General features: G+C 48.1%; 410 protein-coding genes, 18 tRNA genes, 9 rRNA genes and 1 other annotated feature (1 of these 438 running past the window's edge). Of the genes, 268 read left to right on the top strand and 169 right to left on the bottom strand.

Going from position 1 to position 461,373, the window contains the following annotated elements; translation table 11 throughout:
* Window positions 1–19: 19 nt before the first annotated feature.
* From MTO69_RS12375 to rplQ, 35 genes are all read left to right on the top strand, one after another.
* On the top strand, window positions 20–214 hold the full coding sequence (locus MTO69_RS12375; protein WP_248329592.1) for a YheV family putative zinc ribbon protein: 195 nt from the start codon (window positions 20–22) through the stop codon (window positions 212–214).
* Between the two features lie 93 nt (window positions 215–307).
* Window positions 308–883 (top strand): peptidylprolyl isomerase, encoded by a 576-nt coding sequence (gene slyD / locus MTO69_RS12370; protein WP_248329590.1) that lies wholly within the window; start codon window positions 308–310, stop codon window positions 881–883.
* Between the two features lie 109 nt (window positions 884–992).
* The gene (locus MTO69_RS12365; protein WP_248329588.1) at window positions 993–1,934 is read left to right on the top strand and encodes an isoaspartyl peptidase/L-asparaginase family protein; all 942 of its coding nucleotides are present in this window, start codon (window positions 993–995) and stop codon (window positions 1,932–1,934) included.
* A gap of 137 nt (window positions 1,935–2,071) precedes the next feature.
* Window positions 2,072–3,388 carry an adenylosuccinate synthase gene (locus MTO69_RS12360; RefSeq protein WP_248329586.1) on the top strand — a complete coding sequence of 439 codons (1,317 nt, stop codon included), beginning with the start codon at window positions 2,072–2,074 and terminating at the stop codon, window positions 3,386–3,388.
* 274 nt (window positions 3,389–3,662) lie between these two features.
* Entirely contained in the window at window positions 3,663–4,301 is a 639-nt protein-coding gene (motX, locus tag MTO69_RS12355; protein ID WP_248329584.1) for a flagellar protein MotX, read from the top strand.
* A gap of 198 nt (window positions 4,302–4,499) precedes the next feature.
* Window positions 4,500–6,953, top strand: coding sequence for a ribonuclease R (rnr, locus tag MTO69_RS12350; protein WP_248329582.1), 2,454 nt, complete (start codon window positions 4,500–4,502; stop codon window positions 6,951–6,953).
* A gap of 23 nt (window positions 6,954–6,976) precedes the next feature.
* Window positions 6,977–7,714 carry a 23S rRNA (guanosine(2251)-2'-O)-methyltransferase RlmB gene (gene rlmB, locus MTO69_RS12345; protein ID WP_248329580.1) on the top strand — a complete coding sequence of 246 codons (738 nt, stop codon included), beginning with the start codon at window positions 6,977–6,979 and terminating at the stop codon, window positions 7,712–7,714.
* Between the two features lie 659 nt (window positions 7,715–8,373).
* On the top strand, window positions 8,374–8,685 hold the full coding sequence (rpsJ, locus tag MTO69_RS12340) for a 30S ribosomal protein S10 (RefSeq protein ID WP_004410492.1): 312 nt from the start codon (window positions 8,374–8,376) through the stop codon (window positions 8,683–8,685).
* A 14-nt stretch (window positions 8,686–8,699) separates the two neighbouring features.
* Window positions 8,700–9,329, top strand: a complete 630-nt coding sequence (rplC, locus tag MTO69_RS12335; RefSeq protein ID WP_176286770.1) for a 50S ribosomal protein L3 — start codon at window positions 8,700–8,702, stop codon at window positions 9,327–9,329.
* A 17-nt stretch (window positions 9,330–9,346) separates the two neighbouring features.
* Window positions 9,347–9,949, top strand: coding sequence for a 50S ribosomal protein L4 (rplD, locus tag MTO69_RS12330; RefSeq protein WP_005379556.1), 603 nt, complete (start codon window positions 9,347–9,349; stop codon window positions 9,947–9,949).
* Complete coding sequence (gene rplW, locus MTO69_RS12325; RefSeq protein ID WP_021704476.1) at window positions 9,946–10,248, top strand: 50S ribosomal protein L23; 303 nt, start codon at window positions 9,946–9,948, stop codon at window positions 10,246–10,248. Before rplD ends, rplW begins: the two co-directional genes overlap by 4 nt.
* Before the next feature lie 16 nt (window positions 10,249–10,264).
* Window positions 10,265–11,089 carry a 50S ribosomal protein L2 gene (gene rplB, locus MTO69_RS12320; protein ID WP_138972779.1) on the top strand — a complete coding sequence of 275 codons (825 nt, stop codon included), beginning with the start codon at window positions 10,265–10,267 and terminating at the stop codon, window positions 11,087–11,089.
* Window positions 11,090–11,110: 21 nt separating this feature from the next.
* Window positions 11,111–11,389 (top strand): 30S ribosomal protein S19, encoded by a 279-nt coding sequence (gene rpsS, locus MTO69_RS12315; protein ID WP_004745876.1) that lies wholly within the window; start codon window positions 11,111–11,113, stop codon window positions 11,387–11,389.
* A 10-nt stretch (window positions 11,390–11,399) separates the two neighbouring features.
* On the top strand, window positions 11,400–11,732 hold the full coding sequence (rplV, locus tag MTO69_RS12310) for a 50S ribosomal protein L22 (protein WP_004745877.1): 333 nt from the start codon (window positions 11,400–11,402) through the stop codon (window positions 11,730–11,732).
* A 19-nt stretch (window positions 11,733–11,751) separates the two neighbouring features.
* The gene (gene rpsC, locus MTO69_RS12305) at window positions 11,752–12,450 is read left to right on the top strand and encodes a 30S ribosomal protein S3 (RefSeq protein ID WP_114787361.1); all 699 of its coding nucleotides are present in this window, start codon (window positions 11,752–11,754) and stop codon (window positions 12,448–12,450) included.
* An 11-nt stretch (window positions 12,451–12,461) separates the two neighbouring features.
* A complete protein-coding gene (gene rplP, locus MTO69_RS12300) occupies window positions 12,462–12,872 on the top strand; it encodes a 50S ribosomal protein L16 (protein ID WP_004410459.1) in 411 nt (136 codons plus the stop codon).
* Window positions 12,872–13,063 carry a 50S ribosomal protein L29 gene (gene rpmC, locus MTO69_RS12295; protein WP_004410456.1) on the top strand — a complete coding sequence of 64 codons (192 nt, stop codon included), beginning with the start codon at window positions 12,872–12,874 and terminating at the stop codon, window positions 13,061–13,063. The genes rplP and rpmC overlap by 1 nt, the downstream gene beginning before the upstream one ends.
* Window positions 13,063–13,317, top strand: a complete 255-nt coding sequence (rpsQ, locus tag MTO69_RS12290) for a 30S ribosomal protein S17 (protein ID WP_248329578.1) — start codon at window positions 13,063–13,065, stop codon at window positions 13,315–13,317. Before rpmC ends, rpsQ begins: the two co-directional genes overlap by 1 nt.
* Window positions 13,318–13,483: 166 nt before the next feature.
* A complete protein-coding gene (rplN, locus tag MTO69_RS12285) occupies window positions 13,484–13,855 on the top strand; it encodes a 50S ribosomal protein L14 (RefSeq protein WP_004745883.1) in 372 nt (123 codons plus the stop codon).
* 13 nt (window positions 13,856–13,868) lie between these two features.
* Entirely contained in the window at window positions 13,869–14,186 is a 318-nt protein-coding gene (gene rplX, locus MTO69_RS12280; RefSeq protein ID WP_004410445.1) for a 50S ribosomal protein L24, read from the top strand.
* A gap of 23 nt (window positions 14,187–14,209) precedes the next feature.
* The gene (rplE, locus tag MTO69_RS12275) at window positions 14,210–14,749 is read left to right on the top strand and encodes a 50S ribosomal protein L5 (RefSeq protein WP_004745887.1); all 540 of its coding nucleotides are present in this window, start codon (window positions 14,210–14,212) and stop codon (window positions 14,747–14,749) included.
* Window positions 14,750–14,766: 17 nt separating this feature from the next.
* Window positions 14,767–15,072, top strand: coding sequence for a 30S ribosomal protein S14 (gene rpsN / locus MTO69_RS12270; RefSeq protein ID WP_093278401.1), 306 nt, complete (start codon window positions 14,767–14,769; stop codon window positions 15,070–15,072).
* 29 nt (window positions 15,073–15,101) lie between these two features.
* Window positions 15,102–15,494: a 30S ribosomal protein S8 gene (gene rpsH, locus MTO69_RS12265; RefSeq protein ID WP_176286773.1), complete on the top strand. Its 393-nt coding sequence runs from the start codon at window positions 15,102–15,104 to the stop codon at window positions 15,492–15,494.
* Window positions 15,495–15,506: 12 nt separating this feature from the next.
* The gene (gene rplF, locus MTO69_RS12260; RefSeq protein WP_006878392.1) at window positions 15,507–16,040 is read left to right on the top strand and encodes a 50S ribosomal protein L6; all 534 of its coding nucleotides are present in this window, start codon (window positions 15,507–15,509) and stop codon (window positions 16,038–16,040) included.
* A gap of 9 nt (window positions 16,041–16,049) precedes the next feature.
* A complete protein-coding gene (gene rplR / locus MTO69_RS12255; protein ID WP_176286774.1) occupies window positions 16,050–16,403 on the top strand; it encodes a 50S ribosomal protein L18 in 354 nt (117 codons plus the stop codon).
* 14 nt (window positions 16,404–16,417) lie between these two features.
* Window positions 16,418–16,921: a 30S ribosomal protein S5 gene (gene rpsE, locus MTO69_RS12250; RefSeq protein ID WP_004745894.1), complete on the top strand. Its 504-nt coding sequence runs from the start codon at window positions 16,418–16,420 to the stop codon at window positions 16,919–16,921.
* Between the two features lie 7 nt (window positions 16,922–16,928).
* On the top strand, window positions 16,929–17,105 hold the full coding sequence (gene rpmD / locus MTO69_RS12245; RefSeq protein WP_000201159.1) for a 50S ribosomal protein L30: 177 nt from the start codon (window positions 16,929–16,931) through the stop codon (window positions 17,103–17,105).
* Between the two features lie 5 nt (window positions 17,106–17,110).
* Complete coding sequence (gene rplO, locus MTO69_RS12240; protein ID WP_004410426.1) at window positions 17,111–17,545, top strand: 50S ribosomal protein L15; 435 nt, start codon at window positions 17,111–17,113, stop codon at window positions 17,543–17,545.
* Between the two features lie 20 nt (window positions 17,546–17,565).
* Window positions 17,566–18,900, top strand: coding sequence for a preprotein translocase subunit SecY (gene secY, locus MTO69_RS12235; RefSeq protein WP_248329576.1), 1,335 nt, complete (start codon window positions 17,566–17,568; stop codon window positions 18,898–18,900).
* Window positions 18,901–18,939: 39 nt separating this feature from the next.
* Window positions 18,940–19,053, top strand: a complete 114-nt coding sequence (rpmJ, locus tag MTO69_RS12230; protein WP_000868186.1) for a 50S ribosomal protein L36 — start codon at window positions 18,940–18,942, stop codon at window positions 19,051–19,053.
* 147 nt (window positions 19,054–19,200) lie between these two features.
* Window positions 19,201–19,557 (top strand): 30S ribosomal protein S13, encoded by a 357-nt coding sequence (rpsM, locus tag MTO69_RS12225; RefSeq protein WP_005450559.1) that lies wholly within the window; start codon window positions 19,201–19,203, stop codon window positions 19,555–19,557.
* 18 nt (window positions 19,558–19,575) lie between these two features.
* Window positions 19,576–19,965 (top strand): 30S ribosomal protein S11, encoded by a 390-nt coding sequence (gene rpsK / locus MTO69_RS12220; RefSeq protein WP_001118870.1) that lies wholly within the window; start codon window positions 19,576–19,578, stop codon window positions 19,963–19,965.
* A gap of 27 nt (window positions 19,966–19,992) precedes the next feature.
* Window positions 19,993–20,613: a 30S ribosomal protein S4 gene (gene rpsD, locus MTO69_RS12215; RefSeq protein WP_006963204.1), complete on the top strand. Its 621-nt coding sequence runs from the start codon at window positions 19,993–19,995 to the stop codon at window positions 20,611–20,613.
* Window positions 20,614–20,637: 24 nt separating this feature from the next.
* On the top strand, window positions 20,638–21,630 hold the full coding sequence (locus tag MTO69_RS12210) for a DNA-directed RNA polymerase subunit alpha (protein ID WP_004410407.1): 993 nt from the start codon (window positions 20,638–20,640) through the stop codon (window positions 21,628–21,630).
* 26 nt (window positions 21,631–21,656) lie between these two features.
* A complete protein-coding gene (gene rplQ, locus MTO69_RS12205) occupies window positions 21,657–22,037 on the top strand; it encodes a 50S ribosomal protein L17 (protein ID WP_004410405.1) in 381 nt (126 codons plus the stop codon).
* Between the two features lie 363 nt (window positions 22,038–22,400).
* On the opposite strand, the gene MTO69_RS12200 is transcribed toward rplQ, so the two are convergent.
* Both MTO69_RS12200 and MTO69_RS12195 read right to left on the bottom strand, forming a co-directional pair.
* Window positions 22,401–22,898, bottom strand: a complete 498-nt coding sequence (locus MTO69_RS12200; protein ID WP_248329574.1) for a DUF2780 domain-containing protein — start codon at window positions 22,896–22,898, stop codon at window positions 22,401–22,403.
* Between the two features lie 109 nt (window positions 22,899–23,007).
* Window positions 23,008–23,628, bottom strand: a complete 621-nt coding sequence (locus tag MTO69_RS12195; RefSeq protein WP_248329573.1) for an FKBP-type peptidyl-prolyl cis-trans isomerase — start codon at window positions 23,626–23,628, stop codon at window positions 23,008–23,010.
* Between the two features lie 231 nt (window positions 23,629–23,859).
* On the opposite strand from MTO69_RS12195, the gene MTO69_RS12190 reads away from it, so the two are divergent.
* The gene (locus MTO69_RS12190) at window positions 23,860–24,432 is read left to right on the top strand and encodes a LysM-like peptidoglycan-binding domain-containing protein (RefSeq protein WP_248329571.1); all 573 of its coding nucleotides are present in this window, start codon (window positions 23,860–23,862) and stop codon (window positions 24,430–24,432) included.
* Here MTO69_RS12190 and MTO69_RS12185 read toward each other — a convergent pair.
* The 4 genes from MTO69_RS12185 to cpdB all read right to left on the bottom strand — a co-directional run bounded on the left by MTO69_RS12185 (window position 24,378) and on the right by cpdB (window position 28,439).
* Window positions 24,378–25,280, bottom strand: coding sequence for a DMT family transporter (locus tag MTO69_RS12185; protein ID WP_248329569.1), 903 nt, complete (start codon window positions 25,278–25,280; stop codon window positions 24,378–24,380). The genes MTO69_RS12190 and MTO69_RS12185 overlap by 55 nt on opposite strands.
* 1 nt (window position 25,281) lies before the next feature.
* Window positions 25,282–25,734 (bottom strand): GNAT family N-acetyltransferase, encoded by a 453-nt coding sequence (locus tag MTO69_RS12180; RefSeq protein ID WP_248329567.1) that lies wholly within the window; start codon window positions 25,732–25,734, stop codon window positions 25,282–25,284.
* A gap of 73 nt (window positions 25,735–25,807) precedes the next feature.
* On the bottom strand, window positions 25,808–26,371 hold the full coding sequence (locus MTO69_RS12175) for a Crp/Fnr family transcriptional regulator (RefSeq protein ID WP_248329565.1): 564 nt from the start codon (window positions 26,369–26,371) through the stop codon (window positions 25,808–25,810).
* A 106-nt stretch (window positions 26,372–26,477) separates the two neighbouring features.
* On the bottom strand, window positions 26,478–28,439 hold the full coding sequence (cpdB, locus tag MTO69_RS12170) for a 2',3'-cyclic-nucleotide 2'-phosphodiesterase (protein WP_248329563.1): 1,962 nt from the start codon (window positions 28,437–28,439) through the stop codon (window positions 26,478–26,480).
* Window positions 28,440–28,698: 259 nt separating this feature from the next.
* On the opposite strand from cpdB, the gene cobA reads away from it, so the two are divergent.
* From cobA to cysC, 5 genes are read left to right on the top strand one after another with little or no spacing between them, the layout of a single operon-like run.
* Window positions 28,699–29,571 (top strand): uroporphyrinogen-III C-methyltransferase, encoded by an 873-nt coding sequence (cobA, locus tag MTO69_RS12165; protein WP_248329561.1) that lies wholly within the window; start codon window positions 28,699–28,701, stop codon window positions 29,569–29,571.
* A gap of 58 nt (window positions 29,572–29,629) precedes the next feature.
* On the top strand, window positions 29,630–30,538 hold the full coding sequence (cysD, locus tag MTO69_RS12160) for a sulfate adenylyltransferase subunit CysD (protein ID WP_248329560.1): 909 nt from the start codon (window positions 29,630–29,632) through the stop codon (window positions 30,536–30,538).
* A gap of 18 nt (window positions 30,539–30,556) precedes the next feature.
* A complete protein-coding gene (cysN, locus tag MTO69_RS12155) occupies window positions 30,557–31,984 on the top strand; it encodes a sulfate adenylyltransferase subunit CysN (RefSeq protein ID WP_248329558.1) in 1,428 nt (475 codons plus the stop codon).
* 24 nt (window positions 31,985–32,008) lie between these two features.
* On the top strand, window positions 32,009–33,733 hold the full coding sequence (locus tag MTO69_RS12150) for an SLC13 family permease (RefSeq protein WP_248329556.1): 1,725 nt from the start codon (window positions 32,009–32,011) through the stop codon (window positions 33,731–33,733).
* Between the two features lie 12 nt (window positions 33,734–33,745).
* The gene (gene cysC, locus MTO69_RS12145; protein ID WP_248329554.1) at window positions 33,746–34,363 is read left to right on the top strand and encodes an adenylyl-sulfate kinase; all 618 of its coding nucleotides are present in this window, start codon (window positions 33,746–33,748) and stop codon (window positions 34,361–34,363) included.
* A 50-nt stretch (window positions 34,364–34,413) separates the two neighbouring features.
* Here cysC and MTO69_RS12140 read toward each other — a convergent pair whose 3' ends face one another.
* Together MTO69_RS12140 and zur are read right to left on the bottom strand one after the other, a co-directional pair.
* Window positions 34,414–34,875 (bottom strand): chemotaxis protein CheX, encoded by a 462-nt coding sequence (locus MTO69_RS12140; RefSeq protein ID WP_176286786.1) that lies wholly within the window; start codon window positions 34,873–34,875, stop codon window positions 34,414–34,416.
* Window positions 34,876–34,892: 17 nt separating this feature from the next.
* Window positions 34,893–35,357 (bottom strand): zinc uptake transcriptional repressor Zur, encoded by a 465-nt coding sequence (gene zur / locus MTO69_RS12135; protein WP_248329552.1) that lies wholly within the window; start codon window positions 35,355–35,357, stop codon window positions 34,893–34,895.
* A 427-nt stretch (window positions 35,358–35,784) separates the two neighbouring features.
* Here zur and dusA point away from each other — a divergent pair, with 427 nt between their 5' ends.
* The 16 genes from dusA to MTO69_RS12055 all read left to right on the top strand — a co-directional run bounded on the left by dusA (window position 35,785) and on the right by MTO69_RS12055 (window position 53,484).
* A complete protein-coding gene (dusA, locus tag MTO69_RS12130; RefSeq protein WP_248334474.1) occupies window positions 35,785–36,756 on the top strand; it encodes a tRNA dihydrouridine(20/20a) synthase DusA in 972 nt (323 codons plus the stop codon).
* Between the two features lie 159 nt (window positions 36,757–36,915).
* A complete protein-coding gene (gene pspG / locus MTO69_RS12125) occupies window positions 36,916–37,125 on the top strand; it encodes an envelope stress response protein PspG (RefSeq protein ID WP_248329550.1) in 210 nt (69 codons plus the stop codon).
* Window positions 37,126–37,342: 217 nt separating this feature from the next.
* The gene (locus MTO69_RS12120; protein WP_248329548.1) at window positions 37,343–37,573 is read left to right on the top strand and encodes a hypothetical protein; all 231 of its coding nucleotides are present in this window, start codon (window positions 37,343–37,345) and stop codon (window positions 37,571–37,573) included.
* Window positions 37,574–37,699: 126 nt separating this feature from the next.
* A complete protein-coding gene (locus tag MTO69_RS12115) occupies window positions 37,700–39,550 on the top strand; it encodes an assimilatory sulfite reductase (NADPH) flavoprotein subunit (protein WP_248329546.1) in 1,851 nt (616 codons plus the stop codon).
* The gene (gene cysI, locus MTO69_RS12110) at window positions 39,550–41,286 is read left to right on the top strand and encodes an assimilatory sulfite reductase (NADPH) hemoprotein subunit (RefSeq protein ID WP_248329544.1); all 1,737 of its coding nucleotides are present in this window, start codon (window positions 39,550–39,552) and stop codon (window positions 41,284–41,286) included. Before MTO69_RS12115 ends, cysI begins: the two co-directional genes overlap by 1 nt.
* Entirely contained in the window at window positions 41,279–42,058 is a 780-nt protein-coding gene (locus tag MTO69_RS12105; RefSeq protein ID WP_248329542.1) for a phosphoadenylyl-sulfate reductase, read from the top strand. The genes cysI and MTO69_RS12105 overlap by 8 nt, the downstream gene beginning before the upstream one ends.
* Before the next feature lie 586 nt (window positions 42,059–42,644).
* A 16S ribosomal RNA gene (locus MTO69_RS12100) occupies window positions 42,645–44,196 on the top strand.
* A 101-nt stretch (window positions 44,197–44,297) separates the two neighbouring features.
* A tRNA-Glu gene (locus tag MTO69_RS12095) sits at window positions 44,298–44,373 on the top strand.
* Between the two features lie 305 nt (window positions 44,374–44,678).
* Window positions 44,679–47,568 (top strand): 23S ribosomal RNA (locus MTO69_RS12090).
* Window positions 47,569–47,658: 90 nt separating this feature from the next.
* A 5S ribosomal RNA gene (gene rrf / locus MTO69_RS12085) occupies window positions 47,659–47,774 on the top strand.
* Window positions 47,775–48,091: 317 nt separating this feature from the next.
* Window positions 48,092–49,643 (top strand): 16S ribosomal RNA (locus tag MTO69_RS12080).
* 103 nt (window positions 49,644–49,746) lie between these two features.
* Window positions 49,747–49,823, top strand: a tRNA-Ile gene (locus MTO69_RS12075).
* Window positions 49,824–49,866: 43 nt separating this feature from the next.
* Window positions 49,867–49,942 (top strand) — tRNA-Ala (locus MTO69_RS12070).
* Between the two features lie 301 nt (window positions 49,943–50,243).
* Window positions 50,244–53,133, top strand: a 23S ribosomal RNA gene (locus tag MTO69_RS12065).
* Between the two features lie 90 nt (window positions 53,134–53,223).
* A 5S ribosomal RNA gene (gene rrf / locus MTO69_RS12060) occupies window positions 53,224–53,339 on the top strand.
* The 16S, 23S and 5S rRNA genes sit together here with 4 tRNA genes alongside, the layout of an rRNA operon.
* Window positions 53,340–53,407: 68 nt before the next feature.
* A tRNA-Asp gene (locus tag MTO69_RS12055) sits at window positions 53,408–53,484 on the top strand.
* Between the two features lie 418 nt (window positions 53,485–53,902).
* Here MTO69_RS12055 and MTO69_RS12050 read toward each other — a convergent pair.
* The gene (locus tag MTO69_RS12050) at window positions 53,903–55,072 is read right to left on the bottom strand and encodes a GGDEF domain-containing protein (protein ID WP_248329540.1); all 1,170 of its coding nucleotides are present in this window, start codon (window positions 55,070–55,072) and stop codon (window positions 53,903–53,905) included.
* Between the two features lie 155 nt (window positions 55,073–55,227).
* A complete protein-coding gene (locus MTO69_RS12045) occupies window positions 55,228–56,508 on the bottom strand; it encodes a cation:proton antiporter (RefSeq protein WP_248329538.1) in 1,281 nt (426 codons plus the stop codon).
* Window positions 56,509–56,677: 169 nt separating this feature from the next.
* Between MTO69_RS12045 and metH the strand changes: the two genes are divergently transcribed.
* Complete coding sequence (gene metH, locus MTO69_RS12040) at window positions 56,678–60,355, top strand: methionine synthase (RefSeq protein WP_248329536.1); 3,678 nt, start codon at window positions 56,678–56,680, stop codon at window positions 60,353–60,355.
* A gap of 54 nt (window positions 60,356–60,409) precedes the next feature.
* Here metH and mgtE read toward each other — a convergent pair whose 3' ends face one another.
* The 12 genes from mgtE to MTO69_RS11980 all read right to left on the bottom strand — a co-directional run bounded on the left by mgtE (window position 60,410) and on the right by MTO69_RS11980 (window position 69,607).
* Window positions 60,410–61,765: a magnesium transporter gene (mgtE, locus tag MTO69_RS12035; RefSeq protein WP_248329534.1), complete on the bottom strand. Its 1,356-nt coding sequence runs from the start codon at window positions 61,763–61,765 to the stop codon at window positions 60,410–60,412.
* Window positions 61,766–61,904: 139 nt separating this feature from the next.
* On the bottom strand, window positions 61,905–62,180 hold the full coding sequence (locus MTO69_RS12030; RefSeq protein ID WP_248329532.1) for an HPr family phosphocarrier protein: 276 nt from the start codon (window positions 62,178–62,180) through the stop codon (window positions 61,905–61,907).
* A gap of 3 nt (window positions 62,181–62,183) precedes the next feature.
* Complete coding sequence (gene rapZ / locus MTO69_RS12025) at window positions 62,184–63,047, bottom strand: RNase adapter RapZ (protein WP_248329530.1); 864 nt, start codon at window positions 63,045–63,047, stop codon at window positions 62,184–62,186.
* Window positions 63,047–63,493: a PTS IIA-like nitrogen regulatory protein PtsN gene (gene ptsN / locus MTO69_RS12020; protein ID WP_171326059.1), complete on the bottom strand. Its 447-nt coding sequence runs from the start codon at window positions 63,491–63,493 to the stop codon at window positions 63,047–63,049. Before ptsN ends, rapZ begins: the two co-directional genes overlap by 1 nt.
* Window positions 63,494–63,498: 5 nt before the next feature.
* Complete coding sequence (gene hpf, locus MTO69_RS12015; protein ID WP_248329528.1) at window positions 63,499–63,786, bottom strand: ribosome hibernation promoting factor; 288 nt, start codon at window positions 63,784–63,786, stop codon at window positions 63,499–63,501.
* Window positions 63,787–63,810: 24 nt separating this feature from the next.
* Window positions 63,811–65,277 (bottom strand): RNA polymerase factor sigma-54, encoded by a 1,467-nt coding sequence (locus tag MTO69_RS12010; protein ID WP_248329526.1) that lies wholly within the window; start codon window positions 65,275–65,277, stop codon window positions 63,811–63,813.
* 50 nt (window positions 65,278–65,327) lie between these two features.
* Entirely contained in the window at window positions 65,328–66,053 is a 726-nt protein-coding gene (lptB, locus tag MTO69_RS12005) for an LPS export ABC transporter ATP-binding protein (protein WP_176289344.1), read from the bottom strand.
* A 2-nt stretch (window positions 66,054–66,055) separates the two neighbouring features.
* On the bottom strand, window positions 66,056–66,553 hold the full coding sequence (lptA, locus tag MTO69_RS12000; RefSeq protein ID WP_248329524.1) for a lipopolysaccharide transport periplasmic protein LptA: 498 nt from the start codon (window positions 66,551–66,553) through the stop codon (window positions 66,056–66,058).
* A complete protein-coding gene (gene lptC, locus MTO69_RS11995) occupies window positions 66,534–67,097 on the bottom strand; it encodes an LPS export ABC transporter periplasmic protein LptC (protein WP_248329522.1) in 564 nt (187 codons plus the stop codon). The genes lptA and lptC overlap by 20 nt, the downstream gene beginning before the upstream one ends.
* The gene (kdsC, locus tag MTO69_RS11990) at window positions 67,094–67,651 is read right to left on the bottom strand and encodes a 3-deoxy-manno-octulosonate-8-phosphatase KdsC (protein ID WP_248329520.1); all 558 of its coding nucleotides are present in this window, start codon (window positions 67,649–67,651) and stop codon (window positions 67,094–67,096) included. The genes lptC and kdsC overlap by 4 nt, the downstream gene beginning before the upstream one ends.
* Complete coding sequence (locus MTO69_RS11985; RefSeq protein ID WP_248329518.1) at window positions 67,651–68,616, bottom strand: KpsF/GutQ family sugar-phosphate isomerase; 966 nt, start codon at window positions 68,614–68,616, stop codon at window positions 67,651–67,653. The genes kdsC and MTO69_RS11985 overlap by 1 nt, the downstream gene beginning before the upstream one ends.
* Window positions 68,617–68,635: 19 nt before the next feature.
* Entirely contained in the window at window positions 68,636–69,607 is a 972-nt protein-coding gene (locus MTO69_RS11980; protein WP_248329516.1) for a calcium/sodium antiporter, read from the bottom strand.
* Window positions 69,608–69,848: 241 nt separating this feature from the next.
* Here MTO69_RS11980 and mlaF point away from each other — a divergent pair, with 241 nt between their 5' ends.
* The 8 genes from mlaF (at window position 69,849) to MTO69_RS11940 (ending at window position 75,264) form a co-directional block, all read left to right on the top strand.
* The gene (mlaF, locus tag MTO69_RS11975) at window positions 69,849–70,646 is read left to right on the top strand and encodes a phospholipid ABC transporter ATP-binding protein MlaF (protein ID WP_248329514.1); all 798 of its coding nucleotides are present in this window, start codon (window positions 69,849–69,851) and stop codon (window positions 70,644–70,646) included.
* Window positions 70,646–71,434, top strand: a complete 789-nt coding sequence (gene mlaE, locus MTO69_RS11970; RefSeq protein ID WP_432715636.1) for a lipid asymmetry maintenance ABC transporter permease subunit MlaE — start codon at window positions 70,646–70,648, stop codon at window positions 71,432–71,434. The genes mlaF and mlaE overlap by 1 nt, the downstream gene beginning before the upstream one ends.
* 2 nt (window positions 71,435–71,436) lie before the next feature.
* Window positions 71,437–71,916 (top strand): outer membrane lipid asymmetry maintenance protein MlaD, encoded by a 480-nt coding sequence (gene mlaD, locus MTO69_RS11965; protein ID WP_248329512.1) that lies wholly within the window; start codon window positions 71,437–71,439, stop codon window positions 71,914–71,916.
* 10 nt (window positions 71,917–71,926) lie between these two features.
* Window positions 71,927–72,571 carry an MlaC/ttg2D family ABC transporter substrate-binding protein gene (locus tag MTO69_RS11960; protein WP_248329510.1) on the top strand — a complete coding sequence of 215 codons (645 nt, stop codon included), beginning with the start codon at window positions 71,927–71,929 and terminating at the stop codon, window positions 72,569–72,571.
* Window positions 72,564–72,893: an STAS domain-containing protein gene (locus MTO69_RS11955; RefSeq protein WP_248329508.1), complete on the top strand. Its 330-nt coding sequence runs from the start codon at window positions 72,564–72,566 to the stop codon at window positions 72,891–72,893. Before MTO69_RS11960 ends, MTO69_RS11955 begins: the two co-directional genes overlap by 8 nt.
* Window positions 72,886–73,140, top strand: a complete 255-nt coding sequence (gene ibaG / locus MTO69_RS11950) for a BolA family protein (RefSeq protein ID WP_248329506.1) — start codon at window positions 72,886–72,888, stop codon at window positions 73,138–73,140. Before MTO69_RS11955 ends, ibaG begins: the two co-directional genes overlap by 8 nt.
* 9 nt (window positions 73,141–73,149) lie before the next feature.
* Complete coding sequence (gene murA, locus MTO69_RS11945) at window positions 73,150–74,409, top strand: UDP-N-acetylglucosamine 1-carboxyvinyltransferase (RefSeq protein WP_248329504.1); 1,260 nt, start codon at window positions 73,150–73,152, stop codon at window positions 74,407–74,409.
* Between the two features lie 114 nt (window positions 74,410–74,523).
* Window positions 74,524–75,264 carry a 1-acylglycerol-3-phosphate O-acyltransferase gene (locus MTO69_RS11940; protein WP_248329502.1) on the top strand — a complete coding sequence of 247 codons (741 nt, stop codon included), beginning with the start codon at window positions 74,524–74,526 and terminating at the stop codon, window positions 75,262–75,264.
* Window positions 75,265–75,392: 128 nt separating this feature from the next.
* On the opposite strand, the gene MTO69_RS11935 is transcribed toward MTO69_RS11940, so the two are convergent.
* The 13 genes from MTO69_RS11935 to mutY all read right to left on the bottom strand — a co-directional run bounded on the left by MTO69_RS11935 (window position 75,393) and on the right by mutY (window position 81,073).
* Window positions 75,393–75,468 (bottom strand) — tRNA-Asn (locus MTO69_RS11935).
* 35 nt (window positions 75,469–75,503) lie between these two features.
* A tRNA-Thr gene (locus tag MTO69_RS11930) sits at window positions 75,504–75,579 on the bottom strand.
* Window positions 75,580–75,589: 10 nt separating this feature from the next.
* A tRNA-Asn gene (locus MTO69_RS11925) sits at window positions 75,590–75,665 on the bottom strand.
* A gap of 18 nt (window positions 75,666–75,683) precedes the next feature.
* Window positions 75,684–75,759, bottom strand: a tRNA-Thr gene (locus tag MTO69_RS11920).
* Window positions 75,760–75,812: 53 nt separating this feature from the next.
* Window positions 75,813–75,888, bottom strand: a tRNA-Phe gene (locus tag MTO69_RS11915).
* A 222-nt stretch (window positions 75,889–76,110) separates the two neighbouring features.
* Window positions 76,111–77,736, bottom strand: a complete 1,626-nt coding sequence (locus tag MTO69_RS11910; protein ID WP_248329500.1) for a methyl-accepting chemotaxis protein — start codon at window positions 77,734–77,736, stop codon at window positions 76,111–76,113.
* A gap of 271 nt (window positions 77,737–78,007) precedes the next feature.
* Window positions 78,008–78,083: transfer RNA gene (locus tag MTO69_RS11905), tRNA-Asn, on the bottom strand.
* A 45-nt stretch (window positions 78,084–78,128) separates the two neighbouring features.
* Window positions 78,129–78,204: transfer RNA gene (locus MTO69_RS11900), tRNA-Phe, on the bottom strand.
* Between the two features lie 7 nt (window positions 78,205–78,211).
* Window positions 78,212–78,287: transfer RNA gene (locus MTO69_RS11895), tRNA-Thr, on the bottom strand.
* Window positions 78,288–78,342: 55 nt separating this feature from the next.
* Window positions 78,343–78,418: transfer RNA gene (locus tag MTO69_RS11890), tRNA-Phe, on the bottom strand.
* A gap of 103 nt (window positions 78,419–78,521) precedes the next feature.
* Window positions 78,522–79,658 (bottom strand): membrane-bound lytic murein transglycosylase MltC, encoded by a 1,137-nt coding sequence (mltC, locus tag MTO69_RS11885; RefSeq protein WP_248329498.1) that lies wholly within the window; start codon window positions 79,656–79,658, stop codon window positions 78,522–78,524.
* A 68-nt stretch (window positions 79,659–79,726) separates the two neighbouring features.
* The gene (locus MTO69_RS11880) at window positions 79,727–79,999 is read right to left on the bottom strand and encodes an oxidative damage protection protein (protein ID WP_248329496.1); all 273 of its coding nucleotides are present in this window, start codon (window positions 79,997–79,999) and stop codon (window positions 79,727–79,729) included.
* A gap of 18 nt (window positions 80,000–80,017) precedes the next feature.
* A complete protein-coding gene (gene mutY, locus MTO69_RS11875) occupies window positions 80,018–81,073 on the bottom strand; it encodes an A/G-specific adenine glycosylase (protein ID WP_248329494.1) in 1,056 nt (351 codons plus the stop codon).
* Window positions 81,074–81,280: 207 nt separating this feature from the next.
* On the opposite strand from mutY, the gene trmB reads away from it, so the two are divergent.
* Complete coding sequence (gene trmB / locus MTO69_RS11870; protein ID WP_248329492.1) at window positions 81,281–82,000, top strand: tRNA (guanosine(46)-N7)-methyltransferase TrmB; 720 nt, start codon at window positions 81,281–81,283, stop codon at window positions 81,998–82,000.
* Between the two features lie 113 nt (window positions 82,001–82,113).
* On the top strand, window positions 82,114–83,034 hold the full coding sequence (gene glsB, locus MTO69_RS11865) for a glutaminase B (protein WP_248329490.1): 921 nt from the start codon (window positions 82,114–82,116) through the stop codon (window positions 83,032–83,034).
* A 126-nt stretch (window positions 83,035–83,160) separates the two neighbouring features.
* Here the strand turns inward: glsB and MTO69_RS11860 are convergent, their stop codons facing one another.
* The 8 genes from MTO69_RS11860 to MTO69_RS11825 form a co-directional block, all read right to left on the bottom strand.
* Window positions 83,161–83,346 carry a hypothetical protein gene (locus tag MTO69_RS11860; protein ID WP_248329488.1) on the bottom strand — a complete coding sequence of 62 codons (186 nt, stop codon included), beginning with the start codon at window positions 83,344–83,346 and terminating at the stop codon, window positions 83,161–83,163.
* Complete coding sequence (hemW, locus tag MTO69_RS11855; RefSeq protein ID WP_248329486.1) at window positions 83,321–84,496, bottom strand: radical SAM family heme chaperone HemW; 1,176 nt, start codon at window positions 84,494–84,496, stop codon at window positions 83,321–83,323. Before hemW ends, MTO69_RS11860 begins: the two co-directional genes overlap by 26 nt.
* On the bottom strand, window positions 84,496–85,098 hold the full coding sequence (locus tag MTO69_RS11850; RefSeq protein WP_248329485.1) for an XTP/dITP diphosphatase: 603 nt from the start codon (window positions 85,096–85,098) through the stop codon (window positions 84,496–84,498). The genes hemW and MTO69_RS11850 overlap by 1 nt, the downstream gene beginning before the upstream one ends.
* 67 nt (window positions 85,099–85,165) lie before the next feature.
* The gene (locus MTO69_RS11845; protein ID WP_248329484.1) at window positions 85,166–85,597 is read right to left on the bottom strand and encodes a DUF4426 domain-containing protein; all 432 of its coding nucleotides are present in this window, start codon (window positions 85,595–85,597) and stop codon (window positions 85,166–85,168) included.
* A 36-nt stretch (window positions 85,598–85,633) separates the two neighbouring features.
* Window positions 85,634–85,924 carry a DUF167 family protein YggU gene (gene yggU / locus MTO69_RS11840; protein WP_248329483.1) on the bottom strand — a complete coding sequence of 97 codons (291 nt, stop codon included), beginning with the start codon at window positions 85,922–85,924 and terminating at the stop codon, window positions 85,634–85,636.
* Window positions 85,924–86,481 (bottom strand): YggT family protein, encoded by a 558-nt coding sequence (locus tag MTO69_RS11835; protein WP_248329482.1) that lies wholly within the window; start codon window positions 86,479–86,481, stop codon window positions 85,924–85,926. The genes yggU and MTO69_RS11835 overlap by 1 nt, the downstream gene beginning before the upstream one ends.
* 39 nt (window positions 86,482–86,520) lie before the next feature.
* Window positions 86,521–87,339 (bottom strand): pyrroline-5-carboxylate reductase, encoded by an 819-nt coding sequence (gene proC, locus MTO69_RS11830; protein ID WP_248329481.1) that lies wholly within the window; start codon window positions 87,337–87,339, stop codon window positions 86,521–86,523.
* A gap of 30 nt (window positions 87,340–87,369) precedes the next feature.
* A complete protein-coding gene (locus MTO69_RS11825) occupies window positions 87,370–88,086 on the bottom strand; it encodes a YggS family pyridoxal phosphate-dependent enzyme (RefSeq protein ID WP_248329480.1) in 717 nt (238 codons plus the stop codon).
* Window positions 88,087–88,111: 25 nt separating this feature from the next.
* Here MTO69_RS11825 and MTO69_RS11820 point away from each other — a divergent pair, with 25 nt between their 5' ends.
* Window positions 88,112–89,149, top strand: a complete 1,038-nt coding sequence (locus tag MTO69_RS11820; protein WP_248329479.1) for a type IV pilus twitching motility protein PilT — start codon at window positions 88,112–88,114, stop codon at window positions 89,147–89,149.
* Between the two features lie 9 nt (window positions 89,150–89,158).
* Window positions 89,159–90,265 carry a PilT/PilU family type 4a pilus ATPase gene (locus tag MTO69_RS11815; protein ID WP_248329478.1) on the top strand — a complete coding sequence of 369 codons (1,107 nt, stop codon included), beginning with the start codon at window positions 89,159–89,161 and terminating at the stop codon, window positions 90,263–90,265.
* Between the two features lie 167 nt (window positions 90,266–90,432).
* On the opposite strand, the gene ruvX is transcribed toward MTO69_RS11815, so the two are convergent.
* The 7 genes from ruvX to metK all read right to left on the bottom strand — a co-directional run bounded on the left by ruvX (window position 90,433) and on the right by metK (window position 96,058).
* Window positions 90,433–90,855 carry a Holliday junction resolvase RuvX gene (gene ruvX / locus MTO69_RS11810; RefSeq protein WP_248329477.1) on the bottom strand — a complete coding sequence of 141 codons (423 nt, stop codon included), beginning with the start codon at window positions 90,853–90,855 and terminating at the stop codon, window positions 90,433–90,435.
* Between the two features lie 17 nt (window positions 90,856–90,872).
* On the bottom strand, window positions 90,873–91,436 hold the full coding sequence (locus tag MTO69_RS11805) for a YqgE/AlgH family protein (RefSeq protein WP_248329476.1): 564 nt from the start codon (window positions 91,434–91,436) through the stop codon (window positions 90,873–90,875).
* Between the two features lie 52 nt (window positions 91,437–91,488).
* The gene (gene gshB / locus MTO69_RS11800) at window positions 91,489–92,436 is read right to left on the bottom strand and encodes a glutathione synthase (protein ID WP_248329474.1); all 948 of its coding nucleotides are present in this window, start codon (window positions 92,434–92,436) and stop codon (window positions 91,489–91,491) included.
* A gap of 13 nt (window positions 92,437–92,449) precedes the next feature.
* Complete coding sequence (gene rsmE / locus MTO69_RS11795; protein WP_248329472.1) at window positions 92,450–93,181, bottom strand: 16S rRNA (uracil(1498)-N(3))-methyltransferase; 732 nt, start codon at window positions 93,179–93,181, stop codon at window positions 92,450–92,452.
* Between the two features lie 78 nt (window positions 93,182–93,259).
* Window positions 93,260–93,757 carry a SprT family zinc-dependent metalloprotease gene (locus MTO69_RS11790; protein ID WP_248329470.1) on the bottom strand — a complete coding sequence of 166 codons (498 nt, stop codon included), beginning with the start codon at window positions 93,755–93,757 and terminating at the stop codon, window positions 93,260–93,262.
* 70 nt (window positions 93,758–93,827) lie between these two features.
* A complete protein-coding gene (locus tag MTO69_RS11785) occupies window positions 93,828–94,625 on the bottom strand; it encodes a DUF2189 domain-containing protein (RefSeq protein WP_248329468.1) in 798 nt (265 codons plus the stop codon).
* A gap of 278 nt (window positions 94,626–94,903) precedes the next feature.
* Entirely contained in the window at window positions 94,904–96,058 is a 1,155-nt protein-coding gene (gene metK, locus MTO69_RS11780; RefSeq protein WP_248329466.1) for a methionine adenosyltransferase, read from the bottom strand.
* A 314-nt stretch (window positions 96,059–96,372) separates the two neighbouring features.
* Between metK and tkt the strand changes: the two genes are divergently transcribed.
* Entirely contained in the window at window positions 96,373–98,367 is a 1,995-nt protein-coding gene (gene tkt, locus MTO69_RS11775) for a transketolase (protein WP_248329464.1), read from the top strand.
* 76 nt (window positions 98,368–98,443) lie between these two features.
* Here tkt and MTO69_RS11770 read toward each other — a convergent pair whose 3' ends face one another.
* Window positions 98,444–98,680 carry a hypothetical protein gene (locus MTO69_RS11770; RefSeq protein ID WP_248329462.1) on the bottom strand — a complete coding sequence of 79 codons (237 nt, stop codon included), beginning with the start codon at window positions 98,678–98,680 and terminating at the stop codon, window positions 98,444–98,446.
* Between the two features lie 196 nt (window positions 98,681–98,876).
* Between MTO69_RS11770 and epd the strand changes: the two genes are divergently transcribed.
* The 4 genes from epd to mscS all read left to right on the top strand — a co-directional run bounded on the left by epd (window position 98,877) and on the right by mscS (window position 103,606).
* Window positions 98,877–99,917 (top strand): erythrose-4-phosphate dehydrogenase, encoded by a 1,041-nt coding sequence (epd, locus tag MTO69_RS11765; protein ID WP_248329460.1) that lies wholly within the window; start codon window positions 98,877–98,879, stop codon window positions 99,915–99,917.
* Between the two features lie 155 nt (window positions 99,918–100,072).
* Complete coding sequence (locus MTO69_RS11760; RefSeq protein ID WP_248329458.1) at window positions 100,073–101,233, top strand: phosphoglycerate kinase; 1,161 nt, start codon at window positions 100,073–100,075, stop codon at window positions 101,231–101,233.
* 153 nt (window positions 101,234–101,386) lie between these two features.
* Window positions 101,387–102,463: a class II fructose-bisphosphate aldolase gene (gene fbaA / locus MTO69_RS11755; RefSeq protein WP_248329456.1), complete on the top strand. Its 1,077-nt coding sequence runs from the start codon at window positions 101,387–101,389 to the stop codon at window positions 102,461–102,463.
* A 279-nt stretch (window positions 102,464–102,742) separates the two neighbouring features.
* The gene (mscS, locus tag MTO69_RS11750; RefSeq protein WP_248329454.1) at window positions 102,743–103,606 is read left to right on the top strand and encodes a small-conductance mechanosensitive channel MscS; all 864 of its coding nucleotides are present in this window, start codon (window positions 102,743–102,745) and stop codon (window positions 103,604–103,606) included.
* Window positions 103,607–103,651: 45 nt separating this feature from the next.
* Here the strand turns inward: mscS and MTO69_RS11745 are convergent, their stop codons facing one another.
* Complete coding sequence (locus MTO69_RS11745; RefSeq protein ID WP_248329452.1) at window positions 103,652–104,134, bottom strand: YbaK/EbsC family protein; 483 nt, start codon at window positions 104,132–104,134, stop codon at window positions 103,652–103,654.
* Between the two features lie 12 nt (window positions 104,135–104,146).
* Window positions 104,147–104,764 (bottom strand): LysE/ArgO family amino acid transporter, encoded by a 618-nt coding sequence (locus MTO69_RS11740; protein ID WP_248329450.1) that lies wholly within the window; start codon window positions 104,762–104,764, stop codon window positions 104,147–104,149.
* Window positions 104,765–104,874: 110 nt separating this feature from the next.
* On the opposite strand from MTO69_RS11740, the gene MTO69_RS11735 reads away from it, so the two are divergent.
* Window positions 104,875–105,771: a LysR family transcriptional regulator ArgP gene (locus tag MTO69_RS11735; RefSeq protein WP_248329448.1), complete on the top strand. Its 897-nt coding sequence runs from the start codon at window positions 104,875–104,877 to the stop codon at window positions 105,769–105,771.
* Between the two features lie 106 nt (window positions 105,772–105,877).
* Window positions 105,878–106,573 (top strand): oxidative stress defense protein, encoded by a 696-nt coding sequence (locus MTO69_RS11730; protein WP_248329446.1) that lies wholly within the window; start codon window positions 105,878–105,880, stop codon window positions 106,571–106,573.
* A 56-nt stretch (window positions 106,574–106,629) separates the two neighbouring features.
* Here the strand turns inward: MTO69_RS11730 and pykF are convergent, their stop codons facing one another.
* Window positions 106,630–108,042, bottom strand: a complete 1,413-nt coding sequence (gene pykF / locus MTO69_RS11725) for a pyruvate kinase PykF (RefSeq protein ID WP_248329444.1) — start codon at window positions 108,040–108,042, stop codon at window positions 106,630–106,632.
* 431 nt (window positions 108,043–108,473) lie between these two features.
* Between pykF and MTO69_RS11720 the strand changes: the two genes are divergently transcribed.
* Window positions 108,474–109,235, top strand: coding sequence for a DeoR/GlpR family DNA-binding transcription regulator (locus MTO69_RS11720; protein WP_248329442.1), 762 nt, complete (start codon window positions 108,474–108,476; stop codon window positions 109,233–109,235).
* Window positions 109,236–109,331: 96 nt separating this feature from the next.
* Window positions 109,332–111,164, top strand: a complete 1,833-nt coding sequence (gene glmS / locus MTO69_RS11715; RefSeq protein WP_248329440.1) for a glutamine--fructose-6-phosphate transaminase (isomerizing) — start codon at window positions 109,332–109,334, stop codon at window positions 111,162–111,164.
* 83 nt (window positions 111,165–111,247) lie between these two features.
* On the opposite strand, the gene MTO69_RS11710 is transcribed toward glmS, so the two are convergent.
* The 6 genes from MTO69_RS11710 to ispB all read right to left on the bottom strand — a co-directional run bounded on the left by MTO69_RS11710 (window position 111,248) and on the right by ispB (window position 119,988).
* Window positions 111,248–111,778, bottom strand: a complete 531-nt coding sequence (locus MTO69_RS11710) for an MltR family transcriptional regulator (RefSeq protein WP_248329438.1) — start codon at window positions 111,776–111,778, stop codon at window positions 111,248–111,250.
* A gap of 52 nt (window positions 111,779–111,830) precedes the next feature.
* Window positions 111,831–112,979 carry a mannitol-1-phosphate 5-dehydrogenase gene (locus tag MTO69_RS11705; RefSeq protein WP_248329436.1) on the bottom strand — a complete coding sequence of 383 codons (1,149 nt, stop codon included), beginning with the start codon at window positions 112,977–112,979 and terminating at the stop codon, window positions 111,831–111,833.
* A 92-nt stretch (window positions 112,980–113,071) separates the two neighbouring features.
* The gene (locus MTO69_RS11700; protein WP_248329434.1) at window positions 113,072–115,021 is read right to left on the bottom strand and encodes a PTS mannitol transporter subunit IICBA; all 1,950 of its coding nucleotides are present in this window, start codon (window positions 115,019–115,021) and stop codon (window positions 113,072–113,074) included.
* Window positions 115,022–115,524: 503 nt separating this feature from the next.
* Entirely contained in the window at window positions 115,525–116,607 is a 1,083-nt protein-coding gene (locus tag MTO69_RS11695; protein ID WP_248329432.1) for a TRAP transporter substrate-binding protein, read from the bottom strand.
* 267 nt (window positions 116,608–116,874) lie between these two features.
* Entirely contained in the window at window positions 116,875–118,626 is a 1,752-nt protein-coding gene (locus MTO69_RS11690; RefSeq protein WP_248329430.1) for a lysophospholipid acyltransferase family protein, read from the bottom strand.
* 390 nt (window positions 118,627–119,016) lie between these two features.
* A complete protein-coding gene (ispB, locus tag MTO69_RS11685) occupies window positions 119,017–119,988 on the bottom strand; it encodes an octaprenyl diphosphate synthase (RefSeq protein ID WP_248329428.1) in 972 nt (323 codons plus the stop codon).
* A gap of 268 nt (window positions 119,989–120,256) precedes the next feature.
* Between ispB and rplU the strand changes: the two genes are divergently transcribed.
* From rplU to folA, 6 genes are all read left to right on the top strand, one after another.
* A complete protein-coding gene (gene rplU / locus MTO69_RS11680; RefSeq protein ID WP_004409940.1) occupies window positions 120,257–120,568 on the top strand; it encodes a 50S ribosomal protein L21 in 312 nt (103 codons plus the stop codon).
* A gap of 20 nt (window positions 120,569–120,588) precedes the next feature.
* Window positions 120,589–120,846, top strand: coding sequence for a 50S ribosomal protein L27 (rpmA, locus tag MTO69_RS11675; RefSeq protein WP_004409945.1), 258 nt, complete (start codon window positions 120,589–120,591; stop codon window positions 120,844–120,846).
* 296 nt (window positions 120,847–121,142) lie between these two features.
* Window positions 121,143–122,315 (top strand): Obg family GTPase CgtA, encoded by a 1,173-nt coding sequence (cgtA, locus tag MTO69_RS11670; protein ID WP_248329426.1) that lies wholly within the window; start codon window positions 121,143–121,145, stop codon window positions 122,313–122,315.
* A gap of 115 nt (window positions 122,316–122,430) precedes the next feature.
* A complete protein-coding gene (locus tag MTO69_RS11665; protein ID WP_248329424.1) occupies window positions 122,431–123,198 on the top strand; it encodes a threonine/serine exporter family protein in 768 nt (255 codons plus the stop codon).
* Window positions 123,195–123,668 carry a threonine/serine exporter family protein gene (locus MTO69_RS11660; protein ID WP_248329422.1) on the top strand — a complete coding sequence of 158 codons (474 nt, stop codon included), beginning with the start codon at window positions 123,195–123,197 and terminating at the stop codon, window positions 123,666–123,668. The genes MTO69_RS11665 and MTO69_RS11660 overlap by 4 nt, the downstream gene beginning before the upstream one ends.
* 17 nt (window positions 123,669–123,685) lie before the next feature.
* Entirely contained in the window at window positions 123,686–124,195 is a 510-nt protein-coding gene (gene folA, locus MTO69_RS11655; RefSeq protein ID WP_248329420.1) for a type 3 dihydrofolate reductase, read from the top strand.
* 177 nt (window positions 124,196–124,372) lie between these two features.
* On the opposite strand, the gene apaH is transcribed toward folA, so the two are convergent.
* From apaH to lptD, 6 genes are all read right to left on the bottom strand, one after another.
* Window positions 124,373–125,188 carry a bis(5'-nucleosyl)-tetraphosphatase (symmetrical) ApaH gene (apaH, locus tag MTO69_RS11650; protein WP_248329418.1) on the bottom strand — a complete coding sequence of 272 codons (816 nt, stop codon included), beginning with the start codon at window positions 125,186–125,188 and terminating at the stop codon, window positions 124,373–124,375.
* A 9-nt stretch (window positions 125,189–125,197) separates the two neighbouring features.
* The gene (gene apaG / locus MTO69_RS11645; protein WP_248329416.1) at window positions 125,198–125,575 is read right to left on the bottom strand and encodes a Co2+/Mg2+ efflux protein ApaG; all 378 of its coding nucleotides are present in this window, start codon (window positions 125,573–125,575) and stop codon (window positions 125,198–125,200) included.
* Window positions 125,576–125,640: 65 nt separating this feature from the next.
* The gene (rsmA, locus tag MTO69_RS11640; RefSeq protein WP_248329414.1) at window positions 125,641–126,444 is read right to left on the bottom strand and encodes a 16S rRNA (adenine(1518)-N(6)/adenine(1519)-N(6))-dimethyltransferase RsmA; all 804 of its coding nucleotides are present in this window, start codon (window positions 126,442–126,444) and stop codon (window positions 125,641–125,643) included.
* A gap of 12 nt (window positions 126,445–126,456) precedes the next feature.
* Window positions 126,457–127,449, bottom strand: a complete 993-nt coding sequence (gene pdxA / locus MTO69_RS11635) for a 4-hydroxythreonine-4-phosphate dehydrogenase PdxA (RefSeq protein WP_248334472.1) — start codon at window positions 127,447–127,449, stop codon at window positions 126,457–126,459.
* On the bottom strand, window positions 127,439–128,731 hold the full coding sequence (surA, locus tag MTO69_RS11630; protein ID WP_248329412.1) for a peptidylprolyl isomerase SurA: 1,293 nt from the start codon (window positions 128,729–128,731) through the stop codon (window positions 127,439–127,441). The genes pdxA and surA overlap by 11 nt, the downstream gene beginning before the upstream one ends.
* Window positions 128,732–128,784: 53 nt before the next feature.
* Window positions 128,785–131,136: an LPS assembly protein LptD gene (gene lptD / locus MTO69_RS11625; protein ID WP_248329410.1), complete on the bottom strand. Its 2,352-nt coding sequence runs from the start codon at window positions 131,134–131,136 to the stop codon at window positions 128,785–128,787.
* Between the two features lie 147 nt (window positions 131,137–131,283).
* Here lptD and djlA point away from each other — a divergent pair, with 147 nt between their 5' ends.
* Window positions 131,284–132,135, top strand: a complete 852-nt coding sequence (djlA, locus tag MTO69_RS11620; RefSeq protein WP_248329408.1) for a co-chaperone DjlA — start codon at window positions 131,284–131,286, stop codon at window positions 132,133–132,135.
* A 132-nt stretch (window positions 132,136–132,267) separates the two neighbouring features.
* Window positions 132,268–133,422, top strand: coding sequence for an HD-GYP domain-containing protein (locus MTO69_RS11615; protein WP_248329406.1), 1,155 nt, complete (start codon window positions 132,268–132,270; stop codon window positions 133,420–133,422).
* 31 nt (window positions 133,423–133,453) lie between these two features.
* Here MTO69_RS11615 and MTO69_RS11610 read toward each other — a convergent pair.
* The 5 genes from MTO69_RS11610 to rpsU all read right to left on the bottom strand — a co-directional run bounded on the left by MTO69_RS11610 (window position 133,454) and on the right by rpsU (window position 138,168).
* A tRNA-Ile gene (locus MTO69_RS11610) sits at window positions 133,454–133,529 on the bottom strand.
* A 148-nt stretch (window positions 133,530–133,677) separates the two neighbouring features.
* Window positions 133,678–135,534 (bottom strand): RNA polymerase sigma factor RpoD, encoded by a 1,857-nt coding sequence (gene rpoD / locus MTO69_RS11605; RefSeq protein WP_248329404.1) that lies wholly within the window; start codon window positions 135,532–135,534, stop codon window positions 133,678–133,680.
* 98 nt (window positions 135,535–135,632) lie between these two features.
* Entirely contained in the window at window positions 135,633–137,390 is a 1,758-nt protein-coding gene (gene dnaG, locus MTO69_RS11600; RefSeq protein WP_248329402.1) for a DNA primase, read from the bottom strand.
* Between the two features lie 92 nt (window positions 137,391–137,482).
* Entirely contained in the window at window positions 137,483–137,926 is a 444-nt protein-coding gene (locus MTO69_RS11595) for a GatB/YqeY domain-containing protein (RefSeq protein ID WP_248329400.1), read from the bottom strand.
* Between the two features lie 26 nt (window positions 137,927–137,952).
* Window positions 137,953–138,168, bottom strand: a complete 216-nt coding sequence (gene rpsU / locus MTO69_RS11590) for a 30S ribosomal protein S21 (protein WP_001145625.1) — start codon at window positions 138,166–138,168, stop codon at window positions 137,953–137,955.
* Window positions 138,169–138,396: 228 nt separating this feature from the next.
* Between rpsU and tsaD the strand changes: the two genes are divergently transcribed.
* On the top strand, window positions 138,397–139,413 hold the full coding sequence (gene tsaD, locus MTO69_RS11585) for a tRNA (adenosine(37)-N6)-threonylcarbamoyltransferase complex transferase subunit TsaD (protein WP_248329398.1): 1,017 nt from the start codon (window positions 138,397–138,399) through the stop codon (window positions 139,411–139,413).
* A gap of 134 nt (window positions 139,414–139,547) precedes the next feature.
* Window positions 139,548–140,363 (top strand): alpha/beta fold hydrolase, encoded by an 816-nt coding sequence (locus MTO69_RS11580; protein ID WP_248329396.1) that lies wholly within the window; start codon window positions 139,548–139,550, stop codon window positions 140,361–140,363.
* Between the two features lie 18 nt (window positions 140,364–140,381).
* Here the strand turns inward: MTO69_RS11580 and plsY are convergent, their stop codons facing one another.
* Window positions 140,382–140,993: a glycerol-3-phosphate 1-O-acyltransferase PlsY gene (gene plsY, locus MTO69_RS11575; protein WP_248329394.1), complete on the bottom strand. Its 612-nt coding sequence runs from the start codon at window positions 140,991–140,993 to the stop codon at window positions 140,382–140,384.
* Between the two features lie 156 nt (window positions 140,994–141,149).
* Here plsY and folB point away from each other — a divergent pair, with 156 nt between their 5' ends.
* The 11 genes from folB to rpoS all read left to right on the top strand — a co-directional run bounded on the left by folB (window position 141,150) and on the right by rpoS (window position 148,795).
* Window positions 141,150–141,503 (top strand): bifunctional dihydroneopterin aldolase/7,8-dihydroneopterin epimerase, encoded by a 354-nt coding sequence (folB, locus tag MTO69_RS11570; protein ID WP_248329392.1) that lies wholly within the window; start codon window positions 141,150–141,152, stop codon window positions 141,501–141,503.
* Entirely contained in the window at window positions 141,500–141,988 is a 489-nt protein-coding gene (gene folK / locus MTO69_RS11565) for a 2-amino-4-hydroxy-6-hydroxymethyldihydropteridine diphosphokinase (RefSeq protein WP_248329390.1), read from the top strand. Before folB ends, folK (MTO69_RS11565) begins: the two co-directional genes overlap by 4 nt.
* A gap of 14 nt (window positions 141,989–142,002) precedes the next feature.
* The gene (locus MTO69_RS11560; RefSeq protein ID WP_248329389.1) at window positions 142,003–142,806 is read left to right on the top strand and encodes an undecaprenyl-diphosphate phosphatase; all 804 of its coding nucleotides are present in this window, start codon (window positions 142,003–142,005) and stop codon (window positions 142,804–142,806) included.
* 101 nt (window positions 142,807–142,907) lie between these two features.
* Window positions 142,908–143,186, top strand: a complete 279-nt coding sequence (ftsB, locus tag MTO69_RS11555; protein ID WP_248334471.1) for a cell division protein FtsB — start codon at window positions 142,908–142,910, stop codon at window positions 143,184–143,186.
* Window position 143,187: 1 nt separating this feature from the next.
* The gene (ispD, locus tag MTO69_RS11550; RefSeq protein ID WP_248329387.1) at window positions 143,188–143,889 is read left to right on the top strand and encodes a 2-C-methyl-D-erythritol 4-phosphate cytidylyltransferase; all 702 of its coding nucleotides are present in this window, start codon (window positions 143,188–143,190) and stop codon (window positions 143,887–143,889) included.
* A 3-nt stretch (window positions 143,890–143,892) separates the two neighbouring features.
* Window positions 143,893–144,369 carry a 2-C-methyl-D-erythritol 2,4-cyclodiphosphate synthase gene (gene ispF / locus MTO69_RS11545; protein WP_248329385.1) on the top strand — a complete coding sequence of 159 codons (477 nt, stop codon included), beginning with the start codon at window positions 143,893–143,895 and terminating at the stop codon, window positions 144,367–144,369.
* A 37-nt stretch (window positions 144,370–144,406) separates the two neighbouring features.
* Complete coding sequence (gene truD, locus MTO69_RS11540; RefSeq protein ID WP_248334470.1) at window positions 144,407–145,453, top strand: tRNA pseudouridine(13) synthase TruD; 1,047 nt, start codon at window positions 144,407–144,409, stop codon at window positions 145,451–145,453.
* Window positions 145,450–146,208 carry a 5'/3'-nucleotidase SurE gene (gene surE / locus MTO69_RS11535; RefSeq protein WP_248329383.1) on the top strand — a complete coding sequence of 253 codons (759 nt, stop codon included), beginning with the start codon at window positions 145,450–145,452 and terminating at the stop codon, window positions 146,206–146,208. The genes truD and surE overlap by 4 nt, the downstream gene beginning before the upstream one ends.
* A gap of 2 nt (window positions 146,209–146,210) precedes the next feature.
* Complete coding sequence (locus MTO69_RS11530; RefSeq protein WP_248329381.1) at window positions 146,211–146,837, top strand: protein-L-isoaspartate(D-aspartate) O-methyltransferase; 627 nt, start codon at window positions 146,211–146,213, stop codon at window positions 146,835–146,837.
* A gap of 6 nt (window positions 146,838–146,843) precedes the next feature.
* Complete coding sequence (gene nlpD, locus MTO69_RS11525) at window positions 146,844–147,743, top strand: murein hydrolase activator NlpD (protein WP_248329379.1); 900 nt, start codon at window positions 146,844–146,846, stop codon at window positions 147,741–147,743.
* Window positions 147,744–147,814: 71 nt separating this feature from the next.
* Window positions 147,815–148,795 (top strand): RNA polymerase sigma factor RpoS, encoded by a 981-nt coding sequence (gene rpoS / locus MTO69_RS11520; protein ID WP_248329377.1) that lies wholly within the window; start codon window positions 147,815–147,817, stop codon window positions 148,793–148,795.
* A 149-nt stretch (window positions 148,796–148,944) separates the two neighbouring features.
* Here the strand turns inward: rpoS and MTO69_RS11515 are convergent, their stop codons facing one another.
* Both MTO69_RS11515 and MTO69_RS11510 read right to left on the bottom strand, forming a co-directional pair.
* On the bottom strand, window positions 148,945–150,225 hold the full coding sequence (locus MTO69_RS11515) for an HlyC/CorC family transporter (protein WP_248329375.1): 1,281 nt from the start codon (window positions 150,223–150,225) through the stop codon (window positions 148,945–148,947).
* A 129-nt stretch (window positions 150,226–150,354) separates the two neighbouring features.
* A complete protein-coding gene (locus tag MTO69_RS11510; RefSeq protein ID WP_248329374.1) occupies window positions 150,355–151,149 on the bottom strand; it encodes a cytochrome C assembly family protein in 795 nt (264 codons plus the stop codon).
* A gap of 208 nt (window positions 151,150–151,357) precedes the next feature.
* Between MTO69_RS11510 and ffh the strand changes: the two genes are divergently transcribed.
* The 5 genes from ffh to rplS all read left to right on the top strand — a co-directional run bounded on the left by ffh (window position 151,358) and on the right by rplS (window position 154,977).
* Window positions 151,358–152,743, top strand: a complete 1,386-nt coding sequence (ffh, locus tag MTO69_RS11505; RefSeq protein WP_248329372.1) for a signal recognition particle protein — start codon at window positions 151,358–151,360, stop codon at window positions 152,741–152,743.
* Between the two features lie 243 nt (window positions 152,744–152,986).
* Window positions 152,987–153,235, top strand: a complete 249-nt coding sequence (gene rpsP / locus MTO69_RS11500; protein ID WP_005438039.1) for a 30S ribosomal protein S16 — start codon at window positions 152,987–152,989, stop codon at window positions 153,233–153,235.
* Window positions 153,236–153,264: 29 nt separating this feature from the next.
* Window positions 153,265–153,813 (top strand): ribosome maturation factor RimM, encoded by a 549-nt coding sequence (gene rimM, locus MTO69_RS11495; protein ID WP_248329371.1) that lies wholly within the window; start codon window positions 153,265–153,267, stop codon window positions 153,811–153,813.
* A gap of 25 nt (window positions 153,814–153,838) precedes the next feature.
* Window positions 153,839–154,582, top strand: a complete 744-nt coding sequence (gene trmD / locus MTO69_RS11490) for a tRNA (guanosine(37)-N1)-methyltransferase TrmD (protein WP_239876866.1) — start codon at window positions 153,839–153,841, stop codon at window positions 154,580–154,582.
* Between the two features lie 41 nt (window positions 154,583–154,623).
* Complete coding sequence (rplS, locus tag MTO69_RS11485) at window positions 154,624–154,977, top strand: 50S ribosomal protein L19 (protein ID WP_045977783.1); 354 nt, start codon at window positions 154,624–154,626, stop codon at window positions 154,975–154,977.
* 259 nt (window positions 154,978–155,236) lie between these two features.
* Here rplS and yacG read toward each other — a convergent pair whose 3' ends face one another.
* The 8 genes from yacG to nadC form a co-directional block, all read right to left on the bottom strand.
* Entirely contained in the window at window positions 155,237–155,431 is a 195-nt protein-coding gene (yacG, locus tag MTO69_RS11480) for a DNA gyrase inhibitor YacG (RefSeq protein WP_248329369.1), read from the bottom strand.
* A 59-nt stretch (window positions 155,432–155,490) separates the two neighbouring features.
* Window positions 155,491–156,231: a cell division protein ZapD gene (gene zapD, locus MTO69_RS11475; protein WP_248329367.1), complete on the bottom strand. Its 741-nt coding sequence runs from the start codon at window positions 156,229–156,231 to the stop codon at window positions 155,491–155,493.
* A 34-nt stretch (window positions 156,232–156,265) separates the two neighbouring features.
* Entirely contained in the window at window positions 156,266–156,874 is a 609-nt protein-coding gene (gene coaE, locus MTO69_RS11470; RefSeq protein WP_248329365.1) for a dephospho-CoA kinase, read from the bottom strand.
* 1 nt (window position 156,875) lies between these two features.
* Window positions 156,876–157,745, bottom strand: a complete 870-nt coding sequence (locus MTO69_RS11465) for a prepilin peptidase (protein ID WP_248329363.1) — start codon at window positions 157,743–157,745, stop codon at window positions 156,876–156,878.
* Window positions 157,746–157,782: 37 nt separating this feature from the next.
* Window positions 157,783–159,012 carry a type II secretion system F family protein gene (locus MTO69_RS11460; protein ID WP_248329361.1) on the bottom strand — a complete coding sequence of 410 codons (1,230 nt, stop codon included), beginning with the start codon at window positions 159,010–159,012 and terminating at the stop codon, window positions 157,783–157,785.
* A 6-nt stretch (window positions 159,013–159,018) separates the two neighbouring features.
* Entirely contained in the window at window positions 159,019–160,701 is a 1,683-nt protein-coding gene (gene pilB, locus MTO69_RS11455) for a type IV-A pilus assembly ATPase PilB (protein ID WP_248329359.1), read from the bottom strand.
* Window positions 160,701–161,096, bottom strand: coding sequence for a pilin (locus tag MTO69_RS11450; protein ID WP_248329357.1), 396 nt, complete (start codon window positions 161,094–161,096; stop codon window positions 160,701–160,703). Before MTO69_RS11450 ends, pilB begins: the two co-directional genes overlap by 1 nt.
* Window positions 161,097–161,309: 213 nt before the next feature.
* A complete protein-coding gene (gene nadC / locus MTO69_RS11445; protein WP_248329355.1) occupies window positions 161,310–162,197 on the bottom strand; it encodes a carboxylating nicotinate-nucleotide diphosphorylase in 888 nt (295 codons plus the stop codon).
* Window positions 162,198–162,341: 144 nt separating this feature from the next.
* Between nadC and ampD the strand changes: the two genes are divergently transcribed.
* The gene (ampD, locus tag MTO69_RS11440) at window positions 162,342–162,887 is read left to right on the top strand and encodes a 1,6-anhydro-N-acetylmuramyl-L-alanine amidase AmpD (RefSeq protein WP_248329353.1); all 546 of its coding nucleotides are present in this window, start codon (window positions 162,342–162,344) and stop codon (window positions 162,885–162,887) included.
* Window positions 162,888–163,197: 310 nt separating this feature from the next.
* Here the strand turns inward: ampD and fldB are convergent, their stop codons facing one another.
* Complete coding sequence (fldB, locus tag MTO69_RS11435; RefSeq protein WP_248329351.1) at window positions 163,198–163,719, bottom strand: flavodoxin FldB; 522 nt, start codon at window positions 163,717–163,719, stop codon at window positions 163,198–163,200.
* Between the two features lie 164 nt (window positions 163,720–163,883).
* Here fldB and xerD point away from each other — a divergent pair, with 164 nt between their 5' ends.
* The 3 genes from xerD to recJ are packed head-to-tail and all read left to right on the top strand — an operon-like array spanning window position 163,884 to window position 167,343.
* Window positions 163,884–164,780 (top strand): site-specific tyrosine recombinase XerD, encoded by an 897-nt coding sequence (gene xerD / locus MTO69_RS11430; RefSeq protein ID WP_248334469.1) that lies wholly within the window; start codon window positions 163,884–163,886, stop codon window positions 164,778–164,780.
* Window positions 164,781–164,818: 38 nt separating this feature from the next.
* Entirely contained in the window at window positions 164,819–165,562 is a 744-nt protein-coding gene (locus MTO69_RS11425; RefSeq protein WP_248329349.1) for a thioredoxin fold domain-containing protein, read from the top strand.
* Between the two features lie 44 nt (window positions 165,563–165,606).
* Entirely contained in the window at window positions 165,607–167,343 is a 1,737-nt protein-coding gene (recJ, locus tag MTO69_RS11420) for a single-stranded-DNA-specific exonuclease RecJ (protein WP_248329347.1), read from the top strand.
* Window positions 167,344–167,403: 60 nt separating this feature from the next.
* On the opposite strand, the gene MTO69_RS11415 is transcribed toward recJ, so the two are convergent.
* The gene (locus MTO69_RS11415) at window positions 167,404–167,550 is read right to left on the bottom strand and encodes a hypothetical protein (RefSeq protein ID WP_248329345.1); all 147 of its coding nucleotides are present in this window, start codon (window positions 167,548–167,550) and stop codon (window positions 167,404–167,406) included.
* Between the two features lie 284 nt (window positions 167,551–167,834).
* Between MTO69_RS11415 and pdhR the strand changes: the two genes are divergently transcribed.
* The 4 genes from pdhR (at window position 167,835) to lpdA (ending at window position 174,958) form a co-directional block, all read left to right on the top strand.
* Window positions 167,835–168,602, top strand: a complete 768-nt coding sequence (pdhR, locus tag MTO69_RS11410) for a pyruvate dehydrogenase complex transcriptional repressor PdhR (protein ID WP_248334468.1) — start codon at window positions 167,835–167,837, stop codon at window positions 168,600–168,602.
* A 55-nt stretch (window positions 168,603–168,657) separates the two neighbouring features.
* The gene (gene aceE, locus MTO69_RS11405) at window positions 168,658–171,321 is read left to right on the top strand and encodes a pyruvate dehydrogenase (acetyl-transferring), homodimeric type (protein ID WP_248329343.1); all 2,664 of its coding nucleotides are present in this window, start codon (window positions 168,658–168,660) and stop codon (window positions 171,319–171,321) included.
* Between the two features lie 19 nt (window positions 171,322–171,340).
* Window positions 171,341–173,263: a pyruvate dehydrogenase complex dihydrolipoyllysine-residue acetyltransferase gene (gene aceF / locus MTO69_RS11400; protein WP_248329341.1), complete on the top strand. Its 1,923-nt coding sequence runs from the start codon at window positions 171,341–171,343 to the stop codon at window positions 173,261–173,263.
* Window positions 173,264–173,530: 267 nt separating this feature from the next.
* Window positions 173,531–174,958 carry a dihydrolipoyl dehydrogenase gene (gene lpdA, locus MTO69_RS11395; protein ID WP_248329339.1) on the top strand — a complete coding sequence of 476 codons (1,428 nt, stop codon included), beginning with the start codon at window positions 173,531–173,533 and terminating at the stop codon, window positions 174,956–174,958.
* Between the two features lie 97 nt (window positions 174,959–175,055).
* On the opposite strand, the gene MTO69_RS11390 is transcribed toward lpdA, so the two are convergent.
* On the bottom strand, window positions 175,056–175,679 hold the full coding sequence (locus MTO69_RS11390) for a LuxR/HapR/OpaR family quorum-sensing transcriptional regulator (RefSeq protein WP_248329337.1): 624 nt from the start codon (window positions 175,677–175,679) through the stop codon (window positions 175,056–175,058).
* A 312-nt stretch (window positions 175,680–175,991) separates the two neighbouring features.
* Between MTO69_RS11390 and hpt the strand changes: the two genes are divergently transcribed.
* Window positions 175,992–176,522, top strand: coding sequence for a hypoxanthine phosphoribosyltransferase (hpt, locus tag MTO69_RS11385; RefSeq protein WP_248329335.1), 531 nt, complete (start codon window positions 175,992–175,994; stop codon window positions 176,520–176,522).
* Between the two features lie 73 nt (window positions 176,523–176,595).
* Here hpt and can read toward each other — a convergent pair whose 3' ends face one another.
* Window positions 176,596–177,264, bottom strand: a complete 669-nt coding sequence (gene can / locus MTO69_RS11380; protein ID WP_248329333.1) for a carbonate dehydratase — start codon at window positions 177,262–177,264, stop codon at window positions 176,596–176,598.
* A gap of 408 nt (window positions 177,265–177,672) precedes the next feature.
* Here can and MTO69_RS11375 point away from each other — a divergent pair, with 408 nt between their 5' ends.
* From MTO69_RS11375 to MTO69_RS11365, 3 genes are all read left to right on the top strand, one after another.
* On the top strand, window positions 177,673–179,343 hold the full coding sequence (locus MTO69_RS11375) for a SulP family inorganic anion transporter (protein WP_248334467.1): 1,671 nt from the start codon (window positions 177,673–177,675) through the stop codon (window positions 179,341–179,343).
* Window positions 179,344–179,509: 166 nt separating this feature from the next.
* Complete coding sequence (locus MTO69_RS11370; protein ID WP_248329331.1) at window positions 179,510–180,427, top strand: ABC transporter ATP-binding protein; 918 nt, start codon at window positions 179,510–179,512, stop codon at window positions 180,425–180,427.
* A 1-nt stretch (window position 180,428) separates the two neighbouring features.
* Complete coding sequence (locus MTO69_RS11365) at window positions 180,429–181,199, top strand: ABC transporter permease (RefSeq protein WP_248329329.1); 771 nt, start codon at window positions 180,429–180,431, stop codon at window positions 181,197–181,199.
* Between the two features lie 64 nt (window positions 181,200–181,263).
* Here the strand turns inward: MTO69_RS11365 and panC are convergent, their stop codons facing one another.
* The 7 genes from panC to sfsA form a co-directional block, all read right to left on the bottom strand.
* Complete coding sequence (panC, locus tag MTO69_RS11360) at window positions 181,264–182,166, bottom strand: pantoate--beta-alanine ligase (protein ID WP_248329327.1); 903 nt, start codon at window positions 182,164–182,166, stop codon at window positions 181,264–181,266.
* 11 nt (window positions 182,167–182,177) lie between these two features.
* Window positions 182,178–182,972, bottom strand: coding sequence for a 3-methyl-2-oxobutanoate hydroxymethyltransferase (gene panB / locus MTO69_RS11355; RefSeq protein WP_248329325.1), 795 nt, complete (start codon window positions 182,970–182,972; stop codon window positions 182,178–182,180).
* Window positions 182,973–182,994: 22 nt separating this feature from the next.
* On the bottom strand, window positions 182,995–183,480 hold the full coding sequence (gene folK, locus MTO69_RS11350; protein WP_248329323.1) for a 2-amino-4-hydroxy-6-hydroxymethyldihydropteridine diphosphokinase: 486 nt from the start codon (window positions 183,478–183,480) through the stop codon (window positions 182,995–182,997).
* Window positions 183,477–184,844, bottom strand: coding sequence for a polynucleotide adenylyltransferase PcnB (pcnB, locus tag MTO69_RS11345; protein ID WP_248329321.1), 1,368 nt, complete (start codon window positions 184,842–184,844; stop codon window positions 183,477–183,479). The genes folK (MTO69_RS11350) and pcnB overlap by 4 nt, the downstream gene beginning before the upstream one ends.
* Window positions 184,845–184,925: 81 nt before the next feature.
* Window positions 184,926–185,816, bottom strand: a complete 891-nt coding sequence (gene gluQRS / locus MTO69_RS11340; protein WP_248329319.1) for a tRNA glutamyl-Q(34) synthetase GluQRS — start codon at window positions 185,814–185,816, stop codon at window positions 184,926–184,928.
* Between the two features lie 71 nt (window positions 185,817–185,887).
* Window positions 185,888–186,334: an RNA polymerase-binding protein DksA gene (dksA, locus tag MTO69_RS11335; RefSeq protein WP_248329317.1), complete on the bottom strand. Its 447-nt coding sequence runs from the start codon at window positions 186,332–186,334 to the stop codon at window positions 185,888–185,890.
* A 138-nt stretch (window positions 186,335–186,472) separates the two neighbouring features.
* On the bottom strand, window positions 186,473–187,180 hold the full coding sequence (sfsA, locus tag MTO69_RS11330) for a DNA/RNA nuclease SfsA (protein WP_248329315.1): 708 nt from the start codon (window positions 187,178–187,180) through the stop codon (window positions 186,473–186,475).
* A 62-nt stretch (window positions 187,181–187,242) separates the two neighbouring features.
* Between sfsA and hrpB the strand changes: the two genes are divergently transcribed.
* The 10 genes from hrpB (at window position 187,243) to MTO69_RS11280 (ending at window position 203,770) form a co-directional block, all read left to right on the top strand.
* Window positions 187,243–189,696 carry an ATP-dependent helicase HrpB gene (gene hrpB / locus MTO69_RS11325; RefSeq protein ID WP_248329313.1) on the top strand — a complete coding sequence of 818 codons (2,454 nt, stop codon included), beginning with the start codon at window positions 187,243–187,245 and terminating at the stop codon, window positions 189,694–189,696.
* Window positions 189,693–192,068 carry a penicillin-binding protein 1B gene (gene mrcB, locus MTO69_RS11320; RefSeq protein WP_248329311.1) on the top strand — a complete coding sequence of 792 codons (2,376 nt, stop codon included), beginning with the start codon at window positions 189,693–189,695 and terminating at the stop codon, window positions 192,066–192,068. Before hrpB ends, mrcB begins: the two co-directional genes overlap by 4 nt.
* A 94-nt stretch (window positions 192,069–192,162) precedes the next feature.
* Window positions 192,163–194,439, top strand: coding sequence for a patatin-like phospholipase family protein (locus MTO69_RS11315; RefSeq protein WP_248334466.1), 2,277 nt, complete (start codon window positions 192,163–192,165; stop codon window positions 194,437–194,439).
* 298 nt (window positions 194,440–194,737) lie between these two features.
* On the top strand, window positions 194,738–197,326 hold the full coding sequence (gene acnB / locus MTO69_RS11310; protein WP_248329309.1) for a bifunctional aconitate hydratase 2/2-methylisocitrate dehydratase: 2,589 nt from the start codon (window positions 194,738–194,740) through the stop codon (window positions 197,324–197,326).
* Window positions 197,327–197,610: 284 nt separating this feature from the next.
* Window positions 197,611–197,982 carry a YacL family protein gene (locus tag MTO69_RS11305; RefSeq protein ID WP_248329307.1) on the top strand — a complete coding sequence of 124 codons (372 nt, stop codon included), beginning with the start codon at window positions 197,611–197,613 and terminating at the stop codon, window positions 197,980–197,982.
* Between the two features lie 189 nt (window positions 197,983–198,171).
* Window positions 198,172–198,510: a P-II family nitrogen regulator gene (gene glnK, locus MTO69_RS11300; RefSeq protein ID WP_038137591.1), complete on the top strand. Its 339-nt coding sequence runs from the start codon at window positions 198,172–198,174 to the stop codon at window positions 198,508–198,510.
* Window positions 198,511–198,536: 26 nt separating this feature from the next.
* Window positions 198,537–199,766 (top strand): ammonium transporter, encoded by a 1,230-nt coding sequence (locus MTO69_RS11295; RefSeq protein WP_248329305.1) that lies wholly within the window; start codon window positions 198,537–198,539, stop codon window positions 199,764–199,766.
* Between the two features lie 161 nt (window positions 199,767–199,927).
* Window positions 199,928–200,944, top strand: a complete 1,017-nt coding sequence (locus MTO69_RS11290) for a Fe(3+) ABC transporter substrate-binding protein (RefSeq protein ID WP_248329303.1) — start codon at window positions 199,928–199,930, stop codon at window positions 200,942–200,944.
* Window positions 200,945–201,113: 169 nt separating this feature from the next.
* Window positions 201,114–202,739: an ABC transporter permease gene (locus MTO69_RS11285; RefSeq protein WP_248329301.1), complete on the top strand. Its 1,626-nt coding sequence runs from the start codon at window positions 201,114–201,116 to the stop codon at window positions 202,737–202,739.
* Window positions 202,739–203,770 carry an ABC transporter ATP-binding protein gene (locus MTO69_RS11280; RefSeq protein WP_248329299.1) on the top strand — a complete coding sequence of 344 codons (1,032 nt, stop codon included), beginning with the start codon at window positions 202,739–202,741 and terminating at the stop codon, window positions 203,768–203,770. Before MTO69_RS11285 ends, MTO69_RS11280 begins: the two co-directional genes overlap by 1 nt.
* Before the next feature lie 86 nt (window positions 203,771–203,856).
* Here MTO69_RS11280 and MTO69_RS11275 read toward each other — a convergent pair whose 3' ends face one another.
* The 14 genes from MTO69_RS11275 to hemL all read right to left on the bottom strand — a co-directional run bounded on the left by MTO69_RS11275 (window position 203,857) and on the right by hemL (window position 226,440).
* A complete protein-coding gene (locus tag MTO69_RS11275) occupies window positions 203,857–205,269 on the bottom strand; it encodes a phosphoglucomutase/phosphomannomutase family protein (RefSeq protein WP_248329297.1) in 1,413 nt (470 codons plus the stop codon).
* Between the two features lie 54 nt (window positions 205,270–205,323).
* Complete coding sequence (locus MTO69_RS11270) at window positions 205,324–207,732, bottom strand: GH36-type glycosyl hydrolase domain-containing protein (protein WP_248329295.1); 2,409 nt, start codon at window positions 207,730–207,732, stop codon at window positions 205,324–205,326.
* Between the two features lie 89 nt (window positions 207,733–207,821).
* Entirely contained in the window at window positions 207,822–209,735 is a 1,914-nt protein-coding gene (locus MTO69_RS11265) for a beta-N-acetylhexosaminidase (protein ID WP_248329294.1), read from the bottom strand.
* Window positions 209,736–209,745: 10 nt separating this feature from the next.
* Complete coding sequence (locus MTO69_RS11260; protein ID WP_248329292.1) at window positions 209,746–210,621, bottom strand: N-acetylglucosamine kinase; 876 nt, start codon at window positions 210,619–210,621, stop codon at window positions 209,746–209,748.
* Entirely contained in the window at window positions 210,614–212,335 is a 1,722-nt protein-coding gene (locus tag MTO69_RS11255; protein WP_248329290.1) for a glycoside hydrolase family 9 protein, read from the bottom strand. Before MTO69_RS11255 ends, MTO69_RS11260 begins: the two co-directional genes overlap by 8 nt.
* Before the next feature lie 66 nt (window positions 212,336–212,401).
* Window positions 212,402–213,397 (bottom strand): ABC transporter ATP-binding protein, encoded by a 996-nt coding sequence (locus tag MTO69_RS11250; RefSeq protein ID WP_248329288.1) that lies wholly within the window; start codon window positions 213,395–213,397, stop codon window positions 212,402–212,404.
* 42 nt (window positions 213,398–213,439) lie between these two features.
* Entirely contained in the window at window positions 213,440–214,423 is a 984-nt protein-coding gene (locus MTO69_RS11245) for an ABC transporter ATP-binding protein (protein ID WP_248329286.1), read from the bottom strand.
* A 2-nt stretch (window positions 214,424–214,425) separates the two neighbouring features.
* Window positions 214,426–215,451, bottom strand: coding sequence for an ABC transporter permease (locus tag MTO69_RS11240; protein WP_248329284.1), 1,026 nt, complete (start codon window positions 215,449–215,451; stop codon window positions 214,426–214,428).
* Between the two features lie 2 nt (window positions 215,452–215,453).
* Entirely contained in the window at window positions 215,454–216,440 is a 987-nt protein-coding gene (locus MTO69_RS11235; RefSeq protein ID WP_248329283.1) for an ABC transporter permease, read from the bottom strand.
* A gap of 174 nt (window positions 216,441–216,614) precedes the next feature.
* Complete coding sequence (locus tag MTO69_RS11230) at window positions 216,615–218,297, bottom strand: ABC transporter substrate-binding protein (RefSeq protein WP_248329281.1); 1,683 nt, start codon at window positions 218,295–218,297, stop codon at window positions 216,615–216,617.
* A gap of 797 nt (window positions 218,298–219,094) precedes the next feature.
* Window positions 219,095–222,484 carry a response regulator gene (locus MTO69_RS11225; RefSeq protein WP_282567524.1) on the bottom strand — a complete coding sequence of 1,130 codons (3,390 nt, stop codon included), beginning with the start codon at window positions 222,482–222,484 and terminating at the stop codon, window positions 219,095–219,097.
* Window positions 222,485–222,692: 208 nt separating this feature from the next.
* Complete coding sequence (rsmC, locus tag MTO69_RS11220; RefSeq protein ID WP_248329279.1) at window positions 222,693–223,715, bottom strand: 16S rRNA (guanine(1207)-N(2))-methyltransferase RsmC; 1,023 nt, start codon at window positions 223,713–223,715, stop codon at window positions 222,693–222,695.
* 69 nt (window positions 223,716–223,784) lie between these two features.
* Window positions 223,785–224,870, bottom strand: a complete 1,086-nt coding sequence (locus MTO69_RS11215) for an AI-2E family transporter (protein ID WP_248329277.1) — start codon at window positions 224,868–224,870, stop codon at window positions 223,785–223,787.
* Window positions 224,871–225,147: 277 nt separating this feature from the next.
* Window positions 225,148–226,440, bottom strand: a complete 1,293-nt coding sequence (gene hemL / locus MTO69_RS11210; RefSeq protein ID WP_248329275.1) for a glutamate-1-semialdehyde 2,1-aminomutase — start codon at window positions 226,438–226,440, stop codon at window positions 225,148–225,150.
* 255 nt (window positions 226,441–226,695) lie between these two features.
* Here hemL and erpA point away from each other — a divergent pair, with 255 nt between their 5' ends.
* The 3 genes from erpA (at window position 226,696) to MTO69_RS11195 (ending at window position 231,437) form a co-directional block, all read left to right on the top strand.
* Complete coding sequence (erpA, locus tag MTO69_RS11205; protein ID WP_348983335.1) at window positions 226,696–227,037, top strand: iron-sulfur cluster insertion protein ErpA; 342 nt, start codon at window positions 226,696–226,698, stop codon at window positions 227,035–227,037.
* A gap of 193 nt (window positions 227,038–227,230) precedes the next feature.
* Window positions 227,231–228,310 (top strand): efflux RND transporter periplasmic adaptor subunit, encoded by a 1,080-nt coding sequence (locus MTO69_RS11200; protein WP_248329273.1) that lies wholly within the window; start codon window positions 227,231–227,233, stop codon window positions 228,308–228,310.
* Between the two features lie 10 nt (window positions 228,311–228,320).
* Window positions 228,321–231,437: an efflux RND transporter permease subunit gene (locus MTO69_RS11195; RefSeq protein WP_248329271.1), complete on the top strand. Its 3,117-nt coding sequence runs from the start codon at window positions 228,321–228,323 to the stop codon at window positions 231,435–231,437.
* Between the two features lie 56 nt (window positions 231,438–231,493).
* Here the strand turns inward: MTO69_RS11195 and MTO69_RS11190 are convergent, their stop codons facing one another.
* Window positions 231,494–232,780 carry a peptidoglycan DD-metalloendopeptidase family protein gene (locus MTO69_RS11190; protein WP_248329269.1) on the bottom strand — a complete coding sequence of 429 codons (1,287 nt, stop codon included), beginning with the start codon at window positions 232,778–232,780 and terminating at the stop codon, window positions 231,494–231,496.
* A 128-nt stretch (window positions 232,781–232,908) separates the two neighbouring features.
* On the opposite strand from MTO69_RS11190, the gene tyrS reads away from it, so the two are divergent.
* Both tyrS and MTO69_RS11180 read left to right on the top strand, forming a co-directional pair.
* Window positions 232,909–234,096 (top strand): tyrosine--tRNA ligase, encoded by a 1,188-nt coding sequence (tyrS, locus tag MTO69_RS11185; RefSeq protein ID WP_248329267.1) that lies wholly within the window; start codon window positions 232,909–232,911, stop codon window positions 234,094–234,096.
* A 417-nt stretch (window positions 234,097–234,513) separates the two neighbouring features.
* On the top strand, window positions 234,514–235,359 hold the full coding sequence (locus MTO69_RS11180) for a magnesium transporter (RefSeq protein ID WP_248329265.1): 846 nt from the start codon (window positions 234,514–234,516) through the stop codon (window positions 235,357–235,359).
* Here the strand turns inward: MTO69_RS11180 and dacB are convergent.
* Window positions 235,338–236,768, bottom strand: a complete 1,431-nt coding sequence (dacB, locus tag MTO69_RS11175) for a serine-type D-Ala-D-Ala carboxypeptidase (RefSeq protein WP_248329263.1) — start codon at window positions 236,766–236,768, stop codon at window positions 235,338–235,340. The genes MTO69_RS11180 and dacB overlap by 22 nt on opposite strands.
* Window positions 236,769–236,868: 100 nt before the next feature.
* A complete protein-coding gene (locus MTO69_RS11170) occupies window positions 236,869–237,921 on the bottom strand; it encodes a porin (RefSeq protein WP_248329261.1) in 1,053 nt (350 codons plus the stop codon).
* A 559-nt stretch (window positions 237,922–238,480) separates the two neighbouring features.
* Here MTO69_RS11170 and greA point away from each other — a divergent pair.
* A complete protein-coding gene (gene greA, locus MTO69_RS11165; RefSeq protein WP_248334463.1) occupies window positions 238,481–238,954 on the top strand; it encodes a transcription elongation factor GreA in 474 nt (157 codons plus the stop codon).
* A 64-nt stretch (window positions 238,955–239,018) separates the two neighbouring features.
* On the opposite strand, the gene yhbY is transcribed toward greA, so the two are convergent.
* Complete coding sequence (gene yhbY / locus MTO69_RS11160) at window positions 239,019–239,315, bottom strand: ribosome assembly RNA-binding protein YhbY (RefSeq protein WP_248329259.1); 297 nt, start codon at window positions 239,313–239,315, stop codon at window positions 239,019–239,021.
* A 113-nt stretch (window positions 239,316–239,428) separates the two neighbouring features.
* On the opposite strand from yhbY, the gene rlmE reads away from it, so the two are divergent.
* The 6 genes from rlmE to rimI all read left to right on the top strand — a co-directional run bounded on the left by rlmE (window position 239,429) and on the right by rimI (window position 245,471).
* On the top strand, window positions 239,429–240,058 hold the full coding sequence (gene rlmE / locus MTO69_RS11155; RefSeq protein ID WP_248329257.1) for a 23S rRNA (uridine(2552)-2'-O)-methyltransferase RlmE: 630 nt from the start codon (window positions 239,429–239,431) through the stop codon (window positions 240,056–240,058).
* Between the two features lie 108 nt (window positions 240,059–240,166).
* Window positions 240,167–242,122: an ATP-dependent zinc metalloprotease FtsH gene (gene ftsH / locus MTO69_RS11150; protein WP_248329255.1), complete on the top strand. Its 1,956-nt coding sequence runs from the start codon at window positions 240,167–240,169 to the stop codon at window positions 242,120–242,122.
* A gap of 50 nt (window positions 242,123–242,172) precedes the next feature.
* On the top strand, window positions 242,173–243,003 hold the full coding sequence (gene folP, locus MTO69_RS11145) for a dihydropteroate synthase (RefSeq protein ID WP_248334462.1): 831 nt from the start codon (window positions 242,173–242,175) through the stop codon (window positions 243,001–243,003).
* A 26-nt stretch (window positions 243,004–243,029) separates the two neighbouring features.
* Window positions 243,030–244,370 (top strand): phosphoglucosamine mutase, encoded by a 1,341-nt coding sequence (gene glmM / locus MTO69_RS11140; RefSeq protein ID WP_248329253.1) that lies wholly within the window; start codon window positions 243,030–243,032, stop codon window positions 244,368–244,370.
* A gap of 259 nt (window positions 244,371–244,629) precedes the next feature.
* Entirely contained in the window at window positions 244,630–245,031 is a 402-nt protein-coding gene (locus MTO69_RS11135; protein ID WP_248329251.1) for a DNA polymerase III subunit psi, read from the top strand.
* Window positions 245,028–245,471 (top strand): ribosomal protein S18-alanine N-acetyltransferase, encoded by a 444-nt coding sequence (rimI, locus tag MTO69_RS11130; protein ID WP_248329249.1) that lies wholly within the window; start codon window positions 245,028–245,030, stop codon window positions 245,469–245,471. Before MTO69_RS11135 ends, rimI begins: the two co-directional genes overlap by 4 nt.
* Before the next feature lie 4 nt (window positions 245,472–245,475).
* On the opposite strand, the gene MTO69_RS11125 is transcribed toward rimI, so the two are convergent.
* On the bottom strand, window positions 245,476–247,527 hold the full coding sequence (locus tag MTO69_RS11125; RefSeq protein ID WP_248329247.1) for a putative bifunctional diguanylate cyclase/phosphodiesterase: 2,052 nt from the start codon (window positions 247,525–247,527) through the stop codon (window positions 245,476–245,478).
* Between the two features lie 216 nt (window positions 247,528–247,743).
* Between MTO69_RS11125 and prfC the strand changes: the two genes are divergently transcribed.
* The gene (gene prfC / locus MTO69_RS11120) at window positions 247,744–249,333 is read left to right on the top strand and encodes a peptide chain release factor 3 (protein ID WP_248329245.1); all 1,590 of its coding nucleotides are present in this window, start codon (window positions 247,744–247,746) and stop codon (window positions 249,331–249,333) included.
* 431 nt (window positions 249,334–249,764) lie between these two features.
* Here the strand turns inward: prfC and srmB are convergent, their stop codons facing one another.
* Together srmB and MTO69_RS11110 are read right to left on the bottom strand one after the other, a co-directional pair.
* Entirely contained in the window at window positions 249,765–251,000 is a 1,236-nt protein-coding gene (gene srmB / locus MTO69_RS11115; RefSeq protein ID WP_248329242.1) for an ATP-dependent RNA helicase SrmB, read from the bottom strand.
* 88 nt (window positions 251,001–251,088) lie between these two features.
* Window positions 251,089–251,796, bottom strand: a complete 708-nt coding sequence (locus MTO69_RS11110; protein ID WP_248329240.1) for a tRNA1(Val) (adenine(37)-N6)-methyltransferase — start codon at window positions 251,794–251,796, stop codon at window positions 251,089–251,091.
* Window positions 251,797–252,107: 311 nt separating this feature from the next.
* Between MTO69_RS11110 and brnQ the strand changes: the two genes are divergently transcribed.
* The 5 genes from brnQ (at window position 252,108) to MTO69_RS11085 (ending at window position 258,670) form a co-directional block, all read left to right on the top strand.
* Entirely contained in the window at window positions 252,108–253,421 is a 1,314-nt protein-coding gene (brnQ, locus tag MTO69_RS11105) for a branched-chain amino acid transport system II carrier protein (RefSeq protein ID WP_248329238.1), read from the top strand.
* Window positions 253,422–253,582: 161 nt separating this feature from the next.
* Window positions 253,583–254,681 (top strand): peptide chain release factor 2 gene (gene prfB / locus MTO69_RS11100; protein WP_248329236.1). Its coding sequence is split into 2 segments (ribosomal slippage): window positions 253,583–253,657 and window positions 253,659–254,681, totalling 1,098 coding nucleotides; the frame shifts between segments, so codons are not numbered across the junction.
* A 41-nt stretch (window positions 254,682–254,722) separates the two neighbouring features.
* The gene (lysS, locus tag MTO69_RS11095) at window positions 254,723–256,255 is read left to right on the top strand and encodes a lysine--tRNA ligase (RefSeq protein WP_248329234.1); all 1,533 of its coding nucleotides are present in this window, start codon (window positions 254,723–254,725) and stop codon (window positions 256,253–256,255) included.
* A 328-nt stretch (window positions 256,256–256,583) separates the two neighbouring features.
* Entirely contained in the window at window positions 256,584–257,918 is a 1,335-nt protein-coding gene (gene vpsR, locus MTO69_RS11090; protein ID WP_248329232.1) for a sigma-54-dependent transcriptional regulator, read from the top strand.
* A 500-nt stretch (window positions 257,919–258,418) separates the two neighbouring features.
* Window positions 258,419–258,670 carry a DUF1127 domain-containing protein gene (locus MTO69_RS11085; protein WP_248329230.1) on the top strand — a complete coding sequence of 84 codons (252 nt, stop codon included), beginning with the start codon at window positions 258,419–258,421 and terminating at the stop codon, window positions 258,668–258,670.
* A 50-nt stretch (window positions 258,671–258,720) separates the two neighbouring features.
* Here MTO69_RS11085 and MTO69_RS11080 read toward each other — a convergent pair whose 3' ends face one another.
* Window positions 258,721–259,755, bottom strand: a complete 1,035-nt coding sequence (locus MTO69_RS11080; protein ID WP_248329228.1) for an NADP(H)-dependent aldo-keto reductase — start codon at window positions 259,753–259,755, stop codon at window positions 258,721–258,723.
* Window positions 259,756–259,884: 129 nt separating this feature from the next.
* Here MTO69_RS11080 and MTO69_RS11075 point away from each other — a divergent pair, with 129 nt between their 5' ends.
* Window positions 259,885–260,196: a DUF6482 family protein gene (locus MTO69_RS11075; RefSeq protein ID WP_248329227.1), complete on the top strand. Its 312-nt coding sequence runs from the start codon at window positions 259,885–259,887 to the stop codon at window positions 260,194–260,196.
* Here MTO69_RS11075 and mutH read toward each other — a convergent pair.
* Window positions 260,193–260,858, bottom strand: a complete 666-nt coding sequence (mutH, locus tag MTO69_RS11070) for a DNA mismatch repair endonuclease MutH (protein ID WP_248329225.1) — start codon at window positions 260,856–260,858, stop codon at window positions 260,193–260,195. The two genes, MTO69_RS11075 and mutH, sit on opposite strands and share 4 nt — an antisense overlap.
* Window positions 260,859–261,475: 617 nt before the next feature.
* On the opposite strand from mutH, the gene rppH reads away from it, so the two are divergent.
* The 5 genes from rppH to MTO69_RS11045 are packed head-to-tail and all read left to right on the top strand — an operon-like array spanning window position 261,476 to window position 266,783.
* On the top strand, window positions 261,476–261,994 hold the full coding sequence (rppH, locus tag MTO69_RS11065) for an RNA pyrophosphohydrolase (protein WP_248329223.1): 519 nt from the start codon (window positions 261,476–261,478) through the stop codon (window positions 261,992–261,994).
* A gap of 2 nt (window positions 261,995–261,996) precedes the next feature.
* Window positions 261,997–264,243 (top strand): phosphoenolpyruvate--protein phosphotransferase, encoded by a 2,247-nt coding sequence (gene ptsP / locus MTO69_RS11060; RefSeq protein ID WP_248329221.1) that lies wholly within the window; start codon window positions 261,997–261,999, stop codon window positions 264,241–264,243.
* Window positions 264,244–264,251: 8 nt separating this feature from the next.
* Window positions 264,252–265,043, top strand: a complete 792-nt coding sequence (locus MTO69_RS11055; protein WP_248329219.1) for a sulfite exporter TauE/SafE family protein — start codon at window positions 264,252–264,254, stop codon at window positions 265,041–265,043.
* A 57-nt stretch (window positions 265,044–265,100) separates the two neighbouring features.
* Window positions 265,101–265,922, top strand: a complete 822-nt coding sequence (lgt, locus tag MTO69_RS11050; RefSeq protein ID WP_248329217.1) for a prolipoprotein diacylglyceryl transferase — start codon at window positions 265,101–265,103, stop codon at window positions 265,920–265,922.
* Window positions 265,923–265,931: 9 nt separating this feature from the next.
* The gene (locus MTO69_RS11045; protein WP_248329215.1) at window positions 265,932–266,783 is read left to right on the top strand and encodes a thymidylate synthase; all 852 of its coding nucleotides are present in this window, start codon (window positions 265,932–265,934) and stop codon (window positions 266,781–266,783) included.
* Between the two features lie 208 nt (window positions 266,784–266,991).
* On the opposite strand, the gene MTO69_RS11040 is transcribed toward MTO69_RS11045, so the two are convergent.
* The gene (locus tag MTO69_RS11040; protein ID WP_248329213.1) at window positions 266,992–267,183 is read right to left on the bottom strand and encodes a hypothetical protein; all 192 of its coding nucleotides are present in this window, start codon (window positions 267,181–267,183) and stop codon (window positions 266,992–266,994) included.
* A gap of 49 nt (window positions 267,184–267,232) precedes the next feature.
* On the bottom strand, window positions 267,233–268,378 hold the full coding sequence (locus MTO69_RS11035) for a Na/Pi symporter (protein ID WP_248329211.1): 1,146 nt from the start codon (window positions 268,376–268,378) through the stop codon (window positions 267,233–267,235).
* A 409-nt stretch (window positions 268,379–268,787) separates the two neighbouring features.
* Here MTO69_RS11035 and nhaR point away from each other — a divergent pair, with 409 nt between their 5' ends.
* Both nhaR and MTO69_RS11025 read left to right on the top strand, forming a co-directional pair.
* The gene (gene nhaR / locus MTO69_RS11030; RefSeq protein ID WP_248329209.1) at window positions 268,788–269,678 is read left to right on the top strand and encodes a transcriptional activator NhaR; all 891 of its coding nucleotides are present in this window, start codon (window positions 268,788–268,790) and stop codon (window positions 269,676–269,678) included.
* Between the two features lie 175 nt (window positions 269,679–269,853).
* Window positions 269,854–270,147 (top strand): ArsR/SmtB family transcription factor, encoded by a 294-nt coding sequence (locus MTO69_RS11025; RefSeq protein WP_176286963.1) that lies wholly within the window; start codon window positions 269,854–269,856, stop codon window positions 270,145–270,147.
* Between the two features lie 107 nt (window positions 270,148–270,254).
* Here MTO69_RS11025 and rpsT read toward each other — a convergent pair whose 3' ends face one another.
* Window positions 270,255–270,515: a 30S ribosomal protein S20 gene (gene rpsT, locus MTO69_RS11020; RefSeq protein ID WP_004744855.1), complete on the bottom strand. Its 261-nt coding sequence runs from the start codon at window positions 270,513–270,515 to the stop codon at window positions 270,255–270,257.
* Window positions 270,516–270,762: 247 nt separating this feature from the next.
* Between rpsT and murJ the strand changes: the two genes are divergently transcribed.
* The 6 genes from murJ to ispH all read left to right on the top strand — a co-directional run bounded on the left by murJ (window position 270,763) and on the right by ispH (window position 278,409).
* The gene (murJ, locus tag MTO69_RS11015; protein ID WP_248329207.1) at window positions 270,763–272,331 is read left to right on the top strand and encodes a murein biosynthesis integral membrane protein MurJ; all 1,569 of its coding nucleotides are present in this window, start codon (window positions 270,763–270,765) and stop codon (window positions 272,329–272,331) included.
* 86 nt (window positions 272,332–272,417) lie between these two features.
* Entirely contained in the window at window positions 272,418–273,362 is a 945-nt protein-coding gene (gene ribF / locus MTO69_RS11010) for a bifunctional riboflavin kinase/FAD synthetase (protein WP_248329205.1), read from the top strand.
* A 55-nt stretch (window positions 273,363–273,417) separates the two neighbouring features.
* Window positions 273,418–276,264, top strand: coding sequence for an isoleucine--tRNA ligase (gene ileS / locus MTO69_RS11005; RefSeq protein WP_248329203.1), 2,847 nt, complete (start codon window positions 273,418–273,420; stop codon window positions 276,262–276,264).
* 75 nt (window positions 276,265–276,339) lie between these two features.
* A complete protein-coding gene (gene lspA / locus MTO69_RS11000) occupies window positions 276,340–276,849 on the top strand; it encodes a signal peptidase II (RefSeq protein WP_248329201.1) in 510 nt (169 codons plus the stop codon).
* Between the two features lie 140 nt (window positions 276,850–276,989).
* On the top strand, window positions 276,990–277,421 hold the full coding sequence (fkpB, locus tag MTO69_RS10995) for an FKBP-type peptidyl-prolyl cis-trans isomerase (protein WP_248329199.1): 432 nt from the start codon (window positions 276,990–276,992) through the stop codon (window positions 277,419–277,421).
* Window positions 277,422–277,443: 22 nt separating this feature from the next.
* On the top strand, window positions 277,444–278,409 hold the full coding sequence (gene ispH / locus MTO69_RS10990; RefSeq protein WP_248329197.1) for a 4-hydroxy-3-methylbut-2-enyl diphosphate reductase: 966 nt from the start codon (window positions 277,444–277,446) through the stop codon (window positions 278,407–278,409).
* 111 nt (window positions 278,410–278,520) lie between these two features.
* Here ispH and MTO69_RS10985 read toward each other — a convergent pair whose 3' ends face one another.
* Window positions 278,521–280,005 (bottom strand): carbon starvation CstA family protein, encoded by a 1,485-nt coding sequence (locus MTO69_RS10985; RefSeq protein ID WP_248329195.1) that lies wholly within the window; start codon window positions 280,003–280,005, stop codon window positions 278,521–278,523.
* A gap of 203 nt (window positions 280,006–280,208) precedes the next feature.
* On the opposite strand from MTO69_RS10985, the gene MTO69_RS10980 reads away from it, so the two are divergent.
* Window positions 280,209–280,550: a DUF2799 domain-containing protein gene (locus MTO69_RS10980; protein ID WP_248329193.1), complete on the top strand. Its 342-nt coding sequence runs from the start codon at window positions 280,209–280,211 to the stop codon at window positions 280,548–280,550.
* Between the two features lie 43 nt (window positions 280,551–280,593).
* On the opposite strand, the gene murQ is transcribed toward MTO69_RS10980, so the two are convergent.
* Window positions 280,594–281,520: an N-acetylmuramic acid 6-phosphate etherase gene (murQ, locus tag MTO69_RS10975; protein WP_248329191.1), complete on the bottom strand. Its 927-nt coding sequence runs from the start codon at window positions 281,518–281,520 to the stop codon at window positions 280,594–280,596.
* An 8-nt stretch (window positions 281,521–281,528) separates the two neighbouring features.
* Window positions 281,529–282,644, bottom strand: coding sequence for an anhydro-N-acetylmuramic acid kinase (locus tag MTO69_RS10970; protein WP_248329189.1), 1,116 nt, complete (start codon window positions 282,642–282,644; stop codon window positions 281,529–281,531).
* 99 nt (window positions 282,645–282,743) lie between these two features.
* Between MTO69_RS10970 and nagZ the strand changes: the two genes are divergently transcribed.
* Entirely contained in the window at window positions 282,744–283,727 is a 984-nt protein-coding gene (gene nagZ / locus MTO69_RS10965; protein WP_248329187.1) for a beta-N-acetylhexosaminidase, read from the top strand.
* Between the two features lie 47 nt (window positions 283,728–283,774).
* Here nagZ and btsR read toward each other — a convergent pair whose 3' ends face one another.
* Together btsR and MTO69_RS10955 are read right to left on the bottom strand one after the other, a co-directional pair.
* Window positions 283,775–284,494 carry a two-component system response regulator BtsR gene (gene btsR / locus MTO69_RS10960; protein WP_248329185.1) on the bottom strand — a complete coding sequence of 240 codons (720 nt, stop codon included), beginning with the start codon at window positions 284,492–284,494 and terminating at the stop codon, window positions 283,775–283,777.
* Window positions 284,495–284,503: 9 nt separating this feature from the next.
* Window positions 284,504–286,180 carry a sensor histidine kinase gene (locus tag MTO69_RS10955; protein ID WP_248329183.1) on the bottom strand — a complete coding sequence of 559 codons (1,677 nt, stop codon included), beginning with the start codon at window positions 286,178–286,180 and terminating at the stop codon, window positions 284,504–284,506.
* Window positions 286,181–286,416: 236 nt separating this feature from the next.
* Here MTO69_RS10955 and MTO69_RS10950 point away from each other — a divergent pair, with 236 nt between their 5' ends.
* Both MTO69_RS10950 and tyrA read left to right on the top strand, forming a co-directional pair.
* Complete coding sequence (locus MTO69_RS10950) at window positions 286,417–287,493, top strand: 3-deoxy-7-phosphoheptulonate synthase (protein WP_248329181.1); 1,077 nt, start codon at window positions 286,417–286,419, stop codon at window positions 287,491–287,493.
* 18 nt (window positions 287,494–287,511) lie between these two features.
* Window positions 287,512–288,639: a bifunctional chorismate mutase/prephenate dehydrogenase gene (tyrA, locus tag MTO69_RS10945; protein WP_248329179.1), complete on the top strand. Its 1,128-nt coding sequence runs from the start codon at window positions 287,512–287,514 to the stop codon at window positions 288,637–288,639.
* A 51-nt stretch (window positions 288,640–288,690) separates the two neighbouring features.
* On the opposite strand, the gene MTO69_RS10940 is transcribed toward tyrA, so the two are convergent.
* The 3 genes from MTO69_RS10940 to ettA all read right to left on the bottom strand — a co-directional run bounded on the left by MTO69_RS10940 (window position 288,691) and on the right by ettA (window position 291,875).
* Window positions 288,691–289,665 carry a M23 family metallopeptidase gene (locus tag MTO69_RS10940; protein ID WP_248329177.1) on the bottom strand — a complete coding sequence of 325 codons (975 nt, stop codon included), beginning with the start codon at window positions 289,663–289,665 and terminating at the stop codon, window positions 288,691–288,693.
* 13 nt (window positions 289,666–289,678) lie between these two features.
* The gene (locus MTO69_RS10935; protein ID WP_248329175.1) at window positions 289,679–290,050 is read right to left on the bottom strand and encodes a PilZ domain-containing protein; all 372 of its coding nucleotides are present in this window, start codon (window positions 290,048–290,050) and stop codon (window positions 289,679–289,681) included.
* Window positions 290,051–290,207: 157 nt separating this feature from the next.
* A complete protein-coding gene (gene ettA / locus MTO69_RS10930; RefSeq protein ID WP_248329173.1) occupies window positions 290,208–291,875 on the bottom strand; it encodes an energy-dependent translational throttle protein EttA in 1,668 nt (555 codons plus the stop codon).
* Window positions 291,876–292,134: 259 nt separating this feature from the next.
* Here ettA and sltY point away from each other — a divergent pair, with 259 nt between their 5' ends.
* Both sltY and trpR read left to right on the top strand, forming a co-directional pair.
* Complete coding sequence (gene sltY, locus MTO69_RS10925; RefSeq protein ID WP_248329171.1) at window positions 292,135–294,090, top strand: murein transglycosylase; 1,956 nt, start codon at window positions 292,135–292,137, stop codon at window positions 294,088–294,090.
* Between the two features lie 14 nt (window positions 294,091–294,104).
* Entirely contained in the window at window positions 294,105–294,401 is a 297-nt protein-coding gene (trpR, locus tag MTO69_RS10920) for a trp operon repressor (RefSeq protein WP_248329168.1), read from the top strand.
* Between the two features lie 20 nt (window positions 294,402–294,421).
* Here the strand turns inward: trpR and yjjX are convergent, their stop codons facing one another.
* The 7 genes from yjjX to MTO69_RS10885 form a co-directional block, all read right to left on the bottom strand.
* Window positions 294,422–294,955, bottom strand: coding sequence for an inosine/xanthosine triphosphatase (gene yjjX / locus MTO69_RS10915; RefSeq protein WP_248329166.1), 534 nt, complete (start codon window positions 294,953–294,955; stop codon window positions 294,422–294,424).
* Window positions 294,921–297,257, bottom strand: coding sequence for a putative bifunctional diguanylate cyclase/phosphodiesterase (locus MTO69_RS10910; RefSeq protein ID WP_248329164.1), 2,337 nt, complete (start codon window positions 297,255–297,257; stop codon window positions 294,921–294,923). The genes yjjX and MTO69_RS10910 overlap by 35 nt, the downstream gene beginning before the upstream one ends.
* Window positions 297,241–298,278, bottom strand: coding sequence for a polyamine ABC transporter substrate-binding protein (locus tag MTO69_RS10905; RefSeq protein ID WP_248329162.1), 1,038 nt, complete (start codon window positions 298,276–298,278; stop codon window positions 297,241–297,243). Before MTO69_RS10905 ends, MTO69_RS10910 begins: the two co-directional genes overlap by 17 nt.
* A gap of 178 nt (window positions 298,279–298,456) precedes the next feature.
* Complete coding sequence (pheA, locus tag MTO69_RS10900) at window positions 298,457–299,635, bottom strand: prephenate dehydratase (RefSeq protein ID WP_248329160.1); 1,179 nt, start codon at window positions 299,633–299,635, stop codon at window positions 298,457–298,459.
* Window positions 299,636–299,648: 13 nt separating this feature from the next.
* Window positions 299,649–299,767 (bottom strand) — a sequence feature (Phe leader region).
* A 122-nt stretch (window positions 299,768–299,889) separates the two neighbouring features.
* Window positions 299,890–300,216 carry a ribosome hibernation-promoting factor, HPF/YfiA family gene (gene hpf, locus MTO69_RS10895; RefSeq protein WP_248329158.1) on the bottom strand — a complete coding sequence of 109 codons (327 nt, stop codon included), beginning with the start codon at window positions 300,214–300,216 and terminating at the stop codon, window positions 299,890–299,892.
* A 319-nt stretch (window positions 300,217–300,535) separates the two neighbouring features.
* A complete protein-coding gene (locus MTO69_RS10890) occupies window positions 300,536–301,945 on the bottom strand; it encodes a lytic transglycosylase F (RefSeq protein ID WP_248329156.1) in 1,410 nt (469 codons plus the stop codon).
* 156 nt (window positions 301,946–302,101) lie between these two features.
* Window positions 302,102–302,827, bottom strand: coding sequence for an outer membrane protein assembly factor BamD (locus tag MTO69_RS10885; protein ID WP_248329154.1), 726 nt, complete (start codon window positions 302,825–302,827; stop codon window positions 302,102–302,104).
* A 135-nt stretch (window positions 302,828–302,962) separates the two neighbouring features.
* Between MTO69_RS10885 and rluD the strand changes: the two genes are divergently transcribed.
* The 10 genes from rluD to MTO69_RS10835 all read left to right on the top strand — a co-directional run bounded on the left by rluD (window position 302,963) and on the right by MTO69_RS10835 (window position 313,339).
* Entirely contained in the window at window positions 302,963–303,940 is a 978-nt protein-coding gene (gene rluD / locus MTO69_RS10880) for a 23S rRNA pseudouridine(1911/1915/1917) synthase RluD (protein WP_248329152.1), read from the top strand.
* Between the two features lie 2 nt (window positions 303,941–303,942).
* Entirely contained in the window at window positions 303,943–304,671 is a 729-nt protein-coding gene (pgeF, locus tag MTO69_RS10875; RefSeq protein ID WP_248329149.1) for a peptidoglycan editing factor PgeF, read from the top strand.
* A gap of 110 nt (window positions 304,672–304,781) precedes the next feature.
* Window positions 304,782–307,355, top strand: a complete 2,574-nt coding sequence (clpB, locus tag MTO69_RS10870) for an ATP-dependent chaperone ClpB (RefSeq protein WP_248329147.1) — start codon at window positions 304,782–304,784, stop codon at window positions 307,353–307,355.
* Window positions 307,356–307,864: 509 nt separating this feature from the next.
* Window positions 307,865–309,416: ribosomal RNA gene (locus tag MTO69_RS10865) — 16S ribosomal RNA — on the top strand.
* A gap of 91 nt (window positions 309,417–309,507) precedes the next feature.
* A tRNA-Ala gene (locus MTO69_RS10860) sits at window positions 309,508–309,583 on the top strand.
* A gap of 22 nt (window positions 309,584–309,605) precedes the next feature.
* Window positions 309,606–309,681, top strand: a tRNA-Glu gene (locus tag MTO69_RS10855).
* A gap of 303 nt (window positions 309,682–309,984) precedes the next feature.
* A 23S ribosomal RNA gene (locus tag MTO69_RS10850) occupies window positions 309,985–312,874 on the top strand.
* A 90-nt stretch (window positions 312,875–312,964) separates the two neighbouring features.
* Window positions 312,965–313,080, top strand: a 5S ribosomal RNA gene (gene rrf, locus MTO69_RS10845).
* Between the two features lie 68 nt (window positions 313,081–313,148).
* Window positions 313,149–313,225 (top strand) — tRNA-Asp (locus tag MTO69_RS10840).
* 37 nt (window positions 313,226–313,262) lie between these two features.
* Window positions 313,263–313,339, top strand: a tRNA-Trp gene (locus MTO69_RS10835).
* Between the two features lie 823 nt (window positions 313,340–314,162).
* Here MTO69_RS10835 and suhB read toward each other — a convergent pair.
* Window positions 314,163–314,966 carry an inositol-1-monophosphatase gene (gene suhB / locus MTO69_RS10830; protein ID WP_248329145.1) on the bottom strand — a complete coding sequence of 268 codons (804 nt, stop codon included), beginning with the start codon at window positions 314,964–314,966 and terminating at the stop codon, window positions 314,163–314,165.
* Between the two features lie 177 nt (window positions 314,967–315,143).
* Here suhB and trmJ point away from each other — a divergent pair, with 177 nt between their 5' ends.
* The 13 genes from trmJ to fusA all read left to right on the top strand — a co-directional run bounded on the left by trmJ (window position 315,144) and on the right by fusA (window position 327,745).
* Window positions 315,144–315,872, top strand: a complete 729-nt coding sequence (gene trmJ / locus MTO69_RS10825) for a tRNA (cytosine(32)/uridine(32)-2'-O)-methyltransferase TrmJ (RefSeq protein WP_248329143.1) — start codon at window positions 315,144–315,146, stop codon at window positions 315,870–315,872.
* Window positions 315,873–315,989: 117 nt separating this feature from the next.
* A complete protein-coding gene (gene iscR / locus MTO69_RS10820; RefSeq protein WP_248329141.1) occupies window positions 315,990–316,496 on the top strand; it encodes a Fe-S cluster assembly transcriptional regulator IscR in 507 nt (168 codons plus the stop codon).
* Window positions 316,497–316,525: 29 nt separating this feature from the next.
* The gene (locus MTO69_RS10815) at window positions 316,526–317,740 is read left to right on the top strand and encodes an IscS subfamily cysteine desulfurase (RefSeq protein WP_248329139.1); all 1,215 of its coding nucleotides are present in this window, start codon (window positions 316,526–316,528) and stop codon (window positions 317,738–317,740) included.
* A 49-nt stretch (window positions 317,741–317,789) separates the two neighbouring features.
* Complete coding sequence (gene iscU / locus MTO69_RS10810) at window positions 317,790–318,170, top strand: Fe-S cluster assembly scaffold IscU (RefSeq protein ID WP_248329137.1); 381 nt, start codon at window positions 317,790–317,792, stop codon at window positions 318,168–318,170.
* A 69-nt stretch (window positions 318,171–318,239) separates the two neighbouring features.
* Window positions 318,240–318,563 carry an iron-sulfur cluster assembly protein IscA gene (gene iscA / locus MTO69_RS10805; protein WP_176287093.1) on the top strand — a complete coding sequence of 108 codons (324 nt, stop codon included), beginning with the start codon at window positions 318,240–318,242 and terminating at the stop codon, window positions 318,561–318,563.
* Window positions 318,564–318,618: 55 nt separating this feature from the next.
* The gene (gene hscB, locus MTO69_RS10800) at window positions 318,619–319,134 is read left to right on the top strand and encodes a co-chaperone HscB (protein WP_248329135.1); all 516 of its coding nucleotides are present in this window, start codon (window positions 318,619–318,621) and stop codon (window positions 319,132–319,134) included.
* Between the two features lie 18 nt (window positions 319,135–319,152).
* Entirely contained in the window at window positions 319,153–321,006 is a 1,854-nt protein-coding gene (hscA, locus tag MTO69_RS10795) for a Fe-S protein assembly chaperone HscA (protein ID WP_248329133.1), read from the top strand.
* A gap of 11 nt (window positions 321,007–321,017) precedes the next feature.
* A complete protein-coding gene (gene fdx / locus MTO69_RS10790; protein WP_248329131.1) occupies window positions 321,018–321,356 on the top strand; it encodes an ISC system 2Fe-2S type ferredoxin in 339 nt (112 codons plus the stop codon).
* 25 nt (window positions 321,357–321,381) lie between these two features.
* Window positions 321,382–321,576, top strand: coding sequence for a Fe-S cluster assembly protein IscX (iscX, locus tag MTO69_RS10785; RefSeq protein ID WP_248329129.1), 195 nt, complete (start codon window positions 321,382–321,384; stop codon window positions 321,574–321,576).
* A 150-nt stretch (window positions 321,577–321,726) separates the two neighbouring features.
* On the top strand, window positions 321,727–323,025 hold the full coding sequence (pepB, locus tag MTO69_RS10780; RefSeq protein WP_248329127.1) for an aminopeptidase PepB: 1,299 nt from the start codon (window positions 321,727–321,729) through the stop codon (window positions 323,023–323,025).
* 54 nt (window positions 323,026–323,079) lie between these two features.
* The gene (ndk, locus tag MTO69_RS10775; protein ID WP_176287099.1) at window positions 323,080–323,505 is read left to right on the top strand and encodes a nucleoside-diphosphate kinase; all 426 of its coding nucleotides are present in this window, start codon (window positions 323,080–323,082) and stop codon (window positions 323,503–323,505) included.
* Between the two features lie 141 nt (window positions 323,506–323,646).
* The gene (locus tag MTO69_RS10770) at window positions 323,647–325,281 is read left to right on the top strand and encodes a GGDEF domain-containing protein (protein WP_248329126.1); all 1,635 of its coding nucleotides are present in this window, start codon (window positions 323,647–323,649) and stop codon (window positions 325,279–325,281) included.
* Window positions 325,282–325,657: 376 nt separating this feature from the next.
* Window positions 325,658–327,745: an elongation factor G gene (gene fusA, locus MTO69_RS10765; RefSeq protein ID WP_248329124.1), complete on the top strand. Its 2,088-nt coding sequence runs from the start codon at window positions 325,658–325,660 to the stop codon at window positions 327,743–327,745.
* A gap of 107 nt (window positions 327,746–327,852) precedes the next feature.
* On the opposite strand, the gene MTO69_RS10760 is transcribed toward fusA, so the two are convergent.
* Window positions 327,853–328,785: a LysR substrate-binding domain-containing protein gene (locus tag MTO69_RS10760; RefSeq protein ID WP_248329122.1), complete on the bottom strand. Its 933-nt coding sequence runs from the start codon at window positions 328,783–328,785 to the stop codon at window positions 327,853–327,855.
* 96 nt (window positions 328,786–328,881) lie between these two features.
* Here MTO69_RS10760 and MTO69_RS18900 point away from each other — a divergent pair, with 96 nt between their 5' ends.
* Entirely contained in the window at window positions 328,882–329,088 is a 207-nt protein-coding gene (locus MTO69_RS18900; RefSeq protein ID WP_348983334.1) for a DUF1127 domain-containing protein, read from the top strand.
* A gap of 10 nt (window positions 329,089–329,098) precedes the next feature.
* Here the strand turns inward: MTO69_RS18900 and MTO69_RS10755 are convergent, their stop codons facing one another.
* From MTO69_RS10755 to MTO69_RS10745, 3 genes are all read right to left on the bottom strand, one after another.
* Window positions 329,099–329,998, bottom strand: a complete 900-nt coding sequence (locus MTO69_RS10755; protein WP_248329120.1) for a LysR substrate-binding domain-containing protein — start codon at window positions 329,996–329,998, stop codon at window positions 329,099–329,101.
* 107 nt (window positions 329,999–330,105) lie between these two features.
* Complete coding sequence (locus MTO69_RS10750) at window positions 330,106–331,791, bottom strand: AMP-binding protein (protein ID WP_248329118.1); 1,686 nt, start codon at window positions 331,789–331,791, stop codon at window positions 330,106–330,108.
* Window positions 331,792–331,917: 126 nt separating this feature from the next.
* Window positions 331,918–332,655 carry a helix-turn-helix domain-containing protein gene (locus tag MTO69_RS10745; RefSeq protein WP_248329116.1) on the bottom strand — a complete coding sequence of 246 codons (738 nt, stop codon included), beginning with the start codon at window positions 332,653–332,655 and terminating at the stop codon, window positions 331,918–331,920.
* Between the two features lie 450 nt (window positions 332,656–333,105).
* Between MTO69_RS10745 and MTO69_RS10740 the strand changes: the two genes are divergently transcribed.
* The 15 genes from MTO69_RS10740 to MTO69_RS10670 all read left to right on the top strand — a co-directional run bounded on the left by MTO69_RS10740 (window position 333,106) and on the right by MTO69_RS10670 (window position 345,863).
* Window positions 333,106–333,303, top strand: a complete 198-nt coding sequence (locus tag MTO69_RS10740) for a Flp family type IVb pilin (RefSeq protein ID WP_248329114.1) — start codon at window positions 333,106–333,108, stop codon at window positions 333,301–333,303.
* A 117-nt stretch (window positions 333,304–333,420) separates the two neighbouring features.
* The gene (locus tag MTO69_RS10735) at window positions 333,421–333,582 is read left to right on the top strand and encodes a Flp family type IVb pilin (protein ID WP_248329112.1); all 162 of its coding nucleotides are present in this window, start codon (window positions 333,421–333,423) and stop codon (window positions 333,580–333,582) included.
* Window positions 333,583–333,603: 21 nt separating this feature from the next.
* Window positions 333,604–334,125: a prepilin peptidase gene (locus MTO69_RS10730; RefSeq protein ID WP_248329110.1), complete on the top strand. Its 522-nt coding sequence runs from the start codon at window positions 333,604–333,606 to the stop codon at window positions 334,123–334,125.
* 24 nt (window positions 334,126–334,149) lie between these two features.
* Window positions 334,150–335,496 (top strand): AAA family ATPase, encoded by a 1,347-nt coding sequence (locus MTO69_RS10725; protein ID WP_248329108.1) that lies wholly within the window; start codon window positions 334,150–334,152, stop codon window positions 335,494–335,496.
* Entirely contained in the window at window positions 335,493–336,239 is a 747-nt protein-coding gene (cpaB, locus tag MTO69_RS10720) for a Flp pilus assembly protein CpaB (protein ID WP_248329106.1), read from the top strand. Before MTO69_RS10725 ends, cpaB begins: the two co-directional genes overlap by 4 nt.
* A gap of 8 nt (window positions 336,240–336,247) precedes the next feature.
* Complete coding sequence (locus MTO69_RS10715; RefSeq protein ID WP_248329104.1) at window positions 336,248–337,714, top strand: type II and III secretion system protein family protein; 1,467 nt, start codon at window positions 336,248–336,250, stop codon at window positions 337,712–337,714.
* A gap of 8 nt (window positions 337,715–337,722) precedes the next feature.
* Complete coding sequence (locus MTO69_RS10710) at window positions 337,723–337,989, top strand: hypothetical protein (protein ID WP_248329102.1); 267 nt, start codon at window positions 337,723–337,725, stop codon at window positions 337,987–337,989.
* 16 nt (window positions 337,990–338,005) lie between these two features.
* Window positions 338,006–339,250, top strand: a complete 1,245-nt coding sequence (locus MTO69_RS10705) for a pilus assembly protein TadG-related protein (protein WP_248329100.1) — start codon at window positions 338,006–338,008, stop codon at window positions 339,248–339,250.
* The gene (locus MTO69_RS10700) at window positions 339,250–339,705 is read left to right on the top strand and encodes a TadE/TadG family type IV pilus assembly protein (RefSeq protein WP_248329098.1); all 456 of its coding nucleotides are present in this window, start codon (window positions 339,250–339,252) and stop codon (window positions 339,703–339,705) included. The genes MTO69_RS10705 and MTO69_RS10700 overlap by 1 nt, the downstream gene beginning before the upstream one ends.
* Window positions 339,702–340,184: a TadE/TadG family type IV pilus assembly protein gene (locus tag MTO69_RS10695; RefSeq protein ID WP_248329096.1), complete on the top strand. Its 483-nt coding sequence runs from the start codon at window positions 339,702–339,704 to the stop codon at window positions 340,182–340,184. Before MTO69_RS10700 ends, MTO69_RS10695 begins: the two co-directional genes overlap by 4 nt.
* 9 nt (window positions 340,185–340,193) lie before the next feature.
* Window positions 340,194–341,417: an AAA family ATPase gene (locus MTO69_RS10690; protein ID WP_248329094.1), complete on the top strand. Its 1,224-nt coding sequence runs from the start codon at window positions 340,194–340,196 to the stop codon at window positions 341,415–341,417.
* A gap of 30 nt (window positions 341,418–341,447) precedes the next feature.
* Entirely contained in the window at window positions 341,448–342,923 is a 1,476-nt protein-coding gene (locus MTO69_RS10685; RefSeq protein WP_248329092.1) for a CpaF family protein, read from the top strand.
* Between the two features lie 9 nt (window positions 342,924–342,932).
* Complete coding sequence (locus MTO69_RS10680; protein WP_248329090.1) at window positions 342,933–343,901, top strand: type II secretion system F family protein; 969 nt, start codon at window positions 342,933–342,935, stop codon at window positions 343,899–343,901.
* A 2-nt stretch (window positions 343,902–343,903) separates the two neighbouring features.
* Window positions 343,904–344,848 carry a type II secretion system F family protein gene (locus MTO69_RS10675; RefSeq protein WP_248329088.1) on the top strand — a complete coding sequence of 315 codons (945 nt, stop codon included), beginning with the start codon at window positions 343,904–343,906 and terminating at the stop codon, window positions 344,846–344,848.
* Window positions 344,849–344,858: 10 nt separating this feature from the next.
* A complete protein-coding gene (locus tag MTO69_RS10670) occupies window positions 344,859–345,863 on the top strand; it encodes a tetratricopeptide repeat protein (RefSeq protein ID WP_248329086.1) in 1,005 nt (334 codons plus the stop codon).
* Between the two features lie 48 nt (window positions 345,864–345,911).
* On the opposite strand, the gene chrA is transcribed toward MTO69_RS10670, so the two are convergent.
* The gene (gene chrA / locus MTO69_RS10665) at window positions 345,912–347,057 is read right to left on the bottom strand and encodes a chromate efflux transporter (RefSeq protein ID WP_248329084.1); all 1,146 of its coding nucleotides are present in this window, start codon (window positions 347,055–347,057) and stop codon (window positions 345,912–345,914) included.
* A gap of 104 nt (window positions 347,058–347,161) precedes the next feature.
* Between chrA and MTO69_RS10660 the strand changes: the two genes are divergently transcribed.
* A complete protein-coding gene (locus tag MTO69_RS10660; RefSeq protein WP_248329082.1) occupies window positions 347,162–348,070 on the top strand; it encodes a LysR family transcriptional regulator in 909 nt (302 codons plus the stop codon).
* A 25-nt stretch (window positions 348,071–348,095) separates the two neighbouring features.
* Here MTO69_RS10660 and MTO69_RS10655 read toward each other — a convergent pair whose 3' ends face one another.
* Entirely contained in the window at window positions 348,096–349,178 is a 1,083-nt protein-coding gene (locus MTO69_RS10655; RefSeq protein ID WP_248329080.1) for an ABC transporter ATP-binding protein, read from the bottom strand.
* A gap of 344 nt (window positions 349,179–349,522) precedes the next feature.
* Here MTO69_RS10655 and MTO69_RS10650 point away from each other — a divergent pair, with 344 nt between their 5' ends.
* From MTO69_RS10650 to MTO69_RS10630, 5 genes are all read left to right on the top strand, one after another.
* Entirely contained in the window at window positions 349,523–350,443 is a 921-nt protein-coding gene (locus MTO69_RS10650; RefSeq protein WP_248329078.1) for a carbohydrate ABC transporter permease, read from the top strand.
* On the top strand, window positions 350,443–351,294 hold the full coding sequence (locus MTO69_RS10645; protein ID WP_248329076.1) for a carbohydrate ABC transporter permease: 852 nt from the start codon (window positions 350,443–350,445) through the stop codon (window positions 351,292–351,294). The genes MTO69_RS10650 and MTO69_RS10645 overlap by 1 nt, the downstream gene beginning before the upstream one ends.
* A 108-nt stretch (window positions 351,295–351,402) precedes the next feature.
* Complete coding sequence (locus MTO69_RS10640) at window positions 351,403–352,629, top strand: ABC transporter substrate-binding protein (protein WP_248329074.1); 1,227 nt, start codon at window positions 351,403–351,405, stop codon at window positions 352,627–352,629.
* Window positions 352,630–352,779: 150 nt separating this feature from the next.
* Entirely contained in the window at window positions 352,780–355,881 is a 3,102-nt protein-coding gene (locus MTO69_RS10635) for a beta-galactosidase (protein ID WP_248329072.1), read from the top strand.
* Window positions 355,882–355,893: 12 nt separating this feature from the next.
* Window positions 355,894–358,008, top strand: coding sequence for an alpha-galactosidase (locus MTO69_RS10630; protein WP_248329070.1), 2,115 nt, complete (start codon window positions 355,894–355,896; stop codon window positions 358,006–358,008).
* Window positions 358,009–358,038: 30 nt separating this feature from the next.
* Here the strand turns inward: MTO69_RS10630 and MTO69_RS10625 are convergent, their stop codons facing one another.
* Entirely contained in the window at window positions 358,039–359,382 is a 1,344-nt protein-coding gene (locus tag MTO69_RS10625; protein WP_248329068.1) for an MATE family efflux transporter, read from the bottom strand.
* 141 nt (window positions 359,383–359,523) lie between these two features.
* Entirely contained in the window at window positions 359,524–360,540 is a 1,017-nt protein-coding gene (locus MTO69_RS10620) for an MBL fold metallo-hydrolase (protein ID WP_248334461.1), read from the bottom strand.
* A gap of 149 nt (window positions 360,541–360,689) precedes the next feature.
* Between MTO69_RS10620 and MTO69_RS10615 the strand changes: the two genes are divergently transcribed.
* The 5 genes from MTO69_RS10615 (at window position 360,690) to galM (ending at window position 366,016) form a co-directional block, all read left to right on the top strand.
* Window positions 360,690–361,301 (top strand): TetR/AcrR family transcriptional regulator, encoded by a 612-nt coding sequence (locus MTO69_RS10615; protein WP_248329066.1) that lies wholly within the window; start codon window positions 360,690–360,692, stop codon window positions 361,299–361,301.
* 286 nt (window positions 361,302–361,587) lie between these two features.
* Complete coding sequence (gene galE / locus MTO69_RS10610) at window positions 361,588–362,598, top strand: UDP-glucose 4-epimerase GalE (RefSeq protein ID WP_248329064.1); 1,011 nt, start codon at window positions 361,588–361,590, stop codon at window positions 362,596–362,598.
* Window positions 362,599–362,653: 55 nt separating this feature from the next.
* Complete coding sequence (locus tag MTO69_RS10605; RefSeq protein WP_248334460.1) at window positions 362,654–363,709, top strand: UDP-glucose--hexose-1-phosphate uridylyltransferase; 1,056 nt, start codon at window positions 362,654–362,656, stop codon at window positions 363,707–363,709.
* A gap of 73 nt (window positions 363,710–363,782) precedes the next feature.
* On the top strand, window positions 363,783–364,943 hold the full coding sequence (gene galK / locus MTO69_RS10600) for a galactokinase (RefSeq protein WP_248329062.1): 1,161 nt from the start codon (window positions 363,783–363,785) through the stop codon (window positions 364,941–364,943).
* A gap of 8 nt (window positions 364,944–364,951) precedes the next feature.
* Entirely contained in the window at window positions 364,952–366,016 is a 1,065-nt protein-coding gene (galM, locus tag MTO69_RS10595; RefSeq protein WP_248329060.1) for a galactose-1-epimerase, read from the top strand.
* Window positions 366,017–366,050: 34 nt separating this feature from the next.
* Here galM and MTO69_RS10590 read toward each other — a convergent pair whose 3' ends face one another.
* A complete protein-coding gene (locus MTO69_RS10590) occupies window positions 366,051–367,058 on the bottom strand; it encodes a LacI family DNA-binding transcriptional regulator (RefSeq protein WP_248329058.1) in 1,008 nt (335 codons plus the stop codon).
* A gap of 212 nt (window positions 367,059–367,270) precedes the next feature.
* Here MTO69_RS10590 and MTO69_RS10585 point away from each other — a divergent pair, with 212 nt between their 5' ends.
* On the top strand, window positions 367,271–368,341 hold the full coding sequence (locus tag MTO69_RS10585; RefSeq protein ID WP_248329056.1) for a cellulase family glycosylhydrolase: 1,071 nt from the start codon (window positions 367,271–367,273) through the stop codon (window positions 368,339–368,341).
* 69 nt (window positions 368,342–368,410) lie between these two features.
* Complete coding sequence (locus MTO69_RS10580; protein ID WP_248329054.1) at window positions 368,411–369,799, top strand: MFS transporter; 1,389 nt, start codon at window positions 368,411–368,413, stop codon at window positions 369,797–369,799.
* A gap of 60 nt (window positions 369,800–369,859) precedes the next feature.
* On the opposite strand, the gene MTO69_RS10575 is transcribed toward MTO69_RS10580, so the two are convergent.
* Window positions 369,860–370,753, bottom strand: coding sequence for a LysR family transcriptional regulator (locus tag MTO69_RS10575; RefSeq protein ID WP_248329052.1), 894 nt, complete (start codon window positions 370,751–370,753; stop codon window positions 369,860–369,862).
* A 191-nt stretch (window positions 370,754–370,944) separates the two neighbouring features.
* Between MTO69_RS10575 and MTO69_RS10570 the strand changes: the two genes are divergently transcribed.
* Window positions 370,945–371,826: an aldo/keto reductase gene (locus tag MTO69_RS10570; RefSeq protein ID WP_248329050.1), complete on the top strand. Its 882-nt coding sequence runs from the start codon at window positions 370,945–370,947 to the stop codon at window positions 371,824–371,826.
* Between the two features lie 45 nt (window positions 371,827–371,871).
* Here the strand turns inward: MTO69_RS10570 and MTO69_RS10565 are convergent, their stop codons facing one another.
* Window positions 371,872–372,888 (bottom strand): substrate-binding domain-containing protein, encoded by a 1,017-nt coding sequence (locus tag MTO69_RS10565; RefSeq protein WP_248329048.1) that lies wholly within the window; start codon window positions 372,886–372,888, stop codon window positions 371,872–371,874.
* 211 nt (window positions 372,889–373,099) lie between these two features.
* The gene (locus MTO69_RS10560; protein WP_248329046.1) at window positions 373,100–373,660 is read right to left on the bottom strand and encodes a gamma-glutamylcyclotransferase family protein; all 561 of its coding nucleotides are present in this window, start codon (window positions 373,658–373,660) and stop codon (window positions 373,100–373,102) included.
* 242 nt (window positions 373,661–373,902) lie between these two features.
* On the opposite strand from MTO69_RS10560, the gene MTO69_RS10555 reads away from it, so the two are divergent.
* Window positions 373,903–375,087, top strand: a complete 1,185-nt coding sequence (locus tag MTO69_RS10555) for an NnrS family protein (RefSeq protein WP_248329044.1) — start codon at window positions 373,903–373,905, stop codon at window positions 375,085–375,087.
* 55 nt (window positions 375,088–375,142) lie between these two features.
* Here MTO69_RS10555 and glpD read toward each other — a convergent pair whose 3' ends face one another.
* The 5 genes from glpD to MTO69_RS10530 all read right to left on the bottom strand — a co-directional run bounded on the left by glpD (window position 375,143) and on the right by MTO69_RS10530 (window position 381,595).
* Window positions 375,143–376,696 (bottom strand): glycerol-3-phosphate dehydrogenase, encoded by a 1,554-nt coding sequence (glpD, locus tag MTO69_RS10550; protein WP_248329042.1) that lies wholly within the window; start codon window positions 376,694–376,696, stop codon window positions 375,143–375,145.
* Window positions 376,697–376,871: 175 nt separating this feature from the next.
* A complete protein-coding gene (locus MTO69_RS10545) occupies window positions 376,872–377,651 on the bottom strand; it encodes a DeoR/GlpR family transcriptional regulator (protein WP_248329040.1) in 780 nt (259 codons plus the stop codon).
* A 182-nt stretch (window positions 377,652–377,833) separates the two neighbouring features.
* Complete coding sequence (gene glpK, locus MTO69_RS10540) at window positions 377,834–379,354, bottom strand: glycerol kinase GlpK (protein WP_248329038.1); 1,521 nt, start codon at window positions 379,352–379,354, stop codon at window positions 377,834–377,836.
* 267 nt (window positions 379,355–379,621) lie between these two features.
* Window positions 379,622–380,653, bottom strand: a complete 1,032-nt coding sequence (gene dapD, locus MTO69_RS10535) for a 2,3,4,5-tetrahydropyridine-2,6-dicarboxylate N-succinyltransferase (protein ID WP_248329036.1) — start codon at window positions 380,651–380,653, stop codon at window positions 379,622–379,624.
* 330 nt (window positions 380,654–380,983) lie between these two features.
* Window positions 380,984–381,595, bottom strand: coding sequence for a peroxiredoxin C (locus MTO69_RS10530; RefSeq protein WP_176287133.1), 612 nt, complete (start codon window positions 381,593–381,595; stop codon window positions 380,984–380,986).
* A gap of 199 nt (window positions 381,596–381,794) precedes the next feature.
* Between MTO69_RS10530 and MTO69_RS10525 the strand changes: the two genes are divergently transcribed.
* The 5 genes from MTO69_RS10525 to MTO69_RS10505 all read left to right on the top strand — a co-directional run bounded on the left by MTO69_RS10525 (window position 381,795) and on the right by MTO69_RS10505 (window position 388,280).
* The gene (locus tag MTO69_RS10525; protein WP_248329034.1) at window positions 381,795–382,700 is read left to right on the top strand and encodes a hydrogen peroxide-inducible genes activator; all 906 of its coding nucleotides are present in this window, start codon (window positions 381,795–381,797) and stop codon (window positions 382,698–382,700) included.
* Between the two features lie 625 nt (window positions 382,701–383,325).
* Entirely contained in the window at window positions 383,326–384,969 is a 1,644-nt protein-coding gene (aceB, locus tag MTO69_RS10520; protein ID WP_248329032.1) for a malate synthase A, read from the top strand.
* 125 nt (window positions 384,970–385,094) lie between these two features.
* Window positions 385,095–386,408, top strand: coding sequence for an isocitrate lyase (gene aceA, locus MTO69_RS10515; protein WP_248329030.1), 1,314 nt, complete (start codon window positions 385,095–385,097; stop codon window positions 386,406–386,408).
* 277 nt (window positions 386,409–386,685) lie between these two features.
* A complete protein-coding gene (locus MTO69_RS10510) occupies window positions 386,686–387,147 on the top strand; it encodes a hypothetical protein (protein WP_248329028.1) in 462 nt (153 codons plus the stop codon).
* The gene (locus MTO69_RS10505; RefSeq protein WP_248329026.1) at window positions 387,147–388,280 is read left to right on the top strand and encodes a GGDEF domain-containing protein; all 1,134 of its coding nucleotides are present in this window, start codon (window positions 387,147–387,149) and stop codon (window positions 388,278–388,280) included. Before MTO69_RS10510 ends, MTO69_RS10505 begins: the two co-directional genes overlap by 1 nt.
* Window positions 388,281–388,320: 40 nt before the next feature.
* Here the strand turns inward: MTO69_RS10505 and MTO69_RS10500 are convergent, their stop codons facing one another.
* Window positions 388,321–388,761 carry a CBS domain-containing protein gene (locus MTO69_RS10500; protein ID WP_248329024.1) on the bottom strand — a complete coding sequence of 147 codons (441 nt, stop codon included), beginning with the start codon at window positions 388,759–388,761 and terminating at the stop codon, window positions 388,321–388,323.
* Window positions 388,762–389,151: 390 nt separating this feature from the next.
* On the opposite strand from MTO69_RS10500, the gene queA reads away from it, so the two are divergent.
* The 10 genes from queA (at window position 389,152) to cydB (ending at window position 399,653) form a co-directional block, all read left to right on the top strand.
* Window positions 389,152–390,213, top strand: a complete 1,062-nt coding sequence (gene queA / locus MTO69_RS10495; RefSeq protein ID WP_248329022.1) for a tRNA preQ1(34) S-adenosylmethionine ribosyltransferase-isomerase QueA — start codon at window positions 389,152–389,154, stop codon at window positions 390,211–390,213.
* A 430-nt stretch (window positions 390,214–390,643) separates the two neighbouring features.
* Entirely contained in the window at window positions 390,644–391,780 is a 1,137-nt protein-coding gene (tgt, locus tag MTO69_RS10490; protein WP_248329020.1) for a tRNA guanosine(34) transglycosylase Tgt, read from the top strand.
* Between the two features lie 175 nt (window positions 391,781–391,955).
* Complete coding sequence (yajC, locus tag MTO69_RS10485) at window positions 391,956–392,285, top strand: preprotein translocase subunit YajC (protein WP_248329018.1); 330 nt, start codon at window positions 391,956–391,958, stop codon at window positions 392,283–392,285.
* A gap of 21 nt (window positions 392,286–392,306) precedes the next feature.
* Window positions 392,307–394,163 (top strand): protein translocase subunit SecD, encoded by a 1,857-nt coding sequence (gene secD / locus MTO69_RS10480; protein ID WP_282567523.1) that lies wholly within the window; start codon window positions 392,307–392,309, stop codon window positions 394,161–394,163.
* A gap of 9 nt (window positions 394,164–394,172) precedes the next feature.
* Window positions 394,173–395,120, top strand: coding sequence for a protein translocase subunit SecF (secF, locus tag MTO69_RS10475; protein WP_248329016.1), 948 nt, complete (start codon window positions 394,173–394,175; stop codon window positions 395,118–395,120).
* 66 nt (window positions 395,121–395,186) lie between these two features.
* Window positions 395,187–395,681 (top strand): hypothetical protein, encoded by a 495-nt coding sequence (locus MTO69_RS10470; protein WP_248329014.1) that lies wholly within the window; start codon window positions 395,187–395,189, stop codon window positions 395,679–395,681.
* A gap of 97 nt (window positions 395,682–395,778) precedes the next feature.
* Window positions 395,779–396,111 (top strand): DUF1904 domain-containing protein, encoded by a 333-nt coding sequence (locus MTO69_RS10465; RefSeq protein WP_248329012.1) that lies wholly within the window; start codon window positions 395,779–395,781, stop codon window positions 396,109–396,111.
* Window positions 396,112–396,152: 41 nt separating this feature from the next.
* The gene (gene mepA / locus MTO69_RS10460; protein WP_248329010.1) at window positions 396,153–397,016 is read left to right on the top strand and encodes a penicillin-insensitive murein endopeptidase; all 864 of its coding nucleotides are present in this window, start codon (window positions 396,153–396,155) and stop codon (window positions 397,014–397,016) included.
* A 310-nt stretch (window positions 397,017–397,326) separates the two neighbouring features.
* Entirely contained in the window at window positions 397,327–398,658 is a 1,332-nt protein-coding gene (locus tag MTO69_RS10455; protein ID WP_248329008.1) for a cytochrome ubiquinol oxidase subunit I, read from the top strand.
* Window positions 398,659–398,660: 2 nt separating this feature from the next.
* A complete protein-coding gene (gene cydB, locus MTO69_RS10450; RefSeq protein ID WP_248329006.1) occupies window positions 398,661–399,653 on the top strand; it encodes a cytochrome d ubiquinol oxidase subunit II in 993 nt (330 codons plus the stop codon).
* A 60-nt stretch (window positions 399,654–399,713) separates the two neighbouring features.
* On the opposite strand, the gene MTO69_RS10445 is transcribed toward cydB, so the two are convergent.
* From MTO69_RS10445 to rdgC, 3 genes are all read right to left on the bottom strand, one after another.
* Window positions 399,714–399,968 (bottom strand): YfhL family 4Fe-4S dicluster ferredoxin, encoded by a 255-nt coding sequence (locus MTO69_RS10445; protein WP_248329004.1) that lies wholly within the window; start codon window positions 399,966–399,968, stop codon window positions 399,714–399,716.
* 2 nt (window positions 399,969–399,970) lie between these two features.
* Window positions 399,971–401,368, bottom strand: a complete 1,398-nt coding sequence (gene yegQ / locus MTO69_RS10440) for a tRNA 5-hydroxyuridine modification protein YegQ (protein ID WP_248329002.1) — start codon at window positions 401,366–401,368, stop codon at window positions 399,971–399,973.
* Between the two features lie 164 nt (window positions 401,369–401,532).
* Window positions 401,533–402,447, bottom strand: coding sequence for a recombination-associated protein RdgC (rdgC, locus tag MTO69_RS10435; protein WP_248329000.1), 915 nt, complete (start codon window positions 402,445–402,447; stop codon window positions 401,533–401,535).
* A 372-nt stretch (window positions 402,448–402,819) separates the two neighbouring features.
* On the opposite strand from rdgC, the gene phoB reads away from it, so the two are divergent.
* The 3 genes from phoB to MTO69_RS10420 are packed head-to-tail and all read left to right on the top strand — an operon-like array spanning window position 402,820 to window position 405,786.
* The gene (gene phoB / locus MTO69_RS10430) at window positions 402,820–403,509 is read left to right on the top strand and encodes a phosphate regulon transcriptional regulator PhoB (RefSeq protein WP_004413075.1); all 690 of its coding nucleotides are present in this window, start codon (window positions 402,820–402,822) and stop codon (window positions 403,507–403,509) included.
* Between the two features lie 28 nt (window positions 403,510–403,537).
* The gene (gene phoR, locus MTO69_RS10425; RefSeq protein WP_248328999.1) at window positions 403,538–404,836 is read left to right on the top strand and encodes a phosphate regulon sensor histidine kinase PhoR; all 1,299 of its coding nucleotides are present in this window, start codon (window positions 403,538–403,540) and stop codon (window positions 404,834–404,836) included.
* A gap of 23 nt (window positions 404,837–404,859) precedes the next feature.
* Window positions 404,860–405,786 (top strand): PstS family phosphate ABC transporter substrate-binding protein, encoded by a 927-nt coding sequence (locus tag MTO69_RS10420; protein ID WP_248334458.1) that lies wholly within the window; start codon window positions 404,860–404,862, stop codon window positions 405,784–405,786.
* On the opposite strand, the gene ppx is transcribed toward MTO69_RS10420, so the two are convergent.
* A complete protein-coding gene (gene ppx / locus MTO69_RS10415) occupies window positions 405,776–407,293 on the bottom strand; it encodes an exopolyphosphatase (RefSeq protein WP_248328997.1) in 1,518 nt (505 codons plus the stop codon). The genes MTO69_RS10420 and ppx overlap by 11 nt on opposite strands.
* Before the next feature lie 9 nt (window positions 407,294–407,302).
* Entirely contained in the window at window positions 407,303–409,420 is a 2,118-nt protein-coding gene (gene ppk1, locus MTO69_RS10410; protein ID WP_248328995.1) for a polyphosphate kinase 1, read from the bottom strand.
* A gap of 195 nt (window positions 409,421–409,615) precedes the next feature.
* On the opposite strand from ppk1, the gene MTO69_RS10405 reads away from it, so the two are divergent.
* The 4 genes from MTO69_RS10405 (at window position 409,616) to phoU (ending at window position 415,086) form a co-directional block, all read left to right on the top strand.
* Complete coding sequence (locus MTO69_RS10405) at window positions 409,616–411,799, top strand: ABC transporter permease subunit (protein ID WP_248328993.1); 2,184 nt, start codon at window positions 409,616–409,618, stop codon at window positions 411,797–411,799.
* Window positions 411,800–411,826: 27 nt separating this feature from the next.
* Window positions 411,827–413,473: a phosphate ABC transporter permease PstA gene (gene pstA, locus MTO69_RS10400; RefSeq protein ID WP_248328991.1), complete on the top strand. Its 1,647-nt coding sequence runs from the start codon at window positions 411,827–411,829 to the stop codon at window positions 413,471–413,473.
* Between the two features lie 2 nt (window positions 413,474–413,475).
* Complete coding sequence (pstB, locus tag MTO69_RS10395; RefSeq protein ID WP_248328989.1) at window positions 413,476–414,294, top strand: phosphate ABC transporter ATP-binding protein PstB; 819 nt, start codon at window positions 413,476–413,478, stop codon at window positions 414,292–414,294.
* Window positions 414,295–414,387: 93 nt separating this feature from the next.
* Window positions 414,388–415,086: a phosphate signaling complex protein PhoU gene (gene phoU, locus MTO69_RS10390; protein WP_045953991.1), complete on the top strand. Its 699-nt coding sequence runs from the start codon at window positions 414,388–414,390 to the stop codon at window positions 415,084–415,086.
* Here phoU and MTO69_RS10385 read toward each other — a convergent pair.
* From MTO69_RS10385 to MTO69_RS10360, 6 genes are all read right to left on the bottom strand, one after another.
* Window positions 415,083–415,607: a hypothetical protein gene (locus MTO69_RS10385; RefSeq protein WP_248328987.1), complete on the bottom strand. Its 525-nt coding sequence runs from the start codon at window positions 415,605–415,607 to the stop codon at window positions 415,083–415,085. The two genes, phoU and MTO69_RS10385, sit on opposite strands and share 4 nt — an antisense overlap.
* 130 nt (window positions 415,608–415,737) lie before the next feature.
* A complete protein-coding gene (locus MTO69_RS10380; protein ID WP_248328985.1) occupies window positions 415,738–416,673 on the bottom strand; it encodes a LysR family transcriptional regulator in 936 nt (311 codons plus the stop codon).
* Between the two features lie 2 nt (window positions 416,674–416,675).
* Window positions 416,676–417,458, bottom strand: coding sequence for a polyphosphate kinase 2 (ppk2, locus tag MTO69_RS10375; protein WP_248328983.1), 783 nt, complete (start codon window positions 417,456–417,458; stop codon window positions 416,676–416,678).
* A 59-nt stretch (window positions 417,459–417,517) separates the two neighbouring features.
* Window positions 417,518–418,264 carry a copper homeostasis protein CutC gene (locus tag MTO69_RS10370; protein ID WP_248328981.1) on the bottom strand — a complete coding sequence of 249 codons (747 nt, stop codon included), beginning with the start codon at window positions 418,262–418,264 and terminating at the stop codon, window positions 417,518–417,520.
* A 143-nt stretch (window positions 418,265–418,407) separates the two neighbouring features.
* A complete protein-coding gene (locus MTO69_RS10365; RefSeq protein ID WP_248328979.1) occupies window positions 418,408–418,707 on the bottom strand; it encodes a YebG family protein in 300 nt (99 codons plus the stop codon).
* 81 nt (window positions 418,708–418,788) lie between these two features.
* Window positions 418,789–419,700 (bottom strand): LysR substrate-binding domain-containing protein, encoded by a 912-nt coding sequence (locus MTO69_RS10360; RefSeq protein ID WP_248328977.1) that lies wholly within the window; start codon window positions 419,698–419,700, stop codon window positions 418,789–418,791.
* 105 nt (window positions 419,701–419,805) lie between these two features.
* Between MTO69_RS10360 and MTO69_RS10355 the strand changes: the two genes are divergently transcribed.
* Entirely contained in the window at window positions 419,806–420,777 is a 972-nt protein-coding gene (locus tag MTO69_RS10355; protein WP_248328975.1) for a TDT family transporter, read from the top strand.
* On the opposite strand, the gene MTO69_RS10350 is transcribed toward MTO69_RS10355, so the two are convergent.
* The gene (locus MTO69_RS10350; protein WP_248328973.1) at window positions 420,769–422,649 is read right to left on the bottom strand and encodes a sigma-54-dependent Fis family transcriptional regulator; all 1,881 of its coding nucleotides are present in this window, start codon (window positions 422,647–422,649) and stop codon (window positions 420,769–420,771) included. The two genes, MTO69_RS10355 and MTO69_RS10350, sit on opposite strands and share 9 nt — an antisense overlap.
* Window positions 422,650–422,992: 343 nt before the next feature.
* Between MTO69_RS10350 and MTO69_RS10345 the strand changes: the two genes are divergently transcribed.
* The 9 genes from MTO69_RS10345 (at window position 422,993) to recD (ending at window position 438,686) form a co-directional block, all read left to right on the top strand.
* On the top strand, window positions 422,993–424,081 hold the full coding sequence (locus MTO69_RS10345; protein WP_248328971.1) for an ABC transporter ATP-binding protein: 1,089 nt from the start codon (window positions 422,993–422,995) through the stop codon (window positions 424,079–424,081).
* 5 nt (window positions 424,082–424,086) lie between these two features.
* Window positions 424,087–425,187, top strand: coding sequence for an ABC transporter ATP-binding protein (locus MTO69_RS10340; protein WP_248328969.1), 1,101 nt, complete (start codon window positions 424,087–424,089; stop codon window positions 425,185–425,187).
* Window positions 425,187–426,050: a carbohydrate ABC transporter permease gene (locus MTO69_RS10335; protein WP_248328967.1), complete on the top strand. Its 864-nt coding sequence runs from the start codon at window positions 425,187–425,189 to the stop codon at window positions 426,048–426,050. Before MTO69_RS10340 ends, MTO69_RS10335 begins: the two co-directional genes overlap by 1 nt.
* 16 nt (window positions 426,051–426,066) lie before the next feature.
* The gene (locus tag MTO69_RS10330; RefSeq protein ID WP_248334457.1) at window positions 426,067–426,885 is read left to right on the top strand and encodes a carbohydrate ABC transporter permease; all 819 of its coding nucleotides are present in this window, start codon (window positions 426,067–426,069) and stop codon (window positions 426,883–426,885) included.
* A gap of 12 nt (window positions 426,886–426,897) precedes the next feature.
* On the top strand, window positions 426,898–427,170 hold the full coding sequence (locus MTO69_RS10325) for a DUF2160 domain-containing protein (protein ID WP_176287168.1): 273 nt from the start codon (window positions 426,898–426,900) through the stop codon (window positions 427,168–427,170).
* Window positions 427,171–427,279: 109 nt separating this feature from the next.
* A complete protein-coding gene (locus MTO69_RS10320; protein WP_248328965.1) occupies window positions 427,280–428,998 on the top strand; it encodes an ABC transporter substrate-binding protein in 1,719 nt (572 codons plus the stop codon).
* Between the two features lie 228 nt (window positions 428,999–429,226).
* Window positions 429,227–432,706, top strand: a complete 3,480-nt coding sequence (recC, locus tag MTO69_RS10315; RefSeq protein WP_248328963.1) for an exodeoxyribonuclease V subunit gamma — start codon at window positions 429,227–429,229, stop codon at window positions 432,704–432,706.
* Window positions 432,707–432,969: 263 nt separating this feature from the next.
* A complete protein-coding gene (recB, locus tag MTO69_RS10310) occupies window positions 432,970–436,584 on the top strand; it encodes an exodeoxyribonuclease V subunit beta (protein ID WP_248328961.1) in 3,615 nt (1,204 codons plus the stop codon).
* A gap of 2 nt (window positions 436,585–436,586) precedes the next feature.
* Complete coding sequence (gene recD / locus MTO69_RS10305; RefSeq protein WP_248328959.1) at window positions 436,587–438,686, top strand: exodeoxyribonuclease V subunit alpha; 2,100 nt, start codon at window positions 436,587–436,589, stop codon at window positions 438,684–438,686.
* Window positions 438,687–438,712: 26 nt separating this feature from the next.
* Here the strand turns inward: recD and MTO69_RS10300 are convergent, their stop codons facing one another.
* Window positions 438,713–438,889 (bottom strand): hypothetical protein, encoded by a 177-nt coding sequence (locus tag MTO69_RS10300; protein ID WP_248328957.1) that lies wholly within the window; start codon window positions 438,887–438,889, stop codon window positions 438,713–438,715.
* A gap of 196 nt (window positions 438,890–439,085) precedes the next feature.
* Entirely contained in the window at window positions 439,086–440,417 is a 1,332-nt protein-coding gene (argA, locus tag MTO69_RS10295; protein ID WP_248328955.1) for an amino-acid N-acetyltransferase, read from the bottom strand.
* Window positions 440,418–440,624: 207 nt separating this feature from the next.
* Here argA and MTO69_RS10290 point away from each other — a divergent pair, with 207 nt between their 5' ends.
* From MTO69_RS10290 to MTO69_RS10235, 12 genes are all read left to right on the top strand, one after another.
* Window positions 440,625–441,011, top strand: coding sequence for a DUF2850 domain-containing protein (locus MTO69_RS10290; RefSeq protein ID WP_248328953.1), 387 nt, complete (start codon window positions 440,625–440,627; stop codon window positions 441,009–441,011).
* Window positions 441,012–441,100: 89 nt separating this feature from the next.
* Window positions 441,101–442,204, top strand: coding sequence for a murein transglycosylase A (mltA, locus tag MTO69_RS10285; RefSeq protein WP_248328951.1), 1,104 nt, complete (start codon window positions 441,101–441,103; stop codon window positions 442,202–442,204).
* Window positions 442,205–442,272: 68 nt separating this feature from the next.
* Window positions 442,273–443,082, top strand: coding sequence for a tRNA cyclic N6-threonylcarbamoyladenosine(37) synthase TcdA (gene tcdA / locus MTO69_RS10280; protein WP_248328949.1), 810 nt, complete (start codon window positions 442,273–442,275; stop codon window positions 443,080–443,082).
* A 12-nt stretch (window positions 443,083–443,094) separates the two neighbouring features.
* Entirely contained in the window at window positions 443,095–443,532 is a 438-nt protein-coding gene (csdE, locus tag MTO69_RS10275) for a cysteine desulfurase sulfur acceptor subunit CsdE (protein WP_248328948.1), read from the top strand.
* Window positions 443,533–443,694: 162 nt separating this feature from the next.
* Window positions 443,695–444,822, top strand: a complete 1,128-nt coding sequence (locus tag MTO69_RS10270) for a bifunctional tRNA (adenosine(37)-C2)-methyltransferase TrmG/ribosomal RNA large subunit methyltransferase RlmN (RefSeq protein ID WP_248328946.1) — start codon at window positions 443,695–443,697, stop codon at window positions 444,820–444,822.
* A 323-nt stretch (window positions 444,823–445,145) separates the two neighbouring features.
* A complete protein-coding gene (gene rodZ, locus MTO69_RS10265; protein ID WP_248328944.1) occupies window positions 445,146–446,099 on the top strand; it encodes a cytoskeleton protein RodZ in 954 nt (317 codons plus the stop codon).
* Between the two features lie 8 nt (window positions 446,100–446,107).
* Window positions 446,108–447,226 carry a flavodoxin-dependent (E)-4-hydroxy-3-methylbut-2-enyl-diphosphate synthase gene (gene ispG / locus MTO69_RS10260; protein ID WP_248328942.1) on the top strand — a complete coding sequence of 373 codons (1,119 nt, stop codon included), beginning with the start codon at window positions 446,108–446,110 and terminating at the stop codon, window positions 447,224–447,226.
* Between the two features lie 46 nt (window positions 447,227–447,272).
* Window positions 447,273–448,541 (top strand): histidine--tRNA ligase, encoded by a 1,269-nt coding sequence (hisS, locus tag MTO69_RS10255; RefSeq protein ID WP_248328940.1) that lies wholly within the window; start codon window positions 447,273–447,275, stop codon window positions 448,539–448,541.
* Between the two features lie 59 nt (window positions 448,542–448,600).
* The gene (locus MTO69_RS10250; RefSeq protein ID WP_248328938.1) at window positions 448,601–449,215 is read left to right on the top strand and encodes a YfgM family protein; all 615 of its coding nucleotides are present in this window, start codon (window positions 448,601–448,603) and stop codon (window positions 449,213–449,215) included.
* 9 nt (window positions 449,216–449,224) lie between these two features.
* Complete coding sequence (gene bamB / locus MTO69_RS10245) at window positions 449,225–450,385, top strand: outer membrane protein assembly factor BamB (protein WP_248328936.1); 1,161 nt, start codon at window positions 449,225–449,227, stop codon at window positions 450,383–450,385.
* Between the two features lie 165 nt (window positions 450,386–450,550).
* Window positions 450,551–452,038, top strand: a complete 1,488-nt coding sequence (der, locus tag MTO69_RS10240) for a ribosome biogenesis GTPase Der (RefSeq protein ID WP_248328934.1) — start codon at window positions 450,551–450,553, stop codon at window positions 452,036–452,038.
* Window positions 452,039–452,100: 62 nt separating this feature from the next.
* Window positions 452,101–452,961, top strand: a complete 861-nt coding sequence (locus MTO69_RS10235) for an alanyl-tRNA editing protein (protein WP_248328932.1) — start codon at window positions 452,101–452,103, stop codon at window positions 452,959–452,961.
* A 26-nt stretch (window positions 452,962–452,987) separates the two neighbouring features.
* Here MTO69_RS10235 and MTO69_RS10230 read toward each other — a convergent pair whose 3' ends face one another.
* Complete coding sequence (locus MTO69_RS10230; RefSeq protein ID WP_248328930.1) at window positions 452,988–454,394, bottom strand: DASS family sodium-coupled anion symporter; 1,407 nt, start codon at window positions 454,392–454,394, stop codon at window positions 452,988–452,990.
* Window positions 454,395–454,664: 270 nt separating this feature from the next.
* On the opposite strand from MTO69_RS10230, the gene MTO69_RS10225 reads away from it, so the two are divergent.
* The 4 genes from MTO69_RS10225 to MTO69_RS10210 all read left to right on the top strand — a co-directional run bounded on the left by MTO69_RS10225 (window position 454,665) and on the right by MTO69_RS10210 (window position 458,648).
* The gene (locus MTO69_RS10225; protein WP_248328928.1) at window positions 454,665–456,254 is read left to right on the top strand and encodes an ATP-binding protein; all 1,590 of its coding nucleotides are present in this window, start codon (window positions 454,665–454,667) and stop codon (window positions 456,252–456,254) included.
* Window positions 456,247–456,921, top strand: coding sequence for a response regulator (locus tag MTO69_RS10220; protein WP_248328927.1), 675 nt, complete (start codon window positions 456,247–456,249; stop codon window positions 456,919–456,921). The genes MTO69_RS10225 and MTO69_RS10220 overlap by 8 nt, the downstream gene beginning before the upstream one ends.
* 437 nt (window positions 456,922–457,358) lie before the next feature.
* Window positions 457,359–458,387, top strand: a complete 1,029-nt coding sequence (locus MTO69_RS10215; RefSeq protein ID WP_248328925.1) for a sensor domain-containing diguanylate cyclase — start codon at window positions 457,359–457,361, stop codon at window positions 458,385–458,387.
* A gap of 36 nt (window positions 458,388–458,423) precedes the next feature.
* Window positions 458,424–458,648, top strand: a complete 225-nt coding sequence (locus MTO69_RS10210) for a zinc ribbon domain-containing protein (RefSeq protein ID WP_248328923.1) — start codon at window positions 458,424–458,426, stop codon at window positions 458,646–458,648.
* Here MTO69_RS10210 and xseA read toward each other — a convergent pair.
* A complete protein-coding gene (gene xseA / locus MTO69_RS10205) occupies window positions 458,645–459,976 on the bottom strand; it encodes an exodeoxyribonuclease VII large subunit (protein WP_248328921.1) in 1,332 nt (443 codons plus the stop codon). The genes MTO69_RS10210 and xseA overlap by 4 nt on opposite strands.
* Window positions 459,977–460,209: 233 nt before the next feature.
* On the opposite strand from xseA, the gene guaB reads away from it, so the two are divergent.
* Window positions 460,210–461,373, top strand: the 5' portion of a protein-coding gene (gene guaB, locus MTO69_RS10200; protein WP_248328919.1) for an IMP dehydrogenase. 303 nt of this gene lie beyond the right edge of the window; 1,164 of the gene's 1,467 nt are visible here — the first part of the coding sequence; the start codon lies at window positions 460,210–460,212; the stop codon falls past the right edge of the window.

Genomic DNA, 461,373 nt, shown 5'->3' with positions numbered 1-461,373 from the left:
CCAATAACTGAGTAGTGACATGAAAAAAAGATTTATTGCTGGCGCTGCCTGCCCAAAGTGCGGTGTGCAAGATACCTTACGCTGGTGGATTGAGAACAATATCGAGTTGGTTGAGTGCGTTGAGTGCGGTCACCAAGATCAGCGCAAACCACAAACTGTCGAAAAAAGTGAACACAGCAGCCAAGAGATGATTGGGATTTTTAAACCCGATTGATTGTGTTTCTATAAATCATCCCCATAATAGGCGGAGTCGTAAATTTGCAGACCAGAGTGACACTCCGGTCTTTTTATCCTCCTTGGAGTTAATATGAAAATCGAAAAGAACGTAGTTGTCAGCCTGGCCTACCAAGTGAAACTCGAAGATGGTGTCGTTGTTGATCAATCTACAGCGGATGCGCCACTAGATTATCTGCATGGCAACAACAACCTAATCACGGGTCTAGAGACAGCGCTTGAAGGTAAAGAAGCTGGTGCTAAGTTCTCGGTCACTGTTTCGCCAGAAGAAGCGTACGGTGAACACAACGACGCGCTAGTACAGCGTGTTCCTGCTGACGTATTCCAAGGTGTTGACCAAATTGAAGTGGGCATGCGTTTCCTTGCCGACACTGACCAAGGTCCAATCCCAGTTGAAGTGACGGAAGTGGATGGTGACGAAGTGGTGGTTGATGGTAACCACATGCTGGCTGGTCAAACCCTAACGTTTGACGTAGAAGTGGTTGCGCTGCGTGAAGCGACGGCAGAAGAGATCGAACATGGCCATGTTCACCAAGCGGGTGGCTGCGGTCACGACCATGACCATGAAGGTGGCTGTTGCGGTGGCGAAGGTCACGGTGAAGAGAAAAAAGACGGCTGCTGCGGTGGCGGTAGCTGCGGTTCTCACTAAGCCGTTAGCTGATAGCTAAATTATACAAGGCGCTTCCTGCTGTACGGGAAGCGCCTTTTTTGTTAATTGTTCTATACCAACAAGGTCGTTAGAGATACGGAGACCAATCATGAGCCAACCATTCTCAATCGCTATTCACGGCGGAGCGGGAACCATACTACGTGAGCAAATGAGCGACGAGTTAAAAGCGTCCATCCTCGCCGACCTTGAAGCGTCGGTTCGTGCTGGGCATCGCATTCTTGCTCAATCCGGTGATGCGCTAGATGCGGTCGTTGCAGCGGTTAAAGTGTTGGAAGACTCACCGAACTTTAACGCCGGTAAAGGCTCTGTGCTGACTCACCAAGAGATGGTTGAAATGGATGCATCGGTAATGGATGGAAAAGATCTCAATGCAGGGGCGATTGCTGGCGTTCGTCATATCAAAAACCCGATTGAACTGGCTCGAGATGTGATGAACAAAAGTGAACACGTCTTACTGATAGGTGAAGGGGCGGAGGCGTTTGCCTTTGCTAATGGCTATCCATTTACCGAACAAGATTACTTCTTTACCGAGCGCCGCTATCAGCAACTGCAATCGATGAAAGAGAAAGGCTTGTTTGCGCTCTCAGAATCGAAATATCCGGATGATAAAAAGTACGGCACGGTTGGCGCGGTCGCTCTGGATCAGCACGGCAACCTCGCCGCGGCAACCAGCACAGGTGGCGTGACTAACAAAAAGTATGGTCGTGTGGGAGACTCTTCGATTATTGGAGCGGGGACGTTCGCCGAAAATGGCAATGTAGCGGTCTCAACAACGGGGATGGGCGAGTATTTTATTCGCAAAACCGTAGCGGGAGATGTGGCCGCCCGGATGCGTTATTTACATCAAGATGTGCATACTGCCAGCGAAGCCGTCATCCAAGGTGAACTGAAGCAGATGGGAGGCGAGGGCGGCTTGATTGCCATCGATGCGAAAGGGGATTTTCATTTCGCCATGAACAGCTCAGGTATGTACCGCGCCGCTATCGATATTGATGGCCAACTTAGCGTAAAAATCTACGCAGACGAATAATTGTAGAAAAAATGAGCGTGTTATTATGCTAGGTCAATGATTTAGCATTGAGTAGTGTGACCGTGCTTAAAAAATGACTGCACTGAGTGTGATTCAGTGCTAGAATCCATTTTTAACTAGCAATCAGAACTGGAAAGATGGGAAATAACGTAGTCGTTCTAGGCACCCAATGGGGTGACGAAGGTAAAGGTAAAATTGTTGACCTTTTAACTGAAGATGCAAAGTACGTGGTTCGCTACCAAGGCGGTCACAACGCTGGTCACACTCTAGTCATTGACGGTGAAAAAACCGTTCTTCACTTAATTCCATCAGGTATCCTGCGCGATAACATCAAATGCATTATCGGCAACGGCGTAGTCCTTTCACCTGAAGCTCTAATCAAAGAAATGAAGCCTCTTGAAGAGCGCGGTATCCCAGTACGTGAGCGTCTTTTCATTTCTGAAGCTTGTCCTCTCATTCTTCCTTACCATATCGCTATGGACCAAGCGCGTGAAATCGCTCGTGGTAACAAAGCGATTGGTACGACCGGTCGTGGTATCGGTCCTGCGTACGAAGACAAAGTGGCTCGTCGCGGTCTACGCGTCGGCGACCTGTTCGATATGGACACGTTCGCAGAGAAACTAAAAGAAGTGATGGAGTTCCATAACTTCCAACTAGTGAACTTCTATAAAGCGGAGCCAGTGAGCTACGACGAAGTGCTAGAACAAGCGAAAGGCTATGCTGACCTGCTTACTTCAATGGTTATCGATGTGACTGATGAGCTTGACGCTGCGCGTAAGCGTGGTGACAAGATCATGTTCGAAGGCGCGCAAGGTACGTTGCTTGATATCGACCATGGTACTTACCCATATGTAACCTCATCGAACACCACGGCTGGTGGTGTTGCTGCGGGTTCGGGTTTTGGTCCTCGCCACATCGGTTACATCCTAGGTATCGCTAAAGCATACTGTACGCGTGTAGGCTCTGGTCCTTTCCCAACCGAACTGTATGACGGTCAAGACAAGCAAGATCCTGTGGGTAAACACCTAGGTACAGTTGGCCATGAGTTTGGTGCAACAACCGGTCGTTTGCGTCGTACAGGTTGGTTTGATGCCGTGGCAATGCGCCGTGCGATTCAAATCAACTCAATTTCAGGCTTCTGTTTAACTAAGCTTGACGTGCTTGATGGTCTAGAAGAGCTAAAAATCTGTACTGGTTACAAGATGAAAGATGGTTCAATTCTAGAAGTTTCTCCAATGGCTGCAGAAGCGTTTGAAGAAGCGACGCCAATCTACGAAACCATGCCAGGTTGGTCTGAAAACACCTTTGGTGCTAAGTCATTAGACGCGCTACCAAAAGCGGCGCTAGATTACATCAAGCGTATCGAAGAGCTAACTGGTGTACCAGTAGATATCATCTCAACTGGCCCAGATCGCAACGAAACCATCATCAAGATTCATCCTTTCGATGCTTAATGATTGATCGTTAAAGATATTCTGAAAACCAGCGCTCAGGCGCTGGTTTTTTTATGTTCATTTTCCTTGAAATCTCATGTTGTTATGGCAACAATTTGCCATGTGGCGGCAATTTTGATTAAAGAGTTAGCGATGATTGCCGATACTAGTATCAAGCTTGCCGCGTTTGTGGCAAATCAGGATACGACTCAGTACCTTCAGAAATAGTGGCTGGTTGCCGTCATTATTGCTATAGATATCGAGCGTTCTTTGGTCGAAGTTAAGAGTGCAAAACATGAAGCTAAGACAATTAGCTGCTTCGATGGTGCTGGCATTAAGTGCCTCAGTGGTGCAGGCAAACACCCTGTCTGAGATTGGTGAACCTGTACCCATATATACCGAAGCCGAACTAATTAAACTGATTAACAACAATCAACACCTTGAGCAAGTTAAAGCTGATAACTGTCAGTTGGTCGAAGATATTGTTGCCCGTGCAACGCGTATCAGCCTACCAGCTTACGAGTTTTTGTATGGCGACATGCTCGCCTGGGGCGTATGTGTGGACCAAGATGTAGAGCTAGGGCTCTATTACATGGAAAACGCAGCTCATCAAGGTTTGCCTGCCGCGTTGGAGCAAATTGGTCGTTACTATTCACGCGGCACCTTAGTGCAGCAAGATAAAGAGCGTGCGATCCCGTATCTGCGTGAGGCGGCGGCTATGGGCAACCTCAATGCGCGTATTCATCTGGCTGAGTTACTGCTGAGAGATTATGGTAGCCCGCTCGACTATGAAGATGCTTATCGCTGGTTGTACAACTCGGTGACAGCGGATCAACGAATGCATAAACGGATCAGTATTTTGCGCCAAGGTCTTGAACGGCGAATGCCACAAAACATTATCGCGCGAGCGAAAAAACGCGACACATTCTGGTAGAGCGTCATCCGATTGCACTCCGGTGACCATAACCTAGCAACACAATGCCTAGCTTTCGCTGGGCATTGTTGTTTTTGAACAAACCAGTGTACTGATGAAAAGGCAGTGAAATTTCAAGAATTTGTTTCGACTTACCTGTAGCTTAATCAGTGAGTCAGATATACTAGATTTAAATTCCTTCCTTTATTAGGCGTGCCTATGTCAGACAATATCCATAATGACCCATTTGCAGCTCGTGAATCGGAAAATTATGACAATCCGATCCCGAGCCGAGAATTTATTCTAGAGTTTCTCAGTCAGGCAGGCGTTCCCATGAACCGCAATGACCTGTTCGAAGCGCTCAAGCTTGAGGGAGAAGATCAGTACGAAGGTTTACGTCGTCGTCTGAGAGCGATGGAGCGAGACGGCCAACTGGTGTTTACTCGTCGTCAATGTTACGCATTGCCAGAAAAGCTCGAGATGATCAAAGGCTACGTGATTGGCCATAAAGACGGTCATGGTTGGGTACGCCCGGATGGAAGTGTCGGCAAGGATAACGATATCGTCCTGCCACATCATCAGATGAAAAACATCATCCATGGTGATTATGTCTTGGTGCAACCGACAGACAATTCAAAACGCGGCCGTAAGGAAGGGCGTCTGGTTCGCGTTCTCGAGGAGCGTCAAAGCCAAATCGTTGGTCGTTTCTTTATGGAATACGGCTACTCCTATGTTGTACCGGATGACTCGCGCATTCATCAAGATATCTTGATCCCGAACGAGCTTCGTGCCGGCGCTCGTATGGGTAACGTGGTGGTGATTGAGATCACCGACCGTGGTTCACGCTCTCGCGGCATGATGGGTAAAGTGATTGAAGTCCTTGGTGAGAATATGGCGCCGGGCATGGAGACACAAATTGCGATTCGCACTCATCAGATCCCACATGATTGGCCTGTTGAGGTTGAGAAGCAGATAGAAAGCCTGGGCGAAGAAGTGCCAGAAGAAGCCAAAGTGGGTCGAGTTGACCTGCGCGAGCTGCCATTAGTCACTATTGATGGTGAAGACGCTCGAGACTTCGATGATGCGGTTTACTGTGAAGCGAAAAAAGGCGGCGGCTGGCGCTTATGGGTGGCGATTGCAGATGTAAGCTATTATGTTCGACCAGACACCGCGTTAGATAAAGAAGCTATTAACCGTGGTAACTCGGTTTACTTCCCATCGCAAGTTGTACCTATGTTACCAGAGGTGCTTTCCAACGGACTATGTTCACTCAATCCACAAGTTGACCGCCTATGTATGGTGTGTGAAATGACCATCTCGGAAACGGGTAAGCTCTCAGGCTATAAACACTATGAAGCGGTGATGAACTCTCATGCGCGTCTGACTTATAACAAAGTCCACGATATTCTCGAAGGCGATGAGGAGTTGCGTAGCCGCTACGAGCCGCTTGTTCCTCATCTCGAAGAGTTGCACAAAATGTACAAGGTGCTGAAACAAGCGCGTGATCATCGTGGCGCGATTGAATTTGAAACGGTCGAGACTAAGTTTATTTTCAACGCGGAACGCAAGATCGACAGCATTGAACCTGTGATTCGCAACGACGCTCATAAGTTGATTGAAGAGTGCATGATTCTAGCGAATATTGCGTCAGCGTCTTTGGTCGAAAAAGCCAAAGAGCCGGCTCTGTATCGTATTCATGAATCTCCAGGCGAACTGCGCTTGCAAGGCTTTCGAGATTTTCTCGGAGAGCTTGGTCTGCACCTGAATGGTGGTTTGGAGCCATCACCTACCGATTATGCCGACTTAGTACGACAAATTGGCGAGCGTGCTGACAAAGAGCTGATTCAAACCATGTTGTTGCGCTCAATGAAGCAAGCGGTATACAACGCAGACAACTGCGGTCACTTTGGATTGGCGCTTAAACGCTACGCGCACTTTACTTCTCCGATTCGACGTTATCCCGATTTGCTGCTTCATCGCGCGATCAAGTACCTCATCGCCAAAGAAAACGGCACCGTTAGAGACCGCTGGACGCCGACAGGGGGCTATCACTACTCGTTCGATGATATGGACTTCTATGGCGAGCAGTGTTCCATGACTGAGCGCCGCGCCGATGATGCGACGCGAGAAGTATCTGATTGGCTCAAATGTGAATACATGCAAGACCATGTTGGTGAAGAGCTGGAAGGCGTCATTGCCAACGTGACTGGATTTGGCTTCTTTGTTCGGTTGAGCGAGCTGCACATTGATGGCTTAGTGCATATATCCGCACTCGCCAATGACTACTATCAATTTGATCCGATTGGTCAAAGACTTATCGGCGAAAGTTTTGGTGCGATTTACCGCTTGGGTGACTCGGTCAAGGTGAAGGTCCTTTCGGTTAACTTGGATGATCGTCAAATTGACTTTGAATTAGTCGAAACAAGTCGTAAGCTACGCGGCGAAGGAAAGACGGCCAAGAAGCGAGCAGCAGAGGCTAAGCGCAAAGCGAAAGAGAAAAAACGCGCAGCCACTAAAGGCGGGCGTAAAGCCAGTCCTGATGTTGAGCCAACTAAGCGACCGGATCGTGATGAAGGTAAAGCAGGCAAGAAGCCAAAAGTCACCAAGGCGCGTAAGAAGAAGCCGGGTGCTAAGCCGAAGAAAACCAAGCGCACCAAGAAAGATGCGCAGTAAAGAGTTAACCAACAGGTTTTTAAATGAGTAATGAATTTATCTACGGTATTCACGCCGTGAAAGCCGTCCTTGAGCGCGAACCTGAACGCTTCATTGAAGCGTTCGTCCTAAAAGGTCGTCAAGATGACCGTCTAATGCCGATTTTAAACGAGCTGCAAATGTGCGGTGTGTCTATCCAGCAGATGACGCGCAAAACACTCGATGACAAAGCTCGTGGTGCCAATCACCAAGGTATCATGGCTCGCGTTAAACTCGCCAAACAGCTGAACGAAAATGATCTCGATGACATTTTGGCCAAGCATGACTCGCCACTATTGTTGGTACTCGATGGTGTCACCGACCCTCATAACTTAGGTGCTTGCCTACGCAATGCCGATGCGGCGGGTGTGGCTGCGGTTATCGTACCAAAAGACAAGTCGGCCAACATTACAGCCACCGTAAGTAAGGTTGCTTGCGGTGCGGCTGAAACGGTACCGCTCGTTCGCGTCACCAACCTTGCCCGCACCATGCGTGCACTGCAAGAGCAAGGTATTTGGTTTGTTGGAACGGCGGGTGAAGCGACTCACGATATCTATCAAGCAAAATTAACCGGCCCATTGGCGATCGTGATGGGCGCAGAAGGCGACGGCATGCGCCGCCTAACGCGTGAAACCTGTGATGACCTAATCAAGATCCCTATGGCAGGTTCGGTTTCAAGCCTCAACGTATCGGTAGCCTCAGGCGTGTGCCTGTTTGAAGCAGTACGCCAAAGGCTCGCATAGCGAGCGGCTAGAACGCTTCGCTTCGAGAGCGGGCTTCGCCCTACGAGATTTTAGAACGGACTTCGTCCTTCGAGAGGAACTTGTGGTAAGCGAGTCGAAAGTTGCAGGTAGTGTAGGCTAGTTTTTTGGTCTAATTGTATGAATCTAAAAAAGGGTTGACCCCCACTGTCAACCCTTCAAATTTTTCTCGCATCTCGCATCTCGCATCTCGCATCTCGCATCTCGCATCTCGCATCTCGCATCTCGCATCTCGCATCTCGCATCTCGCATCTCGCATCTCGCATCTCGCATCTCGCATCTCTTTCTCCGTTTATTTTTCAAACAACCCTTGCATGTAAAACTGTGATCTGTATAATGCAGCGCACTGGTTAAGCCAGTTGTGAACCAATGAGCAGCGAGGAGCTGACTTATCTCTTTGATTTGTCGGGTAATGTAAACTCAGCTTATGTTCGCGGTTAATACAATTAGCTATCTTTTCTTCGGAAAAACTATCCTCAGAGGTGACTCTGTCATATAGGGATAGTTAATCGAAAATTAACTGACAATGCGTCCTAATCTTGGATGCTACGGTTTCACATAAATCAATCGGCATTCTCTCGTCTTAACGAGTTTGAGTGGCGATATTGTTTGTGTAATTTTTAATATTGGAGCTCTGTCTCATGCAGAACCAACGTATCCGTATCCGCCTAAAAGCTTTCGATTACAAACTAATCGACGCTTCTACCGCGGAAATCGTTGAAACAGCTAAGCGCACTGGCGCACAGGTTCGTGGTCCAATCCCACTACCTACTCGTAAAGAGCGTTTCACAGTTCTTATCTCTCCACACGTTAACAAGAAAGCACGTGACCAGTACGAAATCCGTACTCACAAGCGTCTAATCGACATCGTTGAGCCAACAGACAAAACTGTTGATGCTCTAATGCGTCTAGACCTTGCTGCGGGCGTTGACGTTCAAATTAGCCTAGGTTAAGGGAGATTAGAAGAATGATTGGTCTAATCGGTCGTAAAGTGGGCATGACCCGCGTATTTACTGAAGAAGGCGTTTCTATCCCAGTAACTGTTGTTGAGGTTGAAGCTAACCGTGTATCTCAAGTGAAAACTCTTGATACAGACGGCTACGCAGCAATCCAGGTAACGACTGGTGCTAAGAAAGCTAACCGTGTAACTAAGCCAGAAGCAGGTCACTTTGCGAAAGCAGGTGTTGAAGCTGGTCGCGGTCTTTGGGAATTCCGTTTGGAAAACGGTGAAGAGTTTGAAGTTGGTGCTGAGCTAACAGTTGAACTATTCAACGAAACTAAGAAAGTAGACGTTACTGGTACTTCTAAAGGTAAAGGTTTCCAAGGCGCTGTTAAGCGTTGGAACTTCCGCACTCAAGATGCTACTCACGGTAACTCATTGTCTCACCGTGCTCCTGGTTCTATCGGTCAATGTCAGACTCCAGGTCGCGTATTTAAAGGCAAGAAAATGGCAGGTCACATGGGTGCTGAGCGTGTAACGACTCAAAACCTAGAGATCGTACGTGTTGACGCTGAGCGCAACCTGCTTCTTATCAAAGGTGCAGTCCCAGGCGCAACTGGCGGCAACGTGATCGTTAAACCAGCTGTTAAAGCATAACGTCTCAGGAGTAAGTAATGGAACTAATGGTTAAAGGTGCTGATGCACTAACTGTTTCCGAAACTACTTTCGGACGTGAGTTTAACGAAGCTCTTGTACACCAAGTAGTTGTTGCATACGCAGCAGGTGCTCGTCAAGGTACACGTGCTCAGAAAACACGTTCTGAAGTATCTGGCGGTGGCGCGAAGCCATGGCGTCAAAAAGGTACTGGTCGCGCACGCGCTGGTACAATTCGTAGCCCAATCTGGCGTACAGGTGGTGTTACTTTTGCTGCGAAACCACAAGATCACAGCCAAAAAGTAAACAAAAAAATGTACCGTGGTGCTATGAAGAGCATTCTTTCTGAGCTTGTTCGTCAAGAGCGTCTAATCGTTGTTGATAACTTCTCAGTAGAAGCACCAAAAACTAAAGAGCTAGTAGCTAAGCTTAAAGAGCTTGAGCTAACTGACGCTCTGATCGTGACTAGCGAAGTAGATGAGAATCTATTCCTAGCTGCTCGTAACCTATACAAAGTTGACGCACGTGACGTTGCTGGTATCGACCCAGTTTCACTAATCGCGTTCGACAAAGTTGTAATGACTGCTGAAGCAGTTAAACAAGTTGAGGAGATGCTAGCATGATTTCAGAAGAGCGTATCCTAAAAGTTCTACGTGCACCGCACATCTCTGAAAAAGCAACTATGGCAGCTGAGAAAGCGAACACTATCGTTTTCAAAGTAGCTAAAGATGCTACTAAAAAAGAGATCAAAGCAGCTGTAGAAAAGCTATTTGAAGTTGAAGTTAAGTCTGTAAATACTCTTATCACTAAGGGTAAGACCAAACGTCAAGGTCTACGCCAAGGTCGCCGCAGCGACGTTAAGAAAGCGTACGTTACTTTGAAAGAAGGTCAAGATCTTGACTTCGTTGGCGGCGCGGAATAACAGGAGTAGTTGAGAAATGGCTATTGTTAAATGTAAGCCGACTTCCCCTGGTCGTCGTCACGTTGTTAAAGTTGTTAACGCTGACCTACACAAGGGCAAGCCATACGCACCTCTTCTAGAGAAAAACTCTAAGAACGGTGGTCGTAACAACAACGGTCGTATCACAGTACGTCACATCGGCGGTGGTCACAAGCACCACTACCGTGTAATTGACTTCAAACGTACTAAAGACGGTATCCCAGCGAAAGTTGAGCGTCTAGAATACGATCCAAACCGTAGCGCTAACATCGCTCTAGTTCTGTACGCAGACGGTGAGCGTCGTTACATCCTAGCACCTAAAGGTGTTCAAGCTGGTGATGCTATCCAGTCTGGTGTTGATGCACCAATCAAAGCTGGTAACACGCTTCCAATGCGTAACATCCCAGTAGGTTCAACTGTACACAACGTTGAACTTAAGCCTGGTAAAGGTGGTCAGCTAGCTCGTTCGGCTGGTGCATATGCTCAAATCGTTGCTCGCGACGGTGCATACGTAACTATCCGTCTACGTTCTGGTGAAATGCGCAAAGTACTTTCTGAAGGCCGTGCAACAATCGGTGAAGTTGGTAACTCTGAGCACATGCTACGTGAACTTGGTAAAGCTGGTGCTAACCGCTGGCGCGGTGTTCGTCCTACCGTTCGCGGTGTGGTAATGAACCCAGTAGACCACCCACACGGTGGTGGTGAAGGTCGTACTTCTGGTGGCCGTCACCCAGTTTCACCATGGGGTCAGCCAACTAAAGGCTTCAAGACTCGTAAGAACAAACGCACTGACAAGTACATCGTACGTCGTCGTAACAAGTAATCTATATAAAGAGGAATCGCCATGCCACGTTCTCTCAAGAAAGGTCCATTTATTGACCTACACTTGCTGAAGAAGGTAGAGAAAGCGGTGGAAAGCGGAGACAAGAAGCCTATTAAGACTTGGTCCCGTCGTTCAATGATCATCCCTACGATGATCGGTTTGACCATCGCTGTCCATAATGGTCGTCAGCACGTACCAGTATTTGTAACCGAAGAAATGATCGGTCACAAACTGGGTGAATTCGCACCAACACGTACTTACCGCGGCCATGTCGTGGATAAGAAAGCTAAGAAGCGTTAAGGAGTAGATGATGGAAGCACTAGCTAAACATAACTTTGCTCGCATTTCGCCTCAGAAAGCTCGCTTAGTTGCGGACCAAATTCGTGGTAAATCTGTAGACCAAGCTCTAGAAATCTTGACGTTCAGCAACAAAAAAGCTGCTGACCTAATCAAGAAAGTTCTTGAGTCAGCTATCGCTAACGCGGAGCACAATGAAGGCGCAGATATTGACGATCTAAATGTCGCAAAAATCTTCGTAGATGAAGGCCCAATCATGAAGCGTATTATGCCTCGTGCTAAAGGTCGTGCGGATCGTATCTTGAAGCGTTCAAGCCACATCACTGTTGTTGTAGCAGATCGCTAAGAGACTAGGAGAGTAAGCAATGGGTCAAAAAGTACATCCTAATGGTATTCGTTTAGGCATCGTTAAGCCTTGGAATGCTACATGGTTTGCTAACACCAAAGAATTCGCTGACAACCTAGACGGCGACTTCAAGGTACGTCAGTTCCTTACAAGTGAACTGAAAAAAGCATCACTTTCACGCATCGTTATCGAGCGTCCTGCTAAGAGCATCCGTGTGACTATTCACACTGCTCGTCCAGGCGTAGTAATCGGTAAGAAAGGTGAAGACGTAGAAAAACTACGCGCAGCTGTAGCTAAAATCGCAGGTGTACCAGCGCAAATTAACATCGCTGAAGTACGTAAGCCTGAGCTAGATGCACAGCTAGTTGGTGATAGCATCGCGTCTCAGCTAGAGCGTCGTGTTATGTTCCGTCGTGCTATGAAGCGCGCGGTACAAAACGCTATGCGTCTAGGTGCTAAAGGTATCAAAGTAGAAGTAAGTGGTCGTCTAGGCGGCGCTGAAATCGCACGTTCAGAGTGGTACCGTGAAGGCCGTGTGCCTCTACACACTCTACGTGCTGACATTGATTACGCAACTTCTTCGGCTCACACTCAATACGGTGTGATCGGCATTAAAGTTTGGATCTTCAAAGGTGAGATTCTAGGCGGTATGCCAGCAGCTAACGCTGTAGAGCCTAAAGGCGACAAGCCTAAGAAGCAGCGCAAAGGCCGTAAGTAAGGAGTCGACAGATGCTACAACCTAAACGTACTAAGTTCCGTAAGGTTCAGACAGGTCGTAACCGTGGTCTAGCTAAAGGTACTGATGTAAGCTTCGGCGAATTCGGTCTTAAAGCAACTGGCCGTGGTCGTCTAACTGCTCGTCAAATCGAAGCGGCACGTCGTGCAATGACACGTCACGTTAAGCGTCAAGGTAAAATCTGGATCCGTGTGTTCCCAGACAAACCTATCACAGAAAAACCACTTGAAGTTCGTCAAGGTAAGGGTAAAGGTAACGTTGAGTACTGGGTAGCCCAAATCCAACCTGGTAAGGTGATGTACGAAATGGGTGGTGTACCTGAAGAATTGGCTCGTGAAGCGTTCCGTCTAGCGGCGCGTAAACTGCCATTCAAGACTACATTTGTAACTAAGCAGGTGATGTGATGAAAGCACAAGATCTACGCGAGAAAAGCGTTGAAGAGCTTAACGCTGAGCTATTGAATTTGCTACGCGAACAGTTCAACTTGCGCATGCAAGCTGCAACTGGTCAGCTACAGCAAACTCATACTCTGAAAGCTGTACGCCGTGATATCGCACGTGTGAAAACTGTTTTGACTGAGAAGGCAGGCGCATAATGAGCGAAGTAAAACGTACTCAACAAGGTCGTGTAATCAGCGACAAGATGGACAAGTCTATCACTGTTGCTATCGAACGTTTCGTAAAACACCCAATTTACGGTAAGTTCGTAAAACGCACGACAAAAGTACACGCACATGACGAGAACAACGAATGTGGCCTAGGCGACAGCGTTGAAATCGCAGAGTGTCGTCCAATGTCTAAGACTAAGTCTTGGACTTTGGTAAAAGTTCTAGAAAAAGCGAAAGGCTAATCCCTTAGCTAATTCTATGAAATAAAACGGCTCCAAAATTATTTTGGGGCCGTTTATTTTTTGACTACCCAATCACAAAAAAGGGTGGTACAATTCGCGTCCCTTTTAAAGAGGCAGCCCGACCCGAGAGGGTCTAGTTTTTTTTATATTTAGCGGAGCACTAACAATGATCCAAATGCAAAGTACACTTGACGCAGCTGATAACTCAGGCGCGCGCAAGGTAATGTGTATTAAGGTCCTGGGTGGCTCACACCGCCGTTATGCACATATCGGTGACGTCATCAAAGTTACTGTTAAGGAAGCAATTCCTCGCGGTAAAGTTAAGAAAGGTGACGTTCTGAAGGCGGTTGTTGTGCGCACTCGCAAAGGCGTTCGTCGTCCAGACGGTTCTGTCATTCGCTTCGACCGTAATGCTTGTGTATTGCTTAACGACAATACTGAGCAACCTATCGGTACACGTATCTTTGGCCCTGTGACGCGTGAACTTCGTGGCGATAAGTTCATGAAGATCGTTTCACTGGCTCCAGAAGTTCTGTAAGGAGCACGTAGAAATGGCAGCTAAAATCCGTCGTAATGACGAAGTAATCGTTCTTGCTGGTAAAGACAAAGGCAAGAAAGGTAAAGTAACTAAGGTTCTAGCAACTGGTAAAGTTATCGTTGAAGGTATCAACCTAGTTAAGAAGCATCAGAAACCTGTTCCAGCTATGGGTATCCAAGGTGGTATCGTAGAGCAAGAAGCAGCAATCGACGTTTCTAACGTGGCGATTTTCAACGCAGCTACTGGTAAAGCTGACCGTATCGGTTTCCGTTTCGAAGATGGTAAGAAAGTACGTTTCTTTAAATCTAACAACGAAATCGTTTCTAACTAATAGAAGTAATTTGGAGTTCTACTATGGCGAAACTGCATGATTACTACAAGTCGTCTGTAGTCGCTGAACTGACCAAACAGTTTAGCTACACAAGCGTCATGCAAGTCCCTAGAATCGAGAAAATCACCCTAAACATGGGTGTTGGTGAAGCAATCAACGATAAGAAACTGCTAGAAAACGCAGCAGCTGATATGGCAACGATCTCTGGTCAAAAGCCACTAATCACTAAAGCGCGTAAATCTGTTGCTGGTTTCAAAATCCGCGAAGGCTACCCTATCGGTTGTAAAGTAACCTTGCGTGGCGAACGTATGTGGGATTTTCTTGAGCGTTTAATTAACATCGCTCTTCCACGTGTACGTGACTTCCGTGGCGTTAGCGCTAAGTCTTTTGACGGACGCGGTAACTACAGCATGGGCGTTCGCGAGCAAATCATCTTCCCGGAAATCGACTTTGATAAAGTTGATCGAGTACGCGGTCTAGACATCACTATTACGACGTCTGCTGGTACTGATGAGGAAGGCCGAGCTCTGCTGGCTGCCTTTAACTTCCCATTCCGTAAGTAAGGTGAAGGGTTACTGTTATGGCTAAAAATTCAATGAAAGCACGTGAAGCAAAACGTGCGAAGCTTGTAGCCAAGTTCGCTGAAAAGCGCGCGGCTCTTAAAGCTACTATCAGCGATGTAAACGCATCTGAAGAAGATCGTTGGAATGCAGTGCTTAAACTGCAAACACTTCCACGTGATTCAAGTGCATCACGTCAGCGCAACCGTTGTAACCAAACTGGTCGTCCACACGGTTACCTACGTAAGTTCGGTCTAAGCCGTATTAAAGTTCGCGAAGCTTGCATGAAAGGCGAGATTCCTGGACTTCGTAAGGCTAGCTGGTAATTGCCACTTAATCATTTGGAGTAAATCATATGAGCATGCAAGATCCGATTTCGGATATGCTGACCCGCATTCGTAACGGTCAAGCAGCAGACAAAGTCTCTGTAAAAATGCCTTCTTCAAAGCTTAAAGTTGCAATTGCTGCACTACTAAAAGCTGAAGGTTACATCGTTGACTTCGCTGTTGAAGGCGAAGCAAAACCTGAGCTAGAAGTTACTCTTAAGTACTTCCAAGCTAAACCAGTAATTGAGCAACTAAAACGTGTTTCTCGTCCAGGTCTACGTGTTTACAAGAAGAAAGATCAACTTCCTTCTGTAATGGGTGGTCTTGGTGTTGCTATCGTTTCAACTTCCAAGGGTCTTATGTCAGACCGTGCTGCACGTAAAGCAGGTCTTGGTGGTGAAATCATCTGCTACGTAGCGTAATAGGAGTAGAATATGTCTCGTGTTGCAAAAGCACCTGTCGCTATTCCAGCTGGCGTAGAGGTGAAACTAAACGGCCAAGAAATCACTGTAAAAGGTGCTAAAGGCGAACTATCTCGCGTTCTTAACGACGCAGTAGTTGTAGCTCAGGAAGAAAACAATCTTACTTTCGGTCCACGTGAAGGTGTTGTAAACGCATGGGCACAAGCAGGTACTGCTCGCGCTCTAGTTAACAACATGGTTGTTGGTGTTACTGAAGGCTTTACTAAGAAGCTAACCCTTAAGGGTGTTGGTTACCGCGCTGCTATTAAAGGCAACGCTGTAGGTCTAACTCTAGGCTTCTCTCACCCAGTTGAGCACGAGTTGCCAGCGGGTATTAAAGCTGAATGTCCAAGCCAAACTGAAATCGTGATCACTGGTTGTGACAAGCAACTTGTTGGTCAGGTTGCGGCTGACATTCGTTCTTACCGTGAGCCTGAGCCTTACAAAGGTAAAGGTGTTCGTTACGCAGATGAAAATGTGCGTACTAAAGAAGCTAAGAAGAAGTAAGGTAACACTATGGATAAGAAAGCATCTCGCATCCGTCGTGCTACACGTGCACGTCGTAAGATTGCAGAACTGGGTGCAACTCGCCTAGTAGTACACCGTACTCCTCGTCACGTGTACGCTCAGGTTATTGCAGCTAATGGCTCTGAGGTTATCGCAGCAGCTTCTACTGTAGAAAAAGCGATCCGTGAGCAAGTTAAGAACACTGGTAACGTTGATGCAGCTAAAGCAGTAGGTAAAGCTATTGCAGAGCGCGCGCTTGAAAAAGGCGTTGACGCAGTTGCATTTGATCGTTCTGGTTTCCAATACCACGGTCGAGTGGCGGCGCTAGCAGAATCTGCTCGCGAAGCTGGTCTGAAATTCTAAGGTAGGGTTGGAAGATGGCTAAAGAACAACAAGTTCAAGCGAATGATTTGCAAGAAAAGCTAATCGCCGTTAACCGTGTTTCTAAAACGGTTAAAGGTGGTCGAATCATGAGCTTCACTGCACTAACAGTAGTTGGTGACGGTAACGGTCGTGTAGGTTTCGGTTACGGCAAAGCCCGTGAAGTACCTGCTGCGATCCAGAAAGCAATGGAAAAAGCACGTCGTAACATGACTACGATCGCGCTAAACGAAGGTACTCTTCACCACCCGGTGAAAGGTCGCCATTCGGGCTCTAAAGTTTACATGCAGCCTGCTGCAGAAGGTACTGGTGTTATCGCAGGTGGTGCGATGCGTGCAGTACTAGAAGTTGCTGGTGTACACAACGTACTATCTAAAGCATACGGTTCTACGAACCCTATCAACATCGTTCGTGCAACGATCGATGCGCTAGGTAGCATGAAGTCACCAGAAATGGTTGCTGCTAAACGTGGTCTAACTGTTGAATCTATTTCGGAGTAAGAACACCATGGCAACTATTAAAGTAACTCAAACTAAAAGCTCAATTGGTCGCCTGCCTAAGCACAAAGCTACTTTGCGCGGTCTAGGCCTTCGTAAAATCAACCACACAGTAGAACTTGAAGATACTCCGTGCGTGCGCGGTATGATCAACAAGGTTTACTACATGGTTAAAGTTGAGGAGTAATCAGAATGCGTTTGAATACTCTATCACCAGCAGCTGGTGCTAAAACTACCGCTAAGCGTGTAGGTCGTGGTATCGGTTCTGGCCTAGGTAAAACTGGTGGCCGTGGCCACAAAGGTCAAAAGTCACGTTCTGGCGGCAGTGTTCGTCCAGGTTTCGAAGGCGGTCAGATGCCTCTGAAACAACGTCTACCAAAATTCGGCTTCACTTCTCGTAAGAGCCTAGTGTCTGCTGAAGTTCGTCTAGCTGAGCTAGCGAAAGTAACTGGTGACGTAGTAGATCTAAACAGCCTTAAAGCTGCTAACGTTATCACTAAGAACATCGAATTCGTAAAAGTTGTTCTATCTGGTGAAATCAACAAAGCAGTGACTGTTAAAGGTCTACGTGTGACTAAAGGCGCTAAAGCTGCAATCGAAGCTGCAGGCGGTAAAATCGAGGAATAATCTCGAGGAACGAGGTACAGATGGCTAAGAAACCAGGACAAGATTTTCGTAGTGCTCAGAGCGGCTTAAGTGAGCTAAAGTCGCGCTTATTATTCGTAATTGGTGCACTTTTAGTATTCCGAGCAGGCTCTTTCGTGCCGATTCCTGGTATTGACGCTGCTGTACTTGCCGATTTGTTCGAACAGCAAAAAGGTACCATCGTAGAAATGTTTAACATGTTCTCCGGTGGTGCTCTTGAGCGTGCATCTATATTAGCGTTGGGCATCATGCCGTATATTTCGGCATCGATTGTTGTCCAACTGCTAACTGTAGTTCATCCAGCGTTAGCTGAACTCAAAAAAGAGGGTGAAGCAGGCCGTCGTAAGATCAGCCAATACACACGCTACGGCACGCTTGTACTTGCAACATTCCAAGCTATAGGTATTGCAACAGGCCTACCAAGCATGGTCGACAATCTGGTTGTTATCAACCAAACCATGTTTACGCTAATTGCTACCGTAAGTTTAGTAACCGGTACCATGTTCCTGATGTGGTTAGGTGAACAGATTACAGAGCGCGGAATCGGTAATGGTATTTCGATACTCATTTTTGCAGGTATTGTTGCTGGATTGCCTTCGGCAATCGGTCAAACAATCGAGCAAGCGCGTCAAGGTGAATTGCATGTACTTCTTCTGCTGTTGATTGGTGTATTAGCTTTTGCAGTTATTTACTTCGTTGTTTTCATGGAGCGTGGTCAGCGTCGAATCGTTGTTAACTACGCGAAGCGTCAACAAGGTCGTAAAGTTTTTGCTGCACAGAGCACTCACTTGCCATTAAAAATTAATATGGCCGGTGTAATTCCAGCAATCTTTGCTTCAAGCATTATCTTGTTCCCAGGAACATTGGCTCAGTGGTTCGGTCAGAACGGTGAGAGCAGCACGTTCGGTTGGTTAACTGACGTGTCTTTGGCTCTTAGCCCTGGTCAACCTCTGTATGTAATGCTTTATGCAGCAGCGATTATTTTCTTCTGTTTCTTCTACACGGCGTTGGTTTTCAACCCGCGTGAAACAGCAGATAACTTGAAGAAGTCCGGTGCATTCGTACCCGGCATCCGCCCAGGTGAGCAGACAGCTAAGTATATTGATAAAGTAATGACGCGTTTAACCCTTGCCGGTGCGCTTTACATTACCTTTATCTGTCTGATTCCAGAGTTCATGATGGTCGCGTGGAACGTACGTTTCTACTTCGGCGGTACATCACTACTCATCGTAGTGGTCGTTATTATGGACTTTATGGCACAGGTACAGACTCATCTGATGTCTCAACAGTATGATTCTGTGTTGAAGAAGGCAAATCTGAAAGGGTACGGCCGTTAGTTCGGCGGTAGTCTCAGATTTCATTTACGGAGTTTAGCAATGAAAGTTCGTGCTTCCGTTAAAAAAATCTGCCGTAACTGTAAAGTTATCAAGCGCAACGGTGTTGTTCGCGTGATTTGCAGTGAGCCAAAGCACAAGCAGCGCCAAGGCTAATAAGCAGAAATTTTTACTTGATATATAAGGTAGTGTCGAGTATATTCCTCGGCCTACCTTTTGCGTGCAAAAGAAGTAGTATTCCGCAGCGTATCCGAAACGGGCTTTGCTGCGGCTAATTCTTTTATGAAACACTAGGAGTGAATAATGGCCCGTATTGCAGGCATTAACATTCCTGATCAAAAACATGCTGTAATCGCACTAACTGCGATCTACGGCATCGGTAAAACTCGCTCTCAAGCTATCCTAGCTGAAGTGGGTATTGCTGAAGATGTTAAGATCAGTGAACTAACTGAAGAGCAGATCGATCAACTGCGTGATGGTGTAGCTAAGTACACTGTAGAAGGTGATCTACGTCGTGAAGTATCAATGAACATCAAGCGTCTTATGGACCTTGGTTGTTACCGTGGTCTTCGTCATCGTCGCAGTCTACCACTACGTGGACAGCGTACTAAAACCAATGCTCGCACCCGTAAGGGTCCGCGTAAGCCGATCAAGAAATAATCGGGAAGGTAGAGTACAATGGCTAAACAACCAACTCGCGCTCGTAAGCGCGTACGCAAGCAAGTTGCAGATGGCGTTGCGCACATCCATGCATCTTTCAATAACACAATCGTAACCATCACAGACCGTCAAGGCAACGCTCTAGCTTGGGCTACTGCAGGTGGTTCAGGTTTCCGTGGTTCTCGTAAGTCTACTCCGTTCGCTGCACAGGTTGCTGCTGAGCGTTGTGCTGAAATGGCTAAAGAGTACGGTCTAAAGAACTTGGAAGTTATGGTTAAGGGTCCAGGTCCAGGTCGTGAATCTACTGTTCGCGCACTGAACGCTGCTGGTTTCCGTATCACGAACATCGTTGATGCGACTCCAATCCCTCATAACGGTTGTCGTCCACCTAAGAAACGTCGCGTATAACGTTTTTTAGAATACTGGAGAAAGATCATGGCAAGATATTTGGGTCCTAAGCTGAAGCTTAGCCGTCGCGAAGGTACTGACTTATTCCTTAAGTCTGGTGTACGCGCGATCGATACCAAGTGTAAAATTGATAACGCACCAGGTGTACACGGCGCTCGTCGCGGTCGTCTATCTGAGTATGGCGTTCAGCTTCGTGAGAAGCAAAAAGTTCGTCGTATGTACGGCGTTCTAGAAAAACAATTCCGTAACTACTACAAAGAAGCTGCTCGTCTTAAAGGCAACACTGGTGAGAACCTACTTCAGCTTCTTGAAGGTCGTCTTGATAACGTAGTTTACCGCATGGGCTTTGGTGCAACTCGCGCAGAAGCACGTCAGCTAGTTAGCCACAAAGCTATCCTAGTTAACGGTAAAGTTGTAAACGTTCCTTCTTTCAAAGTTGCGGCTAACGACGTTGTTTCTATCCGCGAGAAAGCTAAACAGCAATCTCGTATCAAGGCTGCTCTAGAAGTTGCAGAACAACGTGAAAAACCAACTTGGATTGAAGTAGATGGTGGCAAGATGGAAGGTACGTTCAAGCGTTTGCCTGAGCGTTCAGATCTATCTGCTGACATCAACGAACAATTGATCGTCGAGCTTTACTCTAAGTAAGGTTTAAACTAAAGAGAGGACACAATGCAGGGTTCTGTAACAGAATTTCTTAAGCCACGTCTTGTTGACATCGAACAAGTTAGCACGACTCACGCAAAAGTAACTCTTGAGCCATTAGAGCGTGGTTTTGGCCATACTCTTGGTAATGCACTTCGCCGTATTCTTCTATCTTCTATGCCAGGTTGTGCTGTAACAGAAGTGGAAATTGAAGGCGTACTTCATGAGTACAGCACTAAAGAAGGTGTTCAAGAAGACATTCTTGAAATCCTACTTAACCTTAAAGGTTTGGCTGTACGTGTTGCCGAAGGCAAAGATGAAGTGTTCATTACTTTGAACAAATCAGGCTCGGGCCCTGTGGTTGCAGGTGACATCACCCATGATGGTGATGTAGAGATCGCTAACCCTGAACACGTTATTTGTCACCTTACTGATGACAACGCTGAGATCGCAATGCGTATCAAAGTTGAACGTGGTCGTGGTTATGTTCCAGCTTCGGCTCGTATCCATACTGAAGAAGATGAGCGTCCAATTGGTCGCCTACTGGTTGACGCTACGTACAGCCCAGTAGACAAAATTGCTTATTCTGTTGAAGCCGCTCGTGTAGAGCAGCGTACAGACTTAGACAAGCTTGTTATCGACATGGAAACGAACGGTACTCTAGACCCTGAGGAAGCAATCCGTCGCGCAGCTACTATCCTAGCTGAGCAATTGGATGCGTTCGTAGATCTACGTGATGTACGTGTACCTGAGGAGAAGGAAGAGAAGCCAGAGTTCGATCCGATCCTACTGCGTCCTGTAGACGATCTTGAACTAACAGTTCGCTCTGCTAACTGTCTGAAAGCAGAAGCGATTCACTACATCGGTGATCTTGTACAGCGTACTGAGGTTGAGCTACTTAAAACGCCTAACCTGGGTAAAAAATCTCTTACAGAGATCAAAGACGTACTTGCATCACGTGGTCTTTCTCTAGGTATGCGCCTAGAAAACTGGCCACCAGCGTCTATCGCTGAAGATTAATCGATAATAGTTAGAAGGATTAGGTCATGCGCCATCGTAAGAGTGGTCGTCAACTCAACCGCAACAGCTCACATCGTAAAGCGATGTTTAGCAACATGGCTAGCTCTCTAGTACGTCATGAAGTTATCAAGACTACACTGCCAAAAGCAAAAGAGCTACGTCGCGTAGTTGAGCCTTTGATTACACTAGCTAAGACTGACAGCGTTGCTAACCGTCGTCTAGCATTTGCACGTACTCGTGACAACGAAGTAGTTGCAAAACTATTTAACGAACTAGGTCCACGTTTTGCTGCTCGTCAGGGCGGTTACACTCGTATCCTAAAAGCTGGTTTCCGTACTGGTGATAAAGCTCCAATGGCTTACATTGAGCTTGTAGATCGCCCAGCTGCTGAAGAAGCTGCTGAGTAATCAGGTTCGTATGAACGAAAAAGCCGAGCATTAGCTCGGCTTTTTTGCGTTCTGAAGAGCGAAAAAGAGCGGGCTACTCCCTGCGAGCACTTAGAACGCTACGCTTAGAGATCGGGCTTCGCCCTACGAGATGTTAGAACGGACTTCGTCCTTCGAGAGGGGCGCGTTATAGCTACTGAGTACTTGTTTTAACAAGTGTTTTTGTTGGGGACTTGCGCCTACACTGCAGAAAATCTTTGACACCTTAACGTCACCCCTGCAAGGTTTGCTCGTTGCTCGTTGCTCGTTGCTCGTTGCTCGTTGCTCGTTGCTCGTTGCTCGTTGCTCGTTGCTCGTTGCTCGTTGCTCGTTGCTCGCTTCTCTTTACTGCCAGATATTGCCTAAGCTACTCAATAACCCGCCACTTGCTCCTTGACTTTGTAATGCGCTCAAGATGATAGGAGTGAAGGTCGAGATCAGAGAAGGATCCATCCCTAATGCTGAAAATGCGCTCTTAACCGATTCGTTGTTAGCAATCATGGTGCTTAAACCACTCGATTGTAGCGAATCGAACCCCGGAATAAGGTTAGCCATCTCATTGGTTTCACTACTACTCAATGAGTTTTGCGCTAAGGCTAACATCGAGCCCAGACCGCCTATCGCTTGTTCAGATGACACATTGGCACTGCTTTGCAGTGCTGAAACTAAATCTGTATCTGCTGCTCCTTGTGAAGACCAAGCCTGAACCGCTGCCATTAAAGCCGCATTGGCGATGGTGCCGTAATTGGTTTCAGTTGTGCTAGCCTGACCATCATTCGATGTACTTTGGCAACCTATTAAAGCAAGGCTCGCTAAAGTCGCTAATGCTATTTTCTTGTACATTGTCTCTCCTTGTTTTAATGGTACCGATACGCGTTGTTTAGATAAGTATCATACATAAAAAACGGCGACACAATGGTCGCCGTTATCCATGCTTAAATTTCTTAACAAATTAAAGAATGTCTAGTAGTTCTACTTCAAACACTAGCGCTGCAAACGGAGGAATAGCCGCGCCTGCGCCACGCTCGCCGTAAGCAAGGTCTTGTGGAATGTACAGCTTCCACTTAGAGCCTACAGGCATAAGCTGTAGTGCTTCAACCCAACCTTTGATCACGCCAGTAACAGGGAATTCAGCTGGTTGGCCGCGAGATACAGAGCTGTCGAAAACTGTACCGTCAGTCAGTTCACCGTGGTAATGAACACGGACTTGCTTGTCTGAAGTTGGGATTTCACCAGTACCTTCTGTGATGATTTCGTACTGTAGGCCAGAGTCAAGAACCGTCACTTCTGGACGCAGAGCATTGTCTTTTAGGAATGCTTCACCGTCTGCCGCAGCCGCTTTAGCCGCTTCTTGACGTGCAGACTCCATACGAGTGTGAAGTTCTTGAAGCGCAGCGTTGATTTCGTCAACTTCGATAGCTGGTTGCTCGCCAACGAGTGCCGTTGCAATACCTGCAGCAATCGCATCAACGTTAAGGCCTTCTAGACCTGAACCTGCTAGTTGCTGACCCATTTGTAGACCAATACCGTAGCTTGCTTTTTGCTCTACAGTGTCAAATTTTACTTCAGACATAGTGTCTCTCTTTTTATCGTGTGTAAAGCCGTCAAGGATACCAGTTCTGAGCGTCTGATGAAATGGTTCGAACCGATTCGTCTCGCGCAGTTGACGATGAGATCAGCTTCTCTTTTTGACCTGTTTTCGCTTAAATTTGACCGAGTCATTACCAACAATCGCCAAAATTCCTATACTGATGGCCTCTTGGTTTTTATACTGATGATGACAGTCGTTTGGAGATAAGGTGCGATGAATCGCAGAAAGAAAAAGAGACAGCAGCAAGTAGATTATGTTGAGCAGCTAAAAGCAAGATTCAGCGCGATAGACTGGTCTAAAACGATCAACAAGATAAAACAACGCTGGCAAATACTACCAAGGTTGCATCAGCGTGCGTTAATGGTTTTGGTTCCGCTTTTACTTGTTTTGTTGATTCTGCCTACCCCAAGCGAGGAATCGCCGAGCGATCCACTCGCACCTCAAGTCAATGAGCGTGTCTCTGTAGAAATTAATACTCGAAGTTTGAGTGAACAGCAAAACGCCGCGCAACAAGCCCCAGCATCTGAGATATGGAAAGAGTATCAAGTCAAAAGTGGTGATACCTTAGCTCAGGTTTTTCGCAGCAATGGCTTAGCGATGGCCGACTTGAACGCTCTGGTTAAAGTAGAAGGCTCGGACAAACCACTGAGTCAAATTAGGCAAGGCCAATTGGTTCGATTCAAACTGGCGGAGAATGGCCAACTCGATATACTGCAACTGGAAAAGAGCGATCAATCGGTGATGTTCTTTCGTCTCTCTGATGGCGGTTTTGGCCGTAGTAAGTGACGCAGCGGTTGAGTGTAGCGTTGCCAAGGCATTAGTGGTATGACAATCATGATGATCCCTAGTGCCGTTAACCCATCAGGTACTTCGTTAAACCCTATCACCCCAAGTAGTACCACAAAGATGAGGCCTGAGTTCTCAGCGATGGCAATATTACCTGCAGGGGCGCGTCGATAAGCAATAACGGCCAGGCCGTTGTAAAGTAATATCAAGCTGGCACTGCCTAGAATAAGGAGTAAATGGTAGAGGGATATTGGTGTCCAGGCTATCCAGGCCAGCAACGCAGATACTGGTATCGATAACAGAGAAGTCCAGAACAGCGTGGTAATCACATTTTGCTCACTCGGGAGTTTACGAGCAGTGAGATGAAAGAGCGCGAGAGTAAAGGTGGTGCCTAGGGCAAACAAAGCTGCCCAGTGAAACTCGGAAGGGCGCAGGACCACCAACACACCTGCAAAACCGAACATTGACGCTATCCAACGACTAAGCGATGTTTTTTCATTAAGAAGCAATACAGCTAAAGGCAACATCAATAATGGCGCCGCGTAGAAAACGGCATTGGCTGTCGCTAAGGTGAGGTGGGTTATCGCCACCACCATACAGCCGCTGCCGATAATAATCAGATGCGCTCGAAACAGGTTGAGTTTGGGGCTTCTTAATCGCCTGACATCGGGTGTTTGAGCAAGCCAAAATGGCAAGATGACCAAGGTCGAAATCAACTGGCGCAGAAAGACATACTGAAAGGTCGTAACTTCGCCATCTAGCAATTTAACCGCCCCATCCGATAACGATGCAGCCAAGTTGCCAATTATGAGCAGTAATATTGCACTGTATGTGACTGAGCGTGGCACGTTACTTCTCAAGCTTCATGTCGATATGGGGAATATCGTCTTCAAGATACATGTCGGATGTTTGCACAAAGCCATGTTGCTGGTAAAAATCATGCAGATGTTGCTGCGCACCTATCTCTATGCTCTCTTGTGGCCACAATCGCTGACAACCATCCAGTGCTTGCTTGAGTAGTTGGTGGCCAAGCCCTCCCTTGCGCTGATCGATTGAGGTCGCGACACGTCCAATACTCACGTTTGGGTAACTGATGCCTTTGGGCAGCAACCTGGCACAAGCAACCAATTGGCCATTTTGATAACCAAGTAGATGATGTACACCCGGTTGATGATCTTTATCATCCAACTCTGGATAGGGACAGGTTTGTTCAACTACGAACACATCAACACGCAATTTGAGTAATTGATAAAGCTGAGTCGTGGTGAGTTGAGAAAACGGGATGAGCTGCCAATCGATCATTATGCTTTTAGCCTTGTTGCTGCTGAACTAGCGCGAATGTAGCAACTTCAATCCGGTTCGACATTAACAATTGTTAACTTTGCGCCCGCTTTTTGATGCGACTCAAGCTGATAGGAGTAATCCCGAGGTATGCCGCTATCTGGTAATCGTTAAGTCGATCGAGAAGATGAGGGAAGTTTTGACAAAACAGCTGGTAACGTTGTTCTGGGCTGTACAGCAGCATAAAGCGCTCTTTGTTTTCTTTATGCATTAATTGTGTCTCGAGCAACTTAAGATAAATGCTGTGTTTATCCTCACGCCACACTCGAAGTGTATCGACTGGCAAGGTGATAAGGGTGCAGGGAGTCAGCGACTCCAATAAGTACGGCGAAGCTTGTTGCTTAATCAAACTTTCGAAACCAATGATCCAGTCATTCTCCCAATAGAACTCTTTACTGAACTCTTTCCCTTGATTGGTGAGATAAGCCGAATGACAGACGCCCTCCAGCAGTAAATAGATCTCAGTCGCGACTTGACCTTGATGGAGTAAGATATGGCGCGTCGGCAGCTCGATGAGTTGAGCAGAATCAATGAGCTTTTTCGTTTCGCTCGCGGTGAAACCATAATCGATCAGTTGTTGCTGAAATCCCTGTAACATCTTGGCGTACTTAATGAGTGTTGATGGCTAGATTCTACGCGCTTTGTTAGAGGCTGAAAAATAAAAAAGCCGCGAACAAAGTCGCGGCTTAGACTAGTTTTGATGATTACTTTTGCAAGTCAATTTGGTAAACCGCAAAGCCAACATCGTCAGTGCCAACACGTTTCATTGGGTATTGACCTTTCTCTTCAATGAACTTCGCAGCTTTTTCGCTTGGTGATGTTTCAAAGCGGATGTCCAACTGCTTGTCTGACTGAATTGGCGCAAAGGTCCAGTTGTTGTCTGCACTTGGAGTGAACTCACCTTGCTCGTTACTTACGCGAGTAATGTAAGACGCAATAACCGAACGGTTCTCATCTGGTGAATCGAACGCTACAAACTCAGAGCCTGTACCCGGGAACTTGTTGCTGTAGGCACGGTAGTTATTGGTGGCGATGATGAAGTCTTGCTTCATATCAATTGGCTTACCTTGGTAAGTCAAATTCACAATACGCTCAGCGTCAGCGTTAACTGGCTTACAGTCACCGTCGTATTTGGCGGGTTTAGTGACATCGATTTGGTAGTTCAAGCCGTCAATAACGTCGAAGTTATAAGTACGGAAGCCATCCCAATCGATAAGGTGTTGCGGTTCGGTGCTGTTTACGTCGATTTGCTTAAACTGACCAGCGGTACACTCCAACCACTCTTTCACTTCTTTACCTGTTACCTTCATCGCCACAAGCGTGTTCGGATAGAGGTAAAGGTCAGCCGCATTACGGAAAGTCAGTTGGCCTGACTCTACTTCGGTAAAGTTAGCTGGGTCGTTTTTGCGGCCGCCTGCCTTAAATGGCGCTGCGGCTGAAAGGACTGGAATATCGGCAAGATCTGGGTCACCTTGGATAAAGCGCTCGACGTAATCTTTTTGCGCTAGGTTGACGATCTGTACCGTTGGGTCATCTTGGACAAGCGCCAAGAAGCTGTACATCACATCACTTGCCTTACCAATAGGCTGGTTGACGAAGTCGCGTGTGCCTTTGTGGTCTGCTTCAAGCGCTTTCACCATCTCAGCGTCCGCTTCAGCTAAAGATTTCTTCGCTTGCTTGTCGTAGATAGGGCGAGCTTCCGTTTGGCCCTTAACCACGACCCACTGACCATCTTTTTCTTTTAGCTCAAGGTCAATCACACCGACGTGGCTACCCCAGCGCCCTGGCATGACAGCGGCTACGCCATTGATGGTGCCGTTGGTGTTATCGACACCTGGAATGTTGTCAAAACCTTTACCTGGGAATACCGCGTGTGAGTGGCCAAAGGCGATCGCATCGATGCCTTCTACCTTAGATAAGTAGTATGTCGAGTTTTCTGCACCCACTTTATGTGGATCGGCAGAGACGCCTGAGTGTGGAATCGCCACGATAACGTCAGCGCCTTCGGCTTTCATCTTAGGCACCAGCTCTTCAGCGGTTGCTTTGATGTCTTTAGCAAAGACTTTACCTTCTAGGTTTTTCTTATCCCACACCATAATTTGTGGTGGAACGAAGCCAATGTAGCCAACCTTGATCTCGTGCTCTACGCCATCTACGTCTTTAAAGGTATGCGACTTAATAATGTAGGGTTTGAAGTAGTGTTCGCCGGTTTTCTGGTCGAAAACGTTGGCACTGACGTAGGGGAAATCCGCATCGTTGATGGTTTCAGCCAGGAACTCAAGACCGTAGTTAAACTCGTGGTTACCGATGTTACCGACATCATAGCTCAGCTGATTCATCGCTTTGTAGACAGGGTGAACCTCGCCTTTTTCGATGCCTTTCGCTGCCATGTAATCGCCCATCGGGCTGCCTTGGATAAGGTCACCATTGTCAACTAAGACACTGTTCTCTACCTCGGCGCGCGCTTGCTTAACAAGAGTAGCAGTGCGAGTAAGGCCAATCTTCTGTGATGGCTTATCTTTGTAGTAGTCATAATCCATTACGTTGGTGTGAATATCAGTCGTTTCGACAATACGAAGTTTGATCGTATCTGCCATTGCCGGACCTGCCATAGTCAACATACCGCCCAGTACGGCAAGAGACAGAGGTTTCACTGCTACTTTCATTTTTTAGCTCCGATAGCGTTTCTATAGACCTGCATAATGTAACAAAATGAAATGAAACAATGATTTCAGTCAGTAGCAAATTGTGATGTAAGCCGAGTGCTATACGCTGTTCTGTTGAGAATCTCTCAAAAACGATTAAGCAGTGAACACCTTGATGCCAACGACTTATCATAAAAAGGTATAAAAAATGAAATTTTAGAATTTCAGGTAATATGATCAGATCGCCATAATGCTTAAACCAACCAGATAGGGCGACATTATGGCGAGCAAGGATACGATTTCTCAATTTCCTCTGAGCAATCAGCGCGCACAGCGTAACAATCAAGCAGATTTGAACTCCATCGGCACTAGCGTGCTCGGACACGGCGAAGTGGCGCTAGTGGGCTCAGGCCCGGGCGATGTCGAGTTACTGACTATCAAAGCGATGCGCTTTCTGCAGCAAGCCGACGTAGTGCTGTACGACTACCTAGTGTCGGATGACATTATGGCGCTGGTCCCTAGTGACGCCATTTTAGTCTGCGTTGGCAAGCGCGCCGGTCATCACAGCGTCCCTCAAGAGAAAACCAACCAACTGTTGCTCGACTTTGCTTTAAAAGGCCATCGGGTTGTGCGGATTAAAGGTGGCGATCCGTTTATTTTCGGTCGCGGTGGCGAGGAGCTCGAAGTGTTAGCCGCAGCGGGCGTCTCTTTCCACGTTGTGCCTGGTATTACCGCAGCAGCGGGGGCAACAGCGTACGCCGGGATTCCATTAACTCATCGCGATTACGCCCAGTCGGCGATGTTCATCACCGGTCATCTCAAAGCAGAAAGCGACCAGATGGATTGGTCAACGCTTGCACGCGGCAACCAAACCCTAGTGATTTACATGGGTTTGATGAAGTCGGAGTACATTCAAGCCCAATTGATTGAGCATGGACGCCAAGCTGATACCCCGATCGCCATCATCGAGCGCGGTACTCAGCGCCAACAAAAAGTATTCAAAGGTCAGTTAGCTCAACTCGCTGACCTCGCAAAAGACGCGCAATCGCCGTCACTGATTGTGATCGGTGAGGTTGTGTCTCTGTCAGAGCAGTTGGCTTGGTTCGAGCCGCAGCCTGAAGCGACCAAGAACATGCAGCGTCAGACTGCCTAACTCACGCCATTATTTAGATTAGCCACAGGCTCGTTGAGCCGTAAAGGAAGCAACTAACATGGACCAAGAACGTTTAACCCACTTAAAACAACTCGAAGCGGAGAGTATTCACATTATTCGTGAAGTTGCCGCTGAGTTTGATAACCCAGTGATGATGTATTCGATCGGTAAAGATTCGTCGGTCATGCTTCATTTGGCACGCAAAGCGTTTTATCCGGGCAAGATTCCATTCCCACTCTTGCATGTCGATACCGACTGGAAGTTTAAGGAGATGATCAAGTTTCGCGATAAAACCGCAGAGAAGTATGGGTTTGAGCTTTTAGTGCACAAGAACCCAGAAGGTTTGGCGATGGGGTGCAGTCCTTTTACTCATGGTTCGTCGAAGCACACCGACATTATGAAAACGCAAGGCTTAAAGCAAGCGCTGAACAAGTATGGTTTTGATGCGGCGTTTGGTGGCGCTCGTCGTGATGAGGAGAAATCCCGAGCCAAAGAGCGTGTTTATTCATTCCGTGATAAGAACCATACCTGGGATCCTAAAAACCAACGCCCTGAGCTATGGCGTACTTATAACGGCCAGATCAATAAAGGGGAAAGCATTCGTGTGTTCCCATTGTCCAACTGGACTGAGCTCGATATCTGGCAGTACATCTACCTAGAAAACATTGAAATTGTCCCCCTTTACTTGGCGGATACCCGCCCAGTGGTCGAGCGCGATGGCATGTTGATCATGGTTGATGATGATCGAATGAAGCTCGAACCGGGTGAGAAGATCGAGCACAAGAGTGTCCGCTTCCGTACCTTGGGCTGCTACCCACTGACAGGGGCAATTGAGTCTGAAGCTAATACACTCACGGGCATCATCGAAGAGATGTTAGTGGCCACATCAAGTGAGCGCCAAGGCCGAGCGATCGACCACGATCAGTCTGGATCGATGGAACTGAAAAAACGCCAAGGCTACTTCTAAGGATTGAGGATTAACAAGATGAATAGCGCAGTTGAAGCTCAACTCGACGAGCTTGGTATCGAAGGATACCTGAAACAGCACCAGTACAAGTCACTACTTAGATTCCTAACCTGTGGCTCGGTAGACGACGGCAAAAGTACTCTGATTGGCCGTTTGCTCCATGATTCGAAGCAAATATATGAAGATCAATTGGCCGCGGTACACAACGACAGTCAGCGCGTCGGTACCACGGGCGAGCGTCCCGACTTGGCTCTATTGGTCGATGGCCTGCAAGCTGAGCGCGAGCAGGGGATTACCATTGATGTCGCTTACCGTTACTTCTCGACTCAGAAACGTAAGTTCATTATCGCCGATACGCCGGGGCATGAGCAGTACACACGTAATATGGCTACGGGCGCCTCGACCTGTGATCTGGCAGTGATCTTGATTGATGCTCGCAAAGGCGTTTTGGATCAAACTCGACGTCATTCGTTTATCTCAAATCTATTGGGGATCAAACACTTTGTCGTAGCAGTGAATAAAATGGATCTTGTCGATTATTCACAGCAACGTTTTGAGCAGATCCGCGACGAATATTTAGAGTTCTCGAAAAACCTTCATGGTGAAATCGATATTCAGATCATTCCGTTATCGGCGCTAGAGGGTGATAACGTGGTCGAGCCAAGTGAGAAGTTAGGTTGGTTTGATGGCGCGCCTTTGCTTGAATTGTTGGAAAACGTGGACGTTGACCACGAGAAGGAGATTGGTGAGTTCCGTTTCCCGGTGCAGTACGTGAATCGACCGAACCTCGACTTCCGCGGTTTTGCCGGCACGATTGCTTCTGGCTCGATAAAAGTCGGCGACTCGGTCAAGGCGTTGCCTTCGGGTAAGACATCGAAAGTTGCACGTATTGTCACTTTTGACGGTGATATTGAACAAGCGCAAGCAGGCTTGGCGGTGACCTTAACTCTGCAAGATGAAATTGATATTAGCCGCGGTGATCTGATTGTGCTCGACAACGCTCAAGTCGAGTCGACGAACCACCTGCTAGCCGATGTGGTTTGGATGACCGAGCAACCTTTGCAACCGGGCCGCGAGTACGACATCAAGATCGCCGGCAAGAAGACCGTAGGTCGAGTGGAAGCGATTCGTCATCAATATGATATTAACCATCTGTCGACTCACTCTGCGGTTGAGCTGCCATTGAATGGTATTGGCTTATGTGAGTGGACGCTTACCGAGTCGGTGGCCGTGGACGCTTACTTATCATGCCAAGACACGGGTGGTTTCATCATCATTGACCGTTTGAGCAATGTTACCGTCGGTGCGGGTTTGGTGCGTGAGAGCTTGTCGCAAGTGGAGCAAAAAGCCACGGATATCTCAGCGTTTGAACTTGAGCTTAATGCACTGGTTCGCAAGCACTTCCCGCACTGGGAAGCGAAAGATATCAGCCGACTACTCAAATAGTCAGCGAAGGCGATAGGTAAGCTTATGTGGCAACAAGGTTTTGTGTTAGCGATGTTATTGGCGATTATCACCTGCCTACTCACAACACGAATTAAGCCAAGTTTCATCTTTGCGGGGGCGGCGTTTGTCGCGTTTATAGCCGGGATGATTGAGCTTGGCGATGTTGCCACTAACTTTACTAACTCGTCACTGCTTACTCTGGTGTTGCTGATCTTGGCCTCGGCAGCACTAGAGAAAACCCGTTTAATCAGCTGGGTAAGCCGTTCTTTGTCTACCGGCTGTTTAGCGGTAGTGGTGGCCAAGATGGGGCTCTCTACTGCATTGCTCTCTTCGTTCACCAATAACACCGCGGTGGTGGTGTCGCTGATTGGCGCGATCAAACGCAATCAGCAACATGCACCATCACGTTTGTTGATCCCACTCTCTTATGCGGCGATCTTTGGTGGCACCCTAACTTTGATCGGCACCTCGACTAACTTGATCATCAACAGCTTTGTTGAAGATGCAGGACTGCCCAGTTTGAACTTTTTTGCGCCAACCATGATCGGCCTATCTGTGCTTGTTGGTGGACTGTTGATCCTGATCCCGATCAGTTACCTGCTGCCAAATTACGATGATCACAGTCAGGAAGATTTACCCTATTTTCTTGAGGCGCGTGTCGAGCCAGGCTCTCCTTTGGTCGGTCGTAGTATCAGTGAAAACAATTTGCGGGCTCTGCGTAAGTTGTTTCTCGCTGAAGTGGTGCGAGATGGTCACTCTTTGCCTTCAGTTGATCCTGAGTTTGTGTTGCAGGCGCGTGACAGATTGCTGTTTTGTGGAGATATCGAGAGCGTCGCAACACTGCAAGAGATCCAGGGCCTTACTCTGTTTGGGCAACACCATCTCAATGGCCAAGGTTTTGTTGAAGTCGTGGTCAGCTCCTCGGCAAGCTTTTGTAATAAGACCCTCAAGTCGAGCCATTTCCGAGATCGTTTTGATGCGGTAGTGGTCGCTATACGCCGCGGTCACGAACGACTTCAAGGCGGACTTGGTAACATCACGTTGAATGCCGGGGATACTTTAGTACTGGTTCCGGGTAAGCGCTTTGAGCAAGAGCGTCAAGCTCATCGAAAAGAGTTTGTGTTGGTTAATGATCTCGACTCAAGCGCACGTCTCGACAGTCGCAAATCCACCTTAGTGTTACTCGGTTTTGCCGCAGTCATTGGCTTAGCTTTAGCGGGTGTGTTCCCTCTTATTAAAGGGCTATCGCTGTTTTTGATTGCTGCACTGCTGTGTGGCGTGATCCAGCTTGGGGAGCTACGCCGACGTTTTCCTGTCGATATCGTGGTGATTGTTGGTTCGGCGCTATCGATTGCTCAATTGATGTTGTCGTCTGGGCTATCGGCAAGCCTTGGGCAAATGTTTATCGAAGGCTTTAACGGTTGGGGCGTATTTGGCGCTTTGGTTGCGACCTATTTGTTGACGCTGATTTTGACCGAACTGGTTACCAACAACGCTGCCGCGGCGTTGGCCTTTCCTCTCGGTTACAGCATGGCGCTTGGCTATGGTGTTGATCCTATGCCGTTTATTATGGCGGTTCTATTTGGTGCCAGCGCCAGTTTTATTTCACCCTATGGCTATCAAACCAACCTATTGGTTTATAGCGTAGGTAATTACACAATTACTGATTATGTTCGAGTGGGTATACCGATCTCCATTGTTTACTCTGCGTTGGTACTGACGCTAATCCCACTTTTCTTTCCGTTTTAAAAGGATTGAACTATGACTACGGAAACGGCAAACAAAGATGAAAATATTGTCTGGCACCAGCACGCGATCGATAAATCATTTCGTGCTCGCTTAAAGCAGCAAAAGCCAGTTGTGCTTTGGTTTACTGGACTGTCAGGGGCCGGTAAATCGACGATTGCCGGGGCTTTAGAGACGCGTCTGGCCCAGTTAGGTCATCATACCTACTTGCTTGATGGCGATAATGTTCGTCATGGATTATGCCGGGATTTAGGTTTTTCTGAGCAAGACCGTCGAGAAAACATTCGACGTATTGGCGAGTTAGCCAAGCTGATGGCGGATGCTGGCTTGATTGTCCTCTCCGCATTTATCTCGCCTCATCGTGCTGAGCGACAACTGGTGCGAGAAATGCTGCCAGAAGCGGAGTTTCTCGAGGTATTTGTCAATACCTCACTTGATGTGTGTGAGCAACGTGATCCTAAAGGTTTATACAAGAAAGCCAGAGCCGGAGAGATCGCCAATTTCACTGGGATTGACTCTGAGTACCAAGCGCCGCTAAACCCAGAAATCAACTTGTTGGCTGGTGAGAAATCGATTGAAGCGCTGGTGGATGATTGTCTGCAAGTGCTCCGCGCACGAGACATCATTAGCTAAAACGCAAAAACGCTTCCCGAGGGAAGCGTTTTTTATGTGCTCTGTGGTGATTACTCAAAGCAAATTTCGATGAAGGCATTGCCCCACTGTGATGAGAACGGCATGATGATAATTGAGCCTTCACACTTATGGCGGATAGTATGACCTTTGCCTGAAACGACAACAGGCGTTGCCATATCAAAATCAAACCCACTCTCTGCGAGGATGCGTTTCGCGCCACCAGTGACCATGTTGGTGATTTCACCAACCATATCGGTGACTTCGTCATTCAAGCCGTTTGGACGCTCTCCGAGCATATTTTGCATGATCTCGAGAGCAAGGCTTTCATCAAATGTAATAGACATAGAGCCACGACTCTTTGGGCCGACCATCCCTATTAAACCTGATACGTCACCACGTGCAATTTCATCTTTCTTGACACGAGGTTTCTGTGGCTTCAGTTCCAGTGAAGCCATCGTTTTCAAGACATTCATCAATGAAGCTAAAAACGGGTTTACAAATTCAGCGCGCATAATCTTCTTCTATATCTTTATTTCACATTGTCGGCCAAACAGGACTGACAAATGCCATGTGATTCAATTACATGATTCGTAATGGTAAAGCCATAAGCTTGAGCATTGTCTGTCAACAAGGCTACCAAACTATCATCTTGCAGTTCAATAACGTTGCCGCACTTATCACAAATCAGCAAATGAGAGTGATGCTTATGTGCATTGCACGAACAACATTGGATGTAACTATTGGTCGACTCAACTCGATGGATGAAGCCTTGCTCAAGCAAAAAGTCCAAAGCGCGATAAACGGTGGGCGGTTTTGCTTGAGGTTCACTCAGTTTGAGCTCTTCCAACAGTTCATATGCACTTGACGCTTTTGGGCTGGCGCAGATGAGTTCGAATACTCTTTTACGCTGTGACGTTAACCTAACGCCACGGGCAGTGCATATCTCTTCAATTTGTTTTACTAACTGCTGATCCAAACTTGTCACCGTTACCATTGGACATTTTTAATAATATACCATTTCTTGAGGTTTATCGTTGCTCAATAGGTAAATACTCACAGTGGAGTCAGTGTGTTACTCGTTATGCAACTGGTGGATTTAACCCCAGCCGAGTGGCTATAAGTTACCTTATCTACAATAAAAACGATACTAACATAAGTTGATTCCTCCGTTTTTGTCGTTAAACCTGTGCTTTGGATCGCTACTGTACGCGAGTTGCTTTAATCGACAAATCCTCAATGCAATTGAAGGGGCAAAGTGTTTCCTGAAATGGCTTAGCAAGATTTGTCCTGATTCTTTAACTATTGCGGTGTATAATCGCGCGATTGTTTTTTATACCGCCTGTAATATGGATGTTCTCAAGCGGCACTAACTGTTTAGAGGTGGCTTTGTGTCTAACCCTGAATCCCAACAAGATTTTCCGATGCAGCGCTTTTCCATTGCACCCATGCTCGATTGGACCGACCGTCATTGTCGATACTTTCATCGCTTGTTAACCAGCGAAACGCTGCTCTATACCGAAATGGTCACTACAGGCGCGATCATTCATGGTAAAGGTGACTTTCTAGCGTACAACCAGGAGGAGCACCCGGTCGCATTGCAGCTCGGTGGCTCAAACCCGCAAGACTTAGCTAAGTGCGCCAAGCTGGCGGCAGAGCGTGGTTATGATGAAATTAACTTAAACGTTGGTTGCCCGTCTGATCGTGTTCAGAACGGTCGCTTTGGTGCGTGTTTGATGGCAGAGCCTCAACTGGTGGCCGATTGCGTTGCGGCGATGCGTGATGTAGTTGATGTACCAGTCACAGTAAAAACGCGCATTGGTATTGATGATCAGGATTCGTATCAGTTCCTGACGGACTTTGTTTCGATCGTCTCAGAGAAAGGTGGCTGTGAGCAGTTCACAATTCACGCGCGTAAAGCCTGGTTATCTGGTCTTAGCCCAAAAGAAAACCGTGAAATTCCGCCATTAGATTACCCGCGTGCGTACCAATTAAAGCAAGACTTTCCTGATCTTGTGATTGCGGTAAATGGTGGAGTAAAAACCTTGGAAGAGACAAAGCAGCACTTGCAGCACCTTGACGGCGTGATGGTTGGCCGCGAGGCGTACCAAAATCCTTATATTTTAGCTGAAGTCGATCAACAGATTTTTGGTTTGGATAAGCCTATCAAAAAGCGTACTGAGGTTGTTGAACAAATGTTCCCGTACATTGAGCAGCAACTAACGAATGGTGCCTATTTGGGCCACATTACACGTCATATGTTGGGGCTGTTTCAAAATATGCCGGGTGCGCGCCAATGGCGTCGGTATATTAGTGAAAACGCGCATAAACCGGGTGCGGGTATTGAAGTTGTTCAAGCTGCATTGGCTAAAATTCCTCAAGAATTGAATGTGTGAAAAATACCAACTAATAGGGTGTTTTTTACCAACCATGAATTTAATAAAGAGCTCTCGAAACGAAGAGCTCTTTTTTTATTCAGTTTTTTCAATTAGTTAGTGTTTTGTTTCGAATTGGCACGCATCGTGAAATGAGTTAATCAAACTAAGGAGAATCATATGTTTGAATTGATCTTTATATTGGTGTTTGTCGCGACCTTGTTAGTGACAGGGGTCACTGTGGTGACTGTGATGGCGGGTATCGCATTCTCGTTGGTGGTGATGCTACTGCTAGGCATGTTAAGTGCCGCGTTGAAGCTGATTCCTTGGCTGATTGTGATTGCGATAGGGATTTGGTTTTTCAAAAATCACGTTGCCCAGCCACGATAAGGCCTATACACCAGTATCAGATGAGTGGTTAGCTGTGCGCGAAAAGAGTAAAGCGCAACACAGCATTGCATTTGAAGCGAGTTTTACAAAAGCGTCGTAATATAAAGCGGCGCTTTTTTATATCTATTAATTATATCGTCGCCTTTTCATTTAGTACTTTCTCGTGCTTTGACCATCATTAGTAAGGGAACGTGCATCATCCCGAGAAAGGAATCTCATGACGATTACTGAACTTAGAAACTTATATCGCGAACAACAGTTGGTCGAAGCTATTATCGAGCCTTCGGCTCAGGAGGGGCATTGGATCGTAGAGTTCCGACATGCCCGAGGGGGGTTCGTTCTTTTAACCGACTCAAACGGAGAAGAGTGCCACTACTTAGATTTAGATCATGCGTCTAAGACAGCGATGGCGGTTGGATTTAAGCAGGTACGCGTCGAAGCTAAATAGAGTGAGATGCTGCTTTTCTCTTCATTCTTTAATTCAAAAAGTTATAAAACATTCACTTCTATTCTTTCTTGTTATTAAAGAGAGTGGTTAATCTATCATCACGCAATGAATAGGGATGTCGAGACCATGTCTTTAAACAAGAACGTGTCCTCTCAAGGAAACACGCCACAAGAATTACCATCTATCGCTGCTCCACTCAACGATCAGCAGTTGAGTAATTTACAGCAGACGGTGACCGAACTGTCTCCCCAGCAGTTAGCTTGGGTCAGTGGTTACTTTTGGGGACTATCACAAACACAAACAGCGTCAGCAGCAGCGCCACTTAGTCAGGCAGTTGCGGCGGTCGCAGCCAAACCAGCTGGAAAGCTGACGATCATTTACGCTTCGCAAACGGGTAATGCGAAAAGTGTGGCTGAATCTCTGGAGCAAGAAGCTCAGGCTCAAGGCATTAGTGCTCAATTGTTCGATGCTAGTGACTACAAAGGGAAAAACTTAGCCAAAGAAACCCACGTGATCATTGTTGCGTCGACCAACGGCGAAGGTGAAGCACCAGATAATGCGATTGAGTTGCATGAGTTTCTTCAGTCTAAGAAGGCTCCCAAGCTACCGAACCTCCAGTATGGTGTGATTGGTCTTGGCGATTCCAGCTATGAGTTCTTCTGTCAAACAGGTAAAGACTTCGATAGTTTCCTCGCTAAGCTCGGTGCGACGTCATTTATCGATCGCGTCGACTGTGATGTCGACTACGAAGAGCCAGCCAAGGCGTGGCGCGACCAAGCGTTAGAGACAGTCAAGCAAGCACTTGCATCAGGCTCAGAAGCAGAAGTGGTGCAACTTCCCGTTGGTCAGGCCGCGACGCCATCTGCTTACAACAAGCAAAACCCTTACACCGCGACACTTTTGACGAGTCAAAAAATCACCGGACGTGACTCAGGTAAAGATGTCCGTCATATCGAAATCGACTTGGAAGGCTCTGGTTTAACCTATCAACCGGGTGATGCGCTGGGTGTCTGGTATGAAAACAGCTCACAGTTGGCCAATGCCATTCTCGGTAAAGTCGGTCTGTCTGGCGTTGAAAGTGTCGACGTAGAGGGTGAAAGTCTCTCTATTCACAGTGCACTAGTGAGCAAGTTTGAAATCACCGCTGCTAACCCTCAGTTGGTGAGCAAGTTTGCCGAGCTGTCTGGTAGCAAGAAACTGCTTAAGCTGGTTGAAGACAAAGATAAGTTAAGAGAATACGCAACGAGTACGCAAATCGTGGATGTCTTGGGTGAGAAAAAGACCCAACTCACTGCAGAACAGCTGGTCTCTTTGTTACGACGCCTAACCCCTCGTCTCTATTCAATTGCTTCTAGCCAAGCGGAAGTGGATGAAGAAGTGCATCTAACAGTAGGTCTGGTTGAATACGATAAAGGTGAAGAAAAGCGCTACGGTGGCGCATCAAGCTTCCTCGCTCAGCGCCTAGAGGAAGGTGGTGAAGTGAAAGTGTTCGTTGAGCACAACAATAACTTCAAACTGCCACAAGATGATAGCACTCCAGTGATCATGATTGGCCCTGGTACGGGTATTGCCCCATTCCGCAGCTTCATTCAAGAGCGTGATAACCGAGAGGCCGAGGGTAAGAACTGGTTGTTCTTTGGTGACCGTACCTTTACGCAAGATTTCCTCTACCAAGTAGAGTGGCAGAAGTACCTTAAGTCAGGTGTGCTAAACCGCTTAGATGTGGCATTTAGTCGTGACCAAGGCGAAAAAGTGTATGTGCAGCACCGAATCCTGGAAAACGCTGAACAAGTTTGGCAGTGGATACAAGAGGGTGCCTACATCTATGTGTGTGGTGATGCGACTCGTATGGCGAAAGATGTTCACGACGCTCTAGTGATAGTGGCAGAACAACAAGGTCAGATGCCACGTGATGATGCAGAACAGTTTATAAATGATTTACGCAAGGCGAAACGTTATCAAAGGGATGTGTACTAATGACTTTTTCTACTGAGAATAATAAGCAGGTTGTATTAGGCGAAGAGTTAGGAAAGTTATCTGATAACGAGCGTCTGAAAACTCAAAGCAACTTTTTGCGCGGAACCATAGAGCAAGATCTGCAAGACAAGATCACTGGTGGCTTTACTGCGGATAACTTTCAGCTCATTCGTTTCCACGGCATGTACCAGCAAGACGACCGTGATATTCGCAACGAGCGCGCTAAGCAAAAATTAGAGCCACTGCATAATGTCATGCTTCGTGCACGTATGCCGGGCGGGATTATTACACCAAAGCAGTGGTTGGCGATCGATAAGTTTGCCACTGAGCACTCACTGTATGGCAGTATCCGTCTAACAACACGTCAAACGTTCCAGTTCCATGGCGTGCTTAAGCCAAACATTAAGCTTATGCACCAAACATTAAACAGCATTGGGATTGATTCGATAGCGACAGCTGGTGACGTCAACCGTAACGTACTTTGTACCACCAACCCAATCGAGTCAGAGCTTCACCAAGAAGCTTATGAGTGGGCGAAGAAGATCAGTGAGCACCTGCTGCCGAAAACTAAAGCCTATGCTGAAATCTGGTTAGATGGCGAGAAGGTCGAAACAACAGAAGATGATGAGCCGATTCTAGGTAAAACCTATCTTCCACGTAAGTTCAAAACAACGGTTGTGATCCCGCCACAAAACGATGTTGATGTTCATGCTAACGACCTTAACTTTGTTGCTATTGGTGAGAACGGTAAGCTGGTGGGCTTTAACGTATTAGTCGGTGGTGGCTTGGCAATGACGCATGGTGACACATCAACCTATGCGCGCCGTGCTGATGACTTTGGCTTTGTGCCACTAGAGAAGACACTAGATGTTGCTGCTGCGGTAGTAACCACACAGCGTGACTGGGGTAACCGTTCAAACCGCAAAAATGCAAAAACCAAATATACACTCGATCGTGTTGGTATTGATGTGTTTAAAGCCGAAGTCGAGAAACGCGCTGGTGTGAAGTTTGCCGATAGCCGCCCATACGAGTTCACTGATCGTGGCGACCGCATTGGCTGGGTGGAAGGTATTGATGGTAAACACCATCTAGCCTTATTTATCGAGAATGGACGCTTATTGGATTTCCCGGGCAAACCACTGAAAACCGGTGTTGCTGAGATTGCCAAAATCCATAAAGGTGACTTTCGTATGACAGCCAACCAGAACCTCATTGTTGCTGGTGTGGCTAAAAGTCAGAAAGCGAAGATCGAGAAGATCGCCCGCGAGCATGGCTTGATTGATGACAGTGTGAGTGAACAGCGCAAAAACTCAATGGCGTGTGTGGCATTCCCAACCTGTCCACTTGCGATGGCGGAAGCAGAGCGTTTTCTCCCTCAGTTTGTCACTGATGTAGAAGGCATCCTCGAGAAACACGGTTTACCGAAAGAAGACAACATTATTCTTCGTGTGACTGGTTGTCCAAATGGCTGTGGCCGTGCCATGTTGGCCGAGATTGGCCTGGTTGGTAAAGCGCCAGGGCGTTACAACCTGCACCTAGGTGGGAACCGCGCCGGTACGCGCATTCCTAAGATGTATAAAGAGAACATCACCGATAAACAGATACTAGCAGAGATTGATCAGCTCGTAGGTCGTTGGGCTCAAGAGCGTGAAGATGGCGAAGGGTTTGGTGATTTTGCAATCCGCGCTGGCATCATCCAAGAAGTCAAAGTATCGAAGAGGGACTTACATGCTTGATTCTGTCGCTTCCAAACCGAAGTTAGCAGAACTACTCTCCTTAACGAAGACGGAGCAAATACTCCGTCTTGCACAAATGAATGCAGAGTTAGAGAAGCTAACCGCCCAACAAAGAGTGGCCTGGGCATTAGAAAACCTCGAAGGTGAGTTCGCCGTATCATCCAGTTTTGGTATTCAAGCTGCAGTCATGCTGCACCTTGTGACTCAACAGGCTCCGGATACGCCAGTGATTCTGACTGACACGGGCTACTTGTTTCCTGAAACGTATCGCTTTATTGATCAGTTAAGTGAGCAGCTAACCCTAAATCTAAAAGTTTATCGCGCGGCGGAAAGTCCTAACTGGCAAGAAGCTCGCTATGGGAAGCTTTGGGAGCAGGGTATAGAGGGCATCGAAAAGTACAACAAGATAAATAAAGTTGAACCTATGCGCAGAGCGCTCGATGAGCTAGAAGTATCCACTTGGTTCTCAGGCCTGCGTCGAGAGCAATCCAAGTCGCGTACTAACTTACCTATCTTGTCGATTCAAAATGGCGTATTTAAGTTTTTGCCGGTCATCGACTGGACTAATAAAGATGTCCACTATTACTTAGAAGAACATGGCTTGCCTTATCACCCACTACGTGATGAAGGCTATTTGTCAGTCGGTGACACGCACACCACTAAAAAGTGGGAACCAGGAATGAGTGAAGAAGAAACTCGCTTCTTTGGTTTAAAGCGTGAGTGTGGACTTCATGAAGATGATGGTAACGAACAAGATGGTTCCGGTATCTAATCTACCCTCCTATATAGTAAGAAAAAAGGTCGCAATGCGGCCTTTTGTTTTGTCTGAAAAATAGTGATTGTGGATAACTCTGTGGGTATGGTGTTCGCTATGCTTGGGTAAAGTTGAATAAATAAGGGTTTGAGCGAAAAGTCGGCGCTTAAATGCCATTTTTGCAATTTTTCCAAAATAACGCTTGCCAATGTGAGCGCGATCTCTATAATGCCTCCTCGTCGACAGGGCAAGGGCTCACAAGGGTTCAAGCAAAGTTGGCACGGTTTACTAGCCAAACGGCAACGTTTGAAAAAAGTTTTAAAAAAGTGGTTGACACTAAAACTTAACTCGCTAGAATGGCCGCCTCTTCCGAAGTGATACGAATCACAAAGAAGAGAAGCTCTTTAAAAATATAGACCTATCAATCTGTGTGGGCACTCGTTGATGATAATCCAAATAGTTTCTTCGGAAACAATTTAGGTTTCAATGAACTGAGTGACCATTTGAATGAGCAATCATTCGAGCACAGTCAATTCAAGTTTTCTAGCAACTAGCTTCTAGTCACTAGAAACTTATCAGTATTCATTGAGCCAAACAAAATCTTAAATTGAAGAGTTTGATCATGGCTCAGATTGAACGCTGGCGGCAGGCCTAACACATGCAAGTCGAGCGGAAACGAGTTAACTGAACCTTCGGGGAACGTTAACGGCGTCGAGCGGCGGACGGGTGAGTAATGCCTGGGAAATTGCCCTGATGTGGGGGATAACCATTGGAAACGATGGCTAATACCGCATAATAGCTTCGGCTCAAAGAGGGGGACCTTCGGGCCTCTCGCGTCAGGATATGCCCAGGTGGGATTAGCTAGTTGGTGAGGTAAGGGCTCACCAAGGCGACGATCCCTAGCTGGTCTGAGAGGATGATCAGCCACACTGGAACTGAGACACGGTCCAGACTCCTACGGGAGGCAGCAGTGGGGAATATTGCACAATGGGCGCAAGCCTGATGCAGCCATGCCGCGTGTATGAAGAAGGCCTTCGGGTTGTAAAGTACTTTCAGCAGTGAGGAAGGGGTGTGCGTTAATAGCGTACATCTTTGACGTTAGCTGCAGAAGAAGCACCGGCTAACTCCGTGCCAGCAGCCGCGGTAATACGGAGGGTGCGAGCGTTAATCGGAATTACTGGGCGTAAAGCGCATGCAGGTGGTTTGTTAAGTCAGATGTGAAAGCCCGGGGCTCAACCTCGGAATTGCATTTGAAACTGGCAGACTAGAGTACTGTAGAGGGGGGTAGAATTTCAGGTGTAGCGGTGAAATGCGTAGAGATCTGAAGGAATACCGGTGGCGAAGGCGGCCCCCTGGACAGATACTGACACTCAGATGCGAAAGCGTGGGGAGCAAACAGGATTAGATACCCTGGTAGTCCACGCCGTAAACGATGTCTACTTGGAGGTTGTGGCCTTGAGCCGTGGCTTTCGGAGCTAACGCGTTAAGTAGACCGCCTGGGGAGTACGGTCGCAAGATTAAAACTCAAATGAATTGACGGGGGCCCGCACAAGCGGTGGAGCATGTGGTTTAATTCGATGCAACGCGAAGAACCTTACCTACTCTTGACATCCTCAGAAGCTTGTAGAGATACGAGTGTGCCTTCGGGAACTGAGAGACAGGTGCTGCATGGCTGTCGTCAGCTCGTGTTGTGAAATGTTGGGTTAAGTCCCGCAACGAGCGCAACCCTTATCCTTGTTTGCCAGCACTTCGGGTGGGAACTCCAGGGAGACTGCCGGTGATAAACCGGAGGAAGGTGGGGACGACGTCAAGTCATCATGGCCCTTACGAGTAGGGCTACACACGTGCTACAATGGCGCATACAGAGGGCGGCCAACTTGCGAGAGTGAGCGAATCCCAAAAAGTGCGTCGTAGTCCGGATCGGAGTCTGCAACTCGACTCCGTGAAGTCGGAATCGCTAGTAATCGTGGATCAGAATGCCACGGTGAATACGTTCCCGGGCCTTGTACACACCGCCCGTCACACCATGGGAGTGGGCTGCAAAAGAAGTGGGTAGTTTAACCTTCGGGAGGACGCTCACCACTTTGTGGTTCATGACTGGGGTGAAGTCGTAACAAGGTAGCCCTAGGGGAACCTGGGGCTGGATCACCTCCTTATACGATACGGATAGTTTGCTTCTGCTTTTTAAAGCGGAAACAAATAAGTCGCGATGAGTGTCCACACAGATTGATACGTCTTTATTAGAGCCCTCCTTAGTGTCCCGTTCGTCTAGAGGCCTAGGACACCGCCCTTTCACGGCGGTAACAGGGGTTCGACTCCCCTACGGGATACCATCTTTAAGCATTCTTATGAGTGTGTTTAAAAATGGTTACCTCATTGAGGTGATTTGCTCTTTAACAATTTGGAAAGCTGACGAATAACAACAATCCCCATCTCTTTGAGATGCGTTGTTATTCAATTAAAAGTTCTCAAATCCTATTCTTTTGAATAGGTACCAACACACATTCAAGTGTTCTTGGAAACACCACAATCTATTGTGATGTTTAATATTTGAGTCCGGCAAAATCGTGTCTCCATCATGTTTAAAAAATTGGAGACAACTTTGGTTGTTTAAACAGAAGACCCTTTGGGGTTGTATGGTTAAGTGACTAAGCGTACACGGTGGATGCCTTGGCAGTCAGAGGCGATGAAAGACGTAGTAACTTGCGATAAGCCCAGATTAGGTAGTAACAACCATTTGAGTCTGGGATTTCTGAATGGGGAAACCCAATACCATAAGGTATTACTGTTGAGTGAATACATAGCTCAACAGGGCGAACCGGGGGAACTGAAACATCTAAGTACCCCGAGGAAAAGAAATCAACCGAGATTCCGAAAGTAGCGGCGAGCGAAATTGGACTAGCCCTTAAGCTTTTAATGAGACAGGTGAAGGCTCTGGAAAGTGCCGCGATACAGGGTGATAGCCCCGTAACCGACATCTCATCATCAGTGAAATCGAGTAGGGCGGGACACGTGATATCCTGTCTGAATATGGGGGGACCATCCTCCAAGGCTAAATACTACTGACTGACCGATAGTGAACCAGTACCGTGAGGGAAAGGCGAAAAGAACCCCTGTGAGGGGAGTGAAATAGAACCTGAAACCGTGTACGTACAAGCAGTAGGAGCAGGCTTTGTCCTGTGACTGCGTACCTTTTGTATAATGGGTCAGCGACTTATATTCAGTAGCAAGGTTAACCATCTAGGGGAGCCGTAGAGAAATCGAGTCTTAACTGGGCGTCGAGTTGCTGGATATAGACCCGAAACCAGGTGATCTAGCCATGGGCAGGTTGAAGGTTGAGTAACATCAACTGGAGGACCGAACCGACTAATGTTGAAAAATTAGCGGATGACTTGTGGCTAGGGGTGAAAGGCCAATCAAACCTGGAGATAGCTGGTTCTCCCCGAAATCTATTTAGGTAGAGCCTCGGACGAATACTACTGGGGGTAGAGCACTGTTAAGGCTAGGGGGTCATCCCGACTTACCAACCCTTTGCAAACTCCGAATACCAGTAAGTACTATCCGGGAGACACACGGCGGGTGCTAACGTCCGTCGTGGAGAGGGAAACAACCCAGACCGCCAGCTAAGGTCCCAAATTATAGCTAAGTGGGAAACGATGTGGGAAGGCTTAGACAGCTAGGATGTTGGCTTAGAAGCAGCCATCATTTAAAGAAAGCGTAATAGCTCACTAGTCGAGTCGGCCTGCGCGGAAGATGTAACGGGGCTAAGCTATAAACCGAAGCTGCGGCAATGCATTTTATGTATTGGGTAGGGGAGCGTTCTGTAAGCCGTTGAAGGTGAGTTGTAAAGCTTGCTGGAGGTATCAGAAGTGCGAATGCTGACATGAGTAACGATAAAGGGGGTGAAAAACCTCCTCGCCGGAAGACCAAGGGTTCCTGTCCAACGTTAATCGGGGCAGGGTAAGTCGACCCCTAAGGCGAGGCCGAAAGGCGTAGTCGATGGGAAACGGGTTAATATTCCCGTACTTCAACTTATTGCGATGGGGGGACGGAGAAGGCTAGGTGGGCCTGGCGACGGTTGTCCAGGTTCAAGTGCGTAGGCTTGAGAGTTAGGTAAATCCGGCTCTCTTTAAGGCTGAGACACGATGTCGAGCACCTACGGGTGTGAAGTCATTGATGCCATGCTTCCAGGAAAAGCCTCTAAGCTTCAGATAAGTTGGAATCGTACCCCAAACCGACACAGGTGGTCGGGTAGAGAATACCAAGGCGCTTGAGAGAACTCGGGTGAAGGAACTAGGCAAAATGGTACCGTAACTTCGGGAGAAGGTACGCTCTTGACGGTGAAGTCCCTTGCGGATGGAGCTATTGAGAGTCGCAGATACCAGGTGGCTGCAACTGTTTATTAAAAACACAGCACTGTGCAAAATCGTAAGATGACGTATACGGTGTGACGCCTGCCCGGTGCCGGAAGGTTAATTGATGGGGTTAGTCTTTGGACGAAGCTCTTGATCGAAGCCCCGGTAAACGGCGGCCGTAACTATAACGGTCCTAAGGTAGCGAAATTCCTTGTCGGGTAAGTTCCGACCTGCACGAATGGCGTAATGATGGCCACGCTGTCTCCACCCGAGACTCAGTGAAATTGAAATCGCTGTGAAGATGCAGTGTACCCGCGGCTAGACGGAAAGACCCCGTGAACCTTTACTACAGCTTGGCACTGAACATTGACCCTACATGTGTAGGATAGGTGGGAGGCTTTGAAGACGGTACGCCAGTATCGTTGGAGCCGTCCTTGAAATACCACCCTTGTAGTGTTGATGTTCTAACTTAGACCCGTTATCCGGGTTGAGGACAGTGCCTGGTGGGTAGTTTGACTGGGGCGGTCTCCTCCCAAAGAGTAACGGAGGAGCACGAAGGTGGGCTAATCACGGTTGGACATCGTGAGGTTAGTGCAATGGCATAAGCCCGCTTGACTGCGAGAATGACAATTCGAGCAGGTGCGAAAGCAGGTCATAGTGATCCGGTGGTTCTGAATGGAAGGGCCATCGCTCAACGGATAAAAGGTACTCCGGGGATAACAGGCTGATACCGCCCAAGAGTTCATATCGACGGCGGTGTTTGGCACCTCGATGTCGGCTCATCACATCCTGGGGCTGAAGTCGGTCCCAAGGGTATGGCTGTTCGCCATTTAAAGTGGTACGCGAGCTGGGTTTAGAACGTCGTGAGACAGTTCGGTCCCTATCTGCCGTGGGCGTTGGAAGATTGAAGGGGGCTGCTCCTAGTACGAGAGGACCGGAGTGGACGAACCTCTGGTGTTCGGGTTGTGTCGCCAGACGCATTGCCCGGTAGCTAAGTTCGGAATCGATAACCGCTGAAAGCATCTAAGCGGGAAGCGAGCCCTGAGATGAGTCTTCCCTGACTCCTTGAGAGTCCTAAAGGGTTGTTCGAGACTAGAACGTTGATAGGCAGGGTGTGTAAGCGTTGTGAGGCGTTGAGCTAACCTGTACTAATTGCCCGTGAGGCTTAACCATACAACACCCAAAGGGTTTTGATGGACTCGAAGCAAGAACAGATTGAATGTGTAGAGAACACAATAACAGCTTTCCAGATTAAAGAATTTGCTTGGCGACCATAGCGATTTGGACCCACCTGATTCCATGCCGAACTCAGAAGTGAAACGAATTAGCGCCGATGGTAGTGTGGGGCTTCCCCATGTGAGAGTAGGACATCGCCAGGCTTTAAATCTGCACTTGCTTAGTTAATAAGCAAGTCACCATAAAGTTCTAATTTAGTTTAGAGTTTTATGTTGACTTTCAACGCAGACAGCGTATTATACGCGTCCTGCCTAAGTGCTAACGCACTGAAAGCACAGCTCTTTAACAATATAAACCTATCAATCTGTGTGGGCACTCGTTGATGATAATCCAAATAGTTTCTTCGGAAACAATTTAGGTTTCAATGATACGAAGTGACCATTGAGTCTTCGGACTCAGCACAGTCAATTCAAACATTACTTATGTAATGTTCAGTATTCATTGAGCCGAACAAAATCTTAAATTGAAGAGTTTGATCATGGCTCAGATTGAACGCTGGCGGCAGGCCTAACACATGCAAGTCGAGCGGAAACGAGTTAACTGAACCTTCGGGGGACGTTAACGGCGTCGAGCGGCGGACGGGTGAGTAATGCCTGGGAAATTGCCCTGATGTGGGGGATAACCATTGGAAACGATGGCTAATACCGCATAATAGCTTCGGCTCAAAGAGGGGGACCTTCGGGCCTCTCGCGTCAGGATATGCCCAGGTGGGATTAGCTAGTTGGTGAGGTAAGGGCTCACCAAGGCGACGATCCCTAGCTGGTCTGAGAGGATGATCAGCCACACTGGAACTGAGACACGGTCCAGACTCCTACGGGAGGCAGCAGTGGGGAATATTGCACAATGGGCGCAAGCCTGATGCAGCCATGCCGCGTGTATGAAGAAGGCCTTCGGGTTGTAAAGTACTTTCAGCAGTGAGGAAGGGGTGTGCGTTAATAGCGTACATCTTTGACGTTAGCTGCAGAAGAAGCACCGGCTAACTCCGTGCCAGCAGCCGCGGTAATACGGAGGGTGCGAGCGTTAATCGGAATTACTGGGCGTAAAGCGCATGCAGGTGGTTTGTTAAGTCAGATGTGAAAGCCCGGGGCTCAACCTCGGAATTGCATTTGAAACTGGCAGACTAGAGTACTGTAGAGGGGGGTAGAATTTCAGGTGTAGCGGTGAAATGCGTAGAGATCTGAAGGAATACCGGTGGCGAAGGCGGCCCCCTGGACAGATACTGACACTCAGATGCGAAAGCGTGGGGAGCAAACAGGATTAGATACCCTGGTAGTCCACGCCGTAAACGATGTCTACTTGGAGGTTGTGGCCTTGAGCCGTGGCTTTCGGAGCTAACGCGTTAAGTAGACCGCCTGGGGAGTACGGTCGCAAGATTAAAACTCAAATGAATTGACGGGGGCCCGCACAAGCGGTGGAGCATGTGGTTTAATTCGATGCAACGCGAAGAACCTTACCTACTCTTGACATCCTCAGAAGCTTGTAGAGATACGAGTGTGCCTTCGGGAACTGAGAGACAGGTGCTGCATGGCTGTCGTCAGCTCGTGTTGTGAAATGTTGGGTTAAGTCCCGCAACGAGCGCAACCCTTATCCTTGTTTGCCAGCACTTCGGGTGGGAACTCCAGGGAGACTGCCGGTGATAAACCGGAGGAAGGTGGGGACGACGTCAAGTCATCATGGCCCTTACGAGTAGGGCTACACACGTGCTACAATGGCGCATACAGAGGGCGGCCAACTTGCGAGAGTGAGCGAATCCCAAAAAGTGCGTCGTAGTCCGGATCGGAGTCTGCAACTCGACTCCGTGAAGTCGGAATCGCTAGTAATCGTGGATCAGAATGCCACGGTGAATACGTTCCCGGGCCTTGTACACACCGCCCGTCACACCATGGGAGTGGGCTGCAAAAGAAGTGGGTAGTTTAACCTTCGGGAGGACGCTCACCACTTTGTGGTTCATGACTGGGGTGAAGTCGTAACAAGGTAGCCCTAGGGGAACCTGGGGCTGGATCACCTCCTTATACGATACGGATAGTTTGCTTCTGCTTTTTAAAGCGGAAACAAATAAGTCGCGATGAGTGTTCACACAGATTGATATGTTTATACACGTTAAGAGACGATACTGGGTCTGTAGCTCAGGTGGTTAGAGCGTTCGCCTGATAAGCGAGAGGTCGGTGGTTCAAGTCCACTCAGACCCACCAATCTTCCTCCCAGAAGAATTGGCACACAGTATCAACACCTGATGGGGCTATAGCTCAGCTGGGAGAGCGCCTGCCTTGCACGCAGGAGGTCAGCAGTTCGATCCTGCTTAGCTCCACCATCTTTAAGTGTTCTTGCAAAAGAATCTTTAAAAATGGTTTCGAAAGAAACATTGCTCTTTAACAATTTGGAAAGCTGACGAATAACAACAATCCCCATCTCTTTGAGATGCGTTGTTATTCAATTAAAAGTTCTCAAATCCTATTCTTTTGAATAGGTACCAACACACATTCAAGTGTTCTTGGAAACAGCACAATTTATTGTGATGTTTAATATTTGAGTCCGGCAAAATCGTGTCTGCACATGTATAAAAATGCAGACAAACTTTGGTTGTTTGACGTAAAGACCCTTTGGGGTTGTATGGTTAAGTGACTAAGCGTACACGGTGGATGCCTTGGCAGTCAGAGGCGATGAAAGACGTAGTAACTTGCGATAAGCCCAGATTAGGTAGTAACAACCATTTGAGTCTGGGATTTCTGAATGGGGAAACCCACTAGCATAAGCTAGTACTGTTAACTGAATACATAGGTTAACAGGGCGAACCGGGGGAACTGAAACATCTAAGTACCCCGAGGAAAAGAAATCAACCGAGATTCCGAAAGTAGCGGCGAGCGAAATTGGACTAGCCCTTAAGCTTTTAATGAGACAGGTGAAGGCTCTGGAAAGTGCCGCGATACAGGGTGATAGCCCCGTAACCGACATCTCATCATCAGTGAAATCGAGTAGGGCGGGACACGTGATATCCTGTCTGAATATGGGGGGACCATCCTCCAAGGCTAAATACTACTGACTGACCGATAGTGAACCAGTACCGTGAGGGAAAGGCGAAAAGAACCCCTGTGAGGGGAGTGAAATAGAACCTGAAACCGTGTACGTACAAGCAGTAGGAGCAGGCTTTGTCCTGTGACTGCGTACCTTTTGTATAATGGGTCAGCGACTTATATTCAGTAGCAAGGTTAACCATCTAGGGGAGCCGTAGAGAAATCGAGTCTTAACTGGGCGTCGAGTTGCTGGATATAGACCCGAAACCAGGTGATCTAGCCATGGGCAGGTTGAAGGTTGAGTAACATCAACTGGAGGACCGAACCGACTAATGTTGAAAAATTAGCGGATGACTTGTGGCTAGGGGTGAAAGGCCAATCAAACCTGGAGATAGCTGGTTCTCCCCGAAATCTATTTAGGTAGAGCCTCGGACGAATACTACTGGGGGTAGAGCACTGTTAAGGCTAGGGGGTCATCCCGACTTACCAACCCTTTGCAAACTCCGAATACCAGTAAGTACTATCCGGGAGACACACGGCGGGTGCTAACGTCCGTCGTGGAGAGGGAAACAACCCAGACCGCCAGCTAAGGTCCCAAATTATAGCTAAGTGGGAAACGATGTGGGAAGGCTTAGACAGCTAGGATGTTGGCTTAGAAGCAGCCATCATTTAAAGAAAGCGTAATAGCTCACTAGTCGAGTCGGCCTGCGCGGAAGATGTAACGGGGCTAAGCTATAAACCGAAGCTGCGGCAATGCATTTTATGTATTGGGTAGGGGAGCGTTCTGTAAGCCGTTGAAGGTGAGTTGTAAAGCTTGCTGGAGGTATCAGAAGTGCGAATGCTGACATGAGTAACGATAAAGGGGGTGAAAAACCTCCTCGCCGGAAGACCAAGGGTTCCTGTCCAACGTTAATCGGGGCAGGGTAAGTCGACCCCTAAGGCGAGGCCGAAAGGCGTAGTCGATGGGAAACGGGTTAATATTCCCGTACTTCAACTTATTGCGATGGGGGGACGGAGAAGGCTAGGTGGGCCTGGCGACGGTTGTCCAGGTTCAAGTGCGTAGGCTTGAGAGTTAGGTAAATCCGGCTCTCTTTAAGGCTGAGACACGATGTCGAGCACCTACGGGTGTGAAGTCATTGATGCCATGCTTCCAGGAAAAGCCTCTAAGCTTCAGATAAGTTGGAATCGTACCCCAAACCGACACAGGTGGTCGGGTAGAGAATACCAAGGCGCTTGAGAGAACTCGGGTGAAGGAACTAGGCAAAATGGTACCGTAACTTCGGGAGAAGGTACGCTCTTGACGGTGAAGTCCCTTGCGGATGGAGCTATTGAGAGTCGCAGATACCAGGTGGCTGCAACTGTTTATTAAAAACACAGCACTGTGCAAAATCGTAAGATGACGTATACGGTGTGACGCCTGCCCGGTGCCGGAAGGTTAATTGATGGGGTTAGTCTTTGGACGAAGCTCTTGATCGAAGCCCCGGTAAACGGCGGCCGTAACTATAACGGTCCTAAGGTAGCGAAATTCCTTGTCGGGTAAGTTCCGACCTGCACGAATGGCGTAATGATGGCCACGCTGTCTCCACCCGAGACTCAGTGAAATTGAAATCGCTGTGAAGATGCAGTGTACCCGCGGCTAGACGGAAAGACCCCGTGAACCTTTACTACAGCTTGGCACTGAACATTGACCCTACATGTGTAGGATAGGTGGGAGGCTTTGAAGACGGTACGCCAGTATCGTTGGAGCCGTCCTTGAAATACCACCCTTGTAGTGTTGATGTTCTAACTTAGACCCGTTATCCGGGTTGAGGACAGTGCCTGGTGGGTAGTTTGACTGGGGCGGTCTCCTCCCAAAGAGTAACGGAGGAGCACGAAGGTGGGCTAATCACGGTTGGACATCGTGAGGTTAGTGCAATGGCATAAGCCCGCTTGACTGCGAGAATGACAATTCGAGCAGGTGCGAAAGCAGGTCATAGTGATCCGGTGGTTCTGAATGGAAGGGCCATCGCTCAACGGATAAAAGGTACTCCGGGGATAACAGGCTGATACCGCCCAAGAGTTCATATCGACGGCGGTGTTTGGCACCTCGATGTCGGCTCATCACATCCTGGGGCTGAAGTCGGTCCCAAGGGTATGGCTGTTCGCCATTTAAAGTGGTACGCGAGCTGGGTTTAGAACGTCGTGAGACAGTTCGGTCCCTATCTGCCGTGGGCGTTGGAAGATTGAAGGGGGCTGCTCCTAGTACGAGAGGACCGGAGTGGACGAACCTCTGGTGTTCGGGTTGTGTCGCCAGACGCATTGCCCGGTAGCTAAGTTCGGAATCGATAACCGCTGAAAGCATCTAAGCGGGAAGCGAGCCCTGAGATGAGTCTTCCCTGACCCCTTGAGGGTCCTAAAGGGTTGTTCGAGACTAGAACGTTGATAGGCAGGGTGTGTAAGCGTTGTGAGGCGTTGAGCTAACCTGTACTAATTGCCCGTGAGGCTTAACCATACAACACCCAAAGGGTTTTGATGGACTCAAAGCAAGAGCAGATTGAATGTGTAGAGAACACAATAACAGCTTTCCAGATTAAAGAATTTGCTTGGCGACCATAGCGATTTGGACCCACCTGATTCCATGCCGAACTCAGAAGTGAAACGAATTAGCGCCGATGGTAGTGTGGGGCTTCCCCATGTGAGAGTAGGACATCGCCAGGCTTACATTTCGTTTTTAGATTTTAGAAAAATCTAAAGGCAAAAGCTTAGACTTAGAGTCTAACCAGTGCGGAGCGGTAGTTCAGTTGGTTAGAATACCGGCCTGTCACGCCGGGGGTCGCGGGTTCGAGTCCCGTCCGCTCCGCCACTTATTCAGACAAAGCCCTAGCGTTTCTGCTAGGGCTTTTTCGTATCTATGGGATTGATTTGGTCTTCGACCAACGAGTCCCGCAAAAGGTTTGCCCGTTGACTGCAACCCCAGCCGTCCGCCACTTATTTAGAAACCCAGTCTTCGGACTGGGTTTTGTCGTTTCTGGCTAGATAGTTTCCCCTTCGAGCGACTAATCCACTCGAATTAGAGCCCAATAGACAACAAGCATCGCTACTCCGTTATTTACTCTTGATCTAAGTACAAGTGCTGAAGCCTGTGGTTTAAGAGACCGATATCAGTTTTAGGGATTCTCACTTTTTGTCATCAGTTATTTAACTATTCATAACCAAAAGCGTATTTCGCTTCCGGTAACTCGCAGGACTTTAGGAGTGCGCGATCGAGTGGGCCAGTATTCTTAACTACCGGCCAAGACCACTTGGTTTCGGCCACGCTGTTTCGCTTGGTAAAGTGCAATATCGGCATTGGCGAGTAGATCGTCAAGGCTATCACTTTCAGCTAGCTGAGCAACGCCGAAGCTCATACTGCATGGATGCTCACTTAGGCTGATTGAGACATTTTGTGAGATGTGTTCTCTCAGCCTCTCTGCATACTGATAAGCGCTGGCAGCATCACAATCAATCATTAAAATCATAAACTCATCGCCACCAAAGCGAACCACGAATAGATCATCAGAATCAGGGAGTATATGGGTTAGAGCATTGGCGACTTTTTCGATGGTTTCGTCTCCAACAATATGGCCAAGCTCATCGTTGATCTGCTTAAAGTGATCAATGTCGGTCATCATTAAGCTAACGGGTTTGAGTTGAGTACTGGCATTGGCCACCCGTTTTGGGAGTAACTCATCCATTACACGTCGGTTGTATAGTCCAGTTAATGGATCTTTTAGCGATAACTGATGAATCGCATTGAGCAGCCGGGCGTTGTTCAGCCACAGCATGCTTAAACTAATGGTGACCAACAATATGAGACAGAACAAGTAGGTCAACGCATGTACTATCCCAGAATGCATGTAGCTGGAGATGGTTGGTCCGGATAGGCCGACAAATATCCTGAACAACATAAACAAGCCATAAGCACAAAAAGGCAGCGCCATTAACAGTAGTGGAATCAAGGCATCATCTTTTTTGCCACGCATCAAAGCCCACGCACTGGCGAGGCAGGTTGTACTGACATAACTGCTCAAGACCACTACCCGGGCGTTGATAGATGGTTGGGTATAAGTGAAGTAATAAAACAGAGCAAAGCAAGCAACGAGCGCGACGCCAAGGAAATGCAATAATCGACTCGAATAGTCTCTGACATAACTGATGCCGAGTAGCAGGTAGAAAAAGCCAAGCATGATAAACATGTTAGCGACAACAATGGTGAGCCAATCAGGCGCTTGGCCTCTAAACCCGAGCAACACCGGACCCAAACCAATTAAGAACACGCCCAGAGCTAATGTTTTTAACCCTTCGATCTTTTTCTGAGTCGTTTGGTATAGAAATAAACCTACTGAATAGATGAAGGAAAAAATAATTACGGTGAAGTTGAGAGTTCTAATATCTAGGGTGAGTTCATCCATTGAGTTGCCTAGTCAGTACACAGTAGGACTATTAACGTTTGATAATCTCATAATTGTGACTGACATAAGAGGAATGGGATATTGAAAATATCTGAAAATGCCAAAAGCGTCATAACAATCGTCAAAGGTTTAGGCTTTTGGCACTTAGAGCTCGGCTATTCGCGATGGGCTTCTTCAAGTTTGGCTTTCTCAATCATCGGAGTAATACTTGAGCCTTGAACTAAGATCGAAAACACCACAACCGAATAGGTCATAACAAGAACGATTTCCTTAACATCGATGAGCTTGTCTTGTATTACCCATACGCCCGATGGGATAGATAGCGCCATTGCTAAAGCCAGCCCGCCGCGCAATCCACCCCAAGTGAGAATGTTGACTGAGTATGAGTTATAACGACGATAGCGCTTAAAGCCTAAGTAAGACAGCCACACACTAAGGTAGCGGGCGGATAACACCAGCGGTATTGAGAAGGCCATTAAGATCCAGTCTTCCTTGTGGAACTCAAATAGCAGCATCGACAACCCGATCAACAGAAACAGAACACCATTTAGAAACTCATCGACCAGTTCCCAAAAGTGGTCTAAGTGATCTTCACTCTCCTTAGAAAAACCGATAAAACGTGTCCAGTTGCCGATCATGATTCCAGAGACCACCATAGCTAATGGGCCTGATACATGGACCACATCGGCAAATGCATAACCTGCCGTAGGTATACCTATCGTCAGTAGCAGTTCCATAGAGTGGTCATCGGTTGAGCTGATCAAAAAGTGGAACAGCAGCCCAAGAGCGAAGCCGTAAACAATGCCACCGATAGCCTCCTGAATAAAGAGTAGTGTGACGCTGCCGACGGTTGGCGCTTCGGTGCCAAACGCTATAGTGAATAGGGTTACAAAGATCACTAGACCAAAGCCGTCATTGAATAAAGATTCTCCCTCGATTTGAGTAGAGATACGCTTTGGCGCATCAAGCTTTTTAACGATGGCCAACACCGCGATGGGGTCAGTGGGAGAGATGAGTGCCCCAAATAGCAAGCAGTAGACTAAATCAAACTGGATGTGAATCAGTTGGCAGAACCCGTACAGGGCAAAACCAATGAAAAAGGTTGAAAATAACGTGGCTCCTAGTGCGAGGACGGTGATCTCCCACTTTTGGTCTTTGAGGTTAGGGAGTTTAATACCTAGCCCTCCTGCAAACAGCAAAAAGCCTAGGATTCCTTTGAGCAAGAAATCTTCAAAGTTGATGCTTGCCACGGTCTTGGACGCTATCTCTGTTAAATGAAACCAATCGTTTTGACCGGCAATAAGAATGAAGAGCGACAACATCATAGCGCCAGCGGTAATTGCAATAGTGGTTTGCATTTTGCCTATCTTGCTGTTTACAAATGCTATCAACATTGCCGCAGCAGATAAAAAACAGAGTGTATAGTAGACCGACATTGGAATCTCATAATGTAACAAATTGTGAATGAAGATTTTCGGATCACCATGTTCAAATAGCAAACACTTTTTTGTGATAAATAAGTCATTACTTAGATCGTTTAGACGTCTAGACTCCTCTTTAAACTGTGATAGGATGGAATGATAGTAAAAGGAATGAGGCTGTACCGTGGGAAGTAATGTAAGGCAACAGATTGAAGCTCAACTAAAACAACGTATCTTGTTGATCGATGGTGGTATGGGAACCATGATCCAAGATTACAAACTGGAAGAGCAAGACTATCGAGGTGAACGCTTTGCTGATTGGCATTGTGATTTAAAGGGTAATAACGATCTATTGGTCTTATCTCAGCCTACGCTGATTAAAGATATTCACACTGCCTACCTTGAAGCGGGTGCGGATATACTCGAAACCAATACCTTTAATGCGACAACTATCGCTATGGCTGACTATGAGATGGAAAGCCTGAGTGAAGAGATTAACTTTGCCGCAGCCAAACTAGCTCGTGAAGCTGCAGATGAATGGACAGCCAAAACGCCCGACAAACCGCGCTATGTCGCTGGGGTGCTAGGCCCGACTAACCGCACATGCTCTATCTCTCCTGATGTTAATGATCCTGGCTACCGTAATGTCAGCTTTGATGAGTTAGTTACCGCTTACTCAGAATCAACTCGCGCCCTGATTAAAGGCGGTAGCGACTTGATCTTGATTGAAACCATTTTTGATACCCTCAACGCCAAAGCTTGTGCCTTTGCTGTCGACTCAGTTTTCGAAGAGTTGGGTTTGTCGCTGCCGGTGATGATCTCGGGCACTATCACTGATGCCTCTGGACGCACACTATCGGGGCAAACGACGGAAGCATTTTATAATTCCTTACGCCATGTTAAACCGATCTCGTTCGGCCTTAACTGTGCCCTCGGGCCTGACGAACTGCGTCCGTACGTGGAAGAGCTCTCGCGTATCTCCGAAACCTATGTTTCAGCGCACCCCAATGCAGGACTGCCAAACGCTTTTGGTGAATACGACCTCTCTGCTGAGGACATGGCAGTTCATGTTAAAGAGTGGGCGCAGAGCGGATTTTTGAACCTTATCGGTGGCTGTTGTGGTACTACGCCGGAGCATATCCGCCAAATGGCTGCCGCAGTAGAAGGCGTAGCTCCTCGCACGTTACCTGACTTGACCGTGGCTTGTCGTCTGTCTGGCCTAGAACCGCTTACAATTGAAAAAGAGACATTGTTTGTCAACGTTGGTGAGCGTACCAATGTCACTGGCTCTGCACGCTTTAAGCGTCTTATCAAAGAAGAACTCTATGATGAAGCGCTCGACGTTGCCCGCCAGCAAGTAGAGAATGGCGCGCAGATCATCGATATCAATATGGATGAAGGGATGCTCGATGCCGAAGCTTGCATGGTGCGATTCCTGAATCTCTGTGCTTCAGAGCCAGAAATTTCCAAAGTGCCGATCATGGTCGATTCCTCCAAATGGGAAGTGATCGAAGCGGGCCTTAAGTGCATTCAAGGCAAAGGTATCGTCAACTCTATTTCGCTCAAAGAGGGCAAAGCGAAGTTTATTGAGCAAGCAAAACTGATTCGACGCTATGGTGCGGCAGTGATTGTGATGGCATTTGACGAAGTTGGACAAGCAGAAACGCGAGCGCGCAAGCTAGAGATCTGTACCAACGCTTATCGTATCTTGGTCGATGAAGTCGGTTTCCCACCTGAAGATATTATCTTTGACCCCAACATCTTTGCTGTGGCGACGGGCATCGAGGAGCACAATAATTACGCTGTTGATTTCATTGAAGCGGTCGCTGATATTAAACGTGATTTACCTCATGCCATGATCTCTGGCGGCGTGTCGAACGTGTCGTTCTCATTCCGTGGCAACAACTATGTTCGCGAAGCCATCCATGCCGTGTTCCTTTATCACTGTTTCAAAAATGGTATGGACATGGGTATCGTTAATGCCGGTCAGCTGGAAATATACGATAACGTGCCAGAGAAGCTGCGTGAAGCCGTCGAAGACGTGGTATTGAACCGTCGCAGTGACGCAACGGAGCGCCTTTTAGATATCGCGGGTGAATATGCAGAAAAAGGCGTGGGTAAAGAAGACGATGCGAGTGCGCTGGAGTGGCGTGCTTGGCCGGTAGAAAAAAGGCTAGAGTATGCCCTAGTGAAAGGCATCACCGAGTTTATCGTTGAAGATACCGAAGAGGCGCGCGTTCAAGCCGCAAAACCGTTGGAGGTGATCGAAGGGCCGTTGATGGATGGCATGAATGTCGTCGGAGACCTATTTGGCGAAGGCAAGATGTTCCTACCACAGGTAGTAAAATCTGCTCGGGTGATGAAGCAAGCGGTGGCGCATCTAGAACCGTTTATCAATGCTGAAAAGCAAGCAGGCTCCACCAATGGTAAAATCTTGTTAGCGACAGTGAAGGGCGATGTCCACGACATTGGTAAGAATATTGTTGGCGTCGTATTGCAGTGCAATAATTATGAAATTATCGACCTCGGTGTCATGGTGCCGTGTGAAAAAATCCTTAAGGTCGCTAAGGAAGAGAAGGTCGATATCATAGGCTTGTCTGGTCTCATCACGCCATCACTTGACGAGATGGTGCACGTTGCTAAAGAGATGCAGCGTTTAGATTTCGATTTGCCGCTGTTGATAGGCGGTGCCACCACCTCGAAAGCGCATACAGCGGTGAAGATTGAACAAAATTATCAGCATCCAGTGGTGTACGTAAATAATGCTTCCCGCGCTGTGGGGGTTTGTTCCGCACTGCTTTCTGAAACGCAAAAACCTGCCTTTGTTGAAAAACTGCAAGCTGATTATGACGTCGTTCGTGACCAGCACGCACGTAAACGACCGCGCACTAAGCCGGTTACTTTAGAGCAGGCGCGTGCCAATAAAGTGGCGATTGATTGGGAAAACTACACGCCTCCGGCGCCTGCCAAGCCCGGTGTGCATGTGTTTGACGATTTTGATGTCGCCACACTGCGTAATTATATCGACTGGACCCCTTTCTTTATGACCTGGTCTCTAGTGGGCAAGTATCCGGCGATACTTGAACATGAGGAAGTGGGAGAAGAGGCGCAGCGTCTATTCAAAGATGCCAACGATTTGCTTGATCGAGTGGAGCAAGAAGGGTTACTTAAAGCGCGTGGCATGTGTGCATTTTTCCCAGCAGCCAGCGTGGGTGATGATATCGAAGTGTATACCGACGAGTCACGCACAGAGGTGGCTCATGTGTTACATAATCTTCGTCAGCAAACAGAGAAGCCAAAAGGTTTCAACTACTGTTTATCTGACTATATAGCTCCTAAATCGTCAGGGAAGCTCGACTGGATTGGTGGCTTTGCCGTTACCGGCGGTATTGGTGAGCGGGAGCTTGCGGATCAATACAAAGCAGCGGGTGATGATTACAATGCGATTATGATTCAAGCAGTAGCAGACCGCTTAGCCGAAGCATTTGCTGAGTACTTGCACGAGCGAGTACGTAAAGAGATCTGGGGGTATGCTGCGGATGAAAACTTATCCAATGAGGATCTGATTCGCGAGAAATACCAAGGTATTCGTCCGGCGCCGGGCTATCCTGCGTGTCCGGAGCACACAGAAAAAGGCACACTATGGCAAATGCTCAACGTGGAAGAGGCGATTGGCATGTCTCTCACCTCAAGTTATGCTATGTGGCCTGGTGCTTCAGTCTCAGGCTGGTATTTCTCGCATCCGGACTCTCGTTACTTCGCTATCGCGCAGATCCAGCAGGATCAAGCAGAGAGTTACGCCCAGCGTAAAGGTTGGGACATGCTAGAAGCTGAGAAATGGCTAGGGCCAAACCTTAACTAGATCAATAGGTAAATAAAAAGCGCAGCCTGAGAGCTGCGCTTTTTGGTTGAAAGATTAAATAACCAGCGTGGCTAAGCCTAAGAACACAGATAGGCCAATCACATCGGTCACCGTCGTCAGTGCCATCCCGCCGGCAAGGGCAGGGTCGATGTTCATCTTTTTGAGCAGGATAGGGATAGTGACCCCTGCAACCCCTGCGACCAGCAAGTTAGTTAACATCGCTGCCGAAATAATGCCGCCGAGCATCCAGTTACCTTTCCAGGCGACGACAATTCCGCCAATAATCAGCGCCCACATGATGCCATTCAGTAGCCCGATAGCCGCTTCTTTTAAAAGCAGCTCACGTTTGTTCGAATCACCAATATGACCTAGGGCCAAACCACGGATCACCAACGCAACTGTCTGGTTACCGGCTACCCCGCCCATAGAAGGTACTATGGTCATCAAGACAGCAATCGCCGCCATTTGATCCAATGTTGCCTCAAACATATTCGATACTGAGGCCGCGGCTAATGCGGCAAGTACATTGGCACCTAACCAGATGCTGCGCTTACGTGCCGATTTGACCACTGGCGCGAAGGTATCTTCGTCATCATCCATACCGGCCATGCTCATCATTGAGTGCTCGGCGTCTTCACGGATAACATCGACAACGTCATCAATAGTAATACGGCCGACCAAGTGTTGGTTCTCATCAATAACCGGAGCAGAAACCCAATTTCGACGCTCAAATAAGCTGGCAATGTCGGAGTCGCTCATGGTGACGTCGATGGCTTCGTCAGCATCCTCCATTACATCTGCAATCTTCACATCAGGCTGAGTGGTGATCAGTGTTGTAATGGGTAACTCGCCAATCAAGCGGTTCTCTTCGTCTATGACGTACAGTGCGTCGGTCGCTTCGGGCAGTTCCCCTTTCATTCGCAAGTAGCGCAAAACCACATCGACATCAACATCACCACGAATGGTGATCACGTCGGTGTTCATCAAACTACCGGCAGTATCTTCAGGGTAGGAAAGGGCGGTTTCGACTAACAGACGCTCTGCTGCGTCCATTTGCGCTAGAACTTCTCGGGAAACATCATCAGGCAGACTTCGCAACACGTAGGCGACGTCGTCTGTCTCCATCCCTTCTGTCGCTTCTGCGAGCATCTCTGGTGCCATTTTCGACACCAATGCATCTTTGACGTCTTCATTCAGCTCGTCAAGGATTTCACCGTAATCTTCGGGGTCAGTCAGTTGCCAAAGAACTTCACGACTTTTGCGTGGAGAGGCTTCTAAAAGATGAGCAATATCTTCCGGCTCCATGTCTTGCAATTGACGACGGACATGGACAAAGCGGCCATTTTCTAGGGCTTCAGTGACTTCTTGGAGGGCCTGGTGAGCTTGATCGAATTCTATCTGCTCTGCCATTCATTCCCCCTAACTCGTTGTTGTTACAATGCGAAACATAGTAACGTAATTTTAGAATGGATTTAATCAGTTATTGTGAAGCGCGCAGATTTAATTGCTTAGCTGGGGCATATCAAACCGGATTAATAGGTGGTGGGGGCTATTCGTCTTCGTCGAACTTGTCTTCAATGAGGTGACAAACCGCATCAAGCGCAGGCTCAGCATCGCTTCCCTCAGCGCTTATGGTCACGTACTCGCCCTGCGCGGATTCCAGCATCAATAGCCCCATCACACTATCGGCAGTGGCTTCTTTGCCTTCGTGATTTTGAATGGTCAATACGGCTTGAAAAGATTGGGCGAGTTCTACCAGTTTTACAGCAGCGCGAGCATGAAGTCCTAAACGATTTTGAATTAACACAGTGCGGCTCTGCTGCATAAACTAGTCCTTGTGATTTTTCTCTAGTGAGGCGTGACGTATCTGTACTTGGTGGCCCATTTCGGCAAAGTATTCACCAATTTGCTGAGTCAGGTACACCGAGCGATGTTTGCCACCAGTACAGCCAATCGCCACCGTCAGATAGCTACGGTTGTTTTTTTCCAGTAGCGGTAACCAATGTTCGATGAACTTTTGGATTTGCTGTTTGAGTTCCATCACTTCGGGATGACCTTCAAGGAACGATTTGATTGGCGCATCTAAGCCAGTGAGTGGTCTTAGATCTGGCTCCCAGTGTGGGTTGGGTAAAAAGCGCACATCAAATACGTAATCGGCGTCACTGGGTAGGCCATATTTAAAGCCGAACGATTGAAAGACCATGACCAGATCTTTGCGCTCACGACCTTCAATCCGCATGCGGACGGTTTCGCTCAGTTCGTGCAGTGATTGGTTGCTACTATCAATGACAAGGTCGGCGTGCTCTTTCAGCGGAGACAAGATGCAACGCTCTTTTTCTATCGCTTGCTCAAGAGAAGTATTGCCTAAACTCAAGCTTAGAGGATGGATACGGCGGGTTTCGCTGTAGCGCTTAAGGAGCGTCTCTTTGTTCGCATCCAAAAACAGTACGCTGACGTCGGAACCTTGTTTGAGCTTGCTCAGTACATCTTCAACCAGATTGGGTTCTTTGGGTAAATTGCGAATATCAATGCTGACGGCAACGTTTTGTTTACTCGACTGAACGGATTGAACGAACACCTCCAGTAAGTCGACCGGAAGGTTATCGACACAATAATAACCGAGATCTTCGAGTACTCGTAAAGCGACACTTTTACCAGCACCTGATTGGCCACTGACGACGATCAGGCGCATTATTGATTGACCATAATGTCATAAAGCTCTTGGTCTGATTGAGCTTTACGCAATTGCTTGAGGATTTGTTTGTCGTTGAGACGTTCAGCCATGCTGGAAAGGGTTTTGAGGTGCTCTTTACATTGGGCATCAGGGACCAAAAGGGCAAACAGCAGATCAACAGGGCGATTGTCGATAGCGTCAAACTCGACCGGCGACTCACATTGGAGAAGTACAGCGACGGCTTTATCGCTTGATTGCATACGAGCATGGGGAATGGCAATCCCATTTCCGATGCCAGTACTGCCCATTTTTTCTCGGCTGAGCATACATTCAAACAGTTCAGTGGAGTTTTGCCCGGTTTGTTCTGCGACCAGTTCACTGATCATCTCAAGGGCGCGTTTCTTACTAGTACATTGAACTGCACTTTTGGTGCAGTTCAATGTGAGGATTTCGCTTAGTTGCATGGTAATTAGTGAGCGTTTAGCTTTTCTTTGTGCTTGTTGAGCTGTCTGACCAGCTTATCGACAAGGGAATCAATCGCTGCATACATGTTTTCATCTTCCGAAGAGGCATGAATTTCAGCTTGGTTAACGTGAAGGTTAGCTTCTGCGATTTGACGAACTTTTTCAACTTTTAGTACGACATGAATGCTATTTATGTGGTCGAAAAAACGTTCTAGCTTTTGAAATTTTTCGTTGACGTAGTCTTGCATTGAATCGGTGAGATCAATGTGTTGGCCATCAATGTTGATTTGCATAGACTTTCCTTCTCGGTTGTAGGCCTAAAGCAGGCGTTTGCGCTGACTGGAAGGGGCAATACCTAATGATTCACGGTACTTAGCAATTGTCCTTCTAGCGACCTGAATCCCTTGGTCAGCGAGTAGAGCTGCAATCTTGCTATCACTGAGTGGCTTGGCGCTGTTTTCTGCGGCAACCAGCTTCTTGATCAGAGCTCGAATTGCAGTCGATGAGCACTCCCCACCATTGTCTGTGCTGACATGGCTAGAAAAGAAGTACTTCAGTTCAAAGATACCCCGTGGGGTATGCATAAATTTTTGCGTGGTTACCCTAGAGATGGTGGATTCGTGCATATCGACCGCAAGGGCGACATCATTTAGCACCATTGGCTTCATCGCTTCTTCACCATACTCAAAGAAATCGCGCTGATGTTCAACAATACACTTGGCAACTTTGAGCAAGGTCTCGTTTCTACTTTCCAAGCTTTTTATCAGCCATTTGGCCTCTTGTAAGTTGCTACGAATGTACTGACTGTCGGCGCTATTGCCTTTGCCTAATGCGGCGTACTGCTGATTAACCTTAAGTCGAGGAACTGAGTCTGGGTTAATGGTGACGACCCATTTTCCGTGGTCCTTAAATACGGACACATCGGGTATCACGTATTCAGCATGCTCTGATGAAATTCGGCTTCCCGGTCTTGGATCCAACTGTTGGATCAATTTCAGCACTTCGCGTAAGTCCGCTTCTTTAAGCTTAGTCTCTTTTATGATCAGTTTGTAGTCGCGGTTACCGAGTTGGTCAATGTGGTCAGTAAGCACTAACTTTGCTTCAGTGAGCCAAGGTGTGTCTTCAGGAAAGGTGGCTAATTGAAGCAGTAGGCAGTCTTGTAAGTTGACTGAGGCGACGCCGAGTGGATCGAATTGCTGAATGCGCTTGCGAACGGCTTCAATCTCATCGAGCTCAATCTCTTCGTTATCGAAGCTTTCGAGGATTCCCTCAGTAGTCACGGTCAGGTAGCCATAGTCGTCGATGGCATCAATCAACGCGAGAGCTATGGTGCGGTCGGTATCGCTAAATGGCGTCAGATCAAGTTGCCAAAGTAAGTAGTCTTGCAGCGATTGGGTTGTCTCGCCCTGATAGACAGGCATGTCGTCGTCAGCCGCAATGCCGGTACTGCCAGTATTGGCGCTGTAAACATCGTCCCAGGTGGTGTCAATTTCGAGGTCGTTACTGATTTCCGACTGTTCAATCAGCTCTGAGCTGTCTTTAACATCAGGCTCAGCCTGTTCGGCCAACTCGACCGTGGGCTCTTTCTCTTCCGTCTGGCTCTGTGCTTCTGCTGTCGGCTCATCACTGGTTTCTTCCACCTCGAGCAGAGGGTTAGAGTCCAAAGCTTCTTGGATCTCTTGTTGAAGATCTAGCGTCGACAATTGCAACAAGCGTATTGCTTGCTGCAACTGAGGTGTCATCGCTAATTGCTGTCCTAGCTTGAGTTGTAATGAGGGTTTCATTCAGTCTTAGTTGCCTTAATGCTGGAGAATCTTACCGTTCTTTCCTTTAATCATAGACGGAATTGTTCGCCGAGATAAACTTGTTTCACTTGCTCGTTGTTCAGTACTTGCTCCGGTGTCCCTTCTGCAATCAGATGACCTTGGCTGACGATATACGCTTTTTCACACACATCGAGAGTTTCACGCACATTGTGGTCGGTGATAAGCACGCCTAGGCCTCTATCGCGCAGATGTTCGATGATTTTTTTGATATCAATCACCGAGATTGGGTCAACACCAGCGAAAGGTTCGTCCAACAGAATAAACTGTGGGTTGGCGGCCAAAGCGCGAGCAATCTCCACTCGGCGTCGTTCACCACCCGATAATGCCATACCCGCGCTGTGACGAATGTGCTGGATGTGGAATTCTTCTAACAAATCTTCTAGCTTGTCTTGGCGCTCTTCGCGTGTCATCTCTTCACGCGTTTCAAGAACGGCCATAATGTTGTCTTCAACCGACAGCTTACGGAAGATAGACGCTTCTTGCGGTAGGTAACCTATCCCCATGCGTGAGCGGCTGTGCATCGGCAATATACTGATGTCACTGTCATCTATGGTAATGGTACCTTGGTCGCGAGCGACCAGGCCCACAATCATATAAAACGAGGTGGTTTTACCCGCCCCATTCGGACCTAATAGACCGACAATTTGCCCTGACTCGACCTGCAAACTCACATCGGTCACGACGGTGCGATTGCCGTAGGTTTTGGCTAAGTGCTGCGCTTTTAGTATCGCCATAATTATTCTTGTACTGCTTGAGGCTGAAGAACGGTGGAAACGCGATCGCCTTTCTCTTTACCGTCAGCAATCAATTTCTGAGAGGAAATTTTGTAGCGGATTTTGGTGCCGCGAATCACACTATCATCTTGTGAAAGCATCGCTTGATCGATCATGGTCAGTTGGTCATCGACCATTTTGTAATACAGCTCTTTTGCTTCACCGTATAAGGTTTTGCCATCATCGGTTAACTGCGAAAACGTCGCTAGGTTGCCATATCCTTCAATCTCTTGAATCGAGCCATCCTCAGCATCGCGGGTGACAACGACTTTGTCGGCATTGATGTTAATACTGCCCTGCTTGAGTTTAACGTCGCCAATAAAAGTCACTTTATTGCTCTGCATATCGAGCTGTTGGCTGTCAGAGTCGATGTAGACAGGTTGGTCTCTATCTGTTGAGAGTGCCAACGCGTGCCCTGAAAGAACTAAACAAGAAATCAGACTAAGGTGTGAGAGTTTCATATCTACCTTGTACGTGGTTATATAGGGTGGCGTGATTGTCGGCAAAGTTGCCAGTCATCGCTTGTCCTACTGTTTCAAATTGCGGGCCTACCATCACCACTTGGTTATCTGCCCAAAAGTCTCTGCTATCCAATTGAATATTCATCACATCGGTCGACAGAGTATCAAAACCTGAATCGGGTAATAAGTTAGTGGCCAGCACATCATCATAGAGTGTAAGCACATGGTCTTTGGTTAACACGCCGCGCACGGCAGTAATTTCCCACTCTAACGTTGTACCCTGTTTAAATACCTTTAATACCGGGCGATTAAAAATGGTATCGCCACTTTTTGCATAGTGCTCGAGATCGACCGAAGTGATCACATAGCTGCGCACCCCTTGTTCGTTGTAAGAGGTATTCTCTAACCCTTTGCCGCTGAACATGGGGACTTCTGTATCTGGTTCTACCTGGATATCATAACTCTGCTGCTGTTCGAAAAGATAGTAAGCAGACCAGCAAATGATAAAAGCCAGAATAAGATAACCAATACGAGACAAACTCATATACTCAGACCTTTGTGAACATCTAGTTCGTTTCGTGCTTGAAGAATAAGGTCACACACCTCTCTGACGGCTCCGTGCCCGCCGCGAATCGAGGTGACATAATTCGCTCTGCGCGCAAGCAGTGGATGACCATCGGACACACATACTTTTAGCGCGACTTGCTCCATCACTGGCCAATCAATCAGGTCGTCACCAATGTAGCCAGTGTGCTCTGAGGCGATATTGAGTTTATCGCAAATATCTTGATACGCCTTTACTTTATCGTCTTGACCTTGATAAATCAGTGAAATACCGAGCGCTTTCATTCGGTTTTCGACAATCTGCGAGCGACGGCCGGTAATGATGGCGACCTCAATACCCGCATTCATCAGTGACTTTATTCCATAGCCGTCACGAGTATGGAAGGTTTTTAATTCTTCACCTTGATTACCCATGTAGATTAGGCCATCAGAAAAGACGCCATCGACGTCGCAGATTAATAGCTTAATGTGTTTGGCAACATCTAGAATAGATTGTTCCACAGGTTGATAGAGAGTCTCGACCATGGTGCTCATTACATCACTCCGGCTTTGAGTAGATCATGCATGTTTAATGCACCCACAACGACGCCTTGCTGACAAAGTATTAAGCCGTTGATGCATTTTTGCTGCATTAAGTTGAGCCCTTCTGCAGCAAGCATGTTGGGCTCTGCGACAGTAGGGTTGATGGTCATGACGTCGCCAATGAGCGCGGTATGAATATCAACGCGTTTGTCTAAGATGCGGCGTAGATCGCCATCGGTAAAAATACCCACCAGTTGCTGTTTTTCATCAACCACAGCCGTCATACCTAAGCCTTTTTGACTAATCTCGAGGAGCGCGTCACGGACCACAGTGGTCGGGGTCACTAGCGGTAAGCTGTCGCCCGTGTGCATGATGTCGGCCAGCTTGAGCAGCAGTTTGCGCCCGAGTGCGCCACCTGGGTGCGACAGGGCAAAATCTTCGGCGGTAAATCCACGAGCACGCATCAATGCCATCGCTAACGCATCACCCATAACCAGCGTTGCAGTGGTGCTTGAGGTCGGGGCTAACTGAATCGGGCAAGCTTCTTTAGGCACGGTAATTTGCAGGTGTATGTCCGACAGTTTCGCCATGTTAGATTCAGGCTTACCGGTCATACTAATGATTTTGATGTTGAGTCGTTTAAGAACGGGAAACAGACCAAGGATCTCCGAGGACTCTCCAGAATTAGAAATGGCGAGGACGATGTCTCCGGCTTCTATCATCCCAAGATCACCATGTGCGGCTTCGCCTGGATGAACAAAGAAAGCGGAGGTTCCGGTACTGGCCAAGGTGGCAGCAATTTTGTTACCAATATGACCAGATTTGCCCATTCCCATCACGACGACCTTGCCTTCTTTGTTCGCAAGGATAAGCTCGCAGGCCTGAACGAAATCATCATTCAAGTATTGGTCAAGTTGTTCTAGGGCAGCGATTTCAGTTTTGAGTACTTCAAGGGCTGCAGAGCGATAATCAAACATATACAACTCCAAACTCAGATTAAGCCGTCATATTCATAATTAAGTAGACCTGATAGGCGATAAAGCTGCAAAACAGTACGCCGCCTTCAAGGCGATTGATGCTGCGCGATTTACCCAGCGCCATGGCAACCAACAGCAGTGACACGCCAAGCATTACCCAAAAGTCACGCCCCATCGCGTACTCACTGAGTAGCGAAGGATTTAAAATGCCCGGGATCCCCATTACGGCCAAAATATTGAAAACGTTTGAGCCGATGATGTTGCCGACCGCCATATCATCTTCGCCTTTCATTACCCCAGCTAGCGAGGCGGCGAGCTCAGGTAGGCTGGTGCCCACTGCGATGATGGTCAAACCTATCACCAGATCGCTCATACCGAAGTACTGAGCAATAATAACCGCATTATCGACCAGCATATCGGCCGATAATGGCAACACGACCAAACCAATCACTACCCAAAGTGCCGCTTTGGCATTGCTCACCCCGTCTGGTACTTCAGACTCTTGCTCTTCAAGCATGGCATCTGCGATGCCGCTGGCTTTTTCTTTCTGGCTGATTCGAAGCATAGCGACAATGAATGCGCCAAACAGCACAAACAGTAACACGCCTTCATAGAAACCAAGGTGGCTATCCCACAGCAATACGCCAGCTAGGAGAGTCACCCCTATCATTAATGGCAACTCGCGGCGTAACACCGCAGAGCTTATCGACAGTGGTTTGATTAGCGCGGTAATACCTAGGATCAGGGCAATGTTGGCAATGTTCGAGCCAAGCACGTTACCGACGGCGGTATCGGTTTTCCCGTCTAATGCCGCCGTTGCTGAAACCATCATTTCGGGTGCAGAAGAGCCCATTGCTAGGATAGTCATACCGATAACTAGCGGTGAAATACCGACATTTCGTGCAAGCGCAGCGGCACCGAATACCAGTTTGTCGGCACTCCAAACCAAAAAGACTAAACCAATAATGAGAAACACAACGGCTTCGAACATGATAATTCCTAATCCATACACTTCGAGAGAATTTAACCGTTAATTTTGACGCTTTGGGTATTAAAAGGGAAGCAGTTCATTCAATTAATTATCGAGCTAAGGTGTACAGTCAGGAAAATAGACACAGTTATATGTTCAGTCACTAATATTTGACACTTCACAATTAATTGAACAGTGCTTTAAATTCTGTACCAATGTGCTTATGATTGCCCATTCTTACAGGAACGAATAAGAGTTCAACATGGAATATGAAGACTTAGTGACCGTCAAGCAACTAACGTTTTCTCGTGGAGATCGCAAAATATTTGACGACGTCAGCCTACGCATGCCAAAAGGCAAAGTCACTGCGATCATGGGGCCATCAGGGATAGGAAAAACCACCTTGCTGCGACTGATTGGTGGCCAGCTTTACCCTGAGCACGGAGAAATCTGGTTCGATGGCAACAACATCCCATCACTAAGCCGCAGTAAACTCTATCAAGAACGTAAAAAGATGAGCATGCTGTTTCAATCAGGTGCACTTTTTACCGACTTGTCGGTGTTTGATAATGTCGCTTTCCCGCTTAGAGAGCATACCGATTTAGACGAAGAGCTGATCCGCACTTTAGTGCTGCTTAAACTCGAAGCCGTAGGCTTGCGCGGCGCAGCTCAATTGATGCCCAGTGAACTATCCGGAGGCATGGCCAGACGCGCAGCTTTAGCGCGAGCTATCGCCCTAGACCCTGACTTAATCATGTTTGATGAACCTTTTGTTGGTCAGGATCCGATCACGATGGGAGTGCTGGTGGAGTTGATTCATAATCTCAACCAGGCCCTTGGTGTGACGGCCATCGTTGTATCACACGACGTGCCCGAGGTGATGAGCATTGCTGATTGGGTTTATATCTTAGCCAACGGAAAAGTGGTGGCTTGCGGCACGCCTGAAGAGCTAAGAGAAAATCCCGATCCACAAGTACAGCAGTTTCTGCAAGGAAATGCTGACGGTCCTGTCCCGTTTCGCCATCCGGCCAAGCCGCTGGCTGAGGAGCTGTTCTCATAATGGCAAACTTAGCAAATTTCGTGGCGTCAGTTGGCCGCAGGGCGATGTCTATCTGTCTGGCCTTTGGTCGAGCCAGTTTAATGTTGTTCGGCGCGTTAGCCAGCCGTCCACAACCGCTGAAAAACCTTCCGCTATTGGTTAAGCAACTGTATAGCGTTGGGGTGCAATCACTGATCATTATCCTGTTATCGGGTCTGTTCATTGGTATGGTTCTGAGTCTTCAAGGCTACGTGATCTTAGTCGATTTTGGAGCGGAAGGTGCATTGGGGCAAATGGTCGCTCTATCACTACTGCGCGAACTTGGTCCGGTGGTGACCGCCTTGCTGTTCGCCGGTCGTGCGGGATCCGCGCTCACGGCGGAGATCGGGCTGATGAAAGCCACAGAGCAGCTGTCCAGTTTGGAAATGATGGCCGTGGATCCGCTAAAGCGAGTGATCGCGCCACGTTTTTGGGCCGGTGTAATCTCTATGCCTTTGTTAGCGATGATCTTTATGGCTGTGGGTATTTGGGGCGGCCAATTAGTCGGGGTGGATTGGAAAGGGATTGATCACGGCAGTTTTTGGTCTGCGATGCAGGCGTCTGTTGAGCTCGGCCAAGATATCGGCAATAGCATGATTAAGAGTTTAGTCTTTGCGATTACCGTTACTTGGATTGCGCTGTTCAACGGATATGATGCGATTCCTACCTCAGAAGGAATCAGCCGCGCGACGACACGTACCGTCGTACACTCTTCATTGGCAGTACTTGGTCTAGACTTCGTACTAACTGCATTGATGTTTGGGAACTAATCATGCAACAAACTAGAAAAACTGAATTATGGGTTGGTAGCTTCGTTCTCGCTGGAATTTGCGCAATTTTAGTGATGATCTTTCAAGTGGCTGACGTAAAGGGATTAGGCTCTAGCGATACTTACACTCTGAAAGCAGAGTTTGACAATATTGGCAGCCTAAAAGTGCGCTCTCCTGTCAAAGTGGGTGGCGTTGTTATCGGCCGCGTCACCAGCATTGGTCTCAATACGGATTCTTTGCTACCTGTGGTGACAATGGCAATCAACGCTCGCTACGACCAGTTTCCTGAAACATCGAGTGTGAAAATTCTTACCTCAGGGTTAATTGGCGAGCAATACATAGGGTTAACACCAGGCTTCGTGTTTGACGATGAACAGATGCTGGTGGATGGCGACTATATCGAAGACACCAAATCGGCATTAGTACTTGAAGACCTAATAGGCCAAGTTCTTTATAGTGTCGGCGGTTCGGATAGCGAGTAGGGAGATGGTTATGGTTAAAAAGTTAGTACTCACTCTGTTTTCATTTATGATTGTATTTGGTGCCCGTGCTGAGGAGATTGATAAAACCCAGCCTTACCAGATGATGCGCCAGGTGGCTGAAGCCGCTTTCTCACGACTTAAAGCTGAGCAGGATTTGATTCAACAAGACCCGAATCATCTCAAGGTGATTGTCGATCAAGAATTGATGCCCTTCGTTAACGAGAAATACGCGGCGCTCAAGCTGCTTGGCCCTAATTTAAAAGGCGCAAAGCGCGAAGATGTGGGTGAGTTTATTGTTGCGTTTCGTGCCTATTTGGTGACTTCATACGCTCAAGTGTTGACTCAATACACCGACCAAACCATAGAGTTTGAGCCTGAGTCAAAAATCGATCCAGATAAGAGCATTACCAGCATTAAGGTCGACATCATTGACACACCGCGTCCCAACATCAAGCTTGAGTTTAAGCTGCGTCGCGACAAGAACAGCGGCGAATGGGAGGCATTCGATATGATTGCCGAGGGGATTAGTCTGTTATCTAGCAAGCAGTCCGAGTGGAGCAGCAAAATTCGTCAAGAAGGTATTTTGGCTGTGGCACAAGAGCTGACAGAGCTAGCAAACCAGCCGATTCGCTTTGAGAGCAAAAGCAATGGGTAATCTGCAATGGCAGCTTGATAACGAGCAGCGTTACTCACTTTCTGGCGAGCTCGATCGTGAGAGTGTCCCTGAACTGTGGTCGCTGCTAAAGCAGCAACACTTTCCCGCTGGTGGCGTGGATGTGTCGCTGGAGCAAGTCACACGAGTCGATTCGGCCGGTATGGTGATGCTGATTCACTTATTAGAGCATGCAAAAAAACAAAACTGTCATATAATGCTCAGTTTCGTGCCGGATGAACTGCACACATTATTTCAGTTAAGCAATGTTGAAGAGTTCGTTGCGGGACATTTAGAGAGTACAACAGGGGTGAATTGTGGATAGCGCAAAAGTACAACAGATTTTAAACGAAGCATTGAGTTTAGAAGAGCTGCACGTCAAAGGCGAAGGCAGCCATTATGAAGTAGTTGCTGTTGATGCTTGTTTCGATGGAATGAGTCGCGTTAAGAAGCAACAACTGATTTATGCACCACTGATGGAATATATCCAACGAAATGACATCCACGCTGTTTCTATCAAAGCCTACACTCCTGAAGAGTGGGCTCGTGATAAGAAGTTGATGTCACTGTAAGGTTTTAGAATGGAAAAGTTTCGAGTAATTGGCTCTAAAAAGCCTTTGGTTGGTGAGGTCACCATCTCAGGTGCTAAGAACGCCGCGTTACCTATTTTATTTGCGTCAATTCTAGCGGAAGAGCCGGTTGAGGTCGCGAATGTACCACGCTTGCGTGATATCGATACCACCATGGAGCTACTTAAACGCCTTGGCGCAAAAGTAGAACGCAATGGTTCGGTGCACGTCGATCCAAGCAGCATTAACGAGTATTGTGCGCCATATGACTTAGTCAAAACGATGCGTGCATCGATCTGGGCATTGGGGCCGCTAGTGGCGCGCTTTGGCCAAGGTCAGGTTTCGCTACCGGGAGGCTGTGCTATCGGTGCTCGTCCGGTTGATTTACACATCCACGGTTTAGAGCAACTTGGTGCAACCATTACCCTTGAAGATGGTTACGTTAAAGCCAATGTTGATGGTCGCCTTAAGGGCGCGCATATTGTGATGGATAAAGTGAGCGTGGGTGCCACGATTACTATTATGTGTGCGGCCACTCTCGCTGATGGCAAAACCGTACTAGACAACGCGGCTCGTGAGCCTGAAATCGTCGATACCGCTGAGTTCCTCAATAAGCTGGGCGCGAAGATTTCTGGTGCAGGCACGGATACGATCACCATTGAAGGGGTTGAGCGTCTTGGCGGTGGTCAGCACTCTGTGGTGGCTGACCGAATTGAAACGGGTACTTTCCTTGTGGCTGCTGCTGTATCTGGTGGCAAAGTCGTGTGTCGCAATACCAAAGCGCACTTGCTCGAGGCCGTATTGGCTAAGCTAGAAGAAGCAGGGGCCTTGGTCGAGTCTGGAGAGGATTGGATCTCGGTGGATATGACAGGTCGTGAACTCAAAGCGGTCACGGTTCGCACCGCGCCGCATCCTGGTTTTCCGACCGACATGCAGGCACAGTTCACTTTGCTAAACCTGATGGCAAAAGGTGGCGGTGTGATCACCGAAACCATTTTCGAGAATCGTTTTATGCATGTGCCTGAGTTGATGCGTATGGGTGCTAAGGCTGAAATTGAAGGCAACACGGTTATCTGTGGTGATGTTGAAGAGCTGAGTGGTGCGCAAGTGATGGCGACAGATCTTCGAGCTTCAGCAAGCCTTGTTATCGCGGGCTGTATCGCCAATGGTGAAACCATTGTCGACCGTATTTATCACATCGACCGCGGCTACGATAAAATTGAAGATAAGCTCTCGGCGCTTGGCGCAAATATTGAACGTTTTCGCGATTAACGATAAAATCAGCTAACGCTTGTAAGCCGAAACGCGAGTTTCGGCTTTTTTATGAATATCAGATCAGTGAGAGTCTCATTCGTTAAAGAGTCTCTCTGTTCTTGGAGAACCACGATGATTGCACTATTACGTGTATTGGCTGTTGCGATTTTTGCAATTGTGATGTTTGTGTTTGGCTGTGGCTACTGTCTGTTGAGCCCACGTAACCCTAAGCACGTTTTTACCTTTGGTCGCCTGTTTGGCAAGATGTCACGAGTATTCGGCATTACCCTTGAATTGCGCATCCCAGAAGATGCGTACCAACGCGGTCAGCATATTTATATTGCTAATCACCAGAACAACTGGGATTTGTTTACCGTGTCATCGGCAGTCACCCCGAAAGTTGTCACAGTGGGTAAGAAAAGTTTGGCTTGGATGCCGCTGTTTGGCCAGCTGTACTGGCTGACTGGCAATATTTTGATCGACCGCGCTAACCGCTCAAAAGCCAAAGGCACCATTGACCAAGTAGTGGATAATTTGAATCAGAGCGATGTGTCGGTATGGATGTTTCCCGAGGGGACACGTTCACGTGGTCGAGGCTTATTGCCTTTTAAAACCGGTGCATTTCATGCAGCGCTAGGTGCCAAGTTGCCGATTATCCCAATCGTATGTAGCTCAACCGCTGGGGTTAGGCTCAATCGTTGGAACAATGGTCATGTTATCGTTGAAATGCTGCCACCCGTCTCTGTTGAAGGCTATAGCAAAGATAACGTGCGTGAGCTGGCGAACCTATGCCGAGAGCAGATGAAAGAAAAATTGGAAGCGCTAGACCAAGAGGTCGCGATGCTCAACGAGCAGCAGGGCGTTAAAGCCTAGTCAACTCAATGACTGATTTCCTAGCCCCAGTGATGATGTCGCAGGGGCTTTTTTTTGTTTCGGAATATCAAGGTGTTAGAACAATCAGAAACGAAAAAAGCCAAGTCTTTCGACTTGGCTTTTTAAGGTGGCTCCTCCTGCTGGGCTCGAACCAGCGACCTGCGGATTAACAGTCCGTCGCTCTACCAACTGAGCTAAGGAGGAATTATTCTTTGTTGCTCTTTTCAATCAGAAAAGAATGGTGCCGACTACCGGAATCGAACTGGTGACCTACTGATTACAAGTCAGTTGCTCTACCTACTGAGCTAAGTCGGCACACTAAAAGTGGCTCCTCCTGCTGGGCTCGAACCAGCGACCTGCGGATTAACAGTCCGTCGCTCTACCAACTGAGCTAAGGAGGAATTGTTCTTTAAGAAAAATGGTGCCGACTACCGGAATCGAACTGGTGACCTACTGATTACAAGTCAGTTGCTCTACCTACTGAGCTAAGTCGGCCCGCTGTATTTTTCTTATCTTGTTCGTGCTAAGCACCAACAATGTATAAATTGTGGTGCCCGGAGGCGGAATCGAACCACCGACACGAGGATTTTCAATCCTCTGCTCTACCGACTGAGCTATCCGGGCGACGAGGTGTATTAAAATGCTTTTCGTGCTTTAGGTCAACATCAAAATGCAAAAAAAATATCGTTTGTTGTTTTTCTATACTTAATGGGCTGTTTTTATCCATTTTGGCCAACAAGTGTATAGATGGCAAGAAGAGCGGTAGGGGTTAAGTTGTTAAATAGTTTACTGGTAATTGCAAGAAAAGCACGCAAAGAGGCGTGCTTTTCTGGTGTCTAGGCTAGATTAGTGCTTAACCGTAAACTTACTTACCCAGCTTTCTAATTCGTTAGCGAGTTGAGCTAGGCTCTGAGTGCTATTGTGGCTTTCGGTCACCACACTGCTGAGCTGATTACCGCTCTCTTCAATCAAGTTGATGCGCTGTGAAATGTCGTCACTGACTTGAGTCTGCTCTGCCGCCGCAGTGGCGATTTGATGACTCATTTGAGTGATAGATTCTAAGGCAATAACGATTTGCTGCAGTGCCTCGGACGCATTTTGTGATTCATGAACCGTACTTTGACTGGTTTCCGCGCACACTTCCATCGTTTGAATGGCGTTGCGTGAACCCTCTTGCAGGTTCGCGATCATCTGTTGAATCTCTTTGGTGCTATCTTGAGTGCGTCCGGCTAAGTTGCGAACCTCGTCGGCCACCACTGCAAAGCCTCGACCTTGTTCACCAGCGCGAGCAGCTTCGATAGCGGCATTGAGCGCGAGTAAGTTGGTTTGCTCGGCGATATCACCAATCACATCCAACACTTTTACGATGCTGTTAACGTTGTTATCAAGGTCAGCCACTGCTTTGCTGGCAGCGTTGAGCTGGTTAGCCAGTCCTTGGATGTTATCGACCGTATTGTGAATCAGATGCTGAGTGTGCTGGCTCTGTTTATCTGCTTGATCGGTGTTTTTCGCGGTATCGCTGGCTGAGTCGGCAACGTTGTTTGCTGACGACGCCATTTCAGTCATCGCAGTCGCAATCATCGCAGTAGATTGCTGCTGAGAGTCGGTGAGTTGGGAAATACTAGCCGAACGCTCCTCGACTTGAGCCAGTTCGCTGCGCAGGGCAAGCATGGAGCCGCTAAGGTTTTCAACCAGCTTGGCCAGTGACAGGCTCATTTGTTGCACTGCTTCATAGATACTGCCGTCAGGAGCCGGTTCGGCGAATGAGGTTTGGATTTTGCCATTGGCCACCTCTTGGACAGCCTGACGTACCTGCTGTGGCTCACCGCCAAGCAGAGCAAGCATACGACGGATCGAAAGGGTTAATACGGCGAGAATGAAGCCCGCGACGACTAAACACAGGCCGAGTTGCCATTGAGCGGTTGACCAGAAACGTTCGTTGACTTCATCAAAGCTGATACCTGTTCCCACATACCAACCCCAACGTTTAGATTTTTGTGCAATCGACAACTTGTTGTCAATAGAACCGTCGGGATAGGCAGATGTCCACTCATATTGGGCAATGCCATTGGGCTGCTTGTTGATGGCGTTAATCAGGATCTCGCCGACACTGTTGCCGCTGCCATCTTTGAAATCATGAAAGCTGGTGCCATGTAGTTGTGGGTCGAGTGGTGTTGCCACGAAAACCATATTTTCATCGGCGACATAAACGTACTCATTGTCTTTGTAAATGTTATTACGAAGTATGCGGGTCGCCATGGCTTTGGCTTGTTGATCGGTTAAGGTGCCATCGGCCGCCATGTTCTCTACTTCACTCAAAATGCTGTAAGCGCTGTTAAACAGTTCGGTAACCCGGGCTTTGTTGTCGAGATCACTGGCGACGCGCAGTGTCCATAACCCGGTCGCAGTAAGCGCAAGCAAGGCGATCAAGATAATTCCTGACAATAAATAAGCTTGTGTCTTTAGTTTCATAAAATTGCTCATATTTAGTCCGTTTTGTAAAAAATTGAGTTCTTAATGACCCATTTCATCTGTCTGTCATATTAGTGTAGAAGCTCTCAGCCAAATAGCTACCTTGGTTGGTTTTATGACGAGGATTAAATTTTAAGCTCAAAATAAGTAATTTTTACGCTAACAACTGCATAACATTTCAAATGAGTGGAACTGATTTTGCTTGCGAGGGTGGTGGAGGGTTTACAAAGAGCATAAAAAAAGCCAAGTCGTGAGACTTGGCTTTTGAAAGTGGCTCCTCCTGCTGGGCTCGAACCAGCGACCTGCGGATTAACAGTCCGTCGCTCTACCAACTGAGCTAAGGAGGAACTATTCTGTTTGTGTCTTACTTATTGAGTAAGAGCACCAAATAATGGTGCCTCGAGGCGGAATCGAACCACCGACACGAGGATTTTCAATCCTCTGCTCTACCGACTGAGCTATCGAGGCAAAAGAATGGTGCCGACTACCGGAATCGAACTGGTGACCTACTGATTACAAGTCAGTTGCTCTACCTACTGAGCTAAGTCGGCACACTGTATTCTTTTACTAATTGTTGTTACTTAAGCACCAACAATTAAGAAATTGTGGTGCCCGGAGGCGGAATCGAACCACCGACACGAGGATTTTCAATCCTCTGCTCTACCGACTGAGCTATCCGGGCGACGGAGCGCTATTAAACGGATTTTCCGCTTTGCCGTCAACTTGTTTTTAGAAAAAAAATCAAAAAAGTGGCCAAGTGCTGATTATTTAAGCGAATTTACTGCTTATGTCTTGCCAGAATTAAAATCTTTTTTGAATTTAGTCACTTTCTCAAGGTAGCGACGCGCTTCTGCATTGGGGTGTTTTTTGGTTAATGCCCAATACACCTGATTAGGTTGCAGCGAGTTTAGGTCGCGCATCGCTCTCTTGCGGTCATTTCGATTAAAGGTGTTTAACACCCCACCTGTGCCGCCATTGTATGCAGAGATCATGCTGTACTCGAGAGATAGCGGATGGCTGACGTCTTTCAAGTAGCGATTTTTGAGGATGTAAAAATAAGCGGTACCGGTATCAATGTTGTTTTCTGGATTGAACAAGTACTCGGGACTCGGTTGACCGGACTTTTTCTTTACCAGTTTAAATACATCTTTACCCGCGGTTTTAGGGACCACTTGCATCAAGCCATAGGCGTTGGCCCAACTGACCGCATAAGGGTTGAAGCTGCTCTCGGTTTTGATGATCGCGTAGATTAAATCTTCTGGGATGTCGTATTTGCGCGAAGCGCGTTGAACGATATCGGCATACTTGTAGCTGCGGATCTCAAATTGCTCTTCAACCATTGGGATTTCGACGTAGTAGGCTTTCTTAAAGTCGACATCCTTAACTTTGAGTTTGTTGGCGATAAGATAGTCTGCGAAGCGGTTGGCGCGCCATGACCACTGGATTGCTTTATTATCTTGATCGACGACTTGGCGATAGAGGAAGGGTTGACCTTCGAGTTTGATCTCTTTGGACGAAAATAGGTCGACATTGGCCGGATCGTCTGGAGTCAATAGGGTGGTAATAATGGCGTTTTTTAGGTGACCTTTAGGATCGGTTGGAGAGACGGTTTCTACCGTGATCAAACCCTTGTCGAAGTTGACTTCAGAACGACTGAGATAGTTATCAATGTACTTGACGTAATTACTTTTTCCGGCAAATTTGACTTCGCTGCGTCCCCAGCGCTTTTCAATGTTGCCGGAAAAGCTGTCGATTAATGCGTCGAGCGCTGCGGTGTCTTTCTCAAACTGACCGGGTAATTGAGCTAAGTTTTTAGCAAATCGATTGGTCGGCTCGTAGTTAACCTCGTAAATACCTTCGATAAACTCTCGGCTACAGCCGGCTAAAACCAATACCAACAATAAGTACGTTAACTTTCTCATAGTCTTCCTAAAAAAATGACATCACTGCGGGCAATGATGTCATCTCACTTCACTCTACTAAGCTACTTTTACTTGCTCGGCGGAGTGTAGCCTTCAATATGAACCTCTTTGCCTTCAAATAAGAAGTTCACCATTTCTGTCTCGATTAACTTACGATGCTCAGGATCCATCATGTTGAGCTTCTTTTCATTGATCAGCATGGTCTGTTTGTGCTGCCATTCGGCCCACGCTTGCTTTGAGATATTATCAAAAATACGCTTGCCAAGTTCGCCTGGGTACAGCTGAAAGTCGAGACCTTCGGCTTCTTTTTGTAGTCGAGCACAAAATACAGTGCGGCTCATAACGACTCCTTAGACTAATTAAATATGAAGTTCTGACGGTAAGCTTTGCAGCAGTTGTTTGACTGGCGCAGCTAAACCGATCGCTTCTGGTTGAGATAAGTTATACCAAAGACCTTTGCTGGCTTCCATTACCACATCAGGTTGCTTTGATAGGTCTACCAAAATTGGGGTGATATCTAAATGGTAGTGACTAAAGGTATGGCGAAAAGCGATCAGTTGGCTCTGCTGATTGATATGCACATCAGTAATACCACGATGCTGCAGTAGATCGTTGAGCTCGGCATCTGGGTGCTCAGGAAAGCAAAACAGTCCGCCCCAAATCCCGCTCTGCGGCCGCTGCTCTAACCAAACTTGTCCTTGGTAGTGCAACATAGCAAACCAGGTTTCCTTGACCGGCTTCTCTTTTTTCGGTTTTTTGCCTGGGTAGTCGAGTGGGTTACCCTGCTTGTTGGCTTGGCATAGTGATGCCACAGGGCATAAGCCGCACTTAGGCTTGCTGCGGGTGCACACCATAGCGCCCATATCCATCATCGCCTGATTGTACTTGTCGACATCACGAGTTGGAGTATGTTGCTCAGCATAGTGCCAAAGCTGGTTCTCAACTTTTTTCTGTCCAGGCCATCCTTGCACCGCAAAACAGCGAGCTAACGTGCGTTTGACGTTGCCATCTAAAATCGCGTGAGGCTGCTTATAAACTGAAGAGAGCACAGCGGCTGCGGTTGATCGACCGATGCCCGGCAGCGCGTTCATCTGTTCGATATCGCGTGGAAATTCGCCATTAAATTGCTCGGCAACAATTTTTGCTGCTTTGTGTAAGTTGCGCGCGCGAGCGTAATACCCAAGGCCAGTCCATAAGTGTAAGACTTCGTCTTGCTCGGCGTTGGCCAAATCAACCACCGTCGGAAAGCGCTCTAGGAAGCGCTCATAATAGGGAATGACGGTAGCAACTTGGGTTTGCTGTAACATAATTTCTGACAGCCACACGCTATACGCGGTTTTATTTTGCTGCCAAGGTAGGCTTTTACGCCCATAGTTTTCGTACCACTCTAAGATGGCTTTAGCGAAAGGAGTCACGACATGCTCTATGGTTTAGTTTTAATCAGGCCAAATTAACCACAATTGTCAGCGAAAGTACAACCGACAAACAGTGAGGGTATAGCGTGTGAGGAGAGCCAAGTCTGCCGCAATGGACGAATTACGCTAAAAAACTTGCACCAATGGCGATTCTTTGGATAATCACAATCCCTTTGAGTCGAGACCAATTTTTAAACAGGCAATATCATGAGTGAAGTGACCACTAACGAGTATAACGAAGACGGTAAACTGATACGCAAAGTTCGCAGCTTTGTTCGACGCGAAGGTCGTTTGACCAAGGGTCAAGAGAACGCAATGAAAGAGTGTTGGCCGACCATGGGGATTGATTACCAAGCGCAGCTTCTCGACTGGAAGCAAGTATTTGGTAACGATAACCCAGTGGTGTTAGAAATTGGTTTCGGTATGGGTGCTTCTTTGGTTGAAATGGCGAAAAACGCACCAGAAAAGAACTTTATCGGTATTGAAGTGCACAGCCCTGGTGTGGGTGCGTGTCTGTCCGATGCGCGTGAAGCGGGGGTGACGAACCTGCGTGTGATGTGCCACGATGCAGTAGAAGTGTTCGCCAATATGATTCCCGACAACAGCTTGGCAACGCTGCAACTGTTCTTCCCTGACCCATGGCACAAAAAGCGTCACCACAAACGTCGCATTGTACAACTAGACTTTGCTGAGATGGTGCGTCAAAAACTGATCGTTGGCGAGGGTATTTTCCATATGGCAACAGACTGGGAAAACTACGCTGAGCATATGATTGAAGTGATGAATCAGGCGCCAGGTTTTGCAAACATCGCCACTGACGGTGATTTTGTGCCTCGTCCAGAAGAACGCCCGTTAACTAAGTTTGAAGCGCGCGGACACCGTTTAGGTCATGGCGTGTGGGACATTAAGTTCAAACGCACAAAATAGTGTTTGACTGAGTGAGTTGTAACCAGCACACTTTGCCAAAGCCAACACCATTAAGGATGTTGGCTTTTTTGACTCTATAAAAATAATAAGCCTTTGATAAATAGAGGTAACTCATGAAACCGACCCCTGAAATACTTGCTGAAATCCTTACTGAAGTTCGTCCGTTGATTGGTCATGGAAAAGTGGCTGACTATATTCCGGCACTGGCTAAAGTTCCGGCACATAAGCTGGGTATTGCGGTATTTACTAATCAAGGGGAGGTGATAAAAGCGGGTGATGCTGATGAAGCCTTCTCGATTCAGTCGATCTCTAAAGCCCTTAGTCTAACGCTGGCGATGGGTCTGTATAAACCCGACGAAATCTGGTCGCGTGTGGGTAAAGAACCATCAGGACAGGCATTTAACTCTTTGATTCAGCTTGAAATGGAGCAAGGCATTCCCCGTAACCCTTTCATTAATGCTGGGGCGATTGTGGTGGCTGATTTACTTAATAGTCGCTTATCTGCTCCGCGTCAGCGATTACTGGAATTTGTTCGCCAACTGTCGGGTGATACGCATATCTGCTATGACAAAGTCGTGGCCGCATCAGAAATGATGCATAGCGACCGCAACGCTGCGATTGCCTACTTGATGCGCTCATTTGGTAATTTCGAGAACGACGTCATTCCAGTGCTCAATAATTATTTCCATGCCTGTGCGCTGAAAATGAGTTGTGTCGATTTGGCGAAAACCTTCAGTTATTTGGCTAACAAAGGCACTTCAGTACAGACTGAAAAAGCGGTTATTACGGCGACCCAAACTAAGCAGCTTAATGCGTTATTAGCGACGTGTGGTTTGTATGATGGAGCGGGAGAGTTCGCTTACCGTGTCGGTATGCCGGGCAAATCAGGCGTTGGTGGCGGCATTATGGCGGTGGTACCAGGTGAGATGACGATTGCGGTGTGGTCACCAGAGCTCGATCCTTCGGGTAACTCGTTAGCAGGCACTAAAGCGCTGGAGCTACTGTCTGAGCGTATTGGGCGATCGATATTTTAGAACGGACTTCGTCCTTCGAGATGCTAGAGCGCTTTGCTCCGAGAATCGAGAGCGGACTTCGTCCTTCGAGAGGGGGTTGTGATGAGCGAGTCGAAATCTTCAGGTAGCGCTTGCTGATATTTAAGCTTAATTATCTGAATTAAAAAGAAAAGGGTTGACATACACTGTCAACCATCCAAATTTTCTCGCTTCTCGCTTCTCGCTTCTCGCTTCTCGCTTCTCGCTTCTCGCTTCTCGCTTCTCGCTTCTCGCTTCTCGCTTCTCGCTTCTCGCTTCTCGCTTCTCGCTAATCTTCCACCATAAACGCTTCAAGCAAGTCATTGAGGAACAGTTTACCTTTCTCGGTGATTTGCCAGTGGGTAGCACTTTCATCGATATAGCCCATCTCAATCGCCCAATCAATGGTCTCTTGAATGGCTTCAAAACCAAGCCCGGTAGTATCAAGAAAGTCCTGTTTTGGACACGCTTCGATAAGACGGAAGCGGTTCATAAAGAACTCGAAAGGACGGTCTTCATCCGCAACTTGCTCTTCACTGTTTAAATATGGTTTGACCATATTATTGTAAGCAGCGAGGTAGCCTTTCGGGTGTTTTATCTTAGTGGTTCGGACAATGCGTCCATCACTAAAGCTGAGCTTGCCGTGCGAGCCACAGCCGATACCTAAGTAATCACCGAAGCGCCAGTAATTAAGGTTGTGCTGACACTGGTAGCCCGGTTTGCTGTATCCAGATATCTCATACTGCACGTAGCCAGCCTCAGCTAGTTTCTTGTGGCCTAGCTCGAAGATATCCCATAAGTCATCATCATCAGGCAGAGTAGGCTGCTTGTAATAGAACATGGTGTTGGGCTCGATAGTGAGCTGATACCACGACAGATGAGGAGGATCGAGCTCGATCGCTTTTTCAAGATCCGCAAGGGCTTGAGCAACAGACTGATCCGGTAAGCCATGCATGAGATCAAGATTAAAACTCTTGAGGCCAATTTGGTGAGCAAGCTTAGCGGCGTTAACTGCTTCATCCTGACCGTGGATACGTCCCAGCCGTTCGAGCTTTGTCTGCTCAAAGCTTTGTACCCCAACGGAGATACGCGTTACCCCTGCTTTTTGATAACCAGCAAAACGCTCGGCTTCAATGGTGCCAGGGTTGGCTTCCATGGTGATCTCAATATCTGGCTTAAACGGCAGCTTTGCTTCAATCCCTGCCAGCAAGCTAGCAATACCTTCGGCTGAGATTAAGCTCGGTGTGCCGCCACCAATAAAGATCGAATGCAGTAAGCGTGGGTTATCGTTGAGCTGATAGCGATCGATATCTGCTTCAAGATCTTGCAGTAGAGCGGCAATGTACTCTTGCTCTGGGATCTCCGCTTTCAAGGCGTGAGAGTTAAAGTCGCAGTAAGGGCACTTTTGCACACACCAAGGTATGTGAACATAAAGACTAAGCGCAGGAGGAGTGAGCTGACTCATTAGTTCTGCTCTGCGAGGGTTGCGAACAGTTGCTTGAGCGCTTTACCGCGATGAGAGAGCTGCTTTTTACGTACCGGTTCTAACTCTGCCGATGCGCAGTTATCTTCAGGTACAAAGAAGATAGGGTCGTAGCCAAAGCCATTTTCGCCATGCGCCTCAGTTAGAATGCGACCTTCCCACTTACCGTGACAAACAATCGGCGTTGGGTCGTTCTCGTGGCGCATAAGTACAAGTACACAGTGGAAGCGAGCAGTACGCTCTGGCTCTGGGACACCTTGCATTGCATCAAGCAGTTTTTCTAGGTTCTGTTGATCGCTGGCATCTTCGCCCGCATAGCGAGCTGAGTAGATGCCTGGTGCACCTTTAAGGAAATCGACTTCTAGCCCTGAATCATCAGCAATGGCAGGTAATCCAGTTTCTTTCGCTGCATGACGCGCTTTAATGATCGCGTTTTCAATGAATGTGGTGCCTGTTTCAGCGACTTCCGACACCTTGAACTCGCTTTGTGCCCGCACATCAAAACCAAAATCAGACAGTAAATCGGCCATTTCACGCACTTTGCCCTGGTTGCCCGTCGCCAATACAATTTTTTTATCTTTCATAATCAATTCTTAATTCTTTGCTCGAAACTCGAAACTCGAAACTCGAAACTCGAAACTCGAAAATTCGCTACTCTTCTACGTAAAATTTTTGGCTGAACTTTAATGCGCCGGTGCCTTTAATGCCAGCATTTACGTCGATATTGAACGTCAGTTGCTCTTCATCAGAGATGGGGAACTCGGCTAGGTAGTAAATCGCGTCCCCTTCTTTAACTTGTCTAAACTCCAATTCGCGAGTTTGACCGATCAGGTTTCTCGCACTGCCGGTCAGGGTGGCAGTGATGGCAGGTTTTCCTGCTTGGGAGTTATCCAACACGCTAATATTGAGGATCGCTGAGTAGCCATTGCGCTTGAGCTGGTAACTGCGTGCGACCTTAGCGGTTAAAAACGTTGAATTGAACGCAGAGTAGTGAACTTCTACATCTTTGATGGTTTTGAACTGCCCCGCCCAAGTTGGCATGGCAAACAGAGCGGTCAGTAATAACGTTGTCCATCGTTTCATAATGTTTCCTTGTGGTGAATATCAAAACAAAAGCCATCACAGGATGGCTTTTATTTCACTTGGAATCTGCTTCGGAGAGGTGACCCGGATCTGCTTATGCCGTCCTAGCTCTCCTTTATCAATATGGATAAGCCCTTTGGCCACTTTGAACTGTTTGGCGAGAAACTTACTCAAGTGCGCGTTGGCTTTCCCGTCGACAGGGGGAGCGGTAATGGCGACTTTTAGCTCATCTCCGTGCTGGCCGATAATTTTATCACGGCTTGCTTTGGGTTGGATGTAGAGGCGAAGCACTATGTCTTCGCCTTCAAACCAAGCTGCCTGGGACATTATAGTTGATACCAGATTGGTCCGATCACGTCGCCCATTAAGAAGTTGGCGAACTGCAGGGCGATAAACAACACCAATACACTGAGATCAAAACCACCCATAGCAGGAATAATGCGACGGATAGGCGCGAGCATTGGCTCTGTCAATTGATGGAACACGTATTCGATAGGGCTTCGACCTTGGCTAACCCAACTTAGGATCGCGCGAATCAGCAGCACCCAGAACAGCAAGCCACCGGCTGCTTTAATCAGCGACAGCAGGCCTAAGAATAAAAAGTCAGCGCTGAACGAAACCGAACCGTTTGAGGCGAGCAAAATCAGTGCGACGAACTTGAGCACGCACAGCACATAGGCAAACAGCAGTGTCGCTAGGTCAATACTGCCCAGTGAAGGAATAACACGGCGCAGTGGTGCGACAACCGGTTGTGTCGCTTTGACGATGAACTGAGAAAATGGGTTGTAGAAGTCTGCCCGTGCAGCTTGCAACCAGATCCGTAAGATCACCACCATGATGTAGAGATCAAACAGGGTGGAAATCAGAAAACTCATTGAATTCATAGGTGACCCTTATTGGCGAGAGCCAGTGCTCTCTGGTGTTTAAAATAGTTTTTCCATCTCTTCAGCGCGCGCTACTGCCGCTTGCATTGCTTTGGCTACTATATCTGAAAGTTGGTGTTGGTTGAACGTTCGGAGTGCCTCTGCGGTTGTGCCGCCTTTAGAGGTCACGTTTTCGCGTAAAGTAGAGAGTTCCGTTTCTGGGTTCTCTACCACCATACTTGCCGCGCCTAATGCTGCCTGCTGAACCAAAAGTCGCGCTGTGGGTTTATCGAATCCCTGCGCGATGGCCTCTGCTTGCATCGCTTCCATAAATAGGAAGAAGTATGCAGGGGCGCTGCCTGCTGCGGCGATCACGTTGTTAATGCCAGACTCTTGCTCCACCCAACAGACTTTGCCGCAAGACTCCATCAGTTTAGCCGCAAAGTCTTTATCGGCTTGGTTTACTGATTGTGGAGCATATAAGCCGCTCATGCCTAACCCGAGTTGAGAGGGGGTGTTCGGCATAACACGAACTAAGTTCACGGTTTGTCCTAACATCTGCATCAGGCGATCGCAATTAATGCCCGCCGCGATCGAAATCACCAGCTTGCCCGATAAATTCATGCTTTGGAAAGGCTCACACACTTGCTCCATCATCTGTGGCTTAACCGAGAGCACGACCACTTGGGCATCGTCGACTGCACGGAGATTATCGCTGGTGGTGTGGATACCGTACTTTTGCTCAAGGGGCAAACGGCGCGTTGGCGAGGGCGCTGTGGCGGTAATGAGGTCGGATGGGTAGCCGTCAGCGACCAAGCCCGCAACGATCGCACTCACCATGTTTCCCGCGCCAATAAAAGCAATCTTCTTGTGTTCCATCGAGTAATCTGTCCTTATCTCTAAAATGTTCTAGTCACGGCGAGAATAATCGCGCGCGCCAAAAATAGCGGTTCCAATACGGACCATAGTTGACCCTGCTGCGATTGCCGCTTCCATGTCGCCGCTCATCCCCATCGATAGTGTATCAATGTTCTGCTCTGGCAAGCGTTGCGCCAGTTTTTGTTGCAACTGCGCTAAGTGGGTGAAGGCCGTCAGTTGCGACTGATAATCTGACACATTGGCTGGAATCGACATCAATCCTCTTAAAGTGAGGTTAGGCAGGGTAGAAATCAACTCTGCAAGAGCAAACACTTCTTCATCGCTGGTACCGGATTTTGACGCTTCACCACTGGTATTGACTTGAATTAACACTTGGAGCGGCGCCATACCTTCGGGTCTTTGGTCATTCAATCTTTGGGCTATCTTGCTGCGATCAACGCTATGTACCCAAGCAAATTTCTCGGCCACGTGGCGTGTTTTATTGGACTGAATTGGGCCGATGAAGTGCCATTCGAGCGCTATTTCTGGGTGATGTTGATTGAAGTAATCGACCTTATCCGCCCCTTCTTGGACGTAGTTTTCGCCAAAAGCACGCTGGCCCGCTTCGGCCGCGGCGAGAATAGCTTCGACAGGCTTAGTTTTACTGACCGCGAGAAGTTGCACTGTGTCTCGACCGCGTCCACACTTTTGTTGTGCACTCTCAATCTGTGAGGTGATCTGTTCAATGTTTTGTTGAATACTAGTCATGGCAGATTTTACTTAAGGATTTTAAATGGATATCGCTGAGTTACTGGATTTTAGTGTAAAGCATAATGCGTCAGATCTACATCTTTCTGCTGGAGTATCTCCCATGGTGCGGATTGATGGTGAAGTTCGCAAGTTGGGCGTGCCCGCTTTTAGTCACGCGGATGTACATCGCTTGGTGTTCGATATTATGAACGACGCTCAGCGCAGCGAGTTTGAAGAAAGACTCGAGGTCGACTTTTCTTTTGAGTTGCCCGATGTCGGACGCTTTCGTGTCAACGCTTTCAACCAGTCTCGCGGCTGTGCGGCAGTCTTTCGTACCATTCCCACCCAGATCCCAACCCTCGAACAGCTTGCAACACCGGCTATCTTCGAGTCGATTGCTAATATGGAAAAGGGCTTGGTCTTAGTGACCGGTCCAACTGGCTCAGGTAAGTCGACCACCTTAGCGGCGATGGTTGACCATATTAATCGCCAGCACAATAAGCATATCCTCACCATTGAAGATCCGATTGAGTTTGTCCATAGCAACAATAAGTGTTTGATTAACCAACGCGAGGTCCATCGCGATACCCATAGCTTCAATAATGCTCTGCGTAGTGCCTTGCGTGAAGATCCGGATGTGATTTTGGTCGGCGAGTTGCGTGATCAAGAGACCATCAGCTTAGCCTTAACCGCCGCAGAAACCGGCCATTTGGTGTTTGGCACCTTACACACTAGCTCAGCGGCAAAAACCATTGACCGAATTATTGATGTTTTCCCGGGCAGCGATAAAGAGATGGTGCGTTCAATGTTATCGGAGTCACTCAAAGCGGTGATTGCACAAAAACTCCTAAAACGCATTGGCGGTGGGCGCGTGGCTTGTCACGAGATTATGATGGCGACCCCAGCGATTCGAAACTTAATCCGTGAAGACAAGGTGGCGCAAATGGTGTCGGTGATTCAAACCGGTGCGGCTCATGGGATGCAGACGATGGAGCAAAATGCCAAACAGTTGATTGCCCAAGGCTTGGTTGAACAAGCCGAAGTGGCGAAGAAAATCGAACTCGAAACCCCGATGTTCTAAGGCTCTGTTATGGATAGTGATCGTTACTTGCAACAAATGATCGAACAGAAGAGTTCGGATCTGTATATCACGGTAGGCGCACCGATTTTATATCGCGTTGACGGGGAGCTGAAAGCGCAGGGCGAGACGCTCTCTCATGCGATGGTTACCTCTTTAATCGAAGGCATGATGGACACTGAGCGCCAACATGAGTTTCATCGCAGCAAAGAGGCGAATTTTGCCATTGTTCGCCACTTTGGCCGTTTTCGGGTGTCGGCTTTTTATCAGCGCGAGCAGCCTGGTGCGGTGATTCGTCGTATCGAAACCAGTATTCCTAGTTTTGAGCAGCTTAAACTGCCGGAAGTGTTAAAACAGATCGCCTTGGCTAAACGTGGTTTGGTGCTGGTGGTTGGAGCAACAGGATCAGGAAAATCGACCACCATGGCCGCGATGACCGGCTATCGTAATCAAAACAGCAGCGGTCATATCCTGACCGTAGAAGACCCGATTGAGTTTGTTCATGAGCATCAAGGCTGCATAGTGACTCAGCGCGAAGTGGGATTGGACACAGAAAGCTACGAAGTGGCGTTGAAAAACTCGCTACGCCAAGCTCCGGATATGATTTTGATCGGTGAAATCCGCTCGCGAGAAACCATGGAGTACGCGATGACCTTCGCCGAAACCGGCCATCTATGCATGGCGACACTGCATGCAAACAATGCCAACCAAGCATTAGAGCGTATCTTGCACTTGGTGCCCAAAGAGCAAAAAGAACAGTTCTTGTTTGATTTGTCGATGAACCTCAGAGGTATCATCGCCCAGCAGTTAGTGCGCGATAAACATGGTCAGGGGCGTCATGGTGCGTTCGAGGTGCTTTTGAATAGTCCGCGCGTGTCTGATTTGATTCGCCGCGGGGATTTACATGAGCTGAAAACCACGATGGCGAAGTCAAATCAGGCGGGGATGCAGACTTTTGATCAAGCCCTTTATCAGTTGGTGATTGAAGACAAAATCAGCGAAGAAGATGCGTTGCATAGCGCCGATTCGGCCAACGATCTGCGGATACTGCTCAAATCGCACTCAGGCGCTCGAACCAGCCTAAGCAGTCTCGCAGATGTGAAGATTGATATGGATTAGGAGAGCAGAGCGCTGCGCTCCTAGGATCGAGAGCGGACTTCGTCCTTCGAGAGGTGCTCGTGATGACTTTATCGGAAGTTGCTGACTCTGGTGTTGCTGTAATTATATGAATTTTAAAGAAAAGGGTTGACGCTAAGTGTCAACCCTTGAAAACTTCTCGCTTCTCGCTAGCCGTATTGAGCCTCAAACCAGCTTTCTAAAATCACCACGGCGGACTGGCAGTCCACATTGCCTTTACTGAGCGCCTTATAGCCGCCCATAGCAAATAGGTCGGCTCGCGCTTCCGTGGTGGAGAGCCTCTCATCGTGCAGTTCTACTGGCAGACCAAAGCGGCCATGTAAGCGGTTGGCGAATTTTTTTGCCCGTGGAGTGATAGTGTCAAGGTCACGCCCATGCAGGTCGGTGGGTAAACCCACGACCAGCAAATTAGGTTGCCACTCTTTTATCTGTTTCTCGATCTCATCCCAATTGGGGATGCCATCGTTGGCTTTAAATGCTTTGAGTGGTGAGGCAGTTCCGGTTACCTCTTGGCCAATGGCACTACCAATACTCTTAGTGCCAAAGTCAAAAGCCATAATTGTTCTAGACATAGTCAATGTTCTTTTTGTTAAGCGTGGCCAATATCGCTCGAGAGTTGAGCCACATCGATGCCGAGCATTTTTACCGCTTTTTGCCAACGCTCGTTGATAGGAGTATCGAACATCACATCTGGGTCGGCTTCAACGGTGAGCCATGAGTTTTCTGACAGTTCCGTTTCCAATTGACCCGGCTCCCAACCAGAGTAGCCCAACGCAACCAAATAGTGATTGGGTTCTGCTTCGGTACCCAGCACGCCGAGAATATCGCGCGAAGTAGTGACCGAGATTTGGTCAGTCATACGAATGCTCGACTCATACTCGTCTTTGGGCTGATGCAAGATAAACCCGCGGTCTTCAGAAACCGGGCCACCGTTGAGTACCGGTTTGTCTAAGCTCTCGGTAAGCAGCTTAGGATGGGTCGATTGGACATCGACTTTTTCTAGCATCTTGCCAATGGTGATGTCGATGGGAGCGTTAATCATTAAACCCATAGCGCCCTCTTCATTGTGTTCACACACATAGATAACGCTACGTTGAAAGTAGGGATCTTTCATCCCAGGCATCGCGACTAAAAAATGATTGGTTAAATTCATACAGACTCCCACATAAGTCAGGGCAAGCAAAGTGTGTTGCCCAAATCCATATTTAGGCTTTCAAACGGCGCTCAATCGCGTCCATCAGTTTGCCAGTAATAGACACATCAAATGCAGCCTCAATCTCACGAATACAGGTTGGGCTAGTCACATTGATTTCTGTCAGTTTGTCACCAATAACGTCGAGACCAACGAAAATCAGTCCTTTTTCTTTAAGTGTAGGCGCTACCGCAGCGGCAATCTGTTTATCTGTCTCGCTCAGTGGTCTTGCTTCGCCTCGACCACCCGCGGCTAGGTTGCCGCGCGTTTCGCCTTCGGCCGGAATACGTGCCAGGCAATATGGGATAGCTTCGCCATCAACGACGAGGATACGTTTATCGCCGTTACTGATGTCAGGAACGAATGTCTGTGCCATCGCGTAGTTTTGACCGTGGTTAGTCAGGGTCTCGATGATCACTGATACGTTAGGATCGTTCTGTTTGACTCGGAAAATAGACGCTCCGCCCATACCATCAAGCGGCTTAAGGATGACATCGCCATGCTGTTCACGGAAAGCTTTAATCTTTTCAGCCTTACGGGTCACAATCGTCGTCGGTGTTAGCTCTGGGAACCAAGCGGTGAACAGCTTTTCATTACAGTCGCGCAGGCTTTGCGGCTTGTTGACGATCAATGTGCCTTGCTCTTCTGCGCGCTCAAGAATGTAAGTTGCGTAGATGTACTCTGTATCAAATGGAGGATCTTTGCGCATCAACACGGCATCAAGCTCAGACAGTTCAATGCTTTGTTGTGACTTAAATTCATACCAGCCGTTCGGGTCTTCTTTTAACTCGACAATCTTGGTATCTGCCACCGCTACGCCTTGGTCAAGATGAAGATCATTCATTTCCATATAGTGGATTTCATAGCCGCGGCGCTGCGCTTCAAGCATCATGGCAAAGCTAGAGTCTTTCTTGATGTTAATGGACGCAATTGGGTCCATTACAATGCCTAATTTGATCATTCTTTTTCTCCGTTTAACCAAGATCGCCGAAACGAACTTGCAAGGCTGTAATTGCAGTAAGAGCCGCGGTCTCTGTGCGTAACACACGTGGACCGAGCAGTGTCTCTTCGAATTTATAGTTTTCGGTCATGCTGATTTCTTCAGCAGACAAACCACCCTCAGGGCCAATGAGAAGGCGTACTTTTTCTACTGGCGTGGGTAGGGTGTTAATTGAGTATTTTGCCCGTGGATGCAGATTGAGCTTCAAGCCGTCGTACTCTTCAGCGCACCATTCTTCTAGTTGCATGATAGGACGAATCTCTGGAACGGTATTACGACCACACTGTTCGCAGGCGCTAATGGCGATTTTTTGCCATTGAGCGAGTTTTTTCTCAAAGCGCTTTGGATCGAGTTTGACACCGCATCGCTCAGAAATAAGCGGGGTAATGGTGTTGACGCCTAGTTCGACCGATTTTTGAATAGTGAACTCCATTTTGTCACCACGTGAAATGACCTGACCTAAGTGCAGATCGAGTGGCGATTCACTGCTGCGTTCAACGCGCTGTTTGAGCGCAACTTCGACGGTTTTCTTTGATACGTGACTGATCTCGGCTGGGAATTCTGCACCTTGACCGTCAAACAGTATCACTTGCTGTCCTTGCTTCATTCTCAGTACGCGCCCGATATGGCCTGCGGCGTCTTCGCTAAGGCTGAGGGTGCCTAACTCAGTGATAATGTGAGGATGATAAATTCGAGGGATGCGCATTGGGTACCGATTTCCAGCAACTGAATAGATTACCCTCTAACATGGATGCTTTATGATGAAAAAACAAGGGGCTCTAGATCAGGATAACTGGCGGCCAGTAAAACTGAGTGGTTGATGGCATCGCTGGCAGCGATAAAAAGCCTGGTTACGTAACACCTTGTTGTGACGACGAATGGTCAACGGGAAGCGATCACAGCCGCATTGGTACTCGAATGTCTTGCCTTGTACCGAGCTGACTTCAAAGCTATGCGTGGTTTTCGCTGGCACCTTAAACAGTGATTCCATGATCCCTTGCCACTCTTTGCCGTGGGGTTTCACCCGGCCATACACTTGGTAGGCTATCAAGTGGGCAACTTCATGAGGAATCACTTCGCGCAAAAAGTCCGCTCGATTCTCAACGAAGAGGACAGGGTTGAGGCGAATTTCATTCAGCTGTAAATAGGCTTTGCCGGCCGTTTTGCCGCGGAGTTTAAAACTGAGTTTCGGTATAGGGAATGAACGTTGAAAGTGTTGGGATGCGGTATCGATGCAGTTTGCTATCACTTGCATCGCGCGGTACTCATTTTCTTTATCCAAGGTTCACTCCAAACAAAAACGCCTCTGTCTCCAGAGGCGAATCATATACCGAATTACCCAGCGTTTCGACTTACGGGTGATGTTTCTTTTTGATGATCTCATGGTAGGCGTGCCAGGTGGCGTAGCCGAGAATTGGCATGGTAAACAGCATACCTATGCCGTAAGTGGCAAAGCCGACCAGAATACCGCCGCATATCAGTGCTGCCCAAACAATCATGGCTGGAATGTTCGATTTAACTGCGTTAAAGCTTGAGAACACGGCGGTCATCATATCCACACGGCGCTCCATCATTAACGGGATAGAGAAAGCGGAGATACTAAACACCACACAAGCGAGCACAAAACCGACCAAAGAACCAATCACCAAGAATGGCATAAATTCACTCAAGGGCGCACCTTGCACTGAAGGGTAGAGCGCATGGAGCAGCGCCGCGATCCGCATCCAAAAAATCATACACACGGCCAGCATCACCGCAAATGCCCATTGTGAGGTTGAATTGCGGCCAATCGCCTTCATTGAGTGAAGTAGGCTAGCACTGTGTCCTTTTTCACGCTCCCAACTCGCATCATAGAGGCCAAGCGCCAAGAATGGGCCTATTAGCATATAAACGACTAAGCTCGGCATCACCACAAGGTGCGTGCCTTGCCATTGTACTAGCAGCACAATACCTATCGCCGCTGCCATAAAGCAAAGGCCATAGAAAGCGCTGATTAATGGCATACGCACGAAGTCATGAAGACCGAGCGATAGCCAATGGAAAGGGGCAGAAATACTCACTTGGTTGCACGGTATCGTGCGTGCGTATTCTGAATCTTTGACTTCCTTGTGTTTTGCGTCGAAGTCTTGTGGGTTCACCGTACGAGGCATACATCCTCCTTGATCGATTCTCTACCAACACTGCCGCTTGTCTCTAGCAGCAATGAACGAAACTCGATGCCCGGCTTGGCGACGTCGTTGATGTAAGCGGCGCATCAGTTACTCTGTTTACGAAGCGAACGCGATAATCGATTCATTCGTTAACATATTTTTAACTATTGACCGTGTCAGCGGAAAATACAAATATGTGCGCAAAATTTATCCACAAACAAAAAAGGCTTTTGGTTACCCAAAAGCCTTTTCAAGCAAATTAATTTGTTAGATCTAAATTACTTAAGACCCGCAAATTCACGCAGTAGTGCTGCTTTGTCTGTCGCTTCCCAAGGGAACTCTTCGCGACCGAAGTGGCCGTATGCCGCTGTCTTCTTGTAGATTGGTTGCAGAAGGTTCAGCATCTCTTGCAGGCCGTATGGACGTAGGTCGAAGAACTGACGTACCGCTTCAATGATGATGTCGTGAGAGACTTTCTCGGTACCAAAAGTTTCGACCATGATCGAGGTTGGATCAGCCACACCAATCGCGTACGAAAGTTGGATTTCACAACGGTCAGCTAGGCCAGCTGCAACGATGTTTTTCGCCACATAACGTGCTGCGTATGCTGCGCTACGGTCTACTTTTGATGGATCTTTACCTGAGAAAGCACCGCCACCGTGACGTGCTGCACCGCCGTAGGTATCAACGATGATCTTACGACCAGTTAGACCACAGTCCCCCATTGGACCGCCGATAACAAAACGACCGGTTGGGTTGATGAAGAAGTTGGTGTCTTTGTTGATCCACTCTGCAGGTAGAACTGGCTTGATGATCTCTTCCATTACCGCTTCGCGCAGGTCTGGCGTCGAGATTGAATCACAGTGCTGGGTGGATAGTACCACGGCGTCGATACCAACGATTTTGCCTTGGTCGTATTGGAAAGTCACCTGAGATTTTGCGTCTGGACGCAACCAAGGTAGAGAGCCGTTTTTACGTACTTCCGCTTGCTTTTGAACTAGGCGGTGAGAGTAAGTAATCGGAGCTGGCATAAGAACGTCTGTCTCGTTACATGCGTAACCAAACATGATGCCTTGGTCGCCCGCGCCTTGCTCTTTAGGATCGGCTTTATCGACACCTTGGTTAATGTCAGGAGACTGTTTACCGATGGTGTTCAAAACTGCACAAGAGTCAGCATCAAAGCCCATGTCTGAATGTACATAGCCAATTTCACGTACGGTTTGGCGTGTTAGCTCTTCAATGTCTACCCAGGCTGAGGTTGTGATTTCACCACCAACCATCACCATGCCAGTTTTTACGTAAGTTTCACACGCAACACGCGCTTTTGGATCTTGTTCAAGAATCGCATCAAGGACTGCATCCGAAATCTGGTCTGCAATTTTATCTGGATGACCTTCTGATACTGACTCAGAAGTAAATAGGTGCTTAGCCATATGAGCTCCACTTTAATCTACATACAGGCTCTGACATGTTCAGAGGCCGAAGAATAATACTTGATATTGTAGGTGTATCTACATCTAGACGTCTATTCTAGTTTGCAGTGCTCGGATTACAAGTTCTTTTTTGTTATTTGATAAAGCCAAACGTTTGCATCTTATTGCGCTACAAGTTAGTAACTTTGAACGATTTGAGCTGAAATCGAGGAAAATTGTGAGCTTATTGCTTGGAAAACGATTGCACAGCTGATAGCGCTTTGAGAGAATTATCGCCCCTTTTTTGATTCGCTTAAATGCACTCAGGAGCTGCAATGTCTTCTCGTCAACACCTCGCTAACGCTATCCGTGCGCTCAGTATGGACGGTGTACAACAAGCTAACTCTGGTCACCCAGGCGCCCCAATGGGTATGGCTGATATCGCTGAAGTTCTTTGGCGTTCACACCTAAATCACAACCCAGCAAACCCAGAATGGGCTGACCGTGACCGTTTCGTGCTTTCAAACGGCCACGGCTCAATGCTGATTTACTCACTGCTGCATTTGAGCGGCTATGAGCTGTCTATTGACGATCTGAAAAACTTCCGTCAGCTACACTCGAAAACGCCAGGTCACCCAGAGTACGGTTACGCCCCAGGTGTTGAGACAACAACCGGCCCACTAGGTCAAGGCATCACCAACGCGGTTGGTATGGCGCTAGCTGAGAAAACGCTTGCCGCGCAATTCAACAAACCAGGCCATGACATCGTAGACCACTTCACTTATGCATTCATGGGTGACGGCTGTCTGATGGAAGGTATCTCTCATGAAGCTTGTTCACTCGCGGGGACACTAGGTCTTGGCAAACTGATCGCTTTCTGGGATGACAACGGCATCTCTATCGATGGTCATGTTGAAGGCTGGTTCTCTGACGATACACCTAAGCGTTTTGAAGCGTACGGCTGGCACGTTATTCCTGCAGTTGATGGTCACGATCCTGAAGCGATCAACGCCGCTATTATTGCAGCTAAAGCGGATCCACGCCCAACACTGATTTGTACTAAAACAGTGATCGGTTTCGGTTCACCAAACAAATCTGGTTCACACGACTGTCACGGTGCTCCATTAGGTGCAGAAGAAATCGCAGCGACTCGCAAGCAACTTGGTTGGGAGCACGGTCCATTTGAAATTCCTGCTGATGTTTATGCAAAGTGGGATGCAAAACAATCGGGTGCTGAGAAAGAAGCGGCTTGGAACGCGAAATTTGACGCATACGCGGCAGCTTATCCAACTGAAGCGGCAGAGCTTAAGCGTCGTTTAAACGGTGAACTACCAGCGCAGTGGGAAGCGAAAGCCAATGCAATCATTGCTGAACTTCAAGCAAACCCTGCCAACATCGCATCACGTAAAGCGTCTCAAAACGCGCTAGAAGCGTTTGGTGCTATGCTACCAGAATTCCTAGGCGGCTCGGCTGACCTAGCGCCTTCTAACCTCACCATGTGGTCTGGCTCTAAGTCTGTTTCTGCAGAAGATGCGTCGGGTAACTACATCCACTACGGCGTACGTGAGTTCGGCATGACGGCTATCATGAACGGTATTGCGCTACACGGAGGTTTCGTCCCATACGGCGCGACGTTCCTAATGTTCATGGAATACGCTCGTAACGCAATGCGTATGGCGGCTCTGATGAAAGTTCAGAACATTCAAGTTTACACGCACGACTCTATCGGCCTTGGCGAAGATGGCCCAACTCACCAACCGGTTGAGCAAATGGCATCGCTACGTCTAACGCCAAACATGAGCACATGGCGTCCATGTGACCAAGTGGAATCAGCAGTAGCTTGGAAACTGGCTATCGAACGTAAAGACGGCCCGACGTCGCTGATCTTCTCTCGTCAGAACCTTGCCCAGCAAGAGCGTGATGCCGAGCAGCTTGCTAACATCGCTAAAGGTGCTTACATCCTGAAAGATTGTGCAGGTAAACCAGAGCTTATCCTTATCGCAACCGGTTCTGAAGTTGAGCTAGCGGTAGAAGCAGCAGCTCAGCTAACCGCTGAAGGTAAGCAAGTGCGCGTGGTGTCAATGCCATCAACGGATGCATTCGACAAGCAAGACGCTGAGTACCGTGAAGCAGTACTGCCATCAGACGTAACTGCTCGTATCGCTATCGAAGCAGGTATTGCTGACTTCTGGTACAAGTATGTTGGCTTTGGCGGCAAGATCATCGGTATGACAACATTCGGTGAGTCAGCGCCAGCAGGCGAACTGTTCAAGATGTTCGGTTTCACCACTGAAAACGTAGTGAACACAGCGAAAGAGTTATTGGCTTAATCAAGCTGGTGTCGAAGAAAAAGAGAAAACCGAGCCACTTGGCTCGGTTTTTTATTGGCTTCAGTGAGCTTAAGTGTTATTCAAACTCATTGCCCCAATTGTCCTTCTCTTTGTGACCACATACTTTACACTTCACGTATCGATCCATGTCGTAGTAATGGCCACCATTGATAAAGGTGTGAGCCATCAGCTTAACTCTTCCAAGCAACGAACGATCAGTGTCGTAGCTGCTGGTCTTTCTCACTAAGACCTCACTATGGGGTGTTTCTTGATTGCATTGTTGGCAAAAGTGAGTCGCTGGGAATCCAGTCATGGTGATTTCCTTTGGTTGAAAAACTAGAGGACAAACAGCCAAAGCAGTTCACCGACTCGGTGCCAATATCTATATATTCAGCATATTAATCAAGTTGGATATTATGCTAACTTCGACTTATATCACTAACTTAATGCGCTTTAACCTGCTATCGGTTACTATTTGTGACACGAAAATGATGTAGGGCGATGGAATCATGCTAAAAGTTGCGATCAATGGATTTGGACGTATCGGTCGTAATGTACTGCGTGCAGTATATGAAAGTGGTAAAAACCAACAGATCAAAGTGGTGGCGGTGAATGAACTTGCGCAACCAGATGCGATGGCGCACTTACTGCAATACGACACCAGTCATGGCCGTTTTGGCAAGAAGGTCAGCAACGACCAGGAACATATCTACATCCATCACGATGCCCCGCACCAAGGGACAGGTGACTTTGATTCGATTCGTATCTTACATCTGAGTGATATTGAGCTTCTTCCTTGGCGAGACCTAGAGGTCGACCTTGTCTTAGATTGTACCGGCGTTTTCGGCTCTCAAGCGGATGGCCAAGAGCATATCAAAGCTGGGGCGAAGAAAGTGCTGTTCTCACACCCTGGCGCCAATGATCTCGACAATACGATTATCTACGGCGTCAATCATGAGACGCTAAAATCTGAGCATAACGTGGTATCCAATGGCTCGTGTACCACCAACTGTATTGTGCCCATCATCAAAGCATTGGACGATGCGTTTGAAATTGAGTCAGGCACCATTACCACTATTCACTCCTCGATGAATGATCAGCAAGTCATTGATGCTTATCACTCTGATTTAAGGCGTACCCGCGCTGCCAGCCAATCTATCATTCCGGTTGATACTAAGTTGCATAAAGGCATTGAAAGAATATTCCCGAAATTTTCTAACAAATTCGAGGCAATTTCGGTGCGTGTACCCACAGTTAACGTCACGGCGATGGACTTAAGTGTCACAATTAATACAAATGTGAAAGTTAATGACGTAAATCAAACCATTGTTAAGGCATCTCAGTGTACATTACATGGCATTGTTGACTATACTGAAGCGCCGCTTGTTTCTATCGACTTTAATCACGATCCCCATAGCGCGATCGTCGATGGAACCCAAACACGAGTGAGCAACGGGCATTTGGTCAAAATGCTTGTCTGGTGTGATAACGAATGGGGGTTTGCGAACCGTATGTTGGATACAGCGCTCGCAATGCAATCAGCGAAGTAAAATGTCTCGCTGGTGGGTGGAGAATATTTATTTTTACGTTTGAAATAAATATTGATAGTCTCCCTTTACACCAAAACGTTTGAAGAATTACTAGGTCTGGCAGGGTTGCCGGGCTACTGAAAACTTTACTTATTGAATATTTGAGAGGACACATCATGTCTGTAATCAAGATGACTGACCTGGATCTAGCAGGTAAACGTGTATTTATCCGTGCGGACCTAAACGTACCTGTGAAAGAAGGCAAAGTGACTTCTGATGCACGTATCCTAGCATCTCTACCAACGATCAAGCACTGTCTAGAAGCAGGCGCGAAAGTTATGGTTACTTCTCACCTAGGTCGTCCAACTGAAGGTGAATACGCAGAAGAGTTCTCTCTACAACCTGTTGTGAACTACCTAAACGACGCACTAGATTGCGAAGTTAAACTAGCGAAAGATTACCTAGATGGCCTAGAGCTAAACACAGGTGAGCTAGTGGTTCTTGAAAACGTTCGCTTTAACAAAGGCGAGAAGAAGAACGAAGAAGAGCTATCTAAGAAATACGCGGCACTTTGTGACATCTTCGTAATGGATGCATTTGGTACGGCTCACCGTGCTCAAGCGTCTACTCACGGCGTTGGTATGAACGCGCCTGTTGCGTGTGCTGGCCCTCTACTAGCGGCTGAACTAGAAGCACTAGGCAAAGCAATGGACAACCCAGAGCGTCCACTTGTTGCTATCGTTGGTGGTTCTAAAGTATCGACTAAACTAACAGTTCTAGAGTCTCTATCTAAAGTCGCTGACCAACTTGTTGTTGGTGGTGGTATCGCGAACACCTTCATCGCAGCAGCAGGCCACAACGTAGGTAAGTCTCTATACGAAGCTGACCTAGTTGAAACTGCACAGAAGCTAATGAAAGAGTGTTCTATCCCAGTCGCAACTGACGTTGCATGTGCAAAAGCATTCGACGAGAACGCAGAAGCTGAAATCAAGAATGTTGCAGACGTTGCTGATGACGACATGATCTTCGACCTTGGTCCAGATTCAACAGCGGCTCTTGCTGACATCATCGCTAACGCGAAAACTATCCTTTGGAACGGCCCTGTAGGCGTATTCGAGTTCAAGAACTTCGAAGCGGGTACTAAAGGTATCTCTGAAGCGATTGCTAAATCTGCAGGTTTCTCTGTAGCGGGTGGTGGTGACACGCTAGCGGCTATCGACAAGTTCGGTATCAAAGCGGACGTTTCTTACATCTCTACAGGTGGCGGTGCGTTCCTTGAATTCGTTGAAGGTAAAGTACTACCAGCAGTCGCGATGCTTGAAGAGCGCGCTAAGTAATTGAAGCAAAGCGGGGGAGTTTCTCTCCCGCTTTGTTGTTTGCTGCACATCACAGTTTTTTGCTAGAATAGCGCGAGTTGTGAGCAAACGTTTGCAAGAATTTAAACTTAACAAGTTTTATTTTTAAAACGACAGATAAATAGGATTGAATCCATGTCTAAGATCTTCGATTTCGTAAAACCAGGTGTTATCTCTGGCGACGACGTACAGAAAGTTTTTGAAGTTGCTAAAGAGAACAACTTCGCTCTACCAGCAGTAAACGTTGTGGGTACTGATTCAGTAAACGCAGTACTAGAAGCAGCAGCTAAAGTTAAAGCTCCTGTTGTTGTTCAGTTCTCTAACGGCGGTGCAGCTTTCTTCGCTGGTAAAGGCGTTAAACTTGAAGGTCAAGGTGCTCAAATCCTTGGTGCTGTAGCAGGTGCAAAATACGTTCACGCTGTTGCTGAAGCTTACGGTGTACCAGTTATCCTACACACTGACCACGCGGCTAAGAAACTTCTTCCATGGATCGACGGTCTACTAGACGCAGGTGAAGAGTTCTTCGCTCAAACTGGTAAGCCTCTATTCTCTTCTCACATGCTAGACCTTTCTGAAGAGTCTCTAGAAGAGAACATCGAAACATGTGCTAAGTACCTAGAGCGCATGGCTAAAATGAACATGACAATCGAGATCGAACTTGGTTGTACTGGTGGTGAAGAAGATGGCGTTGATAACTCTGATATGGACGCTTCTGAGCTTTACACTTCTCCAGAAGACGTTGCATACGCGTACGAGAAGCTAAGCGCTGTTTCACACCGCTTCACTATCGCAGCTTCTTTCGGTAACGTACACGGCGTATACAAGCCAGGTAACGTGGTTCTAACTCCAACTATCCTACGTGATTCTCAAGCATACTGTGCAGAGAAGTTCGGTATTGCACCAAACGCTCTAAACTTCGTATTCCACGGTGGTTCTGGCTCTACTCAAGAAGAGATCCAAGAGTCTATCGGTTACGGCGTGATCAAGATGAACATCGATACTGATACACAGTGGGCAACTTGGGATGGTATCCGTAAGTACGAAGCGGAAAACCGTGAATACCTACAAGGTCAAATCGGTAACCCAACGGGTGAAGATGCACCGAACAAGAAGTACTACGATCCACGTGTTTGGCTACGTAAAGGTCAAGAGTCAATGGTTGCACGTCTAGAGCAAGCATTCGCTGACCTAAATGCAGTAGACGTACTATAATTCGTCACCAGCTACTTTTTCAAAACCCGCTCGAATGAGCGGGTTTTTTTATATCGGTGCAAAGTGGCGAGAATCAGCGGGTTGCAGTTACGACTCAAACAGTGGATACCGTGTTACACAACAGATTTTTGAGCGCGATTTGCAAAAAGTTAACTTTGCGATTGGTCAAAAGTGCGCTATTGTGCCAAAAAAATGACATTGCCACCTTCAATGTATCACAGGTACGCTGGTGGTCGTGTTAAGCAGTTATATTCATGCAGTCTTTAGAGGATAAATAATATGTCAGATGAGTCAGTTGGGATCGAAGCCCCATTGGTTGAAGGCTTGAGCCAAGCGGAAACATGGTTGAACAATAATTCAGATTTGCTGATTCAGTACGGTGTGAACATCATCTCAGCGGTACTGATCCTGTTTATTGGTAACATTATCGTCAAAGCGGTCGCCAACAGCGTTTCTAAAGTGCTAGAAAAGAAAAACATGGATAAGGCTGTGGTCGAGTTTGTCAGTGGCCTAGTTCGATACCTGTTGTTTGTGATTGTACTGATCGCTGCGTTGGGGCGCTTGGGGGTGCAAACCGCTTCCGTTGTTGCTGTGATTGGTGCTGCGGGCTTAGCCATTGGTCTCGCGCTGCAAGGCTCTCTTTCAAACTTTGCTGCAGGCGTACTGATTGTTGCATTTCGTCCGTTCAAGTCGGGTGACTATGTGGAAGTTGGAGGGGTTGCGGGTAGTGTTGAAGCGATCCAAATTTTCCAAACTGTCCTCAAAACGCCAGACAACAAGATGGTTGTGGTACCTAACTCGGGCGTAATCGGCGGATCAATCACTAACTACTCTCGTCATGCAACTCGCCGTGTGGATATGGTGATCGGCGTTTCATACAAAGCGGATCTTAAACAAGTCAAGCAAGTGATCCGTGAAACGCTAGAGAAAGATCCTCGAATTCTCAAAGATCCTGATATGACCATAGGTGTGCTTGCACTTGCCGACTCATCAGTAAACTTTGTGGTTCGTCCTTGGGTGAAAACCGCGGATTACTGGGGTGTGTACTTCGATTCTATGCAAGGCATTAAAGAGGCCTTAGATGCTGCTGGTATCGAAATTCCTTTCCCACAGATGGATGTGCACCTCAACAAGGTGGATTAATCCCATCGAGGATAACGAGAAAAAGCGAGGCTGAGCCTCGCTTTTTTACATCTCAAGTATCGGATTATCTAAATGCTTAAGCACGGTTGCGAGATCTTGACCTGCAAAGCCAACAGTGGCCTCGGGTCTGCCCGGGGTATAAAGAATCTCCTGCTGTTGATAGAGCCGGGTATCGACAATGATGGGAATCTCACTGGGTAAGCCGAAAGGGCATACCGCTCCAGCCACGCAGCCGGTCACTTCAGTCATCTGCTGATCATCGACAATCGATGGGCGTTTCCCTGTCAATGCTTTAATCGCTTTGCTATCAAGTCGAGAATCCTTATCGGTTAAAAGCAGTGCATAGCCCGCGCCTTTGAGACGAAGAAATAGGCTCTTGCTGTGGGTCCCTGTCCAACCCAATCGCTGTGCAACCATGATATCGGTGGCAAAGTCTAAGATGGGCTCATGTTGCCATTCTCTGAACTCTATGTTGAGTCGCGTTAGCAACTCGATGTTAAAGCGATAGATGCGCTCTAGCTTATCCATACATTTCCCTATTTATTTCAGCAATTCCTTGGCCAACATTAAGGCAATCACAAACATCATGATTGCGACTGCAAGGTCTATCCCTTGTTTCACTCTTGGCTTTGATAACGTGGGTGCCAGCTTAGCGGCGGCAATAGAAAGCGCGAAAAACCAAGTAAAAGAGGCGGCAATTGTCCCAATAGCAAAAGCGAGGCGGTCGCTGCCACTAAACTGGCCGCCAATCGAGCCTAATATCACCACAGTATCGAGATAAAGATGCGGGTTTAGCACGGTAACCGCAAGTGCGCCAATGATCACCGCTTTACGTCCTGACAATGACGGGGATTGGGCGAGGTGACTCTCTGTTGGAAACAAGGCGCTTTTCAGTGACAACCCACCATAGAAAGTGAGAAAAGCTATGCCACCGAGGGTGACCAACAGCAACAAGGTTTCATTTTTTGCCAGTAGCGCACCTCCGCCAAAGATACCCAATGAGATAAACAAGGTGTCTAATACGCTGCAAATGGTAGCGGTGGTCAGGTGGTGGTGACGTTTGATGCCCTGGTTTAACACGTACGCGTTTTGCGCACCGATAGGAATAATCATACTCGCACCTAGGCCAAAACCTTGTAACATCAGCCAAAAATTCACTTCATTGTCTCCCTTTGATTGTTGATGAGTTAAAGATAAATAAATAGAATTCATAAGTATATTTAATGATATTTATGATTGATTAGTAACTCTAATATTAGGAGGGGGTGATGCGAGGATTAGATTACCGCTGGATTGAAGCGCTGGAGGCAGTGGTCAAAGCGGGCAGTTTTGAACGGGGAGCGCAAACGCTGCATGTGTCGCAATCGGCAATATCACAACGGATCAAGCAACTAGAGAAGTTTCTTGCTCAACCGGTTTTAATCCGCGAACAACCACCGAAACCCACCTTGATTGGCCAAAAATTGTTGGGCTTTTATCAGCGAGTTCAGCTTTTGGAGACAGAGTTGATTCCCGAGCTCGGCAGCCACAATCAAGACAAGATACAACGCGTTTCGATTGCCACCAATGCCGATAGTTTGGCGACTTGGTTACTGCCTGCTTTGGCGCCAATTATGAAATCGCATCGGGTTGAGTTTAACTTTGCGGTTTTTCCGGAAGCGCGTACCTTACATAAACTCAAAAATGGGGAAGTGGTGGGGGCGCTCAGTGTGGAGCCTAAAGCCATGGCCGGGTGTGAGGCGCAATATCTAGGGCGGATGGATTACGTGTGTGTGGCGAGCCCAGAGTTTGCCAAGCGTTACTTCGCCAATGGCGTCAACCGGCAAGCATTGCAAAACGCACCAGCGGTCTCTTTAGATCACTACGATCCGCTGCATCGTGATTTTTTAACTCAGCACTTTAATATCGAGCCAGAGTCGATTGCCCATCATCATGTGGCGAGCTCTGAAGCGTTTGTCAATCTTGCACTAATGGGCTGCGCGTATTGTTTGATCCCCAAATTGCAGATCGAGGCTGAGCTTACGTCTGGTCAGTTGATGGATTTGATGCCGGGATTCTTCATGAGCTTTGAGATTTATTGGCATCACTGGCAACTCGAAACTGGTTTGCTTAGATCGATTAGCGAGGCGATTATCGCTCATACCCAAGATTTGCTGCCCAAGTAATCCTATTTTGGTGCGTTAATTCTCTGTCAGAACTTCCTGCGCTTGCTTGGTCTAATCTTGTCCACTATCTATGATGTATAGATTTAAAGCGATAGGGTATATCAGTATGAAGTTTATTCCAGTGTGGGTTGCAGCGATCACTTTATCCACTTTGAGTGCTAATGTGATGGCTAACACGCCAGACTTTCCGCACTTAGTCACCACTGGATATGGTGAAGTTGTAGCTAAGCCTGACATGGCGCAGTTCTCGGTGAAGATCGTGGAATCAACCATGACCGCCGAACAGGCCAAGCAGGCGGTTGACCAAGTGGTGATGAGCTTTCTTGATGCTCTGAATCAGCAAGGAGTTGAGAGCAAAGACATTGCTAGTTCCAATCTGTATATCACTCCTCAGTACCACTATCCGAAACAGGGCAAGCCTGAACTGGTCGGCTACCGCGCGACCCGAAGTATTACCGTGACTGTCCAGCAGTTGGCAAACCTAAACCAGTATCTCGATTTAGCGTTGAACTCGGGGATCAATCAAGTCGACAATATTGAACTGAAAGTGCGTGATCAAGCCTTGTATCAACAACAGGCGAGATTGGCCGCGATCAAAGACGCCAATGATAAGGCTGAATCGCTAGCCGAAGGGTTTGGGAAGGAGATCCAAGATGTTTGGCGAGTTGACTATAATATGTCGAGCCATCAACCAGTATTGATGCGTGCAATGGCGATGGATGGGAACGTAGAATCGAATACTTATCAAGACTCGACTATAGTGATACGAGACCGTGTCGATGTGATTTATCAGCTTGATTAATAGTAGAAAAGCAAAAAGAGGGCCGAGGCCCTCTTTTAGTGTCTGTCGCGTTTCTATTATAGAACGTGTACAGAAGCAGTGTTAGTTGTGCCTGAAGCGACTAGAGCACCAGAAACCATCACAACGATATCACCTTTGTTACCTAGACCAGATTCTAGAGCCAGTTCTTTACCCGCTACGTAGAATGCGTCAGTGCTGTCGATAGAATCAACAACCACTGGAGTCACACCTTTAGTTAGAACGAGCTGAGCAGCAGTCTTAGTGTTAGTGGTTAGAGCTAGGATGTTTGCTGTTGGGAAGTACTTACGTACTGAACGTGCAGACTTACCACCTTCAGTTGCAACAACGATAAGTGGAGCCGCTAGTTTCTCAGCTGTGTCTACCGCGCCTTTACATACCGCTTCAGTGATGCGTAGGCGTGGGCTGTCTAGACGAGAACCTAGTTCAGCTTTTAGCGCTGAATCAGTGCGGTTCGCGATTTGAGCCATGATAGTGACGGCTTCAACTGGGTACTTACCTTTCGCTGTTTCACCAGAAAGCATAACTGCGTCAGTTCCGTCCATTACGGCGTTAGCAACGTCGCCTGCTTCCGCACGAGTAGGACGTGGGTTGTTGATCATAGAATCAAGCATTTGAGTTGCAGTGATAACCATCTTACGTGCGCGGTTACACTTCTCAATCATCATCTTCTGAGCGAAGATGACTTCTTCAGCTGGGATTTCAACACCTAGGTCACCACGAGCAACCATGATGCCGTCAGAAAGCTCTAGGATCTCGTCGAAGTTATCAACACCTTCTTGGTTTTCGATCTTAGAGATGATGTGGATGTTCTCGCCGCCGTTTGCAGCCAGTACTTCACGGATTTCTTGAACGTCAGACGCTTTACGGATGAAAGATGCTGCAACGAAGTCAACGCCTTGCTCACAACCGAATTTAAGGTCGTTCTTATCTTTTTCAGATAGTGCAGGTAGGTTTACAGAAACGCCAGGAAGGTTAACACCTTTGTTTTCGCCTAGTGCGCCGTTGTTAAGCACTTTACACTTAACTTCAGTTTCAGAAGTTGCAATAACTTCCATTTCGATTAGGCCGTCGTCTACTAGGATAGTGTTGCCAACGTTTAGGTCAGCGGCAAAGCCTGCGTAAGTTACCGCAACTTTATCTTTGTTACCAACAACTGAAGTGTCAGTAGTGAAAGTGAACTCTTGACCAGCGACTAGATCAACGTCGTCGCCGTTTTCTAGTTTGATAGTACGGATTTCTGGACCTTTAGTGTCGAGTAGGATAGCCAGTTGCTTACCTGTCGCTTCCATTACTTTACGGAAGTTCGCGATACGAGTGCCGTGCTCTACGTAGTCACCGTGAGAGAAGTTTAGGCGCATTACGTTCATGCCTGCGTTTACTAGTTCAGTTAGCTTCTCTACAGATTCAGTTTTAGGGCCAATCGTACATACGATTTTGGTCTTTTTCATGGAAGATACTCTCCGGTCAATATAGTTACAATTTGAAAGTCGGTTATTGGTCTGAAACCAAGGCTGTCACTAAGGCATTTTGTGCCTGCCAACTTGAGTAGACAGCGCCGAATTTAGTTGGCTTCAGAACTGAAAGTCTTTCACAAAGTTTAGTCATTTTCTGACCAACTTGTTGGGATTATAGACGCTATTTTTGTGACGGCCCTAGGATAAGCTGGGGTTATTGGCAAAAAATAACGGTCAATTCTGTAATTTTTTTTCTTTTCGGATGCGAATTCTACCACTGAATCATTTCAATATCACTGCTTAAGAATTGTCTTAGGACAAGGTTTTTGCGCTATTTATTAATTTTTTGGATCGAAATAAATGGACATAAAACTTTCGACTTGACTATAATTGCTTTCACTTCGAAACTTTAAAATCAAAATTAAATGTCGAAACGAAATACTCAATTAAGAAGACACGCGATTTCTAATCTAGTGAATGAGAAAGGTGAAGTCAGTGTGGAGGAGCTATCTCTCCAATTTGAAACCTCAGAAGTCACGATTAGAAAGGATTTGGCCTCGCTTGAAACCAATGGTCAACTGTTGCGTCGTTATGGTGGTGCCATCGCCCTTCCAAAAGAGGTGGTGAGTGATGAATTGAGTGAAAATATTTCGGTTCGAAAGAATGAGCTGGCTCAAGCTGCTGCGAAGTTGATTCGTGAGCATAACCGCATCGTCATCGACAGTGGCAGTACCACCGCTGCCCTGATTAAACAGCTAGACGGTATGCGTGGTTTGGTGGTGATGACGAACTCTCTCAATGTGGCCAATGCCCTCAATGAGCTAGAAAGTGAGCCCACCTTGCTGATGACTGGCGGCACTTGGGATGCCCATTCGGAGTCATTTCAGGGGCAAGTCGCTGAGTCTGTCCTGCGTTCCTATGACTTTGACCAATTGTTTATTGGGGCGGATGGGGTCGATCTTGATCGGGGCACTACGACATTTAATGAGTTAGTCGGCTTAAGCAAAGTGATGGCTGAAGTGTCCCGAGAGGTGATAGTGATGGTCGAGTCAGAAAAAATTGGCCGTAAGATCCCCAACTTAGAACTCGCATGGCAGGCCATCGATATATTAATTACCAACAAAGATTTAGCGCCTGAGGCTAAGCAAAAAATTGAGTCTCATGGTGTCAAAGTCGTTTGCGCCTAAGCACACGACGACAATCGAATACTACTATATTAAAAACACTAGTCCGACATTGGCCTTTGCTTGCTGCCACTCGGAATCAACAAATTGGAGTTACTTATGTGTGGAATCGTCGGTGCAGTTGCACAACGAGACGTCGCTGAAATTTTGGTAGAAGGATTACGCCGCTTAGAGTACCGCGGTTATGACTCAGCCGGTGTTGCTGTTGTTGATAGTGCTTCAAATCTGACTCGTGTGCGTCGTTTGGGCAAAGTTCAAGAGTTGGCTGACGCTGTTGACTCAGCACAAGTGGTAGGTGGCACAGGTATCGCCCACACTCGCTGGGCAACACATGGAGAGCCATCTGAAGCCAACGCACACCCACACATGTCTGGTGACATCGCGGTGGTGCACAACGGCATTATCGAGAACCATGAACAACTGCGCGAACTGCTGCAATCGCGCGGCTATGTGTTTGAATCTCAAACCGACACAGAGGTTATCGCGCACCTAGTTGAATGGGAACTTCGTACTTCAGAAACCCTGCTTGAAGCGGTACAAAAAACAGCAAAACAGTTGGAAGGTGCCTACGGCACGGTTGCGCTGGATCGCAATGATCCTTCACGCATCGTCGTGGCGCGTTCAGGCAGCCCTATTGTGATTGGTTTTGGTGTTGGTGAGAATTTCCTCGCTTCAGATCAGTTGGCACTGCTGAACGTAACGCGCCGCTTTATGTACCTTGAAGAGGGCGACGTCGCCGAGATCACTCGCCGTGAAGTCACGGTGTTTGATGCGACTGGCGAGCGTGTTGAGCGTGAGATTACTGAATCTAATGCAGAGCATGATGCGGGTGATAAAGGTCAGTACCGTCACTTCATGCAAAAAGAGATTTATGAACAACCGACTGCGCTTATCAACACGATGGAAGGGCGTATTACCGCAGATTCTGTCGTCACAGAAGCGATTGGTGTTAACGCCGCGGAAATCTTAGCCAAGGTAGAGCACGTACAGATCGTGGCTTGTGGCACCTCATACAACGCAGGTATGACGGCGCGTTACTGGTTTGAAGACATTGCAGGCGTGAGTTGTGACGTCGAAATCGCCTCTGAGTTCCGTTACCGCAAGTTTGTCACTCGTCCAAATAGCCTATTGATCACCTTGTCTCAATCTGGTGAAACTGCCGATACGCTCGCAGCGCTTCGCCTAGCGAAAGAGAAAGGCTATATGGCAGCGATGACCATCTGTAACGTGGCGGGCTCTTCTCTGGTTCGTGAGTCAGATTTTGCCTTTATGACGCGCGCTGGGGTAGAAATTGGTGTTGCATCCACCAAAGCCTTTACCACTCAGCTTTCCGCTTTATTAATGTTAGTGACAGCTCTGGGCAAGCAGCAAAACCGCATCAGCAAAGAGAAAGAAAAAGAGATCGTAGAAGCGTTGCACGCGCTGCCTAAGCAGATCAATGCGGCGCTCTCTTTTGAGAAAGATATTGAAGCGCTGGCAACAGACTTTGCCGACAAGCACCATACTTTGTTCCTTGGTCGTGGCGAGTTCTACCCAATCGCGATGGAAGCGTCGCTGAAACTGAAAGAGATCTCGTACATTCACGCAGAAGCTTACGCGGCGGGTGAGTTGAAACATGGTCCTCTGGCTTTGATCGACGCTGATATGCCAGTGGTTGTGGTAGCGCCAAGTAACGATCTGCTAGAGAAGCTCAAATCAAACGTGGAAGAAGTACGTGCACGTGGTGGCCTGCTGTACGTGTTTGCCGATGCCGACGCAGGCTTTGAAGGCGATGACACAATGAAGATCATTACCATGCCGCACGTTAGCGAAATCACGGCGCCTATCTACTACACCATTCCAATGCAGTTACTCTCGTACTACGTTGCATTGATCAAAGGGACGGACGTAGACCAACCTCGCAACCTAGCGAAAGCGGTCACGGTAGAGTAGGTCTCAGAGGAAAGTAATCAGCCGAGGTATGATGCCTCGGCTTTTTTATTGGTGAGTGTGAACAAAATGAGTCGGTTGAATGATTAGAAAGGGCTGTCTCTACCAAGCTCATTACAAATTTCCACAATGGCGAGAGACAATCCAGACTTGATGATTTGTTGTTGTCGCTGCAGTTGCAACTGGTAAAAGTCGAGGTCGATATCGTCGTCTGGCTCACTCACTTCTAATTGAACCATGCCCATTTTTTGCACTAGATGTAATTGTTTAATCGGGCCGAGCACATTCGGGTTGGTAAACTCATAGTCACGAGCGTCACTGTTGAGCTCATTTTTGATTTTGATGATGTCTTCAATATCGTGATAGACGTCGTCGGGCAGAACGCCAAGTCCATAGAGAAGTTTTAAGCGCACGGAAAGAGCGCCGAGCGGCCCAGAATCACCGAGCAGTGGGCCAACCACGGATTGGACGGCAAAGTTGTCTTTACGAAAGATTCGCTGGATCAGGGCATCAATAGCATCCTCGAATACATCGACGGCAGCGATAAAGAAACCCCGCACCGACGGTGCGCCGTTTAATCGCTCTATAATCTCGCTTTCGTTAATTCTGTCTGCCATACATTAAACTTGTAACTGATAAATGAGGGGAAATACTTCCCCTCGATGGGACTTAAAGCGCATTGAAAATGCGTTCAATCTGCGTGACTTCCTGACTGTTTTTGTCTAGGCCAGTGTAGTGCGCTAAGGTGGCACCAACTCCTTTATCTGCAATAGATTGCTGCAGTTCAATGGCTTGCGGGTCGTCTTGATTTTGGTATTTTAAGGCTGCCGCAATACCTTTTAGAAGTGCTTTATTTTCAATGCCATACTCTATTGTACCCAGTAATGGTTTGACTAATCTATCGTTTGGCCCCAATTTGCGAATCGGTTGACGTCCAACGCGATCCACTTCATCCACGAGGTAGGGGTTGGCAAAGCGGTCAAGGATCTTGTTGATATAGGCATGATGTAGCGGACGCTCAAATCCGTAGCGCTGAATCAACACTTCACCACTTTCGAGCATGGCTTGTTTGACCTCGGCGTAGATGTGCGGATCTTCGATCGCTTCACGTATGGTGCGGTGCCCTTTTAAACAGCCCAAATAAGCAGTGATGCAGTGTCCGGTATTGAGGGTAAATAGCTTGCGCTCGACAAAGGCCATCAAGTTATTGGTTTTTTCCATCCCCGCGATGTCTGGGATTTCGCCTTTGAACTGTTGCTCATCAACAATCCATTCGCTGAAGCTTTCCACGGTAACTTCGAGCGGATCATCGTTGGCCGCCTCTGCGGGAGGAACAATGCGATCGACTGCTGAGTCGACAAAGCCAACCAGCAGATCAGCTTGTGAGTGCAGTGCTGGGTCGAGATGTTTGTATACTTCGCCTTTAAGGTGCGTTGTGCCGCGTACCATGTTTTCACAGGCAATGATATTGAGTGGCTTAACATTGCCGACTTCAAAGCGCTTGGCAATGCCAGTGGCGATGGTTTTGGCAATGATATCTAAAACGTTGGGCCCCACTGCTGTGGTGACTAAATCGGTTTTAACAATACGATCAATGACTTCTTCACTGGCTGAGTTAACCGCTGTGACATGAGTCACGGTGTCGATTTGGCACTCGCTGCCAACGACTTTAACTTTGTATTGTTGTTGATGGCTGAGTTGATCAACCAGCGGTGTGTCGACGTCGGCGAAGGTGACTTCAACATTGGCATCAGCCAAAAGTTTGCCAATAAAACCACGGCCGATATTGCCCGCACCAAAATGAACTGCATTTTTCATAATTTACCTACCATTAAAATAACGACTCTAGGGTGAGGTCAACCGCATGGGGGGAAGTGACAGCTGACCTCGATTTTGCTCAGGAGCAAAAATTAAGCGGCTTGTGAGCTTGCTAAGATGCGCAAGATTTCATTGACATCGTTAGTGCTGGTTAGCCTTTCGATCGCCTGCGGCTCATCGAGTGCGTTGGTAATGGTAGTGATGACTTGAATGTGTTCGTCGTTTTTGGCGGCAATGCCGATAACTAACTTAGCCACGTCATCTTGGTCTTCAGTGAACTGAACACCTGCTGGGTATTGGCAGATCACTATGCCTGTCTTTTTCACTTTGTCTTTTGCTTCGACGGTGCCATGCGGCACTGCAATGGACTCGCCGAGGTAGGTCGGAACCAGTTTCTCTCGCTCGAACATAGCGTCGACGTATTCAGGGTCAACGTAACCCATTTCGACCAGCTTCTCTCCGGCAAAGCGGATCGCTTGCTCTTTATTGGCTGCGTTAAGCCCTAAGTAAATATTGTCTTGGCCTATTTTAAACACCGAACTCGGTTGAGGTTCATAGTGATCATCATTCGCCGCTAATACCGAGACCTTTGCTGCACTGTCGTCATTGGCGGCGATTGTTTGCGCAGCCAGTAATGATGTGACCAGCTGGTTGTACATCTCGCTGTCTAGAAAATTGGTCAACGAAATATGGCGTGCGTTTGGCGCGTGCTTTCGAGCGCGGTCGGTTAAGTCTTTGTGGGTAATCACGATATCGGCACTCTCAGTCAAGCTATTGATGGCGAGGTTATTGACCTGAATCGCCAGGCCTGCGTCTTGTACCTTTTTACGCAACATACTGGCGCCCATGGCGCTTGAGCCCATCCCAGCGTCACAGGCGACGATGATGCTCTGTACATTCGCTAGGTCGATATCGCCTTTTTTGCTGCTACTGATGTTGGCTCCACTGTGAGCGCCAGATTTCATTTCTTTCATTTGCGACGTGGCTTTTGTTAGTGCCGCTTCGTCGCCGTCTTGCTCGCTAGAGGTTTGCGTTTTCATCAATAGAGACGCCACAGCAAATGAGACCCCAGCGGCACCCGCGATAGAGGCTAGCACACCGACAATGGAGGCTTTTGGTGTCATCAACAAGACTGCGAATATTGAACCTGGAGAGGCAGGTGATACCAATCCGGCATTGAACAGCACAAGGATAAACACACCAGTCATACCACCGGCGATGGCAGCAAGAATAAGACGCGGGTTCATCAAAATGTACGGGAAGTAGATCTCGTGAATACCACCAAAAAAGTGAATGATGGACGCGCCGCCAGCAGTTTGACGAGCCGTTCCTTTACCAAACACCATGTATGCGAGCAAGATACCTAAACCTGGACCTGGGTTCGCTTCGATCAAGAAGAAGATCGATTGGCCCATATCGGTCGCTTGTTGAATGCCAAGTGGTGAGAAAATACCGTGGTTGATCGCATTGTTGAGGAACAGGATTTTGGCTGGCTCAACAAAGATCGAAGTCAAAGGGAGTAAGTGTGCCGAGACTAGGAAGTTCACCCCTGCCGCCAATCCGCCTGATAAGACTTTGACAAAAGGACCGATAAAGAAGAAGGCGATAATGGCACAGGCCATCCCAATGATGCCGGCAGAAAAGTTGTTGACCAACATCTCGAAGCCACTCTTCACTTTGCCATCGATGTAGTTGTCAAACTTCTTGATTGCCCAGCCCCCTAAAGGACCGACCATCATTGCGCCCATAAACATCGGAATATCGGTACCGACGATCACGCCCATAGTGGTTATCGCACCCACGACGGCGCCGCGGTCACCACCGACCAATTTACCACCGGTATAGCCGATCAATAGTGGCAACAAGTAGGTGATCATCGGACCGACCATGGCCGCGAGCGTTTCATTTGGCAGCCAACCGGTTGGGATAAATAGTGCAGTGATAAAGCCCCACGCAATGAATGCGCCAATGTTAGGCATTACCATATTCGATAGAAAACGACCAAAATTTTGTATCTTGATCTTAGTGTCTGGTGATATCATAACAGTTCCCCGTTTGATGTTCTGATGAATATTGTAGTAGTACGGTTCGCCAAAACCGTTGATTGCTTAGTACCCAATCAATTTACCACACAAATTCAATTCGGAACTGATGACGGGTTTTTTGTGATTTAAGTAACGAAAAACCAACCCACCAAACAAAATCTTAGTGATCCCTTTCTCTTTTTGACGCTGTAATTTTTTGACATTATATGAAGTAGAAAAAAGTCAACTATTTTTTAATGCTTATAGTCACATTCTTATGGTTTTGATATTTAAATTTAATGTGATCTAGATCTTTTAATGACATTTATCTGTGGTTGGATAGTAACCTCTGCGTGATCTTTGTCACTTTTGTTTTTGGTGGGTTGGGTTTTTAAGTGTGACAAATCTCTACTTTCGCTGTTTGGTGAAAGTTAATGACAATTTTGCTGATAAATATTTAACGCGGTGTTATTTGGTGAGCGAATCATTGGCAGAGCCATAGCTCTGCCAATAGGGAGAGGTTATTGATTGGAGTCTAGATAGGCTTTAGATGAGATATCTGTCCATGCTCGCACCTTGGTCAAATACTGCTTTTGTGACTCGATGATCTCTTTGGCTAAAGGGTCTTGAGTGGCTTGTTCAGCCAAAAGTTCTTCGGTTGCCGCTCGCATCGCTTCCAGCACTTGCGGTGGGAAATCACGCACTTTGATGTCTGGGTACTCTGCACTCATGGTTGCCCAGCTATTGGCGTTGGCATCCACGGCTTGAGTATACATATCAAATGCCGCTACGCGAAAAGCGGTTTCCAAAATGGTCTGGAGATCTTTTGGCAGTGAGTCCCACTTTTTCTTGTTGACCAGGAATTGAGTTTCTGAACCCGGCTCATGCCACGCGGTGTAGTAGTATGGAGCGATTTTTTGAAAGCCCATACGTAGATCAAACGCTGGGCCGACCCACTCAAGGGCGTCGATGGTTCCTCGCTCGAGAGAAGTGTAGAGCTCGCCAGGCGCGATATTGGTTGGCGCCGCGCCGACTTTGGCCATCACCTCACCAGCAAAGCCTGGAATACGGATCTTCAGTCCTTGTAGGTCGTCGACAGAGTTGATCTCTTTTTTAAACCAACCACCCATTTGAATATCTGAGTTTCCGCCTGGGAACGACAGCAAGTTATGCGGAGCGTACACTTTCTCCATTAACTCCATACCACCGCCTCGATAGAACCAAGCGTATTGCTCGGTCGAAATCATGCCAAACGGCATGGAAGAGAAATAGAGTGTATTGGGAACTTTGCCTTTCCAATAGTATGAACTGGAATGACCTAAGTCGTATTGGCCGGATTTGACCATATCAAAAATGCCGAGAGGCGCTTTATGCTTGTTGGCGGAATCGATGCGAATCTGCAAGCGACCATTGGACATCTCCTCTGCCAACTGCGCCATATTTTTCGTGGCATCGCCGAGGATTGGGGTATTCGGCCCCCAGGTTTCTGCAAGTTTTAAGCGATATACTTTGTCTTCAGCGAAGCTTACCAAAGAAGTGAATGCCAGTGACAGGGTTAAAGTACCAGTGATGAGGGAACGTAGTTTTGTTTTTGAGGGCAGCATAGCGAGTTTACTTCCTTATTGTTGTCTTGCTAAATCCCACCTAGCATTTCTCCTGATTATTTTTTCGTCAATCTAATTTGTTGCTATCTAGCTAGCCCAATTTAGCGAGTCTATCTAACACTCAGTAAGCCAATGGCGATTTATCCTGTTATCTTGGCTGGAAAATTGGAGGATTGGACATACTCAAGCCACAATTAAGCACATAATTTTGATATAAAAAGTGCCGACTGGGTCACGTGGCTCAAGTTGTCGAGGATGAACAGCCCGTCAGCGATGGCGAGCTAAATATTGCTCAGCACTGTTTGCCCCCATATAGCGACTAAGCGTTTTGACCGGCACGTCCCTCAGATCAACCATGATCAAACCATCGAGCGCATCGTTGAAATCGGGATCAACATTAAAACAAGTGAGCTTGCCGTTGAGCGCCAGATATTGTCTCAGTAACACAGGCACGCCTTTGCCGTCGTCAATTCGTCCAATCACGCGCGACAACAGCTGTAGGTCGGCAAGCGCAGACAACATCGCTTGATTCCATCTCAACTCAGTTTTGGGCAGCGGATTTGATGGCGTCACGAATTCTGCTTTGTGGTTATCGTAATGATGTAGGGTCATAGTTTGTGCCAAAAGCTGGCGAGTTTGTTCGCTGTAGTCATTACTGATACTGACCGGACCGAATAGGTGGGTGTAGTCTGGATGATTTGCGACGTAACGCGCGATACCTTTCCACAGTAGCAGCAGTGGCGCCATGGATTTTTGATAGGCGCTATCGATAACTGAGCGACCCATTTCAATCGATTTTCCCATGCTGTCGATAAACGGTTGCTGGTAGTGAAATAGGGTGCGTGAGTAGAGTCCATCTAGCCCGTATTGCGCCACAATCTGATCAACCAGTCCTAAACGGTAGGCGCCGACTAATCGCTGTTTATCTCGATCCCAAACAAATAGTTGCAGGTAGTAGCGATCAAATCGATCAATATCCAATGCGTTGCCTGTTCCTTCTCCTACTTGGCGAAAGTTGAGTTCTCTGAGTCTTCCTATTTCGTGCATGATCGATGGAATATGATCAGCACTGGTGCAGTAGACGTCAAACTCGCCACTGGATAACAGATGGTGCTGCTTGGGGAGTTGGCGAAGATCATCGAGATGATCCTCTATTGGTAATGACGGAGCGACTGGGATCTCAGACTTACTCGCGGGCGATGTGACTGACTTGGTGGAAGGCGGCGTTTGTAGCAAATAGGTATTGAGGCGCAAGTAGTGGACGATCTGTGCGTCGGTCAGTGAATTGACCTCTTTATACTTGATCGGCTCACCAATCGATATCCCGATGGTGTGATTCGTTTTGTTGAGTAACTCTCTGCCGAGCATTAAGGTGCGAAGCAGAGGGTGCACTTTGCCAGCTAAGTAGAAACGTTTTGAGTTTTGACCATCGATAAACATTGGTACGGTTGTGGCGCGAGACTTACGAACTAGATGGCTGATGGAGCGGCTCCACTCCTTATCTTCTAGACGTGGGACAGTGCCTTTGACTAACTGCGAGACTTCGCCAGCGGGGAACAGCAATAGTAATCCGCCGTTGGCCAAGTGTTGATGGGCTTGACGCAGCGCCTTTAAGTTCGCCCGCGGCGCATCCGCACCTTCAAATACATCGACCCCGATAAACAGCTCATCGAGTTCTGGTACGGTTTTTAAATATTGATTGGCGAGGATCTGGACGTCACTTCTCAACATAAGTAATAGCTCAGCCAGAATCACCCCTTCTACGCATCCGAGCGGGTGGTTGGCGACGACTACGGTGGCGCCTTGTTTGGGTACCGCGTCTGCGTGTCCTTTAACCACTCGATAATCAATGCCAAGCACTTCTAGGGTATAGCGAAGAAAACAGCGGGTATCGCAGTTGACCGGACGCTGCGCATAGAACTTGTCGAGTTGGCTTAGTCCTGTCGCCCATTCAGTCAGGCTTTCAGCCACACGAAGTGGGGTTTTAGTGGGTAAACGGAACGGGCTAGATATTGACATATTATCCTCTGCAAATAGCGAATCTGTGCCGAGAATAAAAAAGTGAGATGACAGGCAAGCTGCAAATTGATGAGCGGTCGATGACGCCGGGATGACATTTCAGTGACAGCCACTACAAAAGCGAGGAATAGAGGGAGTCAGCTTGAAATAATGACAAATTGATAAGATTAAAGAATATATTGCTCACAAAACATACTAATTTCGCATCTCAATCGAAGTATTGTTGTTAATGTTTTAAAGCGGGCACAGTGTTTAGAGGGAGAGCGTTAGACTTAAACCTAAACACGGTCAATTGCCTTCGTTTTGCTGTGCTGGATGGCCTCGATAGAGGCAAACGGGAACCCTAGGGTTCCCGTTGTTGTCTCTGTGCTTTGCTGTGTGGCGGCGTGATTAGCTGCTGCGGTGGACTGACATATGAGCTAAGGTCACCAGTGCGTGTTTGTATGGAGACTCAGGCAAAATATCGAGTTCAGCAATCGCTTTGTCGGCTTCTTGATAGGCTTTTTGGCGGGTGTAGTCGAGAGAGCCTGTTTGTTCCATTGCCGTCATTATGTCATGCAGGCGTTCCATCCCGTTGGCTTTCTCTATCGCTTCGCGAATCATCTCAGCTTGCTCAGAGGTACCATGACGCATCGCATAAAGCAGCGGCAGTGTCGGTTTCCCTTCGGCGAGATCGTCGCCGACGTTTTTGCCCATCTCTTTACCGTCTGAGGTGTAGTCCATCACATCGTCGATCAGTTGGAAGGCGGTGCCGAGGTATTTACCGTAGTTTTGCAGAGCCAGTTCGACCTCTTCAGGAGCGTCACTCAAAATGGCGCCAATTTGCGTGGCCGCTTCAAACAAGCGAGCCGTTTTCGAGTAGATGACCTGCATGTAACTCTCCTCAGTGGTATTAGGGTCGTTACAGTTCATCAACTGTTGTACTTCGCCTTCAGAGATAACGTTGACCGCATCACTCATTAACTTGAGGATCCTCAACGATCCTAGCTCGGTCATCATCTGAAAAGAGCGAGTGTAGATATAATCTCCTACTAATACACTGGCCGCGTTACCAAACGCTGCGTTAGCGGTGGCTTTTCCACGACGCATGTCTGATTCATCCACGACATCATCGTGCAACAAGGTAGCAGTGTGAATAAATTCGATAAAGGCTGCAGCCGTGGTGTGGGCTTCTCCCTGATAACCGAGTGCTCGGGCAGAAATGACAGCCAGAAGAGGGCGTATACGCTTACCTCCACCACTGACAATGTAAAAACCAAGTTGGTTAATTAAAGAGACATCAGAGTTGAGCTGAGCATGAATTGTTTCGTTCACTTTTGCCATGTCATCGGCGGTGAGAGCTTGGATAGCTTTAAAATCCATTGTAAATCCGGCTGAGGTTAGAACTTGTAAGGTATTCTTATCTACTTTAATTGCTGAATAATACACTAAAAAACGTTGATAAATACATGGTTAAAGGGCATCATCTCGGCACTTTTCATTGGCGATTAGCTTTTCGCCAATTTTTTCAAAATATGGCTTGTCATAGGTGCGACCTTTCTGTAGAATCTGCGCCCTATTGATGATTAGTTTAGCGCACACCCTCAGTGCTCAAAAAGCATACGGCTGTGCGGAAAAAGCGGAGTAAGATATGTACGCTGTTTTCCAATCTGGTGGTAAACAACACCGTGTAAGCGAAGGTCAAACTCTTCGTTTAGAGAAATTAGACGTTGAAACTGGTGCAACTGTAGAATTTGAGAAAGTTCTTCTTGTTGCTAACGGTGAAGACATTAAAGTTGGTGCTCCTCTTGTAGAGGGCGGCAAAGTAGTTGCAGAAGTTGTACAACACGGTCGTGGCGATAAAGTAAAAATCGTTAAGTTCCGTCGTCGTAAGCATTCTCGCAAACAAGCTGGTCACCGTCAGTGGTTCACGGAAGTGAAAATCACTGGTATCAACGCTTAATCGATTAGGAGAGTTTAACAATGGCACACAAAAAAGCTGGTGGTTCTACTCGTAACGGCCGCGATTCAGAAAGCAAACGTCTAGGTGTTAAGCGTTTCGGTGGTGAATCTGTACTTGCAGGTAACATCATTGTTCGTCAACGTGGTACTAAGTTCCACGCTGGTACTAACGTTGGTATCGGTAAAGACCACACTCTATTCGCTCTTACCGAAGGTAAAGTGAAGTTCGAAGTGAAAGGTCCTAAAAACCGTAAATTCGTTAGCATCGAAGCTGAGTAATTTGAGCACCTCGCTTAGTTACTGATTAGCTTTCAAGCTGAATTCAAAAGCCCTGCCGATTCGGCGGGGTTTTTTATTTCTCTTCAGCGGGTTAGCAGCAACAAAGAGTAGATACTAAGGCACTTTGCAAAAAGTCCCTCATTATATATTCCTAAGTAGCAGAACGATCTGAGATTGCGGGTGATCGATCTAAAATTGGAATCTGCTAGAATTTGTATCATTCACGCCACGCTTTGTCGGGCTTGAGATGATATTTGCAACGCAGCTGCATGAGTAGCAATAGGGCGGAGTAAGAGATGAAATTCGTTGATGAAGCGGTAGTTAAAGTTCAAGCCGGTGATGGCGGTAACGGTGTAGTGAGTTTCTGGCGAGAGAAATTCGTTGCGAAAGGTGGCCCGGATGGGGGTGACGGTGGTGACGGTGGTGATGTTTACATCCTAGCCGACGAAAACCTCAACACACTGATTGATTATCGCTTCCAACGCTTCTATGAAGCGGAACGTGGTGAAAATGGTCGTGGCGGTAACTGTACCGGCAAACGCGGTAAAGACAAGGTTTTACGTGTACCCGTGGGTACTCGAGCGGTGGATATTCATACCAATGAGATCGTTGCTGAAGTGGCTGAACACGGCAAGAAAGTTATGGTCGCAAAAGGCGGCTGGCATGGTCTGGGTAACACGCGCTTTAAGTCTTCGGTAAACCGCGCACCGCGTCAAAAAACATTAGGTACCAAAGGTGAAGTGCGTGAGATTCGCCTAGAGCTACTGTTATTGGCTGATGTGGGTATGTTGGGTCTGCCGAACGCAGGTAAGTCGACGTTCATCCGCGCAGTCTCGGCCGCTAAGCCGAAAGTGGCTGACTATCCATTTACCACTTTGATCCCGAGCTTGGGTGTGGTGAGTGTGGTCCCAGAAAAGAGCTTTGTGGTGGCCGACATTCCTGGACTGATTGAAGGGGCGGCAGATGGCGCAGGACTAGGTATTCGCTTCTTGAAGCACCTAGAACGTTGCCGTGTGCTACTGCATATGATCGATATTATGCCGATCGATCAATCGGATCCGATTGAAAATGCGTTAACCATCATTGATGAACTTGAGCAGTACAGTGAGAAGTTGGCTGACAAACCGCGCTGGTTGATTTTCAACAAAGTTGATCTGATGCCAGAAGAGGAAGCAGACGAGATCATCCAAGGCATTTTGGATGCTCTGGGTTGGGAAGGCGAATACTTCAAGATCTCCGCGGTCAACAAGCAAGGCACCAAAGAGCTTTGTTACAAGCTGGCTGAGTTTATGGAAAATCTTCCTCGTGAAACAGAAGAAGTGAGCGAAGAAGATAAAGTCGACTTTATGTGGGACGACTACCATAAAGATGCTATCGCTGGTAAAGATGTGATCACAGAAGACGATGACGATTGGGATGACTGGGACGACGAAGAAGACGACGGTCACGTTGTTTACGTACGCGAGTGATCCTGAATAATATTCATAGCCGCAATATCAATTGCGGCTTTTTTGTGTCTAAATCAAATCATTGAGCTGAAATTCGCAGCACAATAGTCGGATTCTAAAGGAGTAGGATTTAAGTATGGCCTCCAAACAGCGAGCCGTGTCTCGTTTGATTGCTCAAGCTGGGCAAATGCTTTTGGCCCATGGCGCCGAAAGCACATTAGTGGGTGATTTAATGCGCCGTTTCGGTATGGCGGCAGGGATGGATGAAGTGGAAGTCTCGCTCTCTTCCAGCTCCCTTGTGGTCACCACGGTATATCAAGAGCACTGCATCACCACCGCTCGCCGCTGCCCTGATCGGGGGATCAATATGCGTGCGATTACCCAGGTTCAGCGTATCTGCATCATGCTAGAGCGCGGGATTATCGACCATACCTTAGCGCAGCGTAAGCTCGATAAAATAAGCCCAGAGCGTTACAACCGATGGTTAGTGGTGGTAATGATCGGGCTCTCTTGCGCTGCATTTAGTCGCTTGGCCGGAGGAGATTGGACGGTCTTCGCTATGACTTTTATCGCCTCTGCCGTGGGGATGGTGGTACGCCAAGAAATCGGCCATCGTCACTTCAATCCGCTAATGAACTTTGCTGCGACGGCCTTTGTTACCACATTTATTTCGGCTCAAGCGGTGATCTATGAAATGGGCAACTCTCCCTCTTTAGTCATGGCCTCATCGGTGTTGATGTTGGTGCCGGGTTTTCCCCTGATTAACTCTGTTGCAGATATGCTCAAAGGCTATATCAATATGGGGATTGCGCGCTTCGTGATGGCGAGTCTGCTGACCTTAGCGACGAGCTTAGGCATTGTTGCGGCAATGAGCCTAGTCGGTGTTTGGGGATGGGTCGCATGATGGATTGGTCACTGTTTTTTGGTCTACTCAATGACATGTTTTTCGCCGCCATCCCTGCGGTTGGTTTTGCGTTGGTATTCAATGTGCCACAAAAAGCTCTGATTTATTGCGCTTTAGGTGGTGCGATTGGCCATGGCTCGCGCTATCTGATGATGCACTTTGGTGTACCGATTGAGTGGGCGACCTTCTTTGCGGCTATGATAGTGAGTATGGTGGGGATTCATTGGTCAGCGCGCTTCTTGGCGCATCCCAAAGTCTTTACCGTTGCTGCATTGATCCCTATGGTGCCCGGCGTGTTTGCTTTTAAAGCGATGATCGCGCTGGTTGAGCTTAACCATAGAGGCTACTCTCCTGAACTGGTCGCCATGCTGATGGAGAACTTTTTGAAAGCGATGTTTATTATTGCTGGACTTGCGGTTGGCTTAGCCATGCCAGGATTGTTATTCTATCGCCGAAAACCAATAGTTTAGGGTGTTAGGAGTAGAAAATGATCATCAGCATGATCGCGGCGATGGCACAAGATCGCGTAATTGGTAAAGACAACCAGATGCCTTGGCACTTGCCTGCGGACTTTGCCTGGTTTAAGCGCTGTACACTCGGCAAGCCAGTTGTGATGGGGCGTAAAACGTATCAATCGATTGGTCGTCCTTTACCAGGCCGGCACAACATTGTTATCAGTCGAGATAGCGAGCTAGAGATTGACGGGGTTACCACAGTCACCTCTATCGATGAAGCATTGCAGGCCGCTGGTGAAGTTGAGGAAGTGATGATTATTGGCGGTGGCACGATTTACCAAGCTTGCTTAGCGCAAGCGAATAAGTTGTATGTTACCTACATCGATGCCAACGTCGACGGCGATACTCAGTTCCCAGCCTGGAGTGATGAGTTCTGTGAGACGTACTCAGAAAGCTATGCTGCGGATGAAAACAACGCTTATGATATGCGTTTTGTGGTTTTAGAAAAAACGGGCAGCGCCCAGAAGATTACAGCGGTCTGATTTGAAAACAAAAGGTTTGACGCATGGCGTCAAACCTTCAACAATGACTCGCTACTCGCTACTCGCTACTCGCTACTCGCTACTCGCTACTCGCTACTCGCTACTCGCTACTCGCTACTCGCTACTCGCTACTCGCTACTCGCTACTCGCTACTCGCTACTCGCTACTCGCTACTCGCTACTCGCTACTCGCTAACGCTTGTTGGGTAAAGAACTGCTTATCCTCCCATCTGAGCATGGTTAAGCTTCCTCCCCAAACACATCCGGTATCAAGACCGATGACTTTCTTGCCTCGATAACCTTCAAGCGCCGCCCAATGGCCGAAAATTACCGTCTTTTTCAGTTTCTCTCTCTGTTTGACTTCAAACCAAGGAACCAGCTCTTCACTGTTGGTTTGACTAGGCGGAAGCTTACACGCCATATCAAGACGACCGTCTGGATAACAGAAGCGCATTCGAGTAAAGGCATTGATAATGTAGCGATAGCGCTCAATCCCTTGCAACGAATCACACCAGCGGTCTGGTTGATTAGCATACATGTTTTCGATCAGCCAGCGCCACTCTTTACTGTGTAAGATAGCCTCCACTTCGCGCGCGGCATGACGGGCTTGCTTTAAGGTCCATTGTGGCGAAATACCGGCATGGCACATTACAAACTCTTGATGTTCGGCAAGTAGAGGTTGTTTTCTCAGCCATTTGAGCAGTGCCTTGCTATCTTCAGCTTGCAAAATGGGGGCGGTTCTGTCTTTGTCTTTGGCCTTAAACAAACCCATTGAAACCGCTAATAGGTGGAGATCATGATTGCCCAGTACTATCTGTACATTATCGCCTAACGATTTGAGGTAGCGCAGTACTTCTAGCGATTTCGGCCCTCTAGCGACTAGATCCCCTGCGACCCACAAAATGTCGGCACCTGGCTGGAAGTTGACTTTATCGAGTAGTAACAGCAGTTCGTCAAGGCAACCTTGCAGGTCGCCAACAATGTATGTGGCCACAGAGCGTACCTAGTTGAGAATGTTGGGAATGGCGAGACGGAACGGATCGATTTCAGCGATGAACTCTTTGCCTTCGCTATCGTGCATAATGTATTGACCTTGCATGACACCGACTGGCGTTTCAATCACAGTGCCGCTGTTGTAGGTGTATTCGTCATTGGCATCAATAACAGGCTGCTCACCGACGACGCCTTCTCCCTCTACGGTCATTTGCTTGCCATTTGCATCGGTGATTAACCAGCGGCGGCTGATCAATTGAACCTTCTGCTGACTGAGGTTTTTAATGGTGATGATGTAGGCAAACACATAGCGTTTGGCGTTTGGGTGGGATTGCTCGGCAATGTACTTGCTATGCACTTGGACTTTTATACAAGGGGCAGCTTCCATGTAAACTCCTAAAAAGTCAAAAAGGAGATAAGCCAACGGCCTACCTCCTTTGATTCTATCTTAACTTATTGGTTGGCATCGAGCCAGTTCGCCATGTCGACAAACTGCTGCAGAGTCAGGTTCTCTGGACGCATACTTGGGTTCACACCCAACTGCTCGAGTACCTCTGCAGACAACAGCGACTTGTAACAGTTACGCACTGTTTTACGGCGCTGGTTAAAGCCTTCACGGCAGACGCGGTCGAGCCACTTTAAGTTAGTCACTGGATGAGGGATCTCTTCGTAAGGGACTAGGCGGACCACGGCGGAATCAACTTTTGGTGGTGGAACAAATGCGGTCGGTGGTACTTCCAATACCGGCACTACTTTGCAGAAGTACTGCGCCATCACAGTTAAGCGGCCATAGGCTTTGGTTCCTGGCCCAGCGGCAAGGCGATTCACTACCTCTTTTTGCAACATAAAGTGCATATCTTGGATGTCTTTATGGAACTCAAACAGGTGAAACATCAAAGGAGTCGAGATGTTATAAGGCAAGTTACCGAAAATACGCAGCTTATTGTTTGGTTTGACTAACTGAGTGAAGTCGAAGCGCATGGCATCGCCTTCATGGATGGTCAGCTTATCACCAAGTTCTGGGTGATTACGCAAGCGCTCAGCGAGATCTCGGTCGAGTTCGATAACGGTGAATTTATCCACCTCTTTACCGACAGGCTCAGTGATTGCGCCCAAACCAGGGCCGATTTCAACCAGGTTTTGCCCGGGTTTAGGGTTGATTGCAGAGACAATTCCATCAATGATATAAGGATCATTTAGGAAGTTTTGACCAAAGCGCTTTCTCGCTTTGTGCCCTAAGTGGACATCGTTTCTCATAATTCTCTCAAGTTAATTGGTTTTCTTATCGACCAGCTCAATGGCATGAGCTAGGGCCGTTCTGAAGCTCCCTGTGTCCGCACTGCCAGTCCCTGCAAGATCTAGTGCGGTGCCGTGATCAACGGAGGTCCGAATAAAAGGCAGTCCTAAAGTAATGTTTACTGAGCGGCCAAACCCTTTGTATTTCAATACTGGAAGTACTTGATCATGGTACATCCCAAGCACCGCATCCGCCTCTTGAAGATACTTTTGATTAAAAATAGTATCGGCTGGCAGCGGTCCTATCAAATTGTAGCCCTTTTGTTGGCGTATGTTGTCCAACGTGGGGGTGATGGTTTGGATTTCTTCTTTGCCCAAGCAACCGTCTTCACCCGCATGGGGGTTGAGCCCACAAACATAAATAGTCGGGGCTGGAATCGCAAACTTCTCGACCAAATCATGGTGGAGAATATCGATAATTTTTTCGAGTCTTTCTGCCGTCACCGCTTTTGACACGTAAGCGAGCGGGATATGTGTGGTGACCAAGGCAACGCGTAACCCTTCTGTCGCCAGCATCATCACTACCAGTGGGGTATTGGATTTTTCGGCGAAGAACTCGGTATGACCACTAAACGCAACCCCAGCACGATTGATCACCCCTTTGTGTACAGGGCCGGTGACAATAGCATCAAATTCACCATTCATACAGCCCAATGCGGCTCTTTCTAGGGTATTTAATACATAGTGGCCGTTGCCTTCATCAAGCTGGCCTGCAACCACTGGATTGGCAACCGGAATATGCTCGACCACCAAACTGCCCGCTTTTTGCGGAGTGATGGGAGCATCCGATTGATAATCAATCAGTTCTACCTCAATGCCCAGCGTCTTGGCGCGTTCAGCGAGCATATTTTTATCGGCACTGACAACGATTTGGTGTGTCCAGCTCTCTGTTGATAATGCGAGGACTAAGTCTGGGCCAATACCTGCAGGCTCACCTGCGGTGACGATAATGCGTTTAACTGTCATCTTGGTCATTCACCACTTCAACAAATGCACTCGCGCGCATTTCTTGTAACCAAGCGCTCGCCTCTTCGTTGAACTTGCGATTGAATAGAATACGATAAGCTCGGTTTTTCATTGCTGAGTCGGTACGGTCTACTTCACGGCGGTCGATGACTTCAACAATGTGCCAACCATGGACAGTTTTGAATGGTTCACTGATTTTCCCCACCGGAAGGGTATCCACTTGATGTTTGAACTCAGGCACATATATATCAGAGGTTTGATAGCCGAGCTCACCATCTTGCGCAGCAGAACCAGGGTCTTGGCTGTACTGCTGAGCCATTTCCGCAAAGGTGGCTTCACCAGCCTGAATTCGCTGAATAATGTCGTTAAGGTCGTTCTGAACACCTTCATCACTTAAGATTACAGTGGGTTTGATCAGAATATGGCGTGCGTTAACCTCGGTAACCGCGACTGTCTCTAGCCCTTTTACATCATCAATTTTTAGGATATGGAAACCCACGCCACTGCGAAATGGGCCAATGACGCTGCCTTTGTTCTGCAGTTTAATTTGATCGGCAAAGATGGTTGGCATCTCTTCTTTGCGCATCCAGCCCCAATCACCACCTTGCAGGGCTTTCGGGCCTTTTGAGTAGGTGTACGCCATGGTGCTAAAGTCGGCGCCTTGATTGAGTTGGTCGACGAGCTGTTTGGCTTGCGCTTCGATGGCATTTTTATCGGCGCCGTCGTTGATGCGCAGCTGAATATGGCTGATTTTATACTGCACTGTTGCGTTGGTTTCTTGAGCCAGCAGCTCGGCGAGATTATCGACTTCAGCCGGCAAAATATTGATGCGTTGGCGGACTAACGCATTGCGCGCTTCACTCGCGGCGATTTCTTTACGAATTTGCTCACGAAACTCCGCGTAGCTAAGGCCCTCTTGTTCCAATGTGGCTCTAAGTTGCTCGACGGTTTGTTGGTTATTGTTGGCAATATCAGCGATCGCTTGGTTGAGGCGGTTATCGTCAATACGCACACCAATGCGCTCAGCTTCCTGCTGCTGAATAGTGTCGACGATCAACTTCTCCATGACCTGTTCACGCAGAATCTCTTCTTGTGGCAGGTCTTGGCCACTCTTTTTAGCGTTGGCCTTTAATGATTTGATCGACGCTTCGATATCACTTTGCAGTACCACGCTGCTATTGACAATAACGGCAACTTTATCCAACGCCACTGGCTCAGCAGAGGCGGTGAGCACTGTGCAACTGGTTAAGAGTGCCAGCAAAGTCTGTTTGTAAAATCTCATTGAGGATCCTATAAGTTCAAATAGCTTGATGAGTTAGACATCAGGCTGGCTGATTAGTTGTTCAAGAAAAATGGGCGACCATAGCCCAAAGAGTTACCCGCATCCTCTAGTCCTGCAAGACCAGACCCGGCACCGATTGAAGTACCAAATCCAATAATACCGAAGTTCAGGCTGAAGTTGTTCTCGTACAGAGGTGTCGCGGTATTGGTATTGATGTAGTCACCTTGCCAGCCCTTCAGGCGTTTACTGTAAGTAAAGCCGATGTACCAGCAGTCTGAAGTATAATTAAGTTTCGCCAGCCACTCTAACGCTTCATCTGTGGTCATGTCGTAGAAATACTGACCGCTTGCATTCCAGTTTTGTGAAAGTTGATAGCCAGCTAAGAGGCCTGCTTGGGAGATACCATCACGAGTAATACTGTTGATATTAAAGTCAACGGTGTTATCGATATATTCCTTGGTCACGTAACGGTAGTTGCCTTGGATATAACCGTCGGCAAAACGATACTCTAAAGTGCTATTGCCCAGTTGCACTTCACTGGTGTCAACATCATATTGAATGCCGCCGTGATAGAACAGATAGTCGTCGTAGTTGAAATCCATCTCTACCGCCCACGCTGAGTAGTTAGATGGCGAATCGGTAGTCGAGTCTAGGCGCTCGTTGGCATCGAGATAAATAATCTGACCGAAAGAGATATTGAGACGCTCTTTAAAACCGTCATCAAAAAATCGGGTCGATGCGCCATAACTAAATTGGTTGGCGGCAGCGATTTCATCGACACCACTGAACTTACGACTTCTAAATAGGCCGTAGTAGTCGGTCTGCAACACAGTAGTATCGTATTTACCAATATTGCCCTGATTGACTTTGGGTACGTAAAGGTATTGAACTTGAGGCTCGAGTGTTTGTGAATAGTTGCTCAGTACGATGGAGTCACGTTCTAATACTATCCCGGCATTGGAGCGAAACTCTGGTAGCAATCGAGTCACTGTCTCTTCTAAACCGTAATACGGGTTGATTTCTTTGTCTCCAGAGGTGGTATCCACACCCTCTAAGTCTTGCTGATAGTAGGTTCCCAGTAAACGGGCTTCTGTTACCCACGAACCCCAGGTCGTCCCTAGTGGTACACTAAACCCTGGCTCTATATGAATACGCGTCGCTGATGGTTGGCCTTTGGCATCGGTATCAAAACGAGCAATGTGACTGACCATATTAAAGTCCAGGTAACGCAGCAGCTCTGGAGCGTAATAGTTAAAATCAAGCTGCGGCATAAGACGATAAGGTTGGTTGCCAGCTGTGGTAAGAATTTGAAAATCTCGAGTCAGTAGCGAAGCGTCCCAGTTTGCTGAGCGATAGGTGACTCGACCTTCTTGAATAAGTTGACCGTCTTCTTGTTTACCAATCTTAGAGTCGATATCCGAAAAATAGCTGATATCGCTGACTTGTGAGTAGTCGGCTTCGATTTTCCAGTTTTGATCGTAAATGCCCGAATGCAACCACTGAACACCCCACCTTGCTCCCTTGTCGGGATGTTTTTTGTCGCTGTGCAAGTACTCCGATTTGATGCTACTTTGGCCAAAGTCAGATAGGTAGCGAAATTCGCTGTTGAGCTGAGTGCCTCGCTCTTGCATGTACTTGAGCGTTGTTTCTAAATCGTAGTTGGGGGCTAAGTTCCAGTAGACCGGCACTTCCATCACAAAGCCGTTCTTAGAACCGTATGAGACCGTCGGGTAGAGAAAGCCGGTCTTACGGGTATCGCCAATCGGCACGGTCAAAAATGGTAGATAGAAAACGGGCACATTTGCCACTTCAAAGCGTGGGTTGTAGAACGTGGCTTCTTCTTCATTTTGGTCAATATCGATGCTGGATGCACGCATACGCCAAGACTTGTCGCCTTCAGGACAAGAAGTGATGGTGCCATCTTCGATTTCATATACCGCTTTGCCGGTTTTAGCCACGTAAACGGCCTCACCACGACCTGGCTCACACAAAAACTGGTATTGAGTGTTCTCTAACTCAACCAATTCGGTATTAAGGTTATTGGTGGCTTTGTCTGAAATGGTTTTGACTTCACCATCACTAAAGGTCACATTGCCTTCAGCGACGACAATGTTGTCTTGTTGATGCAGGGTAACGTTGTCAGCCTGCATGCGTTTTTTGCCTTGCACGACGATGACGTTACCACGATAGGTGGCTTTGTCTCCGTTGATCGCTTCCAAACTGTCTGCTTCAACGTTGACTGGAAGTTGGTTTGGGTTTTCCTGCTCTGGTTGGTTGATCAAACATTGATCTATAGCGGGCAGTTCCTGCACACTATCGTCTACTATAGTTTCAGCTTGTGTCTGAGGCACTAAAAACGCAGCGCTGATCGAAGCGGCTAACAAGGTGCGAGGGAAACGTGACATCGAGTTTTACTATCCTGTTGAACTTGATATATCCGGTGCATAGCTGACCGAATGAAAATAAAACGGTCCTTATCATAAAGTAATTTGTAGCTTACAGCACTATCAGACCGCGTTACGACATAAAAATTCATAGATTGAGAGCACATAATGCACATTTTCGGCAAAATACTGGGTACTTTTTTTGGCTTCCTATTTGGTGGACCATTTGGTGCTCTGTTTGGTCTTTTTATTGGTCATCAATTTGATAAGGCGCGTCGTCTTCGTCAGGCAGGCTTTAATAGCGGTTTTGGCAATGGACCAAGTCAGGCAGAGCGTCAGGAAGAGTTTTTTAAGGCGGCATTTTCGGTAATGGGTCACGTGGCTAAGGCTAAAGGCCAGGTGACACGAGAAGAGATTCAGCTTGCCACCATGATGATGGACCGGATGAGTTTGCACGGTGAGCAGCGTCGCGCCGCGCAAAATGCGTTTCGTGAGGGCAAAGAGGCAGACTTTCCTTTAGATACCGTACTTGAGCGAGTGCGCATCTCCTCTGGTGGTCGCTACGACTTGATCCAGTTTTTCCTTGAACTGCAGATTTCAGCCGCTTTTGCTGACGGCGAAATCCATCCAAGTGAACGTAATGTCCTGCATAAAATCGCGCGCGGACTTGGTTTCTCATCCGATCAACTTGAACAACGCTTGCGAATGCAAGAAGCGGCGTTTCGCTTCCAGCAAGGGGGCTTTGCTGGCTCAGGCCAAGGCCACTCGCATCAGTCCCAAAGTGGTTGGCAGCCCTCTCATAGCGCCGATCAACTTAGTGATGCGTACAAGCTGCTCGGTATTGACAGCAGTTCAGATGCGAAAACGGTCAAGCGTGCCTATCGCAAATTGATGAATGAGCACCACCCTGACAAACTGATGGCTAAGGGTCTTCCACCGGAAATGATGAATGTGGCGAAAGAAAAAGCCCAAGAGATCCAGAATGCCTACGATTTGATTAAGAAGAGCAAGGGGTTCTAACTCGTCGAAGGACGAGGGCGCTCGAGAATTGCTGTCGATCAACGAAATGCTTAATTGATAAAATTGTTATTGGCGAAATGCGCTGCCTCACGACTACACTTAGTGCAAGGGAGAGAGGGGCAGTGTCTAGTTATGGAAGCGACATTCGAGCGCATGGCGTTGCAACCGTCATGTCACCACCAATTGAATCAACAGTTTACTGCTATTCATCAACGTATGCAGGCTCATCATGCTTTGATAGAGAGGGTCTGTTTTGTTCTGTATGACCCGTGCGATCATCTACTTAAAACCTATGCCGACAGCGCACAACCATGTTTGAGTGGTTTCCACTTCCAAGCGCCCATTAGTAGCCTACCAGCCTTAAAACCTAGTTTAGAGAGCCGTACTCATACGGTTTTCGCCGACTTAAGTGAGTTAAGAACTTGTTCGTTTGTTCGCCACCTACTCGAGCAGGGCTACCATTCTAGCGTGGCGTGGCCTGTCTTCTCCGCCAAGCAGTTTCGTGGTTTTATCTTTGCCCTTTCATCACGCGTTGGCGCCTTCGACAAGCAAGACTTTACTCACCTAACGCCCTACTTAAATATGTTGCAGTCGACGGTGTTGGCTGAGTTTGAGCTGGTCAGCGCGTTGCTTAACAAGGCGCATGCTGTAGTAGCACGCTCACCGATTTATCAACGCGAGTCGAGTGCTCATAAACAAAGAATGGCCACTTATTGTGAACTTATCGCGACGGGGTTGGCTGAGCGTTACGATTTTGATGATGAGTGGATCGAGCATTTAAGCTTGTTTGCTCAGTTTCATGATATTGGCAAAGTGATGCTGCCTCCGGAGTTGTTGTGTAAGCAAGAGCGACTCACTCGCGAGGAAGTCGTTCAGTTGCAAAGCCACATCGAGCACGGTGAAAAGCTGCTAGAGCAGTTTGCCAACCAATTGGGTGAGCCTGAACACCCGACGATAGAACTGTTTGCTCAAGTGATTGCCCATCACTATGAATTTCTTGACGGTAGTGGCTACCCGCGCCAGTTAAGAGCAGCAGCAATCCCGATCAGCAGCCGGATTATTTGCGTCGCCAACATATTCGATGCATTGACCAGTCATAAGCCATACAAACAAGCTTGGTCGATCCCTTATGCCATGATAGAGCTAGGAAAAATGGTCGCAGAAGGAAAGCTAGATGGTGAATGCGTGAATGTCCTGCGCGAACATCAAACGGCGCTCAAAGCTATCGTTGACCGTTATCCAGAGCGTGACCCCAAAGATGGGGGGTATGAAAGACAAAAGGCGTAGTAGGTATTAACCTGCTACGCCTTTTCGAATATGGTGGCCCCTCGCAGACTTGAACTGCGGACCAATCGATTATGAGTCGACTGCTCTAACCACTGAGCTAAGGGGCCGTGTAGGGCAATGATTATAGGGGATGACGATCTAGCTGTCTAGACGCGAACTGAGCTAAATGCGCTTAGAATTTATCCACTTAAAACACGGAAATACAAAAAAGGTGAGCATTTGCTCACCTTTTCATCAATCGCTTGCCTGACGTGATTATTCGTCTAGGAAGCTGCGCAGAGTTTCTGAGCGGCTAGGGTGACGAAGTTTACGCAGAGCTTTCGCTTCAATCTGACGAATACGTTCACGAGTCACGTCGAACTGCTTACCCACTTCTTCTAGAGTGTGGTCAGTGTTCATGTCGATACCAAAACGCATGCGCAGTACTTTTGCTTCACGAGGTGTTAGGCCAGCCAGAACATCTTTAGTGGCCACTTTTAGACTTGTTGCTGTTGCTGAGTCTAGTGGCAGCTCTAGTGTGGTGTCCTCGATAAAGTCACCTAGATGCGAATCTTCGTCATCACCGATGGGTGTTTCCATTGAGATTGGCTCTTTAGCGATCTTCAGTACTTTACGAATCTTATCTTCTGGCATTTGCATGCGCTCTGCCAGCTCTTCCGGTAGTGGCTCACGCCCCATCTCTTGCAGCATTTGACGCGAGATACGGTTGAGCTTGTTGATCGTTTCGATCATGTGTACCGGAATACGAATGGTACGTGCTTGGTCTGCAATCGAGCGTGTAATCGCCTGACGAATCCACCAAGTCGCATAAGTCGAGAACTTGTAACCGCGGCGGTATTCAAACTTATCTACCGCTTTCATCAGACCGATATTACCTTCTTGGATAAGATCCAAGAATTGAAGACCACGGTTGGTGTATTTCTTGGCAATCGAAATAACCAGACGTAAGTTCGCCTCAACCATCTCTTTCTTCGCACGGCGAGCTTTGGCTTCACCGATAGACATACGACGGCTGATTTCTTTGATGCTCTGCACCGTGAGTGACGTCTCTTCTTCGATCGCTTTTAGTTTTGCGATTGAGCGGCGAATATCGTCTTCACTACGTCGAATCTTCTCGGCGTAAGGCTTATCTGATGCAAGAATCTCATCTAACCATGCTTCGCTAGATTCATTGCCTGTAAACAGAGTAATGAAAGATTTCTTCGGCATTTTGCCGTACTCAACGGCCGCTTTCATGATCAGACGCTCTTGAGTACGGACACGTTCCATAGAGGTACGCAGCTCATCAACCAAGTAGTCGAATTGCTTCGGTGTTAGGCGGAACTCTTTGAATACATCGATGACAAGCTCATTCGCGATTTGCGCCTTCGGGCTTTCGCGTCCGTATTCGTTGCACGCTAGCTGATAGTTTTGGAAAGTGTTGCGCAGAGAGGTAAACTTCTCTAGAGCAAGCTCAGGGTCGATGCCTGTATCTTCCTCTTCTGATTCGTCGTCATCCGACTCTTCATCGTCTTCATCTTCTTCGTCTTCATCTTCAAGATCCGACTCAGCCAGCTCAGAACCGATGTGAGTTGCAGTTGGCGCTGTCGTCTCGTCTGCATCCGGGTCAACGAAGCCGGTGATCAAATCGGTAAGACGAAGCTCTTCGGCTTGAACCTTATCAAACTGCTCGAGAATGTATGGGATGGTGCCCGGATACTCCGCTACAGCATTTTGAACTTGGTTAATACCATCTTCAATACGCTTCGCGATATCGATCTCGCCTTCACGAGTCAATAGTTCAACTGTACCCATTTCACGCATGTACATGCGCACTGGGTCAGTGGTGCGGCCGATTTCGTTTTCTACGCTTGATAGCGCAGCGGCAGCGGCTTCAGCTGCGTCTTCATCGGTGATGGTGTCATCATCATTGAGAGCAAGATCATCGGCGTCAGGAGCGGTTTCCACGACTCGGATGCCCATGTCATTGATCATCTGAATGATATCTTCGACCTGTTCTGAATCGACAATTTCTGCCGGCAGGTGGTCGTTTACTTCTGCGTAGGTCAGATAGCCTTGTTCTTTGCCTTTAATGACAAGTTGCTTTAGCTGTGACTGCGGATTTTGATCCATAGACGGTATCCAACTTAGTATCTGGTGAAGGAATTAGTATGCGAGTTGCAAACCACACATCTTAACAAATTTATTTATTGCTGACTATTCGAACAGGGTTACGCTTTTAAATCTAGCATTAAGGCTAGCAGCTCCCTTCTTTCTTCGGTTGATAAACCGACACTTCTTTCTTTGGCCTGCAGATTTTCAATTTGTTTTTCAACGCACTGGGCAATGATTTTGTCCAATGAGTCTAAAAATATATCTTGTTCATTATCGTCGTCGAGGGGGATTTCCCATCCTGCGAGACGCGATAACAGCGCTTCGTGGCGACTATTTCGCCAGTGCTCTAGCAACTGGCCTGTAGTGATATTGGGATGCTGTTGACAATATTCAAGCACTTCTACAAATAAACTTAGTCCCGGTACTGTTAACTCACGCACGCTTGAAAGATCCGGTACCATTTCAGCATAGCTCGGATTTTGGATAAGCAAAGCCACCACCTCGCGCATAGGTGTGCGTTTGATCTCTTTATGCGGTTGAGGTCGAGTTTCGCTGATCTTTTTGCGCGGCTGACGCAAGCGGTTATCAAATCCGGTGCGCTCGTCCAATAACTTTTCTAGTAACTCTTGAAAATAAGGATCGGGGATTTTGTCGATCAGTGCACTGGCGTGAGCGCGCAGCGCTGACTTACCTTCGTGCGTCCCTAGATTAAGTTGGTGAATTTCGATCAAGTTGTCAAACAGGTAACTCGATAACGGGGTTGCCTGTTCGATCTGTTGCTCAAGCGCTTGTTTACCGTGCTTACGTACATAGCTGTCTGGGTCTTCGCCGTCGGGCAAAAATAGGAACTTGAGTGTATTGCCTGTTTTTAAGTACTGCAGCGCATTTTCGAGTGCACGCCAAGCCGCCTCGCGACCTGCTCGGTCGCCATCGTAACAACACACAACGGTATTGGTTTGGCGAAACAGCAGTTGGATGTGGTCCCCGGTAGTCGAGGTGCCGAGCGAAGCCACAGAGTAGTCGACACCGTATTGTGCCAACGCCACGACATCCATGTAGCCTTCTACGACTAAAATCTGTTTCGGCTCACGGTGTGCTTGCAGCACTTCATAAAGGCCATAGAGCTCTTTGCCTTTATGGAAAATAGGCGTCTCTGGCGAGTTGAGGTACTTGGGCGTGCCATCACCAATCACCCGGCCACCAAAACCAATCACTCGGCCACGTCGATCGCGAATGGGGAACATCACTCGGCCGCGGAAACGGTCATAGCGATTGCCCTTATCGTTCTCAATCAACATCCCGCCAGATACCAGCATCTCTTGTGTTTGCGGGCTCTGACCGAAATTCTTACGTACTAGATCCCATTCTTCCGCCACATAGCCGATACCGAATTTCTGAACGATTTGGCCTGACAGGCCGCGATCTTTAAGGTAATCGATCGCCACTTTGCTGCTTGGCTGCTTGAGCTGGTCGCGATAAAACTGAGCAATACTGCCCATAATATCGTAAAGATTACGTTTCTGTTCCGAGTTGGCCTTTGGCTGGTTAGACTGAAAGCTGCCCCCTTGGCGCTGCTCTCGGGGTACATCTAAGCCTAAGAATGAAGCAAGTTCTTCAATCGCCTCAACAAAGTCTAAACGCTCGTACTCCATCATAAAGTCGATGGCATTACCGTGCACACCACAGCCAAAGCAATGATAAAACTGTTTTTCTTGGCTAACGCTAAATGAAGGGGTCTTTTCGTTGTGGAAAGGACAGCAAGCGCCGTAGTTTTTGCCTTTTTTCTTAAGTTTTACGCGAGCGTCAATAATGTCGACGATATCGAGTCGAGCGAGGAGATCATCAATGAAACTACGAGGGATGTGTCCTGCCATAAAACCTAACAAAAAAAGAAAACGATAGGGTAGATACAAACAAGCCGCGCATTCCGAAGGATAGCACGGCTTGTTGCAATTGGGTTGGGCAATTAAGCCAGTTTAGCGCGAACTAAACCGCTCACTTTACCCATATCTGCGCGCCCTTGAATCTGTGGTTTGAGAACGCCCATCACTTTACCCATGTCTTGCATGCCCGCTGCACCAGATTCGGTAATCGCACTGTCAATCAGTGCCGCTACTTCTTCTTCAGTCAACGGTTGAGGCATAAAGTCCTCAAGTACGGTGATTTCTGCTTTCTCAGCCTCAGCCAAATCTTGACGATTCGCTGCTTCATATTGAGCGACAGAGTCGCGACGTTGTTTAACCATCTTAGTCAGCACAGCAAGGATGTCGTCATCGCCCAGAGTGATCTGTTCGTCAACTTCACGCTGCTTAATGGCTGCTAGCGCTAAACGAATAGTGCCAAGGCGCGTTTTGTCCTTGGCTTTCATCGCTAATTTTTGCTCTTCTTTGAGCGTGTCAATAAGAGCCATAACTAGAATCCTTTAGGACTTAGTTATTAGTACAGGCGAACGCGACGAGCGTTTTCGCGAGCTAGCTTCTTAGCGTGACGCTTTTGAGCTGCTGCTTTAGCGCGTTTGCGAACTGTAGTTGGCTTTTCGTAGTGCTCACGACGACGCACTTCAGAAAGGATACCTGCTTTTTCGCAAGAGCGTTTGAAACGACGTAGAGCAACGTCGAACGGTTCGTTTTCACGTACTTTAACTACTGGCATATGCCTTTCACCTCAGGGGTTATTCGTTAATGCTGACTTCACACGACTTAGCTTGAATACTAGGTCTACAATCAGCTTGATCAAAAATGGTGCGGAATTTTAATCCGATCACACTGGCTTTGTAAAGTATTTTGTTGGGTAGAGTTTGCACAAAATTTGTTTGCAAAGCGAAGGCGCGGTAAGATTGCGCCAATTTTGAATCAAACCTCTCAACCTGCAAGGTAAACCATGCGCATTATTGGTATCGAAACCTCTTGTGATGAAACGGGTATTGCCATCTATGATGATGAAAAAGGCCTGCTTTCGCACAAGCTGTACAGTCAAGTTAAGTTACATGCTGACTATGGCGGGGTAGTGCCGGAACTGGCGTCTCGTGACCACGTGAAAAAGACCATCCCTCTTATCAAAGCCGCCATGGCAGAAGCTAATGTCACGCCCGCTGATATCGATGGTGTGGCCTACACCGCAGGCCCGGGGTTGGTTGGCGCGCTTCTCGTCGGGGCCACAATTGGCCGCAGTTTGGCCTACGCTTGGGGCGTTCCTGCAGTGCCAGTGCATCATATGGAAGGGCACTTACTCGCGCCAATGTTAGAAGACAACCCGCCACCTTTCCCATTTGTGGCTGTCTTGGTGTCGGGTGGGCATTCAATGATGGTGGAAGTGAAAGGCATTGGTGAGTACAAAATTCTAGGTGAGTCGATTGATGATGCCGCAGGCGAGGCGTTTGATAAAACCGCTAAGTTAATGGGTTTGGATTACCCTGGTGGACCATTACTGTCTAAGCTGGCAGAAAAAGGTACCCCCGGACGCTTTAAGTTTCCGCGCCCAATGACGGACCGCCCAGGTTTGGATATGAGCTTTTCCGGGCTTAAGACATTTACCGCCAATACCATTGCCGCCAATGGCGATGACGAGCAGACTCGCGCCGATATTGCCCTAGCTTTCGAGGAAGCAGTATGCGCAACACTGACTATCAAGTGTAAGCGCGCGCTTGAGCAGACTGGCTTTAAACGCATCGTAATCGCTGGCGGAGTGAGTGCCAACCGTCGTTTACGTGCTGACCTTGAGCAACTGGCGAATAAGATTGGTGGTGAGGTGTATTACCCTCGTACGGAGTTTTGTACCGATAACGGCGCTATGATTGCCTACGCGGGTATGCAACGCTTAAAGAATGGCGAAGTTGCTGATTTGGCGGTACAAGCCACACCGCGTTGGCCGATTGATCAATTGGAACCGATCGCTTAACCGTAAGTCAGTTATTGTGTGAAGGTCGCTGTTTTGGCGGCCTTTTCTTTATCTGAATAAAGAGAGTTCCGACGTTTTAGTTGAGAAAATGATGGTACCCTCCGATTTTATAAAAATAATCAATGGTTAGAAGTATGTACAAATTTGCTGTCGATGGCCGAGAAATGGCTTATCAAGATGTAGGTTCAGGCCCGGTATTGGTGTTTGGTCATAGCTATTTATGGGATAGCAAGATGTGGGCGCCACAAGTAGAAGCGCTCAGCCAGCATTATCGCTGTATCGTGCCTGAGCTATGGGCGCATGGTGAGTCTGATGCCGCGCCAGAAACAACCCGTTCATTGTCAGACTATGCCAAGCAGATTGTGGCTCTTTTAGACCATTTACAGGTTGAGCACTTTTCTGTTGTTGGTCTATCGGTTGGTGGAATGTGGGCAACGGAAGTGGCTTCTTTGGTTCCTTCGCGAGTTCAGTCATTGGTACTAATGGATACGTTTGTTGGCTTAGAGCCAGAAGTGACCCATAACAAATACTTTGCGATGTTAGAAGCCATTAGCCAAGCGAAAGCAGTTCCAGCGCCTATTGTTGAAGCCGTTACACCGCTGTTTTTTGCCAACAATGCCAAGCAGGATAATCCGCAGCTTGTCGAGCAATTTGAACAGCGACTGTATGATTTAAAAGGTCAGCAAGCGGTTGAAGTGGCGCGGGTAGGGCGAATGGTCTTTGGTCGACGAGACCAGATGGAGGATGTTGAAAAGTTGGCGCTGCCGGTTTTGATTGCTGTGGGTCAAGAAGACAAGCCTCGCCCAGTGCTCGAATCGTTTTTGATGCACGATGCGATTTCTGGCTCGGAGCTGGTTCAAATCCCACAAGCGGGACATATCTCCAACCTCGAACAAGCGCCGTTCGTCACTAATATGCTCAAAGAATTCTTAGCCAGAAACCACGCTTAACACCTAAAAAAGCCTCATTTACGAGGCTTTTTTTAATCCGTTTTTCTTATCTCCGACTTTAGGCTCAGTGCCGGAAAACAAGCGTTTAATATTTTGATGATGACGAAACACGATCAAGCAACACAGCATCGCAACCGGCAAGGTGTATTGAGGCTTGATTATCCAAGTGTAAAACGGAGCCAAAAGCACGGTGACGATAGCGGCTAGGGATGAATAACGAAACAGTAAAGCGACGCTGAGCCAAGTGGCGATGATCATCGCACTAAGATCCAGTCCGATCGGCGCGATCGCCCCCAATGCGGTGGCGACACCTTTACCACCTTTGAAATGAAAAAAGATCGGATACATATGTCCCAAGCAAGCGGCAATCGCGACCACACCCAAAATAATAGGATCAATGTTTAGGAAGTAGCCTCCCCATACAGGAATGGTGCCTTTTAGCATGTCACACAGCAGCACAGCGGCGGCGGCTTTCTTACCACCAATTCGCAGCACGTTGGTTGCGCCAGGGTTGTGAGAGCCGACACCTCGTGGATCGGGGAGTCTGAGTATTCGACAGATCAACACAGCACTTGAGATCGAGCCCAAGAGGTAGGCGAAAATGATCATTACTAGTGCTAGTGGGGTCATAGTAGAGTAACTCGTCTGAAACAGGTGTTCGCCAAGCTAGTAACTGATATCATATCGCGCCTGACACGCTCAAACTATGGCATAGGCTTGGTTTGAGATGCAAATAGTACGACTTTTTACCCCACTTGGGTATCCGACCTGTAAAGGAAGTATCACATGGATAAAGTATTTATCGAGCAATTAGAAGTCATTACCACCATTGGGGTTTACGATTGGGAGCAAGAGATCAAGCAGAAGTTGGTGCTTGATATTGAAATGGCTCATGACAATCGTCCTGCTGGAAAAAGCGATGATGTGGTTGATGCGCTCGATTACGCTCAGGTCAGTCAAGCGGTGCTTTCTCATATCGAAGGCGGTCGTTTTCTGTTGGTGGAACGTGTGGCCGAAGAGGTCGCCGAGTTGATCATGACGCGTTTTGGCGTGGCTTGGATTTCGATTCGCTTAACCAAACCAGGTGCAGTCGCGCAAGCCAAAGGCGTTGGTGTGGTCATTGAGCGAGGCCAGTTATGATCACAACCTACATTGGGGTTGGGTCAAACATACAAAGGCGGAAACACATACAAGCGGCGATTGACGAGCTGAGCGCGTTAGGGCAGCAACTGCGCCTCTCGACCATTTATGAGTGTGAAGCGGTCGGATTTAACAGCCAAGCGTTTTATAACCTAGTGGTTGAGATGAAAACGTCGCTAGACTTAGCCGAGTTCGCCCAGCAGCTGCGTGCAATTGAGATCAAATGGGGGCGTTCTGAGCACGCTGGTAAGTTTGAGCCTCGCACCATGGATCTGGATATTCTTCTCTTCGGAGAGCTTACCAGTGAGTCGTCTCCACAGTTACCCCGCAGTGACATTTTTCATTACGCGTTCGTGCTTGAGCCGCTCAACGAGCTCTGTCCCGGTTTAGTTGTGCCCAGCGATGGGCGTCGCATTGAGCAGATTTGGCAACAAACTCGGTTTGATAGCGCACTGACTCCGGTTCCAGTTTGGTTTGATTATTAATTGACGAGATTTTCATGAGTTATTTTGAAGCTTTTGTTTTGGCACTGATCCAAGGTTTAACCGAGTTTCTGCCTATTTCGAGCTCCGCGCACCTTATTTTGCCCTCAGCGATTCTTGGTTGGCAAGATCAAGGGTTAGCGTTTGATGTCGCAGTGCATGTCGGCACTCTATTGGCGGTGATGATTTATTTTCGGCACGAGGTTATCAGCTTATTACACGCCTTTTTTGGGTCTATTTTCCACGGCGAACGCAGTAAAGAAGCCAAACTGGCTTGGATGATCTTGCTGGCGACGATTCCAGCTTGTGTGTTTGGCCTGCTGATGAAAGACTTCATCGAACTGTACTTGCGCAGCGCATGGGTCATCGCCACAACGACGATCGTATTTGGTCTGTTGCTCTGGTATGTCGACAAGCATGCGTCTTTGACCGATGACGAATACCAAGCCGATTGGAAAAAAGCGCTGTTTATTGGTGTTAGCCAAGCTTTGGCAATGATTCCTGGTACTTCGCGTTCGGGGGCAACCATCACTGCCGCGCTCTATTTGGGCTTTACTCGTGAAGCTGCCGCCCGTTTTTCATTTTTGATGTCGATTCCAATTATTCTGCTGGCTGGGGGATATTTAGGACTTAAATTGGTCACCAGCGGTGAGCCGGTTCATCTTGGCGTACTAGTCACGGGAATTGTTACCTCCTTTATCAGTGCTTACCTGTGTATTCACTTATTCCTTAAGTTGATCTCACGGATCGGAATGACGCCATTTGTCATCTATCGTTTGCTGCTGGGCGTTGGCTTGATTGCGTTTCTATTACTCAACTAACGGCAGCGCTTTTATTGATGCCATGTAGCGCCATCTCGCGCCACTAAATACATTGTGATATATATGTGGTTGTTGTGACTCTCGCTTTTTTGATTGACGGTATGCGTATATTTGCTTTGATGTTGACCCTTATTTTAGGCTGGCTGCAGTATGAACTGTGGCTGGGCAAAAACGGGATCGCCGACTTTCAGGCGGTCAGTGCTGAGATAGAGGTTCAGCATCAAGTGAACAGTAACTTGAAAGCCCGTAACGACGAAATGTTTGCCGAGATCGACGACTTACGCCAAGGGCTCGATGCGATTGAAGAGCGAGCACGGCACGAACTCGGTATGATCAAAGAAGGCGAGACGTTTTATCGTATTATCGGCGAGGATAATTAACATGCCTGAACCTGGTTCTTTGGTGGCGGTTGTTCCGGCTGCGGGCGTCGGCAGTCGAATGAAAGCAGACCGCCCTAAGCAGTATTTGACCATCCAAGGCAAAACAGTACTGGAACACACCCTCGAGAAGCTTCTTTCCCACCCTGAGATCGCCCAAGTGGTGGTCGCCATTAGCGATGATGATCCTTATTTTTCAGCACTGCCATTGGCCAACCATAGCCAGGTAGTGCGAGTCAGTGGGGGCAAAGAGCGCGCAGATTCCGTGTTGTCGGCACTGCAGTATCTTAAACAGTACCAGTGCGCACCTTGGGTGTTGGTGCATGACGCGGCTAGGCCGTGTATCACGCTAGAGGATATCGACAGCTTAATTGAGCAGGCCTACTCTCACCCCTATGGAGCGATTCTTGCGGCGCCAGTGCGCGATACCATGAAACGTGCCAATCAGCAGCAACATATCGATCACACGGTCGATAGGCAGGCAATGTGGCACGCATTGACGCCACAAATGTTTGACACTCAACTACTGACAGACGCGCTCTGCGCTGCCTTGGAGCAAGGGGTGCAAATTACCGACGAAGCGTCGGCGATTGAATGGTTAGGACATAGCCCAGCATTGGTTCAAGGCCGCGCCGATAATATTAAAATCACCCAACCGGAAGATTTGGCACTTGCCGAGTTTTATCTTAATAGAAATAAAGGATAACTCATGATTCGAATTGGTCACGGCTTCGACGTTCATAAGTTTGGTGGGCAAGGCCCAGTTATTATTGGTGGCGTCTCTGTGCCTTATGAGCAAGGTCTGATAGCCCACTCTGATGGTGATGTCGCGCTGCATGCTTTGTGTGATGCCTTGTTAGGAGCAATTGCTGCTGGCGATATTGGCCGTCATTTCCCCGATACCGACGACAAATGGAAAGGGGCAGATAGCCGTGAGTTACTGCGTGATGTATACCGCCGTGTTCAAAGTCTTGGGTACAAGCTTGGCAATGCGGACATTACCATCATGGCACAAGCACCAAAAATGGCGCCGCACATTGACGCCATGTGCGAGGTGATCGCACAAGATTTGCAAACGGACGTGTCTAACGTCAACGTGAAAGCGACCACAACAGAAAGGCTTGGTTTCACTGGGCGTAAAGAGGGTATAGCAACCGAAGCGGTTGTTTTACTGGTTAAACAATAACTCAGTTGTCATTGATAGCTGACAACGGATCCGAATGATGTCTGATATTTTATCTTCCCTCGCTTACTTGCATGGCAAACCGACGGCCAAGGGCAAACTTAAAGCGAAACCTGAACACTTTCAGGTGAACGAAAACTTAGGTTTTGAGTTTTCTGGTCAAGGCGAACACTTGATGCTGCGTATTCGTAAAACCGGTGAAAACACCAGTTTTGTGGCCAACGAGTTAGCCAAAGCATGTGGTGTGAAGTCGAAAGACGTCAGTTGGGCTGGCCTTAAGGATCGCCATGCCGTGACTGAGCAATGGCTCAGCGTCCATCTACCGAAAGGCGATAGACCCGATTTGACTCAGTTTTTGGCGCAATACCCTAGTATTGAAATCATCGCCACAGACCGACACAACAAAAAATTACGTCCGGGCGATTTGATTGGAAACCAATTTGCCATCACCGTGTCAGAGGTGACGGACATGGAAGATGTGGTCAAGCGGTTAGAGGCGATACAGCGAGTCGGTGTACCCAACTATTTTGGCAGCCAGCGTTTTGGTAACCAAGGCAATAACTTAACTGAAGCGCGCCGTTGGGGACGCGATAACGTACGCACTCGCAATCAGAACAAGCGCAGCCTCTACTTGTCGGCCGCTCGATCATGGATTTTCAATACCATAGTGTCTGCCCGTATTGAGCAAGGTCTGTTTGAACGTGCGATTGTCGGAGATTTAGTTCGTCAACAAGATGAGTTAGTGGCGGTAGAGGCGAGTACTATCGAGCAAATCAATGAACATCTTGCACAACATCAGTGTCAGTTGACGGCTGCGTTAGCCGGTGACAACGCATTGCCAACCACCGATCAGGCTTTGGCGCTGGAGCAGCCGCATTTAGATGCTGAGCCAGATTTGATGGCATTGATTCGCGGTAATCGCATGCGTCATGACCGCCGCGAGGTGGCCTTGATGCCTCAGCAACTCGCTTGGCAAATCGAGGGGAACAATATCACTTTACAGTTTGCGCTTGAGGCTGGCAGTTTTGCTACCGCAATTATTCGTGAACTGGTTGAAGAAATTGAAGTGGAGCGTCACTACGGATGAGCGACAACAAACTCAATATATTGATAAGTAATGATGATGGTGTTCATGCACAAGGCATTCACTGTCTGGCGGATGCGCTGCGGGATCTGGCGCAAGTGACGATTGTTGCCCCTGATAGAAACCGTTCTGGCGCCTCAAATTCACTCACGTTAGAGCAGCCACTCAGGGTTAATCAAATTGCGCCCCAAGTCTACTCGGTGCAAGGCACACCTACCGACTGCGTGCACTTTGCATTGAATGAACTGATGAAAGACGATTTGCCAGACTTGGTATTAACTGGGGTGAACCACGGCGCAAACTTGGGCGATGATGTGCTTTACTCAGGCACGGTTGCAGCCGCGATGGAAGGCCACTTTCTCGGCGTACAGGCTATCGCGTTCTCATTGGTGGGCAAGCATCATTTTGCCACGGCTGCGGCGATAGCGCGCCAATTGGTTGAGCAACATGCGATAAATCCTATCCCAACCAATCGCTTGTTGAATGTCAATGTGCCTGACGTGACGCTGGCCAAGCTAAAAGGCACGCGGGTTACCCGTTTAGGTGCGCGTCATCACGCTGAGGCGATGATCAAGCAGCAAGACCCTCGAGGCCATGATATTTATTGGTTAGGCCCTCCCGGTAAAGAACAAGATGCTGGCGAAGGCACCGATTTTTATGCTATTGAGCAAGGTTTCGTCTCGGTCACTCCGTTGCAAGTCGACTTAACGGCACATGAATCGATCACAAGTATGGATAACTGGTTAAAGGACAAGTAACAATGGCAAACCCACATGCGGACAGATTAATCGACTTTCTTGTCGCGAGTGGCATTCAAGATCAGCAAGTGTTAGACGCTATCTACCGCTTGCCGCGGGAGCAATTTGTCTCTCAAGCTATGATGCATCAGGCCTACGACAACAACGCTCTGCCCATTGGCCAGGGGCAAACCATCTCTCAACCATACATTGTGGCAAAAATGACCGAGATGCTTGGGTTAAGTCGAACCAGCCGAGTGCTCGAGGTTGGGACTGGATCGGGTTATCAGACCGCAGTGCTTGCTCAGTTGGTTGACCATGTCTACTCCATCGAACGTATTAAAGCACTGCAATGGGAGGCTAAACGTCGACTTAAGCAGCTCGATATCTACAATGTATCGACTAAGCATGGTGATGGTTGGCAAGGTTGGTCAGCGAAAGCGCCTTTTGATGCGATTATTGTTACCGCAGCGGCAGAGTCCGTGCCTGCTGCTTTGCTAGAGCAACTGGATCAAGGTGGGGTGATGATCATCCCAGTGGGGACGGTGGAACAAACCTTATATAAAATTACGCGTCATGGTGATGAGTACCACTCAGAAACAGTGGAAGAGGTGCGTTTTGTCCCTTTGGTTGCTGGAGACCTTGCTTAATCTGTTATGAAGTCTTTCTCGTTACCGCTGATTCTGCTGATAGTGTTCAGCACACTGGTTGGGTGTGCTGCTCATTCCCCTGCGCCAGTGTCAGGATTGAAGAAAGACTACAGCTCAGTGGCACGAGGAAGCTATCGTGGCAGTTACTATGAAGTTGAAAAGGGCGATACGCTGTATTTTATTGCGTATGTCACAGACAAAGATGTAAATGATCTTATCCGTTACAATAGCTTGACCCCTCCTTACACCATTCACCCCGGACAGAAGCTAAACCTATGGCGACCAGCCTATAACCCGCCAGCGTACGGTGGCACTGGTGCGGGCGCTGCAGCAGCGGTCGCAACCGTTGCATCGACGTCAGTTTCAAGCAAAAACTCTAGTCAAAAGGTTAGCGCTGAGAGCGCAAAAAACGGCCACAAATCGACTAAAAAAGAATCAAAAAAGGGTGTTGATCAATCGAAATCAAAGGAGTATGTTGGTTCTAGCAGTAAACAAAATGTTAACAAAACCGTCAGTCAGCCGAAAACAAATAACAATAAAATTTCCAAATGGTTATGGCCAACAAAAGGGAGAGTTATCAAAAATTTCTCTGCTGGAGATCAAGGGAACAAAGGCATTGATATCGCAGGACAGCGTGGTCAATCCATCGTATCAACAGCAGGCGGCACCGTGGTTTATTCAGGCAATGCGCTACGTGGTTACGGTAATCTAGTCATAATTAAACATAACGACAATTACCTGAGTGCATATGCACATAATGATCGGTTGCTTGTACACGAAGGACAGAGTGTAAAAGCCGGCCAAAAAATAGCAACAATGGGCAGCTCAGGAACCTCCAGTGTTCGATTGCACTTTGAAATTCGCTATCAAGGTAAGTCAGTGAATCCAAAACGCTACTTACCGTAAAATTTTACTGTTAGGTAAGATAGCGACATTAGACGTAGTAATGTCTTGCTAGCTCGCCAGGGGGAGGCGCTATGAGTATCAGCAATACAGCAACGAAAGTCGAAGAATTTGACATCGATAGTGAAGCAACGGAAACGCTTCAATCAGAAAATTCTCTCAAGTCATCTACCACAACCGAGACCAAAGAAGAGTTTGATGCATCAACCAAAAGTTTAGATGCCACGCAGCTCTACCTCGGCGAAATCGGTTTTTCTCCACTCCTTACTGCTGAAGAAGAGGTGTTATATGCACGCCGCGCCCTACGTGGTGACGAAGCGGCACGCAAGCGTATGATTGAAAGTAACCTCCGTCTGGTGGTTAAAATCTCACGTCGTTACAGCAACCGCGGCTTAGCCCTGCTTGATTTAATTGAAGAAGGCAACCTAGGTCTGATTCGCGCAGTAGAGAAGTTTGACCCAGAACGCGGTTTCCGTTTCTCAACTTACGCCACCTGGTGGATTCGTCAGACTATTGAACGCGCGCTGATGAACCAAACTCGTACCATTCGTTTACCGATCCACGTGGTGAAAGAGCTTAATATTTACTTGCGAACTGCAAGAGAGCTGTCGCAAAAGCTTGACCATGAGCCAACGGCTGAAGAGATTGCCACTCAATTGGATAAACCCGTTGATGATGTGAGCAAAATGCTGCGCCTCAACGAGCGAATTAGCTCAGTCGATACACCGATTGGCGGTGATGGCGAGAAAGCGCTGTTGGATATTATTCCCGACATCAACAACTCTGACCCAGAAGTCTCGACTCAAGATGATGATATCCGTAATTCGCTTATCCACTGGTTAGATGAGCTGAATCCAAAACAGAAAGAGGTGCTTGCGCGTCGTTTTGGTCTCTTGGGTTATGAGCCATCGACCTTGGAAGAGGTTGGACGTGAAATCAACCTAACTCGTGAGCGTGTACGTCAGATCCAAGTTGAAGGACTACGCCGTCTGCGTGAGATTTTGATTAAACAAGGGTTGAATATGGAAAACCTTTTCAGCGTGACGGAAGACTAAGTAGGATTGTTGAGTCTCTAAGCTGATTGATATCACTTTTCGCTAGTTAGTAAAAAGCCTTGGCAACATGCCAAGGCTTTTTTTGTATGCTGCTATTTCTGATTGAGCCGTAACTTGTGCAAGACATCCGCTCGAGACCAGAACTCCGTTTACGCCGATTTGAGCTTCTTCTTGGTCGGGAAGACTTTGACCAACTTGATGCGGTTTTCTTCTAGTTCAACGATCTCCATCGGATGGCCAGAAACATGCACACTGAGGTGGCTCTCTGGGATATCTTCCAAATGTTCCAAAATCAAACCGTTTAACGTGCGAGGACCATCAGTAGGCAGTTTCCATTTCAGACCTTTGTTGATATCTCGGATATTGGCGCTGCCCTCGATTAAGAAACTGCCATCACCTTGAGGGGTGATCTCATCGGCCAGGCTCGGCGCGATAGAGGTCGTAAACTCGCCGACTATCTCCTCAAGAATATCTTCTAAGGTCACCAAACCAATGATATCGCCATACTCATCTACGATCAGCCCAATACGTTGTTTGTTGCGCTGGAACTTAAGCAACTGAACATTGAGCGGCGTACTCTCAGGAATAAAGTACACTTCATCAGCGGCGCGCAGCAATGTCTCTTTGGTAAACTCATTCTTTTCCAGCATCAATCGATATGACTCGCGCAAACGCAGCATGCCGACCACCTCATCGATTTGGTCGCGATAAAGCACGACTCGACCATGAGGAGAGTGGGTCAGTTGGCGCACAATCGATTTCCAGTCGTCATTGATATCGATACCGGTGATCTCATTACGCGGGACCATAATATCGTTCACGGTCACATGCTCTAGATCTAGAATCGAAATCAACATGTCTTGGTGTCGACGAGGGATCAAGCTACCGGCTTCATTGACCACAGTTCTCAGTTCTTCGGAGCTAAGATGGTCATCACCGCCATGCACTGCTTTGATACCGAGTAGGCGAATAAAGCCATTGGTGATCATGTTGACGAACATCACCAGTGGTGACAATAGCTTCATCAAGATCGTGAGTAAAATACTGCTGGCATAGGAGACGCGCTCAGGATACAGCGCAGCAAGGGTTTTTGGTGTGACTTCGGCAAACACCAGTACCACCAGAGTCAGGGCACCGGTGGCGATGGCCACGCCAAGATCACCATAAAGGCGCATACCTAAAATAGTCGCGATAGCCGAGGCAAGAATGTTGACTAGGTTGTTACCGATGAGGATGAGGCCGATCAGGCGGTCTGGGCGGTCGAGAAGCTTTTCAACGCGCTTTGCCCCTTTGTGGCCGTTGTTGGCGAGATGCTTGAGACGGTAGCGGTTCAGAGCCATCATACCTGTCTCGGAACCAGAGAAATATCCTGAAATGATGATAAGACACGCGAGTAGCGCAAATAAGATACCCGTTGATATGTCGTCCAAAGCTTATCTTTTCCTTGTTATGTTTGGTTAATTTATGACCTAAATTGTTATCGAAGTCAATTTCAAATAGGGAACTGCGTAGTGTAAAAGAAAGGTGCAGTTAATGCACCTTTCTGTCGGTTTTGATCATCAGCGCAAAATGATTTCACGCACAAAGCGGCTGCCAAAATAGGCTAAGGTCAGCAGGGTGGCGCCGGCGACAGCAAACCAAGTGACTTTGCGTCCACGCCAGCCTTTTTGAAAATGTCCCCACAGCAACACTGAGTAAGCTATCCAAGCGATGAAGGAGAGGATGGCCTTGTGTGCTTTACCTTGAGCGAACATATCTTGAACGAAGAAAAATCCGGTCAGTAGAGTACCGGTCAGCAGTAAAGTGCCGATGAGTATGATGTTGAACAGTTGGCGCTCAACCATCAGAAGGGGTGGCAAATTGGGGTTGATGGCCATCGCCTTTTTGGCTTTCAGCTTGTGGTCCAGCCATGCCAGTTGCAGTGCATAGAGCGCACCGATAGTCAGCGTGGAATAAGAGAACAGAGCAAATGAAATATGGATCAGCAGCTTAGGATCTTGTTCCAGATGGGTAATAAAGGTGCTGGGCAGTATGACCGCAGCAACCAAGTTAATTGCGGCGAAACTATAGACAACGGGAAGTAGGAACCACAAACGCGTCTTGAGCATCGCTGCGCTCATCACCAATGAAATAATAAAGCTTATCAATGAGGCGACATTGAGAATGCTGAGGTTTTGCCCCGAACTGCCTAAGATAAGATCGCTGAGTAACCAAGCATGAAAAGCGAGCGCAAGCGCTGCACTCACCAGTACAGTTTTTACCCGAATACCGGTTTGATGAACCAGTCCAGGTACAATAGTCGCAATAGCTAATAGATAGAGTATTGCCGCCACAACGGCGATGAGGTTGTCCATTATTCTCTGTAAGCTGGTGGATTTTTAACAAATTATACCCTGCATCAACAGCTTGAGCCATGAATTATCACCTTCATTTGCGTGACTTGAGATATCAAAAGTTATCTAGGCAGTGTCATGCGCTGATTGGCTAAGGTATACTCATAGTAATTTTCGCCACAATAGTAAGGCGTGTCTCCCTAAAAACCGTCTAGGTAAAGAGAGTAAGATGTTTGAGAATTTAACGGATCGCTTATCCAAAACGCTGAAGAACATCAGCGGTAAAGGTCGTTTGACCGAAGATAATATTAAAGAGACGTTGCGCGAAGTGCGCATGGCGCTGCTTGAGGCAGACGTCGCATTGCCAGTTGTTCGTGACTTTATTAAGCGCATTAAAGAGAGCGCAGTGGGTGTTGAGGTGTCTAAATCCCTCACTCCTGGGCAAGAGTTTATCAAGATCGTTCAAACTGAACTTGAAGCGGTCATGGGTGAATCGAATGAAGCGCTCAATCTAGCGGCTCAACCGCCAGCGGTTGTATTAATGGCAGGTTTGCAAGGTGCAGGTAAAACAACCTCGGTCGGTAAACTGTCCAAATTGCTAAAAGAGCGTGAGAAGAAAAAAGTCTTGGTTGTGTCTGCCGACGTTTACCGTCCGGCGGCGATTAAACAGCTAGAAACCCTCGCCTTGGACGTCGGCGTTGACTTCTTCCCATCTTCAGCAGACCAAAAGCCGATAGATATCGCGACCGCGGCTATCGATCATGCCAAGAAAAAGTTCTACGACGTGTTGCTAGTGGATACCGCAGGTCGACTTGCGGTTGATGAGCAGATGATGGCAGAGATCCAAGAGCTGCATACGGCTATCAACCCTGTGGAAACACTGTTTGTGGTTGACGCCATGACAGGTCAAGATGCAGCCAATACGGCCAAAGCATTTGGCGATGCACTGCCGTTAACGGGTGTTATCCTAACTAAGGTCGATGGTGATGCCCGTGGTGGTGCAGCGCTGTCGGTTCGTCATATTACCGGCAAGCCAGTTAAGTTCTTAGGTGTTGGTGAGAAAACCGATGCGTTAGAACCTTTCCACCCAGATCGTGTTGCCTCACGCATCTTGGGGATGGGTGACGTACTGTCGTTAATCGAAGATCTGCAACGTAACGTTGATCAAGATAAAGCTGAGAAACTAGCGAAGAAGTTCAAAGAGAAAAAAGGTTTTGACCTTGAAGACTTCCGCGAGCAACTCGGTCAGATGCAAAACATGGGCGGCATGATGGGGATGATGGATAAGCTCCCTGGTATGTCGCAGTTGCCTGACAACGTCAAAGATAAAGTCGACGATAAGATGTTCAAGCAGATGGAGGCCATCATCAACTCCATGACCATGAAAGAGCGTCAACGCCCAGAGCTTATTAAAGGTTCACGTAAGAAGCGTATTGCCGCAGGTTCAGGCACTCAAGTCCAAGACGTCAACCGCTTACTCAAGCAGTTCACGCAAATGCAAAAAATGATGAAGAAGATGCAGAAAGGCGGAATGAAAGGCATGATGCGCAACATGCAAGGCATGATGGGTGGCATGGGCGGAATGGGTGGCGGTTTTAACCCATTTGGCCGTTAACAGAACCGATGAAGTGTTTCGCTTCTAGGAACTGATAATTTATTGTATGACAATATTTCAAGGTGTTAGCTATATCACAAACTTAGATCCCCTTTTATGTTGGTGAAAAAATAGCTAAAGACCTTGCATTGCTCCGGAATAAGAGTAAAATTCCGGAGCTTTATTTTGGCACGAGCCCCAAACTGTTTAGCGATAAGTGGTTTCTGGGGTTAATTTTATTTTTGAGAAAGCAAAGAGGACGACATGGTAACCATTCGTTTGGCACGTCACGGCGCTAAAAAGCGTCCATTTTATCAAATCGTAGTAGCGGACAGCCGCAATGCAGCAACTGGCCGTTTCATCGAGAAAGTGGGTTTCTTCAACCCAACTGCTAAAGGTCAAGAAGAAGGTCTACGTCTAGACCTAGATCGCGTTAACCACTGGGTTGGTCAAGGCGCATCTCTATCTGACCGCGTAGCTAAGCTAGTTAAAGACGCTCAAAAAGCGGCTTAATTCTTAGATTAAGAAGTAGTAATTAGCTTATGTCGATGAAAGGTAAAGAAACAGTGAGCAACGAAAAAATTGTTGTAGGTAAGTTTGGTGCTACTTACGGCATTCGTGGTTGGCTCAAGGTTTTTTCCTACACAGACAATACCGAAAGCATATTTGATTACACACCTTGGTTTGTTAAGCAAGGTGAAAACTGGGTCGAGTACAAAGTGGAAAGCTGGAAGCGCCATAACAAAGGTTTGGTGGTAAAGCTTGAAGGTCTTGATGTGCGTGAAGACGCGCAGTTAATGACTAACTTTGAAATCTCAATTGACCCTGCTGTATTACCAGAATTGCCATCAGACGAGTTCTATTGGCGTGATTTGATTGGAATGCAAGTGGTAACCGATAAAGGTTACGATCTAGGTGTCGTTTCTGACATGCTAGAAACGGGCTCCAACGATGTTCTCGTAATCAAAGCAAATCTAAAAGATGCTTTTGGGCAAAAGGAACGATTAATTCCGTTCCTTGAAGAGCAAGTGATCAAGCATATTGATCGCGAAGCTCAACGGATCGAAGTTGACTGGGATCCTGGATTCTAACTCCAAGTAACGGAGCGACAGAACAATGTGGGTTGGCGTTATAAGCCTATTTCCTGAAATGTTCCGCAGCGTTACTGATTTTGGAGTAACAGGTCAAGCGGTTAAAAAAGGTCTCTTGTCGATTGAGACTTGGAATCCTCGCGATTTCACTCACGACAAGCATCGCACTGTCGATGATAGACCTTACGGTGGTGGTCCTGGCATGTTGATGATGGTGCAGCCTTTGCGCGATGCCATTCATGCGGCCAAGAAAGCCTCACCGGGTAAGACGAAAGTCATTTATCTCTCTCCTCAAGGTCGTAAACTCGACCAGCAGGGAGTCGAAGAACTGGCAACCAATGAGAATTTGCTTCTGATTTGTGGCCGTTACGAAGGGGTAGATGAGCGCATCATTCAATCTGAAGTTGACGAAGAATGGTCAATTGGCGATTTTGTGATGACGGGTGGTGAAATACCAGCCATGACGTTAATCGACTCTGTCTCTCGGTTTGTACCGGGTGTACTAGGGGACTTTGCGTCGGCGGAGGAAGATTCCTTTGCCAATGGCTTGCTAGATTGCCCCCACTATACGCGCCCTGAGGTGTTAGATGGAAAAGAAGTACCAGCGGTACTCAAGTCTGGCAACCACAAGGACATTCGTCGCTGGCGACTCAAGCAGTCGCTCGGCCGTACTTGGCTAAGAAGACCAGAACTCCTGGAAAACCTAGCTCTGACTGACGAACAGGAACAATTACTGGCCGAGTTCATTAAAGAGACTCGAGTTAAGTAACCTATTAAATTTAGTATCAGTTTATTCTAGGAATATTGAAAATGAGTAACATCATCAAAGCTCTTGAAGAAGAGCAAATGAAAAAAGACCTACCTAACTTTGCACCTGGTGACACAGTTGTTGTTCAAGTTAAGGTAAAAGAAGGTGACCGTGAGCGTCTACAGGCTTTTGAAGGCGTTGTAATCGGTATTCGTAACCGTGGTCTACACTCTGCATTCACTGTACGTAAGATTTCTAACGGTGAAGGCGTAGAGCGTACGTTCCAAACTCACTCTCCAATGGTTGATAGCATTGAAGTTAAACGCCGCGGTGCAGTACGTCGTGCCAAACTGTACTACCTACGTGAGCGTTCTGGTAAGTCAGCTCGTATCAAAGAGAAACTTGCTAAGAAGTAATGCTATAACTAGCGTTCTCATATTAAGCGGAGCCCACATGGCTCCGCTTTTTTTATTTTAGGCGCTATGCTGGTGGTATTTCACGATAGCGGCGTCGTCGGTACTCATTTACTGGCGTAAACTCCGTTCCTCCTTCTTGCTTTCGCAAAATACTCCAGCGCATATCGCTCTAAAATGTTTCAATTAGGTAATAAAAAAGCCGATGTTTTCACATCAGCTTTTCTTGTTCTCGCATCTCGGAGCGCAGCGTTCCTTACTATCAATATTGGTCTTCTGACCAGCCATCAGAATCAGACATATCGGGGGCGCCGGGGATGCTGTTCTCTTCGTCTGCCCACTCGCCAAAATCGATCATTTGGCAAGGTTTACTACAGAATGGGCGGTAAGGGCTTTGCTCTCCCCAAACAACCTCTTTGCCACATTGTGGACAAGGGACAGTGGTAATTTTTGACATGGTACTCTCTGTTTGCAACACAGTATGATGTGATTATAGCGACAATTATAACCGATAGGCTAACAGCAAACCGCTAGATTAAATTCAACGTTGGCGACCGAGGCCTGGCCTGAACCAAATTCAATAAACTTAATCGCAAACCGATTTTTGTGACCAGAAATCATCGGGTAGACCCCATACTGCATTGGAATTTCGAGGCGCAGAATATTGGCTTCTTCAGCGTCGCTTTGATAAAAGCCGGCTTGAGCCTGGATAGGGCGGAAGTGGCCCGTTTCTCGGGTCAGTTTGAGCCACAACTCCAGTGCGTTCGCCAATGGCTTGAGTGAGCTTTGCCACTTGATTGCATCGCCGCGCTTTTTGTCGAGCGGTAGATGCAGCCAGTGATGGAGTGCAGGCAGATCAAAGCAGCATGAGCCACCAGGTAAATTGAAACGCTGTCGAATGGCGCTTAAAAATCGGTCTTCTTTTAGGCTCTGACCGAAACGTTCTGCTGCCATTAAATCACTATGGACAATATCGACTTCGCTCAAAATGCTTTGCAGCATCTCTTGGTCGACGCCATCAACGTTGAGCCATGAACGGTAGGTGAGCCGTTGCTTTTCGATATCTTTGGCGAGCTCACTCTTAAGTTGAATCTGTTCAAAGATCTCAAGGAGATCAAACAGTGAACGATAGAAGAGCAGGTGCTGCATATCATCACTGAACTGAGCCGCAATATTTAGCTGATTGAGTAGCGCTTCTACTCGCAGGTAAATTCGCGTTTTCTCGTTCAAGGGATGTTCGAAGTAATGCGTGGTCATTAATATGCAGCTCTGGATAATTCAGTCTTTATTCTCACAGATTTTCCCTACTCATTTCTAGAAACTTTTGATGCAATTCTGTGATTTGAGGCAAAAGTTTTTGGTTTTCTGTACTATTTTTAATCACATAATCGGCGATGGCCAATCTTTGCTCTCGCGTCGCTTGAGAGGCGAGAATCGACTCTACTTGTTTGGCATCTACGCCGTCTCGATGCATTGTACGTGCAATCTGTATCTCTGGCTCTACGTCAACCACGATCACTTTGTTAGCTAAGGATTGCAGGTTATTTTCTACCATTAAAGGGATCACAAGCAGCGCATAGGGTGATTGAACCTGTTGCAGCTGTTGTTGCATGCGTTGGCGAATCATTGGGTGCAGTAATGCGTTGATCCACTGTTTTTCATTCGGCTGACTGAAAATGATTTCACGCAGTTGAGCGCGATCGAGCGAGCCCAGTGGGGTTAAGATTTGATTCCCAAAACGCTTAACAATGGCGTTGAGTCCTGCACTGCCCGGTTCGACGACTTCTCGCGCAACGACATCGGCGTCGACAACGTCAATGCCGAACTGCTGTTGGAATAGATTAGCAACGGTTGTTTTTCCACTGGCGATCCCGCCAGTCAGTCCAATGACGAGTGCCATATTAGATTCCTAACCAATTATGCAAATACCACGACATGATCGCATCGCCCCACATCATGCTTATCCACCCGGCAATAGCCAGATAGGGGCCGAACGGGAATGCTTTATCGATGCCTTGACGCTTCAATCGCAACTGAATCAGGCCAAAAATCAGCCCGACGATAGAAGAAAGCAAGATGATCAAAGGCAGATGTTGCCACCCAAGCCAAGCCCCCAAGGCGGCAAGCAACTTAAAGTCGCCATAGCCCATGCCTTCTTTCCCAGTGAGCAATTTAAACAGCCAGTAAACGCTCCACAAACATAAATACCCTGCTATCGCGCCAATCACCGAGTCTTGCAGAGAAACAGGACTGATATTAACCAGCGCGAGAGTGATGCCGGCCCAAGTGAGAGGCAAAGTCAGTTGGTCGGGCAGTAATAGGGTATCAAGGTCGATGAAGGTGGCCGCAATCAGGGTAAAAGTGAACAGCAGTAGCGCCAGCGAGAAGTAACTAAAACCAAGCTGATAGGCCAGGATAAAGCTGAGAGTCGCGCTCAGACACTCGACCAGCGGGTAACGAGCACTGATTTTTTCTGAGCAATGACGACATCGACCTTTAAGGCGCAACCAACCGAGTAAGGGAATATTGTCACCAATGGCGACGGGGTGTTGGCAATAAGGGCAACGAGATCTAGGGATGCTTAAGTTAAACGTTCCTTGAGGTGGCTCAATTTGGTACTCGGGAAAGCTTTCTGCGCACTCTTGGCGCCATTCTCGCTCCATCATCAGAGGCAGGCGGTGGATCACCACATTAAGAAAGCTGCCGATAACAAGGCCAAAAATAGTGGCTAGAGCTGGAAACAGCCATGGGTAGTAACTAAAAATATCCATTGATTTGCGACGCTGACTCGGTGTTAAGCTGGATATACTATCCTAAGACATTCATTAAGTTAAAGATAGGTAGGTACATCGCGACCACTAAACTTCCGACCATCAAGCCCAAAATTAACACCAAGATGGGTTCAAGAGACTTTTCAAGCAGTTCAACCTGAGTGTCGATTTGCAATTGGTAGATGTTAGCCAGTTTGAACAACATCTTCTCAAGCTGACCAGACTCTTCCCCGACCATGATCATTTGAATCATTAACGCTGGAAACCGCTGGCTTTGACGTAAAGCCATGTGCATCGGCACTCCTGCCAACACATCTTGATAGACAGCGCTAAGCGCATGATGGTAATAGCTGTGGTGAATCGTGTTGATAGCGCTGGTTAGGCCTTGGTGTATCGGGATGCCTGCGCTGACATTGATCGCCAGAGAGTGGCTGAATCGATGCAAAGCACCATCGGCTTGCAATGAGCCGACAATCGGAATTTTGAGCGAGTAGCCACTGGCATATCGGCGCAAGCGCGACGATACTCCAAACAGTTTAGTGACGGCTAGGATAAGCGCAAGGGTGAGCAGGATTAGATAGCCGCCGAACGCAGCGACCCACTCTGACAGAGTCAGGACTTGTTGAGTGAACCAAGGCAATTCGGCGCCGAGCCCAACAAACATTGATTTAAACTGAGGGACAACCAGCGTCAGCATTAAGTAGGTCACTATCGCTGCGGTGGTCATCACAATGGATGGGTAGATCATGGCGGCTTTTAGCTTGGCCCTCAACCTCTGGCCCTCTTCCTGATACCGTGCTAAGCCTTTCATTACCCGACTCAGTTGGCCGCTTTGCTCGGCAACTTTGATCTGGTTCAGGTAGAAACGATCAAACAACGGGTGGGTTTGCTGCATGGCCTGAGAAATTGGCGTGCCCGCTTCGACACATCGACACAGTTGCAGCATGATCCATTGCACCTCCGCTTTCTTCTGACCTTGGGCGATGAGTTTAAGCGCCTGAGTGAGCGTGACTCCACTGTCTAGTAGCGTTGCTAGTTGGCGGGTTATCGCAGTTATGTCGTGTTTGCGAGCGCTATGTTGCCAACGGCTAAAGGTTGACAGTGAGCGGCGTTTGACCGTGAGCAGAGAAACCTGCTGGGTCTGTAGTGTCTGCTTGAGCGTCTCTTCACTGGTGGTCAGCTCCGAACCCACATGACGGGTGCCGGAGTGGTCAATGCCTTGCCAATCAAAACGGTAGAGTTTATGTGCTGATTTAGGTCGAATCATAACGAGCTAAACCAGTAGTGTTCTTTGCAGCTCAGCGAGACTAGTTATCCCAGAGCGTAGCTTTTCACTGCCAGACTGTTTTAAATTCTGTAAGCCCTGCTCTAAGGCAAGGGCATTGAGTTGTTGAGCGGTGGCGCGGCGAGCGATGGCTTCGGCTATGACAGAAGTCACTGGGAGAACTTCATAGATTGCCGTTCGTCCCAGGTAGCCAAAGTTACAGTGTTGGCAGCCCTGCACGTTAGCGCTAAAGATAGGTTCTTGGTCTGATAAATCCAGCGACATGGCGAGATGAGTGTGGGCGCTATCGCTTCGCTTACAGTGTGGGCACAACTTTCGTACCAGACGTTGAGCAATGACCAAAGAGAGGCTGGAGGCGAGATTAAAGGGTTCAATGCCCATATTGATTAAACGTTCAATGGATTGTGCAGCAGAGTTAGTATGTAACGTCGCTAACACTAGGTGACCGGTCTGCGCGGCTTTGAACGCCATTTTCGCGGTATTAATATCACGCACCTCACCGACCATAATGATGTCTGGGTCTTGGCGTAGAAAGGCGCGCAACGCTTGGCTAAAGTCTAGGCCAATCTCAGGCTGAACTTGCACTTGATTGATGCCAGGCAGGGAAATCTCGATAGGGTCTTCTGCGGTGGCAATGTTGACGTGTTCGGCATTGAGATGATTCAGCGCGGCGTAGAGTGAAACTGTTTTGCCACTTCCCGTTGGGCCGGTGAGCAAAATCATTCCTTGTGGTTTGCTCAGTGCGGTTAAATACGTCTGCTTTTGGGTGTGATTGAATCCTAGAGCATCGATATCCAGCTCCATTGCGCGATTATCAAGAATGCGCAACACTACTTTTTCACCAAACAGGGTCGGTAAGGTTGAGACGCGCATATCGACCGAAACTTGATGGTTTAAGCGCAGTTTAAGTCGACCATCTTGTGGCAATCTGCGCTCGGCGATGTCGAGTTTTGCCAAAATTTTGAGTCGAGCGGCGAGGCGTCGGCTCAACTGATACGAGGGTTGCTCAGCCGCGATCAGCAGGCCGTCACAACGCAGTCGGACTCGATAGGTCTGTTCATAAGGTTCGAAGTGAATATCAGAAGCGCGTCTGGCTACCGCGTCGAGCAACACTTGTTGAATGTAGCGACTGACGGGGGCGTTATCGTGGCTAAGATCATCGTCGTCTCGTTGTTCATCAGCGCTCAGTGTCACTAGGTCGCTCAGCTGATTCGCTTGGATAGGCGTGTGAGACGAGGATGATGGCGATGAACAGGGTAACTGCTGTATCGCTTGTTTGATGGAGGTCCAATCAGCAATGGCCAGTTCAATGGTCATGCCGGTAGCAAAGCGAAATGCCTGCTCAAGTTCTTGTTGGCACGGGTCAGCAACCGCCAGTCGTAAGGTTTGCGCTTCGAGGGCAATAACCGCGGCATGAAACCTGTGTAGCAATGAGTTTAATGCCAGTTGCCGGCTCGCTGCTAGGTAGTCAAAGTCTGAGAGTGAGATGACCGGTAGCGAATACACCTGTGCCAGATGTTTGGCAAGTGTTGCTTCGCTGATCTGGGTGCTATCAAGCAGAAGGTCGAGAAGTGGCTGATCACTCTGTTGCGCCGCCTGCGTCAACTGATGCTGCTGTGCCGGGGTAATGAGCTTAGCATGAGTGAGGGTGGTGAGTAGATCGCTCTGCATTATCCGCATCCTGCAATCGAGACGCTGCTTGAAGTCTTGCAGCGCCAAACACCATTGGCATCGCGTTCGAGTGTGATGCTTTGCCCTGTCGCAGAGCCTTGGGTAATTGCGACGGTAACATCATTGGTCGCTGTACCTGTTGCCAAAGGTGCTGATTCGGCACGAATGGTACCGATAGCAAAATCACGAGCCAGTGCCGGAAATCGTCCACTAAATGCGATTTCGTCCTCGATCAACACTTTATAGGCGGTTGCTGAGGTCAATGCGCTACTGAGTGCCGCTTTCTTTACATAAACTTGGTACTGCGGAATAGCAACCGCAGAGAGAAGGCTGATAACCGCAACCACGATCATGAGTTCGATCAAAGTGAAACCGTTGGCGCGTCCTAGATACATTGTCTCTCACATGGGCTGATGACTGGTTAGCAGAGACTAGGCTGAGATGCTTGGCGGCTACAGTATCAATCAAGCTACTTATGAGTCACCCGGTGAGCGATCATCTTGATGACACTTTGGATATGCACAAAAAAGAGAGGCGGATCTGGTTTTTTTTACCGTTAAAAACAAACACGGAGGCACATTGGCCTCCGTGGTGGGTTCTGGGCTGCGTTATTTAAAACGCATCGAAAGGTCCATCGCTCTTAGGTGCTTGGTGAGCGCACCGACAGAAATGTAGTCGACGCCCGTTTGCGCATACTCGCGAATGGTATCGAGTGTCACGTTACCTGAGTTTTCCAGTGCTGCGCGTCCGGCGTTGATCTTAACCGCTTCACGCATCATCTCGGTGGTGAAGTTATCGAGCATGATGATATCCGCACCGGCTTCGATGGCTTCTTGTAGCTCGGCTAGGCTCTCTGTTTCAACTTCAACAGGCTTGCCTGGATTTAGCTGTTTCGCCGTTTTGATGGTTTGAGTGATCCCGCCATTTGCGATGATATGATTCTCTTTGATTAAATACGCATCGAACACCCCGATACGGTGATTAAACCCACCGCCACAGGCTACGGCATACTTCAGTGCGCTACGCAGACCGGGAATGGTTTTGCGGGTGTCGAGCAAACGACAACCAGTGCCCTCAAGCTGAGCGGCGTATTCGGCGGTGACCGTCGCACATCCGGACAGTGTTTGAATGAAGTTCATCGCATTGCGCTCGCCCGTCAGCAGTGCGCGCGCTGGGCCCGATAGGGTACACAACACTTGGTTTGGCTCGACTTGATCGCCGTCTTGGACATGCCATTCAATGCTGACTTCGCCCCCAAGTTGTTTAAACACTTCATCAGCCCAGGCTTGGCCACAGAATACCCCTTTTTCTCGGGTAATGATGGTTGCTTCATTGTGTGCGTCGGCAGGGATCAGACTTGCGGTAATGTCAGCGGCAGGATCAAGCGTTCCTCCAAGATCTTCCTTAATCGTCTCCGCGACTGCGCGGGCGATCTCTAAAGGAAGTTGTTGTTTCAAATATTCGAGACGTTCTTGGCTGTTGTGTGTGTTTTTCATCGCAAATCTTATACGCAGTTGGACAAGAGGTGGGCATGATACGCTGACTGAACACGAAATTCAGCCATTAATCTCGCATTTCATTGCCAAAGGGATAAAATCACAGGCTAGATAGTGATAAATAGCCCCAACAATGAGCCCGATATGATTGACGAAGATGGTTGGTATACCAGCGCCAGACAGGTCCCTTCTCCGTTTTGTGACCAAAGAGCCGAGAGTTCGGATATCTCTCTATTGGTGGTGCATAATATCAGTTTACCGCCTGGTCAGTTTGGTGGGCCGTATATCGAGCAGTTTTTTACTGGTCAACTTGACCCAAATGAACACCCATTTTTTCAAGTGATTCACAATATGGGAGTCTCTGCTCACTGTTTGATTCGACGTGATGGAGAAGTGGTGCAGTTTGTGCCTTTTAGTGCCAGAGCCTGGCACGCGGGAGCATCAAGCTTTGCCGGAAGAGAACGCTGTAACGACTTTTCGATTGGCATTGAGCTAGAAGGCAGTGACTTTGTCGCTTATACCGATAAGCAGTATCAGGCATTGATTGAACTCACCCGCGAGATACAGAAGCGCTACCCTGAGATAACGCTCCCAAGAATTACTGGGCATCAATTTATTGCCCCTTTGCGTAAAACCGACCCAGGGCTGGTGTTTGATTGGGTGAGATACCGCAATGGATTAAACGTTTAAAAGAAGAATGTTCAAGCAAATGTGAGGTGTCAGAGCGCTGCGCTTCGAGAATCGAGATCGGACTTCGTCCTTCGAGAGGCCTGTTATATATGGTTCCATTGCGAAGGAGCGAGTGGGGAGTCTCTAATGGGTTGTCTATTTGGTTAATGAAAACTCCAACTTGGTCATGACTCCCTGACGGGGATAATGGTGTAATTTATTGAAAATAAAAAGGTTGGCATTATGTGCCAACCCTTGAAAATTTTCTCGCTTTTCGCTTTTCGCTTTTCGCTTTTCGCTTTTCGCTTCTCGCTTCTCGCTTCTCGCTTCTCTAAAGCGTCTCTTGATACTCGACTAAGATCTGCTCAACCCAAGTTGCGATGCGCTCATCGCTCAGCTCGTATTGTGAATCTTCATCAAGCGCAAGGCCAACAAACTGGCTTTTATCTTCGGTCAGCGCTTTTGACGCTTCAAATTGATAGTTGTCATCATTTGGCCAGTAACCGATCAGGTTCGCCCCTGTCGTCTTCAGTTGATCGTGGAGCAGTCCCATCGCATCGAGATACCATTCGCCATAGCCTTCTTGATCGCCGAGACCGAATAGCGCGACGGTTTTGCCATTTAGATCGATGCCATCGATTTGGTCCCATATCTCATTCCAGTCCTCTTGGATCTCCCCAAAATCCCATGTCGAGATACCCAGAATAAGAAGATCATAATCGCGCATCAATGACAGTGGCGACTCTTTAACGTTGTGAATATCGACAAGGTCTTCCCCAATGATAGCGCGGATTTTTTCTGCTGCCATTTCGGTATAACAAGTGGTTGAGCCGTAAAACAGACCGATTTTCATAGCATTCTTCTAACTTCTGCAAACTGGATGGTGAATTCTAACCACAAAATGGCGAGCTTTGCAGCGAATATCCAACCGGAAGTCGTTTTTTTATAGCATTCTTTGCCACTGCCCCTTACATTTGAGCGCAGAGCAAAAAGATGAGGTTAATTGTGTCACAGCAGATGTCACCCGATCAGGGGATCGTAGAGCAGTTCTTAGATGCGATGTGGATGGAGCGCGGTCTATCGGAAAACACCTTAGCGTCGTATCGCAACGATTTGGTCAAACTATTGCAGTGGATGGATGCCAATCATTACCGCCTCGACTTTATCAGCTTGTCTGGTTTGCAAGAATATCAAGCTTGGCTTGCAGACCAAGATTATAAACAGACCTCGCGTGCGCGCATGCTGTCGGCGATTCGTCGCCTGTTTCAATACCTGCATCGGGAAAAAATCCGAGCTGACGACCCTAGTGCGTTGTTGGTCAGCCCCAAACTACCAAAACGTTTACCCAAAGATTTAAGTGAGCAGCAGGTTGAAGCGTTATTGAATGCGCCCGATCCCAATGACGCGATGGAACTGCGTGACAAAGCGATGTTGGAGTTACTCTATGCCACCGGATTGCGTGTGACCGAACTGGTCAGCCTGACCATGGAAAACATCAGCCTGCGTCAAGGCGTAGTGCGCGTGACGGGTAAAGGGGGTAAAGAGCGTTTAGTGCCGATGGGAGAAAACGCCGTTGACTGGATTGAAACTTTTCTTCAGCAGGGCAGGTCTGAATTACTGGGGGACAACACCTCTGATGTGGTTTTCCCAAGTAAACGGGCTCGCCAAATGACACGACAGACTTTCTGGCATCGTATTAAACATTATGCGGTGTTGGCGGGGATTGAGACAGAGCTACTCTCCCCCCACGTACTTCGCCATGCGTTTGCCACCCATTTACTCAACTACGGGGCCGATTTACGTGTGGTGCAGATGCTGTTGGGGCATAGTGACTTGTCGACAACACAAATTTATACTCACGTAGCGACCGAAAGATTAAAACAGCTACATAGTGAACATCATCCTCGAGCCTAACCGCACAGGATGACGCAACATTAATTAAGGTGAATTGAATGAGCGTACTACGCCGAATAACTCTACTAACGCTACCTCTTGTTTTTGCGGCGCAATCGGCGCTGGCCAATGAGGTGAAATTCGACAAGGCGGCGCTCGAAGCGCGCTTTTCCAAACTGGGGTTAGAGGTACAAGACGTAGTGCCTTCCGATGTAGAGGGGCTGGTTGAAGTGCAAACCAGTGGCGGTATCTTGTTTGCCTCACCAAGCGGTCAGCACTTTATTGCTGGTACCTTATACGCGTTGGACGATAATGGTCAGTACCAAGATGTCCTTGCTCAACGTCAGGCTCCGATTAATGCCAAGAAAATTGAAGCATTTAAGGACAGCATGATCGAGTTTAAGGCGGCCGATGAAAAATACGTGGTGACCGTCTTCACCGATATTACCTGTGGCTACTGTGTGAAACTGCACAACCAAATGCAGGGCTATAATGACTTAGGTATTACCGTGCGTTACATGGCGTTTCCTCGTCAGGGAGCGACTGGCATGGTCGCGGATCAAATGGCTGCGATTTGGGCGTCAGACGATCCGCAGACAGCGATGCATAATGGTAAGGTCAATCGCCAGTTTCCCAAGACAGGCGATAATCTAGCCAAGTACCAAACCGTCATTCAGCAACATCATGCCCTAGGGCGAGAGTTAGGCATCAGCGGTACCCCGGCTATTTTCCTACCTAATGGTGAAATGGTTGGCGGCTATCTGCCTCCAGCGCAGCTGTTTCAACGTCTTAAGCAAATCTAACTTAGTCAGAAAGTGAGCCTCAATCGAGGCTCAAATACTCCTATATGATAGAAATTCAACGTAGACCCGAAGTCGACTTAAGCCTTCTTCCAGACTCCATAGCGCCGTTACTCAAGCGCATTTACATCGCCCGTGGAATTACCCAAGTTGAACAGCTTGAAACCACGGCAAGGGCGCTGCACTCCTATCAAAAACTGCATGGCATCGACGCTGCCGTTGAGCTGCTGTTTACCGCAATTCAAACTCAGCAGCGTATTATTGTGGTCGGAGACTTTGATGCCGATGGCGCAACAAGCTCGGCGTTGTCGGTATTGGCGCTGCGCATGCTCGGTTCAACCAATGTTGATTACTTAGTACCGAATCGGTTTGAAGATGGCTATGGATTAAGCCCAGAAGTGGTCGACCAAGCGATCGAACTGGGTGCCCAAGTGATCATGACAGTGGACAACGGCGTCTCGTCTATCGAAGGGGTACGTTATGCCAAGCAGCAAGGGTTAACTGTGTTGGTCACCGACCATCACCTACCAGGCCACGAACTACCGCCAGTGGATGCCATGGTCAACCCGAACTTACAACAGTGCGCTTTCCCTTCTAAAGCACTGGCAGGCGTTGGGGTCGCGTTTTATTTGATGATGGCGCTGTGCGTGCATATGCGAAAGTCTGGGTGGTTTGCTCAGCAAGGCATGGCTGAACCTAAGTTAATGGAGCTGATTGATTTGGTGGCGCTGGGGACGGTTGCCGATGTGGTGCCTTTGGATGAAAACAATCGGATTTTGGTTCATCAAGGGTTGCAGCGTATTCGGGCGGGAAAAGCACGACCGGGCATTCAGGCACTGATCGAAGTGGCTAAGCGTGATGCGCGTCGCTTGGTGGCTTCAGACTTTGGTTTTGCTCTTGGGCCACGTATCAATGCGGCGGGCCGCTTGGACGATATGTCGTTCGGGGTTGAATTGCTGCTGAGTAACAATATTCATGCTGCGCGGAGAATGGCCAGCGAGTTAGATGGCTTAAACCAGACCCGCAAAGAAATTGAAGAGGGCATGAAACAAGAAGCCATGGCTTTTTGTGAGCGGCTACAATTTGGCGACAAAGATATGCCTCATGGCTTGGTGTTGTTCCAGCGAGACTGGCACCAAGGGGTGATTGGGATTCTTGCATCCAGAGTCAAAGAGAAGTTTCACCGTCCTGTGATTGCTTTTGCTGATGGTGGCGATGGCGCGATTAAAGGCTCATGTCGTTCTATTCCAGGCTTGCACATGCGTGATGTGCTGGATCGAATAGATACCCAGAATCCAGGCTTGATCATCAAGTTTGGTGGTCATGCGATGGCCGCAGGTTTAACCATAATGGAGCAAAACTTTGAGCGCTTTGCCCAGCTGTTTGATCAAGCGGTAAAACAGGAACTCGACGAGGCTGCATTGAAAGGCGTACTGCTCTCTGATGGTGAGCTGAAACCGGAAGAGTTTTCAATGCATACTGCAGAAATGCTTCGTGCTGGTGGTCCTTGGGGACAAGCGTTTCCAGAGCCGCTGTTTGATGGTGAATTCAAAGTGTTGCACCAAAAGTTGGTGGGAGAAAAACATCTAAAGCTGATGCTTGAACCACTCTACAAAGGCCATCCAACCAATATTATGATCGACGGTATTGCGTTCAATGTAGACTTGCGACGTTGGCCTGATGCGTCGGTCAAAACCGTTCGTTTAGCCTACAAGCTTGATATCAACGAGTTTCGCGGCAATCAGTCATTGCAGCTGATGATCGATCATCTTGAAGCGAAGTAGGGCGGCAGCTTAGGACGGGCTCCGCCCTGCGAGTTCAAAGTAGCGAGTTACGAGAAGTTGTTACTTGACAATAGAGATCTGTTGTTCAAAATTTCTCGCCACTCGCCACTCGCCACTCGCCACTCGCCACTCGCCACTCGCCACTCGCCACTCGCCACTCGCCACTCGCCACTCGCCACTCGCCACTCGCCACTCGTCACTCGTCACTCGTCACTCGTCACTCGTCACTCGCCACTCGCTTTTTCTACCCCTTACCAATCAAACTGTGATCCCTAGCACGGTTAATTCCCATCTGTTGATATTTTGTAATTGGTCAGACCAATTAGATTGATGTTTTAATCGACTATTGTTATCAAAGTGTTGGTGTTAGGCTTGTTCTATGATTTGGGTCAATTTTTGACTGGAACTTGCGTTTTAATTATGTTAATTTTCTCGCCAACTTAGAATTGGTATTACCAATTGACTGCATACAGAGTAGAAGAAAAACAACTATGGCTTATCAAAGGATTCGTCAGCCAAAACTTTCTGATGTCATTGAACAAGAGTTAGAAAGGCTGATTGTGGAAGGAATATTGTCTCCGGGGCAGCAGTTGCCACCCGAGAGAGAATTAGCGAAGCAATTTGATGTTTCGCGACCTTCAATCCGAGAAGCGATACAACGCCTCGAAGCGAAGCGTCTTCTTACTCGTCGTCAAGGCGGTGGCACGTTTGTCAGTGAGAGCATTTGGACCAGCTTTTCTGATCCTCTGCTAAATTTACTGTCTAGTCACTCCGAAACGCAGCTGGATTTACTGGAAACTCGCCACGCGATGGAAGGTATAGCCGCTTATTTTGCAGCTGTTCGTGGTACCGAGGAAGACTTTGCACGTATTCAGGCTTGTCTGAAAAACATCAGCGAAGAGCAGACCAAAAAAAATGTTGAAGCGGAAGCCGCTGCAGTCATGCAGTTTCTGATTGCTTTAACTGAAGCTGCGCACAACGTGGTGCTGTTGCACATTGTGCGCAGTTTGGCGCCTTTGCTTGAGCAAAATGTCTTACAGAATTTAAAGCTCTTACATCGCCGCGAAGAAGTGGTCGAGAAAGTAAGTAAACACCGAGCTAATATCGTGGATGCGATTGTTTCTGGTCAGCCGGAAAAGGCGCGTGAAATGTCTCATTCACACTTAGCTTATATTGAAGAAACATTGTTGGATTTGACTCGTGAAGAGTCGCGCAGAGAGCGCTCTTTGCGTCGAATTCAGCAAGGTAACGATTCTTAAAACAAGAACGGTTACTTTAAATAACTAGATCCAACCAATAGAAGGATAGATCGCCATGTCTGATTTGAAGCATGACGTAGATGCACTGGAAACTCAAGAATGGCTACAAGCACTTGAGTCAGTTGTACGTGAAGAAGGTGTAGAACGTGCTCAATACCTATTAGAGCAAGTTCTAGACAAAGCACGTCTAGACGGTGTTGATATGCCAACAGGTATCACAACTAACTACATCAACACGATTCCTGCAGACCAAGAACCAGCTTACCCAGGTGACACCACACTTGAGCGTCGTATTCGTTCTATCATCCGCTGGAACGCGATTATGATCGTTCTACGTGCATCGAAGAAAGACTTAGAGCTAGGCGGCCACATGGCGTCTTTCCAGTCTTCTGCTGCATTCTACGAAACATGTTTCAACCACTTCTTCCGTGCTCCAAACGAGAAGGACGGTGGCGACCTAGTTTACTACCAAGGTCACATCTCACCAGGTATCTACTCTCGCGCATTCGTTGAAGGTCGTCTGACTGAAGAGCAGCTAGACAACTTCCGCCAAGAAGTCGATGGCAAAGGTCTTCCATCATACCCGCACCCGAAACTGATGCCTGAGTTCTGGCAGTTCCCAACGGTATCGATGGGCCTAGGTCCAATCGCTTCTATCTACCAAGCTCGTTTCCTCAAGTACCTAGAAGGCCGTGGTCTAAAAGATACATCTGAGCAGCGCGTATATGCGTTCCTAGGTGACGGTGAGATGGATGAGCCAGAATCACGTGGTGCTATCTCTTTCGCTGCGCGTGAGAAACTAGACAACCTATGTTTCCTAATCAACTGTAACTTGCAGCGTCTCGACGGCCCAGTAATGGGTAACGGTAAGATCATTCAAGAACTTGAAGGTCTGTTCAAAGGTGCTGGCTGGAACGTAGTGAAGGTTATCTGGGGTAACAACTGGGATTCTCTTCTAGCAAAAGACACCACGGGTAAGCTACTACAGCTTATGAACGAAACTATCGATGGCGATTACCAAACGTTCAAAGCGAAAGATGGTGCGTACGTACGTGAGCACTTCTTCGGTAAGTACCCAGAAACAGCGGCCCTTGTTGCTGACATGACAGATGACGAAATCTTCGCACTTAAGCGCGGTGGTCATGACTCTTCTAAGCTGTACGCAGCTTACAAAAACGCAGAGCAAACCAAAGGCAAACCAACGGTAATCTTAGCTAAGACAGTGAAAGGTTACGGCATGGGTGAAGCGGCTGAAGGTAAGAACATCGCTCACCAAGTTAAGAAGATGGATATGACTCACGTACTGCATCTACGTGATCGTCTAGGTCTACAAGACATCCTAACTGACGAAGCAGTGAAAGAGCTTCCGTACCTGAAACTTGAAGAAGGTTCAAAAGAGTACGAATACCTACACGCTCGTCGTAAAGCGCTACACGGCTACACGCCACAGCGTCTGCCAAACTTCACTCAAGAACTGGTTATTCCTGAGCTAGAAGAATTCAAGCCACTACTTGAAGAGCAGAAGCGTGATATCTCTTCTACTATGGCATTCGTACGTGCACTTAACGTTCTACTGAAGAACAAGAACATTGGTAAGAACATCGTTCCTATCATTGCCGACGAAGCGCGTACATTCGGTATGGAAGGTCTGTTCCGTCAAATCGGTATTTACAACCCGCACGGCCAGAACTACACACCTCAAGACCGTGACATCGTTTCTTACTACAAAGAGGCTACATCAGGTCAGGTTCTACAGGAAGGTATCAACGAGCTAGGCGCGATGTCGTCATGGGTTGCTGCGGCGACGTCATACTCGACTAACGATCTTCCAATGATTCCGTTCTACATCTACTACTCAATGTTCGGTTTCCAACGTGTGGGCGACATGGCGTGGATGGCGGGTGACCAACAAGCACGTGGTTTCCTACTAGGTGCAACGGCTGGTCGTACAACGCTGAACGGTGAAGGTCTACAGCACGAAGATGGTCACTCGCACATCATGGCGGGTACGGTTCCTAACTGTATCTCTTACGACCCAACCTTCGCGTACGAAGTCGCGGTCATCATGCAAGACGGTATCCGTCGCATGTACGGTCCTGATCAAGAGAACGTGTTCTACTACCTAACGCTAATGAACGAAAACTACGCAATGCCAGCAATGCCAGAAGGCGCAGAAGAAGGCATCCGTAAGGGTATCTACAAGCTAGAAACTTACGCAGGCGACAAAGGTAAAGTTCAGCTAATGAGCTCAGGTACTATCATGAACGAAGTACGTAAAGCGGCGCAAATTCTAAGCGATGATTACGGCGTTGCGTCTGATGTTTACTCAGTAACGTCATTCAACGAAGTGACTCGTGACGGTCAAGCGGCGGAGCGTTTCAACATGCTTCACCCAGAAGCTGAAGCGCAAGTACCATACATTCAAACGGTTATGGGTACTGAGCCAGCAATCGCAGCGACTGACTACATGAAGAACTACGCAGAGCAGGTTCGTGCATTCATTCCTGCTGAGTCTTACAAAGTTCTGGGTACTGACGGCTTTGGTCGTTCAGACAGCCGTGAAAACCTACGTCGTCACTTCGAAGTGAACGCAGGTTACGTAGTCGTCGCAGCGCTGACTGAACTTGCAAAACGTGGCGAAGTTGAGAAATCTGTGATTGCAGAAGCAATCAAGAAGTTCGACATCGACACTGAGAAAACAAACCCGCTATACGCTTAATTAAGAAGGTAGATAAGAAATGGCAATCGAAATTAATGTACCAGACATCGGTGCGGATGAGGTTGAAGTTACTGAGATTCTTGTAAGCGTTGGCGACAAGGTTGAAGAAGAGCAGTCTCTTATCACAGTTGAAGGCGATAAAGCTTCTATGGAAGTGCCTGCATCGACAGCGGGTATCGTTAAAGAAATCAAAGTTGCAGAAGGCGACAAGGTTTCTACTGGTTTTCTAATCATGATTTTCGAAGCCGAGGCGGCCGGCGCTCCGGGTGCAGCAGACGCTGCACCTGCTCCTGCGGCAGAAGCAGCTCCAGCAGCGGCTCCAGCTCCAGCAGCAGCGGCAGAACTGAAAGAAGTTCACGTACCAGATATCGGTGGCGACGAAGTTGAAGTGACTGAAATCATGGTAGCGATCGGCGACAGCATCGAAGAAGAGCAATCTCTTCTGACTGTTGAAGGTGACAAAGCTTCTATGGAAGTACCAGCACCATTCGCAGGTACTCTAAAAGAGATAAAAGTAGCAGTTGGCGATAAAGTCACGACTGGCTCTCTAATCATGGTCTTTGAAACGGCAGGTTCAAGCGCTCCAGCGGCAGCTGAAGCTCCTGCGGCAGCAGCTCCGGCAGCATCCGGAACGCCGGCCGCAGCAGCCAAAGAAGTGAACGTTCCTGATATCGGTGGCGACGAAGTCGAAGTGACTGAAATCATGGTTGCGGTTGGCGATACAGTGGAAGAAGAGCAATCTCTGATCACTGTTGAAGGCGACAAAGCGTCAATGGAAGTGCCTGCTCCATTTGCAGGAACTGTTAAAGAAATCAAGATTGCGGCTGGCGACAAAGTGTCAACTGGCTCTCTAATCATGATTTTCTCTACAACGGAAGGCGAAGTGGCGGGTGCAGCACCAGTAGCGGCTCCAGCGGCAGCAGCACCTGCGGCGTCAGCGCCTAAAGCAGAAGCTCCAGCGGCAGCAGCTCCGGCAGCCTCTACTGGTGATTTCCAAGAAAATCACGAGTACGCTCACGCGTCTCCAGTTGTTCGTCGTATCGCTCGTGAGTTTGGCGTTAACCTTGCTAAGGTTAAAGGCAGCGGTCGTAAGAATCGTATTCTAAAAGAAGACGTACAATCTTACGTTAAAGAAGCGCTTAAGCGTCTTGAATCGGGTGCAGGTGCTGCGGCATCTGGCAAAGGTGATGGTGCTGCTCTTGGTCTACTGCCATGGCCGAAAGTTGACTTCAGCAAGTTTGGTGAGACTGAAACTCAGCCGCTATCACGCATTAAGAAGATCTCTGGTGCAAACCTACATCGTAACTGGGTAATGATCCCGCATGTTACTCAGTGGGACAACGCAGATATCACTGAGCTAGAAGCATTCCGTAAAGAGCAGAACGCGATTGAAGCGAAGAAAGACTCAGGCATGAAGATCACGCCACTTGTGTTCATCATGAAAGCGGCGGCTAAAGCACTAGAAGCGTTCCCTGCGTTCAACTCTTCTCTATCAGAAGATGGTGAAAGCCTAATTCTGAAGAAGTACGTGAATATTGGTATCGCGGTAGATACACCAAATGGCCTAGTGGTTCCTGTGTTCAAAGACGTGAACAAGAAAGGAATTTACGAGCTTTCTGAAGAGTTGATGGCTGTTTCTAAGAAAGCCCGTGCAGGTAAGCTAACTGCTGCTGACATGCAGGGCGGTTGTTTCACTATCTCTAGTCTTGGTGGCATTGGTGGTACGGCGTTTACTCCAATCGTTAACGCGCCAGAGGTAGGCATCCTAGGTGTGTCTAAGTCTGAAATGAAACCTGTATGGAACGGTAAAGAATTCGAACCGCGTCTACAGCTTCCACTGTCTCTATCATACGACCACCGTGTGATCGATGGTGCGGAAGGTGCGCGCTTCATTACCTTCCTAAACGGTGCACTATCAGATATCCGTCGTCTAGTTCTTTAATCAAGATGGGATGACTTAGAGGCGGCATGACAGCCGCCTCTATTACCAATAACTATCTGACAATTTGATTGCAGACTTTACCCTCAATCAGGTTTTCTCAAGCGAATTGTCGTCTAGCTCACAGGCTAAATGGATTTACTTTTCACTCCATTAACATCTCTGTAAACTGTTGGCGGTCTGAAAATAACTGTTTAAAACAAACTGACTTGAACATAGTGAATCCATACCCACTCAGCCTGTTAGGGATAATGACTACAAGAGGTCACAATGAGCAAAGAAATTAAAGCCCAAGTTGTTGTACTTGGTTCTGGTCCTGCTGGTTACTCCGCGGCATTCCGTTGTGCGGACTTAGGTCTTGAAACTGTACTTATCGAGCGTTACAGCACCCTAGGTGGTGTATGTCTGAACGTGGGTTGTATCCCATCAAAAGCGCTACTGCACGTCTCAAAAGTTATCGAAGAAGCGAAAGCGATGGCTGATCATGGTGTTGTTTTTGGTGAGCCACAAACTGATATCAACAAGATTCGTATCTGGAAAGAAAAAGTGGTTAACCAGCTTACTGGTGGTCTTGGCGGTATGGCTAAGATGCGTAAAGTGAACGTGGTTAACGGTTACGGTAAATTTACTGGCCCTAATTCTATCCTGGTAGAAGGTGAAGGCGAGTCAACCACGGTTAACTTCGACAACGCGATCATCGCAGCAGGCTCTCGTCCTATCAAACTGCCATTTATTCCACACGAAGATCCTCGTATCTGGGACTCAACTGACGCACTAGAGCTAAAAGAAGTGCCTGGAAAACTACTTATCATGGGTGGTGGTATCATCGGTCTAGAAATGGGTACGGTATACCAGTCTCTGGGTTCTAAAGTAGACGTGGTTGAGATGTTCGACCAAGTTATCCCAGCAGCCGATAAAGACATTGTTAAAGTTTACACTAAGCGTGTGAAGAACAAGTTCAACCTAATGCTAGAAACCAAAGTGACAGCAGTTGAAGCGAAAGAAGACGGTATCTACGTTTCAATGGAAGGTAAGAAAGCCCCTGCTGAAGCTGAGCGTTACGATGCGGTACTTGTTGCTATCGGTCGTGTACCAAATGGTCTGCTAATCGACGGCGAGAAAGCGGGTCTGGAAATCGATGAGCGTGGTTTCATCAACGTTGATAAGCAGATGCGCACTAATGTTCCTCACATCTTTGCTATCGGTGATATCGTTGGCCAACCAATGCTTGCTCACAAAGGTGTGCATGAAGGTCACGTTGCTGCAGAAGTGATTGCGGGTAAGAAGCACTACTTCGACCCTAAAGTGATTCCTTCAATTGCTTACACTGAGCCAGAAGTGGCTTGGGTTGGTAAGACTGAGAAAGAGGCGAAAGCGGAAGGCATCAACTACGAAACAGCGACATTCCCATGGGCTGCATCGGGTCGTGCAATCGCATCAGACTGCTCTGACGGCATGACTAAGCTAATCTTCGACAAAGACACTCACCGTGTTATCGGTGGTGCTATCGTTGGTACCAACGGTGGTGAACTCCTAGGTGAAATCGGTCTGGCTATCGAAATGGGTTGTGATGCAGAAGATATCGCTCTAACGATTCACGCTCACCCGACTCTACATGAGTCTGTTGGTCTAGCGGCTGAAGTGTTCGAAGGTACCATCACTGACCTGCCAAACCCAAAAGCGAAAAAGAAGAAGTAATTCTCGCTTAGAATTAATAAAAAACCGCTGATTGTTCAGCGGTTTTTTCATTTGTGAGTCAACAACAAGCCCACTGGCATCAGTGAGCTTGACATCGCTATTCGTTATTTTTCGCGTGTTTGTAGATGCACAGCATGTCCAGATGGTTGGCAGTGAGTCTTTCCATCATCGCTTCATCTTGAGTACGAGTCGCTTGAATGAACAATGAATAGAAAATACCGTGGAACAGGGTTGCCAGCTCTGCTGGATCGTGTTGATCGCATACCTCACCACGTTCCATCGCTTTGGCGAACATGTTTTGCACTAATAGCTGGTTTGTGCGGTTGGTCGATACGAACAGCGGCCATACTTCATCACGGGTTGATGCGCTCCATTCGAACCAGACTTTCAGCCAGTGACAGTCATTCAGCACCAACTCAACCATAGCGGATGTTAGGTTGCTGAGGTTCTGTTTAGCGTGCAGATCCAAATCGATCGTGTCAGAGAGAAAGTTTGAGAACTGACGCACCACGTAGTTGAGCACTTCATCGACTAAGTCTTCACGTGTCGGGAAGTAGTTGAACACGGTGGCAACAGAGACTTGTGCAATCTCTGCAATATCAGCGTGACCGCCACGGCCGATACCGCGACGTGCGAACACCTCAAGGGAGATGTCCATTAGCTGCTGTTTACGCTTTTGAGGAGATAGACGCGTGCGCGGTCTTTTCGCTATAGAGTCCATAGTTAATTTCCTTGCCAATTGAGTTGTTTGTATTTATTGGGCTTTGCCCTAATTAGTATTATATAAATTGCATGACGCTCTATGAGTGTAATGGTGCATATCAATAAGGTCAACGGTTTACGGCTATTTTATAATCAGAATTGTTAATATGGTATGAAACTGAGTGGTTGTTTCTGACCAACAATAGGGATTATTTTTAGGCAAACGTTTTTCTCAACGCTGTGGGATGGTAGACTGTGCGCCTCAAGTATCAGACAGGTGTTGAGCGATTACCCTCAAGCTCAATACGGCCAACGCAGAAATGAGATCAGTATGAAACATACAGTAGAAGTCATGATTTCTGAGCAAGAAGTTCAGGATCGAGTACGTGAATTAGGCAAACAAATCACTCAACACTATCAAGGGAGTGAAGACTTAGTCTTGGTTGGTTTGTTACGTGGCTCATTCGTTTTTATGGCCGACCTAGCGCGTAACATCGAACTGACTCATCAGGTAGACTTTATGACCGCATCAAGCTACGGCAATACGATGGAAAGCTCGCGTGACGTACGTATCTTGAAAGACTTAGATGATGACATTAAAGGCAAAGATGTTCTAATCGTTGAAGACATTATCGATACCGGTAATACCCTCAACAAGATCAAAGAGATCCTTTCACTACGTGAGCCTAAGTCTATCGCTATTTGTACCCTGCTAGACAAGCCATCACGTCGTGAAGTGCAAGTACCGGTAGAGTGGATTGGCTTTGAAATTCCCGATGAGTTCGTGGTTGGTGTGGGCATCGACTATGCGCAGAAATATCGCCACCTGCCTTTCATCGGTAAAGTCGTCCCGCAAGAGTAATCGAGTGGCCGAAAACTGGTGACATTGGTTGAAATAAAAACGCCCGCTTTTGCGGGCGTTTTTGTGTCAGCGTTTAACGACAAAGCAGTTTGTGTTGACGATTGAGAATCGTCTCCATCGCTCTGCGATAAGAGGTTTCGACCGAGGCTCTTGAGTTGGAGCGCACGCCTAGGTATTGCAACTTGCCGTCGGCGATGCCGTACACCACACCATGGATTTCTACGTCTTGTCCGCGCTCCCAAGCGCTCTGCATAATGGTGGAGTTCCCAAGATTATAAACTTGCTCCGCCACATTGATTTCACCAAGTTTGTCGGCGCGGTCTTGTGCGTTCATTTGGTCAAGGTAATCTCTGTGCTTGAAATAGATGTCGCGGATGTGCAGTAGCCAGTTGTTGATCAAACCGAGCTGCGGGTTGTCAATCGCCGCATTGACCCCGCCACAACCGTAGTGACCACAGACAATGACGTGTTTCACCTTCAGCACATCTACCGCGTATTGAACCACAGATAAGCAGTTGAGGTCGGTATGAATGACTTGGTTAGCTACGTTACGGTGCACAAAGAGTTCACCAGAGTAGAGTCCTGTCAATCGCTCTGCGGGAACACGGCTATCTGAACAGCCAATCCATAAAAACTCAGGGCTTTGTCCTTCTTCTAATTTAGTGAAATATTCGGGGCGTTCTGCAGTAATAGATTGAGACCACTTGGAGTTATTCTCAAACAGCTGTTTTATTTCCGGCATCTTAGTAGCAACCCTTAAAAAATTCTTGCATCACTATACACAATGTTACAATTTCCTTCCTGCTAAAAATGGCTGAACAGGTACTCATCTGACGTGTTTGAGGATGAAAAATCATAAACTTAGCTGCTATCCTAACTATTGGTTATATCGTCAAATGAATGAGATGGGTTTAACCCTTATCTCCAACCAGAAACATTTGATAGAGTAGGGAGCTTAGCGATATTTCGCAGCAAGTTGATTACATTTTTGTTATTTTTCCTACAATTTATAGGGTTATTTTCCCCGATCATCGGCGCGAGAACAACCCACAAACTAAGATGTCGTATTTGTATCGATGCGTGCCAGTGACGGGAGAACCCGTTCGCTGGCCTTAACGTGTTCGGACATAACATGAAATGGAGTACAGTCGTGTTCGCTAGTCGTTTTGCAGATGTCAATCTCAAAGGAGATGCGTTTGGTGGGGTTACCACAGCGATCATTTCGCTACCCCTAGCTTTAGCTTTTGGTGTGGCCTCGGGGGCGGGCGCTGAAGCTGGCCTATGGGGCGCGATTATGGTCGGCTTATTTGCCGCGCTATTTGGTGGCTCGAACACTTTAATCTCTGAGCCAACCGGGCCGATGACCGTGATCATGACCGCGGTCTTAACCGGTATGATGGCTAAGTATCCCGAAACGGGTATGGCCATGACCTTCACTGTGGTGATGATGGCCGGCGCCTTCCAAATTTTACTCGGCACACTCAAGTTGGGTAAGTATGTCACCTTGATGCCTTACAGTGTGGTCTCAGGTTTTATGTCGGGTATCGGTGTCATTCTGATTATCCTTCAGATATCACCACTATTAGGCCAGGCGGCGCCTCCCGGTGGGGTAACAGGCACCTTAGCCGCTATCCCTGATATCATCAGCAATATGAAATTTAGCGAGCTGTTTCTTGGTTTGCTGACGCTGGGGATCCTGTTCTTCTTTCCCAAAAAATATCGCAAATATGTGCCTGCCCAATTAGTTGCGTTGGTTGCAGTGACATTGCTGTCAATGATCCTGTTCGATACCGATGCCATTCGTCGCATTGGCGAGATCCCAGCCGGACTTCCTTCGCTGGTCATTCCACACTTTGATAGTGCAGTGTTCACTGAAATGGTGATAGATGCCCTTGTTCTAGGCACTTTGGGCTGTATCGATACCTTGCTTACCGCGGTCATTGGCGACTCGCTAACACGTAAAGAGCATGACTCAGATAAAGAGCTGCGTGGTCAAGGCTTGGCCAACATGATTTCTGGCCTATTTGGCGCACTACCCGGAGCGGGCGCTACCATGGGCACGGTGACCAATATTCAAGTTGGTGCGCGTTCCCCCTTGTCTGGTGTGATCCGTGCGTTAGTGCTTGCTTTGGTGGTATTAGTCGCGGGAGGGCTGACTGAGCCAATTCCGATGGCAGTCTTGGCGGGTATTGCGGTGTATGTCGGATTCAACATTCTTGACTGGAGCTTTATCCAGCGCGCCCATCGAGTCAGCTTCTCTGGCATGGCAATCATGTATGGCGTGATGCTATTGACCGTCTTTGTTGACTTGATTGCAGCGGTTGGTCTGGGAGTCTTTATCTCCAACATCATTATCATTGAGCGCCTGAGCCGCGAGCAAGCTCGCCAAGTCAAGGCAATCAGTGATGCTGATGACAACGACGTACCGCTGACAGATAGCGAACGTGGTTTGCTCGATAAAGCGAACGGAAAAGTGCTGTTTTTCTATCTCTCTGGGCCGATGATCTTCAGTGTCTCCAAAGCGATTTCACGCCAACACACCACGATCTCGGACTACGAGGTGATGATCCTGGATCTGACCGATGTACCGATGATCGATGTGACCGTTGGCCTGGCTCTTGAGAACGCAATCAAAGACGCCCTAGACGCACAGTGTCAGGTTTACCTGCTATGTCCAAATGAGAAAACGCGTCAGCAACTAGAGAAGTTCCACGTGCTTGACCTTATCGCCGAACACAACTGCTTTAAGTTCCGCTATGAGGCGCTGAATGCGGCGGTAAAACACGTCAATGGTGATGAGCAATCCACTTACGTGATTTAACCTAACTTGAGGTACAAAAGCGCTTTGGTTGGTCAGATCAAAGCGCTTTTTTGTTTGCTCAATCGCGGTATTTATTATTTCCAAAATATTCGAAAGGTTTAATTGTAATCATCGTTTCTCAACGATAAACTGAACAGCGTTTTAGTGGGAGCAATGGCAAGAATCTATGTATGCGTTAGAAATTGAACAGCTAAGAAAAACCTATGCAGGTGGCTTTGAAGCGTTGAAGGGCATCAGTCTCAATGTGGAAAAAGGGGACTTTTACGCGCTACTTGGCCCTAATGGTGCCGGTAAATCGACCACGATCGGCGTGATCTCATCACTGGTCAACAAGACCTCGGGGAGAGTGAAAGTATTTGGCTATGACATTGATAGCGATCTTGAACTCGCCAAGCAAAATTTAGGATTGGTGCCGCAAGAGTTTAACTTCAATCAGTTTGAGACAGTGGAGCAAATTGTCTTACAGCAAGCAGGCTATTATGGCGTGCCGAAAGCTATCGCTAAAGAGAGAGCAAAAAAGTACTTAACTAAGCTCGATCTGTGGCAAAAGCGTGATGAACGTTCGCGCAATCTATCGGGAGGCATGAAGCGCCGTTTGATGATTGCTCGTGCACTTATGCACGAACCACAATTGCTGATCCTCGATGAGCCGACTGCTGGGGTCGATATCGAATTGCGCCGCTCAATGTGGGCGTTTCTAAAAGAGATTAACTCTGAACTGGGCATCACGATCATTCTCACCACCCATTATCTTGAAGAAGCGGAAATGCTGTGTCGCAATATCGGCATTATCAATAAAGGCGAGCTGATCGAAAACACCACGATGAAGAGCCTACTCAGTAAGCTGCAAGTAGAAACCTTTATCCTCGATTTGGAAGAGGGCGCGCCAGAGCCCAAGCTCGATGGTGTGATTAAACAGCAATTGGTTTCGGGCTCGCTTGAAATCGAGATTGAGAAAACCCGGGGGCTGAACGATATTTTTGCTCAGTTGTCTGCGCAAGGCATCAAGGTGCTATCGATGCGTAATAAAGCCAACCGCCTTGAAGAGTTGTTTGTCAGTATTGTTCGTGAAGGGGATAAATAATATGTATCGTCTCTATTGGGTTGCGTTTCGCAGCTTGCTAGGCAAAGAGATCAATCGCTTCACCCGTATTTGGGTGCAAACTTTGGTGCCACCAGCGATCACTATGACGCTTTACTTCATTATCTTTGGCAACTTGATTGGATCTCGCATCGGCCAGATGAACGGTTTCAGCTACATGGAGTATATTGTGCCAGGCCTGATCATGATGTCGGTGATCACTAACTCTTACTCGAATGTGGCTTCGTCGTTTTTTAGTGCCAAGTTACAGAAGAACATCGAAGAGTTACTGGTTGCGCCGGTCCCTAATTACGTGATTATCGCGGGTTATGTGATGGGCGGTGTGACCCGTGGTTTATTGGTGGGTGCAATCGTCACTTGTGTTTCTTTGTTATTCGTTGATCTTCAGGTTGAACATTGGGGCATCATTGTCGCCACCGTCTTTATGACCTCGGTGGTGTTTGCTCTGGGTGGGTTGATCAACGCTGTGTACGCTAAAACCTTTGATGATATCTCAATCATTCCGACATTCGTGTTAACGCCACTGACTTATTTGGGTGGGGTATTCTACTCGATCAGTCTGTTGCCCGAGTTTTGGCAAGGGGTGTCGAAAATCAATCCGATTGTCTACATGGTGAACGCGTTTCGATATGGTTTCTTGGGAGTGTCGGACGTGGGAATCGTTACTTCATTTGGCGTGCTGAGTGTGTTTGTTGTTGCTTTGTATGCAGTCGCCCATTACTTAGTAACCAAAGGGATAGGTCTCAGAAGTTAATCTTTTACTCTCGCTGTAAACAAAAGGCTTGGTGTATTGCACCAAGCCTTTTTGTTTTTCGACGTTATTCTGCGTTTGCTGACTGCGCGGAATGAGGGTCTTCATCCTTGCTATCAATCACCAAGTCCACCACTTGGTTATCTATCAGTCGAGCTTTGCCCAAGAAGGCCGACATTAAGATCACTGCCTGAGTCGTTTCTGCGGTGATCGCATGCAGCGTTCGTGCATCGCGAATAAAGATTTCATCCGGCTGTAACCCGGCCGCTCGCAGTTGGTCACTGGCATCTTCAATGACAGAGGCATAGTCATCGCGACCGCCGCGGATGGCGCTGCTGATCCAGCGCATCGTGCGAGCCAGAACTGGCGCACGTTGGCGCTCATCGAGTGTGAGCAGACCGTTGCGTGAGCTCATGGCGAGGCCGTCCATTTCGCGTACGGTTGCCACACCGATGATCTCAATGTCCATCGCTAAGTCTTCGACCATTTTGCGGATCACAGCAAGTTGTTGGAAGTCTTTCTCGCCAAAGCAGGCCACGTCAGGCTGCACGATATTAAACAGTTTGGTGACCACAGTGGCGACGCCGCGGAAATGGCCAGGGCGAGAAGCGCCCTCTAACATACTGGATAGGCCAGGCACTTCAACTGAGGTTTGGTTCTCGACACCTTGCGGATAGATGATCTCTGGCGTAGGGGTAAAGACCAGCTCAACCGCTTCAGCGCTCAGCTTGCTCAGATCGTCTTCTAACGTACGCGGGTAGTTATTCAGATCGTCAGCACGATCAAACTGCATTGGATTGACAAAGATGCTCACCACCACGATGTCTGCGTGTTCACGCGCTTTGCGAACTAAGGTTAGATGGCCTTCGTGCAAATTACCCATGGTAGGGACAAATGCAATCCTGCGCCCTTCACGTTTGTATTGTTTGATTTGCTCGCGAAGCGCAGCAATTTCAGCAAAAGTTTGCATAGCTGTGATCCTTAAGCAATGGTGTGGGCGTCGTCTGGGAACGCACCGCTCTCAACGTCTTGCTTGTATTTCGCCACCGCTTGACGCATGTCACCGGTTTCAGCAAGGAAGTTCTTTGAAAACTTAGGCATGTAGTTCGCGGCGATACCAAACATATCGTGCATCACCAAAATTTGTCCATCAGTGACATTACCCGCGCCAATGCCAATCACCGGCACATCACACACTTCAGTGATGCGCGCTGCAAGGTCTTTTGGTACGCACTCAAGCAGCACAACTTGCGCGCCTGCTTCTTGTAGCGCTAAGGCGTCGCGCACCATACGGTCAGCTTTATCTTGCTCACGGCCTTGCACCTTAAAGCCGCCGAAAATGTTGACTGACTGCGGGGTAAGACCAAGGTGGGCACACACTGGGACCGCGCGCTCTGTCAGCATTTTCACTGTGTCGACTAACCAATCGCCACCTTCAATTTTTACCATGTTTGCCCCTGCGCGCATTAGCTTTGCGGCATTTTCGCAAGCTTGCTCTGGCGTGGCATAGCTCATAAACGGCATGTCGGCCATCAGTAGGCAGTTTGGGCTACCGGCGCGGACACAGCGAGTATGATAGGCGATGTCATCTACCGTCACGGGCAGTGTGTCACGTGTGCCTTGTAGCACCATGCCTAGTGAGTCACCGACAAGCAGGACAGGCATCTCTTGGCTTTCAAACAACTGTGCGAAGCTCGCATCATAGGCCGTAGAAGTGGCAAACTTACGACCTTCTTGCTTCCAAGTCATCAGGTCATTGATGGTAATTTTTTTCATGATTTATCCTTACAGGAGTTGGCTATGATTGCCAAATACGCAGACCGTTTTGCTCGACGACTTTGAGTAAGTCTTCCAGTCTGGTCCCACATGGGAGGGTTAAATTTGGTGCGATCTCAGCAAGCGGGTAGAGCACAAATTCGCGCTCTTTCATTCCATAGTGAGGAACGGTCAGTCGCTCGGAATCCATCACCTCATTGCCATAAAGAAGGATATCGAGATCTAGGGTTCTTGGGCCCCAACGCTCTTCCTTACGGACACGCCCTTGCTCTAGTTCAATCGCTTGGGTGCAATCAAGTAGTTCAAGTGGCGTTAATTCTGTGTTGATCTCAACCACGGCGTTAATGTAGTCGGGTTGGTTTTGTGGCCCCATCGGCGTGCTGCTATAGAGTGACGAAGGACAAACGAACTGCGATTTAGGCAGGGTTTTGAGCGCTTCGATAGCGGCATTGGCTTGTGCTACTGGCGAGCTGAGGTTGCTCCCAACAGCAATGAACACACGCATCATGATGACGCCTTTGGCTTTTTCTTACGACTGCTCTTGCGGCGGCGCTGTCTTGGCTGACCTTCACTGCTGGCATCGAGATCGGCCACCATCGCCTGGCGCATATTGCGTCCGGCATTTTGGAACGTTTGCCACCATTTCGCTAGCAGTTGCGTATCGCCTTGTTCAATCTCTCCACGCATTTCTAAGAAATCGAACCCTGCACGGAACTTGTTGAGCTCCATTAGGCGGAAAGCGCGTTTACCGCTGCGGCGTGGCAGACGCAATTGCAGCTGCCAAATTTCACGAATAGTCGCGGTATGGCGGCGCGGGATAGCGATGGTGCGCACTTGCTCATCAAGTACGTAGTTGCTCGCTTCCATAATGGCGTCGTAATAAGAGAGTTTACGCTTTTCCATCAATAATTGAGCGCGCTCTTGCAGTGGATACCACAACATCGCGGCGAACATAAAGGCTGGGTTGATGCGTTTGCCCTCTTCGATGCGCTGATCAGTCGAGTCGAGGACCAAATCTAACATCTGTTCAGTAGGCGAAGAGTAGTCGTCAGTAAAGTATTCCGCGATGGTTGGGAATAACTGCTGGAACAAGTTGTACTCACGCATAAGATGATAGGTCTCGAGCCCATGCCCGGATTGGAGCATTTTGAGCGACTCTTCATACAAGCGCGCGGCAGGGATATCTTGCAGCAAGGTTGCCAGCTCTTCGATCGGCGCAGCTGTGTCTTCTTCGATATCGAAATCCAGTTTCACCGCAAAACGGATCGCGCGTAGCATGCGCACTGGGTCTTCACGATAACGCGTCGCTGGATCGCCAATTAAGCGGATAAGCTTGTCTTCTAAATCTTCGATACCACGAGCGTAGTCGTGGATAGAGTAGTCGCCGATATTGTAATACATGGCGTTGACGGTAAAGTCGCGGCGTTCGGCGTCTTCATCTATGGTGCCATAGACATTGTCACGCAATAACATGCCTTCTTTCGACTGTTGCGCGACGTTTTTACTCGGCTCTTGATGGTGTCCGCGGAACGTAGCTACTTCGATAATGTCGCGGCCAAACATAATGTGCGCAAGGCGGAATCGGCGCCCAATCAATCGGCAGTTTTTAAACAACTGGCGAATCTGTTCCGGGGTAGCATTGGTCGCGATATCGAAATCTTTTGGCTGCTGGCCGAGGAGCAGGTCGCGCACTCCACCCCCAACAAGATAGGCATCAAAGCCTGCACCATGAAGACGGTATAGCACCTTCAATGCATTATCACTGATCTGTTTGCGCGAGATGTTATGCTCTTGGCGAGTAATAATATTTAAAGCGAGTTCGGAAAACACGGTCGCCTCGCTTGCTGTATCGTCGATTTTGTTCATGTGCATCTGGCAATCGCTGGTTAAGCCAACGCTGCTCTAATTAAAATTTTTAGGCCCATTCGGGGCGAATTTGCGGCTAATGATAGCTTACGGCGAGCAGTTTGAGAATATTGGTGTTATTTCAGTGACATCGGGCAGTTGAGAAAGGTGCCAATGTGCAATGCCCCATTCAATTAACTCGGCTACCGATAACTCGCTAATTTCTTTATCAATATCAAACCCTAAGAATGTCATTGCATCCAGCAATGCCGGCTTTGGATTGTGATTATCGACCGCCGGGGCGTGGTTCTGTTTGGACAACTTTTGACCATTGATATCCAGAGCCAGCGGCAGGTGCAAGTAGCGTACAGGGCGGATGCCGAGCATTTTATACAAGCTGATTTGTCTGCCAGTGGGCTCGATGAGGTCAGCGCCGCGCACGACTTCAGTGACCCCTTGGTCGATATCATCCAATACTACCGCGAGATTATAGGCAAACAAGCCATCACGGCGTTTGATAATAAAATCTTCATCGGCGAGCTGCTGTGGGATTGAGAGCGTTCCGTGTTTTTGGTCTTGAAACTGATAAACCGGCTCGGTCATTTTCAATCGAATCGCACAGGGTTGCTCGTTGCTTAGCCCAAGCTCACGACAGGTACCGCGGTAAAAGCCGCCCAGTGCCTTGATCTGTTTGCGCGTGCACTGACAGTAGTAGGCTTGACCTGAATCTAACCAATTATCAATTTGCTGTTGATACAAGCTGTGGCGCTGGCTTTGATACACCACCTCGCCATCCCAAAACAGATGATACGCCTCTAAGGTTTTTAAGATCAAATCACTGGCGCCAGGCATTTCTCTGGGCGGATCAAGATCTTCAATGCGTACGAGCCACTTGCCATGATGAGATTTGGCTTGAAAATAGCTACCGAGTGCAGCCACTAAAGATCCGAAATGCAGTGGACCTGATGGAGAGGGGGCAAAGCGACCAATATAACTCATAGTGTTTTACGTTGCGGTATAAACCAAAAAGGGAGCGATAGCTCCCTTCAATAGTCATGACAAAGGTTAAATTACCCTTGCATCTGCTTTTCTTTGATTTCAGCCAGTGTTTTACAGTCGATACACAGGTCTGCAGTTGGACGCGCTTCTAGGCGACGGATGCCAATTTCGATACCACAAGATTCACAGAAACCAAAATCGTCTTCTTCGATTTTATTTAGCGTTTTTTCAATCTTTTTGATTAGACGACGCTCACGGTCACGGTTGCGTAGTTCTAAGCTAAACTCTTCCTCTTGAGAAGCACGGTCAACGGGATCGGGAAAGTTTGCTGCTTCGTCCTGCATGTGATGCACAGTGCGGTCAACTTCTTCCCTGAGCTGGTTGCGCCAAGCCGATAGAATTTTTGTAAAATGAGCCAGTTGCTCAGGTGACATGTACTCTTCACCCGCTTTCTCTTGATATGGCTCAACCCCTGCAATGGCTAGGATGCCTAGCGCTTTTTTCTTTGATTCTGGCATGCAGCATCTCCTACTAACACCTAGTCAACTGCGCTCGCAGTTATTTTAAGGCGGGTATCTATAGCAAAAAGAATCAATGGAGGCAAATACTAGACAGTAAACTTATTGTCAATGTGAAGGTCACATCATTTTTAGTCGCTATTGACTGAATTTGAGTGACTTGACCAGTTTTATCTCATTGCTTGAAAGCTGTGCCTTGTAGCACAGGACTTCCACCCCTTGTTCTTGTGCATCTTTAAGTAATTGTGAGTATTTCGCGTCTATATGGAGTGCCGGAGACACTTTTTCAATCCCTGAATGTAAAACAGTGAATAAAAGTACCGCTCTGCTTCCAGATTGCGCCATTTCGGTTAGCTCGCGCAGATGCTTTTGACCACGAGTGGTGACGGCATCTGGAAAGTAACCTTGTCCTTGTTCATCCAATAAGGTGACGCTTTTCACCTCTATATAGCACGTTGGTTTATTTTGTGATTTGAGCAAGATATCAATCCGACTATTTTCATTGCCATATTTCACTTCGGTGAGCAACTGATCATAACCTTGCAACTCGGAAATCACGCCGTTTTGTATCGCCTCTACCGCGAGGGTGTTGGCTCGGGCAGTATTGACGCAGATTCGGTGTCCTTGCTTGGTTTCTGTGAGCTCCCAACTATTGGGGTACTTGCGTTTAGGATTATCCGAGGTTGAGAACCAAACGGTATCACCGGGTTCGGCGCACCCAGTCATCGCGCCGGTGTTGGCACAATGAATGGTACGTTGGCTGCCATCGCCTAACGTTATATCGGCTAAAAATCGTTTGTAGCGCTGAATGAGAGTGGCGGGCGCCAAAGGCGGCTGGAACTTCATTTGGGACTCATTACTGTTTTTATGTACAATAGTTAGCAACATTACACCACAAGGTTTCTCCATTGTCACAACTGCCTATTGAAGGCGTGATGCCCGCGCTTATTTCGGGTGTCCGTCACTGTTCGCAACTGATCCTCAAAGCAGCGCCTGGTGCTGGCAAATCGACCTATTTCCCTTTACAACTTCTGCAGCAGCAAGTCGTGAGTGGAAAAATTGTGATGCTGGAGCCGAGACGGCTGGCTGCAAAAAACATTGCGCGTTACCTTGCCAAGCAATTAGGTGAGCCAGTCGGCGCACGAGTCGGTTATCGGGTGCGAGGTGAGCAACGTGTCAGTAGCAACACCCAACTAGAGATCGTCACCGAGGGCATCTTGACCCGAATGCTGCAATCTGACCCAGAGTTAAATGGTGTGGATATGGTGATTTTCGACGAATTTCATGAACGCAGCATTCACGCTGATACCGCTCTTGCATTCTGTCTCGAAGTGCAAGAGGCATTGCGCGATGATCTCAAGCTGGTTGTGATGTCGGCAACCTTAGATCAAGCTGCACTTGCTGCATTGATGCCTGAAGCAGAGTATGTGGAGTCTGAAGGGCGCAGTTATCCGGTTGAGTTTCGTTATGCGCCTCTAGGCGCCCATCAACGCCTTGAAGAGCAGATGGCGAAACAGATCCTCACTCTGATTGCTAATGAGTCAGGTTCACTATTGGCCTTCTTGCCGGGTGTGACGGCGATTAAGCGGGTGATGGAACGTCTTCGTGGCTTACCGGCGGATATCGAGGTTTTTCCCCTATATGGACAGTTAGAATTTAGCGCGCAGCAGGCGGCGATTCTACCCGCAGAAAAAGGCAAGCGTAAAATCGTGCTCGCGACCAATATTGCTGAAACCTCTTTGACCATTGAAGGGATTCGGCTGGTGGTTGATTCTGGGTATGAGAGAGTGGCGAGATTTGATTTGAAAAATGGCGTGACTAGCCTGGAGCAAGTCCGTATCGCTCAATCTTCGGCAGAGCAGAGAGCGGGACGTGCGGGACGAACTGAGCCGGGGCTGTGTGTGCGTCTTTACAGTCAAAGCCAGCTCGCTCAGCAGCCTGTCACTGCGCAACCTGAAATCTTGCACAGCGATCTCTCTCACCTTTGCATGGAGCTTGCGCAGTGGGGTGCTCAGCAGGTGAGCGATCTGCGCTGGTTAGATGTGCCCAATGCGACCGCGGTTAGTCAAGCGCGCGGGTTGCTGGTAACGCTAGGTTTGCTTGATGAGCAAGGCAAACTGACCCCTGAGGGACAACGGGCGGCTAAACTCGGGGTAGAGCCGCGTATGTCCGCGATGATGGTGATGGCCAAAGACGCGCTCCCCACCGCCGCCGCGGTCGCTGCCTTGCTGGAAGAGCCAGAAAAAGGCGTGGTGAACTTTCTCGATAGCGTGCAGCGCTTTACCCAAGGTCAGCATAATCAGCAACAGCGCGTTTTGGCTCGAAGCAAAAGCTTGGCGAATCGTTTGGGTGGCGACTTTGCGCTGCCAGCGCTGGATACCGCTATGGTCGCTCCCTTGTTAGCGATGGCGTTTCCAGATCGAATTGCTCAGGCTCGCGTTAATCAACTTGGACGCTTTGTGTTGGCCAACGGGCATGGCGCCGAAATGCAAGACACAGAAAGGCTTGCGGCCTGTGACTATTTGGTGGTGTTGGATCTGATGCGCACTCAATCTGACTCATCGATAATCTTTACTGCGGTGGAGCTAGAGTTGGATGCGGCTGAGCATCAACTGCCTGGGCTATTTGCTGATGTTGAATGTGTCGATTGGGATGAGAGCAAAGGTCGCTTAGTGGCCGAGAAACAGGTCAAACTCGGCCGCTTAATTATCCGTCGTCAGGCTCTTCCTGAGCCGCCTCGCGAAAAAATGACGCAAGCTTTACTTAACTATATTCGTCGCAAAGGGCTTTCAGTATTACATTGGAGCGATAAAAGTCTCGAGCTGTTGCAGCGTTTACGTTGCGCGGCAGATTGGCTACCGGAGCAGGATTGGCCGCCGCTCAGTGACCAAGCGCTGTTAGATCAGTTGCAACAATGGCTCGAACCTTATCTCAATGGTATTCATTCGGTGAAGGGATTGGCTCAGGTTGACTTGCATGCTGCGTTGCTCGCCTATCTTGGCTGGCCACTAAACCAGCAAGTTGATGAGTGGTTACCAACCCACTACCAAGTACCGACCGGCAGCAGTAAAAAAATTCGCTATCAGCAAGGCCAAGATCCGGTGTTGTCGGTGCGAATGCAAGAGATGTTTGGCCAACAGAGCTCGCCTTGCATTGCGCTCGGACGTAAAGCTTTGGTGCTGGAGTTGCTCTCTCCAGCGCAAAGGCCTTTGCAAGTGACACGTGATTTAGCCAGTTTCTGGGCTGGCGCGTATCAACAAGTGCAAAAAGAGATGAAAGGGCGCTACCCAAAACACGTTTGGCCCGATTATCCTGCGACGCACGTTGCCACAACAAAAACAAAACGACAGTTGAATTCATGACTAAGAAAAACACCAGCACATCCGGTAAGTCGAAAACCACCACAACCAGAAAAAAAACCGCGGCAAAACGCACTGTTAAATCAGCGCAGCGCAAACCGCGCAAGCCTGAGAAACGCAGTTGGCTGAAAACGCTATGGGGGATAGGTTGGAAGTCGGCGTTGGCTATGTTTGCCTTAATGGTCGTGGTCGGTATCTACCTCGATAGCGTGGTCAAGCAGCGTTTTGACGGGCAACTGTTCGACTTGCCGACGGTGGTATATGCACGAATTTTGAATCTTGCGCCGGGCGATACTATTACCTTGCAAGAGGTGCGCAACGAACTGGATGTACTCAACTACCGTAAGGTGCGACAGCCTCGTTATCCGGGTGAATATTCGTCTTCATCGAGCAAGATAGAGCTGATGCGTCGCCCGTTTGAGTTCAGTGATGGGCCTGAACCCGATCGTCATGTGATGTTGCATTTTTCCTCATCGGGCTTGGAGCGTATTGAGTCGTTAGAGAAATCCGCTGATCTTGGCTATTTGCGTATCGAGCCGAAAATGCTCGGTATGCTGGAGAAGGACCAAGATCAACAGCGGCTGTTTTTGCGTCGCGACCAGTTTCCTGAGGTGATGGTCGATGCCCTGTTGGTTACTGAAGATCGCCAATTTTATCAACATGATGGCGTTTCGCCGTTGGCGATTGCGCGCGCGATGGTGGCTAACGTTAAGGCTGGACGCACCGTACAAGGTGGCAGCACTTTAACTCAGCAGTTAGCGAAAAATCTGTTTTTGTCTAGCGACCGAACCTTATGGCGCAAGATTCGTGAAGCCTATATTGCTCTCATCTTAGACTATCGCTACAGCAAAGATCGCATTCTAGAAGCCTATTTGAATGAAGTGTATCTTGGTCAAAGTCGCGGACAGGCGATCCATGGTTTTGGTCTCGCGTCGCGTTTTTATTTTGGCCAACCGATTCAAGAGCTGCGTATCGATCAACTGGCCCTGCTGGTGGGTATGGTGAAAGGGCCGTCGTACTACAATCCAGTGCGCTTCCCTGAGCGAGCCAAGCAGCGTCGTGATTTGGTACTGCGATTGATGATGGAGCAAGACATCTTGACCGCACATCAGTTTGATATGGCCGCCAGTCGCGATCTGGACGTTCAAGATAGCCCGCGTATTGCCAGTCGTCAGCCTGCCTATTTTCAGCAGTTAAGTATTGAACTGAAACAGAAAGTCGGTGCTGCATTTCAGTCAGACTCTGGTCTTCGCGTGTTTACCTCTCTCGATCCGGTGTCACAGCAACAGCTTGAGCGGGCGATAGCGACAAAAATCCCTCAACTAGCAGCCAAAGCGGGTCAATCACTTGAGGGCGCCGCGGTAGCGGTCGATCGTCATAGTGGTGAAATTCGCGCTATGGTTGGCGGTAAACGCACCGGATATGACGGTTTTAACCGTGCTTTGAATGCCAGTCGCCAAATCGGCTCGTTAGCTAAACCTGCGGTGTATTTGACCGCGTTACAACAGCCACAGAAATACAACCTTGCCACAACCTTGCATGACAAACCGATCAGTTTAAAAGGCAGCAAAGGCAATGTTTGGTCGCCGCGTAACTATGATCGGCAATTTCGTGGTGATGTGCCGCTCTATATCGCGTTGGCAAAATCGCTCAATGTGCCAACCGTCGAGCTGGGCATGCAAGTTGGCATCGATAATGTGGTGCAAACCCTAGAGCGACTTGGCGTGGACAAAAACGAGATTCGTCCTGTTCCCTCGATGTTTTTGGGCTCGTTCACTTTGACGCCTTTTCAGGTTGCGCAGATGTACCAAACACTGACCAATTCTGGTAAACGCGCCGAGTTATCGGCGCTGCGTTCGGTTATCGACCTTGAGGGGAATGTGCTTTACCAGTCGCTGCCTAAAGTCTCGCAAACCATTGATCAGCAAGCCGCTTGGTTAACCACTTATGCTATGAAGCGCGGTGTGATGGAAGGGACGGGGCGTTATCTTAATCAACAGTTTGCATGGGCGGCGCTCGCCGGCAAAACCGGGACCAGTAATGATACGCGCGACAGCTGGTTTGTCGGCGTGGATGGACGCGAGGTGACCACCATTTGGCTTGGACGCGATGACAACAAGCCGACCAAACTGACCGGCGCCAGCGGTGCACTGCGTGTCTACGCTGATTATCTACAACATCGGATTCCGGAGAAGCTGGTTTTGCCGTGGCCGCAAGGGGTGCGAACTATCGGTTTTGCTGCTAGCGCGCAGGGTGGGCTCGATGTTGATTGTAGCAATGACTTCACCTTGCCAGTGTGGGACATCAATCATTCCTTCAAGCAGCAGTGTGACAATCAGCCTAAGCAGTGGTTGAAGAAACTATTCAGTTGGTAGTGGTATTGTTTTGAATATTAGTGCTTTACCCAGACAAACTCTGGCATTATAAACAGCTAATCGACTTGCAAAAGGAACGTGTATTGTGAAAAAAATGGCCATATTGCTGTTAAGCATTCTCGCCAGCAGTGTTATCCACGCTGCGACTTTGAGCGATACGCAAGTTGAACCAAGGCCCAAAGTGGCATTGGTATTGGCCGGCGGTGGGGCTAAAGGCGCTGCCCATATTGGGGTACTAAAAGCGCTCGAAGAGTTGAGAGTGCCGGTTGATATTATTACCGGGACCAGTATGGGCGCTTACGTCGGTGGTTTGTACGCAACGGGCATGAGTGCGAGTGAAATCGAATCATTTATTGAGACTGTCGACTGGAATAGCGGTTACCGTGACCGGGTTGACCGAAGCCAACGTAAAGTCCAAGACAAAGAGTATGAGGATCGCTATCAACTGACTGCGGATCTTGGTTTCGGGCTCAACGGCGTGAGAGGTAAACGCGGTATCGTTCAAGGCCAAGGCATGCTGACCTTGTTGCGTGAAACCACCGGCAACCTGCCTCCATTCGACTCTTTCGACGATTTGGTTATACCATATCGTGCGGTCGCTACAGACATTATTCACCTTGAGCCAGTTGTGCTCGATAACGGTTATTTGATTGACGCTATGATGGCGAGTATGTCGGTTCCGGGAGCCTTGCCTCCATATCAACTCGGTGAGCGTATGTTGGTCGATGGTGGTGTGACCAATAACATGCCGGTCGATGTCGCCCTTGCGATGGGCGCTGATGTTGTGATAGCGGTTGATATTAGTACCGAGTACAAAAACGCTGAGGACTTTACCAATCTGTTCACCGTCGCCGATCAGTTGTCTAATTATTTAGTTCGCAGTACCACCAATAACCAGGCTAAATTGTTGACTGAAGAGGACATTTTCTTACGTCCTGAAGTGGGGAGTATGGAAACCACCGAGTTTGACAAAATGCCTCAGGCGTTTGCTACCGGCTATCAAACCGCGATGGACAATAAAGACCAGCTTTCCCAGTTGCAAATGAGCATGGCGGACTACCAAACATATATCGATGCCAAAGAGGATGCGCGTCGTAAACTTCGTTATGGTGATGAGATTCCGATCGAACGGCTTATCATTAACAACCACAGCCACTATTCACAGAAATTACTGGAAAAAAGACTAGGTCTGGTCGCTGGCCAGCAGTACTCACTCGAGCAAGTGGAACAGAGCGTGCAAAACCTCTACGCGCTCGACCGTTTTGAGTTAGTGACTTATCGCTATGATGTGATTGAAGGTCAAGATACGCTTGTTGTTGATGTCAACGAGAAGTCTTGGGGGCCTAACTATCTCAACTTTCGTTTTTTTCTTGAAGATGACTTTACGACAGACAGTCAATACTCGATAGGCGCATCGGCCAATTTTACCAACCTCAACAGCCATGGGGCTGAGTTACGAACCAATGTTGAGATTGGCACCGATAAGCTAGTTCAAGCCGAGTTCTATACGCCGTTTTTCTCTAGTCAAAAAACCTTTACCACACTCGATCTGCACTACAGTAAAGAGCGACGCAATGCGCCGATCAATGGCTTTGATGACACCAGTTTAAGTGCTGCGCGAGACTATATCCCGATTACCTACAGTGAATGGGTCGCTGAATGGGCGCTAGGATACCAAGATACGCTGTGGCGTCGTTTTAAAACCGGGTTACGTTATACCGATGGCGATGGGCAATTTTCAACCTTACCGAGCCTAGGTGACGTCCAGTTTCGTCGTTTTGGCGCTTTTGCTAACTATCGTATTGATACATTAGATAACTTTAGTTTTCCGCGTCGTGGTTTCTATCTCGACCTTGAGTACCTAGTGACTCATGATGAAAGTGTCGGTGATACCGACCTTATTGAACAGAGCGACCAAGACACTTCTTATGAGTTGGGCGCTAAAGTGATCGCGGCTACGACCTTTTCACGCCATACTTTGGTCGCAAATGTCGATGCCGGCTTGGTAACCAGCAAAAACTCGTCTGTGCCGATCAACCCGAAAGAAATCGGTGGGTTCCAACATCTGTCTGGCATTCCACGCAATAGTTTGGTCGGCCAGAACAAAGTCTTTGGTAGTCTCGTCTATCGTTACCGCTGGTTTGACAATGACTTTGGCTTATTCACCTCGCCTTTTTATGTCGGTGCATCGCTGGAATATGGCGGCGTGTGGTCTGACCCCGATATTGCCCTACATGATGCACCGCTTTATGCAGCGGGTTCACTGTTTGCTGGGGTTGATTCGCCGATAGGTCCAATCATGCTCGGCTATGGTCGTACTGAACACAATTATGCCTCGTTTTATTTGATTATCGGCACCACGTTCAAGTAAACATGGTTAACATTTTGCTTGTTGCTAAGCGAGACTAACAGGAGAAATGACGGAAATTAGCGAACAAAATCATAGAACTTTAGTCTTAAGTTGCTATGTTGGTCAAAGTGATGAGATTTTAATTTAAGGTTAAATTTGCTATTCTACCGCCCACAGTTTGGCCTCTCTGGCACTGTTTCTCAGTCAGCATTGAATGAAAAATATGGCATGGAGAGCCAAGTTTCCAAGGATGTTCACTCCCTTATTTTCTGAATAACTAAGTAATAAAAGGGAGGAACCGCAATGAGAGGAAAAAGTCGTGCTTGAAGCCTATCGTAAACACGTCGAAGAGCGTGCTGCTGAAGGAGTTGTACCAAAACCACTAGACGCTGAGCAAACCGCTGGCCTAGTTGAACTTCTTAAAAATCCCCCTCAAGGTGAAGAAGCGTTTATTCTTGACCTACTCGAGAACCGTATCCCACCAGGTGTTGATGAAGCCGCATACGTTAAAGCAGGTTTTCTTACTGCGGTTGCTAAAGGTGAAGTGACATCGCCACTGGTTAGCCGTGAAAAAGCAGCGCAACTGCTTGGTACTATGCAAGGTGGTTACAACATCGCGCCATTGGTTGAACTGCTTGATGACGCTGAACTCGCCCCTATCTCTGTTAAAGCCCTATCTCATACACTGTTGATGTTTGATGCTTTCTACGATGTTGAAGAGAAAGCCAAAGCCGGTAATAGCTACGCCCAGCAAGTGTTGCAATCATGGGCGGATGCCGAGTGGTTTACGGCTAAAGAGAAAGTCGCGGAAAAAATTACCGTTAAAGTCTTCAAAGTGACCGGTGAAACCAACACCGATGACCTGTCGCCTGCTCCTGATGCGTGGTCTCGCCCTGATATTCCAGTGCATGCGAAAGCGATGCTAAAAATGGAACGTGACGGCATTAATCCAGATCAGCCAGGTAGTGTTGGTCCGATTACTCAAATCGAAGAGTTGCAAAAAGACGGCATTCCGCTTGCCTATGTTGGCGATGTTGTCGGTACGGGTTCTTCTCGTAAATCTGCGACTAACTCAGTGCTATGGTTCATGGGTGAAGATATCCCTTATGTGCCTAACAAGCGCACTGGCGGTATCTGTCTAGGTGGTAAGATCGCGCCTATCTTCTACAACACAATGGAAGATTCAGGTGCGCTGCCTATCGAGCTGGATGTACAAAAAATGAATATGGGTGATGTGATTGATATTTACCCATATGAAGGTGTGGTGCGTAAAGATGGCGAAGTCATCTCTACCTTTGAATTGAGCAAAGTGCTGCTAGATGAAGTACGCGCTGGTGGTCGTATCCCATTGATCATCGGTCGTGGTTTAACCAGCCGCGCTCGCACCTCACTCGGTCTTGAAGAGACAGATCTATTTGCTAAGCCTGTTGATCCTACAGCATCAACAAAAGGTTACACCCTAGCGCAGAAGATGGTCGGTAAAGCCTGTGGTGTTGAAGGCGTTCGTGCAGGTCAATACTGCGAACCGAAAATGACCACTGTCGGCTCTCAAGATACTACCGGTCCGATGACGCGTGATGAGCTGAAAGACCTTGCTTGTCTTGGCTTCTCTGCCGACCTAGTGATGCAATCTTTCTGTCACACCTCTGCTTATCCAAAACCTGTTGACGTGAATACTCACCACACGCTACCGGATTTCATTATGAACCGTGGCGGTGTATCGCTTCGCCCAGGTGACGGCGTGATTCACTCATGGCTAAACCGTATGCTGCTTCCTGATACCGTCGGTACCGGTGGCGACTCGCATACTCGTTTCCCTCTGGGTATTTCATTCCCAGCAGGCTCGGGCCTAGTCGCATTCGCTGCAGCAACGGGCGTTATGCCTCTGGATATGCCTGAGTCCATTTTGGTGCGCTTTAAAGGTGAAATGCAGCCTGGTATCACCCTACGTGATTTGGTCCATGCAATCCCTTATTACGCAATCCAACAAGGTCTACTGACGGTTGAGAAAGCGGGCAAAATCAACGAATTCTCTGGTCGTGTGCTAGAGATTGAAGGGGTTGAGCACCTCACTGTTGAGCAGGCATTCGAACTGTCTGACGCTTCTGCTGAGCGCAGTGCGGCAGGTTGTACGGTTAAGCTGTCTCAAGAGTCTGTTGAAGAGTATCTAAACTCGAACATCACTATGCTTAAGTGGATGATTTCAGAGGGTTACGGTGACCGCCGTACTATCGAGCGTCGTATTACTGCGATGCAAGAGTGGCTCGCTAACCCTGAGTTGATGGAAGCGGACGCGGATGCGGAATACGCGCACATCATAGAGATCGACCTAGCTGAAATCAACGAACCAATCTTGTGTGCGCCAAACGACCCAGACGACGCTCGTTTGCTGTCTGAAGTTCAGGGCACTCAAATCGATGAAGTGTTTATCGGCTCTTGTATGACCAACATTGGTCACTTCCGCGCAGCCGGTAAGCTGCTTGAAAAATGGGGTGGTTCGCTGGATACTCGTCTTTGGGTGGCGCCGCCAACGAAGATGGACCGTGACCAGCTAACTGAAGAAGGTTACTACGGTATTTACGGCCGCGCTGGGGTACGCATTGAAACGCCAGGATGTTCATTGTGTATGGGTAACCAAGCACGTGTTGCCGATAAAGCGACGGTAATGTCTACGTCAACACGTAACTTCCCGAACCGTCTGGGTACCGGTGCTAATGTTTACCTATCGTCAGCCGAACTTGCGGCAGTCGGTGCCATTCTTGGTAAGATTCCGACTAAGGAAGAGTACCTAGCGTACATGGACCAAATTGATGCAACGGCAGCCGATACCTACCGTTACCTCAACTTCCATCGTATGGATCAGTACACTAAGAAAGCCGATCAAGTGATTTTCCAAGAGCCAGCGTAAAGCAAGCCTGAAAAACGATTAGTCTGATAAGCGCCCACCAATCGGTGGGCGCTTTTTTTCGTCCTTCGAGCGATGGGCAGTAGTGGATAGCGCCTTAAGTCTTCATTGCGTTGACAGGACTTGTCCCTGAACAGAGATAATCTTCTCGCCACTCGCCACTCGCCACTCGCCACTCGCCACTCGCCACTCGCCACTCGCCACTCGCCACTCGCCACTCGCCACTCGCCACTCGTTTCTGTATACTGCCGCGCGGTTGAATTCGGTGTATATGATAGAGGTGCCCGATGGAATTTGAATTTATTCGTAATACCTTAATGGGCGAATACTACGTGAAGTCCAGTATGGGGCATGAAATTGTCGCTCGATGGTTACAAGAAGAAATCAGTAAAGATTGGCAAAAAATCGAACAAGTAGAGCGCCTCATTCAGGACGCTCGCCGCAATCCTCAACAGGAACACGTGTTAGAGGGGGCAGAAATATCGCTGAATATTCAAGAAGATGAAGTCATTGTTCAAGAGAATGTTCTGGCCCATGGACAGGAAATGGACCCCGACAGCGAGTTTGATTTTTATGACAGCGAAAGCACAGCAAGCTGTGGCATTGAAGACTTTGAGGCCTTAATCGAGCAATGGAAAACCTTCCTGACTAGCCGCTAATGCACTCCAATGGTGAGTGATGACAAGTTTGCCTTAAAATTGTGAGCAGGGCGCACCTAAATGGTGCGCCTTGTTTGTTAATAGGCATGACAAAAACCACATTTATAATATAAAACAATAACTTAAAAACTTGGCACGCCACTTGGATTACTTATTGTCAAAAAGGATGACAGCTTCAGAGAGGATGCAATGAAACTTATAAATGCGATTATCAAACCGTTCAAATTAGATGATGTACGCGAGGCGTTGGCCGATGTCGGTATCGAAGGGATGACAGTGTCAGAGGTCAAAGGTTTTGGCCGTCAGAAAGGTCATACCGAGCTTTATCGTGGTGCAGAGTACCAAGTCGACTTTCTACCGAAAGTAAAACTGGAGATTGCAACGCAAGCCGAAAACGTCGACCGAGTTATCGAAGCGATTTCAAAGGCCGCACACACTGGCAAAATCGGTGACGGCAAAATTTTCGTTTACGACTTGAGTCAAGCGGTACGTATCCGTACTGGTGAAATGGACGCTGAAGCGCTTTAAGAATTCAAAGGATTGGAGACAACACAATGGAATTAACGACAACAGTAACCGAGTTACGTTACGCACTAGACACCTTTTTCTTTCTCATTTCGGGTGCGTTAGTTATGTGGATGGCAGCGGGTTTCGCCATGTTAGAGGCTGGCCTAGTTCGCTCAAAGAACACCACCGAGATACTGACTAAGAACGTCTGTCTATACGCAATCGCTTGTACCATGTATCTGATTGTTGGTTACAACATCATGTATGTTGATAATGGTGAAGGCGGCTGGCTACCATCATTTGGTGCGCTGATTGGCACTCAAGGTGAAGGCGCAGATCACTCATTAGAGTCTGACTTCTTCTTCCAAGTGGTATTCGTTGCAACAGCAATGTCTGTAGTATCAGGTGCCGTTGCTGAGCGTATGAAGCTATGGTCTTTCCTCATCTTCTCAGTGGTACTGACAGCGTTCATCTACCCAATGGAAGGCTACTGGACTTGGGGCGGCGGTTTCCTATCTGAAGCAGGTTTTAGTGACTTCGCAGGTTCAGGTATCGTCCACATGGCAGGTGCAGCAGCGGCACTAGCAGGTGTACTACTTCTAGGTGCTCGTAAAGGCAAATACGGTAAGAACGGCGAAATCTACCCAATTCAAGGTTCAAACATGCCACTAGCCACATTGGGTACGTTTATCCTTTGGTTCGGTTGGTTCGGTTTCAACGGCGGTTCGCAACTAATGGTGTCGGATTTTGAAAACGCAACAGCAGTGGGTCAAATCTTCCTCAACACTAACGCAGCAGCAGCAGCAGGCGCGATTGCAGCACTGCTAGTATGTAAAACGACTTGGGGCAAAGCTGACCTAACCATGATTCTTAACGGTGCGCTAGCTGGCCTTGTCGCCATCACAGCTGACCCTCTATCACCATCACCACTTTACTCGGTAGCTATCGGTGCGGTATCTGGTGCGTTGGTAGTATTTAGCATCGTTGGTCTAGACAAGCTTAAGATTGATGATCCAGTGGGTGCTATCTCAGTTCACGGTGTATGTGGTTTCTTCGGCCTAATGGTTGTGCCGCTAAGCAACGGTGACGCTACCTTTGGTGCACAGCTTCTAGGTGCGGCGGTTATTTTCGCTTGGGTATTTGGTGCAAGCCTTGTGGTATGGGGTGTACTAAAAGCGACAGTCGGTATCCGTGTCACAGAGGAAGAAGAACTAGAAGGTATGGACATGCACGACTGTGGTGTTGGTGCTTACCCAGAGTTTGTCACTGTTAAGTAATCTACTCTAACTGTGACGTAACAATTAGTTACAAAGAAAACTATCAAAAACCTGCTCATTTGAGCAGGTTTTTTTGTTTCACATCATTGTTTTCAAAACTTACATGAATATAATAACGCAACTGATAGACATTATCATTTCGATATTAAAGGATTGCACCAATGAAAAAACTGCTAACTCTTTCTGCTCTAGCTTGTGCTTCAATTGCGCCTTCTGCAGCATTCGCAGCAGAGGAAGTGAACGTATACTCTTACCGCCAACCGTTCCTTGTTGAGCCTATGTTCAACGAGTTCACTAAAGAAACGGGAATTAAAGTAAACGTTAAGTTTGCTAAATCGGGCATTGCAGAGAAGCTTGTTCAAGAAGGGGAGTACAGCCCAGCAGACGTTATCCTAACCGTTGATATTAGTCGTCTATCTGAACTAACAGAAAAAGGCTTGGTTCAAGCGGTAAACAGTGATGTGCTAGAACAGAACATCCCAGCCCAGTACCAAGACACAGACAACGAATGGTTTGCCTTAACCACTCGTACTCGTAGCGTGTACTCATCTCGCGATCGCGTTGGCCGCCTAGGTGAAGATTTCACTTACGCTGATCTAGCTAAGCCTGAGTTCAAAGGCAAAATCTGTACTCGTAGCGGTAAGCACCCATACAACGTATCTCTCGTATCTGCGATGATTGCGCATAAAGGCGAAGCAGAGACTAAAGCATGGCTAGAGGGCGTGAAAGCAAACCTAGCTCGTAAACCACAAGGCAACGACCGCGCTCAGGTTAAAGCGATCAAAGAAGGTCTATGTGATGTTTCTCTAGGTAATAGCTACTACCTAGGTAAGATGGTTAACGATAAAGAGCAGAAAGCTTGGGCAGATGCGGTTTACATTAACTTCCCTAACCAAGAAACAACCGGTACTCACGTAAACATCTCTGGTATGGCGATGGCTAAGTACTCTCCAAACAAAGAGAACGCCGTGAAGCTTATGGAGTTCCTAGCGGGTAACACAGCACAGAGCATGTACGCAGAAGTGAACTACGAGTACCCAGTAAAAGCAGACGTTAAACCTTCAGAGCTTGTCGCTTCTTGGGGTGAATTCAAAGCAGATACTATCTCTCTAGATGCCATTTCTGATCACCACGAAGCGGCTATCAAGCTACTTGATGAAGTGAAGTTCGACCTTTAATTCTGTTAAGGGTTCGAGCCTGAACTAACATAGCCTCAAGTCGCTCTTTTATTTGGGTTACTTGAGGTTATTGTTTTATACAGGTATAAATACCCTTAATCTAATAAAGGGATATGAGATTTATTTGCAAACGCATTTATGTTTCATACAGCCTCGTTGTATTTAGGCGATGAAAGAAAAAAATTACCTATGGAAAACCAGTAGTGGAGCGCTCGCTCTGCTACTGGTTTTGCCGATCTTAGCTATATTCACTACCGCTGTTGGCGAAACTAATGAGCTGTTTTCTCATTTGATGTCGACGGTGATGCCAACTTACGCCTTTAATACCGTGGTATTGGTGACGGGCACTATGGTGCTGTCGACTCTGCTTGGAATCCCTGCCGCTTGGGTCATGGCTATGTGCCGCGTTCCTGGTGAGCGGGTACTGCAATGGGCGTTGGTTCTCCCCCTCGCGATGCCGGCCTATATTATCGGATATATTTTTACCGATTGGTTTGATTTTGCCGGCCCAGTCCAAATTTTGCTCCGCGATCTTACCGGCTGGGGACCAGGCGAATACTGGTTTCCTGACATTCGCACCTTAAGCGGCGCAATCATCGTTTTGTCGTTAGTGCTTTATCCTTATGTCTATCTATTGTGTCGTGCGGCGTTTATGGAACAAAACGTCTCGCTACTTCAATCGGCGCGACTACTCAAGTGCTCACCGTGGGACAGTTTTCGTCGTATTTCGCTGCCATTGGTGCGCCCATCTATTGCGGTCGGGCTATCGCTGGTTGCGATGGAAACCTTGGGAGATTTTGGCACGGTCAGTTACTTTGCGGTCAATACCTTAACCACTGCGGTGTACGATACTTGGCTTGGCTACTCGAGCCTGACGGCGGCAGCAAAAATATCGGCCATTATGCTGGTGGTGGTGATTTTGCTACTCAGCAGCGAGCGCTATAGCCGTCGCAAGCAAAAGTTGTTTCAAAACCAGTTTAGTAGCCGAGAAGATTTTCGCTATGAGTTGCATGGATGGAAAAAATGGCTGGCATTAACTTGGTGCTGGGGCTTAGTGTGTGTGGCTTTTCTTTTCCCGTTGGGCCAACTGTTGATCTACGCCTACAAGTATTTTGCGCAAAGTTGGACCAGCGAGTTTCGTGAGTACGCACTAAATAGTCTATATGTCTCGTTAACGGCCGCGCTGTTCGGCGTGCTAGTCGCCTTGGTGGTCAACTTCTGCCAACGTTTAAATCCAAGCCGCACTAGTTTGGCGATGATGCGTTTATCGGCGATGGGCTACGCTGTGCCGGGTACGGTATTGGCGATTGGGGTTATGGTGCCGGTGCTGTTTATGGACCACTTAGTCAATGATATTGCGAAAGCGATGGAGTGGGGCCGGCCTGGCTTGATTTTCTCTGGCTCGATGTTTGCCATTATCTTCGCCATGGTTGTCCGTTTTTCCGCGGTTGCCATCGGCAGTATCGAGAGTAGCCTAAGCAAGGTGTCGCCTTCGTTGGATATGGCGTCTCGCACCATGGGATGCAATGGCAACAAAATGTTGTGGCGTGTGCATCTGCCTCTGGTTCGTCGTGGTGCGTTAATTGCCGGATTGTTGGTGTTCATTGAATCGATGAAAGAGCTGAATGCGGCACTATTGCTGCGCCCGTTCAATTTTGAAACTCTCGCGACCTATGTCTATAACTTTGCTTCTGACGAGCACCTAGAACTGGCGGCGTTGCCCGCGGTGTTGCTGGTGTTGGTTGGTTTAGTGCCGTTGGTCATTGTTAACCGTTCACTGGAGCATTCCCACTAATGAGTTGTGCATTATCAATTAAGAATCTGACCTGCAAATATGACCAACAGACGACAGTGCTAGAATCCTTGTCGTTGGAAGTCGAACAGGGTGAGATAGTGTGTCTGCTCGGTGCCAGCGGTTGCGGTAAAACCACCTTGCTTAAAGCGATTGCCGGCTTATTGCCACTCAGTTCTGGTGAAATGAGCCTTAACTGTATGCTGATTGATGATGGTGACAATTGGTTGCCACCTGAGCAGCGAAATATCGGGATGATTTTCCAAGACTACGCGCTGTTCCCCCACCTGACGGTGGCTGAGAACGTCGCCTTTGGTCTGCGCGATTTGAACGGCAAACAGCAGCAACAGAAAGTCACAGAAATGTTGGAATTGGTTCATCTCTCGGGTTTTGAGCAGCGCTATCCTCACCAACTTTCTGGTGGTCAGCAGCAACGTGTTGCCATTGCGCGTTCGCTTGCTTACAAGCCGGATCTGCTACTGCTGGATGAGCCGTTTTCCAATATTGACACCCAAGTGCGTCACGAGCTGATTGGAGAGATCCGAAAGATCTTTAAGAAGCAGGGGGTGACGGCGATTTTTGTTACCCATAGTCGCGAAGAGGCGTTTGCCTTTGCCGATAAAATGGCGGTGATGAATCACGGGGTTATTGAGCAATACGGTACCGCAGGCGAGCTCTACTATCAGCCTTCCAGTAAGTTTGTGGCTGACTTTCTCGGTGGAGGGAGTTATCTACACGCGACGCGTAGCTCGGAGGCTGAGTTTGTTACTGAACTGGGTACGATTGAGGCCAAGGCACAAGTGCCGATTCAAATCGGGGCTCAATGCGAATTGCTACTTCGTCCCCAGCATGTGCAGATTTCAGCCACCGACGAGAGCAGTGTGACGGTGCTGGAGCAACAGTTTATGGGCGATCACTGCCGCTACGTGATTGATGCGGGTGGACAACGACTGTTGGCAAGCTCGGCAGAAGCGCTGACGATTGGCCAGCAAGTCGCGGTAAAAGTCGAAACCCAAGGCATCTTAGCCTTTTGATTCTAATCAGTAACGATTCACAGATAAAAAAGCCCGGCAGTGATGCCGGGCAAGTGTTCTTCACCTATAGGGTGAGGGAGCACAGCTTAAAGCTGCAAAAACTCCTTCATTTGCTGAAGAACACATTCCGCTGTCTCTTTGTCCGCCATCTCTGCGAAGATGCGCAGTAGTGGTTCAGTACCAGAGAAACGCGCTATCACCCAGCCACCGTTTTTGAAATAGACTTTAGCACCATCTTCATAGCTGACCGTGTCGATTTCAAATTCAAATTCTGGCAGCTGTTTTTCAACATAAATCTTGTTGTACAACGCCTGTTTTTGCGCGGGTTTAAAGGTGCAGTCGCCTTCTGCTGTGTAGGCGTAGCCGTATTTTGCGTAGATTTCATCCAGCAATTCGGACAACTTTTTACCGGTCACCGAGATCATCTCAACCAGCAGGCTCGACGCAAATACCCCATCTTTGCCTTTGATATGACCACGAATGGTTAAGCCACCCGAACTTTCGCCACCGATAAGAGAATCATCCGCTTCCATTTGTGAGCTGATATGTTTAAAGCCAACTGGGACTTCAAAGCATTTCTCACCATGATCGGCGGCGATTTTGTCGAGTAGGTGCGTCGTTGCGATATTGCGTACCACGGAACCTGACCAACCTTTGTACTCGAGTAGGTAGTAATAAAGTAAGATCAAAACCTCATTGGGATGAATAAAATTGCCTTTTTCATCAATGATACCTAGGCGATCAGCGTCGCCGTCCGTACCAATACCGATGTCATAGCCTTCTGCTGCGACAAGATGCTTGAGGCGGTAAAGTGTCGCCGCACTAGGTGATGGCATCAAACCACCAAAGTCTGGGTTTTTACCATCATTAATCACGTCAACATCACAGCGGCCGTTGATCAACACTGTCTGAAGGGCGTTTTTTGCCACGCCAAACATAGGATCAATCAACACACGCAAATTGGCCTTCTTGATCGCTTCGATGTCGATGAAATTGATGATCGAATCGACAAACTCGTTCATCGGATTGATCACTTCGATCAACTTATCTTCAATCGCCTGCTCAAACTCAACGCTTTTAACCTGCTCTAGAGTGAGGTTGGCAATTTGTGACTCGATCTTTTGGGTAATGATCTCGTCAGCATCACGTCCGCCTTCAATGAACACCTTGATGCCGTTGTAGTCGGCAGGGTTATGTGAGGCGGTAATACAGGCTGAGTAGGCGCAGCCCATTTCTTTGGCCTTAAACATCACAATCGGCGTAGGAACAAACTTGTCGATAAAGCTGACCTTGATGCCATTGGCCGCCAGTACCTCGGCAAACCAACGTCCTGCCTTATCCGAGAGGAAGCGACGATCGTAGCCGACCACAAAACCGCGTTCGGCAACGTGTTCATGATTAATAATATTGGCGACGGATTGCGCAACTAAGCACACATTGTCTTTGGTGAACTCTTCACCGATAAATGCACGCCAACCACCAGTACCAAACTTGATCATAACTCTCATCCTTAATCTGAAGTAAAGAGCCTCAACCGAGGCTCTTGCGTGCGTTTAACCAAGCACAACCACAACGTCGTTGACAGTGCCTTCAGCTTGAACCGGAACCGCAGTGCCTTGGACCGCTTCACCATTGACTGTGATTGATTTGATGCCTTTGCTCACTGAGTTAGGGTTCTCAACTTTGATGTTGTACGTTGCCCCCAGCCACTGGCGAGTGACTTCAAAACCTGGCCAGCTTGTTGGGATACATGGGTCGATCGTCAAACCATCGAAACCCGTGCGCACACCTAGGATAAAGTTGGTCACTGCGAAGTAAGCCCAACCTGAGGTGCCAGTTAACCACGGGTGGTTAGCACGACCATGATCTTGGTGATCGCGACCCATGATGAACTGCACGTACGAGTAAGGTTCTGCAATACGTTTTTCGATGATGTCATTTTGGTTGTAAGGGTTGAGTGCGTCGTAGAACTTCATTGCACGATCACCACGACCAAGCTTAGCTTCCGCTACCCAAGCCCATGGGTTGGGATGAGAGAAGATAGCACCATTCTCTTTTACGCCTTGGTAGACGCGAGTCACGAAGCCAATATCATCGTTTGGTGTTGCGAATGATGGCGAGTTTAGATGCAGACCGTACTCAGAGAATAGATTCTCGTCTACTGCGTCCATCGCTTTTTCACCGCGCTCTTGCGATACCGCGCCAGACAGTACTGCGAGTGTGTTTGACTCAAGGTGGACTCGGCCTTCTGCTTGTTGAGCGGTACCAATCTTATCGCCATTTTTAGTTAGGCCACGGATGTACCAACCGCCTTCCTCATCCCAAAGGTGGGTTTCACACGCTTCGCGCACGTTAGCAGCCATTTCAGTGTATTTCGCTACATCTTCGTCTTTGCCTAGGAACTTGGCGAGGTCGATGAACTCTTGCAGTGCCCAGAAGTGTAGGAACGACACCATAGAAGATTCACCACCGCCTAGGTTGAGACAGTCGTTCCAGTCGGCGCGTAGACCTTTACAGATACCGGTTTGACCTACGTATTCAGCCGAGAAGTCTAGCGCAGCTTTCATGTGGTCATAAACGCTTGCATCGCCACCGTCTGCGTAAGGAATGACCTCGTTGAAGAAGCTATGTTCACCGGTTTCCATTACGTACTTACAGATGGTTGGAACCAGCCACAAGTGGTCATCAGAGCAGGTGTCTTCGATGCCGTGGATCTTGTCTTCATCAGATGGAGTAGGAACAACCGTTGGTGATTTCGATGGTTTCACGTCCGCTTTTTCTGGATCGAACCAATCAGGATCGAATAGGTGTAAGCCGTAGCCCGCTTTCACTTGGCCGCGTAGTAGGTCAACGATACGCTTACGTGTCATTGCTGGGTTAGCATGAGGAACTGAGATCGCATCTTGCGCTGTATCGCGGTAACCAAGACCGGTACGACCACCTACCTCGATGAATGAAGCAAAGCGAGACCACACCACACACGTTTCTGCTTGGTATAGCGTCCAAGCATTGATCATGGTGTCCAGCCCTTCATTTGGTGATTTCACTTGGAACTTGCCACAACGCTCATCCCAGTGTGCTTTGATACCCGCGAAAGCGTTGTCGACTTCAGCCAGGTCTTGGTATTTAGCGCGCAGACGCTCACCGTTGCCTTTACCGATACCGAGAATGTAAGCAAAACGAACTTCTTCACCTGGTTGGATAGTAAATTGCTTGTGCAGAGAGCCGCAGTGGTTGTAACAGGTTTGCGCGCTGTTGAAACACTTGCCTTGTTCAACCGCTAGTGGGTTGGCTTCGTCGCGGTATAGACCTAGGAAGCTGTCGCGCTGACCGTCGTATGAGTCTGGATCGAACGTTGATGCTATGTAGTAGAAGCCTTCGAAATCGTTGGTGTTGTAGTATAGGTCATACTCAATCACGCCATCTTGGTAAGATGTACCCGCAGAGTAGAGTGACATCTGGTGGTTTTGGTTGTCAGATTGAATATGGCTAAATGAGAACTCAACAAATGAGAATGCGCTAATGGTGCGCGGCTTGTCAGAAGTATTCTTGATCACCACATCCCAGATTTCAGCGTCTTCGCCTTTTGGCACGAACAGCGTTTTCTCTGCTTCGATGCCGTTGTAGTCACACTTGAACTTAGAGTAAGACAGACCATGGCGAACTTCGTAGCTGGCTTCGTCTAGGCTTTTTGCCACTGGCTGCCAAGAGATTGACCAGTAGTCACCGGTTTCATCATCACGCAGGTAAACATAATGTCCTGGTCGGTCGAATGTTGCATTGGGACGGAATTTAGTAACACGGTTATATTCAGGTGAATTGTAGAAAGAGTATCCCCCAGCGTTGTGCGAGATAACCGTACAGAACTTCTCTGTGCCTAAGTAGTTTGTCCATGGCGCAGGTACGTCTGGGCGAGTGATGACGTATTCACGATTGTCGTTATCGAAATAGCCGTATTTCATGATGATTTCCTTTTTACCAAGCTACCACTTTGGTAGCCAAAACTTCTAAAGCTAGTGAAAACTACGAATGACCATCATTCGTGTCGTTGTTATTTCCAAGGTTGTCGGTACTCAATGCCCTGTTTATCGAGCAATGGTAAGTGCCCTTTTAGCCGCGCTAAGTAGTCATGCCAGTTGCGATGGGGTTTGTCGGTCCAGCATGCCTCCGCTAGGGCGGTCAACCTTGGGAAAATCATGTAATCCATGCGTGACTGATGAGTGACAATTTCACTCCACAGCGCACATTGGATGCCTAAAATCCGTTTGCGAATAGGGTCAGAGTCGGGTATCTGTGCCAGTGGTTCATAACGATAGGCGTTTTCTAGTGGAATCACTGCTGCCCAATCTACGCCTGGCTCTTCAGGACTGAAATCTTGAGTCATATCTAGGTAAGTCGATTGACCGGGTTGCAAAATCACATCAAAGCCTTGTTTGGCGCAATTGAGCGCGGCTTCTTCGCTTAGCCACGAATAGATGACGGTGTCTTTGCTGACCTTGTTGCCATGTTGTGCTTCTTCCCAGCCAACCATGCGCTTACCGAGCGAGCGCAATTTCTGCTCGGCATAGCGCAGCAGATGACCTTGCAGCTCTTTGGCGCTTTGATAGCCGTGTTGCTGCATCAGTTGTTGACAGGCAGGACTATCGAGCCACACACCATCAGGAACTTCATCGGCACCAATGTGAATCCATGGTGAAGGAAACAGCTCTGCGACCTCCTCAAGCACTTTATCTAAGAATTGATAGGTGCCGGGTAGAGCGGGGGATAACACGTTGTCGCTGTAGTGCTGGATACTGCGATACTGCGACGCATCTTGCGCATCGTACAGTAGTTCCGGTAGTGACTTGATCGCCGCTCGGCAGTGGCCAGGGATATCGATTTCAGGGATGACGGTAATACCGCGCTGAGCGGCATACTCAATAACCTGTTTGATTTCTTGTTGGTTGTAGAAGCCGCCGTAGCGTTCGGCAAGGTGACTAAACTGTGGTTCAAGGGCTTGCTGTGGACCACGATACCCGCCCGTTGCGGTTAATTGAGGAAACGCTTTGATTTCGACCCGCCAGCCTTCGTCATCGGTTAGATGCCAATGAAAGGTATTAAACTTGTAGTGCGCCAGTTGGTTAATAAGGCGCTTGACCATGTCAAGAGAATGGAAGTGACGCGCACAATCGAGCATCATGCCGCGATATTTGAAACGAGGCTTATCGCAGATTTTGACATAGGGTAATTTCAGCGTATCAGAGGTGCTGTCGGTTTCAATTAGCTGAATCAGAGTAGCGCTGGCATGAACAAACCCCGCGCGCGAGCCAGCCTCAAGCTTGGCTCCTGAACCATTGATGGTGATCTGATATTGCCCTTCATCCAAGGTCGGATTGTTGCGATAGATAATTGCACTTTGACCTATCGTTTGAACACTAAAATCATACAGCCTCTCTAGCTCTTGCTGTAGCCAAGTGGCAGCATGCTCGGCAAGCGACGCTTGCAAAGTAATTTGACTCGACGCAGTCAGCTGAAAGGAACCTTCAGAGGTTTCAATGTGGTTGGGCTTAGGGATCACAGCCAATGTGTCACTGTCCACGGATGGCACTTGTGTGCGCTCACGAAACGGCGAGGCGAGAGCGATAGGAGTCAATGTGACTGGATGCTTGGTCGCTCCGTGGTCGGCAATGATTAGCGCATCTTTGAGGCCATCGGTATAGAAACGCAGCGGCGCGGTATTAATGCTGAACTCACAATAATAGTGCTGGTTAGCCGGCAAGTGGCTTTCACTTGGGCGCAAAGTACAGAAACTACCAATTTGCTCAATCTCACCTTGAGTGAGACTGTCTGGCAAAATAAAACGGTCGATGATGAACTGTAAATGCCAGTCAGCTAATGCTTGGTCACTGAGGTTATGGACGGTAAGACCAAAGCGACAAAAATGTTTTTGTTCGGCAAGTACAGCAAGTTCAACGCGATAGCTCATACTCGTCTCCTTAATACAGGTTATGCTCAGGTTTACCGGCGAACATTAAGGCGCCCTCAATGGCATCGCACTGGGGGGCAACAATCCAAGCTTGAACGGGCGGAGAAAGCCAAGCCTTGATGCGCTCAGCGATACTCCCCATTAAGCAGATGCGTTCAGCCCCACGCTGATGCAGTGCCAGCACAAACATCTCGATATCTGCCGCGGTTTGTTTCAGCATCTCAATAGCCAGAGCATCGCCTTGGTTGGCGTACTCAAAAACTGCTGGAGAAAACTGGCCGTAATCGCGTGGCAGTGCTTGTTTTGACCAACTGACGATGTTGTCCACGTCATTGCCAAACTGATGCATAACATGCTGAGCTAACGGCGTGTTGTCACCGATTCCGTCTTGTGCGAGCAGCACTTTTTGCACCAGCCGTAAGCCCATGACGGCGCCGCCACCTTGGTCAGAAATCGGAAATTCGCGTCCCCCCACCACATGTTGTTCTCCATGAGCGAGGTAGATGCCACAAGAACCAGTACCGGCAATCATGATTGCGCCGGGTTCTCCTTTGTGTGCACCAATGCACGCGCCGTATGCGTCGGTGTTGAGTGTCATTGAGGCGAAAGGATGTTTGGCGGCCATAAACTCAAACCAAGCGGCTTTTTGCTCAGCTCCGGCGAGAGCGAGGCCAACGTGCATAAGATTAAAGTCTGATTCGTTCAATCCTCCCTGTGCGGCCGCTTGGGCAATCGCATCCAGAATCGAAGTCATCGCTATATCAACGCCGAGTAAGATGTTGGCGCTGCCGCTTTTGCCTTCGCCAATCAACTCACCCGCTTGATTACGGATTCTTGCGCGGCATGAGGTACCGCCACCGTCAATGCCAACGTAATAGCTACTCATTGTCGCCTCCGTTGAAGTGGTGGTACTGACGCGCGACAGCCAGCAGTAACCATGCACCATGTGGAATCCACTGCTCTCCCCAACGCCAGTTTTGCAACATGTCGTCTTTTTGTGGAGCGGGATTGAACGCAATGTCTTGCTCATCGTCAAAACCGGCGGTGATGCCATTGCACACCCCACCTTTGGCATTGAAGAAGCCGAGGTGTGGCAGGTAATCTGGGTTGTTGTGACCGTGACCGTCGAGCATACACATATGGTATGGGTTAAGGCCGACAATCCAATTGAGGCAATTTTGGCTTAGGGCAAGCAATTGAGGTGCCGTTTGGGTTTGATTGACATAAGGCAAAGCATAGAACGCCATGGCAGCGAGCGAGCCGAGACGGGCGTTTTCTCCTTGCCACCAGTACCCCGATTCATTGTTGTGTGCGATGAAAAACGCGTCGCGTTTGCTTTCATCGACGCCTTTAACATACTGGCGAGGATAGCCAAACGGATTGGCGACTTGGCTGCTAATCGTCAACTCAAAATTCACCGCGCGTTCAACGGTATTGCGAATCGCCGACGCTTTGTGACTATCATCTTCAATCGCTAGGTAGCGACATAGAGCGATCACCGGTAAACCTGCTTCAGCTGCGTGATAGTAAGGACGACTGCCGTCTTGATTGACTGCCCAGTAGTCGGTTTGCGCGTCATCACTGTGTTGGCGCTGGGCTAAACGCTCACTCCAATAACGGCTTTCGGTTAGATAGTCGCCGTCTTGAGTGGTTTGGTATAACTCCACCGCTGCGAGCAGGGCGCAATACTCATCAATGATGTTCTCTTGGCCATCATCGAGGTAACTCAAATTGTGCTGTTTGAGGTGCCAATATCCGGTTTTTGCGGCGTTGAGGTAGTCTGCCTGGGTGTATTGGCCGCTTTCTGACAGGCGCGCGGCGGCGGCAAGCGCGGCAATAGCGACGCCGCCTCCTTGGCGAAATCCAGCTTGGAAGTCAGCGGTTTTGTGCCCTTGTTGGGTTTGATAAGCGCAGATTTCTCGTTGCTCGATGTCTTTTGACCATTTGTCGAACACCGTCATGTAAAAGAAGCCTTGTGGATGCTGCATCCTCAGTAAAAAGTCGGCGCCAAACAGGGCTTCTTCCATCAAGCGAACCTGAGTAAACGCCGCAACATCTTGTTGAGACTGGAACAGCTCCAGCGCCGATAGCATGTTCCACACCACCATAGGGGTTTGCTGTGGGTTAAGGTAGTTAGCATAAGAGAGGTGACTGAGATACTTACTCACATCACCGGATGCGTCATACCAGCCACCATGAACATCGGCGAACTCCTCAGTTCCTAGCAATGGAATATGATGATCTTGTTTATCGAACCGACCACCACAACGCTGAGATTTGAAGTAGTGCAGCAGATCAGAGAAGGTGTGATTGAACAGCACCCCTGAGTCGATGCTAAACGCTTCTGAACGAAGATTCTCTACTTTTAGATAGTAGTGACCAGTCTGTTCAAAGTGCGAGAAATCAATGCGAAAAAAATTCCCTTGGTGCCAATTGGCAACTTTAGTGCCTTTTTCAATGGTGAAAGTGGCGACTGTCTGATGGCTTTCGGCACAGACTAGCAATGCAGTGGTTGAAGATAGACGCGCTTTACGAGTCATCAAAACAGCCTGCTTTGGCCCAAGGGCTTCATAACCAATATGGTTAGTAAGTAGCAGCATTAAAATCTCCGAGACATGGTATCGTTATAGTTATTGAGCCAAGAGCTGCGCCCTTGGCTCTGTCGGTTAGTTTTCGTATAAGTAACAACGGACAAAGTGGTTGTCAGAAAGCTGAGTCACTTCAGGCAGTTTCTCGCGACACTTGTCGGTCGCATGTTGACAGCGTCCTGCAAATGGACAGCCTAATGAAGCGGGTGTCCATAGAGGGATTTCGCCCTTATTGCCTTTGAGTTTCTCGTGAATTGACTTGCTTGGATCTGGCACGGCAGACACCAACAGCTGAGTGTATGGGTGCTGAGGATCGTGGATGATCTCTTCAGTGTCTCCCCATTCCACCATATGGCCGACGTACATGACGGCCAAGTCTTCGGCGATATAGCGAGCCGTGGCAATGTCGTGGGTGATGTAAAGCAGCGACATCTCCTTTTCGAACTTCATCTCTTCCATCAGGTTGAGTACCCCTGCCCGAATTGACACGTCAAGCATTGAGGTTGGCTCATCGGCCAAAACGACTTCAGCGCCGACGGCAATGTTTCTCGCCAAGTTGACACGCTGGCGCTGACCACCAGAAAGCTGGTGGGGGAACTTCTGCGCCGTCTCTTTGGGTGGAATCAGACCTACCTGCTCAAGCAGGTCATACACACGCTCTTGCTGCTCTTTTTTATTGCGTGGGTCCACTTTCTTGTGGATCAGCAACGGACGCAGAATGTGGTGGTAAATATTGTGAGTCGGGTTCAGCGAGCCAAATGGGTCTTGCCAAACCATTTGCACGCCTTCGCGGTAGTGCATCAAATCATTGCGAGATTTGATGGTTTGGATGTCGCGTCCTTTGTACTCGATCACGCCATCAGTCGGGGCGTACATTTTAGCGATCATCTTCGCTGTGGTAGATTTGCCTGAGCCAGACTCGCCGACCACAGACAGACCGCGGCTTTTGTACATTTTGAATGACACGTCATTAATGGCACGCATCATAGGTTGTTGCAGTGAATTACTATTGATAGGGAAGTCCTTAACTAGGTTCTTACCCTCTACCAATAATTCGCCAAATTCTTTGCTCATAATTATCTCCAGTAATCTTAATTCTTATTTCTCAATCAGTTGCTAGAGCTTGGCTTGAGCAATGGTGTCACCGTATAGGTGGCAGTTTGAGAAACGATTTGGCTCAATTTGTCGTAACGAAGTTGGAACCTTAGTGCAAGCCTCGTGGACGCGATCGCAGCGCGCTTGGAAGCGGCAACCTTGTGGAATTTCCAACAGGTTTAACGGGTTGCCCGGAATACCGGTTAATTTAGTTTTTGGGCCAATTAATGGAGGGAAAGAGCTACCCAAGCCTTTGGTATAAGGATGGTAAGGACTTTCGAGAATTTGTTTTGAAGGGGCGACTTCAATCAGCTCACCTGAGTACATGATGCCGATGCGGTCAGAGAACTCGACCATGAGCGACAAATCGTGGGTGATGAACAGAATCGAGAAACCGAACTCTTCTTTCAGCGCGTAGATCTTTTGTAGAATTTCACGCTGTACGACCACATCTAGGGCGGTCGTCGGCTCATCCATGATGATCATCTTTGGATTGAGTGCCAGAGCGATAGCGATAACTAAGCGTTGACGCATACCACCAGAGAACTGGTGTGGGTAGTCGGTCAAACGGCTAGGGTGAATATCGACGATTTCTAGCAGGCCTTCTGCACGCTTGCGCGCTTGCTCACGCGTCATATTGGTATGACGCATAATCACATCACAGAACTGGTCCTCCATGGTAAGTACTGGGTTTAGTGCGTTCATGGCACTTTGGAACACCATCGACATCTCACTCCAGCGGAATGATTGCATTCTCTCATCGCTGTATTTGAGAATATCTTCACCGTTAAAGATAACCTCACCACCGGTAATAAACGCGGGCGGCTTATGCAAACGCATCAGCGAGAAAGCGACGGTTGATTTACCACAACCTGACTCACCAGCAAGGCCAAAGACTTCGCCAGGGGCGATATCAAAGCTGACGTTGTTACACGCGCGGACATCGCCAGCATCAGTAATGTAGTCTACGCAGAGATTGCGGATAGAAATAAGTGGATTAGTCATGATTATTTATCTCCGCTCCATAGTGCATTTTGTGGTGGTTGCTCAGGGGTACGCTCTTTTTTGTCTTGCTGAGCCATTTTCTTCCAGCGCTTCATCCCTTTGTGAGAACGAAGCTGAGGGTTAGCAATCTCATCAACAGCGAAGTTGAGTAGTGCAAGACCAGTAACCAGAACGGTTAGAGCGAAACATGGAGCAAGAACTTCCCACCAAGCGCCAATCAACATGGCTGATGAGGTTTGTACGTTGTACAGCATGATGCCCCAACTGATGGTGCTTGGATCCCCAAGACCAAGGAACGAGATAATGGATTCCATACCGATGGCGTACATGACCGAACCAATAAAGCTTGCCCCGACAATAGGGATAAGGTTTGGCAAAATTTCGACGAAGATGATGCGGAATGATGACTCGCCTAACACTTCAGCGGCTTTAACGAACTCTTTTTCACGCAGGGCAAGGGTTTGGGAACGAATTACCCGCGCGCCCCATGCCCAGGAGGTACAGCCGATGATAATGGCAATGGTCAGTGGGCCTGCCTCACCAATAAAGGCCGCTAATACAAACAGTAATGGATACTGTGGAATAACCAGCATGATGTTCATCGCTGCGGTTAACACATCATCGACACGTCCGCCAAAGTAGCCCGCAGAGATACCAATGACCGTCGCGAGGAAACACACGGTTAAACCTGCGCCAAAACCAACACCTAAGGAGATGCGAGCACCGTAAACAAGCTGCGACCAGATATCACGGCCCATACGGCTAGTGCCTAGAACATGGTCCGCTTTTTTCGACATAATCATGGTGCGGCGATCGGTTGCCAAGTTTTCAGCCACCCAACCATTTGGGTTCGCTTGAGCGGTTTTCACTACAAACGCAGGGTACTCATGAGGGTTACCTGTGCGCTTGTCTGGCGCGTGCTTAGTAATCAAAGGTGCTGCCACGGCCATAAAAACAAACAGAGTGACAATGGCTAGGCCGATACGAGCGTAGGCGTTACCAAGAATGAGTTTAAATAAAGATTTCATGATTATTTGCCTCCCTTACGCAGGCGAGGGTCAAGAACGACGTAGAGCATGTCGGCAATCAAGTTAAACGACAGCATAAATAACGTCATGATGATCAATTGGCCTTGTAGAACTTGGTAGTCACGGGCGTGAATCGCGTTCAACAACACAGTACCGAGACCTGGGTAGTTAAAGATGATTTCGATGATTAGCTGACCACCAATCGCCATACCCAATGACATCGACAAAGCAGTGACACTTGGCAATAAGGCGTTACGTGCTGCGTAGTTGAAGACAACGCGGTTCTCACTCAGGCCTTTGCCTTTGGCCATGGTGATGTAATCTTCGGCTAATAGGTTGATCATGTTGTTACGCATGTTGACCAGGAAACCACCGATCTGAATGATAGAGGCACAGAACAGAGGCAGAACGGCGTGATACGCTACGTCTTTATAGAATGCCCAGCTCATCCAGTCTGGCGTCGTACCTGCGGTATAGGCGTAGCCGGTTGGGAACCATTTCAAGCCGATGGCAAAAATGAATAGCGCGAGCATGGCGATAACAACTTGAGGCACTGCCTGAATGATTAGCATACCTGGCGTTACGAATGCATCATATTTACTGCCACGCTTCCAAGCTGCGAAAATACCCAAGATAGAGCCAAGTGAGAAAGAGAGAATAACTGCGCTACCTGCTAGAAATAGCGACCAACCAAAAGCGCCGCCAAGTAGCTTGTTGACTGACAGTGGGTAGAACTGGATTGAAGTCCCTAGCTCCCAGCTTAGGATGTTTTTCATGTAGGCGATGTACTGGACAAACAGACCGCCATCAACAAAGCCGAGCAGTTCTTTCATTGCTGCGATACGCTCAGGTGTTACCTGAACCGAAGCATTGGCGAACATCATGGTGACTGGGTCACCTGGCATTGCACGAGGAATAATAAAGTTTAACGTCGCAGCAACTAACAGCGCGACCAAATAGAACGACAAACGTCTTAAAAAATAACCCATAACTCACACCTTACTTACCCAGATTTTCCCTGTTTCTGGTTTCAGGTCGCTCCTAGCGAAAACAAAATTTAGAGCGAACAATCCCCTGACGACTGGCGCCATACTTTAAACAAGCTAAAGAGTGGGGGGATTGAGCGGCGCACAGAATATGCGCCGCATAGTTAGAACAACTACTTATTTAACTGGTTTTAGGTCCAGTACGTGTAGTAGACGCTCTGGGATACCAGCCCAAATGTTTGGACGGCCTTTTGGATTTTCTTCGTTCCACCAACCAGTGAAGCGAGTCGTGTTGTATTGGTACATGTAAGCACCAGACATAACAGGAATCGTTACTTGGTCAGCCGCAATGATTTGCTGGATACCGTGAGCGATTTCTAGCTGCTCGTTCTTGTCAGCCGTCTTGTAGAAGCTGTTTAGAAGACCATCTAGCTTATCGTTCTTGTAGAAGTGCATTGCGAAACGAGGCATACCTTCACCATCCTGAAGTGCAGAGTTGTATGCACTGTTCCAGTAAGTGTGAGGATCGGCACCGTGGAAGTAGTTGGTGTACGCTACGTCGTAGGTACCTTCTAGCATCGCTTGGTTGTATACCGAGAAGTCAGGAGTACGAGCTTTCGCTTTGATACCCGCTTCTGCTAATTGCTCAACCGCAAGTTGTACTGTGTTGTTGAAGTCAGTCCAACCGTTTGGTGATTGAATGAGTAGCTCAAATGACTTGCCTGATGGCGTGTCAACGAAGCCGTCATTGTTCACGTCTTTAAAGCCCGCTTTTTCAAGTAGCGCTTTAGCACCTTCAACATTGTAGGTGTTGTAGCCTTTGTACTTGTCGTGAGTCTTCTCGTCAGACCAAGCTTCGAATGCGTAGCCTAGACCTGATGCGAAATCGTTCACTGTACCGCCACCGTAGAATGCGATATCAATGATAGTTTGACGATCAAGTGCCATAGAGAATGCGCGGCGGAAGTCTACGTTAGTTAGCGCTTCGTTCTTAGCTGCATCTGGGTTTTTAAAGTTAACCACAAACGCTTGAGTACCTGCTGGCGGGTACCAGTACTGGTGGTTAGGGCTCGCAGCCGCGTAAGTACGGTCGATGTCTGGAATGAATGAAGATGTCCAGTCCATTTCGCCATTAACAACTTTACCTAGGAACTGGTCGTTGTTCGCGATTTGAGGAACGCGTAGACAATCCACTTCTAGGTTGTCTGCATCCCAGTAGTTCGGGTTTGCACACTGGATGTAAAGCTGTGCTGTAAACGTATCGATCTCTGTGAAAGGACCTGAACCTACAGGGTTTTCGTTGGTGAAAGTTGCAGGATCTTTGATCTCTTTCCAAACGTGCTCAGGTACGACAGGTACTTTTGCAATTTCGTAAGGAACGTTTGAGTTCGCTTCAGTTAGACGGAATTTAACTTGGTAGTCGTTCACTTTCTCAACGCCAGTTACCCAAGCGTTGATACCGCTTTGGTCAAGTTCTGGCTTCTCTTTTACTAGGTTGAAAGAGAACACAACGTCGTTTGCATCAAACGTTTCGCCATCAGACCATTTTACGCCCTTACGAATATCGAAAGTCACGCTCATTAGGTCATCAGACATTTTGAAGTTTTCAGCCAAACGGAATACAGGCGTGTTGCCGTGCATTTCGTTGAACACAACTAGTGGCTCGTACATAAAGTCAGTCGTAGTGTGCAGGTTAGTTGCACCTAGGAATGGGTTAAAGTTACGAACGAAAGTTGTAAACTCTTTAGGGTGTACTGTCAGTTCACTGCGTTCAGCGGCTGTCGCAACAGAGGCGAATCCTGTGGTTGCGGTAGCAATAATTGCTGTTGCTAGTGCTGTTTTTTTAATGTTGGCAAGCATAGCTGTTCCTTACTATTTGCTTTCATTTCACTAATGGATGGAATGTCATCAATTGATAAACACTCACTAAGGCCTACCTCTAGGGTTGAAATTGAACCGGAGGAGATTCGATTTCGAGAGTGGCCTGTAGGCCTTAGGCAAGCTAAGAAAACACCTTAATGTTAAATTACGCAATCGCTATTCCCGTTAAAAACGTAAAAATCACCAACAACAACGTCAATAACGTTAAAAATTGCCAATGCGTGTTTTTTTTGAACGATTTGTTCGGTTTGAACTCTGTCGCATAAAGAGTGTGGTTATTGTAGGTGAGTGAGTGGTTACTATCTTTGTGGGGTTTTTATAATTGGTGCTTCTATTATAACGCTCGTAGTATGAGATCCCGATCACTGCGCACTTTTTTGATTAATTCTCGTGGTTAAATAAAAACTGCCGTCTTGTTGTGACTGGCATCGCAATCTGAGTTCTTTTTGGCCTAATCGGAGTGGTGGTGGCACTTTACCGAGCTGAAAAAGAGCAAATTGACGTTTGATTTGACGCCAGTTTTTAGGTTGTTTTACGTAGCGTATTAACACCTATAAGGCCAAGTAATGGTTCCGTATTAAGAGTGTAAGTGGCGGTGAACAGGTTATTGATTGAACCGTTGCGGCGATCAACGGGTGACAATCTATCCCTATCCAGCAGTGGTCTTTGCGGCGCGATCACTTCAGTCGATTGATGCTACCTCGATGCTCATCTGGCGGTTATAGCAAAAAAATAAGCCCGCATAGGCGGGCTTATTGATGAGCTGAATGAAAGGTTTAACTGGTGAGTAAATGCTGAAGCTTATCTCGCAGCGCCTCGATGTGCGTGCGCTCTGGGCTTTGTTCGTTGCAGTGCTCTAAGATGTAGTCCAGTGAGCTTAATACCGTGCGCCAGCGGGGTGTTTTGGGCAGAGTTTCCAGACGCAAATACTTGTCTAGCGTGCGAGTTTGCAAGGTACTACGGTCAAGGTAAACGCGCCACAATCCACTTTGCTCTGCAAAGGCAAACTTGGTTTGACCGGTGACGGACTCCCAGTAGGTCAAAGCGCTGGTCATGGCATCGACCAAGACTTCGCGCATGATATCTTGCTTAGACTTGTTGTCCCCGGCCACTTTGTCTGCAAGGCGAGTAAACTCACCACCCAGCTCTTTGAGTTCTTGCAGTTTGGCTCGGTCCCCCTCAAACGCAAAGCTAGAGAGTGCCTCTATGGCGGTTTCAAGGTTATTGATGCGAGTCACATTGACACCGCCGCCAACGTTGAAGATATACATAAATCGCAATCCAGACTCTGGCGGGAGTCTTAATATATCGGCTGACAGATGTTGTCTTACATCGTCGACATAAATATCAATCTTGCCACAGTAGTGTTCTTGCTCGACATTCAAATATTTTGGCGCGATGATTTCGTCGGCGCTGGAGCGTTTCAGTTGCTCAGCAGAGCGTCTAAATAGTTTCGATGCCGCTTCATTGGCAAAACGAATCTTATGGTCTTCACGTACACAAATAATGGCTTCAGGCGCGGTCTCTAGCTGCTCGAGCAATCGTCCTTGAGTTTCCAGCAAACTTGCTTCGACCATAGCTCGCTGCTTGAGCTCTTGTTGCAGCTGTTGGTTTTCAATACGCCTTAGTTCCGCTTTGCTGGCCGTTAAGTGAGCGCGAATACGCGCAGCGAGTTCTTGCTTGTTGAACGGTTTCGATAGGTAGTCGTTGGCCCCAACACTAAATCCACGCAGACGGTCATCGGTTTGATTTAGCGCGGTGAGCATGATGATCGGCAGTTGAGCATGGTCATAGCTTTGACGTACCGTCTCACACACCTGGTAGCCACTCATGCCAGGCATCATAATATCAAGCAAGACCAGTTCAGGTTTGTCGCTTTCAATCGCTTGTAACGCTTCATGCCCATCTTTTGCCGTGCGTACGCGATAACCCTCGATACGTAAGAAACTGTCGAGAACACGCAAGTTAACAGGCTCATCATCGACCACCAGTAACAATGGGCCATCACTATTTTCAGGCAAGCTAGTGGGCTCTTCAAACTCAATCTCGTTGGTTTCTGGCGCCTTGAAATGCGGCGCATCGTAATGGTAGTGGTTCGCAGCTTGGATTTGCTCGTCACTCGCCAAAGGCAAGGTAAAGCTGAAAGTGGTCCCCACCATAGGTTGACTGCTGACGTATAGAGAGCCTTGCATCAATTCGATCAGTTGGCGGCTGATTGAGAGCCCGAGCCCCGCGCCTTGTCGATAACGACTGGAGTCGTTGCCAGCTTGGATCAAAGGTTCAAAAATATGCTCCAGTTGATCGGCAGGGATCCCTTGGCCGGTATCAACCACCTGCACGCGAATGTTATCATCGACCACACCGGCAGAAATGACGATCTTGCCTTCACTGGTGTACTTAATCGCGTTACCCACTAGGTTGTACAGCACCTGTTCAAGTCTTTGTGGATCGGCACAAACCCAGACCGGTTCGTTGGGTACTTGGTTGATGATGCGAATGGGTTTGTTGCCCAATAAGTGCGATGACAGTTCAAGGACCAAACGGGTTGAACCCGCCAAGTCGACCGCGCAGGTCTCGATATCTAAGTTGCCATAACGCATTTTGTGATAATCGAGCAGATCGTCAACCAAGGTCGCTAGGCGCTGACCACTGCTAATAATGATATCGAGTTGGTATTTCTGCTCGGCGGTGATCGGCCCATTGGCGCCAGACACCAGCGCTTCAGCAATACCAACCATGCCATGAAGTGGGGTGCGCAGCTCATGTGAGGTGGTGGCGAGGAACTCATCTTTAAGCTTATTCGCTAGCTGAAGCTCATCGTTTTGTTTTTGAATCAACTGAATATTGCTCTCAAGCTCTTTATTCTGTTGCTTGATAAGCAGGATCTTCTCGCGAATTGAGCGTTGCATTCGCTCAAAACTGACGGCAAGACGCCCGATTTCATCCTTGCGCTGGGTGTTGATCATATCCGCGTCGAGATCGCCCGCTGAGACCTTCTCCGCCGCCCAAGTAAGCTTAAGCAGTGGCGAGGTGATGAAGTTGGATAAGTAGTGTGACGCCATGACGACCAACAAAATGGCGCTGAGCATAGCGAAGATGAACAAGGTTTCCAGCTGATGAACTCGTGCAAACGCAACGCTCTCTGGCACTTCCACCACCAGTGCCCACTCGATACCTTTCACCGAGACCGGGCTGTAGGCGGCGATAATCGATTCGTTATCCGCATTTGAGTAGGTGCCGACATTGGTCAAGCCAGATAGTGCTAAGTCGATGACGGTTTTACTCTTGTCAATGTCCGTTTGTTGGTAAGCCAAAGAGCGAGACAGGTGATCACTGCCGACCAGTAAGGTACGTCTTGGGTTGTCTGTATCGTCGGCAATCAACTTAGTGATGCCGTTATTAGGTAGGCGAAATAGCGCGTAGCTGTGTAAGTAGCCCTGTTGAATGATCGGCGCACCAAGCCAAGCGACAGATTTACCGTCCTGAGGAGAAAAGTCAGAGATAATCACAGGAGTAAAGTCTTCGTTGGTTTTGCGCTTTGCGTTAACGAGATTGCGCAGTTTGCTGAAGGTTTGCCCCAAGTTGTCGTCTTTGTAGCGTCCTGATAGTAAGTTGGTGCCGAAATAATCGTGTTTGTAGATCGAGTAAGTGACATTACCTTCGCGATCGACCAGTAGAACATCATCAAAATCGGACCGTTTAAGTAGCTCTAAATAGGCCCAGTGGTAACGTTTGTGTAATAAACGATAGCGCTCAGTGCCGTTGAACACACTCGATTGCGGCAAGATGGAAGTCTTAATTTGATCGCCTGAGCCTTGGATGTAACGTTGCTGGGCATTTTCTCGGGCTTGCTCGATATCTAAACCTAGGTTTTGGAAGGCGTTAACCAAACCGTAGAAGCGACCACCACTGGCGTAGGCAAGTTCGGAGCGCACAAACCCCATCACCTCCGACTCCTTGGCGTATAGATAGTCGATCACCTGTTGCTGTTTGCTGTCACGAACAGAAACCAGGTGCGAAGTACTTTGTTCTTGAAGATCTGCAGTGTGGGATTGTAAGAAAAAAATCGCAATCACCGTCAGTGGCGTGATGCTCAATACTAAAAACGCCAGCATCAGCGTACTTTGCAGGCGTTTAAATTTCTGTTTTCGATACAACTTAAACATGGTTTCTATAGACTTCCCGTGCGAATGCCGCTCACTTGAGCGTTTGACGTCAGCTAGCAAAACAAAAACGTTATTTTCTAATCTGACAAAATTAACGAGTTTTTTTACTTTGACAAGTAAGTTGCAAGCAAAGCGTGCCGAAAGGCGCAGTTTTGGCTTGGTCTGACGGGATTATGTGCAGACCAAGCTTGCTAGGGGCAGGGAGTGACTACTTTTTGGCGTGATAAATGGCAAACTTATTGGTCTTATTTAGCGTCTCACAATTACTATAGGCTTGCTCAATAATCGGCGGGTATTTGAGAAAACTATTGGCAACGATAAATAGCTCCCCTTTGGCCGACTGATAGCTCGGGCCTTGCGCCAGCAGGGTTTCTGTGGCGTTGTAACTGGTGTCTAATCCAGCGTGAAAAGGGGGGTTGCTGATGATGTAGTCATAGTCTTGGCGAGTGTCTGAATAGATATCGGAAGCAAATACTTGCCCTTTCAATTGATTGGCTTGTAACGTGGCCCGACTGGACTCAACCGCCAAGGCGCTGATGTCGCACATCTCGAGTTCGATATCAGGATTGAGCAAGGCCAGCACAGAACCAATCACGCCTGCCCCACAACCAAAGTCGAGCACTTTACCCGCAAGTGGCGGCAAGGTATCGAGTAACAGTTGGCTGCCGATATCAAACTCGCCGTGGCTAAACACGCCGGGAAGGCTTTTTATGGTCAGCGACGAATCACGGTAGTTCACGGTGTAGGTTTTAAACCACTCGGCCAGGGTAAAGGTGTCTGGAGCATGATGACAGACACCCCAGTAAAAAGAGCAACGACGTGCTGAGTCGTATTTGGTGATAGGACCATACGGCTTAAACATTTTTTCAATGCTTTTAATCCCTGAACGGTTCTCCCCGACAACCACAATCTCAGTATTCTCTCCTAGCTTTGCCATCAGCATCGCCAGCAGGTATTGGGCTTCCGCTTTTGCCTTAGGCCAATAGAGCAGCACCATATCAGCCTGAGTCGTTTGATCAAACTCAGCCCCGAATACACTGTCGATTTGAGTATGCGCTTGCAATTGGCGGTAGTAACCGTAATTGGTGGTGAACACGGTGACCGAGTGGCAGTGTTGTACCAGTTCGACGGGAAACAAGTCCTCGGCTTCACCGGCGACAAGCACGTGCTTACCGGCAAAATAATCCAGTTGTCTTTGCGCAATTTGGCTAGGGGCGATATAGGCAGACATAAAAGCCTCAGTGTAAAAATCCGAGTGGGGATTCTCGCACAATCCCCGCCGGTCATAAACAGTTAGTGATTAACTGCGATCTTGTTGGTCTAGGAAGCCTTTGAACTCTTCTTCGTAAATATTAAACAACACGATAGTAATGGCAAAAATCAGTGGGCCGTAGATGAGGCCGATTAAGCCAAACAGGTGCAAGCCGCCCAACAAGGAGAAGAAGATCATCAAGGTATTCATTCCAGCGCTGCCTTGCATTAATAAAGGTCGCAGCAAGTTATCAATTGAACCGACGATAACGATGCTCCAGATCGCGAGGAAAATCGCCCAAGTGGTCTCGCCAGTCAAGAATAGATAGGCGGTGGCCGGTATCCAGATAAGCGCGGTGCCAACCACAGGGATGAAAGAAGCAAAGCCCATCATGGTGCCCCAGAACAGTCCTGGGAACCCTGCGATCCACATGCCGATGCCACCAGCAAAGCCTTGGGCAATGGCGGTGAGAAATGAGCCCATGACCGCAGACTTCGACACTTGTTCTATCTCTTCGAGGAGTTTGTCTTCTTGACTGCGTGATAGCGGCAGGATATGACGCATAGCCGTGATGATTTTGTCGTGATCTCTGAGTAGGAAAAACAGCACAAACAGCATTAGGAAGAAGTTGACCAAAAAGTTGGTCGCATCACCGAGTATTTTGGCACTAATTCCGACTAAGTTGCTGCCAAATGAAGTGGCAAATTGCCCGATTCTTTGCGCGATTTCTTGTGGCTCTATGGCATCAAACGGCAAGTAGGTATTGACCAATGACAGCCCTTTTACCACCCAAGGGTGCGCGAACAGAGTTTGAATACCGCCATGGGTGACCCATTGATAGACGCTTTGTGAGAAGTTAGAGCCTTGCTGCACAATCGCGGCAAACACGAACAGCAAAGGCACGACGATGATAAACGTCAATACAATACATGAGAGCAAGGAAGCGATATTGGCGTGTTTCGGCAGCGCTCTTTCAATCCACTGATGAATCGGGAACATCAATAGCGAAATGATAAACGCCATCACAATGGAATTGATATAGGGTTCAATCAGTAAATAACAGGCAAACGCGGCGCCGATAAGTGCAAGCACGAGTACCCAATGACTGGAAGTTATTTTGACTTTATTTGACACAACCGTTGTCCAAATGTTTGACCATGTTTGAGTATAATGGCGTCAATTCGGCGATACATCAATGTAAAATCAAAATGTTAACTTAAGGAGAACGACAAGTGGGTTGTTGTAATAATGAGAAAGCGTGCCCAAGTCGAGCTAAACCCACTGCGCGTATACCTTGGTTTGCGATTGTGGTTGCGCTGTTGGTTCTGCTGGTGGTGCTTAACTGGCGCTAAAACAATAGCAAACGGGATAAAAAAGGCTGCAAAAGTGCAGCCTTGGTTGTGATGAGTGCTTACGCTTCGCTGGCGAGAATGGCAAAGCAGCGGTCCGCCGCTTCAAGCGTTGCATCGATCTCTTTGCTTCCATGAGCCAGTGAGGTGAAGCTTGCTTCGAAAGCAGATGGTGCAAGGTACACACCGTGCTCTAACATCAGGTGGAAGAAGCGTTTAAAGCGTTCGATGTCGCATTTAGTCACGTCTTCATAACGAGTGATGGCTTGCTGATCAGTAAAGAAGAAACCGAACATGCCACCGACTTGGTTGACCACCAATGGAATGCCGTGTTGTTCAGCGAGAGATTTAAATCCATCGGCCAATTGTTTGGTTTTAGATGCCAAGCGCTTTTCGTTGCCTTCTTCTTTTAGCAAGTTGAGACACGCATAACCTGCGGCCATCGCAACCGGGTTACCTGATAGGGTACCTGCTTGGTATACCGGGCCAGTTGGCGCGATGTGTTGCATCACGTCTTTACGACCACCAAACGCGCCGACCGGCATACCGCCACCAATCACTTTACCTAGCGTGGTCAAATCTGGCTTGATGTTGTAGTAACCTTGAGCGCCGCCTAGTGCCACACGAAAGCCCGTCATGACTTCATCAAAGATCAATAGCGCGCCTTCTTCATCACAGATTTGACGAAGCCCTTGGTGGAAGCCTTCTACCGGAGGAATACAGTTCATGTTTCCGGCAACAGGCTCAACGATAATACACGCGATTTCGCCTTTGTTTGCGGCAAACAGTTCACGAACAGAATCTAAGTCGTTGAAGGTCGCAGTGAGAGTGTGTTTGGCAAAGTCTGCTGGTACACCTGGAGAACTCGGTTGGCCAAGTGTTAACGCACCAGAACCCGCTTTCACCAATAGGCTGTCTGCGTGACCATGGTAACAACCTTCAAACTTGATGATTTTGTCGCGACCAGTGTAACCACGAGCTAGACGAATTGCGCTCATAGTGGCTTCTGTCCCTGAGCTCACCATGCGAATTTGCTCCATCGATGGCACCAGCTCCGAAACCAGTTCTGCCATCGCGATTTCCATCTCGGTCGGTGCGCCGAAGCTAAGACCACGTTGAGCGGCATCGATTACCGCTTGGCGAATCACCGCGTGGTTGTGGCCAAGAATCATTGGGCCCCATGAACCCACATAGTCGATATACGCTTTGCCATCAGCATCAAAGATCAATGGACCATCGGCACGCTCGATAAAGATAGGGGCGCCGCCTACGCCGTTAAAAGCACGCACTGGCGAGTTTACACCGCCGGGAATCTTCTGCTGCGCTTTTTCAAATAAGTCTGCTGATTTGGTCATGGGATATCCTCTTTTGATTGCTCGGACCAATTTTGGAGGGCATTGTACCTGCCGAACTCCCTCGAATAAAACGCTTTGCGCCACATTCTGAACACTTTGGCTGCCTATCGCGCCACTTTAACCGAAAAAATCACGACAAAGCTGGCGAATACTTGAACGCTTCACTCAGGTATTAGATAATCCCCCCAACTATACTAACTAGGAAGCTTCAAATTCACCGGTTGGTTTGAAGATTGACGACTGAGAGAGGTCATCGTGAGCGAAGTAAATATTCCTTTAACATTCTCTGATGCAGCAGCCAAGCGTGTCGGCGCTCTAATTGCAGAAGAAGAAAATCCGAATTTGAAGTTGCGAGTGTACATCACTGGCGGCGGCTGTAGTGGCTTCCAATACGGTTTCACTTTTGACGAGAACGTCAACGAAGGCGACACCACCATAGTCAATAGTGGTGTGACGCTAGTGGTGGATCCTATGAGCCTGCAATACTTGGTAGGCGGTCAGGTCGACTACACAGAAGGCCTTGAAGGCTCTCGATTCTTTGTTAATAACCCCAATGCGACCACAACCTGTGGCTGCGGCGCTTCATTCAGCGTTTAACTCTGCTTCAACTAGGCTGTGTTCTCAGCAGCCTAGCTTTCCCCCTCAGCTCCCTGTTCTATCCACCGCATCGCTTATTTGAGAACCATGCTAAATAGTTGGTCATACTAGTGTATTTTTACTAGATTACTTTATATCCTAGTTGTTCAAATTTACTGCAATGAACAGTAATATAGACACACTAAGGATAGTTATGGCTAGATTCTCCCCTCTGCGCTTTATAGCGGTTAGACCCTATATTGTCTCTTTATTTATCGTGGTTGTACTCACTGTTTGGCTCGGTACTGGCATGCTCAATGCCGATGATTCTGCCCCACCCAGTAGTACTGAAACCATCCCACTAGCCAAAGTCGCTTTTCGCACTTTTGTTGCCGAGTCAACCCATCAAACTATCGAACTCTATGGCCGCACGGCACCGAATAAGCAAGCTCGATTGGGGGCTGAAATTGCCGGCGCGGTCACCTCGCTTCAAGTACAAAAAGGGCAGTCAGTGCAAAAAGGCCAGGTGATTGCTCTGATTGATAAAGGGGATTTAGAAATCCAACTGCAGCGTGCAGAAGCTATGCTCAAGGTGCGGTTGCAGGAATACAAAGCCGCTCAGTCATTGAAAAGCAAAGGGCTTCAAGGCGAAGTGGCGTTCACTAACGCAGAAGCGAACCTAGTGGAAGCCCGAGCTATGGTCAGCAATGCCAAACGCGCACTGGCGAATACCCAAGTGTTAGCGCCGTTCCCAGGCGTGGTCGATCACCTGTTTGTTGAAACTGGCGATTTTGTTGGGGTTGGCGATCCGGTGGCGACGCTACTCGACCTGAACATGATTGTGATTGAGGCAGATGTGAGCGAGCGTCATATTCAAGATTTGCGCCTTAACCAGCAAGCCAGTGTTCGTTTTATCGATGGGGCACAAGCCACGGGCAAGGTGCGTTATATTTCACGAGTGTCCTCTCCGGCAACCAATACCTTCCCAATTGAAATTGAACTGCCTAACCCTGATCAAAGCGTCCCGGCAGGTATTAGCACTGAGGTTGCGCTGAATCTGAAAGATCAGCTCGCGGTCAAAGTCACGCCAGCAATGCTAGCGCTGAGTGAAGATGGGGATTTGGGCGTCAAAACTCTGGTGGAGAACCGGGTTAAATTTGTACCGATCAAGTTAGTCAAAGCCGAGCAAGACGGTGTGTGGCTGTCTGGACTGGGTGAGCAGGTCGATATTATTACCACGGGGCAAGGTTTTGTGCGAGACGGTGACCCGGTGATTGCTCAAGCGCAGCAATAGGAGAGCGACCATGTTTAGCTTGATTGATGCGGCGTTGTCTCGCACTCGAACCATGATGGTGTTACTGGTGTTCATTCTCTTTGCTGGTGTGGGGACCTACCTCACCATCCCCAAAGAGTCGAGCCCCGACATCACTATCCCAATCATTTATGTCTCGGTGGGTCACCAAGGCATTTCTCCTACCGATGCAGAGCGATTGTTAGTGCGTCCAATTGAGCAGGAGTTACGTTCGATTGAAGGGGTCAAAGAGATGACCTCTACCGCTGCGGAAGGACACGCGTCGGTAATGCTCGAATTTAGTGTCGGTGTAGACCTTGATAAAGCCATGGCCGATGTTCGTGATGCCGTGGATCTGGCCAAGCCCAAGCTACCGAGCGACAGTGATGAGCCGACTGTGAACGAAGTGACGCTTGCCTCCGAAGAGCCGGCATTGTCGATTGTTTTATACGGCACCGTGCCAGAGCGAACCATAGTTCAAATAGCGCGTCAGCTCAGCGATAAGCTCGAAAGCTTTCGTCAAATTTTGGAAGTCGACATCGCAGGCGATCGAGAAGATATTGTCGAGATCATCGTTGATCCGTTACTTATGGAAAGCTACGGCCTGGATCAGGGCGATATTTACAACCTGATCGCGCTGAACAACCGCGTCGTCGCGGCCGGTTTTGTCGATACCGGTTATGGCCGTTTTTCGGTCAAAGTGCCCTCGGTGTTTGACTCACTGAAAGATGTCCTCGAACTCCCGGTTAAAGTTGATGGCAAGCAAGTGATTACCTTTGGTGATGTGGCAACGGTAAAACGCGCGTTTCGCGATCCCGAAAGCTATGCCCGTCTCGATGGTAAATCCGCGGTGGTTCTGGATGTCAAGAAGCGTGCTGGCGAGAACATTATCGATACGGTCACCTTAGTCAAAGAGGTTTTGGCGCAAGCTCAGCAACGTGATGATTGGCCGAACAACCTTCTGGTGAAATACACCTGGGACCAGTCGAAAGACGTCAAGATGATGCTCAATGATCTGCAAAACAACATCTTGTCGGCCATCATCTTAGTAGTGATCGTGATCATCGCGATATTAGGCGTTCGCACGGCATTTTTGGTTGGCGTATCGATTCCTGGCTCTTTCCTCACCGGTCTGTTGGTTCTGTCGGTATTTGGCCTAACGGTCAATATTGTGGTGCTGTTTTCGCTGATCATGGCGGTGGGGATGCTGGTGGATGGCGCTATCGTTGTGACTGAGTTTGCCGACCGACGGATGCAAGAGGGGACCTCTAGACAGCAAGCTTACCGTGATGCGGCGAAACGAATGGCGTGGCCAATTACTGCGTCAACCGCTACTACGCTGGCCGCCTTTGCGCCGCTGTTATTCTGGCCCGATGTGACCGGCGAATTCATGAAGTATCTGCCGTTAACCCTTATTGCCACCTTAGCCGCCTCTTTGGCAATGGCGCTATTGTTTGTGCCGGTGCTGGGTAGCTTGATCGGGCGTCCACAACATGTGACTCGCCAGCAGCGTGAGAAGATGGTGGCGCTACATGACGGAGACTTTAGCAAGGCGACCGGCATTACCAAGCTCTATTTCCATACTTTAGATATCGCGCTGCGTCACCCACTTAAGATCTTGTTGAGTGCGATTTTGCTCGCGATTGGCGTCGGTTTTACCTATGCCAAGGCAGGACTGGGCGCCGAGTTCTTCCCCGAAGTTGATCCGCCTTTCTTTACCGTTAAAGTACGCTCTTATGGTGATTTATCTCTTGATGAGAAAGACATCATTATGCGTGATATTGAAGCGGTGATGCTTGGTCATGATGAGTTTGAAAGTGTTTATACGCGCACCGGTGGTGATGACGAAATAGGTCAAATTCAAATTACTCCAGTCGATTGGCAGTATCGCCGTCCGGTTAAAGCCATCATTGAAGAGCTTAAGCAGCAAACCGATAGCTACGCTGGGGTGGAGATAGAGTACAAATTCCCAGATGCTGGGCCGCCGGTGGAACACGACTTAGTGATTGAAATGTCGGCGCGTATTCCAGACCAGTTAGATCAGTCTGCCAAACTGGTAAGGCATTGGGCCGATAATTATCCGGCTTTCACCAACTTGAGTGATACCTCAAGTAAAGAGGGGATCGATTGGCAGATTGATATTCGCCGCGATGATGCTTCACGCTTTGCTGCCGACGCCACTCTGGTTGGCAATACGGTTCAGTTCGTGACTAACGGTCTCAAGATTGGTGACTACTTACCGGACGATTCGAATGAAGAGGTCGATATTCTTGTTCGCTACCCCGAGGACAAGCGGGATATCGGCCGATTTGACCAATTGAGAGTCAAAACGCCAGCAGGCTTAGTGCCGATCACCAATTTCGCCACTATTGTACCGGAACACAAGCAAGACACGATTCGTCGTATTGATGGCCATCGCGTGATCAATATTATGGCCGATATGAAAGAAGGCTATAACCTCGCGTTGGAGCTGCCAAAAATTGAGCAAGCCGTGGCGGAGTTAGGCTTACCTTCTGGCGTTGAGTTTAAAATTCGTGGCCAAAACGAAGAGCAAGAGAACTCATCGGCGTTTCTACAAAATGCCTTCTTAGTGGCACTCGTGGTGATGGCGTTGATCCTGATCACCCAGTTTAATAGCTTCTATCAAGCCTTTTTGATCTTGAGTGCGGTGCTGTTTTCTACGGTTGGGGTGTTTGTTGGTCTGCTGGTGTTCCAAAAGCCATTTGGCATCATTATGTCAGGGATTGGTGTGATTGCCTTAGCGGGGATCGTGGTCAATAACAACATTGTATTGATTGATACCTACAATCAGTTGTTACGTCGCGGCATGGATAAGCGAGAAGCGATTCTTCGCACCGGAGTGCAACGTTTACGCCCGGTGTTGTTAACTACGGTCACCACCATACTCGGCCTGTTGCCGATGGTACTGGAAATGAACATTGACCTAATCAATCAAAAAATCGAGTTTGGAGCGCCGAGCACTCAGTGGTGGTCACAGCTTGCCACTGCGGTTGCGGGGGGGCTCGCCTTTGCGACGGTACTCACTTTGGTGTTAACACCTTGTTTGCTGATGCTAGGTCGAGTACACAAAGTCGAAGAGCAAGCTAATCAGGTCATAGAAGCTGAGTAGCGAATTACTAGAATCAAAGTAAAAATGAGCCCCGCACTTGTGTGCGGGGCTTTTGTTTATGGGGTTGCGAGCAGCTCTCCATAGCGCTCCAGTTTTGATAGTCTCAACTTAGCGTTGGCGATAAAGGTGGTTTTGGCTTTACCCGTTAACGACTTCGATTGAGGCAATTTCACGGTGCGCGGATTTTTATGCACGCCGTTGACTAAGAATTCGTAGTGCAGGTGAGGACCCGTCACTCGACCTGTTCCACCCAGCGTACCTATCGTCTGACCTTGTTTGACTCGCTGTCCAGTTTTGACCATACGTTTAGTCAGGTGCAAGTATTTAGTGATGTAGGTATTGCTATGTTTGATAAAGACATAGTTGCCGTTGAACTGGTTGTAACTCGACTTCTGCACTATGCCATCACCGGCTGCCCATATGGGTGTACCGACCGGCGCAGCATAGTCTGTACCGCGATGGGCACGCACTTTTCCGGTGACCGGATGGCGGCGGGTTGGGTTAAAGTTGGAGCTGACACGGCGAAAGTCTAGTGGTGAGCGTAAGAAGGCTTTCTTCATCGCACGGCCGGTTTCGTCAAAGTAGTTGCCGGTCTTGTCATCGAGAATGGCTTTAAAGGTATCGCCTTGGTTACTGAACACAGCGGCGATGATTTTTCCGCGATCCACCACTTCGCCTTCGACCACTTTCTCTTGATAGAGAATTTTGAAGCTGTCACCGCTGCGGATGTCGAGAGCAAAGTCGATATCCCAACCAAAAATCCCCGCTAGCTCCATGATTTGATTTGGGGTTAACCCGGCAGCTACCGCCGCGTTCCAGAAGTTAGAACTGATGGTCGCCTCGGCGTAGTTGTACTGATAATTGACCTCTTTCTTGTCCAAAGAGGAGACATAGCCATCGTTTGACTTGGTGATCAGAAAGGTTTCATAAGGGCTGAGTTGGCGTTTGATTTGCACCAGTTGGTTGTCGGTATCAAAGCCGAGTAAAAACGTATCGCCAGGTCTGACCCGAGTCAGCTGGCGTTCGATCTCTTTGCTGGTTGAGGTCAGTTGATACAGAAGCCGAGAAGAGAGTCCCGCTCGCTGGAACAGCAGCGCCATGCTATCTCCAGAGCCGATACTATGCTTTTCCCAACGTAAAGTCGCAAATGGGGTGGTGGTTTGCGGCGCAATGATGGCATCAAGGTCAATTGCAAGGGGGTAAGCGGTGCCAACCTGGTAGTAACTCTCGTCTTGGCGCAGATCTTGGGGAGTGGGCAGAAACAGCGCCACCACGATGAAGGCACTGAAAAACGCAATAAGGGCTCGATGAATCCAAGGCAGACGAGCGAAAAGAGACAACATCTTATGTCCGTTCTAAAAAATCAGTAAAAAAGCATAGCTGTTTAGTCTAACTGGTTTCAAAAAGCATCGCTATTCAAGTAAGATGGCAAACTAACAAATTTTTGCCAAATCTGTGGGAGTGAACAAGAATGGCGAGCATTGAAGCGGCACTAGCCGAGATTAAGCGCGGTGTTGACGAACTGATTCCAGAAGAAGAACTGATTGCCAAGTTGAAAGAGGGACGTCCTCTACGCATTAAATTGGGTGCGGATCCTACGGCGCCAGATATTCACTTAGGTCACACGGTTATTTTTAACAAGTTACGTGCATTTCAGGAGCTTGGTCACGACGTTACCTTCTTGATCGGCGACTTTACCGCAATGGTCGGTGACCCAACAGGTAAAAATAGCACTCGTCCTCCTTTAAGCCGTGAAGATGTCCTGCGCAATGCAGAAACGTATAAAGAGCAAGTGTTCAAGATCTTAGATCCAGCTAAGACCAAGATTCAGTTTAACTCTGAATGGTTATCGGAGCTCGGTGCTGAAGGTATGATCCGTTTAGCGGCGAACCAAACGGTAGCGCGTATGCTCGAACGTGATGACTTTAAGAAGCGCTATGCAGGCGGTCAGCCAATTGCGATCCATGAGTTTATGTATCCACTCCTACAAGGTTATGACTCAGTGGCAATGGAGACCGATGTTGAGCTAGGCGGTACCGACCAAAAATTCAACCTATTGATGGGACGTGAACTGCAAAAAGCCAATGGTCAAAAACCTCAGGTAGTGCTAATGATGCCACTACTTGTTGGTTTGGACGGCGAGAAGAAGATGTCTAAGTCGGCCAACAACTACATTGGTATCAGCGAAGCGCCAAGCGAGATGTTCGGCAAAATCATGTCTATCTCTGACGATCTGATGTGGAACTACTACGATCTGCTATCTTTCCGTCCGCTGGAAGAAGTCGCTCAATTGAAAGCTGACGTAGCATCGGGCAAAAACCCGCGTGATGTAAAAGTGGCACTGGCGAAAGAGATCATTGCTCGCTTCCACAGTCAAGCGGACGCCGATGCAGCAGAGCAGGAGTTTGTAAACCGTTTCGCCAAAAACCAAATTCCTGACGAAATGCCAGAGTTTGAGTTTGACGCTGGTCTTCCGGTCAGCAACCTGCTGAAAGAGGCGGCTCTATGTGCGTCGACTTCTGAAGCGATGCGTATGGTTAAGCAGGGCGCGGCCAAGATTGATGGCGAGAAAGTGGCTGACTCTAAATTCGCACCAGAGGCGGGCACTTATGTCTTCCAAGTAGGTAAGCGCAAATTTGCTCGCATCACGATTAAGTAGTGATAGCTCACTAGTTTGAAAAGCGCCGCTCAGGCGCTTTTTTATTGCTTTCTGACTCGTTATTTCTTAATCGGTGAGAAACAGACAAACTTCTGACACAAGCCCACTGTTTTCTCCAGCCATATTTGCTATCATCGCCGCGCTGCCAGTTAGGCAGTTTATTCGGAGACTTTTATGAACAATATCGACCATCCTCCTAGTATGGTAGGGGAAAAATAGTCCGCTTCGGTATTGTCGTCTCATGTCTCTACCTAAGTGGTAGAGTATCCTTTCATTGAATTGCATCCTCACGTTTTTCTCCTTCAAGTTCTAGAATCAGCACAGCTTATTCGCGTCTTTTAACGTGGATGATGTCTGCCGTTTGTTGGCATCACTGTGTTTGATGGTCGTTACCAATTGCCAATCGGGAGATTCGCCATGACGGTAATGAGCAATACATACATTGAAAACAGCCCTAACTTTTCTCAAGCAGAAATCGGCGCCGCTCGTAACGCTTTTTTGCAGTATGAGCAAGCGCAGCAGGTTCACCTGTTAACGGTGATGCCGGTGGAAGAAGCCGTTGCTATCCTTCATCACTGCTCGGTCGGTTATGTGCAACACCTAATCTCGGCGTTGGAAAGCCAAGGGCACGATAAGTTGGCGCGCCACTATGCGCATCAGCTGGGGTTTATCCTCTCAGAAGTGGAGACACCAAGCGGATACCTTGACACTTCCGTCGTTGAGCACGTTAAGCAGCGCATCGGTTGGATTATCGCTTTAGCGCTGCTCGGGATAGTGTCAGGCTTAATCATTGCGCAATATGAAGATACCTTGAGTCAGCTGGTGTTACTTGCGGTGTACATGCCAGTGATTGCAGCAGCAGGTGGCAATACCGGCACGCAAGCAGCAACCTTGGTGATCCGCGCGTTAGCCACTGGGGAACTGCGCAAACGTCAGTGGTTGGCGGTACTGTGGAAAGAGAGTCGCGTGGCGATATGCCTCGCTTTTGCCATCTCTTTGGTGATGATAGGTCGTATCTTGATGTTCAGTGACGCTAGCAGTGCTGGCGGCTTTAGCCTCAACACGATTGCGCTGGCGATAGCGGTTGCCCTGTTTATCCAAGTGACTATGTCCACCACGCTAGGAGGTTTGCTGCCTATTTTAGCTCGAGTGTTCAAACTCGACCCTGCGGTACTGGTGAGTCCAGTGTTAGCGTCGATTGTTGATATCAGCGGAATGTGGATCTACTTCACTGTGGTCAATTACTTTTTGGGGATAGCCTGACTAAATTTGACCACCTCTTGATAAAATAGGGTTTCAAATTGAGTAATAGGCGCGATGCGTTTTGGCGCATCGCTGCTGGGTTTCGGCGGATGGTAGTCGGCAACGAACTGGACAAACAGGGTGCTGGGTTGGCCCTGTTTATCTAACCCAAATCCGGCCATATTGTAAGTGCCATAGACAGAGCCACTCTTGGCGATCAGCTCGCCCTTAATCGGCGCTTTACGCATACTACGTCGGTACTTGAGCGTGCCATTGGTACCAGATTTTGGCATTAAGGCGATCAGATTGAGTTGCTCATCATGTTGCCATATATAGCGCAGCACCTTAGCCATCTCCTCACTGCTAAAACGATTGTTACGCGAGAGACCACTGCCGTCGGCCAGCGGCACAGACTCTAGGTTTACTCCAGTATGAGCAAAAATGATCTGCTTAAGCGCTTTGGTGCCGTTACCAAAACTGCCCGGCTGGATATAGAAAGCGGAACCGAGCGCTTTGGTTAAATTGTCGGCAATCAGGTTGTCTGATTTTTGTAACATAGTGGCGAGCAAATCGGGTAAAGGTGCGGACTGGTGCGTCGCCAGTAGTCGGGTTTTACTTGGGTTGTGGCCAACTTTTATCTCGCCCTTGAGGGTTATTTGCAATTGACTGAGAAAAGCGCTCACCATTCGCTGGGTATATAGCGCCGGATCTTGAATGGCAAATTTTAACGGTAAAGGCTTGCTGCGATTTTGCAAACAGCCTTGCAGTCGATAGTGGTTGTCAGGTGATGAGAGCAACTCTAAGTCACATTGTGTACTTTCGCGCTCCATTTTGGAAACGGCTTGCGCGCTTGTGGTGACATAAATAGGTTGATGCTCTGGCACATAAACACGGGTCTGGCCGTCTTGTTCGGTATAGATAGAGGCTTGCACACAATTGCCATCGAGCGCGATGGCCGAAGCCGGTGCACTATAGCAAACCCCAAGAATATCCCAGGGCCAGCCCACAGCGCGGTCGTAGCCGGTAAAGGCGCTGTTTTCCAGCCATAAATCGCCTTCGATGGTGTCGATACCCGCTTGTTTTAGCTGGCTCAATAGCGCTTTTAATTCATTACTGGTCAAGGTAGGGTCGCCGCCAAAACGGATTACCACATCCTGGTTGGACTGCTCTAGTTGGGTATAAAAGCGAAACTGATCGCCAAGCTCTAACTTGGCGGCCAAGGCCGTCACCAGTTTCAGTGTGCTGGCGGGAGGGAATAGTTGCTGTTGATTGTCTGTTTGTTGATAGATACTCGATTGCTCAAGGCTCTCAACCCGAGTAGAGACGCGGCTACCTAACGGCAAAACCTCTGCTGATTGGCTGATCTGTGCAGCAAAAGAGAATGAAGAGCAGAGCAGCGTGGTGATGAATAGATAGCAATAACGTAACATGAACAAGCAGTCGGTAGCGGGGCGTGCATTCAGTATAGCGAGTAAAAAAAACGCCTGCTAGAGAGCAGGCGTCTTAGATTCATGACTTTGGGTCAGGAAATTAGAAGTCGTAACGTAGACCTAGAGCTAGCTCGTCTTCTGCGCCTGCTTTACCGACAACACCTGAACCTTTCTTGTCGTTTGCGTCAAGTAGGTTGAAGTTGTATGAAATGTAAGTACGGAAGTTAGGCTTGAAGTAGTAAGTCGCATCAACCGCAACATTGTTCGCTGCATCGTACTTAAAGCCAGCGTCTTTTTCTTCTAGCTTGTTGTAGGTCATAGTGAACGCAGTTTTTTCAAGCGTGTATGCGGCTGCAAACTCGTAACCAGTCTTGTCTGTTTTAGAACCTGACTCTTTTTCTTGGCCGTCAGTGAATGTACCAGCAAAGTAGAAGTCGTTGATTGAGAAAGAAGCGGCTAAGATGTACTGATTTTCAGAGTCAGTTGCGCCAGTGTTCTGGTCTGCGTAACCTGCACCAAGCTTCACGCCAGAATCGCCGATTGCGTAGATACCTGATAGCGAGTAACCATCAGTTTTGTTGTCAGTGTAGCCACCGTTTACTTTATCTTCAACGCGGTCCGCGAAGCGGTAGCTTGCTTTAACACCTAGGTCAGCAAATTGGCCTTTGTAAGAGAGCATGTTGTCTGTGCGGTCGGCAACAGCAATTTTGTATGCTGCAGTGTTACCATGGTAAGACATGATATCAGTAAAGTCAGTCAGAACGCCCAGTGCACCGTCGTTTTTACCGTAAGTGATTTCGCCGAAGTTGCCGCCGATACCCGCGTATGTGTAACGGTGGTCGATGTCATCTTTGGTGCCAGCTGTACCACTGTCGTTAGCTTGGAACTCACCTTCGTAGAAGCCCACACCGTATAAGCTGTCAGTGATTTGAGTCTTACCTAGGAAGTTTAAACGTACACGAGTTCTGTCTTCTGCTTTGCCATCTTTTAGAGACATGCGTGCTTCAGCACGACCACCGATCTCTAGAGAGTTGCCGTTTGAGCTGTATACAGTGCTGCCTTCGATACCGCCAGCTTGAATACCTTCTGCCGCTTGTGCGCCTGTAGCTAGTGCTGCAGCTGAAACTGCTAGAGCAATCAGAGTTTTGTTCATCTTGTTAGTCCTAATTTACTGTCCATAAATAGTGGTTTGCGAGCGATGACTTAATCGGCGTCATGCTCTACCGATTGAGCTAATGAATCATACTCATGACGATGAATCTTATTGATTTGATTCAGGTATTGGGTCAACGATTCATTGAGCGGCCAATTGATGAGCAATGTTGTACCGCTAAAGTTCCCACCACCGGTAGTAAAATGATATAAATTGCCTTATTGAACGCTGTTTTATTTTTAAAAATAAATGTCAATTGTATGATTTTAAATAAATTTTCTTGCTTAGTGAGCGGTGTGTAAATACTGGTTGTTTTAGTTTTTTTTTGATTGTCAAATGTGTTTCTATCGAAATGGCGAATGGGTGTTGGTGAGGTGAAATGGCCCTGAGTAGCGAACTTTTTGATTTAGTCGGGATAAACAATGATAAGCATGGATTTCAGATGATTTCAGTGTTAAGTTTAATGACAACATTGAAAATGATTGAATTAAACACTACCTAATCCTCGTGGTTGGGTAGTTTTGTTTTGTCCAAAGAAAGCTTTGGAATGAGGTATATGATGGAAAAAGTCCCTATGACATTGCGCGGTGAGCAAAAACTGCGTGCAGAACTTGATCGACTATTAAAACTTCGCCCGAAAATTTCTGAAGCGATTGCCGAAGCTCGTGAGCTGGGTGATTTAAAAGAGAATGCGGAGTACCATGCGGCTCGTGAAGAGCAGGGGATTTGTGAAGCGCAAATCCGCGACATCGAATACAAGCTCTCGGTAGCGCAAGTAATTGATGTGACCAAAATGGACAATACGGGCAAGATCATCTTTGGCTCGACAGTGACATTGATCGACTGTGATACCGACGAAGAGAAAACGTACCAAATTGTCGGTGATGACGAAGCCGACATCAAAGCGGGTTTGATTTCTGTTAGCTCACCGATTGCACGTGGCTTGATCGGCAAAATGGAAGGTGACGAAGTGGTTATCTCGACACCGGGTGGTGATCGTGACTTCGAAATCGACCGCGTTGAGTACATTTAAGTCAAACGCTTAATATTAAAAAAGGTCGCCTGGGCGACCTTTTTTATTGCGCATTGCAGTACAATTACTTGCGAGGCAATTCGATTTTTCGCTCGTCTGACTGACGGAACAGAACCAGTGTTTTACCGATCACTTGTACTTTCTCTGCGCGAGTTTCACGCACAATAGCGTCGATAATTAGGTTTTTTGTTTCGCGCTCTTCAGAGGCGACTTTCACTTTGATCAGCTCATGGTGATCAAGTGCAATTTCGATTTCCGCTAGAACAGCTTCAGTAAGTCCGTTTGCGCCCATGAGCACAACAGGTTTTATACTGTGCGCTAGGCCTTTTAGATGCTGCTTTTGTTTGGTGCTTAGGTTCATTACGCGGCCAATTTTGTTTACTATTAGGGTTGAAAAGTACCATTTTAACGCCATCTAACCCTGAAGACTATAATTTATTGGGTTAGTTGCTCCCTCTCTCTGCTAGGAAACGAATGAGTAAACAGAAACACTCAGCCAGCTCAGGCCGTTGGTTGAAAGAACATTTTGATGACAAATACGCCAACGAAGCCCGTAAGAAAGGCTATCGCTCGCGCGCATACTTCAAAATCGAAGAGATCCAAACCAAAGATAAACTACTAAAACCAGGCATGACTGTGGTCGACTTAGGCGCTGCACCTGGGGGCTGGTCTCAATATGCTGCTAAGATAGTAGGAGAGGACGGTCAGATTATTGCGTGTGACCTACTCCCGATGGACCCTATCGCTGGTGTGAGTTTCCTTCAAGGTGACTTCCGTGAAGAATCGGTGTTAGACGCATTACTTGAGCGTATTCAACCTTCCATGGTGGACGTCGTTATGTCTGACATGGCGCCGAACATTGCCGGCAATAACTCGGTCGATCAGCCAAGAGCCATGTATTTAGTGGAACTGGCCTTAGATATGTGTCGACAAGTTCTAGCCCCAAATGGTAGCTTTGTGGTCAAGGTTTTTCAGGGCGAAGGGTTTGATCAGTTCGTCAAAGAAGTCCGAAACGAGTTTAAAGTCGTAAAAGTAAGAAAACCTGACTCTTCGCGAGCCCGCTCACGAGAAGTCTTCATCGTAGCCACTGGTTACAAAGGTTAACTATTTTGCGCTTTGATAGGCAAGTTAACACTATAGCTACAGGTTATAAACTGTAGTACCCTACCTTTAATTACAATTAGTTATCGAGAGGCTGACACCTTGAGTGACATGGCAAAAAATTTAATTCTGTGGCTTGTTATCGCCGTCGTATTGATGTCGGTTTTCCAGAGCTTTGGCCCTGGAGAGAGCAATGGCAGAGCAGTGGATTACACCACGTTTGTACAGGAAGTTGGCCAAGGCCAGATTCAAGAAGCAACTTTTAAAGACGGTGAAATTACCTTCACTCGTCGTGGCGGTGGCGCACGTTATGTTACTTACATGCCAGTCTACGACCAAAAGCTCCTTGATGACCTCATCAACCAAAACGTGAAGGTACAAGGTACGCCGCCAGAAGAGCAGAGCCTACTCGGTACCATCTTTATCTCTTGGTTCCCAATGATCTTACTGATTGGTGTATGGATTTTCTTCATGCGTCAAATGCAAGGCGGCGGCGGTAAAGGCGCAATGTCTTTCGGTAAGAGCAAAGCTCGCATGATGAGCGAAGAGCAAATCAAAACCACTTTTGCAGACGTCGCTGGCTGTGACGAAGCCAAAGAAGACGTGAAAGAGCTGGTCGATTACCTGCGCGACCCAAGCCGCTTCCAAAAGTTGGGGGGGAAAATCCCAACGGGTGTGCTGATGGTTGGTCCTCCTGGTACAGGTAAAACCTTATTGGCTAAAGCCATCGCCGGCGAAGCAAAGGTTCCTTTCTTTACTATCTCTGGTTCTGACTTCGTAGAAATGTTCGTTGGTGTCGGTGCATCTCGTGTACGTGACATGTTTGAACAAGCGAAAAAGGCCGCGCCTTGTATTATCTTTATCGACGAAATCGATGCGGTGGGCCGTCAACGTGGCGCGGGTGTAGGTGGTGGTCACGATGAACGTGAGCAAACACTTAACCAAATGCTGGTTGAAATGGATGGTTTCGAAGGCAACGAAGGCATTATCGTTATCGCTGCGACCAACCGCCCAGACGTTCTTGACCCAGCGCTTCTTCGCCCTGGTCGTTTCGACCGTCAGGTTGTGGTTGGTCTACCAGATGTGCGTGGTCGTGAGCAGATCCTTAAAGTTCACATGCGTAAAGTGCCGCTAGCCGGAGACGTAGAACCATCGCTAATCGCACGTGGTACACCGGGCTTCTCTGGTGCAGACCTTGCGAACCTTGTTAACGAAGCGGCACTATTTGCTGCGCGTGGTAACAAGCGTAATGTGTCAATGGTTGAGTTTGAACTGGCGAAAGACAAGATCATGATGGGTGCTGAACGTCGCTCTATGGTTATGTCAGAAGAGACTAAAGAATCAACAGCTTACCACGAAGCGGGTCACGCTATTGTTGGTCGTCTGGTTCCTGAACACGATCCAGTATACAAGGTGTCGATCATCCCACGTGGCCGAGCTCTTGGTGTGACTATGTACCTGCCTGAACAAGATCGCGTCAGTATGTCTCGTCAGCATCTAGAGTCGATGATTTCCAGCTTATATGGTGGTCGTTTGGCAGAAGAGCTGATTTACGGTGCTGAAAAAGTATCAACGGGTGCGTCAAACGATATCGAACGTGCGACAGATATCGCGCGCAAGATGGTGACTCAGTGGGGTTTCTCTGAAAAACTGGGGCCACTTCTCTACGCCGAAGACGAAGGCGAAGTGTTCTTGGGCCGCAGCGTTACCCAAACGAAGCATATGTCCGACGATACGGCTAAACTGATTGACGATGAAGTTCGCAGTATTATTGACCGCAACTACGAGCGTGCAAAACAGATCCTTGAAGACAACATGGATATCATGCACGCGATGAAAGATGCGCTGATGAAATACGAAACCATCGATGCTGGTCAGATTGATGACCTGATGGAGCGTAAGGCGGATATTCGTGAACCAGCAGGCTGGGGCGACAACCCAAGCAATAAGTCTGAAGCGAAAAACGAAGCCAAACCTGACGAAGCGACGAGTGAGCAACAAAGCGAAAGCGACACTGTTCAAGAGGACGCTAGCATCGAGCCGACAGAGAAAAAAGACTCTGAGTAATAGCTGAAAATAATCAAACCCCGAGATCTCTCGGGGTTTTTGTGTTTAAGATGAAAATTAAAGCCAACAATAAAACCCTAGATCTCTCCCAGCCCCAAGTGATGGGAATCCTCAATGTCACCCCCGACTCCTTCTCTGATGGCGGGAAGTTCAACCGTCTGGATGATGCTTTGCACCAAGCGAAGAATATGATCGATGCGGGGGTAGCGATCATTGATATTGGTGGAGAGTCGACCCGACCGGGCGCTCCGGATGTGGAACTCGATCAAGAGTTGCAGCGCGTGATCCCGGTGATCGAAGCGATTCGACGTGAGTCGGATGTGTGGATTTCGGTAGATACCAGTAAAGCTGAGGTGATGCGTCAAGCCGCCGAGGCTGGCGCTGATATCATTAATGATGTTCGAGCGTTGCAAGAGCCTGGCGCTTTGCAAGTGGCGGCTGAGTCTGGATTGCCGGTCTGCTTAATGCATATGCAAGGCCAACCTAGAACGATGCAGGCTAACCCACACTATGATGACTTGATCCTTGAGGTGGGGGCGTTTCTTACCCAGCGAATGGCTGAGTGTGAGGCGGCCGGCATTGGTCGTGACAAGCTGATTCTTGACCCAGGGTTTGGCTTTGGTAAAACCTTAGAGCATAACTACCAGATGCTGGCCAACCTAGAGCAGTTCCATCAGTTTGGACTGCCGATTTTGGCGGGCATGTCTCGTAAGTCCATGATTTTCAAATTAATAGATAAAGCGCCAGCAGAGTGTGTGGCAGCCAGTGTAAGCTGCGCGACCATTGCTGCAATGAAAGGGGCGCAAATTATTCGTGTTCACGATTTTGAACAAACGCTAGATGCCATGAAAGTGGTCTTAATGGTGCGTAACCACCGTTGAGATAAGAAAAAGATAAAGGAATCACTATGTCGACGAAAAGACGTTATTTCGGTACAGATGGTGTACGAGGAAAAGTGGGGCAATACCCTATCACACCTGATTTTGTACTCAAGCTAGGTTGGGCTGCTGGGCGTGTATTGGCTAAGCAAGGTACAAAGAAAGTCATTATTGGTAAAGATACGCGCATCTCAGGTTACATGTTGGAATCTGCGCTGGAAGCTGGGCTGGCGGCGGCTGGACTTAAAGCGACGTTTACTGGACCTATGCCAACGCCTGCGGTCGCATACCTGACCCAAACCTTCCGCGCTGAGGCAGGTATTGTTATCTCAGCCTCGCATAACCCTTATTATGATAACGGCATTAAGTTCTTCTCATCAGAGGGAACCAAGTTACCAGACGAGATTGAGTTAGCGATTGAAGCTGAGCTCGACAAGGATATCGAGTGTGTTGAGTCTGCGCTATTGGGTAAGGCAAGTCGACTGAATGATGCTGCGGGCCGCTATATTGAATTTTGTAAAAGTACTTTCCCATCAGAGCTGAGCTTAGCGGGAATGAAAATTGTGGTGGATTGTGCACACGGCGCAACTTATCACATTGCTCCTGCGGTATTTAGTGAGCTAGGCGCGGATGTTATCGCAATGGGCGTTGAACCAAGTGGTACCAACATCAATGACCAAGTGGGTGCGACCGATGTTCGCGCGTTGCAACAGCGGGTGGTTGAGGAGCAAGCAGCGCTCGGTTTAGCCTTTGATGGTGACGGCGACCGTATCATTATGGTTGACCATCTTGGTAACAAAGTAGACGGCGACCAAATTGCGTACATCATTGCCCGCGATGCGCTGCGTCGCGGAGAGTTGAAAGGAGGCGTAGTCGGAACGCTGATGACTAACCTCGGCATGGAAAACGGCCTTAAGCAGCTAGGCATTCCTTTTGTTCGCGCCGCAGTCGGCGATCGTTACGTCATGGAAAAACTACTCGAAAATGGTTGGAAAATAGGCGCTGAAAACTCGGGGCACGTGATCCTATTGGATAAAGTGACCACAGGGGATGCGATTGTCGCCGCACTGCAGGTGTTGGCGTCGGTTGTGGGCAGCAAACTATCACTCAACGAACTGTCACAGGGGATGAGCCTCTACCCTCAAGTGTTAGAGAATGTGCGCTTCTCTGGTGACTCAGACCCGCTGGAAGCTGAAGCCGTTAAAGCCGCTGTGGCTGAGGTAGAAAGTGAACTTAGCGACAAGGGCAGGGTGCTACTGCGTAAGTCGGGCACTGAACCTTTGATCCGCGTGATGGTAGAAGGTGAAGAAGCCGAACTGGTTCAAGCTTCAGCGCTGAAAATCGCTCAGGCAGTGAAAGACAACTGCTAACAGCTATGCATCCGCCACCTCTAGGTGGCGGTTTTGTTTTCTACTCGATTGGGTTTGATACCAAAGAGCACAAATATCTGGTCATTCTTGCTGGTTAAAATCGCTGATAGCGTCGTTATAGATTTTGTAGGTAGGTTAACTAGCTAGCTGCAATCTATGCCTTGCTCTCAGCGATTTTTCCTGCGCAATTATCTGAACACCTATTTATCCCGTTTGGTATTATGCTAGTATCGACGCCTTCTCACTAACGGCAAATGGTATGCAATCACAATCGCTACAGTTTCTCCATGAAATGGGTGTTGATTACTATCAACTGCAACACCCGCAGAGATTGGCTGGTTATCAAGCGCCCGGTTTGTCTTTAGAGCCAAGCTGTCGTTTGTTACTGGTGGCGCCACAGTGTCCTAGCGGCGCAGAAGCCAAGTTATTCGAACGCGTTTTGGGCAGCATTAAGCTCAACTTGTCTGATGCTCGGCACATCCTCCCTGCACAACTGTCGAGTTTAACTGACCATCAGCTTGAATGGGTATGGTTTGCTGGCTGTGAAGCCGATATTGAGTTCAATGCTAACGTGTTAACCTCACCGGCTCTTGATTTGATCGACGGAAACCAGCAGCATCGCCGCGCCTTGTGGCAGCAAATTTGTACTTACCAAAAATGAAAATTCTTCCTCTAGCAGAGGCTCATCTTGAGCAAGTGTGGGCGATTGAAACTCAGGCTCACAGCCATCCTTGGGCCGAGAGTATGATTCGCGATTTAGACTCACGTGGCGCTTGCCATCACGTACTACTCGACAATGACAAAGTGGTTGGCTATTTCTACGCGCAAAACATTGTCGGTGAAGTCACGCTACTCAACATTGCCGTTGCCCCCGCTCTGCAGGGCCGAGGTTTGGGTAAACAGCTGCTCAATGGATTTTTAGAGCTTTGTGAACAATCCCAAGCTGAGAGTGCTTGGCTTGAAGTGAGAGAAAGCAACGTCGCGGCATATCATCTTTACCAAGCCGTTGGTTTCAATGAAGTGGATCGCCGCCGAAATTACTACCCAACGGCGAGCGGCAAAGAAGATGCGATCATCATGAGCTATCTGTTTTTCTACTGAGTCACTATTTTTGCGCTGCTTTCATTATGGTGGGAGCGGGGATATCGTAAAAGTTCTGTTTAAAGCGCTCGACTAGCTCGGACGCTGGTAGGGGCTTGTCAAAAAGATAGCCTTGGAACTGCTCACATCCCAATTGCTTGAGGGCTTGTAACTCGTTGGCGTCTTCGACCCCCTCCGCGATGACCTCAAGGTTGAGACGCTGCGCGGTCATGATAATGGTATCAACAATCGCCTGATCGCTTTCATCCATATGCAGTTGTGTCACAAACGAGCGATCTATCTTGAGTACGTCCACCGACAGATGTTTGAGGTAGCGCAGCGACGAATACCCGGTACCAAAGTCATCAATCGATGTTTTCAATTTATGCTGTTTCAACTCCGCCATTTTTTCTACCGCAGCGTCGACATTTTCCAGTAGCAGGTTCTCGGTGATCTCCAGTTCAATATCGTGCCCATCAATGCCTGCTTGAGCCAAAGAATCAACAATATGCTCGACAAAAGAACTTTGTGAAAACTGCAACGGACTGATGTTGATCGCAAGTCGGCGAAAACTCTCAGGTAACACGCCCTCTTTTTGCCAATTCGCATATTGGTAGCAAGCTTGCTCAATGATCCAGTTACCTATTTGCAATATCTGCCCCGTCTCCTCGGCAATCGGCATAAAGACTCCCGGAGGAAGCACCCCTTTGGTTGGGTGGTTCCAACGAATCAAGGCTTCTACGCCGATGATGCGATGGTTTGAATCGACCTGTGGTTGATAATAAAGCTCTAATTGGCCTTTATTAAGCGCTTCATGCAGCCCTTTCTCTATCTCTAAGAACGACTCCACTTGCGCCTGCATTTCAGGCTCATAGAACATATATTTGTTCCGCCCGGCGACTTTTGCTCGGTATAGAGCGGTATCGGCTTGGCGCAGCACATCAATATTAGTGACACCAGCCGAAGGGAACAGCGCAATACCGACACTCACCGTACAGTAGAGCTGATGGTCATCGATAGAGTAGGGGTTAGAAATCAGCGCCAATAATTGCTTGGCCAACTCTTGTGCTTTGTCGGCATCGACATTAGGCAACAATAGCGCGAACTCGTCGCCGCCAATGCGGGCCGCGGTGAAGTCGGTTTTTATCCATGCTTCGATGCGCATAGAAATCGCTTTGATCAGGTTGTCGCCAATGGTGTGACCAAGTGAGTCATTGATGGTTTTAAAGCGGTCAAGGTCGAGATAAAACAGCGCGCCACTCTGATGGGTGCTGCGACTGTCTTCGATGGCTTTACCCAGCAGTTGCAGCAACAGACTGCGGTTGGCGAGTCCGGTCAACGAGTCGTAATACGCTAACTGATTGAGTTTACCCTCCGCGGCTTCGCGCTCCTGCCACAAGGTATGGAAGGTCTTCGCCAATTGCCCTAGCTCATCGTCTCGGTATTGTGTCGGAGGAGGCACGTCTTTGCTGGGGCCTTGCAATGAGCGCACCCAATCAATCAGGGTAACCAGCGGCTTGGACAATTTTCGGTAGAAGAACAACAGCAATATGGTGGTCAGAATGATGTTACGTAGCAAATCAAACAGCAAAATACGGCTGGTTCGGCTTATGAAGTTTTGCGCGATATGCGCGCCGTTAACTGAAAAGGTCAAATTGCCCACTACAACATGGGAGTTGGGCTGATGTAGCTCTGTTGTGAACGTCGGTGTGGTTGGGGTCAAATACGACGAGAGCGCTTCAATGATATTGCCTTGGGTAGAAATACTGCGCTGTTTTGCGGTGAGGGTATCACCAAAATCATCCACGATTTCAACCTTGTAAATCGCTTTGTCCATCATCAGGGTCGACGCTACCTGCTCGGCAAGTAGTTGGTTGAGATGGTAAGCGGCTTGGCTGGCATTAGAGTAATTCTGCAGCAGCTTAAATTGGTAGTGTTCTTGGATGCGTTTCTGTTCCTGATGAAGGTCCACCAAAATATGGTACAGGCTAAAACAGAGCCCTAGAATCACCGAAACTAGAAATACCGTTTTCGCTTGCCGAAAAGCTAATGAGTTGACTTTTTTGCTTTGTTTCATCGTTTCGAACAGCTCCCTCTACTTCTTTAGTTATAGCCCATTTTTATTGATAAATTAATCTGTAGCTAAAAAACTGACCTATTTCAGCCAATCTGATGGATGAAGTTGCCCCTGAGGAGAATATAAGCGAAAATACCGCGCAAATTTGAACCGAATCGCTAGAGCTAGCGTCAAGCGCTTGTCTTCTCTAGCCCAAAGACAGAAGAAGCCCCTTTCATGTCAAATACTCCTTTTGTTAGCGAAGTGTCTAAACGTCGTACTTTCGCTATTATCTCGCACCCTGATGCGGGTAAAACCACGATTACTGAAAAAGTACTACTGTTCGGACGCGCGATCCAGACGGCGGGAACAGTGAAAGGTCGAGGTTCAGCGCAACACGCCAAGTCTGACTGGATGGAAATGGAAAAAGAGCGTGGCATTTCGGTCACGACCTCGGTGATGCAGTTTCCGTACAATGAGTGTTTGGTGAACCTACTGGATACACCAGGACACGAAGACTTCTCGGAAGATACCTACCGTACACTGACGGCGGTTGACTCATGTCTGATGGTGATCGATGCCGCGAAAGGTGTTGAGGATCGTACCCGTAAGTTAATGGAAGTCACTCGACTGCGTGATACGCCGATCGTCACCTTTATGAACAAACTCGACCGCGACATTCGTGATCCAATGGAGCTGCTGGATGAGGTGGAAAGCGAGTTGAATATGTCTTGCGCACCTATTTCATGGCCAATTGGTTGTGGTAAGGAGTTTAAAGGTGTGTATCACATTCACCGTGATGAGACGATCCTTTACAACACAGGTCAAGGCCACACGATTCAAGACTCACGCATTATTAAAGGTTTGGATAACCCAGAGCTTGATGAAGCGGTAGGGACTGAACTGGCAGAGCAACTGCGTGAAGAGCTCGAGCTGGTGATTGGTGCCTGCCCAGAGTTTGACCAAGAACTATTCTTGGCCGGTGAACTGACGCCGGTCTATTTTGGTACCGCACTGGGTAACTTTGGTGTTGACCATATGCTTGATGGATTGACCGAGTGGGCGCCAGCGCCAATGCCACGTCAGGCTAACGAACGTGAAGTGGCGGCGAATGAAGAAAACTTCACCGGCTTTGTGTTTAAGATTCAGGCCAATATGGATCCAAAACACCGTGACCGTATTGCCTTTATGCGCATAGTATCGGGCACTTACAAGCAAGGCATGAAGATGAATCATGTCCGCTTGGGTAAGCAGGTCAACATTTCTGATGCGGTGACCTTTATGGCGGGTGACCGCTCTCGTGCAGAAAATGCCTACGCTGGCGACATCATTGGTCTGCACAATCACGGGACCATTCAGATTGGTGACACCTTTACCCAAGGTGAAGCGTTGAAGTTCTCAGGTATTCCCAACTTTGCCCCTGAGCTGTTCCGCCGTATTCGCCTTAAAGATCCATTGAAGCAGAAGCAGTTGCTGAAAGGTCTCGTTCAGCTTTCTGAAGAGGGGGCAGTACAGGTTTTCCGTCCTCTACAAAACAACGACCTTATCGTCGGCGCTGTTGGTGTGCTTCAGTTTGACGTGGTTGTTGCTCGTCTGAAAGCGGAATATAACGTAGAAGCTATCTACGAGAGTGTTAACGTCGCCACCGCCCGCTGGGTAGAGTGTGAAGATGGTAAGAAGTTGGATGAGTTCCAACGTAAGAACCAAGCAAACCTAGCGCTTGATGGTGGGGATAACCTGACTTACATTGCGCCAACTATGGTTAACTTGAATCTGGCGAAAGAGCGTTTTCCAGATGTAGAGTTCCGCGCGACCCGCGAACACTAATCTTCTTCGCCTTTGAGGCGATAACTTCGTTGACGGCGTAAACTCACCTTAGTCACGTAGCGTACTACGCTCCCAAGGTTGAGTTTACTTGTCGCCTTGTTCTAGCCTCAAACGCTTTGAAGATACTATTGGTGACTTAATTAGGGCGGATTCGTTCGTTGCCTTGCTACAGCTCCAACTATTTTGAGTATCATCTGTGTTTTAGGTGAGTTTGCTGAAGATTTAGTTATGAAAATACCGCCAGTATCGGCGGTATTTTTTTAGAGTCGAGAGCGGACTTCGTCCTTTGAGTGGCGGTGAAGCTGTCATTCCATATACGAGGATGACAATATAATTTATTGAAAATAAAAGGGTTGATACTAGGTACCAACCCTTAAAAACTTATCTCGAAACTCGAAACTCGAAACTCGAAACTCGAAACTCGAAACTCGCTATTTCTTCTTTTTCGCTGAAGTTTTCTTTTTACCTTTAGCGACGGTCTTTTTCTTGTCGTCTTTTTTCTTTTTCTTAAATACCGGTTTTTTGTGTTTCGGGCGAAGCTCTTTGATAAAGCGCTCTTTCACCTCTTCCTTAGTGTAGCGTGCCACTCGATCCATCATAGGTTGATCGTGCGCTTCGACTAAAGAAATCGCGTTACCTTTTTTACCAGCTCGAGCTGTACGTCCGATGCGGTGTAAATACACGTCGGCGCTGCGTGGCATGTCGTAGTTGATCACATGACTCACATCCGGAAGATCAATTCCGCGGGCAGCGACATCGGTTGCCAGCAGCACGTTGACAGTACCGTCACGGAAGCGGCTAATGGCGTTGTTACGACGATCTTGTGGCATTTCACCCTGAATCCACGAGCAAGGAATTTGGGCTTTTTCTAGCTCTGCGCGAAGCTCAGCCAAACGCTCGCGGGTTTTGAGAAATACAATTGAGCGCTCGGCCTGTTCAGTAAGGATCTTTTTCAATAGCTCTAGTTTGTGGTTCATATCGTCGGCACGATGGTACCACTGGGCAATTTTCTTACGCTCACGACGAGAAGGCTCTGCATCGATTTCGGCAGGCTGGTTAAGAAGATCTGCCGTGAACCCTTCTACGCCTTTGCCTTCCAGTGTGGCCGAGAATAACAGCGTTTGTTTGCGCCAGCGACACTCAGACGAGAGACGATCCACCGTTGGGCCAAAGCCCATGTCCAACATGCGGTCTGCCTCATCCAGAATTAGCCATTCGATAGCGCGGCAATCAAAACGTTCTGCTTCAATGTACTCCATCAAACGCCCTGGCGTTGCCACTACGATGTCTTGTGTCGTGGCCAAAATATCAGCGTGCTCTTGGTATTGAACACCGCCAGTAATGGTGAAGATATTCAGCTTAGTGTGCTTAGCAAGTGCACGAGCTTGATCGGCCACTTGCATGGCAAGTTCACGGGTTGGCGTGAGGATAAGCACGCGAGCAGGCCCGGGTTTACGACGTGGGAAATCTTGCAAAAATTGTAATGCTGGCAGAACAAACGCTGCGGTTTTTCCGGTTCCGGTTGGTGCTGATGCCAAGATGTCTCGGCCTTCCAACGCTTGTGGGATTGCCTGCGCCTGAACTTGCGTCGGGCGGCTAAACCCCATTTCTTCTATCGCGAGGAGTAGGTTAGGGTCTAACTCTAAGTCGGCAAAATTTTTGATCACTATGATGTCTCCACAAGCCTGTTGGGGTGAGCAATAAATAAGGGGTCGTATTATAGAGTGTTCGGTGACAAGGATCACACCTTATTTTCTACATCTTAAGATAAAAGGCTTGAGTCAGTTGTACAAAATCTGTGCTGTAGCCTTGTGTGTCGGCAATTTGTATCAGGTTATTCTCCACTGTAGTTGGTTGCTTACTCAGTTCAATCAATAGCCGATTGACGGGCTTAGCCTCACTAGGTTTGACTTCGCAGCGACGGCTTAAATGCCAGCCCATCTCTAGGGCCAGTTGAATAAAGTGGTTACCTTCCATCAGAGGCAAAACAAAACTCGCTTTTCCATTGTGCTTGAGCAGTTGCCAGCATCGATTGAGAAGCGCCTGATGATTCAGTTGGTCGGAATGCCTCGCGATGGCTCGAGTTTGGTTTTGCGCCTTTTCGCCACTATTGAAGTAGGGCGGGTTGCAGATAATCGCGCAATAGCTTTGGTTGAAAGCATAGGTGAGAACGTCGCCATTCAAAAGCTTGAGCCGCTCTGCCCAAGGCGAAGCGGCGAAATTCTGCTTCGCGGCGCTGATCGCGTGTTGGTCGATATCAATAGCATCGACCTCTAGTATGGGATAGCGCTGTGCAATCATCAGGCTGAGCAGACCGGTTCCGGTGCCGATGTCGAGTACCTGTGAACACTGATCGAGTTTAGCCCATGCGCCGAGCATCACTCCATCGGTACTGACAGGCATGCCTGTGTAGCCACCTGAAATGCTAAATTGTTTAAACTGAAAGTCTTTGGTCTTTTTCATCTGCTACGTTTGTCGGTAATCGTTTAAATATTGAGTTAATTGATCTGTTGTTAACTCTATGTTTGGTTAAATGTGCTGTCTGTTGTCAATTTGTGAGATTAACAGCAAGGCGTTATGAACTGGATATTTTGTTTAATTTAGTTATTTGTGCTGCATATTGGTTTGATTTATAAATTTATATGGTGTTTTTGGCCTTTGGGTTGCGACTTGATGAGGATTTCGTCATTATGCGCGCCTAATTTTAAGAGTGTGCGCCATGTCGCAACACTCATGCAACACAACATCAATTAAACATAAGTAAAGGGTCGACAGTGAATCAGACTTTAAAACTAACAGATATTATTGCGGTAGGCTTTATGCTTTTCGCATTCTTTTTGGGTGCAGGTAACATCATTTTCCCACCACTCGCTGGTCAGTTAGCGGGTGACAATCTCTTTCCTGCGATGACAGGTTTCTTAATCACAGCGGTAGGTCTTCCTCTCATCACCATTGTTGCTATTGCTGTGGCTGGAGGCACTTGGGAGCACTTGACCAAAGATCTGCCTAAACGCGCGGCCATGCTTATGGCGGTGCTGATTTTTATCATTATTGGTCCCGCTTTTGCAGCGCCTCGTACTGGCCTAGTCGCCTACGAGATGGCGGTGAAGCCATTCTTTATTGAGGCCGCTCAGTCTCATCTTACGATCTTCTCTATCATGTTCTTTGCTGTCGCTATGTTCTTTGCGTGGTCGCAAGGGAAGCTGATTGATGTGATTGGTAAGGTGCTGACGCCAGTCCTGTTTATTGGTCTTATTGTGCTTGCTGCGGCAGTGTTCATCGATCCTCAAGGCGAAATGATCGCAGCTCAAGGTGAGTACTTGACTCATCCCTTGCAAAAAGGCTTCCTTGAAGGCTACAACACCATGGATACCTTCGGCTCACTGATGTTTGGGGTATTGATCGTTGATGCGCTACGCCAAAAAGGCATTACCGAGCAAAAAGCCACGGCTAAGTACCTGATTAGTGCTGCGTGTATTGCGGCTGCAGGTTTGGCGTTTGTTTACATTTCGCTATTCTACCTAGGTGCGACGAGCGCTGCGGTAGCCGCTGGTGCCGATAACGGTGGTGTGGTGTTGAGCCTTTATGTTCAGTCGCTGTTTGGTCCATATGGACAAATTGTGTTGTCAGTGATTGTGCTACTGGCGTGTCTAACGACGGCAATTGGTCTGATTTCAGCCTGTTCTGACTACTTTAGCTCGCTGACACCGCTGTCGTACAAAGCTTGGGTTGTGATCAACGGCATCGCTTGTGCGGTCGTGGCTAATGTCGGTCTATCGCAGCTTATCGCGCTTTCTGTTCCGGTATTGTTCGCTCTGTACCCTGTCGCCATTGCTTTGGTCGCACTGACTTTCCTACGCAGCAAAATGCCAAACCCGCAAGCGGCATACCGTGTGGTGATCTTGGTATCTTTACTTTTTGCCATCATTGATGCAGCAAAAGTAGCAGGCATTGATGTCTCTGCGCTATCTATGTTGCCACTATTTGATATCGGTATGGGCTGGTTGTTGCCAACTGCAGTCGCGATTGTAGCCATGTTCTTTGTCGGCAAAGTTGAGCAACCTGAGCTAGCGCAAGACAACGCGTAATCAGTTGTTTAAGGTTGAGAATAATCCCCTGTTACGTAAGGCGTGACAGGGGATTTTTTTGTCGCTTGCGTTTTGCAACGTCAATAAAAAATCCCTGTATCTTCGTCACACTTTTCAGTACAATTCTGCGGTTAAATTCTACTCATAAATGTTGAGCAAACATGTTTGAAATCAATCCTATTAAAAACCGCCTTAAGGACGTGTCTGAGCGCACCAATGTCCTGAGGGGGTACCTTTGACTATGACGCCAAACAAGAGCGTCTAGAAGAAGTTAACGCAGAACTTGAACAACCGGATGTATGGAACGAACCTGAGCGTGCTCAAGCGCTGGGTAAAGAGCGTTCTTCGTTGGAAGCGGTTGTGGAAACTATTGATCAGCTAGAGCAAGGTGTTGAAGATGTAGAAGGTCTTCTCGAGCTTGCTGTTGAAGAAGAAGATCAGGAAACTTTTGACGAGATTGAGCCTGAGCTAGCTGAGCTAGAAGCAAAATTGGAACAACTTGAGTTTCGTCGTATGTTCTCTGGCGATCATGACGCTTCAGATTGTTACATCGACTTGCAGTCAGGCTCTGGTGGTACCGAAGCCCAAGACTGGACCTCAATGATGCTGCGTATGTACTTGCGCTGGGCTGAAGCGAAAGGCTTTAAGACCGAAGTGATTGAAGTGTCTGAAGGCGAAGTCGCCGGTCTTAAAGGTGCAACGGTTAAGATCTCAGGTGAGTACGCTTACGGCTGGTTACGTACCGAGACTGGCGTGCATCGTTTAGTGCGTAAGTCACCGTTTGATTCCAGTGGTCGTCGTCATACCTCGTTTGCTTCTGCGTTTATCTATCCAGAGATTGATGACAACATTCAGATCGACATTAACCCATCTGACCTACGTATCGACGTATACCGCGCATCTGGCGCTGGTGGTCAGCACGTCAACACCACAGAGTCTGCGGTGCGTATTACCCACGTGCCAACCAATACTGTGGTGCAATGTCAGAATGATCGCTCTCAGCATAAAAACAAAGATCAAGCGATGAAGCAGCTGCGTGCAAAACTGTTTGAACTTGAGATTCAAAAACAGAATGCCGAGAAGCAAGCCAACGAAGATGCCAAATCTGACATCGGTTGGGGAAGCCAGATCCGATCTTACGTGCTGGACGACTCACGAATCAAAGACTTACGTACTGGCGTTGAAAACCGCAATACGCAAGCGGTGCTTGACGGCGACTTAGACAAATTTATTGAAGCTAGCCTGAAGTCAGGTCTTTAAGCTTTTCACCGACACTCAAATCGAAACAGGATACATCGAAAATGACTGATGCTGTTCAAAACGACAACGCACAAGAAGGCATTTCGCCTGAAGAAAACAAGCTCATTGCAGAGCGTCGCGCGAAACTAGACGAAATTCGCAAGAGCTGCAAAGCAAACGGCCACCCAAACGACTTCCGTCGTGACGCATTAGCGGGCGACCTGCAAAAAGAGTTCGGTGAAAAGACCAAGGAAGAGCTAGAAGCGCTTAACCACGTTGTAGCGATCGCGGGTCGCATTATGGCCAAGCGTGGCCCTTTCCTTGTTATTCAAGAAACGTCTGGCCGAATTCAAGCCTACGCTGCGAAAGAGGTTCAAAAGCAGCTGAAAGAGAAATATCAAGGTCTTGATATCGGTGACATCATCGGTGTGAAAGGTGCGCTGCACAAGTCTGGTAAAGGCGATCTTTACGTGAACATGGAAGAGTATGAGTTGCTGACCAAAGCGCTGCGTCCTCTTCCTGAGAAGTTCCACGGTCTGACTGACCAAGAGATGCGTTACCGTCAGCGTTATGTAGATTTGATCGTGAATGAAGATTCACGTCAGGCCTTTATCATTCGCTCTAAGCTGGTGTCTTCAATTCGTAACTTCATGAGCTCAAAAGGCTACCTTGAAGTGGAAACGCCTATGATGCACGTGATCCCTGGTGGTGCGACGGCTCGTCCATTTATCACCCATCACAATGCGCTCGACATCGACATGTACCTGCGTGTTGCACCAGAGCTTTACCTAAAACGTCTTGTTGTTGGTGGCTTTGATCGCGTGTTCGAGATCAACCGTAACTTCCGTAACGAAGGTCTATCACCACGCCATAACCCAGAATTCACTATGATGGAGTTCTACCAAGCGTATGCAGACTACAAAGATCTGATGGATCTGACGGAAGAGATGCTGAGCACGGTAGCGATGGACGTGTTGGGTTCAACCTCTATGCCTTACGGTGAGGAAACTGTTGAGTTTGGTGGTAAGTACGCGCGTATGAGCATGTTTGAAGCGATCAAACACTACAACCCAGATCATGCTCAAATTCAAGCGCTAACAGAAGCAGACCTGACTGACCGTGACAAGATGGTTGCGATTGCCAAGTCAGTGCATGTTGAAGTGGAACCATTCTGGACCTGTGGCCAGCTATTGGAAGAGATCTTCGGTGAAACGGCTGAACCACAACTGATTCAACCAACCTTCATCACTGGCTACCCAGCAGATATCTCGCCATTGGCGCGTCGTAGCGATGACAACCCATTCTTCACTGACCGTTTCGAGTTCTTCATCGGTGGTCGTGAAGTGGCAAACGGCTTCTCGGAGCTTAACGATGCAGAAGACCAAGACGCGCGCTTTAAAGCGCAGGTTGATGCGAAAGACGCTGGTGATGATGAAGCCATGTACTACGATGCTGACTACATCACAGCACTTGAGCACGGCCTACCGCCAACAGCGGGTCAAGGCATCGGTATCGACCGTCTAGCGATGTTGTTCACCAACACCCACACGATTCGTGACGTAATCCTATTCCCTGCGATGCGTCCACAAGCGTAAGCTGACACTAAATCGGTATAGAAAATAGCCATCTTCGGATGGCTTTTTTTATGGCGACAATAACCCCCAACGTAGTTGCTAAACCGCATTTAGTGACTTGTGCTGAAATAAGGATATCGGATCCTGTTTGGTATCGTTTTTAAACTGCGATATCCGCCGCAAAAAGTTTTGTCGTCTTTCCCCCAATAGTTGGAAAAAAGGCATTTACGTCACTAGTCTTATTATTGAGACAGACTCTTTGGCTTAGTCTCTATAAGGTAACCACATCACGGAGATCGTGCCTTTCTGTGGGAACTATTTATATTATCAATAATAAGGAACAAGCTTCATGGGTAGTCAATTCCGAATGGATTCCGTTCCCGGTTCTTTGGTTGTCGTAGGGGGAACCTACGAACCATGGTTGTCTGTACTTGAACAAGTCGGTTGGCGATGTACTCAATGTGGCGATTTACGTAAAGCAGATGCCCTTTTTACTGAAACCGGGCCCTGTATCGGTATTGTCGATTTAAGCCACGATGAATTCAGCCTCAACGGTATTGCTAACCTAGTGAGCAAGCACAAACAAGTGCGTTGGCTCGCTTTTATCCGAGAATCGCAGCTGAGCTCGGATACCATTTGTCAGTTTATCGTGAACTTCTGTATCGACTTTTTTACCGCACCTATCCCAGATGCTCAGCTACTTAGCACTATTGGTCATCAGCTAGGTATGCTCAAGCTTGAGAAGAAAGTGTGGCCACATTACGGCAACCAGAGTGATATGGGGCTGATTGGAGACTCCATACCAGTCAAACGGCTACGTGACCAAATCAAGCGTATTGGTCCAACCGATGTCAGTATTCTGATTTACGGCGAAAGTGGTACTGGCAAAGAGACGGTGGCGCGCGCCGTCCATCGCACTTCTGCTCGAGCGAATAACGAGTTTATTTCGGTTAACTGCCGCGCCATGTCTGAGCGGCGGATTGAAAGCGATCTGTTTGGCATTAACCGTGAAGATCACAGTGAACCATCCATCCTTGAGAAAGCCGATGGTGGCACCATTTTACTTAATGATATTTTGACCTTACCGAGGTCGCAGCAGTACAACTTGCTGCGTTTCCTGCAAGAGGGAATGGTAGATACCGTAAATGGACGCAAAGAGGTGGATGTTCGAGTGTTGGCGGCGAACTCTGCGGATATTGAAAAAGCGCTCATCGACGGCGATTTCAATGAGGAGCTATACCACTACATCAATGTGCTGCGTATTAGTGTCCCAAGCTTGAAAGAACGTGCTGGTGATGTGGCCATTCTGGCCCGACACTTTTTGCAAGAGTACTCTAAGGAGTACAACGCACAGGCGCGCAGCTTTACTGAAGAAGCTAGCCGAGCGCTGACACGCTATCACTGGCCAGGTAACGTTCGTGAGCTGATGAACCAGATTAAGCGCGTGGTATTAATGTCAGATACCGTCATGCTCGATGAGTGTCATTTAGATTTACCTAAACGCAGCGACAATCGACGCAGTTTAAAAAGCATTCGTGAGCGCAGTGAGCGGGATGCGCTGCTTCTGGTACTCGAGTCGCACTCTGGGCAAGTTTCGATGGCTGCCAAAGAACTGGGTGTATCGCGTGCAACTATGTATCGTTTGTTAAACAAGCACAACCTGATTTCAGACATCCCTGTGTAATTTACTGTTTTATCAGCTAAAAAAGCCACAGCCTTTCGGTTGTGGCTTTTTGTTTTCAAACATAATCCACTAGCAATAACTTATAACTAGGATGAATATCTTATTTCTATTGCAGTGAACGCAATGTTCAAAGAGGATCCCGTTGTTTTGCGTTATTTCGCGACAAAGCGGTTGAATTGCTCGCTACTGCGGTTAGAATTTAACCATGAGCTCAGGCTCATACCTACTCAACTTTGGATTAATTACATTAGCTAGGAGGCGCACAATGAACCATTTCACCGTTCAAACCACTGTTTGCGCTTCTGATGATCGTTGCATCATGGCTTCGGCGACTATTGCCGCCGCGACCGCCGTGTCTGATCGTAAGCTAAACAAACACATGTAATTAGTCCGTACCCAATCATTTTTTATTGGCTGCGGAAAAGCAGCGAATAAATGATGTCTTATTTACACCTTTAGATTCGTTGTTTTTCCAGCCTCGACTTAACTGGAGAACACTCATGAGTCATTCTGTATATTTAAAACTCGCCACACTACTCGTTAAAGCAGACTTACGCCGAGAAAGCCGCGAATGGCAACGTAAAGTGCGCCGTAGTGGGTATCACATTCCATGGCACAACACCCACTTACTAAGAGACATTGGTCTTGAACAAGATGGTCGACCAATGGGTATTTCAGAGCCTGACAGCGTCAAAGCTGAGCGTCGTGTGCGTCATCTGCGTCGAGTGTTAAGTGCGCGAATACCGACGTAATCGAGAGGGGCAGGTCGCTTCACCTGCCCCGCTATTTGTGTAATGAAAGACTATGGACAAGGATTGGAGTACGTCGTCCCAATCTCTTGAATACCTTGAAGCAACTCATCGGTTAATACGACATCTAAACTATCAATATTCGCTTTGAGCTGATCCAGATTTGTCGCTCCAATAATGTTGGCGGCGACAAACGGACGCTGATTCACAAACGCTAATGCCATTTGAGCAGGGTCCAGTCCATGCTCTTGAGCCAGCTGGACATACGCTTTCGTCGCTTGCTCACCTTGAGGCGTAAAGTAGCGCACAAAGCGTTCGAACAGTGAACATCTAGCGCCTTCAGGTCGCGCTCCATTGAGATATTTACCACTTAGGCAGCCAAATGCCAGCGGCGAATAAGCAAGCAGTTGTACCCCTTCATAATGACTGATTTCCGACAGCCCAACTTCAAAGCTGCGATTGAGCAGGTTGTAAGGGTTTTGAATTGAGACAATGCGCGGCAGGTCGTGTTTCTCGGCCAGACGTAGCAGTGACATGACGCCCCAAGGTGTTTCATTGGACACACCGATATAACGAACCTTGCCTGCCTTGATAAGATCCGATAGCGCCTCTAGCGTCTCAATCAATGTCACCTCTTGTTGCTCATCTGGGTACGGATAATTGAGCTGACCAAAGCAGTTAGTTTGACGCTGCGGCCAGTGCAGTTGGTACAGGTCGACATAGTCGGTTTGCAGTCGTTTTAAGCTATCATCGATTGCCAAATGAATATTGCGTCGATCTAGACTCATGTTGTCACGAATGTAGGGCACATTGCGTGGGCCGGCGACTTTGGTCGCGAGTACCACTTTTTCGCGCTTCCCCGATTTGGTTAGCCAGTTACCAATGTACTGCTCAGTGAGGCCTTGGGTTTGTGCTTTAGGTGGAACTGGATACATCTCCGCGGTGTCGATGAAATTGACACCACGTTCAAGAGCATAGTCGAGTTGACTGAAGGCTTGTTGCTCTGTGTTTTGTTCACCAAAGGTCATGGTGCCAAGACAGATCTTACTTACTTCTAAAGTTGAGTGAGGTAACTTGTTGTATTGCATCGATCTTCCTTGTCGTAACGGTTCAAGTGATCTCACTATAGGGGATTTAAGTAGGATAAGAAAAGAGCATTAAGCAACAAATTCGCAAAATGGCGGTTGTTGTCTAATACTCAATAGTGGAGGTGAACTATGCAAAAAAGTCAGTTAGACAAGTGGATTCATGGTCATCATAAAGAGAGTTACCAGCCCCCTAAGGTTTTTGTGATCAGTTGCTCTGACTTGTCGCAATATCTGTTGGCCGTTGAGTACAAGCACAAACTCGAGCCAATACGTGTTGATGATGAGCCTGTTCATTTCGATTCTTTGGATCAAGTTAAAGAGGAGTTACATCGCTTGGGGGTAGAACGCGCCTATTTGAGGCTACATAACGCCTACGATGAATGTGGTGCCAATGATGGGCCTAGGTATCAGGATCTGGAGTTGCCGGTCACGACCCATTAAATGAAGTTGTGTTCTAATATCTGTGCTGTGAACTGAGTTCTGAGATAGAAACCTCGAGGCTGCGTTTTTATGGGTTTTCCGCTGGAGCCGTAAGCTTCCGTCAACACTCGTCCATTGGCGGCTTTCGGCCTAAGTTGCAACACTTCTCCATGTCGTGCGTTGATCTGTTCAACACGGCCTAGAACGATCATTTCCATCAACTCTTCCCAGTCCGCTTTAAGCTGAGCCTCTTGGTCTTGATCTGGCGACCAGATAAGCGGCGATCCGACTCGTCGTTCAGCTAAAGGGATTTCGCGCTCGCCCTCTACCGGCACCCACAAAACCCGTGACAGCTTATTGCGCACATGACTGGTTTCCCAAGTGAGTCCGTGAACTCCAATCAAGGGAGCGACACAAACAAAGGTGGTTTCCAGCGGCTTGCCAGTGTAGCTGATAGGGATGGTTTTTAGTTCGATGCCAAGCTGCTCGAAGTCTTGTTGTGGCTTACTTCCTGCCGTTGCGCCTAGGTGCCATTCAAGTAATTGTCCTACCCAGCCTTTATCACGGCGTAAATCGGCGGGTACTGGAATGCCGGCTTCATCGGCCAACTCTTGGAAACTGATACCAGCAATATGAATTGCTCGATCGAGTAGCTCTTGTTCTGACTGTGGTTCGCTTTTCATGATCTGTGATTCATCCTATCTCCGGGCCTATTGTAACTGAACGGCAGCAAATATCGACTGGACATGGATTGATCATGTTGGATAAAAGATCGTCAACGAACTACTTATCCACAGGAGAGGGAGCTAATTTGGCAGATATTTATCATCATGTATGAATAAACAGTCTTTTTGAGCGAAAAAAAGGTTGATTTTTTCTAGTTTGATGGCGTTTTAGCTAATCGAGTGTGGATAAGTGATGGTGTGGTGGATCTTTGACCGATCTGTGTGGTTGAGTGATTTTGATCTTAATGTTGTCTTTTGATAATCATTATTGGTAATTAAGTATATGATTATTAATAATTTAATATTTTTGGGTGAATCGTGAATGTTATATATAGAAGGCGATAATGATGGATTTGATCACTTGCCCGATGATTTTTCACATAGTTATTCACAGAAAAGGTGAATAAATGTGGCCCATGTCTCATCTATGTGTGAGTAACCTAAGGTTTGGCTAAAAGTTATTCAGTTCGTCTGTCCGGTATCATATTTTCTGTATCCGTCGCACGAGTTAGTTTGCTCATATTGGGGATATGTGGAAAAATCACTGTAATTAAGAATTTATTAGAGGTTGGCCAGTGATAGATGGCGACGGTTACCGCTTAAATGTCGGTATTGTAATCTGTAACAGCCATGGTCAGGTCTTCTGGGCAAAACGATACGGACAACACTCTTGGCAATTCCCACAAGGTGGAATTGATGATGGTGAAACCCCGGAGCAAGCGATGTATCGGGAGTTGTACGAAGAGGTAGGTCTCACTAAAAAAGACGTGAAAATCGTCGCGACGAGTCGCCATTGGTTAAGGTATAAACTGCCAAAGCGCTTAGTTCGTTGGGATTCAAAACCGGTTTGTATCGGCCAAAAACAGAAATGGTTTCTATTGCGTCTTGATTGCGACGAATCGCGCATCAACATGCAGCGTGGTAGTTCCCCTGAATTTGATGGTTGGCGTTGGGTGAGTTATTGGTATCCAGTCAGACAAGTGGTTTCTTTCAAGCGTGATGTGTATCGTCGAGCCATGAAAGAGTTTGCATCAATGGCAATGCCGTTCAAAGAGCGCAGAACAAAAGGCAAACGTAAGCACCGAAGAGGATAGACATGCTTTCTCAACTAAGGGAAATAGTTGAACAAGTGTCTAAAGTTGATGAAGTTCATCAGGCTTTGGATATTTTGGTAAAACAAACATGCAGTGCGATGAGTACTGAATGTTGTACTGTCTATCTTGCCAATGAAGAGATGCAGCGCCTTGAGTTAATGGCGACTCAAGGGCTACGTTTCAAAGGCGATAAGATCCATATCCGCTTCAATGAAGGTCTGGTCGGTTTGGTGAAGCGCAGCGCCGAACCTCTCAACTTAGCTGAAGCGTCAAAGCATCCTAATTTTAAGTACTTCTCAGAACTTGGCGAAGAGATCTATCAAAGCTTTCTCGGTACGCCGATCATTTATCGCAAACAGGTATTGGGCGTGTTGGTTGTTCAACAAAAAACACCGCGTCTGTTTGATGAAATGGAAGAGTCTTTTCTGGTGACGTTGGCGGCTCAGCTCGCCGTCATTATTGCTCACGCACAAACACAAGGCCATTGGCGTCTCGAGAAAAAGCAGCAAGCCATAAAGGGCGTCCCCGCCTCTTCAGGGGTCGCGATCGGTGAGTTTTGGTGGGACGATACCCAGCCGGATCTTGCCAATGTCTACCCTGCGTCAACCCTGGATATTGAACTCGAGCAAGAGTGGCTGTTGCTGGCCATCGAAGAGGCGCTAAACGATTTTCGTCGTATGCGTAAAAAGCTCGACAGTGAAATAAACAAAGACGCGTTGGCGATCTTTGATCTTTTCACCCACTTGCTCAACGACCCTATGTTGCGCAAGGATCTCAAAGCACAAATTCAAAAAGGCGATCGCGCAGACTGGGCTTTACGTCAAGTGGTTGAGTCTTACTCTAACCGTTTTGCGCGCATGTCCGATGTGTATCTGCGAGAGCGGGCTCAAGATATTCGCGAGCTCGGCCAGCGTCTATTGTTCTTTTTGCACAATACAGCGCAAGACCGTCAAGTACTCGAAAAACCCGTGATTCTAGTGGTTCGAGAGCTGACAGCATCGCTTCTTGCTTCGGTGCCCAAAGAGAAATTGCTGGCGGTGATTTCGCTTGAAGGGGCGGCTAACTCGCATGCGGCGATTCTATCTAGAGCGCTAGGTATTCCTGCGGTTATGGGCGTGAGTCTCAATTTAAAAGCGATCAACGGAAAACAAGGTATTGTTGATGGTTACAGCGGCAAAATCTTGGTTTCACCGAGTCGCCAGTTACTGCGTGAATATCGAGCCTTAGCCAACGAAGAGCGAGAGTTGGCCAACATGGTCAATCAACGCATTGAAGAGCCCGCCTTTACCAAAGATGGTGAGCGGATCGAGGTCATGCTTAACGCAGGACTGAGCGCCGACGCCAACATTGCGATTAATCAGGGTGTAGATGGGGTCGGCTTGTATCGAACCGAAATTTCGTTTTTGCTCCAGCACCGTTTTCCCTCGGAAGAAGAGCAGACTCAGCAGTATCAAGCGGTACTCAACAGTTACCCAGAGAAACGGGTGGTGATGAGAACCTTAGACGTTGGAGGGGACAAGGCACTGCCTTACTTACCGATTGAAGAGGACAACCCTTTCTTGGGATGGCGTGGCATTCGTTTTACCCTCGATCACCCGGATATTTTCCTGATGCAGATACGGGCGATGATGCGCGCCAGTGCCACTCATCAAAACTTAAGTATTTTGCTGCCTATGGTTTCGGGTGCTCAGGAGTTAGACGATGCGATCAACTTGATTGAGCGTGCTTATCAAGAAGTGTCAGAGCTTAATGATAGGGTCAAGATGCCTGAGATTGGGGTAATGATAGAAGTCCCTTCGATGATCTATCTTTTGCCTTTGATTGCCGAAAAGGTCGACTTTGTCTCTATCGGTACCAATGACCTTACTCAGTATCTACTCGCCGTGGATCGCAATAATGCGCGGGTGGCCGACGTGTACGAATCGATGCATCCCTCTGTGATTATGGCCTTGCGTCATATCCATCAAACTTGCCAGCAACTAGGGCTGCCGGTTTGTATTTGTGGTGAACTCGCAGGCGATCCGATTGGTGCGCTGTTGATGGTTGGGCTTGGCTATCGCAGCCTGAGTATGAACACCTCGAACGTCGCCAAAGTGAAATACCTGCTGCGTCATACCGAAGTTAATGAGTTACAACAACTTGCTGACAGAGCCTTGATGCAACCCTATGGACATAACATTTATACTATGATGCAAGGCTTTTTCGAACAGAAAGGCTTTGCCGGCTTTATTCGCGCGGGTAACAAATAAGGTTTAATGTGTCGTTAGAATTACTATTTTCATTTATGTTGCTCGGCGCTTTTGTTGGGGTGATGGCTGGCTTACTCGGCATTGGTGGTGGCTTGATTGTGGTGCCTGCATTGCTATTTTTGCTGCCGATGGCTGGCATTGATGCTGAAATCAGTATGCAGATTGCATTGGCAACCTCCTTGGCCTCGATTATCGCGACTTCAGGCTCTTCTGCACTCAATCATTTTAAACTGGGCAATGTCGACATGTTTGTGGTTAAGTGGCTGATGCCGGGTGTGGTCATCGGTGGCTTTTTGGGCGCTAATCTGGCTGAATGGATTCCGTCGCAATACTTACCTAAGGTGTTTGGTGTGATTGTACTATTGCTGGCGATTCAAATGTTGTTTTCGATTCGAGGTACCACTTCAAAGCAGATGCCAAGTAGTGGGGCCACTATGGTCTACGGCACCGGCATCGGTGTTGTCTCGAGTTTGGCCGGAATCGGCGGTGGTTCGCTCTCGGTACCATTTTTGAATCGTCATGGCATTGAGATGCGTAAAGCGGTCGGGTCGTCGTCGGTGTGTGGTTGTATGATTGCTATCGCAGGGATGTTGGGCTTTATTCTGCATGGCTACAAAGTTGAATCGTTACCGGCGTACAGTGTCGGTTATGTGTACCTACCTGCACTGATCGCGATTGCGTCTACTTCAATGCTCACTACACGTATTGGGGCGAGATTGGCGACATCCTTACCAACCCCTACCTTGAAAAAAATATTCGCCCTGTTTTTAATTTTCGTGGCTGGAACTATGTTGCTGTAACGCACTCTCATCTATACATCTCAACATTATCAAAATTTATATAAGAGTAGTCATCCTATGTCTCAAGGATATTTAACCTTTCCTAACATCGACCCGGTCTTGATTTCATTGGGTCCACTGTCCATTCGTTGGTATGGATTAATGTATTTAGTGGGTTTCGCTTTTGCCTTATGGCTGGCGAACCGACGCGCCGATCAACCAGGGAGTGGTTGGACGCGAGAACAAGTCTCTGATCTGTTGTTCGCTGGTTTCTTAGGCGTGGTGATTGGTGGCCGAGTCGGCTACGTTTTGTTTTATAACTTCGAGCTATTCCTGCAGGACCCGTTATACCTGTTTAAAGTTTGGACGGGGGGAATGTCTTTCCACGGTGGCCTGCTGGGTGTGATCAGCGCGATGTTCTGGTATGCAAAGAAGAACGGCAGAACCTTTTTTGGCGTGGCCGATTTTATCGCACCATTAGTGCCATTTGGTTTAGGCATGGGGCGTCTGGGTAACTTTATGAACAGCGAGCTATGGGGCAGGGTGACAGATGTGCCTTGGGCATTTGTGTTCCCAAATGGTGGGCCGCTGCCTCGTCACCCTTCACAGTTGTATGAAATGGTGCTCGAGGGCATTGTTCTCTTCTTCATCTTGAACTGGTTTATTAAAAAGCCACGTCCGCTTGGCTCTGTGTCGGGATTGTTCCTCGCGGGTTACGGAACCTTCCGTTTCCTTGTAGAATACGTGCGCGAGCCCGATGCTCACTTAGGCCTATTTGGCGGGTTTATCTCAATGGGACAAATTCTGTCGTTGCCTATGGTGATCGTTGGTATTTTGATGATGGTTTGGGCGTATAAGCGCGGCCATTACAAAGACGAGTTACCCCAACAAGCGAAGTAAGGAATTGGTGTGAAACAGTATTTAGATCTCTGTCAGCGTATCGTTGATCAAGGTAAGTGGGTTGAGAACGAACGAACTGGCAAGCGTTGCCTGACGGTTATCAATGCGGATCTTATCTATGATGTGGCCCACAACCAGTTTCCATTGGTCACCACGCGCAAAAGCTTTTGGAAAGCCGCGGTCGCTGAGTTGCTTGGGTATATTCGTGGCTACGACAATGCTGAAGATTTTCGCAAGTTAGGTACAAAAACTTGGGATGCCAATGCCAACCTCAATCAGGCTTGGTTGAACAACCCATACCGCAAGGGCGAAGACGATATGGGGCGGGTGTATGGCGTTCAAGGTCGAGCTTGGGCCAAGCCGGATGGTGGTCATATCGATCAGCTACGTAAGATTGTCGACGATTTGACCCGCGGCGTTGATGACCGTGGTGAGATCTTAAACTTCTACAACCCTGGTGAGTTTCACATGGGATGCTTAAGACCTTGCATGTACAGCCACCACTTTTCGCTGCTAGACGACACACTGTACCTAAACAGCACCCAACGCTCTTGTGATGTGCCGTTAGGACTAAACTTTAATATGGTTCAAGTGTATGTGTTCTTGGCGATTATGGCGCAAATTACCGGCAAGAAGCCTGGTCAGGCGTACCACAAGATTGTCAATGCACATATCTATGAAGATCAACTTGAGCTGATGCGAGATGTTCAACTTAAACGTGAGCCTCTTAAAGCGCCAACGTTCCACATCAATCCTGAGATTAAGTCATTAGAAGATTTGGAAACCTGGGTGACACTGGATGACTTCTGGGTAGAGGGATACCAGCACCACGACGCGATTCAGTATCCGTTTTCGGTTTAATCGACAATAGAAATGAACAGCCGCCTTAGAGAGGGCGGCTTTTTTGTGCAAGTAGCAACAGGCTGCGCCCTTCGAGATGCGAGAACGCTGAGCTTATGTGGACTTCCCCTTTTGATATGTGTGCGCAATACCAGAATCGAAAGTTGCAGGGAAAGACGTGTTTTTAACTTTAATAGTATGAAATTAATAGAAAATCATTGACTCAGTGTCACTGGTATTCAAAATTTTTCGCCACTCGCCACTCGCCACTCGCCACTCGCCACTCGCCACTCGCCACTCGCCACTCGCCACTCGCCACTCGCCACTCGCCACTCGCCACTCGCCACTCGCCACTCGCCACTCGCCACTCGCCACTCGCCACTCGCCACTCGCCACTCGCCACTCGCCACTTGATATACAAAAAGCCCGCTACCTAAGTAGCGGGCTTCACATAAGCGATGGTTTTAGTATTAAGCAGTGAGCGCTAGGATAGTACCTGGCAATACGACAAACACGGCTAGTAGGTATCCTGCTACAACAGCTTTGTTCTTCACCGCCATATCAGAGATAAGGTCAGCGCCTTTAACTGGAATCTCACGTAGGAACGGGATGCCGTAGATGAATACCGTCGCCATGATGTTGAACACTAGGTGTACAAGTGCGATTTGTAGTGCGAATACGGCAAACTCTCCAGATACTGCGGTTGCTGCGAGTAGGGCAGTAATACAGGTACCGATGTTTGCACCTAGGGTGAATGGGTAAACATCACGTACTTTTAGAACGCCTGAACCTACTAGCGGAACCATAAGACTTGTTGTCGTAGAAGAAGACTGAACAAGTACGGTCACGATAGAACCAGACATGATGCCGTGGATAGGACCACGACCAATGGCGTTCTTCAAAATCTCGCGAGCACGGCCAACCATTAGGCTCTTCATAAGTTTACCCATCACAGTGATGGCAACGAAGATAGTCGCAATACCTAGAGCGATAAGCAATACGCCGCCAACCGTGTCACCAAATGTGCTGAGCGGCTCTTTTACTGCGCTAACAACAGGCTTAGTGATAGGTTTGATGAAGTTCAAGCCTTTGATGCTCATATCGCCTGTCGCAAGGAAAGGTGATACTAACCAATGAGAAATTTTGTCTAGAATACCAAACATCATTTCTAGCGGCAGGAAGATAGCGACCGCAAGTAGGTTGAAGAAGTCATGAATGGTGGCACTTGCAAAGGCGCGCTTGAACTCTTCCTTACAACGAACGTGACCAAGGCTAACCAGTGTATTGGTTACTGTGGTACCAATGTTGGCGCCCATCACCATAGGAATGGCCGTTTCTACCGGAAGACCGCCGGCAACAAGGCCCACGATAATTGAAGTGACAGTACTTGACGACTGGATTAACGCAGTGGCGACTAGACCAATCATTAAACCAGCAACTGGGTGTGAAGCAAACTCAAACAAAACTTTCGCTTGGTCGCCTGTTGCCCATTTGAAGCCGCTGCCTACCATAGAAACTGCTAGTAGTAGCAGATATAACATGAATGCCAAGTTAGCCCAGCGCAACCAACGAGTCGTGCTCGAAATCGGCGCCGCTGTTGTAGTAGCTTGGTTCATAATTTTTCTCCGTGGACCTGTGTAAGTATATAGAGGTCGGTTGTTGAATCTGAGGCTGATGGTAGAGAGGAAATATTTCAGTAATATTACAGTTGTGTGTAACCCGGTTTTTTTTACTCGAGAATGAGCAATACGAGTGTACTGATAGATTTACAATCGGATTAAGATGTTGATTTTAAAATAGATATTGTCAGGTGGCTGCGAGTGGGAGGGATGTGATAAAAGTCGAAAAAATGTCGTAAAGTTGCCGCTCTTTGATTGTGAATATGACAATCAAGTGTCATAAATAAAAATCAAACTTCGTTAAAACTTACTTAAATGTTTATTACCTATGGTTTTGACGAAGTGTTGTTGTCATCAGAGCCATCTGCTATAACCTAGGTTCTCTATCATTCGAGCTACTATCCCCATGTCGCATCTAAATTATAATCACCTCTATTACTTTTGGATGGTGTGCAAACAAGGGTCAGTCACCAAGGCGGCTGATGCTCTGTTTTTAACTCCGCAAACTGTTACCGGCCAAATCAAAGCTCTCGAAGAGCGCATGGATGGTAAACTGACCAAGCGCAACGGACGCAGTGTCGAGCCCACTGAGCTGGGTCAACTGGTGTTTAAGTATGCCGACCGAATGTTTGGTTTAAGTTACGAAATGCTGGATATTGTCAATTATAGCCAGCGTTCGAACATTCTGTTTGATGTTGGGGTCGCCGATGCATTGTCGAAGCGCTTAGTTAGTAAGATCCTATTGACCACAGTACCCGAAGATGATGGTCTGCATCTACGCTGTTTTGAGTCGACCCACGAAATGCTGCTTGAACAGTTGTCACAACATAAGTTAGATATGATTTTGTCTGATTGCCCAGTGGACTCAAGTCAGAGCCCAGGTTTATATAGCAAGAAGCTGGGTGAGTCGAACATGAGTTTTTTCTGCACCGGCAATGTCACTGACGTCACTTTTCCCGCAATCCTTGAGCAGCGTAAGTTGTTGATCCCAGGCAGTCGAACAGCGATGGGTCGTAAAGTACTGCAGTGGTTTGATCGCCAAGGCCTACAGCCGAATATTTTGGGCGAGTTCGACGATGTCGCTCTGATGAAGGCGTTCGCCCGCTATCACCAAGATGTCATCTTTTTAGCGCCGACTCTTTACCTATCTGAAGTCGAGCAGGATTTGTCACTGCAATTGATTGGTCATATTGATGAACTGAAAGAAGAGTATTACGTGATTTTTGCTGAGCGGATGATTCAACACCCTGCAGTGAAAAACGTTTGTGATGCAGACTTCACAAGCCTCTTTAATTAGCGGTTATTTTTCAAACGAACAAATAGATTAATTGTTACATTTCGATTAATATTCAAAATAATTCACTGCATAAAAAATTAAAGATTAAGTGGATTGAATAAAGTTTGGTCATCAATGCGCATATTGTATGGCCAGTTGTTGTAGACGATGTTGTGGTATCAAGGGGTAGTGGCCGATGAACCTACAAGAGATGGAAAAAAACTCTGCTCAGGCGGTAGTGCTACTAAAGGCGATGGCGAATGAGCGTCGCTTACAAATTTTGTGTTTGCTGCACAATCAAGAGTTATCGGTAGGGGAACTGTGCAATAAGTTAGAGCTGAGCCAATCGGCGCTATCTCAACATCTTGCATGGTTGAGAAGAGATGGCTTGGTCAATACGCGCAAAGAAGCACAAACCGTTTTTTACACCTTGAGTAGTCAAGAGGTAAAAGCAATGATTCAATTGCTACACACACTTTACTGTGCTTAAGCGCCATATGTTTTATTTTGAGGTGAGTCGTTCAACCTCAAAATAAAACAGATATAAAAAAACCGGCCAAGGCCGGTTTTTTCTTTCACTGGGAAATCACAGTTCTATTATAGAGCTTTGATTGCAGCAGCGAAGCGAGACTTGTGACGAGCTGCTTTATTCTTGTGAATAAGGCCTTTAGTCGCCATGCGGTCTAGGATTGGTGTAACTGCAGCAAATGCTTCAGTTGCAGCAGCTTTGTCGCCTGCTTCGATAGCAGCAACAGTTTTCTTCATGTAAGTGCGCATCATAGAACGACGGCTAGCGTTGTGCTGGCGACGTTTCTCAGCTTGGATAGCGCGCTTCTTAGCAGATTTACTATTTGCCAAGGGTCTAACTCCCAAAAACTTAGTTCGGTGACAATTTAAGGGCGAGGAATATCCCTCATTTGCGCTTAAATGTCAAATGATTTGTGCAAAAACCCATCGAGCCAAACAAATTTTGGAATGAAAGGTCTTCACGGTTAAGATGGCGGGGATTCTAACAGTATTTTTTTTTCAATGCTAATACTAATCTGCTCTGCTCATGACATTCCTGATGTAAAGTAGAGCAAAATTTTTGATTTCAGAGGTAATTGTGAGTAAACGTCTGCTCAAGTCAGGGATGATCGTCAGTGCCATGACACTGATCTCTCGAGTGTTAGGTTTAGTTCGAGATGTGGTTGTGGCGAATTTAATGGGGGCTGGAGCGAGTGCAGATGTATTCTTTTTTGCCAACAAAATCCCTAATTTTTTACGTCGCCTGTTTGCTGAAGGTGCTTTCTCACAAGCCTTTGTCCCTGTATTAACTGAGTATCACGCCAGCAAAGACCTCGATAAAACACGCCAACTGATTGCTCGCGCCGCCGGTACCCTGGGTGTGATAGTTTCGATTGTTACCTTGCTGGGCATTGTGGGCTCTGGTGTGGTGACCGCCTTGTTTGGTTTTGGCTGGTTCTTAGATTGGCTCAATGGCGGACCTTCGGCAGAAAAGTTTGAGTTAGCCAGCTTGATGCTGAAGATCACTTTTCCCTACTTATGGTTTATTACTTTTGTGGCGCTGTCAGGGGCCATTCTAAATACCATGGGCCGGTTCGCGGTGTCCTCTTTTACACCTGTGTTCCTCAATGTAATGATCATACTCTCAGCCTGGTATATAGCGCCACAATTAACCCAACCTGAAATTGGACTGGCTATCGGCGTCTTCTTAGGTGGTTTGGTTCAATTTCTTTTCCAAATTCCGTTTTTGATCAAAGCTGGGGTGATGGTCAAACCTCAATGGGGATGGCGAGACCCGGGCGTCGTTAAGATTCGCACCTTGATGATTCCCGCTCTGTTTGGCGTGTCCGTTAGTCAGATCAATCTACTTTTTGATACCTTTATTGCAAGCTTCCTACAAACTGGCTCCATCAGTTGGCTGTATTATTCCGACCGACTATTAGAGTTTCCATTGGGTCTGTTTGGTATTGCTATCGCAACCGTGATCCTGCCTGCTTTATCGCGCAAGCATGTCGATGCCCACAGTGAAGGTTTTGCCCAGACCATGGATTGGGGAGTGCGAATGGTGACTCTGTTAGGCGTACCGGCAATGTTGGGTTTAATGGTGTTAGCCAAGCCGATGTTGATGGTGCTATTCATGCGCGGTGAGTTTACCCCACAAGATGTGACTTTTGCCTCGATGTCATTGATTGCCTACGCCTCTGGCTTGCTTAACTTCATGTTGATCAAAGTGCTCGCGCCTGGGTATTACTCGCGCCAAGATACCAAAACCCCGGTGCGCTATGGCGTTATCGCCATGGTCACCAATATGGTATTCAATGCTATTTTTGCCTGGTTATACGGTTATGTTGGATTAGCCATAGCCACTTCTCTATCTGCTTTGGTCAATATGTCACTTCTATATAGAGGCTTGCATCGTGCTGGTGTTTATCAACTTACCCGTCGTACCGGATTATTTATTGCTAAGTTAGTGATGGCGGGTGGACTGATGGTGGCAGCGATCTTGTCACAACTTGAGACGATGGACGTGTGGCTAAATTGGAGCCTGCTCGAGCGCGTGATGTGGTTGGCAGGATTGATTGGCTTGGGAGCGGCAGTTTATTTGCTGAGCTTACTGCTGTTTGGTGTGCGGCTAAACGATCTAAAAGCAGCGACAGAGCAAGGCTGATTAGTATATAATCCGTCGGTTTCACGCTAGGTAAACGTCACCTTTAGCAATTTTACCCGTAAAGTATAGGTTTTTAGCAGTCTCCAATGGAATTGATTCGAGGGATTCATAACATCAAATCACACCATAAAGGGTGTGTATTGACGATCGGAAATTTCGATGGCGTGCACCTTGGGCACCAAGAAGTCTTGCGCCAAGTTTCTGAAAGAGCAAAGGATTTAGGATTACCTTCGACGGTGATGACGTTTGAACCTCAACCGTTAGAGCTGTTTGCTAAAGACAAAGCGCCGGCGCGTTTGACTCGGCTACGTGACAAGTTCGTGCAACTGAGCAAATTAGATATCGAGCGTTTACTATGCATTAACTTTAACCACCGCTTCGCGACTCAGTCACCACAGTCATTTATTCGTGACTTGTTGGTTGAGCGTTTGGGTGTTAAGTTTCTGGTTGTTGGCGACGATTTCTGCTTTGGCAACCAGCGCAAAGGCAACTTTGCCATGCTGCAGCAAGCCGGAAAAGAGTTTGGTTTTGATGTGGTTAGCACACAGAGTTTTTGCCTTCAGCAACTGCGCGTCAGCAGCACCGCTATTCGCGAAGCGTTAGCGCAAGATAAGCTTGCGGCGGCGGCACAAATGCTCGGGCGCGATTACAGCATCAGCGGGCGAGTGTCTCATGGGCGAAAACTGGGTCGTACCATAGGTTTTCCTACCGCAAACATTCCACTGAAACGGTGTGTATCACCCGTTTCTGGGGTGTACACCGTTGAGGTACTCGGTCTCGCTGAACAACCGATTGGCGGCGTGGCGAATATTGGTAATCGGCCCACGGTAAATGGGGTACGCCAACAACTCGAAGTACATTTGTTCGACTTTAAAGCCAATTTATACGGCAAACAGTTAGAAATCGTACTTTTCGATAAGATTCGTGACGAACACAAATTTGAGTCGTTCGACGCGCTGAAACAACAAATTGAATTGGATGCTGAGGCAGCAAGGGTGTGGCTGCGTCAGTACAAAGCCCAAGTGGTTTAGTTCGCTGCTTGGCATAATGTCTAACTGTCACCCAAGACAACGGAATTAAGAATCGATGAGTGAGTATAAAGATACCCTGAACCTTCCTGAAACAGGGTTTCCGATGCGTGGCAATCTGGCAAATCGTGAGCCAGAAATGCTTAAGCGTTGGTACAAAGAAGACCTTTACGGAGCAATCCGTGAAGCGAAGAAAGGCAAAAAATCTTTCGTTCTACATGATGGCCCTCCATACGCGAATGGCGACATTCACATTGGTCACGCACTAAATAAGATTCTTAAAGACATTATTATTAAATCCAAAACACTTTCTGGTTTTGATGCACCGTACATTCCTGGCTGGGACTGTCACGGCCTACCAATTGAACTAATGGTAGAAAAGAAAAAAGGCAAGCCAGGCCAAAAAATCTCTGCGGCAGAATTCCGCGAAGAGTGTCGTAAGTACGCGGCAGGCCAGGTGGAAGGTCAAAAAGAGAGTTTCAAACGCCTAGGTATCATGGGTGAGTGGGACAAGCCTTACCGCACTATGGACTTCGCCACTGAAGCGAACATCATTCGTGCTCTTGGTAAGATTGCCGACAACGGCCATCTACTAAAAGGCTTTAAACCTGTTCACTGGTGTACAGATTGTGGCTCAGCGCTTGCTGAAGCAGAAGTCGAGTACAAAGACAAAGTATCGCCATCTATCGACGTTCGCTTTAAAGCCGCTGATGAAGCTGCGCTACTTTCTAAGTTCGCACTCAACGAAGGTCACGAAGGTGAAGGCGATATCTCTATCGTTATCTGGACAACCACACCATGGACGCTGCCTGCAAACCGCGCGGTGTGTCTCCGTGATGATCTCGAGTACGTACTTATCCAAGTCGAAGGTGAGAACAAAGAACGTATTATCGTTGCGTCTGAACTAGCAAAAGACGTGATGGATCGCGCCGGTATCGAGCACTTCCACAACCTTGGTTTCGCTAAAGGTAGCGATCTTGAACTGTCTCAGTTCCAGCATCCGTTCTACGACTTCACTGTACCTGCGATCCTTGGCGACCACGTCACCACTGAATCAGGTACTGGTGTGGTACATACCGCTCCTGGCCACGGTCAAGAAGACTTTGCTGTCGGTAACAAATACAACCTAGAAGTTGCGAACCCTGTAGGCTCAAACGGTGTTTACCTGCCTGATACAGAGCTTTTTGCTGGTCAGCATGTATTTAAAGCCAACGATGCTGTCGTTGAAACGCTAAAAGAGAAAGGCGCACTTCTGCATCACCACGCTTACGAGCACAGCTACCCGCATTGTTGGAGACACAAAACGCCAATCATTTTCCGTGCAACACCACAATGGTTCGTCTCAATGGACCAAGCGGGCTTACGTGCAAAAGCCCTAGAGTCAATCAAAGGTGTTGAGTGGATGCCAGAGTGGGGTCAAAGCCGCATCGAAGGGATGATCGAAGGTCGTCCTGAGTGGTGTATCTCTCGTCAACGTACTTGGGGTGTACCAATTGCGCTGTTTGTGCACAAAGAGACGGCTGAGCTGCATCCAAACAGTATCGAACTTGTTGAGAAAGTCGCTCAGCTAGTGGAGCAAAAAGGCATTCAAGCGTGGTGGGATCTAGAAATCTCTGACCTACTAGGCGAAGAAGCTGACAGCTACGAAAAAGTACTGGATACGCTAGACGTATGGTTCGACTCAGGTGTGACTCACTACTCAGTAGTTGATGCTCGTGAGGAGTACAACGGTGCATCAGCAGACCTATACCTAGAAGGTTCTGACCAACACCGTGGTTGGTTCCAATCTTCTCTGATTTCATCGATTGCGATGAAAAATGAAGCACCATACAAGCAAGTGCTCACTCACGGCTTCGTGGTGGATGGTCAAGGCCGTAAGATGTCTAAATCTATCGGTAACGTGGTTGCGCCAAAAGATGTGACTAACAAGCTAGGTGCTGACATTCTTCGTCTATGGGTTGCTTCTACAGACTACACTGGTGAAGTGGCGGTTTCTGATGAAATCCTAAAACGCTCTGCAGATGCGTACCGTCGTATCCGTAACACAGCGCGTTTCTTCCTAGCCAACCTAAGCGGCTTCAACCCAGCAACGGATCTTGTTCCTGCTGAAGAAATGGTGGCACTGGATCGTTGGGCTGTAGGTCGCGCCCTAGCTGCGCAAGAAGAGATTGTAAAAGCGTACGGTGAGTACAACACCCATGCTGTAACTCAGCGTCTAATGCAGTTCTGTTCTATCGAAATGGGCTCATTCTACCTAGATGTTATCAAAGACCGTCAATACACAGCGAAACGTGGCGGTCATGCGCAACGTAGCTGTCAGACAGCGCTTTACTACATCGTAGAAGCATTAGTTCGTTGGATGGCGCCAATCATGTCATTCACTGCTGATGAAATTTGGAACGAAATGCCAGCTTCCCTTCCTACAGGTGAGAGCCGTGATAAGTTCGTATTCACTGGCGAGTGGTTCGAAGGTCTATTCGGTCTTGCTGAAGGTGAAGAGCTAAACAATGAGTTCTGGTCGGACGTTCAATCAGTTCGTGGTAGCGTGAACAAGCTGCTAGAAGATGCTCGTAAAGAGAAAATCATCGGTGGCTCCCTGCAAGCTGAAGTAACGCTTTATGCAGATGATGCACTTGCGGCGAAACTGAACAAGCTAGAAGATGAGCTGCGTTTCGCGCTCCTCACTTCAGCGGCGGTTGTTAAACCTCTCAGCGACAAGTCTGACGCAGCACAAGCGACAGATGTAGATGGTCTGTTTGTTGAAGTCAAAGCGACGGAAAACGAGAAATGTGACCGTTGTTGGCACCATACGCCAGACGTAGGCACGATTGAAGGTCATGAGAAGATCTGTGGCCGTTGTGTGTCTAACGTTGATGGTGAAGGTGAAGTGCGTAAGTTCGCATAATTAGCGAAAAAGCGACTGAACTTTTAATCAATTAAACAGCCCCAGTATTTACTGGGGCTGTTTTTAGGTAAAGAAATGAGTGAACAAGCATTAACTCTTAAGCAATCTGGCGTTCGTTGGCTATGGCTAGCGGCGGTGATTTTTGTTGCAGATGTCACCATTAAATTAGTGGTGATGGATAACATGGGCTATGGCTGGGCCAATCGAATTGAAGTGTTGCCCTTCTTCAACTTGTTATACGTCCACAACTATGGCGCCGCATTTAGCTTTTTGAGTGATCAGGCGGGTTGGCAGCGTTGGTTGTTTACCGGGATTGCTTTTGCCGTTACCGCGATGTTGACCTATTGGATGAGCAAGCTGCCTGCCCAAGAGAAATGGAATAATATCGCTTATGCGATGATTATAGGTGGGGCGGTTGGCAATGTGTTCGACCGAATTGTGCATGGCTTTGTGGTCGACTACCTGGATTTTTATTGGGGCACATATCACTGGCCAGCGTTCAACCTCGCCGATACGACGATCTGCATTGGCGCCGCAATGATCATCTTCGATGGGTTTCGGAAAAAAGACCACAGCGCGGCATAAAGAGTGATTTCACGAATAACCCTAAGCGCTGTCTGTTGATTCAGGTGGCGCTTTTCTTTATGTTGAAGCCCAAGTTCGACGCTGCTTCGTATCTAGCAGTGATAAACAGTCGATACAATTAATAATAAGGAAGCCATGACGTGACCACCATTGCCCAAGATTCTGCAGTAACGCTGCATTTTACGATCAAAATGCCTGACGGCTCGATTGCTGACAGCACACACAATATGGGAAAACCTGCCAAGCTGGTGATTGGCGATGGCAGCCTAAGTGAAAACTTTGAACAATGTCTACTTGGTCTGAGTGCTGGAGACAGCAAGGCGATTGAACTCAAAGCGCAAGACGCATTTGGGATGCCCAATCCAGATAATATCCACTATATGGATCGCGCAAAGTTTGTCGGTGATGCAGAAGTTGAAGTCGGCACTGTGATGGCGTTCTCTGGACCTGATGGAATGGAAATTCCTGGCATTATTACTGAGATCGCGGGCGACTCGGTCACGGTTGACTTTAATCATCCGCTTGCAGGGCAAGATGTGACTTTTGAAGTTGAAATTTTGTCAGTAGAATAGCGACCAATAAGATAATGACTCTATGAGCAATGAAATGAAAATCCTGTTAGCCAATCCTCGTGGTTTTTGTGCTGGCGTTGATCGTGCAATTAGCATTGTCGAACGTGCACTGGAACTCTATCAGCCGCCTATTTATGTTCGCCATGAAGTGGTCCACAACCGTTTTGTGGTCGAAGGGCTCAAACAGCGCGGTGCGATTTTTGTCGAGGAGCTGCATGAGGTGCCTGACGATAATATCGTGATTTTTTCCGCTCATGGAGTGTCGCAAGCGGTGCGTAAAGAAGCCAAACAGCGCGCTCTCACCGTGTTTGATGCCACGTGTCCTTTGGTGACTAAAGTTCACATGGAGGTTGCTCGTGCAAGCCGCAAGCATATGGAAGTGGTCTTGATTGGCCATGCTGGGCATCCAGAAGTCGAGGGCACCATGGGCCAATACGCAAGTGAACAAGGCGGCATGTACCTGGTTGAGACCCCCGCGGATGTGGTTAAGCTAAAAGAGAAAGTGAAAGACCCAAGTCACTTGCACTATGTTAGTCAAACGACGTTATCGGTCGATGAAACTGCAGACGTGATTGATGAGCTACGCCGCGTTTTCCCAGATATTCAAGGTCCGCGCAAAGATGACATCTGTTATGCGACACAAAACCGTCAGGACGCCGTGCGTGATATGGCCGCGGATGTTGACGTTGTTGTGGTGGTGGGGTCAAAGAACTCATCCAATTCGACTCGATTAAAAGAGTTAGCGGAGAAACTCGGAACCCCTGGCTATCTCACCGATTGCCCTGAGGATATTCAATCTGAGTGGTTCACTGGTAAAACCAAAGTGGGCGTGACCGCAGGCGCGTCCGCGCCAGAGGAGTTGGTTAATCAAATCCTTGAGCGAGTGAAGCAGTTAGTCGGCGCAAAAAGCGTCGAAGAAATCCAAGGTCGAGAAGAGAACATGTTCTTCGAAGTGCCTAAAGAGCTGCAAATTAAACAGGTCGATTAAGAGTTGTGATTGGTATATAAGCACAAAGCCAGCGTCTATCGCTGGCTTTTTTGTATTTATAGTTCTAAGAAATGAAAGGCTCACGAGGAGCCTTTAACAAAGTGCAAGCACTTAAGCTGTTTCGGTGACAGCTTGTGGTTTTTCTTCATCAGCTAAATCAGTCTCACCTTTTCCTTTGGAGGTTTTGATGACGTAACCTGCAACCGCTAGGGCAAATAGAATGCCTGCAGTAGTCGAAACTTCAATCGGTAGCCCAAAGCCTAAGGTACTGTTGTTGAGAATGAAAGTCGCACACACAGTGGTCATAAATACCGCAGGTACTGTGGTGATCCAATGTAGCTTATTGTGGCGCAGTAAGTAAGCCGATGCTGTCCATAACATCATCACTGCGGTTGATTGGTTTGCGAAACCGAAGTAGCGCCAGATAATACCAAAATCAACTTGAGTCAGAATACCACCAATAATGAACAGTGGAACTGCCATCAGTAGGCGATTCCGTAGCGCTTTTTGGTCGACATTGAAGTACTCAGCCAGAATTAGTCGGCTAGAGCGGAATGCTGTGTCACCAGAAGTGATCGGTAGGATAACGACACCTAGGAAAGCAAGGATGCCACCGAACACGCCGAGTAGGCCAAATGAGGCGCTGTAGACAACGTTACCAGGACCACCATTCTTCACCGCTTCTGCAAGTGAATCGAGAGAACCGAAGAATGACAATGCAATCGCACACCAGATTAACGCGATGACACCTTCGCCAATCATGGCACCGTAGAATACAAAGCGGCCATTCTTTTCATTTTCCATACAACGCGCCATCAGTGGAGACTGGGTAGCGTGGAAGCCGGAAATTGCACCACATGCAATAGTGATGAATAGTGCAGGCCATAGCGGCATATCGTTCGGGTTAAGGTTAGTGAACATGTCGCTCACTTGGAAATCGCCCATTACTGTGTGTTCACTTGAGAATGCCACCGCGGTCATTAGGCCGACAGACATGAAGATCAGTAGCGCACCAAACAGTGGGTAGAAGCGACCAATAATCTTATCGACAGGCACGATGGTCGCAATGATATAGTAGGCAAAAATGGCGATAACCATAGTCGTCATGCTGACGTTTAGGCTGGTTTGATCATTGATAAGGTTCGTGATCATGCCAGCAGGAGCAGACACGAAAACCACACCAACAAGAAGCAGAAGGACAATGGCAAAGATGTTCATAAAGTGTTTTGCACCATTACCTAAGTAGCGACCTGTGATGGTTGGAACAGAGGCTCCGCCGTTACGTACCGAAAGCATGCCAGAGAAGTAATCATGTACCGCACCAGCAAAGATACAACCGACGACGATCCACAGCATAGCAGCAGGGCCATATAGGGCGCCCATGATAGGACCAAAGATAGGGCCAACACCGGCAATATTGAGGAGTTGAACTAGGTAAACCTTCTTGGTTGACATTGGGACGTAATCAACGCCGTCTGCTTTAGTATGCGCCGGCGTTTGACGTTTTTCGTTAATGCCGAAGACTTTTTCAACAAAAGCCCCGTAGATAAAGTAGCCGCCAATTAGGGCCGCAACACAGGTTAAAAACCACAACATAGCACTCGTTCCTTTGTAAAATTTAATAAGCTCACTGTGCATACTATGCTGAATAATGACTATCAGCATTCGCTTATCCAATGAGTGGTCGTATAGGGATATGAGCGGTTGCTTGAGAAACTGAGTGGTTTTTACTCAAGTGCAGTGGTAATCAAGTCCGAATAGTGGTTTGATAACCTCTTCGGAAAAAGCAAGGAAAAACAATGAGAAAGTTTTATATTGCTGTGTTGGCGGCATTGTTGGCTGCTTGTACCAGTAGCCCACAACAGTTGGCGAATGAGGGCGACTGGTATCAAATTGGCTATCAGGATGGCATCGTTGGCCATACGCCGCGGACATCCAAAGCTCTCGCGAGCTTGGGAAGTGCCAAGCAGTCAGATTACGACCAAGGTTACTTAGAGGGTATTGGCGAGTACTGCAACCCAGATTTCGCTTACCAAATGGGCTTGTCGGGTCAGTACTATCAAGGCGTGTGTGAAGGCACAGATGAAGCGCAAAAGTTTCGAATGGAATGGCAGCGTGGCTGGAGTGAGTACCAAAACTAGCGAGATTTAGGGAGAGGCAGTAAGCTCTCCCTTTAAGCCTGGGTTACTCTCCTTGATGCTGCTGCACGGCTTTACGTAAAAAGCCATCTTGAGTGGCCAGTTGATGTTTTGCGCTTTCCAAGTCCATGCCAGTGAGTTGCATCAAAATCGCTAATTTGACATCATAGCCAGTCTGCTCAAGTAAGCGGGTAGCGCTGTTGATGTCACACTCGGTGGCCTGCATGACAATTCGAGCCGCACGGGCGATGAGTTTTTTGTTGGTCGCTTTCACATCGACCATCAAGTTTTGATAGCTTTTACCCAGACGAATCATACTGGCGGTGGTGAGCATGTTCAGCACCAACTTTTGCGCAGTGCCGGATTTCAATCGTGTCGAACCGGTTAAGGCCTCAGGCCCCACTAAGGGTGAAATGGCAATGTCGGCGATTTCAGCAATCGGGGAGTCGGGGTTACAAGAGAGGGCGACTGTCGTTGCTCCCATCTCGTTGGCGTATTCGAGCGCACCTATTACATACGGCGTCCTGCCGCTGGCCGCAATCCCAACCACCACATCGGTGCTATTGAATTGAACTGCTTTCAGATCGTCAACACCTAAGGTTAGCGAATCTTCTGCTCCTTCCTTTGCTTTCAAAATCGCCTCTGGGCCACCGGCAATCAGTCCAATGACCATTTGATCTGAGACCCCAAAGGTTGGTGGGCACTCTGAGGCATCAAGGACCCCTAAGCGGCCACTGGTACCGGCACCCATATAGATAAGTCGACCGCCGATTTTGAATGCAGCGGTGATCTTGTCGACCGCTTTTGCAACCTCAGGCAGTACTTTCTCAACGGCTAAAGGCACCAGTTGATCTTGTTGGTTGATACGTTCAACTATCTCCAATGAAGAGAGCAAATCAATGTCCATGGTTTCTGGATTTCGCCCTTCAGAGACTAAATGTGAAAGTGCAGCGATCAATGCATCATTAGTCATAATGGTCCTTATTTATCAGCAAAGTACATCACACCGAGAGAAGCCTGCTTGGCGGCGCCGGTGACTTCTGGCAGGTTGCTTGGCAGAGAGTGAACGCGGCGATAGGCCAGCCAAGCAAAGGCCATCGCTTCCATGTTGTCGCTGTCTACCCCTTTTTCATCGGTCGGCATCACGCACCACTGCGGTAAGAGCTCGGTCAACCGCTTCATTAACAATGGGTTATGAACACCACCGCCGCAAACGAGCAACTCGGGCCTATCCCCTTGTTGGAATGGCTCCACTTCGTTAGCGATGGTTTGCGCCGTGTATTCACATAGCGTTCGTTGAACATCGGCCACACCTGCGTTGAAACGACTGACAATCGCCTCGAGCCAAGGCAGATTGAAGCGCTCCCGTCCGGTGCTTTTGGGGGCGGTAAGGGCTAAGTATGGTTCTTTGAGCAATTCAGACAACAGCGCCTGGTCGACTTGCCCTTGAAGGGCAAGCTTGGCCCCTTTATCAAACGCTTTGCCTAGGTGTTTATTACACCAAGCGTCCATCAGCATGTTGCCAGGGCCTGTATCGTAGCCGACCACAGCTTGATTTGGGCGCAGAACCGATAGGTTAGCGATACCGCCAATGTTGAGTATCACTACACTCGAGTGCTGTGGTTGAAAAATTGATTGGTGAAAAGCGGGCACCAGTGGCGCACCTTGTCCGCCCAAGGCGATATCTTTGCGCCTAAAGTCGGCGACGGTGTCAATCTGGGTCAGCGCGGCAATAATATTGGCGTCACCAAGTTGAATTGTGAACGGTATTTGCCCTGTGGGCTGGTGGAATACAGTTTGGCCGTGATTGCCGATAGCCGTAATTTCTGATGCTTTGCGCCCACTTTTTACCAGCAGAGCGTTGACTGCTTGTGCATAGAGTTTGCCGAGTTGATGATCAAGCTCGCCAATCTCGGGCAAGCTGGTGGGTTGGCCGAGTGAGACGTTTAAGATGCGCTGTTTTAGCGATGCTGGAATGGGATGATCATGGCTGTTGAGCAAACGAACTCGGTCATTGTCGATCTCTACCAGTACCGTATCGATTCCATCCAGACTCGTGCCCGACATAATGCCAATGTATAACGCGTTTGTGGTCATGCTCAATTTTCGCCAACAGTGAAGTTTATTCATTGTAAACCGAGAATAATCCGAATAACCTCGGTAGCATAGCGAAATTCAGCGCGATGTGGAGAAATTATGGGACCGTTATGGGTCGATGTTGCGGGGTGCGAGCTCAGCGCAGAAGACAAAGAGATTCTTGAACACCCAACCGTAGGTGGAGTGATTCTATTTTCGCGAAACTACCATGATAGCGATCAGCTACTGGCGCTCAACAAAGCCATTCGTCATGCTGCCAAACGACCAGTGCTGATCGGCGTTGATCAAGAGGGGGGACGAGTACAGAGATTCAGAGAAGGCTTCTCTAGAATTCCGGCTGCACAGCGATATGCTCAGTTGCCTAATAGCGAATCGCTTGCACAGCAAGGGGGTTGGTTAATGGCCGCTGAGTTGATCGCTCACGATATTGATCTCAGTTTTGCGCCGGTTTTAGACCAAGGCCATCAGTGTAAAGCGATAGGCGATCGCGCCTTTGGTGAAGACAAAGAGACGATACTGCGCCACAGCTTAGCTTATATGAAAGGCATGAAAGCGGTCGGAATGGCGACCACGGGTAAACACTTCCCAGGTCATGGAGGGGTGATTGCCGACTCCCATTTAGAGACGCCATTTGATTATCGCGATACTATTTTCGAGCAGGATATGGCGATCTTCAAAGCGCAAATCGAAGCGGACGTCCTCGATGCGATGATGCCTGCACATGTCGTTTTCTCTCACTATGATGACCAACCGGCAAGTGGTTCACAGTACTGGTTAAAACAGGTGCTACGTCAGCAGCTTGGCTTTAAAGGTATTGTCTTTTCTGATGATCTCAATATGGAAGGTGCGGCGATGATGGGCGGCCCTGCGGAGCGTTCACATCAAGCGTTAGTCGCCGGGTGTGACATGCTGCTATTGTGCAATAACCGCCAAGGACAGGTCGAGGTGTTGGACAACCTGCCGATCATGGAAACGCCGCAAGCGACTCAGCTGCTGAAAAAGCAGAGCTTCACCTTATCAGAGCTGCAACGCAGTGAGCAGTGGCGACAAGCCTCTGAAGCGATGAAACGTATTATTGATTAATGACTAAGAGCCGCGATTGCGGCTCTTTTTTGTTGATACTTTTAGGCTCAATGAAAGCCAAGCATCTCTTTGAGCGCTTTAAGGTAGCGCCGACTCACGGGCAGTGGGTGGTTGCTCACGGTGATGATCTCCGCAAGACCATTCTCCAACAGCTTGATCTCTTTGATTGCCTTAATATTGACTAAAAACTGGCGATGACATCGCACCAATGGCGTTTTCTCCTCGAGAACTTTCAATGTCAGTTGTGAGGTGGCTTTTTGTTCATGGGTTTGCACGTGAACACCGCTGATATCGCTGTAGGCGAACTCCACATCTTTGGTAGGAATGATCATGATCCGATTGAGGCCGATACAGGGCACTTGATCTAAACAAGGGGGAGTAATGGCGGCAAGCTGCTCACGGCTCACTTGTTGCGATTTGAGCAGGCGGTTGACTGTTTTCTCAAGTCGAGCGATATCAACCGGTTTGAGCAGATAATCAAAGGCGTTGTCCTCGAACGCCTGCACTGCAAACTCATCATAGGCGGTGACAAACACAACCTTAGGCATGGTTTCTGGGTCGAGCATGGCCAGCAATTCAATTCCGCTGATTTGTGGCATTTGAATATCCAAAAAAACCACCTCAGGTTTGAGCTGATTGATTTTCTTCAACCCTTCAATGGCATTGCTGGCTTGATCGATTACCTGGATGTGACCAGTTTCTTGCAACAGATCGGTGAGTTCTTCTCGAGCAAAGAGTTCGTCATCTATGACCAATGCACGCAGCATAACTGTCCCTTATTCATTGTGCTGACTCGGAATGATAAAACTCATTCGAGTATAGTGGTTTGGTTTTACCTCGACCTTGAGCGCGGCGATTCGACCAAATTTGTTGGTTAAGCGTTTATCCACAATCTGCATCCCCAGACCAAGGTGATCGCTTGGTGGTGCTTGATAGCTCCCCGCGTTGTCTTGCACGACGACTTGATGGCCTTGCGGTACTGACTGGCTGAAAATGCGAATCTCTCCCCCTTCTAACAGATGAGATATTCCGTGTTTAATGGCGTTTTCGACCAAGGGCTGCAAGGTAAAGGTAGGCACTTTACGTTGTAATAGTAACTCATCAATATCGATACCGACCTCCAAGCGGTCGGTAAAGCGCGCCTTTTCAATGGTGAGATAGGCGTTGACGTGTGCAAGCTCCTCTTTGAGCGTGACTACATCGATGTTCTGTTTCAAGTTACTGCGAAAAAATTGCGATAAATGTTGTATCAAATCGCGTGCTTTGGGTGGATCGCGTCGAATCACGGCACTAATCGTGTTGAGAGCATTAAACAGAAAATGCGGATTGACTTGCGCATGCAGCAACTTGATCTCTGCTTGTGATAACAGGGTTTGCTTCTGTTGATAGTCGCCAAATAAGATTTGGCTCGAGAGCAGTTGGGCAATCCCCTCTGCCATCGACATGTTAATAGTGGAAAACAGTTTTCGTTTTGGCTCATACAGCTTGATAGTTCCGATCACCTTGTCTCCCGCTCTCAACGGAATGATCAGCGCGCTACCTAGCTTACAGTCTGGCTTCAATGAACATTGATAAGGCTTCTCTTTGCCATCGAGGTAAATAATGTCGTTTTGGCTAATGGCATCCAGCGTGCTTTGCGACGAAATGAGCGTGTTGGGTTTATGGTGGTCATCACCGATGCCCACAAATGCCAGTATCTTCTCATCGTCGGTAATCGAGACCGCGCCAACATTGGTTTCTTCGTAAACAATGCGTGCTATCTTCTCGGCATTATTGCTATTAAACCCAGAGGCGAGAATACCAACTGAGCGTTCGGCGATGTTGAGAGCGCGACGAGAAAAGGTGGCCGAATACTCTTCAAAGATGGTTTTTCGATCATCAAGAATACTCATAAACAGGGCGGCGCCGACCGAGTTAGCGATGATCATTGGCGCGGCAATCGCAGAAACCAATGCGTAGGCCTGGTCAAAGGGTTTGGCGACGATCAAGATGATCGCCATTTGAACAATTTCTGCAACTAGGGTGATGGAGAACACCACACTCGGATTAAAAAGCTGTGCTGACTTGCCTTTACGCAATAGATACGTGTGCAGCAACCCGCCAATCAGGCCCTCTGCCGTGGTAGAGATAGCGCAAGCTACATCAGTAAAACCGCCTAAAGTGTATCTATGTAGACCGCCAGTCAGGCCGACAAAGAAGCCGACGACAGGACCACCAAACAGCCCGCCCATGACAGCACCAATCGCCCGAGTATTGGCGATTGCATCATTGATCTGTAGACCAAAGTAGGTGCCCATAATACAAAACAGGGAAAACAGAACATAGACGCTGACTTTATGGCTAATCCGGTTGGAAATATTCAGTAAAGGCAGAAAGATAGGTGTCTTGCTCAACATGTACGCAAGCACCAGATAGACACACATTTGCTGCAGTAATGAGAGGATCAGGTCCATAATAATCTTAATCGCGAACTTTGGTTCTATTTTAGTGAAGAAAGCCTTAGGAAAACATGGCTAGTACCTGCTTTTGGTGATAAAGCCTTTAAAATTCCATGTGTAAAAATTAATTTACGCAGTGTTTTTTTAAGTTTACATGTTGAAATCTTTTTTTAGGCTGTTATTTTATGGTCTATTAACTAGAGGCAATAGAGTTCTTTGTTGTCGTAAATATATATGTACAGGTGAGAGATATGCAGAAAAGTGAATTGAGCAACATTAATATTAGTGATGAACAGGTCCTGATCACACCTGATGAGTTGAAAGCCAAGTTGCCTTTGAGTGATCACGCTCGTCGCTTTATCCAGCAATCTCGCCAGACTATCGCCGATATCATCCATAAAAAAGACCATCGTCTGTTAGTCGTGTGTGGCCCTTGTTCCATTCACGATATCGATGCGGCAAAGGAATACGCTAAACGTCTTAAAGCACTCTCAGAGCAGCTCAGCGATCAACTTTACATCGTGATGCGCGTGTACTTTGAGAAGCCGCGAACCACGGTTGGCTGGAAAGGATTGATCAATGATCCGCATCTTGATGGTTCGTTCGATATTGAACATGGCCTCCATGTTGGACGTGAACTTCTGGTTGAACTGGCTGAGATGGAGATTCCTTTAGCCACAGAGGCGTTGGACCCTATCAGTCCTCAGTACTTGGCCGACACCTTTAGCTGGGCGGCGATTGGCGCGCGTACCACAGAATCACAAACACACCGCGAAATGGCCAGTGGTCTTTCTATGCCGATCGGCTTCAAAAACGGAACGGACGGCAGCCTGGCGACCGCGATCAACGCGATGCAAGCCGCGTCGTCTAGCCACCGCTTTATGGGGATTAACCGAGAAGGGCAAGTTGCGCTGTTAACCACACAAGGTAACCCTAATGGTCACGTTATTTTACGTGGCGGTAAACAGACTAACTATGATTCTGTGTCGGTGACTGAGTGTGAACAAGACATGGCGAAGCACGGTTTAGATGCCTCACTGATGATCGATTGTAGCCATGCTAATTCACGTAAAGATTACCGTCGTCAGCCTCTCGTGGCAGAAGATGTCATCCATCAGATCCGCGAGGGCAATAAGTCCATCATTGGTTTAATGATTGAGAGTCATATTAATGAAGGAAATCAATCATCAGACATCCCTCTCAATGAGATGAAATACGGCGTTTCTATTACCGATGCGTGTATCAATTGGGACACAACTGAGGCACTATTACGTCACGCACATCAAGAGCTGGTCCCTTTCTTGGAAGACCGTTTACAGGCTAAGTAATAAGTACAAGGATTTTCGATGGCCGTAGAGTTGAATCACTTGCGTGATCAGATTGACGCAGTAGATAAACAGATTTTAGATTTGTTGGCGCAAAGATTGGCGCTGGTCGAGAAGGTAGGTGAGGTAAAAAGTGAGCACGGATTACCGATTTATGCCCCAGACCGAGAGGCGGCGATGTTGGCTTCGCGTCGTCAAGAGGCTGAAAAGATCGGCGTGCCACCACAATTGATAGAAGACATTCTGCGCCGTACCATGCGCGAGTCTTATGCCAGCGAGAAAGATTCTGGCTTTAAATGCCTCAATCCACAATTACGCTCGGTGGTGATCGTCGGTGGTAATGGCCAACTAGGCGGCCTATTTGGTCGTATGTTTAAGCTCTCTGGTTATGATGTCAAAGTGCTGGGCAGTAAAGATTGGGACCACGCAGACGAGCTGTTGGAAAACGCGGGAATGGTAGTGGTGACTGTGCCAATTCACCTGACGGAAGGTGTGATTACCAAGCTAAGCAAGTTGCCCAAAGATTGTATTCTGTGTGACTTAACATCGATTAAGTCTCGGCCGCTACAGGCAATGCTTGAAGTACATCAGGGGCCAGTGGTCGGTCTGCACCCGATGTTTGGCCCAGACGTACCAAGTTTGGCTAAGCAAGTGATTGTTTATTGTGATGGTCGCGGTGAAGAGAGCTACCAGTGGTTACTCAAGCAGTTCTCTATTTGGGGAGCGAGTTTGTGTCAGATTGACGCCAGCGAACATGATCACGGTATGACTTTAATTCAGGCGCTGCGTCACTTTACTTCGTTTGCTTACGGCCTTCACTTGAGCCGGGAAAATCCAAATATCGATAAGTTGCTGCAGTTAAGCTCGCCTATTTACCGCTTAGAGTTGGCGATGGTTGGGCGTCTGTTTGCCCAAGATCCAAACCTTTACGGTGACATTATTCTATCGTCGCAAGCCAACATCGAGATGATTAAGCGTTTCCATCGCTGTTTTGGCGAAGCATTAGAGATATTGGATAGCCACGACAAGCAAGCCTTTGTGACCAGCTTTAATCAAGTCAGCGCTTGGTTTGGCGATTATTCTCAGCAGTTTTTGGATGAGAGTCAAAAGCTACTCAAACAAGCCAATGACTCCATTCATCGCGGCTAATAACAGCCAAAGAAAACAGCAAAAAAAACAGCGACCACTGGTCGCTGTTTTTTATTGCACTGTAATGGAGTCACTGCTGTCGTCGGACTCATTTTTGACCGTGTTCACCGAGTGGCTCTGATACGGATGATTGGTGAGATTGACTTGCAGTCTGACCGTATCATCAATCAGCTTCACAAGCGGAGCCCACTTTACCTTCTTCTCTTTTTCAAACAGATAATTGAAGTTCTCTGGTGTCCAATCCATCGTGTATTGCGGGTTTAAAGCGCGGCCTAAAAAGCGCACTTCATAATGAAGATGCGGTCCGGTTGAGTTACCTGAGTTACCACAAGTCGCAATCTGCTCACCTTTGCTGACAAACTGACCGCTGCGCACTTTAAACTTAGCTAAGTGAGCATAAGAGCTCATAAAACCGAATGAGTGACGTACTGTGAGGAAGTTGCCAAAACCTTTCGAGCTAGGACGCACGGTTTCCACCACGCCATCGGCAGGAGCGTAGATAGGCTCGCCACGCTGACACGTGAGGTCAATACCCGTGTGGGTATGACGCTTGCCAGTGATTGGGTTGGTGCGTCGGCCATAGGATGAGGAGATGCGCAAGTAATCGAGCGGCGCATCATTGGGGATCAGGCGAAACATGGTTGCGCGCACCGCTGAGTCAATCGCGGCGGCGTCTAGCCGGTTTTCAAGCGAGTAGTCATCGGGCAAACTTTCATCTGCTAAACCCAGTACTGATTCAACATCATAGACGCGCTTGCCAAGCATAGAGAGTTGATTGCGCTTGTCCTCGAGCTCTTGTGATAGAGAATGCGCGGTATCGATTTGCTCCGCGTACAATTGCTCAAGATGTGCTTTTTGCGTTTCTAGCTCGCTAAGTTGTTGATACCAATGGTTAGCTAGATAACCGGCCCCAGCGATGATACTGACACTGGTGATGCCAAGGCCAATGACCAGGGATTTTCTTGAAACATGAAAGTGTTGTACCCCTGTTTGGTCAGGGATAGAGATCGTAATTTTGTTCGACATAGACTAATTTGGCTTAGGTGTACTCACCGAGATCTGATAAGTGTTCGATGTCTCTATGCAGCAGCTCATCATCACCTACGTTTAATTCAACCAATCGCCTTAGGTGTCCGATGCTTTCAATATCAATGTGATCAATGCTGAGACGAATCACATTGTTATTTAAGCCAACGATATTCCCTACCAGTTGAATCGTGACATCACTGTCCGGAAGCGAGAAGGATACCTCAACCTGTTTATCTTGCGCGAGTAGGTCAGACTGTTCACTGATCAACAGCATACCGTGTAGAGACAAGTCCCAAACTAGTCCGTCTACAGTCAGTGAATCTTGTGTTAACACAGCTTTCGCTTGATAAATAATGCGCGAAAAACGACGACGTTCGATCATAATTATCTCTCTTAGGTTCAACTCGTAAGAGTAACAAAACTAAAGTGGTCACAGTGCGCGTTTGTTCGCATTCTTCGCGATTGCCACTACCTCAGGTTGTGTGTAGGACAATAAAGGCCGCTAATAGTAGCGGCCTTTGCACAAATTTCAAGCGTGATTACTTAGCGATACGCTTGTACTTGATGCGATGCGGCTCTGCAGCTTCAGGGCCTAAGGTCTTCTTCAGCCACTCCATGTACTCAGTATAGTTACCTTCGTAGAAGTTGACCTGACCTTCGTCGCGATAATCGATGATGTGAGTCGCGATACGGTCTAGGAACCAACGGTCGTGCGAGATAACCATGGCACAGCCTGGGAATTCAAGCAGAGCTTCCTCGAGTGCACGTAGCGTCTCAACATCAAGGTCGTTGGTTGGTTCATCGAGTAGCAACACGTTGCCGCCCGCTTTTAGCAGTTTAGCTAGGTGAACACGGTTACGTTCACCACCAGACAGCTCACCAATGATCTTCTGCTGATCGCTGCCTTTGAAGTTAAAGCGTGAGCAGTAGGCGCGAGCTGGGATCTCAAAGTTGTTGATCTTGATAATATCCGCACCTTCAGAAATCTCTTGGTAAACCGTTTTCGAGTCATCCATGGCGTCACGGAACTGATCAACCGATGCCAGTTTCACCGTGTCACCTAGCTCAATGGTGCCTGAGTCTGGTTGTTCGGTGCCGCTAAGCATCTTGAACAAGGTAGATTTACCTGCACCGTTGGCACCAATGATACCTACGATGGCACCTTTAGGAATGCTGAACGATAGATCATCAATCAGCACACGGCCGTCAAACGACTTGGTGAGGTTGTTCACTTCGATAACCTTGTCACCGAGACGCTCACCTGGCGGGATGAAGAGTTCGTTAGTTTCGTTACGCTTCTGACGATCACCGCTTTGCAGTTCTTCAAAACGAGCCATACGCGCTTTAGATTTCGACTGACGACCTTTCGGGTTTTGACGAACCCACTCAAGCTCCTTCTCAATCGTCTTTTGACGCGCTTTCTCTTGAGACGCTTCTTGTTGCAGACGCGCATCTTTTTGCTCTAGCCACGAGGTGTAGTTACCTTGCCAAGGAATACCTTCACCACGGTCCAGTTCTAGAATCCAACCCGCAGCGTTGTCGAGGAAGTAACGGTCGTGGGTGATGGCCACAACAGTGCCGCTGTAATCGACCAAGAAGCGCTCTAGCCAAGCCACAGATTCGGCATCCAAGTGGTTGGTTGGCTCATCGAGTAGCAACATATCTGGTTTAGACAGTAGCAGACGACAAATCGCAACACGGCGACGTTCACCACCCGATAGGTGTTCGATTTTCTGATCCCACTCTGGAAGACGCAGTGCATCGGCCGCACGCTCTAACGCGTTTTCAAGGTTGTGGCCGTCTTTGGCTTGAATCAGCGCTTCGAGCTCGCCTTGCTCTTTGGCCAGAGCATCGAAGTCTGCATCGGGCTCTGCGTATGCTGCGTATACTTCATCCAGACGCTTCATTGCACCGGCAACATCAGAGACCGCTTCTTCGACGATTTCGCGCACGGTTTTCGATTCATCCAGAACAGGTTCTTGAGGAAGGTAGCCAACATTAAGGCCAGGTTGTGGGCGCGCTTCACCGTCGATATCAGTATCGATACCCGCCATGATGCGCAGTAGGGTAGATTTACCCGCACCGTTCAGACCCAAAACACCGATTTTTGCGCCAGGGAAGAAGCTTAGAGAGATGTCTTTAAGAATTTGTCGCTTTGGTGGCACAATTTTGCTCACGCGCGACATGGTATATACGTATTCAGCCATTGCCGATCGTTCCTAAATAATCAATTTTCGTAGACCCACATTTTATACTAACTGGGCGTGGTTTGTTACTCCAGAAACGAACTCCTTTGCATTGTGAACGTATTAGTGATGAATAACTAAGCTAAACCTTGCTCAAAGATCGCCAAATGTCACAGTTATGTGAATTTATTATTATTTACATCTGTGCCCTTTACAGCGCTGTTTACAATGAGCATTAATACCTAATCTTAACCACTAGCTATCTCAGGATGAGACTCATATGACGTTGACTTTTCTCAAGTCGCTGCATCGCCTTCCTTCATCGATTGTGCTCTTGTCAACGATGGTTTGCAGCGCGGGCGTCGCGCCCTATACAGTGGCCGCGGACATCCAACAACAGCGAGAACTCTATGATCAAGCGCAGCAGTTGCTTGATAAAAAGCAAGTTGAGCAGTATCACCAACTGCGACCTCAAATTGCAGACTACCCCCTAACACCTTACGTGGATTATCGCAGTTTTTTGGTCGACATTGGCAAGCGAAGCCCACAGCAAGTTGAGGCGTTCATTGAGGAGTACGGTGACTTTCCATTTTCGGCTCGGCTGAGAGCGCCTTACATTGACGCTCTGGCACGTCAGCAAGATTGGCGTCGATTGATTGAGTTTCAAACCTCTGAGCCACGCGGTGAGACCTATCAATGCCACTACTATTACGCGCATGCGCAAGTTGGCGATAAAGCATTAGCTTATCAAGGAGCTGAGCAGCTCTGGTTATCAGGGCACAGTATCGCTGATGAATGTGATCGACTGTTTGCCAGTTGGGATAACGCTGGGCTGAAAACTGACCAATTGGTACTAGAGAGAATGCTATTGGCATTTGAAGCGCGAAATGGCAGCTTGATGAGTTACTTGAGCAAGCAAGTCAAATCAGATGCTGCTAAGCAGCAAGCCGCAGAGATGCGTCGTTTGTTTGCCAATTCCGCTACCGTGTTAAGTTTTTCCAAGCAACACGCCGCGACCCCGTTTAATCAAAAACAGGCTGAGCTGGGGTTAAAAAAGCTTGCACGCAGCGATGTCGAACAAGCTCAAGCTCTGTTTGAACAGGTGACAACAGCGCAGCAGTTCTCTGCAGAGCAGAGACAACTGATGGCTGATTATATTGCGTTTCGATTGATTAACACCGAATCTGAACCGCTAGCGCAATGGCGAGATCAGTTTATCGCAACGTCGAAGAATAAAAACTTGCTCGAGAGACGTGTTCGTTTGGCGATTCAGCATGGCAACTGGCAACACGTGGAGCAGTGGATTGAGCGCTTGCCTGAAGAGTTACAGCAGACGCTGCGTTGGCAATATTGGTTAGGTCGCAGTGAAATGGCGCTCGGGGAAGTTGGCACAGGTCAACAGCGACTCGAGTCGATCATTGGTCAGCGTAACTTTTATAGTGTGGCTGCCGCCAAAGAGCTAAAACGTTCTATCCAGTATCCAACCTCAGAAATCCTGTTGGATAAGACCCAGATTGCTGAGTACAACCAAGCTCTCGTGCGAATTGAAGAGTTGATCGATCGAGACAAAATTACCGCCGCGAAAAGTGAATGGCGCTGGTTGTTGGCCCGTGCGAGTGATAAGCAAAAAGAGATGCTCGCTGGCTACGCTTCATTCATGGGCTGGCATAATTTAACGGTCACGGCCAGTATCCAAGCACGTATGTGGGACAATATTGCCATTCGCTTTCCTGTCGCGCATCGCTGGTGGTTCAATTTCTATGCGGATAAGCACAGCATAGATCCCATTACGTTGATGTCATTGGCTCGCCAAGAGAGCGCGTTGGATATCGAAGCGAGATCACCGGTAGGGGCAAGGGGCATCATGCAGATCATGCCTTCGACGGCAAAATACACTGCGCGTAAATACAAGCTGAGCTATCAAAGCAGCGATGATTTGTATCAGGTCGGCAAGAACATCGAGATTGGCAGTCATTACTTCAATAGCTTGTTAGAGCAATACGATAACAATCGAATTTTTGCATTAGCCGCGTATAATGCGGGTCCTAACCGAGTGAAAACTTGGCGTGAAAGAACCCAGGGTAAGTTAGACGCTTATGCATTTATCGAGTCGATTCCATTTAAGGAAACTCGAGGATATGTGCAGAATATTTTGATGTTTGAAACCTACTATCGTGAGGTGTTAGGTGTCGATGGAGCGTTTTTAAACCAGCATGAGCTGAAGGCCCAATATTAACGAGCAAGGTATCGATGTCTTTACAACCCGAGTATCAAGAGTGGCAACAGATTTTAGATTTGATCAAACGCAGTACCGAGTCTGAACAGCATGAGATGTTGCTGACCATGTTGTTAACCTCAGACGAACGTGATGCTTTGGTAGCGAGAGTCAATATTTTCCGTGAACTGCTAAAAGGCGATTTGTCTCAGCGGCAGATTAGTCAAATGTTGGGTGTGGGTATTGCGACCATTACTCGAGGTTCCAATGAGTTGAAGTCTAAGCAAGACCAAGAAAAGCAGCAGCTTGCGCAATTGTTGAATATAAAATAAGGATGCGTCGCATCCTTATTTTATAAATTGGCAGGAAAGTGCTTTGGATTCATAAAGGGGATCAGAGCCAGAATCAATGCTTGGTGATAGACCGAGCTGCGAGTAAGCAAATCATGAGTAAGCAAACTAATCGCCCCGCCTTTTTGTTTGATATTGTCGGTGGCAAACAGCTCATCCATCACATCGCCAAGCTCGTTAGCTTGCTGTAACTTCTCTACTACGACAGGCGGTAACATCAAGCTTGCTGAGCGAGATTCGCCACGCTGAGTGAGTGACTCTATCACCATCCAAGCAAAGGTGACATTGCCTTCTATTCCAGCCTCAAGACCTACATAATAATCGCCATCTGGCACAAGGGTTTTGGCATTTTTTACTCGATTGAGCGCGCCTAGGTGGGTTTCTTCATTGTCCATCGGTTGATCGGAGACTTCGCTTGCAACGCTGACCCCAACAAACTCAAAATCTTGAGCGGCAAAGGAAGCGCAGAAAGCACTTTTTACCGCGTTGATCTTCGCTGGGTTAAGCGAAGCTACAATAACCTTTTTTACTGACATACTGCTGTCCTTTTTCTTGGTAAAGCCCCAATTGTAACTCAGAGAGCGTCAAGGGTGGGGAGAGGAAGAAACCCTGCATATAATCACATTGGTTGGTGGCTAGCCAATGTTGCATCTCTTGTGACTCTATCCCTTCTGCTGTCACCAGCATCGATTGCGAATGACACAAGTCCACTAACGGCTTGACGACTTGGCGGTTGTCGGTCTTTATCAAGGTTTCGAGGAACTGTCGGTCAAATTTAATTTTTTGTACAGGGTACTCAAACAGTTGAGTAATAGACGTGTAACCAGAACCAAAGTCATCAATAGTGAGATTGAATCCCATTTTTGACAATTCATACAGTAACAAGTGACTTTGTGAGTCCGAGGCAAACGTCTCGGTAATTTCAAAATCTATATTCGCAGCATCAATAGGGTAACGATTCATCAACTGATGAATATCACGTGCCAGTTTGACCGAGTCTAACTCTGCGGAAGAGAGGTTAATCGAGATCTGGATCGGAGACGAAAAGCAGCGCTGAACCGCACTAAAATCTTTAAATGCTTGCTCGATAACCCAGCGGTCGATAGTGCTAAATAAGCCGATTTGTTCAGATATAGGGATAAACTCACTTGGGTTGATTCGACCAAGATCGGAAGAGTCCCAGCGCAGCAGTGCTTCGACGCCAACCACCTCTTGTCCACTGCGGTCAAAGTAGGGTTGGTAGAGGAGTGTAAACTCATTGGCCAAATCATCACTGCGCAGCGCACGTTCAATTTGGGTGCGGCGAAATATTATTTCGTCCAACTCGCGAGAGTAATGAGCAATCTGGTTTTTGCCAGCTCGTTTTGCTTGATACATGGCGGTATCCGCTCGCGAAAGCAACTTGGCTAGGTCTTGGCCGTCGCTAGGGTAAGAGGCAATACCAATACTTGCGGTAATTGGAAAGTTGCCAATCACTTCTTTGTTATGATTTTGAATCGGAGCCAAGACCATCTCAGCCAACGCCTCGGCATAGTGGTGATGGTGCTCAGCCGCAACGAAAATTGCGAACTCATCGCCAGACAATCTTGACGCCAAACAACGAATCAAATGCTGCTGTTCGACGTGTTGGGTAACGGTTTTTATGTGGTGGGCAAAAGTGACCAAGAGTGAGTCACCGACTTGATGGCCATACTTGTCGTTAACGTACTTGAAGTTATCTAAGTCGATATAGAGGATCCATGCGCAGGGGGTGGTTGTTAGCGCCTGTTCGACAAAGTTTTGAAATTGATAGCGGTTCGCCAATTGAGTCAGGTGATCATTTTCCGCCATCGCTTTGGTTTTTTGATAGCTAGAGTCAAGTTCTTGATACATTTCATAAAATCGGGTCGAAAGTCGGCCAATTTCGTTGCTGCTTTCAAGTCTTTCAATGTTTGTTCGCTTGCGCAGTTCCACTTCCTGCAGCTGGTTATCGAGCTGCGTTATCGGAGTGATAACATGGCGGCGCAGTAATAGCAGCAAAATTGAAACGGTCAATACAGACGAGAGGCCAAAAGAGAGCAGCAATCTAAGCTCTATCTCGGCAAGTTTTTGCTCTATCAAATATTGGGCAGGATCGAGCACTGCATACAGATCGGATTTAAGCTCAACGGTTTGTGCCAGGCCGACTTCCGGCAGCGGCTCATCGACAAAGAAAATACTGCTGTCGTTATCGAACTCCAGAATGTGCTTAAGCTGATCGAACTTATCCAGCGACAGCGATACCACAATAAAAAACACCTGCTCTCGGTTGTAGCTCAGTGGGGCATCGAGCGTGCTGCTGTCTAGTACATCGTAGCGAATGAGGATACTTTGGCCCTGATAGCTTTTGGCAAAACCGGTATGGCTGGTGTCGCCTGTTGCTCGATAGGTGGCTTGAATATAGTCGAGGATATTTTTATCCAAGGTTGAGAATGGGTCGTTCTGATTGTCTGAGTAGAATCGCACTCTTTGTTGGCCATCGACAATGGCGACACTAATGTCATCGCGTTGATTTGGCTGAAGGCTTTGAATGGTGGTTTGCAAACTTTCGAGCAGTTTCATTTCTCGGTACGGGTTGTCTGGCTGACGAAAGTAGTGACGAATAATGTCGCTTTTGGTCAAGGTCAGTGAATAGCTGTTGATCAGGGCAATGGACTGGCGAAAGTGACCCGCCAACTTTTCCATCGAAAGTTGCAGGTAGCTGTGTTCACGCTTGATCAATGCATCTTTCTGGCTGACATAAATGCTGTAGCTAGACAAAATGGCACTGAGCAAAACCACAGGTGCTATCAGTAAGAGGACCCTAGTGTTTAGCTTCATGACGTTTAAGTAGTTGATTAATTATTTTGGTACGGATACCGATATTATCTGCCGAGAGTTCGCTATCTACTCGGGCGTTTTCTATACGCTCTGGGGCAGGAAACAATGATGCATCATTTACATACCAATCTGGCAGTAGTTTCATAGCACTTAAGTTGGGCGTTGCAGCTTTGATATTTGTTGCATTGCTTGCAGCCACTTGTGGGCGCATTAAAAATTCTAGGAAGTGTTTGGCTGCCTGTTTATTTTCTGAGTATCGACTAACGGCGAGGCAATCTACCCAGACAAATAGTTCCCCTTTGGGAACAGTAAAGCTCCACAAGTCTTGTTGATAGAAGCGATTCAATGAATAGTGATCGCCGCTGTATGCGAGCGCCATGTCCAGCTGAGAGGCGTCGCCACTGCGAATATAACTCAGTACGTAGTCGTAGGTGAGAATGTAATCGCTGAAAGCCATCAATTTGGGGTAGGCCTGTTTTAGTTGGCTGATGTCGTCAGTTGTTGGTGATAATCCTAGACTATACAAAATGGGCAAAAATGTTTCGGTACTGTCGTTGAGCATGCCAATTCTGCCATGCAAATCGGGTGGAGGTGAGACAAACTCCTGCCAAGTTGTCGGTGGTTGACTGATGGCTGATTTTCGATAGGCCACGCCGACAGTACCCCAGAAATAAGGAATGGCGTAGTCACCGCACGCTTGATTCCATTTCACGCCATTGTGCTGTCGTCCCTCCAGCTGTGAGAGCTTCTCAAATGCCCCCAATCGGCCGTAGATTTGGGCAGACACATTGTCTAATACCACAACATCAAACGGGAGTTGTGGGTTTTTCATCATCAACAGACTGCGTTCGTCATCGTTATCGAAGTGAGAAAGGCTGAGTGCGATGCCTGTTTCGGCTTGCCACTGTTGCTGCACTTCGCTCGCGAGCGTGTCTTCCCACAGATAAATCTTAAGCGGTGAAGGCGCGGCGAGTGCCATACAAGTGTGGGCGTAAAGCAGAAATAGCAGTGATGTTCTCATACTGACTAACAAGTACCCTAATGGAGAAAGTAAAATGCTTACCAGAGTCAGTATGTTAGAGCTGACACTAGGGTCAATAGACCCTTAACTAATATGCAACTTATTGGTTTAAGATAGTAAGGATATTAGTGCTAGGTGTCAGCCATTTCGTCGAGGTTATTTGAGCCAGCTAACTTAATTACTGTAATTTTACCTGTGTCGGTTTAACATTTTCACTTGGGTAACAACCTAATACTTTCAAATGTTTAGTGATCTTGGTCAGTTCAGCTATCGCCTGCTGCATCTGCTGTGAGTCAAGATGTGCTTCTAAATCGACATAGAACATCTCTTCCCATGGATTGCCCATGATTGGTCGAGACTCTAACTTCGTCATGTTGATGTCGTAACGCTGTAGGACCAACAAGGTTTCAACCAGCGAACCGGCTTGCTGCGATGTGGACATAATTAAGGTGGTTTTCGCCGGGATTTGCGCAGAGACCTCAACCGGTTTGCGAGCGACGATGATAAAGCGGGTGTGGTTTTCGGTCTGATTGGCAATGTTGCTCTGAATCGGTTGCAGACCATACAGCTTTCCGCTGGACGCGTTACCAATTGCGGCGACATCGCTGCGGTTCATCTGTTTAACTTTACGCATCGCGTCAGCGGTACTGGCACAAGACTCGAGTTTCACCCCGTCTAGTTGGCTCAAAAACTCACTGCATTGGGCGTGAGGTTGAGGATGAGAGTAGAGGGTTTTGATCTCTTCTAAGCGAATCTCAGACGTAGCGACCAAGCAGTGCTCAATCGGTAAAGTGAGCTCACCAACAATGTATAAAGTGGTGTGTTGCAGTAAGTCGTAGACCTCGTTGATTGAGCCTGAACTGGTGTTTTCAATCGGCAATACACCATAGTCGGCGTGGCCTGATTCTACCGTGTGGGTGACCTGCTTAAAATGTTCACAGTTGAGTTCGATAAGCTCGGTATTCTTGCGGCTGAAGTACTCGCGACTGGCTAGATGAGAATAGGAGCCTTTAGAGCCTAGGAAAGCGACTCGAGCGAGAGGTTTGCGACTGAGTTCGGGGTTGGCGAGGTTTTGTAAGTAAGACTGCTGGAGTAGAACGGAGTCTTCAATGATGGTGTGGAAAAGTTTGGTGATGTATTGTGCATCCAACTGATATTTTTGATAACCGTTGTTGATAAGCTTAACCAACAGTTGTTGCTCTCGTTCTGCATCACGTACTGGCTTAGAGGTTTCGACCTTGCTTTTTGCCACTTCAATACTCATTTGACGACGTTCCGACAGCAGTTGGAGCAGTTGATCATCAAGCTCGTTGAGTCGAAGTCGAATTTGTTCAAGTGAGTATTTTTGGTCAGTCATCCTAGTATTCCTCATAAAAAAAGCCTCCCGTAGGAGGCTTTCTGTTCGTTTTTGACTTATCTTTCGCAAACGAGAGAGCCCCCAGTTTAGTGGAGAAAAAACAAGTCAAAAAAGAACAGTAGGTTTGTTTGCATAGTGATTCAGTTATCTACTGATTTATTAATCCTCAAACACAATAAGCAACCGTGTATTGAGCGTCAAGCAAAAAAATAGCGCCAATCGGCGCTATTTTCCAAGGCGGTTAGTTTTAACCGTTATTCTACTTCTTCTTCAAACTCAGGCTTATCACTGCGACGTGCCTCTGGTTTGTGACGGAGTTTGTTGAGCTGACGTTCTAGTTTCTGTTCTACCTCATTAACGGCAGCGTATAAATCTTCGTGAGTGGCGGAAGCGACCAGTTGGCCTTTTGGCACTGTGATGACAGCTTCAAATTTCTTCTGTTTGTTTGGCTCCTCGCTGAAGCTTGCCTGACAACCGATAATGTCTACTTGCCACTTTTCTAACTTTTTAAACTTGCTCTCTATATGGGTGCGAATTGCAGAGGTGATGTCGATATTTTTACCAGTGATGTTTACTTTCATAGATGCTTTCCTCTGTTTTCTCCCTCATGGGTTAACTTCAGATTACTTATCCATAGCTAAAATAACATGACACAGATCACTTTTTTGTTGCTGTTGTTGAGACTTGAATTCAAACGTGATCCAACTCAAAGTGTGGTTGGATTCAGGTACGAAAAAGCTTGTCACCGAGTAAAAAGAGTTTAGATTGGAAGAGGTAACACACTAAAATTCAATCGTTTTTTAGAGCACTTTTACGGCCCAATAAAATCAAAGCTCAGCTTTTGACCAGTCAATAAACGTGAATTAAATTCCACTTCCTCTGAGTGTCTCTCTCCGTAGATTAAAGTTTGCCCAGGCCTTGCGTTTGACGCTGCGCTTTTAGTGCGGATAACTGCTTATATATCACGAAATAGCGGTTGATGTTCGACACGTAATGGACAGGTTCACGGCCGATATTGCGTCGAGTTACTATCTCCACGTGTCCAAACCAGCGGTTAGGATCGTACCCCTGTTGCTCTGCCAGTTTGCGCATTCGCCGGATATTGGCTGGGCCGGCATTGTAGGCGGCTAACGATAAATAGATCTTGTCATCGTGTGCAATGGCAGGATCCGAAAAATACCTGTCCTTGAGAAAACGCAGATATTTGGCCCCGGCATGAATATTATTATCGACCTTTTCGATATCGGGTATGTTGACGTTGGGATCGCTTGCGGTACTTGGTAATACCTGCATCACACCCACCGCCCCTTTATGTGACACCTTGCTCTGATCTAGCCCGGACTCTTGAAAACCTTGGGCCGACAACATCAGGGCATCAAAGCTATATTTCTGAGAATATTCACTAAACAGCGGCTCTAAACGCTCCAAGCGCCCGACGTGATCAGGGGTCATTATGCGGCTGAGCCAACGTGTATCGTCGATATATTTGCCGTAAATAACATTTCCAAGTAACGTCCCAGAACGGTAGTCTTTGAGATACTGATCGACAAAGGCTTTGAGTTTGGGACTGTTTTGACGCATTGCCCAAGCGATCTTGCCATTTTCTCTGAGTGGGATATCTGGGTGGATTTGGATATTGTCCATCACTTTCAGCCACAGCTCGCTTTTGTGGCTGTCTAACACGGTTGCTTCAATATGGCCTTGATTAACCATTTCTATTAATTCGAAATCTTGCAATGTCTCTTCGATAAAATGCACGACTACCGGAGGGAGGGATTGACGATCAAATTCGGCATTAAGTCGTTGAAGGCTTTCAAAGTAGCTGGAGCTGGGACGAACCCATATTTCTGAACCGCTGAGTTGTTCAATGCGTTCAATAGGCGGTCGATTTTTCGCTGTGACCACTAACTCCTGTACATCAGTGAGTATTGGGCGGCTGAAGTCGACTTGCTGTTGACGCTCGTGGGTGATGGTAAGATTGGCGACGATCAAATCACCAAAGCCCGTTTCTAAGGCAGGAAAGAGTTCATCTCTCTGAACGGGAATGACTTGCAGATTGAAATAAGAAGATTGTTGACGCAGTTCTTGCTCAAAGTGATAGAGCAGCTCGGCCAGAATCCCTTTCGGTCGGCCATTTTCGATATAGTAGAATCCCAGATCCGCCGACACTAATACGCGAATTGCGCCTTTCTTTCTCAGTTGGTCTAAATCACCGAAGTACGGCTGCTTTTGCAGTGGCTCTAAAGACAAAGCGAACACGTTTAGGCTCAACACGCTCAACACAATCAACAATACAAACCGGCCTACCATCGATAACTCCCTATATCTAATGATTAAAATGTAGTCCGAGTTCATCCTTTCAGCAAAGAAGCCAACAAAAACGCCTCCCTGTTACATATACGAATAGTGGAGGCGTTTATTAGTCGTTGGAGTCGTTATATCGTTCGGCCCCAAATGGCAATCGTATTACTCAGGGTTCAACTCGATCAGCTGCTCGGTGCGTTTTACTGCATCTTGTAGACCTAACTGCTGATAAGCCTCTAACTGGATAGCGAGCGACTTGCGTGCAGCTTCGGTATCGGGGTAAGTTTTTTGCAGTTCTTGAGTTCGATTGATTGCGGCTACCCACGCTTCTCGACGTAAATAGAAATCTGCCGTGGCCAAATCGTACTCAGCGAGACGATTTTTGAGCGCATACATCCGTTGCTGCGCGTCTTGGGCGTAAGGGCTTGTTGGGTAGCGTTCAAGTAGCTTTTTAAAGTCAGCAAATGCTTTTTGGACTGGCTCTGGGTCCCGGTCACTGCGATCAATATTAAACACATCGTGCATGAAGTTGCGATCTTGTGCCATATGAGTCAGGCCACGCATGTACAAAACCCAGTCTAGCTTTTGATGAGTTGGGTTGAGTCGAGTAAAACGCTCAATGGTGGCCAAACCCAAGGCCAGGTCGTCGTTTTTGTAGTAAGCGTAGATGAGGTCGAGCTGCACTTGCTCCGAGTAGGCGCCAAATGGGTAACGTGAGTCGAGTGCTTCTAGTCTCTCAATCGCCGTTAGCCAATTACCACTTTGAAGCGAAACCTGTGCTTCTGAGTACAGCTCAGATGGTGGCACATCTGGAACAACTTCTTCGCTGCTCGAGCAGCCAACCAGTACTGATAATGCCAACAAGCCAGATAGAGTGTGCTTTTTCATGTCAGGATTCGATTCCTTGAGATAAATATTTCTGCTGCTTCCGTTACTTTCTAGTACGTAACAGATACAATGTCCAAACAGCGTATTTTTCCATAGTAGTGACAATTAGTCTCACAGTTTTTAAAAAAGTTCGATATGGCCCAGCAGATTGAGTTAACAAATACAGTAAAAGATAGCCAACTAGGCCAACGCCTTGACCAAGCTATTGCCGAATTATTTGCCGATTTCTCCCGCTCTCGCTTAAAAGAGTGGTTGCTTGACGGCAAGGTACGAGTCAACGGTGAGGTCGTGACCAAACCGCGCACTAAAGTGATGGGTGGCGAAGAGATTGTTCTACAAGCGGAACTTGAAGACGAAGAGCGTTGGGAAGCGCAAGATATTCCGTTAGACATTGTCTACGAAGATGACGACATCATGGTGATCAATAAGCCGCGCGACTTTGTTGTTCATCCAGGAGCGGGAACGCCTGATGGCACAGTGTTGAACGCACTGTTACATCATTACCCAGCGATAGCTGAGGTACCTCGTGCGGGTATTGTGCACCGTCTTGATAAAGACACCACAGGGTTAATGGTGGTGGCGAAAACCGTTCCAGCACAAACCCGCCTAGTTCGAGCTCTGCAAAAGCGCAACATTACCCGTGAGTACGAAGCGATCGCTATCGGGCGAATGACCGCTGGTGGCCGTGTTGAACAGCCGATCGGTCGTCATTCAACTAAACGAACCTTGATGGCAGTAAGTCCGATGGGCAAACCGGCAGTGACTCATTATCGCGTGGCAGAGCATTTTCGTGAGCATACGCGCATCCGCTTGCGCCTCGAAACGGGTCGAACCCACCAAATTCGTGTCCATATGGCGTACCTGCAGCACCCACTGTTAGGGGATACAGCATACGGTGGCCGAGCTCGTATTCCGGCTGGAGCGACACAAGAGTTAGCGGAGATGATTCGTAAGTTTGACCGTCAAGCTTTGCACGCTGTGATGCTTAAGTTTGAACACCCAGTGACAGGCGAGGAACTTGAGTTTCACGCTCCTGTACCTGACGACATGGTGGCCATGGCCGAAGCGTTACGCCAAGATACGCGTGAACATGGATTGGAAGACGAGCTTTAGTCGTGGATCAAATCATCCCCAATTGGCCAGCGCCAAAGCAAGTGAAAGCCTTTGCGTCTACTCGGCGTGATGGTTTTTCACTGGGTGTGTACCAAGGGTTAAACCTAGGGACACATGTAGGGGATGAACCATCGCTCGTTGTGAACAATCGCCACTGGCTCGCACAGCAAGCTAACATGCCATCAGCGCCGGTTTGGCTTAATCAAACCCACTCCACGGTGGTGGTGAAGCAAAATGAGCCAACTCAGCAGGTTCTGGATGCAGACGGCGTTTGGACCCAAACGCCTGGTGTGGTCTGCTCGGCAATGACGGCCGACTGCTTACCTGTATTGCTGACCAACGAGCAAGCCTCTCAAGTGGCGGCGGTGCATGCCGGTTGGCGAGGTCTTGCGAATGGGATTGTCGAAAACGCCGTTGCTCAGTTGAACGGGCCGCTCATGGCTTGGATTGGTCCTGCAATTGGACCTGATGCGTTTGAAGTCGGTGATGATGTGGTTCAAGCGTTTTCGGCTCAAATCCCACAGGCGGTTGAAGCTTTCCAAGCTTTACCTACAAAGGGTAAATGGCTTGCTGACATGAATCTGTTAGTTAGCCAAAGACTTAACCGCGCGGGCGTTGAGCAAATCTACTACAGCAATCTTTGCACTTATCGTGATTCAGAGCGCTTTTATTCATATCGCCGCGATGGCGTAACAGGCCGTCAAGCAAGCTTTATCTGGATCGAGCCATAACCTCTCTTTAACTGTGCCAATTCTTTGACCAGACCTTGAAAATCAGCTCAAGCGTAGCCATCTTTCATACTGATTAGTCCATTTTTCTCAGTTGAGGTAGGAAGGTAGGTATGCGTCTTGATAGATTTACCAGTAAGTTCCAGATTGCGATATCTGACGCTCAGTCGTTAGCACTGGGACGAGATCATCAATATATTGAACCTGTGCATCTTATGGTTGCGCTAATGGACCAGAATGGTAGCCCTATCCGCCCATTATTGACCATGCTTGATGTAGACGCGACTCATCTACGCTCTAAATTAAGCGAGATGTTGGACCGTTTACCAAAGGTTAGCGGTATTGGTGGTGACGTTCAGCTCTCGAGCTCTATGGGCACACTGTTCAACATCTGTGACAAGGTGGCGCAAAAACGCCAAGATGCCTATATATCCTCAGAAGTTTTCTTACTTGCCGCGCTAGAAGATAAAGGGCCGCTAGGGTCTTTGTTAAAAGAGATGGGCTTAACCGAAGCCAAAGTCAGTGGCGCGATAGATAAAATTCGCGGTGGACAGACTGTGAACGATCCTAACGCCGAAGAGCTTCGACAAGCATTAGAGAAGTTTACCATCGATCTGACTGAGCGAGCTGAGCAAGGTAAGTTAGACCCAGTCATCGGCCGTGACGATGAAATTCGCCGTACTATCCAAGTACTTCAGCGTCGAACCAAAAACAACCCAGTGATCATTGGTGAGCCTGGGGTGGGTAAGACCGCTATTGTTGAAGGGTTAGCTCAACGCATTGTTAACAATGAGGTGCCAGAAGGGCTGCGTGGTCGACGAGTTCTGTCGCTCGACCTTGGGGCGCTGGTGGCTGGTGCTAAGTATCGCGGAGAATTCGAAGAGCGTCTCAAGTCGGTACTGAATGAACTCGCGAAGGAAGAGGGTAATGTGATCCTCTTTATCGACGAGATTCACACCATGGTCGGCGCGGGCAAAGGCGAAGGCTCTATGGATGCCGGCAATATGCTTAAACCCGCGTTAGCGCGAGGCGAACTGCACTGTGTCGGCGCGACCACTCTAGATGAATATCGTAAATATATAGAGAAAGACCCAGCGCTTGAACGGCGGTTCCAAAAGGTCTTAGTCGATGAGCCAACGGTTGAAGATACCGTCGCGATTTTACGCGGACTTAAAGAACGTTACGAGCTGCATCATCATGTTGAGATTACCGATCCAGCCATTGTCGCGGCGGCAAGCTTGTCACATCGTTATGTCTCTGACCGCCAACTGCCCGACAAAGCGATAGACTTAATTGATGAAGCCGCTTCGAGCATTCGCATGCAGATTGACTCTAAGCCAGAGTCGTTGGATAAGCTAGAGCGTAAAATCATCCAACTCAAGATTGAGCAACAAGCGTTGAGCAATGAGTATGACGAAGCGAGTGAAAAGCGCTTAGACACCCTCAACCAAGAGCTGGCAGAAAAAGAGCGTGAGTTTGCCGAACTTGAAGAGGTATGGAATGCAGAGAAAGCGGCGCTGTCCGGGACTCAGCATATCAAGTCAGAGCTAGAACAAGCGCGTATGGATATGGAGTTTGCGCGCCGTGCTGGTGATTTGAGCCGAATGTCCGAGCTTCAGTATGGACGCATCCCTGAGCTGGAAAAGCAGCTCGACTTGGCGACCCAAGCTGAGATGCAGGAAATGACCCTACTGCGTAACAAAGTGACCGACACTGAGATCGCTGAAGTGTTGTCAAAGCAAACGGGTATTCCGGTTTCGAAAATGCTTGAGGCCGAGAAAGAAAAGCTACTGCGGATGGAAGAGGTGTTACACAATCGAGTGATTGGCCAAACTGAGGCGGTAGAGGTGGTGTCGAATGCCATTCGCCGCAGCCGAGCCGGACTTTCAGACCCAAATCGACCTATCGGTTCGTTCCTATTCTTGGGTCCAACCGGTGTGGGTAAAACAGAACTGTGTAAAACCTTGGCAAGTTTCATGTTCGATAGTGAAGATGCCATGGTGCGCATTGATATGTCAGAGTTTATGGAGAAGCACTCTGTAGCTCGACTTGTGGGGGCGCCTCCTGGCTATGTTGGATATGAAGAAGGCGGCTACCTTACTGAAGCGGTTAGGCGCAAACCATATTCGGTCATCTTGTTGGACGAGGTGGAAAAAGCGCACCCTGATGTGTTTAATATCTTGCTACAAGTGCTCGATGATGGGCGTTTGACTGATGGCCAAGGACGTACCGTCGATTTTCGCAATACTGTCGTTATTATGACTTCTAACTTGGGGTCAGCAAGTATTCAAGAAAACTTCGGCACGGTTGACTATCAGCAGATGAAAGAACAAGTAATGGAGGTAGTGCGCAAACACTTCCGCCCAGAGTTCCTTAACCGTGTTGATGAAAGTGTTGTATTCCATCCATTAGGAAAAGAGCACATTAAGTCGATTGCATCTATCCAATTGCAACGCTTGGCTTCTCGTATGGAAGAAAAAGGCTTTGTCTTGGAAGTATCGGATAAGGCGTTGGATCTGATTGCTCAGGTTGGTTTCGATCCGGTTTATGGCGCGAGGCCACTTAAGCGCGCGATTCAACATAGCGTTGAAAACCCGTTGGCCAAGGAGATTCTATCGGGCAATGTACTACCAGACAAACCAGTTCGGCTGGTAGTAAGTAATGATCAGATCATTGCGCATCAATAATTGATAAGACCTAGACGAAGAGAAAGGCCCTGTATTTGGGCCTTTTGTTTTGTTTTTATTCGTTTTGATTCTTTTGTGAGCAAACGATTTGCTTAAGCGATTTTTTTTAGTTTTCGCTATTGTCCTTTTGTGAAAACTGCCTATAATGCGCCTCCGTTGCCAAGCAATAGTCGAGGTGACGCTGGGCAGAAAGCTAACAAATTAGCTTAGGCTGAAATAACAAAAAAAGTGTTTGACACAATAAGTTATATCGCTAAAATGGCCGTCCGTTTTGAGTTAAGCTCAAAACAACAAGTTCTTTAACAATATAGACCTATCAATCTGTGTGGGCACTCGTTGATGATAATCCAATTAGAAATTTCTCTAAATAAAGAGGGGTTTCAAATTAGGTTTCAATGAACTGAGTGACCAATCGATAATTTATTATCGGCACAGTCAATTCAAGTTTTCTAGGAACTAGCTTCTAGTGACTAGGAACTTATCAGTATTCATTGAGCCGACAAAATCTTAAATTGAAGAGTTTGATCATGGCTCAGATTGAACGCTGGCGGCAGGCCTAACACATGCAAGTCGAGCGGAAACGAGTTAACTGAACCTTCGGGGGACGTTAACGGCGTCGAGCGGCGGACGGGTGAGTAATGCCTGGGAAATTGCCCTGATGTGGGGGATAACCATTGGAAACGATGGCTAATACCGCATAATAGCTTCGGCTCAAAGAGGGGGACCTTCGGGCCTCTCGCGTCAGGATATGCCCAGGTGGGATTAGCTAGTTGGTGAGGTAAGGGCTCACCAAGGCGACGATCCCTAGCTGGTCTGAGAGGATGATCAGCCACACTGGAACTGAGACACGGTCCAGACTCCTACGGGAGGCAGCAGTGGGGAATATTGCACAATGGGCGCAAGCCTGATGCAGCCATGCCGCGTGTATGAAGAAGGCCTTCGGGTTGTAAAGTACTTTCAGCAGTGAGGAAGGGGTGTGCGTTAATAGCGTACATCTTTGACGTTAGCTGCAGAAGAAGCACCGGCTAACTCCGTGCCAGCAGCCGCGGTAATACGGAGGGTGCGAGCGTTAATCGGAATTACTGGGCGTAAAGCGCATGCAGGTGGTTTGTTAAGTCAGATGTGAAAGCCCGGGGCTCAACCTCGGAATTGCATTTGAAACTGGCAGACTAGAGTACTGTAGAGGGGGGTAGAATTTCAGGTGTAGCGGTGAAATGCGTAGAGATCTGAAGGAATACCGGTGGCGAAGGCGGCCCCCTGGACAGATACTGACACTCAGATGCGAAAGCGTGGGGAGCAAACAGGATTAGATACCCTGGTAGTCCACGCCGTAAACGATGTCTACTTGGAGGTTGTGGCCTTGAGCCGTGGCTTTCGGAGCTAACGCGTTAAGTAGACCGCCTGGGGAGTACGGTCGCAAGATTAAAACTCAAATGAATTGACGGGGGCCCGCACAAGCGGTGGAGCATGTGGTTTAATTCGATGCAACGCGAAGAACCTTACCTACTCTTGACATCCTCAGAAGCTTGTAGAGATACGAGTGTGCCTTCGGGAACTGAGAGACAGGTGCTGCATGGCTGTCGTCAGCTCGTGTTGTGAAATGTTGGGTTAAGTCCCGCAACGAGCGCAACCCTTATCCTTGTTTGCCAGCACTTCGGGTGGGAACTCCAGGGAGACTGCCGGTGATAAACCGGAGGAAGGTGGGGACGACGTCAAGTCATCATGGCCCTTACGAGTAGGGCTACACACGTGCTACAATGGCGCATACAGAGGGCGGCCAACTTGCGAGAGTGAGCGAATCCCAAAAAGTGCGTCGTAGTCCGGATCGGAGTCTGCAACTCGACTCCGTGAAGTCGGAATCGCTAGTAATCGTGGATCAGAATGCCACGGTGAATACGTTCCCGGGCCTTGTACACACCGCCCGTCACACCATGGGAGTGGGCTGCAAAAGAAGTGGGTAGTTTAACCTTCGGGAGGACGCTCACCACTTTGTGGTTCATGACTGGGGTGAAGTCGTAACAAGGTAGCCCTAGGGGAACCTGGGGCTGGATCACCTCCTTATACGATGATTATCGCGTTTGTTTCTGTTTTTTAAAGCGGAGACAAATAAGAGTGTCCACACAGATTGATACGTCTAATTAGAGCTTAAAATGGGGCTATAGCTCAGCTGGGAGAGCGCTTCGCTGGCAGCGAAGAGGTCATCGGTTCGATCCCGATTAGCTCCACCAATTTCCTTCTCGGAAATTCAGTGTCCCGTTCGTCTAGAGGCCTAGGACACCGCCCTTTCACGGCGGTAACAGGGGTTCGACTCCCCTACGGGATACCATCTTTAAGCATTCTTATGAGTGTGTTTAAAAATGGTTACCTCATTGAGGTGATTTGCTCTTTAACAATTTGGAAAGCTGACGAATAACAACAATCCCCATCTCTTTGAGATGCGTTGTTATTCAATTAAAAGTTCTCAAATCCTATTCTTTTGAATAGGTACCAACACACATTCAAGTGTTCTTGGAAACACCACAATTTATTGTGATGTTTAATATTTGAGTCCGGCAAAATCGTGTCTCCATCATGTTTAAAAAATTGGAGACAACTTTGGTTGTTTAACAAAGACCCTTTGGGGTTGTATGGTTAAGTGACTAAGCGTACACGGTGGATGCCTTGGCAGTCAGAGGCGATGAAAGACGTAGTAACTTGCGATAAGCCCAGATTAGGTAGTAACAACCATTTGAGTCTGGGATTTCTGAATGGGGAAACCCACTAGCATAAGCTAGTACTGTTAACTGAATACATAGGTTAACAGGGCGAACCGGGGGAACTGAAACATCTAAGTACCCCGAGGAAAAGAAATCAACCGAGATTCCGAAAGTAGCGGCGAGCGAAATTGGACTAGCCCTTAAGCTTTTAATGAGACAGGTGAAGGCTCTGGAAAGTGCCGCGATACAGGGTGATAGCCCCGTAACCGACATCTCATCATCAGTGAAATCGAGTAGGGCGGGACACGTGATATCCTGTCTGAATATGGGGGGACCATCCTCCAAGGCTAAATACTACTGACTGACCGATAGTGAACCAGTACCGTGAGGGAAAGGCGAAAAGAACCCCTGTGAGGGGAGTGAAATAGAACCTGAAACCGTGTACGTACAAGCAGTAGGAGCAGGCTTTGTCCTGTGACTGCGTACCTTTTGTATAATGGGTCAGCGACTTATATTCAGTAGCAAGGTTAACCATCTAGGGGAGCCGTAGAGAAATCGAGTCTTAACTGGGCGTCGAGTTGCTGGATATAGACCCGAAACCAGGTGATCTAGCCATGGGCAGGTTGAAGGTTGAGTAACATCAACTGGAGGACCGAACCGACTAATGTTGAAAAATTAGCGGATGACTTGTGGCTAGGGGTGAAAGGCCAATCAAACCTGGAGATAGCTGGTTCTCCCCGAAATCTATTTAGGTAGAGCCTCGGACGAATACTACTGGGGGTAGAGCACTGTTAAGGCTAGGGGGTCATCCCGACTTACCAACCCTTTGCAAACTCCGAATACCAGTAAGTACTATCCGGGAGACACACGGCGGGTGCTAACGTCCGTCGTGGAGAGGGAAACAACCCAGACCGCCAGCTAAGGTCCCAAATTATAGCTAAGTGGGAAACGATGTGGGAAGGCTTAGACAGCTAGGATGTTGGCTTAGAAGCAGCCATCATTTAAAGAAAGCGTAATAGCTCACTAGTCGAGTCGGCCTGCGCGGAAGATGTAACGGGGCTAAGCTATAAACCGAAGCTGCGGCAATGCATTTTATGTATTGGGTAGGGGAGCGTTCTGTAAGCCGTTGAAGGTGAGTTGTAAAGCTTGCTGGAGGTATCAGAAGTGCGAATGCTGACATGAGTAACGATAAAGGGGGTGAAAAACCTCCTCGCCGGAAGACCAAGGGTTCCTGTCCAACGTTAATCGGGGCAGGGTAAGTCGACCCCTAAGGCGAGGCCGAAAGGCGTAGTCGATGGGAAACGGGTTAATATTCCCGTACTTCAACTTATTGCGATGGGGGGACGGAGAAGGCTAGGTGGGCCTGGCGACGGTTGTCCAGGTTCAAGTGCGTAGGCTTGAGAGTTAGGTAAATCCGGCTCTCTTTAAGGCTGAGACACGATGTCGAGCACCTACGGGTGTGAAGTCATTGATGCCATGCTTCCAGGAAAAGCCTCTAAGCTTCAGATAAGTTGGAATCGTACCCCAAACCGACACAGGTGGTCGGGTAGAGAATACCAAGGCGCTTGAGAGAACTCGGGTGAAGGAACTAGGCAAAATGGTACCGTAACTTCGGGAGAAGGTACGCTCTTGACGGTGAAGTCCCTTGCGGATGGAGCTATTGAGAGTCGCAGATACCAGGTGGCTGCAACTGTTTATTAAAAACACAGCACTGTGCAAAATCGTAAGATGACGTATACGGTGTGACGCCTGCCCGGTGCCGGAAGGTTAATTGATGGGGTTAGTCTTTGGACGAAGCTCTTGATCGAAGCCCCGGTAAACGGCGGCCGTAACTATAACGGTCCTAAGGTAGCGAAATTCCTTGTCGGGTAAGTTCCGACCTGCACGAATGGCGTAATGATGGCCACGCTGTCTCCACCCGAGACTCAGTGAAATTGAAATCGCTGTGAAGATGCAGTGTACCCGCGGCTAGACGGAAAGACCCCGTGAACCTTTACTACAGCTTGGCACTGAACATTGACCCTACATGTGTAGGATAGGTGGGAGGCTTTGAAGACGGTACGCCAGTATCGTTGGAGCCGTCCTTGAAATACCACCCTTGTAGTGTTGATGTTCTAACTTAGACCCGTTATCCGGGTTGAGGACAGTGCCTGGTGGGTAGTTTGACTGGGGCGGTCTCCTCCCAAAGAGTAACGGAGGAGCACGAAGGTGGGCTAATCACGGTTGGACATCGTGAGGTTAGTGCAATGGCATAAGCCCGCTTGACTGCGAGAATGACAATTCGAGCAGGTGCGAAAGCAGGTCATAGTGATCCGGTGGTTCTGAATGGAAGGGCCATCGCTCAACGGATAAAAGGTACTCCGGGGATAACAGGCTGATACCGCCCAAGAGTTCATATCGACGGCGGTGTTTGGCACCTCGATGTCGGCTCATCACATCCTGGGGCTGAAGTCGGTCCCAAGGGTATGGCTGTTCGCCATTTAAAGTGGTACGCGAGCTGGGTTTAGAACGTCGTGAGACAGTTCGGTCCCTATCTGCCGTGGGCGTTGGAAGATTGAAGGGGGCTGCTCCTAGTACGAGAGGACCGGAGTGGACGAACCTCTGGTGTTCGGGTTGTGTCGCCAGACGCATTGCCCGGTAGCTAAGTTCGGAATCGATAACCGCTGAAAGCATCTAAGCGGGAAGCGAGCCCTGAGATGAGTCTTCCCTGACTCCTTGAGAGTCCTAAAGGGTTGTTCGAGACTAGAACGTTGATAGGCAGGGTGTGTAAGCGTTGTGAGGCGTTGAGCTAACCTGTACTAATTGCCCGTGAGGCTTAACCATACAACACCCAAAGGGTTTTGATGGACTCAAAGCAAGAACAGATTGAATGTGTAGAGAACACAATAACAGCTTTCCAGATTAAAGAATTTGCTTGGCGACCATAGCGATTTGGACCCACCTGATTCCATGCCGAACTCAGAAGTGAAACGAATTAGCGCCGATGGTAGTGTGGGGCTTCCCCATGTGAGAGTAGGACATCGCCAGGCTTACATTTCGTTTTTAGATTTTAAAAAAATCTAAAGGCAAAAGCTTAGACTTAGAGTCTAACCAGTGCGGAGCGGTAGTTCAGTTGGTTAGAATACCGGCCTGTCACGCCGGGGGTCGCGGGTTCGAGTCCCGTCCGCTCCGCCACTTTATTCTGAGAGTCGTCTCATTAAACACGAACAACAGGGGTGTAGCTCCAATTGGCAGAGCAGCGGATTCCAAATCCGCGTGTTGGGAGTTCGAATCTCTCCACCCCTGCCATATTTAAGAAGGCTCTAGTCAAAGACTAGAGCCTTTTGCTTTTTTGATGTTGAGCTATTCTGTTAACAGAGCAGCGGATTCCCCGATTCACCAAAAACAGTGCGTGTTGGGGCGAAGCTTTCGAATCTCTCCACCCCTGCCATATTTAAGAAGGCTCTAGACTAGGCGTCCCCGACGAAAGACTAGAGCCTTTTTGCTTTTTGATGTTGAGCAATTCAGTTAACAGAGCAGCGGATTCCCCGATTCACCAAAACAGTGCGTGTTGGGGCGAAGCTTTCGAATCTCTCCACCCCTGCCATATTTAAGAAGGCTCTAGACTAGGCGTCCCCGACGAAAGACTAGAGCCTTTTTGCTTTTTGATGTTGAGCTATTCAGTTAACAGAGCAGCGGATTCCTCGATTCACCAAAAACAGTGCGTGTTAGGGCGAAGCTTTCGAATTTCTCCACCAATGTCATATCTCGATTGTTCCAGACTAGGCGCAATCAATGTGCGTATGGCGCATGTTTCTCTGTGAAGCAAAGGATTTCGCAGTATCCAAAGAATACGCGAAGTGAGTAGTTAAATTGCCAGCTTCGCCTAATTGACTCCAAACTCATATCGTACACCTACTCCCAAAACAGAGATTTGACCACATTCGAGTGTTGTTATTTTGGATATAAGCCTAGATAGTTCTTTGTTAAAACGCTGCAAAACGACTGAGTTGTCATTCAGTGAAAAGCAAGGGGGAGACAACGAGGGATAAAGGGGCATTGCGATCTTCGAGTACAAAAAAGCCCACCTTCGTCGGTGGGCTCAAATTATTGATTTCGATAGTGATATGTCTTATTTAAGAATAGCTTCGTTACCATTTTCACGAATGGTTTTCAGAATGCTTTTTACACCACGAGCGCTAGAGGCAACAACATTGCCTGACTTCATGTACTCGGTACCGCCAGCGAAGTCAGTAACAATCGCACCAGCTTCACGAGCGATCAGCTCACCTGCTGCGATATCCCATGGTTTTAGTCCAAGTTCGAAAAAGCCGTCGACACGGCTGGCGGCTAGGTAACATAGGTCTAGAGCTGCAGAACCTGTGCGACGGAAGTCTGCACAATCTACAAATAGAGAAGACATGATCTTGAAGTAAGACTCAGAGTGCTGCTTCTGTTTGTATGGGAATCCTGTTGCCAGAACGGTGCCTTGAAGGTCTTTTAGCTGCTTAACGCGAATACGAGCGTTGTTTAACTGAGCACCAGCACCACGTTGTGCAGTGAATAGCTCGTTTAGCATTGGGTCGTAGACACATGCAACTTCAGTTTTGCCTTTGATGCGAACAGCGATAGATACAGAGAAGTGAGGCAAACCTTTAACAAAGTTTGTGGTGCCATCCAGTGGGTCGATGATCCATTGTACGTCGCTATCTTTACCTTCGATAACGCCATTTTCCTCGGCAACGATCGAGTGATCAGGGTATGACGCCTTGATCGTATCGATGATGATAGTTTCCGCTTCTTTGTCTACGTTAGTAACAAAGTCATTCGTGCCTTTCTGAGTCGATTCGATCTTCTCAGCATTTTCTAAAGATTTAGCAATATGGTTGCCAGCTTTTCGTGCAGCACGAATAGCGATATTGAGCATTGGATGCATACTAATTTCCCAACGGATGTTAAAGAACAGAAAAACGGCCGGGAGTATACCAGAATAACAGCCAAATGGAAGTGGTTAATTTTTGTGCGTCGGTTTTTTTAGTCTCAAGGGTCTGACCATTTTACTCAGGTATATGATACTATCTTGCTGCTTCAGATTTAGTGTTAGGATTTTATCATGCTCGACAACGTCAAAGTGGTCCTGGTTGGGACTTCACACTCCGGAAATATTGGCTCAGCGGCACGTGCCATGAAAGTGATGGGGTTGTCGAACTTAGTATTGGTCGATCCTCAATGTCAGGTTGATGAGCAGGCACTTGCTCTAGCTTCCGGCGCTGCTGATATCGCTCAAAACGCAACGGTTGTCGCTAGCTTAGCCGACGCAGTGGCCGATTGCTCACTAGTGGTCGGTTCAAGCGCTCGTTCTCGCACGTTAGATTGGCCAATGCTCGAGCCTCGCGCCTGCGGTGTTAAGTTTGTTGAGGAAGGCCAGAATAGCCCTGTCGCTTTAGTGTTTGGAAGAGAACGTACGGGGCTTACTAACGAAGAGCTGCAGACGTGTCACTATCATGTTTGCATTCCGGCCAATCCTGAGTACAGTTCGTTGAACTTAGCAATGGCGGTGCAAACCCTAAGCTATGAAGTGCGTATAGCTTATCTAGATCACCAACAGCGTCAATACGCGCCTTCGGAACCGGTCGAGTATCCGCGTCACAAAGATTTAGAATTGTTCTTCCAGCATCTTGAAAAAGTCGCTAAGAAGACCCAGTTCATCAGTGAAGAACAACCAGGCAAAGTAATGAATAAGCTGCGCCGTTTGTTTAGTCGCGCTCGCCCTGAAGCACAAGAATTGAATATTCTACGTGGTGTTTTAACAGCCATAGAGAAGCGTCTCGCCGACAAGTAATTATCCTTTTTTGATGTGGGGTTAAATACCTGACTGTTTTAGTCAATTAAATACTTGACCATTTTACTCAGGTATGTGAGAATTCCTACCACATAAACGATGTGGATATGGTGTTATATGAGACTTACATCTAAAGGAAGATATGCAGTGACAGCCATGTTAGATGTGGCTCTGCACTCACAACAAACTCCTGTTCCTCTGGCTGATATTTCAGAGCGACAAGGGATTTCACTATCTTATCTAGAACAGCTTTTCTCTAAGTTACGCAAAGCTGGTTTAGTAACGAGTGTTCGTGGACCAGGCGGTGGTTACCGTTTAGGCGAAGACGCACACTCAATTGCTATCGGTACCGTAATTGCTGCGGTAGACGAGTCTGTCGATGCTACTAAGTGTAACGGCAAGGGAGACTGTCAAGGTGGCTCTCGTTGTCTAACGCATACGCTATGGCGTGATTTGAGCTCACGCATCAGTGACTTCTTGAACAACATTACTCTCGGAGAGCTAATGAAAGACAATGAAGTCCTAGAGATTTCTGACCGACAAGACCTTGAGCTTGTTGTTAATAATGGGTTCGCTAATAAAAATACACACACTGCACCCATCGGTGTGAACGTCCGCTCTTAAGCGGTCTGCCTGTTACATTGGAGTAGAGAATGAAACTGCCTATTTATCTAGATTATTCAGCGACCTGTCCAGTTGATCCGCGAGTGGCTGAAAAAATGGTTCAGTACATGACTATGGATGGTACGTTTGGTAACCCAGCGTCACGTTCACATCGTTACGGCTGGCAGGCAGAAGAAGCGGTTGATACAGCCCGCGAACAAATTGCTGATTTGCTCAATGCCGATCCGCGCGAGATCGTGTTCACTTCTGGAGCCACCGAGTCTGACAACTTGGCGATTAAAGGTGCAGCCCACTTCTATTCGAAGAAAGGTAAGCACATTATCACCTGCAAAACTGAGCACAAAGCTGTGCTGGACCCATGTCGCCAATTAGAGCGAGAAGGCTTCGAAGTCACCTATCTTGAGCCTGAATCCAATGGCCTGATCGATCTCAACAAGCTAAAAGATGCAATGCGTGAAGACACGGTTCTTGTGTCGATTATGCATGTGAACAACGAGATTGGTGTCATCCAAGATATCGCCTCAATTGGCGAGCTATGTCGCGAAAACAAAATTGTTTTCCATGTCGATGCCGCTCAGTCAGCGGGCAAATTGCCTATTGACGTCCAAGAGATGAAAGTTGACTTGATTTCACTGTCAGCTCATAAAGCGTACGGCCCTAAAGGCATCGGTGCCCTTTATGTTCGTCGTAAGCCACGTATTCGTCTAGAGGCGCAAATGCACGGTGGTGGACATGAGCGTGGTTTCCGTTCGGGCACACTGCCAACCCATCAGATTGTCGGCATGGGCGAAGCATTCCGCATTGCTAAAGAAGATATGCAGAAAGATTTTGAGCACGCACTAGCATTACGCAATCGTCTGTTGGATGGCGTTAAAGATCTAGAAGCTGTGACCGTTAACGGTGACTTGGAGCAGCGAGTTCCGCACAACTTGAACGTAAGCTTTGCGTTTGTTGAAGGTGAGTCACTATTGATGTCATTGAAAGATCTTGCGGTTTCTTCTGGTAGTGCATGTACTTCAGCCAGTCTTGAGCCTTCGTATGTTTTACGAGCGCTAGGTTTGGATGATGAATTGGCACACAGTTCGGTCCGTTTCTCTTTCGGTCGCTTTACTACCGAAGAAGAGATTGACTATGCAATTGAACAAATTCGTACTGCAGTGATTAAGCTGCGAGACATGTCTCCTCTATGGGATATGTACAAAGAGGGAATCGACCTAAGCACTGTTGAGTGGGCACACCACTAATAGCGCGTCTGGTTCCAAGGATATAAATAGAGGATTCGAGGTAAATATCATGGCATATAGCGAAAAAGTAATTGATCACTACGAGAACCCACGCAATGTCGGTTCATTTGATAAAGAAGACCCAAGCGTTGGTAGCGGTATGGTGGGTGCACCAGCTTGTGGTGACGTAATGAAGCTGCAAATTAAGGTCACACCAGAAGGCATTATCGAAGATGCGAAATTCAAAACTTACGGTTGTGGTAGCGCGATTGCATCGAGCTCACTAGTAACAGAGTGGGTGAAGGGCAAGAGTATTGATGATGCAGCGGCAATCAAAAACTCAGAAATTGCAGAAGAGCTTGAGCTCCCTCCTGTAAAGGTTCACTGCTCTATTCTTGCTGAAGATGCAATTAAAGCAGCGGTTGCTGACTACAAGAAAAAACACCAATAACAAGTAATCTGTATATAATGGGAGCTTCGTTCTCCCATTCCATTCGTAAAAGACAAACTAAGGTGCAGTATGGCCATCACAATGACAGAAGCCGCGGCAAGTCGCGTTAAATCATTCCTAGATAACCGAGGCAAAGGTATCGGTTTACGCTTGGGTGTAAAAACGACGGGCTGTTCTGGTATGGCTTATGTTTTAGAGTTTGTCGATGAATTAAATGAAGAAGATCAAGTCTTCGAGCACGAAGGTGTCAAAGTCATTATCGATCAGAAGAGTTTGGTCTATCTCGATGGTACCGAGCTTGATTATGTCAAAGAAGGCTTGAACGAAGGGTTTGAATTTAATAACCCAAATGCGAAAAGCGAATGTGGTTGTGGTGAGAGCTTCAACGTTTAATTGAGAGCGCCAGTAGGCTTGACCTGCTGGTAGATTACCAAGGACCGAATTCAGCATGAATTACTTTGAGTTATTTGGGCTACCACGTCAGTTTTCGCTGGATGGTAGCCTTCTTTCTTCTCAGTTCCGTCAATTGCAGATGCAGTTTCATCCGGACAAGTTTGCCAGTGCCTCAGAACGCGATCGATTGATGGCGGTGCAAAAAGCAGCACAGATAAACGATGCCTATCAAACATTGAAAAATCCGATTTCTCGTGCCGAGTATTTACTCGCTGAACACGGTGTCGAAATTCGCGGTGAACAGCAAACCATGCAGGATCCTATGTTCTTGATGCAGCAGATGGAACTGCGTGAAGAACTAGAATCGATCGCTTCGAGTGCTGATCCAGAAACTGCGCTGTTTGATTTTGAAGCCAAAGTCTCCAAGATGTTTAAACAACAATTGGCCGACGTCGAACACGATCTCGATCAAGCCGATTGGTCTCAAGCGGCGGACCGAGTACGCAAATTAAAATTTATTGCCAAACTAAAACATGAAATTGAGCTAGTCGAAGAGAAGCTTCTCGGCTAGTAAACAACAAGGGTCATCATGGCATTACTTCAAATTGCAGAGCCGGGCCAAAGCTCGGCGCCACACGAGCACAAACTTGCAGTTGGTATCGACTTAGGTACCACCAACTCATTGGTTGCATCGGTTCGTAGTGGTGACGCTAACACTTTAAAAGACGAGCAAGGTCAGAGCCTACTGCCTTCTGTCGTCAACTATTCTGAGCAGTCGTCAATAGTTGGTGAGGCTGCCAAAGCCAAAGCTGAAACCGATCCTGACAATACGATCATTTCTGTAAAGCGCCTGTTGGGAAGATCTTTGAGCGACATTCAAGCTCGTTACCCCAACTTACCTTACCAATTCACAACCAGTGACAATGGTTTGCCGGTTATCCAAACCGCGGCAGGAGCGAAAAACCCGATTGAAGTGTCAGCTGACATTTTACGTGCATTGAGTCAACGCGCGGAGCAGACGCTTGGCGGGGAGCTTGCTGGAGCAGTCATTACTGTCCCTGCTTATTTTGATGACGCTCAACGTGCAGGAACTAAAGATGCAGCCAAGCTTGCTGGCTTGCATGTGTTGCGTTTATTGAACGAGCCGACAGCGGCCGCAATAGCCTATGGGCTTGACTCGGGTCAAGAGGGCGTTATTGCCGTTTATGATTTAGGCGGTGGTACTTTTGATATTTCGATTTTGCGTCTATCAAAAGGTGTGTTTGAGGTGCTGGCAACAGGCGGTGATTCTGCTTTAGGTGGTGATGATTTTGACCATCTATTGGCCGATTATTTGGTAGAAAAGTCAGCAGTGGCAACTCCTCTTACTTCAGAGCAGCATCGCGTAGTTCTCAATGTGGCTACCAAAACCAAAATCGCGTTTTCTCAACAGGATGAAGTTGACGTCGATGTATTGGGTTGGTCCGGTAAAGTCTCTCGCCAAGAGTTTGAAGCGCTGATCCGTCCGCTGGTCAAGAAAACACTGATGTCTTGTCGCCGTGCACTAAAAGATGCAGAGGTTGATACGGAAGAAGTTTTAGAAGTGGTGATGGTCGGTGGCTCAACCCGTACTCTACTGGTACGCGAAATGGTGGGTGAGTTCTTTGGCCGCACTCCATTGACGAGCATCAACCCTGACGAAGTGGTTGCGATTGGGGCGGGCATTCAAGCCGATATTTTGGTTGGTAACAAGCCTGATTCAGAAATGTTGCTACTCGACGTGATCCCACTCTCGCTTGGTATCGAAACCATGGGTGGTTTGGTCGAGAAAATCGTACCGCGCAATACCACTATCCCTGTCGCACGTGCTCAAGAGTTTACTACCTTTAAAGATGGTCAAACGGCAATGAGTGTTCATGTGGTTCAGGGCGAGCGTGAAATGGTTGATGACTGTCGCTCACTGGCGCGTTTTTCTCTCAAAGGTATCCCGGCTATGGCGGCAGGCGCAGCACACATTCGTGTCACCTACCAAGTCGATGCAGATGGTCTGCTTTCTGTTACTGCGATGGAAAAAAGCACCGGTGTTCAGTCAGAAATCCAAGTCAAGCCTTCTTATGGTTTAAGCGACGACGAAGTGGCGAATATGCTGCGTGACTCTATGACCCATGCGAAACAAGATATGCAGGCGAGGGCTTTGGCTGAACAGCGCGTTGAGGCTGACCGAGTTATAGAAGGCTTGTTGGCTGCGATGCAAGCTGATGGTGATGACCTGCTGTCAGACCAAGAGCGCACTGAGCTGCTCAAAGCCATTGAAGCACTGATCGAGCTGCGCAATGGTGATGATGCCGATGCTATTGAACAAGGTATCAAAGACACGGATAAGGCGAGCCAAGATTTCGCATCGCGCCGTATGGATAAATCGATTCGAGCTGCACTGGCAGGTCAATCAGTCAACGATATTTAAGAGATAAAGTTATGCCTAAGATTATTGTTTTGCCGCATGAAGACCTATGCCCAGAAGGCGCTGTACTCGAAGCGCAGTCTGGGGAAACCGTGCTTGATGTCGCGCTTAAGAACGGTATTGGAATTGAACACGCGTGTGAAAAATCTTGTGCGTGTACCACTTGTCACGTGGTGATTCGTGAAGGCTTTGATTCTCTTGAAGAGAGTGACGAGCTTGAAGATGACATGCTGGATAAAGCGTGGGGCTTAGAGCCTGAGTCTCGCTTAGGTTGTCAGGCGAAGGTAGCTGATGAAGACCTGGTGGTGGAAATTCCAAAGTACACCCTAAACCACGCATCAGAAGATCACTAATAACTGGATAAAAAGGAAGGGAACTATGAAGTGGACTGATTCACGAGATATCGCAATTGAGTTGTGTGACAAATTCCCAGACGTGGATCCAAAGAATGTCAGGTTTACTGATTTGCACCAGTGGATTACCGAACTTGAAGAGTTTGAGGACGAACCGAATCGTTCCAATGAAAAGATTCTTGAAGCGGTCATTCTATGTTGGATGGATGAAATGGACTAACCCTTAACGGGAAAACCATCGCAGTTAACAAAAATTAGCAAAAAAAGCGGACCTTATGGTCCGTTTTTTTATCAATTTCACATTAAAGTGTTAACATCCAGCAGTGAATAGAAAAGGCGTAGGCAACGCCAGTAAAGACAAGGAGTAACCATGTCTACACAGATGTCAGTATTTCTAAGCCAAGCTCCTGCGGCACCGCAATGGGGCGATAAGGCGATTCTCTCTTTTTCAGAACAGAGTGCGACTGTTCATTTAGCCGACAGCCATGATTTGGGCGCTATTCAACGTGCTGCCCGAAAGCTGGATTCACAAGGCATTGTGAGTGTGGCGCTTGAAGGTCAAGACTGGGACCTAGAAAAAATCTGGGCTTTTCATCAAGGTTACCGTGGGCCGAAAAAAGCTAACACCCTAGTGTGGCCAGCGCTCGCTGATGCAGAACAATCTGAATTAAATGCACGTATTAAAGCAACCGACTTCACCCGAGACATTATCAATAAGCCTGCAGAGGAAGTGGCGCCACGTCAACTAGCGACCATGGCTGCTGAGTTTATCAAATCTGTGGCACCAGAAGGGACTGTCACTGCTCGTATCGTCAAAGACAAAGATCTGCTTACTGAAGGATGGCAAGGTATTTATGCTGTCGGGCGTGGCTCTGAACGCACTTCGGCCATGTTGCAGTTAGATTTCAATCCGACAGGCGATGAAAACGCTCCAGTGTTTGCGTGCTTGGTCGGTAAAGGGATTACCTTTGACTCTGGCGGTTACAGCATCAAACCATCTAACTTTATGACCGCGATGAAGGCCGATATGGGGGGGGCGGGAACGATCGCGGGTGGTCTTGGACTCGCTATCATGCGTGGCCTCAACAAGCGCGTGAAACTGATTTTGTGCTGCGCAGAAAACATGATTTCTGGTCGAGCGCTCAAACTAGGCGACATTATCACCTACAAAAATGGCAAAACCGTTGAGATCATGAATACGGATGCCGAAGGACGCTTAGTGTTGGCTGATGGACTTATTTACGCGAGTGAACAGAATCCTGATCTGATTATCGATTGTGCCACACTTACCGGTGCTGCGAAAAACGCGCTCGGCAATGACTATCATGCTTTAATGAGTTTTGACGATGAATTGTCTCATCAGGCGTTAACTGCAGCGAATCACGAAAAAGAGGGCCTGTGGCCACTTCCTTTAGCGGATTTCCATCGCGGCATGTTACCTTCGAACTTTGCAGACTTGTCAAACATCAGCAGTGGTGATTACTCACCAGGTGCAAGCACAGCGGCGGCTTTCCTGTCTTACTTTGTCGAAGACTACAAAAAGGGTTGGTTGCACTTTGACTGTGCGGCGACCTATCGCAAAGGCCCTACTGATAAGTGGGCGGCGGGCGCTACCGGTGTTGGCGTACGCACCCTAGCAGGCTTGTTGATTCAACAAGCTGATAAATAGAATTAAGAGGCCACAGAGCCTCTTCCATTAAAACAAAAACGAAAGGATACCCTTATGGCTCTAGAAAGAACTTTTTCTATTGTTAAGCCTGATGCAGTAGAACGTAACCTTATTGGTGAAATCTATCACCGAATTGAAAAGGCTGGATTGCGAATCATCGCCGCTAAGATGGTGCACTTGACTGAAGAGCAAGCGAGTGGTTTTTACGCTGAGCACGAAGGCAAAGAGTTCTTCCCAGCGTTGAAAGAGTACATGACATCAGGCCCTGTCATGGTTCAGGTATTAGAAGGTGAAGATGCCATTGCTCGTTACCGTGAGTTGATGGGCAAAACCAACCCAGAGCAAGCTGCGTGCGGGACTATTCGCGCAGATTATGCCTTGAGTATGCGCCACAACTCTGTTCACGGCTCTGACAGTCCTGAATCAGCGGCCCGCGAAATCGAATTTTTCTTCCCAAGTTCGGAAATTTGCCCTCGTTAATTGAGCGCAATGAACAGCGATTGAAGTAAGTAGCAAGCCAACAACACAGTTGTTGGCTTTTTTGTTAGTAGTAGCGATGCAGACGGTTGGGATTGTAGTAATATTATTGTTATTAACCAGATGGAATTGGTATTACTTGGAATGCAGTCATTAAAGGGGATTTCGTTCGACAAGCTGTTACTTGTCGCGTGTTTCGTGCTCGTTGGAGGGCTTTTAAGCTCCTTTCCTGTTCGCGCAATCGAAATGACAGATATCCATTGGTACGATGCGAATCACCTTAAACAACCAAGCGAAATAACCAGCACTCAAGATCGTTTGCAATACCCTATAGATTCGTTTCGGCTCACTGGAGGTACCCATGTCAGTGAGCTACGCTTCTCTTTGTCCATAGCCAACGATTATGTGATTGATTTTCGCAACTCAGCTTTGATTGGTGTGTTTCATCATTGGCTCTACGATGAAAACGGCCAGCAAATAGCCTATTTCGACGGTGGATTGCTCAAGCGCGAGGCTCACAACGATTATTTCTTGCGCAATGGCTGTGATGTTCGATTGCCTGAGGGCAACTACCGATTGGTGACATGGCAGAGCTCTCAATTCAACATCGCTCCGCCCACGCCCTTTATTATGTCTAAGACGGCATACGTTAGTGAAATCAAGTTAGGTAATAGCATTACGCTATTGGGGCTGGGTATTCTATTCGGTCTGTTTTTCTACTACTTGGTGTTATCCATTACTCGCCATAGCTGGGTAGATTTTAGCTATGCTGGTTTTATTCTCGGAAACCTGCTGTTCAATGCGACGAGTTTGTTAGTGCTGCCTCAGCTGGTGGGGATTCATTGGTATGGTGGCGCCAGTTGGCCGATCCTTTTCTCTAACATCGCTTACCTGTTATTTGTCCTCCAACTGTTAGGAATCAAGCGAGAGAATGACCGTTGGATATGGCGGCTGGGTGTAGGGTTGATCGCGCTTTTCAGCTTGTTTGTATTGCTCTCAACCATCTTTGTTAACTTGCAAAATGAGTTCAACCGATCTGCGGTGGGGCTCTTTCTTTTGTATGGAGTGGTTGCGGGTGGTTACAAAGTTTGGCAAGGAAACATCATCGCGCGTTGGTATTTAGTTGCGAACTTCGGTTTTGTGCTGTTTGGCTCGATTGCGATAAGTCAGGAGCAGATTGCTGGTTTAAAGACGATTTACATGGCTCACTTGGGCTTGATTGCTGTGGTATGCGAAGTGTTGATGCTGTCATGTGTGATCGCTTATCAAATGACCCGATTACAGCAGGAAAAGGCCGTTGCGCTACGTCAGGCTGAAGCGCATTTAAAACAGGCGAAAACCGACGCATTAACTCAGCTCCCTAATCGTTATGCGATGGAAGAAGGCTTGCAACGAGCGACCCCGAATGAAGTGTTTGTATACGTTGATTTAGACGGTCTTAAACGTTGTAATGATAATTTTGGCCATGAAATGGGGGATAACCTACTCGTTTCGTTTGGGGAAAAGCTCTCTTCGATGCTGCCGGAAGCAAGTTGTTTATACCGAATTTCTGGTGATGAGTTTGGAATAATTTCGCCTGAACACCACCAAAGTGTTATCACTCAAGTGCTTGAACAGCTCGACCAAGACCTAAAGTATGATTTTCTCCCCAACGTTGGTGTGAGTTTCGGCATCGCACATTTTGAGGAAAATCGCTCAAACTTCAGCGCTGTAAAGCAGGCAGATGAACGAATGTTTGAACACAAACGGGCAAAATACCAATACGCTGATCGGGCTTAAAGCAACAGGACTGGGTAGTGGCTGAAAAGTCTGCTATCATCTCGCGCTTATTGGCTGCAAAATAGACACTCCAACATTGGCTCAAGATAATCATTGGGTTTGACGAGCTTTCGCAATCAAGGTGAGTTGTTATGCAAAGTGTTAATGCTCCTCTATTAAGTTGATAGCAAGGAGCGAAAAAATTAGCCGCTGACAGATTATTATCGTCTATTATTTACGCATGGATTTTTAGCACGACAAACGCTTTTGCCTACCTTTTATCAGTGGCAAATCAAAGCGAAAATTTTTTTAACATACCGCGCTTGCAAGGGTATCAGTCTTGACAGATTGTGATATACTCTGCGCGCAATTTATACCTTATAAACAGAGTAAGACAATGGCAGATTTATCAAAGTACAGAAACATTGGTATTTTCGCGCACGTTGATGCGGGTAAAACTACCACCACTGAGCGTATCCTTAAGCTTACTGGTAAAATCCACAAAACTGGTGAAGTACACGACGGTGAGTCTACGACTGACTTCATGGAGCAGGAAGCTGAGCGTGGTATCACTATCCAGTCTGCTGCGGTAACTTGTGAGTGGAATGGCCACCGCCTAAACGTTATCGATACTCCGGGACACGTTGACTTTACAGTTGAAGTATATCGTTCACTTAAAGTTCTTGACGGTGGTATCGGTGTATTCTGTGGTTCTGGTGGTGTTGAGCCTCAGTCAGAAACAAACTGGCGCTACGCGAACGACTCAGAAGTTGCTCGTCTAATCTTCGTTAACAAACTAGACCGTATGGGTGCAGACTTCTTCCGTGTAGTTGACCAAGTGAAGAACGTTCTAGGTGCTAACCCACTAGTTATGACTCTGCCAATCGGTCGTGAAGACGATTTCGTTGGTGTGGTAGACGTACTAAACCGTAAAGCTTACGTTTGGGATGATTCTGGCCTACCAGAAAACTACGAAATCCAAGACATTCCTGCGGACATGGTTGACGACGTTGAGCAATACCGTGAAGAGCTAGTTGAGACTGCTGTAGAGCAAGACGACGACCTAATGGAAGCTTACATGGAAGGCGAAGAGCCAACTATTGAGCAACTAAAAGCTTGTATCCGTAAAGGTACTCGTGACCTAGCATTCTTCCCAACATTCTGTGGTTCTGCATTTAAGAACAAGGGTGTTCAGCTAGTACTAGACGCAGTTGTAGACTACCTACCTGCACCACACGAAGTTGATCCTCAGCCGCTAACAGATCCAGAAACAGGTGAGCCTACTGGTGATGTTGCAACTGTATCTGCAGATGAGCCGCTACGCGCTCTAGCATTCAAGATCATGGATGACCGTTTCGGTGCTCTAACCTTCATCCGTATCTACTCTGGTCGCATGAAGAAGGGTGATACTATCCTGAACTCTGCAACTGGTAAGACAGAACGTATCGGTCGTATGTGTGAAATGCAAGCAGACGAGCGTAACGAACTGACTGAAGCGCAAGCGGGTGACATCATCGCTATCGTTGGTATGAAGAACGTTCAAACTGGTCACACTCTATGTGATCCTAAGCATGAATGTACTCTTGAAGCGATGATCTTCCCAGAACCAGTAATCTCAATCGCTGTAGCACCTAAAGATAAAGGTTCTACTGAGAAGATGGGTATCGCGATCGGTAAGATGGTTGCAGAAGATCCATCTTTCCAAGTTGAGACTGATGAAGATTCAGGTGAAACTATCCTGAAAGGTATGGGTGAACTTCACCTAGACATCAAGGTAGACATCCTTAAGCGTACTTACGGCGTTGAGCTAGAAGTAGGTGCTCCACAGGTAGCTTACCGTGAAACTATCACTCAACCAGTTGAAGATAGCTACACGCACAAGAAGCAGTCTGGTGGTTCTGGTCAGTTCGCGAAAATCGACTACCGTATCAAACCAGGTGAAGCGAATTCTGGTTTCACGTTCAAGTCAACAGTTGTTGGTGGTAACGTACCTAAAGAATTCTGGCCTGCAGTAGAGAAAGGTTTCGCATCTATGATGGAAACTGGTGTTCTTGCTGGCTTCCCAACGCTAGACGTAGAAGTTGAACTATTCGACGGTGGTTTCCACGCAGTTGACTCTTCAGCTATCGCTTACGAAATCGCAGCGAAAGGTGCATTCCGTCAGTCTATGCCTAAAGCGGGCGCACAACTTCTTGAGCCTATCATGAAAGTTGACGTGTTCACTCCAGAAGACAACGTTGGTGACGTAATCGGTGACCTTAACCGTCGTCGTGGTATGATCAAAGACCAACAAGCTGGTACTACAGGCGTTCGTATTAAAGCAGACGTTCCTCTATCAGAAATGTTTGGCTACATCGGTCACCTACGTACTATCACTTCTGGTCGTGGTCAGTTCTCTATGGAGTTCGCACACTACGCACCTTGTCCAGCTAACGTTGCTGAGCAAGTAATCGCAGAAGTTAAAGAGCGCGAAGCTAAGAAGTAATTTCTACTCTAGCTAGATAGCTTTAAGGCCCCAGTCGAAAGACTGGGGCTTTTTTTTGTTTTTAGAGAACGGGTTTCGCCCTGAGAGAACGCTTAGCTTCTCGCTTTTCACCTCGGGCTACCACTATCAATAATCTCTAGCCCCAATTCATCGAAAGATTGATTCTGCTTGGCTTGATCGAAAATCCATTCACTAAAGCGCTTAATCTTGTCGCGCTTGAAGTAAGCGCGTGGAGCGCACAAATAGTAGTTGTAGTCAGTGGTTTGCGCCAAATTACCTATTCTGACTAGTTTGCCCTCATCGATATAACGTTTAGCTAATGTGTGCTTTGCCAGTGCTACCCCTTGAACTGAGAGTGCACCTTCTAAGACAAAGTGCGAGCCATTGTATTTTAGCGTCGGCTTAGAGGTGCTGTGACCAGCGTTGTTAAGCCAGATCCCCCAATCTAAATCTCGCCAGTAATCTTCAATTAAGTCTGCACCGGTAAGGTCGCTTAAATCATAGATGCCGTGCTGTTCTTGATAAATAGGGTGGCAAACAGGGTAGAGCAATTCCTCGAACAATAGCACGGCACTTAGGTTAGGATAATTTCCCGGCCCGTAGCGAATGCATAAGTCTAGGCTAGAGTTCTGAAAGTCTGCTAATTGGCTGGTGGGCTCTATCATCAACTCCAGGTCGGGGTGTTGATTGCGAAAATCGCCAATCTTAGGCACCAACCAATGCTGAGCGAAGGAGGGCAGCGTAGAGATAGACAATTGGTTTGGATTGGGATCTCGGTTTATCTGTCTGACACCTTGTTGTAAGTGTTCAAATCCCCGCATCGCTTGCTCAAAAAGTACTTCACCTTCCATGGTTAACACCACTTTTCGATGCTGACGGATAAATAGATCGGCGCCTAAAGACTCTTCTAACTGGCGAATTTGTTGACTGATAGCGGCTGCGGAGACAAACAGCTCATCAGCGGCTCGTTTAAAGCTACCAAACTTAGCCGCAGTATAGAAATAGTAAAGCCCCTGTAGTGGAGGTAAGCGATCATTCACTTAAGTAAACCTTAACTGAGTGTCAGTTTGTATCGTTTGAGATGAATGCCTCTATGGTTAATTATTTAGCCAATAAATGCAAATAAGGTGGTTAACATGGAAAATACGTACATTAACGAGTTTGGCAAACAATCCGTCTTCCGCTCTTTACTAAAGAAATTCTTAACTAATGCTAAAGTGTGGAAACGTAACTACACAACACGCAGAGAGTTGTCACACCTCTCTGAGCACTCACTAAGAGACATCGGAGTGACTAGGGAAGAAGCTTACAGAGAAAGCATTCGTTACTATTGGGATACGTGAAGTTGCTAAGCTACTCTGCAATCTCGTTATGTAACCAATTAGCGAACGCAGCAATTCGTTTTCTCCGCGGGGACTCATCATCATAGAAAAGATTGAATTGAATACCCGGTGTCATGCCAATCTCAAATGGTTTGATGAGTAACCCTCTCTCCACATAGTCGTTAGCTAAAGAGTCTGATGCCAAACAAGCGCCGTGACCTGCCATTACCGCATTCATAGCATGATCGAAAGTGCTCACATCCATCCATTGAACGGAGTCCTTGTTCATGGTGACCCCGGCTTGAGCAAACCATGTTTGCCAGGGATAACCGCCAGACTCATAGTGAATCAGCCAAGCATTGAGTAACTGTTTTGGTTCAGATAAACCGATTGTTCTGGCTAGGTGGGGAGAGCAGAAAGGATAAATACTTTCTTCAAACAGAAATTCTTTATGCAGATTTTGTCCACTCGGCGTGTCTAGATCTTCTCCTTGCCAGATAGCGATATCGGCATCGCCCTGTTTGAGATTCGGCGCATCACAACTGGTAATGATACGAATTGGAATGTTTGGGTATTGAGTCGAAAACTTCCACAGCCGAGGTAGTAGCCAGCGAGAGGCAAAAGAAGGCGTAGAACTGACGCAAAGCAGACCATCAACTGGCTCATTTTGAATTTGATTGAGGCCGCTGACTATCGACTCAAATCCTTGAGCTACATGCCTAAACAAGATCTTCCCTTGCTCCGTAAGGCGCATTTCACGGCCATCACGAACAAACAGCTTACAGCCCAAGCCATCTTCGAGTTGTCGAATCTTTTGGCTCACGGCCGCTTGGCTAATACACAGTTCATCGGCAGCTCGACTGTAACTGTTCAGCCGTGCGGCAACTTCAAAATAACGCAATCCCGCTAGATGATGCAGCCTTGCATCCATATTGGTGTCCTACTATTTTTCGAGATGAGAGAATCATAATCGCTTTACAGTAAAAGAAAAAGGAGAGCGTTAACCGGCTCTCCTTGTGGCGTTTAAGGTTTAGAGTGTTACTCTTCCCATACAACGAGCTGACCTTTTGGCCAATTTTGTCCTACATCGTGGTATTTCTGCTCAAGAACGTGGCGCTTGATCTTCAATGTTGGGGTTAGAATCCCGTTTTCTATGGTCCAAGGGTCTTTGATCATCAACACCCCTTTGATCTGTTCGTGAGATTCCAGTTCAGCGTTCATTCGTGCGATCACTTTCTTTGTGGTTCTCTCGTAGCGAGCTCGATCGAAGTTAGGGAAGTCATGCGGCACAACTAACAAGATAGGTGCTGGCAGGCCAAGGCCAATCAAACACATCATCTCAACTCGGCTGTACTCAAACAGTTTTTTCTCGATCGGTACAGGGGCGACGAACTTACCTTTTGCCGTTTTAAAGGTATCTTTTTTACGCCCTTGAATGGTGAGATAACCTTCACTGTCAATCGCACCAATATCACCAGTATGCAGCCATCCTTCTGAATCAAATGACTCTTGCGTCGCAATATCGTTTTTGTAGTACCCCGAAAACATGCCTTTGCTTCGCACCATGATTTCATCATCTGCAGCTATCTTGAGCTCAATTCCCGGCCCGGCATTACCGACACTGCCGATTTTATCTGCTCTGAATGGGTAGTTTAATGTGCTGTAGGCAAATGATTCGGTCATGCCCCATGCTTCGGTGATGTTTAAGCCGACACTGCGATACCACTCGAGTAGAGCAGGAGAAACCGGCGCAGAACCACAACCAAGTACTCGAGCTTTGTCTAATCCGAGCCCTTCAGCCAGTTTTTTCTTAATCAATGAGTTAACGAATGGAATCTTGAGCAGCAAATTAAGTTTTTTGGGCGGAAGTTTGTCTTGAATCCGTTGTTGGAACAGCGTCCATAAACGTGGGACTGAGATAAATAGCGTCGGTCTTTGCATTTTGACATCTTCAATGAAGGTGTCGAGCGATTCAGGAAAGGCTGTTTCGACCCCGCCCATGATTGATGAGCCGAAAATATAGACGCGTTCGGTAATGTGTGCCAGCGGCAAGTAGGAGAATAAGCGATCTTCTTCTTCGATACCGATGTGATTGATCAGTTGTTGCGCAGACCAGCAGAATGCTCCATAGGTGAGCATTGCCCCTTTTGGAAGCCCCGAGGTGCCAGAGGTATACACAATAGACATCAGTTTATCGTCATAATGTTGTGGGCGAGCGTCACTCGGTGATGCTGCTGCTATCAAATCTGTATACTGATGCTGGCATCGCGGCGCGGAGTCGTAAGGCAACGCAATGGTGATGATATCTGCAACGCTATCGATCACTTGTTGTGTTGCTGAGGCATCATCAAGTTTACCGGCAATCATTGCCTTACTTTCACTGTGGGTCAAACAGTATTCAATCGTATCAGCGCCGGCAGTTGGGAAAATCGGCACACTGACAAAGTCCCCGAGCATCATGGCGAGATCGCAAATAAACCACTCGGCGCAGTTCTTTGAAATCAAGGCGACTTTATCGCCTGGCTTAACCCCTAAGTCATTGAGCGCACTAACGAGTTTTAGCGCTTGGTCGGCGACTTGAGCATAAGTAAACTCAACATGTTGACGGTTGATGGTTTGTTTTAGGTAGACTTGATCAGGCCGCTCCGCAGCCCATTTTAAGATCATTTCATTCGGTGGCGGGAGAGCACAGGTTGGTTTGCTCAACTCGTTAGGCTGAATCATTCTCTAACTCCGTGTTATTGGCAAATGTTATATTTATTGTTAATAGAATGTTAACTCTAGCATGCGCACTTAAAGGGATGAAAGCATTAATCGTTAGTTTGCGTTCATCTTGTGACCATGACACCGTTAGTGTAGTTGACGGTAGGTGGCAGGGCTAATTCCGGTTTTCTTTTTGAATATCCTTGAGAAGTAAGACACATCGTTATAGCCACACTGAAAAGCGATGAATGAAATTTTCTCCTTTTTATCACTGACCAGTAGTTGCTTGGCTAACGCGATGCGTTTCAAGGTTAAATAGTCACGAAAGCTCACTCCAATGGTTTTGTGAAAAAACTTGGAAAAATAGGTCACTGAGTAATGACAGTATTCGGCCACGTCCTCTTCACGAATAGTACGCGATAAGTTTTTTTCTATATATCGCAGCATTTCCACCAAATCTTTGCTGATGTGTTTGTTGGTGTGATTTTGGGTGAGCTTATGGATGTCCAAAATGTCTTGATGTTGAGTAAACTGATAGATGACTTGCTTGTTGAGCTCCTCAACCCAAAGGTGCATATCATCGGTTTCTATATTGAACGAAGCAAACATCACCTCCAACTCATCAAACTCAGCTGGAAGCGGCTGGGCGTGAATCACCACTAGCTTTTTATCTAAGTTTTGACATAGCTTGACTGCGGTAAGAAACAGAGAATGAAAGGTGCTTTCATAAAAGAAGAAACAAAAATGGATGTCGGACTCACTCAAAACAGACACATCGTAACCGTAGTCAAGCAGATGAAAGTGCTGTTCTAAGTTACGTACCATATCTTTGGGTACGTAGGTGATTGATTGACCAAGCCAGTAGCCTTTATGAAGTACATCCACGCTAGATTCTAAACCTCTTAAATATCAGTAGGGCGAGTAGTACAACTTTCAGCTTAGCCTTAGAAACAGAAATGCAGCAAGTTTGCTATTGAGCTCGTTTATAATTTATCTGTTTATTATTTGAACTAATATCCCATTTTTGTTTTTGATAGATTTTGTCAAGTCTTACTATTGAGACATTAAGAAATTATTCACATTATAGTTCATCGGTTACGGAAACTTGTTCTTATCTATTTGAATATTAGTGATTCGTGTTATAGGTCTGAGATAGAGTTTTTATTTTAAAAATTGGATTTAGCTCAACAAAATTATTTGCACTTCCGTTTTTTTAACCAAATTGATGACAAAAAAGTCCTATCAATGGATAAGAAAGTCCTAACTGTTGTTGCTCAATATCTCTAAATTTATCAATAAGCGCACAGCTTAATGAACTTTGGAAGGAGACACATCATGAGCAAGCTAATTAAAAACATCACCGACTTTATTCAAGACGAAGAAGGTTTGACTGTGGTCGAATACGTGGTAGGTGCAGGTTTGATCGTTATCGCTCTAGCGACTGTATTTGACCAACTAGGAGGGTTACTTTCTGATGAGTTGAACACCATTTTTGATGAAGCACCAGCTGGTGGTGATGCTGGAGGGGTTTAAGCCTCGAGAGAATAATTGATATTAATGTAAGCATTTTATCAAACCCCCTACTACTATTTATTTAGGCTTGTAATTCTAAACCTTAGTTTTACAAGCCTAACTGTTTTAGGGGGATATATGAGCAGACTAACAACAAGGGCAAATGCATTCTTTGCCGATGAAAGTGGTTTAACCGTAGTGGAGTATGTGGTTGGTGCTGGGCTGATGGTGATTGTTTTTACCGGTGTATTTGCCGCGTTCAGCGATTCTTTAATTTCTGAATTAAACACAATTTTCTAGCGAAAAGCGGATGAGGAAGTCGTGTTGATTGTCAATTATCTAATCTGGTTAGGCTTTGTCTCGATTGCTGTCAGTGACGCGAGAGAACACCGTATTCCTAACACGTATTTGTTAATCGTACTTACTCTTTGTTTGCTTCATATTTTTTTACAGCCGGATGTTTGGTCATCGCTGGTCACTGCTTTCGCAGGAGGGGCGGTACTATTTTTCGCTTCTTTGGTTTTGCATCTGGTGAGAGTCATGGCGCCCGGTGATGTCAAATTACTTGGTGTGGTCGGGTTTTGGCTCGGATGGGGTAACTTAATGGCAGCGTCGGCATGGATTGCTTGTGCGAGCGTGGTGGTAGGACTGTTTTACGCCGCTTTGAATCGGATAAGGACAGGGGCGTCAATCAAAGACTTGATAACAAAATATTCGCTTCTCGCTGCTTATGGTAGCCAAACTAACGCTATAGTGGCAGGGAAGGGGGCACTTGAACACAAGCTACGTATGCCTTTTGCGCCAGTGGTGGTGATTGGATTGGCGCTTTTCTACTACTTCTAAGCCAACAGATGACAAGGAGTCATTATGGTTGAGTCGACAGCTCCGATTAAGCATAGGGTGGAGTTAACGCCGCAAGCCGACGCGCCTCCAGTGCCTACTTCGTTTGATGCTTTGGGCATCCCCAAAGCGGTTTTGGAAAACCTGCTAATTAAGCATCTCGCTGCCTACCCCAAGTCTGACATCTTGCAACTAACCAAATTGATGTGCATTAACAGCCACATGATTGAAGAGATGTTAGGCGATTTAAGAGCCAAATCTTTGGTTGAGGTGTTCCAAGCGCAAAGTGCTGGTTTTCAAACGTCCAGTTCAGGCCATGTCCGTTACGGATTGTCCGAACAAGGAATGCAGGAGGCGGATGTCGCCTTTGCCAAAGATGCCTACTTAGGTCCAGCGCCCGTCTCCCTAGAAGCCTACGATACTATGGTTAAAGCACAAGATGTGCGCGCGCAAATGGTTAATCGTCAAGATGTTACTCATGCGTTGAGTGAGGTCCTCGGTGCAGAAAGAATGATTTCAAGCTTAGGCCCTGCGATTAACTCGGGTAGAGCCTTGTTGCTGTATGGTGATGCGGGTACGGGTAAAACGTTTGTCGCGACACGTATCCTCAACTCGCTCAATACATCCGTCTACATCCCCTATGCGGTCTACGCGGCAGGGAACATCATTAAAGTTTTCTCTCCCCAGCACCACAAACGCGTGACCAGCTCGGAAATCCAATCCATCGCATTTAAAGAGCAATTTGACCGCCGTTGGTGCCTATGTGAGCGTCCAAGCATCCAAGTCGGGGGGGAACTGACAATGGATATGCTCGAAGTTAATCACAGTGAACACAATCGAGTGTGGATGGCGCCGCTGCAAATGATGGCCAATAACGGCATCTTTATCATTGACGACTTGGGTCGTCAGACGATGCCCGTCGCGACTTTGCTTAATCGCTGGATCGTGCCGATGGAGTACTTTTACGACTATCTTTCTCTACCCAACGGACAGCAAATCACGATTCCGTTTATCCTTACTCTCGCGTTTTCTACGAACCTGGATCCGGAAAAGATCAGTGATCCTGCATTTTTGCGTCGATTAGGCTACAAAATTCAATTTGGTCCTTTGCTGGAAACGGAGTATCGCCAGCTATGGGACAAGCTCTCTCAAGGTCGTAAGCTACAACTCGCAGAGGGCTGTTTTCCTACCTTGCTCGATCTACATCAGCAGCACAGTGTGGGTTTTTATCCTTGTATTCCCAAAGATTTGGTGGGTATCAGCCGCGATATCATTGTTTTCGAGGAAGCTGAGCCAGTCATCACCTCAGATATCGTCGCCCGAGCTTGGGAAGTCTACTTTACAGCGGACGGTAAAGGGGGAGGTGCTCGATGAGTCGAAGCCAAGTTATCTTATTATTCTTACTTTCTATTGCTTTTGGTTTAGGCGCGGTTTTTTTTGCTAAGCAGTGGATGGATCGGCAACTGACGCCACAGACTGAGGTTGAAGTGGTTGAGCGTGAACCTGTGTTGGTCGCCGCGCAAGAGATACCATCTGGAAGCATTATTGAACAACAACACGTTAGCGCGAAGTTGCTTGAAGTCGCTTGGCGAGATGAAAGCCAATTCTCTGCTGAAGAGGCACTGCTCGGGCAGGTTGCCGCGACGACGATTTATCCGGGAGAGATCATTACCCAGAACCGTCTCGCCAACTCCGGTGAAGGTTCGACGTTGGCTGCGCTGATTCCGGAAGACAAACGAGCGGTCACGATTCGTGTTAATGATGTTATCGGCGTTGCGGGTTTTCTTTTACCCGGAAACCGAGTCGATGTGTTAAATACCATCAGCTATAGCCGGACTTCTGCACGCACCTTAACTGTGCTGAAAAACATTAAAGTGCTAGCGGTCGACCAAACGGCGAGAACGGCCGAAAACAAACCGATTATCGTTCGCGCCGTGACACTCGAAGTCTCACCGAGTGAAGCTGAAAAACTATTGTCAGCGCGCAGTAAGGGAGAGATCCAGCTGACACTACGCAATCCTCATGCGGAAGAAGAAAAAGTCGTCAAACGATACGTTGCTCCAAGTGTCACGATTCTAAAAGGCACAGAGAAGAGCAATATTAGAGTCAAGGATTGAGGTGACCTATGCGCAAGATAATTGTTTTCATTACATTTCTGTTCATCTTTAGCATGAGCTCTCAAGCGGCGACTCAGTCTGGCAAAGTAGTCACGGTGCCGCACCATAAGTCGACCCATGTTACTCTGGCAGGCAAAGCGAAGCGGGTCTCTCTCGGGGATCCCGATGTGCTCGATATCGTGATGCTTAAGTCTGATGAAGTGTTTTTGATTGGTAAGAAGTTGGGCTCGACTAACTTAATGGCATGGGACAGTCGCGGGCGACTGATTGAGTCGATCAATATCGAAGTGACCCACGATCTTAATAGTCTTAAGGCTAAGCTGTATGAGTTTTTGCCCAATGAGTCTATTGAAGTGCATAGCGCGCAAAATCGCTTGATTTTAAGCGGGCAAGTGAGCCATCAGACGGCAATGAATATCGCTCTTCGTGTTGCTGAAACCTACTCGGCAGGTCAAGAAGCAGATAAAGAGAACAAGTCACTCAGTGAGCAAGTACAGAAAACCGGCGTGATTAACTTAATGACGATTGGTGGCGCTCAGCAGGTTATGCTGGAAGTGACCGTCGCCGAAGTGCAGCGCAGTTTGGTGAGAAAGTTCGATGCCAGTTTCCATTTCTTTCAACAAAACGGCAAGTTCGGTTGGGGGGGAACCTCAGGAGGAGGCGTTATTGATGATCTAGTCGGCGGAGGAATTGGGCCGATTTTCACCGCGCCTAGCATTGATAGTACTGGTTTGTTGGGAACCTTTATTGATAGCAATACCTTGTTTACCTTTGCTCTCGACATCGCCAAACAGAACGGTACTGCCAAAGTGTTGGCCGAGCCCAACTTGACCTCTCTCAGTGGTTCGAAAGCTGAGTTCTTAGCCGGGGGGGAATTCCCGATTCCTGTCCCTGATGAAAACGGCATCACCATTGAATATAAAGAGTACGGTGTCGGATTGAAGTTTATTCCTACGGTTTTATCCGATCAAAAAATCAATTTAAACCTTGCCGTGGATGTCAGTGAGATCGCTAATACCTCGTCGCTTACGCTATCCCCGGGGGAAACTAACAGTACCTATGTGATTCCACCTATTACTCGTCGTAGCGCTTCTTCTACCCTTGAGATGGCGGACGGGCAAACCATAGGCATTGCCGGCTTGATGAGTGAAAACGTTCGAGATGTCATTAAAGAGATGCCAGGATTTAGTGATATTCCGATTCTAGGTCAGTTGTTTAATAGCCAAGAGTATATTTCTGGAGAAACAGAGTTGGTGATTTTGGTCACTCCTCGTTTGGCGAAACCGATAGACCGAAGGAAAGTGACGCTCCCAACAGACTTTTACGTTGAACCCAATGATTTTGAGTATTACTTATTAGGACGAGGTGCCTATATTGCACCTGCCAACAAGGCTCAAGCCCCGGGGCAACAGGAACTTGAGTATGTGGATCGCAGTAAAGGCGGTACAGAAGGCACATTTGGACATAGTCTGTAGGGGGAAACATGAAACAAACCAATATTTTAATGATGACGTTGTGCTTGTCTCTACTGCTGGTGGGGTGTGTCAACAATGCCGAAAGCTTTGGTACGCATGTCGCGCAGTTGAGAGCAGAGCAAACGTACAATCCGAGTGCGACCCAAGACAATCTTGGTGTTGTGCCGTCTGGCAGTGGTGAACGAATGGAAGGCGCCTATCAAATTTATACGGGTAAACAAAGCTCTGAGTTGAAAGGCACCGATAGTCAATTCTTAGAGGGGTTCAGTAACTAAACCTCAAGGAGCTACTATGAATCGGATGCAAAGTGGCCGAATGTTACGTCGGCAAAAAGGGTTAGTTTTGGTACTGGTAACAGCTGCCATGTTTGCTCTGATAGGGGTTGCGGCGCTGTCCATCGACGTCAATCATGCCCTGATGAACAAGTCACGACTGCAAAACAGTGCCGATGCGGCGGCATTAGCCGCAGCGGTCGTGATTGACGGTGATGGCTCGACCGTCGATGCCACTGCTGCGGCTAACACCACAGTGACCAATATAGCGAATGCTTCTGGTAATGGTGAGTTGTCCTTTCCCGCTGGTTCGATTTTGGTCCAGTTCACCAACGATCCACAAAGCTTCCCAGCTCCACCGCAAACGCAAACCGCGGGCTTTGATGCCGACCAAGATACCTTTGTAAGAGTGATCATCAGTAATTACCAGTTAGAAAACTACTTTGCTGATTGGCTGGGGATCGACAAAGCGCTGAATGTCTCGGCTGCCGCCGGCCCTAGCCCTAGCGCGCCTGCGGTCAATGTGGTGCCTATGGCGGTATGCCAAGATGAAAGTGCCACAGGGAGTAAAGGTTACGATACTGGCAAACTGTATGCGCTGAAAATTGCCGACTTAGATCAGACTGAAATGGGCGCGGGTAACTATCAGTTACTTGATTTTGGCTCTGGTGCCGATACGGTGCGAACTGCCTTAGCGGGAGGCTTTGAAGGTCGTGTCGGTATTGGCGATACGGTATTGACTAAGCCGGGTAATACGGTGGGTCCGGTAGGCCAAGGTTTAAACACCCGTTTTGGTAACTATGGCGGTGGTGGGTTGTCTGAAACTGATTATCCGACCGATGTTTATGTTAAAGAACCGGTTAAAAAAGCTACGCTGGATAAGGATGGGAATTTAGTTTACGACGACAAGTCAGGAGCGGGCGGGCAAGCTTGGAGCTACACAGACTATCAAGCCGCTATGCCCTGTACCGGTGATAGTGCCTGCCGGATTAACGAAGGGGGCCAGTATGATCGCCGCATTCTAGTGATCCCTATCGTTGATTGCTCAGGTGCGACAGGCGGGACCAACAGTTTCACTGTGACCGCACTGGGCTGTTTCTTTATGTTGCAGCAAGCGCCAACGTCAAACAGCGGCAAAGAAGCGGTGTTTGGTGAGTTTCTTCATGATTGCTCTGCTTACGGGGGGACGCCAGGACAAAACTCTGACTCTGAGGGGCCATACTTGATTGTGCTTTACAAAGATCCGGATCGGAGGGAGTCGTGATGAGTAAGCCTATAAGTTGTAGCGCGCGCGGCAGACAACAAGGCTTAGCCGCGGTAGAGATGCTGATTACCGTGCCGATCTTGGTCGCCATTTTGCTAGCGATCACCGAGTTCGGTCATGCGTTTATTCAGTACAACACCATCAACAAAATGGCGCAAAATGGTGTCAGACATGCCACGGCCGACATTTTGGGCACCGGGAGCACGGTGCCGTGCAATAACGCGACCACGGTGTCTGATACGATTAATGTGGTGCTTTACGGTCGAACCTCGGCCGCGAATGCGACACCAATAATGGAAGGGGTCACCGCAGAAGATGTCACCATGAGCTGTGCGGGCAAGTATGTGACGATCACCGTCAACCACCAATATACGCCCATTATTGATGCTATCTCCTCAAGTACTTCGTTCGATGTGCCACTGATCGCCTCGGCAGTAATGAGGACAGAACCATGAACAAACAACAAGGCGTGACCATCATCGAGTTCACCTTAATTTCGACCGCACTGATGTTGATTATTTTTTCAGTGATTGAAGTGGGGCGATACGTGTATTCGCTGCAGACCATCAACGACGTGACTCGAGTGGCTGCGCGCTTGGCGGCGGTGTGTCGTGTGGAAGATCGCAACGACATTCCAGCACTGGCGATCCCTGATTATGCTCCAGGAGGGCTGACAGCAAACAACATTGTTGTCGATTATTTGGATGCAGACGGAAATGTTGTGACCGGAACTCTGACAGATGACGATGTGTTTTCTACAATTAGATATGTGAGAGCGCGAATCGTGAATTTTAGTTATCAATTCACAGGGTTATTAAGCTTCGTTAACTTAACTGGCGTGTTAATCGTTCCCGATTTTGAAACGATTCGCCCGCGAGAAAATTTAGGCCACCACCGACGCTCAGATGGAACTGAGAGTAGCTCGGATTGCTAGGAGGAAGTAATGGGAGAGGCTGTGCCGATAGCGCCAAGCGGGGATGCCCCGATCAGATTGAAAACCAACCTTACGATTTGGGTATTCTACTCCTCGGATGCGTTTCATCTCCACATTAGCCATGAGCTTTCTAAATGTTTGAGCATCAGCTACGAGATGATCTCCTTTCACGGTTTAGTGGTGGCGAACTTAGCCCACTTTTCTCCACCAGATTTAATTTTCGTTGAGACCGGACCCAATTGGGCGCAAAAAATTGTTGAGCTGCAACACTATGAAGCGCCGGATATTCATCAAGATAACCACGAAGCGTCGTTGATTGTCTTTGGCAATGAAAATGACAATGGCGCGTTGAAAATTGCCCTGCGTATCGGTGCGGCAGATTTTGTCTCTAACACGGCGCAAATTGATGATTTGATTCCATTACTCAAAAACGTCGCAGAGGAAAAAGTCGCCAGCCGCAATTTAGGGGAACTGCTGGTGTTTATGAATACCAAAGGAGGCTCCGGCGCGTCGACGATTGCGCTCAACTCGGCGATAAAAATGGCCAACCAGTTCCCAGAGCAAGTGTTATTGCTCGATCTCGACTTGCAGTTTGGTGTTGTGAATGACTATCTCAGTATCCAACCCACCTACAGTATGACCGATGCGTTAGCGAACGTTTCCGATCTTGATGAAGTCGCGCTGAGTACCTTTGTCACCAAACATAAATCGGGGCTGCATGTACTCTCCTTTAAGCGCGAAAATAGCCACGAAAACTATGAGAAGGCCAAGCATCTCAACAAACTGTTGCCGCTACTAAGAGAACACTACCCCTATGTCATTGTCGACCTCTCTCGTGGTTTAGATCGCTTGTTTGCTCCGGTTTTAGCCCCTGCAACTAAGATTTTTTTAATCGCCCAGCAAAATCTCGTGGCGATAAAAAATACCACGCAAATGATGAAGTTGCTGTCATTTGAGTTTGGTCTGAACAGAGAACAGATGGAAGTGGTGATCAACCGTTATGAGAAGCGTCAGTCGATTCGATTGAAAGATATTCAAGGCACCTTGGGCGATATTCCTGTGCATACAGTACCCAATGAGTTCAAGATTGCACTTGAGAGTGCCAACCTAGGCAAGCCTTTCATTGAGAGCAAGAAAAGCAGTTCCATTGCCAAATCGATTGTCCGATTTGTTCAGTCTTTAACACCTGAGCCTGAAACCAAGAAAAGTTGGTTAAAACGACTATTTTCCTAAAACCAATAATAAGAGGTGAGCAGAGCGAACATGTTTTTCAAACGTAAAAACTTAAACCCTGAGTTGCAAGAGAAGGTGGCAGCTTCCGAGCGTGAGCAACAAGCCTCTTATGACGAAGCGCAAAGCGCAGGCTCAGCCAGTTCTCCATCCGAAGCTCAAGCTAATGCGTTGAAAGAAAGAAAAAAAATGGAGACGGACGCCAAGGATAAAGCGGTCGAAGAAACGCGTAAGCAGCTAACTCACGAGCAAGAAGTGAAACATTACTATCATCAGCGGCTGCTTGAAACCTTAGACCTTGGACTTTTGGCAAGCCTCGAGCCTGAGCGAGCTAAAGCCGATCTTCACGACGCCATCGTGCAGTTAATGGCCGATGATCAAACCCATGCCCTCAGTGCTGAAGGCCGCAAACGGGTGATCCAACAGATAGAAGATGAAGTGTTTGGTTTAGGACCGCTTGAGCCACTACTGCATGACTCGACGGTATCGGACATTTTGGTCAATGGACCTAAACACGTGTTCGTTGAGCGTCGTGGTAAGTTGGAATTGACCCCTTACACCTTCCTAGATGAGCGCCATCTGAGAAATATTATCGACCGAATTGTTAGCCAAGTGGGGCGTCGGATCGATGAGGCATCACCTATGGTCGATGCGCGCCTTGCCGATGGTTCGCGGGTTAACGCGATTATCCCTCCTTTAGCTCTTGATGGCTCATCGGTTTCTATTCGCCGCTTCGCTGTCGAAAAATTGAACATGGACAACCTGTTAGATTTCAACTCACTCTCACCTGAAATGGCAAAGTTTGTTGAAGCGGCGGTGCGAGGTGCACTTAATGTCTTGATCTCTGGTGGTACCGGGTCGGGTAAAACGACCACCTTGAACATCTTCTCTAATTTTATACCTTCTGATGATCGCATCGTCACTATCGAAGACTCGGCAGAGCTGCAACTGCAGCAACCCCATGTAGTGAGATTAGAGACTCGGCCTGCCAACCTCGAGGGAAAAGGGGAGATCACTCAGCGAGACTTAGTAAAAAACTCGTTGCGTATGAGGCCAGATCGTATTGTGCTAGGGGAGGTGCGTGGCGCAGAAGCGGTCGACATGCTAGCGGCAATGAATACCGGTCATGATGGTTCGCTTGCTACCATACACGCCAATACACCACGTGATGCCCTATCCCGGGTTGAGAACATGTTTGCGATGGCAGGTTGGAATATGTCGGCCAAGAATCTACGTTCGCAGATTGCCTCGGCGATTCATCTGGTGGTGCAAATGGAACGTCAAGAGGATGGTAAGCGCAGAATGGTGAGCATCTGTGAAATCAACGGCATGGAAGGTGAGATCATCACCATGTCTGAGCTGTTTCGTTTTCATCGTCAAGGAATGGATGAAGAGGGCAATGTGCTGGGCTATTACACCGCCACAGGGGTTGTTCCGCAATGCCATGATCAATTAGCGAAAAAAGGTATGCCTCTCCCGTTCGACATTTTCAATGAGACCTACTCATAAGGGGGAATTATGCAGCAGGACGCGACGTTATTTTTTGTACTTCTGTTCTTTGCGGTAGTGTTTATTTCGCAAGCTTTGATTCTCCCGGCTGCCGGTAGCAAAGCTAAACATAAAGAGCTGTCGCAACGACTGAAAGAGTCACAAACCAACCTTGACGAAGAAGCGCGCTCATTACTTCATGATCACTACATGAAGAGCCTGACCCCCCTTGACCGTCGTTTAGTTAAATTCGAGGTTTTTTCCTCTCTCAAAAAGCTGATTGAACTGTCGGGATATGATTGGAGCTTAAGTCAAACCCTAACCGTTACCTTGATTTCATCACTGCTACTGTTTTTTGCCGCGATAATCTTAGGTCAGCCACTTTATGTGGGGATTGTGGCTGCGGTCGGTATTTGGTTTGTTCTCTATTTCTGGCTCAACAAAAAAATTTCCGATCGCCTTGCTGCGTTTGAAGAGCAGTTGCCAGAGGCGCTCGATATTATGCGCCGGATGCTGCAAGCAGGCCAGCCTGTCACTCAGGCGTTTAATGAAGTCGGTTCTGAGATGCCTGCGCCGATTGGCGTTGAGTTTAAAAACACCTTTAACCTGTTGAACTATGGTTACGATATGCGCCTTGCGATTATGCAAATGGCCGAGCGCACGCCGACCGTGTCGATGTTGGCCTTCTCTAGTGCTGTGTTACTGCAAAAAGAAACTGGCGGTAACTTATCGGAGAACTTAGAAAAAGTCTCTCGTGTGTTACGGGCGCGATTTAAGCTGCAACGCAAAATCAAAACTTTGTCGGCGGAGAGCCGCTTATCGGCATGGATTTTAGTATTGTCTCCGTTCTTGTTGTTTGTGTTCTTGACGTTTATTAATCCCGAGTATGTTGAGCCCTTGTATAAAGATCCGCGCGGGATGGACTTAGTCAGCGCAGGTATTGTGAGCCTGTTCATTGGCTCGATGTGGATACGTAAAATCATCAATTTTGAGGTGTAACCATGCAAGACCTCATTGAAATCATTAACGATCTAAAGTTGGATGAGCAAACGGCTTTTCTGGGGCTGATCTTAATCGCTACGGTATTGATCATCTTTACCACTTTCTTATTGCTATTGAGCTCTAAATCGCCGTTAACCTATAAACTGGAAGAGATTCGCAAAAGTAGTGGTGGCGAAAGGCTGAAAAAGAGCAGCCGACTTGATAATACGCTAGAGTCACTCGCTCCGGTGATGCAGCCCTCCAACAGCAAAGAGACCGAATCTATCCGCTCGCAACTGATGCACGCGGGGTACCACGATGCGAATGCACTGACGATTTTCTATGCGTTAAAGGGTGTTACCGCTCTAATAGGATTATCGATAGCGGCAGGTATTTACTTCTTTTTACCAGACTTATCACAGCGAAATTTGCTAATGATGCTGAGTGTCGGTGTTGGGTTGTTTGTGCCCAATTTTGTTTTGAAACTCATGGTAGATAAACGTCAATCCAGAATTCGTGGCGGTGTGCCCGATGCCTTAGATTTGCTGGTGGTGTGTACTGAATCTGGCTTGGGGTTCAGCGCAGCGCTAAGGCGAGTGGCGGATGAGCTGATGATCTCTCATCCTGACTTTGCCGATGAACTGGATACTGTGTGTGCCAAGATAAAAGCAGGCGTAGAGATGTCTGATGCGTTTAATGATTTGGTTGATCGAACTGGGGTAAAAGAGATTGCCGGACTAGTGACCATGTTGTCGCATGCCTCGCGCATCGGCGGAAGCTTGTCGCAAACGCTACGCGAATATACCGAAGACTTTCGCGATAAGCGTAACCAAGAAGTCGAAGAGATTGCTGCTAAAATTCCGACTAAGATGATATTCCCACTGTTGCTGTTTATCTGGCCCTGTTTCTTTATTGTCGCTATCGGCCCATCAATGTTGTCCCTAACTGCAACTTTAGGGAAATAAGGAAAGAATTATGAATGGATTACGTTATTGCTTATTGCTGGTGATGCTCACGACGCTCTTCGCGTGTTCCAGTACTGAGCCAAAACTCGATACTTCTCTTTATGATGGCAAACCGATTGACACCCTCTCTATCGATGAGCCGCCACAAACCGAGCAAGAAGCTATTACACGAGGTGATACCGCACTGAGTCGTGGCAATTTGGACTTAGCCCTGTACGAATATATTCGCTCGTTGGCCTTTGAAAATGGCCAGTTCAGAGATAAGTCCCTGTTTAATATTGGGCGAATTCACCAATCGCGCAATAATGTTGCGTTAGCCGAAAAAGCTTACTTACTCGCCATTGAGGAAAACCCGAACAGTGTTGGTGTGTTAGAGCAGTTGGGTATGTTGTACAGTCGCAATGGCGACTTTGCTCAAGGGAAGAGTTATTTTCTGCGTGCCGTCAATGCCGATCAACTGCGATTGCAACAAGCTGTAACGCTAAGCAACGAGGAGCTCTTTAATGCCGAGTCGGTTGCGCAGCTTAAGGTTGACCAGTACTCGCCTGAGTTTGCTTATATGGGGCTTGGGGTCGTGGCAGATCTTGATAAGCAACATTCGCTGGCCCAAGCGTTTTATAAACATGCGCTGAGTATCGACCCTAACTCGGTGAAAATCTTAACCAATGTCGGCTATTCCTTTTATATGGACGGTGACTATCGCAAAGCGCAACGCTTTATTTTGCAGGCGCTCGACAAAGATCCGAATAACGAGAAAGCGCTTAATAACCTTGCTCTGATTTACTTGGCAAAAGGTGAGGTTAATCGAGCGCTCAATGTGTTTAGCCAGCATATGGACAAGCCAGAAGCCTTAAACAACGTCGGCTACTTCCTCACTTTGCAAGGCAAGCCAGAACAAGCCGTCCCTTACCTTCAACAGGCAATCAGTTCCAAACCGACCTATTACAAAGTCGCCAATGAAAACCTGGAAAAAGCTCTGGCGATGATGCGGGAAACGAGCAATAAAGAGCAATAGTTACTAAAAAAGGAGAGCAGATTCAGCTCTCCTTTCAGTGACGGGCAACTAAATTAGGTAGCCTCCGATGAGACCAGCAAGAATAAAGAAAGCGACCATGGCGATGATCGGCAGTTTAAGCTGTTTTAACAGATAGAATCCGACCAAGACCAGAGCGATATCCAGCGGAGCGTTGACGGCACTGATAAATACAGGTTGATAAAGTGCCGCGACCAACAAACCGACCACGGCGGCGTTAACCCCATTGACCGCGCCAGAGACTCTCGGCCTTTGTGCGAGTGATTGCCAATTTTTCAGCACGCCTAGTAGCAGTAAAAAGCCGGGAAGAAACACAGCTAAGGTCGCAACCAAGGCTCCCCAAATAGGCGCGTTTGGCGACAGCTCGTAGCCAATATAAGTGGCGAATGTAAACATAGGCCCAGGCACGGCTTGAGCCGCGGCATAACCGGTTAGAAACGCATCTTGACTGAGTTGGTCGCCAACAATATTTTGCAAAAGCGGCAGTACCACATGCCCACCACCAAACACCAAACTACCCGCCTGATAGAAGTCATTGAATAGTTGCAGCTGTGGCAGCAGTTGAGCGGCGAATGGCAGTCCGACTAGCAGCGCGACAAACACCAGTAGTGGCGCGACAGAAGGGGTGAAAGATTCGGTCTTACCTTCAACTGGTGCGGCTAAATGCACACTCCCAACCAGCGCAGCGATTAACAGCACCGCCATCTGCGTCGCGATACCAGGCAGCAGCAACAGTGCGATGGCGGTCATCAGGCACAATGTCACCGACAATGTCTGCTTACAGAAGTTTTTGTACATTCCCCATGTGGCATCGGCCACCACCACGACCGCCAGCAGCTTAAGGCCGTGGACGATATTTTGAAATGCGCTGGTGTCAGTAAGCTGGCTGCTGACCATAGCCAGAACAAGCATGATCAACACCGAGGGGAGGGTAAAACCGAGGAAGGCCATGCCAGCACCAGCGAGTCCCCCGCGTTTGTATCCGAGCGCAAAGCCGACTTGGCTCGATCCCGGCCCAGGTAAAAACTGACTCAGCGCCACAATTTGTCCGTATTCTCGATCGTCAAGCCAACCTAGTTTCTCGACAAAGGTATTACGGAAGTAGCCAATGTGTGCCGCCGGGCCGCCAAAGCTAATCCAGCCTAACCAGAAGAAAGTTTTAAATATTGCAAACATGATTCGGCGTTTCGTTTAATAAAATGTGCCGATAATTTACGCAATACGCTAGAATGACTCAAATTAATAGTGTTGATATTAATTATGAATCAGATGGGATTGGTGTGAAGGAATTTAATTGGAAAGGGGTGGACTTGAATTTGCTGGTGGCATTCCAAGCCCTGTATCAAACCCATAGCGTCAGCCAAGCAGCTCAGCGCTGTTTTGTTAGTCAGAGCGCGATGAGTCATACCTTGCAGAGAATGCGTGCACTGTTTGATGATCCTCTGTTTGATCGTGTTGGCGCAAAAATGGAGCCCACTCAGCGTGCTCAAGACATCGCGCCAGTGGTCGATCAACTATTGGCTTCGATAAAACATGACCTACTGGCAAAGAAACATTTTTCGGCTACAGAGTATGCTGGAGTATGGAAGATAGGTTTGACCGACTATGCCGAGCAGCTTTTCGCGCCAAGCTTGTATGACACCATAAAGCAGGCATCGCCAAACTCTCAGGTGAGTTTTTTCAACGTCAATCGCAGCAATTACATCCAGATAGTCGAGCAGGAAGAGCTCGATGTGGTGATAGGCAGCATCGACAATGTGAATCGACGTTTCTTGAGTCAGCAGTTGTACACAGAGCAGCATCTGTGCTTGTTTGATCCAGCATCAATTGCCAATGGTGAGTCAATGACTCTAGACAATTTTGTTCGCTATGAGCACGCCTTGGTGAGCCCGGATGGGCGACTGCAAACACAGGTGGATCAGCGTCTGGATAAACTCGGTTACGAGCGTAGGGTGGGGGTGGCTTCACGCAATTTTCTGACCATACGTCGCTTACTCATCGGAAGGCCATTAGTGTGTATTGTACCGAAGCGATTCGCCGAAATGGAGAGAGATAATCATGCTTTGATGGCCATATCACCGCCGCTGTCTATCCCAGACTTCGATATAAGCCTACTATTTCTTAAGGCTCATCAACACGAAGAAAAAAGTGTCTGGATTAGACAGCAAGTGATGTCGGTCGTGAGCTAGCAACCGCAGTTGCTAGCGACTGGCGTTACTCAACCCGCAGGCCATGGCTGTCGAATAAGTGGCAATCTTGGTGATTGAAACTCAGGGTGACTTGTTGGAACTTGCTGACTTCTTGGTCGCCAGGTAGGTGCACCTTAAAGCCATCTTCGCCACATGCCTGACCGAACATGTAGGTGCTATTGCCCAAACGTTCAACCACTTCACTTTGGAACTGCAGTGTCACGTCGCCGCTGCTATCAATAGCGAGGTGCTCTGGTCGGATGCCTAACGTGACTTTGTCGCCACTGCTTAGCGGTTGCTTTATTGCTGGCAGTTTGAACACAGTGCCATCTTGACTGACCAACTGCAGGTGCTGCTCAGAAATAGACTCAACTTGAGTTGCAATAAAGTTCATTTTCGGAGAACCGATAAAGCCCGCTACGAATTCATTTTGCGGCTTATGGTACAACTCAAGTGGTGAGCCCACTTGCTCAACGCGACCATCACGCAATACCACGATTTTATCCGCTAGCGTCATCGCCTCGACCTGATCGTGGGTCACGTAGATCATGGTGTTTTGCAAGTCTTGGTGCAGTTTGGCAATTTGCAGACGCATATCGACCCGTAATTCGGCGTCTAAGTTCGATAACGGCTCGTCAAACAGGAAGACTTTAGGGTTACGTACAATCGCGCGGCCTATCGCAACACGTTGACGCTGCCCCCCAGACAGTTCTTTGGGTTTGCGTTTAAGTAAGTGGTCCAGTTGCAGGGTTTTGGCCGCACTTTGCACTTGCTTATCGATAAATTCTTTTGGGTGGCCATTCATTTTTAGGCCAAATCCCATGTTCTCTTCGACCGTCATGTGCGGATAAAGCGCATAGGATTGAAACACCATAGCAACGCCACGTTCGGCGGGATCAACGTCATTCACAAGTTGGTTATCGATATGGATTTCACCGTCGGATATCTCTTCTAGGCCCGCGACAAGCCTCAGCAAAGTTGACTTACCACAACCCGAAGGACCAACGAAGACGACAAACTCACCATTCTCTATTTCTAGATCGACACCATGAATGGTTTGCACATCACCAAAACGTTTGATGACCTGTTTTAAGCTGATGTCAGCCATATCTACTCCTTGCCTTATGGCGCAAAAAACTCGTTTTATGAGCGAAGAATGAGCGATAAATCACTGTACGTTTCGCTATGCCTATAAAACATACCTGTTTGATAAATTTTTGTTAGCGACGATCGGGCAATAGTTGATCCTGATCATGGTTATTTAATGGAAAATGACCATTTTTGTGGAAACGTTTACAAAAATGATTAGCTACTCTGTATTAAATCGTCACAGTTATTAATATATGAAGCGTATATTAGATAAAACTTCATCTTTTGGTTAACTTTCTACTACTTTTAGTAAAGTGTTTATGTCGACATTTAACCTGAGGATGTGACAAGGAGTCACACAAAATGGAGCAATCTGTGAAAACGATATACCCAGAGAATCGTCTTCCATCCGCAAGGCGTAAGGCACGGGTAAGCGCCAAGCTCTCACCATGGCTGTTTTTAGCCCCAGCAATGGCGATCTTCGCCATTTATGTCATCTATCCAATCTTAGATAGTATTTGGCTTAGCTTCTATGAGTGGGATGGACTGGGCGAGAAAGTCTGGGTCGGTCTAGATAACTACCGAGAGCTGTTTGACTCTGATGCATTTTATACTTCTCTAAAGAACAACACCCTGTGGTTGGTGTTCTTTATGCTCGCTCCTCCTATCGGCCTGGCCATTGCTTTGTTCTTGAATCAGCAGGTGAAAGGCATTCGTGTCGTTAAGTCGCTGTTCTTTTTCCCGTTTGTTATCTCGCAAGTGGTGGTCGGTCTGGTGTTTGCCTGGTTCTACGATCCATCGTTTGGCTTGTTCAATATGCTGCTTGGCTCTTTCGGAATCGAACCTATCTCTATCCTTGCCAATGAAGATTACGTGACCTACGGCATTATTGCCGCTGGTCTGTGGCCACAGATTTCCTACTGCATGATTTTGTATCTCACAGGGTTAAACAATCTCGATCCCGAGCAGCTAGAGGCGGCGCGCCTTGATGGCGCTAAGAAGTGGCGTATGCTCTGGTATGTGGTGATCCCGCAACTTCGTCCTGCGACTTTTATCGCCATCGTGGTCACCGTGATTGGTGCACTGCGTTCGTTCGACTTAGTGGCGACCATGACTGCGGGTGGTCCATGGGGCAGCTCGACGGTATTGGCTTACCAAATGTACGAAGAGTCTATTTTTAACTATCGCATGGGTTATGGCGCGGCAGTTTCTGTAGTGTTGTTCCTTATCATGGATGTGTATATCGCTTATTTCCTATGGCGTATGTTGAGGAGTGAAAAATAATGTACCCACAACCGATTCAAAAAGCGGGTCGCTTTGCCAACATTAGCTACCGAGTCGCGCTACCGATTTCTATCGTGATGTGGTTACTGCCGTTAATCGCAGTGATGATGACCTCGATTCGCGGTATGGAAGACATCAACACCGGTAACTATTGGGGCTGGCCAAGTGAAATCCAGTTTGTCGAGAACTACACTCAAGTCTTTATGTCAACAGCGATGGGGCAGTACCTAGTCAACAGTTTGCTCATCACTCTTCCAGCAGTGGCGGGTGCCGTTGCGCTGTCGACCTTGGCAGGATTTGCGCTGGCCAAGTACAACTTTAAGGCCAACATCTGGATTTTTGCGATGTTTATCGCCGGTAACTTCGTGCCGTTTCAGATCTTGATGATCCCTGTGCGCGATCTCACCATCAGTTTTGGTTTGTACGACACCCATTGGGCGTTGATCTTTTTCCACATCGCTTTCCAGGCCGGTTTTTGTACCTTGTTCATGCGCAACTTTATTGTCGGTATTCCTGACGCTTTGATTGAAGCGGCGCGCGTTGAGGGGGTCAGTGAGTGGAAAATCTTCTGGCACGTGGTGCTGCCACTGGTGCGCCCAGCATTGGCTGCACTGGCGGTATTAGTGTTCACCTTTATTTGGAACGATTTCTTCTGGGCATTAGTACTGGTGCAAAGTGACGAAGTTCGCCCGGTAACGGCAGGGTTGAGCTCACTGCAAGGACAATGGTTGGCCTCTTGGCAATTGATGTCCGCCGGCGCGATTGTCGCCGCGATTCCACCTGTAGTGCTGTTCTTTACCATGCAACGTCACTTTATCGCCGGCTTAACGTTAGGCGCGACCAAAGGTTAATTTTCAGCAGGTTAGCCTTCCCCTATAGGCTGGCCTGCCTTTTAGGTAAGTTAATAAAAACAACAATTGGACCCATGAGCCGTGGCTCAACCAACAAGGACCTGAAATATGAAATACGTGAAACATCTTGCTGCTACCGCTGTGCTCGGGGCAACACTGTCGACCTCTGCTTGGGCTGGCACTTTGGTGATTAACTCCGATGCGTCAGATCCAGCGCCAAAAGAGGCGTGGGGCGAAATCGTTAAGCGATTTGAAGCAGAGAATCCAGACATCACCGTCAAATACAACCTGTACGATCACGAAGCGTACAAGACAACGATTCGTAACTGGCTAGTGACTTCGCCACCGGATGTGGTGTTCTGGTACGCGGGTAACCGTATGAAAACCTTCGTTGACCGCGGTCTGTTTGAAGATGTCAGCGATATCTGGGCCGATAACAACATGAAGCAAGATTTTGCGGCAGCCGCACCAGCAATGACAGTGAATGGCAAGCAATATGGTGTGCCATACACTTACTATCAATGGGGTGTGTACTATCGTAAAGATATCTTTGACCAATACGGCATTGCTGAGCCAAAAACGTGGGATGAGTTACTTAAAGCATCGGCCACGTTAAAAGACAATGGTGTCGCCCCCTTTACTATCGGTACTAAATACCTATGGACAGCGGCAGGTTGGTTTGACTACATCAACATGCGTACCAACGGCTTAGATTTCCATATCCAATTGATGGATGGCAAAGTGCCGTACACCGATGAGCGTGTGAAAAAGACTTTTGCTAACTGGGCGCAACTGGTTGAGCCAGGTTACTTCCTAGAAAACCATGCTTCATACTCTTGGCAAGAAGCGCAGCCGTTCCTCTACAATGGCCAAGCGGCGATGTACTTGATGGGCAACTTCATTACGCCGAACTTCCCGAAAGAGCTTGATGGCAAAATGGGCTTCTTCCAGTTCCCGATGATCGATTCTGCAATCCCAATGGCGGAAGATGCACCGATGGATACCATTCATATTCCATCGAAAGCGAAAAACAAAGAGGACGCACGTAAGTTCCTAGAATTTGTCGCTCGCGCTGAAAACCAGCAGCTGATCAACGAAATGTTGCTGCAAATTCCAACCAACAATAAAGCCAAAGCGAAAGCGGATCCTTTCCTAGATAAAGGGGTTGAAATGCTGGCAACGGCGGGTGGTACCGCTCAGTTCTACGACCGAGATACCGATCCTGCGATGGCAAAAGAAGGGATGAAGGGCTTCCAAGAGTTTATGGTTCATCCGGATCGTATCGATACTATCCTGAACAAGCTTGAGAAGGTTCGCCAACGTACGTTTAAATAAAACCTCGTGACCTCCCTTTGCTCGTGACGGCAATCATGACTGACACGAGCAAAGGCAAGCACCCATCGAGCCTTGTTGGGTGCTCTCTACTTTGAGCGTTTCCTTGCCAGTCGGTTGCGCTCTTTTTCCTCTTATTTTAAGGGTGCTGTGATGAGAACTTTTAGCCAAATCATAGCGGCGCGCGAATGGGAAAATCAGCATGTGGTTCACCACAACGTGCTGCCTGCGCATGCGCCTCTTCATGCTTACTCCAATGAACACGATGCACTGAACAAGGTGCCTTCCAACCAGCGACTGAGTTTAAATGGTCAGTGGAAATTTGCCTTGTTTGATCGACCGGATCAGGTTCCGGCTGAGAGCATCACTAAGAGTATTGATGACAGTGAATGGAGCCCGATAACGGTTCCTAGCAACTGGCAATTGCAAGGGTTCGACAAGCCGATTTACACCAATGTGAAATACCCGTTTGCCGATACCCCTCCGTATGTCCCGCAAGACAACCCAACCGGGATATATCGTACCTGTTTTCAGTTTTCTCCTAAGCACGCACAAACCACGATTACTTTTGATGGGGTCAACAGCGCGTTTCATCTCTGGTGTAACGAAAAGTGGGTGGGCTACTCGCAAGACTCGCGACTGGCGGCAGAATTTGATTTGTCGGACTTCTTGGTCGAAGGCGACAACCAGGTGACCGTGATGGTGATGCGTTGGAGTGACGGCTCTTATCTAGAAGACCAAGATATGTGGTGGCTAAGTGGCATATTCCGCGATGTGACATTGCTGAGTAAGCCTGCCATTCACATTAAGGATGTGCAGGTGGTGACGGAGCTTGATAACAGCTATCGTGATGCCACGCTTAAAGTAACCACCAGCTTGTCGAAAAAGAACTTGCCACATCGAGTGCGTGTCAGTCTATACGATGCCAATCAACAACTGATTTCAACCCAAGATGCGCATCCTGGTATGGATTTTGTCGATGAAAAAGGGCCGTGGTGCGACAAGGTGAATCATGCGCTTGCCATCACAGAACCCGCATTATGGAGTGCTGAGTCACCCAACTTATATCGAGTGGTGGTCACGCTTCTCGATGAGCAAGAGCAACTGGTGGATTGTGAAAGTTACGACGTTGGCTTTCGTCAGGTCGAGATTGATCAGGGACAGCTTAAAGTTAATGGCAAACCGCTGCTGATCCGCGGTGTGAATCGTCATGAACATCACCCTGAGCTTGGCCATGTGATGACTCGCGAAGATATGATTCGTGATATCAAACTGCTCAAACAGCATAACTTCAATGCGGTGCGCACCGCGCATTACCCCAACCACCCGCTATGGTATGAGCTTTGTGACCAGTACGGTTTGTACCTGGTCGATGAGGCCAATATCGAAACCCACGGGCAGTTTCCTATGTGTCGTCTTTCCGACGATCCTGAGTGGCTAAATGCCTACGTGCGCAGAATGACCCGTTTAGTTGAGCGAGACAAAAACCATCCGTCGATCATTATCTGGTCGCTGGGCAATGAGTCCGGAATCGGCAACAACCATCATGCCATGTATCAATGGGTCAAACAGCGCGATCCGTCTCGACCAGTTCAATATGAAGGGGGCGGCGCAATGACCGCGGCCACCGACATTATCTGCCCAATGTACGCTCGGGTTGATTGGGATTTGCCAGTGGTGGCTCATCAGCCACAGGTCACGCCAAGAGTGGGGATCAAAAAATCGATCGCGCTCCCCGATGAGCAGCGACCGCTGATCTTATGCGAATACGCCCATGCGATGGGCAACAGCTTGGGCAGTTTTACTCAGTATTGGCAAGCGTTTCGTGACAACCCTCGTTTGCAAGGCGGCTTTATTTGGGATTGGGTCGACCAAGGGCTAACCAAGACCGACGAGCAAGGCAATCAGTACTGGGCTTATGGCGGTGATTTCGGAGATGATATCAACGATCGTCAATTCTGTATCAACGGCTTGCTGTTTCCAGATCGCACGGTTCATCCGACCTTGTATGAGGTGAAAAAAGCGCAGCAGTTTTATCAGTTCACTTTGGTCGAACAAACACCGTTAACCGTGCGCATTGAGAGCGAAAACCTCTTTACTTCAAGTGCCGGCGAGTGCCTGCAATGGCAGATTTTAGAGAACGGCAATGTGGTGGATGGCGGTGAAATTGATCTTGCGCTCGAAAGCCAACAAACGGTTGAGCTACTGTTAGAAAACACCCACACGCTCAATACGCCAAATGCACGTTATCACCTCAATCTGCAAGTGGTGCTTAGCCGAGCGACACCATGGGCAGAAGCCGGACACGTGAGCGCGACTGAGCAGTTCGAACTTGATGTTGAGCCCGAGTTGGTCTTGCCTGAAGCCAAACAGCCATGGCAGGCCAATATCTCAGATAGCCCGGAAAAGCTTTTGGTCTACAGTGATCTTTTTGCTCTGGAGTTTGACAAACGCCTAGGGGCCATCAGCAGTTGGAAGGTCAACGATAACGAAAAACTGACTCAGCCAATTATCGACAACTTTTATCGTGCACCATTGGACAATGACATCGGCACCAGCGAGGCGGATAGGCTTGACCCCAACTCATGGTTTGCGCGTTGGCAATCTATGAGCCTTGATAGTTTGACTCGAGAAGCGGTTGATTTTGAGTGGAATCAGAACAAAGCGGGCTTACAAGTGGTGACTAAGTCCGCCTATCTGCATCAGGGCAAATTACTGATTGTCTCGACATGGCGTTATCAAGTGTCACAACTGGGTGAAGTGGCGATTGATGTTGACGTTGAGCTTGCTCATGGTCTGCCGCCGCTGCCGAGAATTGGCATGGAATTGTCGTTGTACGATCACGGCGTGAGTGAGCACCAGCAGCCAGTGAGCTGGTTTGGTCGTGGTCCGCATGAAAACTACCCAGATCGCAAAGCGTCGGCGCATGTTGGCCGTTATCACTCTTCGGTCGAGCAGATGCACACCAACTACATCTTCCCGTCTGATAACGGTTTGCGTTGTGATGTGATGGAAGCGCAGGTAGGGGAGCTCACCGTTCGTGGCCACTTCCACTTTGCCGTGAGTGAGTTTAGCCAAGCCAATCTAGCTCAAGCCAAGCACACCAATGAACTGATCAAACAAGATACGATTTTCGTCCGTATCGATGGTTTCCATATGGGCGTTGGTGGTGATGATTCTTGGACGCCAAGTGTGCACAAAGAGTACTTACTCAGTGACTCGCGTTATCGCTACCAAGTTGAGCTGAGTTTTTAAGGAGTCAAGTTGATGGATTCATTTGTTCAGCTCCATAGCGAGCAAGTGTCGCTGGTGATTAAGTTAGCCCCAGCACCAGAAGTTATTTATTGGGGTAAGCGCATCGCGCAGCTAGATCAAGCGCAGTTTGGCCAATTGCTTCACAGTCAGCAGCGAGCAGTGCCACAAGCGCGCTTGGATCATGATGTGCCTTTAACTCTTTGCCCTGAACTCGGGCGTGGCAGTTTTGGTTCATCAGGGATAGAAGGTCATCGCCATGGTTTGGCAAGTATGCCAAGGTTTGACTACGTTTCGCATCAGCAATCGAACCAAGGGGTTGAGATTGAGTGCGCTGATTCTGTTGCCCAGTTAGCGCTGACTATCTCGCTCAATCTTGACCAATCGGGCGTACTCAGCAAACGGATGGTGCTAACCAATCGTGCCAACGATGACTACACCTTGAATAAGCTTGCTTTAACCTTACCGCTGCCGTTTCGAGCCGCAGAACTTGAAAGTTATCACGGGCGATGGAGCCGCGAGTTTCAGGCGCAGCGCCAAACCATCAGCCACGGCTCTTGGGTGGTTGAAAATCGCCGCGGTCGTACGTCTCATGAATACTTTCCTGGTTGTCTGCTCGGAACGGCGGGCTTTTCCGATCAGCAAGGAGAAGTCTGGGGCTTTCATTTGGCTTGGAGCGGCAATCATCAATGGCGTGCAGATATTAAAAGCGATGGCCGTCGACTGCTGCAAGCGGGGGAGTGGTTGATCCCAGGAGAGGTGATTCTCAAAGCCGGTGAAAGTTACGCCACTCCAGAGCTTCTGGCTACCTATAGTACAACAGGGATCAATGGTATTCGCCGAGCGAACCATCATTACGTTCGCCAACAGATTTTACCTTTTGACCAGCACAAACCTCGCCCTGTTCATCTCAATACATGGGAAGGGATCTACTTCGACCATGACCCTGAATATATCTGCCAAATGGCGAGCGAAGCGGCGCAGATGGGAGTGGAACGTTTCATCATCGATGACGGTTGGTTTAAGGGGCGCAACAATGACAAATCATCGCTCGGAGATTGGACCCTAGATCGCACTAAGTACTCTAATGGCTTAGAGCCGGTGATCAGCCATGTCAATTCGCTCGGCATGGAGTTTGGGATTTGGGTCGAGCCAGAAATGGTCAACCCAGATTCTGATTTGTTCCGCACTCATCCCGAATGGCTATTGGCCTGTGATGGCTATCAGCAGCCGACCGGGCGTTATCAATATGTGCTCAATCTGCAAAACAGTGATTGCTTTCAATACTTGTATCACTGTTTAGATAGCTTGCTCAGCACGCACAATATTGGTTACGTGAAATGGGATATGAACCGAGAGCTGGTGCAAGCGACGCATCAGGGAAGCGGCGCGGTGCACGGTCAAACTCAAGCATTGTACCGTTTGATTGACCAACTGGTTGCCGCTCATCCCAAAGTGGAAATTGAGTCATGTAGCTCGGGCGGTGGTCGCATCGATTACGAGATCCTCAAGCGAACCTGCCGTTTCTGGACGTCAGATTGCAATGATGCCTTGGAGCGACAAACGATTCAAAAGCACATGGGGATCTTTTTCCCGCCTGAAGTGATGGGCGCGCATATTGGCCCTTATCGCAGCCATACCACCAGGCGCAGTCATGACATTAACCTGCGCGGTTTAACCGCTCTCAATGGTCATATGGGGGTAGAGTTGGATCCGGTCAAGGAGAGTGAACAAGAGAAACAAGCCTTTGCCAAATATATCGCGCTGCATAAACAGTATCGAGCGCTGCTGCATAGTGGCGACAGTTTCTATCTTGATAGTGGCGACCAGACTCGCTTGGCCTATGGAGTCACAAAAGCGGATCACACATTGATCACTGTCTGTCAGCTAGCAATGCCGGATTATGCACTACCAGAGCCGTTACTGATTGAGCACCTAGATTCACAACGCAGCTATCGCGTTCGCTTAGTCGACTACCCTCAATCCAGCGCGCAGCTGATGAAAGCAAGTGATGGCTGGTGGCAACAAGGAGAGATAACCATCAAAGGGGAGTGGTTGGCTAAGGTCGGCATTACGCTACCCATTCTCGACCCAGAAGCGTGTTTACTGCTTAGTATTGAAGCCATATAAATAATCAAGGGCGCATTTCGCGCCCTTTTCTTAGCCTAGCGTAAAGCGAGTCCAAACCTTAGAGCGCCAGCGCCTTGCCATGATCAAACCGCGGAACCACTCATCAAGTGCAATCGCCATCCAAGCGCCAAAGACGCCATAGCCCCAATGGACGCCGAACAGGTAGCTCATTGCGACGCCAAGTCCCCACATGCTGAGAATACCCATCTGCACCGGAAACTTAATATCCCCAGCGGCTTTAAGCGCGGAGATAAAGATCAGGTTAAACACTCGGCCGGCTTCTAAGATGATCGATCCGGCAATCAAGCTAGCCGTCAGCGCAGCTATTTTCGCATCCGTGGTAAACAGCGCAATGATGTTGTCGCGCAGTAAATAAACCGTCACCGTCACTAGGGTGGACACCACAAAACCAATCACAAAGTAACCTTGTACCAGCTTGAGAATTGAGTCAATCCAGCCGCGGCCAATATAGTATCCCGCTTGTATTTGACTGCCCTGACCGAGTGCCAGCGCAAACGCGAACGACAAACGCGCAATATTCTGCGCATAAGTAAAGGCGGCAAGTGAAGCGGTGCCCATCTGCACGATAAAAAAGGTAATGCAAATTTGCGCCATGTTATACGACAGCACTTCGCCAGCATTCATCGCTCCGATTTTTATAATCCGTGAATAGATGATTTTCGGGATTTGCCGCCATTGGCCAAATGGCAATGACACATCGCTGCGCATCACCACTATCGCCAAAATACAGGTACCAATGACCTGACTGATCACCGTTGCAACCGCCACTCCTTGTACGCCATAAACCGGTAAGCCAAATGGCTGATACAAGGCGATGTAGTTACCGACAATATTGATAAAACCGCTGATAAGGTTAATCACCATAGGTGAGCGAGAGTAGCCATGGCTGCGTAAAATCGTGGTCAGTACGATACCGATGGTCACGTTGAACGTCATCGCGCCACTGATCAATAAGTACTCTTGAGCGTATTGTTCGACCTGAGCTTCTAGGCCATAAACCGGCAGAAAGTAGTAGGCGCCGACAATCGCAATTACGCTTAAAAAAACACCGACTAAACAGGAAAGCGCGATACTGGCGACGCCCACGTAGCCGGATTCTTCAAGGCGATTTGAGCCATTGTACTGCGCAATCAAAATGCCAGTACCACTGCTGACCATCGACGAAACGATAATCAGAAAAAACGACAGTTGACCGATCACCCCGACAGCTGACACCGCTTTATCGGAATAGCCGCTGAGCATGAATACGTCACTGGTGTTGAGGGCTGTCCGTAGCAAGATTTCGACAAACAATGGCCATGTTAACGCGACAATATTCATCCGTTTGTCGATAGCGCTGGTTGAAGTAGACATAGATTGCCCCTTAGTCACACAAGCCTGTCATTGTATAACCATAGTATCAGTATGGGTATCACTGTTCTCATGCAATGAGAAATTTATGCCTGACGACAATAGAGCGTTAGGAAGACGTCGTTCTAGCGTCTAACAGAGTGATTACAGGTTCCACCACGGTTTGATAGGCAGTGGCGCAGACAACTCGACCCGCTGCCCCATTTCTGGGCTGACCATAGTAACCCCTTTTTGCGCGCTAATTTCCATTGCTTGTTGCATTGGTTCATTCCAATCATGCATCGCAAGATCAAAGGTGCTGTTATGAATCGGCATCATGACTTTACCTTTAAGATCGATATGCGCTTGTACACTTTGCTCCGGGAACATATGGATATCGGCCCAAAGGCTGTTGTATGCGCCAGTCTCAATCATAGTGAAATCAAACGGGCCGTACTTGTCACCAATCTCTTTAAAACCAGAGAAGTAGCCTGAATCGCCACTAAAGAACACCTTGTGTTGTTGTCCATTGATCACCCAGCTCCCCCACAAAGTGCCATCTCGGTCGGTAAGGCCACGCCCGGAGAAATGCTGAGTGGGAGTCAGAACATACTCAACCCCATTACGAACATGAGCCTCCCACCAGTTGAGCTCGACGATCTTCTCTTTAGCAACGCCCCAGTTCCGCAGTATTGGTCCCACTTTTAGCGGTACTAAAAACAGCTCTACTTTAGCGTGCAGCGCTTTGATCGAGGCCTTGTCTAAGTGGTCGTAATGATCGTGGCTAATCAACACCACATCAACTTTGGGCATTGCATCGACTGAAATCGGTGGTTGGTGAAAACGCTTTGGTCCTGCCCATTGAACCGGAGACGCGCGATCGCTAAACACCGGGTCGGTTAGAATTAACTGCTGATCGATCTTGATTGCAATGCTTGAATGTCCCAAACGGTACAGCACATCATCTCGCTCACTCTCCAACTGCTCTGCGGTCATTGAGTGAACGGGTAAATCAAAAGTGGGGGTCGGGTTTAGACGCTCGGTGGTGAAGTAGGACTTGGTGATCTTTACAATATCGCCAAAGCCACTTTTGTATTCAAGCTCGCTATTGGCGAATTTCTTAGGATAGTGTTCATTCGATGTTGTAACTGAATTCGAACAAGATAGAAAAGAGGCGGTCATGATGATTGCTCCTACAGTGGTTAACAATATGCGTTTCATGCTAACAATCTCAAAGTAAACTATACGGTGTAGTTTACATGCTTTGCTTTTAAAGTAAACTGCTTGGTGTAAAATAGATCAAAGTGATTTCAAGTAGGATCGTTTACTCTATGAAAGTGAAAAAGAGAGGCCGCAGTGAGCTCAAACGCGAAGCCATTTTACTCGCGGCAAAACAGGCTTTTCAGGAATTTGGTGTGCAAAACACCAGTATGGATAAGCTGTCCGCGATGGCAGAGGTTTCCAAGCGTACGGTTTACAATCACTTTGAATCCAAAGAAGCGATCGTAATGGAGTTGCTCTCTGAACTGTGGCGCACTGCAATGGCTGAACACAAGGTGGCGGGCTTAGCTCAGTTGACCATAGACGAACAGCTCATTGCTTTGCTCGAGAGCGAGATAAATGTGGTCACCGACCCACACTATGTGGAGTTGGCTAAAGTCGCACTGGGCTACTTCTTTTACAAACCAGAAGAGCTTAAAGAGCAAGAAGCAAAAATGACTAAGCAAGAAACCGTTTTATTTCGTTGGTTAAATCAGCAGATAGAAGACCAAACCTTGGTTATTGATGACGTTATGCTCGCTAGTAGCCAGCTCCATAGTTTGGTTAAAGGCAGCGCATTCTGGCCTCAGGTTCTCGGTATCAAGCCTTCATTAACTCAAGATGAGGCGAGAGAGTTGGCACAGCACACCACAAAGCTATTTCTCAGTCAGTATCGTGCCTAGCGATACATTGAAAACGTTTTACACTCCAGTGTAAAAACTTGCCCTCTTTGTCGCTATCACTTAGTTATAGCGACAACTGTCCCATTCAAATTGAGCGGTCTCTCGCTCTTAATTACATTGCCATATATGACTTTAATTGCCATTGAACCCCAAAATGGCTAGTTGTGGAAACGTTTACACAATGAGGGTTAGATCACGGAACTTGATCAAGGTTGACTGATATGCTGTTAGCAACAGGATTAAGGTGTCTTAGTCAAACGAAAATGAAACGAATCGGGAGTCAGAGGTGAAAATTCTAGTCACTGGTGGAATGGGCTACATTGGCAGTCATACCTGCGTGCAGATGATTGAAGCGGGGTTAGAACCAGTTATCGTCGACAATCTATGTAATGCAAAACAAGAAGTGTTGCTGCGGATCGAAGCCATTACCGGCAAAACTCCGAGTTTTCATTTTGGAGATATTCGTGATGAAGCGTTTCTTGATTCAGTATTCAAGCAGCACCAGATTGATGCGGTGATTCACTTTGCTGGCTTAAAAGCGGTCGGCGAGTCTGTGACTAAGCCGCTCGAGTACTATGACAACAACGTCAACGGCACTTTGGTGTTGGCGCGCTCGATGCGCAAAGCCGGGGTGAAAAGTATCGTCTTTAGTTCTTCTGCGACTGTGTACGGTGATCCAGAGGTGGTGCCGATTACTGAAGATTCACCCACAGGCCAAACAACCAACCCCTATGGTCGCAGTAAGTATATGGTTGAGCAGTGTTTAAGTGATCTATTTAACGCTGAAAACGACTGGAGCATCACCTTACTTCGCTACTTCAACCCTGTCGGCGCCCACCCCTCCGGCACTATGGGCGAAGACCCACAAGGTATTCCCAACAATCTGATGCCCTTTATCGCCCAAGTCGCAGTCGGCCGCCGCGATAAGCTGTCGGTGTTTGGCAACGATTACCCGACACCAGACGGAACGGGGGTCCGTGACTATATTCATGTTATGGACTTGGCCGATGGTCATATCGCCGCATTAAATGCCGTCGGCGACAAAGCTGGCCTGCATACCTATAACTTGGGCACGGGAAACGGCTCCAGTGTTTTGGAGATGGTGGATGCGTTTGCTAGCGCTTGTGGCAAACCTGTGCCTTATGAGCTGTGTCCACGTCGCCCTGGTGATATCGCCGAGTGCTGGGCAAGCACAGATAAAGCAGAGCGCGAGCTGGGATGGAAAGCCACTCGCAGTGTCGCTGAAATGACCGCTGACACTTGGAAATGGCAGTCTAACAATCCGCAGGGATATTGATTTTATTCGCGTGTTGTCACGCGAGTTTTCCGTATTAAACAGTTGAGTATTTATGATGTCGAATATTGAGTTTAACCCTGTAGACCATCCTCACCGTCGTTACAACCCGATGACGGGGCAGTGGATTTTGGTTTCCCCTCACCGCGCGAAACGCCCTTGGAGTGGTGCGGATGAAAAGCTAGCAATTGATGAGTTGCCAAGTTACGACGAACAGTGTTTTTTATGCCCGACGAATGAACGGATTTCTGGCGATGTAAACCCAGATTACCAAGGCACCTACGTGTTCACTAACGACTTTGCTGCGCTGATGGTCGACTCACCTGATGCGCCTGAGTCAGACAATCCGTTTTTTAAAACCCAAGGCGTGCGCGGTTTAAGTCGAGTTATCTGTTTCTCTCCGGATCACAGCAAAACGCTACCTGAGCTTCCGGTTGGCAAAATTCGTGGTGTGATAGACACGTGGAACGATCAAATTGAGGAGCTTGGCAAAGAGTACATTTGGGTGCAAGCGTTTGAGAACAAAGGCGAAACAATGGGCTGTTCTCAGCCTCACCCGCATGGTCAAATTTGGGCGAACAGTTTCTTACCCAATGAAATTGAACGCAAAGAGCACCATCTAAAAAACTACTACCAACAAAATCGCAGTAACTTGCTAGTCGATTATGTCCAAGCGGAGCTCAAAGATGGCTCGCGAATTGTGGTAGAAACCGAGCATTGGGTTGCGTTGGTACCTTATTGGGCAGCGTGGCCGTTCGAAACTATGTTGTTACCTAAAACACATATCCGCCGGATGAGTGAGCTGACTGGCGAGCAACGTGACGATTTGGCCGTTGCAATCAAAAAGCTAACCAGCCGTTACGACAATCTGTTCCAATGCTCCTTCCCGTATTCAATGGGCTGGCATTTCGCGCCGTTCTTCGAAGCAGGTACAGACATCGATCATTGGCAATTGCATGCTTTGTTCTATCCACCTCTGCTACGTAGCGCAACCGTGCGTAAGTTTATGGTTGGCTATGAAATGTTAGCCGAAAGCCAGCGCGATCTCACTGCGGAGCAAGCGGCGCAGCGCCTGCGTGAATTGAGCGATGTGCACTACAAAGAGCAAAAATAGCCACAAATTTATGGATTCTTGAGCACTGGATTTCGCTTGGGAATCTCAACCAATTTAAGCGTGAGATTTAAACATGTCTGAACTAATTCAAGCAGTAAAAACTTCTTTTGAACTGATGCTCGGCTACCAACCGACACATATCATTCAGGCTCCAGGCCGTGTTAATTTGATTGGTGAGCATACCGATTACAACGATGGCTTTGTGCTGCCTTGTGCTATCAACTACCAAACTGTGGTTGCAGCAGCAAAACGAGACGACAATTTGATTCGTTTGGTGTCCGTGGATTATGGCAATCAGGTTGATGAGTTTGATATCACTCAAGATATCACCTTTCAAGCAGACAAAATGTGGGCAAATTATATTCGCGGGGTGGTGAAGTTTTTGCTGGCTCGAGGCCACCAGTTTAGCGGGGCTGATATATCTGTCAGCGGTAATGTTCCTCAAGGCGCAGGATTAAGCTCTTCTGCTGCACTCGAAGTGGTGATTGGTCAAACCTTTAAGGAGCTTTACGCTTTAGATATCTCCCAAGCAGAAATCGCTCTGAACGGCCAAAAAGCTGAGAATGAGTTCGTCGGTTGTAATTGCGGCATTATGGATCAAATGATCTCAGCCAAAGGTAAAGAGAATCATGCCATGCTGCTGGACTGTCGTAGCTTAGAAACTGAATCTGTTTCGATGCCGGAACAGATGTCGGTGGTGATCATTAACTCCAACAAACAGCGCGGGCTGGTCGACAGCGAATACAATACTCGCCGCGCGCAATGTGAAGAAGCGGCGCGCACCTTTGGCGTCAAAGCATTGCGCGATGTGACCATTGAGCAGTTCAACGAGAAAGTGGCTGAGCTGGATGAGTTAGTGGCAAAACGTGCTCGTCATGTGATCACTGAAAACGACCGTACCCTTGAAGCAGCCCAAGCACTCGCGGCGCATGACATGAAACGCATGGGTGAGCTAATGGCTGAGTCTCATGCATCGATGCGTGATGACTTTGAAATAACGGTAAAAGAGATCGACACCTTAGTTGATATCGTCAAGCAAGTGATTGGTGAGCAAGGTGGAGTTCGTATGACTGGTGGCGGCTTTGGCGGCTGCATTGTGGCGGTGATGCCTCCAGAGCTTGTCGAGCCAGTGAAAGCCGCAGTAGAAGCACAATACCAAGCAGCGACAGGGCTGAAAGAGTCTATTTATGTATGCCAAGCCAAACAAGGTGCTGGTTTAGTTGAGACATTGTAAGGGGCGGCATGAAAACGAATTTACAACAGCTAGAGCAGTCGATGGCGCAAACGCCGAGTTTTGATGGCAACCCCGCACAACTTATCGAGCTTACTAATCGCCAAGGGATGAGCGTGGTGTTTATGGACATAGGCGCGACTTGGTTAAGCTGCACATTGCCCGTAAGTGGCGAGGCGCGTGAGGTGCTATTGCGCTCACCTAATATGGCCGAGCACATGCAGCAAGGAGCGTACTTTGGCGCGGTGGTTGGCCGTTTCGCCAATCGGATTGCCAAAGGGCAGTTCGAGTTAGACGGCAAACAGTACCAACTTTATATCAATAATGGTGAAAACTCGCTCCATGGTGGACTTGAAGGCTTCGATAAGCGCCGCTGGTCAGTGATTGAGAAGGATTCACAGCATGTGGTGTTTCGCTTGCACTCCCCTGAGGGCGATCAAGGTTATCCGGGCAATCTTGATGTGCAAGTGACCTATACCTTAACCGATGATAACGCGCTGCAGATCGCTTACCTTGCGAGCTGCGACCAAAGCTGCCCAGTGAATCTAACTAACCATGCTTACTTTAATTTGGCAGGGGAGGCGAGTGGCGCCAAAAGCTTAGATCATCATCTACAACTTATGGCGGATGCGTATCTGCCAACCGATGCTGGCTTAATTCCTAATGGAGAACTTAAACCCGTCGCAGGTACCAGTTTTGACTTTACCCAACGAAAAGAGATTGGCAGTCAGTTCCTCGCTGAGCCAGACCAGAAAACTGCCGGCGGTTACGATCACGCATTTGTGTTCCGGCCTGAGGTGACCGATGGCTCTGCTGTGGCGGCGGTCCTAACTGCACCTGAAAAAGATGTGGTGATGAAAGTCAAAACCACTAAGCCAGCGGTACAGCTTTATTCGGGCAATTTCTTGTCTGGAACGCCTGGCCAGAGCAAAGAGTATGACTTGTATGATGGCTTGTGTTTGGAAACGCAATACTTTCCAGATGGACCAAACCAACCACAATGGGGCGTTAACCGTGGGGTGTTAACGCTGGGGGAGAGCTATCAACATCAAACGGTTTATCAGTTTGAGTTTTAGGTAGCGTTTAGGTGGGCTTGATGCCCACCTTTTTTTATTTGACTGACGACAGACGAACGATCAGTTCACCTTCTACTTTACGACGATGTGATAGTAAAGGTTGGCTCTCGATTAGGGCTAGTAAAGACTCAACTGCCAGTTTGCCCATATCAGAATAGGGCAGATCCACCGAGGTCAATGCCGGAAAACTTTCTGAAGCGATCTGCTGGTTATCGTAACCCACCACCGCAATATCTTGCGGAATCTTCAGCCCTAACTCTGCGATTGCCTGATAGCATCCCATCGCCATAAAGTCGCTGCAGCAAAAAATCGCTTCAGGCGATTGGGCTAGCTGCAATAATTCTAAGGTTTGCTGATGGGCCTCTTTTAACGACCAGTTGGCTTCACGACAATACTCTTCATTCGGCAAAATATCGGCATCAACCAGTGCTTGGCGATAGCCTTGATGTCGTTGTTGGCTAGCCAGCATCCAGCTTTCCCCAGATAAAATAGCGATGTTGCGATAACCTTGCTTGGTGAGATGCGAGACCGCTTTGTAGGCGCCAATCATGTCAGCGGGCAGAATGCTCGGTGCATCAGAGCGGCTTTCATTGGTGCAGTTGAGTAAGACAGTTGGCAGTGGCGTATTGACGCGTTGTTGATGCAGTTCACGGGTCATACTCGACGCATAAATCATCCCAGCATAGTCACCCCCGTTGATCTCCGACTCAATTTTACTCGCCATCACTTCATCATGACCATAGTTAAACGTCACCAGAATATAGTCACTGGTCCACGCTTCTTCACGAGCCGAGTTGATTGCATCAATAAAAGGATCGTAACTGCTTAGTCCATTGATCACTAATGCAATCTTTTTCGGTCGGCCCAGGGCGTGGGCAACTTTTTTATTGTTGTAACCAAGGGATTCGGCGGTATCGATCACTTTCTGTTTAGTGGTTTCAGCAATTTTTACTGAGTTTGATCCATTGAGCACCAAGGATACCGTCGATTGGGAGACGCCAGCCTTAGCGGCAATGTCACTCATGGTGATTTTTTTAGTCATCTTGAATATCAACTCGATTTCGTTAGCTAAAGATATTAGCTAAATATTATATTTCGATCACCTGTTACTGAGTGAGATCACAAAAGTTTGTCAAGATTACCGGACTATTGTGATTGCTTACTCAATTTTCTTCTTCTTAACTAGCAAAAAGTATGTGTCTAAATATATTAGCTAATATTATTAGTTAATAATTTAGTTTTGGGATGAGTAAGATGAAAAGATGGTCAGAAGATAAAGCGTGGCAATGGCAGAAACAGCAAGGGTGGTTACGTGGGTTCAATTACTTACCAAGGACGGCGGTTAACTGGAATGAAATGTGGCAAGCGGACAGCTTCGCTCCAGAAATAATGGAAGAAGAGTTAGCTTGGGCAAAACAAGTCGGCTACAACACCTTACGTACAAACTTGCCCTTTATTGTTTGGCAAGCGGATCGAGGTGGTTTACACGCGCGCATTGAGCACTTTTTAGACATTTGTGAGCGTAACGGTATCAAAGTCATGCTAACACCTATGGATGATTGTGGTTTCTCTGGCGAACATCCTTTCTTGGGCGAGCAAAAAGCGCCAGTACCTGAGTTGCATAACAGCCAAGCCGCTGCTAGCCCAGGCCGAAATATCGTTATGGATAAGTCGCAATGGGGAGAAGTCGAAGCGTACATTCGTGACATCATCTCTACATACAAAAACGATCCGCGTATCGTGATTTGGGATCTCTACAACGAGCCGACCAACCGTATGATTTTTACCACCACTGGCGAACTGGCGTACGACGAAGAAATGGAAACATTTAGCCACGAGTTAATGGAAAAAGCGTTTGAGTGGGCACGTGATATCAATCCAACTCAGCCACTCACTGTCGGTGCATGGCACTGCCCAAGTATTTTAGACCGCAGTTTACCTATCTATGAACATCCGACCGATCGCCGTGCAATGGAACTGTCAGACATCATCACTTTCCATGCCTACCTGCCGCTCGATCTTTTCCATGAAGCTTTAGAGGTGATCGAAGCTCACAATCGCCCAATGATGTGTACCGAATGGCTTGCTCGTCATGCTCAGTCTTACCTGCATGAGCAACTACCTATTTTTAAAGAAAAAAATATAGGTTGTTACCAATGGGGACTTGTGAAAGGTAAAACACAAACTCACCTTCCTTGGCCAGAAATTAAACGTAATGACGCTAACTATGCCAGTCAATGGTTCCACGATTTGCTTGACGATCAAGGACAGCCGTTTGATGCGAGCGAAGTGCAATTGATCAAAACACTCGCAGAAGTGGATTAGTTGTCTGTGAACCGACCTTGAGAAATCGGTCGGTATCTTTCTTACAATAATATTTATTGAGACGTGAACATGACTACACTACAAAACAAACTGAATAATAGAGAGCTGATGTCGTATTTCGGCTACGGAGTGGGCCAATGCTTTAGCTTCGGCTTAGTCGGCTCTTTTATTCTCTATTTCTATACCGATATTCTGGGCATTTCCCCAATTGCTGCCAGTACCATTTTCCTGATTGCTCGCGTGTGGGATGCGGTTAATGATCCGGTGATCGCGGGCTACATGGACACGCTTGAATCTCGCTTCGGTAAGTTCCGCCCATATATGTTGTTCACTCCTTTTTTGATTGTATTGGTGACCATTGCGGCCTTCTACAACATGGATGCAGATACCTCTACTAAGGTGATGTACGCGGGTATCACCTACATCCTTTGGGGTACGCTTTATACCATCTCCGATGTACCATTTTGGTCTATGTCGTCAGTCATGACAGATGAGCCTCAAGAGCGTGCGAAAGCAGCAACCTGTGCCATGCTCGGGGTTAACGCAGGTATTGGTGCAACGCTGGTTATCTTCCCTAAGTTAAGTGCTTTTTTTGCTGACGGACGTACAGACCAAGGTTACTTGCCAGCGGTGATCGTATTGATGCTAGTGGGACTGGTGTTCATGCTCAACGGTTTCTTTGGTACTAGGGAACGCATTTCGACCGCCAACTGTGAAAAAGTCACTCTAAAACAAACCTTCCAAGCGGTACGTAAAAACAAGCCACTGTTCTTCATTTTGGCGGCATTCTTTATGAATGTGTTCTTTAACTTAGTGAATGGTTTGTACATTTTCTTTTTCACTTACAATATGGGCGATGCTGGGTTAGTTTCGTTGATTGGTACCATTACTTTGGTGAGTGCCATCGCTTGTTTGGCAACGCCAATACTCACCAAGCGATTTAAAAAGCGTGATATCTTCATTGCATTGTGTGTTCTCGAAATCGTAGCTCGCGTTGGTTTTTACCTAACTGGCTACGATAATCCTACAGTCGTGATGGCTTGGCTGGCGGTGATTACGGGTATTTTTATGATGACCAACCCACTGATCTCTGCGATGATTGCCGATACCGTCGAGTACTCTTACTATCACAGTGGTAAACGTACTGCGGCGATCACCTTCTCTGGTCAAACGTTCACAGGAAAATTATCGGTAGCGGTTGCGGGGGGCTTAACGGGTCTGATCCTTACCGGTATTGGATATGTACCAAATGCAGAACAAACAGAAACCGCGCTAAGTGGCATGTTCTTCTGTATTGCTTTGCTTCCTGCGTTAGGAGCCTTGGTAAGAATCTTTATTATGTCACGCTACACCTTTACTGAAGATCAGCACGCGATTCTGCGTGAAAAACTGCAGCGTGGTGAGTTTGCTGAAGGAGTTAATACTCAAGAACCCAAAGTTCAGCAAGTGCTAAACTAATTTCAAGTGCTGACTCGTTTAAATGATAGTAAAACCCGCGAAACCGTCGCGGGTTTTTTATTAAGATTGTTGTAAAAACCATTGCTGCATAAAGTCGACAAAGGCGTTGAGTTTAGTACTGCGGCGTAATTGTGGTGGGTAGATAAGATAGATATGACTTTGCGCCAGTTGATAGTCGGCGAGTAGTCTAACTAATCGACCACTTTTCAGTGCGGGTTCGACTAAGTAACAGGGCATTTTAATGATCCCCTGACCATTTTCTGCCGCCCTGAGTAGCAACAAATTGTCACTGATGTACAAGTTGCTGCTGGTGGCAATGGTCAATACTTGCTGCTGCTTCTCAAACTGCCAGTCGCGTAGGTGAGGATCACACAAACAGTTGTGCTCCAGTAGCTCGCTCGGTTGTTGTGGTGTGCCGTATCGGGCCAGATAATCGGGAGAAGCGCAGCAAATATGTTGGTAAGGCATCAGCTTTTTGGCCACCATGTTCTCTGGCGGGGTATTGGTGGCGCGAATCGCAAGATCAAAATGGCTCTTGGTCAGATCTTCACGTTGGTAGCCGATATCTAAATCGAATTCAATCTGCGGATGTTTACGCTGAAACTCTGCGCAGATATCGACGAGAAACTGGTGACTGAATATCGTCGGTGCGGTAATGCTCAGTAAACCCGTGACATCACTGTTGGTGTGCTCGAGTTCTTTTTCAAGCTCAACAATTGAGGCGTTGATGGTGTGCATTCTACTGAGAATTTTTTCCCCTGCTGCGGTCAGTCGCACACTGCGTGTTGAGCGAATCAATAGGCTGGTTTCTAGCTCTTGCTCGAGCTGGCTAATTTGAGATGAGAGGTAGCTACGAGAAATACCCAAACTTTCAGCCGCTTTAGAGAAGCTTAACTGCTTCGCGACCTCTCCAAACAAGGCGTAACGCTCAAAGCGCTTGTGTTTCTTCTGCATTGTATTTGCTCTGCTATCGACCGACAGTTTGAGTATATCGTTCAATATAGAAAATTAAATTGCGTTTATTGTTCTCTATAACGAATTATCTTTTCGTTTTAGCCGGGTTAATCGCCCTGCAATGAGTGAGTATACTGAAAGTAGTTTAAGGGGCGGCGTAGAGTGCTGCACTCAACAAAAGAAGGTTTATTATGCAAAAATCACATCCGGTATTTTCCCCTCTGATCCAAGGTTATTGGCGTATGGCTGAGTGGGGGATGACGACTCAGCAGCAACACACTTTCCTTAAGCAGCACCTCGAAATGGGCATTACCACGGTTGATCATGCGCCTGTTTATGGCCCTGACTCCGCCTGTGAGCGTATGTTTGGTCAAGTGCTTGCTCTAGACAGCAGTCTGCGTGATCAGATTGAGATCGTGTCAAAGTGTGGTATCTACCGAGGTGAGCATCCTCAAGTTAACCACTACAACAGCGGTAAAGATGCGATTCTGAAATCCGTTGATGAGTCACTGTCGCGTCTTCAAACCGACCACTTGGATGTGCTGCTTTTACATCGCCCAGATCTGCTGATGGATGCCGATGAAGCGGCCGAAGCGTTCACTCAACTGAAAGCGGCAGGCAAGGTGAAGCACTTTGGTGTGTCTAACTTTACTCCGGCGCAGTTTGAATTGCTGCAATCACGAGTTGACGAGCCACTGATTACCAACCAAGTGGAGATTAACCCGGTTAACTTGCTAGTAACAGAAGATGGCACCTTAGAGCAGCTTCAACAGCAGCGTGTGCAGCCAATGGCGTGGTCTTGTTTGGCGGGCGGTCGTATCTTTAGTGACAACAGTGAGCAGATGGAGCGTTTGCGTCATACGCTGAATGAAGTTGCGGCTGAGATTGGTGCCACTTCAATCGATCAAGTGATCTTTGCTTGGGTTATGCGTCTACCAGCGAAACCGGTTCCTATTCTCGGCAGCGGAAACATTGAGCGCGTTCGCAGCGCGGTGGGCGCACTTGAGCTGACTCTCACCAATGAGCAGTGGTACCGAATCTGGGTAGCGTCGAAAGGTCATGGGGTGGCGTAAGCGTTACTCGATAAAGTTCCAAGGCATGCTTAGCATGCCTTTTTGTTACTCTTTCGCGGCTAATACCCGCTTTTCGACCGAATTTCTTCGCACTAGGGTTGGGGTGAACATCAAGGCCTCTTCATTGCCCTGTTGATCTTTGGCTAAGTTGAGCGCCAACCGCGCCGCGCGCTCTGCCATCATCGCAATCGGGTAGCGAATCGTGGTTAAGCGAGGGCTGATGTAGCGTGCAATCAAGCCATCATCAAAACCGAGCATGGAAATTTGGTCGGGCACTTTAATCCCGTTTTCATCCAACACCGACAGTGCCCCTGCCGCCATATAATCGTTGTAAGCGACCACGCCGCTAATCTCTAGCGACTTGGTTAATAAGTTGGTCATGGCGCTTTCACCGCCATCGTTGTTTGGCTCGCCATACTCAATGTAGCTTGAAGGGAGTTCAATGTTGTTGTCTTTCAGTGCCGCGAGATAACCTTGGATGCGTTGCTCCGAGTCTTCTATCTGGTGTGAAGAGGCTACACAGGCAATCTTGGTATGGCCGTGGCGAATCAGATACTCGGTCGCTAGATAGGCCCCTTTGTGGTTATCAAGGGCGATACAACGCTCGGCCAATTCTGGAATATAGCGGTTAATAAACACCAATCCTTTGACCTCTTTCGCGTAGCCAATCAACTCTTGGTCAGACAAACCTTTCGCATGGATGACTAACGCATCACAACGGTTGTTGATCAGCAGCTCGATCGCTTTGCGCTCTTCGTCTGCACTGTGGTAACCGTTGCCGATCAAAATATGCTTGCCGTGCTCGTGCGCGACATTGTCCACCGCCTTAACCATGCTGCCAAAGAAGGGATCAGACACATCACCGACCAATACTCCAACCGTATTGCTGCTTTGGCTGACGAGCGCCTTGGCTGCTGCATTCGGTCGGTAGCCCAGTTTGGCCATAGCTTGAGTTACCGACGCTATTGATGCTTTGCTCGCTTTGGGAGACTTATTGATCACCCGTGAGACAGTTGCGATAGAAACGCCCGCCTCTTTCGCGACATCTTTGATTGTTGCCATATTTGACCTCGAAATAGATTGCTAAAACTATTTAACCCCGAGAATGTAAATAACGCAATTGATATAGCAGTGATGTTGATAAAGTGCGAGCTGGAACACTTGTGATATAAGCGATTGTGGCAGGTGTAAACGTTGTCTTTTTAATGGCTGGAATGCTACTTTTATGAGGGTAGAAAGCGAACCGCCGACATTAACGTCAGCGGTTGAGAGACTAGGCTCTGACCGATGAGAGCAAGGCGTCGATGGTCGCGTGGTGTTGTGGTGTGACCCCAGCCAGGTTGCCATATTTGGGCTGATGACGATCGTTTTCGAGTGGGAAATGCCAGCCGATGGTGTGTTCAACAAATTGCTTGGCAAACTGCTCAGAAATTTCTAAACAGCCTACCAATACCGTATCGACATAAGTTTGCATGATAGGACTCAGTGAACAAGGCGGTTCAGGGTTATCCTTGATGTACACCCATACGTTGTCTTGCTCGGTGAGAGAGACAGACGTATCAAGCTGCTGCGGCTCAATCTCTACGCGGTGATAACCTCGCTCACGACGATCAAACTCCGCAAGCCCAGTTTGGCTGACTTCAAGCATGACGCCATTGACCTGCCCTTGCCCTTTATCGACCACGAGCGGCGAAAGGATATAGCTGCTATCGACTTTCCCCCAATAACGTTTGAATCCATGAGCGGTTGAGGGGATAGCAGGGGAGGTTTGCCCCGTCAATTGTCGTGATGCCGAGTTCATTAGACTGCCATAACCAAAAATATACTGGGCCATCATCTCTCCTTAATGGGCGCGGTGAGCCATTCACATAAACTAACCAGTTTTATCTCTAAATGAAAGTGTCCATAAAACACTGTGTAGTCAATATGACACGTTAAGTTTGAGTCTTTATGACTACTTTGATAACGAGAGAAACTCTAAGGTATTGAAATTTATTTATTTATATTTTGGAACGTATCTTGCGATATCGGTCATTGTTACTAACTACCCATCCTTATACGTTTTAGGAGTCTACTGTGCTCAACATCACTGATGCTCGTATTGAACACTCGATCACGCCATTGTTGCGCCTTGGGTTTCGACCTCTGTTTTTACTTGGTGCAGTGTACGCGCCAGTGTCGATTCTCGCTTGGATTTGGATGCTGAATCACGGACAGCCCAGTGCGCTTCAAGTGCCTGCATTGTGGTGGCATGTCCACGAAATGTTGTTTGGCTTTGCCATGGCAATCGTGGTGGGGTTTGTGTTGACCGCGGTGCAAAACTGGACCGGGATTAATGGGACTAAACATTATCGCTTGGCTGTGTTGGTCGCACTTTGGCTCGCCCCACGCCTACTGCTCTGGACCCCTGTGCCTTTATGGTTGACCTCCACGCTGGAAGCCTTGTTTATCGCTTTGGCAGCCTATGAAGTGGGGCGTCGACTTATCCAAGCAAAAGGCTGGCGTAACCTTTTCTTTATTCCGTTATTTTTGCTCGCAATCGCGGCGAACTTTGCCAGTTACGCCACCATTAAAGGCATGCCGCCCTTTCCATCTTCTGCGGTGTGGCAAGCTATGTTGTGGTGGTTTACCTTGCTGCTGTCCATTATGGGCGCAAGAGTGATTCCGTTTTTTACCGCTAGACGGTTTAACTTTGATAAGCCTCAACCGCTGGTATGGCTGGAATGGTGTGCCAATTTACCTTTAGTTGGCTTGTTAGTGCTCTGCTTCTTTCCGCTGACGTTTGAGCAACTGAGTCCAGAATTGATGCTAATTGCGGGCACGGCTCAGTTGATTCGATTGCTGCGTTGGAAGCCGTGGCGTACGCTCAGTGAGCCGCTAGTATGGTCACTGCATCTTACTTACCTGTGTATTCCGCTCAGTTTACTGTTGCGTGCGCTACTTGGTCAGAGTTTTGCCAGTCACAATATGCTGCATTTGTTTGCGATCGGGACATTGGGCGGGGGCATATTGGCAATGATTGCACGTGTGACGATGGGCCACACAGGACGCGCTATTTACCAAGGGCCAAACATGAGCGTTGCCTTCCTGGCGATATTTGCGGCCGCATTGGTGCGCAGTATCGCGGTTGCTTGGTTGCCACAATATTTCGTTCAGTGGGTTGCACTGAGTGGTGCGCTTTGGGTGATAGCGTTCACGCTCTATCTGTTTCATTTTGCGCCCATGCTGCTTAAACCGCGCTTAGATGGACACCCTGGCTAAAGTGCAAAAGGCTTGGTCGAGCACCAAGCCTTTGCTTTGAGCCGGCCAAAGTGACTTAACTGACTTGAGATAGTGTCACTGTCTCATCTTGCTGCTTGCTCGATAGATAGTCGGCGAGCGCCTGCTGCTCTTCGGTAGACAGATACAGACCTAGCTTAGTACGACGCCAGATGAGATCGTCTAGGGTGCGCACCATTTCATGTTCGAGCAGATAATCAACCTCGCGTTGATAAACGCCGTGTGCAGAGTTTGAGTACTCAGTGCCCATCTCCTGTTTGCTACTTACGTTGGCCAGCAGTTGCCAGGTGTAAGTGCCAAACTGGGTAACGTATCTCAGAATCAACGCTAGAGGCAGGAAAGGGTAATTCGCGTGGATCGTCTCCGCTAGCTGCTCACGGTTACAACTGAAGTTGCCGCCAGGCAGGGCATGATCGGCTGTCCACGCGTTGCCCATATGGGGCAGATACGGCTTCAGTTTTGTCAATGCCGCTTCACCCAACTTGCGGTAGGTCGTCAGTTTGCCGCCAAAGATCGACAGCAGCGGCGCTTGATCTAGTTCTGCCTCGAGTTCGAGGGTGTAGTCACGAGTGATCGCTTGTGGAGAGTCAGACTCATCGTCGCATAACGGACGCACACCACTGTAACTCCAAACCACATCGTCGCTGTTTAGCTGAGTCACAAAGTGCTGGTTGACGATGTCGATCAAATAGTCGATCTCGTTTTGATCAATCGCAACCTTGCGTGGATCGCCCTGATACTCGACGTCAGTCGTGCCGATGATCGAGAAACGGTCTAGGTATGGAATCATAAACACGATGCGATTGTCTTGGTTTTGCAAAATGTAGGCTTGCGGCTCGTCGTGAATGCGCGCTACCACGATATGCGAGCCTTTAATTAAGCGAATGTTTCGCGGCGAGGTCTGCTCAAGACCATCGTCGAAGAACTGTTTTACCCAAGGCCCGGCTGCGTTGACCAACGCTTTCGCTTTGCGGGTAAACTGCTCACCTGTGATGACGTTTTTTACCGAGACATGCCAGATGTCGCCGACACGACGAGCGTTCTCCACTCGGCAATAGTTGCGGATCTCGGCGCCGTTCTCTTGCGCCGCGAGCACATTGAGTAGCACTAATCGAGCGTCATCGACCCAGCAATCCGAGTACTCAAAGCCCTTCTTCATTTCCGGCTTAAGTAAACCTGACTTGCTCAAATCGATCCCTTCACTGGCCGGTAGCGTGGTTCGCTTGCCCAAGTTATCGTAGAGAAACAAACCACAGCGGATCATCCACGCAGGGCGTAAGAACGGGCGATGGGGTAAGCGAAAGCGCATTGGCTGCGCCACGTGAGGTGCTTTCTTTAGCAACACTTCTCGCTCAGCCAGTGCTTCAGAGACTAAACGAAATTCATAGTGTTCCAAGTAGCGCAGTCCGCCGTGGATCAGCTTTGAGCTGGCAGAGGAGGTGGCGGAAGCAAAATCTTGCGCTTCAAACAGCCCGACCGAGAGCCCTCGTCCGGCGGCATCTGCGGCGATTCCCGCGCCATTAATACCACCACCAATGATGATCACATCGAAAGTTTTGTCTGCATTTACCGCGTTTGAACTGATACTCATAAAAATTCCTGATCCCTTTTGAGCGAACGAGCATTTTTGAACCTAAATCAATCCTATCGCAGCTTTCGTTTTAGATCATCCTTTATTTTCGTTTATGAGCGTTTTAATGGTTTAGGTACAAAAAAACCTCCATACGAACATGGAGGTTGATAATTTGTTAGCAGAGAGTAATGGCTTATTGTGCTTTAGTTTGGTCACTGACCTGTAACGGAATCGAGTGCTCACGCAAAATAGCGAGGATCTCTTTTGGCGGTTGTTTGTCGGTGAACAGCATATGCAGTTGGGCAATATTACCTAGCTTCACCATAGCGTTACGGCCAAACTTGGAGTGATCGACTGCTAGGAACACGCTGCGACTGTTTTCAATGATCGCCTGTTTGACTCGCACTTCATGATAGTCAAAATCCAGTAGTGAACCATCGAAGTCGATACCACTGATGCCTAAAATACCAAAATCGAGACGGAACTGTTTGATAAAGTCGAGCGTGGCCTCACCGACAATCCCGCCATCGCGGTTACGCACTTCGCCACCGGCCAAAATCACTTTGAACTCGGGATTGGCAAGTAGAATGGCTGCAACATTAATATTGTTGGTCACCACCCGCAGTTGTTTGTGGTTCTTGCACAGCGCACGTGCCACGGCCTCAGGTGTGGTACCAATATCGATAAATAAGGTCGCGCCATCGGGAATGTGTTTAGCGACTTCTTCCGCAATCACATCCTTTTCATTGAAGTTCATTCCTTTACGAGTGTTGTAAGAGGTATTCTCTGAGCTGAGTGGAATGGTTGCACCACCATGATAACGACGAATCTTGTTCTCGTCCGCCAGCTCGTTAAGGTCACGACGTATGGTTTGCGGACTCACATTAAATTTCTCTACCAGTTCGTCGGTACTGACGTACCCTTGCTTTTGTACCAAAGCGACAATCTGCTGGTGGCGTGGAATCTGCTTCACTGATTACTCCCTGAATAAGCGCGGTGTATGCTCATAACACCAAATTCGAAAATCGATATGAGCGTTATTGTGCGCGAATTAGCGCGTTGTGAGAAGCAGGTATCGAGTGGAATCGGTGGCATGACGCAAAAAGAGCGCGATACATGCGCTCTTTTTGCATGGTAATGGGTCGTGTGATGGGATTATTCGTCGTCTTCGCTATGCATCTCTGCCCACACTTGGGCACATTTCACCGCGCGTTTCCAACCTTTATAACGTCGATTGCGCTTCTCTTCGTCTTGATGAGGATCGAAGGTACGGTCGATTTGCGCTTTGTTCTTCAGTTCATCAATGCTATCCCAGTAGCCGACCGCTAGACCAGCAAGATAAGCGGCCCCCAGCGCTGTCACCTCGGTGACTTGTGGTCGTAATACTTGGGTGTCGAGTACGTCCGACTGAAACTGCATAAGAAAGTTATTGGCTACTGCACCGCCGTCGACCCGCAAGTTGGCAAGCTTGATCCCGGAGTCGGCCTGCATCGCGTCGAGCACATCACGAGTTTGATAGGCGATGCCCTCCAATGTCGCGCGAATGATATGGTTCGCGCTGACCCCTCGGGTTAGCCCGACTATGGTGCCACGTGCCCAGGCGTCCCAGTACGGAGCACCAAGACCGGTAAAGGCAGGCACTACATACACACCATTTGATGTGTCGACCTTGGTGGCGAAGTATTCCGAGTCTTTGGCATCAGCCAAAAGTTTCATCTCATCACGTAGCCATTGAATCGCGGCGCCGCCCATAAAGACCGCCCCTTCGAGTGCGTAAGAGGGCTCACCATTTGGGCCACAGGCGAGGGTAGTAAGTAGGCCGTGGCTTGAGGTGACTTTCTCTTGACCCGTGTTCATCAGCAAGAAACACCCGGTCCCATAAGTGTTTTTGGCTTGTCCCGCCTCAACACACATCTGACCATACAGTGCGGCTTGCTGGTCGCCGGCAATGCCAGCAATGGGGATACGAGTCCCGCCTTTGCCGCCGATATTGGTTTGACCGTATACCTCAGATGAACGCTTTACTTCGGGCATCATTGAGGCAGGGATGCCGAGTTCGTCGAGCAGTTTTTGATCCCAACATAACTCATTAATATTGAATAACATGGTGCGTGATGCGTTGGTATAATCGGTGACGTGGACTCGACCTTGGGTCATCTTCCATACTAGCCAAGTATCGACCGTACCAAACAGCAGTTTTCCCGCTTCAGCATCCTCGCGAGCGCCTTCGACATTATCCAAAATCCATTTCACTTTGGTGCCCGAGAAGTAGGGATCGAGCAACAAGCCAGTGCTTTCACGAACGTACTCTTCTAGACCTCGCTCTTTAAGCTGTTCGCAGATTTCCGCAGTACGGCGACACTGCCAAACGATGGCGTTATATACGGGTTTGCCCGTCTCTTTATTCCATACTACGGTGGTTTCACGCTGGTTGGTAATGCCAATGGCAGCAAGTTGGTCACTACTGATGCCCGATTTCGCTAGGACTTCAATTAAGGTTGAGCTTTGGGTTGCCCATATTTCCAATGGGTCGTGTTCGACCCAGCCTGAATGAGGATAGATTTGGGTGAACTCACGTTGGGCAATACTGACAATGTTCGCGTCGTGGTCCAGTATCACGGCACGAGAGCTGGTGGTGCCTTGATCTAGCGCCACAATATACTTTTGCTCAGTCATAGTAAGAATCCTTGTTTCGCATCCTAGTTACAGTCTAGTGCTCAATCGCCTAGGAGGCGTAGAGAGGGTGATTAGCTAATGACAGCTATTTTCCATACTAGGGGCGGATACGAAAACAATAAAACGCTTAAAATGAGCGTTCGAGCATAAAATTGTCAAATTATTGTTAAACGAAAGTGATCGGCTATCAAGGAGAGGGGCGTTCGCTGTGAGTCACAAACGAAAAAGCCGAACTCGAGGGTTCGGCTTTGAAAGGGATGGCAACAATTAGTTGTTGCTGTGTAGCTCAGAGTTAAGCTCAACGGCAGATTTGTTGGCTAGACATTCAATTTGACCAGTCACAGAGTTGCGACGGAATAGAAGATCAGACACCCCAGCGAGGTCACGCGCTTTAACCACTTCAACTTCTTGGCCAGAAGAATCAAGCATACGTACTTTAGAACCCGCCGTAACGTATAGGCCAGATTCAACAGTACAGCGGTCGCCTAGTGGGAAACCAAGACCTGCGTTTGCACCTAGTAGGGAGTTTTCGCCGATAGAAACCACAACAGTACCGCCGCCCGATAGCGTACCCATGATTGATGCACCACCACCGATATCAGAGCCGTCGCCGACAACAACACCCGCAGAAATACGACCTTCGACCATACTCACGCCAGTCGTACCTGCATTGAAGTTGATGAAGCCTTCATGCATAACAGTGGTGCCTTCGCCAACATGCGCACCCAAGCGAACGCGAGAGGTGTCGGCGATACGAATGCCAGCAGGCACAACGTAGTCGACCATTTTCGGGAATTTATCCACACAATCGACGCTTAAGTTACGGCCAGCTAAACGCGCTTCGATTTGACGTTCGGCAAGCTCTGGCAGATCGATCGGGCCTTCGTTGGTCCATGCAATATTGTGTAGTAGACCAAAGATACCATCTAACACAGTGCCGTGCGGCTTAACCAGACGGTTCGAGATTAATTGAAGCTTCAAGAAACCTTCAGCAACCGACTGAGGTTTGTCATCCGTCGCTAGGATAACCAGCACCAAGGGTTGCGATGATTGCGCAGCTTTTGCAGCAAATGAGGCGTTGGCTGCATCGCCATTGGCTTCAAATGCGGCAGCCAGCTCTGCACTTTGTGTCGCTGAGATTTCTAACGCTTGGTTACCTTGCTCGTAACCTGCGACCTTTGCGACGGCATCAACAAGTGCATCAGCTGGGTTAAGCACAGGGTTTGGAAAAAACGCTTCAATGATTTTTCCATCACGGTTTTTGGTCGCCGTACCAAAGGCGAGAGAAAAGTAAGCCATGTTAAATCTCCATGTTGGTATACGTCTCGACTGAACTTGCTTGCTCGGTCATAAATTAAGTTGAGATCATCATAGTGACAGCCAAGGTGAGTTTAAAGAGCCAATCACCAGAACGTCCGGAGGCGGATACGCCTTGTCTCTTTAGCGATACTTTGTCTTTTCAACTATACAGATCGGTTTGAACTAAAATAAAAAGAGCCCGAAGCATCACTTCGGGCTCTTTGTCAGGACTTTACTTAACACTGATTGGCGCTGCGCTTTTTCGCGCTTATTACTTTATAGCTTTACCAACCAATCATACCCGTTGAGCGTTGGGTATGAGTTAGGCAATTATTTTTTGCCTAGGTCTGATGAGTGCTCAGATAGGAAAGCTGCAACACCTTTTGGTGAAGCGTCCATACCTGCTTTACCTTCTTCCCATTGTGCAGGACATACTTCGCCGTGCTTCTGGTGGAAGTTTAGTGCATCAACCATGCGTAGCATTTCGTCGATGTTACGACCCAGTGGTAGGTCGTTCACTACTTGGTGACGAACTAGACCGTCTTCGTCGATTAGGAATGAACCACGGAAAGCAACGCCTGCTTCTGGGTGCTCTACGTCGTATGCTTTACAGATCTCGTGCTTAACGTCAGCAACAAGAGGGTACTTAACTTGACCGATACCGCCATCTTCGATAGCAGTGTTACGCCATGCGTTGTGAGAGAACTGAGAGTCGATTGACACGCCGATAACCTCAACGCCTTTCGCTTTGAAGTCTTCAAAACGGTTGTCGAATGCGATTAGCTCAGATGGGCAAACGAAAGTGAAATCTAGTGGGTAGAAGAAAACAACCGCTTTCTTACCTTTAGTGAACTCTGCAAAGTTGAAGTTATCAACGATTTCACCGTTACCTAGAACAGCTGCAGCAGTAAAATCTGGGGCTTGACGACCTACTAGTACCATTTTTTTGCTCCTAATATATATAGTTAGTTCCAAACCTGCGTATAGAGCGCGGGTTCGGTCCGTGTTTGTACGAGACAAACTATAGTACACATTGTAGTATGTAAAAAAGCGAATTAAATAGATTAAGTTAATCGAAAAAAGCGATAAGTTTGGTTTCATTAACTTGGTCAATATCTAACCATGAATAATCGATAGTTCTATGAATAAGTGGCCTAGCCTCAAACAGTTACACTACTTGATCACCCTCTATGAAACCCGCCATTTTAGCGACGCTGCCGAAAAGTGTTTTGTCAGTCAATCGACCTTAAGTAAAGGTATCCAAAATCTCGAAGAGCTGATTGGTTGCCCGCTGTATGAGAAGAAAGACAAAAAAAGCCCGCTAGTGTTTACTCAAGCGGGAGAAATGGTGGTTCAGCAAGGGCGTGAGCTTTTGGCTAAGGGACAAGATTTGGTTGAGCTTGGCCGTTTGTGCCAAGGTGATGAGATGGAAGGGCAGTTACGAGTCGGATGCATTCCTACCATTGCCCCTTTCTTGTTGTGCGATTTGGTACAAGAGGTCAACCAGCGTTTTCCGCAGCTGAACTTACTATTAAGAGAAGATACAACCACCAATTTGCTCGATGCCCTACGTCATGGAGAGCTCGACGTTTTGATTTTGGCCCTGCCTGTCGATATCGGCACTATGGATAGCCGAATTGTTGGTAGCGATCCGTTTCGGATGATCATCAGTCAAAATCAAGCGGATGCGATTCGAACCCCAATCCGCTATGCCGATTTGCCCAATGAGTTTGTATTTTTGCTCGAGAAGGAGCACTGCTTGACCGAGCATGCGGTATCGGCTTGCCAACTGACCGATAAAGAGAAAATCAACCCGTTCTCTGCCACCAGTTTGCATACCTTAGTGCAGATGGTCGCCAATGGTATGGGCACGACATTTATCCCACAAATGGCCATTGATCACGGGCTAATCGACAATCAAAATTTGGTCGTGATTGATGCCCCCGGACAGCAAGCACATCGTCATATTGGTTTAGTTTGGCGCCCAAGTTCGTCTCGAGTGAATACTTTTAACAAGTTGGCCGATGTGGTTTCAACCTTGCTTTAGCGATAAGTATTACTCACATAACCGCTAATACCCCTCAAAAGCACACTAGTTTAAGTGTGCTTTTTAGCATTTTATTCTGTTGGTGAACTTTGACTTGTAAAATTTCACAACAAATTTTTGATGAAGCTTTCATTAAATTGTGAAATTTCACACTGTGAATTTTACAGATATCATTTTCCTCTCTGTTTAATCTCTACTCAACTCATCCCCTGTTTGGCACTAGCCAGCAGGGATTGCTTGCCATTGCTATAAATCAAACGCTTGTTTGAAACGGTTTTACACCTCCAATTTTACTGTAATTAAATTACGTAATTAGTTACGGTTTGGTGATCGAAATCAAGGCTTTATCGCTGGCGGAATAAAACTTCGAATTTAACGTTTTGTTTACTTTAGTACTTTTACTCTACTCAATGTTGGTATAGCTTAAATGCATGCCTCGTAAGACTTATGTCTAGATTGTAAAGCGGGTTTCGCTCGGTCAATCTAAAGGTCAAGACAGTGATACACCGCATTAATCACCAATCGATGAAGATGTTTGATTGTTGTTTGATAGTTACAAATGTAAGTGGTCAATATCCAAAGTAGCCGATGCCCATAGATAGCATGGATAGTTAAGGAAGAAATTATGCTTACCAACACGCCAGACAGAGAAAACACTAACCAAGCCCAAGAAACCTTCCATACCGAAGGCCAGCTTGATGTCACTGGTACCCTTTCACCAGAGCATCAAGCGATTTTCCCTGTTGAAGCCCAAACCTTTTTGTCTCTGTTGTGTGGCAAATTTGCCCAGCGTGTTGATGAGCTACTGGCAGTGCGAGAACAAAAACAAGCGCGCATTGACGCTGGCGCACTGCCTGACTTTCTCGAAGAGACGCGAGATATCCGCGAAGGTAGCTGGAAAATTCAAGGTATTCCGCAAGATTTGCAAGATCGCCGCGTAGAAATTACCGGTCCAACCGACCGCAAAATGGTGATTAATGCACTGAACGCCAATGTGAAAGTGTTCATGGCTGACTTTGAAGACTCAATGTCGCCAGCGTGGGATAAGGTCCTAGATGGGCAAATCAACCTGCGTGATGCGGTAAACGGGACCATCAGCTACACCAATCCGGCGAATGGTAAGCACTATCAACTCAACGATGATCCTGCGGTTCTTATTTGTCGAGTGCGTGGTCTGCATCTTAAAGAGAAGCACGTCACCTTTAATGGTCAGATCATTCCGGGTGCCCTGTTCGATTTTGCACTTTATTTCTACAACAACTACGCAAACTTGATGAAAAAGGGCAGTGGACCGTACTTCTACATTCCGAAACTGCAATCGCATCATGAAGCGCAGTGGTGGAGTGAAGTGTTCCATTTCACTGAAGACTACTTTGGGCTCGATACTGGCACCATCAAGGCAACAGTATTGATTGAAACCCTACCGGCTGTGTTTGAGATGGACGAAATTTTGTTCGCGCTAAAAGAGCACATTGTTGGTCTGAACTGCGGTCGCTGGGACTACATCTTTAGCTACATCAAAACCTTGAAAAAACACCCTGATCGCGTGCTGCCGGATCGTCAGGTGGTAACGATGGACAAGCCGTTCCTAAACGCTTACTCGCGTTTACTTGTCCGCACCTGTCACAAGCGAGGCGCTTTCGCAATGGGAGGGATGGCCGCCTTTATCCCTGCGAAAGACCCGCAAACCAACCAGCAAGTGTTGGACAAGGTGTACAACGATAAAACGCTGGAGGCGAGCAACGGACATGATGGGACTTGGGTTGCCCATCCTGGGCTTGCAGACACTGCGATGGCGGTATTCGGACAAGCATTGGGTGAGCGTAGCAATCAGCTAAATGTCTCCCGTGAACAAGATGCCCCCGTTACCGCGGCGGATCTGCTCGCTCCATGTGACGGCGACATTACCGAACAAGGCATGCGCCATAACATTCGCGTTGCATTGCAATACATCGAAGCTTGGATCTCGGGCAACGGCTGTGTGCCGATTTACGGCCTGATGGAAGATGCGGCGACGGCAGAAATTTCTAGAGCCTCTATTTGGCAATGGATCCAGCATGGTAAGGCGCTGGATAACGGCCAAACCGTAACCAAAGCTCTGTTTGAAAAGTACCTTGCCGAAGAGATCGAAGTCGTTAAGCAAGAAGTGGGCGAGGCGCGTTATCAATCTGGTCGATTTGAACAAGCGGCCGAACTGATGGCTGAGCTCACCACTAGCGACGAACTGACCAACTTCTTAACCATTCCAGGTTACGACTACCTGGACTGATAGATATTAACTCCACAACCTAACAATAACGTGAAAGCGAATCGGTAGAGCAGGATGTACTGCCGTGAGCAACAAAAATTCAAAGCGCAGAACAACAAAGCGCTCATCAATAGAGGGATAGACCGATGACTAACTTAACTCGCCGCCAACAAATCGAAGCTCTAGAAAAAGATTGGGCAACCAATCCACGCTGGAAACAGGTAAAACGTCCTTACACTGCTGAAGAAGTGGTAGAGCTACGTGGCTCTATGGTTCCGGCCAACACCATTGCACAACGTGGTGCAGAAAAACTTTGGTCGCTGGTTAACGGCGATGCGAAAAAAGGCTACGTCAACTGTCTAGGTGCTCTGACTGGCGGTCAAGCGGTCCAGCAAGCGAAAGCCGGTATCGAAGCGATTTATCTGTCAGGTTGGCAGGTGGCTGCGGATAACAATACCGCATCAACCATGTACCCAGATCAATCACTCTACCCGGTGGATTCCGTTCCTTCTGTTGTTAAGCGTATCAACAACTCATTCCGCCGTGCTGACCAGATTCAGTGGGCCAGCGGTAAATCACCAGCAGATGAGGGTGGTATTGACTACTTCCTACCTATCGTGGCCGATGCGGAAGCAGGCTTTGGTGGTGTACTTAATGCTTACGAGCTAATGAAGTCGATGATCGATGCAGGCGCAGCAGGGGTGCACTTTGAAGACCAACTAGCGTCAGTGAAAAAATGTGGTCACATGGGCGGTAAAGTACTGGTTCCAACTCAAGAAGCAGTACAAAAACTGGTTGCTGCGCGTCTAGCCGCTGACGTTGCAGGCACGACAACGCTGGTAATTGCTCGTACGGATGCTAACGCCGCAGACCTACTAACCTCAGACTGCGACCCATACGATAAAGACTTCATCGTTGGTGAGCGTACTCAAGAAGGCTTCTACCGTGTACGTGCTGGTATCGATCAAGCGATTTCTCGCGGTCTGGCTTACGCTCCATACGCTGACTTAATTTGGTGTGAGACGGCAACGCCTTGTCTAGAGGAAGCGCGTAAGTTCGCAGAAGCGATTCACGCGGAATACCCAGATCAACTGCTGGCTTACAACTGTTCACCATCGTTTAACTGGGAGAAAAACCTAGATGCAGAAACCATTGCTAAGTTCCAGCAAGAGCTTTCTGATATGGGGTACAAGTACCAGTTCATCACGCTGGCAGGTATCCACAACATGTGGTTCAACATGTTCGAGCTTGCGCATGACTATGCGAAAGGTGAAGGTATGCGCCACTACGTTGAGAAAGTTCAGCGTCCTGAGTTCCAAGCGGCTGAGAAAGGCTACACCTTCGTTGCGCACCAACAAGAAGTGGGCACCGGTTACTTCGATAAGATGACCAACACCATTCAAGGTGGTAACTCTTCTGTAACAGCATTGACTGGTTCAACAGAAGAAGACCAATTTTAATCCCTAGCCATTGACCCAGTGTGAGTCAGTTAGAAATGCAGGCTTTAGCTGACTCGCTATTGGGAACTGGTATTCTGTTTAGGCATAAACTTTGACATGCTTTTGAGCGGCGCAGGCCGCTCTTTTTTTTGCCTTTACAACGCTAGTTGATATTGACGAATATGTGATTAATTACACATTAGTGAGAAATTATCGTTAATCTTGTCAGTTGTTGATTATCGGAGGGGAAATTGTAGCTATTGTTATTATTATCCCTTCAGTCAAAGTGACACTCGGCATGAACAAGTTACTTCACTTTTCCATTTGGATATCACTCTTCTTTTCGATCGTGAGTTATGCTGCGATTGAGAGTGTTGAAGTAATAACCGACAAAGGGACAGTGCATGTTCCGATAGAAACGCTGAGATCAGAATCGAACGATGTCATTGTTATCTTCGCACCATATAGAGGGCGACAAGTAGAGATGAAAGGCATCTACCTAGAAGATTTTATCGCTCGATATTCCTCTACAAAACTGAACTCCGTGACGTTGACGGCGTTAGATGACTACCAAGTCAGCCTAGAGAACTGGCCTAAAAAGCATTGGTTGTTAGTGACTCATGAGGATGGAAAGCCGCTAACAATTCGTCAGCATGGCCCTTTAAGGCTTGTTGAATCTAGCTATGAAGAGACAAAGGCAAGCAATCTAAGAAGTTTCAACGATTGGATTTGGATGGTGACAAAAATAGAAGCAAACTGATGAAGTATTGGTTTACAAACCCCAAATCATCATTATTGAGAGGGCCTGTATTGGTTGGCGCAGCGGCCTTCTGTGTGCTGCTGATTGGAGTATTTGTTTACATCAGCGCAATAAAGCCCCAAGCGGAGCAAGTACAACGATTTTTTGAAAGCTCAGACAAAATAACTGAACGCCCTTTTTCCTTTCGCTCAAGAGCACATATGCTCAACGCGCTGGAGTTACTGATTACTGAGGATACACCAAAAGATCAAGTCCTCTATCAGTTGGATATGGCCTATGCGTTACTAAACTTTGGTCCGTATATATCTACTTACGAGTGCACTTCTGACGCACTCCAGCACCTGGATCGTGTGAGCCAACTCGTGATGGATAGCTCCGTTCGTGCTCCTTTGTCTCCTTCTTCATACGCCCATCATCTGCTCTTCGCAATCTCTTGTACTTCGAGCATAGAAAATCAACAAAACAATACCCGAACGACCATGGTGCAAGAGCTATTGAGTAAAACACACGTGTATCACGATATCGTGCATCGTGGGGCGATCGTTGGACTGTTTGTGATTGTTGTTTTTAGCGCCCTGTACCTCATTCAATCCAGAACGATTACTGCTCAAAAAGAGATGTCAGACCATTGGAAAGAGAGTGCCAGAAGAGATGGGTTGACTGGGATACTTAATCGAAGAGCGTTGGAAGAAGATTTGCCCAGCTTTATTCAGCATCACAGACAGCATCAAAAGCCGTTGGTTCTATTAATGTGCGATATCGACTATTTCAAGAAATACAATGATTACTGGGGGCATTTAAAAGGGGATGAAGCACTTAAAAAAGTGGTGAATGCGATGAGCTCAATACTGAGATACGAAGATAAAATGTATCGTTACGGAGGAGAAGAGCTGGTGTTGATATTACACGAAACGGATAGGGTTCAAGGACGAAAAATCGCTGAAAGGTTGCTATCCCTGGTGAGAGCTCTTACTTTATCAAATCCCGAGAGCCCAGATGGCACACTAACGATTAGTATCGGGTGCACGGAAACTTACGCCGAGGCGATAGACGTGGATCGACTGTTGAAACGCGCCGATGAATGCATGTATCAAGCAAAACACAAAGGTCGGAATTGCTTGATTTGCTGTTGATGGCATTGATAGCTATGTCTGAGTTGAGACCTTGCGACTTCTATTCGATCTCTTCTGGCTCCGACTCTTCTTCAAGTTCAAGTAAGTTGATCGCGATAGCGACAAAGTCACTGTCGGTGATGATGCCAACCAACTCGCCGCGGTCTACAACAGGTAAACAGCCAACCTTATGTTTTTGCATGTAGATGGCACTCTCTTTTAGCCCTGCTTGAGGCACGACGGTCATGACACCAGTTTTCATCACTTCATAGAGTGGTGTGTTGAGGGTAAATGCTTGGTTTTCTGGGATGTTCTGTAAACTGGACTCTTGCGCAGCTAAGACATCTCTTTGTGATACCACGCCGAGTAGTTGCTTGTTAGCATCAACGATCGGCACATGGCGAATATCGAGTGCTTCCATCATGTTCTTAGCATCGGCGAGGTTGTGAGAGCGAAGCAGCGTATGCGGGTTACGCGTCATCATGTCTTCTACTTTTATCATGGCGACCTCCTAGTTTGACGTGTATGGCCCCTGACTCATGTGTTGAGCATGATGGTTAACCTTTTGGTTTAACTAAAAGGTGACTGAGGCTCTTAGGTAAATATAGTCATTTTTGCTGTTTGATATTGAGAGCTGGTTGGGTTTTTATCGCCAATTTTCAAAAATCGCTCGTAAAACATGATCCGCTTAACGCAGGGTTTTGAAAGGGGCGAGAGCGCATGGTTTAAGTTAGTCAAATTGTATCTGATTATAATATTCCCCATCTCTTTTCTTGCTATTGCCTCGTTGGGGAATATACTAGTCGGCTGCAAAAAAACTTGTCGTCTGCTTGTGACAGAATCAGTTCGACTTCCATCACGACATATAAAATCACGACTAAAGATTAGTAACATGCAAGTATCAGACTTCCACTTTGACTTACCCGATGAGCTTATTGCTCGTTATCCTCAGCCAGAGCGTACTGCCAGCCGTTTACTTCAGATGGACGGCAACACCGGGGAGCTTGTTGATGGCACCTTTACCGATGTGCTTGAGCAAGTGCAACCAGGCGATTTAGTGGTTTTCAATAATACTCGCGTGATTCCAGCACGTATGTTCGGCCGCAAAGAGTCCGGCGGTAAGTTAGAGGTGTTGGTAGAGCGCGTGCTAGATGACAAAAGCATTCTGGCTCACGTACGCTGTTCAAAGTCGCCAAAACCAGGCAGCACCATTTTTGTCGGGGATAATGACGAGTACCGTGCTGAAATGGTGGCCCGTCACGACGCGCTGTTCGAGCTCAAGTTTGATTCACAGCAGAACGTGTTGGCGGTATTGGAAGAGATTGGCCATATGCCGCTTCCACCGTATATTGACCGTCCAGACGAAGATTCCGATAAAGAGCGCTATCAAACGGTTTATAATGAAAAACCGGGAGCCGTGGCCGCGCCAACTGCGGGGCTTCACTTTGATGAGCCACTACTAGAAAAGCTCAAAGCGAAAGGCGCTGAGTTTGCGTACGTGACTTTGCATGTCGGTGCAGGCACCTTCCAGCCAGTGAAAGTGGACAACATTGCTGAGCACCATATGCATGCCGAATATGTCGAAGTGCCGCAAGAGGTCGTGGATGCGATCAAAGCAACCAAACAGCGAGGTGGTAGAATCATCGCGGTCGGTACCACGTCAGTACGCTCTTTAGAAAGTGCAGCACAAGATGCGCTGAAAAACGGTACCGAGCTGGTTCCTTTCTTTGGTGACACGGAAATCTTTATTTTCCCAGGTTACGAGTATCAGCTCGTGGACTGCTTGATCACCAATTTTCACCTGCCAGAATCGACCTTAATTATGTTGGTCAGTGCGTTTGCAGGCTACGAAAATACAATGAACGCCTATAAACACGCAGTCGAGAACAAGTACCGTTTCTTCTCATATGGCGACTCGATGTTTATCAAGAAGAGATTAGTGACGAGTTCCTAAAATTGGGCTCGAGCGCGATAGAGCTTAGATTCCAGATAGCTCGTTCCTCACTTCTGGATTGACAAGGTCAAGGTTGTCATTCTGAGCAGCGAGGCACGAGCGTGATTCAGAATCTTATTTGAGCCTAAATATGGTTTGATTGGCGCTAGGAACAAAAATTTACGAGTGCTAGCAGTAAGCTAGGAAGCAAAGCACAAGGATGCTTTGTCTCTCGCATGGAAGGCGACCGCTCCTCATTACCCGTCATATTTGGCGTTGCAGCGTTGTTGACTGCGTAAATTCACCCTAATTACATAGAATTTCTATGCTCATAGGGCTGAATTTACTTGTCGCCTAGCTGCAAAACCAACTATTTAGGGTAGGTGGCAAAATGATTACTGTTTTGCTCTGAACTTAATGTCAGACTGTTTCTCTGACAACCGGAGGCTTCGTGAAGTTAAAATTCGATCTTAAGAAAAAAGACGGTGTTGCACGTCGTGGTCAACTGACCTTTGAACGTGGCACAGTGCAAACCCCTGCGTTTATGCCTGTAGGTACTTACGGTACTGTTAAAGGTATGACACCAGAGGAAGTAAAAGGCACAGGTGCCGAAATCCTATTGGGTAACACTTTCCACCTTTGGCTGCGTCCTGGCCAAGAAATCATGAAGATGCATGGTGACTTGCACGACTTCATGAACTGGCATGGTCCTATTTTGACGGATTCAGGTGGTTTCCAAGTATTCAGCTTAGGTAAAATGCGTACCATCACTGAACAAGGTGTGCACTTCCGTAACCCGGTAAACGGTGACAAGATCTTCATGGATGCTGAGAAGTCGATGGAAATCCAAAAAGATTTGGGCTCTGACATCGTGATGATTTTCGACGAGTGTACGCCATACCCAGCGACCCATGATGAAGCGAAAAAGTCGATGGAAATGTCGCTACGTTGGGCACAGCGTTCACGTGACCATTTCGACAAGCTAGAAAACCCGAACAACCTATTTGGTATCGTTCAGGGCGGTGTTTATGAAGACTTGCGCGATGTTTCGGTGAAAGGTCTGACCGATATCGGCTTTGACGGCTATGCAGTCGGTGGCCTGGCAGTCGGTGAACCTAAAGAAGACATGCACCGCATCCTTGAGCATACTTGTCCTCAACTGCCGGAAGATAAGCCTCGTTACCTAATGGGTGTGGGCAAGCCAGAAGACTTGGTTGAAGGTGTGCGCCGTGGTATTGATATGTTTGACTGCGTAATGCCAACGCGTAATGCGCGTAATGGTCACCTATTTGTGACTGGCGGTGTGATCAAGATCCGTAATGCGAAACACAAAACCGATACAACTGCGCTAGATCCACACTGTGACTGTTACACTTGTCAAAATTACTCGAAGTCGTATTTACACCACCTCGAGCGTTGTAACGAAATTTTGGGTGCGCGTCTAAACACCATTCATAACCTACGTTACTACCAGCGTTTGATGGAAAGCATCCGTAAGGCGATTGATGAAGATCGTTTCGATGAGTTTGTGAAAGAGTTCTATGAACGCCGTGGTCGTGAAGTACCGCCACTGGCAAAAGAGCAATAACCGCACAGATTCAAACTATTCAAGCCTTTGGCATTGTGCCAGAGGCTTTTGCTAATAAAGTAGGCAAACGCACGTTATTTTTGAGAGAGTGATCGCTATTGGTCATACTCAAGCTTGAAACTAAATTGCGAATGCCCAACTTGGATATTAATAAATAATAATAGAGGATATTTTAATGTTTATTTCTCAAGCTCATGCAGCAGCAGAAGGTGCACCAGCTGGCGGCGGTTTTGAAATGCTGATCATGCTAGGTATGTTTGCGGTGATCTTCTACTTTATGATCTACCGCCCACAAGCTAAGCGCGTGAAAGAGCACAAGAATCTAATGGCGTCGATGGGTAAAGGTGATGAAGTACTCACTAGCGGTGGCCTAGTAGGTAAAATCACTAAAATCTCTGAAGAGAACGACTACATCTCTATCGAGCTAAACACCAACAACGAAGTGGTTATCAAGAAAGACTTCGTTACAGCAGTGCTACCAAAAGGTACACTGAAATCTCTATAAAACAGCTTAAGGATCCTCGCTGTGCTTAACCGCTATCCTTTGTGGAAGTATTTGATGGTGGTGTTTACCATCGCTGTCGCTGCATTGTATGCACTTCCAAATATCTACGGTGAAGATCCGGCCATTCAAGTTACAGGGGCGCGCGGCGCCTCTGTAGATATGTCGACGCTGGATTCTGTCACTCAAGCTCTTGATAAACAGGGCTTATCTCATAAATCCATTGCTTTAGAAAATGGATCCATTCTTGTTCGCTTCAACGATACTGATACCCAAATCAGTGCTCGAGATGTCATCAGCGAAGCGATGGACAACGATATTATTGTTGCTCTCAACCTGGCACCTGCGACGCCTGATTGGCTGGAGTCTATTGGTGCAGCACCAATGAAGCTTGGTCTTGACCTGCGTGGTGGTGTTCACTTCCTAATGGAAGTGGATATGGATGCAGCAATGGAAAAGTTGGTTGGACAGCAAGAAGAAGCCTTCCGTAGTGAGTTGCGTGAAGAAAAAATTCGCTATCGTTCGATTCGTCCTTCAGGCAAAGATGCGGTGGAAGTGTTGCTACGCAATGAAGAGCAACTTGCCGACGCTAAGCGCATTCTTGAGAAAAACCACCCAGATATGATCTTTGTTGATTCTGTTTCTGAGGGACGTTTTGCGCTTACTGCTACTTTTACTGAGCAACGTTTAACTGAAATTCGTAATTACGCGGTAGAGCAAAATATCACTATCTTGCGTAATCGTGTTAACGAACTGGGTGTGGCTGAGCCGCTGGTTCAACGTCAAGGTGCAAGCCGTATCGTTGTTGAACTGCCTGGTGTTCAAGACACCGCTCGCGCGAAAGAAATTCTTGGTGCGACAGCAACACTTGAGTTTCGCGAAGTTGACTCGAAAGCCGACCTTGCCGCTGCCGCCAGTGGCCGTGCACCAGCCGGTAGCGAAATTAAGCAAGATCGTGATGGTCGTCCAGTTGTACTCAAAAAGCGCGTGATCTTAGGCGGTTCGAGCATTACTGATGCAAGCTCTAGTGTCGATGAGTATGGTCGCCCACAGGTTAACATCTCGCTTGATAGCGAAGGTGGCAACAAGATGGCCGCCTTCTCTCGCCAGAACATTGGTAAGTTGATGGCGACGGTTTTTGCTGAGTACAAAGACAGTGGTCGTAGAACGCCAGAGGGTCGTGTCATTCTGAACAAGCATGAAGAGGTGATCAACCAAGCGACGATTCAATCGGCTCTTGGTCGTAACTTCCGTATCACAGGTATTGATTCGGCATCAGAAGCACATAACCTAGCGTTGCTATTGCGTGCAGGTGCGCTAATCGCGCCAATTTCGATTGTCGAAGAACGCACCATCGGTCCTTCAATGGGTCAGCAGAACATCGATATGGGTATTCAAGCGTGTATCTTTGGTCTGGTTGCGGTCATGCTGTTCTGTCTGGTCTACTACCGTAAGTTTGGTATTTTTGCCAACTGTGCCTTGATTGCCAACATTGTGCTTATCATCGGTATTATGTCGATGATTCCTGGAGCGACTATGACGCTACCGGGCATTGCAGGTATCGTACTGACGGTGGGTATGGCGGTGGATGCCAACGTGCTTATCTTCGAGCGTATTCGTGAAGAGTTGCGCGAAGGTCGCAATCCTCAGCAAGCGATTCATCAAGGTTACGCGAACGCATTCAGTACCATTGCTGATGCGAATATCACCACGCTGATCACTGCAATCATTTTGTTTGCGGTCGGTACTGGTGCGATCAAAGGTTTCGCCGTAACACTGTCTATCGGTATCTTGACCTCAATGTTTACAGCTATTGTTGGTACACGTTGTATCGTGAACCTATTGTACGGCGGTAAACGTATCAACAAACTGTCGATCTAAGGAAGTAATATGTTTCAGTTAATGAAAACAGACAAAACGATCGACTTTATGCGTTGGTCGAAGCTGGCATTTATTTTCTCAATCCTAATGATTGGTGCGTCAATCTTTACTCTCTCAACCAAATGGTTGAACTGGGGGCTAGATTTTACTGGCGGTACCTTGATCGAAGTGGGTTTTGAGCAACCAGCAAACCTTGAAGATATTCGTAGTGCTCTAGAAGCAAAAGGCTTTGGTGACGCTACCGTGCAGAACTTCGGTAGTGCTCGTGACGTGATGGTGCGTCTGCGTCCACGTGAAGATATGGCCGGTGAAACACTGGGTAATCAGATCCTCAATGCGATTAAAGATGGCACCGGTGAAAGCGTTGAGATGCGTCGCATCGAATTCGTTGGTCCTAACGTGGGTGACGAGCTCACAGAGGCAGGCGGTCTGGCCATCTTGGTATCGCTGATCTGTATCTTGCTCTACGTTTCTGTGCGCTTTGAGTGGCGTCTTGCTGCGGGTGCGGTAATGGCCCTTACTCATGACGTTATCATCACGCTTGGTATCTTTTCACTGCTACAGATCGAAGTTGACCTGACGATTGTTGCAGCACTGCTGACGGTTGTGGGTTACTCGCTCAACGATACCATCGTGGTCTTTGACCGTATTCGTGAGAACTTCCGTAAGATGCGTAAAGGCGAACCGGCTGAAATCATGAACAGCTCAATCACTCAAACATTGAGCCGTACCTTGATTACTTCTGGTACTACCTTGTTCGTCGTTATCGCCTTGTTCACTCAGGGCGGCGCTATGATTCACGGTTTCGCAACCGCGTTGCTACTGGGTATTACGGTAGGTACTTACTCATCAATCTATGTTGCTTCGGCACTGGCATTGAAACTGGGTATTACCAAAGAACACTTGATGCCACCTCAAGTCGAAAAAGAGGGTGCAGAGTTCGACGAAATGCCATAGCGCATGGCAATCATAGTCAAAGCCGCTGGAAACAGCGGCTTTGTTGTTTTTTATCGGAGGAAGGTCGTGCGTTATTTATCAGGGTTATTGATTCTGTTCTGCCCGCTGCTGTCTGCTCAAAGCTTGTGGCTAGCGACTGAGCCAGAGACGATGCGCGCTAACATAGTCACGAGCTGGTCTGAATGTGAACCGCAGCGCTGGTGTGAGGATGGGGTGGGTTACTATCAAGCGCACCTCTACGCTGAGGCGACGCTGACACCAGAGCGCCTAGCGGTGACATTATTTGGCGAATTTACCCCGCATTTACTATCGCAACTTCAGCTCAATCTACGTCGTGACGGTTTCCAGTTAGTCAACATATCCATCGAGCAACAAGAGTTTGATATTAAAGCTGCGCTACAAACTATGGCTGCTAATGAGGTGGACAAAGCGCTGGTGACCTTTATTAACCAATCCCCACAATCTGCGGAGCGTGTTCTGAGTTGGCAAGCGAGCGTTGGTCAGGCGGAGCTGCACAGTGACGGTGAGCTGATCACCGTTCGTTTCGATTATCCACAGTGAGAGCCTATTCGCTATTTGACGACTTTGGAGAGCAGCACACGAGACATTGCTCGCCAAGTTGTTATCATAACCAAAACACAACAATAGGAAGCCAGTTATGCCTCATTTACGTTTTCGAGCCGTTGAGCCGCAAACCGTACAAACTCTCTCTGCCCCTTTGATTGACCAGTTGCAGCCACATATGGACTGCCCACGTGAAGACTTTACTTTTGAGTATGTCTACACCACTTTCTACCATGAAGGTGAAGTCTGTGCGGCGTATCCGTTTGTCGAGGTGTTATGGTTTGACCGTGGCCAAGAAACGCAGGATGCAGTGGCGAAGATCATTACCCAGCAAGTGCGCGCTGTGATTGGTGAAGATGTGGATGTCGCGGTCATTTTCACTGCGCTCAACGAGAACGGTTACTATGATAATGGTGAACATTATTAATCTAGCTCTAGCCTGATGGAAGGAGTCACTAAGGAGGCACTATGGCCCTAGGGGTTCGGTTGAGATATCTGTTATCCGTTGTTCTCTTGTTGGTGACTTCTGCCACCCATGCTACGCCGTGGGAGCAAGTAAAACATCCCTCTCCTGATTTTCCTCAAGCGATTGGCAGTTATGCGAATGGGTGTTTAACCGGGGCAGAGGCACTGCCGCTGGACGGCGATGGTTATCAAGTGCTGCGTGCCGAGCGCGCCCGTTACTACGGCCATCCTAACGCCATCAGTTATGTTCAGTCGCTGGCTAAGCTGGCGCACTATCAACTCAATATCGGTTTGTTGATTGGCGATATCTCTTTACCGCAAGGCGGGCGCTTTTCATCTGGACACTCTAGCCATCAGACTGGACTGGATATTGATATCTGGTTGCGCTTAGCGGAACAGCCCTTATCTGAGCAACAGTTGGCCAAACCACAGCCATTAAGTGTGGTCGATTTAAAAGGCTACCAACTGGTTAAACATCGGTGGGATTCGCGCCACTTTGAGTTGATTAAGTTTGCCGCCGCCGATGAGCAAGTCGCGCGAATATTTGTTCACCCAGTGATCAAGCAACAGCTGTGTGACAGCGAGCAAAGTAGCGATCGAGCGTGGTTGCGTAAAGTTCGCCCTTGGTGGGGACACCACTACCACATGCATGTGCGCTTGAAATGCCCAGAGAATAGTTCATCTTGTCGGCCACAAGCACAGCCACCTGTCGGTGATGGATGTGGAGCAGAGCTGGCTAGTTGGAAGCCACAACCTAAACCCAGTAAGCCTAAACCAGCCACAACGCCGACCAAGAAGCCGATAAAAATCATGCCTGAGCAGTGCTTAGACCTGCTACAGCTTACTCAACACACGCCAACTTCATAGCTAAAATTGTTAACTTATTGTAATTTTGTTTCAGTATAAGCGATAGGTTATTGAAGTTATTTCGAAATGGGTGCTTTTCTCAGCTTTTTCACTCATATTGTCTTGCATTTATAACTTTTAGATACATTTCTCAGGACTTTTGTTCCTCTTTGTTACTGATTAGTGGTGTAAAAATTGATATAAATCAATTTTTATTGTCAGCGCTTTGCGTGATATCTAGCTGGAGTAATCCAAATTACGTTGTTTTACGTAATTAAATTACATCCAATCGCGCGCTCTAAAGAGCCCAAAGAGTGTTTGAGGACGTAGCATGTTAGACACCCTTATCCTGTCGCGGATCCAGTTCGCGGCCAATATCAGTTTTCATATCTTATTCCCGACTATCACCATCGCCCTGGCGTGGATGCTGGTTTTCTTCAAATGGCGCTATAACCGTTCACAGGCACCGGTGTGGCTAGACGTGTACTATTTTTGGGTCAAGGTGTTTGCACTCACCTTCGCACTTGGCGTGGTCTCTGGTATCACCATGAGTTTTCAGTTCGGGACCAACTGGCCTGGCTTTATGGAGCGAGTCGGCAATGTGGCGGGGCCACTGCTTGGTTATGAGGTGATGACGGCTTTCTTTATGGAAGCAACGTTTCTTGGTGTGATGCTGTTTGGTCGAGGACGTGTCCCGGACTGGTTCCATACGCTAGCGACAGTATTGGTGGCCGTGGGAACCACCATGTCTGCTTTCTGGATTTTAGTACTCAATAGTTGGATGCATACACCAAGTGGCTACGAGGTTATTGACGGTATTGTGCATGTCACCAGTTGGAAAGAGGTGATTTTGAACCCATCACTGCCTTACCGATTTGCACATACTCTGCTGGCTTCTGCACTCACCGCGAGTTTCTTGATTGCGGGTGTCAGCGCCTATCAAGCGATTAAGCAGCCGAGTCATCGTGCAGCCAAACTCGGTCTTAAGGTGGCGCTGTTCGCTGCGGCGGGTTTTATCCCACTGCAGATTTTAGTCGGTGACTTGCACGGTTTGAATACGCTTGAGCATCAGCCAGAGAAGATTGCGGCGATGGAGGGCGTTTGGGAGACAGAGCAGGGCGCACCGCTATTGCTTTTTGCTTGGCCGAACGAAGAGACGCGCAGTAACGACTTTGCAGTGGGGATCCCCAACTTAGCGAGTTTGATTTTAACTCACGATCTGCAGGGCGAAATCGTCGGCCTCAATCAGTTTGCCCCTGATCATCCTCCGGTAAAGCCGCTATTTTTTGGTTTCCGCGTCATGGTCGGTGTGGGCGTATTGATGCTTGTAGTCAGTTGGTATGGCGCTTGGCGTCTTGCGCGTAACAAAGGGTTACCTAAGCCTTATCTATATACGGTGGTCGCGATGACGTTCTCCGGCTGGCTAGCCACACTCGCAGGTTGGTATGTGACAGAGATAGGTCGTCAGCCTTGGCTGGTCAGTGGAGTATTGCGCACCGCTGATGCAGTGACCCCAGTCGCTCCATCTAATGTGATGATTTCATTGATCATGTATTTGGTTGTCTACGCGGTGTTGCTGGTGGCGTACATTCATACCTTGTTCTATTTGGCGCGCAAAGATGTCGTTGCTCACCAAGCACCTGTTCAAACTCAAGAGGCATAACCATGTTTGACTATCTACCAGAAATCTATTTGTTACTGCTGGGGTTTTCCGTATTTATGTATGCGGTACTTGATGGTTATGATCTCGGCGTTGGTATGTTGCTGCCAAGCAACAACGAGCAGCAACGGGATCGTATGATTGCCTCCATCGGCCCGTTTTGGGATGCAAACGAAACTTGGTTGGTATTGGCGGTCGGTATCTTGTTGATCGCCTTTCCTACGGCGCACAGCTTGATTCTGACGGAACTCTATTTGCCCACCGCAATAATGTTGATTGCACTCATTATGCGTGGTGTGGCGTTCGACTTTCGCGCTAAAGCAGTGTCGGATCATAAAGATCGCTGGGATATCTGTTTCAAAGTGGGATCGTTTTTGGCGTCGCTCACTCAAGGTTATATGGTTGGGCGTTACATCATGGGTTTTGAACACAGCAGCGAGGCGTATGGCTTTGCGCTGTTGAGTGCTTTGTGTGTCGCTGCGGCGTACGTTTACATCGGGGGCGCATGGTTGGTGCTCAAAACCGAAGGGGAGTTGCAAATCCGCGCGGCGCGTTGGTCACGTCGAGCCGGGTGGCTTGCAGCGCTTGGCATCTTGGTGGTGAGTGTGGTCAACCCATGGGTCAATGAGCAAGTTGCTCAGCGCTGGTTTAGCTTCCCAGAAATGTTGCTACTAGCCCCTATCCCGCTGATTGTTTTCGCGACTATTTACTTGGTCGATCGCTATTTACGTCAGGTTCCTATGGTCAATGATCTCGGCGTTCACTGGCCTTTCTTTGGCGTAAGCTTAATCTTTGCTTTGAGCTTTCTCGGTTTGGCCTACAGCTTTTTCCCTCAAGTGGTGCCAGGGGTGATGACAGCGCAGCAGGCCGCCTCTTCACCAGCAACCTTAACCATTGTTGGCTACGGGGTGGTGATCGTCATGCCTATGATCTTACTCTACACCTTTGCGGTGTATCGTATATTCAAGGGCAAAGCGACCGAGTTAAGCTATAAATAGAAAACAAATAGCAAAAAAAAACGCCGCTCTCAGAGCGGCGTTTGATTGACAGCTTCAGACCTAAGCCAGACCTTGAATCAGCACGAATTTTTCGAGCAACTCTTCTTCGGTCTCAACGTGGTTCGGATCGGTAATAATACACTTAGTGATCGGGCAAACCGACTGACAGGTTGGCTTTTCGTAGTGGCCTTTACATTCAGTGCAGAGATCTGGGTCAATCTCGAAAATTGACTCGCCCATAGAGATAGCCCCATTTGGGCACTCAGGGTCACACATATCACAGTTAATGCACTTGTCAGTAATCAGCAATGCCATGATTATTTACCTGTCGGGTTACGGGTATCCTGACCAGCATTGAGGTTACGCATCAACAGACCGTATTCCAAGTCCATGTCGTGTGGCACAGGAATGAAAACAAAGTGGCCGTTGCCTTTTGCATCGTCAATTGGCTGAGACTTGCGGTTTTCCATCGCTTCCAAGGTAAATACGACGTTACCTTTTGGTGTCATCAGCTCTAGGCTATCGCCGACGATGAACTTGTTCTTCACTTCTACTTCAGCCAGATCACCACGACGTTTACCAGTAAACTCACCAACGAACTGCTGAGCATCGGAGACGGAGTAGCCGTAATCGTAGTTTTGGTAAGCATCGTGAGTGTGACGACGCAAGAAACCTTCGGTATAACCACGGTGAGCTAGGCTCTCAAGAGTACCCATTAGGCTCTCATCAAACGGTTTTCCTGCCACGGCATCATCAATGGCTTTGCGGTACACCTGAGCGGTACGTGCACAGTAGTAGAATGACTTAGTACGACCTTCGATTTTCAAAGAGTGTACACCCATCTTAGTCAAGCGCTCGACGTGTTGAACTGCGCGCAAATCTTTCGAGTTCATGATGTAGGTGCCGTGCTCATCTTCGTAAGCAGCCATCTTCTCTTCTGGGCGGTGAGCTTCAGAAAGCAGTACCACTTCATCGGTCGGTTTGCCTCGGCCGATAGTCGTCTCAGGACGCTCATCTTGCACTTCAACAGGCTGCGCTTCCGCAGGATCAAACTTTTCGACAATATCGCCAGCTTCGTTCTCTTTACCTTGTTCAACCTTGTATTCCCAACGACAAGCGTTGGTACAGGTGCCTTGGTTCGGGTCACGTTTGTTGATGTAACCAGACAGCAGGCAACGACCAGAGTAAGCCATACACAGAGCACCGTGTACGAATACCTCAAGCTCTGTTTCAGGGCAGTGTTCGCGGATCTCTTCGATCTCTTCCAAAGAAAGCTCACGAGAAACAATTACACGTTCCACGCCGTTCGCAGCCCAGAACTTCACTGTAGCCCAGTTGACCGCGTTTGCCTGTACAGACAGGTGAATTGGCATCTCAGGGAAGGCTTCACGAACCATCATAATCAAACCAGGGTCAGACATGATTAGCGCGTCAGGGCCCATCTCTACCACTGGCTTAAGGTCGCGGATAAAGGTTTTTAGCTTAGAGTTATGAGGTTGGATGTTGCAAACCACGTAAAGCTTTTTGCCTAGGGCGTGGGCTTCATCGATACCAATTTTTAGGTTTTCGTGGTTGAACTCGTTGTTACGTACGCGAAGGCTGTAACGCGGCTGGCCTGCGTATACCGCATCTGCCCCATAGGCAAAAGCGTAACGCATGTTTTTCAGGCTACCTGCCGGTGACAGTAGCTCAGGGACGAATGCTTTCTCAGTCATGTGTAATTCTCTTAAATCTGATCTCAAGTCAGGCCGATTCCACCTTATGGAATCGGGGGCGCAAATTTTACGCCAAAATGTGACTTGTGACTAGGGAAAAGTCCATGACTAAGATGAGGGAATTGATAAGCGGGTGCCCGAATGGTCGAGCACCCAAGTAAAGGTTAGGCGTTAGGGTGGGGTAAGCCACCTAAGCTCTCGTACAGGTTGGGTAAGAAAGCGCTCACTTCACCACACATCAGCGAGAAGTCGGCGTCAAAACGCGCGGCTTGGTCTTCACGAGGAATGTCATCGTTCTGATCTTTGAGTTCATCAGAAAACTTCAGGCGCTTGATGCTGCCATCTTCTCCCAGAATAAACTCGATACGCTCTTGCCACCATAATGCTAACTTAGTGACGACTTTATCGGCATCGATATGGCTACGAATCTCATCAGCGGTCAATTCTTGTTTCTTACAGCGGATCACGCCGCCTTCTTCCAGCACAGACTTGAGTTCAGCTTCATCGAGCATCTCAATCCCTGCTGGGGTCTGGCCGGTTTTGACCCATTCAGTCAGTGTGGTTTCAATCGCTTTTTCTGGAATCGCAGGCACAACAGGTAGACTACCCATAGTTTTACGCAGTAGGGCCAATACATCTTCTGCTTTCTTATAGCTGCTGGCGTCGACCAGGATAAAGCCCTCTTTAGGCAAAATCAGTACATAAGTATGATTGCTACGGCTGAAAGCACGTGGGAGAAGATCCATCACGATATCTTCTTTGAGTGTGTCTTTTTCTTTCTTTTTCAGTGGGCGGCCTTCTTGCGCTTCTAGAGCGTCCACTTTTGCGTTCAATGACTCTTTGATCACTGACGCAGGTAACATCTTCTCTTCTTTTTTAGCGCAGATCAGAATACGGTTCTCTGACACATGGGTCATCATATCGCCATGTTTGCCCATCGCCGTGACCCAGCCAAATTTTTGCTTATCTTGGCTACCACAAGGAGTGAAACGAAACTCTTGTAGCTGCTTTTCTAGTTGGTCTGCATTGAATTCAATATCACGGTTAAAACGATAAACCAGACAGTTTTTAAACCACATACTCTTTCTCTATACCTAAAGTTTGGGGGCTCATGATAAAGACTTTTTCGCGGCTTGTCTTACTGCAAACACGCAATAATGGGATGAAAGTTATATGAAAATTTGTTTTCAAAGGTCACAAAAGTGTCATAATTGCTAGTGATAATGCTTAGCGTTGCACAAGGGCAGGTGGCCCTAAATAACTCATACCAAACGGGATGAATAGGTGTTCAGAAAATTGCGCAGGAAAAATCGCTGAGAGCAAGGCATAGATTGCAGCTAGCTAGTTGATCTACCTACAAAATCTATAACGACGATATCAGCGATTTTAACCAGCAAGAATGACCAGATATTTATACTGTTTGGTATCAACTCACACAAGGTTATTTGATTATGTCTAGAAGGATTCTAGTTGTTGAAGACGAAGCGCCAATCCGTGAAATGTTATGCTTTGTTTTAGAACAGAAAGGTTATCAAGCGGTTGAAGCAGAAGACTACGACAGCGCGGTAACAAAACTGGCTGAACCCTTCCCTGATCTAGTATTACTAGATTGGATGTTGCCTGGCGGCAGCGGTATTAATTTTATCAAACATATGAAGCGTGAAGAGCTTACCCGAAATATTCCAGTGGTGATGCTGACTGCGCGTGGTGAAGAAGAAGATAAAGTCCGTGGACTTGAAGTGGGCGCGGATGACTACATCACTAAACCTTTCTCACCAAAAGAGTTGGTGGCACGCCTTAAAGCGGTGATTCGCCGCGTAACGCCAACGGCACTGGAAGATGTGATTGATGTGCAAGGGCTGAAGCTAGACCCTGTATCGCATCGAGTGACGGCCAATGATGAACCATTGGATATGGGCCCAACCGAATTTAAGATGCTGCACTTCTTTATGACCCACCAAGAGCGCGTGTACAGCCGTGAACAACTGCTCAACAACGTTTGGGGCACCAATGTTTATGTGGAAGACCGAACGGTGGATGTACACATTCGTCGCCTGCGCAAAGCGCTTGAAGCGGCGGGGCACGATAAGCTGATTCAAACGGTGCGCGGTGCAGGCTACCGTTTTTCAACCAAAGCCTAGTTGGGTAACGACACAAGCGGAGAGGTAAGTGGTAGAACGGTTAACTTGGAAAAAGCTAGCCTGGGAGCTGGCTTTTTTTTACACCCCTTGGGTGATTGTTGGTTGGATTTTCGGTCATATGCCGTGGTTGCTGTTAGCGGCCACGGTTTTGCAGCTTGTATGGCATCTGCACAATCAAATGCGTCTCTCCGCTTGGTTGTGGGATGAAAAACGCTTAACCCCACCTTCTGGCAGTGGTAACTGGGAGTCGCTGTTTAACGGCATCTATCGTTTGCAACAGCGCCAGCGTAAAAAACGCAAAGAGCTGACTAACTTAATTCGTCGCTTCCGCAACGGTGCCGAATCGCTCCCGGATGCGGTGGTGGTGTTTCGCGCCGAAGGGAATATTGTCTGGTGCAACAAGCTCGCCCAGCACCTACTTGGTTTCAAATGGCCTGATGACTCCGGCCAGCCAATCTCAAACTTGATTCGCACCCCTGATTTTATCAAATACCTAAGTAAGAAAAACTTTTCAGAGCCGCTGGAGATGCGCTCACCGCTCAACGTTGAGCGAATGCTCGAACTGCGGATCGTTCCCTACACTGAAGGCGAGCATCTGATGGTGGTTCGTGATGTAAGCCAGCTCAAGCAGCTAGAAGGGATGCGTCGTAACTTCTTCGCCAATGTCTCTCACGAATTGCGCACGCCGATGACGGTATTGCAAGGCTACCTTGAAATGACTGAAGACCCGGATATGGTTGTCGGCCCGATGTGGACCAAAGCCCACGGCGTGATGACTGAGCAGCTTAACCGGATGAACAGCTTGGTGAATCAGTTGTTGACCTTGTCCAAGATTGAAGCGGCACCGATGCATGAACTGGATGAAGTTGTCAATGTCCCGGCCATGCTTGAAGTGCTGGAAAAAGAAGCCGTCAGCTTAAGTGGCGAGGCTGAGCACAAGCTGCGTTTTGAAGTGGATAAAGAGCTGCGCGTATTGGGCGATGATGATCAGTTACGCAGTGCGATTTCCAACTTGGTGTACAACGCAGTTAAGTATACGCCTGCTGGAGCGGATATCCGTGTCCGCTGGTATCACACCTCTCAAGGTGCCCACCTTGAAGTCGAAGATAGTGGTGATGGTATAGAGCCGCAGCATTTACATCGTTTAACCGAGCGTTTTTATCGGGTTGATAAGGCCCGCTCGCGGGATACCGGCGGCAGTGGATTAGGGCTGGCTATCGTTAAACATGCTCTGTCTCACCATGACTCGCATCTTGAAATTCACAGTGAAGTCGGCGTTGGTAGTAAGTTTTCGTTTGTGCTGCCATCTAGGCTGGTGGTGAAATGATGAGAGTCGTGCTTGCGGTTGTGATGTGGCTGACTGCGTGTTCTGCCTTGGCCCAGCAGCAACTTGAGCCCTATCAAAAAGTGCCAGGCATTACCGGTACTATCACCAGCATAGGCTCTGATACCTTAGCCGGCATGACGACATTATGGGTTGAGGAGTTCAAACGCCTTTACCCAAGCGTCAATGGCCAAGTCCAAGCCTCAGGCTCCTCAACGGCGCCACCGGCATTAACAGAGCGTACCGCGCAATTTGGCCCAATGAGCCGGCCGATGCGCAATCGCGAAATTGAAGCTTTTGAAAACGAGCATGGGTATAAGCCTACCGCGTTAAGAGTGGCGATCGACGCGATCGGTATTTTTGTTCATCGAGACAATCCGATTCAAGGGCTCAATTTTACCCAGCTCGATAGCATTTTCTCAGCCACATTACGTTGTGGCTCCACTGAGCAGATAAAAACGTGGTCAGACTTAGGGTTGGACTATCAATGGGCGAGGCGCGGTATTCAGATGTTCGGTCGCAACTCGGTGTCGGGGACTTACGGCTATTTTAAAAAACACGCTTTATGTGGCGGCGACTTCAAAAACAGTGTCAATGAGCAGCCGGGGTCGGCTTCGGTGGTGCAGTCTGTTGGCTCTGCCATCAATACCATTGGTTATTCGGGGGTCGGTTACCAAGTCTCTGATGTGAAATTGTTGCCCATTGCTAAGCAAGGCAACAATTACATCGAGGCAAGTCAGCGCAATATCTTAACAGGTGAGTACCCACTATCACGCTATCTCTATGTTTACGTGAACAAGCATCCGCTTAAACCGCTGAGGCCTATTGAGCGAGAGTTCATTCGTTTTATCTTTTCTGCTCAAGGGCAAGCGTTGGTGGCTAAAGACGGTTACGTGGCCATCTCGCCACAGATTGCGCAACGTGAACTGGCTAAAGTCGGTATTACGGATTAGGCAGCGGCTCGAGATCTAACTGCCAGCCTGCATTTTGCCAGTAGGCTTGTTCGGTGAGAAAATCGGCGTGCAGTAACTTGTTGTCATCCAGCCATTGGGGATCATTACTGCTCAATGTCCAATTGTCACCGTCAATGGTTAAGCTTGGAGTGTCGATGGGCTCTTCGTTACGCTGTCCGTTGAGAATAATCGCGATACGCAAAACCCGTATCAAGTTAATCACATCGTCCTTGTCATAGAGACTAAACTCTTCCATTTCATTGAGTTTGAGCGCTTTGCGCTGGAAACGCACCAGCATGGCGAGAACTTGCTGTTGCTCGCGGTTAAAGCCTGGCATGTAAGTATGGCGAAGAATGTAGGTAGAGTGGCGATGAAACGCTTGTAGACTGATACTCAGCCCCACTTCATGTAGCAGCGCGCTCCACTCAAGCAGATCAACCAATTGTGAGCTTTTTTTGATCCCAACCTCTTTGTGGATCTGCTGAAACAGTTCACGCGCATGGCCTTTAATTTTGGCGGCGTGGTCTAAATCAACCAAGTGCTTCGATGCAAGGTTTTCTGTGGTACGCATACGGATATCTGAACGTTTGAAGCTGTCTTCCATCTCAAACAGTAACCCTTCGCGCAGCGCCCCTTCAGAAAAGTGCAGCTCAGTGATGTTTAAGCTCGCCATGATGGCGTGTAGAATCGCGACTCCTGCAGCAAAGACGGGTTTGCGCTCAGGTGTCAGACCGGCCAGCTCGATGTCGTCGATGGTGCTCCATTCACACAGTTTAGCGACTAACTTATCCAGTCGTTTTGTCGTGACCAATCCATCTTCATAGCCAAGGCCAATCAATACCTCGCGGATAGCTTTAATGGTACCGGACGAACCAAAAGCGATATCCCAGCCCTTTTTTTTGTAACGATGAGCGATAGACTCCAACCTTTGCTCTGCGGCAAGCGTCGCTTTGGCAAAGTTCTTCTTCGACAATTTACCGTTGGCAAAATGCTCTTGGGTGTAACTGACACAGCCCATCTGTTTGCTGTTGATAAGCTCAGGCTCAAAGCCACGACCGATGATGATTTCGGTGCTGCCACCGCCAATATCAATCACTAACTTTGAGTCAGACTCTGGCTGGGTGTGCGCAACCCCGAGATAGATGAGTCGTGCCTCTTCGACACCCGGAATGATTTCAATCGGAAACGGCAGCACATCGCGTGCGCGCTGCAAAAAGATATGTGAGTTGTTGGCCTGACGCAGGGTGTGGGTAGCGGCAATTCGCACATTTTGCTCGTCAAAACCTTGCAGGCGCTCGGCAAACATGGCTAAGCACTCTAATCCACGCTCAATGGAGGCATTGTCGAGATTTTTTTGTCCATCCAAACCGGCAGCAAGTCGCACCCGCTGTTTGTGGCGACTGACCAGTTGTAAATCTTGATCGACCACGCGTGCCACCACCATGTGGAAGCTGTTAGACCCTAGGTCGATGGCGGCGACATCACGTATTTCCGCAGTTTGGTTCATAGCGCTAACCTAATTTAATGACTGATCTGGCTGCTCGCTGGTCAGTGGTTGTTTACGTTTTTGATTCTTGGTTTGTTTTTCCACATTTTTAAGATAGTCGTAAATCGCGATTTGTGAGCGAACTTTCTTGCGATTGCCGCGCGGGACGTAACTGTTGCTCATCTCTTTATCGATCCATCTGGCTTTTACTGTATCGGTAAAGTGGATGTTAATGATATCAATAATGCGCTGTTTAAGGCGTGGATCACGAACCGGAGCAGCCACTTCGATGCGGTAATCGAGATTGCGCGTCATCCAGTCGGCCGAGGAAATGTACACCGCAGGATCGCCGTCATTATGGGCAATAATCACTCGAGGGTGCTCTAAAAATCGGTCAACAATACTGATGATTTTGATGTTGTCACTGACCCCTTCGATGCCTGGTACCAAGGAGCACATGCCACGAATAATCATTTTGATCTCAACCCCAGAAGCGCTGGCCCCATAGAGTTTGTTGACCAAGCCTTTATCAACCAAGTTATTGATTTTGACAGTTAGCGCCGCTTTTTTGCCTAGTTTTGCGTTGGCAATTTCGTTGTCGATCAGTCGGTACAGCTGCTTACGAGAGTTACGCGGCGAGACAATCAAATGATTGAAGCGCACCGGACGGTAGGGGTTCTCGATGTAGCCGAACACATTGCGCACTTCACGGGTCAGCTCGGGATCGGCGGTGAGTAGCGAGAAATCGGTATAAATTCGTGCGGTTTTTTCATGAAAGTTACCTGTACCGATATGGGCGTAGTCGACAATCTCCTCGTTCTCACGGCGGCTTATTAGCAGCAACTTAGAGTGAATTTTCAAACCGGGAGCGCCAAACACCACTTCAACGCCAGCCTCGGTTAGCACCCGAGACCACTCGATATTGGCCTCTTCGTCAAAGCGTGCTTGCAGCTCAACCACAACGGTGACGCTTTTGCCATTGTGCACCGCGTCAATCAGAGAGTTCATCAAACGCGAATCTTTGGCGACACGATAGATATTGATTTTGATCCCGATAACTTTTGGGTCAAATGAGGCTTGGCGGACCAGCTCACTAATGTGCTCGAAGGTATGGTAAGGATAATACAGCAGGATATCTTGGGCGCGGATGGCATCAAATTTGTTGGCAAATCCGTCAAAATCTGCACATTGCATCGGGGGCAGCGGTTTGTTTTCTAGGTAGTCCCGGCCCATATTGGGAAAAGCGATAAAGTCTTTGAAGTTGTGATAGCGACCGCCAGGAATCAAGCTGTCATAGTTAGAAATTTGTAATTTATCGCACAGAAAACTCAGCATTTCTTGTGGCATATCTCTTTGATACACAAAGCGCACTGGCATGGCGGTCAAACGTTGGCTCAAGCCTTCTGACATTTGCTCAAGTAGACTGTGGTCCACTTCATGACTTAAGTCATACTCGGCGTCGCGTGTCATTTTCATCGCGTAGCCGTTGAGTTCGTCATAGTCAAAAAAGCCACTGAACAATTCGTCTAAACAGTAACGAATGATGTTATCGAGCAAGATGATGGTTTTACGTCTTTTGCCTTTTTGCTCGGGAACGGTGACGAATCGAGGCAAGTGGTCGGTTGGGATCTCAATCAGGGCATACTGGTTTTGCTGTTGATGTTTGAGTTCGACCGCGATATAGGCGTATTCATCTTTAAGGAACTCGAGCACGTCGATATCGTCACGCATCAGCAGTGGGGTGATGTGCGGCAGGACTTCACGGCGAAAATATTTGATCACCCATTTTTGCTGGGCTTCGCTCAACTGGGTTTCGTTGACTAAAAATATGCGTCGCCGCGCCATTTCACGGATCAGTTCGGCGTACAACTCGTCAAAACGTTCGTTGAGTTTTAGCGCCTTGGTCTGCATTTTGGTCAACAAGTGCTTAGAGTTGTCGTTGCCGCCACGCTCTTGATTGATAAGAATGCGTCGTTTGACATCGGCAAACCTGACTTTGTAAAACTCATCTAAGTTGTTGGAAAATATGCCAAGGAATCGAATCCTTTCAATTAACGGCACCTGTTTATCCGCGGCTTCTTGCAACACGCGTTCATTGAATGACAGCCAACTAAGTTCTTTTTCGATATACAGTTTTTCTGTACTCATCGCATACTCCAATCCTTTGTTTGAAGAGATCGAGCTCACTGTGTAACCCTGTGGGCTAGCAACTTAAGGTCTTTGTATGACACTTTTATTGCATTTTTTTATTGCATTGTTTTCAGTTGTTTATTGCGATCTGTAATATAATTGTCACCTAATAGAAATATTATACCCTCGGACGAAAATAGGTAAGCGAAACTGATGACCAAAGCAGAATTCTCTTTACGAGAGCGAGACAGAAAGCGACTGATCAAAGATAGATTAGTCCGTCTTGCCGTTTCTGCTGGTGGCGTTGGTGTACTGGCTGCGCTGGTACTGATCTTTGTCTACTTGGCGATCATGGTATTGCCGCTGTTTAGTGACGCCAAAATTACCCCAAATACGCATAGCCAAACGGTAACCACACCTGAGGTGATTGCTGCTGGTATCGATGACTATGGCGAGCACGTCTTTCTTATTTCCAAGCAAGGTTTTATCGATTTCTGGTCGCTGACATCAAGCGCCACTCAACCGGTTTTGAGTCAGCAGATCGGGCCTGAAAACAGCCTATTTGCGCGCACGGTTGCCGCCGATGGATGGTTCGCTTTTGCAACGCCAGCGGGGGAGGTTGACCTTGTTAAGCCGCAACTGACCACAGTATTAAAGAAGACCAGTCGCGATTTCGCTCCCGAGCTTTCCACCTCCTCAACAGCGTTTGGACTGCAACGCCCAGATAGCGAGCTAAAGCAGTTTGCTGTTGCTCAGCGCGGTGGTTTAACCCTAGCTGGTTGGTATCAAGATGGCCGGGTGATGGTGCGCTGGCAACAAGGCGGCCAAACTAAGACTCACCTGTTTGCTGAGCCGATTGAACAGCTTGATCAAATGTTGCTTACGCCCGACGGCGAGACCCTCTACTTAAGAATAGGATCTCAGTTGGTGATAGCCAAAAAGCAGGCGCAAGATTTTGCCGTGCGAGAAGTGGTCGATCTCAGTCAAGGGCGAGAGCAGCATCAGGTTGAGCACCTAGATCTACTGTCGGGCGCTTATTCGTTACTGGTGACTCATCAAGATGGCTTGGTCTCACAATGGTTTGATGTACTTAGCCAAGGTGAGCGTTCACTCACTCAAGTTCGCCAGTTCAAGTTAGCGTCTCAGTTGCAGTTTTTATTACCAGAGACTTACCGCAAGGGCTTTTACAGCTTTTATATCAACGGTACGGTGCAGAGTCACTACACCACCAGTGAAAAGCTGGTGATGTTTGAGCGTGCTTATCAGCAGGCTCCATCGATTGCCGCGATGTCGAACAATGAGTATTACTTAGTTGCACTGCATGGCCAGCAGTTGAGTGTGGCTGTGATCGATAACCCGTTTCCAGAGGTGTCACTCTCTTCTTTGTGGCAAAAAGTATGGTACGAGAGCTACCCCGAACCTCAATATGTGTGGCAAACAACCTCGGCGAGTGATGAATTTGAAGCTAAGTTCAGCTTAGTACCAATCGCATTTGGTACCTTGAAAGCGGCGATGTTTGCCATGCTATTCGCGGTGCCGATTGCGGTGCTGGGGGCGATTTATACCGCGTATTTTATGACCCCGCGGATGCGTCGTGTGGTTAAGCCGTCGATTGAGTTAATGGAAGCCTTGCCGACCGTTATCATCGGTTTTTTAGCGGGCTTGTGGTTCGCGCCAATTGTTGAAAGCCATCTAGCTGCAGTGGCTGCGCTGATGCTGTTTTTGCCTCTGTCGACTATTGGCTTAGGGCTCATTTGGCACTTGCTGCCCAATCATTGGACCGGCCGATTTAATAACGGCTGGCACGCTGCGATTTTAATGCCGGGGATTGTGTTGGTGAGTGTGGCGATTTTGTCGCAAAGTGGCAATATCGAGTCATGGCTATTTGCCGGAGATGTGCGGGTCTATTTAGCTGAGTATGGAATCGACTTTGACCAACGTAACGCGCTAGTTGTTGGATTTGCCATGGGCTTTGCAGTCATCCCGACCATATTCACCATCGCAGAAGATGCGATCTTTTCCGTGCCTAAGCACCTCTCTGATGGCTCGTTAGCATTAGGGGCGACCCAGTGGCAGACGTTGATTCATGTTGTGCTACTCACAGCGAGCCCAGGTATTTTCTCAGCCATCATGATGGGGCTGGGCCGCGCGGTCGGCGAAACAATGATCGTGTTGATGGCGACCGGCAACACGCCGATCATGGATTGGAATATTTTAGAGGGAATGCGCACCCTTTCAGCCACCATTGCGGTCGAGATGCCAGAGTCTGAGGTGGGAAGCTCTCATTATCGAATTCTGTTTTTGGCGGCGCTGCTGCTGCTGATGTTTACGTTCGCCGTCAACTCAGTGGCCGAATGGGTTCGTCAACGTCTGCGTGAAAAATACCGCTCGCTGTAATGAGGTGATAAGTAGGAATGGTTCAACGTGTTTAAGTGGTTAAAATCAGGCTCTCCATGGATATGGCTAACAGGTGGTGCGGTCAGTGTCAGCCTATTGTCTGTGCTTGGATTACTGCTGCTTATTGGTTGGAAAGGGCTCTCTTACTTTTGGCCTGCGCCTCTGTATCAATGGCAAACCGATCAAGGCCAAACCTTGGTTGGACAAATTTATGCTCAAGAGTCGATTCCCATCAGCCATTTACGGGAAATGGATATTGACCTTCCTGCCAAGGTGATAGAGCGTGGCTTGGTTGAACGTGTCAGGATCAAAGTGGCGAATCGTGATCTCTACTCCGCCGACTTTGTCTCTTTATTGGAAGTGAACTTACTGCCACCTACTCAGCCTGAACACTGGGCGGTGATTGAACGCAGTCGTGATGGTGATTTCTTTGGCCAGCCGGTCGGGTACCGCCTCGCGAATGGTCAGTTCAACAAAGACTTTGCTCCTTTACTCGAGCAAGGCCTCGCTTTGACAGAGCGAGTCAACCAGCAAATAGACGAGCTGATCGAAGGCGATATTCGCACCATTACCGCGCAAGCGAGGCGCCTTGAACAAGAGAAGCGCAAACGTAGCCTCAACGGCCGCTTAGATGAGGCGTTTAACCAGTTGTACCTCAGCCAAAGTGAGCAGTATCGTCAAGCCTTGATTGAAGCTGAAGCGAGCTTAGATGCGCTGCGAGCACAACTGACCGAGCAAGGCTTAGTCGTGGAAGATATGACCGGCCAGCAGGTGATGATTCCGCTGAGTCAGATTCTGGATTTGTGGTACCCCAACCAAATGAGTTTTGGCGAAAAACTGTTGCGTTGGAGTGTACAAGCGTGGAAGTTTTTGTCTGAGGATCCGCGCGAGTCTAACTCCGAGGGCGGGGTATTTCCTGCGATGTTTGGTACCGTCTTGTTGGTGCTGATCATGTCGGTCATCGTGATGCCATTGGGCGTCGTGGCGGCGGTTTACTTGCATGAATACGCAGGAAACAACGCCTTTACTCGGATGATTCGCGTCGCAGTGATCAACTTGGCAGGGGTGCCGTCCATCGTTTACGGCGTGTTCGGTTTAGGCTTTTTCGTTTACACTCTGGGCGGCTCTATCGATGCGCTGTTTTATCAGGATCAGTTGCCCGCGCCCACATTTGGAACGCCTGGTCTACTTTGGTCTGCGTTAACCCTCGCGGTATTGACCTTACCCGTGGTTATTGTTGCGACAGAAGAGGGCTTAACGCGCATTCCGAGCTCAGTACGTCATGGTTCATTGGCTTTAGGGGCGACTCAGTTTGAGACCATGTGGCGAATCGTATTGCCCATGGCCAGCCCGGCGATGATTACCGGCTTAATTTTAGCGATCGCACGTGCGGCAGGAGAGGTCGCGCCATTAATGCTGGTGGGGGCGGTCAAGCTCGCCTCCAGCTTACCCATTGACAGTCAGTTTCCCTTCTTGCATCTTGAACGTAAGTTCATGCACTTAGGTTTTCATATCTATGATGTAGGCTTTCAAACCACCAATATCGAGGCCGCTAGGCCACTGGTCTATGCGACGTCCTTTCTGTTGGTGACAGTAATTGTGGGACTGAATTTAACCGCGATCAGTATTCGCAATAATCTACGCGAAAAATACCGAACACTAGGACAAGATTAAGCATGTTTTCTGTCAATCAAACACTCGGCTATCAAACGCCTTTAGACGTCAACAACCTCAGCGATGAGCAAACCGCGATCGCCATTGAGGGGCTTAACCTGTTCTATCAAAACAGCCAAGCACTGAATGACATTTCGATGCGCATCCCAAAAGGGCAGGTCACCGCATTTATCGGTCCATCTGGCTGTGGTAAATCGACTCTGCTGCGCTGTATCAATCGCATGAACGACTTGGTGGAAGGCTGTCGGGTCAAGGGCAAGGTGAAACTACATGGTAAGAACGTCTATCACCCTAAGGTCGATGTAGCCACGTTGCGCCGCCGAGTCGGGATGGTGTTTCAGCGGCCGAATCCTTTCCCCAAATCGATTTATGAAAACGTGGTTTATGGGTTACGTTTGCAAGGGGTCAACAACAGTCGCGCCCTAGATGATGCCGTTGAGCGTTCGCTGCGCGCTTCGGCGTTGTGGGATGAAGTCAAAGACCGATTGCATGAGAACGCCTTCGGACTGTCGGGGGGCCAGCAGCAGCGACTTGTGATTGCTCGAGCCATTGCGATTGAGCCCGAAGTCTTGTTGCTCGATGAGCCAACCTCGGCGCTTGACCCTATTTCTACCTTAACCATTGAAGAGTTGATCAACGACCTCAAAACCAAATATACGGTGGTGATCGTTACCCACAACATGCAGCAAGCCGCGCGAGTGAGTGACCATACTGCCTTTATTCATATGGGGAAGTTGATCGAGTACTCAGATACCGATTCTATTTTTACATCACCATTGAAAAAACAGACGGAAGACTATATCACAGGTAGATACGGCTAAACGCTAAGTCGCCAAGCATCGACTGCCCACACAGGGTGTCACTATTGCGCTAACCTTTAATTATCCTAGCTAACAAAGAGAGCCACTTCCTCTATGAATTTTGGACGCCATATCTCAGGTCAGTTTAATGTCGAACTCGAATCGATTCGTACTCACGTATTGACCATGGGAGGTTTGGTGGAGCAGCAGCTATCCTTTGCGATGCAAGCGCTACACAAAGAGGACATCGAACTGGCGCGCAAAGTGGTACGTGATGACCATAAAGTGAACGCGATGGAAGTGTCTATCGATGAAGCGTGTACGCGAATCATTGCTAAACGTCAGCCGACAGCAAAGGATTTGCGCCTAATTATGGCTATTATCAAAACCATTACCGACCTTGAGCGTATTGGTGATGTGGCGACCAAAATTGCTTATGTGGCGATTGAAAGTCCGTCATCGAAAGAGCGCCAGTTCCAAGTTTCACTCGAGCCCTTATGTCGCCAAGCGATCAGTATGCTGCACCAAGTGCTCGACGCCTTCGCACGTATGGATGTCGATGCGGCCGCTGAAGTGTACAAGCTGGATGACAAAATTGATGCGGAATATGAAGCTGTTATCCGTCAGTTGATGACCTATATGATGGAAGACCCGAAGAATATTCCCAATATTCTTCAGGTGATGTGGTCGGCGCGCGCCATTGAGCGAGTTGGCGACCGCTGCCAAAATATCTGCGAGTACATCATCTACTTTGTGAAAGGCAAAGATGTGCGCCACTTAGGAGAGCAAAGCATCGACGATGCGCTGCGCTAAAAGTGTAACACCACTCCGGTGTTAAATGTGGTTGACCAGTGGGTGCCAAACAGGGTGTTTTTCTGATTGATATAGTTGACATCCATCCCTGCTCTAAAACCGACATTGTCGTTTACAAACATCACCCAGGCTGCCGACACACTGCCGCCAGTCCCCTCTGCATAACGTTTTTTGTCCGTTAGAATATAATCTCGCACACCTTGATACTCGACCAATCCTGCTTCCAGCTGAAGTGCCATCTTGTTCGAACGATTAACCAGTAAGTGCTGCGTACCGATGCGATAAGTTTTGAGGCGGTCTTTGTCGATATAGTGCTCAGCTGATAGATGGGAGTAACTGATATAAAGCGCATCTAGACCCCAAATGTCGTTCACTCCAAGTTGTAATCCAGCCCCTGATACCCCTGCTTGCCAGTAGGGGCCAAGCTTGATATCTGGTGAGATGTGAAGTCCAGAGGCAAGGGCTGTTAATGGGCTGAATGCACAGCAAAGTAGTAATGAGGAGCGGGTAAAAGTCATCATATTGGTCTCAAGTTATCGGTTGGTTGCCGTTCATCCTTGAAACTTGGCGCTGTGAGTGAGCATATTAGGCGATAGCGTTGATAAGCACTAATTGTTGGATTTAATAATGCTGATAACTGAAACTTATTATCTAGTGGTGGGAGGTAGAGATTTGTTGATCGATAACCTGTTGGATTTGCACACATAACCACTCTAATAGGGCACTGCTGCGATACTTATTGTGATAATAGCCATGCACGCCGTGAGTGTAGGGTTTTCCAGCCACAACCACATCTAAAGCTCTTAGATTTGGGTAGCGTTGCAGTGGAAATAGATTGGAGTGAGGCAAGAAAAAATCACTCATTTCAACCACATCAACCACCGCCATCATAAATTCAGAGCGAAATCCCACGCTGGGCTCGGCCCCTTCTTGGCGCATAATATTGGCCGCATGAGTGAAGTTATCGTTCCAGCCCGGGGTGATGACGGAGGCTATGGGGTAAGGCTGCATATCTTGCGCAGTGACCGTTTTTTTGGTGACGGGATGATCACGGCGCACAATGAGTTTGCCGGTTAACTCCGCCAACTTATAAGTTTGAATGTTGTGTGGGATGGCGACATCCAAGTTGACGCCGAGTTGCACTTCATCGCGATGAATCTGGTTGAACGTATCACTCGACCAACCGACCAATTCGATGACACAGTTTGGCGCTTGTTGCTTGAAGCGCTGGAATAGTGAACCGGACAAACAGCCCAACACGACCGGAGCAACGGCGATTTTTATTGTGCCAGTCAATTCCTCGGGGACAAACGTTCGACTCTGATTGAGCGCCGCGCTAAGCCCATCCAGATGAGGCGTGATACTGTTGGCGAGCTGGATGGCGAATGGGGTCGCTTCGAGCCCATGCGGCGCTTTTACAAATAAGTCATCATCAAAGTGATTTCTGAGTTTTTGTAATGCTTGGCTGATGGCAGGCTGCGAGACGAACAGCTTCTGAGATGCTTTGCGCATGTTCAGTTCTTGGGAAAGAACCAAAAAGGTTTTTAGTAGGTTTAAATCCAAGCGCTCAAACAGATCTCTAGCCATGATTAATACTTTTCGGGAACGAAGGTTTGGTCATCCATAGGTTTGCGAATATACCCCTCTTTATTGATTTCCGGCAGTTCTATTTCTGGGTAACTGAGCTCTTGATAGTCTATTTGGCTTAATAAATGACTAATGCAGTTGAGCCTGGCCCGTTTTTTATCATCGGACGGCACCACCCACCAAGGGCACTGTTTGGTGTCGGTGTAGGCAAACATCTTGTCTTTGGCTTCCGAGTATTCTGCCCAGCGATTGCGTGACTCCAGATCCATTGGGCTAAACTTCCAGCGTTTAATCGGGGTATTGATTCGGCCTAAGAACCGTTTTTCTTGCTCTTCATCTGAAACGGAAAACCAGTACTTAATCAAGATAATGCCGGAGCGCTGCAACATGCGTTCAAACTCAGGGCATGAATGGAGAAACTCTTCATACTGCTCATCGCTGCAAAACCCCATGACTTTTTCTACGCCAGCGCGGTTATACCAACTGCGGTCAAACAGTACCATTTCGCCTGCCGAAGGCAGGTGTGCCACATAGCGTTGGAAATACCACTGGGTTTTCTCTTTTTCGGTAGGAGCGGGGAGTGCGGCGACACGGCAGACACGTGGGTTGAGCTTTTCGGTAATGCGTTTAATGACGCCGCCTTTCCCTGCGGCATCGCGGCCTTCAAAGATCACCACCACTTTGAGTCCTTGGTGTTTGACCCACTCTTGTAGTTTGACCAGCTCTATTTGCAACTGCTCTAGCTCTTGCTCGTAGAACTTTTTGTCTAGTTTCTTCTTACCCATAACGCACTCCTTTGTTATCAAAAGGTTAGCATTAGACGCCGCCATAGAGGGGATTATGTTTAAGAACTGAGAGCTTTTACGACCTTTTCAATCGCACCTGGATTGGTGACTGGAATTTGCATGTCATCGAGTGAGTTTTCGCCCATCTTCGCACTGTAATTCGATATTTGCATTTTGCTTGGGCGGGTCGTTTTTCCTGATAAGTGAACCTCCCTTGCCCCTGAATGGCGAACGACTTCGACGGCGTTGTCTACGGTTAGCCCAGCGCCAGCCATAATAGAGATACGACCATCCGCTTGTTTGACCATGGCACGCAGCGTGTTGCGGCCTAGCTCGACATTTTCGGCCTGACCGGAACTCAAGATCCGTTCACAGCCTAAAGCGATCACCTGCTCAAGTGCGTGTGACCAGTCACGGCATTGGTCAATAGCGCGGTGAAAGGTAATGCCAAGTTCATAGAGTTTGGCGCGTTCACATAACTGCTGCATCAGATCGAGATCAACATCACCGCTCGGAGTCAGAGCGCCCAGCACCACGCCATCAAGCCCTGCTTCTGCTGCGGCTTCAATGTCGAGCAACATCGCTTCGGTGTCGTCTTGATCAAACACAAAATCCCCTTGGCGTGGGCGAATCATAGCGTAAATGGCAATATCACTCAGTTGACGGGCTTTTTTCATCAAACCAAAGCTTGGGGTTAATCCGCCTAAGGTTAGCGCTGAGCACAGCTCTATTCGGCTTGCCCCACCCGCTATGGCATTGTGGAGAGATTCTAGGTTATCGATACAAACTTCAACGCGGTAGTTCATTGGATTCACTCTATCTTGGGGAAGAACCTCAATTTTAGCAGTGCTGCTAGGATTAATAAGGGTAAAAGTGGTGCGATTGATTTCCGCAAAAAAATAGGCCTCAGTGGGTGACTGAGGCCTAGCGGATGGTTGCTGAGAGTGACTTAAGCGGCGTCTTCTTGCGCTGGCTCGTCGTCAACTGGAGTGACTTTTTTCGCTTTCTTAGGCGCCGGCTTGCGCTTGGCACCCAGTGCGTAAAGCACCTCTTCTTTGTTTTGTGCTAGGAACATCGCCAAGTCTTCTTGCTTGCCTTCATCTTCTAGCAATTCACTTTTACCTAGTAGCTCAAAAAGCTCATCTGCCATATCGAGCATTTTGTCATATGCGTCAGCTTCCGCTTTAGAGGTAAAAGTCATTTTCTCTTCTCCGTTGCGTTCTACCACGTACTTGACGATTACAGCCATGGTTGGTCCTCTAACTCAAATTGTTGAATGTATTTACTGTCTTTTTATACAGTTTTTACCTGGTTAAGTCTAGGCGATGGGTCAATTCTGAGACTTAAGTGGCGAGTCTTTGCGCCATTGATGACAGTAATTGATAAAGGTTTTCAGTAGCGGGCTCTGGTACTTCTCCTTGTGCACCAGCAACCAATAGCGACGTTTCATGTCGAGCGACAATTTGAGCTCGACCACTCTGCCATCATTGAGGGCGGGCTGGGCGGCCAGTTTAGACAGGCAAGCTAACCCCAGCCCCGCAGAGACGCTATTGATCAAAGCCTCGGTGGTATTAAGTTGAAACGCTTCGTGCCAGTGCTCGATTCGCGGCGCCACCACGCGCAAGAAAAACTCTCGAGAGCCAGAGCCGGGTTCGCGCAAGATCCACTCACTGTTTTCCAAGTCCCCAATTCCGAATGGCTGAGCGAGCAGTGGTGAGTCAGGTGAACACACCACACACATTTCATCTTGGCTGAAAGGGTGGGAGATAAGTTGTGGGTGAAGGGTTTTTCCTTCGATCAGCGCTAGGTCAAGCTCATAGTCGACCAGTTTCTCACAAATTAACGCTGAGTTAGAGATCAGCAAGCTTTGCGCATGGTGTTGCGTGTCGCGGCGAAAGTCGCTGAGCAAATAAGGTGCAACTTGATTGCCAATGGTGTCACTGGCGCCAATACGCAGCTGACCAGATAGCGCTTGGTCGTTATCAAACAGCTGCTCTATGGTGTGCGCTCGCTCAATCAGTTCATCTGCCAAAGGTAGGAGTTTCTGGCCCTCTTGATTGAGAATGAGGCGGTTATTCACTCGGTCAAACAGCGCGTGGCCGATCTGTTTTTCCAGTTCAGACAGTGCCATGCTCACCGCTGCTTTGGAGAGAAACAAGGCTTCGGCCGCAGCGGTGAGGGTATCGTGCTGGGTGATCGCGATAAAAACTTTGAGTTGTTTGAGCGAAATGTTGGACGCCATAGTTTTCGTTTAGTTTATCTTAACAAGTGTTCTAAATAATTAGATAGATACGAACAAATGGCAAGCGTAAACTGATCCTATCGTTAAAAATAGGGTGAGGCAGTGATGATCAAAACAGCAAAAGCAAAAGTGATGGGTGCGCCAACACCTATGGCGGGCTTGGCCCTTGGTATTGCCAGTTTAGGTTGGTGTTGGGAAAACGCTGCCACGCTGAATGGTTACGCCCAGTGGTCTGGGGCAGTGATAGCGAGCGTATTGCTATTGGTGTTAGCGACTAAGTTTCTATTCCACCGCCACCTACTACGCGAAGATCTTGCGCATCCCGTGGTGGGCAGTGTCGTCCCCACCTTCGCGATGGCCACTATGGTGGTGTCAAACTCACTTGGTCACTTTTTTCCGCTCGCGGGTGACACGCTATGGCTCGTCGCCGTTGGGCTGCATATTGTGTTTCTAATCAGCTTTGTCTATCACCGCATGCAGGGGTTTGAGCTGCACCATATGCTGCCGAGTTGGTTTGTGCCTCCAGTAGGGATTATTGTTGCGGATGTTTCTTTCTCAGGAAACCCAGCACTGGCTGTGATTGCAAATGGCGCGCTATTGTTTGGCATGTTGGCCTACGCTGCGATGCTACCTATGATGATCTATCGCTTAATGTTTACTCATGAGATCCCTGATGCCGCGAAACCGACCATAGCCATCATGGCGGCGCCAGCCAGCTTGTCACTTGCGGGTTATCTGACCGTGACCGCTGAACCTTCGCCGGTCATCATTGGCTTGTTGTTTGGTATTGCCGTGTTGATGACAGCGATCATCTACCTTGCGTTTATCAAACTACTGAGACTGCCATTTAGTCCGGGTTACGCGGCGTTCACCTTTCCAATGGTGATTGGTGCGACGGCTCAGTTCAAGTTAGCCGCCTGGATGCAACAAACGGGGATGGAGCACCAATACGTTGCCCAAATTCGCGGCTTGGCGAACTTTGAGCTCATCGTCGCTACGCTAGTGGTGGGTTATGTTGCGCTACGCTACGCCACCTTCTACGGTGGCGCTGATCGACGAGTGTTATCGTTAACGTAACCCTTGCTCTCTAAGGCGCTTATACAGGGTATTACGGCTTATGTTCAACGCCTTAGCCGTCGCAGACACATTGCGACCCTGTTGTTCATAAACCGTTAACCACGAGTCGTCATCGCTGTGGTCAATCATGATTGATTCTACTGTCGCGGCGATAGGCAAACCGTCAGTTGGCTCGGCGTCAGGATAGCTCGGCTGGTGCTGCGCCAAATCATGCAGAAAGTCATCCGGAAGGTGCTCAATGCGAATGGTGTCGTTGCCCGCCATCGCCAGCGCAATTTGAATCACGCTGACCATCTGACGAATATTGCCCGGCCAAGGGTGAGACTTGAACATCGACAGCACTTCGATGCTGATTCTTGGTTGTTGACCTTGCTGCGCATATTTGGCGAGCAGATAACTGACCAGCGCATCGATGTCGCTACGCTCGCGCAGAGCAGGTAACGATAGATTGAGCCCACTGACGCGATAGTAGAGATCTTGGCGAAATGTGCCGCGCTCTACGTCTTGTTTTAATTGACGGTTGGTCGCCGAAACTAATTTAAAATCGACCGGATAAGAAGTGGTCGAGCCAAGTGGTGTCACCTTACGCTCTTGCAACACGCGCAGCAGCCGCGCTTGAACGTTGAGCGGCATATCGCCCAGTTCATCAAGAAAGAGCGTGCCTTTGTCTGCCTTACGGATCAGACCGATGTAGCCTTTGTTGCTGGCGCCGGTAAAGGCGCCTTTTTCGTAGCCAAATAGCTCTGATTCGACCAACTCAGCGGGTATCGCGGCACAGTTGACCGCGATCATCGGTGCCTGTTTACGTTCACTCGACAAATGTAGCGCATTAACAAACACCTCTTTGCCCACGCCCGTTTCACCATGAATCAAAATCGGAATGTCGGTGTTGAGAATACGACTGGCTTGGTTGATCGCTTTGGCCAAGCGAGGGTCGCCCATATTAAGGCGCTCTAAGTCTAGTGGTGCTTGCACCTTTGAGGCGGTCGCTTTGTTGGTCGATTGGCGATAGTCGATTTGTCGACCTTGAGGGGTCTTCGGCGGCGTGATCAATGAATAAAAATTAAAGCCCGCATGGCTGGTGATCGCAGCCGGGGTAAAGGGAGGGTGGGAGAGTAACTGGTCGAGTTTAAGGTCAAAAATGTGTTCAATTTGTTGCAATGCCAAATCCTGACCAAGCACGATTTCGGCGCGGCGATTGGCTGAAACGATCATCCCTTGCTGGTTGAAAACCAACAGTGATGACCACTGACTATCAATGTTCTCTGCGCTGGTGTTGAACCACAGCAGGTAGTGGTCAGATTGAAACTGCGACGCGATGAGCTGGTTTTCTATCGCTTGTGACATCAGCTTCACCATTCCCAGTGTGTGTGCGGTTGGCATGTAAGCATCGCTCGAGATCGACAGCACCCCCGCCATTTTACGCTCGGCATCAAATAGCGGAGCCGCAGAACCGGTCATAAAACGATTGGAAGTAAGAAAGTGTTCATCGTGAAATACCTGCACAATCGACCCTGTTTCCAGCGCCGTACCAATCGCATTGGTGCCGATCAGTCCCTCCTGCCAATGAACACCGTTTTGAAACACATCAGGTTGGCGTTGCGAGAAAAATCGTTGTTCGCCCCAACTGTTGAGTACTTGACCTTGTGGGTTGGCTAAAGTGATCAGGCAATTACTGTTGGCCAACAAGCTGTCGTAAAAGGGCAGGACTTTTTGTTGGGTGGTGGCGATCAGGCCCGAGTGCTCTTCCAATGTGAGGTCGAACGCGTGGCCAGTTTCCATTTCGATGATCGGATGGCTGTGGTGGACCAGTCCGGCATCTCGGCAGCGTTGCCAAGATTGCTTGATGATTGATTGATGTTTGTTGTCCATAGCGTTGTTCAGTGGCAGCGGTAAGGGTTTTATTAAAGTTATTATTCTAATTGTTCGTATGTGAACGTTAATGATCACAAACGCTCAAATAACATATCACTGCGATGAACAGTTTGAACACCTATTGAACACATTTTGTTAACAAGTGTTAACCTGATCTCATATGAGTAATTACTAATAATATCGGTGGTTTATTGATTTTTCCGTCAGCCTAACCTTATGTTTAAAGGCCTGGAAAACCATTCTGTAAAATATTTGTTAACAAAATAGATTATTGGCACGACTCTCGCTCTATTGAGCAATATCGAAACAAAATGATTATTCGAATGGTAAGGAGTCATTAGTGTCATTAACACTTGAGCAGGTAAGCAAATACGTTGACGGAGAGATGCACATCTCTGATGTTAACCTCACCTTTGAGCCTGGTTCGTTTAACGTGTTGCTTGGGCGCACATTGGCGGGCAAGACCTCTTTGATGCGGCTTATTGCTGGGCTGGATCGTCCCACCTCGGGAAGAATATGGGTCAATGGTATCGACGTGACCGGCGTGTCGGTGCGCGAACGCAATATTTCAATGGTTTACCAGCAATTCATCAACTATCCAAACTTGACTGTGTTTGAGAACGTGGCCTCGCCACTACGTTTAGCCGGCATGGCGGAGAAAGAGATTCAAGAGCGAGTCCATGCCACCGCGGAAATGTTGCGCATAACTGAGCACTTGAACAAGCATCCACTGGAGCTTTCTGGTGGTCAGCAGCAACGCACGGCCATGGCGCGCGCTTTAGTAAAAGATGCGGAAATCATTTTGTTTGATGAGCCGCTGGTCAACCTCGACTACAAACTCCGCGAAGAGCTGCGCCAAGAGATGCGTGAGCTGTTCCAAACTCGCCACACCATTGCGATTTACGCCACCACCGAGCCCAATGAGGCGCTCGCGCTTGGCGGAACCACCACTATCTTACATGAGGGTAAGGTTATTCAGTCGGGGCCGACCGCTGCGGTTTATCACCACCCAGATAATGTCGATTCTGCCACCTTGTTTAGCGAGCCACCAATCAACTTGATCTCCGGCGATATTACCGCCAACGAAGTGACTTTTGATCAGAGCGCGCATTTTCCGCTCAATCAGTCGTTGAGCAAGCTTGATAAAGGCGAGTATCAATTTGGCATTCGCCCTAGCCACCTTAGCTTACTGCCTAAAAATGATGATGACGTTGAACTGACGGTGCAGGTCGAAGTAGCCGAGATCAGTGGCTCGGAAACCTTCCTCCATGTGCGCAATGCTCATTTAGATATGGTGCTGCATCTCCCCGGCGTACACAGCTACGACGTTGACGAGACGATCAAAATTTATATTCCAATCCACAAATTCTATGTCTTCGGTATGGATAGCAACCTTATTCATGCCCCGATTCGTGATGTTAGGGGATAGCGTTCATGGTTCAAATAACACTTAATTCATTGGCTCACACCTATGATAAAAAGCCAACCGCGGCATCCACTTATGCCATCAAGGAGATGAACCATGTGTGGAAGCAAGGAGGCGCTTACGCACTGCTTGGGCCTTCAGGTTGTGGTAAGTCGACCTTGCTTAACATCATTTCAGGGTTGATGAGTCCATCTCAGGGCGATGTGATGTTTGACGACGTTCGAGTCAATGAACTTCGTCCGCAAGATCGCAACATTGCGCAGGTTTTCCAGTTCCCGGTTATCTACGACACCATGACGGTGTACGACAACCTGGCGTTTCCACTGCGCAATATGAAAGTCCATAAAGCCAAAATTCACTCTAAGGTGACGGAAATCGCCGAAATCTTGGAGCTGACCAATGTGCTGTCTAAAAAAGCTCAGCACCTCACGGCCGATGAGAAACAGAAAGTGTCGATGGGACGCGGTTTGGTGCGTGACGATGTGTCGGCGATTTTGTTTGATGAGCCACTAACGGTCATCGATCCACAGCTGAAATGGAAACTGCGCCGCAAGCTAAAGCAGATCCACCAGCAGTTCAACATCACCATGGTCTACGTTACCCACGACCAACTTGAAGCCTCGACCTTTGCCGACGAAATTGCGGTGATGTACAACGGTCAGATCGTGCAATTTGGTACTCCGCGCGAGCTGTTCGAGCGGCCCAATCACACCTTTGTTGGCTATTTCATTGGCAGCCCGGGCATGAACTTGCTCGAAGTCTCGCCAACAGAGAATGGTGTTCAATTTGATGACGTTGAAGTGCCATTGTCCGAAGCCTATCGCCATGCCATTGCTAATGCCGCGAGCCAAAACATCAAAATCGGTATTCGTCCGGAGTTTGTTCATGTGTGGGAGAAGGGACACGACTCGGCGCTGCTGTGTGATGTTCTGCATGTCGAAGATTTGGGTACTTACAAAATTGTCACGTTGAAGCTTGGCAATCAAGAGATCAAAGCGCGCCTTCAGGAGGATCAAGTGGTGCCACAACATCAAGCGTATATCAGCTTCCCAGAGCAATGGACCATGCTGTATGTCGATGAATTTCTTGTCAATGTGGGAGAAGAGTGATGGATAAAGTTGCCAATAACCGCGCTTGGTTTTTAGTGCTGCCGGTATTTGCGCTGGTGGCATTCAGTGCCATTGTGCCGCTGATGACAGTGGTGAACTACTCACTACAAGATATTTTTGATGCCAACACCGCCTACTTTGTCGGCACGGAGTGGTATCGCGAAACACTCAATGATGAGCGGTTGCACGGCGCACTGCTGCGTCAGTTTGGTTTTACCTTCACCATTTTGCTGATTGAAGTACCGCTCGGGATCATCGTCGCGCTCACCATGCCAACCAAAGGTAAATGGTCTGCCTTCTGCCTGATTGTACTGGCGATTCCATTGCTGATCCCGCTTAACGTGGTCGGTACTATCTGGCAGATATTTGGCCGCGCTGACATTGGCTTGTTTGGTTGGGCATTGAATGGCATGGGGATTGACTACAACTACGCCGGCAACCCGATTGATGCTTGGCTGACGGTAATTTTAATGGATGTGTGGCACTGGACGTCGTTGATTGCGCTGCTGTGTTACTCAGGCTTGCGTGCGATTCCAGATGCCTACTATCAGGCGGCGAATATCGACCGAGCGTCGACGTGGTCAATCATTCGCTATATCCAACTGCCGAAGCTCAAGAGCGTACTGCTGATCGGTATTCTGATCCGCTTTATGGATAGCTTCATGATCTACACCGAACCTTTTGTATTGACCGGCGGTGGACCCGGTAACTCGACCACCTTCCTCAGTCAGACATTGACCAAAATGGCGATTGGTCAGTTTGATATCGGCCCAGCAGCGGCATTCTCAATCATCTACTTCTTGATCATCCTCTTGGTGAGCTGGGTGTTCTACACCGCAATGACCCACGGTGAAAATAAGTAAGGAAACAACCATGGCGATGACAAAATCTAAATACACACGCTACACCCAGATTGTAGGTCTGGCGCTGTACATCATCTGTTTGATGCTGCCAATTTACTGGCTGCTCAACATGTCGTTTAAAGAGAACCAAGAGATCTTGGGCGGGCTGAGCTTCTTCCCAGAGAATTGGACCTTTAAAAACTACGCAACCATCTTTTCCGACTCAAGTTGGTACATGGGCTACGTGAACTCAATCATCTATGTGGTGATGAACATGGTGATCACGTTAACTGTGGCCTTACCTGCCGCTTATGCGTTCTCACGCTTTAAGTTTGTTGGTGATAAGCATCTATTTTTCTGGCTGCTAACCAACCGTATGGCACCACCAGCGGTGTTCTTGTTGCCATTCTTCCAGCTTTATTCATCGGTCGGTCTGTTTGATACCCATATTGCGGTCGCCCTGGCGCACTGTTTGTTCAACGTGCCACTGGCGGTATGGATTCTGGAAGGTTTCATGTCGAGTGTTCCCCGTGAAATCGATGAAACCGCTTATATCGATGGTTACAGCTTTCCCAAGTTTTTCATCAAAATCTTTTTGCCGATGATCCGTTCGGGGATTGGGGTCTCGGCTTTTTTCTGCTTCATGTTCAGTTGGGTCGAACTGCTGCTCGCTCGAACCTTGACCTCGGTTGATGCCAAGCCGATTTCAGCGGTGATGACTCGTACGGTCAGTGCTTCAGGTATTGATTGGGGAGTATTGGCGGCAGCCGGTGTGCTGACCATTCTACCGGGCATTTTAGTTATCTGGTTTGTAAGAAACCACGTCGCGAAAGGCTTCGCGCTAGGTCGAGTTTAAGGAGACTTCATCATGGCTTGGATGGCATGGACTACCCCTTCAGCGCTGTTTTTTCTCGGTATTGCGCTGATTCTATTGACGATGACGATTCGTGAAATTCGTACGCCATGTATTGAGCGTAAAGGGTTTCTACCGATCACCACCACACGTGGCGACCGGTTATTTATCGGTTTGTTGAGCTCAGCTTATATCCATCTTGGATTTGTTGGCTTCTCTGAACTGACAATTTGGGTGCCATTTACCCTCTCGGTAATTTGGCTGGGTACAGTTTTGAAATGGGGATAACAACAACTTAACGACATACCCACCCCCCGATAGGAAGGCGTCATCGTGATGGGGTGAGTGACACCAATAACGTAATAGACAGAATACTCACAACTGGAGTTAGACAAGAATGAAAAAGGATATCAAAAAGTCTTACCTTGCTCGTAGCTTAGCCTTGAGCTTCGCTTTGGCTGCCATCTCACCAACTGCACTCGCCGATATGGTGGCAGCGAAAAAATGGATGAGTGAAGAGTTCACACCATCGACGCTTTCTACTGAAGAGCAAGCGCAAGAGATGCAATGGTTTATCGATGCTGCAAAACCTTTCCAAGGTATGGAGATCAATGTAGCTTCGGAGACGATCACCACCCATGAATATGAAGCTAAAGTCTTGGCTCAAGCGTTCTATGAGATCACCGGCATCAAGGTCAACCATGACTTGATTCAAGAAGGTGATGTGGTTGAGAAACTGCAAACTCAGATGCAGACTGGGCGTAATATTTACGATGGCTACATCAACGATTCTGACTTAATTGGTACCCATGTTCGTTACGGAAAAGTCGTACCTATTTCAGACTTTATCGCCGGTGAAGGGAAAAGCGTGACTAACCCTTACCTTGATCTGCCTGATTTTATCGGTTTGGACTTTACCACAGGTCCAGATGGCAAAATCTATCAATTGCCCGATCAGCAGTTTGCTAACTTGTACTGGTTCCGTGCCGACTGGTTTGAGCGCGAAGACCTTAAAGCGAAATTCAAGCAAGAGTACGGCTATGAACTTGGGGTTCCACTAAACTGGTCTGCGTATGAAGACATTGCTGAGTTCTTTACTGACAAAGTGAAAACCATTGATGGCGAGCCAGTTTACGGTCACATGGATTACGGTAAGAAAGATCCGTCTTTGGGTTGGCGCTTTACCGACTCTTGGTTCTCGATGGCAGGCGCTGGCGACAAGGGCATTCCCAATGGTCTACCGGTTGATGAGTGGGGCATTCGTATCGAAGGCTGTAAGCCGGTAGGTTCTGATGTTGCTCGCGGCGGCGCAACCAATGGTCCAGCCGCTGTGTATGCGACCACCAAATACGTAGATTGGCTTAAGAAGTATGCGCCACCAGAAGCTCAAGGTATGACCTTTGGTGAAGCAGGTCCAGTTCCGGCGCAAGGTTCTATCGCTCAGCAAATCTTCTGGTACACCGCCTTTACTGCTGATATGACCAAGCCAGGCCTACCTGTGGTTAATGAAGATGGCACGCCGAAATGGCGCATGGCTCCGTCACCACGCGGTCCATACTGGGAAGATGGCATGAAACTCGGCTATCAAGATGCAGGCTCTTGGACTTTCCTCAACAGCACGCCATTAGAGCGTCGTCAGGCAGCTTGGTTGTATGCTCAGTTTGTGGTTTCTAAGTCTGTCAGCTTGAAGAAGACTTTGGTTGGTCTGACCCCAATTCGTGAGTCGGATATCAACTCTCAAGCAATGACAGATGCAGCGCCGAAACTTGGCGGCTTGGTGGAGTTCTACCGCAGCGACGCTCGTAAGCAGTGGACCCCAACCGGGACCAATGTGCCAGATTACCCGAAATTGGCGCAGCTATGGTGGCAATACGTGTCTGAAGCCGCGAGTGGTGAGAAAACCCCTCAAGAGGCGCTGGATGGTTTAGCACAAGCACAAGACCGCGTAATGCAGCGTTTGGAACGCAGTGGTGCGCAAGGTGAGTGTGGACCGCAGCTCAATCCGAAGAAAGACCCTGAGTACTGGCTATCACAACCCGGTGCGCCAAAAGCGAAACTGGCGAATGAAAAACCACAAGGTAAAACCATCGCCTATAAAGATCTGATCGCTCAGTAAGGCTACCCCGCCTTAAAGACAGATTTCTCCCCACCCGCTTAGGCCTGCTCAAGGCTTAAGCGGGTATTTTGATTTGAACCAAATACCACACCAATTACATCAATTATCTGATCATCCTTTCTAAGCAATTTTCTGAACATCTAATTAATGCGATTGGTATTACTCTGCTAAAGAGCTTGGTTGTGCTAGTCTCAGGGCTAATTGTCACAACGTGAGCGTGAGTGCATTGTGTTTACTGTTTACCATTCCAACCAAGTCGATGTATTGAAATCCCTACTGGTTGAGTTGATTCGGCTCAATCCGCTGGAGAACCCGTTTGAAGCGGAGCAAATTTTAGTACAAAGCCCGGGTATGTCCCAGTGGCTTAAAATGGAATTGGCGAAAGAGTTTGGCGTGGCGGCCAATATTGAATTCCCGCTGCCAGCGACCTTCATCTGGAATATGTTTACCGAGGTATTGACCGAGGTGCCCGAACGCAGTGCATTCAACAAAGAGTCGATGACCTGGAAGTTGATGCAAATCTTGCCCGCGTTACTCGAGCGTGATGAATTTGCCCCACTGAAACGTTATCTCGCTGATGATAACGACCAGTCTAAGCTCTACCAGTTATCAGAAAAAATCGCCGATATCTTCGATGGCTATTTGGTGTATCGACCAGAGTGGATCGCAAGCTGGGAAGCAGGGCAACCGGTGGCCGAGTTACAAGACGAACATCCATGGCAGCCTATCCTGTGGCAAGCGCTGTACGACCATACTTTAGCGCTCGGCCAATCGCCCTATCATCGTGCCAATCTGTACCAGCACTTTATTGAGACGCTGGAAAATTACGCCGCCACAGCGCAAAGCGAAGGCTTTCAGCACTTGCCAAAACGTTTGTTTGTATTTGGTATTACCTCATTGCCTCCACGCTATATGGATGCATTAAAAGCGATTGGTGAGCACATCGATGTCCATTTGATGTTTACCAACCCTTGTCGTTATTACTGGGGCGAAGTGCGGGATAGAAAATTCCTGGCGCGTTTGGCTGCTAGGCATCGTCAGCACTTGGTGTGGAATCAAGACCACTCGGAGCTAGATGGTCAGAGCCAGCAGCTAAAGGGCAGCTTGGAAGAGAATGTGGTCGATGAACTGCATACCGATGTCGTTGGTAACAGCTTGCTTGCGTCTATGGGCAAACTCGGTCGAGATAACATGTATTTGCTATCGCAACTGGATAGCCACGAAATTGAAGCCTTCGTGGATATTGAGCGTGACTCCTTGCTGCATCAGTTGCAGGCCGACATTCTCAATCTAGAAGAGCATCAAGATGACAGCCTACTCGACAGCAGTGCGCACAAGCAACTGGTAGATCCGGGAGACAGGTCACTCAGCTTGCATGTGTGTCACAGTCCGATGCGCGAAGTGGAGGTGCTGCATGATCAGTTGCTGGCGATGTTTGATGCAGACCCGAGCCTAAAACCGCGCGATATCATAGTGATGGTGGCGGACATCAACGCCTATAGCCCGGCGATTCAGGCGGTATTTGGCAATGCTCCGGGTGAGCGTTTTATTCCGTATTCCATTTCTGATCGCACCGCCGATCAAGAGAGCCCAATCCTGCATGCCTTTATGCAGTTGGTCGATTTGCCTAACACTCGCTGTCTGGCTTCAGAGCTACTCGAGTTGCTAGAAACGCCGGCGATATTGGCCCGCTTTGCGATCAGCGCAGAGGAGTTTGTGCTCGCCAAGCAGTGGGTCGAAGAGTCTGGGGTTCGCTGGGGGCTCAATGGTGATACCTGCCGCGAGTTTGACCTGCCTGAGAACAGTCATAATACCTGGCAATTTGGCATCGAACGCATGTTGCTGGGTTACGCCATGCCAGACACGGCGGGTCTGTTTACCACTTCACATGGTCAACTGGCACCATACAATCAAGTACAAGGGCTGGGAGCCGATCTTGCTGGTAAACTAGCGCAGTTTATTCAAGCGATAAGCGATTATCGTCAGCGTCTCGGCGAAACCCAAAGCATTGATGCGTGGCGCGAAGTATTAACCCAATTGCTCGATGACTTTTTCTTGGTCGAGCTAGAGGGCGAGGCGGCATTAAAGTCGATCCGCGATACCTTGGCCAATCTCAAGCAGCAGTTGAACGATGCCGCGTTTGAGCAGTCGCTTGCTCCCGCCATTGTGCGCCAGTACTTGCTCGACAAGCTGTCTGGAACCCGAGTGAGTCAACGCTTTCTTGCCGGGCAAGTGAACTTCTGTACCCTAATGCCGATGCGCTCGATTCCGTTTCGAACTGTGTGCCTGCTGGGGATGAACGATGGCGTCTATCCTCGCTCTATGCCGCCAGAGGGATTCGATTTGATGACTGGTCGTACTCGACCGGGGGATCGCTCGCGTCGAGATGACGACCGTTACCTTTTTCTGGAAGCGCTGTTATCTGCGCAGCAGACGCTCTATATCAGTTATGTAGGCCGCTCGATTCAAGACAATACCGAACGGGTACCATCAGTGTTGGTGTCTGAGTTGGTCGAATACTGTCAGCAAAACTATTGTTTACTCGGAGAGCAAGACAAGCCGTCAGATGAGTCGGGCGATGCGCTGGTCGCAAGTCTGGTGACGCACCATCCCATGGTACCGTTCAGTGAGCAAGCCTTTAGCGGCGAGCACCCAAGTTATGCCAAAGAGTGGCTACCTGCGGCCAATCGTCAGGGGCAACAGAGTGGTGCTTTCAACCGTCAGCTGGATGACTATCTATTAGACGCAACTTTCCCGCTCGAGCTCGATTTGGTTGAATTGCAACGCTTTTGGCGCCTGCCCGTGCAATATTTCTTTAATCGCCGCCTCAAAGTGACGTTTGAGCCGCCACTGCCTGTGATGCAGGATGAAGAGCCTTTTGTGCTGGGCGGTCTGGAGAGCTATCAGATGCGTGATGCACTGCTCAATGAACTACTTAAACAGCAGCAGCTAGGGCAACAACTACAACAGGTGATGGAAGCGTTTGTTGAGCAGCAACGTGCGCAGGGAAAATTGCCGGTCGGCGCATTTGGCGAAATTGAGTTTGAGACTAATCGTGTACAAGCCGAACAGCTGCTGGAAAAGATTGGCTTTGTATGTCAAGCCAGCCTAGATGATATCGAAATCAAGCTCACGCTTACGCCGTTTGGCGCAGACAAGCCGGTGCTACTGACCGGTTGGTTAACCCAAGTATTCCAATCCGGTTTGGTCCGTTTTCGCAGCGGTCAATTGCGCGCCCAAGACTATCTCGCCGCTTGGATTGATCATCTCGCAATGTCGGCAATGGGCGTCAGTCGCCCGACCCATATGATTGGCTACGATCGCAAAGAGGGCGCGATACACTTGATCTATCCTGCCATCGCCGACCGCAAACAGGCGGTTGAATGGTTGACCGAGCTGGTTCGCTTGTTCTATCAAGGTATGACACAGCCGTTGGCTTATTTTCCTAAAACCGCGCTGGCTAATATCGAAGCGGGCTTTAGCCGTGGCCATTGGGCTGACGATGAAGAGAAGGCGCTGAAGAAAATGGCCGATACCTTTAACGATGGCTATCTGTCACCGGGAGAAGGGAACAACGTTTATATTGCCCGTATTTGGCCAAGTTGGGATCAGACATTGGCGGAGCAAGTGCGTCACTTAAGTCACTTAGTGATTCAGACACCAAGACTGATGATGCAAACCAGTGAAGAGGCGAGTCAGTCGTTATGAGGCAAAGTAGTTGGCCGCCAGTAAATCATTATTGTGTAGGGCGTTCGCTGTGCGGCCATAGGTCAGAGGGACCGTGATTCGGTGGGTCTGTTGCAAGTTTCCTTGCTCAACACATGGCGCGCATACTATCGGCTTGCTCGGGCGCGCGCCGTGAGAAAGATCGCATAACATCTTAACTTTTTATCGTTTGATATTAATAACTAACGTTTTAAAGCCTAGATCACATTCAGCATCAGGCTTTTCAGCAAAAGGGCATAATATTTATGACATCGGCGGCTTCTGTTACCCCCCTTGATACCATGACTTTTCCCCTGCATGGAGCGCGATTGATTGAAGCATCAGCAGGAACGGGGAAAACCTTTACCATTGCGGGGCTCTACCTCAGATTGTTATTGGGGCACGGCAGTGAGCAATCTAAGCATCATCGGCCATTGACCGTTGATCAGATCTTGGTGGTGACCTTTACCGAAGCGGCAACTGCGGAACTGCGAGACCGAATTCGAGCCCGGATTCACGCTGCGCGCTTGGCCTTTGCCCGCGGCCACAGCCAAGATCCTGTGATTCAACCGTTGCTTGAACAAGTGGCCGATCACAAACACGCGGCCGACATATTACTCCAAGCTGAGCGTCAGATGGATGAAGCGGCGGTGTATACCATCCATGGTTTTTGCCAACGGATGTTGACGCAAAACGCTTTCGAATCCGGCAGTCGATTCAACAGTGAATTTGTCACCGATGAAAGTCAGTTAAAAGCTCAAGTGGTGGCCGACTATTGGCGGCGCAATTTTTATCCGCTACCGCATCAGTTGGCTGGAGAAGTGCGACGATTATGGAGCTCGCCTGCCGCGTTGTTGGCGGAGATTTCGCGCTATTTGACCGGGTCGCCAGTTCGTTTATCGGTAGCGCCAATGAGGGGCAGCTTGGCCGATTTACATCAGCAAAACTTGCATCAAATTAATACGCTTAAAGCCAGTTGGCGTGAGCAGCAAGATGACCTTTTAGACTTGATCAGTGGCTCTGATATTAACAAACGCAGTTACAGCAAAAAATCGTTACCAGTATGGTTGGAAGCCGTTAATCAGTGGGCGGCGACGGAAAGTGTGGGTTATGAGTATCCTGAGCAGTTAGCCAAGTTCGCCCAGTCGGCGCTCAACGAGAAAACGCCTAAAGGCAATCCACCTCAATTGCCGTTGTTTGACCAAATTGATACGTTTATTGCCCAGCCGATAAGCCTTAAGGCGCCGCTTCTCGCTCATGCGATACACCATTGCCGCGCCTTGCTGGCTGAGGCGAAACAGCGTAAGCAATGGCTTTCTTTTGATGATCTGTTGACGCAGCTTTCAGCGGCGATCGACAGTGATGAAAGTGAACAGTTGGCCGAGCGGATCCGCACTTTGTATCCGGTGGCGATGATTGATGAGTTTCAAGATACCGATCCGCTGCAATACAGTATTTTTAGCCGCATTTACTTAGCGCACCCTCAATGTGGCTTGTTTATGATTGGTGACCCAAAGCAGGCGATTTACGCGTTTCGCGGCGCCGATATTTTTACCTACATTAAAGCGCGCAATCAGGTGAGCTCTCATTTCACGCTTGGCACTAACTGGCGCTCTAGTGCCGATATGGTGGCGGCGGTGAACCAAGTATTCGCGACGCCTCACAGCCCATTTATTTATGATCAAGATATTCCATTTTTGCCGGTGCAGCATAGCCCTAAGGCAGAGCAGCGCATTTGGACGATGACAGGCCAAAAACAACCCGCTTTAACTTACTGGTTGCAAGAAGCCGACGCCAAGCCGCTTGCCAAAGGCGAGTACCTAATCGCCATGGCCCAAGCCACCGCCGATCACATCCATACTATTTTGGATGCGGCGCAACAGGCTAAGGCGCACTTTTGCAGCGACAAGCAGCAGCGGCCGATCCAAGCGGGAGACATCGCAGTATTGGTGCGCACCGGAAGTGAGGGGCGGTTGGTGAAACAAGCATTGGCCGACCAAGGGATCGCCAGTGTCTATCTGTCAAACCGCGATAGCGTGTTTAGCTCGCCGGTGGCGAAAGATCTGCAGCGTCTCTTGCAAGCGGTGCTGACCCCAGAAAACGACCGAGCCCTGCGCGCAAGTCTCGCCTCTGAAATTTTTGCTTTAGATGCTGGTCGGCTAGATACCCTCAACAATGATGAAAATGAGTGGGAAGCGGCCATCAACGAGTTTAAGGAGTATCGCAAGCTGTGGACACAGCGCGGTGTGCTACCGATGCTGCGCAGTGTGATGAGTAAACGTCATATTGCTGAGCGGCTGCTCGCCGAGCAAGGGGGAGAGCGTCAGTTGACCGACCTGATGCATATTGGTGAATTGCTCCAGCAAGCCAGCATTGAACTCGACAGTGACCATGGCTTACTACGCTGGTTGGCGCAAGCCATCAGCGATGCTGAAAACGGACTTGGCGGCAACGAAGATCAAATTCAGCGTTTGGAGTCAGAACGCAATTTGGTGCAGATAGTGACTATCCACAAGTCAAAAGGCTTGGAGTACGATTTGGTCTTTTTGCCGTTTGTTTTCAGCTATCGAGAGGCTGCAGAAGCCAAATATTACGACGCGGATAAAGACCAAACTATTCTCGATATCACCGCACAAAAAGCGGCGTTGGCCGCCGCCGATAAAGAGCGTTTGGCAGAAGATTTACGTCTGATATATGTTGCTCTGACCCGCGCGGTGTATGGCTGTTTTGTTGGCGCTGCGCCGCTGCGAAATGGCCGCTCTAGCAAAGAACCAACAGGGGTTCATCTCAGCGCGATGGGTCATTTGTTGCAAGATGGTCAGCAAGGAGGGATCGCTGATTTGAGCGCGGCCCTACAAGTGCAAGCTCAGGGTTTGGATTGTGTTACCGTGTGCCCATTGCCTGAAGCTCATCAGCAGCCTTTGATAGCGATAGAGAATCAACCGCCGACACTGAGCGCCGCCGAGCTGACCCAAACAATAGACCGAAGTTGGCGCATGACCAGTTACTCAGGGCTAATTAAACAAGGCTTGCAACATCATGATGGCCTCACGGATTTACTGCATCTGGATATCGATTCCTCTGATGATAATGACCAGCCCATCGACACCGAGCCGCAAGCTTCAATCTTTACCTTTCCGCGCGGTGCACGTCCCGGGACGTTTTTGCACACGCTGTTCGAAGAAGTTGAGTTTACCCAGCCGGCAACCAGTGAGAGTAATAGTGCGCTGATCAGCAAGTTGCTTGAAGATGAGCAGCTTGACCCAGATTGGTTGCCTATCTTACAGCAACTGGTCGATACCGTGCTCAGCACACCGCTCGATGGCAAACAGTTGCGTCTTAAGGATAAAACCGCGCAGCAGCGTCTGGTTGAGATGGAATTTATGTTGCCGATTGAAGTGCTGTCTGCGCCTGCGCTCAATCGCGTGATTCAACGCCATGATCCTTTATCTGCGAAAGCGGGAGACTTAGGCTTTCATAGTGTCAATGGCATGCTGAAAGGCTTTATCGATTTAGTGTTCGAGCATCAGGGCAAATACTACATTTTGGATTGGAAATCGAACCATTTAGGTGATGAGGTGAGCTTCTATCATGGGGACGCGCTCAAAGCGGCGATGGCCGATCACCGTTACGACCTTCAATACCAAATCTATGCATTGGCACTGCACCGTTTTCTACGCAGCCGTGTGGTAAATTATGACTATCAGCGCCATTTTGGCGGCGTCTACTATCTGTTTTTACGGGGAATGGATGGCGAAAGTGATCACGGTATTTTTGTTGCGAAACCGAGTTTAGCGTTGTTAACCGATATGGATCGATTGATTGACGGTTTGCCGATCGAAGAGAAACACAATAGTGCTGGTCAGATGGAGCTGCTTTAACCATGGATAGATTGATTTCGACTCTTGAGCAACTGGCGAATAAAGGCCTGATTCGACAGCTAGATTATCAGTTTGCCCGTTTCATTGAACGGCAAGCAGACAATCCTCACCTAGCATTTATTGCTGGGGTCGTGAGCTGCGAATTGGGGAAAGGCCACATCTGTTTGCCGCTGCTTGATGAGAATGGCTGTGCGGTGGACATCGCCGCTAAGCTGGGGTTATTTGGCGAGGCGGCCAGTGAGTTGAACCAGCAGTTGTTGGGTGTGGATTGGCCAGCACTACTCCACAGCAGCGAACTGGTTGGCAGCCATGGTGAACCTGTCCCATTGATGTTTGATGGTGAACGTCTCTATTTGCATCGCTACTGGCACTATGAAGTGGTGGTTGCGCAGCGATTAAATAGCTTTGGGTCACCCATGATCCTTTCGCCGCCAGAGCTGCACAACTTGTCGCAACTCCTCGACCATCTTTTCGCGAGAAGCTATCGCTATCTCTATGAAGATATTAAAAAAACGTTCGAAACAGGAACGAGTTCGCCAGGGCTGAGACAGCGAATGGTTTGCGACCATCTAGACGTTGTCGACGAGCAAAACTTGGATTGGCCTACCATAGACCAAAAGCTCTGTTCAGCGAAGAGTAGCCAAGAGTTAGCCGCGTTGGATGACTTAGTGCCGCTCGCCGCCTGCGTTAACTGGCAAAAGGTCGCAGCGGCAGTCGCGTTGACTAAGCGCTTTGCGGTGATCTCTGGAGGGCCGGGTACTGGCAAAACCACAACGGTTACCAAATTGCTCGCGGCCCTTATTGAACAAGCGCAAAGCCAACATAGCTCACCCAGTATTAAACTGGTCGCGCCGACAGGAAAAGCGGCAGCGCGTCTGACCGAGTCGATAGGTAAAGCGGTAGAGGCGCTGCCAGTCAGTCCAGAGCTCAAAGCTCGCATCCCAACCGAGGCAAGCACCTTACACCGCTTGCTGGGAGCGATTCCTAATAGCGCAGAGTTTCGTCATCACCGAGATAACCCACTGCACTTGGATATCTTGGTGGTCGATGAGGCCTCAATGATCGATTTGCCTATGATGTACAAATTGGTCGACGCTCTGCCCAAACACGCGCGTTTGATCTTGCTCGGAGATAAAGACCAGCTGGCCTCAGTCGAGGCGGGAGCCGTGCTCGGTGATATTTGCTCGTTCAGCTCGCTGGGGTACAGCCAGGCTCACGCCAGCCAGCTAGCACGATTGACAGGCTATGATACGTTGGCCAGTAGTCAGCAAGGCCCGGCTACCATTGCCGATAGCTTGTGTATGCTGAAAAAGAGCTACCGCTTTGACGCTCGCTCGGGCATTGGTCAGTTGGCGCAAGCGGTCAACTCAGGGAGTGGCGCCAAAGTTGATACTGTTTGGCAACGCGACTTTGCTGACATCGCTAAGTTCCCCATCGATAGCCAGCACTACAATCAGATGATTCAAACTATGGTGGCGGAATATCGCGGCTATTTGCAGCGCTTAGCACAGGTTCAGCAGCGCGATGGAATCTCAGAAACCTTGGCAGAGCAGGCGAAATCAGCATTGGATCTGTTTGCAAAGTGTCGCCTGCTGTGTGCGATTCGCGAAGGAGATTTTGGTGTCGCTGGGCTTAACCAACGCATTGAGCGTGGGTTAGCGGCGCGTAAATTGATTCAAACCCAAGATGAGCTTTGGTATCACGGTCGACCAGTGATGGTTACTCGCAATGACCATAGTTTGGGTCTGTATAACGGTGATATCGGCTTATGTGTCTACGACCCAGTGCAAGACAAGCTGAAAGTGTTTTTTGAACTGCCTGACGGCAGTGTTAAGGCGGTTTTGCCTAGCCGAGTCCCCGAGCATGAAACGGCCTATGCCATGACCATTCACAAGTCGCAAGGCAGTGAGTTCGACCATACCTTGATGATCTTACCGGCAGAGTTTACCCCATTGCTAACCCGTGAGCTGATCTACACCGGGATTACTCGCGCTAAACACAAGCTGACGCTGTTTGTCGATGAGCGACTGTTAAAGCGAGGTATTAAGGTGCGTACGGAGAGGGCAAGTGGCTTGATAGCAAGGCTGAAAGATGGCAGATGACCCTCCATGGTCGTCTGTCAGTGTGATTAAAGTGCAGTAGAGAATGAGATACTGCGAATGCGGTATTTCTCTTGGTAGTTCAAAATGAACGCTTTTAAGCCTTCTGTAACTGGGAATACGCAGTGTACGTCGAGATCTTCTAGTAGTTCGTTGTCTGCCATGTCCCAAAAACTCTGCACAGAGTTACAGATAATTTTCTTCATTGATAGTTTGCTCTTAGTAACGTTGTTAGTAACCTCAAGCAATCCTTGCAGCTTAGCCATAAAGCTAAGTCGAGAATAAATCCTAGCTCCTCAGACATTGAGGAGCTCGAATTTTAACCAATTTAAACTATGAAATAAAGCGACTATTTGAGAAATATTCTGCAATGACATCTCATAACTGAGATTGCTAATTGAGTTAAAGCTTAAGTGACAGAATTTTAGACTTGCGCTGGTAGTTGTACAGATTCTGCTTTTGCGATGGCAGAGAATCGACCCCCATCTCGTGGAACCCTTGTTCTCTAAACCAGTGCAAACTGTGTGTTGTTAATACAAATATCTGCTCAATTCCTTGCGCTTTCGACTGCAAACGCATGTGATTAAGTAACAAAAGTCCACGGTTGCCATCACGGTATTCAGGGTGAATCGCCACACATGCCATTTCTGCCATGCGCTCCTCGGGGTAAGGATACAAAGCCGCACAACCGATGATCAGGCCATCTTTCTCGATGATAGTGAACTGATGGATCTCTTGCTCGAGTTGCTCGCGAGAGCGCCGCACCAAAACACCTTGTTGCTCGAGAGGCTGTATCAGATCCAAGATGCCACCAATGTCATCAATGTCAGCCACGCGTACCTGCTCTGAACTGGCTTTGACGACTTGAGTACCGATACCGTCGAGCGAGAACAGCTCTTGGATCAAGGCTCCATCGACTTTGTAGCTCACCAAGTGACTACGAGGTACGCCCGCACGACAAGCCGCGGTTGCCGCGCGAAGAAAGCGCAGCGTACCGGATGAGTTTTCGCAGCTAAGATCGCTTTCAAGATCCGCCAAAATCTTTTCCGCTTCTTTAGGAAACAGCTCAGCAAACACTTCACCATCTTCATCGATAATTCCCTGCTCGGAGCAAAAGCCGATCAGCTTGTCTGCCTGCAGTTTGATCGCAACTTGCGTGGCGACCTCTTCTGACAGCAAGTTGAATGACTCACCGGTCACAGAGCTGGCGATCGGCCCGAGCAACACTATTGAGCCTTGGTCAAGCATGCGGTTGATGCCGTCTGTGTCGATACGACGAATTTTACCGCTATGGCAATAGTCGACACCATCATCAACGCCAAGCGGTTGAGAGATAATAAAGTTGCCACTCACGACGTTAAGTTGCGTGCCCGCCATCGGAGTGTTACTCAAGCTCATCGATAGTTGAGCAGTAATGGCCAACTGCAATTGCCCAGCAGCTTGCATGACGTAATTGAGGCAGGTTTCATCGGTGACACGCACGCCTTTGTGATAAGGGCTAGGGTATTGGTTCTGCTGTAAAAGATGATTGATTTGTGGCCGTGCTCCATGAACGAGCACAATTTTGACTCCTAAACTATGAAGCAGGGCTAGATCACTGATAATATTGGCAAAATTATCATCAGCCACCGCCTCGCCGCCAAGCATAATCACCATTATCTTGTCACGGTGAGCGTTAACGTAAGGAGCTGATTGTCTAAAGCCTTTTACAAGCGCGGTACTTCTTAGTTTCAAAGTAATAACTACCCATTGAATTAATATGTAAATATACTGCAATTTTATTCTTTGCTGTACAAGTGTTTTTTTGATGGGGATATCTGCTGAGTAGTGATAGCACGATATGATGAAAGGTCGAAGAAATCAGATTCGCGTAATTGCCTTTGTTAGTTAACAATTACTTATTAGGTTGAATGATCAGCCGTTGTTGGGGAATAAAAAAGAGTGAGTCGCTTGAGTCGTAGAAAATTGAAACTGGTTGAAAGAGTTATGGTCATTGGCACACTGTTTGTTGCTATTTGTGCGCTGATACTTGCCAGTCAATTGTATGAGGCTTACTTAGAAAAAGCCTATCCTAAGTCCAAGCTATATGGGACCTGGGTAGAGCAGGATGTGGCTGATTATAGCCGTGAGAGTTTTATGCTCAGCGCGGCGGGGGTAACGGTGAATGGTGGCGTGATTGATACCGAGTTTGAATGGGATGGCTCGTATCTTGAGTATCAAATGGGGGAAAAGACGCGACGCTTCAAAGTACTCAACGAGCAGTTCACTCAGTTCCAACTGGTTTCTCAGCCGCACTACCAGCCCGTCTATCGTTTGTCAGAAAAATAAAAAAGATAACATTCGTTAACCACTGATTTATTGCGAATCAAGGACAAGTTTGTCATCCTCAATGCATTGCTCAACAAGGATCTCATCCCGTGTTTAAAAAATATCTTCCGCTTGTTGCCGCTTCTGTGCTGTTTGGTTGTGCGCAACCTACCGACCGTGCCCAACAATATAGTGGCCAAGAATTCACATCGATACTGAATAAATCATCACTTGTCGAGTCTGACAAACCAAGAGATTTTACTGAATTTCATCGCCAAGCAGAGCAAGTCGTGATCAACTCACCCTCGATGGCGAAAATCTACCAACCGCTCTACGAAAAGCTCAACGAATGGGTATTGCAAAGCGGTGAGCCGACTGAGTTATCCGCCTATGGCATCCAAGCCGCGCAGCTAGGGGGCGGAGACCAGCAAGGTAATGTTTTGTTTACTGGCTACTTTTCGCCGGTAATGGAACTTCGCCATGAGCCCAACGAAAAGTTCAAGTATCCGGTCTACGCTAAACCTGACTGTGAAATGGATTGTCCGACTCGCGCCCAGATTTATGCTGGTGCACTGGATGGGCTCGGTTTAGAGCTTGGTTATGCACAGAGCCGAATCGATCCGTTTTTAATGGAAGTGCAGGGCAGCGGCTTTGTGCATTTTGAAGATGACGACACGCTCGAGTACTTCGCCTATGGCGGTAAGAACAACAAGGCCTATGTCAGTATTGGCCGAGTATTAATAGAGCGCGACTTAGTCCCGCGCGAAAAAATGTCGATGAAGGCGATCAAAGAGTGGGTGCTCGCCAATGACGAGGCAACGGTGCAGGAGCTGCTGGAACAAAATCCATCGTTTGTGTTTTTTGAACCCCGAGCGGATGCGCCCGTGACCGGGTCTGCCGGTATACCGCTATTGGCCATGGCTTCGGTAGCCGGCGATCGCTCAATTTTTCCGATGGGAACCCCGATATTAGCGGAAGTGCCACTATTAAACCCAGACGGGACTTGGAGTGGAGCACATCAATTGCGTCTGCTTATCGTGTTAGACACTGGCGGTGCGGTGAAACAGAACCATCTTGACCTCTATCATGGTATGGGGCCACGTGCTGGCACAGAAGCTGGTCACTATAAACACTTTGGCCGAGTCTGGAAGCTTGGGCTAGAAAACAGCCCGACTCAAGCTCCTTGGGCACTCCCTCCCGAGAAGTTGCAATAGCCTAGACATTTTTATCAAGAGTGCGTATAAATCGCACTCTTTGTTTTTACACCCAGCGGAAAATCGATATGCGCGAATTAGACACTCCTGCTTCTGATAACTACAACCAACGATTTGGCGGTACGCGTCGCCTTTATGGTCACAGTGAAGTTGAAATTCTGCGTGCGGCGCACGTGTGCGTGATCGGTATTGGTGGGGTCGGTTCATGGGCGGTCGAAGCCTTGGCTCGTACCGGCGTGGGTGAACTGACCTTGATTGATATGGATGATGTGTGTGTCACCAACATCAACCGTCAGATTCATGCGATGTCTGGCACCGTTGGCCAAAGCAAAATCGAGGTGATGGCTGAGCGGGTAAAATTGATCAACCCTGAGTGCAAAGTAAACCTTATCGACGACTTTATTACCCCAGACAATCAGCATCAGTACCTATCCAAACGGTTCGACTATGTGCTCGATGCGATTGATAGCGTCAAAGCAAAAGCGGCGTTGCTGGCCTATTGTCGTAGTAACAAGATTAAAGTGATCACCACGGGTGGGGCGGGCGGACAAGTGGACCCAACTCAGATTAAAGTGGCGGATCTGACGAAAACGATTCAAGATCCACTGGCGAAGAAAATCAAAGATACCTTGCGCCGCCATCATAATTTTCCTATGAATCCGGCGCGCAAGTTCGGCATCGATTGTGTGTTTTCGACTGAGCAACTCAAATATCCTCAGCCTGACGGAAGCGTGTGCGGGGTGAAGTCGACCGCGGAAGGCCCGAAACGCATGGATTGTGCCAGTGGCTTTGGCGCCGCGACTGTGGTCACCGCAACTTTTGGTTTCGTCGCAGTATCGCGCATTGTTGAAAAACTGATTCAGAAGCATCGCAACTAGTGGGAGAGTAACATGTCGCCATTTCCTCAATCGCCGTTTGGCCAGGAGATAGATGCAGACCAGATAGTGCAAACTATGCAAGCGCTGCGTGGCTGGGAAGATCGTTATCGTCAAGTGATTCAGTGGGGGAAAAAGCTGCCACTGATGCCTGAGTCGCTAAAGTCGCAGCAGGTGACGGTCTCTGGCTGTGAGAGCCAGGTATGGTTGGTCAGTCAACAAGTGGGTGACGCTTGGTACTTTTGCGCGGACTCAGACGCACGTATTGTGCGTGGGCTTATTGCTTTAGTGATGGCGGCGTTTGATGGCAAAACTGGCGAGCAAATCCAAGCCTTTGATGTGGACGAATACTTCGCGCAGCTTGGCCTGATAGCGCATTTGAGTCCGTCACGTGGCAATGGATTAAAAGCGATTGTCGAGCAAATTAAACGCGCAGCAAGCGCGTCGGTTTAACGCTCTGTACCACGTGATCCGCGGGCCTGTTCTGCTGTATAAAAAATAATCACTGCGATATTAACGCCTTAACAAATACAGGGCTTTACAACGCTTGTTGTCCCTGCATAAAGGCTGTACAATTCGCGCCCTTAATTAATGTTCCGTCGTTTGAGAGGCCACATGACCACTGAAAAAATCAATCTACTCGACTTTGATCGCCAAGGTATGCGTCAATTTTTTGCTGAGGAGCTCGGCGAAAAGGCATTCCGTGCCGACCAGGTAATGAAGTGGATCTACCATTTCGGTGTCGATAACTTCGATAACATGACCAACATTAACAAGAAGCTGCGCGAGAAGTTGCAGCATCGTTGTGAGATTAAAGCACCGACAGTTGCTGAAGCTCAGCACTCATCAGACGGTACCATTAAGTGGGCGATGAAGGTGGGTGACCAAGATGTTGAAACGGTTTATATCCCGGAAGACGATCGCGCCACGTTGTGTGTATCTTCTCAAGTGGGATGTGCGCTAGAGTGTAAATTCTGTTCTACCGCGCAACAGGGCTTTAACCGTAACTTGAAAGTCTCTGAAATTATCGGACAAGTTTGGCGTGCAGCACGTGAAATTGGTCTGGAAAAAGAGACCGGTCGTCGTCCGATCACCAATGTGGTGATGATGGGCATGGGCGAGCCACTGTTGAATATGAAAAACCTGATTCCAGCACTAGAAATCATGCTCGATGATCTTGGCTTTGGTTTGTCTAAACGTCGTGTGACTGTGTCTACCTCTGGTGTTGTTTCAGGTTTGGATCAAATGACCGGCAAGATTGACGTGGCGCTGGCGATTTCTCTGCACGCACCGAATGACAAGTTGCGCAGCGAAATCATGCCTATCAATGACCGTTGGGATATCCAAGACTTTTTGGCCTCGGTGCGTCGTTACATCGCATCATCAAACGCAAACCGCGGCAAAGTGACGGTTGAGTATGTGTTACTTGACCATGTTAATGATGATATGGAGCACGCTCGCGAACTGGCAGAGCTGATGAAAGACACGCCGTGTAAGATTAACTTGATTCCATTCAACCCTTACCCGGGTTCGCCTTATAAAAAACCGAGTAACTCTCGCATTGACCGTTTCCAGAAAACCTTGATGCAGTACGAACACACAGTCACTATCCGCAAAACGCGTGGTGATGACATTGATGCAGCTTGTGGACAGTTAGTTGGTGACGTCATCGACCGTACTAAGCGCACCGCAATGATTCGAGCTGCGAAAGGCGAGACGATTGAAGTTAAAGCGGTTTCATAAGCTTTATTCGATTTCTGCCCAAGCCAGAGCCTAGCTCTGGCTTTTTTGTTACATCTTGTCGCGATCTCTCTGTCAAAATAGTGAAAAACCTTGAGCTGACTGTAAATTATCCACTTCCGCTATGTTGTTTCATCTATGATATCTATTAGAATGAAAGGTTAACGCTTTAGAGAAATTTCTCTGTATTTGAGTGGAGCGTTAATTTCGCATCGTATGAGGAGTTTTCCTCGATTTTTTCGACTTTGGTTATTCGGCAAACACCAACAAACAATAATTAAGCCTTAAGTTAACCAGAGCCATAGAACAAGAGATTTACTATAGTCATGACAGCTGAACAACAACTACAATCTAGCGAAGACACCGTAGAACAACCACAAGCCGGCACTCTCCTCAAACAGAAACGTGAGGCTTTAGGCCTTACACAAAAGCAGATTGCAGACCGCCTGCGCCTGCGTCTTTCAATCATTGAAAGTATCGAAAATAACGATTTCGCGCTCGATCAGGTAGCAACGTTTACCCGTGGCTATCTGCGCTCGTATGCTAAGGCGGTTAATCTAGATGAAGCCACGGTGCTTTCTGCACTCGCGGGTTGTGAGGAAACCAAACCTCAAGAACAACAGATGAAAAGCTTTTCGCGCAAAACCAAACGTGAGAAGCATGATAGCCGCATCATGACTCTAACTTGGGGGATTTTTGCCGTCATTCTAGGTATTTCTTCAGTGTGGTGGTGGCAAAACCAGGACTCTGCGATGGTTGACTTGACCACGGTCAGTGAACAAGAGCAGCAGCTAGAGCAAGCAGCGCAACCTGAGCTCAACTTTACTACATTAGCCGAGAGTGAGGCAGATGTGGTGGAGGAGCAACCAAGCGCGCCAGTTGAGGAAGCGCTCGCTGAGCCAGTTGTTCAAGACGAAGAACCTTCTGCCACAGAAACCACTATCATTGATGAAACGGCTGCTGAGCAACCAGCAGAGGTCATCGAGCCACCGGTAGTGGAAGAGACGATTGAACCTCAAGCAACAGAGCAAGTGGCAGTAGCGGCAAATTTACTGCAAATGACCTTCAGCGATGACTGCTGGATCCAAGTCAAAGACGCGGATGGCAAAACCTTATCGACTGGAGTTAAAAAGCCTGGCCAAGAGCTCAACTTACAAGGCGAACTGCCGTACAGCGTCATTTTAGGAGCGCCCGAAAACGTTTCAATGACATTAGCGAGTGAACCTGTTGACCTTTCTGGGTATACTTCGGGCAAAGTAGCAAGATTCAACTTACCTTAGACATTACTATGCAACACGAATCTCCGATCAAACGTCGCCCATCGACTCGTATCTACGTGGGCGATGTTCCCATTGGTGACGGCGCCCCTATCGCGGTGCAGTCAATGACCAACACACGCACAACAGACGTTGCGGCGACTGTTGCGCAGATTAAATCCCTGGAAAATGTGGGTGCAGATATCGTACGTGTCTCTGTACCGACCATGGATGCGGCGGAAGCATTCAAACAGATTAAACAGCAAGTGAACATTCCGCTGGTCGCGGATATTCATTTTGACTATCGCATCGCGCTTAAAGTCGCCGAGTATGGCGTCGATTGTTTGCGCATCAACCCTGGCAATATCGGAAACGAACAACGTATTCGTGCTGTTGTTGATTGTGCTCGGGACAAGAACATTCCGATTCGGATTGGCGTGAATGGTGGCTCTCTGGAGAAAGATATCCAGATGAAATATGGTGAGCCAACACCTGAAGCTTTGGTTGAGTCGGCGATGCGACATGTCGATATTCTCGACCGCCTCAACTTCGATCAATTTAAAGTGAGCGTGAAAGCTTCGGATGTCTTCCTTGCGGTCGATTCATACCGCCTGCTTGCCAAAAAGATCGATCAGCCATTGCATTTAGGAATTACTGAGGCAGGTGGCGCGCGCGCAGGCGCAGTGAAATCATCGGTTGGCCTAGGTATGCTTCTCGCAGAAGGGATTGGCGACACGCTTCGTATTTCACTCGCAGCCAACCCTGTTGAAGAGATCAAAGTCGGTTTCGACATCTTGAAGTCTTTGCGTATCCGTTCACGCGGTATCAACTTTATTGCTTGTCCAAGCTGCTCTCGTCAGGAATTTGATGTAATAGGCACAGTCAACGCATTGGAAGAGCGCCTCGAAGATATTATTACGCCTATGGATGTGTCGATCATCGGTTGTGTGGTCAATGGCCCCGGTGAAGCGGAAGTCTCTCATCTAGGTTTAGCGGGTAGCAATAAGAAAAGTGCTTTCTACGAAGACGGCAAACGTCAAAAAGAGCGTTTCGATAACAATGATCTCGTCGCTCAGCTAGAAGCCAAGATTCGAGCTAAAGCAGCGCTGATGGATGAGCAGAACCGCATCAACATCAAAGTACAAGATTAATCTCAAACCAAGATTACGGTAAGTAATTAACATTACGGTAAATATTGTGGCAAAAACAATACAAGCAATTCGAGGCATGAACGATTGTCTCCCAACCCAATCTCCACTGTGGCAGAAACTAGAGAACACAGTGAAAAACGTGATCAGCGCATACGGTTACAGTGAAGTGCGCATGCCGATTGTTGAAGAAACCAATTTGTTCAGTCGTGCTGTTGGTGAAGAGACGGATGTGGTTTCAAAAGAGATGTACACTTTCGATGATCGCAATGGCGACAGCTTAACCTTGCGTCCTGAAGGTACCGCAGGCTGTGTACGTTCATGTATTCAAAACAGCCTTATCAACCGTGACGAACAGCGTGTTTGGTACATGGGGCCGATGTTCCGCCATGAGCGTCCACAAAAAGGTCGTTACCGTCAGTTCCACCAATGTGGTGTCGAGGTGTTTGGTCTTAATGGCCCTGACGTTGACGCAGAGCTTATCATGATGACAGCGCGTCTATGGCGTGAACTGGGTATCGATAAGCACGTTCGTTTAGAGCTTAATTCCATTGGTTCTGTCGAAGACCGAGCTGACTATCGTACCGCTCTGGTTGCGTTCTTAGAAAAACATGTCGACATTCTCGACGATGACTCTAAGCGTCGTATGCACACTAACCCGTTGCGCGTACTGGATACCAAAAATCCAGACATTCAAGCTATTCTTGGTGACGCACCACGTCTGTCTGACTACCTAGGCGAAGAGTCAAAGCAACATTTTAGTGGCCTGTGTGAACTTCTTGATGCAGCGGGTATCGAATACACAGTTAACCAGCGTTTGGTGCGTGGCTTGGATTACTACAACCGCACGGTATTTGAGTGGATCACCGAGAGCTTAGGCGCTCAAGGAACGGTTTGTGGCGGTGGTCGCTATGACGGTTTGGTTGAGCAGCTTGGCGGTAAAGCGACCCCAGCAGTCGGTTTTGCTATGGGCTTAGAGCGTCTGGTTTTGATGCTGGAAACGCTAGAGCTCACAGACGTGCGTCGCAGTGTTGATGTGTATGTGGTCACCGCAGGTGAAGGCACTATGATGGCCGGGCTGAAACTGGCTGAATCACTGCGTGAACAAGTCCCTGGACTGCGCGTGATGAGCCACTTTGGTGGTGGTAACTTCAAGAAGCAATTTAAACGTGCAGACAAAGTCGGCGCTGCGGTAGCGCTAGTATTGGGTGAGAACGAAGTGGCTGATGGCACTGTGGTGGTAAAAGATCTCATTGGTGGTAGCCAAGATACGCTCAGTCACAGCGACGTAATTACAAAGCTCTCACAGCTGGTTTAATTAATTATCAAATATCTCAGTGGTGATGAAGTTCACCACTAGGCTTAAGAGGACAGGAAGTGGAACTCTACGATACTGAAGAACAACAAGTAGAAGCGATCAAAGATTGGTGGAAAGAGAACGGTAAAGCCGTGATCTTTGGTGCCGTTTTGGGTCTAGGTGGTCTATTCGGTTGGCGTTACTACCAAGACTCAGTAACTGCCGCTCAAGAAGCTGCCTCTGAAAGTTATACCCAAGCGGTTCAGCAGCTTGCTCAGCAAGGAGCGGGTGCCGAGTCGGGCGTTCAAGCTTTCATTGATGCGAATAAAGAGACGGAATATGCCACCTTAGCCGCGCTTCAGTTAGCCAAAGTGCAGGTAGAAGCAGGCAACTTAGATGAAGCTGTAGCGCAACTCGAATGGGCGAAAAGCTCAACTCAAGATCCTGCGTTGTCGGTTGTGATTGACTACCGTTTAGCGCGTATCAAAGCGGAGCAAGGCGAGTTTGATGCTGCGATTGCGCAACTGGCAAATATTAATGACCAGACTTGGGCTGGCCGCGTGGCAGAGCTCAAAGGTGACATTTTGCTGCGCAAAGGTGATGAGCAAGGTGCATACGCCGCCTATGAGGAAGCACAGCAGTTAGATTCTACCAGTCAAACGCTGCAACTAAAGTTGGATGATTTAGCCAAGTAAGGGCTCCGGATGAAGAATTTGCTCAAAAAAGCCCTTGCAACTGCAATATGTGTCGGTGTGTTGGCGGGGTGTGCCGGCGAAGAAGATACCGTGATTATGGCACCTGTGCCTCAGGTCAGCAGTGCGTTTACCCCCACCACTCAGTGGACGAGCTCAATAGGCAAAGGGGTCGGTCAGTTTTACTCTAAGTTATCAGCAGAGTATGCCTACGATAAAGTCTTTGTTGCTAGCCGCGATGGCATGGTGAAAGCGCTCGACCCTGAAAACGGGCGTCTAATTTGGCAGGCGAATGTCGAAGAAGATGTCTCTGCCCGTTTGTCTGGCGGTATTACAGCCGGATACGGACAACTCTTTATTGGTAGCGAAAATGGACGTGTGTTCGCTTTCGACCAAGAAACGGGTGAGCTCAATTGGCAAGTCGACGTCAATGGTGAAGTTCTTGCTGCGCCAGCAACGGATAGTAACTTGGTGATTGTTCACACCAACAAAGGTATTTTGCTCGCGTTAGATCAAGTGACTGGCGAGACAAGATGGACCATCAGTACCGAAGTACCGAACTTAACCCTGCGCGGTAACAGCGCGCCAGTGACTGCCTCGGGTGGCGTGTTTTGGGGCACGGCTAACGGACGTTTAGCCGCAGCGATTGTTGAGCGTGGACAACTGATTTGGCAACAACCGATCGGTAAGCCGCAAGGCGCGACAGAAATCGATCGTTTGGTCGACGTTGACGCTTCGCCACTGATTTTGGGTAGTTCACTGTATATCGTTGGCTACAACGGTCAGTTGACGGCCATCGACTTGCGTTCTGGTGAGGCATCGTGGAAACGTAACTACTCATCAGCTTCAAATTTGGCCAGTGATGCCAGCAGCATCTATTTGGTGACTGAGCAAGATCATTTGATCGCGGTAGATGCTCGCAGTGGTACTGAGCTATGGACCAATGAGCAGTTAGAAAACCGTCTCGTGACAGCCCCTGTGATTATCGATTCGTACTTGGTGGTTGGCGATAGCGAAGGCTACTTGTACTGGTTAGAGCGTGATAGCGGTGATTTCGTTTCGATGCAGCAAGTCAGTTCCAGTGGTTTTGCCGTCGGACCGACGCCAGTCGAAGATGGTTACGTGCTGGTGACTCGTGATGGCGATGTAAAGAAACTAACGATCAACAAGTAATCGTGTGATATAATTCACATTCGGCTCCTAGCTGGCAACAGTTGGGAGCCGTTTGTTTGTGTTAGACCCCAAAGTAACATGTGGTTATAGGTAAAGTGCTCATCAATGGCATTGTATGAGTGGTTACCTATAACTACATAAAGAAAGAATATTGTAGAGGTTGTTATGGTACCTGTTGTTGCGCTTGTCGGGCGTCCAAACGTTGGTAAATCGACGTTGTTTAACCGACTGACTCGTACTCGCGACGCATTGGTTGCGGATTTCCCTGGCTTAACTCGTGACCGTAAGTATGGTCAAGCGAAGCTTGGTGAGCATGAATTTATCGTTATCGACACCGGTGGTATTGACGGTACCGAAGAGGGTGTCGAAACCAAAATGGCTGAACAGTCACTTGCGGCTATTGATGAAGCCGATGTGGTGCTGTTTATGGTCGATGGCCGCGCTGGACTGACACCGGCCGATATTGCTATTGCCAACCATTTACGCAAAATTGAAAAGCCTTCGATGCTAGTGGTGAACAAAGTTGATGGTATCGATGCAGATGCGGCATCGGCTGATTTTTGGCAGTTAGGCGTAGAGAATATGTATCAGATCGCCGCAGCACATGGCCGTGGCGTCGGCGCTTTGATTGACCGTGCGCTTAATCCTTTTGCCGAAAAAATGGCCGAGGAAGCGAAAGGTGAAATCGAAGACTTAACCGAGTTCGAAGACGCCGAAGACGAGAAGCTAGAATACAGCGAAGAAGAGGCGGAAGCCGAATTCAAACGTCTGCAAGATCAACCGATTAAGCTTGCTATCATTGGGCGTCCGAACGTAGGTAAATCGACGCTAACCAACCGTATCTTAGGTGAAGAGCGTGTTGTGGTTTATGACATGCCCGGCACCACGCGTGATTCTATCTACATTCCGATGGAACGTGATGGACGTGAATACGTTTTGATTGACACTGCAGGTGTTCGCCGCCGAAAACGAATTAATGAAACGGTAGAGAAGTTCTCCGTGGTAAAAACGTTAAAAGCAGTCGAAGATGCCAACGTAGTGCTGTTGGTGATTGACGCCCGTGAAAATATTTCTGATCAAGACTTGAGTCTGCTTGGTTTTGCTTTGAATGCGGGCCGCTCTATCGTGATTGCGGTAAACAAATGGGACGGTTTGGATATTGATGTCAAAGAGCACGTCAAGAAAGAACTGGATCGCCGTTTAGGCTTTGTTGATTTTGCGCGTATCCACTTCATTTCAGCGCTGCATGGTACGGGGGTTGGTCACCTGTTTGAATCGGTGCAAGAGGCTTACAAGTCGGCAACGACCCGTGTCGGTACCTCTGTCCTAACTCGTATTATGAAGATGGCGACGGAAGACCATCAGCCGCCTTTGGTTCGCGGACGACGTGTGAAACTAAAATACGCACACGCAGGTGGTTACAACCCACCTATCGTGGTTATCCATGGTAACCAAGTGAACGAGCTGCCAGATTCGTACAAACGCTATCTGATGAACTACTTCCGTAAATCATTAGAAATCATGGGAACGCCAATTAGAATCCAGTTCCAAAACAGCGAAAACCCATTTGAGGGTAAATCGAATAAGATGACTTTGTCTCAAGAGCGCAAACGCAAGCGCTTGATGGGAATGATGAAAAATCGTAAAAAGTAACCCTAATAACAATAGAGTAAAAACGCCGATGTGATATCGGCGTTTTTTTTAAGGAACATCATATGACTCCCACCACCATTCGCTTTTGTCATGCAACATGGCAACTTCAATCGCCTGTGCAGCGTGTAGAGTTGGGCAGCGATTATCTCTATGTCGTTACAGAGCAAACGCCTTTTCATCCAGTGAGTCACATTTGGCCTGATCACCCGGCAGATCGAGGCTACCTCAACGCTCACCCAGTGCTGGATTGCCAAGTCGGGGCGGTCGAGTTGGGTAGCAACGAGCTGTATGTCGGTCAGGCGATTCCAGTCAAGCGTGATGAGCCAGGTTGGGTGTTTGTTGTGGTCCATTGCTTGGCAAAAGAGGTGGACGATGTTCATCCCTCGCAGTGTGTTGAACTCAAGGTAGATAAAGCACATCAACAGGCTCTTAGCCGCGGGCACAGTGCCGGCCACTTAGCCTATTTGGCACTGAACAAGGTTTTGGTTGAGCAACAATATTGGCGCAAAGACGCGGAGCGTAAAGATCCACATGGCAACTATGATTTCAACAGCTACGCGCAAGTGACCAGTTTTGTCACCCCAGACAGATGTACTGACCACTACCGCCTAGGCAAAACCCTGCGCAAGCGCGGTTTGAATAGCAGCGATGTGTTGGCCAACTTGAGTGACATTGAGAGCCGAGTAAATCGCCAGCTTGGGGATTGGTTAAGTTTGGGTGCCCCGATCCATATCCAGTGTCATGGTGAGAAATTGACCGACTCACGCTATTGGCAGTGTGATTTAGGCGAAGGTTCAGTTGCACAGATCCCATGTGGGGGTACCCATGCACAGAGTTTGCGTGAGTTTGCAGCAATTGAAGTGAGTGTTAGCCAAGTGGATCAGCAGCATATAGAGATGTTGACTCAAGTTCGCCCGCAATAAATAAGCCCGCCGAAGCGGGCTTTCTATTACCACATTCCGAGTAACTTCCACCAGGCTCCGCCAATAAAGAAGAACACGGGAATCACAATGAGCGAGAAAACAAAACCTATCTTCCACCAGTTTTGAAGGCTCAGGAAGCCTGCACCGAATAGTATCGGGGCGGGGCCGGAAGAGTAGTGGGTTGTCGACATATAGAGATTGCTGAACATACCTAGAACGATCGCCGCCAACATCGGAGGCGCACCTGCGGCAATCGCGATCGCAAGGAAAGCCGAATACATAGCGCTGATATGAGCCATAGCGCTTGCCATCAAGTAGTGGCTGTAATAGTAAACCAGTAACAAAATCGCCAAGGTGCTCAACCAGCCATAGCCAGAGAGTGAGTTGGCGATCATGTCTCCAAACCAAGCGATAAAACCGAGTTTGTTCAACTGTGCCGCCATCATAACCAAGACTGCGAACCAAGTGATGGTATGCCAGGCTTCTTTTTCCTGTAGCACTGCATCCCAGGTTATGGTGCGAGTTATCAGCAAAAACACCAGGCCCAAGAGTGCAGTGACGGTTGAGTGAATGCCTAATGTTGGGCCAAGTACCCACAGGCTGACCATACCGATAAAGGTGATGCCTACCATCCACTCGTTGCGAGTCATTGCCCCCATCTCTGCCAATTTCTGTTTGGCGATGAGTCGCATCTCCGGCGTTTTCTTCAACTCAGGCGGGAACACAAAGTACATCACCAGAGGAATCAAAAACAAACAGATGATACCTGGAACAATCGCGGCTAATGCCCAGCCTGCCCAAGTAATTTCAACGCCTTGCTCTTTGGCGAAGTTCGCTGCCAGTGGGTTGCCGGCCATTGAGGTGAGGAACATGGCACAGGTAATGGCGTTACACTGAAAAATACATTGAACCAAAAATGCGCCAATTTTGTTCTCGGTGCCTTTTTCAGGGTCCGAGTCATACGCGGTGGCAACCGAGCGAAACAGTGGAGAGATGATCCCGCCACAGCGCGCGGTGGTACTTGGTGTGGCTGGAGCGAACAGTAAGTCGGTCAGCACCAATCCGTAAGCCAATCCGAGAGAGCTGTTGCCAAGCTTGGCGATAAACCAATAACCGACCCGGCGACCAAAGCCAGTGCTAATAAAGCCGCGAGAAATAAAAAATGCCGCCGCGATCATCCAAATGGTCGGATGGGCGAACCCAGTCAGAGCGGTCTTGATGGGCAGAACACCAAGTAGTGTGGCAGCGGTCAATCCGATCAATGCCATAGCCCCTAAGGGGAGTGGCGCAATGATCAAACTAAGAACCGTGACGACGAAAACCGTCATCATCTGCCATGCTTGTTCGGTGAGTCCTTGTGGAATGGGACTAAACCACAGTATCACCCCGATGATCGCTAGCATGAATAGCCGAATATTACTTGAAGTTAGCATAAAACCCTCCTTAGATTTTTGTCTAACTTAACCAGTGCTAGCGATTCAAAACCTGTGATAAATCAAAAACTCACAGTCGAGATTGACGAGAGTGTTGACTCTTCAAACCAGTGCAAATCTTGACTGCAAGCAAGCTGAGATTAACGGCATTAAATTAATTAAGCCGATAAACGTCATCGATGCGATCGCGTTCAACTTAGCAGCGATTCGCGCTGACGTTTGGCGAGCAACCACGTATTCTTAGCCTGAATTAATCGGAATCATCACATCATGGCAACGCGAATTTTCCCCCGCTCTTTTACCATGCACCTGACCGTACTGCTATGTGGTGCATTGACTTTGGGCTCGATGGGTTGGTGGTTAGTGGCTACTGAGCGACTCAATCAGGTTCTCGATGAACAAGTGGCTTTGCGGGCGCAAGTCCAGACCCAACAATTAGCACAGCTCCCTTCGTTGATCGCGGCAGTTAAGTTGCGCGATAGTGATCAAGTTGGAAATATTATTCACCGCTTGCAAGGTGCTACCGATGCTGACTTCATTACCGTCAGCGATGCGCACGGCATTCGCCTGGCGCATCCAGTGGCTGATCGAGTCGGTTTACCTGTGGTTGGCGGAGATATCGAGCACGCACTTACAACCGGGGAGTCTTATCTATCTTACAGCGTTGGCTCTTTAGGGCCTTCGGTACGCTACATCTCGCCGCTTATTGACGATACGGGCACCATCGTTGGCATGGTCAAAGTCGGCTACTTGCTGCAATCCATTGCGGTGGTCAATGAACAAACCCTATCGCCTTTGATCCTGTTTACCATTGTCAGTGTACTGCTGTCTGGCTTAGTCGCTTGGCGGTTTTCAGAATACATCCGTGACAAGATGCAACATTTGGAGCCATGGCAACTGCAGCAGACCTTACAAACTAGCGCTGGAGTATTGCAAGCGGCTCACGAGGGGATAGTCGCGATCAACGCTATGGGGGAGGTCTATTTGTGTAATGACTCGGCCAAAACTCTGCTTGGTATTGAGCGTGATACCAATTGGCCACAGCCGATAGCCAGCCTTTTAACCGAACCGCAATACTTCCAACTGCAAGGTGACGACTTCATTGACCAACTGGTGCGTATTAACGGCCGCAACTTAGTCCTGACACGGGTAACTCTACCGCTTGAATCGGAATGGGAACCAGGCGCCGTCTTCACTCTGAGAGCGCAAAAAGAGTTACAACTGCTGTCAAATAAAATCAGTCAGGTCAGCAGCTACCTTGAGTCTATCCGTGTTACCAGGCACGAGCATCAAAATAAGCTATCAACCATCACTGGGCTGCTGCAACTAGGACATGTTGATCAAGCGTTAGAGATGCTGTTGAGCCAGTCGCAAGCGAATCAGGCTAACATGGATAGTGTCGCTCAATTGCAATCGCTGCCTTTGATTTCTGGGTTGTTGTTAGCCCACCTCGGTAAAGCGGCAGAAAAAAACATCCAGGTCGATTTAACCGAACTGCATGGATGGCAAGCTCTGCCAGAGAAGCTGGATGAGCAAGCCTTAAGTTCAGTGCTGGCTAACTTAGTCAACAATAGCATTGAGGCGTTAGAGGGCCGCGAGCAGGGCCGAATTCGAGTGGTGATGTACCAAACTCCCAGCGAGCGAGTACTTGCTGTGGCCAATAATGGACCCAGTATCCAGGTGAGTTTGGACAGTTTATGCCAATTGGGCTTTACCACCAAAGGCGACTTTTATGAACGGGGAATCGGCATGCACTTAGTGCAATCTGTGGTTGAAGAGGCGCAAGGCTATATTGAGCTAGACAGCGATCGAGATGAAACCCAGTTTACTATCTACTTTCCAGAGGTTAGCCATGCATAACGTACTTATCATTGAAGATGATAGAGATATCGCAATGCTACATCGGCAGTTTATTGCACGCGACAAACGCTTTCAGCGTCAAGATACGTGCGCCTCGCTTGCACAGGCGAAGCCGCTGCTAGAGCAAATCAACTATGATGTGGTGCTTGTTGACAACTATCTACCTGATGGACTCGGAATCGATTTTCTGCCCTTTTTACACAGTTTGCCCCATCGACCTGAGATCATCTTGGTCACGGCCGCCAATGACGTTGAAACTGTGCAAAAGGCACTGCGTTATGGGGCGTTCGATTACCTAGTCAAACCACTTGATTATCAACGTTTGGCCAACAGCTTGGATAAGTTTTGCATGATGCAGCATACGTTGAGTCACGGCCAAAGCTTGCAGCAAACCGAGCTGGATACTTTGTTTCAGCGTGGTCATGCTCAGCGTAAAAATAGCAGCACTGATGCGTACACCTTAAGGCAGATTGTCGAGCAGTTCAGTCATGCCAACATAGAGTTGAGTGTGAGCGATATCGCCGTCCGTTTCTCTATCAGTAAAAGTACAGCAAGACGTTATCTCGACACCGCTGTTGACCAAGGCGATCTTGAAGCGTTTCTCGCTCATGGGCGGGTGGGGAGGCCAACCAGAATTTACCGAAGACCCCGGTATTTGGGCGTTTGAAAGAGAGTGGTTAGGGGCGGTTAAGTTGAAATACACCTTAGTGTAATTGCATTAATTTCAAAAGCGATCGTTTTATTAAATTCTTAATTCTCTATTATTTAATGTCCCTATTGGTTTTTTATTTTGCTATAAATGCAAATGCAGCATATGTAACTTATGCTTTCGGTGTGTGGTGATATAAATATTCTTTATTGGCCAGATCGCTGATCATATCGGATTTAGCCGAAGATCAGATTAAGATCCTACGTATCTCAGCCACAAAGATGCCTTAAGTGAGAGAATATCTTTACCCACCTTATCATCTTGTATGATACCAGTGATGCCATTATTGATTACATTAATAGATTCTAATTAATGAGGTAATGATCTGCGTATGAAATTAATTTATATGCTACTTTTCTGCGTATATAACTAAAAAACTATTAGAGTCCGCCACAATGAGTTACTTGAAGCTTCTCACTGCTCACAGAGAAGTCAATAAGTTGCTCGCCAAGCTAGCACTAGGAATGGGAAAGGAAGAGCTCAATCATAGAGTCGTAGACCTTTCTGAAAGCTGGTTTGGCGAACGACGAGCGTCTATCTTGCGCTTAGATAACCAAGATAAGCGTCTTTATTTAGAGTACGCCCCCAACCTACCTGAGTTCTACAACCAAGCGATCGAAGGAGTAAGCATTGGCCCAAATGTTGGATCGTGTGGGGCGGCTGCCTATCGTAAATCCACAGTGGTGGTCGACAATATTAACCAGCACATCAATTGGGCGCCTTTTACTTCACTGACCCAACAAGCCAATTTACATGCCTGCTGGTCTGTGCCGATTCTGTCAAGCAAGAAATCCGCTATGGGCACTTTTGCTATCTACAGCCATGAACCTTCGACTCCCGAAGCGCATGAACTGGAGGTGCTGGAGATGTTGGCTTCGTTATATGCGGTGGCATGGGAGAAATATGAGTTAGAACATCAACTTCATTATCATGCTCGCTATGACTCTTTGACTCGTTGCCTTAATCGACGAGCATTATTGCAACGAGCACGTGATTGCTTGAACACTGATCTCGACTATGTCGCCTGCTTTTTTGCCGACATCGATCAGTTTAAACAGATCAACGATCATTACGGTCATGAGGTTGGAGACAAAGTATTAGCTCAAGTTGGTGAGTGCTTTAATCAGATCTTTACTGCCTGCAGTTTAAATGGTCGTTATGGCGGCGATGAGTTCGTCACTTTTGCGTTTGCTAATGACTTACAAGCCTTTGAGGAAGTTGAGCAGAAGTTTAATCAACAAATTGAACAGTTGGCGGTTGTTGATGGTTTGACTGTGCGGGTAAGTTTGGGTAAAGCCGTTGCTAAAGTGTTTGAGGTTGCTTCTTTGCAGCAGCTCATCAAGCAAGCAGACCAAGCCATGTATCAAATAAAGCACGCGAACCGATGTGATCAAGATCATGGTAACAGCGCTGCAATGCGCTAAATTAAAGGCTAAGCCACCTGTTTAATTGAGAACAATATGAATGAGAACCAGTGTCCAAGTTGTCACCAAGAGCTAGAATGGACAGGCCAATATCACTGCAATCAGTGTCAATCTAATTTCGATAAGGTCGGTTTTTGCCCTGATTGCGCGGCGCAATTGGAGAAGCTGCAAGCGTGTGGTGCGGCGAACTATTTTTGTAATAGTTGTAACGAGTTAAAATCTAAGTCTCGAGTAAAGTTCCAGTTCCACGCCAAAGACTAATTGACGGTCGAGCGGACTTCGCCGTCAGATAAACGGGTGACCAAAGTGTCGCCCGTTTTGACGTCTGTCGCTTGGGTAATCACGCGACCATGCGCTGTTTGAGTGATGGAGTAACCACGCTTAAGTGTGGCAAGAGGGCTCACGGTGTCGAGTTTTTCTGCGGCAAGTGCCAATTGGTGGCGTGCATTGAGTAGCTTACGGTCCATGGCATCTAACAGTTTCTGCTCTAACCGTTGCAGACTGGCCTGTTGGTTGGCGAGACGTTTGATTGGCGAGTGCAGCGCGATTTTATGCTGTTGCTGTTGCAGCTTTTGCTGCTGGACATCAATCCGTTTGCTGATAGCTCGCTGCAGACGTGCACTCAACTCATCCAGTTGTTGGCTTTGACGCTGGAGCTGATTATTGGGATGCTGACGCTCTAGACGATGCAGCAACACGGTGGCTTGCTGTCTCTGTTCGCTCAAATAGTAGCGCATAGCACTGGCTAATTTATGCTGGCGAGAGTTCAGCGCTTGATCTTTGTGGCTATTGTCTCGGCTGACCAACTCCGCGGCCGCTGATGGGGTAGGTGCGCGCATATCCGCAACGAAATCAGCAATCGTCACATCCACTTCGTGGCCAACTGCACTAATGATGGGGATCTGGCTGGCGGCGATGGTGCGAGCGAGTACCTCGTTGTTAAAGCACCACAAATCTTCTAACGAACCACCGCCACGGCCAACAATCAGCACATCACATTCATTACGACTGTTCGCTCGGCCTATCGCTTGGGCAATTTGAATGGCGGCCTCTTCGCCTTGAACCATAGTGGGGTAGATCACCACCGGTAGCGATGGATCGCGACGCTTGAGGACATCCAAAATATCGAACAGCGCAGCGCCGGTTTTTGAGGTCACAATACCCACGCATTGCGGATGCTCCGGAAGTGCACGCTTGCTGGTTTGAGCAAACAGCCCCTCTGCTGCGAGCTTCATTTTCAGCTCTTCGAACTGCTGTTGTAATCGACCATCGCCCTCTGGTTGCATCGACTCGATGATCAACTGATAGTCGCCACGCGGCTCGTACAGTGACAAACGGGCTTTGACCAGGACTTGTTGACCATTTTGAGGTTTGAAAGTGACGCGACGATTATTGCCACGAAACATGGCACATTTGACCTGAGCACGAGAGTCTTTAAGCGTTAGGTACCAGTGGCCAGAAACAGGCGCAGAGAAGTTAGAGATTTCGCCGATTAACCAAACGATGCCCATTTCATTTTCGAGTAACAGACGGACTTCAGCATTGAGACGAGAAACAGTGAAGATGTTCGGATTGGTCAGAGAAGACACAGCTAATCTCATAGGCGTGGGTATGGAAATTAGCGGCAATATAATACATATCAAGGGGGTGAATGCAAATAAAAAATAGAAAAATGTGTAGCCAAGCGATTTCGTTGGCCGTATAATCCGTCCGCAATATCTAATCCAAATGCAGTTTATTTTGTTGAAGTTGCTGCCCTCATTATGCGAAACGATGAGACTTTGGATTGTCTTTTTACTCCTCTAATTGTGAGATATTGCAAATGCTAAGAATTGCCAAAGAAGCGCTGACATTCGATGACGTACTCCTTGTGCCAGCACACTCCACCGTTCTCCCAAACACAGCTGATCTTCGCACTCAGCTAACCAAGAACATTAGCTTAAACATCCCTATGATTTCGGCGTCGATGGACACCGTAACCGAAGCGCGTCTAGCCATTGCGCTAGCGCAAGAGGGTGGCATTGGCTTTATCCACAAAAATATGTCGATTGAACAGCAAGCGGCAGAAGTTGAAAAAGTGAAGAAGTTCGAAGCGGGTGTGGTCACTGACCCTGTTACCGTTAACCCGAACGCATCGATTGCTGATGTTGTGGCTCTCACTGATAAACACGGCTTTGCTGGCTTCCCTGTCGTTACTGACAACAATGAGTTGGTTGGTATCATCACTGGCCGTGACGTTCGTTTTGTCACTGACTTATCTAAGAAAGTAGAAGCAGTGATGACGCCAAAATCACGCCTTGCTGCAGTAAAAGAGGGCGCGACTCGCGAAGAAGTGCAAGAGAAAATGCATGAAGCGCGTGTTGAAAAAGTGCTGGTGGTTAACGATGAGTTCCAACTGACCGGTATGATCACTGCCAAAGACTTCCACAAAGCAGAACGTAAACCTAACGCATGTAAAGATGCCCGTGGCCGCCTACGTGTTGGTGCCGCCGTCGGTGCTGGCGCAGGTAACGAAGAGCGTGTTGATGCATTGGTTAAAGCAGGCGTTGACGTACTGCTTATCGACTCGTCACACGGCCATTCGGAAGGCGTACTGCAACGTATTCGCGAAACCCGCGCAGCTTACCCTAATCTTGATATTATCGGCGGTAACGTTGCCACTGGTGCGGGCGCTAAAGCGCTGATCGAGGCTGGCGTAAGCGCAGTGAAAGTGGGCATCGGTCCAGGTTCAATCTGTACCACTCGTATTGTAACGGGTGTGGGTGTTCCACAAATTACTGCCATTGCTGACGCGGCGGAGGTGGCTAATGAGTACGGTATCCCCGTGATTGCCGACGGTGGTATCCGCTTCTCGGGCGATATCTGTAAAGCGATTGTGGCTGGTGCGTCTTGTGTGATGGTTGGCTCTATGTTCGCAGGTACCGAAGAAGCGCCAGGCGAAGTGATTCTATACAACGGCCGCTCTTACAAAGCATACCGTGGTATG

Source organism: Vibrio sinaloensis (assembly GCF_023195835.1).
GTDB lineage: Bacteria > Pseudomonadota > Gammaproteobacteria > Enterobacterales > Vibrionaceae > Vibrio > Vibrio sinaloensis_C.
This window is presented reverse-complemented; position numbering and strand designations above follow the sequence as displayed.

Coding starts and splice junctions, on each gene's coding strand:
- MTO69_RS10525 (WP_248329034.1), top strand. CDS start 381,795: ATGAATAAGTGGCCTAGCCTCAAACAGTTACACTACTTGATCACCCTC.
- folP (WP_248334462.1), top strand. CDS start 242,173: ATGAAAATTAAAGCCAACAATAAAACCCTAGATCTCTCCCAGCCCCAA.
- ruvX (WP_248329477.1), bottom strand. CDS start 90,855: ATGTCTAGAACAATTATGGCTTTTGACTTTGGCACTAAGAGTATTGGT.
- MTO69_RS10530 (WP_176287133.1), bottom strand. CDS start 381,595: ATGGTACTAGTAGGTCGTCAAGCCCCAGATTTTACTGCTGCAGCTGTT.
- MTO69_RS10630 (WP_248329070.1), top strand. CDS start 355,894: ATGGATTCATTTGTTCAGCTCCATAGCGAGCAAGTGTCGCTGGTGATT.
- aceA (WP_248329030.1), top strand. CDS start 385,095: ATGACTAACTTAACTCGCCGCCAACAAATCGAAGCTCTAGAAAAAGAT.
- MTO69_RS11845 (WP_248329484.1), bottom strand. CDS start 85,597: ATGAAACGATGGACAACGTTATTACTGACCGCTCTGTTTGCCATGCCA.
- ffh (WP_248329372.1), top strand. CDS start 151,358: ATGTTTGAGAATTTAACGGATCGCTTATCCAAAACGCTGAAGAACATC.
- MTO69_RS10705 (WP_248329100.1), top strand. CDS start 338,006: ATGAATCGGATGCAAAGTGGCCGAATGTTACGTCGGCAAAAAGGGTTA.
- suhB (WP_248329145.1), bottom strand. CDS start 314,966: ATGCATCCAATGCTCAATATCGCTATTCGTGCTGCACGAAAAGCTGGC.
- MTO69_RS12365 (WP_248329588.1), top strand. CDS start 993: ATGAGCCAACCATTCTCAATCGCTATTCACGGCGGAGCGGGAACCATA.
- MTO69_RS10650 (WP_248329078.1), top strand. CDS start 349,523: ATGGAGCAATCTGTGAAAACGATATACCCAGAGAATCGTCTTCCATCC.
- MTO69_RS12200 (WP_248329574.1), bottom strand. CDS start 22,898: ATGTACAAGAAAATAGCATTAGCGACTTTAGCGAGCCTTGCTTTAATA.
- apaG (WP_248329416.1), bottom strand. CDS start 125,575: ATGGAAGCTGCCCCTTGTATAAAAGTCCAAGTGCATAGCAAGTACATT.
- pykF (WP_248329444.1), bottom strand. CDS start 108,042: ATGAAAAAGACCAAAATCGTATGTACGATTGGCCCTAAAACTGAATCT.
- MTO69_RS11425 (WP_248329349.1), top strand. CDS start 164,819: ATGAGCGTACTACGCCGAATAACTCTACTAACGCTACCTCTTGTTTTT.
- rplS (WP_045977783.1), top strand. CDS start 154,624: ATGAGTAACATCATCAAAGCTCTTGAAGAAGAGCAAATGAAAAAAGAC.
- dapD (WP_248329036.1), bottom strand. CDS start 380,653: ATGGCTTACTTTTCTCTCGCCTTTGGTACGGCGACCAAAAACCGTGAT.
- MTO69_RS11235 (WP_248329283.1), bottom strand. CDS start 216,440: ATGGGTTATTTTTTAAGACGTTTGTCGTTCTATTTGGTCGCGCTGTTA.
- MTO69_RS10985 (WP_248329195.1), bottom strand. CDS start 280,005: ATGTTGTGGTTTTTAACCTGTGTTGCGGCCCTAATTGGCGGCTACTTT.
- MTO69_RS12190 (WP_248329571.1), top strand. CDS start 23,860: ATGAATCGCAGAAAGAAAAAGAGACAGCAGCAAGTAGATTATGTTGAG.
- ettA (WP_248329173.1), bottom strand. CDS start 291,875: ATGGCTGAATACGTATATACCATGTCGCGCGTGAGCAAAATTGTGCCA.
- MTO69_RS12045 (WP_248329538.1), bottom strand. CDS start 56,508: ATGTCGGTCTACTATACACTCTGTTTTTTATCTGCTGCGGCAATGTTG.
- MTO69_RS11760 (WP_248329458.1), top strand. CDS start 100,073: ATGTCTGTAATCAAGATGACTGACCTGGATCTAGCAGGTAAACGTGTA.
- MTO69_RS11530 (WP_248329381.1), top strand. CDS start 146,211: ATGGCAAACCCACATGCGGACAGATTAATCGACTTTCTTGTCGCGAGT.
- rpsJ (WP_004410492.1), top strand. CDS start 8,374: ATGCAGAACCAACGTATCCGTATCCGCCTAAAAGCTTTCGATTACAAA.
- secF (WP_248329016.1), top strand. CDS start 394,173: ATGTTTCAGTTAATGAAAACAGACAAAACGATCGACTTTATGCGTTGG.
- rimM (WP_248329371.1), top strand. CDS start 153,265: ATGTCGATGAAAGGTAAAGAAACAGTGAGCAACGAAAAAATTGTTGTA.
- MTO69_RS11230 (WP_248329281.1), bottom strand. CDS start 218,297: ATGCTTGCCAACATTAAAAAAACAGCACTAGCAACAGCAATTATTGCT.
- greA (WP_248334463.1), top strand. CDS start 238,481: ATGGAAAAAGTCCCTATGACATTGCGCGGTGAGCAAAAACTGCGTGCA.
- MTO69_RS10885 (WP_248329154.1), bottom strand. CDS start 302,827: ATGAAAAAGCACACTCTATCTGGCTTGTTGGCATTATCAGTACTGGTT.
- MTO69_RS10510 (WP_248329028.1), top strand. CDS start 386,686: ATGAACAAGTTACTTCACTTTTCCATTTGGATATCACTCTTCTTTTCG.
- galM (WP_248329060.1), top strand. CDS start 364,952: ATGAAAACGAATTTACAACAGCTAGAGCAGTCGATGGCGCAAACGCCG.
- ispG (WP_248328942.1), top strand. CDS start 446,108: ATGCAACACGAATCTCCGATCAAACGTCGCCCATCGACTCGTATCTAC.
- MTO69_RS10935 (WP_248329175.1), bottom strand. CDS start 290,050: ATGATCGAACGTCGTCGTTTTTCGCGCATTATTTATCAAGCGAAAGCT.
- tkt (WP_248329464.1), top strand. CDS start 96,373: ATGTCTTCTCGTCAACACCTCGCTAACGCTATCCGTGCGCTCAGTATG.
- rplC (WP_176286770.1), top strand. CDS start 8,700: ATGATTGGTCTAATCGGTCGTAAAGTGGGCATGACCCGCGTATTTACT.
- proC (WP_248329481.1), bottom strand. CDS start 87,339: ATGGAACACAAGAAGATTGCTTTTATTGGCGCGGGAAACATGGTGAGT.
- MTO69_RS11720 (WP_248329442.1), top strand. CDS start 108,474: ATGTCGAAACGAAATACTCAATTAAGAAGACACGCGATTTCTAATCTA.
- MTO69_RS11240 (WP_248329284.1), bottom strand. CDS start 215,451: ATGAAATCTTTATTTAAACTCATTCTTGGTAACGCCTACGCTCGTATC.
- lpdA (WP_248329339.1), top strand. CDS start 173,531: ATGAGCAAAGAAATTAAAGCCCAAGTTGTTGTACTTGGTTCTGGTCCT.
- cysD (WP_248329560.1), top strand. CDS start 29,630: ATGGACCAAGAACGTTTAACCCACTTAAAACAACTCGAAGCGGAGAGT.
- rplR (WP_176286774.1), top strand. CDS start 16,050: ATGGATAAGAAAGCATCTCGCATCCGTCGTGCTACACGTGCACGTCGT.
- MTO69_RS11460 (WP_248329361.1), bottom strand. CDS start 159,012: ATGATTCGACCTAAATCAGCACATAAACTCTACCGTTTTGATTGGCAA.
- ppk1 (WP_248328995.1), bottom strand. CDS start 409,420: ATGAGTACAGAAAAACTGTATATCGAAAAAGAACTTAGTTGGCTGTCA.
- MTO69_RS10215 (WP_248328925.1), top strand. CDS start 457,359: ATGAGTTACTTGAAGCTTCTCACTGCTCACAGAGAAGTCAATAAGTTG.
- rplD (WP_005379556.1), top strand. CDS start 9,347: ATGGAACTAATGGTTAAAGGTGCTGATGCACTAACTGTTTCCGAAACT.
- rpsN (WP_093278401.1), top strand. CDS start 14,767: ATGGCTAAAAATTCAATGAAAGCACGTGAAGCAAAACGTGCGAAGCTT.
- MTO69_RS12140 (WP_176286786.1), bottom strand. CDS start 34,875: ATGCGCGCTGAATTTGTAAACCCGTTTTTAGCTTCATTGATGAATGTC.
- chrA (WP_248329084.1), bottom strand. CDS start 347,057: ATGTTTGCAATATTTAAAACTTTCTTCTGGTTAGGCTGGATTAGCTTT.
- glsB (WP_248329490.1), top strand. CDS start 82,114: ATGAAACCGACCCCTGAAATACTTGCTGAAATCCTTACTGAAGTTCGT.
- MTO69_RS10365 (WP_248328979.1), bottom strand. CDS start 418,707: ATGGCTGTAATCGTCAAGTACGTGGTAGAACGCAACGGAGAAGAGAAA.
- lptC (WP_248329522.1), bottom strand. CDS start 67,097: ATGAGTTTGTCTCGTATTGGTTATCTTATTCTGGCTTTTATCATTTGC.
- folB (WP_248329392.1), top strand. CDS start 141,150: ATGGATAAAGTATTTATCGAGCAATTAGAAGTCATTACCACCATTGGG.
- tyrA (WP_248329179.1), top strand. CDS start 287,512: ATGGCCGTAGAGTTGAATCACTTGCGTGATCAGATTGACGCAGTAGAT.
- rdgC (WP_248329000.1), bottom strand. CDS start 402,447: ATGTGGTTTAAAAACTGTCTGGTTTATCGTTTTAACCGTGATATTGAA.
- MTO69_RS10585 (WP_248329056.1), top strand. CDS start 367,271: ATGAAAAGATGGTCAGAAGATAAAGCGTGGCAATGGCAGAAACAGCAA.
- MTO69_RS10605 (WP_248334460.1), top strand. CDS start 362,654: ATGTCGAATATTGAGTTTAACCCTGTAGACCATCCTCACCGTCGTTAC.
- MTO69_RS10445 (WP_248329004.1), bottom strand. CDS start 399,968: ATGGCATTGCTGATTACTGACAAGTGCATTAACTGTGATATGTGTGAC.
- MTO69_RS11245 (WP_248329286.1), bottom strand. CDS start 214,423: ATGACTAATCCACTTATTTCTATCCGCAATCTCTGCGTAGACTACATT.
- MTO69_RS11730 (WP_248329446.1), top strand. CDS start 105,878: ATGAAGTTTATTCCAGTGTGGGTTGCAGCGATCACTTTATCCACTTTG.
- mlaD (WP_248329512.1), top strand. CDS start 71,437: ATGCAACAAACTAGAAAAACTGAATTATGGGTTGGTAGCTTCGTTCTC.
- MTO69_RS11940 (WP_248329502.1), top strand. CDS start 74,524: ATGATTGCACTATTACGTGTATTGGCTGTTGCGATTTTTGCAATTGTG.
- rpmC (WP_004410456.1), top strand. CDS start 12,872: ATGAAAGCACAAGATCTACGCGAGAAAAGCGTTGAAGAGCTTAACGCT.
- rplE (WP_004745887.1), top strand. CDS start 14,210: ATGGCGAAACTGCATGATTACTACAAGTCGTCTGTAGTCGCTGAACTG.
- rlmE (WP_248329257.1), top strand. CDS start 239,429: ATGAGTAAACAGAAACACTCAGCCAGCTCAGGCCGTTGGTTGAAAGAA.
- MTO69_RS11250 (WP_248329288.1), bottom strand. CDS start 213,397: ATGAGCAAAGAATTTGGCGAATTATTGGTAGAGGGTAAGAACCTAGTT.
- cpdB (WP_248329563.1), bottom strand. CDS start 28,439: ATGAAAGTAGCAGTGAAACCTCTGTCTCTTGCCGTACTGGGCGGTATG.
- hscA (WP_248329133.1), top strand. CDS start 319,153: ATGGCATTACTTCAAATTGCAGAGCCGGGCCAAAGCTCGGCGCCACAC.
- MTO69_RS10350 (WP_248328973.1), bottom strand. CDS start 422,649: ATGGACAACAAACATCAATCAATCATCAAGCAATCTTGGCAACGCTGC.
- zur (WP_248329552.1), bottom strand. CDS start 35,357: ATGGTAACGGTGACAAGTTTGGATCAGCAGTTAGTAAAACAAATTGAA.
- recB (WP_248328961.1), top strand. CDS start 432,970: ATGACATCGGCGGCTTCTGTTACCCCCCTTGATACCATGACTTTTCCC.
- rpsQ (WP_248329578.1), top strand. CDS start 13,063: ATGAGCGAAGTAAAACGTACTCAACAAGGTCGTGTAATCAGCGACAAG.
- cobA (WP_248329561.1), top strand. CDS start 28,699: ATGGCGAGCAAGGATACGATTTCTCAATTTCCTCTGAGCAATCAGCGC.
- MTO69_RS10950 (WP_248329181.1), top strand. CDS start 286,417: ATGCAGAAAAGTGAATTGAGCAACATTAATATTAGTGATGAACAGGTC.
- MTO69_RS11820 (WP_248329479.1), top strand. CDS start 88,112: ATGGATATCGCTGAGTTACTGGATTTTAGTGTAAAGCATAATGCGTCA.
- pdhR (WP_248334468.1), top strand. CDS start 167,835: ATGGCTTATCAAAGGATTCGTCAGCCAAAACTTTCTGATGTCATTGAA.
- ispH (WP_248329197.1), top strand. CDS start 277,444: ATGAGCAATGAAATGAAAATCCTGTTAGCCAATCCTCGTGGTTTTTGT.
- rluD (WP_248329152.1), top strand. CDS start 302,963: ATGGCCCAGCAGATTGAGTTAACAAATACAGTAAAAGATAGCCAACTA.
- ppx (WP_248328997.1), bottom strand. CDS start 407,293: ATGAACCAAACTGCGGAAATACGTGATGTCGCCGCCATCGACCTAGGG.
- vpsR (WP_248329232.1), top strand. CDS start 256,584: ATGGGTAGTCAATTCCGAATGGATTCCGTTCCCGGTTCTTTGGTTGTC.
- rpsU (WP_001145625.1), bottom strand. CDS start 138,168: ATGCCAGTAGTTAAAGTACGTGAAAACGAACCGTTCGACGTTGCTCTA.
- glnK (WP_038137591.1), top strand. CDS start 198,172: ATGAAACTTATAAATGCGATTATCAAACCGTTCAAATTAGATGATGTA.
- ileS (WP_248329203.1), top strand. CDS start 273,418: ATGAGTGAGTATAAAGATACCCTGAACCTTCCTGAAACAGGGTTTCCG.
- tcdA (WP_248328949.1), top strand. CDS start 442,273: ATGCGCGAATTAGACACTCCTGCTTCTGATAACTACAACCAACGATTT.
- lspA (WP_248329201.1), top strand. CDS start 276,340: ATGAGTGAACAAGCATTAACTCTTAAGCAATCTGGCGTTCGTTGGCTA.
- cpaB (WP_248329106.1), top strand. CDS start 335,493: ATGAGTCGAAGCCAAGTTATCTTATTATTCTTACTTTCTATTGCTTTT.
- rplX (WP_004410445.1), top strand. CDS start 13,869: ATGGCAGCTAAAATCCGTCGTAATGACGAAGTAATCGTTCTTGCTGGT.
- MTO69_RS11705 (WP_248329436.1), bottom strand. CDS start 112,979: ATGAAAAATGCAGTTCATTTTGGTGCGGGCAATATCGGCCGTGGTTTT.
- cysC (WP_248329554.1), top strand. CDS start 33,746: ATGACTACGGAAACGGCAAACAAAGATGAAAATATTGTCTGGCACCAG.
- MTO69_RS10680 (WP_248329090.1), top strand. CDS start 342,933: ATGCAGCAGGACGCGACGTTATTTTTTGTACTTCTGTTCTTTGCGGTA.
- pheA (WP_248329160.1), bottom strand. CDS start 299,635: ATGACTGACCAAAAATACTCACTTGAACAAATTCGACTTCGACTCAAC.
- MTO69_RS10670 (WP_248329086.1), top strand. CDS start 344,859: ATGAATGGATTACGTTATTGCTTATTGCTGGTGATGCTCACGACGCTC.
- MTO69_RS11225 (WP_282567524.1), bottom strand. CDS start 222,484: ATGTTTAAGTTGTATCGAAAACAGAAATTTAAACGCCTGCAAAGTACG.
- MTO69_RS11085 (WP_248329230.1), top strand. CDS start 258,419: ATGAGTCATTCTGTATATTTAAAACTCGCCACACTACTCGTTAAAGCA.
- MTO69_RS11195 (WP_248329271.1), top strand. CDS start 228,321: ATGTTTAGCTTGATTGATGCGGCGTTGTCTCGCACTCGAACCATGATG.
- MTO69_RS11690 (WP_248329430.1), bottom strand. CDS start 118,626: ATGTCAATATCTAGCCCGTTCCGTTTACCCACTAAAACCCCACTTCGT.
- MTO69_RS10500 (WP_248329024.1), bottom strand. CDS start 388,761: ATGATAAAAGTAGAAGACATGATGACGCGTAACCCGCATACGCTGCTT.
- ispD (WP_248329387.1), top strand. CDS start 143,188: ATGCCTGAACCTGGTTCTTTGGTGGCGGTTGTTCCGGCTGCGGGCGTC.
- MTO69_RS11290 (WP_248329303.1), top strand. CDS start 199,928: ATGAAAAAACTGCTAACTCTTTCTGCTCTAGCTTGTGCTTCAATTGCG.
- MTO69_RS11180 (WP_248329265.1), top strand. CDS start 234,514: ATGACGGTAATGAGCAATACATACATTGAAAACAGCCCTAACTTTTCT.
- MTO69_RS10320 (WP_248328965.1), top strand. CDS start 427,280: ATGAAAAAGGATATCAAAAAGTCTTACCTTGCTCGTAGCTTAGCCTTG.
- mrcB (WP_248329311.1), top strand. CDS start 189,693: ATGACTAAGAAAAACACCAGCACATCCGGTAAGTCGAAAACCACCACA.
- MTO69_RS11295 (WP_248329305.1), top strand. CDS start 198,537: ATGGAATTAACGACAACAGTAACCGAGTTACGTTACGCACTAGACACC.
- yegQ (WP_248329002.1), bottom strand. CDS start 401,368: ATGACTGAGAAAGCATTCGTCCCTGAGCTACTGTCACCGGCAGGTAGC.
- rplN (WP_004745883.1), top strand. CDS start 13,484: ATGATCCAAATGCAAAGTACACTTGACGCAGCTGATAACTCAGGCGCG.
- MTO69_RS10640 (WP_248329074.1), top strand. CDS start 351,403: ATGAAATACGTGAAACATCTTGCTGCTACCGCTGTGCTCGGGGCAACA.
- aceF (WP_248329341.1), top strand. CDS start 171,341: ATGGCAATCGAAATTAATGTACCAGACATCGGTGCGGATGAGGTTGAA.
- MTO69_RS10910 (WP_248329164.1), bottom strand. CDS start 297,257: ATGAAGCTAAACACTAGGGTCCTCTTACTGATAGCACCTGTGGTTTTG.
- iscU (WP_248329137.1), top strand. CDS start 317,790: ATGGCATATAGCGAAAAAGTAATTGATCACTACGAGAACCCACGCAAT.
- MTO69_RS11735 (WP_248329448.1), top strand. CDS start 104,875: ATGCGAGGATTAGATTACCGCTGGATTGAAGCGCTGGAGGCAGTGGTC.
- MTO69_RS10360 (WP_248328977.1), bottom strand. CDS start 419,700: ATGGCGTCCAACATTTCGCTCAAACAACTCAAAGTTTTTATCGCGATC.
- MTO69_RS11770 (WP_248329462.1), bottom strand. CDS start 98,680: ATGACTGGATTCCCAGCGACTCACTTTTGCCAACAATGCAATCAAGAA.
- hpt (WP_248329335.1), top strand. CDS start 175,992: ATGAAACATACAGTAGAAGTCATGATTTCTGAGCAAGAAGTTCAGGAT.
- MTO69_RS11025 (WP_176286963.1), top strand. CDS start 269,854: ATGAACCTACAAGAGATGGAAAAAAACTCTGCTCAGGCGGTAGTGCTA.
- gshB (WP_248329474.1), bottom strand. CDS start 92,436: ATGATCAAATTAGGCATTGTAATGGACCCAATTGCGTCCATTAACATC.
- ampD (WP_248329353.1), top strand. CDS start 162,342: ATGATTGACGAAGATGGTTGGTATACCAGCGCCAGACAGGTCCCTTCT.
- MTO69_RS11960 (WP_248329510.1), top strand. CDS start 71,927: ATGGTTAAAAAGTTAGTACTCACTCTGTTTTCATTTATGATTGTATTT.
- MTO69_RS11080 (WP_248329228.1), bottom strand. CDS start 259,755: ATGCAATACAACAAGTTACCTCACTCAACTTTAGAAGTAAGTAAGATC.
- murQ (WP_248329191.1), bottom strand. CDS start 281,520: ATGACTAATGATGCATTGATCGCTGCACTTTCACATTTAGTCTCTGAA.
- hpf (WP_248329158.1), bottom strand. CDS start 300,216: ATGAAAGTAAACATCACTGGTAAAAATATCGACATCACCTCTGCAATT.
- MTO69_RS11580 (WP_248329396.1), top strand. CDS start 139,548: ATGTACAAATTTGCTGTCGATGGCCGAGAAATGGCTTATCAAGATGTA.
- rodZ (WP_248328944.1), top strand. CDS start 445,146: ATGACAGCTGAACAACAACTACAATCTAGCGAAGACACCGTAGAACAA.
- MTO69_RS10740 (WP_248329114.1), top strand. CDS start 333,106: ATGAGCAAGCTAATTAAAAACATCACCGACTTTATTCAAGACGAAGAA.
- cysN (WP_248329558.1), top strand. CDS start 30,557: ATGAATAGCGCAGTTGAAGCTCAACTCGACGAGCTTGGTATCGAAGGA.
- murA (WP_248329504.1), top strand. CDS start 73,150: ATGGAAAAGTTTCGAGTAATTGGCTCTAAAAAGCCTTTGGTTGGTGAG.
- yhbY (WP_248329259.1), bottom strand. CDS start 239,315: ATGAACCTAAGCACCAAACAAAAGCAGCATCTAAAAGGCCTAGCGCAC.
- hemW (WP_248329486.1), bottom strand. CDS start 84,496: ATGAGTCAGCTCACTCCTCCTGCGCTTAGTCTTTATGTTCACATACCT.
- MTO69_RS10420 (WP_248334458.1), top strand. CDS start 404,860: ATGTGGCTGACTGCGTGTTCTGCCTTGGCCCAGCAGCAACTTGAGCCC.
- rsmE (WP_248329472.1), bottom strand. CDS start 93,181: ATGCGCATCCCTCGAATTTATCATCCTCACATTATCACTGAGTTAGGC.
- folA (WP_248329420.1), top strand. CDS start 123,686: ATGATCATCAGCATGATCGCGGCGATGGCACAAGATCGCGTAATTGGT.
- MTO69_RS10625 (WP_248329068.1), bottom strand. CDS start 359,382: ATGTCTACTTCAACCAGCGCTATCGACAAACGGATGAATATTGTCGCG.
- MTO69_RS11270 (WP_248329295.1), bottom strand. CDS start 207,732: ATGAAATACGGCTATTTCGATAACGACAATCGTGAATACGTCATCACT.
- cgtA (WP_248329426.1), top strand. CDS start 121,143: ATGAAATTCGTTGATGAAGCGGTAGTTAAAGTTCAAGCCGGTGATGGC.
- MTO69_RS10560 (WP_248329046.1), bottom strand. CDS start 373,660: ATGGCCCAGTATATTTTTGGTTATGGCAGTCTAATGAACTCGGCATCA.
- rpsE (WP_004745894.1), top strand. CDS start 16,418: ATGGCTAAAGAACAACAAGTTCAAGCGAATGATTTGCAAGAAAAGCTA.
- djlA (WP_248329408.1), top strand. CDS start 131,284: ATGCACATTTTCGGCAAAATACTGGGTACTTTTTTTGGCTTCCTATTT.
- ppk2 (WP_248328983.1), bottom strand. CDS start 417,458: ATGGGTAAGAAGAAACTAGACAAAAAGTTCTACGAGCAAGAGCTAGAG.
- rplQ (WP_004410405.1), top strand. CDS start 21,657: ATGCGCCATCGTAAGAGTGGTCGTCAACTCAACCGCAACAGCTCACAT.
- MTO69_RS10465 (WP_248329012.1), top strand. CDS start 395,779: ATGCCTCATTTACGTTTTCGAGCCGTTGAGCCGCAAACCGTACAAACT.
- nagZ (WP_248329187.1), top strand. CDS start 282,744: ATGGGACCGTTATGGGTCGATGTTGCGGGGTGCGAGCTCAGCGCAGAA.
- truD (WP_248334470.1), top strand. CDS start 144,407: ATGTCTGATATTTTATCTTCCCTCGCTTACTTGCATGGCAAACCGACG.
- MTO69_RS11985 (WP_248329518.1), bottom strand. CDS start 68,616: ATGTTTGATTATCGCTCTGCAGCCCTTGAAGTACTCAAAACTGAAATC.
- MTO69_RS10590 (WP_248329058.1), bottom strand. CDS start 367,058: ATGACTAAAAAAATCACCATGAGTGACATTGCCGCTAAGGCTGGCGTC.
- MTO69_RS11255 (WP_248329290.1), bottom strand. CDS start 212,335: ATGCTGCTACTTACTAACCATATTGGTTATGAAGCCCTTGGGCCAAAG.
- pspG (WP_248329550.1), top strand. CDS start 36,916: ATGTTTGAATTGATCTTTATATTGGTGTTTGTCGCGACCTTGTTAGTG.
- dnaG (WP_248329402.1), bottom strand. CDS start 137,390: ATGGCAGGACACATCCCTCGTAGTTTCATTGATGATCTCCTCGCTCGA.
- MTO69_RS10370 (WP_248328981.1), bottom strand. CDS start 418,264: ATGAACTACCGCGTTGAAGTTTGTATCGATAACCTAGAATCTCTCCAC.
- MTO69_RS11560 (WP_248329389.1), top strand. CDS start 142,003: ATGAGTTATTTTGAAGCTTTTGTTTTGGCACTGATCCAAGGTTTAACC.
- nlpD (WP_248329379.1), top strand. CDS start 146,844: ATGAAGTCTTTCTCGTTACCGCTGATTCTGCTGATAGTGTTCAGCACA.
- recD (WP_248328959.1), top strand. CDS start 436,587: ATGGATAGATTGATTTCGACTCTTGAGCAACTGGCGAATAAAGGCCTG.
- xerD (WP_248334469.1), top strand. CDS start 163,884: ATGTCACCCGATCAGGGGATCGTAGAGCAGTTCTTAGATGCGATGTGG.
- cydB (WP_248329006.1), top strand. CDS start 398,661: ATGTTTGACTATCTACCAGAAATCTATTTGTTACTGCTGGGGTTTTCC.
- sltY (WP_248329171.1), top strand. CDS start 292,135: ATGACGTTGACTTTTCTCAAGTCGCTGCATCGCCTTCCTTCATCGATT.
- rpsP (WP_005438039.1), top strand. CDS start 152,987: ATGGTAACCATTCGTTTGGCACGTCACGGCGCTAAAAAGCGTCCATTT.
- panC (WP_248329327.1), bottom strand. CDS start 182,166: ATGCAAACTTTTGCTGAAATTGCTGCGCTTCGCGAGCAAATCAAACAA.
- tsaD (WP_248329398.1), top strand. CDS start 138,397: ATGCGCATTATTGGTATCGAAACCTCTTGTGATGAAACGGGTATTGCC.
- MTO69_RS12120 (WP_248329548.1), top strand. CDS start 37,343: ATGACGATTACTGAACTTAGAAACTTATATCGCGAACAACAGTTGGTC.
- rlmB (WP_248329580.1), top strand. CDS start 6,977: ATGAGTAATGAATTTATCTACGGTATTCACGCCGTGAAAGCCGTCCTT.
- MTO69_RS10695 (WP_248329096.1), top strand. CDS start 339,702: ATGAACAAACAACAAGGCGTGACCATCATCGAGTTCACCTTAATTTCG.
- zapD (WP_248329367.1), bottom strand. CDS start 156,231: ATGACCACGCATTACTTCGAACATCCCTTGAACGAGAAAACGCGAATT.
- rpsD (WP_006963204.1), top strand. CDS start 19,993: ATGGCAAGATATTTGGGTCCTAAGCTGAAGCTTAGCCGTCGCGAAGGT.
- aceE (WP_248329343.1), top strand. CDS start 168,658: ATGTCTGATTTGAAGCATGACGTAGATGCACTGGAAACTCAAGAATGG.
- MTO69_RS11200 (WP_248329273.1), top strand. CDS start 227,231: ATGGCTAGATTCTCCCCTCTGCGCTTTATAGCGGTTAGACCCTATATT.
- MTO69_RS10580 (WP_248329054.1), top strand. CDS start 368,411: ATGACTACACTACAAAACAAACTGAATAATAGAGAGCTGATGTCGTAT.
- MTO69_RS11710 (WP_248329438.1), bottom strand. CDS start 111,778: ATGGCAGACAGAATTAACGAAAGCGAGATTATAGAGCGATTAAACGGC.
- glmS (WP_248329440.1), top strand. CDS start 109,332: ATGTGTGGAATCGTCGGTGCAGTTGCACAACGAGACGTCGCTGAAATT.
- rpsH (WP_176286773.1), top strand. CDS start 15,102: ATGAGCATGCAAGATCCGATTTCGGATATGCTGACCCGCATTCGTAAC.
- MTO69_RS11035 (WP_248329211.1), bottom strand. CDS start 268,378: ATGAACCAAGCTACTACAACAGCGGCGCCGATTTCGAGCACGACTCGT.
- MTO69_RS12175 (WP_248329565.1), bottom strand. CDS start 26,371: ATGTTACAGGGATTTCAGCAACAACTGATCGATTATGGTTTCACCGCG.
- MTO69_RS10380 (WP_248328985.1), bottom strand. CDS start 416,673: ATGGCTAGAGATCTGTTTGAGCGCTTGGATTTAAACCTACTAAAAACC.
- rplV (WP_004745877.1), top strand. CDS start 11,400: ATGGAAGCACTAGCTAAACATAACTTTGCTCGCATTTCGCCTCAGAAA.
- rpsS (WP_004745876.1), top strand. CDS start 11,111: ATGCCACGTTCTCTCAAGAAAGGTCCATTTATTGACCTACACTTGCTG.
- MTO69_RS10770 (WP_248329126.1), top strand. CDS start 323,647: ATGCAGTCATTAAAGGGGATTTCGTTCGACAAGCTGTTACTTGTCGCG.
- MTO69_RS11980 (WP_248329516.1), bottom strand. CDS start 69,607: ATGTTCGAAGCCGTTGTGTTTCTCATTATTGGTTTAGTCTTTTTGGTT.
- MTO69_RS10575 (WP_248329052.1), bottom strand. CDS start 370,753: ATGCAGAAGAAACACAAGCGCTTTGAGCGTTACGCCTTGTTTGGAGAG.
- mltC (WP_248329498.1), bottom strand. CDS start 79,658: ATGAGAAAGTTAACGTACTTATTGTTGGTATTGGTTTTAGCCGGCTGT.
- der (WP_248328934.1), top strand. CDS start 450,551: ATGGTACCTGTTGTTGCGCTTGTCGGGCGTCCAAACGTTGGTAAATCG.
- yacG (WP_248329369.1), bottom strand. CDS start 155,431: ATGTCAAAAATTACCACTGTCCCTTGTCCACAATGTGGCAAAGAGGTT.
- MTO69_RS11850 (WP_248329485.1), bottom strand. CDS start 85,098: ATGAAAGATAAAAAAATTGTATTGGCGACGGGCAACCAGGGCAAAGTG.
- lptB (WP_176289344.1), bottom strand. CDS start 66,053: ATGGCGATACTAAAAGCGCAGCACTTAGCCAAAACCTACGGCAATCGC.
- MTO69_RS11280 (WP_248329299.1), top strand. CDS start 202,739: ATGAGTTGTGCATTATCAATTAAGAATCTGACCTGCAAATATGACCAA.
- MTO69_RS11135 (WP_248329251.1), top strand. CDS start 244,630: ATGCAATCACAATCGCTACAGTTTCTCCATGAAATGGGTGTTGATTAC.
- ftsH (WP_248329255.1), top strand. CDS start 240,167: ATGGCAAAAAATTTAATTCTGTGGCTTGTTATCGCCGTCGTATTGATG.
- folK (WP_248329390.1), top strand. CDS start 141,500: ATGATCACAACCTACATTGGGGTTGGGTCAAACATACAAAGGCGGAAA.
- MTO69_RS11510 (WP_248329374.1), bottom strand. CDS start 151,149: ATGGACAACCTCATCGCCGTTGTGGCGGCAATACTCTATCTATTAGCT.
- recJ (WP_248329347.1), top strand. CDS start 165,607: ATGATAGAAATTCAACGTAGACCCGAAGTCGACTTAAGCCTTCTTCCA.
- lptA (WP_248329524.1), bottom strand. CDS start 66,553: ATGAAACTCTCACACCTTAGTCTGATTTCTTGTTTAGTTCTTTCAGGG.
- epd (WP_248329460.1), top strand. CDS start 98,877: ATGCTAAAAGTTGCGATCAATGGATTTGGACGTATCGGTCGTAATGTA.
- MTO69_RS10235 (WP_248328932.1), top strand. CDS start 452,101: ATGACTCCCACCACCATTCGCTTTTGTCATGCAACATGGCAACTTCAA.
- MTO69_RS12115 (WP_248329546.1), top strand. CDS start 37,700: ATGTCTTTAAACAAGAACGTGTCCTCTCAAGGAAACACGCCACAAGAA.
- MTO69_RS10645 (WP_248329076.1), top strand. CDS start 350,443: ATGTACCCACAACCGATTCAAAAAGCGGGTCGCTTTGCCAACATTAGC.
- MTO69_RS10940 (WP_248329177.1), bottom strand. CDS start 289,665: ATGTCGAACAAAATTACGATCTCTATCCCTGACCAAACAGGGGTACAA.
- rsmA (WP_248329414.1), bottom strand. CDS start 126,444: ATGAGAAACGATGTCCACTTAGGGCACAAAGCGAGAAAGCGCTTTGGT.
- MTO69_RS10700 (WP_248329098.1), top strand. CDS start 339,250: ATGAGTAAGCCTATAAGTTGTAGCGCGCGCGGCAGACAACAAGGCTTA.
- metK (WP_248329466.1), bottom strand. CDS start 96,058: ATGGCTAAGCACCTATTTACTTCTGAGTCAGTATCAGAAGGTCATCCA.
- MTO69_RS10655 (WP_248329080.1), bottom strand. CDS start 349,178: ATGGCTGACATCAGCTTAAAACAGGTCATCAAACGTTTTGGTGATGTG.
- nhaR (WP_248329209.1), top strand. CDS start 268,788: ATGTCGCATCTAAATTATAATCACCTCTATTACTTTTGGATGGTGTGC.
- MTO69_RS10815 (WP_248329139.1), top strand. CDS start 316,526: ATGAAACTGCCTATTTATCTAGATTATTCAGCGACCTGTCCAGTTGAT.
- MTO69_RS10355 (WP_248328975.1), top strand. CDS start 419,806: ATGATCAAAACAGCAAAAGCAAAAGTGATGGGTGCGCCAACACCTATG.
- slyD (WP_248329590.1), top strand. CDS start 308: ATGAAAATCGAAAAGAACGTAGTTGTCAGCCTGGCCTACCAAGTGAAA.
- MTO69_RS10340 (WP_248328969.1), top strand. CDS start 424,087: ATGGTTCAAATAACACTTAATTCATTGGCTCACACCTATGATAAAAAG.
- MTO69_RS11370 (WP_248329331.1), top strand. CDS start 179,510: ATGTATGCGTTAGAAATTGAACAGCTAAGAAAAACCTATGCAGGTGGC.
- MTO69_RS11665 (WP_248329424.1), top strand. CDS start 122,431: ATGGCCTCCAAACAGCGAGCCGTGTCTCGTTTGATTGCTCAAGCTGGG.
- MTO69_RS12210 (WP_004410407.1), top strand. CDS start 20,638: ATGCAGGGTTCTGTAACAGAATTTCTTAAGCCACGTCTTGTTGACATC.
- MTO69_RS10735 (WP_248329112.1), top strand. CDS start 333,421: ATGAGCAGACTAACAACAAGGGCAAATGCATTCTTTGCCGATGAAAGT.
- cysI (WP_248329544.1), top strand. CDS start 39,550: ATGACTTTTTCTACTGAGAATAATAAGCAGGTTGTATTAGGCGAAGAG.
- surE (WP_248329383.1), top strand. CDS start 145,450: ATGAGCGACAACAAACTCAATATATTGATAAGTAATGATGATGGTGTT.
- MTO69_RS12050 (WP_248329540.1), bottom strand. CDS start 55,072: ATGGATGAACTCACCCTAGATATTAGAACTCTCAACTTCACCGTAATT.
- pepB (WP_248329127.1), top strand. CDS start 321,727: ATGTCTACACAGATGTCAGTATTTCTAAGCCAAGCTCCTGCGGCACCG.
- MTO69_RS12010 (WP_248329526.1), bottom strand. CDS start 65,277: ATGAAACCCTCATTACAACTCAAGCTAGGACAGCAATTAGCGATGACA.
- rpmA (WP_004409945.1), top strand. CDS start 120,589: ATGGCACACAAAAAAGCTGGTGGTTCTACTCGTAACGGCCGCGATTCA.
- MTO69_RS11170 (WP_248329261.1), bottom strand. CDS start 237,921: ATGAACAAAACTCTGATTGCTCTAGCAGTTTCAGCTGCAGCACTAGCT.
- MTO69_RS10565 (WP_248329048.1), bottom strand. CDS start 372,888: ATGGCAACAATCAAAGATGTCGCGAAAGAGGCGGGCGTTTCTATCGCA.
- nadC (WP_248329355.1), bottom strand. CDS start 162,197: ATGAAAAACACACACAACAGCCAAGAACGTCTCGAATATTTGAAACAA.
- phoU (WP_045953991.1), top strand. CDS start 414,388: ATGAATTTTGGACGCCATATCTCAGGTCAGTTTAATGTCGAACTCGAA.
- MTO69_RS10335 (WP_248328967.1), top strand. CDS start 425,187: ATGGATAAAGTTGCCAATAACCGCGCTTGGTTTTTAGTGCTGCCGGTA.
- motX (WP_248329584.1), top strand. CDS start 3,663: ATGAAGCTAAGACAATTAGCTGCTTCGATGGTGCTGGCATTAAGTGCC.
- MTO69_RS11825 (WP_248329480.1), bottom strand. CDS start 88,086: ATGACTAGTATTCAACAAAACATTGAACAGATCACCTCACAGATTGAG.
- MTO69_RS11265 (WP_248329294.1), bottom strand. CDS start 209,735: ATGAGCTATCGCGTTGAACTTGCTGTACTTGCCGAACAAAAACATTTT.
- rplB (WP_138972779.1), top strand. CDS start 10,265: ATGGCTATTGTTAAATGTAAGCCGACTTCCCCTGGTCGTCGTCACGTT.
- yajC (WP_248329018.1), top strand. CDS start 391,956: ATGTTTATTTCTCAAGCTCATGCAGCAGCAGAAGGTGCACCAGCTGGC.
- hemL (WP_248329275.1), bottom strand. CDS start 226,440: ATGACCAAATCAGCAGACTTATTTGAAAAAGCGCAGCAGAAGATTCCC.
- MTO69_RS10455 (WP_248329008.1), top strand. CDS start 397,327: ATGTTAGACACCCTTATCCTGTCGCGGATCCAGTTCGCGGCCAATATC.
- iscX (WP_248329129.1), top strand. CDS start 321,382: ATGAAGTGGACTGATTCACGAGATATCGCAATTGAGTTGTGTGACAAA.
- MTO69_RS11365 (WP_248329329.1), top strand. CDS start 180,429: ATGTATCGTCTCTATTGGGTTGCGTTTCGCAGCTTGCTAGGCAAAGAG.
- MTO69_RS11695 (WP_248329432.1), bottom strand. CDS start 116,607: ATGCTGCCCTCAAAAACAAAACTACGTTCCCTCATCACTGGTACTTTA.
- ndk (WP_176287099.1), top strand. CDS start 323,080: ATGGCTCTAGAAAGAACTTTTTCTATTGTTAAGCCTGATGCAGTAGAA.
- MTO69_RS12150 (WP_248329556.1), top strand. CDS start 32,009: ATGTGGCAACAAGGTTTTGTGTTAGCGATGTTATTGGCGATTATCACC.
- rpmJ (WP_000868186.1), top strand. CDS start 18,940: ATGAAAGTTCGTGCTTCCGTTAAAAAAATCTGCCGTAACTGTAAAGTT.
- mscS (WP_248329454.1), top strand. CDS start 102,743: ATGTCAGATGAGTCAGTTGGGATCGAAGCCCCATTGGTTGAAGGCTTG.
- MTO69_RS11880 (WP_248329496.1), bottom strand. CDS start 79,999: ATGAGCCGCACTGTATTTTGTGCTCGACTACAAAAAGAAGCCGAAGGT.
- MTO69_RS11315 (WP_248334466.1), top strand. CDS start 192,163: ATGGCCATATTGCTGTTAAGCATTCTCGCCAGCAGTGTTATCCACGCT.
- fldB (WP_248329351.1), bottom strand. CDS start 163,719: ATGAAAATCGGTCTGTTTTACGGCTCAACCACTTGTTATACCGAAATG.
- MTO69_RS18900 (WP_348983334.1), top strand. CDS start 328,882: ATGGAAAATACGTACATTAACGAGTTTGGCAAACAATCCGTCTTCCGC.
- fdx (WP_248329131.1), top strand. CDS start 321,018: ATGCCTAAGATTATTGTTTTGCCGCATGAAGACCTATGCCCAGAAGGC.
- hpf (WP_248329528.1), bottom strand. CDS start 63,786: ATGCAAATCAACATTGATGGCCAACACATTGATCTCACCGATTCAATG.
- trpR (WP_248329168.1), top strand. CDS start 294,105: ATGTCTTTACAACCCGAGTATCAAGAGTGGCAACAGATTTTAGATTTG.
- MTO69_RS12105 (WP_248329542.1), top strand. CDS start 41,279: ATGCTTGATTCTGTCGCTTCCAAACCGAAGTTAGCAGAACTACTCTCC.
- mepA (WP_248329010.1), top strand. CDS start 396,153: ATGGCCCTAGGGGTTCGGTTGAGATATCTGTTATCCGTTGTTCTCTTG.
- dusA (WP_248334474.1), top strand. CDS start 35,785: ATGCAGCGCTTTTCCATTGCACCCATGCTCGATTGGACCGACCGTCAT.
- plsY (WP_248329394.1), bottom strand. CDS start 140,993: ATGACCCCACTAGCACTAGTAATGATCATTTTCGCCTACCTCTTGGGC.
- pcnB (WP_248329321.1), bottom strand. CDS start 184,844: ATGCACATGAACAAAATCGACGATACAGCAAGCGAGGCGACCGTGTTT.
- MTO69_RS11745 (WP_248329452.1), bottom strand. CDS start 104,134: ATGGATAAGCTAGAGCGCATCTATCGCTTTAACATCGAGTTGCTAACG.
- gluQRS (WP_248329319.1), bottom strand. CDS start 185,816: ATGAGTTATATTGGTCGCTTTGCCCCCTCTCCATCAGGTCCACTGCAT.
- MTO69_RS10620 (WP_248334461.1), bottom strand. CDS start 360,540: ATGACCGCCTCTTTTCTATCTTGTTCGAATTCAGTTACAACATCGAAT.
- ptsP (WP_248329221.1), top strand. CDS start 261,997: ATGCTTTCTCAACTAAGGGAAATAGTTGAACAAGTGTCTAAAGTTGAT.
- MTO69_RS10685 (WP_248329092.1), top strand. CDS start 341,448: ATGTTTTTCAAACGTAAAAACTTAAACCCTGAGTTGCAAGAGAAGGTG.
- MTO69_RS10970 (WP_248329189.1), bottom strand. CDS start 282,644: ATGACCACAAACGCGTTATACATTGGCATTATGTCGGGCACGAGTCTG.
- MTO69_RS11910 (WP_248329500.1), bottom strand. CDS start 77,736: ATGAAACTAAAGACACAAGCTTATTTATTGTCAGGAATTATCTTGATC.
- MTO69_RS12375 (WP_248329592.1), top strand. CDS start 20: ATGAAAAAAAGATTTATTGCTGGCGCTGCCTGCCCAAAGTGCGGTGTG.
- MTO69_RS10715 (WP_248329104.1), top strand. CDS start 336,248: ATGCGCAAGATAATTGTTTTCATTACATTTCTGTTCATCTTTAGCATG.
- panB (WP_248329325.1), bottom strand. CDS start 182,972: ATGAAAAAAATTACCATCAATGACCTGATGACTTGGAAGCAAGAAGGT.
- galK (WP_248329062.1), top strand. CDS start 363,783: ATGTCTGAACTAATTCAAGCAGTAAAAACTTCTTTTGAACTGATGCTC.
- MTO69_RS11450 (WP_248329357.1), bottom strand. CDS start 161,096: ATGTATCTAGGACGCGCCAACGGTTTCACTTTGATCGAACTCATGATC.
- MTO69_RS10755 (WP_248329120.1), bottom strand. CDS start 329,998: ATGGATGCAAGGCTGCATCATCTAGCGGGATTGCGTTATTTTGAAGTT.
- MTO69_RS11465 (WP_248329363.1), bottom strand. CDS start 157,745: ATGGATATTTTTAGTTACTACCCATGGCTGTTTCCAGCTCTAGCCACT.
- MTO69_RS11785 (WP_248329468.1), bottom strand. CDS start 94,625: ATGCCTCGTACGGTGAACCCACAAGACTTCGACGCAAAACACAAGGAA.
- MTO69_RS11285 (WP_248329301.1), top strand. CDS start 201,114: ATGAAAGAAAAAAATTACCTATGGAAAACCAGTAGTGGAGCGCTCGCT.
- MTO69_RS10980 (WP_248329193.1), top strand. CDS start 280,209: ATGAGAAAGTTTTATATTGCTGTGTTGGCGGCATTGTTGGCTGCTTGT.
- ftsB (WP_248334471.1), top strand. CDS start 142,908: ATGCGTATATTTGCTTTGATGTTGACCCTTATTTTAGGCTGGCTGCAG.
- MTO69_RS10230 (WP_248328930.1), bottom strand. CDS start 454,394: ATGCTAACTTCAAGTAATATTCGGCTATTCATGCTAGCGATCATCGGG.
- MTO69_RS10385 (WP_248328987.1), bottom strand. CDS start 415,607: ATGATGACTTTTACCCGCTCCTCATTACTACTTTGCTGTGCATTCAGC.
- iscA (WP_176287093.1), top strand. CDS start 318,240: ATGGCCATCACAATGACAGAAGCCGCGGCAAGTCGCGTTAAATCATTC.
- iscR (WP_248329141.1), top strand. CDS start 315,990: ATGAGACTTACATCTAAAGGAAGATATGCAGTGACAGCCATGTTAGAT.
- aceB (WP_248329032.1), top strand. CDS start 383,326: ATGCTTACCAACACGCCAGACAGAGAAAACACTAACCAAGCCCAAGAA.
- MTO69_RS11305 (WP_248329307.1), top strand. CDS start 197,611: ATGGAATTTGAATTTATTCGTAATACCTTAATGGGCGAATACTACGTG.
- queA (WP_248329022.1), top strand. CDS start 389,152: ATGCAAGTATCAGACTTCCACTTTGACTTACCCGATGAGCTTATTGCT.
- MTO69_RS11615 (WP_248329406.1), top strand. CDS start 132,268: ATGGAAGCGACATTCGAGCGCATGGCGTTGCAACCGTCATGTCACCAC.
- rimI (WP_248329249.1), top strand. CDS start 245,028: ATGAAAATTCTTCCTCTAGCAGAGGCTCATCTTGAGCAAGTGTGGGCG.
- MTO69_RS11275 (WP_248329297.1), bottom strand. CDS start 205,269: ATGATCAAGTTTGGTACTGGTGGTTGGCGTGCATTTATCGGTGAAGAG.
- mgtE (WP_248329534.1), bottom strand. CDS start 61,765: ATGGCAGAGCAGATAGAATTCGATCAAGCTCACCAGGCCCTCCAAGAA.
- MTO69_RS11110 (WP_248329240.1), bottom strand. CDS start 251,796: ATGAAAAAGACCAAAGACTTTCAGTTTAAACAATTTAGCATTTCAGGT.
- mlaF (WP_248329514.1), top strand. CDS start 69,849: ATGGAATATGAAGACTTAGTGACCGTCAAGCAACTAACGTTTTCTCGT.
- pilB (WP_248329359.1), bottom strand. CDS start 160,701: ATGCAGAGCGATCTACTCACCACCCTCACTCATGCTAAGCTCATTACC.
- MTO69_RS11805 (WP_248329476.1), bottom strand. CDS start 91,436: ATGAATTTAACCAATCATTTTTTAGTCGCGATGCCTGGGATGAAAGAT.
- secY (WP_248329576.1), top strand. CDS start 17,566: ATGGCTAAGAAACCAGGACAAGATTTTCGTAGTGCTCAGAGCGGCTTA.
- MTO69_RS10710 (WP_248329102.1), top strand. CDS start 337,723: ATGAAACAAACCAATATTTTAATGATGACGTTGTGCTTGTCTCTACTG.
- MTO69_RS10690 (WP_248329094.1), top strand. CDS start 340,194: ATGGGAGAGGCTGTGCCGATAGCGCCAAGCGGGGATGCCCCGATCAGA.
- csdE (WP_248328948.1), top strand. CDS start 443,095: ATGTCGCCATTTCCTCAATCGCCGTTTGGCCAGGAGATAGATGCAGAC.
- MTO69_RS11955 (WP_248329508.1), top strand. CDS start 72,564: ATGGGTAATCTGCAATGGCAGCTTGATAACGAGCAGCGTTACTCACTT.
- dacB (WP_248329263.1), bottom strand. CDS start 236,768: ATGTTACGTTATTGCTATCTATTCATCACCACGCTGCTCTGCTCTTCA.
- fusA (WP_248329124.1), top strand. CDS start 325,658: ATGGCAGATTTATCAAAGTACAGAAACATTGGTATTTTCGCGCACGTT.
- glpD (WP_248329042.1), bottom strand. CDS start 376,696: ATGAGTATCAGTTCAAACGCGGTAAATGCAGACAAAACTTTCGATGTG.
- phoB (WP_004413075.1), top strand. CDS start 402,820: ATGTCTAGAAGGATTCTAGTTGTTGAAGACGAAGCGCCAATCCGTGAA.
- folK (WP_248329323.1), bottom strand. CDS start 183,480: ATGATGCGTGTGTTCATTGCTGTTGGGAGCAACCTCAGCTCGCCAGTA.
- trmB (WP_248329492.1), top strand. CDS start 81,281: ATGAGTGAAGTGACCACTAACGAGTATAACGAAGACGGTAAACTGATA.
- yggU (WP_248329483.1), bottom strand. CDS start 85,924: ATGTCCCAGGCAGCTTGGTTTGAAGGCGAAGACATAGTGCTTCGCCTC.
- MTO69_RS10300 (WP_248328957.1), bottom strand. CDS start 438,889: ATGAAGAAAATTATCTGTAACTCTGTGCAGAGTTTTTGGGACATGGCA.
- MTO69_RS11595 (WP_248329400.1), bottom strand. CDS start 137,926: ATGGCTCTTATTGACACGCTCAAAGAAGAGCAAAAATTAGCGATGAAA.
- MTO69_RS10890 (WP_248329156.1), bottom strand. CDS start 301,945: ATGGTAGGCCGGTTTGTATTGTTGATTGTGTTGAGCGTGTTGAGCCTA.
- coaE (WP_248329365.1), bottom strand. CDS start 156,874: ATGGCACTCGTCATTGGACTGACTGGCGGGATCGCCAGTGGAAAAACA.
- btsR (WP_248329185.1), bottom strand. CDS start 284,494: ATGCTGCGTGCATTGGTCATAGATGACGAACTCTTTGCTCGAGAAGAA.
- glpK (WP_248329038.1), bottom strand. CDS start 379,354: ATGACTGAGCAAAAGTATATTGTGGCGCTAGATCAAGGCACCACCAGC.
- MTO69_RS10325 (WP_176287168.1), top strand. CDS start 426,898: ATGGCTTGGATGGCATGGACTACCCCTTCAGCGCTGTTTTTTCTCGGT.
- rpmD (WP_000201159.1), top strand. CDS start 16,929: ATGGCAACTATTAAAGTAACTCAAACTAAAAGCTCAATTGGTCGCCTG.
- MTO69_RS10570 (WP_248329050.1), top strand. CDS start 370,945: ATGCAAAAATCACATCCGGTATTTTCCCCTCTGATCCAAGGTTATTGG.
- rplF (WP_006878392.1), top strand. CDS start 15,507: ATGTCTCGTGTTGCAAAAGCACCTGTCGCTATTCCAGCTGGCGTAGAG.
- MTO69_RS10220 (WP_248328927.1), top strand. CDS start 456,247: ATGCATAACGTACTTATCATTGAAGATGATAGAGATATCGCAATGCTA.
- rpsK (WP_001118870.1), top strand. CDS start 19,576: ATGGCTAAACAACCAACTCGCGCTCGTAAGCGCGTACGCAAGCAAGTT.
- MTO69_RS11700 (WP_248329434.1), bottom strand. CDS start 115,021: ATGATATCACCAGACACTAAGATCAAGATACAAAATTTTGGTCGTTTT.
- ptsN (WP_171326059.1), bottom strand. CDS start 63,493: ATGCAACTAAGCGAAATCCTCACATTGAACTGCACCAAAAGTGCAGTT.
- rnr (WP_248329582.1), top strand. CDS start 4,500: ATGTCAGACAATATCCATAATGACCCATTTGCAGCTCGTGAATCGGAA.
- rplU (WP_004409940.1), top strand. CDS start 120,257: ATGTACGCTGTTTTCCAATCTGGTGGTAAACAACACCGTGTAAGCGAA.
- ispB (WP_248329428.1), bottom strand. CDS start 119,988: ATGGATTTTAAAGCTATCCAAGCTCTCACCGCCGATGACATGGCAAAA.
- trmD (WP_239876866.1), top strand. CDS start 153,839: ATGTGGGTTGGCGTTATAAGCCTATTTCCTGAAATGTTCCGCAGCGTT.
- MTO69_RS11660 (WP_248329422.1), top strand. CDS start 123,195: ATGATGGATTGGTCACTGTTTTTTGGTCTACTCAATGACATGTTTTTC.
- yjjX (WP_248329166.1), bottom strand. CDS start 294,955: ATGTCAGTAAAAAAGGTTATTGTAGCTTCGCTTAACCCAGCGAAGATC.
- MTO69_RS10675 (WP_248329088.1), top strand. CDS start 343,904: ATGCAAGACCTCATTGAAATCATTAACGATCTAAAGTTGGATGAGCAA.
- MTO69_RS10405 (WP_248328993.1), top strand. CDS start 409,616: ATGACCAAAGCAGAATTCTCTTTACGAGAGCGAGACAGAAAGCGACTG.
- MTO69_RS10905 (WP_248329162.1), bottom strand. CDS start 298,278: ATGAGAACATCACTGCTATTTCTGCTTTACGCCCACACTTGTATGGCA.
- rpsC (WP_114787361.1), top strand. CDS start 11,752: ATGGGTCAAAAAGTACATCCTAATGGTATTCGTTTAGGCATCGTTAAG.
- surA (WP_248329412.1), bottom strand. CDS start 128,731: ATGAGATTTTACAAACAGACTTTGCTGGCACTCTTAACCAGTTGCACA.
- prfC (WP_248329245.1), top strand. CDS start 247,744: ATGTCAAATACTCCTTTTGTTAGCGAAGTGTCTAAACGTCGTACTTTC.
- MTO69_RS12195 (WP_248329573.1), bottom strand. CDS start 23,628: ATGTCTGAAGTAAAATTTGACACTGTAGAGCAAAAAGCAAGCTACGGT.
- MTO69_RS10330 (WP_248334457.1), top strand. CDS start 426,067: ATGACAAAATCTAAATACACACGCTACACCCAGATTGTAGGTCTGGCG.
- lptD (WP_248329410.1), bottom strand. CDS start 131,136: ATGTCACGTTTCCCTCGCACCTTGTTAGCCGCTTCGATCAGCGCTGCG.
- MTO69_RS10270 (WP_248328946.1), top strand. CDS start 443,695: ATGACCACTGAAAAAATCAATCTACTCGACTTTGATCGCCAAGGTATG.
- MTO69_RS10955 (WP_248329183.1), bottom strand. CDS start 286,180: ATGGACCTGATCCTCTCATTACTGCAGCAAATGTGTGTCTATCTGGTG.
- MTO69_RS10225 (WP_248328928.1), top strand. CDS start 454,665: ATGGCAACGCGAATTTTCCCCCGCTCTTTTACCATGCACCTGACCGTA.
- fbaA (WP_248329456.1), top strand. CDS start 101,387: ATGTCTAAGATCTTCGATTTCGTAAAACCAGGTGTTATCTCTGGCGAC.
- glmM (WP_248329253.1), top strand. CDS start 243,030: ATGTCGACGAAAAGACGTTATTTCGGTACAGATGGTGTACGAGGAAAA.
- mutH (WP_248329225.1), bottom strand. CDS start 260,858: ATGAAAAGCGAACCACAGTCAGAACAAGAGCTACTCGATCGAGCAATT.
- bamB (WP_248328936.1), top strand. CDS start 449,225: ATGAAGAATTTGCTCAAAAAAGCCCTTGCAACTGCAATATGTGTCGGT.
- MTO69_RS12180 (WP_248329567.1), bottom strand. CDS start 25,734: ATGATCGATTGGCAGCTCATCCCGTTTTCTCAACTCACCACGACTCAG.
- MTO69_RS10725 (WP_248329108.1), top strand. CDS start 334,150: ATGGTTGAGTCGACAGCTCCGATTAAGCATAGGGTGGAGTTAACGCCG.
- MTO69_RS10635 (WP_248329072.1), top strand. CDS start 352,780: ATGAGAACTTTTAGCCAAATCATAGCGGCGCGCGAATGGGAAAATCAG.
- MTO69_RS12030 (WP_248329532.1), bottom strand. CDS start 62,180: ATGCAGCAGAGCCGCACTGTGTTAATTCAAAATCGTTTAGGACTTCAT.
- ispF (WP_248329385.1), top strand. CDS start 143,893: ATGATTCGAATTGGTCACGGCTTCGACGTTCATAAGTTTGGTGGGCAA.
- rplO (WP_004410426.1), top strand. CDS start 17,111: ATGCGTTTGAATACTCTATCACCAGCAGCTGGTGCTAAAACTACCGCT.
- clpB (WP_248329147.1), top strand. CDS start 304,782: ATGCGTCTTGATAGATTTACCAGTAAGTTCCAGATTGCGATATCTGAC.
- rplW (WP_021704476.1), top strand. CDS start 9,946: ATGATTTCAGAAGAGCGTATCCTAAAAGTTCTACGTGCACCGCACATC.
- trmJ (WP_248329143.1), top strand. CDS start 315,144: ATGCTCGACAACGTCAAAGTGGTCCTGGTTGGGACTTCACACTCCGGA.
- kdsC (WP_248329520.1), bottom strand. CDS start 67,651: ATGAGCACCATGGTCGAGACTCTCTATCAACCTGTGGAACAATCTATT.
- MTO69_RS11190 (WP_248329269.1), bottom strand. CDS start 232,780: ATGTTGTCTCTTTTCGCTCGTCTGCCTTGGATTCATCGAGCCCTTATT.
- rsmC (WP_248329279.1), bottom strand. CDS start 223,715: ATGTCTGCCTATATCGCCCCTAGCCAAATTGCGCAAAGACAACTGGAT.
- sfsA (WP_248329315.1), bottom strand. CDS start 187,180: ATGAAGTTCCAGCCGCCTTTGGCGCCCGCCACTCTCATTCAGCGCTAC.
- hscB (WP_248329135.1), top strand. CDS start 318,619: ATGAATTACTTTGAGTTATTTGGGCTACCACGTCAGTTTTCGCTGGAT.
- can (WP_248329333.1), bottom strand. CDS start 177,264: ATGCCGGAAATAAAACAGCTGTTTGAGAATAACTCCAAGTGGTCTCAA.
- MTO69_RS10750 (WP_248329118.1), bottom strand. CDS start 331,791: ATGATTCAGCCTAACGAGTTGAGCAAACCAACCTGTGCTCTCCCGCCA.
- lgt (WP_248329217.1), top strand. CDS start 265,101: ATGTCTCAAGGATATTTAACCTTTCCTAACATCGACCCGGTCTTGATT.
- MTO69_RS10210 (WP_248328923.1), top strand. CDS start 458,424: ATGAATGAGAACCAGTGTCCAAGTTGTCACCAAGAGCTAGAATGGACA.
- mlaE (WP_432715636.1), top strand. CDS start 70,646: ATGGCAAACTTAGCAAATTTCGTGGCGTCAGTTGGCCGCAGGGCGATG.
- rpoS (WP_248329377.1), top strand. CDS start 147,815: ATGAGTATCAGCAATACAGCAACGAAAGTCGAAGAATTTGACATCGAT.
- MTO69_RS11835 (WP_248329482.1), bottom strand. CDS start 86,481: ATGAATTCAATGAGTTTTCTGATTTCCACCCTGTTTGATCTCTACATC.
- ribF (WP_248329205.1), top strand. CDS start 272,418: ATGGAATTGATTCGAGGGATTCATAACATCAAATCACACCATAAAGGG.
- lysS (WP_248329234.1), top strand. CDS start 254,723: ATGACTGATGCTGTTCAAAACGACAACGCACAAGAAGGCATTTCGCCT.
- rapZ (WP_248329530.1), bottom strand. CDS start 63,047: ATGCGCCTGATCGTCGTCAGTGGCCAATCAGGTGCTGGTAAAAGTGTC.
- tyrS (WP_248329267.1), top strand. CDS start 232,909: ATGGCGAGCATTGAAGCGGCACTAGCCGAGATTAAGCGCGGTGTTGAC.
- MTO69_RS11075 (WP_248329227.1), top strand. CDS start 259,885: ATGCAAAAAAGTCAGTTAGACAAGTGGATTCATGGTCATCATAAAGAG.
- pstB (WP_248328989.1), top strand. CDS start 413,476: ATGTTTTCTGTCAATCAAACACTCGGCTATCAAACGCCTTTAGACGTC.
- MTO69_RS12360 (WP_248329586.1), top strand. CDS start 2,072: ATGGGAAATAACGTAGTCGTTCTAGGCACCCAATGGGGTGACGAAGGT.
- MTO69_RS11260 (WP_248329292.1), bottom strand. CDS start 210,621: ATGAGTAGCTATTACGTTGGCATTGACGGTGGCGGTACCTCATGCCGC.
- rplP (WP_004410459.1), top strand. CDS start 12,462: ATGCTACAACCTAAACGTACTAAGTTCCGTAAGGTTCAGACAGGTCGT.
- MTO69_RS10615 (WP_248329066.1), top strand. CDS start 360,690: ATGAAAGTGAAAAAGAGAGGCCGCAGTGAGCTCAAACGCGAAGCCATT.
- rpoD (WP_248329404.1), bottom strand. CDS start 135,534: ATGGATCAAAATCCGCAGTCACAGCTAAAGCAACTTGTCATTAAAGGC.
- rpsM (WP_005450559.1), top strand. CDS start 19,201: ATGGCCCGTATTGCAGGCATTAACATTCCTGATCAAAAACATGCTGTA.
- MTO69_RS10505 (WP_248329026.1), top strand. CDS start 387,147: ATGAAGTATTGGTTTACAAACCCCAAATCATCATTATTGAGAGGGCCT.
- MTO69_RS11390 (WP_248329337.1), bottom strand. CDS start 175,679: ATGGACTCTATAGCGAAAAGACCGCGCACGCGTCTATCTCCTCAAAAG.
- MTO69_RS11125 (WP_248329247.1), bottom strand. CDS start 247,527: ATGAAACAAAGCAAAAAAGTCAACTCATTAGCTTTTCGGCAAGCGAAA.
- dksA (WP_248329317.1), bottom strand. CDS start 186,334: ATGCCAGAATCAAAGAAAAAAGCGCTAGGCATCCTAGCCATTGCAGGG.
- MTO69_RS11815 (WP_248329478.1), top strand. CDS start 89,159: ATGGATAGTGATCGTTACTTGCAACAAATGATCGAACAGAAGAGTTCG.
- pdxA (WP_248334472.1), bottom strand. CDS start 127,449: ATGACAGTTAAACGCATTATCGTCACCGCAGGTGAGCCTGCAGGTATT.